Origin of the sequence: Streptomyces sp. S4.7 (genome assembly GCF_010384365.1) — a bacterium.
Taxonomy (GTDB): domain Bacteria; phylum Actinomycetota; class Actinomycetes; order Streptomycetales; family Streptomycetaceae; genus Streptomyces.
Map to the genome: position 1 here is coordinate 1263126 of NZ_CP048397.1, position 457146 is coordinate 1720271.

Consider the following 457146-nt stretch of genomic DNA (forward strand, 5'->3'; position numbering starts at 1 on the left):
CGATGACATGCAGCCGTCGGTAGCGCTCCGCGTCGGCGTGCGGTTCGTCACGGGTGTTGATGATGGGACGGGAACGGGTGGTGGCGGAGCTGACACCCTCCCAGATGTGCTCGGCGCGCTGACTGACGCAGTAGACCGCTCCGCGCGGAGTCTGCAGCACCTTGCCCGCGCCGCAGAGGAGCTGCCGGGTGACGAGGAACGGGATGAGGATGTCCGCGAGCCGGGAGAATTCCCCGTGGCGGGCGACGAGGTAATTCTCGTGGCAGCCGTAGGAGTTTCCAGCCGAATCGGTGTTGTTCTTGAACAGATAGACGTCGCCCGCGATTCCCTCCTCGTGCAGGCGGCGTTCGGCGTCGACGAGCAGGCCTTCCAGAATGCGCTCGCCCGCCTTGTCGTGCGTGACCAGTTCGGTCACGTTGTCGCATTCGGGTGTCGCGTATTCCGGATGCGATCCCACGTCGAGGTACAGGCGGGCGCCGTTCCGCAGGAAGACGTTGCTGCTGCGGCCCCATGACACAACACGGCGGAAGAGGTAGCGCGCCACTTCGTCAGGTGACAGCCGGCGCTGTCCCCTGAAGGTGCACGTGACGCCGTACTCGTTCTCCAGCCCGAAAATGCGGCGGTCCATGTCTGAACATTACGCCTGATGGCCTGAGCTGAAACCGTGTTGGGCCGCACCGTTGCGATCATTTTCGTATCCGGCTTCGCCGGTCGTCTCACTTCCCGCGCCCTCCACGGGTGCCGCGAGGACCCCGCGGGTCGCCAGCAGGACCAGCAGCGCGGCCACACCGCCCGCCCCCGCGACGGCGAAGCCGGCCGGTGTCCCCTCGAACTCGACGGCCGGGCCGGCCACCCCCGTACCGAACGCGGCACCGACACCGAAGGTGGTCACGAGCCAGGAGAACGCCTCCGTGACCGTCCCGCGCGGGGCGTGCCGGTCGACGACGATGAACGCGCAGGCCAGCGCGGGCGCCAGGAAGACACCGGAGAGTGCGGCGAGCGCCGTCATGGCCACCACGCCCGGAGTGAGCGTCAGGGGCAGATAGCCGGCGGCGAGCAGCGCGGTGATCCACAGCAGCCGGCGTTCGGGGGTGCCGGTCCACTGCCTGGCCCCGTACACGAGACCGCCGAGCAGCGCGCCGAGGCCGAGGGCGGCCATCAGCCAGCCGTACACGGACTCGCGGCCCTGGTCGTCGGCGTACGCCACGCCCGCGACGGTGATGGAGCCGAGCGCCAGACCGATGAAGAGGAAGGCCGCGAGGAGCGCGAGGAGTCCCGGTGAGCGCAGTGCGCCGAGCCAGTGCGCCTCCCGGGGCGCGGACCGCCAGGCACGCGAGGGCTTGGAGAGCACGACGGTGAGCGCGCCGAGGACGCCGATGCCGTTGATGACCAGAAGGGCGGCGGCCGGGGACCAGAGGGCCACGAGGAGGGTGACGAACAGCGGGCCCGCCGTGAACATCACCTCCTGCGCCACGGCGTCCATGGCGTACGCCCGGTGCACCCGGTCCTCCCGGCCGAGGACGCTGGGCCACAGGGCCCGCAGTCCGCCTTCGAGGGGCGGGGTGAAGAAGCCGGCGACGACCACCGCCGCGTACGCCAGGACCAGCGGCTCGATTCCGGTCACGGCGAGGAACACCATGCCGAGGGCGGAGACGAGCGCGGCGGGGAGCTGGACGCGCGGCTGGCCGACCATGTCGACGGCGCGGCCGAGCAGGGGCTGGCCGATCGCGGTGGACAGCCCGTAGGCGGCGGCCAGGGCGCCCGCGAGTGTGTAGCTGCCTCCCGCGTCACGGGTGAACAGGACGATGGCGATATGACCGGTGGCGCTGGGCAGGCGCCCGACGAGCGTGCCGGCGAGCAGCCGTGCGGCGTGCGGCGCCCTGAGAATGTCCACATAGCCTGCGGCCATGACTCCCCTTCTCTCCCCCGGTTCACCCGGCACAGCCAAGTTTTACGTATAACTTCCGGTGTCATACGTACCATGTCGGCAGCCCGCGGGTCCACAGACTTGACGGGGCGCACGGTCCTGCGCCCGCCCGCGGCAGTCACCACGGAGGACGACGCCCATGGCAGAGCCGCCCGGCACGGACCGGCCCGGTCCCGGCACGGCCGCGCATCCCACGAGACCGACCAGCAGGGATGTCGCGCGGGCCGCCGGGGTCTCGCAGGCCACCGTCTCGCTGGTCCTCGGCGACAAATGGCCCGGCCGGGTCTCCGAACGCACCGCCGGACTCGTCCGCGACACCGCGCGCGAACTCGGCTACCGGCCCAACCTCGCCGCCCGCAACCTCCGGCTCGGCCGCACCAGGACCGCGCTGCTGGTGGTGCCCGCGCTCACCCACGAGTTCTTCGCCCGCGTCTACACCGGCGCCGCCACGGTCGCCGCCGAACACAGCTTCGGCGTGGTCCTCTACCCCTCACCCGAGGGCGTCGGCCCCGCCAGGGACCCCTTCGCCTCCGCACGCGCCGCCCTGGACGGCGTCATCGCGTCGTCCATCGCGACCGACGCGCTCGCCGCCATCCGCGGCACCGACCTGCCACTGGTGATGCTCGACAGCGACCCCACCGGATCCGGCGCCGCCGCGTATGTGAACCTCGACATCGCCGACGCCACACGGCAGGTGACGGACCATCTGCTCGGACTCGGCCACCGCCGGATCACCCACCTCGCCTCGGCCGTCACCTCCTGGACGTTCACCGTCAGGGCCGACGCGCTGGCGGAGGCGGTACGGGGCGTGCCCGACGCGGTCGTACGCACCGTGCCCTCCCCCCTGGAGGTGCACGCCGCGCGGGAGGCCGCCGCACGGGCGCTCAGCGGCCCGGGCCCCCGGCCCACGGCGCTGGTCTGCGACAGCGACGTCCTCGCGGCCGGCGCGGTCAAGGCCGTGCGGAAGCTCGGCCTGCGGGTTCCGGACGACGTCTCCGTCACCGGCATGGACGATCTCGCGCTCGCCACGGCGGTGGAGCCGGAACTGACCACCGTACGGCTGCCGGCCGAGCGCGTCGGCGAGCACGGGATGTCCGCCCTGCTGGCCATCCTCGACGGACGCGAACCCGAGAACACCGTCCTGCCCGTGTCCCTGGTGATCCGCGGCTCCACCGCGCCCCCGCCCCCCGTCTGAGACCGCGCCGCCCGAACGGACCGGTGCCCCGAACCGCACGGGCGGTTCGGGGCACCGGAAGAACCGCGCCGCTCACTGCCCGGCGTCGCCGGACTCCTCCGACTCCTCGTCAGACGGAGCGTCCGTCGGCGTGGACGCCGCGCCGTCCGCCTCCAGGAGGCGGGCGAGCTGACGGCCCACGACACGCTTGAACTTGCGCTCCTGCGGCCGGGTCCGGTCCAGGACCGCGACCTCCAGCCGCTCCGCGGGAATCTCCCGCTCGCTCCCGTTGGTGTCCCGCGAGAGAGCCTGGACAGCCAGCTTCAGCGCCTCCGCCAGCGACATCCCGTCGCGGTGCTGCTGGTCGAGGAACGTACTGATCTGCTCCGAATTGCCACCGACGGCCACCGAACCGTGCTCGTCCACGATCGACCCGTCGTGCGGCAGCCGGTAGATCTGGTCACCGTCGGCCGTCGGACCCACCTCGGCGACGACAAGCTCCACCTCGTACGGCTTCTCGCCCGCACTGGAGAAGATCGTGCCCAGCGTCTGCGCGTAGACGTTCGCCAGCCCACGGGCCGTCACATCGTCACGGTCGTAGGTGTATCCACGCAGATCCGCGTAGCGCACACCGCCGATGCGCAGATTCTCGTACTCGTTGTACTTACCGGCGGCGGCGAACCCGATCCGGTCGTAGATCTCGCTGAACTTGTGCAGCGCGCGGGACGGGTTCTCACCGACGAAGACGATGCCGTCGGCGTACTGCAGCACAACCAGGCTGCGACCGCGGGCGATGCCCTTGCGGGCGTACTCCGCCCGGTCGGCCATGGCCTGCTGGGGTGAGACATAGAACGGCGTCGACACCGGCTATCCGTCCCTTCCTGTCAGTGACATGTCTATTCAGCGGAGGCCGGGATCAGAGCAGTTCGGCGCGCGGGCCGTCGGGCTGCTCCAGCCGGCGCTCGATGATCGAGCGGGCGATCCGCGAGGACTCCTCGTCGGACACCCTGCGGAAACCCTCGCCACTCATGATGTTGACGATGGGATAGATCTTTCGGGCCACATCCGGACCGCCGGTGGCCGAGTCGTCGTCGGCCGCGTCGTAGAGCGCCTGGATGACGAGGGTGATGGCCTGCTCCTCCGTCAGATCGTCCCGGAACAGCTTCTTCATCGCACCACGCGCGAAAATCGAGCCCGAACCGGTGGACGCGTACCCGTGCTCCTCGGAACGGCCGCCCGTCACGTCGTACGAGAAGATGCGGCCCTTCTCACGGTCGACGTCCCAGCCCGCGAAGAGCGGGACGACGGCCAGACCCTGCATGGCCATCGCGAGATTGCTGCGGATCATCGTGGAGAGCCGGTTGGCCTTGCCCTCGAAGGAGAGCTGCGCGCCTTCGACCTTCTCGAAGTGCTCCAGCTCCAGCTGGAAGAGCTTGACCATCTCCACGGCGAGGCCCGCCGTACCCGCGATGCCCACGGCCGAGTACTCGTCGGCCGGGAAGACCTTCTCGATGTCGCGCTGCGCGATCATGTTGCCCATGGTGGCCCGGCGGTCACCGGCGAGGATGACCCCACCCGCGAACGTCACGGCGACGATCGTCGTCCCGTGCGGAGCCTCGATCGCACCCTGGACGGGCGGCAGCACCCGATTGCCCGGCAGGATCTCCGGCGAATGGGCGGACAGGAAGTCCATGAACGAGGCCGACCCGGGCGTCAGGAAGGCAGCCGGTAGACGCCCGGTGCTACGAGTGTTGGCTTCCACGCGTTTCCCTCCAGGTATGCGGTTGCACGGCGCAGGGTGTCGGGGTTGTCCCCCAACTTGCCAATGGCCGAATTGCAGTTGAAGCACAGTACGCCCCGGACCCTACCCGTCTCATGGCAGTGATCCACATGCGCGGCGGGCGCGGAGAGACAGATGGCGCAGATACCCATCTGCGACGAGATCATCTCGTCGCGCTGGGCTTCGGTGATGCCGTACTGCCGCTTCAGGTGGCCAGCCCGCCCTTGGACCGCCCGGCATGACTTGCACCATGTGGAGAGCCCGTCGGACGCGCTGGAATTCCGGTGCCACTCGCTGTGTGGTTTGACTTCGCCACAGACCCGGCACACCTTGTGCCCCGTAGGCACGTCAACCTTCTCGCGGACAACCTTGCCTTCAGCCTCCCGGCGGCGCCGGTAGTACATGGCGCTGTACTCCGCCACACACTGCCGACACCGCGTTTGGAGGCCATCTCGCCTATTTTTGTCCGCCGCGAAGCTGTTGGGCTGCAGGATGCGACGGCAACCCGCACACTGCTTCCCTTCGGGCGGATCGCCCATTCTTCACTCTCCGCCTTTTTGCACGAAGCTCCGCACGAAGTCCTCGGCATTTTCCTCGAGCACGTCGTCGATCTCGTCCAGCACGGAGTCCACGTCGTCCGACAGCTTCTCCTGGCGTTCCTTGAGGTCCTCGGACTGCTGTGCGTCCTCGGTCTGCTCCTCGACCTCCTCGGTGGAACGCGTTGCCTTCTGCTGCCCGCCGTCGGTGTCCTTGGTCGCCATAACCCTCACCCCGCTCGGTTCGCCCCGCTCGATGTGACCTTCAAGATCCGACCCTACAAGCAGGGTCCGACATCGGCCCCGCAGTTCCCACAACGTCCGGGGGCCACTGTCATGATTCCCGGACCGGGACCATTTCAGCCGCCCGAGAGCACCCGGACCAGGTCCTCGGCCGTGCGGCACCTGTCCAGGAGCGCTTTCACGTGGTTGCGGGTCCCCCGGAGCGGTTCCATGGTCGGCACCCGCTGGAGGGAGTCCCGGCCCGGCAGGTCGAAGATGACCGAGTCCCAGGAGGCCGCGGCCACGTCGTCCGCGTACTGCTCCAGACAGCGGCCACGGAAGTACGCGCGCGTGTCCTCAGGAGGCTTCGCCTCGGCCCGTTCGACGTCCGGTTCGTCCAGGAGCCTGCTCATCTTGCCGCGGGCCACCAGACGGTTGTACAGGCCCTTCTCGGGCCGTACGTCCGAGTACTGGAGATCCACCAGGTGGAGCCGCGCCGCGTCCCACTCCAGGGCGTCGCGGCGGCGGTAGCCCTCCAGGATCTCCTTCTTGGTCACCCAGTCCAGCTCGCCCGACAGACTCATCGGGTCGTTCTCCAGGCGGTTGAGCGTGTCCTCCCAGCGGCCCAGTACGTCCCTGGTCTGCTCGTCCGCGTCGGCGCCGTACCGCTCCTCGACATATTTGCGCGCCAGTTCGAAGTACTCCATCTGGAGCTGTACAGCGGTGAGTGTGCGCCCGCTGCGGAGAGTGACCAGACGGGCCAGGGACGGATCGTGCGAGACCTGGTGGAGCGTGCGCACGGGCTGGTCCACGGCCAGGTCGACATTGATGAACCCGTCCTCGATCATGGACAGGACCAGGGCCGTCGTCCCGAGCTTGAGATAGGTGGAGATCTCCGAGAGATTCGCGTCGCCGATGATCACATGGAGCCTGCGGTACTTCTCGGCGTCCGAGTGCGGCTCGTCCCTGGTGTTGATGATGGGCCGTTTGAGTGTCGTCTCCAGCCCGACCTCGACCTCGAAATAGTCCGCTCGCTGGCTGATCTGGAAGCCGTGCTCGCGGCCGTCCTGGCCGATGCCGACCCGGCCGGCGCCGGTGACCACCTGCCGCGAGACGAAGAACGGCGTCAGGTGCCGCACGATGTCCGAGAACGGGGTCTCCCGCTTCATCAGGTAGTTCTCGTGCGTGCCGTACGAGGCGCCCTTGTTGTCGGTGTTGTTCTTGTAAAGAAGGATCGGCTGGGCGCCCGGGAGCTGTCCCGCCCGCTCGGCGGCCTCGGCCATGATGCGTTCGCCGGCCTTGTCCCACAGGACGGCGTCGCGCGGGTTGGTGATCTCCGGGGAGCTGTACTCCGGGTGCGCGTGGTCGACGTAGAGCCGTGCGCCGTTGGTGAGGATCACATTGGCCAGCCCGATGTCCTCGTCGGTGAGCTGGCTGGACTCGGCGGCCTCACGGGCGAGGTCGAAGCCCCGTGCGTCCCGCAGCGGATTCTCCTCCTCGAAGTCCCAGCGGGCGCGGCGCGCCCTGTGCATCGCCGCCGCGTAGGCGTTGACGATCTGGGACGAGGTGAGCATGGCATTGGCGTTCGGTTGGCCGGGGACGGAGATGCCGTACTCCGTCTCGATGCCCATTACTCGCCGTACGGTCATGCGGCCCTCCTTGCCCGGCGGTGCTCCCGTTCGGGAACGCCGCTCAAGTACCGCTGTCTCTCCGGTGCGTGTGCGGTGCCCGTCCCCGCGCTGCGCGACGTGGCGGTACCGACGAGCCTAGAACGGCTTCGCACTGGTGGGGAGATCGTTTCCGTCATTGCCCTGGTGTCGTGAAAGGTATGGGGAAAACAACCGGCTGCGGATGCCCGTCCGGACATCCGCAGCCGGTCTTTTTCTTACAGGTACTGTCCGGTGTTCGCCACCGTGTCGATGGAGCGCCCGGTGTCCGCGCCTTGTTTTCCGGTGACAAGGGTGCGGATGAAGACGATCCGCTCGCCCTTCTTGCCGGAGATGCGGGCCCAGTCGTCCGGGTTGGTGGTGTTGGGCAGGTCCTCGTTCTCCTTGAACTCGTCCACGCAGGCCTGGAGGAGATGGGCGACCCGGAGTCCTCGCTGGTTCTCGTCGAGGAAGTCCTTGATGGCCATCTTCTTGGCCCGGTCGACGATGTTCTGGATCATCGCGCCGGAGTTGAAGTCCTTGAAGTAGAGGACTTCCTTGTCGCCGTTGGCGTACGTGACCTCGAGGAAGCGGTTCTCCTCGGACTCGGTGTACATCCGCTCGACGACCGACTGGATCATGCCCTGCACCGTGGACTCGGGAGAGCCCTTGTGCTCGGACAGGTCGTCCTCGTGCAGGGGCAGCGAGGACCGCAGGTACTTCGCGAAGATGTCCTTCGCCGCCTCCGCGTCCGGACGCTCGATCTTGATCTTCACATCGAGACGGCCGGGCCGCAGGATCGCGGGGTCGATCATGTCCTCGCGGTTGGAGGCGCCGATGACGATGACGTTCTCCAGGCCCTCCACACCGTCGATCTCGGCGAGGAGCTGCGGGACGATGGTGTTCTCCACGTCCGAGCTGACACCGGAACCACGGGTGCGGAAGAGGGATTCCATCTCGTCGAAGAAGACGATGACGGGGGTGCCCTCGCTGGCCTTCTCACGGGCGCGCTGGAAGACCAGGCGGATGTGCCGCTCGGTCTCGCCCACGTACTTGTTGAGGAGCTCGGGGCCCTTGATGTTGAGGAAGTAGCTCTTCCCGGCGGGCCGGCCGCTCACCTCCGCGACCTTCTTGGCAAGGGAGTTGGCCACGGCCTTGGCGATGAGCGTCTTGCCGCAGCCGGGCGGGCCGTAGAGCAGGATGCCCTTCGGCGGGCGTAGCTCGTGCTCCTTGAAGAGGTCCGGGTAGAGGTACGGAAGCTCGACGGCGTCTCGGATCATCTCGATCTGGCCGCCGAGACCGCCGATCTTGCCGTAGTCGACGTCCGGTACCTCTTCGAGGACGAGTTCTTCGACCTCGCTCTTGGGGACCACCTCGTAGACGTAGCCGGAGCGCGGTTCGAGCAGGAGGGCGTCGCCGGCGCGGATGGTGATGTCCAGCAGCGGCTCCGCGAGCCGCACCACCCGTTCCTCGTCGGTGTGCCCCACGACCAGGGCGCGCTCGCCGTCCTCAAGGATCTCCTTGAGGGTGACGATGTCCCCGGCCCGCTCGAATTCCATGGCCTCGACCACGTTGAGGGCCTCGTTGAGCATGACTTCCTGGCCGCGCCGGAGCTCTTCGAGCTCGACGCCGGGGCTGACGTTCACCCGGAGCTTGCGGCCCCCGGTGAAGATGTCGGCCGTGCCGTCCTCGTTCGCATGCAGAAAGACACCGAAGCCGGCCGGCGGCTGTGCGAGCCGGTCGACCTCCTCCTTGAGGGCCACGATCTGGTCGCGGGCCTCACGGAGCGTATTGGCGAGCCGCTCATTCTGCGCGGACACACCAGCCAGGTTCGTCTGCAGTTCGACGATCCGCTCTTCGAGAATCCTCGTATGACGCGGAGAGTCGGCGAGCTTACGTCGCAGGACGGCGATTTCCTGCTCGAGATAGGCAACCTGGCCGGCTGGGTCTTCTGACCCCCGCCCGGGCCGGATGCCGCGGTTGATGTCGTCGTCGTGGGCTGCCACGGTCCTCACCTCCTCCAAGGGGAGCTGGACGCTTCCTGACCCTACCTGGGTAGGTGGTGATTAAAACCCCTAGATCACAAAGACTGTCGGGGTGTGTCCGATCTTCACCCTTGCGCTCTCCCTCACGCCAGGGGGATACCCACCGATCAACATCGGAAAGCGGCCGGTTGTATCGTCGAGGTGTTCAACACCCGTCAGGGCTGGCGCGACTTGCCCGAGGTCGCCTCGCCCCACGCAGGAAACGGCAGGCGATATGACCGTGCAGCAGCAGGCTCCGACCGACACCCTCACCGAGAGCGGCGAACCGCTCGAAGTCTGGATCGACCAGGACCTCTGCACCGGCGACGGGATCTGCGCCCAGTACGCGCCCGACGTCTTCGAGCTGGACATCGACGGGCTCGCTTATGTGAAGAGCGCCGACGACGAGTTGCTCCAGTCCCCCGGTGCCACCACGAGGGTGCCTCTACCGATCCTCAAGGATGTCGTCGACTCGGCCAAGGAGTGCCCGGGCGACTGCATTCATGTACGGCGCGTCTCGGACAGCGTCGAGGTGTACGGCCCCGACGCGGAGTGACCGCCTCCCGGGTCCCGGCGGGGGCAGGCGGGGCGGGTGGGTCACGCGGTGTGACCGGTCAGACGCTCCGTGAGTCGCTCTGGGCGCTCTGCACGAAGCCGCCGTTCTGCCACTGCCAGGTCAGGCGCTGCTCCTCGTCGGGGCAGCAGCCCGGTACGTCGGGCCCGGAGTAGCCGAGCAGCCGGGCCCGGACGAGGCCGTCGCGTATCGCCAGGTCGGCGACGGTCTGCCGGTCGGCCGGGTCGACGAGTGTGGCGACGACGCGGGGCGTCTTCGCGTCCTTCGTCGCTGTGAGTACGTAGACGCCGCTCGGCGGGGTGCCGGATCCGGCGTCGCAGCGGGCGGCGGCCACGGTTTCGGGACGCCCGTCGCCGTCGAGGTCCCCGGTGGCTTCCTTGGTGACCAGTGCTTTCGCGCCACCGCATTCGAGTGGGAAATCGACGGCGGCGGCGTCGGGCGCGGGCAGTGGCGCGGCGTTCGGGGCGGTCTGCGCGGTGGTTCCGGAGCCTGTCTGGTTGGCGGTGGCGGCGTCGGGCTGGAGCAGCCCCGCGCCGGCCATCACGGCGGCCATCGCGGTGGCCGTGGCGAGCCAGTGCACGGGCCGCGGGCGGGTGTGCGCGAGGTCCGGGACGTCGGAGATCTGCACGCGGTGTCTCCTGTGAAGGCAGGTCCGGTGGGGGTGGCCAGAATCGTGCCACACGTCACAGTGCGGTGGAACAGCGGGGTAGTTAAGGCCAACGTAAAGAAACCGCCGCCGAGTTCGCGTCGGGCGGACGTGAACTCGGCGGCGGCGCTGCCGTGTTGTGGATCTTCGGGCGGCTCGGCCCCGCGGGCCGGGGAGGTGACGCGGGCTCAGCTCCGGGAGCCGCTGCCGCTTCCGGGGCCGTCGTAGTCCTCGCCGTACGCGCCCTTGGAGGGGCGGCGGCGGCGCAGGGGCGGCTCGACGCCGTCGGCGAGGCGGCGGGCGGTGATCAGGAAGCCGGTGTGGCCGATCATGCGGTGGTCGGGGCGTACGGCGAGTCCCTCGACGTGCCAGTTGCGGACCATCGACTCCCAGGCGGCCGGTTCGTTGAACGATCCGTGTTCGCGGATCGTCTCGACGGTGCGGGCGAGCTGGGTGGTGGTGGCGACGTAGGCACAGAGGATGCCGCCGGGTACGAGCGCCTTCGAGACGGGCTCGACACATTCCCACGGTGCGAGCATGTCGAGGATGACGCGGTCGACCTCGGTGTCCGAGAGGTTGTCCTGGAGGTCGCCGACAGTGAGCTGCCAGGCGGGGTGGGGGCCGCCGAAGTAGCGTTCCACGTTCTGCCGGGCGATGTCGGCGAAGTCCTGGCGGCGCTCGTAGGAGTGCAGCATGCCCTGGTCGCCGATGGCGCGCAGCAGGAAGCTGCTGAGCGAGCCCGATCCCACTCCGGCCTCGACGATGCGGGCGCCGGGGAAGATGTCGGCGAAGGCCAGGATCTGGCCCGCGTCCTTGGGGTAGACCACGGCGGCGCCGCGGGGCATGGACAGGACGTAGTCGGGGAGCAGGGGGCGCAGCGCGAGGTAGGCGACGTTTCCCGTGGTGCGGACAACACTGCCCTCGGGAGCACCGATCAGCTCGTCGTGGGGGAAGGAACCCTTGTGGGTGTGGAAGTTCTTCCCGGCTTCGAGCGTGAAGGTGTAGTGGCGTCCCTTGGGGTCGGTGAGCTGGACCTGGTCCCCGACCTTGAAGGGGCCGCGACGACGGGCGGCACCGGTCGGTTCGGACATGCGGTCAGACTACCTGCTCCGTTTGAGGCTCCCTCACCTGGCTTGGGGGTGCCTCATTTGGAGTCGGGCCTGGCCATGGCGGCGACGAAGGCGCGTTCGACGTCGGCGGTGGAGAGGACTCCGTAGATCTCCCCGGTCTCCTCGACCACGAGGTACTCGGTGGCGGGGCTGGCCCGGAGCCGGTCGAGGAGCGCTTCTCCGGCGAGTTCGGCGGGGACCTTCATGCCGTCGGTGAGGTCCTGGGCGAGGCCGCTGACGGCGACCCAGGGGCGCCGGTGGGCCGGGACTCCGACGATGGCCGCCTCGCGGACGAGGGCGGTGGGTTCGCCCTGTCCGTCGACGACGACGAGGGCGCGGGCGCCGGCTTCGTTGGCGCGGCGCAGTGCTTCGGAGAGCGGGGTGGCGGATTCGACGGGGACGGCGCGCCGGGTGAGGGCGCGGGCTCGCAGTTCGGGCAGGTGTTCACGCAGGCGTGCCATGCGCAGGCTGTTGCCGGCCCCGGTCCAGATGATGGCGGCGAGGATGGCGGCGAGGAGCGCGTCGGTGACGGTCTCCATGCCGCCGATGTCCTTGGTGGAGTTGCCGAGGGCGCCGGTGTGGGTGAGGAGCGGGAGGCCGATGAGGACGGCGACGGCGAGGGCCCTGCCGACCCAGGCGGCGGCGACGGTGCCGGTCATGGGTTTGCCGGTGATCTTCCAGACGACGGCGCGGAGCATCCGGCCGCCGTCGAGGGGCAGGCCGGGCAGCAGGTTGAAGGCGGCGACGATGAGGTTGGAGATCATCAGTCCGGCGAGCAGGACGCCGGGGACGGTGCCGGGCTCGACGGCCATCATCGTGAGGTAGAAGAAGGCGGCGAGGACGAGGGAGAGCAGGGGGCCGACGAAGGCGAGCATGAACTCGCGGCCGGGGGTCTCGGACTCCTTCTCGATCTCGGAGACGCCGCCGAAGAACTGGAGCTGGATGCGGCGTACGGGAAGGCCGTAGTGCAGGGCGACGACCGTGTGGGCCAGCTCGTGGACCAGTACGGAGGCGTAGAAGGCGACGGCGAAGAAGAGCGCGACGAGGTAGCGGACGCCGCCGAGCTCGGGCAGCACCCGGTCGAGCTGGCCGCCGAAGACCCAGGTGATGAGGGCGGCCACCAGGAACCAGCTGGGCGCGACGTAGACGGGGACGCCGAAGGGACGGCCCATCAGGAGCCCGCCTCCGGGGTCTTCGGGCCGCTTCCGCTTGCCGCCGGGGGGCGCGTCCTCAGGACCGGACCGCGGCCTCCTGCTCTCGCCGCTCTCGTCGTCCTTGTTCACGTCGTCCCTTCGTTGCGGCGCCGTCACTCGCTCGATGATGCCGTGTGCGCGAGGTCTTGCGTCGATGGTATTCCGCTCGCTGTCAGTGGCGGGCCGTAGGGTCTGAGTCATGAGTACGAGTCAGCAGCCCATGTCGCTGTCGCCGTCGCGTGCGAGTGACTTCATGCAGTGCCCTCTGCTGTACCGGTTCCGGGTGATCGACAAGCTGCCGGAGAAGCCGAGCGAGGCGGCCACCCGGGGGACGCTGGTGCACGCGGTGCTGGAGAGGCTGTTCGACGACCCCGCTGTCGAGCGTACGGCGCCGCGGGCCAGGTCGATGGTCCCCGGGCAGTGGGACCGGCTGCTGGAGTCGAGGCCGGAGCTGGGTGAGCTGTTCGAGCGGGACGAGGGTGGCGAGCGGCTGACGCGCTGGCTGGCGGAGGCCGAGGGGCTGGTCGAGCGCTGGTTCTCGCTGGAGGATCCGACGCGGCTGGAGCCGGCCGAGCGTGAGCTGTTCGTGGAGACGGAGCTGGAGTCGGGTCTGCGGCTGCGCGGGGTGATCGACCGGGTCGACGTGGCGCCGTCGGGCGAGGTGCGGATCGTGGACTACAAGACGGGCAAGGCGCCGCGTCCGGAGTACGCGGAGGGCGCGCTGTTCCAGATGAAGTTCTACGCGCTGGTGATCTGGCGGTGGAAGCGGGTGGTGCCGCGCCGGCTCCAGCTGGTCTATCTGGGCAGCGGTGACGTGCTGACGTACGACCCGGTGGAGGCGGATCTGGAGCGTATCGAGCGCAAGCTGCTGGCGCTGTGGGACGCGATCAGGCAGGCGACGGAGACGGGTGACTGGCGGCCCCGGCCGACGAAGCTGTGCGGCTGGTGCGATCACCGGGCGGTGTGTCCTGAGTTCGGCGGGACTCCCCCGGTGTATCCGCTGACGGTGCCGCCGCCGCAGGACGCGGAGCCGCTTCCCGCGGTGGAGCCGGCCGTCTCCGCCGAGCCGGCGCACGGGGTGTAGCGGGGGCGGCGTGTGCCCGCCGCTCTCGCGGGCGGGCGCTCAGGGCAGAATGGACCGGGATCGGTCTACCGAAGGAGATCCCGTGGCGATCCGCGTCCTACTGGTCGATGACCAGCCACTGCTGCGCACCGGCTTCCGGATGATTCTGGAGGCCGAGCAGGACATCGCGGTCGTCGGGGAGGCCGGGGACGGCCTTCAGGCCATCGACCAGGTGCGGGCGCTGCAGCCCGATGTGGTGCTGATGGACATCCGTATGCCGCGGATGGACGGTGTGGAGGCGACCCGGCAGATCACGGGCCCCGGCAAGGACGGTCCGGCGAAGGTGCTGGTGCTGACCACGTTCGATCTCGACGAGTACGTGGTGGAGGCGTTGCGCGCGGGGGCCAGCGGCTTCCTGCTGAAGGACGCGCCCGCGAACGAGCTGGTGCAGGCGATCCGGGTGGTGGCCGCCGGTGAGGCGATGCTGGCGCCGAGCATCACGCGCAGGCTGCTCGACAAGTACGCGGACCATCTGCCGTCCGGTGACGAGCAGGTGCCGGACACCCTGCACACGCTGACCGAGCGCGAGGTCGAGGTGCTGAAGCTGGTGGCTCGGGGGCTGTCCAACGCGGAGATCGCCGCGGATCTGTTCGTCAGCGAGACCACGGTCAAGACGCATGTGGGTCATGTGCTGACGAAGCTGAGCCTGCGCGACCGTGTGCAGGCGGCGGTGTACGCGTACGAGAGCGGTCTGGTGCGCCCCGGCGCCCAGTGACGGGCGGCGTTTTCGGCGAACACGGGAGAGGTCCCCGGCATCGGTGCGATGCCGGGGACCTCTGTCGCTCCACCGGTCGGACGGTGGCGCCGGTCAGACCGCGCTGCCGGTGCCGAGCTCCCAGAGCAGGAGTTCGCCCGAGGGGTTGAGCGCCCACTCCACACCGGAGATGTCGTCGTCGGCGGCCACGTACTGCTTGCCCTGCCAGAGCGGGAGTACCGGTACGTCCTCGGCGACGATGTCCTGTATCTGCGCGAAGCTCTTGGCGGCGGCGCTGCGCTCGGCCTCGCTGCGCGACTGGGGGATCAGCTGGCCGCTGACCTTCTTGTTCGAGTACGGCGCGTTGAGGAAGTTGTCCTCGTCGAGGAACGGCGCGATGTAGTTGTCCGGGTCGGGGAAGTCGGGGAACCAGCCCATGCCGTAGACGGTGTAGTCACCGCGCGTCTGGGCGGGCCGGAACTTGGACCACTCGGTGCCCTTGGTGTCGACGTCGAAGAGGCCGCTCGAGTTGAGCTGCTCCTGGAGCGTCTCGAACTCCTTGGCCGTGGCTTCGCCGTAGTGGTCGGTGGTGTAGTTCAGGGTGAACTTCACGGGTGTCTCGACACCGGCCTCGTCGAGGAGCCGCTCGGCCTCGGCCCGGTCGGGCTCGCCGTACTTGTTGAAGAACGAGTTGGTGTGCGCGGTGATGGTCGACGGGATGAGCGAGTAGAGGGGCTCGGCCGTGGAGCCGTACACCTCGGAGGCGATCTGGCCGCGGTCGACGAGGGAGGCGACGGCCTGTCGGACGGCCTTGTCCTTCACCACGGGCTCGTCGGTGTCGAAGGCGAGGTAGCGGATCTCCAGACCGGGCATCTCGGTGAGCTCGACCTCGTCCGTGGGCTTGGTGGTCATGTCCTCGATCTGGTCGGGCGACATGGTGCGGGCCATCACGTCGATCTCGCCGGAGTCGAGGGCCTTGCCCATGGCCGCCGCGTCGGGGTACGAGCGCAGCTCGACCTTGTCGTTGCGGAGCTTCAGGTCGCCCTTGTAGGAGGAGTTCCTGGTGAAGACCGCCTTGACGATCCGGTCGCCCTCCGTCTCGGCCTTGAAGTTGTACGGGCCGGAGCCGGTCACGTCGAAGCCGTCGCGGAGCTTCCTGCCGTCGTACGCGGCGGGGTCGACGATGCCCGCGACGGGCGTGGAGAGCTTGTACGGGAACGTGGCGTCGGGGGTCTTGAGGTGGAAGATGACCTCGGAGGCGCTGGGCGTCTCGATCGTGTCGATGTTCTTGAGCAGGCCCACCGCGCCGGCCTCGGAGTTGATGTCGATGACGCGGTCGATGGAGAACTTCACGTCCTGTGAGGTGATCTCGGCTCCGCCGGAGAACTTGAGCCCTTCGCGCAGTTCGCAGCGGTAGCTCTCGTTCTGGTTGTCCGAGAAGCGGCAGTGGGACGCGGCCTCGGGGACGGGGGCGCCGCCGCCGCGGGGTATGTGCATCAGGGTCTGGAGGGACTGGCGCAGGACGTTCCAGGAGCCGGTGTCGTAGGCGAACGCCGGGTCGAAGGGCGCCGGGGACTCCTTGGTGGCGGTGAACTGGTCCGTGGTGCCCACGACGATGGCGTCACCGCTGCCGGACCCGCCGTCCGTGCCGCCGCAGGCGGCGAGCACCGGGGCGAGCAGTCCTGCCACGACCGGCAGCACGAGTCTCTTGCGCTTCATCCTGGACGTACTCCCTCATCCGAACACCCTGCGATACAACGGTGGTTGAGAATTTCGCGACGTGATTGACCGTCGGAACACACCGTTGAGCCGGTGAATGTGTGGCGAAGTTCTCGCGACGAGATTAGTCGGCGGGTGCGGATGTTATGAACCGGGCCCAGTTCGGGCGTAATCGCAAAGCGATCAGCAAATGCCACGAAGCGGTATCGGCGCTTGAGAATGATTCACGCATCAGGCCATAAAACAGGGCATATGGATGCCCGGATCGGCGCGGCGAACGGGCAGGACGGGGCCGCTGAACGGGCATGATCACCCTCGGCGACGGCACACTGAGTGACAAAGGTCACCCGCATTTCCGGCCGCTCCACCGTGATCACGTTCGCGATGATCACCAGGTGACCGCCACAAAGGCGTACCCCCAATCCCCCGGCTTTTCGATAATTTCAGGGGGCACGCTCTGTGCGACTATCCGCGCTCGTGCGTAATCAGGCCGCGCAGAAATAGCAGATCGACCTCTTCGAGAGAGCTCACGACGACCCGTCCGTCGGCGGCGGCGATGGGTGCGACGGAGGGCACGGCCACCACCCGGCAGCCCGCGGCCTCGGCCGACGCCACACCCGTCGCGGTGTCCTCGATGACGGCGCATCTGCCGGGGGCGGCGTTCAGACCGCGCGCGGCGAGCAGGTACGGGTCCGGGTGCGGCTTGGTGTTCAGCACCTCGTCACCGGCCACGGTGAGGCTGAAGTGGTGGCGTCCCACGGAGTCGAGCACCCGGTCGATGATGCGCCGGTGCGAGGCGGAGACCAGGGCCGTGGGCACGCCGTGCTCGGCCAGCTCGGCGAGGAGCCTGGCGGCTCCGGGCATCAGCGGCACGTCGAAGCCGATGCGCTCCTCGAAGCGGTCGTTGAGCAGTACGGTCAGCTCGGCGAGGGTGATGTCGGCGCCGGTCGCCTCGATGAGGTAGCCGGCGCTCCTGGTCATCGGCCCGCCGACGACGATGTCGCGCCACGCGTCGTCCAGGGGGTGTCCGAGGTCCTTGAAGACCGCGACCTCCGTGTCCCACCAGAAGCCCTCCGTGTCGACCAGGGTGCCGTCCATGTCGAGGAGAACGGCCTGGAGCGCCGATCCTTCGGCCGTACGAGTCAAGGACGCGGGAACCGTACTGGTCATCCGGGCACACCTCCGAGAGGGACGAGAAGGCCGGTCGCCTTTCCCGACGGGGTTTCCGTCAGGGCCGGCGACCGGCCTGCGCTGGACCGACAAGTGTACGACTCGTCCGGGGAAGGCGCGCGATGGGCGCTATCGCGCGTTGAAGTACTTCGCCTCGGGGTGGTGGATGACGATGGCGTCGGTGGACTGCTCGGGGTGCAGCTGGAACTCCTCGGAGAGCTCGACACCGATCCGGCCGGGCTCCAGGAGGTCGGCGATCTTGGCGCGGTCCTCCAGGTTGGGGCAGGCACCGTAGCCGAGCGAGAACCGGGCGCCCCGGTACTTCAGCGCGAACATGTCCTCGACCTGCGACGGGTCCTCGGCCGCGAAGCCCAGCTCGGAGCGGACGCGGGCGTGCCAGTACTCGGCGAGGGCCTCGGCGAGCTGGACGGACAGGCCGTGGAGTTCGAGATAGTCCCGGTAGGCGTTCTTCTCGAACAGCTCCGCGGTCACGCCGCCGATCTTCGAGCCCACCGTGACGACCTGAAGGCCCACCACGTCGGTCTCGCCGGACTCCTCCGGGCGGAAGAAGTCCGCCAGACACAGCCGCCGCCCGCGGCGCTGGCGGGGGAAGGTGAAGCGGGTCCGCTCCGCCCCGTCCTCGCCGAGCAGGATGAGGTCGTCCCCCTTGGACACACAGGGGAAGTAGCCGTAGACCACGGCCGCTTCCAGCATGTTGCCGGTGTGGAGCTTGTCGAGCCAGCCCCGCAGATGCGGCCGCCCCTCGGACTCCACCAGCTCCTCGTACGAAGGTCCGCCCTCACGGGCCTCCTTCAGGCCCCACTGCCCCTTGAAGAGGGCGCCCTCGTCCAGCCAGGAGGCGTACTCCTTCAGCTGGATGCCCTTGATGACGCGGGTGCCCCAGAACGGCGGCTCAGGAACCGGGTTGGTGGTCGACACGTCCGAGCGGACGGTGCCTTCCTCCACGGGCTCCTCCACCACCGCCGTCGCCGCGACCGGCTTGACGCGGCGCTGCTTCAGCTCCGGGAGTACGGCTCCGGGGACTCCGCGCTTGATGCCGATCAGGGCGTCCATGAGGCGCAGTCCCTCGAACGCGTCGCGGGCGTAGCGGACCTCACCCTCGTAGATCTCGTGCAGGTCCTGCTCGACGTATGCGCGGGTGAGGGCGGCGCCGCCCAGGATCACGGGGAAGTCGGCCGCCATCTTGCGCTGGTTCAGCTCCTGGAGGTTCTCCTTCATGATCACCGTGGACTTCACCAGCAGCCCCGACATGCCGATCACATCCGCCCGGTGCTCCGCGGCGGCTTCGAGGATCGCGGAGACCGGCTGCTTGATGCCGAGATTCACCACCGTGTAGCCGTTGTTGGACAGGATGATGTCGACCAGGTTCTTCCCGATGTCGTGCACGTCGCCCCGGACGGTCGCCAGGACGATGGTGCCCTTGCCGTCGTCGTCCGTCTTCTCCATGTGGGGCTCCAGGAAAGCCACCGCCTGCTTCATCACCTCCGCCGACTGGAGGACGAAGGGCAGCTGCATCTGCCCGGAGCCGAACAGCTCGCCGACGACCTTCATGCCGTTCAGCAGGGTGTCGTTGACGATCTCCAGAGCCGGCCGGGTCTCCAGTGCGGCGGCGAGGTCGTCCTCCAGGCCGTTCTTCTCCCCGTCGATGATCCGCCGCTCCAGCCGCTCGTCCAGCGGCAGCGCGAGCAGTTCCTCGGCCCGTCCGTCCTTCATCGACTTGGTGTTGACGCCCTCGAACAGCTCCATCAGCCTCTGGAGCGGGTCGTAGCCTTCTTCGCGCCGGTCGTAGATCAGGTCGAGTGCGACCTTGACCTGCTCCTCCTCCAGCCTCGCGATCGGCAGGATCTTCGACGCGTGCACGATCGCCGAGTCCAGCCCCGCCTTCACGCATTCGTCCAGGAAGACGGAGTTGAGGACGATGCGGGCGGCGGGGTTGAGACCGAAGGAGATGTTGGACAGACCCAGCGTCGTCTGGACATCGGGGTGGCGCAGCTTCAGCTCACGGATCGCCTCGATCGTCGCGATCCCGTCCTTCCGCGACTCCTCCTGGCCCGTGCAGATGGTGAAGGTGAGGGTGTCGATCAGGATGTCCGACTCGTGCACGCCCCAGTTGCCGGTCAGGTCCGCGATCAGCCGCTCCGCGATCGCGACCTTGTGTTCGGGGGTGCGGGCCTGGCCCTCCTCGTCGATCGTCAGGGCGATCAGCGCGGCTCCGTGCTCGACGGCCAGTTCGGTGACCTTCGTGAACCGCGACTGGGGCCCGTCACCGTCCTCGTAGTTCACCGAGTTGATGACCGCCCGCCCGCCGAGCTTCTCCAGCCCCGCCCGCAGCACCGGCAGTTCGGTGGAGTCGAGCACGATCGGCAGGGTGGAGGCGGTGGCGAAGCGGCCCGCGAGCTCCGCCATGTCCGCGACGCCGTCACGGCCCACGTAGTCGACGCACAGGTCGAGCAGGTGCGCGCCCTCACGGATCTGGGCACGTGCCATCTCGACGCAGTCGTCCCAGCGGCCCTCCAGCATCGCCTCACGGAACTTCTTCGACCCGTTCGCGTTCGTGCGCTCACCGATCGCCAGATACGACGTGTCCTGCCGGAACGGCACCGACTGGTACAGCGACGCCGCCCCCGGCTCCGGCCGCGCCACCCGCTCGGTGACATCCGCGCCCCGCACCCGCTCCACGACCTGACGCAAGTGCTCCGGGGTCGTTCCGCAGCAGCCGCCGACCAGCGAGAGGCCGTACTCCTGAACGAAGTTCTCCTGCGCGTCGGCGAGTTCACCCGCGGTCAGCGGATAGTGCGCGCCGTCCTTGCCGAGGACGGGCAGTCCGGCGTTGGGCATGCAGGAGATGGGGATACGTGAGTGGCGGGCCAGATAGCGCAGGTGCTCGCTCATCTCCGCCGGCCCCGTCGCGCAGTTCAGACCGATCATGTCGATCCCCAGCGGCTCCAGCGCCGTCAGCGCCGCGCCGATCTCCGACCCCAGCAGCATCGTGCCGGTCGTCTCCACCGTGACGGAACAGATGATCGGCAGGTTGGTGCCGGTGGCGTCGAGGGCCCGGCGGGCTCCGAGGATGGCGGCCTTCGTCTGGAGGAGGTCCTGTGTCGTCTCCACCAGCAGGGCGTCCGCGCCGCCGGCGATCATGCCCTCGGCGTTCCGCTGGTAGGCGTCGCGCAGGGTCACGTAGTCGACGTGCCCCAGGGTCGGCAGCTTCGTCCCCGGGCCCATCGAGCCGAGCACCCAGCGCTGCTGTCCGGTCGAGACGGTGAACTCGTCGGCGACCTCGCGGGCGATGCGGGCGCCGGCCTCGGAGAGTTCGAGGACCCGCTCGGGGATGTCGTACTCGGCCAGCGCGGCGAAGTTCGTACCGAAGGTGTTCGTCTCCACGCAGTCGACACCGACCGCGAAGTACTCCTCGTGGACCGAGCGCACGATGTCCGGGCGTGTCACGTTCAGGATCTCGTTGCAGCCCTCCAGGTCCTGGAAGTCCTCCATCGTCGGATCCTGCGCCTGGAGCATCGTGCCCATCGCCCCGTCGGCGACCACCACGCGCGTGGCCAGTGCCTCACGGAGGGCTTCGACTCGGGTCCGGCTGTCGGCGGAAATGCTGGAGGACGGGGCCATGAAAATACTCCCGGAGGTGCGACGGCTGTCGGCTTTGCGCCTTCAAGTGGAAGGGGCACCCGGCCAGGGTAGCGGTGACCGGCTCGCGGCGGCGGTCTGTTCCACGGGGCGGACGGTCGTGCTTCGGCCAAGTTGGAATTTGGTTGTCCGTCACACGGAGTCGGCATGGGCCGATATCGTTCAGCATTGTCGAACGACTGCGTCAGGGAGGGCCGGGCCGATGGCGAAGAGCATCCAGTCGCTCCAGCGCGCGGCGGCGGTGCTGCGGCTTCTCGCGGGCGGCGAGCGCAGGCTCGGCCTGTCCGACATCGCCTCCTCGCTCGGGCTGGCCAAGGGGACGGCGCACGGCATCCTGCGGACCCTCCAGGAGGAGGGGTTCGTGGAGCAGGACGCCGCGTCGGGCCGCTATCAGCTCGGGGCGGAGCTGCTGCGGCTGGGCAACAGCTATCTGGACGTCCATGAGCTTCGCTCCCGCGCCCTGGTGTGGACGGACGACCTGGCGCGGTCCAGTGGCGAGAGCGCGCATCTGGGAGTGCTGCACCTGGAGGGCGTCCTGATCGTGCACCACGTCTTCCGGCCGGACGACAGCCGGCAGGTGCTGGAAGTGGGCGCGATGCAGCCGCTGCACTCCACGGCCCTGGGGAAGGTGCTCGCGGCGTACGACCCGGTGGCCCGCGGCGAGGCCGTCAGAGGCACCCGTGAGCGGCTGACCGGGCGCACCGTCACCGATCTGGAGCAATTCGCGGCGATTCTCGAACTCACCAGGTCACGGGGGTGGGCGGCGGATGTCGAGGAGACCTGGGAGGGCGTGGCCGCGGTGGCCGCGCCGATCCATGACAGGCGGCGGATGCCCGTCGGGGCCATTGCTCTCACGGGAGCGGTGGAACGACTCTGCGAGGACGGCGGGATCCGTCCGGAGCTGATCACGGCGGTGCGCGAATGTGCCCGTTCGGTGTCCAGGGATGTCGGCGCCGGGCGGTTTTGAGTCGCATGGCCGATGATCTGAAGAGAACAAGGTTCCGGCGACAGGACCCTTGACGACTCCTTCACCCCAGGATGACACTGCCGTTCAGCGGTCGGCATTGTCGAACATTGATCGACGGGTCAACATGTGTGCACGACAAGGCCAGAGGCCGGCAACGCCCTCACCTGAGGGCTCGGACCATCGGTGCGAGCCGCTGGTCCGCCTTCCCCTGGACGAAGGAGTCTTGGGTGTCACACTTCGACATCTTCATAGGCGAGACCGTAGGTACCGCTCTCCTGATCCTGCTCGGTGGTGGCGTGGTCGCGGGCGTCGTCCTCAAACGCTCGAAGTCGCACGGCGCGGGCTGGGTCGCCATCAGCTTCGGGTGGGGATTCGCCGTCCTCACGGGTGCGTATCTCGCCGCGGGCGTCTCGGGCGCCCATCTGAACCCTGCCGTCACCCTCGGCCTCGCGATATCCGGCGGGACGGAGTGGAGCGATGTGCCGCTCTACATGGCGAGCGAACTGCTCGGCGCCGCCATCGGCGCCTTCCTGGTCTGGGTGACGTACATGGGCCAGTTCAAGGCCCATCTGACCGACCCGGAGATCCTCGCCGCGCAGCCCGCGGTCGAGGGGCTGGTCGACCAGAAGACCGCGCCCAAGGCCGGTCCCGTCCTCGGCGTCTTCTCGACGGGCCCGGAGATCCGGAACACCGTGCAGAACGTACTCACCGAGATCATCGCCACCTTCGCCCTGGTGATCGCGATCCTCACGCAGGGACTGAACGACGAGGGCAACGGCCTCGGGGTCCTCGGCGTGCTGATCACCTCGCTGGTGGTGGTGGGCATCGGTCTCTCGCTCGGTGGACCCACCGGATACGCGATCAACCCGGCACGCGACCTCGGCCCCCGAATCGTCCACGCGCTGCTGCCACTGCCCAACAAGGGCGGCTCCGACTGGACGTACGCCTGGATCCCGGTCGTCGCTCCGCTCATCGGCGGCGCCGCCGCGGCCGGTCTCTACAACGTGGCCTTCAAGTAGGCCCACACCCTTCCTCCGCCCTCCGCACCGAGCAGGAGCAGACACCGTGAGTGACACACAGAGCACCGGGACTTCCTCCCACGGAACGGGACCGTTCATCGCGGCCATCGACCAGGGCACGACGTCCAGCCGCTGCATCGTCTTCGACGTCGACGGGCGCATCGTCGCCGTCGACCAGAAGGAACACCGGCAGATCTTCCCGAAGCCGGGCTGGGTCGAGCACGACGCCAAGGAGATCTGGACCAACGTCCAGGAAGTCGTGGCGAACGCCATCGAGAAGGCCGGCATCACCAAGGCCGACGTCCTGGCGATCGGGATCACCAACCAGCGCGAGACCACCATGCTCTGGGACAAGAAGACCGGTGAGCCCGTACACAACGCCATCGTCTGGCAGGACACCCGCACCAGCTCCCTGGTGAAGGAACTGGGCCGCAACGTCGGCCAGGACCGGTTCCGCCGTGACACCGGGCTGCCACTGGCGACCTACTTCGCCGGTCCGAAGGCGCGCTGGCTGCTCGACAACGTCGAGGGGCTGCGCGAGCGGGCCGAGAGCGGCGACATCCTCTTCGGCACCATGGATTCCTGGGTGATCTGGAATCTGACCGGTGGTGTCGACGGCGGTGTGCACGTCACGGACGTCACCAACGCCTCCCGCACGATGCTGATGCGCCTCGACACGCTGGAGTGGGACCCGAAGATCTGCAACTCGATCGGTGTCCCGATGGCGATGCTGCCGAAGATCCGCTCCTCCTCCGAGGTGTACGGAACGGCCAAGGGCGGCCCGCTGAACGGGATTCCGGTCGCCTCCGCCCTCGGTGACCAGCAGGCGGCCCTCTTCGGCCAGACCTGTTTCGCGGAGGGCGAGGCCAAGTCGACGTACGGCACGGGCACGTTCATGCTCATGAACACCGCCCACAAGCCGGTCAACTCCTACAACGGACTGCTGACCACGGTCGGCTACCGCATCGGCGACGAGCCGGCGGTGTACGCGCTGGAAGGCGCCATCGCGGTCACCGGCGCGCTGGTGCAGTGGATGCGCGACCAGCTGGGCCTGATCAACTCCGCCCCCGAGATCGAGACCCTGGCCTCCTCGGTGGAGGACAACGGCGGCGCGTACTTCGTCCCGGCCTTCTCCGGGCTGTTCGCACCCCACTGGGACTCGGCCGCCCGCGGTGTCATCGCCGGTCTCACCGGCTACGTCACCAAGGCGCACCTCGCCCGCGCGGTGCTGGAGGCCACGGCCTGGCAGACCCGCGAGATCAGCGACGCCATGACCAAGGACTCCAAGGTCGAGCTGACGTCCCTGAAGGTCGACGGCGGTATGACCGCCAACAACCTGCTGATGCAAACCCTCTCCAACGTCCTCGACGCGCCCGTGGTGCGTCCGATGGTCGCGGAGACCACCTGTCTCGGCGCCGCGTACGCGGCCGGGCTCGCGGTCGGCTTCTGGCCGGACACCGACGCGCTGCGGGCCAACTGGCGCCGGGCCGCGGAGTGGACGCCGGACATGGACCCGGCGAAGCGCGAGCGCGAGTACAAGAACTGGCTCAAGGCCGTGGAACGCACCAAGGCCTGGGTGGACGAGGACGACGAGAGCTAGGCCCTGTCCGGCCCAGGCGTTTCGTCCGAGCGAGGAGACACCATGACCACCCTTCACAGCAGTCCCGCCCTCGGCACGCACCCGTCCGGCGGCTCACTCCCGAGCCGCGCCGAGACCCGGGAGCAGTTGTCCCGCGCCACCTACGACCTGCTGGTCATCGGTGGCGGCATCCTGGGCATCTCCACGGCCTGGCACGCCTCCCAGTCGGGACTGCGGGTGGCCCTGGTGGACGGTGGCGACTTCGCGGGCGCCACCTCCTCCGCCTCCTCCAAGCTGCTCCACGGCGGTCTGCGCTATCTCCAGACCGGCGACGTGCGGCTGGTCGCCGAGAACCACTTCGAGCGCCGCGCGGTCTCCCGCCGCGTGGCGCCCCATCTGGCGAACCCGCTCACGTTCTATCTGCCCGTCTACAAGAACGGGCCGCACAGCGCGGCCAAGCTGGGCGCCGGTGTGTTCGCGTACTCGGCGCTCTCCGCGTTCAACGACGGCGTCGGCCATCTGCTGAGCCCGGCCAAGGCACGGCGTGCGGTGCCCGAACTGCGCACGGACAATCTGCGGGCCGTGGCCGTGTACGGCGACGACCAGATGAACGACGCGCGGATGGCCGTCATGACGGTCCGCGCGGCCGTCGAGTCGGGGGCCGCCGTCCTCAACCACGCCCAGGTGACCGGATTGCGGTTCACCGGCGGCCGGGTGACCGGCGCCGACCTCAAGGACGGTATGGACGGTACGGAGTTCGGGGTCGACGCCCGGCTCGTACTGAACGCCACCGGTCCCTGGGTCGACCATCTGCGCCGGCTGGAGGACCCGCGGTCCGAGCCCTCCATCCGGCTCTCCAAGGGCGCGCACCTCGTGCTGCGGCGCACCGCCCCGTGGAACGCGGCGCTCGCGACGCCGATCGACAAGTACCGCATCACCTTCGCCCTCCCCTGGGAGGACATGCTGCTGCTCGGCACCACGGACGAGGTGTACGAGGGCGATCCGGCGGACGTCGCGGTCACCGACGCGGACATCCACCAGATCCTGGACGAGGCGTCGCTCTCCGTCCGGGACCAGCAGCTCTCGCGTGAGCTGATGACCTACTCGTTCGCCGGTCTGCGGGTGCTGCCCGGCGGTCCCGGTGACACCTCGACCGCCAAGCGGGAGACGGTCGTCACCGAGGGCAGTGGCGGCATGCTGTCGGTGGCGGGCGGCAAGTGGACGACGTTCCGCCATATCGGCCGTACGGTGCTGGACAAGCTGGAGACGCTGCCGGGACGTCCGCTCGGCTCGGACATCGAGCCCACGTCGCGGCTGCCGAAGATGCTGCCGCTGCCCGGCATCGCCAATCCGCAGGCGGTGACGCACCGGCTGCTGATCGACGGCGGGGCGCACGGCGACGGCATCGCGCGGGACACGGCGCACCATCTGGCCAGGCACTACGGTTCGCTGGCGTTCGACATCGCGCGGCTGGCGTACGAGCGGCCGGAGCTGGGCGAGCGGATCCACCCCGACGCCCCGGAGATCTGGGCGCAGGTCGTGTACGCGCGGGACCACGAGTGGGCGGAGACGGCGGACGACGTGCTGCGGCGGCGTACAACGCTGACGATCCGGGGACTGGCCACGGACGCGGTCCGGGCCCGGGTCGAGGAGCTGCTGAGCAAGCGGAACACCTGAGCGGGCGGGAAGCGGGCGGGGTGGGCGGTCACGCCGGACGGCGGACGGCACGCCTCGAATGAAGTTCCGAAAAGGCACCGGGGTCGGGAGCACCGACCCCGGTGTCGCCGGTCGAGGAGAACTCCGGCGGAACGGGGCGCCGGACGCCTGCGGAGACGCATAATGGAGGCCGATACATCGGATGTATGGAGGTCGCCCATGGCTGTCACCGACGAGGCCATCGAGAAGATCAAGGGAATGATCGTCTCGGGCGCACTGCGCCCGGGGGACCGCCTTCCCAAGGAGAGCGAGCTCGCCGCCGAACTGGGCCTGTCGCGCAACTCGCTGCGTGAGGCGGTACGCGCCCTGTCGCTGATCCGCATTCTCGACGTACGGCAGGGCGACGGGACGTACGTCACCAGCCTCGATCCTCAACTGCTCCTCGAAGCGCTGAGCTTCGTCGTCGACTTCCACCGCGACGACACGGTGCTGGAGTTCCTGGCGGTACGGCGGATCCTGGAGCCGGCCGCCACGGCGATGGCCGCCTCCCGCATCAAGGACTCCGAACTGGACGTGCTGGGCGAGCAGTTGGACGCCCTCGGGGAGGACCCCTCGGTGGAGGAGCTGGTCGCGTCCGATCTGGAGTTCCACCGCGGCATCGTGCAGACCTCGGGCAACTCGGTGCTCTGCTCCCTGCTTGACGGTCTGTCGGGACCGACGACCCGGGCCCGGGTGTGGCGTGGGCTCACGCAGGAGGACGCGGTCAGCCGGACCCTGCACGAGCACCGGGCGATCCTGGCCGCGCTGCGCGACCGGGACGCGGAGGCGGCCAGATCGTGGGCGACGGTGCACATCGCGAGTGTGGAGCAGTGGCTGCGCTCGACCCTCTGACAGGGGGAGGGACGGAGACCCGACGAACGGGCCTCCCCGGGAGACGGATTCGTCCCGGCGAGGCCCGTCCACGTGCCGGTCCGCCTCGGCGGCGGACCGGCGTCGGATCGGCGGCGGACCGGCGGTCAGTCCTGCTTCTCACCGCTGGCGAACCGCGAGATGACCAGGGCGACGATGATGATCGCGCCGTTCAGGAACTGGTTCCAGAGCGCGGGCACGCCGCCGAGCGTCATCACGTTGACCACCAGCTGGAGCGTGAGCACACCGGTCAGCGCGCCGAAGAGCGTGCCGCGCCCGCCCTTGAGGCTGATGCCGCCGATCACGGCGGCGGCGAAGACCTGGAAGATCCAGCCGTTGCCCTGGGTGGCGGCGACGGAGCCGTAGTGCCCGGTGTAGAGGATGCCGGCGAAGGCCGCGAGGACACCGCCGATGGCGAGCACGATCCAGGTGATGCGGTCGACCCTGATACCGGCGGCCCGCGCGGCCTCCGGGTTGCCGCCGATGGCGTACAGGGAGCGGCCGTGCCGCAGCCAGGCGAGCGACGCGCCGCCGATGGCGAACAGCGCGAGACAGATCCAGACGGCGGCGGGCGCCCCCAGCCAGTCGGTCTTGCCGAGGTAGCGGAAGGACTCCGGGACGTCGGTGATCGACTTGCCCTCGGTGATGCCGATCTGGAGGCCGCGCAGCATCGTGAGCATGCCGAGAGTGGCGATGAAGCCGTTGACCCGCAGCTTCAGGATCAGGAAGCCGTTGATCACGCCGACGACCAGGCCGACCAGCAGACACGCCGGGATGGCCGACCAGACGGGCAGGATGTCGAGGCCCGCGAACCGGCCGCCCTCGGACGGCAGCACCATCCACATGGCGACGACCGGCGCGATGCCGATGGTCGACTCCAGCGACAGGTCCATCCGGCCGCAGATCAGGATCAGCGCCTGGCCGAGCACCAGCAGGCTCAGTTCGGACGACTGCTGCACGACGCTGATCAGGTTGTTGGAGGTGAGGAAGACCGGCGAGACGATGAAGCCGATCACCATCAGCACCAGGATCACCGGTACGAGCGAGAAGTCGCTCCACCTGATGAACCTCAGCCGGCTCAGCGGGTGGTCGTCGTCGCGCTCCTTGTCGAGCACCGGCGGTCGTATCGTCTCGGTCATCAGCTCTCCCCCACACCTTCCATGGCGGCGACCAGTTCCCGGTCGGTCCACCCGCTCCCGAACGTTGCCACCACTCGCCCGTGGAACAGGGCCAGTACGCGGTCGCAGACCCGTAGATCATCCAGCTCGTCCGAGATGATCACGGCCGCGTTTCCCTCATCGGCCACCCGGCGCACGACGCCGAGCAGCGAGTCCTTCGACTTGACGTCGACGCCCGCCGTGGGGCGCAGCGCCACCAGCACGCTGGGCGCGCGGGCCAGGGCCCTGGCGACGACCACCTTCTGCTGGTTGCCGCCCGAGAGGCCCGAGACCGGCTGCTCGGGCCCTGTCGTCTTGATGTCCAGCGAGTCGATCATGGACCGGGCGAACTCCCTGGTACGGGAGGGCAGTACGGTCCCCCACGGGCCGAGCTGGTCGGCGACCGTGAGTGTGGCGTTCTCGGCGACGCTGCGGTTCAGTACGAGCCCCTGGAGGTGCCGGTCCTCGGGGATGTAGCCGATCCCGGCGTCCAGGGAGTGCGGGACGCTGCCCGGCCGCACCGTACGGTCGCGGACCGCGATCCGGCCCGCCGTCGCCTTGCGCATGCCGACCAGGGTCTCGCCGAGCGCGGTGTTGCCGCTGGCCGCGGCCCCGGCCAGACCGAGGACCTCACCGGGGCGCACTTCGAGGTCGAGCGGTTCGAACTCGCCCTCCAGACAGAGCCCTTCGGTGGTCAGTACGGGCTCCACCGTGCGGTCCGGGGCCACCGCGTGCGCGGCGTGCCAGGCCGCCGTCGAACTCGCCGCGTCCCCGGTCATGGCCGTCACCAGGTCCGCCTTGGCCAGGTCGGCGACCGGTGCGGTCAGGACGTGGCGGGCGTCGCGGTAGACGGTGACGGCGGTGCACAGCTCGTACACCTCCTGGAGGTGGTGGGAGATGAAGAGGAACGCCACCCCCTGGCTCTGGAGGTCCCGGAGCTTGTCGAAGAGGCTGTCGATGCCACGGGCGTCGAGCTGGGCCGTGGGCTCGTCCAGGATGATGAGGCGGGCGCCGAACGACAGGGCGCGCGCGATCTCCACGAACTGCCGCTGTTCGACGGCCAGATCCTTGGCCCTGGTGTCCGGGTCGACGCTGACGCCGTACTCGGCGAGCAGTTCCTCGGCCCGCGTGCGTAGCCGGCGCCAGCTGATGAACCGGCCGCCGGCCCCGGAACGGCTATTGGTGAGGCCGTAGTTGTTGAGGAAGAGATTCTCGGCGACGGTCAGGTCGGGCACGACCATCGACTTCTGGTAGACGCAGGCGACCTTGGACTGCCAGGCCGAGATGTCGCCGAAGGCGGGCGCCGGCTCGCCACCGAAGCTCACCTTGCCCGCGTCGGCCTCGTGGAGTCCGGTGAGGACATGTACGAGGGTGGACTTGCCGGCGCCGTTGCGCCCGACGAGTGCGTGCGACTCGCCGGGCGCGACGGTCAGCCGGACACCGTCGAGCGCCACGGTGGGACCGAAGCGCTTGACGATGCCTTCCGCGTGGACGGCGGGCGCCGGCGCTCCGGCCGCGGGTGCCTGGGCGTGATGCATGGTTAGCTCTTCTTTTCCAGCTGGTTGGCCCACAGCGCCTTGTCGTCCACGTTCTCCTTGGTCACCAAGGGCGCGGGGAGCTGGTCCTCGAACCCGCCCGGGATCTTGATGATGTTGGAGCCGTGGTCGGTCGGACCCTCCTTCGGGGTCTTCCCGGCCAGCGCCTCCTTCGCGTAGTACAGGGCGTACTTGGCGTACAGGTCGGCCGGCTGGGAGATCGTGGCGTCGATCTTGCCCGCCCGGATCGCGTCCAGCTCCTCCGGGATGCCGTCGTTGGAGATGATCGTGATGTGGCCCTTCTCCCCCGGCGGCTTGAGGAGCTTCTTCTGCTCCAGCAGCGCGAGCGTGGGCTGCAGGAAGACGCCGCCGGCCTGCATGTAGATGCCGCCCAGGTCCGGGTGTGCGGCGAGGGTGGACTGGAGCTTGGCGGAGGCCACTTCGCCCTTCCACTCGGTGGCCAGCTCGAACACCTTGATGTCCGGGAACTTCTCGTCCATGCACTTCTTGAACGCCTCGGAGCGGTCGCGGCCGTTGATGGAGGAGAGGTCGCCCTGGAACTCGGCGACCTTGCCCTTGCCGCCGAGCTGTTCACCGAGGTACTCGCACGCCTTCTGGCCGTACGCGCGGTTGTCGGCCCGCACGACCATGTAGACGTCGCCCTTGTCGGGGCGGGTGTCCACGCTGACCACGGGGATCTTCTTCTCGTTCAGGTTCGCCAGCGTCTCCGCTATCGCGCCGGTGTCCTGCGGGGCCATGACCACGGCCTCGGCGCCCTGGTCGGTGAAGGCCTGGACGTTGGAGACGAGCTTGCCGATGTCGTTCTGCGAGTTGGTCAGCGACAGGGCGTCGATCCCCTCGTCCTTGACGCCGGACTCGATGTACTGCTGGTAGGAGTTCCAGAAGTCGCTGTCACTGCGCGGCAGGTCGATGCCGACCTTGCCGCCGCCTTCGGCGTCCCCGCCCTCCGAGTCACGGTTGCAGCCCGCCAGGGCCGTGACCGCGAGCAGCGCGGCGCAGGCCGCGGCGCTCGTACGCAGTGCGGTGCGTGGGGATCGCCCCACAGGGTGTCGCAGCATTGGTTGTCCGTCCTTGGGTGAGTGTCGGCTCAGAGCTCACAGGTTCAGGGGCTGTCGGGTGACTTCGATCGGAAGGCGGGCGCGGTCTGGTGCGTGCGATTCCAAGGCGCCGGAGTGTCCTCGTAGCGGAGCTACTAGGGCATTTCGGCAACGCGGGAAGCGTGCGTGCCAGGGCGTGAACGCCCGATCAGAGGTCATCCGACAGCCCCTGAGGAGGTGGCGGGGCGCAGGCGAAGTCCCTGCATTCCGCCGTCGACCGCGAGTGCCGTGCCCGTTACGGCAGCCGCGGCGGGGCTTGCGAGATAGACGACCGCGGCGGCGACCTCGTCCGCACCGACCAGCCGTCCCGTGGGCTGGCGTGCTTCGAGGGCGGCACGTTCGGCCGCGGGATCGGGTGCCCGGTCGAGCAGGCGTCCGACCCACGGGGTGTCCGCGGTACCGGGGTTGACGCAGTTGACGCGGATGCCCTCACGGACGTGGTCGGCGGCCATCGCGAGGGTCAGCGAGTACACGGCGCCCTTGCTCGCGCTGTACAGGGCGCGTTGCGGGAGCCCCGCCGTGGCGGCGATGGAGCAGGTCTGGGTGATCGAGACGTGGCCGGGCCGGTCGGCGGCGGCGCGCCGCAGGTGGGGCAGCGCGTGACGTGCGGTGCGGACCATGCCGAGGACGTTGATGTCGATGACCCGCAGCCATTCGGCGTCGTCGTTTTCGGTGACGGTACCGATGGCGCCGATCCCGGCGTTGGACACGACGGTGTGCAGGGCCCCGAACTCGGCGGCGGCCGCGTCGACCGCCGCGCGGACGGCGTCGTCGTCCGTGACGTCGGCCTTGAGCGCCAGGGTGCCGGCGGGGGCGGAGGCGGTGTCGCGGTCGAGTACGGCCACGCGCGCGCCGCGCTCCAGCAGCAGGGTCGCGACGGCCGCGCCGATGCCGGAGGCACCACCGGTGACGAGGGCGCCCAGGCCCGTGAAGTCGCCTGTGCCGTGTGCTGCCGTCATGAGTTGACCTCCTCGGTGGTGCGGCGGGCCTGCCAGACGGGCCCTTCGGGGTAGCGGTGCGCGGCGATGGACTCGGGACGCATCCGCGCGGAGAAGCCGGGTGCGACGGGTGCGACGTAGCGGCCGGAGTCGATCACCACCGGGTCGGTGAAGTGCTCGTGGAGGTGGTCGACGTACTCGATGACCCGGTCGTCCCACGTGCCCGAGACGGCAACGTAGTCGAACATCGCCAGATGCTGGACCAGTTCGCACAGGCCGACCCCGCCGGCGTGCGGGCAGACCGGTTTGCCGTACTTGGCGGCGAGGAGCAGGATCGCCAGGTTCTCGTTGACGCCGGCGACGCGTGCCGCGTCGATCTGGACGAAGTCGACGGCGTCGGCCTGGAGCAGCTGCTTGAACAGGACGCGGTTGGCGCCGTGTTCGCCGGTGGCGACCTTGACGGGCTGTCCGGCCCGGACGGCGGCGTGGCCGAGGATGTCGTCGGGGCTGGTGGGCTCCTCGATCCAGTGCGGCTCGTGGGGGGCCAGTGCGGTCATCCAGCGGATCGCGTCGGGGACGTCCCATCGCTGGTTGGCGTCGACGGCGATACGGATGTCGGGGCCGACCGCCGCGCGGGCGAGCTTCATCCGCCGTACGTCGTCGTCGATGTCGCCGCCCACCTTGAGCTTGATCTGCTCGAAGCCGTCGGCGACGGCCTGTTCGGCGAGGGTGACGAGTTTGGTGTCGGAGTAGCCGAGCCAGCCCGGTGACGTGGTGTACGCGGGGTAGCCCTCGGCGCGCAGCCGGGCGGCGCGTTCGGCGCGGCCGGGTTCGGCGGCGCGCAGGATGTCCAGCGCCTCGGCCGGGGTGAGGGCGTCGGTGAGGTAGCGGAAGTCGACGAGTGAGACGAGTTCCTCGGGTGTCATGGAGGCCAGGAACTCCCAGACGGGCAGGCCCGCGGTCCTGGCCGCGAGGTCCCAGGCCGCGTTGATGACCGCGCCCGCGGCCATGTGCATGACGCCCTTCTCCGGACCGAGCCAGCGCAGCTGCGAGTCGTGGGTGAGCTCGATGTGGAGCGCGGCGAGATCGGCGGCGGTACGTGGCGCGTGGCGGCCGATCACGTACGGGCGCAGGGCCTCGATGGCCGCGGCGAGTACGTCGTTGCCCCGGCCGATGGTGAAGCAGAACCCGTGGCCCTCGGCGCCGTCGTCGGTGCGCAGCACCACGTACGCGGCGGAGTAGTCGGGGTCCGGGTTCATGGCGTCCGAGCCGTCGAGCTGTTCCGAGGTCGGGAAGCGGATGTCGTGTACCCCGAACTCTGTGACGGTCTGACTCACTGCACGCCCCCTGAGAAGAACATCGGACCTCTTCGGTCATCCGATGTATAGCGTCGTTGGCGGGTAAACGTCCAGGGGCGGAACGAAATTTACGGTCACAGCTCGGATGAATTCTCCGGTTCGTTGCGTCGGCACCCCCAGCCATGCCCAGCGACGCGGAAGTTCACCCGCGCGTGCACGGGGGCTGCGGACGGGTGGCTGATAAGCCGTAAGGTTGGTCCGTACGTTCAGAGAACACTTCGGAAGGAGGCCTGGGTGATCGAGCTCGAGGGGGTACCCGAGCTGATCGACCCGGTCATGGTGGCCGCGTTCGAGGGCTGGAACGACGCAGGCGACGCCGCTTCCACGGCGGTCGGGCATCTGGACCGGGAGTGGAAGGGCGAGGTGTTCGCGGCGCTCGACGCCGAGGACTACTACGACTTCCAGGTCAACCGGCCCACGGTCTGGCTGGACGGCGGCGTGCGGAAGATCGTCTGGCCCACGACCCGGCTGTCCGTGGTCCGGGTCGGCGGGGAGAAACCCCGTGACCTGGTACTGGTCCGCGGCATCGAACCGTCCATGCGCTGGCGCTCCTTCTGCAACGAGATCCTGGGCTTCGCCCACGAGCTGGGCGTGGAGATGGTGGTGATCCTGGGCGCGCTGCTCGGCGACACCCCGCACACCCGTCCGGTGCCGGTCAGCGGCGTGACCTCGGACGCGGACCTGGCCAGGACGATGGACCTGGAGGAGACCCGGTACGAGGGCCCGACCGGCATCGTCGGCATCCTCCAGGAGGCGTGCACGCACGCGGGGGTGCCCGCGGTGAGCCTGTGGGCCGCCGTACCGCACTACGTCTCGCAGCCGCCCAACCCGAAGGCCACGCTGGCCCTGCTGAACCGGCTCGAGGACCTGATCGGGCTGCGGATCCCGCTGGGCGAACTGGCGGAGGACGCGCGGGCCTGGCAGCTCGGGGTGGACCAACTGGCCGCCGAGGACAGCGAGGTGGCGGAGTACGTGCAGTCGCTGGAGGAGGCCCGGGACACCGCGGAGCTGCCGGAGGCGTCGGGCGAGGCCATCGCGCGGGAGTTCGAGCGGTATCTGCGCCGGCGCGACGGCGGTCCCGGCCAGGCGCCGGGCGGGCACGCCACGGAGAGCGGCGAGGGCTCGGGGACGTATCTGCGCGATACGTCGGGCCCGGGACGCGGCAGACCGCCGCGGGCACCGCGGCCGGGACCGGGGCCGGAGTCGGGCGCCGAGCCCGACACGGGGCCGGGTGCCGGGCCGGACGGGAAGCCGGGGCCGGACGCCGGCCCGGGGGACGACGAGGATTCCTCGGACGACTGAGCGCGGCCCGGTGGCCGGGCCACCGGGCCGGGCGGCGGGCCGCGAACGCGGCCCCTCCGACCGCGGTGACGGACCGGCCACCGGGCTGACCCGGTGGCCGGTCCGTCACCGGCTACAGCGCGATTCCCAGCAGCGCGTCGACCGTGCGGGACACCACTCCGGGCGCCCCCTCGTCCGTACCGCCCGTGGCTTCCTGGAGCGCGGCCCACCGGTCGACCGCGGCCAGCGCCGCCGGGGCGTCCAGATCGTCCGACAGCGCCTCACGCACCTCTTCCACCAGGCTCGCGGCCGACGGGCCGTCGGGCCGGGACACGGCGGCCCGCCAGCGCTCCAGCCGCGCCACGGCGGTTTCGAGCACCTGGTCCGTCCACTCCCAGTCCGCGCGGTAGTGGTGCGCGAGCAGCGCGAGCCTGATGGCGGCCGGGTCCACGCCTTCGCGGCGCAGGGTCGAGACGAAAACCAGATTGCCCTTGGACTTGGACATCTTCGCGCCGTCGAGCCCGACCATCCCGGCGTGCACGTACGCCTTCGCGAACGGGTACTCGCCGGTCAGCGCCTGTGCGTGCGAGGCGCCCATCTCGTGGTGCGGGAAAGCCAGATCGCTGCCGCCGCCCTGGACGTCGAAGCCCATGCCGAGATGGTCGAGGGCGATGGCCACGCACTCGATGTGCCAGCCGGGCCGGCCGCGGCCGAGGCTCCCGCCGTCCCAGCTCGGCTCACCCTCACGGGCGGCCATCCAGAGCATCGGGTCGAGGGGGTTCTTCTTGCCGGGGCGCTCGGGGTCGCCGCCGCGCTCGGCGGAGAGCAGCCGCATCGTCTCGGCGTCGAGACCGGACACCTCGCCGAAGTGCGGGTCGGCCTCGACGGAGAAGTAGACGTCGCCGTCCAGGACGTACGCCACGCCGCTGTCGCACAGCCGCTCCACGAGCGGCACGATGCCCGGTATCGCCTCGACAGCGCCGATGTAGTGCCGGGGCGGCAGCATCCGCAGCGCCGTCATGTCCTCACGGAAGAGGGCGGTCTCGCGCTCGGCGAGCCCGGTCCAGTCCTCTCCGTCACGCGCCGCCCGCTCCAGGAGCGGGTCGTCGATGTCGGTGACGTTCTGGACGTACTCGATCTGCCGCTTGGTGTCGAGCCAAACGCGCTGCACGAGGTCGAACGCGTTGTAGGTCGCCGCGTGGCCGAGGTGCGTCGCGTCGTACGGCGTGATGCCGCAGACATAGATACGGGCGACGGGGCCGGGGGCGACGGTGACGGGACCACCGGTCGCTGTGTCGTGAATCCGGAGGTCGCGGCCCTTGCCGGGCAGGGCGGGGACATCGGAAGCGGGCCAGGCATGCATGTCATGAGCGTAACCGGACGTTGGTTCCGGATACGAACCGGACCGGGCCCGTTGTCCGGTTCGGCGCTCTTGCGTCATCGGCCTGTTGATGTGTGGTCGACGGTCAGACCGGCGGCCAGGGGATCGCGGGCCACTGTCCGGACGGCTTCGGATGAAGTCCCGTACGGCGCATCTCCTGGACCCGGGACCGGACGGCCTCCGTCTCGGCCGGTGTGATCAATTCGGCCAACCGGGTGGTGAGCGGGGTGCCTTCGGCCAGTTCGGCGGCCAGCCGGTCCAGCACGGTCACGGCCTCGGCGGGCAGCGGCTCCCCCGCCCAGCCCCAGAGCAGGGTGCGCAGTTTGTCGTCCACGTTGAAGGTGACGCCGTGGTCGATCGCGTACAGCCGGCCGCCTGCCGCGGGAAGCAGATGGCCGCCCTTGCGGTCGCCGTTGTTGATCACGGCGTCGAGGACGGCGAGCCGCCGCAGCCGCGGGTCGTCCGCGTGCACCAGCAGCGCCGTACGGCCCTCGCCGACCTCGGCGAAGCCGATCGCCTTCCAGCCCTCGGCCGGCTCCTTTTCCTCGACCAGGGCGAGGAGTTGGGGAGGGGCGTCGCTCTCGTCGGCCTCGATCCACAGCTGGCACATGCCCTCGCCGTACGGACCGTCACGCAGGACCGTGGGCGGGACGAGACCCCAGCCGGTCACCTCGGAGATCTCGTACGCGGCCACCTCGCGCCGGGCGAGCGTCCCGTCGGGGAAGTCCCAGAGCGGCTGCTCCCCCGCGACGGGCTTGTAGACGCACAGCGCCTCCTCGCCCTCGTACGACACCGCGCAGTACAGAACCGCGTTGGAGGCCTCACGGATCCGGCCGCGCACGGCCAGTTCGCCCTTGGTGATCAGATCGACCGCTGTCACGCTCATGCGTCGCGGCGGTATCCGTTCTGGCGCGGGCATACGTGTCCCTCCGGGTCGAGCGGCAGACTGCACAGCGGGCACGGCAGCCGGCCTGCGTTGACCACGTCCAGGGCACGTTTGGCGAAGGCCCTCGCCTGGGCGCCGGACAGCCGGACGCGGAGCATCGGCGGGCCGTTCTCCTCGTCCTGGAGCAGCCGTTCCTCGGCGTCGGCGAGGTCCTCGTCGGTGTCCGCGTCGAGTTCGACCAGGGCCTGGGCCTCGACGATCATGCGCTGTTCGTCGCCGTCCCAGGCCAGCGCCATGGTGCCGACCCGGAACTCCTCCTCGACGGGTGCGTCGAGCGGTGCGGCGTCGGCGACGTCGGTGGGTGCCACGGCGGGCACCGGCGCGTTGCCGCCGGTACGGCGCACGACCTCGTCCAGCAGCTCATCGATCCGCTCGGCGAGCGCGGCGACCTGGGTCTTCTCCAGGGCCACGCTCGTGACGCGGCCCGAGGCGGATGCCTGGAGGAAGAACGTACGGCGGCCAGGCAGCCCGACCGTACCGGCCACGAAGCGGTCCGGCGGGTCGTAGAGGAACACCTGACGGGACACGTCCTGTCTCCCTTGGGAATTGACGGAAAGGGGCGGGCCGGGGGCACCCGGAGAGCGAAAGCTCCGGGGTGGCACGGACGGCCCGTCCACCCTACTGCGCGCGGAGATCACGGCGCGCCGGTGCCACCGCCCACGACCGCCGTACCGCCGCCGTCCTTCTTTCCGCTCTCGCCGCTCTCACGCGGTGCCAGGGAGCCGAGGTCGCCGGTGTCGCCCAGCCGCACCACGAACGGGCGCAGCCGGGTGTACCTGATGGCGGTGACGGAACACGGGTCGGCGTGGATCCGCTGGAAGAGGTCGAGATGCATGCCGAGCGCGTCGGCCACCAGGGATTTGATGATGTCGCCGTGCGAGCACATCAGATAGACGGCGCCCTCGCCGTGCTCGGCCTCGACGCGGGTGTTCCAGTCCCGTACGGCGTCCACGGCGCGTGCCTGCATCGCGCGCATCGACTCACCGCCGGGGAACGCGGCGGCCGAGGGGTGCTGCTGCACGTGCGACATCAGCGGTTCGTCGGCCAGTTCCGAGAGCTTGCGCCCGGACCAGTCGCCGTAGTCGCACTCGCTGATCCGCTCCTCCTGGTGCGTCTCGATGCCGGGGCGGGCCTCGAGCAGTGGCCGGACCGTCTCCAGGCAGCGCTGGAGCGGGCTGGTGACGACGGCGGCGAGCGGCAGACCCGCGAGCCGTCCCGGCAGGGCGGCGGCCTGTGCGACGCCCTGCTCGTCGAGCGCGACGCCGGGGGTCCGGCCGGCGAGGACGCCCGAGGTGTTGGCGGTGGAGCGCCCGTGCCGTACGAGGATCAGGGTGGCCATGGCGGCCAGCCTAAACGCTCCGCCGACGGAGGCGGCCGTCTCCCGGGCGACGGGCACCGGGCGTACGGCGCGCGCGGCGCGGACGCGGCGCAGGTGCGTCAAAGTCCGCTGCCCGGGAAGAATGTCCGGCGTGATCGTTGACAGTGCCATCTACCGCGACGGGCGCCGTACGGACGGGCCCGCCGATCTGTCCGACGCCCTCGCCGAGGCGCGGGCCGAGGGGAACGCCTTCCTCTGGGTCGGGCTGCACGAGCCGACGGAGAACGAGTTCGAGCGCGTCAGCAGCGAGTTCGGCATGCACCCGCTGGCGGTGGAGGACTCCCTCAAGGCACATCAGCGGCCCAAGCTGGAGGTCTACGACGACTCCCTGTTCATGGTGCTGAAGCCGGTGGTGTACGACTCCGAGCACGACACCGTCTCCAGCGGTGAGCTGATGGTCTTCGTCGGCGACTCGTTCGTGGTGACGATCCGGCACGGCGAGGGCGCGCCCCTGCACGCCGTACGCCAACGGCTGGAATCGGAGCCCCAGGTGCTCAAGCACGGGCCCACCGCGGTTCTCTACGCCGTCAGTGACGCGGTGGTCGACCACTACCTCGACGTCGGCTCCGAACTCCAGGTCGACCTGGAGGAGCTGGAGTCGCAGGTCTTCGCGCCCACCGAGGGCAGCTCGGGGCGCCGCGAGGCGGGCGACCAGCCGGCCGCGGAGCGGATCTACACCTTCAAACGGCAGGTGCTGGAGTTCCGCCGGGCCGCCGGGCCGCTGGCGGCGCCGATCTCGCGGCTCACGCGCTCCGGGGTCCCCTTCGTCCAGGAGCGGTCGCAGCCGTTCTTCCGGGACGTGGACGACCATCTGACGCGCGTCAACGAGCAGGTGGAAGGGCTCGACCGGCTCCTGTCGGACATCCTGTCCGCCCATCTCGCGCAGATGGGCGTGCGGCAGAACGACGACATGCGCAAGATCTCGGCCTGGGCGGCGATGGCGGCCGTGCCGACGCTGCTCGCGGGGATCTGGGGCATGAACTTCCAGCACATGCCGGAACTCGGTCAGGTGTGGGGATATCCGGCCGCGCTGGTCCTGATGGTGGGCGCGGTGACATTCCTGCACCGGCTGTTCAAGCGCAACGGCTGGCTCTGACGGCTCGACCGGTCGCCGGCCCGGCGCCGCCCCGGGGCGAGGAGGGGCCGGCGTCCCTGGGGCCCCGGCGTTTCGATCGTGGCGGCGTTCCGGCGTTCCGGCGTGCCGATCGTGGCGGCGCGGCGACGTGGCGGCGCGGCGACGTGGCGGCGCGGCGACGTGGCGACGCGGCGGCGCGGCGACGGCTCAGAAAGCGGCGGCGGTCGCCGGGCCGCCCAGCGCGTCGCGTCGCTCCGGCATCGAGAGGCTGGCCATCCGACGCCAGCCGCCCGCCCGCTCCACCGCGTACAGACCGTGGATCCCGGCGGTCAGCAGCGCCGACTTGGCCCGGGGCCAGCCCAGGACGCGTCCCATGTGGTCCATCACGGCGATGCTGACGTCGCGGTAGATCCGGATCTCGGCCCGCGCGCTCTCCTGGAGCACCCGGTGGATGGTGCGGCCGTGACCCCGGCGCGCGAGGCGCAGCAACTCCTCGTGGCAGTAGGCGAGGTGGTTGACCTCGTCGGCACTGATGATCTTGATGGCGTTGCCGACGAGCGGGTGGTCGCCGAAGTACCTCACCAGCATGTCCATCTGGTCGGCGGCACGCTGTTCGGTCACCCGGCTGTGGGAGAGGTAGACGACGACGTCCTCCTCGGTCAGCGGGTCGTTCCGGCGCAGTTTGTCGTGCGGGAGGCCGATACCCTGCTTTTCGAGCAGCATCGTGTAGTCGGTGGCGGGCGGGACGTCGACCGGCTCCAGACCTCGCCGCTTGAGCAGCGCGTCGAAGATCCGACCGTGCTTCTCCTCGTCGGCGCCGTGCCGGGTGATCTTGGGTGCGAGATCCCGCATCCCTTCGGGTACCAGCGCGGCGATACGGCCGTTCTCCCAGCCGCCCTGGGCCTCGCCGCTTGCCGCGATGGAGCAGAAGAGCCGGAAGGAGTCGTCGTTGTCGAGGATTTCCGCGAACAGGCCTCGGGCCGAGAGCATCGAATGCCACCTCCATGCCGGATGTCCCCACAGACACCGGCACAAGGAGTCAAATCCGACACGGGGGAACAGGCAACAGCTCAGGGCCCTGACTCGGCCGAAGGAGGGAGACCCGGGGGCACGTCCGTACGTATGCGGGGGCGCGTAACCGGGTGGAGGGGCGGGGCGTTGTCCTTCATGACGGCCGTGGCGGGGAAGACCCCCGAGCCCCCACCACGGCCGCGGACTTCCTCGTCCGTCCGGATGGCGTCTCGTACCGCCTCAGGTGACGAGGCCGGCCAGTTCCAGGGCCTCGGTGCCCGCGCGCAGGGCCGCGAGCCGTTCGTCGAGGGTGAAGCCGGCGGGAGCGAGCGTCAGCGTCGTGACACCGGCCGCGGCGTACGCCTTCATCCGGCCGGCGATCCGCTCCACCGAGCCGAGCAGCGTCGTCGAGTCGATCAGCTGGTGCGGTACGGCCGCGCCGGCCCCGTCCTTGTCGCCGCTCAGGTACTTGTCCTGGATCTCCGCGGCCTCGCGCTCGTACCCCATGCGCTGGGCCAGCTGGTTGTAGAAGTTCTGCTTACGGCTGCCCATTCCGCCCACGTAGAGCGCGGTGTACGGGCGGAACATGTCGGCCAGCGCGTCGATGTCGTCGCCCAGCGCGATCGGCAGGGTCGGACAGACGTCGAATCCGTCCATGGTCAGACCGGCCTTCTCGCGGCCCGCGCGCAGATGCCTGAGCGCGGTCTCCTCAAGATGCTCGGCCGAGGGGAAGATCAGCAGGGCGCCGTCGGCGATCTCGCCGGTCTGTTCCAGGTTCTTGGGGCCGATCGCGGCGATGTAGAGCGGGATGTGCTCACGCTCGGGGTGGACCGTGAGCTTGAGCGGCTTCCCGGGACCGCCGGGCAGCGGCAGGGTCCAGTGCTCGCCCTCGTAGGAGAGGCGCTCGCGGGACATCGCGCGGCGGACGACCTCCACGTACTCGCGGGTGCGGGCCAGCGGCTTGTCGAACTTCACGCCGTACCAGCCCTCGGAGACCTGCGGCCCGGAGACGCCGAGGCCGAGGCGGAACCGGCCGCCGGAGAGGGAGTCCAGCGTGGCGGCCGTCATCGCGGTCATGGCGGGCTGACGGGCCGGGATCTGCATGATCGCCGAGCCGACGTCGATGCTCTCCGTCCGGGCGGCGACCCAGCTCAGCACGGTGGGGACGTCGGAGCCGTACGCCTCGGCTGCCCAGCAGACGTCGTAGCCGAGCCGGTCGGCCTCCTGGGCGACGGCGAGGTTGTCGCTGTCCATTCCGGCGCCCCAGTAGCCGAGATTGATGCCGAGCCGCATAACCACTCCCTTACTGATCAGTAACGTCCCTGTGCCGGGACTCTAGCGCGTGGCGTCGGCATCCGTCAGGGGCGGCATCGGGCGTCCGGCGGGGGCGGGTTGTCCACAGGCTCACTGCGAGTGGGGCCACGGCCAGTAATCTCAGCGGTCATGGAGCAGAGGCATCTCGGCCGTACCGGCCTGCGAGTGTCCCGGATCGGACTCGGCACGCTTACCTGGGGGCGCGACACCGACGAGCACGACGCCGCCGACCAGTTGAAGGCTTTCTGGGAGGCGGGCGGCACTCTCGTCGACACCGCCGATGTGTACGGGGGCGGGGAGGCCGAGTATCTGCTCGGGCAGCTCGTGGACAGACTGCTGCCGCGCCGCGATCTGGTGATCGCCACCAAGGCGGGCAGCGTGCCGGATCCGTACAGACGCTTCAACGGGTCGCGCGGGCATCTGCTCTCCGCCCTGGACGCCTCGCTGGAGCGGCTGGGGACCGATCATGTCGACCTCTGGCAGCTCCACGCGTTCGACACCGGGACACCGTTGGAGGAGACGCTTCAGGCGCTCGACATAGCCGTGAGCAGCGGCCGGGCGAGGTATGCGGGGGTGTCGAACTTCTCGGGCTGGCAGCTCGCCAAGGCGGCGACCTGGCAGCTTGCCGCGCCCGGGGTGCGGACCAGGCTGGCCAGCACACAGATGGAGTACTCCCTGTTGCAACGGGGCGTGGAGCGCGAGGTGCTGCCGGCCGCCGTGGATCTGGAGGTCGGGCTGCTGCCCTCGTCACCGCTCGGCCGGGGGGTGCTGACGGGCAAGTACCGGCGCTCCATGCCCGCCGACTCCCGTGGCGCGTCGGAGCTGTTGGCCCCGTTCGTGGAGCCGTATCTCGACGAACCGGCGAGCCGCATCGTCGACGCGGTGGTGACGGCGGCGGAGGGGCTGGCGACGACGCCGCTGGAAGTGGCGCTGGCGTGGGTCAGGGACCGGCCGGGCGTGGTCGCCCCGATCGTCGGGGCGCGCAACGCGCAGCAGCTCACGGCCGCGCTGTCAGTGGAGAGCCTTAGGCTTCCGGACGAGATCTGCCAGGCGCTCGACGATGTGTCGGCGCCCGTGCACCGCTATCCCGATCAGGACTGGAGCACGCTGTGACTGTGCCTACCCGGGGGACGACCCCCGGCTCCCCCGCCGAGGACCGCGACACCGCAGTCACGGAGGAGCCCGAGTCGCCTTCGGCGCAGGGCGGGGACGGCACAGCCGCGAACGACCCGACGAGCGCCACGGTGCCCGTCGGCGGTGCGCCCGACGGGTCCGCCCCCGCCGGGGACCGGGACCGGGCCGGGGACCCGGCCGCACCGGGCGAGGACGGGGAACCGGGCGAGAACACCGCCCCGGAGGGGGCGCCGGACGGGGCGCCGGACGGGGTCAGCCCTTCGGGGGACGAACGCACAGGCGCACCCGGTACGCGCGGCGGAACCGCCACCGCCGGGGACCAGGGCGGGGACCCGGCCGCACCCGGCGAAGACGGCGAAGCGGGCGAGGACACCGGCTCGGGCGGGGGCTCGAGCCCGCTGGAAAACCACGATGCCGTGGGCGGTACCCCCGCCGTGGGCGGTACCCCCGCCGGGGACGGGGACCAGGGCGGGGACGGTTCCGCCGTGGACAGCGCCCCCGCCAAGGGGCAGGCGGTGGCGCAGCCGTCCGAGGCCGAGGTAGAGATCGCCGCGCAGCGGGAGTTGCGTGAGCGGATCGCGCGGCGGAAGGCCGAGAAGGAGGGCCCCATCCCCGCGGGCGCCAAGCTCAGCGGGCAGGCGGCGGACCTGCTCGCCGCCGTACGGGCCATGGAGGGCGGTCAGGCAGCCCCGGCCCGCCCGGTGGCTCCCGTCGCCGCTCCCGAGCCCGCGGCCCCCGCCGTACCGGCCCAGAACCGGCCCCGGGCCGCCGAGCCCGCCCCCGCGACCGCTCCGGAGGCCGTGGCGGCCGTGACCGCCGTGCTCACCGGGGGCGGCGCGCCGCCCTCGCTGGCGCCGCAGGTCACCGCCACCCTCGGGGAGCGGGCCGGCGACGCGCTGCGCGAGGACCCGTGGCTCCTGCTGTCCGTCCCCGGGGTCCGGCCCGAACAGGCCGACGGTTTCGCCCGCGCCCTCCTCGGTGACGGCTGCGGCCCCGGTGACGAGCGGCGGGCCACCGCTCTCGTCGGCTGGCTGCTGGAGCGCGCCGCCCTGCGGGGACACACCGCGCTCACGTTTCCGGCGGTGCGGGCCGCGCTGGCGGAGCGGTCGGTGCCCGATCCCGACCAGGCCCTCCAGCACGCGATCGCGGAAGGCGCCGTGCTGGTGTTCCAGGACGGCGTCGAGGACGCCGAGGGGGACACGGAGGACGAGGCGGCGGACGGCGCCGCCGACGGCCCGGCCGTGCCCGTCCTGCTCGGGCTCGACCGGTACGCCCTCGCCGAGGAGAGCCTCGCCGACGGTCTGGCCCGGCTGGTGAAGACCGCCCAGGGGGCGTCCTGGGACGAGGCGGCGGCGCAGGCTCCGTCTCCCTCGGCGGCCGAGCTGATCCGCGCGGTCGCCGGACACGGTCTGGTGGTCCACACGGGCGGCGAGGCCGCGCGTGCCGAGCCGGTGGCCCTGGCCGAGGCCGTGCGCACGCTCGGTCTGCGGCCGGTCGTCGCCGCGCACAGCGAGAACGGCCGGCGCCGGCTGGGCGCGGGCGCCGTCACCGTCGCGGGGCTGCTGTCCGGCACGGAGGGGCCGGGGCGGGACGCGGACGGCGCGCTGGACCTCGACCTCCTCCTCGTCCTCGACGCGCCCCAACTGGACGTGGAGACCGCGACGGTGCTGGTCGAGTCGCTGCCCGACGGCGCGCGGCTGGTCCTCTCCGGCGACCCCGGAGTGCTGTGGTCGGCGGGCGCCGGACGGGTCTTCACCGATCTGCTGGCGGCCCGTGTGTGCCCGCAGATCGCCTCGCGCACGCCCGACCCCGGCCCGCTCGGCGAGCTGGTCTCCGGCATCGGCGTCGGTGAGCTGAACCAGGTCGAGGCTCCCGGCAAGGAGATCGTGATCGTGCCCGTGCGGGACGCGGGCGAGGCCGTGCACCGTACGGTGCAGCTCGTCGCCGACTCGGTGCCGCGCGCCATCGGTGTGCCGTCCGGGCAGACGCAGGTGATCACGGTCGGGCACGGCGGCGCGGTGGGGACGCGCGCGCTGAACACGGCGCTCAAGGAGCGGCTGAATCCCGGCCCCGGCCGGTTCGGCGGTTTCGACCCGGACGACCGGGTCGCCTATGTGCCCGCGCCGGGCCGGACCCTGACGGGCTCGGTCGTCTCGGCGGACGCGGAGGGGCTCCGTCTCGACTGCGACGGGGTGCCCGTCGTGGTGCCCAGGGAGCTGGTCGAGTCGGTCGTACGGCACGGCTGGGCGCTCACCGCGCACCAGGCGGCGGGGATGCGGTGGCCTGCCGCCGTCGTGGTCCTGCCGGGTGACGCCGCGCAGGCCCTGAACCGGCCCTGGGTGTACACGGCCTTCGGCCGGGGCGAGCGCCATCTGTCGGTGGTCCACGGCGTCGACCAGGCGCTCGCGCACGCGGTGGCCGGGGTTCCGGCCGCCGAGCGGACGACACGGCTCCGTACGCTCCTGGAGGTCCTGCTGACGCCCGCCGTGTGAGCGGTGTGAATGAGCGATGCGACCCGAACGGCCGTCGGCCCGCCCACGAATCCCGGGGGCGGGCCGACGGCCGTCGTGGGCGAGCCGTCAGGCGTCCTGTTCCTCCAGGTCACCGAGGTCACCGAGGCGGCTGCCGCCGATGCCGTCGAACTCGTCCTCGTCGAAGACCGAGCTGACGTCGAAGCGGCAGACGACCTGCTGCGGATCGGCCTGCTCGAAGGGTGCGCCGAGCCATTCACCGGGCTCCGGAAGGTCGTCGGCGGCCGACACCCACAGGGTGGAGTCGCCCTCCTCCAGGCCGAACTCCTTGTGCCGGGACGCGATCTCGTCGGGTTCGTACTCGCCGAAGAGCACGCCCACAGCGGCGTGCACACTGGCGCCGACGACCGCCACGGTCTCGGCGTCCCCGTCGACATCGGCGATGCGCTGTGCCTGGGCGAGCAGTCTCCGCGGCTCCGCCACCGCGTAGTCACGGCGGATCAGCACGCTGAGCGCGTTCGGCTCCTCGGGTCCTCGGTAGGGCGGCAGGGAGTCGTCCGTGCCGGGAATCTCGAACGGGGTGACCTCGTCGTAGAGGTCGTAGAGCCGCTCGTCGTACGCCTCCGCCGCGGTGGCAAGGGCGTTGAACGCCTCGGAAACGGCCGGGTCGTCCTCCCCCGTACGGCGTTCGACCGCCGCGAGGTGACGGTCCAGCGCGACCTTGACCGCCTCGGCGGCGGCACGTACCTCGGCAGCCGTGGGCTGCGCAGCATCAGACATAGAGCAGACGCTATCCGTACCGGGCCTCTGCCCGCACAATAGATGCGATGCCGGAATACGAATTTGTCGACGTGTACGTGCCGCGCGGGGTGTCCCGCGGCGACGCGACCCGCCTGCTGACCGACCACGCCGAGTACGGACACTGGGAAATGGACCGACTGAGCCTCCACCGGGACGGCAGCCGCAGAGTGCGGCTGCGCCGGCGCATCATCCGTCAGGTACGCGCCACCTGGTGAACGGCGACGGGGCGGGGACCCGCTGTGTGCGGGGACCCGCCCCGTGCCGTACCGGGCCGGGGACCCGCCGTACTCGCGCTGTTACGCGGCGGCGCGGGTGCGGCGGTAGATGACGCTGCCCGCGAGAAGCAGGGCCGCGCCGGCCGGGATCACCAGTCCGAGGCCGCCGGCGCCGGTCTCGGCCAGCACCTCGGTGCCCTCCGGGGCGGCGGGCCGGTCGACGGCCTTCGTGTCCGGGTGGTTCGGGGCCGGCGGGACGACGCGGTCCGTCGGAGGCTCGGGGGTGACCGGCTCCTCGGGCTTCTCGGGTGGCGGCGCGGGGGTGCCCGCGTTGTTCGCGCACTCGTTGCCGAACGCGGGGTTCAGCACCCCGACGACGTCGACGCTGTTCCCGCAGACGTTCACGGGGACGTCGATCGGCACCTGGATGACGTTGCCGGAGCCGACACCGGGTGAGTTGCCGGCGCCTCCCCCGGCGTGCGAGCCGCCGCCGTGCCCGCCCTGCGACCCGTTGCCTCCGGGGCGGTCCTTGCCGCCGTGCGAGCCGCCGCCACCGTCGGAGGCGTTCGCACAGCTGTTGCCCATGGCGGGGTTCAGCACCCCGACGACATCGACGGTGTTGCCGCAGACGTTGACCGGGACGTGCACCGGGACCTGGACGTTGTTCCCGGACAGCACGCCCGGGGAGTTCGACGCCGTTCCGTCCGCGGCCGATTCGGCCTGTGCGTAGCCGCCGCCGATGGCGAATACGCCGCCGGCCGCCGCAACGGTGATCAGGCCTTTGCGCGTGACCTGTCTCATAGCTTGTTCCTGCCTTCTGCCTTCCGGTTACCCCCGGCACGACCGCCTGGGGATTGAGGCCCAGCGGCCCCGGAGTGCATGGCACGCACTCCGGGGCCGCCCGGGCTCAGACCCTTACGGGTTGAGGTACAACGTCACGCGTTGACGCAGGTGTTGCCGAAGGTGGGGTTCAGCAGCCCGATCACGGAGACCGTGTTGCCGCACGCATTCACCGGAATGTGGATGGGCACCTGGATGACATTGCCCGAGAGCACACCGGGGGACCCGACAGCGGCACCCTGGGCACCGGAGTCGGCAACGGCCATGCCCGCGCCCGCGAGCACGAGACTGCCGGTGGCAGCCGCAGCGGCGACGACCTTCTTGATCATTATTCCTCCTCGTTGGCAAACGCGGTCCCAACCTCGGACCGCACACCTGTAACGAGAAGGAAGTAATCGGGCTACGAGCGTATGGTCGCATTCACTCTTTTCAGTCGCGTGCGTACGCGCTGTCGAATACCCGGCTCAGCAGGCGTCGATGAAGCGGTCGAGCACCCGTACGCCGAACTTCAGGCCGTCCAGCGGCACCCGCTCGTCCACGCCGTGGAACATCCCGGCGAAGTCCAGCTCCGGCGGGAGCTTGAGCGGGGCGAAGCCGAAGCCGCGGATGCCGAGGTCGTCGAAGGACTTGGCGTCCGTACCGCCCGAGAGCATGTACGGGACGGCCCGCGCGATCGGGTCCTCGGCGACGAGCGCGGTCTGCATGGCGTCCACGATCTTGCCGTCGAAGCTGGTCTCCAGGGCCTTGTCGCCGTGCACGTCCTCGCGCCGCACGCGCGGGCCGAGGATCCGGTCGATGTCGGCGAGGAACTCCTCCTCGTAGCCGGGCAGGAAGCGGCCGTCCACATGGGCGGTCGCCCGGCCGGGGATCACGTTCACCTTGTAGCCCGCGCCGAGCATGGTGGGCGCGGCGGAGTTGCGCAGGGTGGCGCCGATCATCTTCGCGATGCCGCCGAGCGTCGCGAGGGTGCCCTCCATGTCCTCGGGGTCGAGCGGTACGCCCAGCGCGTCGGACAGCTCGTCGAGGAAGGACCGCACGGTCTTCGTCATCCGCACCGGCCACTCGTGCCGGCCCAACCGTCCGACCGCCTCGCAGAGTTCGGTGATGGCGTTGTCGGTGTTGGTCATCGAGCCGTGGCCGGCCGTACCGTCCACGGTCAGCCGCATCCAGTGCATACCCTTCTGCGCCGTCTCGACGAGATACAGCCGCAGGTTCTCGTTGACGGTGAAGGAGAAGCCGCCGACCTCACTGATCGCCTCGGTGACGCCCTCGAAGAGATCCGGGTGGTTGTCGACGAGGTACCGCGCCCCGTACGTACCACCCGCCTCCTCGTCGGCCAGGAAGGCGAGGACGATGTCGCGCGGGGGCTTGCGCCCGCTGCGGAGCCTGTCCCGCACCACGGCGAGGGTCATGGCGTCCATGTCCTTCATGTCGACCGCGCCGCGCCCCCAGAGGCAGCCGTCGGCGATCTCACCGGCGAACGGGTCGTGCGTCCAGTCGTCCGCGTTGGCGGGGACGACGTCGGTGTGGCCGTGGATGAGCAGCGCGGGCCTGGAGGGGTCCTCGCCGGCGATCCTGGCCACGGTGGAGGCACGGCCCTTGTGCGACTCGAAGATCTTCGGTTCGAGTCCCACCTCGGCCAGTTTCTCGGCCACGTACTCGGCGGCGAGCCGCTCGCCGGGGCCCGAGTGGTCGCCGTAGTTGCTGGTGTCGATCCGGATCAGGTCGCGGCAGAGGTCGACGACCTCGTCCTCGCCCCGGACCGTCCCGCCCGTGTTCGACTCGCTCACGCTGCTCACTCCCGCTGTCGTTGCCGGTGGTCGTCCCATCCTCCCACCGGGGCGGGATCGGGCAGCGCCCGATGTTTGCTATGGTTTTCCACGTCGGAACGGCCTCGGGTCGCCCGGCGGACACCTTGTCCGGGTGGCGGAATGGCAGACGCGCTAGCTTGAGGTGCTAGTGCCCTTTATCGGGCGTGGGGGTTCAAGTCCCCCCTCGGACACTCACCGGAAAAGCCCCTGCCGAGCAGGGGCTTTTCGCTGTTCGCGGCGCGTACTCAGCCGCCGGCGCTGATCCACTCGTCCAGTTGCGGCGCCTCGTCGCCGATGGTGGTCGAGTCGCCGTGGCCGGTACGGACCACTGTCCCCGGGGGCAGCGTCAGCAGCCGGTCGCGGATCGACTCGATGATCGTCGGGAAGTGCGAGAAGGACCGCCCGGTGGCGCCGGGACCGCCCTGGAAGAGCGTGTCACCGGTGAAGACCGTGGACAGGCCGGGGGCGTACAGGCAGACGGCGCCGGGCGCGTGGCCCGGGGTGTGCAGCACCGTCAGGGTGGCGCCGGCCACCGACAGGGTCCGGCCGTCGGCGAGTTCGCCGTCCGGGAGGCGGTCCGGGTGGGTCTGCTTCCACAGCGGGAGGTCGTCCGGGTGGAGCAGGATGGGCGCCCCGGTCGCGGCGGCGAGGGCCGGTGCCGCGTCGATGTGATCGTTGTGGGCGTGGGTGCAGACGATCGCGCGCAGTGTCCGTCCGCCCAGCGCGCGCTCGATGGCCCCGGCGTCGTGGGCCGCGTCGATGACGATCGCCTCGGTGTCGTCGCCGACGATCCAGACGTTGTTGTCGACGTCCCAGGTGCCGCCGTCGAGCGAGAAGGTGCCCGAGGTGACGAGGTGGTCGATACGGGCGGCCATCAGAGCGTCACCACCGAACGCAGGACGTCGCCCTCGTGCATCCGGGCGAACGCCTTCTCGACGTCGCCGAGTCCGATGGTCTCGGTGACGAACGCGCCCAGGTCGATCCGGCCCTGCTGGTGCAGGTCGATGAGCATGGGGAAGTCGCGGGAGGGCAGACAGTCGCCGTACCAGGACGACTTGAGCGAGCCGCCGCGGCCGAAGACGTCGAGCAGCGGCAGTTCGAGCTTCATCTCGGGGGTGGGGACGCCGACCAGGACGACCGTGCCGGCCAAGTCGCGTGCGTAGAAGGCCTGTTCGTACGTCTCCGGGCGGCCGACCGCCTCGATGACGACATCGGCGCCGAAGCCCCCGGTCAGCTCCCGGATCGCCTCGACGGCGTCGGTGGAGCGGGAGTTGACGGTGTGGGTGGCGCCCATCGCCTTCGCCGTGGCCAGCTTGCGGTCGTCGATGTCGACGGCGATGATCCGGGCCGCGCCCGCGAGTCGGCTGCCGACGACCGCCGCGTCGCCGACCCCGCCGCAGCCGATGACGGCGACGGAGTCGCCCCGGCCGACGTTGCCGGTGTTGATCGCCGCGCCGATGCCGGCCATGACGCCGCAGCCCAGCAGACCGGCGACGGCCGGTGAGACGGCCGGGTCGACCTTGGTGCACTGTCCGGCGGCGACCAGCGTCTTCTCCGCGAAGGCCCCGATGCCGAGCGCGGGGGACAGCTCGGTGCCGTCCGTCAGGGTCATCTTGCGCTTCGCGTTGTGGGTGTTGAAGCAGTACCAGGGCCTGCCCCGCAGGCACGCCCGACAGCTGCCGCAGACGGCACGCCAGTTGAGAATGACGAAATCACCGGGGGCGACGTCGGTGACACCGTCGCCGACCGACTCGACCACACCCGACGCCTCGTGTCCGAGGAGGAAGGGGTAGTCGTCGTTGATCCCGCCCTGCTTGTAGTGCAGATCGGTGTGGCAGACACCGCACGCCTGGATCTTCACCACGGCCTCGCCGGGGCCGGGATCGGGGATCACGATCGTCTCGACCCGAACCGCCTCGTTCTTGCCGGGCGCCACGACGCCTTGCACCTGCTGCGACATGCCAGGACCTGCCTCTCCATCGAGCCTGAAGAGGCAAGTCTGACACCGCCGCGGGCGCACGCGCTCCCGGTCAGGGCGCCAGTACGTCGAGTTCCTGGAGGGCGCCGACGGCGATCTCCCGCGTCAGTTCCTCCGCGCGGGCCGCGTCCCGCTCCCGTACGGCCTCGGCGACCTGTACGTGCAGGGTGACGGCCGCCGGGTCCGGGTCGTGGAACATCACCTCGTGCCGCGTACGGCCCGTCAGGACCTCCGCGACCACATCGCCGAGGCGGGCGAACATCTCGTTGCCCGACGCGTCGAGAACCACCCGGTGGAAGGCGATGTCGTGCCGCAGATAGCCCTCCAGCTGGTGGCCGCGCGACGTGGCGACCATCCCGAGCGCCTGCTCGGTGAGGGCGGCGCACTGCTCGGGCGTGGCGTGGAGGGCGGCGAGACCGGCGGCGACCGGCTCGATCGCGGAGCGCAGCACGGTCAGGGAGCGCAGCTGGCGCGGCCGGTCGCTGCCCGCGAGCCGCCAGCGGATGACCCGTGGGTCGTAGACGTTCCACTCGCGGGCGGGCAGCACCGTGACGCCGACGCGGCGCCGCGACTGCACGAGGTGCATCGACTCCAGGACGCGGACGACTTCGCGTACGACGGTGCGCGAGACGTCGAAGCGCTGGGCGACCTCGTCGGTGCGCACGACGCCGCCCACGGGGTACTCGCCCCCCGTGATGGCGAGACCGAGGGTGTCGAGCACATGGGTATGCAGGCCCCGGCCTTCTGTGGTCATGACGGAAGCCTACGGGGCGGGTACGGCGAAGAAAAAATATGACGTGTGGGTTACGACCTCTTGAATACGTCGTACATATGGGTTTCAGTAGCGCGGAAGCAGCGGAGCACGTGAAGACAGCGAGGCATCAGATGAGCACCCCCCACGTCGTCGTGGTGATGGGCGTGGCAGGTACCGGCAAGACCACCGTCGGTCCCCTGCTGGCCTCCGCACTGGGCGTCCCGTACGCCGAGGGCGACGACTTCCACCCCCCGGCGAACATCGCCAAGATGTCGGCCGGCACCCCGCTGGACGACGACGACCGCCGGCCCTGGCTCGACGCCATCGGGCGGTGGGCGCACGACCGGGCCGGTCTCGGCGGAGTGGTCAGCAGTTCGGCGCTCAAGCGCGCCTACCGCGACAGGCTGCGGGCTGCGGCGCCCGACGCCGTCTTCCTGCATCTCACCGGTGACCGCGCCCTGATCGAGCGTCGGATGTCCGACCGCAAGGGGCACTTCATGCCGACCGCCCTGCTGGACTCCCAGTTCGCCACGTTGCAGCCGCTCGGCGACGACGAGGCGGGCGTCGCCGTCGATGTGACGGGCACCCCCGAGGAGATCACCGAACGGGGTGTCGCCGCACTTCGCCGTCTGGACCGTCCCCAACAGCCCGAACCCGCCTGACGGGCAGGGCCCGCCCGCCCGGAAGAACTCCCCCGACTCCCCGAACTCCCCGAACTGAGGAACCCCCGTGACCAGTCTCAGCGTCGAGACGCTGGCAGCGGACGCCGTAGAACCGATCACCTCGGCCGGCAACACGCAGCTGGGCATCGCCGTTCTCGCCGGTATTGCCGTCATCGTCCTGCTCATCACCAAGTTCAAAGTGCACGCCTTTCTCGCCCTGACCATCGGCACACTGGCACTCGGCGCCTTCGCCGGCGCGTCCCTGGGCGACACGATCACCAGCTTCTCCGCCGGTCTCGGCTCCACCGTCGCCAGCGTCGGCGTGCTGATCGCGCTCGGCGCGATACTCGGCAAGCTGCTCGCGGACTCGGGCGGCGCCGACCAGATAGTCGACACGATCCTCAGCCGGGCGAGCGGGCGCGCGATGCCCTGGGCGATGGTCCTCATCGCCTCGGTGATCGGGCTGCCGCTGTTCTTCGAGGTCGGCATCGTGCTGCTGATACCGGTGGTGCTGCTGGTCGCCAAGCGCGGCAACTTCTCCCTGATGAGGATCGGTATCCCGGCACTGGCCGGCCTCTCCGTCATGCACGGACTGATCCCGCCGCACCCCGGCCCGCTCGTCGCGATCGACGCCATCGGCGCCGACCTCGGCGTCACTCTGGCGCTGGGCCTGGTCATCTCCGTACCGACGGTGATCATCGCCGGTCCGGTGTTCTCCCGCTACGCCGCGCGCTGGGTGGACATCCAGCCGCCCGAGCGGATGCTCCAGACGCTGGAGAAGCGCCCGTCCGACGAGACCGACCGGCGCCCGAGCTTCGGCGCCACCGTCGCGACGGTCCTGCTGCCCGTCGTCCTGATGCTGGTCAAGGCACTGGTCGACATCGTCGTGGACGACCCGGAGAACCAGGTCCAGAAGGTCGCCGATGTCGTCGGCTCGCCGCTGATCGCGCTGCTCGCCGCCGTGGTGGTCGGCATGTTCACCCTGGGACGCGCCGCCGGATTCACCAAGGACCGGCTCGCCTCGACCGTCGAGAAGTCCTTCGGGCCCATCGCGGGCGTGCTGCTGATCGTCGCCGCGGGCGGCGGTTTCAAGCAGACCCTGATCGACGCGGGCGTCGGCCAGATGATCCTGGAGTTCTCCGAGAACTGGTCGATCCCGGCGCTGCTGCTGGGCTGGCTGATCGCGGTGGCGATCCGGCTGGCGACCGGTTCGGCGACCGTCGCGACGATCTCCGCAGCGGGTCTGGCGGCGCCGCTCGCCGCGGACATGTCCACCTCGCACGCGGCGCTGCTGGTCCTGGCGATCGGCGCCGGATCGCTCTTCTTCAGCCATGTGAACGACGCCGGATTCTGGCTGGTGAAGGAGTACTTCGGGATGGACGTCGGCCAGACGGTCAAGACCTGGTCGGTGATGGAGACGATCATCTCCGTGGTCGGTCTCGGCTTCGTGATGCTGCTCTCGCTGATCCTTTAGCGCGCACCCGGCACGGCGGGGCGGGTCACTCCTCTTCCTTCCAAAAAGGGTGCTCCCGCTCCGCCCACGGCCGTTGAACCGATCCGGTCCGCATGCCGTGACGCGCCCGCGGGTCCGCGAACGCCATCCCGATGTGCCCGGCGAGCACGAGCCCCACGGCCAGCGACAGCCAGTCGTGGACGAAGGTGGCGCTCGTCCGCCACACCAGCGGTGTCAGCCCGGTGAACCACATCATCAGCCCGGTGGCGAGCATGACCAGTACGGCTCCGGCGATCCAGCCCGCGTACACCTTCTGGCCGGCGTTGAACTTGCCCGACGGCCGCGATTCGGGCCGGAAGTCGCGCCTGCGTACCGCGCGCAGCCACTCCTTGTCGTGCGGCGCGAAACGGTTCAGCCGCCGCAGATCCGCGCGGAAGGACGGGGACGCGAGACCCACAAGGAACGGCGCGGGCAGCAGCAGTCCCGACCACTGGTGCAGGGTGACCACCAGATGGCGTCGGCCGACGAGTTCGGCGAGCTGCGGCACGTACAGACAGGCCGCCGTCGCCACGCACAGCAGCATCAGCGCGGCCGTGGTGCGGTGGACCAGCCGCTCGGCGCGGCTGAACCGCCGGCGAAGCCGGGGGGGCGTGTCCGGTGTCGTGTCCGGTGTCGTGTCCGGCGGGTCGCCGTGCGGGTCTTCCCGCCGGTCAGACCGTCGGGGTGTCGGCGCGGCCGTTGGACCGCCCGACCCAGGCGTCGACGTCATAGCCGCGCTCCTCCCAGTAGCCGGGGCGGACGTCGGAGGTGACGGAGATCCCGGAGAGCCATTTCGCCGACTTGTAGAAGTACATGGGCGCCACGTAGAGCCGTACCGGACCGCCGTGCGAGTGCTCCACCGGCTTGTCCTGCATCTTCAGCGCCACCAGCACGTCGGCCCGTCGGGCCTGCTCCAAGGTCAGGCTCTCGGTGTACGTGCCGTCGAAGCAGGTGAAGCGGACCGCCTTCGCGCCGGGCCGTACCCCCGCCGCGTCGAGGATGCGCGACAGCCGTACGCCCTCGAACGGAGTGTCCGGCACACGCCAGCCGGTGACGCACTGCACGTCCCGGACCAGGCGGGTCTGCGGCAGCTTGCGCAGGGCGTCGAGCGTGTACGTGGTGGGCCGGTCGACCAGCCCGTCCACCGTCAGCCGGTAGTCCTCGGGGCCCTTGCGGGGTACGGAGGTGGCCACCGAGTAGTAGCGGAACCCGCTCCCGTTGGGCAGCAGGCCGGTCAGCCCCGTCGGGTCACGGTCGGACGCCGCGCCGAGGAAGGTTTCGAGTCCACGCTGGAGATACGGCGCGGTGAGGACGCCCGCCGCGCCGAGTCCGAGCATCGAGAGCACCAGGCGCCGCCCGACGGGCGTGCCCTCCTGGTCGCCTTGTGGAGTGGTCACGCACCGATTCGAACACCGCCGGGGCCCGGAAACCAGGGGCGCCGGGATTCCGTCATGGTTTCGTCAGAGTCCGGCAGACTGACGCCCATGGAGAAGCCCCAGGAGCACCGCGAACCCCTCCCGCCCTTTCTGCTCGCCTTCCCCGGGCCGCTGCGCGATCAGCTGGTCGCCGCCGTGCTGCGCGGGGAGAAGGTCTCGACGACGGGCCTGCTGGCCGAGTACGAGGCGGAGAAGGAGGAACTGCCGCCGGTCGGTGAACGCTCGGCGCTGATCGACTCGCAGGGCCGTGAGGTCGCCGTGACGGAGCTGACGGAGGTACGGGTGCTGCCGCTGGGGCAGGTCGATCTCCAGCACGCGCTGGACGAGGGCGAGGGATACGAGTCGGTCGAGGCCTGGCGCGCGGGCCACGAGGCGTTCTGGCACAGCGACGAGATGCGGGACGCGCTGGGCGACCCGTCGTTCACGGTCCACGACGGCACGCTGGTGGTGGCGGAACGCTTCCGGGTCGTCGAACGCCTGTAGTGCGCCGGTGGACCGGTGGCCGTAAGCCGTCCCAGCCCACCGCCCGCACCCCGGCCGACCGCCCGCCGTCCCAGCCCACCGCCCGCCGCCTCAGCCCACCGCCTCCGCCGCCGCCCGGCCCGCCGCACGGCCGGAGAAGACGCAGCCGCCCAGGAAAGTGCCCTCCAGCGAGCGGTACCCGTGCATGCCGCCCCCGCCGAAGCCGGCCGCCTCCCCCGCCGCGTACACGCCCGGCAGCGGGGTCCCGTCCTGCCGCAGCACGCGCGACGACAGGTCGGTCTCCAGGCCGCCGAGCGACTTGCGGGTGAGGATGTGCAGCCGGACGGCGATCAGCGGACCGGCCTTGGGGTCGAGGATGCGGTGCGGCGCCACCGTACGGATCAGCTTGTCGCCCAGATACGAGCGCGCCCCCCGGACCGCCGTCATCTGAAGGTCCTTGGTGAACGGGTTCGCGACCTCCCGGTCCCGGGCCGTGATCTCCCGGCGCAGTTCGGCCTCGTCGATCAGCGGCTCCCCGGTGAGCGCGTTCATGCCGCGTACGAGCGCGGCCAGGTCCTTCTCCACGACGAAGTCCGCGCCGTTGTCCATGAACGCCTTCACCGGTCCCGGCACGTCCTGCCGCGCCCGGTTGATCACGTCGCGCACGGACTTCCCCGTCAGATCGGGGTTCTGCTCGGAGCCCGAGAGCGCGAACTCCTTACCGATGACGCGCTGGTTGAGGACGAACCAGGTGTGGTCGTGACCCGAGTGCATGATGTGGTCGAGCGTGCCGAGGGTGTCGAAACCGGGGAACAGCGGCACCGGCAGCCGTCTGCCGCGCGCGTCGAGCCACAGCGACGAGGGGCCGGGCAGGATCCGGATGCCGTGCCTGGCCCAGATCGGGTTCCAGTTCTCGATGCCCTCCGTGTAGTGCCACATCCGGTCGCGGTTGATGTGGTGGGCACCGGCGTTCTCGGTGATGCCGAGCATCAGGCCGTCGACATGGGCGGGCACGCCGGAGAGCATCTTCTCGGGCGGGGTGCCGAGGCGTTCGGGCCACTGCGCGCGTACGAGGTCGTGGTTGCCGCCGATGCCGCCGGACGTCACGATCACGGCCTGCGCCCTGAGTTCGAACGCCCCGGCCGTGACGCGGCTGCTGGCCGTGCCGCGTTCGGCGTCGCTCGGCTCCAGCACCTCACCCGTCACGGTGTCGACGGCGCCGGCCGTGGCGCCGAGTCCGGTGACCCGGTGCCTGAAGCGGAACGTCACCAGCCCCTCGGCGACGCCTTCACGGACCTTCCGCTCGAAAGGCTCGACGACCCCGGGGCCCGTCCCCCAGGTGATGTGGAAGCGCGGCACCGAGTTGCCGTGCCCGCGCGCCCCGTAGCCGCCGCGCTCGGCCCAGCCGACGACCGGGAAGAACCGCACACCACGCTCGCGCAGCCAGGAGCGCTTCTCCCCGGCGGCGAAGTCCACGTACGCCTCCGCCCACTTGCGCGGCCAGTGGTCCTCGGCACGGTCGAAGCCGGCCGTGCCGAGCCAGTCCTGGAGCGCGAGTTCACGGCTGTCCTTGACGCGCAGCCGCCGCTGCTCGGGAGAGTCCACGAGGAACATCCCGCCGAAGGACCAGTGCGCCTGTCCGCCGATGGACCCTTCGGGCTCCTGGTCGAGCAGGATGACCGAACGCCCGGCGTCGACGAGTTCGGCGGTGGCGACCAGCCCCGCCAGTCCCGCGCCGATCACGATCACATCAGCGTCGTACGCCATGGGTTCCCACCTTCTCGGGACGACTGAGGTGGTCCGATCTTCCGTACGGGCCGGTAACGAGTCAACCGTTCGGCATGCCAGGCTGTCCCCCATGAGCGCCGCTGACGAAATCCTCGACATCGTCGACGAGAACGACCGGGTCGTCCGGCAGGCCACGCGCGGCGAGGCGTACGCGAAGGGGCTGCGGCACCGCTGCGCCTTCATCCTGGCGCGCGACGCCGAGGACCGTGTCTTCGTCCACCGCAGGACCGCGACCAAGCTGGTGTTCCCCTTGCACCACGACATGTTCGTGGGCGGAGTCGTGGGCGCGGGCGAGACGTACGACGACGCGGCGCTGCGGGAGGCCGAGGAGGAACTGGGCGTCCCGGGGCTCCCGCGCCCCGTACCGCTGTTCTCCTTCCTGTACGAGCCCGGGGGCGGCGGCCAGGGGTGGTGGTCGCGCGTCTACGAGGTCCGCTGCCCGCTGCCGGTCTCCCCGCAGACGGAGGAGATCGACTGGCACGCCTTCCTCACGGAGGAGGAGCTGGACCGGCGGCTGGCGCGGAGCGCCGCCGACGGCGGGTGGCTGTGGACGCCGGACGGGCTGGCGGCGTACGAACGGCTCAGGGCGACCCGCGCGTGACGGCGCCCGCCGAGGGCCGTGGGCCGGGCCGTAAGGTGCGACGCGTGATCGACTTCGTACGGAACCTGCGTCTGTGGTTCGCGCCCCGGCGGATCGGCGACGAGGGCACGACCCCCGACTACCGTTTCTCGCTCGCCAACGAACGCACGTTCCTCGCCTGGATCCGTACCGCGCTCGCCCTGGTGGGCGGCGGATTCGCGGTGGACCAGTTCCTGCCCGACCTGCGCTGGGGTGTCCGCGTGGGGCTGGCCGTGGTCCTCTTCGCGATCGGCGCGCTCAGCGCGCTGCGGGCGATCAGCCAGTGGGTGCGCAGCGAGCGGGCGATGCGCCGGGGCGAGGACCTGCCGGTGACCCCGTTCCCGACGCTGCTGGGTCTGTCGGTCGCCGCCGTCGCCGTGATCATGCTGGTCGTGGTGTTGATCGACCGGCCGGGCTGATGGGGAGCCCGCCCGCGCCCGGGTCCGCGCGGGACCCCGGCCTCCAGCCGGAGCGGACCCGGCTGGCCTGGCGGCGTACGACCCTGACGTACACGGTCGTCGCGGTACTCGCGGGCAGACAGGTCGTCAGGGGCGAGGTGACGGCGGCGGGGGTCGTGGCGGCGGCGCTGGGCGCGCTGGTGTGGCTGGCGTTCCTGTGGGTGGCGCACCGGCGGATCGTGGCGCTGGACACCGCGCGCCCGCGTGCGCTGCCGGTGCGCGCGGGGGTCGCGGCGGTGGCCTGTGTGGTCTGCCTGGCGGCGTTCGGCATGACCGTGCTCTGAACCGACACCGGCGCGGGACCCCTGGTGGGGGACTGTCTCCCGTGCGGGCTACGCGGGCGTCCCACCGGCTCGTGCAGGAGGCCCTGACGAACGCCCGGGCTCAGATGGGCGATGGCCGTCGCGGTGCCCGCGAACGAGTGGCAGCCGCGCAGCCGGTCGACGGCGCAGCCGACCGACACGAGGGTGGGACAGGCGACGGGCCACCGTCGGCAGACGGCGAGCGGAAGGCGCTGGTGGCCGACCGCGACGACGGCCAGTGCGTCGTACGGGGGTCGGTACGTCCCCGAGCACCGTCCCGTGGCTCTGCGACGCCGGCACGAACGACCCGGCGAGGAGGAGCGTCCCGGGCGAGAGGTACCGGAGATGTGCCGTCGGCCCGGCGCCACATCTCCGGGGCCCGCCGCAGACCGATCACCGGGGCGAGTCCAGCGAACCCGCCGGGCGCGCGGGCGTGGGTGTGTGCCCGCGGGCTTATGCATGGCCAACCCGGTCCGATATCCAGGGCGTGTCCGGAAAGTCCCGCCCGACTCGCGACGCCTGGCACGGCACCTCTTTCCCGTGGCCCCCGAGGGGGCACGGGAGGTGCCCCCTGCGTTGTCGGAGTCGGCCGAGTACGGCCGGTTCATCCACCACTCCGATCCTCCGCCTTGCGATGCACCGCGCCGTCCGCCCGCGGGCCCCGCCCCGCGGACTATGCGTGGCCAACCCGGTCCGGATGTCTAGCGGTTGCCCGTTCTGTAGCGTGCCCGGGTGCCCGCGCGGGGGCGGGTGCCGGAGCCGGTGCGGGAGGTCGCCCTCGTACGGAGCGCCAGGGCGATCCTGCGCTGTTCGCGTCCCGCGAAGCCCGGCTCACGGGCCATCAGCCGGATCAGTTCCTCGCGTACGGCGGTGTCGCGGCCCGCCTCGGTGAAGTACCGGGCCTCGGCGAGCGCGCGGGCGACCTGGTGGTGACGGGGCGTCAGTGCCGACGGCTCGTCGAACCAGTTCCAGTGCGGGAACGACTCGTTGACCTTCGGCTGGTCGTTCGCCAGATGTGACCACACGCGGTGGTCGAGGGACACGTTGGTCACATGCCCGGCGGGCAGGGTCCGCACCCAGTCGTTGTCGGGGTCCTGCTGCCAGCGCCGGGTGTTGGGGCTGCTGCGGCAGCGCGACGTCACCCCGATGTAGCGGAGCTTGCGGCGGATGACCGCCCACGGTTCGCGGCTCTCCTCGATCCAGGTGGCCAGGTGCCGGTGGAGCGTGCCGTAGCTGCGTCCCCAGGCGACGACGTCGACCAGCGCGATCGGGCGCTTGCGGCGGGCCAGCGCGTACGGCTCCAGGCCCACGGCGGCGAGATGCTCGCGGAAGCGGCGCCCGGCGGCCGGGCTCCAGTGGTCGTCGGCCGTGCAGGACACCGGCAGCCGCAGCAACCGCCCGTCCCACGGGGAGTGTTCCAGCGCGCCTGTCAGCAAGTCGTACATGGAGTCGAGCGACCGGCCGAGGAAGCAGAGGTCGGCGCCGTCGGAGCGGGCGAGGACCTTGGCGGTGACGGCGGTCAGCTCGGAGAGGACCGGCTCGCCCGGCGTGCTCAGCTCCCGCGGTGCGGGGAGCGTGCCGAGTTGGTCGGGCCGGCCGCCGCCGAACGCGGACAGCGACCAGCGGTAGGGCCTGGGCGGCGGCGCGGTCTCGGCGGTCATGCGTCCCAGTTCAGCACCGCCCGCCCCGTGCGGTCATTCGATTTTCGGGACGCGAAACCGGACCTACCGGCCATGACGGGCGGGGCTGGTAGCCTCCCGCCCAACTTCGCAAACCGCTGTATCAACCAACAAAAGGTGTACATCATGACCGCAATTCACCAGGAACACCCGACGCACGAGCACACCCACGGACCGACCTGCGGCCACACCGAGGTGCGGCACGGCGACCATGTCGACTACGCGCACGACGGTCATCTGCACCGGAAGCACGCCGAGCACTGGGACGAGTGCGAGCCCGTCGCCCATGTCACCCACGAGAACCACACCCACCGGCACGGCGAGGGCTGCGGCCACCCCGCCGTCGCGCACGGCGACCACAAGGACTACGTCCACGACGGCCACCGCCACGCCGCCCACGACGGGCACTGGGACGACCACTGACGCCGGACGGATCGCCGGGACACGGCCGGGTCCGCCCACGGACCCGGCGCACCGGCCCCGTCACCCCCTTCGGCGGTTTCCCGCCACGCACTGGACGGCATACCGACTGGTCGGCATCATTAACGGCGAAGACATCCCCCCGCCACTCCGCCGCCATGGAGGTACCACCGATGAGCGCCAGTCCCCCGCCAGGACTCGACCCGGAGAAGCTGCGCGGCCGTCTCGACCGCGACCGCCCCGGTCTGGTGGAGGGACCGCTGAGCGCCCGGCTGATCGAGGGCGGCCGGTCGAACCTGACGTACGCGGTCACCGACGGCGCCCATGACTGGGTGGTCCGCCGGCCCCCGCTCGGCCATGTGCTGGCCACGGCGCACGACATGAAGCGTGAGTTCCGGGTGACCAGCGCGCTGCACCCGACAGCCGTGCCGGTGCCCGGCCCCCTGCTGCTGTGCGAGGACCCGGAGGTGCTCGGGGCGCCGTTCTACCTCATGGAGTACGTGACGGGGACCCCGTACCGCACGGCGGAACAGCTCGCCCCGCTCGGCCCCGAGCGCACCCGTGCCGCGCTCCTCGGTCTCGTCGACACCCTCGTCGAGCTGCACGCGGTCGACCCCAACGCGGTGGGTCTCGCCGACTTCGGCCGCCCCGAGGGCTTCCTCGACCGCCAACTGCGCCGCTGGGCCAAGCAGTTGGATGCCTCACGCAATCGCGACCTGGCCGGTGTCGACGAGTTGCACGCGGCTCTCGGACGCTCCCTGCCCCACTCCCCCGCGCCCACAGTCATCCACGGTGACTACCGGCTCGACAACGTCCTGATCGGCGACGACGACCGCATCAACGCCGTGCTGGACTGGGAGATGTCCACGCTCGGCGATCCGCTGACGGACCTCGGTCTGCTGGTGATGTACAGCGCGCCACTTCAGATCACGGGCTCACCGATCAGCACGACCGCCGGCGCGGCCGGCCATCCGTCCCCGGCCGAGCTCATCGAGCGCTACACCGCCGGGTCCGGCCGCGACACCTCGGCGATCGCCTGGTACACGGCCTTCGCCTGGTTCAAGCTCGCGGTGATCCTCGAAGGCATCCACTACCGCTACACGCTGGGCCAGACGGTCGGCGGCGGTTTCGAGCGCATCGGGGATCTCGTCCCCGTCTTCATCGAGCACGGCCTCACCACCCTGCAGGAAGGCTGACCGGACCCATGGACTTCGCATTCGACGCCCGCACCGAGGAACTGCGCACCGAGCTGCTGGCCTTCATGGACGAGCGCATCCGTCCCGCCGAGGCGATCGCGCACGAACAGCGGGCCCGGCTCGCCGACCCGTGGGACACCCCGGCGATCGTGGACGAGCTGAAGGCCGAGGCCCGTGAGCGCGGGCTGTGGAATCTGTTCCTCCCGGACGCGGAGCACGGTGCCGGGCTCACCAATCTCCAGTACGCCCCGCTCGCCGAAATCACCGGCCGCAGCCCCCAGTTGGCCCCGACGGCACTCAACTGCGCGGCGCCCGACACCGGAAACATGGAGGTCCTGGCCCAGTTCGGCAGCGACGAGCAGAAGAAGCGCTGGCTGGAGCCGCTGCTCGCCGGTGAGATCCGTTCGGCGTTCGCGATGACCGAGCCGGAGGTCGCCTCGTCCGACGCGACGAACATCCGCACCCGGATCGACCGCGACGGCGACGACTATGTGATCAACGGCCGCAAGTGGTACATCTCCGGGGCGATGAATCCGGACTGCCGGATCTTCATCGTGATGGGCAAGACCGATCCGGACGGCGCCGACCCCCGCCGCCAGCAGTCGATGATCCTCGTCCCGCGCGACACCCCGGGCCTCACGGTCGAGCGCGCGATGAGCGTGTACGGCTACGAGGACCACTACCACGGCGGCCACGCCGAGGTGGTCTTCTCCGACGTCCGCGTACCGGCGGCCAATCTCATCGGCGAGGAGGGTGGCGGCTTCGCCATCGCGCAGGCCCGGCTCGGCCCCGGCCGGATCCACCACTGCATGCGGCTCATCGGCATGGCCGAGCGCGCCATCGAGCTGATGTGCCTGCGGGCGGTCTCCCGTACGGCCTTCGGCAAGCCCATCGCCCAGCAGGGCGTGGTCCAGAACTGGATCGCCGACGCGCGGGTGACGGTCGAGCAGTTGCGGCTGCTGGTGCTCAAGACGGCCTGGCTGATGGACACGGTCGGCAACCGGGGCGCGCACACGGAGATCCAGGCGATCAAGATCGCGACGCCGCGCGCGGTGGTCGACATCATCGACAGCGCGGTGCAGCTGCACGGCGCCGGCGGGGTCAGCCAGGACTTCCCGCTGGCGGAGCTGTGGGCCGCCGCGCGGACGCTACGGCTGGCCGACGGCCCGGACGAGGTGCACCAACGGTCGCTGGCACGCCGCGAGTTGAAGAAGTACCGGTAGGGCCGGGGCGGACTACGGGCGCAGTGCGCGCAGCAGCAGGTCCGCGAGGTGGTCGGCGACCTGCTGCGGTGTGAGCGGGCCGTCCGGCCGGTACCAGGTGGACAGGTGGTGGACCGATCCGAAGTGGTAGTCCACCACCAGGTCGGAGGGCGTGGCGGAGGTGAACACCCCGCTGAGCTGGCCCTCTTCGACCAGTGCGCGGAACCGCTCGTGGTAGCGCCGCCGCTCGGCCCGTACCTGCTTGTTCTTCTCCGGGCTCAGATGGTGCATCGAGCGGAAGAAGATCGCCGCGTCGTCCAGATTGTCGATGGTGGTCACGACGACGTCGGCCGCCGCCGCGCGCAGCCGCCGCTCCACGGGCTCGTCGGCGTCGGCGAAGGCGTCCAGCCGCTCCTGCTGGAGGCGGAGCACGCGGGCGTACACCTCCTGGAGGAGGTCTTCCTTGGAGCCGAAGTAGTGGTAGAGCGCGCCCTTGGTGACGCCGGCCGCCTCCACGATCTCCTGGACCGACGTACTGCCGTAACCCTGCTCGGCGAAGAGCCGGGTGGCGGCGGCAAGCAGGCGCTGGGGGACGGGGGTGCCGTTCCCGTCCGTCGTTCTGGCCACTGTCGCCACCTGCCTCTCTCAGCTCGCGGCGGTGTCCGCCGCCGCGGTGTTCGGTGCCGTCGCGTTCGGCACCGTCTCCTGGCGTGAACGCGGTTCACACCTGGGGATCTTCCCATTCGTGGTCCTGGACGGCTCGGGCAGGACCCGTACACCGTACGGCTCCGTCATCGCCCGGCTCCTTCCCATTTCTGCTGGATCTGGTTCATGCCGGTCAGCCAACGGTCGGGGTCGGTGGCGCGGGCCCGGTAGTAGCCGGCCACCTCGGTGTGCGGCAGTACCAGGAACCGGTCCTCGGCCATCGCGTCGAACAGCGCTTCGGCGACGGCCTCGGGCTCGATCGCCGTCGGGGCGAGTACCAGATCGCCCGCCGATCCGGCCGAGGTGAGCATGTCCGTACGGACGCCCTGCGGGCAGATGGCATGGACCTTGAGCCCGCGGTGGCGGTAGGTCAGCGAGAGCCATTCCGCGTAGGCGAGCGCGCCGTGCTTGGTGACGCTGTACGGCGCGGCGCCGATCATCGTGAGCAGTCCGGCGGCGGAGACGGTGGAGACGAACCGGCCGGCGCCGCGCTCCAGCCAGTCGGGCAGCAGGATCCGGGAGGCGCGGACGTGCGCCATGACGTTGACGTCCCAGGCCGAGGCCCAGACGTCCTCGTCGGCGAAGGCGTCGCCGGGCGAGCCGAGACCCGCGTTGGCGCAGTAGATGTCGACGGTGCCGCCGAGCGCGTCGCGGGCCTGTTCGACCACGGCGGAGGCGTCGCCCGGTACGGCGACGGTGCCGGAGCCGATGGACTCGGCGACAGCCGCGGCCTTCGCGGCGTCGAGGTCGTTGACGACGACGCGGGCGCCGCCGGCGGCGAATCCGCGGGCGAGGGCGGCACCGATTCCGCCGCCGGCTCCTGTGACCACCACACGTGCGCCCTGCACCGTACTCATCGGACCTGCCTCTCCGGTTCACCGCGGGACAACACCACTCGACCCCGGCAGACTAACCAGTCGGTATGTCGCGACGGAAGAGGTCCGGCCGCCGGGTCCGCCCGGTGGGCGGGGCCCAACCGCACGTCCACGACCGGGAGTCGTTCGCCCCGGTACGTACGGGGATCGCGCCGCCGGTCACGGCGAAACGGTCGCGGACACGGACGAGGTGGCCGGCGCCCGGCAGGGCGAACTCACCGCGTTCCGGGCACAACGGGCACGTCACCTGCTGTACCGCCGCCCGGTCCGGCGGCATCTCTCAGGAGTGAAAAATCGCCTGCTGGCTGCCATCGCATTTTCGATGGAGCCGGATCGGGCACGCGTACGTCTATTGGATGACGCTGGTACAGCAACCGACGGAGGTGGCAGGCGATGGCCGGATTCCGGAGTCTCGCGAGACAGGTGCGCGATCCGCGATGCGATCTGGCGCTGCGCCGGTATTCACTGCGCAAGTGCCTTGAGCGATTCGCCCCTTATGGGCATCGAGCCACCTGGGACCACCTCTGCGAACGGCACGACATCGAGCCGGAGGACAGAGCTCCCGATCCGGCGCGGCTGACGGCCGCGCTCGACGAACTCGAAGAGGCGCGGGCCGTCTGGCTCGCCTACGAGGTCCAGTTCGCCAAGCGCCGCAAGCGCGAGAAGCACGACGGGCTGAGAAGACCGGGAACGTTCGACGACTGGCACCGCCGGACCTGGGGCGGCAACGGGGTGGCGCGGTGCGACGACCCGGCCGTCCACCCGGCGGAGCCGCTCGCCGAGGTGTTGCGCCGGCTGATCGCCGGACTGGAGTCGGGACCGGGCGGCGTGTGCCCGGTGTGTACGGAGAAGGGGATCGTCTGGCGTCCGGATCTGTCGCAGGCCCCTTGGTCGGGACCGGTGTGCATGGGCTGTGGCATTGTCGTGCCGCGGCCCGTTCTCACATCCGAGGCCATTCAGCGGGCGAAGCTCCTGCGGCAGCGGGAGCTGGCCTCGGTCGCCTGACCCGCCGCCGGGCGGGCCCGACGACGGCGGACGGCATACGGATCGGTTCGGGGACGCACCGGTCCGTCAGGACGTACGCGACAGTGCGCGGAGACTACTTCGTCGCGCGCCTGCGCTCCGCCAGGAGCCGTGAGCCGGACATCCGGTCGCCGAAAGCGTCGTCCGGGTTGGACAGCACGCACGACTCCAGCGACAGACACCCGCAGCCGATGCAGTCGGTCAGATGGTCCCGCAGCCGGCCGAGCCGTTTGATGCGCTCGTCGAGTTCCGAGCGCCACGCCTTGGAGAGCCGGGCCCAGTCGTCGTGGTTCGGTGTACGCCCCTCGGGAAGCTCGGCGAGAGCGTCCCTGATGGTGGCGAGCGGGATACCCACGCGCTGGGCCGCGCGCACGAAGGCGACCCGGCGCAGTGTGTCCCTGCTGTAGCGGCGCTGGTTGCCGCTGGTCCTGCGGCTGCTGATCAGACCCTTGGCCTCGTAGAAGTGCAGGGCCGACGTCGCGGCACCGCTGCGCGCTGACAGCTGCCCGACGGTGAGTTCTTGAACCTTCTCCGGAATCTTCGGCACCCGGCCGAGCCTACGTGTCACGCGTTGACAGGACAGTCGGCCCCAACCATGCTGAGCAAGCGCTTGGACACCACGCGGACGGCGCTTGAGAGGCAGGTATCGACAGACATGGCTGAGCCGAGGGTCTTCACTTCCGCCGAGGAGCTGCGCGCCGCCGTCGGCGAGCAGTTGGGGCACAGCGACTGGCTGGAGGTCGACCAGAAGCGGATCGATCTCTTCGCCGAGGCCACCGGTGACCACCAGTGGATCCATGTGGACCCGGAGCAGGCGGCGAAGGGACCGTTCCGCACGACCATCGCGCACGGCTATCTGACGCTGTCGCTCCTGCCGGTCCTCGTCCCGCAGGTCCTGGCCATCGAGAACGTGACGATGGGCGTCAACTACGGCGTCAACAAGGTCCGTTTCCCCTCCCCCGTGCCCGTGGGCTCACGGCTGCGCGGTACGGCCGTAGTGAAGGACGTCGCCGAGGCGGGCGGCGGTGTCCAGGTCACCACGGTCGTCACGGTGGAGCGCGAGGGCGCCGAGAAGCCGGCGTGCGTGGCGGAGTCGGTGTCCCGGTACTACTTCTGACCGCTCGTCCTCACGAGTCGCGGGAGACCACCATGCGGAGCACGAGGTCGGCGTAGAGCGTGCCGACCTCGTCGGGCGTCCGGCGCCCCTGTGTGTTGAACCAGCGCGCCACGTCGATGCAGAGCGAGAGCACGGCCAGGGTGGTGCCCGGCACGTCCGGGACGTCGAACTCCCCGTCGCGTACACCGTCCTGGAGGATCCGGCGGACGGTCGCGCCGCTGCGCCTGCGCAGTTCGACGATCTCGGTGCGGTGCTCGTCGGCGAGCGCGTCGAGTTCGTACTGGACCACACGCGCCGTGGTGTGGCGCGCCGCGTGCCAGCGGACGAAGGAGCGGACGGCGTCGGTGAGCCGCTCGGCGGCCGTGCCGTCGCGGTCGGCGGCGGCCTGAAGGATCTCCAGGGCCTTGTCGTGGCCGATCCGGCTGATCCGGTGGAGCAGCTCTTCCTTGGTCTTGTAGTGGATGTAGAGTGCCGCCGGGCTCATACCGGCCCGGCTCGCGATGTCGCGGGTGGTGGTCGCGTGGTACCCGCGTTCGGCGAACGCCTCCACGGCGGCGACGAGCAGCCTTCTGGCCGCCTCGGGGGTGACCTCACCCCACGGCACGCCCTCGCCGTCGGCCGTCCGTTCCGCCGTACGCATCGCTCTCGCCCCTTCCTGTCAGCAGAACGCACACCCTACCTCGAAGCTGAGCAAGCGCTTAGGCCTGTCGTGGAACTGCCGTCGCACCGCCGCCGGGCGGTGGGGCCGGGCCCGGCGCCGGGACCACGGCCATACGATGTGCGCCATGGCCCGACCCCGCAAGCCGCTCCTCAGCAGAGACCGCATCGTCGCGACCGCGGGCGCGCTCGTGGACGCCGAGGGGCTCGGCGCCGTCTCCACCCGCCGGCTGGCGGCGGAACTGGGGGTCAGCGGGCCCTCCCTCTACAACCACTTCCGCAACAAGGACGAGATCCTGGACGCCGTCGCGGACTCCGTCAGCGCGCAGGTCGATCTGTCGATGTTCGACGAGGACGACGTACGGGACTGGCGCACCGCGCTGCACGACTACGCCGTGTCCTACCGCGCCGCGCTCACCGCCCACCCGCACATCGTGCCCGTGCTCGCCCAGGGACCGGGCCGCCGCCCGGCAGGGCTCCGGGTGGCCGACGCGGTCTTCGGCGCGATGGTCAGGGCGGGGTGGCCGCCGGCCCAGGCGACCCATATCGGGGCGCTGATGCGGTACTTCATCACGGGCTCGGCGCTCGGTTCGTTCGCCCGCGGCTTCGTGGACGACGAGACGGCGTACGACCCCGCCGACTACCCGCACCTCGGCCAGGCCCATCTGCTGGCCGAGCGGCAGCAGCGGGTGGACGAGGGGGCCTTCGAGACGGGACTCAGGGCGCTGATCGACGGGCTCGGCGGTCAGTACGAGACAGTTCGGGCAGCTCCGAAGAGTTCTTGAGGCACCCTGGAGGCATGCCGCAGACCTCCACCTCGAAAGCGGCCGGCTCCACCGCGGAACCGGCCACCGCCGACCCCTTCGGACTGCCCTCCCCGTCGGCGTCGCCCGGCTCGCTCCTCGCCGGCTTCGCCGCGCTGCTCGCCGACGAGACGCGGGCCGTCTTCTGCCTCTCGCTGCTCGACGGGCGCGCCTGGACCGCCGGCGAGCTGGCCCGTGAGGCCGGTGTCGCCGCGTCCACCGCCAGCGAGCACATCGGGAAGCTGATCGCCGCGCGGCTGGTCACCGAGGAGCGGCAGGGCCGCCACCGGTACGTGCGGCTGGCCGACGCCACCACCGCCGAGCTGGTCGAGTCGCTGGCCGCGCACGTGATGCCGGGCCGGGACAGCCCGCACGTCGTGCGGGCGTCGAGGGCGAGCGGCGCCATGGCGCGCGGGCGCACCTGTTACGACCATTTCGCCGGCCGGCTCGGGGTGGTGATCACGGAGGCCATGGCGCGGCGCGGGCTGCTGCTGACGGAGGCGGGCTTCGCCCTCACCGAGCAGGGCACGGACTGGTTCCGCGAGCGGGGAATCGCACTGCAGAGCCCCGGGCGGCGTCCGGTGGTCAGCTCCTGTCTGGACTGGACGGAGCGCCGCCGCCATCTGGCGGGGGTGGCGGGTGCGGGGCTGTGCCGGCTCGCCCTGGAGTCGAGGTGGTGTGTGCGCATCGGTACGGAGCGGGCGGTGCGGGTGACACCGACCGGTGAGCACGCGTTCGCGGAGCTGCTGGGGATCGAGGCGGCGAGACTTCGGTAATACTTCGGTGACGGCCGAAGTATTAAGGGCTTAACATCACTCGCATGGCGAAATTCTCCCCGCGTGCCCAGGCACGCCCGGCCGCACCGACGGCCGCCCGAGGCACGTCCACCGCGCCCGACAGATCCGCCGACCGCGCGCAGCCGCTGGCCCTGGCCGCGGCCGGGGTCACCGTCATCCTCTGGGCGTCGGCCTTCGTGTCCATACGCAGCGCGGGCGAGGCGTACGCGCCGGGCGCGCTGGCGCTCGGCCGGCTGCTGACCGGATCGCTGGTCCTGGTCGCGATCCTGCTGATACGCCGCGAAGGGCTGCCGCCGCGCGCCGCCTGGCCGGGCATCGTGGTGTCGGGGCTGCTCTGGTTCGGCGGGTACTCGGTCGTCCTCAACTGGGGCGAGCAGCTGGTCGACGCGGGCACGGCGTCCCTCGTCGTCAACATCGCGCCGCTGCTGATGGCGCTGCTCGCGTTCCGGCTGCTGGGCGAGAGCCTGGCGCCCCGGCTGCTCACCGGTATGGCGGTGTCCTTCGCCGGCGCCGTGGTGGTGGGTCTGTCGATGGCCGACGACGGCAGCACCTCCGTACTCGGTGTGGTGCTCTGCCTGGTGGCGGCGGTGGCCTACGCGGGCGGTGTCGTCGCGCAGAAACCCACGCTGGCGTACGCGACCCCGTTGCAGGTGACGACGTACGGCGCCCTGATCGGGGCGGTCGGCTGCCTGCCGTTCGGCTGGCAGCTGGTGGAGGACGCCGCGCACGCCCCGCTGTCGGCGACGCTCAACATGGTCTATCTGGGCGTCTTCCCGACCGCGCTGGCGTTCACGACCTGGGCGTACGCCCTGGCCCGTACGACCGCGTCGCGGATGGGCGCCACGACGTACGCGGTGCCGGCGATCGTCGTCCTGATGGCCTGGCTGCTGCTGGACGAGATCCCCGGCGCGCTCACGCTCGCCGGTGGTGTGCTCTGCCTGGCGGGAGTCGCGGTGGCGCGCTCCCGCCCGCGCCGGGTGAAAGCTCAGGCGGCCCAGGGGACTTGAGCCGGGGCGCCGTCAGAAGACGACCAGTGCCCGGCCGCCGCGTCCGGCGATCATGCTGTCGAACGCGGCCGGGATCCCGTCCAGCGTGATGCGTGTCGTCACCAGCGAGCCGAGGTCGAGGCGCCCTGCCCGGACGTGTTCGGCGAGGACCGGCAGGTCGCGGACCGGATCGCAGTTGCCGTACACACACCCCGACAGTGTGCGGCCCCAGTGGAACAGCTCCAGCGCGTTGAACGTCACCTGCTGGTCCTTGCCGCCGATGCCGACGACCGTGGTCCGGCCGCCCCGGCGGGTCGACTCCCACGCCGTGCGGATGGTGGCGGCGCGGCCGACGCACTCGACGGCGACGTCGGCGCCCCGCCCGTCGGTGAGTCCGCGTACGTCCCTGGCCGTGGTGGCGGTGGAGACGAGATAGTCGGTGGCTCCGGCGGCCCGCGCCAACTCCTCCTTCTCCGGGGAGACATCGACGGCGACGATCGTCGACGCGCCGGCGATACGGGCGGACTGGAGCACCGCGAGGCCGACCCCGCCGACGCCGAAGACGACCACGCTCTCGCCCGCGCGCACCCGGGCGCAGTGGTGCACCGCGCCGTATCCGGTGAGAACGGCGCAGCCGAGCAGCGCGGCGTCGGTGAGCGGGATGCCGTCGGGAACGGGCAGGACGCAGTTCGCGGCGACGACCGTCTCCTCGGCGAACGCGGCGACGTTCAGTCCGGGATGGAGGTCCGTGCCGCCGGCCGTACGGGCGTGGATCCCGCCCGCGCCGGTCAGCGCCGAGGCGCAGAGCCAGACTTCGCCGAGCCGGCAGTGGTGACAACCGCCGCAGGACGGCGCCCAGTTGAGGACGACGCCGTCCCCGGGCGCGACATGGGTGACGCCCTCGCCGACGGACAGGACCGTGCCGGCGCCCTCGTGGCCGAGGACGGCGGGGACGGGCAGCCGCATGGTGCCGTCGGTGAGGGACAGGTCGGAGTGGCAGACCCCGGCGGCGGCGAGCCGGATCCGTACCCGTCCGGGGCCGGGCTCGGGCAGTTCGATGTCGGTGATCTCCAGCGGAGCTCCGACGGCGGGCAGTACGGCTGCGCGGACCACGATCGTTCTCTCTCCCGGCTCAGAACTGGAGGGACTTGGTCTGGAGGTACTCGGCGAGGCCGTGCGGGCCGAGTTCCCGGCCGATGCCCGACTGCTTGTAACCGCCGAACGGTGCCAGGGGGTTGAACCGACCGCCGTTGATGTCGACCTGGCCGGTGTCCATCCGCCGCGCGAAGGCGACGGCCTCCTCGTCGTCCCCCGCCCAGACCGCTCCGGCGAGGCCGTAGACGGTGCCGTTGGCGATCCGCAGGGCGTCGTCCTCGTCCTCGTACCGGAGGATCGACAGGACGGGTCCGAAGATCTCCTCCTGGGCGATGCTCATCTCCGGGGTGACGTCGGCGAAGACGGTCGGGGCGACGAAGTAGCCGGTCCCGTGCGGGGGTTCGGTGCCGCCCGCGACCAGCCGGGCGCCCTCTGCGACGCCCTTCTCGATGTAGCCGCGCACCCGCGCCCGCTGTCCCGCGTTGACGACGGGGCCGACGCGGCACAGTTCGTCGTGCGGGTCGCCCGCCCGGTACGAGGCGACGGCGGCCCCGGCCGCCTCCACGGCCTCGTCGTACCGGTCGGTGTGGACGAGCATCCGGGTCCACGCGCTGCACGTCTGGCCGGAGTTGGCCATCACGTTGGCGACGCCGGCCTTGACGGCCCTGGCGAGATCGGCGCTCGGCAGGATCACGTTCGCGGACTTCCCGCCCAGCTCCAGCGCGACGCGCTTGACGGCCGCCCCGGCCGTGGCGCCGATCAGCCGGCCGACGGCGGTGGAGCCGGTGAAGGAGACGAGGTCGACGTCCTCGTGCGCGGCGAGCGCCTGTCCGGCGACGGCGCCGATGCCGGTGACCACGTTGACGACGCCCGCGGGCAGTCCGGCCTCGTGGACGGCCTCGGCGAACAGCTGGGCGGTCAGCGGGGTGTCCTCGGCGGGCTTGACGACGATCGTGCAGCCGGCGGCGAGCGCGGGGGCGACCTTGGCGACGATCTGGTGCAGCGGGTAGTTCCAGGGGGTGATCGCGCCGACGACGCCCACCGGCTCCATCAGCACGGTCGAGTTGCCGATCCGCTCCTCGAAGGCGTAGGAGGCGGCGAGTTCGGCGTACGAGCCGGCGACGGCCACCGGCGCCGAGGCGTGCACGGCCCTCGACAGCCGTAGCGGCGAGCCGAGTTCGGCGGTGACGGTCTCGGCGATCTCGTCCTTGCGGGCGGCCATCGCGTCCCGCAGGGCCGCGATGCGCGCCGCGCGTTCGGCGGGCGGGGTGGCCGCCCAGCCCGGGAAGGCGGCCCGCGCGGCGCGCACGGCGGCGTCGATGTCCTCGGCGGTGCCGGCCGGAACCTCCGCGATGACCTGCTCGGTCGCCGGGTTGACGACGGCGATGGTGTCGGCGCCGGCGGCGGGGCGCCACTCACCGCCGATGTACATGCTGCTCTGTGCCTTCATCGCTGTTCCTCCCGGGGACTGCCGCGCACGGCCGGTTCGGCGTCGTCACCTCCAAACTAGCGGTGTTAGTTTTCTGGCGCCAGGGACCTCCGGGGTCCCGAATGTCACATCCGGGACGGCGTCAGGTGTCGAGGCCGGGCATGTCCGCCGGCGCGGGACAGATCCGCCGGCCGTAGTGGTCGAAGACGTACAGATGCGCCAGGTCGACCAGGAGCGGCACCTGCGCCCCCGTACGCAGCCGGGTGTCGGGGCCGGTCCGCACGACGAGGTCGCTCGCCGTGATCGCGGGGCGGTCCGGGGTGTACGCGGGGGGCCGCGCCTCCGGCTCGTCCAGCACGACGACGGGACCCGGGACATTCGCGGGGGCCCGGCCCGGGACATGGGCGGCGGCCCGCTCCCTCAGCCGCTCCAGGACTCCCGGCCCGGCACGGCCACGGCGGCGGCGGGCCGTCCTGAGGCGGGGCGATTCGAGGTCGGGCACCACAGCGGGCTGCGAGCCGGTGTTGAGGTGCACCAGCGCCTCGTGCCCCTGGTACTCCACGTGCTCGACGATGCCGCTCAGCGCCACCTCGCCGGGGCGCGCCTGGCTCGGCGGCGCGATGCGCGCCGCCTCGGACCGCAGCCCGACGATGATCTGGCGGCCCTGCTGGATCCGGAGCAACTGGTGGTCGGGGCTGAGCGGTTCGGGCAGCGGCAGGCGCTGCCGGCCCAGATCGATGGACATCCGGCCTTCGAGCGGCGCGTACACGACCGCCTGGAGCAGATTGATGCGCGGGGTTCCGATGAAGGCGGCGACGAAGACGTTGCGCGGCAGCGCGTACATGTCGCGCGGCGAACTGACCTGCTGGAGCACACCACCACGCATCACCGCGACCCGGTCTCCAAGTGACATCGCCTCGGCCTGATCGTGAGTCACGTAGATGGTCGTTACGCCCAACTCGGCGGTCAGCTGGGCTATTTCGGCCCGTACGTGGTTGCGCAGCTTGGAGTCGAGGTTGGACAGCGGCTCGTCCATGAGGAATGCCGACGGGCGCCGTGAGATCGCGCGGCCCATCGCGACGCGCTGACGCTCGCCGCCGGAGAGCTGACTGGGATAGCGGTCCAGCACGTGCTCGATGCCGAGCATCCGGGCGGTGGCCTCGATACGTTCAGAGCTGTCCTGCCGGGGGTTCTGCAGACTGAGGGGGAAACCGATGTTGTCGCGGTTGGTCATGTTCGGGTAGAGCGCGAAGTTCTGGAACACCATCGCCATGGCGCGATCGCGGGGCGGCACGAGGTTGGAGCGCTCGCCGTCGAGCATCAACTCGCCCTCGGTGATGTCCTCCAGACCGGCGATCATGCGCAGCACGGTGGACTTGCCGCAGCCCGACGGGCCGAGCAGCACCACGAACTCGCCGGGGGCGATGTCCAGAGAAAGACGGTCGACGGCGCGTGTGGACCGTCCGTACACCTTGCTGACACTGTGCAGAGAGATGGCGCGAGTCATGAGGATTCCGCCCGGAAGGTGAGGTTGAGCGTCTGCGACGCCTGAAGTTAGCCGACTACTCGGGGTCAGGGAATGACTTGCGGCGTCACAGGTGGCCCCTGGGGCGGTACGTGGTGGGTACACGGCGGGAGCGGTACGGCAGATGCAGGGGGCGGCGTCCGGACAACAGTCGTAGGGCGTTTCGTCCGGGGGCGGGCGGGGCGGGACGCGGCCCGGGCTCAGGACTCAGGACTCAGGACTCACGACTCAGCGGCGGTGACGGCCCTCGTCGGCGGGGACGGGCGGTTCCTGCGGGGGCCTCGCCTTCGGCCGAGCGGGAGTTGACGGCGGCGCGGACGGGGCCGCGTCGCGCGGAGTGCTCCGTACGCCGAGGCCGGCCGCGCCCAGCAGCAGCACACCGAGCATCATGAACGGCGCGCCCGTGCCCGCGACTCCGGCGACGAGCCCGGCGGACGCGGGGGCGGCGACCTGTCCGAGGCGGTTGCCGGTGAGTCTGAGCGCGAGGGCGGTCGAGCGGGCCTCGGCGGGCGCCGCCCGGACGACGGTCGTCATCGACAGCGGCTGGCCGGCGCCGAGACAGAAACCCAGCGCCACGAGCATCGGCGCCAGCCCCCACACCGGCACGGGCAGGGCGATTCCCGCGCACAGCAGCCCGCCGAGCAGACAGGACGCGGTGAGCAGGACCGTACGGCCCACCCGCTGGATCATCGGTGTGATCACCAGCCGGCAGGCGATCGCGGCGGCGGCCCGCAGACTCAGCAGTACACCGATCGTGGCCGGTGAGATGCCCCGGTCCTCGCCGATGACGGGGAGGTACGCGGTGAGGATGTCCGTCGCGGAGAGCACCGCCAGGCTGACGAGGATGCCGCTGGGGACACCGCGGCTGCGCAGGATGCGCCGCACCGGCACCTTGCCGGACTCGGCCCGCCGTGCCTTGCGGCTCCGCTCGGTCTTCCCCCGCGACGTGTCCGTCGTGCGCGCGGTGACCGGCGGCTCCAGCCGCCGCAGCCACAGGAGGGAGACGGCCGCGACCCCGGCGGAGACGACCAGGGCCAGCGCGCTCGTACGCCCCATCGCACCGTCCCGGCCGGAGACCAGCAGCCCGGCGGCGACCGGACCGACGAGTTGGCCGAGCGAGGCGCCGATGGCGAAGTGCCCGAAGTCGCGGTCCTGGTCGGCCGGTGCGCTGCGGCGGGCGACGATGGACTGTGCGCCGATGACGAAGCAGAGATGGCCGAGACCCATCACCGCGCTCCAGGCGGCGAGCGCGGCCAGCGAGCCCGCCGTACCGCCGAGGCCGCAGCCCACGCCGATGAGCGCGGCGCCGACGGCCAGGAGGGGGACGCAGCGCCCCCGGTCGGTCCTGCGTCCCAGGGGTACGGCGGCGAACAGCGGCAGCAGCGCGTACACACCCGCGATGACGCCGACAGCGCGCTCGTCGGCGCCGAGTGCGAGGGCCCGGTAGGAGACGGCCGGGCGCGCCATCGACACCGCCGCCTGGGAGAAGGCGAAGGCGATGACGAGACGCAGCAGCCAGCGCCGGTCCCCCGTCGGCATCAGATGGTGCCGAAGAGGATCGCGGCGGCGAGCACGACGAGCGAGGTGAGCACGGCCCACTTGACGGTGAACCTGGTGTGGTCGCCGAATTCGACCTTGGCCATGCCGACGAGTACGTAGACGGCGGGGACGAGCGGGCTCGACATGTGCAGCGGCTGGCCGACGATCGAGGCGCGGGCCACCTCCAGCGGGGAGACACCGTGCGCGGCGCCGGCCTCGGCGAGGACGGGCAGCACGCCGAAGTAGAAGCCGTCGTTCGACATGAAGTAGGTGAGGGGCAGGCTCAGGAGTCCGGTGACGAGTCCCATCTGCGGGCCCATGCCCTCGGGGACGGCGCCCACCAGCCAGTCAGCCATGTGTTCGACCATACCGGTGCCGGTCAGGACGCCGGTGAAGACGGCCGCCGCGAAGACCATGCCGGAGACGTTCAGCACGTTGTCGGCGTGGGCGGCGATCCGGGCGCGCTGGTCCTTCATGGAGGGGAAGTTGACGGTGAGGGCGAGTGCGGCGCCGAGCAGGAAGAGGACCGGGATGGGCATGAGCTGCATGATCATGGCGGTGAGCAGGGCGAGGGTGAGTCCCGCGTTGAACCAGTAGAGGCGGGGGCGCAGGGTCGACCGGTCGGGGTCGAGGCCCTTGAAGTCGTCGTGGTCCGCGGGCTCCTGGGTGTCGGGGCCCTTGTCGAGGGAAGGACCGGCACCGGCCGCGCCGCCGCCCGTCCGGGTCCGCCCGGCTCCCTCGCCGGCGCCGCCGGCCGTACCGTCTCCGGCCTCCACCAGCACCGTCTCGGTGACCGGCTCGGCGACCGGCTCCAGCACCTCGTCCAGCGTGAGCGTGCCGAGCCGCTTGCGCTCGCGGAGCCCGAGGACGTACGCGAGTACGAAGACGGCGAGCAGCCCGACGGCGAGCGCGGGGATCATCGGTACGAAGATGTCGGTGGCGTCCACCTTCAGCGCGGTGGCAGCCCGCGCCGTGGGCCCGCCCCAGGGAAGGGTGTTCATGACGCCGTTCGCGGTGGCGGCGACACCGGTCAGCACGACCAGGCTCATCTTCAGCCGCTTGTAGAGCGGATACATCGCCGAGACGGTGATCATGAAGGTGGTCGAGCCGTCGCCGTCCAGCGAGACGATCGCGGCGAGGAGGGCCGTACCGACCACGATGCGCATCGGGTCGGCCCGGCAGAAGCGCAGGATGCCCCGCACGATCGGGTCGAAGAGGCCGACATCGATCATCACGCCGAAGTAGACGATGGCGAACATCAGCATCGCCGCGGTCGGCGCCAGTTCGCCGACTCCCTCGATGACGTAGTCGCCCAGCTTCGCGCCCTGGCCGACCAGGACGCAGAAGAGCGCGGGGATCAGTACGAGCGCCGCGATCGGCGACATCTTCTTCGTCATGATCAGCACCAGGAAGGTGGCGATCATGACGAACCCGAGGATTGTCAGCATTTGAGGTACCTCACGTTCACCCTTGAACTTCCGCCCGGGTCGGCGGTGCGGATGACGCTAGGTGCCGTTTCCTCGCGTTAACAAGATGTTGACGCGCGAGCAATACGCGCAAAACCCCAGGTCACGCGGGGGTGCTGGTCGGCGCCGGTTGTGCGGGGGCCAGCTCGACGGGAAAGCCGTTGAGGACCGACGTCCCCGACAGCGGGTCGCGCCGGCTCCCGTCGAGCAGTTGGTTGACATTGACGCCCGGCCGCGCCCGGGCCACCGCCATCCGGGTGCCCGGCCGGTCGTGCCCCCAGCCGTGCGGCACGCTCACGACCCCCGTCCGGACCGTGTCGGTGATCTCCACCGGGAGCGTGATCTCGCCCGCCTCGGTGGTGACGCGCGCCGCCCCGCCGTCGGCGAGACCGAGCCGTTCGGCGTCCTCGGGGTGGACCTGGACCGTGCAGCGGTTCGAACCGCCGTTGAGCGTCGGCACGTTGTGCATCCAGCTGTTGTTGGAGCGCAGATGGCGGCGCCCGACGAGCACGAGCGACGCGGGCCGCTGCCCGAGCGCGTCGCGCAGGCGGGGCAGATCGGCGGCGATCGGCGCGGGGAACAGTTCGACGCGCCCGCTGCGGGTCCTGAGGAGCCCGGGGACGCGGGGCTTGAGCGGTCCGAGGTCGACACCGTGCGGCCGGTCGACGAGCCGGGCGAGGGTGAGCCCCGCCGGGTCGGCGCCGAATCCGTCGCCGTACGGGCCCAGGCGCAGCATCAGGTCGAGCCGCCGCTGGGGGCCGCCGGTGTGGGTGATCTCCGCGGCCAGTTCCTTCGCGTCGCGACCGTGCACGGGCGAGCGCGGGTCGGCGACGGCCTTCGTGAGTGTGCGCTCGATGACCTGGTCGTCCACGGCCGACGGGTCCGCCCCGTGCAGCCCGCCCACGGCCAGCACCAGGCGTGCCAGGATCTCGCACTCGTCCATCAGCCCGGCGGCCAGGGGGACGGCGGGCGGGCTGTAGCGGGCCTGGTTGCGTACGGCGAAGCCGTTGAAGGCGAAGTCGAAGTGGGCGCTCTGGGAGGGCGGCGGCGGGGGCAGTACGACATCGGCGTGGCGCGAGGTCTCGTTGAGGTACGGGTCGACGCTGACCATGAAGTCCAGGCCGTCCAGCGCCCGGTCGAGACGGCTGCCGTCGGGGGCGGAGAGCACGGGATTGGCCGCGAGGGCGATCACGGCGCGGATCCGCCCCACTCCCGGTGTCTCGATCTCCTCGGCCAGTACGGCGATGGGCAGTTCGCCCTTGGCCTCCGGGTGGCCGCCGACCCTGCTGGCCCAGCGGCCGAGCGCGAACCCCTTGCCGGGGCCCGCCGGGCGGGGTGCGCGGTCGGTGGCGGAGAGCGGGAAGAGGGCGCCGCCGGGCCGGTCGAGATTGCCGGTCAGGACGTTGAGGACGTCGATGAGCCAGCTGGCGAGCGTGCCGTACTCGACGGTGCAGCTTCCGATGCGCCCGTAGACGGCCGCGGTGGGCGCGGCGGCGAGTTCGCGGGCGAGGGTACGGATCTCCCCGGCGTCCAGGTCGCAGGCCGCCGCGACGGCTTCGGGTGTGAAGTCCGCTGTCGCCGCCCTCAGTTCGTCCAGCCCTTCGAGGTGGCCGGCGAGTGCGCCGGGGTCGGTGAGCCGTTCGTCGAACAGGACGTGGACGAGTGCGGCGAGCAGGAGGGCGTCGGTGCCCGGCCGGATGGCGAGGTGCCGGTCGGCGATCCGCGCGGTGCGGGTACGGCGCGGATCGACCACCGTGAGGGTGCCGCCGCGTCCGCGCAGGGCCTTGAGCTTGCCGGGAAAGTCGGGCGCGGTACAGAGGCTGCCGTTGGAGTCCAGCGGGTTGGCGCCCAGGAGCAGCAGGTGATCGGTGCGGTCCAGGTCGGGCACGGGGATCGCGAGGGCGTCGCCGAAGAGCAGACCGCTCGACACGTGTTTCGGCATCTGGTCGAGGGTGGAGGCGGTGAAGAGGTTACGGGTGCGCAGCACGCTCAGCAGGACGGGCGGGTAGAGGGCGCCGGCCATCGTGTGGACGTTGGGGTTGCCGAGGACGACGCCGACGGAGTTCGGTCCGTGCTCCTCGGCGAGCGCGGGCAGCCGGGCGGCGATGAGGTCGAAGGCCTCGTTCCAGCTCGCCTCGCGCAGCTCGCCGTCCACCCGGACCAGGGGTGTGCGCAGCCGGTCGGGGTCGGCGTCCAGCTCTCCGAACGACGCCCCTTTTGGACAGATGAAGCCCTTGCTGAACACGTCGTCGCGGTCGCCGCGCGCTCCGGTGACCCTGGTCCCCTCGATGGTGAGGGTCAGTCCGCAGGTGGCCTCGCAGAGGGGGCAGACACGCAGCGCGGTACGGGTGGGACGCGTGGGGCCGGTGGGCGGCATGGGTCCTCCAGGGGCGGGCGACGGCGCTGACGCGCGAGCCCTCCCGAGCATACCGACCGGTACGGATGAGGGAAGGGGCCCGCCGGACGGGCTTCTTGAGCCCGTCCGGCGATCAAGGGCGAAGCGAGTCCCGTCCGGCGACTGAGGACGAAGCGACTCCCGGCCGAATGCCCTCAGTCCAGCGTCCGTGCCAGATACGCGCGGACCAGTTCGCGCGTCTCCGCGATGACGTCCGGATCGCCCGACGCGTGCCCGCGGAAGGCGAGTTGGAACAGCGCGTCCGCCGCCTCGACGGCGACCAGCACCGTCCGGCGCAGCGCGGCGTCCGGCGCCCGGCGCAACTGGGCGGCGAGCAGGGTGGTGAGGCGGTCCGCGACGCGGTGGTTGGGGTCGGGGACCGGCTCGCCGGCGGGCGTGGGCGCCGGGGCCGGTCCGGGCGCGCCCGCCGGGATCCTGGTGCCGAAGTCGACCAGCCCGAAGCCGGGGACCGTGCGCTTCATCGCGAGGTACTCGTCCAGCACCGCGTCGATGGCGGACCGCCAGTCGGCGGCCGGTATCGCGGCGAGCCGCCGCTCGACCCGCTGGACGTAGCTGTCCAGATTGCGCCGGGCGAGCGCGTCGGCCATGTCGCGCTTGTTGCCGAAGAAGCGGTAGACCGAGCCGATGGGCACCCCCGCCCGGTCGGCGACCGCGCGGGTGGACAGTTCCTCGTAGCCGGTCTCGTCCAGCAGTTCGGCGCAGGCGTCGAGGATCCGGGCGAGCCGCGCCGCGCTGCGCCGCTGCACGGGGGCCCTGCGGAGACCGTCGTGGGTGTCGGCACCGACTCCGTGCACTTCGCTGGCCCACCCTTCCCGAGATGTCCGGCGGTCGCGGCCCTTCGAGTCTCCCTCGCGGAGGCCCGCAGTTCGAGACGGCGCGACCGTACTTCTGCTCGTACCGCCTCCGGCCGGTCCTCGCGGGAGTCTCTTTCCGCCAACGGGACCCGTTCCCGTTGACGCGCCGGGCACGGAATCCTACGGTTGAGCATAGGATTCAAGAACCGGGCAGGACAGCGAGACGGGGAGCGACGATGAGCGGCACCGAGCGGGCGCGGAAGACGGCCGATGGGCTGGAGTACGTCACCGGTTTCGGCAACGAGCACAGCTCGGAGGCCGTACGGGGCGCGCTGCCCGTGGGACGCAACTCACCGCAGAGAGCCCCGCTCGGCCTGTACGCGGAGCAGTTGAGCGGCAGCGCCTTCACCGAGCCCCGCGCCCACAACCGCCGCTCCTGGCTCTACCGGATCCGCCCGTCGGCGGCGCACCCGCCGTTCACCCGGACCGACAACGGCGCCCTGCGCGGCGCGCCGTTCACGGAGTCCGTGCCCGACCCCAACCGGCTGCGGTGGAACCCCCTGCCGGAGCCCGCGCCGGGCACGGACTTCCTGGCAGGTCTCTGGACACTCGGCGGCAACGGCGACGCCGCGCAGCGCACGGGAATGGCGGTGCATCTGTACCACACCAACTCCCCCATGACCGACCGGGTGTTCAGCGACTCCGACGGCGAGCTGCTGATCGTGCCCGAGCACGGCGGACTGCTGATCGTCACGGAGTTCGGTCCGCTCGCCGCCCGGCCCGGCCATGTCGCGCTGATCCCGCGCGGTGTGCGCTTCCGCGTCGAGCTGCTGGACGAGACGGCGCGCGGCTACGTCTGCGAGAACTACGGCCGCCCCTTCGTCCTCCCCGACCTCGGCCCGATCGGCGCCAACGGCCTGGCGAACGCACGGGACTTCCTGGCTCCCGTCGCCGCGTACGAGGACGTGGAGCGCCCGACGGAGGTGGTCAACAAGTTCTGCGGAAATCTGTGGACCGCGACGTACGACCACTCCCCGCTCGATGTCGTGGCCTGGCACGGCAACCATCTGCCGTACGTCTACGACCTGCGGCGTTTCAATGTCATCGGCACCATCAGCTACGACCACCCCGATCCGTCGATCTTCACGGTGCTCACCTCGCCGTCCGACACCCCCGGACTGGCGGGTGTCGACTTCGTGGTCTTCGCGCCGCGCTGGCTGGTCGGTGAGAACACCTTCCGGCCGCCGTACTTCCACCGCAATGTGATGAGCGAGTACATGGGCCTGATCGAGGGGGCGTACGACGCCAAGGCGGAAGGCTTCGTCCCCGGCGGCGGTTCGCTGCACAACATGATGTCGGCGCACGGGCCCGACCGGGAGACGTTCGAACGGGCGAGCGCCGCGGAGCTCAGGCCGCAGCGGATCGACGACGGACTGGCCTTCATGTTCGAGACGCGCTGGCCGGTGACCGCCACCGCGCAGGCGGCCACGGCCGGACACCTCCAGACGGGCTACGACGACGTGTGGCAGGGTCTGGAGCGCCACTTCACGCCCACGTCGGGGCCCGCGTCGGCGCCGACGCCGGGACCGGCCCCGGCGAAAAGATCCTGATCCGGTCCGACCCGCCCGATTCGGAGTCCGCCGTGACCGCATTCGCACCCGATTCGCTGGTCCTCAACCGCAAGCTGCCGCTCTGGTACCAGGTCTCGCAGTCGCTGCGGGCGTCCATACTCGGCCGGCGCCCGCACGACCCGCTGCGTCTTCCCACGGAGGAGCAGCTGGCCGGGCATTACGGCGTCAGTGTGCTGACGATGCGTCAGGCCCTCAAGGAGCTGGAGCAGGAGGGCCTGATCAGCAGGCACCGGCGGCGCGGCACCTTCATCGAACCGGGCGCGCGGCGCGGGGCGCCCCGCCGGCTGCTCGGCTCCATCGACGCGGTCGTGGCACAGCAGTCGGGCGAGCGGACGACGGTGACCGGCCACGGCCGGGCGCCGGTGCCCGGCGGGCTGGCCGAGTACTTCCCGGGCGTCGACGAGGTCACGCTCTACCGGCGGCTGCGCCGCGACGGCGAGAGCGGCGAGCCGACCAACTGGGCCGAGAACGCGCTGCGTACGGAGATCGCGGACCGGCTCGATCCCGCGGATCTGGAGCGCTGGCCGATGACCAAGGTGCTGCGTGACGTGCTGGGGGTGCGGATCAGCCGGATCACGGACACGGTCGAGGCCACGCTCGCCGACCCGGCCACGGCCGATCTGCTCCAGGTGCCGCTGCTCAGCCCGATCCTGCACTACACGGGGGTCACGTACGACGCGGACGGCCAGGTCGTGGACGTGGCAAGAATCCGCTACCGGGGCGACCGCTTCTCGTTCTCGGTCACCATGGAGACGGACTGACCCGGTCGGTACGCTCCTTTCGACGGCACGCGACGGACCGGGAGGGGTGTGCCCGTATGACGGCCCCGCTGCTGAGCGACCTCATGCCGTGGTCGGTGGCGCCGCTGCGGCTCGGCCGCGGCTGGATCCTCGCCCCCGACGCCGCCTCGCTCACCGCGCGCTGGGACACGCTGATACGGGCCACGGGCGCCGAGCGTACGGCGCTGTTCGGGCCGACCCGCTCCCGTACGCCGGGCAGCGCGGTCACCGCTCTGCCGGGACAGCTCACCGGCACGGGCAGGTTCGCACGGGAGTCCGGACGGTGTCCGGCGCCGCTGCGGGTGGGGCACGGTCCGTTCGACGAGCGCTATCTGATCCCCGACCACCGGCTGATCGACGCGGCCAGGCCGGAGCTGTGGCGGGTCGCCGACGAGCGTCAGCTCTTCGCCGTGGAGCAGGGGTTCGTGCCCGGCGCCGCCGGTCCCGCGCTGCTCGTGAGCGCCCTGCTGCCGGACGGCCGCTCCCCCGCCGGGCGCCCCGGCCGGATCCGGCCGCTGTACCGCAGGCCGGGCGGCGCCGAACCCAATCTGACGCCCGGACTCACGGAGTCACTGACCGCGCGCCTCGGACACGAGGTCACCGCGCGCCAGTTGCTCGACTGGGCGGTCGCGGCGGCCCGGCCCTCGCCTCGCGGCTGTGTGGTGCCGCTGACCGCCGATCCGGAGCTGTGGGCGACCGGGGTGGCACTCGGCGCCGGACTGGGCGAGGTCCAGCTGCGCGGCGCGCACGGCGGGGAGCGTCCCCGGCTGCCGGGCGGCCGGCGCCCGTACGTACGCGCCGCCGTCCCCGCCAGGCCCACGACGATCGCTTACGACTCCGAGGACGAGACGCTCCACATCGGTGACGGCCGGATCTCCCCCGTGCCGGTGGAGGCCTGGGACTTCCAGGTCGGTGGCGTCCGGATGATCGAGCTGTGGTTCGAGCGGCGCGCGGCGCGGGCGGAGCCGGGCACCCTGGAGGCGATCGGCCCGCGGGCCTGGCCGCAGGAGTGGACGTCGGAGCTGCTGGAGCTGATCACCGTGCTCGCGCTGCTCGCCGGACTGCGGCCCCGCCAGCGGGAGTTGGGCGCGGCACTGGACCACGGGCCGGTGATCGGCGCGGACGAGCTGCGCGGAGCCGGTGTGCTGCCGGTGCCCGACGCGGCCCGGCGCCCCGCGTCGGTGCTCGACCACCACGAGGAGGGCCCGGAGGGCCAGTTCGCCCTGATCTGAGTCGTACTGACGGGTCGTCGGGCCCGGTTGACCGTCAGCCGGAGCCGAACGAGTCGAGCACCCGGCTCGGCGCCCGGTCGAAGGCGGCCGCCATCTCGACCGGTCCCGAGACCTCGGCCGGCCAGGGCAGGAGGCGGCCTACGGCGACGGCGGCCGGCGGCCGGCGGCGTCATGACCGGCATGTTCCACTCGGCGCGGGACGCGCAGCGGGACGTGGTGGACCGCTTCCGCACCATGCCGATGAGCCGGGCCGCGGCCGATGTGCTCACCGGTGGATCGAGGGCGGCGTGCCGGGCGCGCCCGGGGCCTTCGGTCCGCCGCTGCTCTCGAACGCCCGCCTCCCCACGGAGGGTCTGCCGGGGCCGGCTGCGCGTGGTCTGCCGAGTGGGACCCGATCAGCGCGGTCGCGGCGGCCGTACGCGAGCTGTGCGGCACGTCGTCGCCGACCGCGGACGCGGCCCGGCCGCCGGCGAACGCGGTGGTGGGCGCGCTGCTGTGGGGGACTGGTGATCCTGGCGGTGTTCGTACCGCTGGCGGTGCGCGGGTACACGAGGAGCGACGGGCGGGCGCCCGTACCGTCGCGTCGTGCCACCGCCCCTTGTGCTGCCGCCGGTTCACCTTGCCGGGTGGTGGGACGGGCGGCACAGCCGAGGGGCGGTCCGGGCGCTCGGCGAGCACACCGACGCACCGCCGCGGGCCCTGGGAGTGAGGGGCGAGCGGAGCGCGGCGCTGCGTCGGGACGGTGTGATCGTCCGTGCGCTGTCCGGGGGTCGGCGACCGCCGACCGGATGGGTCAGCGGCGGCTGCCGAAGAGGGACCGTCGCAGCCGCCTGAGCGGTGCGAACAGGGAGACGCGCGCGCTCTTGCTCCTGCGGGTCCGCACCTCGTCCCGCGAGGTCAACTCCCGCATCAGGCTCGTCGCTTCGGCCGCCTCGCGCTGCGGGACGGCGGGGCCGCCGAGCACCGAGAGATGGCGGTCGAGCCGTGAACTGGTCGCGCTGCTCCCACATGTGATGGCAGGTACTCGCGCCCTGCTGTGCATTGTTATCTGATCCATGTCACTCCCCACCCGTACGAGGGCACCCGGCTCGGGCAGGTTAACCCTATCTCCCCCATGGGACACACGTGTATCCCGCCTCAAGGATTGACAGCACCCGTTCGGGGATGGCAGTGCGCCCGTTGAATCCATTGTATTCCAGGGCGAGTTGGACAACCGACCGCCGGACTGTTCGATGTGACCGAACGTCGATTCCGGTCCGCCGGCCCCAGGAGGACGGGCGGACCGGTACCGGCCCGGCGGTCAGTTCGTACGATCCGCGATTGGGTCAGACGGCCGAAGAGAAGGCCGGCAGATAACCACCCGACTGGCCCTGCGCGGTGGGGTGGTAGGACTCACCGAGGTTCGGCACGCTCACGCTGTGCAGCCAGGACGACGACGAGCAGATCTCGTGACCGGTGAAGGGACCGGTGACGTCCGCGTAGCTGTAGCCGTGGTCGGCGGCGCGCTTGGCCAGCAGCGAGTTGAGGTGGTCGGCGGCGCCGTTGATGGCGCTCCGCTCGGTCTCGGTCAGACCCACCACGCACGATCCGTTGAGCTGGTAGAAGCGCGGGTAGCCGATGACGACGACCTTCGCGGACGGCGCCCGGGCACTGATCGCGTTGTACACGGAGTCCAGCTGACCGGGCAGCGTCGTGTCGACGTAGCCCCGCGCCTGGTTCACCCGTGACACACAGTTGGCCTCGGACTGGAGGACACAGGTGAGCATGACGTCGGCGAAGCCGGCGTCGTTGCCGCCGACGGTGAGGCTGACGAGGTCGGTCCCGGAGTTGACGGGGCCGAGCTGACTGCCGGTCACGTCACCCGTACGAGCGCCCGAGCAAGCGGTGAAGGCGAACGACGAGGGTGAGTTGGCGTTGGCCCAGAGCTGCGGGTAGGCCACGCCGCTGCGCTTGCAGGAGCCGCTGTCGCCGTAGGAACCGGCTCCGAGACCGGACGAGTAGGAGTCGCCGAGGGCGACGTAGTCGAGCGCGGCGGACTCGTCGGCCTGGGCCGTGCTCGCACCGGTGAGCGTGAGCACGGCGCCGAGCAGGAGGGACGAAGAGAGCGCGGCGATTCTGGTCAGCTTCATGTGGGGGGGTCCTCCAGTAGGCGGGATCTCTGCCTCAACGTTCGTACCAGGCGCGGGACTTCGCAGGAAGTGTCCATGCCATGTAGATCCGGTGAAACTTGCAGATGGACGCGCGTATACCGCTCGAACTGGCCGGAACGGGCGCGCGCCCGGTAACGGATCGAGCAAATCCGAACAGGGAGGTTCCGGAAACCACCGGTCGAAGTACGGCCAAATAGCAAATAGGCGCGGTCATGTCGCAGCCCTTGCCATACAGTCGTAAGTATCAATACCTTCTGACATTCACCCGCAACGGTCCGTCAGCAGAGCGACTTCAGGGGAGGGCTCGGACGTCGCGACGGCTCCCGGCACGGGAGCGCGGTAGGGGGTGCCGCGCGACGCACGACCTGTCTCCACTCACCTGACAGGCCGGAGATCAAGGCTGTCATGTACAGGGTGAGAACCCCCTTTTCGAACCGGCACATCATTCCGGGCCGCCCGGGGGCGGGCGGTCCACCGGTGGAGAGGGAACAGATCCGTGAGCTCATTCCTGCGCCCGGCGGTCCCGGGCGAAGACCCGTTGGGCATGCCGTTTTCCGGCTCCGTGTCCGGCGGCGAACCGCTCGGCGACGAACTGGACGAACTCGACGAGCTGCCCGACCACGACCTGCTCGGCCACGCTCCACTCGACCGCTCCTTCGGCCGCTACCGGCCGGTCTCCTCGTATCTCGCGATCGCCCCGCCGGTGAGCGTGGTGATCCCCGCGATGAACGAGGCGGAGAATCTGCCGTACGTCTTCAAGACCCTGCCCGACTGGATCCACGAAGTCGTCCTCGTGGACGGCAACTCCACCGACGCCACGGTCCGTGTCGCACGGGAGCTGCGGCCGGACGTCAAGGTCGTCAGGCAGCGCGGCAGGGGCAAGGGCGACGCCCTGATCAGCGGATTCGCCGCCTGCACGGGCGACATCATCGTGATGGTCGACGCCGACGGGTCGGCCGACGGTCACGAGATCGTCAGCTATGTGTCGGCCCTCGTCTCGGGCGCCGACTTCGCCAAGGGGTCGCGGTTCGCCAACGGCGGCGGCACGGACGACATGACCCTGATCCGCAAGCTCGGCAACCATGTGCTCTGCTCGGTCGTGAACGCCAAGTTCGGCGCCCGCTACACCGACCTCTGCTACGGCTACAACGCCTTCTGGCGGCACTGCCTGGACCGGATCACGCTCGACTGCACCGGGTTCGAGGTCGAGACCCTGATGAACATCCGGGTCGTCAAGGCCGGTCTGAAGGTGCAGGAGATCCCGAGCCACGAGTACGACCGGATCCACGGCGTGAGCAATCTCCGGGCCGTCCGGGACGGGCTGCGGGTCCTGAGGGTCATCCTCAAGGAGAAGGGCGTCCCGCGAGCGGCCCGGCGCCGGCCTCGCGGGGTGAGACCGGCGCTGCCGCTGCCGCTCGCCGTCCGGGCGGGCCTGCCGGGGGCCGTCGTCGGACAGGGAGCCGGGCAGGAGGAGATCTCGTGATCGACCGTCATCTCCACCGCTCGTTCTCCGTGGTCATCTGCGTGTACACGCAGGAGCGCTGGGAGGACATCCTCGCCGCCGTCGACTCCGTACGGAGGCAGTCGATGCCACCCGCGGAGACGCTGCTCGTGGTCGACCACAACGAGGCGCTGCGGACGCGGCTGCGCGCTCGGTACCGCTCGGTGTCACCGGCGGAGGGCGGGGAGGTGCGGGTGCTCGCCAACGCGGGCCCCCGGGGCCTGTCCGCCGGCCGCAACACCGGAATCGCCGCCGCCCGCGGGGAGTTCGTGGCCTTCCTGGACGACGACGCCGTCGCCGAGCGCGACTGGCTGCGGTACCTCGCGGCGGGGTACGGCGATCCGCGGGTGATGGCCGTCGGCGGCCGGACGCTGCCCGCCTGGCCCTCGGGGGGCCGGCCGGTCTGGTTCCCCGAGGAGTTCGACTGGATCGTCGGCTGTACGTACCGGGGGCTGCCGCCGGGCAAGGTACGGGTCCGCAACGTCCTGGGCGGCAACGCCTCGTTCCGCCGTTCCGCGTTCGACTCCGCCGGGGGCTTCGCCACCGGCATCGGGCGGGACGGCGACAGGCGTCCGCTGGGCTGCGAGGAGACGGAGCTGTGCATCAGGCTCACCGGGGCGCTGCCGCACGCCGTGCTGCTGATCGACGACCGCGCGGTGATCCGCCACAAGGTCCCCCCGGCGCGTACGCGGTTCGGGTACTTCCGCGAACGGGCCTACGCCGAGGGTCTCTCCAAGGCCCTGGTCGCCCGAAGTGTCGGCGCGGGCAAGGGACTTGAGTCCGAGCGGCGCTATGCCACGCGGATCCTGCCGACGGGGGTGGCGCGCGGGCTGCGCGACGCGGTGCGCGGGCCCGGCCGTGGACGCGGCGGTGCGGGGCGGGCCGGGGCGATCGTGGCCGGGGTGCTGACGACGGCGACCGGATATCTCGTGGGTACCGCCCGCGCTCGCCGGGGCCCCGTCACGTTCTCGTCCGGGCCGATCACCCCGGCGGCGGAGCCTGCCGGGGCGCCGGCCGTCACGGCGACACCCGTCACGGCGCCGGCCCGCGAGGGTCCGCGAGGAGCCGCCGTATGAGCAGGGGTACGGGCGACGGCGCGACGCCTCGGACCGGACCGGGGCCGGAGGGGCCGGTACCGATCCTGATGTACCACGCGCTCGCGCACTGGCCGGCCCCGTCGGTGCGCGCCCTGTCCGTGTCGCCGGAGGCGTTCGCCGAGCAGATGGCGCTCCTCGGCGACCGGGGTTTCACCCCACTGACGACGGCGGCGCTGGCCGCCGTCTGGCGGGGGCGGGGGCGGGGGCGGCTGCCGGACCGGCCGGTGCTGATCACGTTCGACGACGGGTACGAGGGCGTGCACCGCCACGCCCTGCCCGTGCTGGCCCGACACGGCTTCGCGGCCACCCTGTTCGTCTCCACGGGGTGGCTGCGCGGCCCGTACGACGGGGGCGGCGCCCCCGACACGATGCTCGACTGGGACCAGGTGCGCCAACTGGCCGCCGCCGGCGTGGAGATCGGCGGCCACAGTCACACCCATCCGCAGCTGGACCAGCTCGACGACCGGCGGCTGGGACACGAGGCGGCGCGCTGCCGGGAGATCGTCGCCGCCGAACTGGGCGCCGCGCCGGTCTCGTTCGCGTACCCGTACGGCTACTCCACCCGCCGCGTACGGCGCGCGGTCCGGGCCGCCGGGTTCGAGCAGGCGCTGGCCGTGGGCAACGCGCTCGCTCGCCGGGGCCAGGGCCCGTACGCACTGGAACGGGTCACCGTGCGGCGCTCCACGGAGATCGGGGAGTTCGCGCGGCTGGTCGACGGCCGGTCCGTCGGCCGTCTCTTCGCCGGCGACCGCGCGCTGACGAAGGCGTACGCGGTGGTCCGGGGGGCCCGGCGGGCGGGGCTCGTCCCCGGAGCACGCGGCCCGTCCGGCAACTGAGAACGGCCCCGCCACGGCGCCGGGCCCAGGTCCTGTCCGGCGGATCTTCGGAGATCAGCCCGGGCCCGCCGCGGAGCGGCTGGTGCCACGTGGTGCGGTGCACCGCAAGGCGGAGGATCGTGCTCGCACTGGACGTACCCGGACGAGTCCGACAACGTTGCGAGGTGCCGTGCCAGGCGTCCCGGGCCCCCGAAGATCCGCCGGACAGGACCTAAACGCCGTGCGTCATCCGGGCGCGTGCCGGATCATGGGCGCCATGTCTGCCAAGCCTCAGGACGCCCTGCCGATTCGGCTCAATGTCGACGACAGCGACTCACCGTCGGATGTGGTCGACGCACTCTTCCTCGGCCGTTTCGCGACGGGCGAGCAGCCCCACTCGCACAGTTCGTCCATCGACCGCGTCAAGTCCGGTACCTCCCTGCTCCCGTCGGGAGCCACGGTGCTGCGCTCCGCCCGTGACGACGACCGCAGCGCCACTCTCGCCGAGGGCGACGGCTGGACGCTGCTCGTCTCCCGCTGGAACCGGGGCGCGGACGTCACGGTGACCGCGACCAGTGCCGAACTGGCCGAGAAGGTGCACGGCGAGGCGACCGCCGGCGCACAGGACGAGCCCGAACCGGTGCCCGAGAACGTGACCATGGGATTCTGGTACGACTCACCGCGCCGCGGCCCGCACCGGACGACCCGCCAGATCGCGGCCGGAACCTGGGACGAGGTCAGGGTCAACTACACGGCGCCGGTGGCCGAAGCGATGGACCGGCTGATGAAGGTGACACCCCACGACATCGCGGGCCGGCTGCTCCTGCTGCACGGCCCGCCGGGCACCGGGAAGACGTCGGCGCTGCGGACGCTGGCCCGGTCGTGGCGGGACTGGTGCCAGGTCGACTGCGTCCTGGACCCGGAGCGGCTGCTCAACGACGTCGGCTATCTGATGGACATCGCGATCGGCGAGGACGAGGGCTCGGCGAAGGGCCGCTGGCGGCTGCTGCTCCTGGAGGACTGCGACGAACTGATCCGCGGCGAGGCCAAACACACGGCGGGCCAAGCGCTGTCCCGGCTGCTGAACCTCACCGACGGGCTGCTCGGCCAGGGCAGGAGCGTCCTGGTGGGAGTGACGACCAACGAGGATCTGGAGCGCCTCCACCCGGCGGTCGTCAGGCCCGGCCGCTGTCTGGCCCGGATCGAGGTCGGCTCGCTGACCCGCCCGGAGGCGGAGAGCTGGCTGAGCCGGGAGGAGGGCGACTGGGAGGGGGCGGTGGGCCGCGAGGGGGCCACGCTGGCCGAGCTGTTCGCACTTCGCCGCGGCGGCGGCCCGACGTCGGTGCCGGGCCAGTCGAAGGGCGCGGACGCGGGTCTGTACCTGTAGATCCCGGACACGGATTCCCCCGATCCCGGACCACCGATCCCATATGCCCCCTTTTTGGCGACACCTCCCTGTCAGAGCTGAGAAACAAGCCATGACTTCGGTCGAGCTGTTCGATTCGCTCGCCGATGTGCCGGCCGGGGTTCCGCGCATGATCCGGCCCGCTCGCCCTCGTCCCCGCGCTCAGCGCGAGTACGCCGCCCGTACCGCGTCCTCGGCCAGTGCCAGCGCGTCCGCGCGGGACAGGCCGAGTCGCCGCGCGTGCTCCGCGTACTCCTGGGCGGCGGCAGCCGCCTTGCGGTCTGCCGCGTCGCCCGCCGCCGCGACGAACGTGCCGTTGCGGCCGCGCGTCTCGATCACCCCGTCCGCCTCCAGGGCCCGGTACGCCTTGGCCACGGTGTTCGCCGCGAGGCCGAGTTCCTCGGCGAAGCCCCGCACCGTCGGGAGCTTGTGTCCCACGGGCAGCGCGCCCGAGCGCGCCAGTTCGGAGATCTGGGTGCGCAACTGCTCGTACGGAGCGGTCGTCGCGTCGCCGTCGATGGAGATCTTCAGGGTCACAGGCCCGATTGTCCCCCATCTCCCGCGCCGGCCACCGCGTTCCTGGACGGAAAATGGGAGGCGTCGCGGCGCCGGGCCCGCGTAGCGTGCCGATTCATGAGTGTGATCGTTCGTGATTTCCGTCCGGCGGACGCCCCGGCAGTCGTCCGCGTCAGGCGCGCCACCGTCCCGTACGCCGTGACGACCGAGGAGGCCCTGCACTTCACCGTGCGCAGCGCCAACCCGGCGTCGAAATACCGCATGCTGGTGGCCGAGGACGGCGGGGAGGTGATCGGCACCTCGCACGTCTCGCTCGCCTACGACAGCGAAGTGCCCGGTCAGGCCCGGGCCAACCCCCATGTGCACCCCGACCACACGGGCAGGGGCGCGGGCTCGGCGATCCTGCGGGCAGCCGAGGAGCATCTGGCCGCCGAGGGCGCCACCACCCTGCTCACCTGGGTGAACGACGAGCCCGCTTCCCTCGCCTTCGCCGCCCGCCGGGGCTACTCGCCGCTGCGTACCGCGCACTTCCAGCGGCTCGGCCTGACGGATGCCGCGCTGCCCGAGCCGCCGGAACTCCCCGCGGGCTGCGCGCTGGCGACAGCGGCGGACTTCGCCGACGACCCGCGGTCGGTGTTCGACTCCGACGCCGAGGCGACGTCGGACGAACCGGGTGACATCAGCACAAGCCTCGACGACTACGAGGACTGGCTGAACAACACCTGGCGGCACCCCTGTCTGGACCACCGCCTCAGCACCCTCGTGGTCGCCGACGGCAGGATCGTGGCCTTCACCCTGGTCCACACGGACGGTGACACGACCTATCTGTCGGCCATGACGGGCTCGCTGCGCGACTACCGCGGCCGGGGTCTGGCCAAGGCCGCCAAGGCGGACTCCCTGCGCCGCGCCCGAGCCGCCGGTTACACCGACGCGTTCACCAACAACGACTCGGGGAACGAGCCGATGCTCGCGGTCAACTCCCGGTTCGGCTACCGGATCTGTGCCTCGGAGGTACGCCATGTCCGCGAGCTCGTCTGACGCGGTGCGGGCCCCCGGGGTCGAGGTGCAGGTGCATCTGGTGAAGGCGGGCCGTACGAAGATCCGCTATCCCGCCACCCTGATCACCGACGACGGCGCCAGGGTGGTGGTGCGCGCCCCGTGGGCGGCCGACTCCGTACGGGACTTCGGCTTCGTACGCTTCGAGCCCGGCGACGTCTTCACGGAGCACTACTGGCGCGACCGTTGGTACGCGGTGAAGGAGGTCCGTGCGGGCGACGGCACGCTCAAGGGCTGGTACTGCGACGTGACGCGGCCGACGGTCGTGCGCGGCCTCGGGCCTGGTGAACTGCGGTACGAGCTGCTGGTCGAGGACCTGGATCTCGATCTCTGGGCGTCGGCGGACGGCGGGACGGTCCTGCGTCTCGACGAGGACGAGTTCGAGGAGAGCGGCCTCGCCGACCGGGACCCGGTCGCGGCCGACGCGGCCCGCCGCGCGCTGGACGAGCTGGAACTCCTCGTACGCGACGGCGCGTTCACGAAGCTGTCGGACCGCCTTCCGGCGTCGTAGCGCCCGTGTCCGTCTTGGGCAGCAGTGTCGCGCGCGGTGTGCCGTCCGGGTCGTGGGCGATCGAGTCGGCGTCCTCGTGCCAGTGGATGACGAAGCGCTCCCCCGCCCGGTACGCCTCCAGGCCCGCGCGGCAGTAGGCGACGATGTCGTCGGGGAGCGCGGAGAGCGGGTGCCAGGAGAGACCCGAGCACTTGTCCGGCTCCCGGTTGTACGGCTCCCAGGGCGTGCGCCCCGCCTCCCACCGGGCCTCGAAGAACCAGCCCGTGCGCGGCCGGCCGCCGGGGCCGCGGTGGTGCATGACCAGGGCCGTACGCAGGTCGCCGGGGTCCAGTTCGGCGCCGATCTCCTCGGACGCCTCGCGGACCATCGCCGCGCGGACGTCCTCGCCGTCCTCGACGTGGCCCGCCGGGCTGTTCAGCAGGCCGTCCCCGTATCCCGTGCCGGAGCGGCGGGCGAGCAGCACCTCGTCGCTCCGGCGCAGGATCAGATGGACGTCGACCACTTCCGTGTGACGGCGGCGCTGCGCGGTGTGGGCGAGCAGCGCGTACCGCTCGTCGTCGACGGCGCGGCCCCAGAGGGCGGCGTCGGCCGACAGGTGTTCGTGCTGGACGCGCTCGACGAGCGGGGCGAGGGACATCGTGACGCGGGTCGCCGGCAGGCCGGCGCCGGACCAGACGCCTTCGATCAGTATCAGCCGCCCGCCGGGGCGCAGCAGGGACAGCCAGTGGTTCAGCGCCCGGTCCGGATCGGAGAGCAGCCACAGCACATGACGGGCCATGATCACGTCGAATGTGCGCTCCCCCACGGGGGGTCTCGCCGCGTCGCCGACCAGCACCTCCGTGTCCGTGCCCGACAGTTTGGCGCGGGCGAGTCCGACCATGCGCGGCGACAGGTCGACGGCGGTGACACGGTGGCCCGACTCGGTGGCGAGGAGGGCGAGACTGCCGGTGCCGCAGCCGAGATCGAGCACCCTGGACGGCTCGGGGGGCAGCCAGCCGGCGAGCTTGGCGGCCCACGCCTTGCGTACGGTCGGATCGAGCAGCCCGTGGTCGGGCTCCTCGTCGAAGGAGTCTGCGGCGTCGTCCCAGTCGATCGGGGTCATGTCTCGATGGTCCCATCCACGACCGACAGTCCGGACCGGCAGGCGCCGGGGCACGCGCGCACGGTCCGAACTGTCGGGCGGGTGGGGCCTGTTCGGGGCTCCCTTTCGGTCAGGGCGTCAGGCCGAGACCTCGGTGTCCTTCCGGCGGCCGAGCACGAGCCTGCGCACCAGCGGCCAGCAGACGATCAGTACGACGACGGCGTAGACGGTCACCGAGAACGGTGTGTTGACGAGGCCGGTGACACTTCCGTCGCTGATCTGGAGGGCCCTGCGCATCTGTTGTTCCGCGGCCGGGCCCAGGATGACGCCGATGACGGCCGGCAGCACCGGCAGCCCGTAGCGCCGCATGCCGAACCCGATCAGACCGATGATCAGCAGGATCACCAGGTCCAGCGCCTCTCCGCCGACCGCGTACGCGCCGACGGCCGCGAAGAAGAGGATGCCCGCGTACAGATAGGGGCGCGGGATGCGCAGCAGCTTCACCCACACCGGGGCGAGCGGCAGGTTCAGTGCCAGCAGCAGCACCATGCCGACGAACAACGAGGCGATCAGGCCCCATACCAGCTCCGACTCGCGCTCGAACAGCAGCGGTCCGGGCTGGATGCCGTACTGCTGGAACGCGGCCAGCATCACGGCGGCGACGGCGGTCGTCGGCAGCCCGAGCGTCAGCATCGACACGAGGGTGCCGGCGGCCGAGGCCGAGGCGGCCGACTCGGGTCCGGCGACGCCCTCGATGGCGCCCTTGCCGAACTGCTTCTTGTTCTTGGAGAGCCGCTTCTCCGTGACGTAGGACAGGAACGTCGGGATCTCCGCGCCACCGGCCGGGATCGCGCCGAACGGGAAGCCGATGAGCGGCCCGCGCAGCCACGGCTTCCAGGTGCGCCGTACGTCGTCCTTGCCCAGCCAGGGGCGGCCGACCGGGACCGGTTCGCCGGAGGAGCGCCGAAGGTGCGCGGCGACCCACAGGGCCTCGCCGATCGCGAAGAGACCGACCGCGACGATCACGACGTCGATGCCGTCGGCGAGTTCGAGCGTGCCGAAGGTCAGGCGCTGCTGCCCGGTCATCTGGTCGAGGCCGACCAGGCCGATGGTGAGACCGATGAGCAGCGAGGCGAGTCCGCGGATACGGGACGAGCCGAGGACCGAGGTGACGGCGATGAACGCCAGCACCATGATGGCGAAGTAGTCGGGGGCGCCGATGTCGACGGCGAGTGAGGCGACGGTCGGGGCGAGGACGACCAGCAGGATGGTGCCGATCATGCCGCCTACGAAGTGACCGCCCGCCGCGGCGGCGAGCGCCTGCGCGCCGCGTCCCGCCTTGGCCATCGGATTGCCCTCGATGGCGGCGACCACCGCCGCGCTCTCACCGGGGGTGTTGAGCAGGATCGAGGTGGTGGAGCCGCCGAACATGGCGCCGTAGTAGATACCGGCGAACATGATGAACGCGCCGGTCGGCTCCAGACCGTAGGTGACGGGGAGCAGCAGGGCGACGGCCATGGCCGGGCCGATGCCGGGCAGGACGCCGATCGCGGTGCCGAGCAGTACGCCGACGGCGGCCCAGAGCAGGTTGATCGGCGTGAGCGCCGTTCCGAAGCCGTCGATCAGGGAGTTGAGGGAGTCCATGGTTCTAGATCACTCCCATCAGCGGGCCACCGGGGAGGGGGACGCCGAGCAGGTTGTTGAAGAGGAAGTAGGTGACGAGGGAGAGGCCCGCGGCGATGAGCGGGTCGCGGTGGAAGTGGCGGCTGCCGAGCGCGTACGCGGAGCCCCAGAAGAGCAGCGCCCCGGATATCGGGAAGCCGAGGGGGCCGATGAGGACGGCGTTGCCGAGGAAGACTCCGGCGAGCAGCAGCACGGTGCGCCAGTCGCTGGGTTCGCTCAGGTCGATGTCCTCGCCGGTCTCGGACTCGCCCCGGCCGCCGCGCAGGACGTCGAGGCTGAGGAAGGCGGCGACGACGAGCAGACCGATGCCGACGACGATCGGGACGGTCTTGGGGCCGATCGGGCCGCGCTGGGTGATGTCGACGTCCATGGTGAGGGCGTCGGTGAGGACGAGGACCCCGAGGACGAGCAGCATGAGGCCGACGCCGAGTTCGGAGTGTTCGCGCAGCCAGCCGCGGGAGGCGGGGGCCTTCGCCTCGGGTGGGGTGTTCGGTTCGGTGGTCACAGCCCGAGCTCCTTCAGGACGGATTGCACGCGCTTGTCCTCGGCGGCGAGGAAGTCGCCGAATTTGTCACCGGTGAGGAAGGCGTCGTCCCAGCCGTTCTTCTTCAGCGATTCCTTCCACTGCGGTGAGGCGTGCAGCTTCTCGAAGAAGGCGATGAGCTTGTCGCGCTGGGCGTCGGAGATGCCGGGCGGCGCGACGACGCCGCGCCAGTTGGTGAAGTCGGTGTCCAGACCCGCCTCGCGCAGGGTGGGCGCGTCCATGCCGGGGGTCCGTTCGGGGCCGGTGACGGCGAGCAGCCGCAGTTCGCCCGCCTCGATCTGGTCGCGGTACTCACCGAGACCGGAGACGCCGAAGGCGACCTTGTTGCCGAGGATGGAGGCGAGGAGTTCGCCACCGCCGTCGAAGGGGACGTAGTTGACGGTCTTCGGCGCGATTCCGGCGGCCCGCGCCATCAGCATGGGCGCGAGGTGGTCGGGTCCGCCGGGCGACGATCCGCCGCCGACGGGCAGTTCGGCCGGGTTCTTCTTCCATGCCTCGACGAGGTCGTTGATCGTCTTGTAGGGCGAGTCCTTGGCGACGACGACGATGTCGGTCTCCTCGCTGATGCGGGCGATCGGCGTCGTGTCGGCGAGGGTCTCGTGCGAGTTGTTGGTGCGTGCGGCGCCGACGACGCCGAGGCCCATGGAGACGACGAGCTTGCCGTTGCCGTGTTCGCTCACGGCGCGGGCGAGACCGACGGTGCCACCGGCCCCGGGCAGGTTGAAGACCTCGATGTTGTGGTTGAGCTCGGCGTCCTCGGCGTTCTTGGCCATGGTGCGGGCGGTGATGTCGTAGCCGCCGCCCGGGGTGTTGGGAACCATGAAACGCAGGCCGGGTATCTGTGTACCGGTGTCGCCACCACTGCCCGCGGAGAGCAGCGGCGGACCCACCAGCACCAGCAGCGCGGCCCCGAGGAGGGCGAGGGGAGTGCGGAATCGCACGTGTGCCGCCTTTCAGGGAAGCAAGTCGTAGGGCAGTGAGGTGGCCCACATGTTGCCTTCGCGTTAAGAAGCTGTCTCTCTTCCGGAATCAACGGACGTTGTGGTCGTTGCGGTCGCGGCCTAGCGTGACGGCGTGACAAAAGTGCTGGTGGTGGACGACGACTTCATGGTCGCGAAACTGCACGGCCGCTATGTGTCCGCAATAGACGGGTTTGAGGTCGTCGGTGTGGCGCACAGCGGCGCCGAAGCGCTGCGCGCGGCGGAGCTGCGCCGCCCTGACCTGGTGCTTCTTGACATCTATCTGCCCGACATGGACGGGATCGCCGTGCTGCGCGAGCTGCGGGCGGCGGAGGAGCGGGACGCGACCCGTACCAGCGTGGACGCGCTGTTCATCACGGCGGCGCGGGACGCGGGTGTCATCCGCGCGGCGCTGCGGGCGGGAGCGCTGCACTATCTGATCAAGCCGTTCAGCCAGTCCGCGCTCCAGGAACAGCTGCGGCACGTGGCATCGCTGCGGACCCGGCTGGACCGGCTGGGCGAGGCGCGCCAGGAGGACGTCGACCAGATCTTCGGCACCCGCCCGCCGGGCTCCCGTGAGCTTCCGAAGGGGCTGGCCGCGCACACGGCGGAGCTGGTCGAGCGCACGCTGCGCCGCCACGCGGAGGGGCTGTCGGCGACGCAGTGCGCGGACGAGGGGGCGCTGTCGCGGGTGAGCGCGCGGCGGTATCTGGAGTACTTCGCGGACACGGGCCGGGCGGAGGTCACGCTGCGGTACGGGGGGACGGGGCGCCCGGAGCGCTGCTACCGCTGGGTGGGCTGAGGGGCCGCCCGGAAGGGGCCCGCCGCCCGTCGCACCGCACCGGTACCGGAGTCACGGCCTGCCGGACCTTCGGCCGAGCCCCCGGCACACCACCACCGACCGGACTGGTGGGCTCACCGGGGCCGCCGGCCCGGCGGGGGCGTATGGGGCGGGCGGCCCGGCGGGCTCTACTTCCGTCAGATGCTCCGTCAGGAGGACGAGTCGCGATGACCCTGCCGCGCCCCCGGGTTCGCCGGATCCCGCTGAACACCGCCGCCGCCGTGACCGTCGTGGTGTGTCTGTTCCCCGTGCACTGGATGATCCCGACCGCCTTCAGACCGTCCCGCGACATCCAGTCGGCCGATCCCCGACTGGTCCCGCGCACCTGGACGCTGGACCACTTCCGCCGGGCCGTGACCGCCGACGGCTTCGAACTCTTCTGGCGCAACAGCGTCCTGGTCACGCTCGGCGCAGTGCTGCTGTCGCTGCTGGTGGCGCTCGGTGCGGCGTTCGCCGTCGCCCGGATGCGCTGGAGGGGCCGGCGGCACTTCATGCTGATGGTCTTCATCGCCCAGATGGCTCCGTGGGAATCACTGATCATCCCCATCTACATCATCTCCCGCGACACGAACATGCTCGACCGGCTGCCGACCCTGACCCTGGTCTACTTCATGATGACGCTGCCGTTCACGATCGTGGTGCTCCGGGGCTTCATCGGGACCATTCCGCCCGAGCTGGAGGAAGCGGCCCAGGTCGACGGCGTCCCGCACTCGGGTTCGTACACCCAGGCGGAACTGCGGGACCTGGTGGGTTACGCGGCGGAGCGCGGGGTGAACGTCGTGCCCGAGATCGAGATGCCCGGCCATGTGCGCGCCGCCCTCGCCGCCTACCCCGAGCTGGGCAACCACCCGGGGCGGAGCCTCGACGTCTGGACCCGGTGGGGTGTCTGCGACACCGTGCTCGGCGTCCACGACCGGTCCCTGGACTTCTGCCGGACGGTGCTGGAGGAGGTCATGGACGTCTTCCCGTCCCCCTATATCCACATCGGCGGCGAGGAGTGCCCCACCACCGAGTGGGAGAACAGTCCGGCGGCGCGCGCCCGCGCGGCGGCCGAGGGGCTGAGTGGCCCGGCGGCGCTGCACGCCTGGTTCATGGGCCGGATCGGGGCGTTCCTCGTGGAGCAAGGCCGCAAACCGGTCGGCTGGGCCGAGACGGGGACCGAACTGCCCCTCGACTTCACGGTGATGACCTGGCGCGATCCGGCGCACGCGCTGGCCGCCGCGCGGCGCGGCCACCAGATGGTGACGGCTCATCACCGGGCCACCTATCTCGACTACGCCCAGTCCGCCGAGCCCTGTGAGCCGCCCGGTCAGCCCGGCGACCCCGTCGCACTGCACGCCGTCCACGGCAACGAGCCGGTGCCGGGCGACTGGGCGGCCGAGGAGACCGCCCAAGTCCTCGGCACACAGGCGCAGTTGTGGACCGAGTACGTGAAGACCCCCGACCGGATCGAGTACCTCACCTACCCCCGGCTCTGCGCCCTCGCGGACCGCGCATGGTCCGGCGGGCGCAGCGACTGGACCGGTTTCGTGGAGCGGCTGCGCCATCACACGGCGCGGCTGGACGCCCTCGGTGTCCGCTACCGGCCGCTCACACCACGGTCCCTCATGACCGCCCCCGCAGGTACGGCGCCACTTCCGTAACCCCTCCCCCACCACCGTTCCGGAGAGGAACACCCCATGACGAAGAACGCCAAGAGCCGCCTCCGCGCGGCAGCCGCCGCCGCGGTCACCGTTGCCCTGAGCTGTACGGCGCTGGCGGCGATGCCCGCGTCCGCCGGAGCGGCGGCGGCCGGCGGGCTCGCCGTCCAGTACCGCACGAGCGCGGCCGGGCCGACGGCCGACCAGAGCGAACCCTGGCTGAAGGTACGCAACACCGGCAGCGCCGCCGTCCGGCTGAGCGATGTCAAGGTGCGGTACTGGTTCAAGGCCGATTCGCCGTCCGCGTCCTACCGGTTCGCCTGCTCCTGGGCGGTGAAGGGCTGCGCCAACATCACCGGGACCTTCGGTACGGCCGCCGGCCCGACGGCCACCGCCGACCGTTATCTGGAGATCTCCTTCACGGCGGGCGCGGGCAGCCTGGCTCCCGGCGCGGACACCGGGGACATGCAACTGCGGTTCCACCAGGCGAACTGGCAGCCGCTGGGGCAGAGCGACGACTACTCCTTCGGCCAGGAGCGGTCCACGTACGGCGACTGGTCCCGGGTCACGGCGCACATCGGCGGCGCGACGGTCTGGGGCGAGGCGCCCGGCGGCAACGGCCCGACCGACCCGACGGATCCGCCGACCGACCCGGCCGAAGGGCCCACGCTGTTCGACGACTTCGACTACAGCGGCCACAGCGATCCGAAGATCGCCGCGAACGGCTGGAGCGTCCGCGCGAACTCGGGCGGTCCGGGTGTGCCCGGGGCCAGTTGGGTGCCGGAGAACGTCACGTTCGCCGACCAGGGCGGCAACTCGGTGATGAATCTGGAGACGTCCACCGCCGGGACGGCCGCGTCCACGGAACAGACGGAGATCCTCACCCGGTCCATGAAGTTCCGCGACGGGACGTACGCGGCGCGGGTGCAGTTCAGCGACGCGCCCAGGTCCGGCCCGGACGGCGACCGTCTCGTCCAGACGTTCTTCACCATCAACGACCTCAAGGCGCCGATGGCGGACGACTACGCGGAGTACGACTTCGAGTATCTGCCGAACGGCGGCTGGGGCGAACCGGCCAACATCCTCTACACCACCTCGTGGGAGACCTACCGCCCCGACCCCTGGGAGGCCGTCAACCAGCACAGCGAGGTCCGGCAGAGCTACGCCGGGTGGCACGACCTGGTGGTGACCATCGACGACAGCGCCATCACCTACTACGTCGACGGTCAGCACTTCGGGACGCACGGGGCCGCGTATCTGCCGGAGCGGCCGATGTCGATCAACTTCAACCAGTGGCTGATCGACCTGGCGGGCCAGACCAGCACCACGCCGCGCTCGTACGACCAGCGGGTGGACTACGTCCTGCATGTGAAGGACCAGGTCCTCAGCCCCGCCCAGGTGGGCGCGCTGGTGAGCGGGTACCGCGCGGCGGGCACGACGTTCGAGGACACGGTGCCGGCGGTCTGAGGGGTCCGGGAGTGGGACGGGAGGCGGGCACGCGGCCCAAGCTCAGCGGTCGCTTAGCGTCGCCTTAAGCGGACCATAAGGATCCTCTTCACCCCGTCCCAGCAGGCCGTTCCCGGGTTTCGAGGGGCTAGCTTGCTGAGGGCCGGAGCGGGACGGCCACCGGTGGCGCCGTGTGCAACGGAGGTCACGCCGCCGGGAGTTCGCCCCGCTCCGCTTCCCCTCGCTCGTGCCGCTCAGAAGGAGACCGGATCCATGACCGCTCGTCGCAGGACCACTGGAATCGTCGTGCTGGGTGTCGCGCCGCTCGCCCTCGTCGGGCTCGCGGCCGTCCCCGCCGCCGCCCACGGCTCGATGACGGACCCGGTCAGCCGTGTGTCCGCCTGCTTCGCGGAAGGGCCCGAGAGTCCGAAGTCGGCGGCCTGCAAGGCGGCGGTCGCGGCCAGTGGTACGCAGGCGTTCTACGACTGGAACGAGGTCAACATCGCGAACGCCGCGGGCAACCACAAGTCGATCATCCCGGACGGCAAGCTCTGCTCGGCGGGCCGCGACAAGTACAAGGGGCTCGACCTGCCGCGCGGCGACTGGCCCTCGTCGCCCTTCACCGCGGGCAACCGCACCTTCACCTACAAGGCGACCGCCCCGCACAAGGGCTCCTTCGAGCTGTACATCACCAAGGACGGGTACGACCCGGGCAAGGCCCTGGCGTGGTCCGACCTGGAGGACAAGCCGTTCGCCAAGGTCACCGACCCGAAGCTGGTGAACGGCGCCTATGTCTTCGACGGCATCGTCCCCGCCAGGTCCGGCCGTCATCTGATCTACTCGATCTGGCAGCGTTCGGACAGCCCCGAGGCTTTCTACACCTGCTCCGACGTGGTCTTCGGCGCCGACAACGGCGGCTCGGCCGCCGCGCCCGAGGCGTCCGCCCCCTCCGAGGCCGATGTCGAGGAGGGCGCGTCCAAGTCCACCGTCGACCACGACGGACACGGTGGTGACGGCCCCGAGCAGGCCGGGGAGTCCGGGACGGAGACCGCGGTGAAGGACGTCGGCGGTTACGAGGAGCCGGCCGGCGAGCCCGGGGCCAACGCCCCGGAGGCGAACGAGGCCGGTGCGGCCGAGCCGCAGCCGGCGGGTGGTTCGGAGAACCTCGCCGAGACCGGTGGCGACAGCACCACGCCGTACATCGCGGCGGGCGGCGCGGCGATCCTCGCCGCGGGCGCGGCCGTGATGTTCGGTACGGTCCGCCGCAAGGCCCAGCCCGCGGGCGGCGGCCGGCACAGCCGCTGACGTACGGCATCCGCGGGGCTCCGGACCGATCGGTCCGGAGCCCCGCGGCATGTCCCGCGCCGTGTCCCGCGGTCGTGCCGTCGGCTCAGCCGACGACCGAGGCGCAGGTCGTCGGTGTGGCACGGGCCGGATCGAGCGCGTTGGCCACCTCGTGGAAGGCGATCCGGTCGATCAGCCCGATCGCCAGGTGCTCGGAGACGTTCACCGCGCACAGGTCCTGGAGGGTGACGTTGCGTACGTCCGGCCCGGACAGGAACTGGCTGCGGTACGGCGTGACCACCTGGTCGTAACGGGTCGCGATGACGGTGTACTTGACCCCGGGCACGGTGTCACCGCCCGCGTTGAGCTTCGTGAGGAACGCCGATCCGGCGATCTGGTCGGCGAGTCCGGGGGTCTTCTCGGTGAGCAGGTCCTCCGCGCCGGGGAAGTGCGGCAGCAGTTTCGTCAGGCCGAGCAGGGTCGTGCCGTGGTTGTCGGGCGCGAGTCCGACCAGGGCGTTCACCTTCTGTGCCCCGCCGAGGAACTTGAGGTAGTGGCGGGGCATCATGCCGCCCTGGGAGTGGCCGACGATGTCGGCCTCCGGGGCGCCCGTGGCGGCGAGTACCCGGTCGACGTACGCGCTCAACTGCTCGGCCGACTTGTCGATGGGGCCGAGACCGTTGAAGAACGGCACGCCGGGGAGCTGCCCGTAGTCGAGGGAGAAGACGCAGTAGCCGCGGTTCACCAGGTACGGGGCGAGACCGAGCCAGTTGTCGACGGAGTTCCCGAAGGTACCGTGGACGAGGACGACGGGGCGGGGGTGGGCGGCCGACGGCTTGCAGGAGTAGTTGTTCCAGCCGCTGCTCGCGGCGGCGGCGTTGACGGACGCGGGGGCGGTGACGGCTGTCGGGGTCGCGGTGGGGGCGGCCGCGACGGCGGGGGCGGTGGTGGCGGCCGAGACCGCCAGCAGCAGCGCCGCCAGCGGTCCGAACGCGCGTTTCCAGGGCAGCATCGAGCGATCTCCTTGCGGCTCAAGGGGAAGAGGCGATAGCTGTCAGCCCTGTGGCCCGGACCACATCATTGGCTGTGCTCATGCCAAGTTACGCACGGGTAGGAACTGGAAGGGAAGTTACGCGTCGGTAAAAATTGAACGAATGCCAACGCCGCGCCGGCGACACGGCCCAGGTCCGCCGCGCGCCGGCGCCACCACGCGGACCACCACGGCCCGCCCCGTCACGCGCGGTGCGGCGCGCGCGCCCGTACGGCGAGCGTGCCGGGGACGACCGCCCGGGGGCCGAACCTGGCGCGGGCCCGGTCCGCCACCGCCTCGATGCGGCGCGCCCGGTCGTCCACGGGGTCGAACGTGAGCTGACGGGTGGCCCGTTCGGCCGGGGTCAGCCCCTCGGCCCGCAGCGACAGGGCCCGTACCCGCGCCCGCTGGAGCCCGAGCGAGTCATGGATCCGGTAGGCGGCGCCGATGAGCGCGACGGAGTGCGCGGTGGGTTCGCGCAGCGTGCGGGCGCGGGTCGTCGTGGAGCGGTCGGCGTAGCGCACCGTGAGCGTCAGTGAGCGGCACACCTGCCCCTCGACCCGCAGTCGGCCCCCCAGCTCCTCGGTGATCGAGAGCAGCGCGGACCGGTGCCGGTCCTGGTCCAACTCGTCGTGGGAAAAGGCCCGTTCGGCGGCGAGCGAGCGAGCGGACGCGTTCGGGACGACCGTCGTACGGTCGATGCCGTGGGCCTTCTCGTACACCTCGCGCCCCATCCGCACCCCGGCGACCCGTTGCAGTGTCGACAGCGGGACGGCCGCCGCCTTCCCCACGGTGCCGAGTCCGTACGAGCGGAGCGTACGGGCGGTCGCCGCGCCGACCCCCGGCAACGCCGCGACCGGCAGCGACTCCAGGAACTCCGCGACCGCCCGCACCTCGTCCGGGACGGTCAGCGTGGTGCCCGGCGCGGCCTGACGCGCGGCCATCCCGGCGAGCATCGGGGTGGCGGCGACGCCGATCGCACAGCCGGCCCCGACGTGCGCGAGCGCCCGCACCCGCAGGACGGCGGCGATCTGGGCCGCGTCCTGACCGAAGTACCGCTCGGCACCGCCCACATCGACCAGCGCGGAGTCCGGCGGCAGCGCCTGGACGACCGGGCTGAGGTCGTCGATCAGCCCGAGCAGGGCGGGCAGCGCGGCCTCGATCCCGGTCTCGGCCTCGTGGTGGAACCGTACGCAGAGGATCATCCCGCGCTCCCCGGACTCGAATGCCACAACTTCCGCCCCGTGGGCAGCCCTTCACCGGGCGGCTGGAGATCGGCCCAGGGGTTCATCGCGTAGCCCGTGGGCATCTCGATGCGCCTGCCGTTGTCCGCCCCGGCCCCCGGGCCCGGTGCCGGGGTGTCCAGCGCGGCGGCGACCGCCTCCAGGCCGCCCTTCTCCCGCAGTTCGACCAGCTCCGCCAGGTTCCAGGCCGCCGCGCCGACCACGCTCATGCTCCGCGCGCCGCGCCGCTGCACCACCCCGCGCACCAGCAGCAGCCAGGAGTGGAAGACGGTGTGCGCGCACGCCTCGTGGCTGTCGTCGAAGAAGGCGAGGTCGACCAGGCCCGTGCCGTCGTCGAGCGTCGTGAAGATGACCCGCTTGCCGGAGCGGATCGGCGGGGTCTGGGTGGCCACCTTGGCGCCGGCGACCAGGACGGTCCTGCCGTGCGGCACCTCCCGCAGCCGTTTCGCCGACATCACGCCCAACTCCTCCAGGAACGCGTAGTGGTCCGCCATCAGATGGCGGGACGCGTCCATGCCGAGTACGCCGAGTTCGGCGCTCAGCCGCTCCGTGTCGCCCAGGTCGGGCAGCCCGGCGGGGGCTGTCCGCCGCCCTCCGTCCAGGGGGAGCTGGTCCCCGTGGGCACCCGCCCGCCGTGTCGCACCGTGCAGTTCCGACAGATGCAGCAGCAGATCCCGCCTGTTGGCGCCGAACTCGTCCAACGCGCCCACCTGCGCCAGCCGTTCGGCGACCGGGCGGCCGGGCCTGGCGCGCTGCCAGAAGTCCAGCAGCGAGGAGTAGGGCCGGCCGGCCTCGATCCGCGCGGTCTCGGCCTCGCTGATGCCGTGGACATCGGACAGCGCGAGCCGCACCCCCCAAGCACCGGACACCAGTTCGATTCTATGGACCGCCGCCGACCGGTTCACATCCAGCGGCAGCACCGGCACCCCGCGCCGCCGCGCGTCCGCCAGCAGCAGCCGTTTCGGGTACATGCCGGGGTCGTGCGTCAGCAGCCCGGCGAGGAACGCCGCCGGATGGTGCGCCTTGAGCCAGGCCGACTGGTACGTCGGTACGGCGAAGGCGACGGCGTGCGCCTTGCAGAAGCCGTACGACCCGAAGGCCTCGATGATCTCCCAGGCGCGGCCGACGACCTCGGCCGTGTATCCCTTCTCCCCGGCCGTCCGCTCGAACCAGAGCCGGATCTTCGCCTGCGACTCGGGGTGGGAGAGCCCTCTGCGGACCCGGTCCGCCTCCTCCCGGCCGCAGCCCGTCATGATGTCGAGCATCCGGATGATCTGCTCGTGGAAGACGACCACACCGTAGGTCTCGCGCAGCGCCTCCTCCAGATCGTCGTGCGGGTAGCGGACGGGCGCGCGGCCGTGCCGGGCCTCGATGAAGGGCCGCACCATGTCGGCGGCGACGGGGCCGGGCCGGAAGAGCGAGATGTCGACCACCAGGTCGTGGAACGTGGCGGGCTGGAGCCTGCCGACCAGATCGCGCTGGCCGGGCGACTCGATCTGGAAGCAGCCGAGGGTCTCGGCGGAGCGGATGAGGCGGTACGTCTGCGGGTCGTCCTCCGGCACCTGCGCCGGATCGTCGATGTCCAGTTCCTCGCCGGTGGCGCGCCCGATCTCGGCGACCGCGTGCGCCATCGCCGACTGCATCCGCACACCCAGCACATCGAGCTTGAGCAGTCCCAGCTTCTCGACGTCGTCCTTGTCGAACTGGGACATGGGGAAGCTCTCACCGCTGGTCGGCACGACCGGCGTGCGGCGCAGCAGCGAGGAGTCGGAGAGCAGCACTCCGCAGGGGTGCATGGCCATGGTGCGCGGCAGCGCGTCCAGCGCCTCCACCAGGTCCCACAGCCGGGCGTGCCCCGTCCCCTCCCGCCGCGACTCCTTCGCGACCTCGCGCAGTTCGGGCAGTTCGTCCATCGCCGCGCGGGCGTCGCGCGCCCGGATGTGCGGGAAGGACTTGGCGATCCGGTCGATCTCGGCCGGGTCCATGGACAGGGCGGCGCCCACGTCCCGTACGGCGTGGCGGACCCGGTAGGTCTCCGGCATCGCGACGGCGGCGACCCGCTCGGGGCCGAAGCGGTCGAGGATCGCGCGGTAGACCTCCAGGCGCCGCGCGGACTCGACGTCGATGTCGATGTCCGGGAGTTCGAACATCTTCGGGTCGGCGAGCCTGCGCTCGGAGAGGAAACGCTCCATCAGCAGTCCGTGCGCGACCGGATCGGCGTGCGCGATCCCCAGCAGGTGGTTGACCAGCGAGCCGGCCCCGGAGCCGCGCGCCGCGACCCGGATGCCCATCCCCCGTACGTCGTCCACGACCTGGGCGACGGTAAGGAAGTACGAGGGGTAGCCGAGCCGCTCGATCGTGCCCAGCTCGGCCTCCACCCGGTCCCAGTACGCCCGGTCCCGGTCGTAGCCGCGCAGCACCATGGCCGCGGCCACCCTCGACCGGAGCACCCGTGCGGCGGTCCGCCGGCCGGCGCCGACCAGCCTCGGCTCGGGGAAGTGGACGGCGCCGATCCCGAGATCGCCCTTGGGGTCGACCCGGCAGCTCTCGGCCGTCTCCCGTGTCATGGCCAGCAGCCGGTGCGCGGTGCCCGGCCCGAGCCCGGCCGATTCGGCCACCAGCTCGGCGGTACGGGCCATCGCCGCCGGGTCCTTGAGCCAGCGCTCCCCGCTGTCCAGGCCCTTGCGCGGGTCGATGGGCACCAGTCCGCGGGCGGCGTCGAGGACATCGGCGACCGGGCCCTGACCGGGGTCGGCGTACCGTACGGCGTTGCCGAGCACGGCCCGTACGCCCTGCTCGACGGCGAAGCCGAGGGTACGGGCGGCGTGCCGCAGCGATCCCGGCCCGGTGCCCCCGCGCCCGTGGTGGACGACCTCCAGACGCAGGGCGCCGCCGTAGATCTCCCGCCAGGCGGCGAGCAGCCGGGCGGCGTCGCCGGTCCGGCCGGCGGCCAGGGCCCGGCCGATGCCGGAGTCGGGGCCGAGGAGCACGGTGACGCCCTCGCCGTGATTGTCCTGCCAGGGCAGCAGCGGGCCGCCGTCCCCCGCGGCGTGCGCGGTGGTGACGAGTCGGCACAGATCGGCCCAGCCTGCGGCGCCGTCACGGGCGAGGAAGACGGTGCGGGGCGCGGACTCGTCGACGAAGGCGCCGCCGCGCACCGGGGTGCGCCGCCGTACGGCGGGGGTCCGGCCCCGCTCACGTACCGGCCCGCCGGCCGGTTCGGCCACGGCCAGCTCCACTCCGAACAGTGGTCTGATCCCCTGTCCCTCGCACGCGTCGATGAAGCGGACGGCGCCGCCGAGGGTGTCGCGGTCGGTCAGGGCGAGGGCGTCCATGTCCCGTGCGGCGGCGCTCTCGGCCAGCTGCTCGGGATGGGAGACCCCGTACCGCAGGGAGAACCCCGAGACGGTATGCAGATGCGTGAACCCGGGCATCCGCACCTCCTGATCGATCCGCTCTCACCTCCCCCGCTCCCACCATAGATGAGTATCGAACGTTTGTGCGACATCATGGCTCGTCAGCCATCCGGACCCCTCCGACCTGCGGTAACACCGGGCGCACGGAAAAGCCCGGCCCGCCGGTGACGGCGGGCCGGGCCTCTTGTTCCTGTGGTGCGCCTTCGGTCTGTCCGTACGGTCAGCCGATCTCGGCACCGAACGCCGAGAGCGCCTCCGGCACCGGCTGGAAGAAGGTCTCGCCACCCGAGGAGCAGTCACCGCTGCCGCCCGAGGTCAGACCCAGCGCGGTGTCACCGGCGAAGAGCGAGCCGCCGCTGTCGCCGGGCTCGGCGCAGACCGTGGTCTGGATGAGGCCCTCGACGACGTCGCCGCCTCCGTAGTCCACGGTGGCGTCGAGCGCGGTGACCTCACCGTCGTGCACCTGGGTGGTGGAGCCGCTGCGCGAGACCGCCTGGCCGACGGTCGCGTCGCCCGCCTGCGCGATGGCCTGCGTGCTGCCGTCGTACAGGTCGACCTCGCTCGGGTGCTCCGTGGAGCCGGTGTACTTGACGAGCGCGAAGTCGTTGCCCGGGAACTGCGAGTCCACCATGGAGCCGATCTCGGCGCCGCCGGCGGAGTCGGACCAGGAGCTGCCCGTCGTACCGCAGTGGCCCGCGGTGATGAAGTGCGGCTCGCCGCCGACGACGACGTTGAAGCCGAGGGAACAGCGGCCACCGCCGGAGTGGATGGCCTCGCCGCCGGCTATGAACTTCTTGAACTCCCCGGCGGTCTTCTTCAGTTCGGCCTTGGCACCGAGCTTCTCCACGGCCTTGGTGAGCTTGTTGAGCGCGGCACCCTTGACGGTGCTGTCCGCCGTGACGACGACCTTGTTGGTGACCGGGTCGACGGCCACGGCCGTGCCGGGGGTGCTCGCCTTGCCCGTGAGGGAGCCGCGGGCGTCCTTCAGCTCGGCGAGGGAGTGCGCCACGACCTTCGCCTTGGCGCCCGCCTCGCGCACGGTCTCGGCGGCCTTCTCGTCCACGACGTTGACGACCAGGGCCTTGGTCTTGCTGTCGTAGTACGAGCCGGCCGCGTCGCCGGCCAGGTCGCCGACGAGGCTGGATGCGAGCTTTCCGGCCGCCGGCGCCGACAGCGTCTTCGCCGTGGTCGCGCCGGCGTCCTCACTGGCGTTCGCAGTCTGGAAGGAAATCCCGGCCACGACCATGGCGGTGACGGCGCTGCTCGCGATCGCCACGCGCTTCCTGGAAATGCGACGGTGCTTCAACTGATACCTCCTGTGGGGGCCGCGTCATCGCATGTGGGGTGCGGTGACACGGAGGACGAGGCGCCCACTATTCCTAAACTCGCCAGTAGCACACAAGGTCGACTTCAGGACGTGCACACGGCGGGTTCATTTCCTTTTCAACCCGGTCACGCGGGGAGGTCAGAGTCCGGCCGTTCCATTCGTGAACACTCGGTGCAATCACGGGGTCGGCAGCGGGTGAGGACTAGTCCTGTCTTGAAACAGCCCCTCGGGTCCGGGAGTTCGCCCCGTTCGCACGGTCCCGGAACGGCCCGGGGACGCCCCGGAGAAGATCCCGAACCACCCCGTGAACGCGCCGAGTCCCCGCCCGGAGCTCACGGGCGGGGACTCTTGTCAGCGCTGTTCGGCTCGGCCCGTCAGGCCGGCCGGGCGGTGCTCGGAGGTGCTCAGGTGATGCTGACGCCGTACGCGTTCAGCGCTTCGACGACCGGCTGGAAGTACGTCGTACCGCCGGAGGAGCAGTTGCCGCTGCCGCCCGAGGTGAGGCCGATCGCGCGGCTGCCCGAGTAGAGCGGGCCGCCGCTGTCGCCGGGCTCGGCGCAGACGTTGGTCCGGATCAGGCCCGAGACGATGTCGCCGCCACCGTAGTTGACCGTGGCGTTGAGGCCCTGGACGCTGCCGCTGTGGGTGCCCGTCGTGGAGCCGCGACGGGTCACCGACATGCCCACCGTGGCGTTGGCCGCGCTGGTGATGTTGATGCTGCCGACGGTGCCGGGACGCGGGACCGAGGCGTTGGAGTAACGGACGATGCCGTAGTCGTTGCCCGGGAAGCTGGAGCCCGCCGTCGGGCCGATGAGGGTGGTGCGCGCCGAGTTGGTGTACCAGTTCGGGTTGCCGTCGGTGCAGTGCCCGGCGGTCAGGAAGTAGTCGGTGGTGCCGCTGCGCACGTTGAACCCGGCCGAGCAGCGACCGGTGGGCGAGTAGATCGCGTCGCCGCCGGAGAGAAGCTTGGAGAGCTTGCCGGGGGTCCGCTTGATCTGCAGGGCGCCTGCGTTGGCCCCCGCCTCTGCCTTGATCTCGGCGATCTCCGCCTTGCTGACGGTGGAGTCCGCCTCGACGACGAGAGCGTTCGTCGTCTTGTCGACGTACCAGGCGGTGCCCGCCACGTCGGCACCCAGGATGGCGTCGCTCGCCGCTGTGAGCTGGTTCGCACTGAAGGTCCCGGCCGTGTCGGCGCTCGCCGTGGGGACGGCGAGTGCCGCGGCGGCGACGAGACCGGTGGTGATGGCGAGCAGACGCGTACGTCTCGCTATACCACTGCGGGGGGTGGTGCGCTTGATCCTCACGTGTGGTTCCTCCGAAGGAATCTGGGGCCTGATTGGGGTGGTCCGGCCCGTGAGGCGCAGTCAGGGATACGTCCGCATTCCGGATGTGCCGTGCCCCTGACAAGCGCTGAGGGGAGTATTGGGTGAGCCAACCAGCCGCGCAAGGGCTCCTTCCAGCCACCCTCACCGGCCGGAATGTCACTTACCGTCTTGAAATCGCTGATCGCTTCTGGATCCCGCGGTGCCCACATGCCGGGACGGCCCCGGTCCGCACGGAGCGGACCGGGGCCGTCCAACGACTCGGGCGCACTCAGCGGACGACCACGCTCCGCTCCCCCGCCGGGATCTCGAAGGGCAGCGTGTTCCCGGGTGGCGGGAAGGGGCAGATGAAGTGCTCGGCGAAGGCGCACGGCGGCAGCAGCAACCGGTTGAGATCGACCGTCACCGTGCCGTCGCCGGCCGGCGGGGACGGCCGCAGAAAACGGAAGCGATAGCTGGTCAGGCCACTGGTCGCGTCGGCGAGGACCGCCCAGAGCGACCCGTCGGGCTCGACGGCGGCCTGGAGCGTGTGCTCCGTACCGTCGACGGGGAAGGCCAGTTCACCCGCGAGCCCGAGTCCGCGCTCGCGCCCGTCGGCGTTCCCGACACGCACGGTGCGGCTCTGCGGGTACGGCCGGAAGCGGCCCGGCAGCACCCAGCGGTCGTCGTACGGCGTGGCCTCGACGGTCCTGAACTCCCTGCGCGCCGGGGAGTCCGGGTCGAAGTCACGTACCGCCCAGAGCCCTTCACGGCGCATGACCACCAGTCTGCGTCCGCCGTGCGCGACCCGGGACTCACCGATGGGGCCCCGGTCGGCGGTCAGAACGGCCTCACCGGTCAGCGGCCGGCCGTCGACCGTGATCCCGTCGTCGGCGCCGGCGGTCACTGACACGCCGTCAACACGCTCCCGCCATACGCCGGGCACGGCCGGAATTCGACCTTCCGGGTACTCGGAGAGCCAGTGGGTTCCGGTGAGCGAGAGCGGTCCGTGCGGCGCCGAGACCGAGGCGATGCGGCGTTCATGCCAGTTCTCCCAGTTCCGCACGGGATCCGGGTCGATGTCTGTACTCATGCCGACGCAGCCTTCCACACGCGCCGGGGCCGGGACTCAGCAGCTGCAGTCGCAGCAGTCACAGCAGTCGCACGAATCACAGTCCCGGCAGCAGCCCTCGCGCTTCTTTCGCGACCACGGGCCCTCGTACTCCTTGGCGCAGCAGAGCTTGCAGGTGCAGCAGAGGCCGATCGCCACCGCGCAGCCGGCCCAGAAGCCGCGCCGCTCCGGCCGCCGGGGCGGCTGGGGAAGCGGGTCGGGTCCGGGGCCACCGGGACCACCGGGCGCGCCGCCGCCGTAGGGATTCCCGCCCCCGTAGGGATTGTTCGAGCCGTACGGGTTCCCGCCCTGCCCACTGTACGGATTGCCGCCGCCCTGGACGCTCGCCTCCCCCTGGTGCGAGCAGGACGGTGTCCCGAAGGCGCGGTCGACCGAGGTGCGCAACTCGTGCGCGAGCAGCACGTGCGCCAGCTTGTCGTCGACGAACTCCGCGTCGCGCAGCGCCAGCCTGATGCCGTGCCGCGCGTCGTCCGCGAGCCTGCGCGCCTCGGCGAGTGAGGTCCCGGTGGCCGTGAGCGGGTTCCAGGAACCCGACTCGGCGTCGGCGGCCCGGTCCTCCACGGCGTCCAGCAGATGCGCGAGCCGCCCGAAGAGCCGGCCCGCCTCGGCGAGCGGCGCCGTGTTGGCCGGCCGGCCCGCGAGTACGGCGGTGTGCGCGAAAGCCGCGGCCGTCGCCGTCTCGGTCGGTTCGGTGACGGTGAGCAGCGAGGTACCCGGTCCGGCGAGCGCCTCGATGCCGGTCTGCCGGTCGACCGCGTCGACGAGCACCGCCGTGTCGAAGCCGAGCTCCGCGCCGGTACGCGCGCCCGCGCGGTCCCAGCCGCCGGCTATCCGGCGCGCGGCGACCGCCATCGGACGGCGCTTCAACACCCCGTCCCCGTCGGCGACGTGGTCCCGCACCTTGGCCGAGGCGAGCACCAGGGAGACGGCCGCCGCGAGGCGCGCTCCCTCGCCTTTCGCCACCGGGGCGGTTCGCATACCGCGAAGTGGGCAGGGGCCAGCTGTGCGGCGCCATCCGGTGGCACGCTCGGACTGAGCCTCCGTCAGAACGGAGACGATCAGGCCGTCGTAGTTGGTGACGATGCGGGAGAACTGTCCGTGATCCGAGCGAAGTGCCAGGCAGAGCCCGCACAAATGAGCCATCCACTCGGTCTTGAGGCCCTCCGAGAGCCGGTGGCTACAGGGCCTGACCATTCCGAACACGACGGTTCCCCCATGAGTCGTTCGACGGTGCGTCAGGCATCGTATCGAGCCATCGGTTTCACCCGTACGTCCCCACCGTCACCCGTCTGGCCGGACTTTCATATTTTCAGTACATCAGGGCCCGTATGCAGGAAGAAACCTGACGAATCACCATATCTTCTGCACCAGTACCGTCACGAATCCCCTGCGCGGCGACAATCCACTTGGCGCGCAATCCGCATCATGGACGACCATAGGGATGCGGAACCACAAGCGACCGCGGTGAAAGGAGGCGTCCATGGGATCGGTGCGCAAGGCGAGTGCCTGGCTGGGCCTCGTTGAGGACAACGACGAGCGTTACTACGACGACGAGTACTCCGAGGGTGCCGAGAACAACGACACCTGGAAGACCGATCCGCGTGTGCGGATCGCCGCCGAGGCCGCTCCGGAACAGGAGCGCAGGATCGCCACCGTCACCCCGGAGAGCTTCCGGGACGCGCGTGGGGTCGGCGAACTCTTCCGCGAGGGCGTCCCGGTCATCCTGAACCTCACCGCGATGGAGCCCGCCGACGCCAAGCGCGTCGTCGACTTCGCCGCCGGACTGATCTTCGGTCTCCGCGGCTCGATCGACCGTGTGGCCACCCGGGTGTTCCTGCTGACCCCCGCCGACACCGAGATCGTCAGCGGGGAGTCCCAGGCACACCAGCGGGACGGCTTCTTCAACCAGAGCTGAGCGAGGCGCTCACCGGGTCACCCCCGGTCACCGGAAGGCATCGAGACCGGTGAGTGCCTTGCCCAGCACCAGCTGGTGCATCTCGACGGTGCCCTCGTAGGTGAGCACCGACTCCAGATTCGTCGCGTGCCGCATCACGGGATATTCGAGCGAGATCCCGTTGGCCCCGAGGATCGTGCGCGAGGTACGGCAGATCTCGATCGCCTCCCGCACATTGTTGAGCTTTCCGAAGCTGACCTGCTCGGGAAGGAGCTTCCCCGCGTCCAGACGCCGGCCCAGATGGTGCGCGAGCAGGATCCCCTTGTGGAGTTCGACCGCCATGTCGGCGAGCTTGGCCTGCGTGAGCTGGAAGCCGCCGATCGGCCTGCCGAACTGTTCACGGTCCTTCGCGTAGTCCACCGCCGACTCGAAACTGGCGCGTGCCGCGCCCATCGAGCCCCAGACGATCCCGTAGCGGGCGTGGCTCAGACAGCTCAGGGGCCCGCGCAGACCGGTGACCTCCGGGAGTACGGCGTCGGCGGGGAGCCGCACCTCGTCCATGACCAGTTCGCTGGTGACCGAGGCCCGCAGCGACCACTTGTGCTTGATCTCGGGAGCGGAGAAACCGGGGCTGCCGGCCGGTACGAGAAAGCCCCGGATCCCGTCGTCCGTCCGGGCCCAGACAACGGCGACGCCCGCGACCGAGCCGTTGGTGATCCACATCTTGCGGCCGGTGAGCACCCAGTCGGTGCCGTCGCGCTTGGCGTACGTGCGCATCCCGGCCGGGTCGGAGCCGTGGTCGGGCTCGGTGAGACCGAAGCAGCCGATGATCTCGCCGGCCGCCATACCCGGCAGCCAGCGCTGCTTCTGCTCCTCGGAACCGAACCGGTGGATCGCGTACATGGCGAGGGAGCCCTGCACGGAGACGAGCGAGCGGATCCCGGAGTCGGCGGCCTCCAGCTCCAGACAGGCGAGTCCGTACTGGACGGCGGTGGCGCCCGCGCAGCCGTAGCCCTGGAGCGACATGCCGAGCGCTCCGATGGAGCCCAGCTCGCGGCTCAGCTCGCGGATGACGGGCAGCTCACCGCGCTCGTACCACTCGGCGATGTGCGGCATGACCCGGTCTGTGGCCCAGGAGCGCATCGTGTCGCGGACGGCCAGCTCCTCGGGGTCCAGCAGATCGTCGATGCCGAGCGGGTCGCGCGGGTCGAAGGGCGGACGTTTCGAGGAGGACGGCTTCGGGGCTGAGGGTGCGGACATGTGGCTGCCTCCGGCGGCTCGCGGATGTCGGTGCGCGGTGTCGTTCGCGGATGTCGGTCCGCGGTCGTCGATCCGCGGACCCAGTAAAACTAGCAGCGCTAGTTAGGCTCCGCGCCGACATTACGGCGCAGGGCCGCCGCCCGTCCAGACCCGCCGTGGCGCGCGGCGCTCCGGCCCCCGGGGGCCGCGGCCCCGACCGCCGTACCGTCGCGCGGTGCCGGTATGTCCGCGCTCTCCCCGCGGGGCGGCGCACCGCAGTCCATCACCCGGGGCAGCCGCAGCGCCGCCACCGCGCCGAGCAGCAGCAGCCCCGCGCTGACCAGGAGCGTGACATGCAGACCGTGCACGAAGGAGTGACGTGCCGCGATCCGCAGGGCCTCCCCCGCCGGACCACCGAGCTGGGCGGCCACCTGGTAGGCCTCCCCCAGCGAGTTGGCGGCGGCCGTCCCCGCCGCCTCCGGGACCCCGTGGACCGAGCCCGACGACAGGGCGGGCGCGTAGGCCGCGTTCATGACGCTGCCGAGCAGCGCGATGCCCATCCCCGCGCCGAGCTGGTAGGACGTCTCCCCGATGGCGGCGGCGCCACCGGCCTGCTCGGGCGGTGCCTCGCTGAGCATCGACTCGTACGCCCCGAAGAGTGTGGACTGCAGACCGAAACCGAGCAGCACGAACGCCGTCGTCAGCAGCCCCGGCCGGTCGTGCTGCCCCATCATCACCAGCAGCAGCACGGCGCCCGCGGTCAGGACGAACCCGCAGGCGACCATCCGGCGCGGGCCGACCCTGCGCAGTGTGTACGAGCCGGTGGCACCGGCCGCTATGGCCGCGAAGGTGAGGGGCAGCAGGCGCAGTCCGGTCTCCAGCGGGCCGAGACCCAGCACCAGCTGGAGGTACTGGACGGCGATCAGCTCCAGGCCGACCAGAGCGAGCATGGCGAGCACGATGCAGCCCACGGAGGTGGAGAAGGTCGGCCTGGTGAACATCGTGACGTCTATGAGGGGATGTTTCCGGCGCCTCTGCCGCCGTACGAAGAACGCCACCAGGACCGCGCCCAGCAGCAGCGGCCCGAAGGTCTTGACGTCGAGCATCGACGCGCCCGCGCCCAGGCGCTTGACCCCGAGGACGACGCCGAGCACACCGGCCGCCGCCAGCAGCGCGCCGACCACGTCCCACGGGCCGTCGCAGTCGCCCTTCGACTCGGGCAGCAGGAAGCGGGAGACCGGGAGGATCAGCGCCATCAGCGGCACATTGATCAGGAAGACGGAGCCCCACCAGAAGTGCTCGACGAGGAATCCGCCGAGGACCGGTCCCGTCGCGGCGCCGACGGCGGCGACCGCCGTCCAGATGCCGATCGCCATGGCGCGCTCGCGCCGGTCGGGGAAGACCGTACGGAGGATGGAGAGTGTCGCGGGCATGATCATCGCGCCGCCGATGCCCAGCAGGGCGCGTGCGGCGATCAGTGTCCCGGGAGAGTCGGCGAAGGCCGCGGCGACCGAAGCGAGCCCGAAGATCCCGTAGCCCATGAGCAGGACCCGCCGGCGGCCGATCCGGTCGCCGAGCGTGCCGAAGAGGATCAGCAGCGCCGCGCAGACCAGCGGGTAGGCGTCCACGATCCACAGCAGTTCGACGCCGCTCGGCCGCAGGTCCTCGGTGACGGCGGGGACGGCGACGTGCAGCACGGTCGCGTCGAGCGCGACGAGCAGCAGACTGACGCAGAGTACGACCAGGACGGCCCAGCGGTTGACGTCACCATGGGCACCCCCGCCGACGGCGGCACGCAGCCGCGCTCCGGCCGTGGTGGTCCCGGACATCTGACTACCTCCCAAAGAAGACCCTCGCGCTCGGCGGACCGGGCGGGACTTGCGACGACATGTCCCAGGGGCGGCCCGGCATCGGCGGGCGAGTGCGCGGACAGCGTACGCGAGTTCGCCTGCCGGGAGCGTGGCCCATCTCACCTCGACGAACGTCGAAGTGTCGCGCACGCCGGCGGACGGCGTACGCCCGGGGGGTCACCCCGGTGCGGTCAAGCCTCGGTCAAGCGGTCGGAAAATTCCGTGCGACGCCACGGTGAACTAATTCTGTTGTGCACAAAGACACTTACCGGGGTCCCGCCACGAGCAATAGGGCACAAGGTCACTTGAAATTGCGGAACGGCCTCGGATAAACAGCGATCCGAGACACACTCCACATCACATCGTCATCACAAAGAGACTGGAACGACCGAGTCGGCCGTTCACTCGCTGTAACGTCGATTGGGTGCGTACCGACATCTTCGCCCGACTGGACCGGGAGCCGGAGCCGCCGAAGATAGAGATCCCGCGGATGAGCCGTACCCGCGCGACCCTCTTCGGCGGGACTTTGGCGTTCTATCTCGCCATCGTGGTCGCCGTTCTCGCCTCGTCCTGGCTGGTGACACTCGACTGGAAGATCATGCTGTTCCGGCCGTACCAGCAGTGGCAGCAACTGCACGCGTTCCTCGACTACTTCGTGGTCCTCGGCCAGCGCGGCCCCACGGCCGTGATGATCGCCGCCTGGCTGGGCTGGCGGTCCTGGCGCCAGCACACACTGCGTCCACTGCTGGTTCTCGGAGCCTCGCTGCTGCTGCTCAACGTGACCGTGGGGGCGGTGAAGCTCGGCCTCGGCCGGCTCGGCCCGCACTACGCGACGCAGATCGGATCGGCCGAACTCTTCGCGGGCGGCGACATATTCCCCTCCGGCCACACCGCGAACGCCGTGGTGACGTGGGGCATCCTGGCCTATCTGGCGACCACGCCGCGGGCCAGGCGCTATCTGTCGATCGGCTCGTCCGTGGTCGCCCTCGGCGTCGGCGCGACGACCGTGTATCTGGGCACGCACTGGCTGAGCGACGTCCTGCTCGGCTGGGTCGCCGGTCTGCTGATCCTGCTCGCCCTGCCGTGGTTCGAGCCGACCATCGGCCGTACCGAGACGGCGGTCTTCGCCCTGCGTGAGCGGTGGCGCGCGAGCCGCCGGACGGTCTCCGAGCCGGTTCGGGCCGACGGCCCCTGGCCCGTGATAGTCCCTCAGCTCCCGGCACAGGAGGACGAGGACGCCGGCCGCTCGAAGGTCTCCACGGCCCACTCGGGACGCGGCACGGCCGGCCGGAACACCACCGCGCAGCTCACCCAGCCCCGGCCACACGCCACAACGCGCTCCGAGCGGACCCCGATGACCCCGGCGGGCAGCCGCCGCCCGCCGCGCTCCAGGCCCATGACGGGCGGCTGACCGGCGGGGCACGACCGCGAAGGGCCCCGGCGCCGGTGCGCCGGGGCCCTCCCCTGTCCTGACAAGTACGCCTGAACGCGCGGATATCGCCCGTCCGGCTGGATCAACCCAGCCAGCAGCGAATGACGGTGTCGTTCTCGACCTCGAAGTTCAGCCGCCCCTGGAGGTACTCCAGGGTGATGATGGCGCCCGGCGGCAGCGCCCTGACGGTGGTCCAGCCGCGCTCACGCGCGATCCGCTCGGCCTCGGGGGCGGCGAGGCCCACATAGGAGTCGGGTGCGTCGTCGGGCTGTGCCGGAGGTGTCGGTATCGATGCCATGCGACTCAGCCTAGGCGCTTCGGGCCGTCGCGGCCCGGTCACGCGGGCGACGGCGGACGGTGACGGAAGGGCGGCCTCCGGCGGCTCTCCCGTCACCGCCCCCACGCACTTGCGTACGACAGCGGTCACACTTGTGTCACAGGATCACGACACTTGTTCGGCCACTCCCGCTCGCCTTCGGACCGTTGTTCCCACATCGGCCGTAAGTAAGCGATAAGCAATTCGGCCGACTCGAAGATCACCCTATTTTCCACGTCCGGAATTCCCCCGTTCGACCGTCCGCCGGTATTTGACACGCCGTACGGAATTCACCTCTTCCCCGCACGGTCCTCGGCGGTACGACACCTTCCGGATGGCCGCGGACGGTGCCGTTCCGGTGTTACGGGACGTCTCCCAGAGCCCGGGAAAGGCGGTCCCGCGCCGTCCTCATGTGCTCGGTCAGCTCCACCGGCTCGACCACCTCGAAGTCGATACCGAGGAGCATCACATGGATCACCATCACGTCGAGACCGCCCGCCCCGGTGCGCAGCAGACAGCTGTGCTCGTCCACCGGCTCCAGCACGCCGGCGGACGGCGACACCAGCTGCGCCGCCTCCGCCGCCGACGCGTGGAGCCTGATCACCGCGGACGAGGCGTAGACACGGGTGGAGACGCCCTCGGAGACATAGGCGGCCAGATCGTCCGTGGGCGGTTCGCGGGGCGGGAAGCGCGGGCCGTGCGGGGGCCTGGGAGTGATGCGGTCGGCGCGGAACGTACGCCAGTCGGCACGGTCCAGGTCCCAGGCGACCAGGTACCAGCGGCGCTCGGTGCACACCAGCCGGTGCGGCTCCACGGTGCGGCGGCTCCCGCAGCCGCCGTGGTCCAGGTAGTCGAAGCGCAGCCGCTCGCCGTCCCGGCAGAGGTTCGCCAGCTCGGTGAGGACGCTCGCCTCCACCGTCGGACCGGGGCCGCGCAGCATGGGGACGGTGAAGGCGTTGAGCGCGCCGATCCGGCGCCGCAGCCGGCTCGGCAGGACCTGCTCCAGCTTGGCGAGCGCGCGCACGGACGTCTCGCCGATGCCGTCGACACCGTTGCCCGCCGCCGTACGCAGCCCGACGGCCACGGCGACGGCCTCCTCGTCGTCGAGCAGGAGCGGCGGCAGTTCGGCGCCGGCGCCGAGCTGGTAGCCGCCGCCGGTGCCGGGGCTCGCGTTCACCGGGTAACCCAGCTCACGGAGCCGGTCGACGTCGCGCCGTACGGTGCGCGGCGTCACCCCGAGACGTTCGGCCAGATCCGGGCCGGACCATTCACGGTGGGCCTGCAACAGGGAGAGCAGGCGGAGCAGGCGGGCCGAGGTCTCCAGCATGCGTCGATTCTGACAGCCGTCGAGGACAGGTACTGTCCGCGAAGGGGCCGCTCGACGCCTTCAGTCCGCGGGGTCGAGCCGTACGCGGAGGTTGTTGTCGCCCGAGTAGCAGGGGGCGGCCAGCCAGCCGTCCGCCCGGTGCGCCGGGTAGACGTAGACGTTGCCGCGGTCCCAGACGTCGTCGAGGATCCGCGCGAGCCGGACGGCGGACGCGCCGTGCCGGGGCAGCAGCCACAGGTCCCACAGCTGCCGCGACGTCACGGGCCGCTCGGCCAGCGTGGCGTACGGCAGGGTGAAGGTGAAGTCGCCGCCCGCGCCGCCGGTCACGGGCACCCGGTGCGTACGGGACGCCGTGCCGCTCTCGCGGGGGCCGACGCCGAGCCGTGCCTCGGCCGTCGCGCCGTGGCCCGGCTCGGCGCCGTACAGCACGCCCCGCACGGTCATGGCGCCGTCCGCGAGGTGGATCACCCCGGCCTCCGCGTGCGGTGCGCGGACCCAGCAGCGCAGCGCGAGGCGGCCGTCGGCGGTCGGGTACGGGACCCGGACGGCGACGGGGCCCTCGCCCGGCACCCGGTCGACCAGCGTGCGCACGTCCCTGGTGCCGGGGCGGACGGGCTGTCCCTCGCGGTCGCCGCGCCCGGCGACATGGACGATGTCCCAGCGGCCCTCGGCGAGCGGGGTGGCGTGGTCGAGTACGGCGCGCCGGCCGGTCAGCCGCAGCCGCACCTCGTCCGCGGGCGTCCTGCCGCCGCGTCGGCGCAGCACCAGCTCGGACGCGGCCGCGGGGTCACCGGGGGCTCCGGCGAGTTCGAAGACGACGGTGCCCGCCGCGTCGGCGGCGCAGTGCGCGGTGGGGGCGTTCACCCGGTTCTCCCTCTGCGGACCGCCGCCGCCAGTTCGCGCACGGTCCGCGTTCCTCCGGCGAGGAGGCCGTGCCCGCGCCGTACGGTGCCGATGACCGCCTCGCGCGGCCCCGCCTGCCGGCGGCCGCGGGCGACCAGGGCGGCGAACAGTTCCTCGTGGCGTTCGGCGATCCGCGCCGGGTCGAACCGGGCGGACGACTCGATGGCCGCCAGCCCGGTGCGCCGCCGCAGTTCGTCGTCCTCGATCAGCGCGAGGAGCCCGTCGGCGATGGCGTCCGCGTCCCCGACCGGCACCAGCCGGCCGTCGACCCCGTCCTCGATGATCTCGCCGGGCCCGTGCGGGCAGTCCGTGGAGACCACGGGTACGCCGCAGCGCATCGCCTCGACGATGGTCATCCCGAAGGATTCGAGGCTCGAAGTGACGGCGGCGATCGAGCCCTTGACCCACTCGGGCTCCAACGGGTTGGCCGTGCCCATCAGATGGACGTGGTTGTAGAGCTCGCGCTCGTCGATCAGGGCGCGCAGCGCGGCCCGTTCGTCGCCGGTCGCGTCGCCCGCGCCGTAGATCCGCAGCCGCCAGTCGGGCCTGGCGGCCACCACCTGGGAGAAGGCCCTGATCAGCAGGTCGTACCGCTTGACCGGGGTGAGCCTGCCCGCCGCGACGACGCATCTGCCGGTGGAGTCGGCGGGGGCGACGCCGGGCGCGGGCACGCTGTTGGGGACCGCGTCGATCCGCACGCCGGGCAGGCGCAGCCGGGAGCGGTAGGCGCGCGCGTCGGCCTCGGTCACGGTGGTGACGGCGTCGAGCAGCATGTACCGGTGGGCGATCTCGCGGCGCAGCCGGTGGCTGTGACTGTCCAGGGTCAGGTGTTCCTGGCCCACCCGGACGGGGCCGCGCCGGGTCTGCCGGGCGATGTGGCAGTTGAGGCCGGGACGGGTGCCGACGACGACGTCGGCCGTCAGCGACCGCAGGTGCTCGGCGATACGGGTGTCGGTGAGGCGGCTGTACTGCTTGTGCCGCCCGTCGCCGCGCGGGAAGACCGCGGCGGGGCGGTCGATGTCGGGGTGTCCGCCGTCGTAACCGCCGCTGTCGCGGCGCAGATCGACGAGATGGCGGAGCAGGACGCCCTCGGGGGCGCCGAGCGTGGGCTCGTCGCGGTGGCGGAAGACCGAGACGATCTCGACGTCGTGCCGCTCGGCGAGCGCCCGCGCGAGATTGAACGTGGTCCGGATCGTTCCGCCGACCCCGAACGCGTTGTGGAGCAGAAAAGAGATGTGCATGGGACGCGGTGTCTCCCCGGTTCTCCCTCGGTTTTCCCTGATCGGCCTGGGGGGCGACTGTAGGCGGGCGACCCGCCCTTCCCGCCGCACCCGCGACGCGCGCCGGGGTCCTCGGGCGGTGCCCGGCGCGGCCCCGCGCCCGCGCCACACGGCGGCGGGGACCCCGGCCGGGCCGCCGCGGAGCGGCCGGAAGCTTCACCCGTATGTGCGAGCGCCGGGAGCGGTGCGATTCGTCCTGCTTCGCGCGTGACCCCTGCGACGGCTGACCCGTTGTCTCTTTACGAGCCGGGAACAGCCCGGCCCACGCACCGAGTTCGAGGAGCCAACCGTGCCGCGCATGCTCGACGTCAGCGAAGACGTACGCGCCGAGATCGGCGACGAAGAAGCCGATCGCCTGCTCGTCGGCGACAACTCCCCGGGCAGCTACGACTGCACCTCCTGCCGTACCCCGGGCGACTCCGAGACCGAGCGCACCAGCACGGTGCTGTTCATCGGCGAGGAGACCGCCGTCCTGGCCTTCGCACACGCCACCTGTATCCCCTCCCAGGTCGTCAAGGTGGCCGAGGACCAGCTCCAGGGCGCGGTCCGCAGCATCACCGGCGGGGACCCCCAGGCGCGGGGCGCCGGCGGCGAGCAGGCCGTCCTCGGTGTCACCAGCGGCCTGGTCCTGATCGACAACCAGCTGCACCCCGCCCTCGTCGTGGAACCGACCGGTCCCATCGCCCGGCCCGGTTCGCCCGGCTCGCAGGACGAGTTCCTGCCGCTCCTCGCGGAGCAGGGCTTCCGGCCGGTCGCCGATCTGAGCCGGGTCCCTGCCACGCTGTCCGGCTGGTCGGTGCTGCTCGCCATGGGCCAGCTGCACGCGGTCCTCCAGCCAGGCACCGGCGGTGGCACACCCGTCGCCTGGTGGCAGGCGCATCAGCCGCTCCAGGTCACCGGCGACTGGCGGGCCGCCGCCAACAAGTCGCGGACGGTCCTGGTCTTCGCCGCCCCGGTCGGCTCCATCGGCCAGCAGCCGCGCGAGGACCTGCTGCGCGACGCGCTGGACAAGGCGGCGGCCGACGGGCGTCTGGTCGCGGCGGCGATGCCGCTGGCCGGCACGTGACGGACGACGGGCAAGGCGCCGCGGAGGACCGCCGGGCCGGGGAGCGGTACGGGAGCCCGCACCGCGTCGGTGAACACCGCAGCGGTGAACACCGCGTCGGCGAGGGCCCCGACGGCGGCCGGCCCGTCGGGCAGCACCGCGGCGAGGAACGCCACGACGAGGAGCGGGACCGCTCCGGGGACCCGTCCCATGGCACCGGCGGCTCGGCCCCGCACCCGTCGCGACCAGCATTTTCGCGGGTCAGGCCGCATCCGACGGACGACGGGGTCGTTGGCTCCTACGTGCACTCATACGACCGTCCACGCCAGCAGTACCAGTCCCAGGTCCCCGCCATGCGCCCGGCCCAGGACCCCCCGGCCGGGTACTCGTCCGGATATTCGGCCACGCCGATCTACGACGCGCTGTACTCCGAATACCTGCGGTCGTTCAGGACGCTGCCGGGCGACCGCAGTGGCGAGGAGAATCTGGGCTTCACCGCCTTCGGTACGGGGATGCACGGTTCGTCCTCGGGACGGCAGTCCTCGTTCGGCAGTACGTGGCAGAGCGGCCCGCACTATCCGGGGGGCCGCGCGCAGGCGGCCCTGCCGCCGGCGCCCCGCCGGGGCCTGTGACCTCGGGTCGACCGTACGGAACATGCCGGTGGGCCCGGCGCGGATCCACTCCGCGCCGGGCCCACCGGCATGTCCGTCAGCCGCAGCGCGTCACTTCTTGCGACCGCGCTTCTCCCGCACCCGCACCGAGATGTGGATCGGCGTGCCCTCGAAGCCGAACTCCTCGCGGAGCCTGCGCTCCACGAACCGCCGGTAGCCCGCCTCGATGAAGCCGGACGCGAAGAGGACGAACCGGGGCGGCCGGGTGCCCGCCTGCGTACCGAACAGGATGCGCGGCTGCTTGCCGCCGCGGATCGGGTGCGGGTGCCCGGCGACGAGCTCACCGAGGAAGGCGTTGAGCCTGCCGGTCGGCACGCGTGTCTCCCAGCCTTCGAGAGCCGTCTCGATCGCCGGGACCAGACGCTCCATGTGGCGTCCGGTGCGCGCCGACACATTGACGCGGGGCGCCCACGCGATCTGCCCGAGCTCGGTCTCGATCTCGCGTTCCAGGTAGTAACGGCGCTCCTCGTCGAGGGTGTCCCACTTGTTGAACGCGACGACGAGGGCCCGGCCCGCGTCGACGGCCATCGTGATGATGCGCTGGTCCTGGACGCTGATGGACTCGCTGGTGTCGATCAGGACGACGGCGACCTCGGCCTTCTCCACGGCGGCGGCCGTACGGAGCGAGGCGTAGTAGTCGGCGCCCTCCTGGAGGTGGACGCGGCGCCTGATGCCGGCCGTGTCCACGAACTTCCAGACCGTGCCGCCGAGTTCGATCAGCTCGTCGACCGGGTCACGGGTGGTGCCGGCGATCTCGTTGACGACGACGCGCTCCTCGCCCGCGACCTTGTTCAGCAGCGAGGACTTGCCGACGTTCGGGCGGCCGATGAGCGCGATCCGGCGCGGGCCGCCGATGGCCGTGCCGAAGGTCTGCTTCGGGGCCTCGGGCAGCGCTTCCAGTACGGCGTCGAGCATGTCGCCCGTACCGCGGCCGTGCAGCGAGGACACCGGGTGCGGCTCGCCGAGGCCCAGCGACCACAGCGCCGTCGCGTCGGCCTCGCCGCTCTGGCCGTCGACCTTGTTGGCGCACAGCACGACGGGCTTGCCCGCGCGGCGCAGCAGTTTGACGACGGCCTCGTCGGTGTCGGTGGCGCCGACCGTGGAGTCCACGACGAAGACGACCGCGTCGGCGGCCTCGATCGCGTACTCGGCCTGGGCGGCGACGGCCGCGTCGAGACCGAGGACGTCCTGCTCCCAGCCACCGGTGTCGACGACCTTGAAGCGGCGCCCGGCCCATTCGGCCTCGTAGGTGACGCGGTCGCGCGTGACGCCTGGCTTGTCCTGGACGACGGCCTCACGGCGGCCGATGATGCGGTTCACCAGGGTCGACTTGCCGACATTGGGACGGCCGACGACCGCGAGGACGGGCAGTGGGCCGTGACCGGCCTCGTCGATCGCGCCCTCGATCTCCTCGGGGTCGAAGCCCTCGTGGGTGGCGAGCTCCATGAACTCCGAGTACTCGGCGTCGCCAAGCTCTCCGTGCTCGTCGCCGGAGTCAATGTGGTCGTTCATGAAGTCCGTACCTCGTTCATCGTGATCGGTGCACCGCGACAGCGCGTCGCACTACTCAAGTCCTGCCCGGCGCCCGGTGAGGCGCCTGGCGTTGTCCAGATGGGCGGTCAGCCGCTTCTGGATCCGCAGCGTGGCGTCGTCCATCGCCCGCCGCGTGCGCCTGCCGCTGCCGCCCGCCCGTCGCCCACCACCACCCTCGGGCGAGCTTCGCACCTCTTCTTCTTGCGCGTCGAACGCGTCCCCGAAGACGATGTCGACACGGCTGCGCAGCGGTGGCAGCGCGGATATCAGCCGTCCGCGGCGGTCCGTGCTCCCCAGCACCGCCACCGGGACGATCGGCGCCCCGGTCCGTACGGCGAAGTACGCGAGCCCGGACCGCAGTGAGGCGAAGTCCCCCTCGCCCCTGCTGCCCTCGGGGAAGATCCCGAGGACGCCGCCGCCCTGGAGCACCCCGAGCGCGTCGGTGACGGCGGCGCGGTCGGTGGTCTCACGGTCCACCTTCAGCTGTCCGATGGACAGCAGGAACGGGTCGAGCGGACCGATGAAGGCTTCTTTCTTGATCAGGAAGTGCACGGGCCGGGGCGCGGTGCCCATGAGCATCGGCCCGTCGATGTTGTGCGAGTGGTTGACGGCGAGGATCACCGGGCCGGTCGCGGGGACCCGCCAGGCGCCGAGCACCCGCGGCCTCCACAGGCCGTACATGAGTCCGATGCCGATGCCGCGGCCGACCGCCGCGCCCTTCGGGGACGGTGCGCCCTTCCGGGAGGGTCCGTTCACCGGGCCGCCCGCTTCTCCTCGACGAGGGTGACGACGCACTCGATGACCTGCTGGAGCGTGAGGTCGGTGGTGTCCACCTCGACCGCGTCGGCCGCCTTGGCCAGCGGGGACGTCTTGCGGCCGGAGTCGATCGCGTCCCGCTTGATCAGCGCTTCCCTGGTGGCGGCGAGGTCCGTCGCCTCCTTGCCCTTCAGTTCGCCGCTGCGGCGCGCGGCGCGCGCCTCCGGCGAGGCGGTGAGGAAGACCTTCAGGTCGGCGTCGGGCAGCACGGTCGTGCCGATGTCGCGGCCCTCGACGACGATGCCGTTGACGGCGCCGGCGGCGATGGAGCGCTGGAGTTCGGTGATGACGGCCCGTACCTCGGGGACGGCGCTGACCGCGCTGACCCTGGCCGTGACCTCCTGGGTGCGGATGGGGCCGGAGGCGTCCACGCCGTCGACGGTGATCGTCGGGTTCGACGCGTCGGTGCCGGAGACGATCACCGGCTTGTCGGCGGCCGTGGCGACGGCCGAGGGGTCCTGGATGTCGATGCCGTTGCTGATCATCCACCAGGTGATCGCCCGGTACTGCGCGCCGGTGTCCAGGTAGCTGAGACCGAGCTGGGTGGCCACGGACCGGGACGTGCTCGACTTGCCGGTGCCCGCGGGCCCGTCGATGGCGACGATCACGGCGGCCGGGGCAGTCCTGGCGGCGGTTGCAGCGGTTTCCACGGGGGCGGACACCTTCCTGGTTCACGGGGCGCGGAGTCGTACCCGAGGTGGTTCGCGGATGAGTCTCGGGACGTTCGGGGGGTCGTTTCCGGACGCCCAGACGTCAGTACGCCCCCGCACAAGGTTACCGAGTGCTGGGACCGCGCCTTACACCCCCGCGAAAGCCCGCCCGTGCACCCGCCGGGGGCGTGTCCCGGACACCGCCGTCACCACGCGGCCCTTCCGCCGTCACCAGCGGATCGACCAGCCTCGATCGCGCAGTGCCGCGCTCAGGACGGGGGCCGACGAGGGCTCCACCATCAGCTGCACCAGACCCGCCTCCTGTCCGGTCGCGTGCTCGATCCGCACGTCCTCGACGTTGACCCCGGCGCTCCCGGCGTCCGCGAAGATACGGGCCAGCTCGCCCGGCCGGTCGCTGATCAGGACGGCCACGGTCTCGTACGACGCCGGGGCCGCGCCGTGCTTGCCCGGCACCCGCACCCGGCCCGCGTTGCCGCGCCGCAGGACGTCCTCGATGCCCCGGGTGCCGCCGCGCCGCTCGGTCTCGTCGGCGGACTGGAGGGCTCGCAACGCCTCGACGGTCTCGCCGAGGTCGGCGGCCACGCCCGCGAGGACGTCGGCCACCGGCCCCGGGTTCGCCGTGAGGATCTCGACCCACATGCGGGGGTCGGAGGCCGCGATGCGGGTCACGTCGCGGATGCCCTGGCCGCAGAGCCGTACGGCGGTCTCGTCCGCCTCCTCCAGCCGGGCGGCGACCATCGAGGAGATCAGCTGGGGTGTGTGGGAGACGAGGGCGACGGCCCGGTCGTGGGCGTCGGCGTCCATGACCACCGGCACCGCGCGGCAGAGCGCGACGAGTTCGAGGGCGAGGTTCAGCACCTCGGTGTCGGTGGCGGAAGTGGGGGTCAGCACCCAGGGGCGGCCCTCGAAGAGGTCGGCGGTCGCCGCGAGCGGGCCGGAGCTCTCCTTGCCGGCCATCGGATGCGTACCGATGTACTTGCTCAGGTCCAGACCCAGCCCCTCCAGCTCGCGCCGGGGGCCGCCCTTGACGCTGGCGACGTCCAGGTAGCCGCGCGCGCTGTCCGCGCGCATCGCGGCAGCGACGGCCGTGGCGGTGTGGGCGGGCGGTACGGCGACGATGGCGAGGTCGACGGGGCCCTCCTGGGGCTCCTCGGTGCCGGCGCCGAGCGCCGCCGCCGTCCGAGCCCTGGCGGGGTCGTGGTCCACGAGGTGGACGGCGACACCGCGTCCGGCGAGGGTCAGGGCGGCCGAGGTGCCGATCAGGCCGGTTCCGATGACGAGCGCGGTTCTCACTGGGCGATGTCCTTGCGGAGGGCGGCCGCAGCGCCGAGGTAGACGTGCGCGATCTCGGACCGGGGGCGTTCGGACTCGATGTGGGCGAGGATGCGGACCACGCGGGGCATGGCGCCCGCTATGTCCAGCTCCTGCGCGCATATCAGCGGTACGTCGGTGATGCCGATGCCGCGCGCGGCGGCGGCCGGGAAGTCGCTGTGCAGGTCGGGGGTGGCGGTGAACCAGATGCTGATCAGGTCGTCCGCCCCGAGGCCGTTGCGCTCCAGGATGGCGCAGAGCAGCAGGGCGACCTGCTCGTCCATGTGTCCCGGCTCGTCCCGCTCCAGCTGGACGGCCCCTCGGACAGCTCGTACCGGCACGTCGTACTCCTCGTCCCGCTCAGTGATCGTGTTCCGCTTCCAGGTTAGACAGAAGATCGACGGTACGGACCGGGCGACCGTTGCGCGAGACGGCCTGGGGCGGGGCGGATCCGGGCCGGGGCTCCCCGTAATCTGCGTGCGCATGAGACCCGAGGACCTGGTACGTGAGCACACCGTCTACGCGTGCGTCATGGGCTCCCGCGCCTTCGGGCTGGCGACCGAGGACAGTGACACCGACCGCCGGGGCGTGTTCCTGGCTCCGACGCCGCTGTACTGGCGCTTCGAGAAGCCCCCGACGCATGTCGACGGGCCGGCCGAGGAGCAGTTCTCCTGGGAGCTGGAGCGGTTCTGTCTGCTCGCGCTGCGCAGCAACCCCAATGTGCTCGAATGTCTGCACTCGCCGATGGTCGAGCACGTGGACGACACGGGCCGCGAACTCCTGGCCCTGCGCGCGGCGTTCCTCTCCCGGCAGGCGCACGAGACCTTCGTCCGCTACGCGATCGGCCAGCGCAGGAAGCTGGAGGCGGACATCCGGCAGCACGGCGGGCCGCGCTGGAAGCACGCCATGCACCTGCTGCGGCTGCTCGGCTGCTGCCGCGACCTGCTGCGTACGGGCCGGCTGGTCATCGACGTGGGCGAGGAGCGGGAGCCGCTGCTGGCGGTCAGGCGCGGTGAGGTCCCGTGGCCCGAGGTGGAGCGGCGGATGAACCGCCTCGGTGAGGAGGCCGACGCCGCGCTCGCCGGCTCCGCGCTGCCCGCCGAGCCCGACCGGGCGCGGGTCGAGGACTTCGTGATCCGCGCGCGGCGGGCGTCAGCGCTGCAGGCGGGTGCGGACGACGAGGTCGTGGAGGGCCTCGTAAGCGGCCGGCGAGTCGGGTAGCCGGGTCCGGTCCCTGGCGTCCGCCAGGACCTCGTGGAGCGCGTCCACGTCGCTCTGGAGCCGGGTCGGGGCGAGGCCGGTCGCCGCGCCGTGTTCCGCCTCGGCCTTGGCCTCGATCAGCTCGGGCAGATAGCCGGGCGCGCTCACCTCGGCGATCAGGGTGGGCAGATGGGCCTGCACCTCGCCGCTGCGCATCAGATGGATGCCGGTGAGCAGCGCGCGGAAGGTGTAGAGCAGCGGCTTGAGTTCGCCGGTCTTCTCGAAGAGCCGCCACTGGGTGGCGGCGAACCCCCGGTAGTGGTGCGCGTGGTGGCCGGTCAGCACGCCCGGCGCCAGCGCCAGCAGTTCCCGGTGCGCCTGTGTCGAGTGCACGATCAGCGGCGAGTGGAGCTGTTCCAGTACGTAGCCGTTGCGCCGCATCATCATGCGGACGAACTTCCGCAGGTCGTGGCTGACGAGGTCCATCTCCACACCGTCGTTGTCCCACATCCGCGACCGGGTCTCGTCCGGTTCGTGCAGTCCGATGAGTTCGGCCACCGGCAGCAGATGGGCGCCGCGCAGGTCGACGTCCGAGTCGGTGGAGGGGAAGCCGTAGAGGTGGGCGCCGGAGACGGTGGCGAACAGCAGCGGATCCGTCTCCTCGGCGAGGGCCGGGGCGAGATCGGTCGTCGGCAGCCCGGCCCGCAGGAGGCGCCGCGCGCGCGTCGCCGGGGGTTCGTCGATCGGGTCGCCGAAGGGCGTGCCGTCCGCCACGTGTTCGTCATCCATACGCATGGATCAAGCGTCCCAGAGTGCTCCGAGTTCCAGCAGCTCCTCGCGGTACTCGATCCGGTCCGCCCACTCCCCGGGCCAGGCGCCGGCCCCGAGGTGGGCGCCCGCGAACGCGCCCGTCAGGCAGGCGATCGAGTCCGAGTCGCCCTTGGTGCAGGCGGCCCGGCGCAGCGCCGTGACCGGCTCCTCGGGGAAGAGCAGGAAGCACAGGAGCCCGGTGGCGAACGCCTCTTCGGCGATCCAGCCGTCGCCGGTGGCCAGGCACGGGTCGGTCTCGGGGGACGGTGTGCGCAGGGCCTGTCCGAGCCGTTCGAGCACGGCCAGGCAGTCGTCCCAGCCCCGCTCGATGAAGTGCTCGGGTGTCGGGTCCTGGCTGTGGGTCCACAGGTCGCCGAGCCACGCGTGGTGATAGCGGGACCGGTTCTCGTACGCGTAACTGCGCAGCAGACCGACCAGGCCCAGCGGTTCGGTCCCCCGCGCCAGCAGGTGCACCGCGTGCGCCGTGAGGTCGGAGGCGGCCAGCGCGGTCGGGTGGCCGTGGGTGAGGCCGGACTGCAACTGAGCGGCGCCGGAGCGCTGTTCGGCGCTGAGACCGGGGGCGAGTCCGATCGGCGCGACCCGCATGTTGGCGCCGCAGCCTTTGGAGCCGATCCGGCTCGCCCGCTGCCAGGGCCGGTCGCTGTCAAGCAGCTGACAGGCGGTCATGCAGGTGTTGCCGGGGGCCCGGTTGTTCTGCGGGTCGTGGAACCAGTTCACGAACTCCTCGCGTACGGGCCGGGAGAGGCGCAGCGGTCCGAGCGGGCCGCGGTCCATGGCCGTGCGCAGACCGCGGCCGAGTGCGAGCGTCATCTGGGTGTCGTCGCTGACGGTCGCGGGCTTCAGCAGCGATATCTCGCGCCAGGGACCGAACCTGGCGAGGATCGAGGGCACGTCGTTGAACTCGGTGGGGAAGCCGAGGGCGTCGCCGAGCGCGAGCCCGGTCATGGCGCCGGTGGCGGCTCTCTTGGCGGCGTTCTCCGATGAGGTCATGGGGTGGAACGTCCTTCCGGTCGAAGCAGCGGCGGGTGAAGTGCGGTGGCGGTACCGGCGCGGTAGAGGGCGGCCGGTTTGCCGCGTCCGCCGGTGCGGCGCGGCGGGCCTTCCACCGGTTCGACGAAGCCGGGTGAGGTCAGCACCTTGCGGCGGAAGTTGGGGCGGTCGAGCGCCACGCCCCAGACCGTCTCGTAGACCTGCTGGAGCTCGCCGAGGGTGAACCGGGGCGGGCAGAACTCCGTGGCGAGGCAGGTGTATTCGAGCTTGGCCCCGATGCGGCGCCGGCCGTCGGCCAGGATCCGGCCGTGGTCGAAGGCGAGCGGGCCGGGTTCGCCGTCGTCGTACCGGGTCCAGCGGGCCTGGGCGGCGTCGCCCCCGCCGCGCGGTTCGGGGAGGTCGGGCACGAGCGCGGTGTACGCGACGGAGACGACCCGCATCCGGGGGTCGCGGTCCGGGTCGCTGTAGGTGCGCAGCTGCTCGGGCCGCAGTCCGGCGACGGTGTCGGGCGACAGTCCGGTCTCCTCGGCGAGTTCCCGTCTCGCCGCCTGTCCGGCGGACTCCCGGGGCCGTACGAAGCCGCCGGGCAGCGCCCAGTGGCCCAGATACGGCTCCTCGCCGCGTTCGACGAGCAGGACGTGGAGGCTGTTCTCACGGACGGTGAAGACGGCGAGGTCGACGGTGACGGCGAAAGGCACGAAGTCGGCGGGGTCGTAGTTCTCGGGCGCGCGTGGCGGTCGGGTCGGGGGCGGCTGTTGGGGTGTCATCTGTTCTACGGCAGGGGTGCGGCGAAGTACCAGCCCTGGTCCAGCAGGGCGTCCACGGCGGCGACCGCGTCGGTGAGCCGTTTCTCGCGCGGCCCGTCGAGCGCGACGAACGGCCGCCCCGTGCGGGTCAGTTCGTCCCGGAACCGGCCGGTCATCCAGGGCCGCAGCTCCTCGCCGTCCCGCAGTCCGTCTTCCTCGAAGGCGACGCCTTCGTGGCCGGTGAGCAGCCACAGATGGTGCGGTACGCGGTCGGCGACCTCCTCGACGAGCGGGTTGCGTCCGCCCACGTACCGCTCGTGCCAGACGGTGGTGGCGAAGGAGTCGGTGTCGCAGAACAGGACGGGTGAGCCTGCGCGGGCCGCCGCCTCCTCCCACTCGTTCTGCCGCTCGGCGATCAACGGGAAGTCCCCAGTGGTGAATTCGACGTCCTCCCACTGCGCGCCGGGCCACCTGGCGCGCAGGGCGGCGAGCTTCCGTTCGCAGAACTCCCGTCCGTACTCGGCGACGCAGAGGGTGCGGGCCCAGACACCGCCGCGCGCCCGGAAGTGCTCGGTGAGGGCCCGCGCCAGGGTCGTGGTGCCGGTGGATTCGGCGCCGAGCACCACGACGCGGCGGGTGAGCGCGGCCCGGACGGGCGGGGCGAGGAAGTCCCAGCAGCCGGCCGGGTCCTTGCGGACTGCGGTCCCCGAGACGGGGTGGAGCGTGCGGCCGGGGTCCACGACGACGGACTCGGCGCCGAAGCGGCGGGCGAGTTCGTCCCCGTACGACTCGGAGGTGAAGAGGGCGTCCACGGGTTCGGGGACGGCGTCGCGGAAGACCGCCATGTGCGCGTCCCAGATGGCCGGGTCGTGCAGATCCATGCGGGTGTCGTCGACGGCGCCGACGACCCTGACGTCCGGGTGGACCTCGCGCATCCAGGCCACACGGTCGGCGAGCGGGACCGACTCGACCGAGGCGGCGCAGACGAGGACCGTGAGCCGTTCGCAGCGCTCCCGCGCGGTCCGTACGAGGTGGTGGTGGCCCGTGTGGGGAGGGTAGAACTTGCCGAGGACCAGACCGTGTCCGTATCTCGCGCCCATGTCGTGTCCGTCTTGCGCGCTCATGCCGTGACCTCCACCGGTCCGGACGGACGCCGCTCCAGGTCGCGCGACCAGTTGCGCAGTCCGATGACGCACAGGGTCATGAAGCCGATGTAGAGGATCGACGTCAGATAGAGGTCCTTGTGCGCGTAGAGCGGGATGTAGACGACGTCGGCCGCGATCCACAGCCACCACGACTCCAGGCGCTTGCGGCACTGCCCGTAGGTCGCCATCAGCGACAGCGCGGTGGTGACGGCGTCCCAGAACGGCACCGTCGAGGAGGTCTGGTGGTCCAGGAGCAGCGTCAGGGCGAGCGTGCCCACCGCCCCCGCCGCGAGCAGCCAGCCCCGCTCGGTGCGCGAGGTGCGCCGCACCGGGAGGTACCCGGAGCCTGGTCCACCCCCGTGGGTCCAGGTCCACCAGCCGTACGTGGCGAGGGCGATGAAGACGACCTGCAGCCCGGCGTCGGCGTAGAGGCCGGCCTGGGCGAACAGCAGGATGAAGAACAGGTTGTTGGCGATGCCGATCGGCCAGTTGGCGATGTGCTGGCGGGCGACGAGCCAGACGCAGAGCGCTCCGCTGCCGAAGCCGAGCACCTCGGTCCAGCTCACCGGTGTGTCGAGAACGGTCACGAGCGGCTGCTGCAAAGGGTCGAGGAAAACCGCGAGACTCACGCCCGCCTCCTTAATGGTCACCTTGACTATAAAGGTGAACGGGCGCGCGCCACAAGCGGAAAAGCCCGCGGCCTCGGGCCACGGGCTTTCGTCACTCGGTGCGGGTCCGGTCTCGTCTACAGACCGACCTCCTTCATCAGCATGCCGACCTCCGTGTTGGTGAGACGGCGCAGCCAGCCGGACTTCTGGTCGCCCAGCGGGATCGGTCCGAACGACGTCCGGACCAGCCGCTCGACGGGGAAGCCCGCCTCGGAGAGCATGCGTCGCACGATGTGCTTGCGGCCCTCGTGGAGCGTGACCTCGACCAGGTAGTTCTTCCCGGTGTTCTCCACGACACGGAAGTGGTCGGCGCGCGCGTAGCCGTCCTCCAGCTGGATGCCGTCCTTGAGCCGCTTGCCCAGCTCACGCGGCAACGGGCCCTGAACGGCGGCGAGATACGACTTCTTCACGCCGTACCTGGGGTGGGTGAGGCGGTGGGCCAGCTCACCGTGGTTGGTGAGCAGGATGATGCCCTCGGTCTCGGTGTCCAGCCGGCCCACGTGGAACAGCCGCGTCTCGCGGTTGGTGACGTAGTCGCCCAGGTTCTGCCTGCCGTCCGGGTCGCCCATCGTGGAGACGACACCGGCCGGCTTGTTCAGCGCGAAGAAGAGATACGACTGGGTGGCGACGGTCAGCCCGTCGACCTTGATCTCGTCGTGCTGCGGGTCGACCCGCATGCCCTGCTCCACGACGATCTCGCCGTTGACCTCCACGCGGGACTGCTCGATCAGCTCCTCGCAGGCCCGGCGCGAACCCATGCCGGCGCGCGCCAGCACCTTCTGGAGCCGCTCGCCCTCCTGCTCGGCGCCCGGGTTGGTCCTGGGGGTCCTGATCTCCGGCTTGTCGGCGTACCGGTCACGGTTGCGCTGCTCGATCTTGGCGTCCAGCTCACGCGGGCGGGCGGGCTTGCCCTGCGCCCGGCGCTTGGCCGCGACGCTCGGGGCCTTGGGGCCGCCCTTGGCACCGCCGCGCGCCGAGGCGCCACGGCCGCTGCCGCTCTGGCCGCCACCCTGACCGCCACCGCCGGGACCACCTGAGCGCCCGACGTCGTAACGGCGCTCCTCGGGACGCGGGGTGCCCTCACGCTTCGGCTGCTTGTCACCGCGCGCACCGCCGCTGCCGCCGCTCCCCCGGCCCGCGCCGCTGCCCCCGCTGCCGCCGCGACCGCCACCGGCCCTCGACTGAGGTTTGCCGCCGGCGGCTCCCCGGCCGCCGCCGCTCCGATTCCCGCTGCCGCTGCCGCTTCCGCTGTTCCTGCCGTTGCTTCGCATCAAATGTCCGTCTTGTCGTCTGCGTGAGTTTCCGGGGCGTACGGTGCGTCCGGATCGAACGACGGAACGCCTTCCAAGGTGTCGGCCTCGATCGCGTCCGCCTCCGGAAGGAAGGGCGCGAGTTCCGGAAGCTCGTCCAGACCACGCAGGCCCATCCGCTCCAGGAAATAGTTCGTCGTCCTGTACAGGATCGCACCTGTTTCGGGTTCCGCTCCCGCCTCCTCGACCAGACCGCGCTGGAGGAGGGTCCGCATGACCCCGTCACAGTTCACTCCGCGTACGGCCGAGACCCGGGACCGGCTGACCGGCTGGCGGTAGGCGACGACCGCCAGGGTCTCCAGGGCGGCCTGGGTGAGCCGGGCCTGCTGGCCGTCGAGCACGAAGCCCTCGACCGCCTGCGCGTACTCGGGCCGCGAGTAGAAGCGCCAGCCGCCCGCGACGAGGCGCAGCTCGAAGCCGCGCCCCTGGACGGTGTACTCGTCGGCCAGCTCGCGCAGCGCGTCGGCGACGGCCCGGCGGGGCCGGTCCAGCACCTTGGCCAGGTGGTCCTCGGTCGCGGGTTCGTCGACGACCATGAGGACCGCCTCCAGGGCGGGCTTGATCTCGAGGTCGGCGACCGTACGGTCCTCGCTCACGCCTTCTCCTCGCTCGCGTCCTTCGCTGCCTCTGTCCGCGTCGCGGTGTCGGGCGGGCGGTCGAACTCGTCCGTCACCCGCGGCGACTCGTCGTCGTCCCCGCCCGTCCAGCGCACCATGAGCGGGCCCAGGGCCTCGTCCTGGTCCAGGGCGACGGCCTTCTCCCGGTAGAGCTCCAGCAGGGCCAGGAAACGCGCCACGACGGTGAGGGTGTCCGGGGCGTCCTCGGCGAGTGTCAGGAAACTCACCTCGCCGGCCGCCCGCAGCAGGGCCACGACGATCCCCGCCTGCTCCTGGACGGAGACGAGCGGCGCGTGGATGTGGTCGACGTACACCTGCGGTCTGGGCTTGGGCTGCATCGCCTTGACCGCGAGCCGGGCGAAGCCCTCGGCGCCGATGCTGATGACGACCTCGGGGAGCAGCGCGGCGTGGTGCGGCTCCAGGCCGACGGTACGGGGGTAGCGCCGCGACTCGGCGTCCAGCCGGGCGCTGAAGATGTCGGCGATCTGCTTGTACGCGCGGTACTGGAGCAGGCGGGCGAAGAGCAGGTCCCTGGCCTCCAGCAGCGCCAGGTCGCCCTCGTCCTCCACCTCGGCGGACGGCAGCAGGCGCGCGGCCTTGAGGTCGAGGAGCGTGGCGGCGACGACCAGGAACTCGGTGGTCTGGTCGAGGTCCCAGTCGGGGCCCATGGCGCGTATGTGCACCATGAACTCGTCGGTGACCTTGGAGAGGGCGACCTCGGTGACGTCCATCTTGTGCTTCGAGATCAGCTGGAGGAGCAGGTCGAAGGGCCCCTCGAAGTTCGCGAGCCGTACGGTGAACCGCCCGTCGTCGGGCTCGGGTTCGGACTCCTGCCCGGCGTCGGGCCCGGCGTCCGTGTCGGGCCCGGCCTCCGGCTCGGCCACGGGCGCGGGCTCGGCGTCCGTGTCCGGTACGGGCTCCGGATCCGGTACGGGCTGCGGATCGGGTACGGGCTCCGGCTCCGCGGCGGGTTCCGGTACACGCGCCGGTGCGGCCTCGCGTACGACCGCGGGCTCGGGCCCCGGCTCGCGTTGAGGCTCGGGCGCGGGTACGGGCGCGGGTTCCGGCGCCGGCTCGGGCACCACCGGCTCCGCCACCGCGGGCCGCGCCGTCGCGCCGGCCGCCCCCGGCCCGCGTCCCAGCGCACGGCGGGACGAGCGGGCTGTGGAGTCGTCGGTCGGCGGCATGGCGGTCCTGGAGGCGGGAGGAGCGGGCTCGGCCCGCCGAGGCTACCTTCAGCGCCCGCGCAGGCGCCGGACGAGGATGCTCGCGTCGCCGCGCGACTCCAGGTCGGCGAGGACCACGGCGACCGCCTCGCGGACGATCCGCCCCCGGTCCACGGCGAGTCCGTGCTCGCCCCGCAGCACCAGACGCGCGTGCTCCAGGTCCATCAGCTCCTCGGCGGAGACGTAGACCGTGATCTTCTCGTCGTGCCGTTCACGGCCGCTGGGGCGGCGGTTGGCCCCGCGGCCCCCTCTGCGGCGCTGACCGCCCCGCGGACCGCCCTGCTGGCCGACGGTGGGCGTACCCGCGCCGCTGCCGCTGCCGCCGTCCTGCGCCGCCTGCGGCCGGCGCTGCTGTTCCCGCTCGGGGGCGCGGCTGCGGGACGTGGCCGACGAGTCCGCGTCGGTCGCCGAGTGCTCCTGGGCCGGTGCCGGTGCCGCCGACTGCGCGGCCCCCGGCTGGTCGGCGCCCTGGTCACTCTCCCCTGCCGGTGCCGGGACCCGCGGCTCACCGTTCGCGGTACGCCGCCGGTCCCCCGGTGAGGAAGCCTGGAGCGCCATGCCCCCGGTCGTACGGAACAGCTCGTCGGCCCCGGGCAGACTCACTCGGCGTGACACCGGGCGAGCACCTCCCTGGCGAGCTGGCGGTAGGCGGCGGCGCCGACGGAGTTGGAGGCGTAGGTGGTGATGGGCTCACCGGCGACCGTGGTCTCCGGGAAGCGCACGGTCCGGCCGATCACCGTGTGGTACACGTGGTCGTCGAATGCCTCGACGACCCGCGCCAGGACCTCGCGGCTGTGCACCGTGCGGGAGTCGTACATCGTGGCGAGGATGCCGTCGAGCTCCAGCTCCGGGTTGAGCCGCTCCTGGACCTTCTCGATGGTCTCGGTGAGCAGGGCCACTCCGCGCAGCGCGAAGAACTCGCACTCCAGCGGGACGATCACCTTGTGCGCGGCGGTCAGCGCGTTCACGGTCAGCAGACCGAGCGAGGGCTGACAGTCGATCACGATGTAGTCGTAGTCCTGCATCAGCGGCTTGAGCGCCCGCTGGAGCGTGGACTCCCTGGCGACCTCGCTCACCAGCTGCACCTCGGCGGCCGAGAGGTCGATGTTGCTCGGAAGCAGGTCCATGTTGGGCACGGCGGTCTTGAGGAGGACCTCGTCGGCCGACATGCCCCGCTCCATGAGCAGGTTGTAGACCGTGAGGTCGAGCTCCATCGGGTTGACACCGAGACCGACGGACAGGGCGCCCTGCGGGTCGAAGTCGACGAGCAGCACGCGCCGGCCGTACTCCGCGAGCGCGGCGCCCAGGTTGATGGTCGACGTGGTCTTGCCGACGCCGCCCTTCTGGTTGCACATCGCGATGATCTTCGCGGGGCCGTGGTCGGTGACCGGCCCGGGGATGGGGAAGTACGGCAGGGGACGACCGGTCGGGCCGATTCGCTCGCGGCGCTGGCGTGCGGCGTCGGGCGCGAGGGTGGCCGCGTACTCGGGGTCGGGCTCGTACTCTGCGTCGGGGTCGTAGAAGTGCCCCTGGGGCACCTCGTCGAAGTCGGCGAAGTGGGTGGACTCTCGGCCACTCTCGTTGCCGGCCATGGCGTTCACGTGTTGGCCGTCCATCGTCTGGTGGGCTGTCGTCGTGTGCTGATGGGTGGTGAAGGTGCGGACAGCGACGGAGCCGACGGCCTCTAGCCCGGACGACGGCCTCTGGTGGCCCATCGCAGGCATTCCTGGTTGACCACCCCCGGGAGTAAATGTCGACTCATTCACAAGTCGTCTTACCTCCTTGGACGTGACCAGGAAACTTATCGATAGGTCAGCGTGGCACCATGCCGACGGTTGGCGACTCTATGGCGTGTCACCACTCCGCAGCAACACAATCCGCCGGACCCGGCCCGATGTGTCGGCAACCGAACACCCTTGTGTCAAGGGCGCGCGGTCCCCCGTCGACGCGGTTCACACGGGTGCGAAAGGGTTAAAGGGTTACGTTCGAGGCGAGTTGAACGACGGCCGGGAAGTGGCCGGACACACAGCCGGCCGGACCTTGTCGAGCAAGATCCGGCCGGGGGCGCGAGGTTGACGGACGCCGTTGACGGGTCAGGCCAGAACGGCGGCCAGTTCGATGTGCGGAAGCCCGTGCGCCTCGGCCACGGAACCGTAAGTGACCTGCCCGTCATGGGTGTTGAGGCCCTTGGCGAGCGCCGGGTCGCGGCGCAGCGCCTCGGTCCAGCCGAGGTTGGCCAGCGCCACGATGTAGGGAAGCGTGGCGTTGGTCAGCGCGTAGGTGGAGGTGTTGGGTACGGCGCCGGGCATGTTGGCGACGCAGTAGAACACCGAGTCGTGGATCCGGAAGGTCGGCTCGGCGTGGGTGGTGGGGTGTGAACCCTCGAAGCAACCACCCTGATCGATTGCAATGTCGACAAGTACACTTCCGGGCTTCATCTTGGCGACGAGCGCGTTGGTGACCAACTTCGGCGCCTTCGCCCCGGGGATGAGAACGGCGCCGATGACGAGGTCGGCCTCGACGACCGCGCGCTCCAGTTCGTACGCGTTGGAGACGATGGTCTGCACCTTCGTGCCGAAGATCTTGTCGGCCTCGCGCAGCTTGTCGATGTCCCGGTCGAGCAGCGTCACGTGAAAGCCCATGCCGACGGCGATCTGGGTCGCGCTCCAGCCCGAGACACCACCGCCGATGACGACGGCGCGGCCCGGAGCCGTACCGGGGACGCCGCCGGGCAGCACACCGCGGCCGCCGACCGAGCGCATCAGGTGGTACGCGCCGACCTGCGGGGCCAGCCGCCCGGCCACCTCGGACATCGGGGCGAGCAGCGGCAGCCGCCGGTTCACGGTCTCGACGGTCTCGTACGCGATGGCGGTGGTGCGGGAATTCAGCAGCGCGTCGGTGCACTCGCGGGAGGCGGCGAGATGCAGATACGTGAAGAGGGTCTGGTCCTTGCGGAGGCGGTGGTACTCCTCGGCGATGGGCTCCTTGACCTTCAGTACGAGGTCGGCGGTGGCCCAGACCTCGTCCGCCGCGGGCAGGATCCGGGCGCCGGCCGCGACGAACTCGGCGTCCGTGATCGAGGAGCCGGCGCCGGCGTCCCGCTCGATGACGACCTGATGACCGTGGCGCACCAGCTCGTGCACTCCGGCGGGGGTGATGGCCACCCGGAACTCGTTGTTCTTGACCTCGCGGGGGATACCGACGAGCACGATGATCACGGTCCTTGGCTCAGGGGTGTTCGGGCAATGCCCTACAAACCCATACGCCGAGGGCGCATCGGAAGGCATCGCTGACTTACGACAGAGCCAGTCTAATGAAGGACTTCCTGCTGTCCAGCCTTGCAAAGCATCAATCTTCTGCCGAGGTGCTACGGATTTCGTAGGCTGGGGCGGTGGTGGCGGTCAGTCGTTCGGAGGCTTTGCGGTGCAGTCGGGCCGCCGTCGGGTCGCCGAGGCGCTCCAGCGTGTCCGCGAGCCTCAGCTCCAACTCGGCCTGGATAGGGGTGTCGCCGGCCAGCCGGGCCCACTCCACGGCCTCCTGACAGGTGTGCAGCGAATCCTCGGGACGGCCCGCGTACTCCTGGACCCTGGCCGCCTCACTGAGCGCGCGGGCCTGGCCGGTGAGGTCCTGGAGCCTGCGGAAACCCGCGGCGGCGGCCCGCCAGTGGCGCAGCGCCTCGCCGTAGCGGCCCGCGTAGGTGTGGACGGTGCCGAGCCGTCCGTACAGCCGCGCCTCCTCGGCCCGCTCGCCGCGGCTGAGCCGCTGCGCGAGGGCGCGGCCGTACCAGTCGGCGGCGCGGTGCCAGTCCTGGAGTTCCTGGTAGGCGCTTCCCACGGATTCCATCGCGCGGCCGGTGGCGTAGTGGTCGTTGGCGGCCTTTCCGGCGTCCAGAGCGGACCGGTAGCGGGCCAGCGCGTCGTGCGTACGGCCCGTCCGGGCGTCCAGATCGCCGATGTTGAGCAGGGCCGCGGCCTCCTCGCGGTGCAGGCCCTGGCGCTCGGCGACACCGAGGACGAGCTGGTGCAGCCCGTACAGGTCCGGCGCCGCCGCGTCGGTGCCCTGGTGCGCGGCGAGCGCCCTGACCAGCGCGGAGACCAGCCTGCGGGCGAGGGTGTCCAGTCCGCCGTCGGCCACCGCGAGCCGGGCGGACGCCAGCAGCGCGGGCCTGCGGGAGGACAGCCAGTCGGCGGCGGCGCGGGTGGTCGGGAAGCGCACGGCACGGGGCAGCGCGGCGAGCTTCATGCGCGCCGGTGAGCCTTCGGGCTCGGTGACGGCGCGGCAGGACTGGAGCAGACGTACGGTCCGCTCCAGCATCCTGGCCGTGGCGAGCTGTACCTCGGCGGGGCGGTCGTGCGCCTCCATGAGCGCGCGCATCAGCGGGGCGAGGGAGCCGGGGATCTCGAACTGGTCCCCCGCCGGGCGCAGCAGGCTCAGCGCGGCGAGATCGTCCAGCGCCGCCGTGGCGGCGGAGACGGAGCAGCCCGACAGCGCGGACGCGGTGTGGGCGTCGGCGAATCCGGCGGGGGCGAGTGCGAGCAGTCGCAGCATCGCGGCGGTGGAGGGCGGCAGCTCCCCGTACACGAACCGGAAGGCACGGGCCAGCGGGCGGGCGCTCCGCGGCAGTTCGACGTCCTCGGGGACGGCACACAGCCGCTTGGTGGCGTCGGCGACGGAGACCCTGGGGTGGGTGGCGAGCCAGCCGCCGACGAGGGAGAGGGCGACGGGATGGCCCGCGCACTCCTCCGCCAGGGTCTCGGCGGCCTGCGGGTCGACGGTGATCCGTACGGGTCCGGTGAAGGTGCCGAGGAGTTCGATCGCCGACTTGGCGTCCAGGCCGCCGACGGTGCACGGCCGGATGTCCGGGATTCCGGTGAGCGGGCCGCGTGCGACGGCGACGACGAGGCAGTCGGGGTTCTCGGGGAGCAGGAGGTCGACCTGCTCGGCGTCGTGGGCGTCGTCGAGGAGCAGCAGGACACGGCGTTCGGCCAGCGCCGCGCGCACCATCTCGGACAGCTCGTCCTCACCGGCGCCGGGCGGCGCGGGGATGTCGAATTCGCCGAGGAGGTCGCGGGCGGTGCGTTCGACGGGGACGGGTTCGCCGCCCGGCTCGGTGAGCCGGATGTGCAGCACCCCGTCCGGATACCGCCGCCCCACCTGCCGCGCCAACTCCCGCGCGAGCGCGGTCCGCCCGGCCCCGCGCTGCCCCGCGATGAGCAGCACCCGGGTGTGGGCGGCCCGCCGCCCGGCGATGGTGTTGAGCCCGGCCCGCTCGATGTCGCTGTGCAGAGCCTTCAACTCCCGCTGCCGCCCGAAGAACCAGCGGGCGGCAGCGGGGGACGTGGGGCGGTTCGTGGCACCCGCGACGGGCCGCGCGGGCGGGGCGGCGTCCGGCGCGACGTCCGGGGCACGGTCGCAGACGGTCCGCGGGGTGCGATCCGCCGGGTCGGCCTCCAGCACCGGCACCCGACCGGCGGGCGCCGACCGGGCGCCGTCGCGCGGACCGGCGGTGTCCTGCGGTGCGGCCTGACCACCCACCGAGGCCCGACCCGAGCCCGGCCGCGCACGGGACGCGGGCGGCGCACCCGGCTCCCCACCCCGAACGCGCGGGCCCGCACCGGCGGCGGTGTCCTGCGGCGCGGTGTCGCTCGGGGTGCCGGGGGTGCGGGGTGCGGCCCGGCGTGTGCGGGGGGCGGGCTTCTTGCGGGCGTCGGGCTTCGGCGCGGGGGTTGTCGACTTGCGGTCAGAGGACCGCCGGGCGCGGGTGGTTGGCGGTGGGCCCTCCGACGCGTCGTCCGTGCGGGCGCTCCGGCGTCGGGCCGCCGGTTTTGGTGACTCTTCGTCAGGTGCCGCTGCATCGGCGGGAGTTGCGGCCCCGCCGTCCAAGTCCACCGCCTGGTCCGTCACGGCCACACTCCTTCCCCTGCCCGTTCGGCGGGGTGCGCGCGAGTCGAGCCCGGCGGGTCCGCACGGGTGATTCGAGCGTAGTTCACACGATGCGACCCACCGCGCGGGGCGCGGCGACAAATCCCCCAATCGGATCAGCAGTTCGTCCTACTGGACCCCGACCCCCGCCCGGGAAACCCTCACGCCTCGAACGGCCGTGCCGGCCACTCCGCGTCCGCCGGACGCAGCGCCGCCACCCCGTCCCCCGCCAGCGCGGCGGTCAGCGCCAGCGTCCCCACCACGAGCGCGTTGTTGTGCAGCTCGCCCGCCAGTACGCCCCGTACCAGCTCCGTCAGCGGCACCCGCGCCTGCTCCATGTCCGCCTCCTCCTCGGAGACGTCGAAGCGCGCGCCCTCCGCCTCCGACAGATCGCGGGCCAGGAAGATCCGTACGGACTCGTCGCAGCCGCCCGGCGTCGTGTAGACGTCCGTCAGCACCCGCCAGTCCTCCGCCTTGACGTGCGCCTCCTCGTACAGCTCCCGCTGCGCCGCGTGCAGGGGGTTCTCGCCCGGGACGTCGAGCAGACCGGCCGGGATCTCCCACAGCTTCTGGCGCACGGGGTGCCGGTACTGCCGCAGGACCAGCACGCGGTCCGACTCGTCCAGGGCGAGGATCGCGACCGAGCCCGGGTGGACCTGGTAGTCGCGGCGCGCCACCGAGCCGTCGGGCATGACCACGTCGTCCGTCCGGACACTGGTCTTGTTGCCCCGGAACGGTGTCGTCGTGGCCGTGATCGGCCACTCCTCGGGGGTGTCCTTGATCGCCATCGAAACTTACCTCCACACCCGGCGGCACACGGCCACACAGCGAAAACCGAGGTACGGATCCCCGGTCCCCCGGACCGGCCGTACCTCGGTCAACGTTATCCCCCGGACCGGGCCACTACGCGCCCTGCTGACGCTCCACCGCGGCCTTGACCAGGCCCGCGAACAGCGGATGCGGCCGGGTGGGACGCGACCGCAGCTCCGGGTGCGCCTGGGTGGCGACCAGGTACGGGTGCACCGCGCGCGGGTACTCCACGTACTCGACGAGCTTGTTGTCGGGGGACGTGCCCGAGAAGACAATGCCCGCCTTCTTCTCCAGCTCGGCGCGGTAGGCGTTGTTGACCTCGTAGCGGTGGCGGTGGCGCTCCTCCACGTACGGCAGGTCGTCGTAGACGCCCCGCACGATCGAGCCGTCCGCGAGCTTCGCCGGGTAGAGGCCCAGGCGCATCGTGCCACCGAGGTCACCGGCGCCTTCCACGTAGGCGAGCTGCTCCTCCATCGTGGAGATCACCGGATGCGCCGTCGCGGCGTCGAACTCCGTGGAGTTGGCGTCCGGGTTCTCCAGGAGGTTGCGCGCGGCCTCGATGATGATGCACTGGAGACCGAGACAGATGCCCAGCAAGGGGATCTTCTGTTCGCGGGCGTACTGGATCGCCCCGACCTTGCCGGTCACCCCGCGCTCGCCGAACCCGCCGGGGATCAGGATGCCGTCGACGTCCCCGAGCTGCCGCGCCGCGCCCGCGGGCGTCTTGCAGTCGTCCGAGGTGACCCACTTGACCTTGACCCGCGCCTTGTTGGCGAACCCGCCGGCCCGCAGCGCCTCCGTCACCGACAGATACGCGTCCGGCAGGTCGATGTACTTGCCGACGAGCGCGACGGTGACCTCGTGGTCGGGGTTGTGGACCCGGTCCAGCAGGTCGTCCCAGACGGTCCAGTCGACGTCGCGGAACGGCAGGTCCAGCTTCCGTACGACGTACGCGTCCAGCCCCTCGGTGTGCAGCACCTTCGGGATGTCGTAGATGGACTTCGCGTCGATCGCCGCGACCACGGCGTCCTCGTCCACGTCGCACATCAGCGAGATCTTGCGCTTGATCGAGAGCGGCACCTCGCGGTCGGCGCGCAGCACGATCGCGTCCGGCTGGATACCGATGCTCCGCAGCGCCGCGACCGAGTGCTGGGTGGGCTTGGTCTTCAGCTCGCCGGAGGGGCCGATGTACGGGAGCAGCGAGATGTGCACGACGAAGACGTTGTCGCGGCCCACCTCGTGGCGGACCTGGCGCACGGTCTCCAGGAAGGGCTGCGACTCGATGTCGCCGACCGTGCCGCCGACCTCCGTGATGACGACGTCGACGTCGTCGGTCGCCATGCGCCGGATGCGGTGCTTGATCTCGTTGGTGATGTGCGGGATGACCTGGACGGTGTCACCGAGGTACTCGCCGCGCCGCTCCTTGGCGATGACCGTCGAGTAGACCTGGCCGGTGGTGACGTTGGCCGAGCCGTCGAGGTCGACGTCCAGGAAGCGTTCGTAGTGCCCGATGTCCAGGTCGGTCTCGGCGCCGTCGTTGGTGACGAACACCTCACCGTGCTGGAAGGGGTTCATCGTGCCGGGGTCGACGTTCAGGTACGGGTCGAGCTTCTGCATGGTGACCCGCAGGCCCCGCGCCTTGAGGAGTGCCCCCAGGCTGGAGGCGGTCAGGCCCTTGCCGAGGGAGGAAGCGACGCCCCCGGTGACGAAGATGTGCTTGGTCGTCGAGGAGGTCGAGGATCGGTTCGGCATGGGCAAGAGGGGGCTCCCGTGGTCGCGGTCTGAGGTGCGTACCGACACCCCTGTCCGGTGGATCACCGGAGGATCCGGAGGGGTGCCGTCGCTGCGGTTCGGGGCCCCTGAGAAGCGCTGGGGGGCCATCCGCCCACGGGCCACCAGGGTATCAGCGACGGCAGGGGGAGGTTCCCGAGGTCCACGCGCCGGACCCCTGGGACGGATGTGCGACGGGCCCTCGACTCCGGAGGCGACTTGGGAGGATGACCCGGAAATGTCCAGATCGATTTCCGGCCACCCCTTCACGGGGCCCGGCAGCCCGTCCGGAACCGGCCAAGATCACAGATTGATCACCTCACGAGGCCCGTGATCGGCGCACGTTCACCGTTTGATCACTTCGCGAACACGGAGTCGTCGGCGCTCAGTCGTCACGCCGTCACCGCACGTCATCGGACGTGCGGTGGCCGGGACTCCGCCACCCTTGGGCCACTCGTTCGGCTCACTCATGTTGCCGGGACACCTGCGCGGATCCCCGAAGTGCGTCGTATCCTGCTCGGACATTCGCTGCCGAGTCCGGCCGGCAAACGGCACTACCCCCGCCCGTGTTCCCGGAAAAAGAGCTCGTCAACGACCCTTGACCGCAGTAAGCGCCCCCTGGGGGGCGAACGTGGCCGTTCGACTGGAGATGCACGTGGCCGGGCGCATCGAGGATTACGCACTCATCGGAGACATGCAGACCGCCGCCCTGGTCTGCCGGGACGGCACAGTCGACTGGCTGTGCCTGCCCCGCTTCGATTCGCACGCCGTGTTCGCGGCGCTGCTGGGGACCGACGAACACGGTTTCTGGCGGCTCGGACCGGCCTCGCCCGCGGGAGCCGAGCCCCCGCGGGCCGACCGGCGCCGCTACGTGGGCGACTCCCTGATCCTGGAATCGGAGTGGGACACGCCACGCGGCACGGTCAGAGTGACCGATTTCATGCCCCCGCGTGACGGCGCGCCGCAGCTGATCCGGATCGTGGAAGGCATCAGCGGCCGGGTGCCCATGCGCTCCGCCCTGCGGATGCGGTTCAGCTACGGCCGGGTGGTGCCCTGGGTCCACCAGGTCGACAACCGCACCGTCGCCGTCGCCGGGCCGGACTCGATCTGGCTCGACACCGAGGCGGACACGTACGGGAAGAACCTGACGACGTACTCCGACTTCACCGTGGCGCCCGGCGACCGTGTCGCCTTCACCATCAGCTGGCAGCCCTCGCACCGGCAGCCGCCCGCGCTGCCGGACCCCGAGGGATCGCTGGAGGCGACGTCGGACTTCTGGCGGGAGTGGGTCGAGCACTGTACGTACCACGGCCCCTACCGCGAGGCGGTCGTCCGCTCGCTGATCACCCTCAAGGCCCTGACGTACGCGCCGACGGGCGGCATCGTCGCCGCGCCGACGACGTCGCTGCCCGAGGAGATCGGGGGCGTACGGAACTGGGACTACCGCTACACCTGGCTGCGCGACGCCGCCATCACCCTCTCCTCCCTGCTGCGCACCGGCTACCGCGAGGAGGCCCGCGCCTGGCGCGAGTGGCTGCTGCGGGCCGTCGCGGGCGACCCCGAGAACCTGCAGATCATGTACGGGATCGCGGGCGAGCGTGAGCTGGGCGAGGCGGAGCTGGACTGGCTGCCGGGTTACGAGGGATCGGGCCCGGTCCGGGTCGGCAACGGCGCGGCGCACCAGCTCCAGCTCGACGTGTACGGCGAGGTCACCGAGGCCCTGCACCTGGCGCACATGACAGGTCTGGCGCGCAACGACTACGCCTCGCTGCTCCAGCTGAAGCTGATCGAGTATCTGGAACGCCACTGGGACCAGCCGGACGAGGGCATCTGGGAGGTGCGCGGGCCGCGCCGCCACTTCGTGCACTCGAAGGTGATGGCGTGGGTCGCCGTCGACCGGACGATCAAGCTGATCGAGTCGGGCGACGCGGACGGACCGCTGGAGCGCTGGCGCGAGATGCGCGACGACATCCACCACGACGTGTGCGAGAAGGGTTACGACAAGGAACGGAACACCTTCACACAGTCGTACGGCTCCAAGGAGCTGGACGCGTCGCTCCTGCTGATCCCGCAGATGGGCTTCCTGCCGCCGGACGACAAGCGCGTCATCGGCACCATCGAGGCGATCCAGCGCGAGCTGTCCACGGAGGACGGGTTCGTCCTGCGCTACCCGACATCGGGCGAGGACGCCGGCGTGGACGGACTGGAGGGCGACGAAGGCGCGTTCCTGGCCTGCTCGTTCTGGCTGGCGGACGACCTCGCGATGATCGGCCGGGTCGACGAGGCCCGGAAGCTCTTCGAGAAGCTGCTGGCGCTCCGCAACGACCTGGGGCTGCTGGCCGAGGAGTGGGACCCGCGGCTCCAGCGGCAGGTCGGCAACTTCCCGCAGGCGTTCAGCCATGTGCCGCTGATCGACACGGCGCTGCGCCTCACGGCCTCGGGGGCGTACGGCGGCTGAGGGCCCGGAGGGACACGGGCGCGCGGGCCGGGTAGCGTCCGGCCCCATGGACGATCAGGCCGGAATCACCGTGCGGCGGGCCCTGGACCTGCCGGGGCTCCGTGGCGGGCTCCCGGAGGTCGTCGCCGGGGCCGACCGGCTGCACCGTGCCGTGCGCTGGGTGCACGCGGGCGAGGTGCCGAACATCGCCTCCCTCCTCAAGGGCGGCGAGCTGCTGCTCACCACGGGCATCGGCCTCGGCACCCGCCCCGCCGAACAGCGCGCCTTTGTGCGCAGGCTCGCCGACCGCGGGATCGCGGCGCTGGTGGTGGAGCTGGGACCGAGGTTCGGACGGCTGCCCGCCGCCGTCGTCGAGACGGCGCGGGCGACCGGGCTGCCGCTGGTCCAACTGCACCGCGAGGTGCCGTTCGTCTCGGTGACCGAGGAGATCCACACCGAGATCGTCAACGGGCACTACGCACTGCTGCGCCAGGCCGAGGAGATCCACCGGCGGTGCACGGACGCCCTGCTCAGCGGCGGCGGCGTCCCCCAGGTGCTGCGCATCCTCGCCGACTTCGCCGGCAATCCGGTCTTCCTGGAGACCGCCGACGGACAGCTCCTGTACGCGGCGGCCGGCGCGTCCGGGCCGCCGGCGAGCGCGGAACCCCTCCAGGTCTGGGAGGGGCTGCGCGCGCAGCGGGCGGACCGCGAGGCGGGGCCGCCTGCGGGCACGGTGCTGGTGGACGTACCCGGTGGCGGCCACGGGGCCGGTTCCGTACGCGCCCGGCTGGTACTGCCTCCGGTGGCGGCCCCGCTGCTTCCGGTGCACCGGATGGCGGCCGAGCGGGCGGCGGGCATCCTCGCGGTCGTCCTGATGCAGGCCCGCCAGGAGGACGAGCTGGCGGCGCGCGGCCGGGGCGACTTCCTCACCGATCTCGCCGAGGGCCGGATCCCGGCGGACGACGCGCCCGCACAGGCCGCGGTGCTGGGCTTCAGACCTGGCGAGGGGCCGCTGCTGCCGGTGGTGATGCGGCTGGGGCCCGAGCCGGCCCCGCCGGGCAACTGGGCGCCGCTGGCCAGGGCCGTGCTGGAGGAGCTGTCGTCCGTGGGCGTTCCGGTGCTTCTGGGCGTACGTCCCGTGGAGGGCCGGATCCCGCTGCTGCTCGGCCTGCGCTCCGAGTCCGAGCGCGCGGCGGTGGCCGACCGGGTCGCGGCGGCGCTGCGGGCGGGCGTGGAGCGGTCCGGACTCGAACGTCCCGGCGGTCCGCGGCCCGTGGTGGTCGTCGGGGTCCCGGGCGGCTGGGCGGCGGCGAGCGCGGGGCTGCGGCACGCGGCGGAGACCGCGGCGGCGGCGCGGGGCCTGCCGGAGCGGCCGTGGCACGACGCCCGGCGGCTGGACATCGACCTGCTGCTGTGGCGGCTGCGGGACCACCCGGACCTGTCGGCGTTCGTGGACCGCGCGATCGGCCCGCTGCTCACCCACGACCGCACGTCGCGCGCCCCGCTGCTGCCGACGCTGACGACGTTCCTGGACCACGCGGGCCGCAAGGCGGAGACGGCGCGCGAACTGCATCTGAACAGACAGACGCTCTACAACAGGCTGGCCCGTATCTCCGAGTTGCTGGGCACGGACCTGGACGACCCGCAGACGGTCCTGGCCCTGAGCCTGGCCCTGCGCGCGCGCCGCCACGTCCGCTGAACGGACGGAGCGCGCCCACCGCTCGCGGACAACGCACCGAGCCACCCTGCGCCCGGGACCCCGGCCAGCCCGGCGATCTCGTCGCCCGAGGCACAATCCCGAACCCGTCCGGTGCTCGACCGGGCGCCCGGCGCCCGAGGACAACCCTCAGCCCGTCCGGCGCTTGAGGACAACAACCAGCCCGCCCGGCAATCAAGGGACAGCACCGAGCCCACTCGCGCTCAAAAACCAACCCCCAACCCGCCCGGGGGACACCCCCAGCCCGTCCGGCGCTTGAGGACAACAACCAGCCCGCCCGGCGATTGAGGACAGAAGCCGGTCCGCGTCACCGCGATAACGGCTGCGTCAGTTCGTCGTAGACGCTCAGGACATGGGCGATCGTGTCGTCCTCCGTCGGCCACGTCGCCGCACGCGCCCGCCCCGCCGACGCGAGTTCCGCCCGGCGGTCCGGATCGCCCAACAGGCGGGTCACCGTCCCCGCGAGGGCGGTCGCGTCGCCGTACGGGATCAACTCCGCCGCGTCGCCCACCAAATCGGGTACGGCGCCGACCGCCGTCGCGACCAGGGGAACCCCGAGCCGCAGCGCCTCCTGGGCCAGCAGCGACCGGGCCTCCCAGCGGCTCGGCAGGAGCGCGACGTCCGCGGCGGCGAGGAGTTCGGTCACGTCGTCGCGGCGGCCGACGAGACTGACCGGCAGGCCCTCGTCGTCGATCCGCCCCTGGAGCGCGGCCCGTTCGCGCCCCTCCCCCGCGATGACCAGGAGCGGTACGGGGTCGAGGGCGCGCCACTCCCTCGCGGCGTCCAGCAGTGTGCCGTACCCGCGGTCCGGCGCGAGGCTGCCGACGGCCATCAGCAACGGCCGCCCCGTCGCCCCCAGTTCGGCGCGTGCCTTGCCGCGGCTGTCGTCCTCGGCGTCGTCGCCGAGCGCCGGGACCCGGCGCGGCGCCGGGACCGCGACCGGTGCCAGTCGCGCGTCGCGGGCGCCGCGCCTGCGGGCCCGGTCGACCAGCTCCGACGAGGCGCCGAGCACAACGGCCGCCGCCCTGACGGCCCTTCGCTCCAGCAGCCGCAGCAGATGACCGCGCGGCCCGTCGGCGTACACGCGGGTGTGCCAGGTGACGACGAGCGGCACCCGCTGCCCGCCGAGGGCGACCGCCGAGCGTACGGCGGCGTGCAGCCCGTGCGCGTGCACGACGTCGGCGGTGGAACAGGCGGCACGCAGCGCCCCGAGGGACATCGGATCGCCGCGCCGGGCCACCGGCACATGGTCGGCGCCGCAGCCCCGGAAGTCGTAGATCCGCTCCAGCGAGTCCGGCGCGCACACGCTGACCCGTACGCCCCGGGCGACGAGCCCCGCCGTCAGCGACTTGACGTGGGCGCTGCTGCCCGCGCTGCCACCGCCGAGCACTTGGACCGTACGCAGCTGTGTCACGTGGCCAAGGCTCCTGTTCAGGTGGGGTGTGCTGCGCCAAGGATGCCAGCCGGTACGGACCTTCCGGCACCGAGGGTGCGTCGCGGGTGTGTCGATCGTGCGACTCCCCGCCCCAACATCACCCACACGAGTGACCCTCACGGCGCGCGCCATCTACGGTACCGCCGCGAGAGGGTCTCTTGTGCGATGACCGACCGGGCCAACGGCGCCCGCCCGGTGGCCCGTTGGCCGGAACCGGCCGACCGGCCGGACGGGCCTTACGGCCCGTCCGGCCGCCGCCTACGCGTCCGCGCGGGCCGTCGCCAGCAGTTCCTCCGCGTGGGCGCGGGCCGTCTCCGAGTCCTCCTGGCCCGCCAGCATCCGGGACAACTCCCGCACCCGGTCCTCGCCTTCGAGGACGGTGACCCCGGACCGGGTCACCGAGCCGTCGTGTGTCTTCTCCACGAGCAGTTGCCGGTCGGCGAAGGCCGCGACCTGCGGCAGATGCGTCACGACCACCACCTGCGCGGATTTGGCGAGCTTCGCGAGCCGCCGGCCGACCTCGACCGCCGCCTTGCCGCCGACGCCCGCGTCCACCTCGTCGAAGAGATAGGTCGGCACCGGATCGGACCCGGCGAAGACCACCTCGACCGCGAGCATCACGCGCGAGAGTTCACCGCCGGACGCGCCCTTGGCGATCGGCCTCGGCTGTGCGCCGGGGTGCGGGGCCAGCAGCAGTTCGACGTCGTCCGCGCCGGACGGGCCGTACGCCACCGGACGGCCGTCCAACTCGACGCCGTCCGGGTCCTCGGTCTGGCTCACGGCGAACGAGACGCGCGCGTGCGGCATCGCGAGGGAGGCTAGTTCGGCGGTGACGGCTTCCGCGAAGCGCGCCGCCGCCTTCGTACGGGCGTCGGTCAACGCCTGTGCCAGACCGGACAGTTCACTCAACACAGTGGCGTGCTCGGCCGTCAGCTCGCCGATACGGTCGTCGTCGCCTTCGAGTTCGGTCAGCCGCGCCGCGTTCTCCTGGGCCCAGGCCAGCACACCGGCGATGTCCTCGCCGTACTTGCGCGTCAGCCCGGTCAGCGATGCCCGTCGCTCCTCGACCGCCGCGAGGCGCAGCGGGTCGGAGTCCAGATTGTCCGCGTATCCGGCGAGCTCACCGGCCACGTCCGCCAGCAGGATCGCGATCTCGCCCATCCGGTCGGCGAGCGCGGCCAGGGCGGGGTCGTGGGACCGTACGGCCTCCAGGGCCCGTCCGGCGCCGCCGACGAGCGTCGTCGCGTCGCCGCCCTCCGCGGGGTCCTCGGGCTGGCCGACCAGCGCCGCGTGCGCGACGGACGCTGCGGACGCCAACGCCTCGGCGTGGCCGAGCCGTTCGGCCTCGGCGGCCAGTTCGGTGTCCTCCCCCGGAAGGGGTTCGACGGCGGCGATCTCGTTGAGGCCGAAGCGCAGCAGGTCGGCCTCCTGCGCGCGTTCGCGGGCGCGGGTGGTCAGCTCCGCCAGTTCGGCGGCGACGGCCCTCAGCCGGCGGTAGGCGTCCGAGTACTTGGCGAGCGGCGCGGCGACCGCGTCCCCCGCGTACCGGTCGAGCGCCTGCCGCTGCCGGGCCGGCCGCAGCAGACCCTGCTGGTCGGTCTGGCCGTGTACGGCGACGAGGTCGTCCGCCAGCTCGGCCAGCACCCCCACCGGCACGGAACGCCCGCCGATATGGGCGCGCGAGCGCCCCTCGGCCGAGACGGTCCTGCTCACCAGCAGCGCGCCGTCGTCGAGCTCGGCCCCCGCCTCCTCGGCGCGCAGGGCCGCCGGGGCGTCGGCGGACATGGTGAGCCGCCCCTCCACCACCGCCGCCTTGGCACCGATCCGCACCAGGGCGGCGTCGGCGCGACCGCCGAGCAGCAGCCCCAGGCTGGTGACAACCATGGTCTTGCCCGCGCCTGTCTCGCCGGTCACCGCGGTGAAGCCCGGTGACAGCTCGACCACCGCGTCGTCGATGACCCCGAGCGACCGTATCCGCATCTCCTCCAACACGGACACGACCTTACGAGGTCCGGGACCCGATGTGCGACGGCCCCCTCCCTCCGATTCGCTCCGGGGCCCCCGCGGGGTGTATCGAGCCCCTCCGGCGATACCGGCCAAGCGGGATCCGCGAGACACCCCCCAGGCCGTGTCCGGAAGGTCCCGCCCGGCCCGCGGGCCGGGCGGGACCTTCCGGACACGGCCTGGGGGGTGTCTTCACACTGGCGTCCGGCTCACGACGCCCGGCACGCACGCCCGCCGCGTTGTCGGACCCGCCCGAGTACGCCCGGTACGGATGCGATCCTCCGTCTTGCGACCGCACGCACCGGACGCCGCGAGCCCCGCGGGCGGACGACGCCAGTTCGAAGGCAGGACCTAGTGCGGCGCCCCCCGCCACCCCGCGACCGGGAGGGCGAACTTGGCCACCAGCCGGTCCGTGAAGGACGCCTGGTGCAGGCGTGCCAGCCGTACGGGCACCGCGCCGCGCCGGACCTCCACCCGCGCGCCCGCCGGCAGCTCGACCGTCCTGCGGCCGTCGCACCAGAGCACGCCGTGCGGGGTGTGCGGCTGCACCTCCACCGCGAGCACCGACTTCGGCGACGTCACCAGCGGCTTCGCGAACAGCGCGTGCGCGCTGATCGGCACCATCAGCAGCGCCTCCACCTCCGGCCACACCACGGGGCCGCCGGCGGAGAAGGCGTACGCCGTGGAACCGGTCGGGGTGGCACACACGATGCCGTCGCAGCCGAAGCCGGTCACCGGCCGCCCGTCGATCTCCAGGACGACCTCCAGCATCCGCTCGGGCGACACCTTCTGCACGGCCGCCTCGTTGAGCGCCCAGTCCCGGTGCACGACCGCGCCGTTGCTGTGCACGAGGACGTCGATGGTCATCCGTTCCTCGACCTCGTACGCGCGGGTCACCACCCGGTCGACGACCTTGTCCAGATCGTCGCGCTCCGCCTCCGCCAGGAAGCCCACCCGGCCCAGGTTGACGCCGAGCATCGGCACGCCCGAGGCGCGGGCGAACGCGGCGCCGCGCAGCAGCGTGCCGTCGCCGCCGAGCACGATCAGCAGCTCGCACCCGTTCAGCGCGCCGGACGCGGCCTCCGGGATGGTCTCGACGGCCGCCGGGAGCGGCAGATCGGCGGCCTCGGCGGCCAGCACCCGTACGCCGAGGCCGTTGCGCAGCAGCCCCTGCACCACCAGTTCGGCGCTGCGGATCGCGGCGGGTCTGCCGGTGTGGGCCAGCAGGAAGACGGTGCGGTGCTCGGCTCCGGCCTCCGGGGTCTGTTCTGTGTTCGTCGTCAACGGGGTCCCTCCGCCACAGCACGGTCGACATCGGCCGGGTCGACATCGGGCGCCCCGGCGGTGAGCCACAGGAAGTACTCGACGTTCCCGGCGGGTCCGGGCAGCGGGCTCGCGGTCACGCCGCGTGTCCCGAGACCGAGTTCCGCCGCCTTGCGCGCCACCGCCCGTACGGCGTCGGCCCGCAGCTCCGGGCTGCGCACGACCCCGCCGCTGCCGAGGCGTTCCCTGCCCACCTCGAACTGCGGCTTGACCATGAGCACCAGGTCCGCGTCGGGCGCCGCGCACCGCACCAGCGCGGGCAGCACCAGCCCGAGGGGAATGAAGGACAGGTCACCCACGATCAGGTCCACCGGCTCCCCCTCGATGATCTCCAGCGTCAACTCACGTACGTTCGTACGGTCCTTGACGGTGACGCGTTCATCGCTCTGCAGAGACCAGGCGAGTTGTCCGTAACCGACGTCGACGGCGACGACCTGCCGGGCACCGGACCGCAGCAGTACGTCGGTGAAGCCGCCGGTCGACGCGCCCGCGTCCAGCGCCCTGCGCCCTTCCACCCGCAGGCCCAGGGGTGCGAAGGCGGCAAGGGCGCCCGCGAGTTTGTGGCCGCCGCGCGAGACGTAGTCGGGGTCGCCGCCGTCCTCCGCGACGACGACCGCGGCGCTGGTCTCGACCTGGGTGGCCGGCTTGGTCGCGGTGGCGCCGCCGACGGTGACCCGTCCCGCGGCGATCAGTTGGGTCGCGTGCTCGCGTGAGCGTGCGAGGTTGCGGCGTACCAGCTCGGCGTCGAGGCGGCGGCGTGCCACTCCTGCCACGTTCGGTTCAGCTCCTGTGGTCGTACGACGGCGACGGCCCGGGCCGGGGGGCGGCCTGGCCGGGTCCGGGGCGTACGTCGAGCGCGGTGAGCGCGTCGCGCAGGCCCCGGTGCACATCCTCGTACACGTCGAGGTGACCGTCCGCCGGAAGGTGGTCCGCGTCGCCCAGTCTGGCCAGTTTCTCGTCCACCCCGGCGTCGCCGGTGGGGACGCGCTCGATGCCGAGGGGCGCGGGGGCGGCGGGGTCGTGGGCCGGGGATGGGGGCTCGGGGGGAGGGGAGGCGTGCTCCTGGTCGGCCGGGCCCGCCGTCTCGTCGCTCATGCCACGACGCTACCCCGAAGCCCTGGGGTACCGTCGATCACGATGGCGACGAAGGAGGAGTGCCGCAGCGCACTCGACAAGCTCTCGGACAACATGGCGCGGGCGGAGAACGGGATCCGCGCGGCGGCCGGTTTCGACCGCTCGCTGAGCTGCCACATCACGGACCTCGACACGACCTTCACCGGCCGCTTCGACGACGGCCGGATCGAGGTGCTGGACACCCACGAGGGACCCCCGCGTGAGAAGGCGCAGATCAGACTGGCCATGACGGGCGACGATCTGGTGTCCATGGTCGACGGCGAGCTGCACTTCGCCAAGGCGTGGGGCTCGGGGCGGGTCAAGCTCGAAGCGGGCTTCCGCGATCTGCTGCGGCTGCGCTCACTGCTCTGAACCGGCCTCCCCCGCACAGCCCGTCCGGCGCGCCCGCGGCTCGGCAGGCGCGCGTACGGCTCACTCGGGCAGTCCCACGGGCACCGTGTGCCGCGCCCTGCGCCCCGCCGGGACGACCAGCGGGGTGCCGGTCTCCGGGTCGTCGATGACCTGGCAGCGCAGGCCGAAGACGCGCTCGACCAGCTCCGCCGTGACGACCTCGGCCGGCGGCCCCTCGGCGTAGATCTCGCCCTCGCGCATCGCGATGAGATGCGTGGCGTAGCGCGCGGCGTGGTTGAGGTCGTGCAGGACGGCGACGAGCGTACGGTCCTGGGTCTCGTGCAGATCGGCGCAGAGGTCGAGGACATCGATCTGGTACTGGATGTCGAGGAACGTGGTGGGCTCGTCCAGGAGCAGCAGTGGTGTCTGCTGGGCGAGCGCCATGGCGATCCAGACCCGCTGGCGCTGGCCGCCCGACAATTCGTCGACATAGCGATCGGCGAGCTCGCCGATGCCGGTCGCCGCCATCGACTCCTCGACAATCCGCTCGTCCTCCCTGGACCACTGGCGCAGCAGCGCCTGGTGCGGGTAGCGGCCGCGTGCGACGAGGTCGGCGACCGTGATGCCGTCGGGCGCGATGGAGGACTGCGGCAGCAGCCCCAGCGTCCGGGCGACCTTCTTGGCGGGCATGGAGTGGATCGCGGCGCCGTCGAGCAGGACACTCCCCGAGGAGGGCTTGAGCATCCGTGACAGCGCGCGCAACAGGGTCGATTTCCCGCAGGCGTTGGGGCCGACTATCACGGTGAACGAGTGGTCGGGTATCTCGACGGAGAGATCGCGGGCGATGACCCGCTGGTCGTAGCCGAGGGTCACGGATTCCGCCGTGAGGCGCTGCATGGTCGTGCTCCTGGGGGTGCGGAGGGGCGAGTCGGTGGCCGGGGCGGGGGCCGGGGCCGGGGCGGCCGCGGCGGTGTCCCGGAGGGGGACGTCGGGGCTCATATGCGGCCCGCCTTGCGTTCGGTGACCAGCAGCCAGAGCAGATAGCAGCCGCCGAGCACTCCGGTGACCACACCGGCGGGCAGTTGACGGTCACCGAACGCCGAAGTCGCGGTCCAGTCGGCGATCAGCAGGAGCAGTGCCCCCATCGCCGCGGCCGGGCCGAGGTTGGGTCCGGGCGAGCGGGTGAGCCGACGTGCCAGCTGGGGCGCGCTGAGTGCGACGAAGGTGATCGGCCCGGCGGCGGCGGTGGCCACGGATACCAGCAGCACGGCGGCGCCCATCAGCACGAGCCGGGTGCGTTCGACCCGTACACCGAGCGCGTACGCCGCGTCGTCGCCCATCTCCAGCATGCGCAACGGCCGCCCGTACACGAGCGCCGACGGGATCAGTACGGCGCAGACGGCGAGCAGTGGCCAGACCTGCGCCCAGTCCCGGCCGTCGAGCGATCCGGTCATCCACAGCACGGCGCGCGTGGCGTCGATGAGGCTGGCCTTGGTGATCAGGTAGTGGTTGACCGCCGTGAGCATGGCGGCGACGCCGATCCCGATGAGGACCAGCCGGTAGCCGTGCACGCCGCGCTTCCAGGCCAGCAGGTAGATCCCCGTGCCCGTCAGCAGACCGCCGACGACGGCGCCGCCGGCGACGGCCGCCGAGCCGCCCTGGAAGACGACGATCGCGCTCAGCGCGCCGACGGTCGCGCCCTGGCCGAAGCCGATGACATCCGGACTGCCGAGCGGATTGCGGGAGATGGACTGGAAGACCGCGCCGCCGACACCGAGCGCCGCGCCGACGAGCAGGCCCACGAGGACCCTCGGCAGCCGTAGCTCCTGAACGATGAACTCCTGCGCCGTCGTGCCGTTTCCGAGCAGGGTCGCCACGACGTCGCCGGGCGCCATCGGGAAGTCCCCCCGGCCGATGAGGACGACGGACATCGCGCAGACGCCGAGGAGGAGCAGCAGGACGACGAGGGCGGACCTGGCGTCCATCCTGACGGAGAGGCCGCCGGGCGTACGGATCGCGCGTGCCGGCCGCGCCCGGCCGGTCCTTCCGACAGCGGTGGCGCCGGCGCGCGTGCCGGTGCGGTCTTCCTTCACAGCTGGGCCATCCTCTTGCGACGTACGAGCTGGATGAAGACGGGCCCGCCGATGATCGCGGTGACGATGCCGACCTGCACCTCCGCCGGCCGCGCGACGACGCGTCCGATCACGTCGGCGCCCAGCAGCAGGACGGGCGAGAGCACGGCCGCGTACGGGAGGATCCACCGCATGTCCGGTCCGGTGATGGCCCGTACGAGATGCGGCACCATCAGCCCGACGAAGACGATCGGCCCGCAGGCCGCGGTCGCCCCGCCGCACAGCAGTGTGACGCAGAGCATGGCGAGGACGCGGGTCCGGGTCAGATCGGCGCCGAGCGATCTGGCGGTGTCGTCGCCCATCTCCAGCGCGTTCAGCGGCCTGGCGATCAGCAGCGCGAGGACGATGCCGACGGCGATGAACGGCCACACCTTGCCGACTGTCGACATGTCGGCCGAGGCGAGGGATCCCACGGTCCAGAAGCGCAGCCGGTCGAGGGCCGCCGAGTCAAGCAGCTGCACGGCGTTGACGTAGCCGAAGAGCGCCGCCGTGGCCGCGGTGCCGGCGAGGGCGAGCCGTACGGGTGTCGCGCTGCGGCTGCCGCCGAGCGCGTACACGAGTACGGAGACGATCGCCGCGCCGGCGAAGGCGAACCACACGTAGCCGCTGACGGACGTGACGCCGAAGAAGCTGATGGCCGAGACCACCGCGGCGGCGGCACCGGCGTTGACGCCCAACAGCCCCGGTTCGGCGAGGGGGTTGCGGGTCAGCGCCTGCATCACCGCCCCGGCCAGCCCGAGCGCGGCGCCGACGAGCAGCCCGAGCACCGTCCGGGGCAGCCGGACGTCGACGACGATCACGTCGTTGCCGGTGCCGGAGTTGTGGAACAGGCCGTGCCATACGTCGCCGAGCGGTATCGACTTCGCGCCGACGGCGATACCGGCGGCGCAGACAAGCAGCAGGACGCCGAGGGACACCAGCAGCCCGGCGGCGCGCAGCGTACGGCGCTTCCGGGTCACGGTGGGCGGTATCGGCTCCGCGCTCTGTTCGGATTCGGGGGGACTGTCGACCAACACTCGGTTAGGTTAGCCTACCCTCATGCTTGATCCTCAAGAGGGAAGCCCTGAGGGAAACACCGTAATGAACAGCCCCCTTCCGGTTCCGGCCCGCCGCCCCCTCACCCGGCGCCGACTGCTGTCGGCCGCCGGCGCTCTGGGGCTCGGCGCGCTGCTCACCGCCTGCGGCGCCGACGACGACAGGGCGCAGGGCGGTTCGGCGGACTCCACCGGGGACGCCGGCAAGGGCGGCCCCTGGAGCTTCGAGGACGACCGCGGCAAGACGGCCAGAACCGACGAACCGCCGCGGCGGACAGTCGCGTTCATCGGCACGGCCGCCGCGCTGCACGACTACGGCATCGAGTGCACGGGCGTCTTCGGCCCGAGCGAACCGATCGACGGAAAGCCCGACCCGCAGGCGGGCGACCTCGACCTGACGAAGCTCACCAGCCTCGGCCAGGCGTGGGGCGAGTTCAACATCGAGAAGTACGCGGCACTCCAGCCCGACCTGCTGATCAGCAACATGTTCCCGCCGCCGGACCTCTGGTACGTGCCGGCCGAGAGTGTGCGGAAGATCGAGGCCCTCGCACCGAGCGTCGGCATCACCGGCGGCCGGGTGAGCCCGCGTCAACCCCTCACGCGTTACACCGGGTTGGCCAGGTCCCTCGGTGCGGACCCGACCGCGCGGAAGACCGTCGACGCGAAGGCCCGCTTCGACAGGGCCGAGAAGACGCTGCGCGCGGCGGCCGAGGCGAAGAAGGCGGACGGCGGCCCGAAGGTCCTCGCGATGACCGGCGACGCCGAGCAGATGTACGTCGGCGTTCCCGACTCGTACTGCGACCTCAACTACTTCAAGGACCTCGGAGTCGAGTTCGTCGAGGGGAAGAAGTCCGACGAGTTCGGCTTCTGGGAATTCCTCAGCTGGGAGAACGCCGACAAGTACCACGCCGATCTCATCATGGTCGACAACCGCTCGACCGCTCTGCCCGCCGCCGAACTCGCCGAGCGGCCCACCTGGAGCCGGCTGCCCGCCGTCAAGGCCGACCAGATCACGCCGTGGTCGATGGAAGAGCGCTACAGCTACGCCGGTTACGCGCCCGTGCTCGAACAGCTCGCGGCGGCCATCACCAAGTCGAGGAAGCTGGTCTGATGTCGGACGACCCGTTCCAGTTCTTCACCCTGCGCGTGCTGCGTACGACGCGCCCCACCCCCTCGTTCGTCCGCGTCACCCTCGGCGGCGACGACGTCGCACGCTTCGGGTCGGCCGGGCGGGACCAGCGCGTGAAGCTCTTCCTGCCGAGGCCGGGACAGGACGCCCCCGTCCTGCCGGGCCCGGACGACGGGCACTGGTGGGCCGCCTGGCGCGCCCTGGACCCGGACGTACGCGGCGTCATGCGCACCTACACGGTGCGCGAACTGCGCCGCGACCAGCAGGAGTTGGACATCGACTTCGCCGTGCACGAACTTCTGCCGGGATCCGGCGAGGGCCCGGCGACCAGGTGGGCGCTGAAGGCCGCCCCCGGCGACCGGATCGGGATACTCGCCCCGATCCACGACGAGAACACGGGGTACGACTTCCGACCGCCGGACGGCACCGACTGGATCCTGCTGACCGGCGACGAATCCGCGCTCCCGGCGGTCGCCGGCATCCTGGAGTCCCTGCCGCCCGGCGTCCCCGCCCGTGTCTGGATCGCTCTCCACCACACGGCCGACCGGTGCGAACTCCCCACCAAGGCCGACGCACGCGTCACCTGGCTCGTACGGGACGAGTCGGCGCCCGCCACGCAGGACGCGATCCGCGCGGCCGACGACCTTCCGGACGGCACGCCGTACGCCTGGATCGCGGGCGAGTCCGCGACCGTCAGGGCGGTCCGCAGACACCTCGTCGGCGAACGCCGCATCGACCGCCGGGCGGTGAAGTTCACGGGCTACTGGCGGCGCGGGACCTCCGAGGACGACCTGCTGCGCACGGGCGAGGACGCGTAGGGGCGTGTCCGGAATGCAGCTCCGTCCGCCCGCGGGGCGGGGCTCGCGGCGGCCGGTGCGGTGCATCGCAGGGCGGTGGACCGGCGTGGTGGATGAACCGGCTGTACGCGGCCGGCTCCGACAACGCAGGGGGCACCTCCCGTGCCCCCCTCGGGAACTACGGGGGGGAGAGGCGCCGTACCAGACTTCGCGAGCCGGGCGGGACTCTCCGGACACGGCCTGACGGCCCGTCGGCGGATGCACGCGGGTCAAGTCCTGGCACGGTCTGCCGTGCCGTCGGGCGCCGCACGGACGCGGTGAGCCCGTCCGGCGCCCGGCGTGCCGAAGCCCCGACGCGTCAAAGCCCCAGCTTCGCCAGCACCTTGCCCGCGTCCAGGGCGCACGCCCCGTCCCCCGCGTACGTCCACGCCGCGGCGCACAGCGCCCGCAGTCCGTCCAGCGCCCCGCCGTCCCCGCCGAGCTCCAGGGCTCCGTCCCGTACGGAAGCGGTCCAGCCCCCGCACCCGAACGCGCCGTCCCTGGTGTCGACCTCGGGCTGACCGGTGAGCAACCCCCGCAGATCCGCGTCCACATACGTCGGCCGGTGCCTCGGCTCGGCCGCCAGCAGCTGCGCCCCGTCAGTGACCCCGGTCAGCACCAGCAGCGAGTCCACGCCGCCGTTGAAAGCGCCCTCGATGTCGGTGTCCAGCCGGTCCCCCACGACGATGGGGCGCTTCGCCCCCGTACGCAGCACCGTCTCCCGGTGCATCGGCGGCAGCGGCTTGCCGGCGACCCGCGGATCGGCGCCGGTGGCGATCCGTACGACCTCGACGGCCGCCCCGTTGCCGGGCGCGATCCCACGGGCGCTCGGAATGGTCAGATCGGTGTTGGACGCGAACCACGGCACACCACGCGCGATCGCGTACCCGGCCTCGGCGAACCGCCCCCACGGCAGGTCCGGCCCTCCGTAGCCCTGCGCCACCGCCGCCGGGTCGTCGTCGGCCGACTCCACCGGCTCAAGTCCCCGCTCCCGCAGGGCGACCCGCAGCCCCTCGCCGCCGATCACCAGCACCCGCGCACCCGCCGGGACGTGCTCCGCGATCAGCCGCGCCACCGCCTGCGCCGACGTGATCACCTCTGCGGGCTCCGCGGGCACACCCAGCTCCGTCAGATGGGCGGCGACGGCGTCCGGCGTCCGCAGCGCGTTGTTGGTGACGTACGCGAGACGCATCCCGCCGTCCCGGGCCGTGACCAGCGAGTCGACTGCGTACTCGATGGCCTCGCCGCCCGCGTACACCACTCCGTCGAGATCCAGCAGAGCCGTGTCGTACGCCTTGTCGAGCGCCGTCGCACTGCCGTCGGGCCTGGTTCTGCTCCGCTGACTCATCAGTCTTCCGCTCCCTCGTCCGCCCGTCGACCGGGCTCTCCTCCCCCGATCATCGCTCATGGCCCGGCCCGCATACGATGCGGAGATGAACACCACAGGGCCGGCTCCGAAGGGCCTCCGCCTGATCCCGTTCCGCGGACTGCGCTACGTCCCCGAGCGGGTCGGCAGCCTCGCCGCCGTGACCTCGCCGCCCTACGACGTGGTCGTACGGCCCGACGGACTGCACCACCTGGAGTCGGCCGACCCGCACAACATCGTCCGGCTGATCCTGCCCCAGGCCGCGACGCCCGCCGACCGGCACCGCCAGGCGGCGAGTACGCTCCGGCGCTGGCTCGCGGAGGGCGTCCTGGCGCCGGACCCCGAACCGGCGCTGTACGTCTACGAGCAGCGCCGCGGCGACCTGCTCCAGCGCGGTGTCATCGGAGCCCTGGCCCTGTCCACACCCGCCGAGGGTGTCGTCCTGCCGCACGAGGACGTGATGCCCGACATCGTCGAGGACCGCGCGGCCCTGATGCGGGCGACGGCCACCAATCTGGAACCGCTGCTCCTCACGTACCGGGGTCAGGACGGCTCGGCGGACAGCCCGGCGGACACGACTGCCGCCAGGACCGGCACGACCGCCGTCGTCGAACGCACCGCCCTGCGCGAGCCGTTGCTGTCGACCACGACGGAGGACGGCTTCTGCCACCGGCTCTGGTCGGTGACCGACCCCGCCGAACTGGCCGAGATCGAGAGCGACCTCGCCGACCGCCAGGCCCTCATCGCCGACGGCCACCACCGGTGGGCGACCTATCTGCGGCTGCGCGAGGAGCACCCGGCGTCCGCCGCCGGACCGTGGGCCTACGGCCTGGTCCTGCTGGTCGACACCGCGCGCCACCCGCTCCAGGTCCGCGCGATCCACCGGCTGCTGCACAGGATGCCGGTGGCTGACGCGCTGGCCGCGCTGGAGGCGGTGCCGGGCTCCTTCCGGGTCCGCACCGTCGAAGGCACGCTGCCGGAGGCGGTCGAGGCACTGTCCGATGCCGCGAATGCCGGCACCGAGGCCGGTGAGGGTGCTGGTTGCGGTGCCGGTGCCGGTGCCGGTTTCCCTGCCAACAACGCGTTCCTGCTGGCCGGCGACGGCCGCTTCCACCTGATCGACCGCCCCGACGCGGCGCTCCTCGCCCGTACCGTGCCGACCGACCGCCCGGCGGAGTGGCGCGCCCTCGACGCGACCGTGCTCCACTCCACACTGCTCGACCACATCTGGAAGATCCCGGACACGCCCGAGCACATCTCGTATATCCACGACACGGAAGCCGCGGTCGAACAGGCGGAACGCCACGGCAGTACGGCGGTCCTGCTGCACCCGGTACGCGAGGAGGTCGTACGGGAGCTGGCACGCCAGGCGGTCACGATGCCACGCAAATCGACGTCGTTCGGCCCGAAGCCGGCCACGGGCCTGGTGCTGCGGAGCCTCGCGGACGGCTGAGAAACGGGAAGAGGGCGGCACCCCCGGTGGGGATGCCGCCCTCTCTCGTGTCGCGGTCGCCGGATCAGGACCTGTCGTTCCCCGAATCAGAATCAGAGTCCGACTCCGGCCCGTGCTCCAGCTCCTCGTCCGCGACGTCGACGTCCTCGTCCACATCCACGAACTGCACGCCGTCCAGGGCCGCGAGACGGTCCGACGCGTCCGTGGCACCGTCCTTGTCGGCCTCAAGGGCCTTGGCGAACCACTCGCGCGCCTCGTCCTCACGACCGGCCGACAGCAGCGCGTCGGCGTACGCGTAACGCAGACGCACCGTCCACGGCTGTACGGAGTTGGAGCCCAGCTCCGGCCCCTGCAAGGTCACGATGGCGGCGTCGATCTGCCCCATGTCCCGGCGCGCACCAGCGGCGACCAGCCGCATCTCGACCTGGCCCGCCTTGTCGAGCTTCAGCACCTCGGGCTCACCGGCCATGGTCATGGCCCGCTCGGGACGCCCCAGTCCACGCTCGCAGTCGGCCATCACGGGCCACAGGTCGACGTTGCCCGTCATGCGCCGCGCGGCCCTGAACTCGGCGAGCGCCTCGCCGTACTTCTGCGTCGCGTACGCGGCGAAACCGGCCGCCTCCCGCACGGCGGCGACCCTGGAGGCGAGCCGCAGCGCCACGCGTGAGTAGGCGTAAGCCTGGTCGGGGTCCTCGTCGATGAGGTTGGCGACCATGACGAGGTTCTTGGCGACGTCGTCGGCAAGCGTCTTGGGCAGGCTCATCAGCTCCTGCCTGACGGCCTTGTCGATCTCCTCACCGGTGACGTCCTCCGGGATCGGCAGCCGCCTGGTGGGCTCACGGTCGCGGTCCCGGTCGTCACGACGTCCGAACCCACCACGATCGTCACGGTCGTCGCGCCCACGGAACCCGCCGCGCTCACGGTCGTCACGCCGGCCGTAACCGCCGCCGGAGGAGGGACGGCCACCGCCGGTCGGCCGACCGCCACGGTCGTCGCTGCGGCGCGGGCCGCCGCTCGGCCGGTCGTCACGACGGGGGCCGCTGGGACGCTCATCACGCCCACGGAAACCACCACCACCGCTGCTGCTGCTCGGACGCCCACCACCCGTGGGACGCCCGCCATTTGAGGGCCGGCCACCACGGTCGTCGTCCCGATCCCGACGCGGACCACTCGGCCGGTCGTCACGACGGAAGGACGGACGCTCGTCACGGCGGTCATCACGGCGGTCATCACGGCGGGGTCCGCCTCCGGTGCTCGGGCGCCCACCGCTCACAGGACGGCCACCGCCGGTCGGCCGACCGCCACGGTCGTCGCTGCGGCGCGGGCCGCCGCTCGGCCGGTCGTCACGACGGGGGCCGCTGGGACGCTCATCACGCCCACGGAAACCACCACCACCGCTGCTGCTGCTCGGACGCCCACCACCCGTGGGACGCCCGCCACTTGAGGGCCGGCCACCACGGTCGTCGTCCCGATCCCGACGCGGACCACTCGGCCGGTCGTCACGACGGGGGCCGCTGGGACGCTCATCACGCCCACGGAAACCACCGCCGCCGCTGCTGGTCGGCCTGCCGCCACCGGTGGGGCGACCGCCGCTCGCGGGTCGGCCACCGCCGGCAGGCCGACCGCCACCGCGGTTGTCGTTACGGGCTACGTAGTCACCGACGCCACCGCCCCTGCCGGAGTTACCGGAGTTACCGGCGGGACGGTCACCACCACGGTCGTCACGACCGCCACGGGAACCGCTCCGGTCACCACCACCGTCCCTACGACGTGATTCGCGCTCCGGACGGTCGTCGGGAGAGTTGGGGGACATCGGCACGGCTCCTGTCTTCGGGTACCACAGTCATTCTCACGCAGCCGGCGATCGGACGCGCATCGTACAAAAAGCAGAGAAAAACAAAAGGACCCCTGGTCCAGCGTGAACGCTGGACCAGGGGTCCTTGAAAGATTGTTCGGCGGCGTCCTACTCTCCCACAGGGTCCCCCCTGCAGTACCATCGGCGCTGAAAGGCTTAGCTTCCGGGTTCGGAATGTAACCGGGCGTTTCCCTAACGCAATGACCACCGAAACACTATCGGCCGTGTCCCGCACGAGGGGGACTTCGGCACTAAGCGAACAGGCACTCTATTCAATTGAGTACACAGAACCGGATGTGAACACGGTCGTTCGTTGTCTCAGAACTAACACAGTGGACGCGAGCAACTGAGGACAAGCCCTCGGCCTATTAGTACCGGTCAACTCCACACCTCACAGTGCTTCCATATCCGGCCTATCAACCCAGTCGTCTACTGGGAGCCTTACCCCATCAAGTGGGTGGGAGTCCTCATCTCGAAGCAGGCTTCCCGCTTAGATGCTTTCAGCGGTTATCCCTCCCGAACGTAGCCAACCAGCCATGCCCTTGGCAGGACAACTGGCACACCAGAGGTTCGTCCGTCCCGGTCCTCTCGTACTAGGGACAGCCCTTCTCAAGACTCCTGCGCGCGCAGCGGATAGGGACCGAACTGTCTCACGACGTTCTAAACCCAGCTCGCGTACCGCTTTAATGGGCGAACAGCCCAACCCTTGGGACCGACTCCAGCCCCAGGATGCGACGAGCCGACATCGAGGTGCCAAACCATCCCGTCGATATGGACTCTTGGGGAAGATCAGCCTGTTATCCCCGGGGTACCTTTTATCCGTTGAGCGACGGCGCTTCCACAAGCCACCGCCGGATCACTAGTCCCGACTTTCGTCCCTGCTCGACCCGTCGGTCTCACAGTCAAGCTCCCTTGTGCACTTACACTCAACACCTGATTACCAACCAGGCTGAGGGAACCTTTGGGCGCCTCCGTTACTCTTTAGGAGGCAACCGCCCCAGTTAAACTACCCATCAGACACTGTCCCTGATCCGGATCACGGACCCAGGTTAGACATCCAGCACGACCAGAGTGGTATTTCAACGACGACTCCACCTGAACTGGCGTCCAAGCTTCAAAGTCTCCCACCTATCCTACACAAGCCGAACCGAACACCAATATCAAACTGTAGTAAAGGTCCCGGGGTCTTTCCGTCCTGCTGCGCGAAACGAGCATCTTTACTCGTAGTGCAATTTCACCGGGCCTATGGTTGAGACAGTCGAGAAGTCGTTACGCCATTCGTGCAGGTCGGAACTTACCCGACAAGGAATTTCGCTACCTTAGGATGGTTATAGTTACCACCGCCGTTTACTGGCGCTTAAGTTCTCAGCTTCGCCACACCGAAATGTGACTAACCGGTCCCCTTAACGTTCCAGCACCGGGCAGGCGTCAGTCCGTATACATCGCCTTACGGCTTCGCACGGACCTGTGTTTTTAGTAAACAGTCGCTTCTCGCTGGTCTCTGCGGCCACCCCCAGCTCAGAGTGCAAGACTCATCACCAGAAATGGCCCCCCTTCTCCCGAAGTTACGGGGGCATTTTGCCGAGTTCCTTAACCATAGTTCACCCGAACGCCTCGGTATTCTCTACCTGACCACCTGAGTCGGTTTAGGGTACGGGCCGCCATGAAACTCGCTAGAGGCTTTTCTCGACAGCATAGGATCATCCACTTCACCACAATCGGCTCGGCATCAGGTCTCAGACTATATGCACGACGGATTTGCCTACCGTGCGTCCTACACCCTTACCCCGGGACAACCACCGCCCGGGCTGGACTACCTTCCTGCGTCACCCCATCGCTTACCTACTGCAAGTCTGGTCCGACGGCTCCACCACTTCCCTTTGCCCGAAGGCTCCAGGACGGCTTCACGGTCTTAGCATCGCCTGGTTCAGTACTGGGCGTTTCAAAGCGGGTACCGGAATATCAACCGGTTGTCCATCGACTACGCCTGTCGGCCTCGCCTTAGGTCCCGACTTACCCTGGGCAGATCAGCTTGACCCAGGAACCCTTAGTCAATCGGCGCACACGTTTCCCACGTGTGTATCGCTACTCATGCCTGCATTCTCACTCGTGAACCGTCCACCCCTCGCTTCCGCGGAGGCTTCACCCGGCACACGACGCTCCCCTACCCATCCGCACGCCCGTTGGGGCTATGTGTACGAATGACACGACTTCGGCGGTACGCTTGAGCCCCGCTACATTGTCGGCGCGGAATCACTTGACCAGTGAGCTATTACGCACTCTTTCAAGGGTGGCTGCTTCTAAGCCAACCTCCTGGTTGTCTCTGCGACTCCACATCCTTTCCCACTTAGCGTACGCTTAGGGGCCTTAGTCGATGCTCTGGGCTGTTTCCCTCTCGACCATGGAGCTTATCCCCCACAGTCTCACTGCCGCGCTCTCACTTACCGGCATTCGGAGTTTGGCTAAGGTCAGTAACCCGGTAGGGCCCATCGCCTATCCAGTGCTCTACCTCCGGCAAGAAACACACGACGCTGCACCTAAATGCATTTCGGGGAGAACCAGCTATCACGGAGTTTGATTGGCCTTTCACCCCTAACCACAGGTCATCCCCCAGGTTTTCAACCCTGGTGGGTTCGGTCCTCCACGACCTCTTACAGCCGCTTCAACCTGCCCATGGCTAGATCACTCCGCTTCGGGTCTTGAGCGCGCTACTATACCGCCCTGTTCGGACTCGCTTTCGCTACGGCTTCCCCACACGGGTTAACCTCGCAACACACCGCAAACTCGCAGGCTCATTCTTCAAAAGGCACGCAGTCACGACTGACAGCACAAGTACTGCCAGCGACGCTCCCACGGCTTGTAGGCACACGGTTTCAGGTACTATTTCACTCCGCTCCCGCGGTACTTTTCACCATTCCCTCACGGTACTATCCGCTATCGGTCACCAGGGAATATTTAGGCTTAGCGGGTGGTCCCGCCAGATTCACACGGGATTTCTCGGGCCCCGTGCTACTTGGGTGTCTCTCAAACGAGCCGTTAATGTTTCAGCTACGGGGGTCTTACCCTCTACGCCGGACCTTTCGCATGTCCTTCGCCTACATCAACGGTTTCTGACTCGCCTCACAGCCGGCAGACTGTGAAAAAGAGATCCCACAACCCCGCATGCGCAACCCCTGCCGGGTATCACACACATACGGTTTGGCCTCATCCGGTTTCGCTCGCCACTACTCCCGGAATCACGGTTGTTTTCTCTTCCTGAGGGTACTGAGATGTTTCACTTCCCCTCGTTCCCTCCACACTGCCTATGTGTTCAGCAGCGGGTGACAGCCCATGACGACTGCCGGGTTTCCCCATTCGGACACCCCCGGATCAAAGCTCGGTTGACAGCTCCCCGGGGCCTATCGCGGCCTCCCACGTCCTTCATCGGTTCCTGGTGCCAAGGCATCCACCGTGCGCCCTTAAAAACTTGGCCACAGATGCTCGCGTCCACTGTGCAGTTCTCAAACAACGACCAACCACCCGCCACCCCACCGCATACACAGTGAGTTCACCGGGGCCGGCATCCCGAAGACACAGGCAGCTCACGCAGCCCGTACCCTCAGACACCCAACAGCGCGCCCGGCACCCCCGATCCACCCGGACTGCTTTCCACGCTCCCGAAGGAACAGTACTGACAGGCCATGAAGACCAAGAGTGCCGAATAGTCAACGTTCCACCCATGAGCAACCAGCACCGGACATTCGCCGGCGTACTGGCCCCTGACCAGACCCCCGAAAGGCTCTGGCGAGAAGTGCTCCTTAGAAAGGAGGTGATCCAGCCGCACCTTCCGGTACGGCTACCTTGTTACGACTTCGTCCCAATCGCCAGTCCCACCTTCGACAGCTCCCTCCCACAAGGGGTTGGGCCACCGGCTTCGGGTGTTACCGACTTTCGTGACGTGACGGGCGGTGTGTACAAGGCCCGGGAACGTATTCACCGCAGCAATGCTGATCTGCGATTACTAGCAACTCCGACTTCATGGGGTCGAGTTGCAGACCCCAATCCGAACTGAGACCGGCTTTTTGAGATTCGCTCCACCTTGCGGTATCGCAGCTCATTGTACCGGCCATTGTAGCACGTGTGCAGCCCAAGACATAAGGGGCATGATGACTTGACGTCGTCCCCACCTTCCTCCGAGTTGACCCCGGCGGTCTCCTGTGAGTCCCCATCACCCCGAAGGGCATGCTGGCAACACAGAACAAGGGTTGCGCTCGTTGCGGGACTTAACCCAACATCTCACGACACGAGCTGACGACAGCCATGCACCACCTGTACACCGACCACAAGGGGGGCACCATCTCTGATGCTTTCCGGTGTATGTCAAGCCTTGGTAAGGTTCTTCGCGTTGCGTCGAATTAAGCCACATGCTCCGCTGCTTGTGCGGGCCCCCGTCAATTCCTTTGAGTTTTAGCCTTGCGGCCGTACTCCCCAGGCGGGGAACTTAATGCGTTAGCTGCGGCACCGACGACGTGGAATGTCGCCAACACCTAGTTCCCAACGTTTACGGCGTGGACTACCAGGGTATCTAATCCTGTTCGCTCCCCACGCTTTCGCTCCTCAGCGTCAGTAATGGCCCAGAGATCCGCCTTCGCCACCGGTGTTCCTCCTGATATCTGCGCATTTCACCGCTACACCAGGAATTCCGATCTCCCCTACCACACTCTAGTCTGCCCGTATCGAATGCAGACCCGGGGTTAAGCCCCGGGCTTTCACACCCGACGTGACAAACCGCCTACGAGCTCTTTACGCCCAATAATTCCGGACAACGCTTGCGCCCTACGTATTACCGCGGCTGCTGGCACGTAGTTAGCCGGCGCTTCTTCTGCAGGTACCGTCACTTTCGCTTCTTCCCTGCTGAAAGAGGTTTACAACCCGAAGGCCGTCATCCCTCACGCGGCGTCGCTGCATCAGGCTTTCGCCCATTGTGCAATATTCCCCACTGCTGCCTCCCGTAGGAGTCTGGGCCGTGTCTCAGTCCCAGTGTGGCCGGTCGCCCTCTCAGGCCGGCTACCCGTCGTCGCCTTGGTAGGCCATTACCCCACCAACAAGCTGATAGGCCGCGGGCTCATCCTGCACCGCCGGAGCTTTCAACCGTCCCCCATGAGGGGCACAGTATTATCCGGTATTAGACCCCGTTTCCAGGGCTTGTCCCAGAGTGCAGGGCAGATTGCCCACGTGTTACTCACCCGTTCGCCACTAATCCACCCGAAGGCTTCATCGTTCGACTTGCATGTGTTAAGCACGCCGCCAGCGTTCGTCCTGAGCCAGGATCAAACTCTCCGTGAATGTATTCCCGACCCGAAGGTCAGGTGGACACCACGAGAGCGGAACAACCGGTCGGAATAAGACCGGTCGTTCACAGCGTCCTCGCTGTGTTTCTATCAAAGGAACCTCAACCCAATCCACAGAATGCGGACGAGGTCGGGGTATCAACATATCTGGCGTTGACTTTTGGCACGCTGTTGAGTTCTCAAGGAACGGACGCTTCCTTCGGTCCCGTCTCCGGGCCCCTCCGGGCTTTCCCTTCGGTCTTGCTGTCTTGCGTTCCCGACTCTATCAGAACCTTTCGGTGTCCGATTCCCGGTCGGCGGGAGTTGCTTTCAGATATCCGCTTTCGCGTTTCCCTTTCGGCGTGTTCACTACGTTAACCGATTCTCCGGGGGACTCATAATCGAGCCGACGAGTTCGAATTTCGGCATGCCGAAAGAGAACCCGTCAGGGGGAAATCGTAGGTAGTGGGTGGCCGCTGCGAGCTGCTGAAGAGCAAGACCCGTTGAAAGCGGCTCGGACTACATTAGGGGTCCCGACCCGGCACGTCAAGTTGCCCGGCGTCGGGGAGTGTGTGCGCGGTACGGGCTCACCGTCGGGTCCCCGTCGATCCAGAACCGCCAGGGGTGCGGGGCGCCTTCGCCGCCCACGCCGGTGCGCGGGCCGTTGCGTACCTGGTCACTCGGCGGCGGTGTGCCCGTGAGCACGGACAGGGGCGAGCCGTCCCCGGCGCAGACGTCCGTGCCGTTCAGGCCGCGGTCGACGTCCAGGCCGGTGGCCAACCGGGCCGGGCCTTTGGCCAGTTCCTTGTCGTGGCGGGCCGAGACGCGCCGTTCCCGCACCTGGTCCACCCCCTCCCGGACCTCGCCCGCGCGCAGCAGCACACCGCTCGCCCGGCCCACGGGACCGCACACCAGGTTGAGGCAGTGCCACATGCCGTACGTGAAGTAGACGTACGCGTGACCGGGCGGGCCGAACATCACGTCGTTGCGGGCGGTCCGGCCGCGGTAGGCGTGGGAGCCGGGGTCGATGTCGCCCGCGTACGCCTCCACCTCCGTGAGGCGCAGCTCGATGGTTCCTTCCGCCGTGCGGCGCAGGAGGGTTCGGCCCAGGAGGTCGGGGGCGACTTCCAGCACGGGGCGGTTGAAGAAGGCGCGGGGCAGCGGCGTACGGTCGGGGCGCTCGATCATGTCGTCCGAGCGTAGCGGGGGAACCGCCCGCGGTCGTGGCGCGTATGTAGACGCGTACAGAGGTCAGGATCCAGGAGGAGTGACTATGGGCTTCAAGAGGCTGCTCGCGAGCATGGGCGCCGGCGGGGCGTCCGTCGAGACCGAGCTGACCGAGCAGAACGTCGTGCCGGGCGGGGTCGTCCAGGGCGAGGTGCGCATCCAGGGCGGGTCGGTCGCCCAGCAGATCGAGGGGCTCTCCGTCGGTCTCCAGGCGCGCGTGGAGGTGGAGGGCGGTGACCAGGAGGTCAAGCAGGACCTGGAGTTCGTCAAGCAGCGTCTGGGCGGTGCCTTCGAGGTTCAGGCCGGTGCGGTGCATGTCGTGCCGTTCGGGCTGGAGATCCCGTGGGAGACCCCGGTGACGAGCATCGCCGGGCAGCAGCTGCACGGCATGAACATCGGTGTGACGACGGAGCTGGAGATCGCCCGGGCGCTGGACTCCGGCGACCTGGACCCGATCAACGTGCACCCGCTGCCGGCTCAGCAGGCCATCCTGGACGCCTTCATCAGTCTGGACTTCCGCTTCAAGAGCGCGGACATGGAGCGCGGGCACATCCGCGGGACGCGTCAGCGGCTGCCGTTCTACCAGGAGATCGAGTTCGTTCCGCCGCAGCGGTACCGCGGGCTGAACCAGGTCGAGCTGACGTTCGTCGCGGACGACCGTGAGATGGACGTCATCCTGGAGATGGACAAGAAGCCGGGTCTGTTCAGTGAGGGCAGCGACTCGTTCCGCGCGTTCAAGGTGGGTCTCCACGACTTCCAGGGAACGGACTGGGCCGCCTACCTCAACCAGTGGATCGCCGATGTCGGCGGACGTCGTAACTGGGCCTGACGTCTGTCCCGCTCTAGTCTCGGCTTCGGAAAGGCCGTCGGGTCGCGGTTCGTGGCCCGGCGGCGTGAAGCCGAATCCGGAGGTTCAGTAGTGACCGAGGCGAAGAGGGCTCCGCTCCCTCATGACTTCCTGCCGCCCGTGCCGTCCTTCACCGTGGTGAGCGACGACATCGCGCCCGGCGCGGTCCTGAAGGACGCCCAGGTCTTCGCGGCGGGGAACACGTCGCCGCATCTGCGGTGGGAGGGGTTCCCCGCGGAGACGAAGAGCTTTGCCGTGACGTGTTTCGACCCCGACGCGCCGACCGGGAGCGGTTTCTGGCACTGGTCGCTGTTCGACATCCCGGCGTCGGTCACCGAGTTGCCCGCGGGCGCGGCCTCCGGCTCGTTCGAGGGGCTGCCCAAGGGCGCGGTGCACGCCCGTAACGACTACGGGTCGAAGGACTTCGGGGGTGCCGCTCCCCCGGAGGGCGATCCCGCGCACCGCTATGTGTTCACGGTGTACGCGGTGGACAGCGCCACGCTGGGACCGGATTCGGATGCCTCGCCGGCCGTGGTCGGCTTCAATCTGCGCTACCACACGCTGGCGCGTGCGCATCTGATCGGTGAGTTCACCGCTCCGGCGGCCGGCTGAGCGTTCAGCTGTTGTTTGCCCTGCCCTGGTCTTGGAGAGATCAGAGCAGGGCATTTTTTTTGTTGCGGGGGTTGGGGTCGTCCCCCGGAACTCGGATCGGCGGATATTGCGTTGTCCATCCTGGCGCGCCCGGCCAGAGTTGATCCCAGCCCGCCGTCCGGCGGGGCGGCACACGGGAGGTGGGCGGGATGCGGGACACGCTGGTACTGAATGCGAGCTTCGAGCCGCTGTCGACGGTGACACTCAACCGTGCGGTGGTGCTGGTCCTCCAGGACAAGGCCGTCGTCGAGCAGTCCCACCCCGGTCTGCGGGTGCGCGCGGCAGCCGTGGATCTTCCGGTGCCCCGGGTGATCAGGCTCTGCCGGTATGTACGGGTGCCCTTCCGAAGACAGGCTCCGTGGTCGAGGCGTGGGGTGCTGATACGCGACCAGCACCGGTGCGCGTACTGCGGTCGGCGCGGGACGACCGTGGACCACGTGGTGCCGCGGTCGCGTGGTGGTGCGGACAGCTGGCTCAATACGGTCGCCTCCTGCGCCGAGGACAATCACCGCAAGGCCGACCGGACCCCGGAGCAGGCGGGAATGCCGCTGCTGTACGAGCCGTTCGTGCCGTCGCCGGCCGACGCGATGCTGCTGGCGCTGCGGGCCGGTGAGCGCTCGACGCTGCCGCAGTGGCTGGCGGGGGTGGGCACGGCCGCCTAGGCCGGGTCTGACAATTGGCGCCGTGCGCCCACAGGGCGGGGCCGGCGGCGGCCGGCGCGGTGCGTCGCAAGGCGGAGGGCGGGCTCCTACTGGGCGTACTCGGCCGTCTCCGACAACACGGCGAGGTGCCGTAGCTGTCGTCGCCCACCCGCCAGGGATTACGGGAGAGCCCTTAGGGGCGAGTCTTCGTCGGACGGGTCGTACTGGCGGCCCGTCCGGCCGCCGCGGACGGGTCAGCGCGTGACCAGTTGGACGACGGCCACCGTGCCGACGACCACGATCAGTCCGCGCAGCACCGTGGGCGACAGCCGTCTGCCGACCTTCGCGCCGATCTGGCCGCCGATCGCCGAGCCCACCGCGATGAGTACGACCGCCGTCCAGTCGAAGTGCGCCACGAAGAGGAAGAACAGCGCCGCAATGGTGTTGACGATGGCGGCGAGGACGTTCTTGACGGCGTTGAGCCGCTGCATCTCCTCGTCGATCAGCATGCCCATCAGGGACATGTAGATGATCCCCTGGGCCGCCGTGAAGTAGCCCCCGTAGATGCTGGCGGTCAGCACGCCGCCGATGAGCAGCGGCCCGCCGTCGGTCTTCGTGATGACGTTCCTGCGCTCGCGGCGGCGCTGGACGGTCTTGGCGAGCCGGGGCTGGAGGATCACCAGGACGAGGGCGAGGCTGACGAGGATCGGCACGATCGTCTCGAAGGCCGTCGAGGGCAGGGAGACGAGCAGGATCGCTCCGCAGAGGCCGCCGCAGACGGCGGCGGCGCCCAGGCGGATGACGCGGCGGCGCTGTCCGGTGAGTTCCGCGCGGTAGCCGATGGCTCCGCTGACGGCACCCGGTATCAGGCCGAGCGCGTTGGAGACGGTGGCCGTGACGGGGGGCATGCCGGTCGCGAGCAGTACGGGGAACGTGATCAGGGTCCCCGACCCGACCATGGCGTTGATGGTTCCGGCGCAGGTGCCCGCGACAAAGACGGCGAGCATCTCCCAGATGGTCACGCGGCACGCCCCTCGGTGATCGGTGGTTGCTGCACCGATCATGCCCGACGCCGGGCCGTGTCCCGTACGGCGGGCCGTGTCCCGTACGACCGGGTGGTGCGTCGCGTACGGGACCGTGTCCCACGGATCAGCCGGACCGGGCGGATCAGTCGAGCGGCGGCTGCTGGCGCCGCTCCTTGCCGGTGTTGAATCCCGGTACCCCGGCGCCGAGGTTGTCGAACGCGCCGCTGAGCCCCTTCAGCGCGTCGCCGATCTCGCTGGGCACGATCCAGAGCTTGTTGGCGTCGCCCTCGGCGATCTTGGGGAGCATCTGGAGGTACTGGTAGGCCAGGAGCTTCTGGTCGGGGTCTCCGGCGTGGATGGACTCGAAGACCGTACGGATGGCCTGGGCCTCGCCCTCGGCGCGCAGGGCCGCTGCCTTGGCCTCACCCTCGGCGCGCAGGATCGCCGACTGCTTCTCGCCCTCGGCGGTGAGGATCGCGGACTGGCGGATGCCTTCGGCGGTGAGGATCGCGGCGCGCTTGTCGCGGTCCGCACGCATCTGCTTCTCCATCGAGTCCTGGATGGAGGTCGGCGGCTCGATGGCCTTGAGCTCGACGCGGTTGACGCGGATGCCCCATTTTCCGGTGGCCTCGTCGAGGACACCGCGCAGGGCCGCGTTGATCTCCTCGCGCGAGGTGAGGGTCCGCTCCAGGTCCATGCCACCGATGATGTTGCGCAGTGTGGTGACGGTGAGCTGCTCGATCGCCTGGATGTAGCTGGCCACTTCGTACGTCGCGGCGCGGGCGTCGGTGACCTGGTAATAGATCACGGTGTCGATGTTGACGACCAGGTTGTCCTGGGTGATCACCGGCTGGGGCGGGAAGGGGACGACCTGTTCACGGAGGTCGATCCGGTTGCGGATCGAGTCGATGAACGGGACCACGATGTTCAGGCCCGCGTTGAGCGTGCGGGTGTAGCGCCCGAAGCGCTCCACGATGGCGGCGCTCGCCTGTGGGATGACCTGGATCGTCTTGATCAGGGCGATGAATACAAGCACCACCAGGATGACCAGGACGATGATGATTGATGGCATCGCGTTCCCTACTGCCCTTCGCTGCCGGACTGCCGGACTGTCAGATGATCTAGTTTCGCAGAACACGCCTGCGTGTGGGGCGTGTTCGGCCTGGTTGGCTCAGTTCGGACGGCGTACGCGGGGAGGTGGCGGGCGCGCTCACATCACCACAGCGGTCGCACCGTCGATGTCGGCGACATCGACCTTCTCCCCCGGTTCAAAGACCTGTTCGGCGTCGAGGGAGCGTGCCGACCAGATCTCACCGGCGAGTTTGATCCTGCCGCCGCTGCTGTCGACCCGTTCCACGACCACGGCCTCACGCCCCTTCAGGGCGTCGATTCCGGTGGCCAGACGGGGAGTTCGGGAGCCTTGTCTGGCCGCCAGTGGCCGTACGACGGCGATGAGGGCGACCGAGACCGCCACGAAGACGAGGACCTGCGCCACGATTCCACCACCGAGCGCCGCTACGACGGCACCGGCCACCGCGCCCGCGGAGAACATCCCGAGCTCGGGCATCGCCGTCAGGACGAGCGGAATTCCCAGTCCCACGGCCGCGATCAGCCACCACACCCACGCTTCGATTTCCACAATCATCATGGTAGGGCGGCGAGTCCGGTCCGGACAGGGGTGCGATCAGGTCATCGGGGCGCGCGGGCGCCGTCGGGACCGCCGGGCGCCCGGAGGTCAGCGAAGGGGCAGACCGCGGGCGGACCAGCGGTCGTTGGCCTGCTCGACGACGAGCGGAAGGCCGAAGCAGAGGGAGAGGTTACGGGACGTCAGCTCGGTCTCCATGGGTCCGGCGGCGAGGACCTTGCCCTGGCGGATCATGAGGACGTGCGTGAAGCCGGGGGCGATCTCCTCGACATGGTGGGTGACCATGATCATGGAGGGGGCGTACGGGTCCCTGGCGAGCCTGCCGAGCCGGCGTACGAGATCCTCCCGGCCGCCGAGGTCGAGACCGGCGGCGGGCTCGTCGAGGAGCAGCAGTTCGGGGTCGGTCATCATCGCGCGGGCGATCAGGGTGCGCTTGCGTTCGCCCTCGGAGAGCGTGCCGAATCTGCGGTCCAGGTACTCGGTCATGCCGAGCCGGTCGAGGAAGGCGCGGGCGCGCCGCTCGTCGACCTCGTCGTAGTTCTCGTGCCAGGTGGCGGTCATGCCGTACGCGGCGGTGAGGACCGTCTGGAGCACGGTCTGGCGCTTGGGCAGCTTCTCGGCCATGGCGACTCCGGCCATGCCGATGCGGGGGCGGAGTTCGAAGACGTCGACCTTGCCGAGCTTGTCGCCGAGGATCTTGACCTTGCCCTTGGAGGGGAAGAGGTAGCTGGACGCGAGGTTGAGGAGGGTGGTCTTTCCGGCGCCGTTGGGGCCGAGGATGACCCAGCGTTCGCCTTCCTTGACGGACCAGGAGACGTCGTCCACCAGAGCGCGGCCGTCGCGGACCACGGATACGTCCACCAGCTCCAGTACATCGCTCATGAGCGCGTTGTCTCCCCATGCTGTCTTGAGATCCGGCATGCGCCTGTGGGCGCAGCTCCACAGGGAAAACCTACGCCACCGGTCCGGCGGTCAACTCCTTAGGTCCGTTCCCTAGGCTGGGGCCATGCTTCTGGAACCACGCTCAGGACTCTTGGCGGCCTGGGGAAATGCCCTCCTTGCCGGTTTCGTATCGCCGGACGACGCCGTGCTCGCGATCGTCGGGCCGGACGCGGTGCACCGGGTGGCCGGGCTGCCCGGGGAGACGGGGCCGGTCGGGCTGACGCTGGCGCTGGGCCGGCTGCGCGCGCTGGGGGTGACGGGGTACCGGGTGGCGCTTCCGGCGCCGGGGCATCCGCTGGGGCTCAGCGGACCGCCGGAGTTCAACGCCCGTGCGCTGGAGGCCGAAGAGGCGGTGGTCACGTCGGGGGCGCCGTACGGGCTGGTGCCCGGGGTGTCGGCGGTGGGACCCGAGGGTGACCTTCATGTCGAGGTGGTCTGGGACTGTCTGCCGGTGCGTGAGGCGCCGCCGGCGGACGTACCGTCGCTCGGTGAGGCGGAGCGGGAGCTGGCCGAGGCGCTGCGGGACGCGACGGACGTGCTGTCGCGGCTGGACGTGGCGGGGTCGGGGCCGGTGGCGGAGGCGGCTTTGGACGCGTACCGGGCGCGGGCCGAGCGTGGCCGTGAGGTGCTGGCTCCTGGCTATCCGCCGCGTGCGGTACGGGTGCTGGAGCTGGCGCAGCGGGTGGGTCTGCTGGTCGAGCTGGCGCGGGAGAACGGGCACGGCGGGGCGGTGAGCGCGTCGGAGATGGCGGCGCGCGGTGAGGCGCTGCGGCCGGTGGAGCGGGTGTCGAGGCGGGCGCAGGTGGCGGCGTACAACGCCTATGTGGAGGAGTTGGACCGCGGGCCGCGCTGAACGGGCCCGGGGTGTGACATAGGGCACGGCCCCGGTGCCCGTCGCTGAGGACGGGCACCGGGGCCGCGGGGCCTGGCAGGCGGTGGGGCGGGTGGTGGATCAGCCGTTGAAGCCGCCGTTGCCGAACGCCGGGTTGAGGACGCCGATCACGTTGACCGTGTTGCCGACCGCGTTCACCGGGATGTGGATCGGGGCCTGCACGAGGTTGCCCGAGCCGACGCCCGGCGAGTGCACGGCCTTGCCGTCGGCGTGGGCGCCGTCGGTGGCGAAGGCGGCACCGGAGCCCGCGGCGACGAGGCCACCGGCGATCATGGTGAGGGCGGCGGCCTTCTTGAGGTTGTTCATTTTTCAGGATCCTCCATCGCAAGGGCCGCGGCGGTACTCCGCGGCACGCCATGGAGAACGCGCGGACGCCTCCGGGGATACGCCGTGTGGGTTACATACACCCGACGGTATGAATCTCTGATCGGAAGACGACATTCCGAATCGCCGGTGGGGAAGACCCCGGGCCCGCGCCGGTCCCGTCCTCAGCCGGTGATCCCGTGCCGTACGGCCCACAGCGCGGCCTGCGTGCGGTCGGCGAGGTCGAGCTTCATCAAAATGTTCGAAACGTGCGTCTTGACGGTCTTCTCCGACAGGACGAGCGCGCGGGCGATCTCCCGGTTGGAGCGGCCGTCCGCGATCAGCGTGAGCACCTCGCGCTCCCGGTCGGTCAGCGAGGACCCCCGCCCGTGCCCCGTGCCGGGGTCGTCCTGGGCCAGCAGGGCGCCCGCCACCTCCGGCTGGAGCAGCACATGACCGGCGTGCACGGAGCGGATCGCGCCGGCCAGCGCCTCCGGGTCGACGTCCTTGTACACGTAACCGGCGGCCCCGGCACGCAGCGCGGGCACCACCGTGCGCTGCTCGGTGAAGCTCGTGACGATCAGCACCTTGGCCGGGTTGGCGAGATCGCGGAGCTTGCGCAGCGCCTCGATGCCGTCGGTGCCCGGCATCTTGATGTCCATCAGGACGACGTCCGGGCGCAGCTCCTCCGCGCCGGCGACGCCCTCGTCGCCGTCGGACGCCTCGCCGACGACCTCTATGTCGTCCTGGATCTCCAGGAAGGTGCGCAGTCCGCGCCGGACCACCTGGTGGTCGTCCACCAGCAGCACGCGGATTCTCCTGTTGTCAGCCACCGGGCACTTCCATCTCGATCGTGGTGCCCTGTCCGGGCGCCGATTGCACGGTCAGCCTGCCGCCCACACCGCTGGACCTGTCCCGCATCGAGACGAGCCCGAGGTGGCGGCCGGCCCTGCGGACGGTCCTCGGTTCGAAGCCCTTGCCGTTGTCGGTGACGCTGAGGACCGCGCCCGGTCCCCGGGGGGCGATGGAGACGTCGACGCGGTCCGCGCCGGAGTGGCGCAGCGCGTTGTGGAGCGCTTCCTGGGCCACCCGCAGCATCGCCTCCTCCTGGGCGGCGGGCAGCGCCCGTACCCCGCAGCTGTCGAAGGTGACCTGTGCGGAGTGGGCGCGGTCGAGTACCTGGATGTGGGTGCGCAGGGTGTGGACGAGACCGTCCTCGTCGAGCGCCGCGGGGCGCAGCTCGACGACGGCGGCGCGCAGCTCGTCGGCGGCCTCGGCGGCGAGGTCGGCGACCTGCTGCAGTTCGCCCTTGGCCCGTGCCGGGTCGCGGTCGATGAGACTGGAGACGGCCTGGGCGGTGAGCCGCAGGGAGAAGAGCTTCTGGCTGACCGCGTCGTGGAGTTCGTGGGCGAGCCGGGAGCGTTCCTCGGCGATGGTCAGCTCGCGGCTGCGCTCGTACAGCCTGGCGTTGGTGAGGGCGATCGCCGCGTGCTGGGCAAGGATGCCGAGGAGTTCCTCGTCCTCCTCGGTGAATCCGCAGCCGCCGACCGGCTTGGGGCAGCGCTTGTTGGCGAGGAAGAGGATGCCGATCGTCTGCTCGCCGTCGCGGATGGGCAGGCCGAGGAAGTCGGACATGTCGGGGTGGGCGCTGGGCCAGCCGCCGAAGCGGGGGTCCTTCTTCACATCGGCGAGCCGCTCGGGCCGCGCCTCGTGCAGCATCGCGGCGAGGATGCCGTGCTGGCGCGGGAGCGGGCCGATGGCCTTCCACTGCGCGTCGCTGACGCCGTCGACCACGAACTGGGAGAAGCCGCCGTGGTCGTCGGGGACGCCGAGCGCCGCGTACTCGGCGTCGAGCAGTTCGCGCGCGGAGGCGACGATCGTCTTGAGAACGTCCCGTACTTCCAGATGTCTGCTCATCGCCAGGAGTGCGCTGCTCACGGCGGCGAGCCCGGAGCTCGGTCGATGGCTCATGGCCTCACCGTACCGGCGGGCGGAAGCGCCCGGATCGGACCTGAGGCGCAGTGGGACGAGGGCCGACGGCCTAGGTCCCGTCTTCGAACTGGCGTCCGGCTCGCGACGCCAGTTCGAAGACAGGACCTAGGCCGAAGTGCCTCGGCACGGCGGGACTCGCGCCCGAGGCGCCGAGGCACCCGTCCTTTCTACGTTGAGGACAACGGCCCTCGGCGACGTCGTCCGGAGCCGACCCGAGGCGAGAAGGAGCGGACGCCATGTCGGTAGCGATCATCACGGGTGCTTCCAAGGGGCTGGGGCGCGCACTCGGCGACGCGCTCGCGCGCGAAGGCTGGGACCTGGTGCTCGACGCCAGGACGGCGGGGCCGCTGGCGGAGGCGGCGCACGAGATCCGGGCGCACGGGACTCGCGTGACGGCGGTCCCGGGTGATGTGACCGATCCCGTCCACCGCGCGGAGCTGGCCGCGGCGGCGGGCGGGCTCGGCGGGCTCGATCTGCTGGTGAGCAACGCGAGCGCGCTGGGCGCCGAGCCACTGGTGCGGCTGGACGCGCTGGCGCTCGTCGGGCTGCGGGCCGCGCTGGAGACGAATGTGGTGGCCGCGCTGGGCCTGGTGCAGGAGGCGCTGCCGTTACTGCGGGCGAGCGCTGCGGGCACGGTGATCGCCGTCAGTTCGGACGCGGCGGCGGAGGCGTACGAGACCTGGGGCGGGTACGGGGCGTCGAAGGCCGCCCTCGACCATCTGGCCGCCGTGCTGGCCGTGGAGGAGCCGCGACTGCGGGTGTGGACGGTCGACCCGGGCGACATGCAGACGGATCTGTACGCGGCGGCCGTCCCGGACGACGGTGAGACGCGGCCGGACCCCCGGTCCGTGGTGCCGGGCTTCCTTGCGCTGCTGCGGCAACGGCCGAGGAGCGGCCGTTACTCGGCCACGTCGTTGCTGAGCGTGGCGCCATGACCGGGGCGGCCGTGTGCTGGGACGGGCCGGCGGGACTGGAGGGGCTGCGGGTGCCCGACGCGCTCTTCGCGCGGGTGCCCGCCGAGCAGCGCGGTTCGGGCGGGACGACGTACGGCTCCCGGTGACCCGGGGCACGGAGGTGCGCACCACGTGTTCGGGGAGCTGGCGGGGCACCTGCGGGCGGGGGACGTGCCCGTGGTGAACACCCCGCCGACGCTGCCGGCCGCGGTCGACGCGCGCCTGGGCGGGGAGCGGCTGGTCGCCCACTTCTCCACGCGCGGGGACGACGGCCGGTGGGCGGTGGAGCTGCGGACGCCAGGAGGCGGCGGCCGGTCCCGGTGGGGTCGTGCGGCCGGCGGCCGGCGGCCGGCTGGACGGAGCTGGCGGTCACCCCCGCGGCGCGGGGTGCGCGTCGTGGACGGGCTGCCGACCGGGGCGCACGAGCCGGAGGCCTCGCATCTGCTGATGCTGGAGGCGATCGCCGGCCGCACGGCGCTGGAACGCGGTTATACGGCGGCTGTACGCCATCTCTGCCTCTGGCACGAGTTCGGCGACGTCCACCTCGTCCTGCCGGACGAGACCGCTCACTCTCCGGGTTGCGCCAGCAACTTCAGGTGAAGCGGGCACCCGCCCAATGTGACGCCACACATAGGACGCACATCACTTACGAAGGTACGTAGTGGACATAACGACCGGCACAAGCATGCCCCAATCGGGCAGCGGGATGTCTCTTTTACACCCCTTTCAACTATCACGGGTCGTACATCCCACCTTTGCCACATGTTTTTGCTGCCGCTAAGAATTGCAGCCGTCGCCGCCGATAAGAAGGCATCAGGCCGACCGGCCACCGCGACTCCCGCTATTCGAAGAGGTATGTCGTATGACCGCGTCCAGCACCACTGGCAACCGACTGAAGAAGAGCCACAAGCTCTCGATCGCCGGCGTGACAGCAGTCGCCGCCGCGGCCGTCAGCTTCTCCTTGATCCCGGGCAACGCATCCGCCGAGTCCCAGAGCAAGAACGTGGCCGCCTCCGTGTCCACCGCCCCGGCGGCCTGGAACATCGCGAACGGCAGCGGCCAGGCCGCGGCCGCCCACAAGAGCCTGACCAAGCAGGACAACATCGCCGACCGCGTCGCGGAGATTCACGCGAAGCAGGGTTCGGCGACGGCGACGGTCAAGGCCGACACCAAGGACAAGACCGCCGCCGAGAAGAAGGCCACCGCCAAGGCCAAGGCGGCCGAGAAGGCCAAGAAGCGCGCGGCCGAGAAGGCCAAGGCCAACCGCTCCGCCGACCGCAAGCCCGCCTACGCCAACAACCTGAACGGATGGATCAAGGAAGCCCTGTCCATCATGAAGAAGGAGAAGATCCCCGGCACGTACGAGGGTCTGCACCGCAACATCATCCGTGAGTCCAGCGGCGACCCGCGTGCGATCAACAACTGGGACATCAACGCGAAGAACGGCGTCCCGTCGATCGGCCTGCTCCAGGTCATCAAGCCGACCTTCGACGCGTACCACGTCAAGGGCACGCCGGACAGCCAGTACCACCCGGTCGCCAACATCGTCGCCGCGGCCAACTACGCCGCCGACCGCTACGGCTCGATCGACAACGTCGACAGCGCCTACTGAGCCGCCGCACGACCGTCCCCCGCAAGGCCGTAGGGGCAGCGAGGCCCCTACGTCCACGCACACCGCGCGCACGACGCGCGACACAGGCCACGCACAGACGCCGGTGGGCGGCACCCCGCGAAGGGGTGCCGCCCGCCGGCGGCGTGCGTGCCGCGCGTGAAGCGCTCCTCGTGCCTGCTCCGCGCACTCCGCGTTACTTGCGCATGACCTCCGGCTCGTGGCGGCGCAGCAACCGCGCCACCACGACCCCGCACACGACTCCGATGAGCAGCAGCACCGTGACGTTGAAGCCCCACTGCGCCACCGAGTGGTCCCAGAGCGGGTCCAGGTCGTTGGGGCTCTTGGGGTCCCACGGCGGCATCAGATGCGCCAGGTCGAGGGTCGAGCCGGTACCGGCGATCGCCCAGCGCGAGGGCATCAGCCAGGCGAACTGCTCCAGGCCCGGTGAACCGTAGACCTGGAAGAGCGTGCCGGTGAAGACGACCTGGACGATCGCGAACATGACCAGCAGCGGCATGGTCTTCTCGGCGGTCTTCACCAGCGAGGAGATCACCAGACCGAACATCATCGACGTGAAACCGAGCGCGATGATGACGATGCACATCTCGACGGCCGGCGGCATGATCAGGCCCTCGTCGGGCAGCGCGCGGGGCGCGAAGCCGATGCCGCAGATGATGACGCCCTGGAAGGCCGTGATCACACCGAGCACGATGACCTTGGACATCAGGTACGCGGAGCGGGACAGGCCGGTGGCCCGTTCCCGTTCGTAGATCACCCGTTCCTTGATCAGCTCTCTTACGGAGTTGGCCGCACCCGAGAAGCACATGCCGACCGCGAGGATCAGCAGGATCGTCCCGGCCTTGCCGTTGAACCTGTCCGGCGCCTCCGGCGGGCCCAGTCCGTACTCCGCCGGGATCACGACGCTCACCACGCCGAGGACGGCGGGCAATATCACCATCAGACCGAGGAAGCCCCGGTCGGAGGCGATCACCGAGGAGTAGCGGCGGATCAGCGTCCAGAGCTGGGAGCCCCAGCTCTGCGGCTTCGGCGGGCGCATCTGCTGCGGCGACGGCATGTGGACCGACTGCGCGGCGACGGCGTCGATGTCGGCGGCGTACATCTGGTAGTGCTGCGAGCCGCGCCAGCGGCCCGCCCAGTCGTAGTCGCGGTAGTTCTCGAACGCCGAGAAGACATCGGCCCAGGTGGTGTAGCCGAAGAAGTTGAGCGCCTCCTTCGGCGGTCCGAAGTAGGCGACCGAGCCGCCCGGCGCCATGACGAGCAGCTTGTCGCAGATCGCCAGCTCGGCCACCGAGTGCGTGACGACCAGGACGGTACGGCCGTCGTCGGCGAGGCCGCGCAGCAGCTGCATGACGTCGCGGTCCATGCCCGGGTCGAGGCCCGAGGTGGGCTCGTCCAGGAAGATCAGCGACGGCTTGGTCAGCAGTTCGAGGGCGACCGAGACACGCTTGCGCTGGCCACCGGAGAGCGAGGTGACCCGCTTCTCCTTGTGGATGTCGAGCTTCAGCTCGCGCAGCACCTCGTCGATACGGGCCTCGCGCTCGGACTCGGCGGTGTCACCGGGGAAGCGGAGCTTGGCGGCGTACTTGAGCGCCTTCCGTACGGTCAGCTCCTTGTGCAGGATGTCGTCCTGCGGGACCAGACCGATGCGCTGGCGCAGCTCGGCGAACTGCTTGTACAGATTCCTGTTGTCGTACAGGACGTCGCCCTCGTTGGCCGGCCGGTAGCCGGTGAGCGCCTTGAGGAGCGTGGACTTGCCGGAGCCCGAGGGGCCGATGACCGCGATGAGCGACTTCTCGGGGACGCCGAAGGAGACGTCCTTGAGGATCTGCTTGCCGCCGTCGACCGTCACCGTGAGGTGGCGGGCCGAGAAGGAGACCTCACCGGTGTCGACGAACTCTTCGAGCCGGTCTCCGACGAGGCGGAACGTCGAGTGACCGACGCCCACGATGTCGTTCGGGCCGATGAGCGCCGTACCGGACTTGGGGATCGGCTGACCGTTGACGTACGTGCCGTTGTGGGAGCCGAGGTCGCGGATCTGGAAACGGCCGTCGGGCGTCGAGGTGAACTCGGCGTGCAGACGGGAGACCTGGAGGTCGGAGACGACCAGTTCGTTCTCCAGCGCACGGCCGATGCGCATCACCCGGCCGAGAGCCACCTGGTGGAAGGTTGTCGGGCTGCGGTCCCCGTACACCGGCGGCGCCCCCGCCGCGCCACCCGAGCCGGGACCGCCATGACCACCGGGACCGCCGGCGGCGGGGCCCCCCGGCCCTCCGTGCTGCGGCGGTACGTAGCCGTGCTGAGGCTGCTGGGGCTGCTGCTGGGACGGCTGCTGCTGGGGCGCCCAGCCCGGGCCGCCCTGCGGCTGCGGCTGCTGCACCTGCGGTGCCTGGGCCTGTGGCGCCTGGGCCTGCTGGGGCGCCGCGCCCTGCGGGTTGTACGCACCGGCCGCCGCGCCGCTCAGGCTCAGCCGCGGTCCGTCGGTCGCATTACCGAGATGCACAGCGGTACCGGGGCCGATTTCCATCTGGTGGATCCGCTGGCCCTGCACATAAGTGCCGTTGGTGCTGCCGTGGTCTTCAATTACCCAACTACGGCCCCCCCAGCTGATGGTGGCGTGGCGCCACGAGACCCGGGCGTCATCGATCACCAGGTCGCCCTGCGGATCACGTCCCAGGGTGTACGACCTGGACTGATCGAGCGTCCAGGTCCTTCCGTTCAGTTCAAGTACGAGTTCCGGCACTCCATGCCCCACTAGTTGTCCCCCGGGTTGCTCCCATCACAGGGAGTCTAGGGATGGCGAACATCGGGGGGAACTATTTCAGGCCCGCCCCCATATACGAAAGTCGGGCCTCGGGAAAGAGCGCAAAATCCCGTAAGTGGCACGGCGAAACGTAAGTGAACAGCCGCAAAACCCTCAACCGGGACTCGTGTCCCACGAGGCATTCCGTGGCACGCCCGTGGCCTACTCGTGGCATGTCCGGTACGCGGGACGCCGGGTCGCCCCACGCGTCACGCCCGATACGGTGGGATCACCATGAGCGCATCGCAGCCCCGTCAGGCCACTGACGCCGCCCCCACACTTCTCGTCAAGATCTTCGGGAAAGACCGCCCCGGGATCACCGCCGGCCTCTTCGACACCCTCGCCGCCTATTCGCTCGACGTCATAGACATCGAGCAGGTCGTCACCCGTGGCCGTATCGTCCTGTGCGCGCTCGTCACCTCGCCGGGCGGCGACGGTGCCGAGGGCGCACTGCGCGCGACCGTCCACAGCTGGGCCGAGTCCCTGAAGCTCCAGGCCGAGATCATCTCCGGGACCGGCGACAACAGGCCGCGCGGCAGCGGCCGTTCCCATGTCACGGTGCTCGGGCATCCGCTGTCCGCCGAGTCGACGGCGGCCATCGCCGCCCGCATCACCTCGACCGGCGGGAACATCGACCGTGTCTTCCGGCTGGCGAAGTACCCGGTCACCGCGGTGGAGTTCGCGGTGTCGGGCGCGGAGACGGAACCGCTGCGCACGGCGCTGGCGACCGAGGCCGCCGAGATCGGGGTGGATGTCGCCGTCGTCTCGGCCGGGCTGCACCACCGGGCGCAGCGGCTGATCGTGATGGACGTCGACTCGACCCTCATCCAGGACGAGGTCATCGAACTGTTCGCCGCGCACGCGGGCTGCGAGGAGCAGGTCGCCGAGGTGACGGCCAGGGCCATGGCCGGCGAGCTGGACTTCGAGCAGTCGCTGCACGCGCGCGTGGCGCTGCTCGCCGGACTCGACTCGTCGGTGGTGGACAAGGTACGCACGGAGGTACGGCTCACGCCCGGCGCCCGCACCCTGATCCGTACGCTCAAGCGGCTCGGCTATCAAGTGGGCGTCGTGTCCGGCGGGTTCACCCAGGTGACCGACGCGCTGAAGGAACAGCTCGGGCTGGACTTCGCCTCGGCGAACACGCTGGAGATAGTGGACGGGAAGCTCACCGGTCGCGTCGTGGGCGAGATCGTCGACCGGGCGGGCAAGGCCAGGCTGCTGCGCCGGTTCGCCGCCGAGGCCGGGGTGCCGCTCTCCCAGACCGTCGCGATCGGCGACGGTGCGAACGATCTCGACATGCTGAACGCGGCCGGGCTGGGCGTCGCGTTCAACGCCAAGCCCGTGGTCCGCAGGGCGGCTGACACGGCGGTGAACGTGCCGTTCCTGGACACGGTGCTCTATCTGCTGGGCATCACGCGCGAAGAGGTCGAAGAGGTGGAGGGGGCCGAGGGCCCGTCCGTCTGAGTCCGCCCGCCGCCCGAACGCGCCCGTCGCCCCGCGGCCGGCCCCGGCAGGAAGCCCCGGCACGCACACCGCGCCGGGGCTTCGTCGTCAAAGGAGTTGGAGCGGTCGAGGGCAACGGAGAAGGACGGTCAGTCGTGCGGAGCCCAGTATTCGAGCAGCGTCCCCACATCGGGCTCCACGGTCTTCCACGAGCCGGTGAAGCCGATGACGGCGAACGCCGAGGTCGGGAACGCGCTCGCGGTCAGCCGGCCCAGCGCGTCACCCTCGGCACGGGCCGAGAGGGCGTCGGCGAGGGCGTGCATACCGGGGTTGTGGCCGATCAGCAGGAGGTCGTTCACCTCGTCCGACGTCTCGGTGAGCAGCGCCAGGAGATCGCCGAGCGTCGCGTCGTACAACCGGTCCTCGTACACGGTCCTGGGGCGCTGCGGGAGTTCGTGCACCGCCAGCTTCCAGGTCTCGCGCGTGCGGGCCGCCGTCGAACAGAGAGCCAGATCGAACGCGATACCGGTCTCCGCGAGCCGGCGCCCGGCCACCGGGGCGTCCGCGCGGCCTCGCTCGGCGAGCGGCCTCTCGTGGTCGGCCACGTCGGGCCAGTCGGCCTTCGCGTGCCGGAGTAGGACAATCCTGCGGGGTGTTTCGACGCTCATGCATCCCAGCTTCGCACGAAATGCGCCGTCAGGCGCGGGGTGTTGGAGGGCTCACCCGCCCCGGTTTACCGGGCGAGGGTCTGCTGGATCTGGTGCACCACCCGGCCTACGCCCGGGTCGCCCGCGGCGGCGTTGGCCTGCCCGGGACCGGCCATCAGCAGCAGCAGAGCGGCGAACGCGATCGCGGGGAGTGCGATGGCCCACCAGGGGAGAGAGATCTCGACGGTGTCGGGGGACGGGCGGTGGGACCGGGTGTGCGTAGGGGCCGCCATGGCCGCCTCCGTAGGTCTGCGGTTGAAGTACCTCAAAGCTACGGACCGCCCGCCCCGGCTCCCATCCGGAGACCCACCCACTTGACCCTGACCCTGGCCCCCTAAGGGACGGTGGTGCCAGCACCACCCTCCCTTTCCTCTTTTTTTCAGGGCTCGGTTCGCCTCCGGGCGCTGGGAGCCCTTCGGCTCACTCGCCGAGGGCTTTCGGGGAACTAGGGCGAGGCGATCGAGGCGATGACGGCGATCACGACCATGATGCCGATGATCGTGCCGAACATCAGCAGCAGTTTCTTCTGGCCGTTCTGGGGATTCGGGTCAAGGACTGGCATGCGCGCAGTTTCTCATCTCAGCACTCGTCCTCGATCGTCCGGTCCCGGCCCGCCACCACACCCAGCACGATCTGCGGCACCATCAGCCCGGCCATCAGCGTGATCGGCAGCTCCCAGCCGCCGCTGTGCTGGTAGAGCACGCCCACCAGCAGCGGCCCGGGGATGGAGATCAGATAGCCGGTGCTCTGGGCGAACGCGGACAGCCGTACGACCCCCGGGCCGGTCCTCGCTCGCATCCCGATCATCGTGAGCGCGAGCGGAAAGGCGCAGTTCGAGATGCCCAGCAGCAGCGCCCAGACCCAGGCCCCGGCGGCGGGCGCGAGGAAGAGGCCCGCGTATCCGGTCAGACCGCAGGCACCGAGGGCGATGACGATCGGGCCCTGGTTCTTCATCCGGGTGGCCAGCCGGGGGATCACGAAGGCCAGCGGGACCCCCATCACCATCGTGACGGCGAGCAGCAGCCCCGCCGTACCCGCCGACACCCCCGCGTCGCGGAAGATCTGCGGCATCCACCCCATGGTGATGTACGCGCCCGTGGCCTGGAGCCCGAAGAAGGTGCCGAGCGCCCAGGCGGTGCGGCTGCGGGCGATCCTCGGAGCATGAGCCGGGGCCGACGTCCGCTTCCGCTCCCCCTCGCCGCCGCCGGTCGCCGTCGCGGCGCTCCTGCGGTCGCGTACGAGCAGCGCGGCCCAGGGCAGTACGGCGACGGCCGCGACCACGGCCCACAGACCGAGCCCGAGGCGCCAACTGCCGCCCAGCGCCCCGGTCATGGGGACGGTCGCGGCGGCGGCCACGGCCGTGCCGGCGGACAGCGACATGGAGTAGAGGCCGGTCATGGTGCCGACCCGGTCGGGGAAGTACCGCTTCACGATCACCGGCATCAGCACATTGCTGACGGCTATGCCCATCAGCGCGAGCGCGCTCGCCGCGAGGAAGGCGGCCGTGCCGTTGGTGAAGGGGCGGATCAGCAGACCCGCCGTGATCGCCACCATGCCCGCGCAGACGACCGCGCCGGGCCCGAAGCGGCGGGCCAGGCGCGGGGCCGTGACACCGAAGACCGCGAAACAGAGCGCCGGGACGGAGGTGAGCACCCCGGCGACGCTGCCGCTCATGTGGAGCCCGGCGCGGACGTCTTCGAGCAGCGCCCCGAGGCTGGTGATGGCGGGCCGGAGGTTGACGGCGGCGAGGACGAGTCCCACGACGAGCAGCCGGGTCAGCCACACGGTCGTCCCGTGAGACGGGGACGGTGCGGGAGAATCGGCGGGCGCGGGCGCGATGTCCTCCCGGGGTGAGAGCGGGGTCGTGGTCTCGTCAAGCATGGAGCCATCATAGAATCATGGGATGATTGGTTGTCCAATCCCGCGACAGCCGCCCCGGTCGTCCCCGGCATCGAGAACCTGGAGCACCATGGCCCTGACCTCCCCCCGGCGATCCGCGCTCTCCGATCAGGTGATCACCGAGCTGCGGAACCAGATCACGTCGGGCGAGTGGCCGGTGGGCTCGCGCATCCCGACCGAGCCCGAGCTGGTCGAGCAGCTGGGGGTGGCCCGTAACACCGTCCGCGAGGCCGTCCGCGCGCTGGCGCACAACGGGCTCCTGGACATCCGGCAGGGCTCGGGCACCTATGTCGTCGCCACCAGCGAGCTGGCGGGTGTGATGCACCGCCGGTTCGCCGACGCCGACGCCCGGCACATCGCGGAGGTGCGCTCCACCCTTGAGGCCGCCGCCGCGCGGCTGGCGGCCGAGCGGCGTACGGAGCGGGAGATGCGGCAGCTGGAGACACTGCTGGCGCGCCGCGAGGAGGCGTGGGCCGGCGGGGACGCCGAGCTATTCGTGGCCGCCGACGCGACCCTGCACCTCGCGGTGGTCTCGGCCTCGCACAACGAGGTACTCACCGCGCTCTACGCGGACCTGAGCGAGCTGATGCGCGACGGGCTGCGTGCCGATGTGGGACGTGAGCTGCGGCCGGCGTTCCATCTGGACCACGCTCGGCTGGTGGCGGCGATCAGGGCCGGGGACACGGAGACGGCGGGCGCGGAGGCGGCGAGCCACGCGTTCACGTGCCTGCGCGAATCGGTCTGAGGCCCACCCGCCCGCGTGAAGCGGCCCGAGAGGGCGGGGCCAGGGGGTGTCTTGTTCGATCGGCCGGATCGGGGAGTGCCCGCCGCGGCAGCGGCTGATGTCACGTCGGCGCCGTGGATCGGGAGCCCGGCCTGATCGGCAGGACACCTCTCAGGGGTCGACGCGTGCGTGGCTGACCCAGGCGGAGTCGACTTCCTTCCAGCAGCGTCCGGTGAGCTGGAGATGGCGCGCGGGCCCGGCCTCGGCCGGGGCGCTGTCGGAGTCGACGTCCCACCAGCGCGCGCACTCCACGTGCAGCTGGACGCGGTCGGTCCCGGGGTACGGATTGTGACAGTACGCGGTCACCGACGAGCCCTTGATCGCCGTACGGCAGGAGGCCCCGAACGGGTCGCGCTCGCCGCCGTCACGGCCGTCGGCGGCCGCGGTCGCCCGCCCGGCGCCGGCCGTGTCCGCCACCGAGGCCTTCTTCACCGGGGGCGGCGGCGGATCGTCCCGTACGAGGGCGGTGACGGCGAGACCCGCCACGATCAGCACCGCAACGGTCAGCGAGGCGGCCACCTTGCGTGCTCTGCGGTACACAGCGACACCTCCTCCCCGATCAGTGTGCGGGGAGTCGTCGCTCTTATCGACTCGGACGGCTACGTACGGTGAGAACTCTGCGTCCCACGACGCGAGGGAGCCGCGTGCCGCCTTCCGGCGGTCACGCGGCCCCCTCGGCCCGTCGTGGTCAGGCCCGTCGTGGTTCAGGCGCCCATCATGTGGACACCGCCGTCGACGTGGACGATCTCGCCCGTCGTCTTGGGGAAGAAGTCCGACAGCAGCCCGACGACGCCACGGCCCGTCGGCTCCGGGTCGGCCAGGTCCCAGCCGATCGGCGCGCGGTGGCTCCACACCTCGGCCAGGTCCTCGAAGCCCGGAATGGACTTGGCGGCCATCGACTTGATGGGGCCGGCCGAGATGAGGTTGCAGCGGATGTTCCGGGCACCCAGGTCACGGGCCAGGTAGCGGTTGGTGGATTCGAGCGCCGCCTTGGCGACGCCCATCCAGTCGTACTTGGGCCAGGCGAACTGCGCGTCGAAGGTGAGTCCGACGACCGAGCCGCCCCGCTCCATCAGCGGCAGACATGCCGTGGTCAGCGACTTGAGCGAGTACGCCGAGACGTGCACCGCCGTGCTGACGTCCTCCCACTGCGCCTCCAGGAAGTTGAAGACGCCCTGCGGGCCGAAGGCGATCGAGTGCACGACACCGTCGAGGCTCGCGCCCTCGCCCTGGTGCTCACGGATCCGGTCGGCGAGGGAGTCCAGGTGCTCCTGGTTGGTGACGTCCACCTCGATGACGGGGGCGGGCTTGGGCAGCCGCTTGGCGATGCGCTCGACGAGCGAGAGGCGCCCGAAGCCGGTCAGGATGACGTCCGCGCCCTCTTCCTGCGCGATCTTGGCGGCGTGGAAGGCGATGGAGGAGTCGGTGAGGACACCGGTGATGAGGATGCGCTTGCCGGCGAGGATTCCACTCATGTGATCAGTGACCCATGCCCAATCCGCCGTCAACGGGAATGACGGCTCCAGTGATGTACGCGGCGTCGTCCGACGCGAGGAAGCGCACCGCGGCCGCGATCTCCTCGGGCAGCGCGTAACGGCCGAGGGGGACATTGGCGACGATCTTCGCGCGCTGCTCGTCGGTGAGCACCTTGGTCATGTCGGTGTCGACGAAACCGGGCGCGACGACGTTGAACGTGATGTCGCGCGAGCCGAGTTCGCGGGCGAGCGAGCGGGCGAAGCCGACGAGCCCCGCCTTGGAGGCCGCGTAGTTCGCCTGGCCGGCCGAGCCGAGCAGCCCGACCACGGAGGAGATGAGCACGACGCGTCCGCGCTTGGCTCGCAGCATGCCGCGGTTGGCGCGCTTGACGACGCGGAAGGTGCCGGTGAGGTTGGTGTCGAGGACGGAGGTGAAGTCGTCCTCGGACATCCGCATCAGCAACTGGTCCTTGGTGATACCGGCGTTGGCGACCAGCACCTCCACGGGGCCGTGCGTCTCCTCGATCTCCTTGTAGGCCTGCTCCACCTGCTCGGCGTCGGTGATGTCGCACCGGACGGCGAGGGCACCCGCCTCTGTCAGGGCCTCGGGCGGTTCGCCCGAGCGGTAGGTGATGGCGACCTTGTCGCCGTTGCCGACGAAGGCCAGGGCAATGGCGAGGCCGATGCCCCGGTTTCCTCCGGTGACGAGAACCGAGCGGCTCAACGGAGCACCTTTCGTAGCTGTCTGGTTCCTGGAAAACCTATCGGTCGATCCCCCGGTCCGTGGACTCGGGCATTGACAGGGCCTCGGGACGGTCACTGTGGGGTCTCTACATAAACGCGGCGAAATTCCCCTCCGTACCGCATGATTCACTGCGGACACCTTTACCGAGGCGTGTGAAAGGGAGGCCGACGTGCCCCATGAGGTAGATCAGTCGTTTCTGGCACTGCCGCTGAGGGCGCTCGCCGACGCGGCGCTCGCCAGGGCGCGTGCTCTCGGTGCCGACCATGCCGACTTCCGGTTCGAGCGGGTGCGGAGCGCGGCCTGGCGGCTGCGGGACGCCAAGCCCGCCGGGTCCTCGGACTCCACCGACCTCGGGTACGCGGTCCGCGTCGTGCACGGCGGCGCGTGGGGGTTCGCCTCCGGGGTCGATCTGACCATGGACGCGGCGGCGCGGGTCGCCGGACAGGCCGTGGCGATGGCCAAGTTGTCGGCGAAGGTGATCGCGGCGGCGGGCTCGGACGAGCGGGTGGAGCTGGCCGACGAACCGGTGCACGCGGAGAAGACCTGGGTGTCGGCGTACGACATCGACCCGTTCGAGGTGCCGGACGAGGACAAGACCGGTCTCCTGGCGGAGTGGAGCGCGCGGCTGCTGCGCGGGGAGGGCGTCGCGCATGTGGACGCCTCGTTGCTGACCGTCCACGAGAACAAGTTCTACGCGGACACGGCGGGCACCGTCACCACACAGCAGCGCGTCAGGCTGCACCCGCAGCTCTCGGCGGTCGCCGTGGACGGCAAGAGCGGCGAGTTCGACTCGATGCGCACGATCGCGCCGCCGGCCGGCCGGGGCTGGGAGTACCTGACGGGCACCGGCTGGGACTGGGACTGGGAGCTGGAGCAGATCCCGGCGCTGCTCGCGGAGAAGATGCGCGCGCCGAGCGTCGAGGCGGGGACGTACGACCTGGTCGTCGACCCGTCGAACCTCTGGCTGACGATCCACGAGTCGATCGGGCACGCGACGGAGCTGGACCGGGCGCTCGGTTACGAGGCGGCGTACGCGGGCACGTCCTTCGCGACCTTCGACCAGTTGGGCAAGCTGGCGTACGGCTCGTCGATCATGAATGTGACGGGTGACCGGACGGCGGAGCACGGGCTGGCGACGATCGGATACGACGACGAGGGCGTCGAGGCCCAGTCGTGGGATCTCGTCAAGGACGGCACGCTCGTGGGCTACCAGTTGGACCGGCGGATCGCGAAGCTGACGGGCTTCGACCGCTCCAACGGGTGCGCGTTCGGCGACTCGCCGGGCCATGTGCCGGTGCAGCGCATGGCGAACGTGTCGTTGCGACCTGATCCGGGCGGGCTCGGCACGGAGGACCTGATCGGCGGTGTGGAGCGCGGGATCTATGTGGTCGGCGACCGTTCGTGGTCGATCGACATGCAGCGGTACAACTTCCAGTTCACCGGGCAGCGGTTCTTCCGGATCGAGAACGGCAAGCTGGCCGGGCAGTTGCGGGACGTCGCCTACCAGGCGACGACGACGGACTTCTGGGGCTCGATGGAGGCGGTCGGCGGACCGCAGACGTATGTGCTCGGCGGCGCCTTCAACTGCGGCAAGGCCCAGCCGGGCCAGGTGGCGGCGGTCTCGCACGGCTGCCCGTCGGCCCTGTTCCGCCAGGTGAACATCCTCAACACGACGCAAGAGGCCGGACGATGACGGGAACCACGGGAATCGGCCGGGGGTCCGGGGGGCGTTCCCCGGGTCGGCACAGTCTCAACACGACGCAGGAGGCCGGACGATGAGCACGAGCAGCAGCGGCAAGCCGCACGAGATCGTCGAGCGGGCCCTCGCGCTGTCGGCCGCCGACGGCTGCGTGGTCATCGCCGAGGAGCGGTCGACCGCCAATCTGCGCTGGGCGGGCAACGCGCTCACGACGAACGGCGTGACCCGCGGCCGTACGCTCACCGTCATCGCGACCGTGGACGGCAAGGAGGGGACCGCCTCCGGTGTGGTGTCCCGATCCGCCGTCACCGCCGACGAGTTGGAGCCGCTGGTGCGCGCCGCCGAGGCCGCCGCCCGTGGCGCGGGTCCGGCGGAGGACGCCCGGCCGCTCGTCGAGGCCGGTGCGGCGTCGAAGGACTTCACCGACGCGCCCGCCGAGACGACGTCCGCGGTCTTCGCCGACTTCGCACCGGCGCTCGGCGAGTCCTTCGCGCGTGCCCGGGCCGGCGGCCGTGAGCTGTACGGCTTCGCGAACCACGAGTACACGTCGACGTACCTGGGCACGTCCACGGGCGTACGGCTCCGTCATGACCAGCCCAACGGCACCCTGGAGCTGAACGCCAAGTCTCCCGACCGGTCGCGATCGGCCTGGGCGGGGCGGGCGACGCGCGACTTCAGGGATGTCGATCCGGCGGCGCTCGACGCGGAGCTGGCGCGGCGCCTCGGGTGGGCGGAGCGCCGGATCGAGCTGCCCGCGGGCCGGTACGAGACGCTGCTGCCGCCCACCGCGGTGGCGGATCTGCTGATCTACCAGCTCTGGTCGTCGTCCGCGCGGGACGCCGCCGAGGGCCGGACGGTCTTCTCCAAGCCCGGCGGCGGCACCCGGGTCGGTGACACCCTCGCGGAGCTGCCGCTGTCGCTGCGCAGCGACCCGAACGAGCCGGGCCTGGAGTCCGCGCCGTTCGTGATCGCGCACTCCTCGGGCGACGACGCGTCGGTGTTCGACAACGGTCTGCCGCTCCACGCGACCGACTGGGTGCGGGACGGCAAGCTGGACCGGTTGATCACCACCCGGCACAGCGCGGAGCTGACCGGGCTGCCGACGGCCCCTCCGGTGGACAATCTGATCCTGGACGGCGGCGGTGGGCGTTCGCTGGAGGAGATGGTCGCCGGCACCTCGCGCGGCCTGCTGCTGACCTGCCTGTGGTACATCCGCGAGGTCGATCCGGCGACGCTGCTGCTGACGGGGCTGACCCGGGACGGCGTCTATCTCGTCGAGGACGGCGAGGTCGTCGGCGAGGTGAACAACTTCCGCTTCAACGAGTCGCCGGTCGGTCTGCTCTCGCGGGTGTCGGAGGCGGGACGGACGGAGAAGACGCTGCCGCGTGAGTGGGGCGACTACTTCACCCGGGCCGCGATGCCCGCCCTGCGGGTGCCGGATTTCAATATGAGTTCGGTCAGCCAGGGCGTATAACCTCGGGGGCGTTCCGTCGTCACGGACGCCGGACGGACCTGACTCATCGAAGGAGACGCGAGAAACGTGACGGATATCGTCGACGAGCTGCGGTGGCGTGGGCTGATCGCCCTGTCCACCGACGAGGACGCACTGCGCAAGGCGTTCGCGGACGGCCCCGTCACGTTCTATTGCGGCTTCGACCCGACCGCGCCGAGTCTGCACCTGGGAAATCTGGTCCAGATCCTCACCATGCGCCGGATCCAGCTGGCGGGGAACCGTCCGCTGGGTCTGGTGGGCGGGGCGACGGGGCTGATCGGGGACCCCAAGCCGAACTCGGAGCGCACGCTCAACGAGCCCGAGGTCGTCGGTGAGTGGGTGCAGCGGCTTCGCGGGCAGATCGAGCGGTACCTGGACTTCGAGGGTCCGTACGCGGCGACCATGGTCAACAACCTGGACTGGACGTCGGGTCTGTCGGCGATCAGCTTCCTGCGGGACGTCGGGAAGTACTTCCGGGTCAACAAGATGATCGCGAAGGAGGCGGTCTCGCGGCGGCTGAACTCCGACGCGGGCATCAGCTACACCGAGTTCAGCTACCAGATCCTCCAGGGGATGGACTTCCTGGAGCTGAACCGGCGCTACGGCTGCACGCTCCAGACCGGCGGCAGTGACCAGTGGGGCAATCTGACGGCCGGCACGGACCTGATCCACCGGGTCGAGCCCGAGGCGTCGGTGCACGCCCTGGCCACGCCGCTGATCACCAAGGCCGACGGCACGAAGTTCGGGAAGACCGAGTCGGGCACGGTCTGGCTCGACGCCGAGCGGACGACACCGTACGCGTTCTACCAGTTCTGGCTGAACGCGGAAGACCGGGACGTCTCCAAGTTCCTGCGGATCTTCAGCTTCAAGTCCCGTACGGAGATCGAGGAGCTGGAGAAGCTGACCGAGGAGCGTCCGCAGGCCCGCGCGGCGCAGCGGGCGCTGGCCGAGGAGCTGACGACGCTGGTGCACGGCGCCGATCAGTGCGCCGGTGTGGTCGCGGCGTCGAAGGCGCTGTTCGGCCAGGGCGAACTGACCGGGCTGGACGCGGCGACACTGGCGGCGGCCCTGTCCGAGGTGCCGCACGCGCGGGTGGCCGAGCTGGTGCCGGTGGTGGATCTGCTCACCGAGGTCGGGCTGGCGCCGAGCAAGTCGGCGGCGCGGCGCACGGTGAAGGAGGGCGGGGCCTACGTGAACAACGTGAAGGTCACGGACTCCGAAGCCGTCCCGGACGCCGGGGAGTTGCTGCACGGGCGCTGGCTGGTGCTGCGTCGGGGCAAGAAGAACCTCGCCGCGGTCGAGGTCACGGCGGACACGGTCTCCTGACCGGACGGCGGGCCTCGCCCCGGACGGCAAAAGGCAGCGGTACGGCCCGGTACGCGTATGGCGTACCGGGCCGTGGCCTTGTCCGACATGCCCTTTGACCTGCTCTTTGAGCTGCCCCACGCCCGTCCGGGCCGCTGCCGGGGCCGGTCGTCATCTGGACGCTCTGGCCCGTCCTCTCGCGCTCCGGATCGACGACCAGAGCATGTCGCCCACCCCGACGACCACGATGGCGCCGATCAGCTGGAGCACGTGCCGTGTCCAGTCGATGCCCTTGGTGTCCTCGACCCCGAGCCAGCCCGCGGCCGCGTTGCCGAGGATGCTGCCCAGGATTCCGAACACGGTCGTCAGCCACAGTGGGATCTGCTGCTTGCCGGGGATGATCGCTTTGGCGATCAGACCCAGGACCAGACCCACGATGATTGCCCACAACCAGCTCATGGTCGCCTCCTCGTGCGGCGCACTCTGCGCATGTGGGCCAAGTCTCGGTGTGCCCGGCGTACGCCGCATGCCGAACAGGGCCGTACGTGGCCCGGCGGGGACGCGCTGCGTCGCCGACGAGCGGTCCCCCCTCTCGTGGGCGACGCACGGCGGGCGTACCGTTGTGCGGGTCCGGCACGGGGAGCGGCCGGCGAGGGAATCGGATGGTGGGTCGTGATGCGGAAGCAGCGCAGCGCCGAGGTCTTCCAAATCACGGGAGCGAGGCGGGGACTCGACGAGGACGTGCGCGGCCGGCAGCGGCGCTATGTCATCTCCATGCTGGTGCGCACGCTGGGGATCATCCTGGCCGTGGTTCTGTGGAATGTTGAGCGTTATGTGGCGATTGCGGGCCTCGTACTGGGCATCCTGCTGCCCTATGTGGCGGTCGTGATCGCCAACGGAGGCCGGGAGAGGGCCCGCTCGCTGCCGTCGACCCATCTCGACCCGGCGGTCCGGCCGATGATCGCTCCCGCCCCCGCGACGGGCGGAGCGGAATCCGGCGCGCGGTCCGCGAACCACGGACACCCGGCTCCCCCGCGCGAGCGCGCTTAAGCCGCACGAAATCAAAGCTCAAGAAAAGCTCAGATCAATCATGAAGTTCCGGTGCACCTGAGGCCACTACCCGTGACATACTTTGTAGGCGCTCCGCATCCCCCGTCGGAGCGACGGACCGACGCCGGGCAGCTCCCCCCGTGGCTGCTCGGCGTCGCCTTTTTTGAGCGTTTTCTCCTGAGAGCAGACCATATGCCCGAAAGATCACCGGGCGACGGCACGCTCTGGTCACCGCCTAGGCTGGAGGCCGTGGACCTCTTCGATTTCCCCGGCGCCGCTTCCGGTCCCGACGGACCCGTCTGTTCGGCCAAGGGCTGCCGCGCCGCCGCCGTATGGGTGCTGGCCTGGAACAATCCCAAGCTGCACACGCCCGAGCGCCGCAAGACCTGGCTGGCCTGCGACGAGCACCGCGAACACCTGTCGTCGTTCCTCGGTGTCCGCGGGTTCCTCAAGGACGTGGTCGCTCTGACCGACTGGGAGCGGGAGCACTCAGCCGCCGATGGCTGACATGGGCCGGTCGGGCTGGAGGAACGCCGGGTCGTCCAGGCCGGAGCCGGCCTTCTTGCCCCACATCGCCAGCTTCCAGAGCGTCGCGACGGACTCGTCGGTGGCGTCCGACCGCAGGGCCGCGCGCAGATCGGTCTCCTCACGCGCGAACAGGCAGGTGCGCACCTGACCGTCGGCGGTGAGCCTCGTGCGGTCGCAGGCCGAGCAGAACGGGCGGGTGACGGAGGCGATGACGCCGACCCGGTGCGGGCCCCCGTCCACGATCCAGCGCTCGGCGGGAGCGGACCCGCGCTCCTCGCCGTCCTCCTCGGTCAGTGTGAAGCGGGTGCTCAGCGACTGGAGGATGTCGCCGGCGGTGATCATTCCGTCACGCTTCCAGCCGTGCTGGGCGTCGAGCGGCATCTGCTCGATGAAGCGCAGCTCGTAGCCGTGTCCGACGGCCCAGGCGAGCAGTTCGGGGGCCTCGTCGCCGTTGAGCCCCGGCATCAGGACGGTGTTGACCTTGACCGGGGTCAGCCCCGCCTCGCGCGCGGCGGCCAGTCCGTCGAGCACGTCCTGGTGGCGGTCGCGCCTGGTGAGGGTCTTGAAGACGTCCCGCCGCAGGGTGTCGAGGGAGACGTTGACACGGTCGAGGCCGGCGGCCTTGAGCGCCGCGGCCGTGCGCTTGAGCCCGATGCCGTTGGTCGTCAGCGACATCCTGGGACGGGGGGCGAGGGCCGCGCAGCGCTCGACGATCCCGACGAGACCGGGGCGCAGCAGCGGCTCACCGCCGGTGAAGCGGACGTCGCGGACGCCGAGCCGGGTCACGGCGATACGGACGAGTCTGACGATTTCGTCGTCGGTGAGGAGATCGGGCTTCGCGAGCCACTGAAGGCCCTCCTCCGGCATGCAGTAGGTGCACCGGAGATTGCACTTGTCGGTGAGTGAGACTCGCAGATCGGTGGCCACACGTCCGTAGGTGTCGATGAGCACGGTGAGTCCCCTTACCCTCGTGATGCCTGTTCCGAGCGTACGGCAGAGCGGTGACAACGACGGGGGCCGTTTGCCACGAGGAGCGGCGTGGCCGCGTCGTAGGACTCTACGACGCGGCCACGCCAAAGGCACTCGTTCCGGTGGAGTCGATCAGTGCGCTCCGGTGCCGGTGAGCGACTTGACCTCCAGTTCGGCGTACTTCTTGACGTCCGGCTCCTCCTTGGACATGAGCGATCCCAGCCAGCCGAGCAGGAAGCCGAGCGGGATCGAGATCAGGCCAGGGTTCTCCAGCGGGAAGAACGCGAAATCGACGTCCGGGAACATCGAGCTGGGCTTGCTGGAGACGACCGGGGAGAACAGCACCAGCAGGACGGACGAGGACAGACCGCCGTAGATCGACCAGAGCGCGCCCGTCGTCGTGAACCTCTTCCAGAAGAGGCTGTAGAGAAGGGTCGGCAGGTTGGCCGAGGCGGCGACCGCGAAGGCGAGGGCCACGAGGCCGGCGACGTTCAGATCGCGGGCGAGGGCGCCGAGCGCGATGGAGACGACACCGATGGCGACGGTCGCGTAGCGCGCGGCGCGCACCTCCTCCTTCTCGGTGGCCTTGCCGCGGCGGATGACGTTGGCGTAGATGTCGTGCGCGAACGACGACGAGGACGCCAGTGTCAGACCGGCCACGACCGCGAGGATGGTGGCGAAGGCGACCGCGGAGATGACGGCGAGCAGGATGGCGCCGCCGGTGGAGTCCCCGCCGCCGCCGATCTCCATGGCGAGCAGTGGCGCGGCCGTGTTGCCGGCCGGGTTGGAATCGGTGATCTCCTTCGGCGTGAGCAGCGCCGCGGCGCCGAAGCCCAGGGCGATGGTCATCAGGTAGAAGCCGCCGATGATGCCGATGGCCCAGTTGACGGACTTACGGGCGGCCTTGGCCGTGGGCACGGTGTAGAAGCGGATCAGGATGTGCGGCAGACCGGCGGTGCCGAGGACGAGCGCGATGCCCAGGGAGATGAAGTCGAGCTTCGAGGTCTCCGTGAGGCCGTACTTGAGTCCGGGCTCCAGGAATGCCGCGCCCTTGCCGCTGTTGGAGGCGGCGCTGCCGAGCAGGTCGGAGACGTTGAAGTTGAACTTGAGCAGCACCAGGAAGGTGATGAGCAGGGTGCCCGCGATGAGCAGAACGGCCTTGACCATCTGGACCCAGGTGGTGCCCTTCATGCCGCCGATGGTGACGTACACGATCATCAGGATGCCCACCAGGGCGACGATCAGGATCTTGCCCGCGTCGCTGGTGATGCCGAGCAGCAGGGAGACGAGGACGCCCGCGCCCGCCATCTGCGCGAGCAGGTAGAAGATCGAGACGACGATGGTGGAGGCGCCGGCGGCCGTACGGACGGGGCGCTGTCGCATCCGGTAGGCGAGGACGTCGCCCATCGTGTAACGGCCGGAGTTGCGCAGTGGTTCGGCGACCAGCAGCAGTGCGACGAGCCAGGCGACCAGGAAGCCGATGGAGTAGAGGAAGCCGTCGTATCCGAACAGGGCGATGGCGCCGGCGATACCGAGGAAGGAAGCGGCGGACATGTAGTCGCCGGAGACCGCGAGTCCGTTCTGGAAGGCGGTGAACTGCCGTCCGCCCGCGTAGAAGTCGGCGGCGCTCTTGGTCTGCCGGCCGGCCCACACGGTGATGACGAGGGTCGCGATGACGAACAGGGCGAAGAGCGTGATGATCAGCGGCCGGTGCTCGCTCGCGTCGGAGTTGGCGAGGTGGATTCCCGCCGCCTCGGTCAGCTGGATGGTCGGGCTCACAGGTCGGCCTCCATACGGGACTTGATCGCCGCGCCCTTGGGGTCGAGCTTCTGCGATGCGAACTTCGAGTAGAACCAGGCGATGAGGAAGGTGGTGACGAACTGGCCGAGGCCGAAGACGAAGGCGACGTTGATGTTGCCGAAGAGCTTGGTGCCCATGAAGCCGCCGGCGTAGTTGGACAGCAGGACGTACAGCAGGTACCAGGCGATGAAGGCAAGGGTCAGGGGGAAGGCGAAGGAGCGGTAGGTACGGCGCAGTTCACCGAATTCCGGGCTCTCCTGGACCTGGACGAACTGGGCTGTCGTGGGCTGGGCGGGGGTGCTGGTGTCCGAATCGCCCTTGGGCGGCGGTCCATCGGTAGCCACGGAATCTCCTCGTGACGCGAGTGCGGTAGGGGTGGTCGGTACGGGCGCTGACTGGGGGTGTAGTTGTTCCACCCCCTGACAACGGCACGGAGTGCGCGTCGAAGTGGTTCAACACCGGCGTTTTTCTGACCGAAATCATTGATGAGCAGGGACGATCAGCGATAGCTTCGCTCGTCATGTACCCGTCCGTGCGCAGCGTGCGCAGGGGCGGCCTCACGGACGATGTGGAGAACCCATGGCTCATCTGAGATCCGGACGACGGCGCGCACTGGCTCTGCCCGTCGGTCTGGCGCTCATCGCCTCGCTCGGCTTCCTGCCGGCCGGGTCGGCATCGGCGGCGCCCGTCGACGACACCGCGGCCGCTGTCTCGACGGACGGCCCGAAGCTGTCGTACGTCGTGAACACCAACGGCGGGCACTCCACCGTCAAATCGGTGAAGAAGGCCATCGCCAAGGCCGGCGGGACAGTGGTGATCGCCTATGACCAGATAGGTGTCATCGTCGTCCACTCGCAGAACCCGGAGTTCGGGGAGACGATCCGCAAGGTGCGGGGAGTCGCTTCGGCGGGAGCCACCCGTACGAAGCCGCTGTCGGCCCAGACCACCACGGACATCAAGGCGGAGCAGCCGCTGTCCGCCAAGGAGGCGAAGGCCGCCACGGCGAAGGCGTCCGAGGACCAGGACGCGCTGGAGCCCCTCCAGTGGGACCTGCCGGCCATCAAGGCCGACAAGGCGCACCAGAAGACGCTCGGCAGCAGCAGGGTCACGGTCGGTGTGATCGACACGGGTGTCGACGACACCCATCCCGATCTCGCGCCGAACTTCGACCGCGGCGCCTCGGTCAGCTGTGTGGGCGGTACGCCCGACACGGCGGACGGCGCCTGGCGTCCGGGTCCCGGGGAGAGTGACCACGGCACGCACGTCGCGGGCACGATCGCCGCGGCCAAGAACGGCACCGGTATCACCGGCGTCGCTCCGGGCGTGAAGGTCTCCGGCATCAAGGTGTCGCAGCCCGACGGCTTCTTCTACACGGAAGCGGTTGTCTGCGGCTTCGTCTGGGCCGCCGAGCACGGCGTCGATGTGACCAACAACAGCTATTACACCGACCCGTGGCTGTTCAACTGCGAGGACGACCCGGACCAGAAGGCTCTGGCCGACGCCGTCACCCGGGCGACCCGCTACGCCGAGGGCAAGGGCGCCGTGAACGTCGCCGCCGCCGGCAACTCCGACCTGGATCTGGCCGCCGACGAACTGACGGACACCTCCAGCCCGAACGACACCACTCCCGGTGATCGTGTGATCGACCCCAAGGAGTGCCTGGACATACCGTCCCAGGTGTCCGGTGTCGTCACGGTCTCCGCGACCGGTGCGAAGAACCTGAAGGCGTCGTACTCCAACTACGGTCTCGGGGTCATCGACGTCGCCGCTCCCGGCGGCGACCGGACGGCGTACCAGGCGCCGGAGGCGCCCGCCGTCAACGGTATGGTCCTGAGCACGCTGCCCGGTGGTGGCTTCGGCTACAAGGGCGGTACGTCGATGGCTTCCCCGCATGCGGCGGGTGTCGCGGCGCTGATCAAGTCGAAGCACCCGTACGCCTCGCCGTGGCTGGTGAAGACGTTGCTGAGCGCCCAGGCCGACGCGGCGTCGTGCACCAACCCGTACGACATCGACGGTGACGGCACCGTCGACGCGGTGTGCGAGGGCGGCAAGAACAAGAACGGCTTCTACGGAGCCGGTGTGGTCGACGCGCTGGACGCCGTCCGCTGGTAGCAGCGTTCACGTGAGTCGGTAAGTGGGTGGGCGGGCCGTCCGGACGGGCGGCCCGCCCACTCATGTCCGGGGCCGGGCCGTGAGGATCCCGGCCGTCAGCAGGGCCTGCGCCGCGATGTAGGTCAGCATGATCCACAGGTCGACGGCCGGCGGCTGCGGCCACTCGGCGACGCCGGTGGCGATGAGCGTGTCGGAGAGCAGGAAGAGCGCGCCGCCCGCCCCGGCGAGCACGCCCAGTCCGCTCGCCCGGTAGGCCATGGCGGCCAGCAGGAGGCTGTACACGGCCACGGGGACGCGCAGTTCGGCCGGGAGTCCGGGCCACAGCAGAGCGAGCGTCACAAGGAGCAGCAGGCCGTATCCCACGGCGAGATCGACCCGGGTGCGGCGGCGGCCGAAGAGCGTCAGGTAGCAGAGGTGACCGGCGGCGAAGCAGCCCATGCCGGCGAGGAACGCCCCGTCGTCCGACGAGAGGAGGAAGACGTCACCGCCCCAGCCGAGGAGCAGTGCGGCGACGAGCGGGCGGGGTCCGCGCCGGGCGGCCACGTACGCGGCGAGCAGCGGCATCAGCACTGGTTTGGCGAGGAGTTGACCGGTCCGGGAGTCCACGGCGACGGCCACCAGCTCGGCGAGCGCGGCGACGGCGAAAGCCACCAGGAGCGCCTTGGCGAGCCGGCCGCCCACGCGTTCGTCCACCCGTCCCGCCGCCGGGCCGCTCTCCGGTCCTGCCACCCGCCCGTTCACTCGGGCTGCCAGCCCGGTCCGCGGAAGACCCGTCCGGCCCGTTCGCGCCAGTCGCGCGCCGCCCGTACGTCGCGTGCGATGGCCGCGTACTCGTGGGTGGCGACCCGCAGCGGGTTGTAGGTCTCTATGTTCTTCGTGAGCCCGAAGACCGGCCGTACGGTCTCCGCGGCGAAGGAGCCGAAGAGACGGTCCCAGACGATCAGGATCCCGCCGAAGTTCCGGTCCAGATAGCCGCCTTGGGAGGCGTGGTGCACCCGGTGGTGCGAGGGCGTGTTCAGGACGTACTCGAAGGGCCGGGGCAGTCTGTCGATCCGCTCGGTGTGCACCCAGAACTGGTAGACGAGGTTCGCCGACGAGCAGAAGGCGAGCGCCGCGGGATGCGCCCCGAGCAGGATGAACGGGAGGTAGAACGGCCAGACGGTGAGCGAGGTCCAGGGCTGGCGCAGTGCGGTGCTGAGGTTGAACTTCCGGCTGGAGTGGTGCACCACGTGGCAGGCCCACAGGATCCGGACGACGTGGTGGCCGCGGTGGGACCAGTAGTAGAGGAAGTCCTGCGCGAGCAGCATCAGGGGGATCGTCCACCACAGGAGGGGGACGCGCAGCGGCGTCAGTTCGTAGGCCGCCGTGTAGATCGCGACGACGGGGATCTTCCACAGGAGGTCGAAACCGAGGCTGCCGAGGCCCATGGAGAGACTGGTGGCGGCGTCCTTGCCGGAGTAGCCGGCGGCGTCCTCGTCGGGATGCAGCCGGTAACTCACCACTTCGACCAGGGTGAGCAGGACGAACGCGGGGATCGACCACAGCACGACATCGGGCAGGTTCGGCGGCATGTCAGCACCGTAGGGCGGGGTGCGCGGCCCCCGCTAGATGTTGTTACTGACAAGTATGTGAGACATCCTGTCAGCGGAATTTGGTGAGTTCCACCAAGGGGTGATCCGGACGGTCCGTCAACGTCCGCGGCCCGCGGCGGAGTCGGGGGCCGGACCGGGGCGAGTCACGGAGTGTCAGTCGCGGCCCGTATTGTCTGTGACCATGCTCGACGACCCTGCGACTTCAGCGATGTGGCCGGCCGCGTACCCCCGGGGGTACGCGGTCGTCGACGTGGAGACCACCGGACTCGCCCGTGACGACCGGATAGTGTCCGCGGCCGTGTACCGGCTGGACGCGCTGGGCAATGTCGAGGACCACTGGTACACGCTGGTCAATCCCGAGCGGGACCCGGGGCCGGTCTGGATCCACGGGCTGACGACCGATGTGCTGGCGGGGGCGCCGCTGTTCAGGGATGTCGAGCGGGAGTTCTCCGAGCGGCTCGCGGACCGGGTGCTCGTCGCGCACAACGCATTCTTCGACTGGTCGATGATCTCGCGCGAGTACGCCCGCGCGAGGGCGACCGCGCCCACGCGCCAGCGGCTGTGCACCATCGCGCTCGCCAAGGAGCTCCGACTGCCGCTGCCCAACCACAAGTTGGCCACGCTCGCCGAGCACTTCGGCGTCGCGCAGCAGCACGCCCACCACGCGCTGGACGACGCGCGCGTGCTCGCGGAGGCCTTCCGGCCGAGCCTGCACGCGGCGGCGCGCGACGGGGTGCGGCTGCCGCTGCTCGAATGCCGGCCGCTCACGGAGTGGTCGGACAGCCCGGCGGCGCCGCTGATCGGCCATCAGCCGACGTACCGTCCGACGAGCTGGCGGCCGTCGCGCCGGCTCCCGGCCTGCCCGTATCCGAACCCCGGGCGGTACGAGAGCGACAAGCCGCTTGCGCAGGGGATGCGGGTGGCCTTCTCGGGTGACACGTCGGTCGACCGCGAGCTGCTGGAGGACCGGGCCGTCGAGGCGGGGCTGCACGTGGCCACCAGCGTCTCCCGGAAGACGAGTCTGCTGGTGACGAACGACCCGGGGTCGGCGACGTCGAAGACGGTGAAGGCGGCGGAGTACGGCACGCCGGTCGTCGACGAGGCGGCGTTCACCCACCTGCTGCGTGATGTGGCGCCCGCGCCCGGCACCGTTCCCGCGCCCGCCCCCGCGCCGGGGCCCGGCGCGGTGCATGCCCCCGTACCGGCCCCGTTCCCGGCAGACGGGTGATTGCGCCGCGACTCGCCTGCCGTCCGCTCGCACACCACGCCACCGCGTCACACCCTGTGGCGCATGGCACGTTGCGAAGTATGCGGAAACGAGTACGGCATGTCGTTCGAGGTGCACGCGCAGGGCGCCGTGCACGTCTTCGACTGCTTCTCCTGCGCCATCCACCGCATGGCGCCCGTCTGTGAACACTGCCGGGTCCAGATCATCGGCCAGGGCGTCGAGGTCGAGGGCCAGTGGTTCTGCGGCGCGCACTGCGCCCGTGCCGAAGGGAGGACGGGCATCGTCGACCGGGTGTGAGGTCCGCCGGCGGGCCCGGTCGTGGGCCGGCTCGCGGGCCGGGCCCGCCGGGCGGGCGGGCGGACCCGCTGCGGGGGACGGCACGAGCGCCGGGTACCGTCGAGGCGTGTACCGCTTCCTCCTGTCGCGGCAGTGGGTGATCCTCACCCTGTTCGCCCTCGTGCTCATCCCCGTGATGATCGAGCTGGGTTTCTGGCAGTTCCACCGCCATGAGCACCGGGTGGCGCAGAACACCCTGATCGCCGACAACCTGAAGGCGAAGCCGGTCCCGGTCACCGACCTCACCTCCCCCGGCCACAGCGTGCCGCGTGCCGACTTCTGGCGGCAGGTCGAGGCCACCGGCACCTACGACACGGCGCACGAGGTCGTCGTCCGGCGCCGGACCAACAGCGACGAGAAGGTCGGCTTCCATGTGCTGACCCCGCTCGTCCTCGGCGACGGCCGCGCCGTCCTGGTCAACCGCGGCTGGATTCCCTTCGGCGAGGACCAGCGGTCCTTCCCCGACATCCCGGCGGCGCCGAAGGGCGAGGTCACGGTCACCGGCCGGCTCAAGGCCGACGAGACGACCGGCAGCAGCGGAATCAAGGAACTCAAGCACCTCCCGGACCGCCAGATCATGCTGATCAACAGTGAGCAGCAGGCCCGGTCGCTCGGCCGGACCGTACTCGGCGGCTACATCGAACAGACCGCCCCCGCAGCGCCGGGCGACAGCCCGCAGCAGATCCCTGAGCCGGACTCCGGCTCCATCGGCGCCCACATGGCGTACGCCGTGCAGTGGTGGCTGTTCACCGCCGGCGTGCCTGTCGGGTGGGTCATCCTCGTACGGCGCGAATTGCGCGACCGCGCGGCGACCGCCGCCCGGGGCACACCTGAGCGCGAGACCGCCGCCGCATAACCCGCCTGTCCTGCGGGAACAGGGCTGAGGTGACCCAACGCATCGAGGACTACGCCCTCATCGGCGACTTGCAGACCGCGGCCCTCGTCGGCAGAGACGGCTCCATCGACTGGTTGTGCCTGCCACGCTTCGACTCGGCCGCCTGCTTCGCGTCCCTGCTCGGCAACAAGGAGAACGGCCACTGGCTGCTCGCCCCCCGTGGCGCGAACCGCTGCACCAGCAGGCGGTACACGGGCGACTCACTGGTGCTGGAGACCCTCTGGGAGACCAGGAGCGGCACGGTGAAGGTCACCGACTTCATGCCGCAGCGCGACGTCGCACCGGACGTCGTGCGGATCGTGGAGGGCGTCAGCGGCACCGTCGAGATGAACGCCACCCTGCGGCTGCGCTTCGACTACGGCTCGATCGTGCCGTGGATGCGCAGGACCGACGGCCAGCGCGTCGCCGTCGCCGGACCCGACTCGGTCTGGCTGCGGAGCGTCTCGCGGGCGCGGCCCGTCGGCGGTGAACTGGCCCCGAACGAGAAGCCGGTGGTCAAGACCTGGGGCCAGGAGTTCAGCACCTGCTCCTCGTTCACCGTCGGCGCCGGGGAGAAGGTCGCCTTCGTCCTCACCTGGCACCCCTCGCACCTGCCGCGCCCCGATCTGGTCGACCCGTTCGAGGCCCTGGAGCACAGCAAGGAGGACTGGGAGGAATGGGCGGCGCGCTGCACGTACGAAGGGCCGTACCGCCAGGCGGTCCTGCGCTCCCTGCTGACGCTGAAGGCGCTCATCTACGCCCCGACCGGGGGCATCGTGGCGGCCCCCACCACCTCGCTCCCCGAGGAGTTGGGCGGCGTACGGAACTGGGACTACCGCTACTGCTGGCTGCGCGACTCGGCCCTCGTCCTCAACGCCCTGCTGTCCGTGGGCTATGTGGAGGAGGCCGAGGCCTGGCGCGACTGGCTGCTGCGCGCGGTCGCCGGTGATCCGTCCGACCTCCAGATCATGTACGGGGTCGCCGGTGAACGGCGGCTGCCCGAGGCGGAGTTGCCGTGGCTGAACGGTTACGGGGGCGCGCGCCCGGTCCGGGTCGGGAACGAGGCGGTCGAACAGCTGCAGCTCGACGTGTACGGCGAGGTCATCGACTCCCTGCATGAGGCACGTGGCGTCGGCCTCACCGGCCGCCCGCACGCGTGGGACCTCCAGCTCGCCCTGCTCGGCTTCCTGGAGTCGAAGTGGCGCGAACCGGACGAGGGGCTGTGGGAAGTGCGGGGCCCCCGGCAGCACTTCACGCACTCCAAGGTGATGGCGTGGGTCGCCGCCGACCGCGCGGTGAAGACGCTGGAGGCCGATCCGTCGCTGCGGGGAGATGTGAACCGGTGGCGGACGATGCGCGACGAGGTGCACCGGGATGTGTGCGAGAAGGGCTTCGACCCGGTCCGTAACACCTTCACGCAGGCGTACGGCTCCCAGGAGCTGGACGCCGCGACGCTCCTCATCCCCCGCTACGGCTTCCTGCCGCCGGACGATCCGCGGGTCGTGGGCACGGTCGACGCGGTACGGGCCGAGCTGGGCAAGGAGGGGCTGGTCCACCGCTACAGCACGGAGGGGACATCGGTCGACGGACTGCCGGGCGGGGAAGGAACGTTTCTCGTCTGCTCGTTCTGGCTGGCCGACGCCCTGCTGATGACCGGCCGCAAGAAGGAGGCGACGGAACTCTACGAGCGCCTTCTCGCCCTGCGCAACGACGTCGGTCTGCTCGCCGAGGAGTACGACGCGGCGCTCGGGCGGCAACTGGGCAACTACCCGCAGGCGTTCAGCCATATCGGGCTCGTGGGGACGGCCCTCGCCCTGGCCGCGGCGGACGAGGCAGGATAGGGGCATGGATCTTGGACTGAAGGACCGTGTCTATGTCGTCACCGGCGGGTCCCGGGGGCTGGGACGCGCGTCGGCCGAGGCGCTGGCGGCGGACGGCGCGAAGGTGGTCGTCACGGGGCGCGACGAGGAGTCCGTCACCGGTGCGGCGGCCTCGATCGGCCCGAACGCGTTCGGGGTGGCCGCGGACAACGCCGATCCCGCTGTCGCGGACCGTCTGATAGCCGTGGCGCGGGAGCGGTTCGGCGGCTTCGACGGGATCCTGATCAGCGTCGGCGGCCCGCCGCCGGGGCTGGCCCTGGACACCACGGACGAGCGGTGGCGGTCGGCGTTCGACTCCGTCTTCCTGGGCGCGGTACGGCTGGCGCGCACGGCGGCGGCGGAGCTGGGCGACGGCGGGGTGATAGGTCTCGTGCTGTCCGGCTCGGTCCACGAGCCGATCCGCGGCCTCACGATCTCCAACGGTCTGCGGCCGGGCCTCGCGGGCTTCGCGAAGTCACTCGCGGACGAGGTGGGCCCGCGCGGCATCCGCGTGATCGGCCTGCTCCCGGCCCGGATCGACACGGACCGCGTCCGCGAGCTGGACTCGCTGTCCGACGACCCGGCGGCGGCGCGCGCGGGCCACGAGTCCCGCATTCCGCTGCGCCGCTACGGCACACCGGAGGAGTTCGGCCGCACGGCGGCGTTCATGCTCTCCCCGGCGGCGTCCTACCTGACGGGCCTGATGCTCCCGATCGACGGCGGCACGCGCCACGGCTACTGACCCCCGGCCGGCACCGACGAGCCTCTCCGGCGTTGGAGGAGCGGGGTCGCGGTGGCAGCCCCGGTCAGGTCACCCGCTGCGCCCGGTGCTTGGCCGCCCGCAGCCTCGCCTCCGTAGGCAGCGCCTCCAGCCCCGCCGAATCCCGCGCATGCCCCACCGCCTCCCGCGTGAGCCCCTCCAGCGCCTCCCCCGGCGCCACATGAGGCTCCAGCAGCAACCGCACCCGCGCCTCCGGCGCGCTCCGCCGCCCGGTCAGCCGGACCCGCGCCCGGGACACACCGTCCAGCGACTCCGCCTCGCTCGCCAGGACGTTCTCCAGCGCCCGGCCCCTCAGCAGCGCGCCCTCCCCGTCGCCGCTGTCGACCAGCACCTCCGCCAGCCGCGCGCGCCGCAGTTGGGACAGCAGCCACCACAGCATCAGCAGCAGCAGGACCGCGAGCACGGCGATGACGACCGGCCACCACCAGCCCTGAGCGCTCCAGCGGTCCCGGTCGTCGTGGCTCAGCAGCACGTCCTTCTTTCCGGTGTACGGCCACCAGGACGGGACGGACGCGCCCAGCCCCGTCGCGAGCACCGCGCCGCCCACGCACAGCAGCACCAGCCCGACCAGGCCCAGCAGGACACGGTTGACGACCATGAGCATCCCGTCACCCCTTCTTCGTCGGCCGACGGACGTGCACGGAGAGCGCGGGCGGCCTGGCCAGCCCCAGGTCGCCGATGCCGACGGCCAGCGCGGTGTCCAGATCTGCGCGTACGTCGTCGAGTTCGCGGAAGTGCGACACGGCCCGCACCCGGACCTTGGTGCGGCGGGCCCGCACCCGTACGGACTGCACGCCGGAGACCTCCAGCGCCCGGTCGCGCAGCGTCAGCGCCGCCGCTTCCCGGTCGAGCCCGGCCCGTACCCGCGCGGGACCCTGCCGCATCGGCAGCACCTGGCGCAGCCCCGGGGTGAGGGCGAGGACGATCAGCCACACACCGACGGCCGCCGCGACGCCCGAGCCCACCAGGACCCAGGTGTTGTCCAGCGGCTCGGTGGCGAGTTGGCCGGCGAGCCACCGTCGCCAGTACATGGCGGGGTGATCGGCCCGTACGGCCACGACGTCGTACAGCAGCAGCGCCGCCGCGCCGAGCAGTACGGCCGCGATCACCACGGCCGGGATCCGGCGCCAGGACCAGAAGCGGCGGACCCTGCCGTCCCCGTCGTCCCGTGCCAGGGTGGGCCTCGGTTCGTAGCGGGCGGCGGAGGCGGACTGGTCCAGTTCGAGCAGGTCCGCGCGGACGGCCCCCTGCACCCCTGATGCCTCCGGCGTACGTTCGGTCCCCTCACCCGCCGGTTCGCTCATCGGATCCTCCCCTGCGCCGCGCGCGACTGGGCGGAGTGGAGCCGTTCGACCGTGACGACCACTTCCGGCACCTCCATCCCCGCCAGAGCACTTACCCGCCGGGCGACCCGGTGACGCACCGCGCCGCACTGGGCGCCGATGTCGGAGGGGTAGTCCAGCTCGACACCGATCCGTACACGCGCCACCTCGTGGTGGACCAGCACGCCGGCGTGCGGCGCCTCGCCCCCTTCCGGTACGCCGTGCAGGGCTTCCCGCGCCGCCTGTGCGGCGATCTTCGCGACGACGCGGTCGGCGATCGTGGTCGCCCCTCGCTCCGCGGACGCCACCCGCTCACCGGCCACGGACCGTCACCGCCGTCGTTCGTCGCGTTCGCGGCCACGGAAGAGGTCGCCCGGTTCCAGATCGCCGTCGAGGAACCGGCCGACCACGAACCCCACCGCGCCCAACGCGGCCACCAGCAGAAAGGCTCCGAACCCACCGAAGTATCCGGCGAACGCCAGGGCCATACCGGCCAACAGGCCGACCAGCGCCATGCTCATCTAGTGACTCCTCATCGGTCTCGCGGATCCGGCCGTTACTGGAGCCGTGACTCGGGCTCGTCGTCCTCTTCGTCGGGCAGCTTCACATCGCTGACGGCGATGTTGACCTCGACGACCTCCAGGCCCGTCATCCGTTCGACGGCGGAGATCACGTTCTCCCGCACGTCACGGGCGACATCGGCGATCGCCACGCCGTAGTCGACGACGATCTCCAGGTCCAGGGCGGTCTGTACCTCGCCCACCTCGGCCTTCACACCGCGCGAGACGGACTTGGTGCCACCGGGGACCCGGTCGCGTACGGCGCCGAAGGTGCGGGACATACCGCTGCCCATCGCGTGGACGCCGAGCACGTCACGCGCGGCGAGGCCGGCGATCTTCTCCACGACGCCGTCGGCGATGGTGGTCCGTCCGCGGGCGGACGGGTCGCCGACGGCTCTCCTGCCGCCGGAGGGCTTCCGCTGGTCCTCGCTGGACGACGACTTGGCCGATGGCTCGGACTGGTTGCGCTGCGTGGTCTCGGACATGGAGATTCGCCCCTTTCCGGGCGCTGGTGGACTCTTCGCTCACATTAGGGCGACTTGCCCGGTCTCGCGCCGGGAATGCGGCAGTCTGGGGCCCATGACGACTGCTCACAGTGGGAACGGTGCGGACGGTTGGAGCGCGGCGGTGCACGAACGGCTCGGCCTCGGCCGGCTGCTCCCGCTGGGCGACCCGAAAGACGGGGCGTGGCTGGCCGAATGGGCGGCGACGACCGCGCTGCGGCGTACGACGGCGGAAGTGCCCGGCACCACGCTGGGCCGGCTGAGGCTCTCCCTGGCCGACCCCGGATCGGCCGACCGACCCGCCGTGAAGCCGCCGCCCAGTGCGCTGCCGCCGGGGGCACTCCGCATCGAGGCGGACTTCGCGACGGTCGCGGGCGAGCCCCTGCCGGACGTGGCGGAGCGGCTGCGCAGGGCCCTGTACCTGCACGCGGTGGACCGGCTGGGGCTACGGGTGACGGTGGTGGATCTGCGGGTGACGGCGCTGCTGGAGGAGCCGGACACGGACTCCTCGGGGACCGCTGCGCCAGTCGGGGCAACCGCGGTCCTTCCGAGGGGTACGGCGGCGGTCGTCGCGGCGAACGTCCCCGGCGTCGCCCATCTGTCCGGGGCGCTCGGTACTCCGGTGCTCGTCACGAGTGGGCATGTCCGCGTCGAGCTGGCGACGGCGTCGGGCCACCATCCGCCGGAGGTGGCCCGCGCGGTGAGCCGACAGGTCTCGGCGGCGCTGCCGAGCCATCCGACGGTGGCGGTCCTGATCACCTCGGTGGACGTTCCCTGACGGTGCTGAAGGTGCCGACGGTCAGAGTGCCTGCGCGCCGGTGGCGGTGGCTGTGGCCGTGCCGGGGCCGGTGGCTCCGTTGTCCGCCACCGTGGTGGAGAGGATCGCGATGCCGCCGCCGAGGCCGAGGAGGCCACCTCCCCCGTAGCCCTCGAGGGGGGCACAGGAGGTGCTCCCCGCGTTGTCGGAGTCGGACAAATGCGGCCGGCCCATCCACCACACCGATCCTCCGCCTCGCGACCCACCGCGCCGGCCGCCGCGGGCCCCGCCCCACGGGCGGACGGCGCTACATCCCGGACACGCCCTAGCTGTATTGACCCGCAGGGCAGGGCTCACGGCGGCTGGCGCGTGCGATCGCAAGACGGAGGATCGCATCCGTACCGGGCGTACGTGGGCGAGTCCGACAACGCAGCGGGCGTGCGTGCCAGCCGCCGTGAGCCAGACGCCAGTTCGAAGACAGGACCTAGTCCCCCAGGCCCGCCAGGTCCCGCAGGCGGCGCGCCTGGGCCGCACGTTCGGCGGCGCGTTGTTCGTCGTACGGACGCGAGGACGCGCCCAGCAGCAGGGCCTTCGTCTCGACCGTCGCGTCGCGCGGCGCGGCCAGGATCGCGGCCGTCAGGTCCCCGACCGCCGCGTCGAGTTCGGCCGGCGGCACCACGAGATTGGCGAGGCCGGTGCGCTCGGCCTCGTCGGCCTGCACGAAGCGGCCCGTCGCACAGATCTCCAGCGCGCGGGCGTAGCCGACGAGCCCCACGAGGGGGTGCGTGCCGGCGAGGTCGGGGACCAGCCCGAGACTCGTCTCGCGCATGGCGAACTGCACGTCCGACGCGACGACCCGCAGGTCGCAGCCCAGCGCGAGCTGGAATCCGGCGCCGATGGCGTGCCCCTGGACGGCGGCGATCGACACGATGTCGCTCCGGCGCCACCAGGTGAAGGCGGACTGGTACGCGGCGATGACCGCGTCCAGGTCCGTGTCGGAGCGGCGCGCCAGCTCCGGGAAGGAGGGTTCACCGTCGAAGCCCTCGGGAGTGAACGCCTGCCGGTCGAGGCCCGCGGAGAAGGATTTCCCCTCGCCGCGCAGCACGACGACCCGCACGCTGCCTGGCAGTGACTGCCCGGCTTCCGTCAACGCCCGCCACAGAGCGGGAGACTGAGCGTTGCGCTTGGCCGGGTTGGTCAAGGTCACCGTGGCAACCGCGTCCTCAACGGTGAGCCGTACGCCGTCCTTGTCGAGCACGTGATCGAGCGAAGTCATGGGACGCCTCCGGTTCGGTGCAGTCAGCACGCCTGGCTAAGTGACTGCACAGTAACCACCCGGTCGACCGCGACGACCGGCCGGGTGGTCACCGGCGGAACCGGTGGCCGGAGAAGCTGTACGCGGTCGTCAGGCCGAAGCCTTCTTGCCGCGCGTCGCTCCACCGCGTCCCCGGAGTGTGACTCCGGACTCGCTGAGCATCCGGTGGACGAATCCGTAGGACCGGCCCGTTTCCTCGGCCAGCGCACGGATACTCGCACCGGAGTCGTACTTCTTCTTCAGGTCTGCCGCGAGCTTGTCGCGCGCGGGGCCGGTTACCCGGCTGCCCTTCTTCAGAGTCTCGGCCACCCGTGCCTCCTCATGAAAATGCGCTCTGGACTTCTCATGATCACCCCTCGGGGCGCTCCTGGCCACCCATTCAGCAAGGTTCCCGTCACAAGCTTCGAGGGAGCCCCGCATTCGAACACGAACGGAATGACGAATTCCAGACCGGCGCGGGCCGGCCCTTCATCGGGCACACGGAGGAAACAGCAGGTCAGACGCCGTACACCGGAAAGCTGATCGAACCGCTCCCGGAACGGCTTGATCGTCGGCGCGCCACGCCAAAGTACGAGACGTACTCACTCAGATGATGGATCACCGCTGAGCCGAATGATCCATACGGAGTGGATCACGCCCGTGCGGTCAGGCCAGCGCCACCAGATCCGCGTAGTCCGCGCCCCAGAGGTCCTCGACACCGTCGGGCAGCAGGATGATCCGTTCCGGTTCGAGCGCCTGGACGGCGCCCTCGTCGTGCGTGACGAGGATGACCGCGCCCTTGTACGTGCGCAGCGCGCCGAGGATCTCCTCGCGGCTGGCCGGGTCGAGGTTGTTCGTGGGCTCGTCCAGGAGCAGCACGTTGGCCGACGAGACGACCAGGGTCGCGAGGGCCAGGCGGGTCTTCTCGCCGCCGGACAGGACGCGGGCGGGCTTCTCGACGTCGTCCCCGGAGAAGAGGAACGAGCCGAGGGTCTTGCGGACGTCCACCAGGTCCAGGTCGGGGGCGGAGGACCGCATGTTCTCCAGGACGGAGCGGTCGGGGTCGAGCGTCTCGTGCTCCTGCGCGTAGTAGCCGAGCTTGAGGCCGTGCCCCGGTGTCACCTCGCCGGTGTCGGGCTTCTCGACCCCGGCGAGCAGCCGCAGCAGGGTGGTCTTGCCCGCGCCGTTGAGGCCGAGGATGACGACGCGCGAGCCCTTGTCGATGGCCAGGTCGACGTCCGTGAAGATCTCCAGGGAGCCGTACGACTTCGACAGGCCCTCGGCGGTCAGCGGCGTCTTGCCGCACGGCGCCGGGTCGGGGAAGCGCAGCTTGGCGACCTTGTCGGACTGGCGTACCGCCTCCAGGCCCGAGAGCAGGCGCTCGGCGCGGCGTGCCATGTTCTGCGCGGCGACGGTCTTGGTGGCCTTGGCGCGCATCTTGTCGGCCTGCGAGTTGAGCGTGGCGGCCTTCTTCTCCGCGTTGGCGCGCTCGCGCTTGCGCCGCTTCTCGTCGGACTCGCGCTGCTGCTGGTAGAGCTTCCAGCCCATGTTGTAGACGTCGATCCGCGAGCGGTTGGCGTCCAGGTAGAAGACCTTGTTGACGACCGTCTCGACGAGGTCGACGTCGTGGGAGATGACGATGAAGCCGCCGCGGTAGGACTTGAGGTAGTCCCGCAGCCAGACGACGGAGTCGGCGTCGAGGTGGTTCGTGGGCTCGTCCAGGAGCAGGGTGTCGGCGTCCGAGAAGAGGATGCGGGCGAGTTCGACGCGGCGGCGCTGGCCACCGGAGAGCGTGTGGAGGGGCTGGCCGAGCACACGGTCGGGCAGGCCGAGCGCGGCGGCGATGGTGGCGGCCTCGGACTCGGCGGCGTAACCGCCCTTGGTGAGGAACTCCGTCTCCAGGCGCTCGTACTTCTTCATCGCCTTCTCGCGGGTGGCGCCCTTGCCGTTCGCCATCCGGTCCTCGTTCTCGCGCATCTTCTTCAGAACGGAGTCGAGGTCGCGGGCCGAGAGGATGCGGTCGCGGGCGAGGGTGTCGAGGTCTCCGGTGCGCGGGTCCTGCGGCAGATAGCCGACATCGCCGGAGCGGGTGATGGTGCCGGCGGCGGGGATGCCCTCACCCGCGAGGCACTTGGTGAGGGTGGTCTTGCCCGCTCCGTTGCGGCCGACGAGGCCGATGCGGTCGCCCTTGGCGATACGGAAGGAGGCTGACTCGATGAGGACGCGAGCGCCGGCGCGCAACTCGACACCGGTGGCGGTGATCACGGAAAAACTCCAAGGCGGTATGGACGGCGGAAGGGCGGGCGGAGGGGATTCTTCGACGCCGGCTAATGCACAAGGAGAAATGCCATACGGCCGAGTCTACCGGGGCCGGACAACTGGTTTTCGCCCGAAGGGGTCCCTCCTGGGCGGTCGGCCGGGCTGCGTTGTCGGTGACCGGTGCCAGACTGGAAGAACTGAGACGCAGGTCACAACCGAACGCGGAGAAGGGTGATCAGCATGGCCGCTGTGCCGACTGTCTGTCCGACGCTCGTGTACGAGGACGCGAAGGCTGCCATCAGGACGCTGAAGGACGCCTTCGGCTTCACGGAGGTGAGTGTGTACGAGGGCGAGGACGGCAGCGTGCTCCATGCCGAACTGGCCCATGGCAGCGGCATGGTGATGCTGGGCTCCAGGAAGGGCGAGGGCGTCTTCGCCGAGGCGATGGCGGGCGGCGGGCCCGCCGGGGTCTATGTGGTCGTCGAGGACGTCGACGCGCACCACGCGCGGGCCGTGGAGCGGGGCGTGGAGATCCTGATGCCGCCCACGGACCAGGACCACGGCTCGCGGGACTACATGGCGCGCGACGCGGAGGGCAACGTGTGGAGCTTCGGGACGTACGCACCGGGCGCCGGCGGCTGAGCCGCCGGGGCGGTGCGGCAGCGGTTGGGGCCCGGTGCGTACGGCCCCAACCGCGTGATCCCGTCAGGCTCCGCCGGTGTGGACCTGGAACGCGGCGCGGCGTACGGCCTTCGCGAGGGCCGGGTCGGGGTGCGCGGCCGCCAGCGCGACCAGCACCTGCACGGTGCGGGGGTGGCCGACGGCCCTGACCTCGTCGAGCAGGGCGGGGACGGTGCCCTGGACGGCCGAGTCGAGATGGCGGACCAGGAGCGCGGTCTCGCCGTGGTCGGCGACGGCCGCCGCGGTGTCCACCCAGAGCCAGGTCGACTCCTCACGGGTGAGGACGTCGGGCGCGTCCTCGGGGTCCGTGCCGTCGTACTCGGCGAGCCAGAGCAGGGCGTAGGGGCGCAGGGAGGGTTCGGCGGAGGCGGTGCGCACCTCCGGCTCGGCGGGGGCACCGACGACGCGCAGGGCCTCGAAGGCCAGTCCGCGCAGGAGCGCGTCCTCGCCGCGTGCGACGGTGAGGAGTTCGGTGACCGCGCTGCCGACGGTACGGGCGGCGAGCCAGGCGCGGTACTCCGCGCGGGCCGGTCCGGGGGTGAGCCGGGCGCAGCCGCGCAGCATGTTGTCCGCGGACTGCTCGATGTTGCCCGCCGGGCTCTGCGCGGCGACGCAGATCTGCTCCAGCTTGACCCAGACCGCCCAGTTGCCGAGCGGGGTGAGCGTCGCCTGGCCGGCTCCGAGGGTCAGCGCGCCGACGGCGGCCAGGCCCTCCAGGGCCCAGTCGAGGAGCGGCGGGAGCGGGACGGCGGCCGTGGCCGGCGTCGGCTCCGGTGCGGATGCGGTCGGGGCGGCCGTGGGGCCGGACGCGGCCCGTGGGTCGTACGGCACCTCGCAGCGCTCGTCGCGCAGTTCCGCGACGCGCTGCTGGAGCAGGTCGAGAAGCGCCGGTACGAGCACGGGGCCCGCCGAGAGCTGGAGGAGGGAGAGCACCTGGGGGACGGCTTCGACGACCTCGGCGACCGTGGCCGGGGCGACGTGGTCGGGGGCGGCGTGGACGAGCGACCAGGCGTCGAAGAGGGCGACCCAGCCGCGCAGGACGGCGGAGTCGTCCCGGTCCCAGGCGCGCAGGCGCCAGCCGGGGCGTGCGGTGGTGCCGTGGAGTTCGACGAGCCCGGCGAGCCTGGCGCGGTCCCAGCCCGCGCTCACCTGGTCCGCAGTCAACTCCAGGGCGGCGGCGGCCCGTTCACGCGCCTTCGGGGCGAGCGGGCCCGCGCCCGGCGCCCGGTCGGCCGCGGCCCAGCGGGCGATCCGTACGGCGTCGGCGAGGACGGCCCTCGCCTGACGGGCCAGCTCCGCGGGAGGCGGTGTGCCCTCCGGCGGGCGGGGCGCCGGACGTGTTCGTCCGGTGGTCACGGCCCGTCGGGCCGTGGTCAGGGCTCGCGGGCGGACGAGTCGGAGTCTGGAGTTGCGCGCCAATTGCTCATCAGGCTTTCGGGACGTCACGGGTGCAGTCTTCCCGCTGATTGCCCGAAAGCCCAAACGGAACCTCCCGGCCGGGCCTCCGGCGGCCGGTCACACGCCCGGGAAGACACCGGACCGGAGGGTGGCCGGGGTGTGCTCCGGCCACCTCTGTACGGAGGTCGCGTCACGCTGGGGCCCTTGGGGTGCGGGGCTACATGAGGGGCGTGAGGAAGCGGCGGAGCGTCTCCTCGTAACCGAGGGGGTCGGCGTTCCACATCGCGCCGTGCGGGGCGTCGGAGACCGTGTGCAGGGTGACCAGTTCGGGGCGGCGGGCGGCGAGTTCACGGGACGGGTACCAGGGGGAGAGGACGTCGTCGGGGCCGTGCACGATCAGCGTCGGGACGTGGAGTTTCCCCGGATCGGCGACCACGGGCAGTCTGCCGCCGCGCAGTCCGGTCCGGCCCTGCGCCGCGCGGACGGCCAGCGGCAGCAGCGGAGACGGGGTGCGGCGTGCGGTGGCCAGGGCGCGCAGCGTGGTCTCCCAGTCGAGCACCGGGCTGTCCAGGACGAGTCCGGTGATCCGGTCGCGCTGGCCGGACTTCTCGGCGGCGTGCAGGGCCATCGTGGCCCCGACGGACCAGCCGTACAGGATGACGTGTTCGGCGCCTTCCCGGACGGCGTGGCGGATCGCCGCGTCGAGGTCGCGCCATTCGGAGTGGCCGAAGTGGCCGAGGCCGTCCGGCGGGGGCGGGGCGCCGCGGTCGCCCCGGTAGGCCAGGTTCAGCACCGGGAACTGCTGGTCCACCAGGAACTCAAGGACGTTCATGGGGTGCTCGGGGGTCGCGCCGAGGCCGTGCGCGGTGATCACCCAGGTGTCGCGGCTGCCGGGCACGAACCAGCCGGGCAGCGGGCCGAGTTCGCCGGGGATCTCCACCTGGTCGTGGTCGATGCCCAGCGCGGTGGCGGGGTCACCGTGGTGGAGCTGGGGCGTGAGCCGGACGCGGCTGCCGGCGCCGAGGGTGCCCCGCCCGACGCGTTCCAGTCTGCGGACGACCGTGTCGGGCGGGTGCGGTACGTCGTCGATGACGGGGCCGACGACGGCCTGGACGTCCGCGGACTCCAGGCCGTAGGTGCCGGGGCGCAGGGAGGCGAGGCAGCGGGTCAGGGTGACGCGGCCGGCGGCCGTGGCGTGCACGGCGAGCCGTGGGTCGCCCGGCAGGGGCCGTCCGGGGGGCGCCTTGAGCGCCGCGTCGCTGGCGTACCGGCCGACCGCCACCGCGGCCGTGCCGACACCGATCACTGTGGTGACGGCTGCTGCCGTCGCTCTGGCCGGGCGCATTTCCCCAGTGTCGGTACGGACGGCCGGTACGGCCAGTGGAGCGGGCGTCCGGGGTGACGTTCCGAGTTCCCGCGGGGGCGGGCGGTCCGGCGTGGTCAGCTCCGCTGGCCGTAGCCCTTGAGCTGCTCCTCGACGTCCCGTACCTGCTCCCGTGAGAGGAGGGCCGGCGTACGGCCGGGGACGGAGGTGGCGGTGAGCCACAGACGGCACATCCACTCCAGCTGGGCCGTGCGGTCGTACGCCTTGTCCAGGGTGTCCGCGTAGGTGACGGTGCCGTGGTTCTGGAGCAGACAGCCCGTACGGTCGCGCAGCGCGCGCACCATGTGCCCGGCCAGCGCCTCCGTGCCGTACATCGCGTACGGGGCGACCCGGACAGGTCCGCCGAAGTCCGCCGCCATGTAGTGGATCAGCGGGAGTTCGGGGACGAGGGTGGAGACGGCGGTGGCGTGGACGGCGTGGGTGTGCACCACGGCGCCGGCGGTGGAGTTGCGGTAGACCTCCAGATGCATCGGCAGCTCGCTGGTGGGTCTGAGGCTGCCGGTGACCTGTCGGCCGTCCAGATCGACGGCGACGGTGTCCGCGGGCGTCAGCCGGTCGTACGGCACTCCGCTCGGGGTGACGAGGACGAGCTCCCCGACGCGTACGGAGACGTTGCCCGAGGTGCCGACGACCAGTCCGTCGGCCGCGCTCCGCCGGGCGGTCACGACGAGGTCCCGCCAGGCCCGTTCGATCTCCGGGCCGTCCGGGTGCCCGTGTCCGTGCCCGTGCTCGCTCCCGCGGTCGTGTCCGTGCGTGTGTCCGGTTTCCGTCATGCGGCGATTTTGCCAGGCGGTCCAAGGGAGTTCGCGGGGTCCGAAGGTCCCTCGGTGAGGTGAATCTCTCCCCCGGCGCGGGCCCCCGGCGAGCGGGCCGGGGCGGGCCGCCTCGGAGGCCCGGGAGGGGGCCGGAAACGGGACAGGGGCGGGGCGCCGCACGGGTCGAGCGGAATCCGCGCACGGCCCCCGGCACCGGGAGGTGACACGCCCGTTCACAAGCGGAGCGGCCACACCCTGTTGGGAGTCACCGCAACGCCTGCCTCAGTTCATCTTCCGTTCACTCGGCATCCCTACGTTCCTGAACGGCCACTGACATCAAACGATTGCCTGGGTAAATGGAACACATCACGCTGCTGCTCGCGATCGTGATCGTGACGGCTCTCGTGTTCGATTTCACGAACGGTTTCCACGACACCGCCAACGCGATGGCGACGACCATCTCGACCGGCGCACTGAAACCCAAGACGGCGGTGGCGATGTCCGCCGTGCTCAACCTCGTCGGCGCGTTCCTGTCCGTCGAGGTCGCCAAGACCATCTCCGGCGGGCTCATCAACGAACAGGGCATCCAGACCGAAGTCATCTTCGCGGCGCTCGTCGGCGCCATCCTGTGGAACCTGTTCACCTGGCTGCTCGGCCTTCCGTCGAGCTCCTCCCACGCTCTGTTCGGCGGACTCATCGGCGCCACGCTGATGTCCGTCGGCACCTCCGGCGTCAACGGCGGGGTGGTCGTCACCAAGGTCCTGCTCCCGGCGCTCGCCGCGCCGCTGGTGGCCGGCCTGGCCGCGATGCTTGCCACCCGGCTCACCTACCGCATCGGCCGCAACACGGACGAGAAGGACACGGCGAAGGGCTACCGCGCGGGACAGATCGCGTCGGCCGGCCTCGTCTCCCTCGCCCACGGCACCAACGACGCGCAGAAGACCATGGGTGTCATCACCCTCGCGCTGGTCACCGGCGGCGTCCTCGCCCCCGGCTCCAACCCCCCGATGTGGGTCATCGTCTCCGCCGGTGTCGCGATCGCGCTCGGTACCTACCTCGGCGGCTGGCGCATCATCCGCACCATGGGCAAGGGCCTCACCGACCTCCAGCCGCAGCAGGGCTTCGCCGCCCAGACCAGCGCGGCGACCGTCATCCTCGCCTCCTCCCACCTGGGCTTCTCCCTCTCCACCACGCAGTCCTGCTCCGGCGCGGTGATGGGCGCCGGTCTCGGCCGCAAGGGCGGGGTCGTCCGCTGGTCGACCGCCACCCGGATGTTCATCGCCTGGGGGCTGACCCTGCCGGCCGCCGGTCTCGTCGCCGCGGGCGCCGAGTTCCTGACCGGGCAGGGTCCCTGGGGTGTCGCGGTCACGGCCGCGCTGCTCGTCGGACTGTCGGCGGTCATCTGGCTGGCGTCGCGCCGTCAGCCGGTCGACCACACCAACGTCAACGAGGCGGACGGGCCCACCCCGGCCGAACCCGTGGGTGTCGTGACAGCCGCGATCGCCGCCGTCACCCCGCCCCCCGTGGGCGGCCCGGCGTCGGAGATCTCCGCCACCATCCCGGCCCCGGGTCCCGGGGAACCCACCGCCGAACCGGCCCGGACCGCGACGGTCTGACGAAGCGAAGGACACTTTCAGCATGAACATCGACTGGGCGGCGCTCGGCTCCGTCTTCGGCGTCAGTCTCGTGGCCACCGTCGCGCTGGTGGGTCTGTTCACCCTGGGCATCGTGGGGCTCTCGAAGGGCGCGGCGCCCGCTGAGGGCGCGACGGCCACGGCCGCCGGCCCCACCGGCTCCGCGGCGCTGGCGCGCACCGGCGCGTACGTCTGCTTCGGCCTGTGCCTGGCGGCCGTCTCGTACGGGATCTACATGATCGTCGCCTGACGCGGAGCGACGCGACGCGATCGAGCATCGCCGAGGGGGGTGGCCCGTACCGGGTCGCCCCCCTCGGCCGTGTTCGGGTCCTGCGGGCAGCCCGCGCCGTGTGGGCCTCAGCACACCGCCCCGCCGCAGGTCAAAGCCCGGTTGACGGGGATTCGCACGCGTGGTGGACTGCCGGGGCCAATACGGCGACAGCGAAGAGGAAGCCGGTGCGAATCCGGCGCGGTCCCGCCACTGTGACGGGAGACGGTCATGTCTCCCGGAGCCAGGAACTCTTGTCGCCGCATCACGTCGAACCGGGGCGCGGACCCTGAGTGAGGACATGTCGCCATGCCCGGCTGCGGTACAGCTGTCGCGTCCAGTGCTGTGAGTACGAGACCCCCACGAGCGTCCCGAGGCGTATCGGCGGGCTGAGCGATGCGTGCCGAGTATTCGGCGGGCCGCGAAGTACCGGCCCCGGGAAACGTTTTCGCGTACGGCGCCACCGCCGGTCTGATCGCCGACCGGCTCATCGGCGACCCCCGGCGCGGCCACCCCGTCGCCGGCTTCGGGCGGGCGGCGGGCGCCCTCGAGCGTCTGCTCTGGCACGACCACCGGGGCTGGGGCACGCTGCACGCCGTCGTGTGCGCCGGGGGTGCGGCCGCAGTGGCCGCCCTCGTCTCGCGCGGGCTGCGGGACCGTACCGCCGCCTCCGTCGCCCTGACCGCCGCCGTCACCTGGACCGTGGTCGGCGGTACGTCCCTGGGGCGGGAGGCGCGCGCGGTCGGCGGGGCGCTGGCGGCCGGTGACGTGGAGGTCGCGCGGGAGTGGCTGCCGCGGCTCTGCGGGCGGGACCCGCAGGGCCTGGACGAGCGGCAGATCGCCCGCGCCGTGGTGGAGTCCGTCGCCGAGAACACCTCGGACGCCGTCGTGGGAGCCCTGGTCTGGGGCGCGTTCGGCGGGGTGCCGGGGCTGGTCGCGTTCCGCGCCGTCAACACGCTGGACGCGATGGTCGGGCACCGTTCGCCGCGCCATCTGCGCTTCGGCTGGGCGTCGGCGCGGCTCGACGACGTGGCGGGCTGGCCCGGAGCCCGGCTGACGGCGGCGCTGGCGGCGGTGGCGGGCGGCGCGCCCGCGCGGGCGCTCGGCGTGGTGAGGCGCGACGCGGGCCGCCATCCGAGTCCCAACGCGGGCCCCGTGGAAGCGGCGTTCGCGGGCGCGCTGGGCGTACGGCTCGGCGGCACCCTCGCGTACGGCGGACGGGTCGAACACCGGCCGGTCCTGGGCGGCGGCGGACGGCCGGTCGAGGTGGCCGACATCGAGCGGGCGGTCCGGCTGTCGCACCGCGTCGGCGCGCTCGCGCTCGGCGTCTGCGTGGCCGGACGGCTGCTGGCCGGCAACCACCTGAAGAGGAGGGCCCGATGAACGGGGATCCGATGAGCGGCGGGCGCGGGCGCGGCGGCGGGCTGCTCGTCGCGGGCACCACCTCCGACGCCGGCAAGAGCGTCGTCACGGCGGGCATCTGCCGCTGGCTCGTACGCCGGGGCGTGAAAGTGGCGCCCTTCAAGGGACAGAACATGTCGCTGAATTCGTTCGTGACGCGCGAGGGCGCCGAGATCGGCCGGGCGCAGGCGATGCAGGCACAGGCGGCGCGCGTCGAGCCGACGGCGCTGATGAATCCCGTCCTGCTCAAGCCGGGCAGCGACCGCAGCAGTCAAGTGGTGCTGATGGGACGGCCGGTGGGCGAGCTGAGCGCCCGCGGCTACCACGGGGACGGCGCGGGCCCCGGCCGCCAGGAGACGCTGCTCGGCACCGTCGTGGACTGTCTGGAGGAGCTGCGGAGCACGTACGACGCGGTGATCTGCGAGGGCGCCGGCAGCCCGGCCGAGATCAATCTGCGGCGTACCGACATCGTCAACATGGGCGTCGCGCGGGCGGCCCGGCTGCCGGTCGTCGTGGTCGGCGACATCGACAGGGGCGGCGTCTTCGCGTCCTTCTTCGGTACGACGGCGCTGCTGAGCCCCGAGGATCAGGCGCTGGTCGCCGGTTATCTCGTCAACAAGTTCCGCGGCGACGTGTCGTTGCTGGAGCCGGGCCTGGAGATGCTGCGCGGACTCACCGGCCGCGCCACGTACGGCGTGCTGCCCTTCCGGCACGGTCTGGGCATCGACGAGGAGGACGGCCTGCGGGTCTCCCTGCGCGGCGCCGTACGCGAGTCGGTGGTGGCTCCCGCGTACGGAGAGGAGGTCCTGCGGGTCGCCGTCTGCGCGGTGCCGCTGATGTCCAACTTCACCGACGTGGACGCGCTGGCGGCCGAACCGGGCGTCGTGGTGCGGTTCGTGGACCGCCCCGACGAGATCACCGACGCGGACCTGGTGATCGTCCCCGGTACGCGCGGCACGGTCCGCGCGCTGGCCTGGCTGCGCGAGCGCGGTCTCGCCGACGCGCTGCTGCGGCGCGCCGCCGAGGGCCGCCCGGTCCTCGGTGTCTGCGGCGGCTACCAACTCCTCGGCGAGCACATCGAGGACGAGGTGGAGTCCCGCGCGGGCTCCGTGGCCGGACTGGGACTGCTGCCCGTACGCGTCGAGTTCGCCCGTGAGAAGACCCTGGCACGGCCCGTCGGCGAGGCGCTGGGCGAGCGTGTCGAGGGTTACGAGATCCACCACGGCGTCGCCTCCGTGGAAGGCGGTGACCCGTTCCTTCTCGACAGCGGCGGACGCCGCCTCGACGGGTGCCGCTCGGGCCAGGTGTGGGGTACGCACTGGCACGGGTCACTGGAGAGCGACGGCTTCCGGCGCGCCTTCCTGCGCGCCGTGGCCACGGCGGCGGGGCGCCGTTTCGTACCCGCCCCCGACACCTCGTTCGCCACTCTGCGCGAGGAGCAGCTCGACCTCCTCGGCGATCTGATCGAAGAACACGCGGACACGGACGCGCTGCTGCGGCTGATCGAGTCGGGCGCCCCGTCAGGACTTCCCTTCATCGCACCTGGAGCGCCATGACCACCGCGCCTGCCGACAGCCCCTCCCCGACCGTGCTGTTGCTGTCCACCGCCGATACGGATCTGCTGGCGGCCCGTGCCTCGGGCGCCCCGTATCTCATCGGCAACCCGACCCGGGTCGATGCCACCGACGACCTGCCCGCGCTGATCGCCGGCGCGCGGATCGCCGTCGTACGCCTGCTCGGCGGCAAGCGTGCCTGGGAGGACGGTCTCGCGGTGCTCGCCGCGTCCGGCGTCCCGACCGTGCTGCTGGGCGGGGAGTCGCTGCCGGACGCGGAGCTGATGGCCGACTCGTCGGTGCCCGCCGGTGTGGTGGCCGAGGCGCTGCGCTATCTGGTCGAGGGCGGGCCGGAGAATCTGGCGGAACTGGCGCGGTTCCTCTGCGACACCGTCCTGCTCACCGGCGAGGGGTTCGACGCGCCGCGCGCGATGCCCGAGTGGGGCGTGCACGGCGAGCGCGCCTCGGTGGAAGGGCGGCCCACGGTCGCGGTCCTCTTCTACCGCGCGCACCACCTCTCCGGGAACACCTCCTTCGTGGACGTGCTGTGCGACCGGATCGAGGAGCGGGGCGCCAACGCCCTCCCCCTCTACTGCGGTTCGCTCCGGGGCGCCGATCCCGCCCTGTACGAGCGGCTCGGCTCGGCGGACGCGCTGATCGCGACCGTCCTCGCCGCGGGCGGCACGCGCGCGTCGGACGCGTCGGCGGGCGGCGACGACGAGGCGTGGGACATCGGGGCGCTGGCCGATCTCGACGTGCCCGTCCTGCAAGGGCTCTGTCTGACGTCGTCGCGGGCGGCCTGGGACGCGTCGGACGCCGCGCTGTCCCCCATGGACGCGGCGATGCAGGTCGCGATCCCGGAGTTCGACGGGCGGCTGATCACGGTCCCGTTCTCCTTCAAGGAGGAGGGCCCGGACGGGGTCCCCGTGTACGTCGCCGACGCCGAGCGGGCCGGCCGGGTCGCCGGGATCGCGGTGCGGCACGCGCGCCTCGCGCACAAGCCGAACGGGCGCAAGAAGCTTGCCGTGGTCTTCACGGCGTACCCGACGAAGCACTCACGCGTGGGCAACGCGGTCGGTCTCGACACCCCCGCGTCCGCGGTACGGGTGCTGGACGCCCTGCGCGACGCCGGTTACGCGGTGGGGGACGGCGCGGACGCGCACCCCGACAAAGGTGACGAGCTGATCCACCGGCTCATCAACGCCGGTGGCCACGACGTGGAGTGGCTGACGGAGGAGCAGTTGGCGGTGGCGCCCGCGCGGGTGCCGCTGGCCGACTACCGCGCCTGGTTCGACAGGCTGGAGCCGGGGCTGCGCGCGAGCATGCTGGAGCACTGGGGCGAGCCGCCGGGCTCGCTGTACGTGGACGGCGACGACATCGTGCTGGCGTCGCTGCGGTTCGGGAACGTCGTGGTGATGATCCAGCCGCCGCGCGGCTTCGGCGAGAACCCGATCGCGATCTACCACGACCCGGACATGCCGCCGTCGCACCACTACATGGCGGCGTACCGCTGGCTGGAGACGGCGGCCGGGGAGAACGGCTTCGGCGCGGACGCGATCATCCACATGGGCAAGCACGGCACGATGGAGTGGCTGCCCGGCAAGGGGCTCGGGCTGTCGGCGGGCTGCGGCCCGGACGCGGTGCTCGGCGAACTGCCGCTGATCTACCCGTTCATCGTCAACGACCCGGGCGAGGGCACCCAGGCCAAGCGGCGCGGCCACGCCACCGTCGTGGACCATCTGGTGCCGCCGATGGCGCGCGCCGACACCTACGGGGACCTGGCGAAGCTGGAGCAACTGCTCGACGAGTACGCACTGGTCAGCGATCTCGACCCGGCGAAGGCACCGACCGTCCGGGCGCAGATCTGGACGCTCGTCAAGGCCGCGGAGCTGCACCACGACCTGCATGTGGACGAGCAGCCGGAGGACGACGACTTCGACTCGTTCGTCATGCACGTCGACGGCTACCTGTGTGAGATCAAGGACGTCCAGATCAGGGACGGTCTGCACATCCTCGGCGGCGGCCCGCGGGGGGAGGCCCGCGTCAACCTGGTGCTCGCCGTGCTGCGTGCCTCGCAGGTGTGGGGCGGCGAGGCGAACGCGCTGCCGGGTCTGCGGGCGGCGCTCGCCGAGCACTTCGGCCTGGTCGAGAAGGAGTTGCTGGGCGAGCCCGGCGCGCCGGTGAAGGTGCCGGTGGAGCTGACGGACCTGGTCACGGGTCCGTCCAGGTCGGCGGCCGACGCGATCGATCTGCTGGAGCAGCTGTGCCGGCGGCTCGCGGAGGGCATGGAGGAGCGCGGCTGGGAGCTGTCGGCGGCGGCGCCGCTGGCCGGGGAGGTGCTGGGGCACGAACTGCCGTCGGCGGTGGCCGTGCTGGGCTTCGCCTGTACGGAGGTGGTGCCGAGGCTGGCCCGTACGACGGACGAGATCGGCAACATCCTGCGCGCGCTGGACGGCGGTTTCGTCCCTGCGGGACCGTCCGGGTCGCCGACGCGCGGGCTGGTGAACGTGCTGCCGACGGGCCGTAACTTCTACTCCGTCGACCCCAAGGCCATTCCGTCGCGGCTCTCCTGGGAGGTCGGGCAGTCGCTCGCCGACTCACTGGTGGCCCGGTACCTGGCCGACACGGGCGCCTATCCGGCGTCGGTGGGGCTGACCGTGTGGGGCACGTCCGCGATGCGCACCCAGGGCGACGACATCGCCGAGATCCTTGCGCTGCTGGGCTGCCGGCCGGTGTGGGACGACGCGTCGCGGCGGGTCAGCGGCTTCGAGATCGTGCCCCTGGCGGAGCTGGGACGGCCCCGGATCGATGTGACGGTGCGGATCTCGGGCTTCTTCCGGGACGCCTTCCCGCATGTGGTGGGGCTGATCGACGACGCCGTACGGGCGGTGGCCGAGCTGGACGAGCCCGCCGGGTCCAACTACGTGCGGGCGCACGCGGATCAGGACACGGCCGAGCACGGCGACCGGCGCAGGGCGACGGCGCGGATCTTCGGGTCGAAGCCGGGCGCGTACGGGGCGGGTCTGCTGCCGCTGATCGACGCGCGGAACTGGCGGTCGGACGCGGATCTGGCCGAGGTGTACGCGGTGTGGGGCGGCTACGCGTACGGGCGCGGGCTCGACGGGCGGGCGGCGCGCGGCGACATGGAGACGGCGTTCCGGCGGATCAAGGTCGCGGCGAAGAACGTCGACACGCGGGAGCACGATCTGGTCGACGCGGACGACTACTTCCAGTACCACGGCGGAATGGTCGCGATGGTGCGGCATCTGACGGGTGAGTCGCCCGAGGCGTACGTGGGTGACAGCGCGACCCCGGACCAGATCAGGACACGCACGCTGGGCGAGGAGACGCACCGGGTGTTCCGGGCGCGGGTGGTCAACCCGCGCTGGATGGCGGCGATGCGGCGGCACGGCTACAAGGGCGCGTTCGAGATGGCCGCGACCGTCGACTACCTCTTCGGCTACGACGCGACGGCCGGGGTCGTGGACGACTGGATGTACGAGAAGTTGTCTGCGGAGTACGTCTTCGCGCCGGAGAACCAGGAGTTCATGCGGCGCTCCAACCCCTGGGCGCTGCGCGGGATCACGGAGCGGCTGCTGGAGGCGGCGGAGCGCGGGCTGTGGGCGGAGCCGGACGAGCGGACGCTGGAGCGGCTGCGGGCGACGTATCTGGAGCTGGAGGGCGATCTGGAGGGCGGCGGCGAATGACCGCGGTCCCGGGCGCCGGAGCCAGCCGCCGAACGCCGGACGCGCCGAACACGCCGACCCATGCCATGGAGGCACTGTGAGTACGCCATACCCCTTCACCGCGATCGTCGGACAGGACGATCTGCGGCTCGCGCTGCTGCTCAACGCCGTCTCCCCCGCCGTGGGCGGGGTTCTGGTGCGCGGCGAGAAGGGCACCGCGAAGAGCACGGCCGTGCGCGCCCTCTCGGTGCTCATACCGGAGGTGTCCGTCGTCGTCGGATGCCGGTTCTCGTGCGATCCGGGGGCTCCCGACCCGGCGTGCCCCGACGGGCCGCACGAGGGCGGCGGCGGGGCGGCACGGCCCGCGCGGATGGTCGAACTGCCCGTCGGCGCCTCCGAGGACCGGCTCGTCGGAGCGCTCGACATCGAGCGGGCACTGGCCGAGGGCGTGAAGGCGTTCGAGCCGGGGCTCCTCGCCGACGCGCACCGGGGCGTGCTGTACGTCGACGAGGTCAACCTCCTCCACGACCATCTGGTGGACCTTCTGTTGGACGCCGCCGCGATGGGCGCCTCCTACGTGGAGCGTGAAGGGGTCTCCGTACGGCACGCCTCCCGCTTCCTGCTCGTCGGGACGATGAACCCCGAGGAGGGCGAGCTGCGGCCGCAGTTGCTCGACCGGTTCGGACTGACCGTCGAGGTCGCCGCGTCGCGCGAGCCGGATCTGCGGGTCGAGGTCGTACGGCGGCGGCTCGCGTACGACGACGACCCCGCCGGATTCGCCGCACGGTGGGCCGAGGAGGAGAACGCGCTGCGGGCGCTCATCGTGGCCGCGCGGGCGCTGCTGCCCGAGGTACGCCTCGGGGACGCGGCGCTGCGGCAGATCGCGGCGACGTGCGCCGCGTTCGAGGTGGACGGCATGCGGGCCGACATCGTGATGGCGCGGACGGCCACGACGCTCGCCGCGTGGGCGGGCCGCACGGTGGTGCTGGCCGAGGACGTGCGGCAGGCGGCACTGCTGGCGCTCCCCCACCGCAGGCGCCGCAACCCCTTCGACGCGCCGGGCCTGGACGAGGAGAAGCTGGACGACACGCTGGAGGAGTCCGGCGGCGGGGACGCGGGGGACAACGAGAGCGGGGGCGACCGGGACGACTCCCCGGACGACGATCCGGACCCGGACGGACCGGGGGGCGGCGGGCAGCCATCGCAGGACGGACCACCCGAGGCTCCGCGCAACTCCCCCGCCCGGCCGGAGCCGGCCGAGGGTGACGAGGCGGGCGACGAGGCGGGACCGCCGCCGGGATCCGGCGGCGGTGAGCGGTCCGCCGTACGGTCCGCCGAGCCCTTCCGTACGAAGGTACTCAGCGTGCCCGGTCTCGGTGAGGGCGCGGCGGGGCGCCGTTCACGGGCCCGTACCGACCACGGCCGTACGACAGGGGCCCGGCGGCCCCGGGGGACGCTCACCAAGCTGCACCTGGCCGCCACCGTCCTGGCCGCCGCCCCGCACCAGCGCGCGCGCGGGCGTTCGGGGCGGGGGCTGGTGGTGCGGCGCGACGATCTGCGGCAGGCGGCCCGCGAGGGGCGCGAGGGCAATCTGGTGCTGTTCGTGGTGGACGCCTCCGGCTCGATGGCGGCGCGGCAGCGCATGTCGGCCGTGAAGGGCGCGGTGCTGTCGCTGCTGCTGGACGCGTACCAGCGGCGCGACAAGGTCGGTCTGGTCACCTTCCGTGGGAGGGACGCCACGGTGGCGCTGCCGCCGACCTCGTCGGTCGACGCGGCGGCCGCACGGCTGGAAACGCTGCCCACGGGCGGGCGCACCCCGCTGTCCGCCGGGCTCATGAAGGCGCACGACGTCCTGCGGGTGGAGCGGATGCGTGATCCCGCGCGGCGCCCGCTGCTCGTCGTGGTCACGGACGGGCGGGCGACGGGCGGACCGGACCCGGTGGCGCTCGGTGGGCGCGCGGCGCGGCTGCACGCCGCCGAGGGCACGGCGTCGGTGGTCGTGGACTGCGAGTCGGGGCCGGTACGGCTCGGGCTGGCGGCGGCGCTCGCGGGCGATCTGGGCGGCGCCGCCGTCACGCTCGACGAGCTGCGCGCGGACAGCGTCGCCGACCTGGTCAGGGACGTGCAGGGCGCTGTACGGGACGCACGGGGTTCACACAGGAGGGTTGCCTGATGCCGCAGGGACAGCCGGCCGTCGTGCCGGACGACGGGCTCACCACCCGGCAGCGCCGCAACCGCCCCCTGGTCGTGGTCCACACGGGCATCGGCAAGGGCAAGTCGACGGCGGCGTTCGGGCTCGCGCTGCGCGGCTGGACGCAGGGGTGGCCGATCGGGGTGTTCCAGTTCGTCAAGTCCGCGAAGTGGAAGGTCGGCGAGGAGCACGCGCTGAAGGTGCTGGGGGCGAGCGGCGAGGGCGGTTCGGTCGCCTGGCACAAGATGGGCGAGGGCTGGTCCTGGGTGCAGCGCGACCGGCAGCTGTCCAACGAGGACGCGGCGCGTGAGGGCTGGGAGCAGGTCAAGCGGGACCTGGCGGCGCAGACGTACCGGCTCTACGTGCTGGACGAGTTCGCGTATCCGATGCACTGGGGCTGGGTGGACACCGACGAGGTGGTGCGGGTCCTGCGGGAGCGGCCGGGGACACAGCATGTCGTGATCACCGGGCGGAACGCACCGGATGCGTTGGTCGAACTGGCCGATCTGGTCACGGACATGACGAAGGTCAAGCATCCGATGGACGCGGGGCAGAAGGGTCAGAGGGGCATCGAGTGGTGAACGTGGCCCCGGTTTCCCCCAGTTCGCGGGTGACGGTGCCACGGCTCGTCATCGCCGCGCCGGCCTCCGGCAGCGGCAAGACCACGGTCGCCACCGGGCTGATGGCGCTCCTCACCGCGCGCGGCCTCGCCGTGTCGCCGCACAAGGTCGGGCCCGACTACATCGACGCGGGCTATCACGCCCTGGCCACGGGGCGGCCGGGCCGGAACCTCGACGCGTATCTGTGCGGTACGGAGCTGATCGGCCCGCTCTTCGCGCACGGCGCCTCGGGCTGCGACCTGGCCGTGGTCGAGGGCGTGATGGGGCTGTACGACGGCGCCGCCGGGCAGGGCGAACTCGCTTCCACCGCGCAGGTGGCGAAGCTGCTGCGGGCGCCGGTGGTGCTCGTCGTGGACGCGTCGTCGCAGTCCCGGTCGGTGGCGGCCCTGGTGCACGGGTTCGCGTCGTGGGACCCGGAGGTGCGGATCGGCGGGGTGATCCTCAACAAGGTCGGGTCCGACCGGCACGAGGAGTTGCTGCGCGAGGCGCTGGACGAATCGGGGGTGCCGGTGCTCGGGGTGCTGCGGCGCGCGGCCGAGATCGAGACGCCGTCGCGGCACCTGGGGCTGGTGCCGGTCTCCGAGCGGCGGGAGGACGCGGTCGCGGTGGTGCGGGGGCTGGCGGAGCGGGTGCGGGTGGGGTGTGACGTGGAGGGGTTGCTCGCGTTGGCGCGCAGTGCGCCTTCTTTGGAGGTGGGGGTGTGGGATGCGGGGGGCGCGGTGCGGGGGGTGGGGGGTGGCGCCTGCGGCGGGCCTGTTCCCCTACCCGCCCCTTCCCGAAACCGGGGTTCCGCCCCGGGCCCCGCTCCTCAAACGCCGGAGAGGCCGCGAAGCGCGCCTCAAACGCCGGAGAGGCTGGATATCTCGCCGGAGGGGTTGACTGTGCCCGTGGTCGCTGTCGCCGGTGGGGCCGCCTTCACCTTCTCGTACGCCGAGCATGCCGAGCTGCTGCGCGCCGCCGGTGCCGAGGTCGTCGTCTTCGATCCCCTGCGGGACGAGCGGCTGCCGGCCGGCACACGGGGGTTGGTCATCGGTGGTGGCTTCCCCGAGGTGTACGCCGCCGAGTTGGGCGCCAATGAGCCCCTCCGTAAGGAGGCCGCCGAACTGGCCCGCTCCGGCGCCCCCGTGGCCGCCGAGTGCGCCGGGCTGCTCTATCTGGCGCGGTCGCTCGACGGTGCGCCGATGTGCGGCGTGCTCGACGCCGACGCGCGGATGTCGCGGCGGCTGACGCTCGGTTACCGGGAGGCGGTCGCCGTCGGGGACAGCGTCCTGGCGGCGGCCGGGACCCGGCTGCGGGGACACGAGTTCCACCGGACGGTGCTGGAGCCGGGCGCCGGGCCGGCGCCCGCGTGGGGGCTGGTGCGGCCCGAGCGCCGGGTGGAGGGGTTCGTACAGCGGGGGGTGCACGCCAGCTATCTGCATACGCACTGGGCGGCGGCGCCCGGTATGGCACGGAGGTTCGTCGAAAGGTGCGTGGCATGAGCGGCAACGGTCCGGCGGGCGGCAGACTCGTCGGGGTCGGCGTGGGGCCCGGAGACCCCGAGCTGGTGACGGTGAAGGGCGTGCGGTGCCTGCGGGAGGCCGATGTCGTCGTCGTCCCGGTGATGGCGGCGGCCGACGGCACGGACGGCGGGGAGCCCGGCCGGGCCGAGGCGACCGTGCTGCACCACGTCGGCGCCGGGAGCGTCGTACGGATCGTCTTCGCGCTCAACGAGCGCGCGGACCGTGCCCGCCGTGAGGCCGCCTGGGACGCGGCGGGCCGGCGCGTCGCCGAGCTGCTGCGCGCGCACCCGCACGGCAGTGTGGCGTTCGCGACGATCGGCGACCCGAACGTCTATTCGACCTTCACCTATCTCGCGCAGACGATCGGTGAGCTGGTGCCGGGGACGGTCGTGGAGACCGTTCCGGGGATCACCGCCATGCAGGACCTCGCGGCCCGCGGCGAGGTCGTACTGGCCGAGGGGACCGAGCCGTTGACGCTGGTGCCGGTGACGGCGGGCGCCTCCGTACTGAAGGACGCGCTGGACGGCCCCGGCACGGTCGTGGCGTACAAGTTCGGGCGGCTGGCGGGGGAGGTCGCCACTGCGCTGCGGGAGACCGGCCGTACACAGGGCGCGGTGTGGGGGTCGGCGCTCGGGCTGCCGGAGGAGTCGATCCGGCCCGCGTCGGAGCTGGAGCGGGGGCCGTTGCCGTACCTCTCGACGCTCATCGCGCCCGCGCGGCGTGACGGCGGGCGCGGGGGCAAGCTGTGAGTACGTCTCGCACCGGCCGGGCAGGGTCAGCCGGCCAGCGCCACCACCAGCCAGATGAACGCCACGCCGCCCACGGTGCACAGCAGTGTGGACAGCGCCGGGTGCTCGTGGTGCGCCTCGGGAAGAATCTCGGCGGCGGCCAGATACAGCAGCGCGCCGCCGAAGAAGCCGAGGTAGCTGCCGAGAAGTTCCTCCGGAAGGGTGAACAGCAGCGTGGAGGCGGCGCCGACGACGGGCGCGACCGCGTCGGCGAAGAGCATCGCGAAGGCTCTGCGGCGGTCGTTCCCGTAGAGGCTGGTGAGCGTGTACGTGTTGAATCCGTCGGCGAAGTCGTGGGTGATGACGGCGAGCGCGACGGTCGCGCCCATGCCGCCGCCGACCTGGAACGCGGCGCCGAGCGCGATGCCGTCCATCAGGCTGTGGAGAACCATGGCGGCCGCCGCCGTCAGTCCCACCTCGGGCGCACGCTCCATCTTTCCGGCGGCCGCCCCGTGACCGTGGGGTCCCGCGCCGTCCGGGGCGCCGTGCGCGGCCCGGCGTACGGCCAGCAGCCGCTCCACGACGTGCGCGAAGAGGAATCCGCCGACGAACAGCAGCAGCGCGCGGTGTACGCCGAGGAAGTCCTCGCCGGCCACCTCCATGGCCTCGGGCAGCAGTTCGAGGCCGACCACGCCGAGCATCAGCCCGCCGGCCAGACCGAGCACCAGATGGCGGCGGTCGGTGACGCGCTGCGCCGTCCAGCCGCCGAAGAGCGTCATGAGGAACGCGCCGAGCGCGACGAACACCGCCATGGGCCCTTGCTAGCCGATCGGGCCCCCGGTCCGCACGTTCATGTTCACCCCTTCCGCTCCCCCGCCCCGTTGACCCGCGAGGACCGCCGCTCATGACCGACACCGAAGCCCCGACCTCGACCGGCGCCGGCACCACCGCCGGCAAGGTGACCTTCGTCGGGGCGGGCCCCGGCGCCGCCGACCTGCTGACCTTCCGTGCCGCGCGCGCCATCGCCGCCGCCGACGTCGTCATCTGGGCGGCGAGCCTGGTGCAGGCCGAGGTGCTCGGCCACGCGCGCGAGGGGGCCGAGATCCTCGACTCGGCGGCGCTCTCCCTGGAGGACGTCGTCGCCGTGTACGAACGTGCGGTGCGCGACGGACTGAAGGTCGCCCGGATCCACTCGGGCGACCCGGCCCTGTGGGGCGGTACGCAGGAGCAGCTCGACCGCTGCGACGCGCTCGGTCTGGCGGTGGAGATCGTGCCGGGGGTCTCGTCGTTCTCGGCGGTCGCCGCCGTCGCGGGGCGGGAGTTGACGATTCCTCAGGTCGCGCAGTCGGTGATCCTGACCCGGCTGGGCGGCGGGAAGACGCCGATGCCGCCCGGTGAGGAGGTGCGGGAGTTCGCACGGCACGGCACCACGATGGCGGTGTTCCTGTCGGCCGCGCGGTCGGGTCAGCTCACCCAGGAGCTTCTGGAGGGCGGCTATCCGACGTCGACCCCGGTCGTCGTCGCCCATCAGGTCACCTGGCCCGAGGAGCTGCTCGTGAGCTGCACCCTCGGCACGCTGGAGGAGACCGTCAAGGAGCACAGGCTCTGGAAGCACACGCTGTTCCTGGTGGGGCCCGCGCTGTCCGCGTCGGGGACCCGCTCGCACCTCTACCACCCGGGACACTTCCACGGCTTCCGGCGGGCCGACCCGGCCGCCCGCAAGGCTCTGCGCGAGTCCCTGCGCGAGGAGCGGGCCCGGGGCGCCGCGCGGTGATCACGGTCATCGGTACGGGGACGGGGACGCCGCTCAGCGCGGACTCCCTGCGCGCGCTGTCGGAGGCGGCGCTGGTCGTCGGCGGGCGACGGCATCTCAAGGAGGCCGCGGCCGAGGCCGGGCTGCCCGAGCGGATCTCCCGGGTGGTGCTCGGGCCGCTGGCGCCGGCGCTGGACGTGATCGCCCGGCACCACGCCGATGAGGGCGCCGGCCGCGTCGTGGTGCTGGCCTCGGGCGATCCGGGGCTGTTCGGGATCGTCAGGGCGCTGGCCGGCCGCTTCGGGCCCGGGACCCTGGACGTACGGCCCGCCGCCCCGTCGGTCGCGGTGGCGTTCGCCAGGGTCGGCCTGCCGTGGGACGACGCGGTCGTCGTCAGCGCCCACGGACGCGACCTCCGTACGGTGGTGAACGTCTGCCGCGCGCATCCCAAGGTCGCCGTACTGACCGGCCCCGGAGCGGGGCCGGCCGAACTCGGCGCGGCGCTCGCGGACACCGGGCTTCGGCGCACGCTCGTCGTCGCGTCGGCGCTGGGCGACCCGGACGGCGAGCGGGTCGAGCACGTGTCACCCGCCGACGCGGCGGAACGCGCGTGGCCGGAGCCGCTCAGTGTGGTGCTCTGCCTGGACGAAACGCGGGCGGCGGCACACGCCCCGGCGCCGCGCACGCTGGCCGGTCGCGGGCCGGGGCCGGCCCGCTGGGCCCTGGGCGAGGAGGAGTTCGCGCACCGCGACTCGATGATCACCAAGTTCGAGGTGCGTGCGCTGGCACTGGCCAGGCTCGGGCCGAGGACGGGCGACCTGGTGTGGGACGTCGGCGCGGGCTCGGGGTCGGTGGCCGTGGAGTGCGCGCGGTTCGGCGCGGCGGCGGTCGCGGTGGAGAAGTCGTCCGACGGCGTCGGACGGGTCCGCGCGAACGCCCTCGCACACGGTGTGGACGTCCAGACGGTGCACGGGTCCGCGCCCGCGGCACTGGACGAACTGCCCGATCCGGACGCCGTGTTCGTCGGTGGCGGGGGCCGTGAGCTGCCCGCGATCGTGACGGCGTGCGCGCGCCGGGCGCGCCGGACGGTCGTGGTGTCGCTCGCCGCGCTGGACCGGGTGGGGGCGGTGCGGGAAGCACTGTCGTCGGCCGGGTTCGCGACAGGTGGCGTTCTGCTGCACTCCTCGCGGCTCACGCCGCTGCCCGGCGAGGTGACCCGGCTCGCGGGCACCAACCCCGTCTTCCTGCTGTGGGGCGACCGCCCCCCGGCGGATCTCCGTCCACCGCAAGGAGCGACCCAGTGATCGGCCTGATCTCCGCCACCGCGGCGGGCACTTCGGCCCGCGACCGCCTGGCCGCGGCCTGGCCCGGCCGCACCCGCGTCTACGACGGCCCGGTGCGCGAGGCGGTGGAGCGCGCGTTCGCCGAGTGCGAGCAGTTGGTGTGCTTCCTGGCCACGGGGGCGACGGTACGGCTGCTGGCCCCGCTCCTGACCGACAAGGCGTCGGACCCGGGCGTCGTGTGCGTGGACGAGGCGGGCCGCTACGCGGTGTCGCTCCTCGGCGGCCACGGCGGCGGGGCCAACTCCCTGGCGACGGAGGTCGCCTCGGTCCTCGCCGCGGCCCCGGTGATCACGACGGCGACGGACGCCACGGGCATCCCCGGCCTCGACACACTGGGCCTCCCCACGGAGGGCGCGGTGGCGACGGTGACCCGCGCGATCCTCGACGGCACCCCGGTACCACTGCACGCGGACGCGGTGTGGCCCCTGCCCCCGCTCCCCCCGAACGTGCTGCGGGACGGGCGACTCGGCGGCGGCGCCGGCGGGCCCGGCGGCCCCGGGCCTCGGCTGTTCGTCACCGATCGGGTCGTGGATCTCGGGGCGGCGGATGTCGTGGTCCGGCCGCCGTCGCTCGTCGTCGGGGTCGGGGCCAGCCGGGGCGTCGGGGTCGACGAGGTGTACGGGCTCGTTCGGGACGTGCTGCGGGACGCCGGGCTCTCCGTGCTCAGCGTCGTGGAGTTGGCGACCGTCGACGCCAAGGCGGACGAGCCCGGCATCGTCGGGGTGGCCGGCCGGCTCGGGGTGCCCCTGCGGACGTATCCGGCGGACGTGCTGGCCGCGATCACCGTGCCCAACCCGTCCGACGCCCCGCTCGCCGCCGTCGGTACCCCGTCGGTCGCCGAGGCCGCCGCGCTCGCCGCCGGGCGCGGGGGTGAACTCCTTGTACCGAAGCGGAAGTCCGGCCCCGAGGGGCGCGCGGCGATGGCGACGTGTGCCGTCGCGCGCCGCGCGCCGCGCGGGCGGCTCGCCGTCGTCGGGCTCGGCCCCGGCGCGCGGGACCTGCTGACGCCGCGCGCGACGGCCGAGCTGCGGCGCGCCTCGGTGCTCGTCGGGCTCGACCAGTACGTCGACCAGATCCGGGACCTGCTGCGCCCCGGCACCCGCGTCATCGAGTCGGGGCTCGGGCGCGAGGAGGAGCGGGCCCGTACGGCGGTGACCGAGGCGCGGGCGGGCCACGCGGTGGCCCTCGTCGGCAGCGGCGACGCGGGCGTGTACGCCATGGCGTCCCCCGCGCTCGCCGAGGCGGCCGACGACATCGAGGTGGTCGGCGTACCGGGCGTGACGGCCGCGCTGGCCGCCGCCGCGATACTCGGCGCGCCCCTCGGGCACGATCACGTCTCGATCAGCCTCAGCGACCTGCACACTCCGTGGGAGGTCATCGAACGCCGCGTCCGCGCGGCGGCCGAGGCCGACATCGTGGTGACCTTCTACAACCCGCGCAGCCGGGGCCGGGACTGGCAACTGCCCAAGGCGCTCGCCCTGCTGGCGGAGCACCGTACCGCGACGACACCCGTCGGCGTCGTACGCAACGCCTCCCGCCCCGACGGCACCAGCCACCTCACCACGCTCGCCCGGCTCGATCCGGCGACGGTGGACATGATGACGGTGGTGACGGTGGGCAACACGGCCACGCGTGAGATCGCGGGCCGCATGGTGACGCCACGGGGCTACCGGTGGCAGTCGGAAGGAGCCCGGTGAACCAGCGGGAGCGCGTCGTCCACCCCATCGAGGAGGAGTCGTTCCGCAGGCTGCGCGCCCGCGTCGAGACCTCGCACCTCGCGCCGCTGACCCGCGCGGTCGTGGAGCGTGTCGTCCACTCGGCGGCCGATCCGGCGTATGTGACCGATCTCGTCTGCGACGAGGCCACGCTGGCCGCCGCGCACGGCGTGCTGCACGCGGGCGCGCCGGTCGTCGCCGATGTGGAGATGGTCGCCGCCGGGATCACCCGTCGCACCGCGGTCTGCCGTCTCAAGGAGGCGGTGTCGGGCCCTGGACTGACCCGTTCCGCGCACGCGGTGCGCCTGGCGTACGAGCAGGTGGGGCCGGGCGCGATCTGGGTGATCGGCTGCGCCCCCACCGCACTTGAGGAGCTGCTGCTCCTGGACGCCGCGCCCGCGCTCGTGATCGGGCTGCCGGTCGGCTTCGTCGGCGCCGTCGAGTCGAAGGCGGCGCTGCGCGAGAGCGGGCTGCCGTCGGTGTCCAACCTCTCGGAGAAGGGCGGCTCCGCCGTGGCCGCCGCCGCGCTCAACGCCCTGCTCTACCACCCGTACGACCCGCCCCATCACCAGCTCGCCAAGGAGAACGCGTGACCACCCCCGGACCCGCACTGCTCATCGCCGGCCACGGCACCAGGGACACGGGGGGCGCCGAGGCCTTCCGGGAGTTCGTACGGGAGCTGGGCAGGCGCCACCCCGAACTGCCCGTCGCGGGCGGCTTCATCGAGCTCTCCGCACCGCCGATCGGCGACGCCGTGTCCGAACTCGTCGAGCGGGGCGTCACCCGGTTCGCGGCGGTCCCGCTGATGCTGGTGTCCGCCGGGCACGCCAAGGGCGACATACCGGCCGCGCTGAAGCGCGAGAAGGAGCGGCACCCGGGCATCTCGTACACCTACGGCCGTCCGCTGGGCCCGCACCCCGCTCTGCTGACGGTCCTCGAACGCCGTCTGGAGGAGGCGCTCGCGCAATCGGCGGGTTACGACGGCGACAGGTCGGAGGTGACCGTCCTGCTCGTGGGGCGCGGCTCGACCGACCCGGACGCCAACGCGGAGGTGCTGAAGGCGGCGCGGCTTCTTTGGGAGGGTCGCGGTTACGCGGGTGTGGAGACGGCGTTCGTGTCGCTGGCCGCGCCGGACGTGCCGAGCGGGCTCGACCGCTGCGTACGGCTCGGGGCGCGCCGGATCGTGGTCCTGCCGTACTTCCTGTTCGCCGGGATCCTGCCGGAGCGCGTGGTGCGCCAGACACGGGAGTGGGCGGCGGCCCATCCGCGGACCGAGGTGGCGTCGGCCGATGTGGTGGGGCCGACCGACGAGTTGCTGGATCTGGTCATGGAGCGCTACCGCGAGGCGGTCCGGGGCGATCTGCGGATGAACTGCGACTCGTGCGTCTACCGCATCGCGCTGCCGGGCTTCGAGGACAAGGTGGGGGCTCCGCAGCAGCCGCACTTCCACCCGGACGACGACGGTCACGACCATGGGCACGGTCACGGCCGTCACCACGGTCACGGCAGTCATGCGCACGCGCACTGACGCCCCGGCGCCCCGGCACGACCTGCGTCACCACGGCGACGCCGAAGTACGGGACGACGGAGCGGAGTTGACCGATCTCGCGGTCAACGTCCGCCCCGGCACTCCCCCGGAGTGGCTGCGCGAGCGGATCGCCGCGTCGCTCACCGGTCTCGCGGCCTATCCGGACGGGCGGGCCGCGCGCTCCGCCGTCGCGGCGCGGCACGGGCTGCCGGTGGAGCGGGTGCTGTTGACGGCGGGCGTCGCGGAGGCGTTCGTGCTGCTCGCCCGCGCTCTCGGGGCGCGCCGCCCCGTCGTGGTGCATCCGCAGTTCACGGAGCCGGAGGCGGCGCTGCTCGGCGCCGGGCACACCGTGCGGCGGGTCCTGCTCGACGCGGACGACGACTTCCGGCTGGACCCGGCGGCCGTGCCCGAGGACGCGGACCTGGTGGTCGTCGGCAATCCGACGAACCCGACGTCCGTGCTGCATCCGGCCGACGACCTCCTACGACTGGCGCGTCCGGGGCGGACGCTGGTCGTGGACGAGGCGTTCATGGACGCGGTGCCCGGGGAGCCCGAGGCGCTGGCCGGTCGCCGCCACGTGCCGGGGCTCGTGGTGCTGCGCAGCCTGACCAAGACGTGGGGGCTCGCCGGTCTGCGGATCGGCTACGCGCTGGCGGATCCGGCGACGGTCGCGGCCCTCGCGGCGGCCCAGCCGCTGTGGCCCGTCTCGACGCCCGCGCTGGCCGCCGCGGAGGCCTGCGTGACGCCCGCCGCGCTCGCGGAGGCGGAGTCGGCGGCACGGCGTACGGCGGCGGAACGGGCCCATCTGCTGGCCGGGCTCGCCGCGTTCGACGGGGTGCGCGCCGTCGAGCCGGCGGCGGGGCCCTTCGTCCTCGTGACGACGGAGTCGGCCACGGCCGTACGGGAGCGGCTGCGCGCGCTGGGCTTCGCGGCACGGCGCGGTGACACGTTTCCGGGGCTCGGACCGCGGTGGCTGCGGATCGCGGTGCGGGACCGGGCGACGACGGACCGTTTCCTGCGGGCGCTGGACCGGGCGCTGTCGGAGGCCCGCGACTGAGGGTGGCCGCCGCGCGCCCGGACGAACGGGCGGTACGGCTCGGTCCGGCCGCCGCGCCGGCGCCGACGCGGTACCGGGCCCTCCGGCTCGCTCCGGGCACGCCCACCGTGTCGTCGACCGCCGCTCGGCGGGCCGACGACATCACGGCCGGGCCCACCGGCCGCGCTGCGCCCGGTTGCCGGACGCCGGACGGGACCAGGGCCTGTCTTTCAAAGTCCCGCCTGGCCCGCGACGCCCGGCACGGCAACGCTCCCCCGTAGCCCCCGAGGGGGCACGGGAGGTGCCCCCCCTGCGTCGTCGGAGTCGGCCAAGTACGACCGGTTCGATCACAACAGCGATGCACCGCGCCGTCCGCCCGCGGGCCCGGCCCCGCGGGCGGACGGCGCCACTTCGAAGACAGGCATGCCGTAGGCCCGTCCGGCCCCGGGGAGACGCGCGCCGGCTCAGCTCCTGCCGCGCGCCCGCACCAGCGTTAGCGAGCCGCCGCCCAAGGCGAGCAGCAGCACGGCTCCACCCGCCAGATACGGCGTCGTGGAACTGCCGCCCGTCTCGGCCAGGTTTTCGGCGACCGGCTCACCGGCGGTCTGCGGTACGACGCCTTCCTTCTCCGGTTGCGGCTGCTGCTTCACCGGTGCGGTGGGCGCCTCGCAGGTGGCCCGCGCGAGTGTGACGGTGCCCTGGACGTCGGCGACGTTCAGCCTGAGCGGGTTAACCGCGACCCGCAGTTCCAGCGCGGTCGCCGCGGCCGTACGGGACGTGGTCCGTGTCTGCGACAGGTCGAGCGTCACCTCACCGACGCCCGGCACCTCGACCCGGGTCGGCCCGCCCGCGGACAGCGTGACCTTCTTACCGAGGACGGTGACGGCGCCGAGCAGGTTGGATTCGGCGACCGGCTTCCCGCCCGCCTCGCAGACCGCCTTGGAGGTGACTTCCCGCACCTCGATGAGCGACAGCAGCGGCAGCCCCGGCACATGCACCTTGGCGTGCGCGATGTTGGCGTACCCCTCGGCCTTCCGCTCGTCGACGGTGGCCCGCGCGGTGGCGACGTCGGCGCGCAGCACGGTGAACGGCCTGCCGCGGTCGACCCCGTCGAGCTCGACGGTCAGCGCGGTCCTGTCCGCGTCGGCCGGGGCCTGCACCTCGTTGAGCGCCGCGCGCAGCGGCACCTGGACCGACTTGTTGAGCAGGGACACGTCGAGGCCGGTCCGCAGAACGACCGCGCTCGCCCTGCCCTTTCCGCCGTCCGCCCCGGTTCCTCCGGTGGCCTGCGCCGGGGCGGCGAGCACGACGGGCCCCGCCACCAGGGCCGCGGCGGCGGCCAGCGCGGCGGAACGGCGCGCGGGCATGCGGAAGACATTGCTGTTCAAGATGGTGGAACCCCCACAGAGATTTGACGTCGCCGACCGGCCGGCACGGGGACACGTGGGCGGCGGGTGACGACCGAGACACCGGAATCCTTACGCACCGAGAGTGAACAGGCGGACACCTGAGGTGAGTTCACTCCAAAGTGGGATTTCCGCGTCACCGTTCGAATCGGCGGGTACGGGCGTTCCTCCGGGCCACCCGCACGGGGGGTGTGGAGTCGTGGGGGAGCCGGTTCCGGCAGGCGTACGTGGGGCGTACGGCGGGCGCCGTACCGTCAACGCGGCAACCGCGGCACCGCGGCTCCCGGCCTCAGCCCACGACCCGCCCGTTCAGCACGATCCGCCGCGGCTCCGCCAGCACCCGTACATCCACCCTGGGGTCCTCGTCGAACACCACCAGATCGGCCGGAGCGCCCTCCTCGAGGCCCGGACGGCCCAGCCAGGCCCTCGCATTCCACGCCGTCGCCGACAGGGCCTCCAGCGGCGGAATACCGGCTTTCACCAACTCGGCGACCTCGTCGGCCACCAGACCGTGCGCCAGGGAGCCGCCGGCGTCGGTGCCGACGAAGACCGGGATCCCCGCGTCGTACGCGTCGCGGACCGTGTCGTAACGCCGCGCGTGCAGCCGCCGCATATGGGCCGACCAGCGCGGGTACTTGCCCTCGCCGCCGGCGGCGAGGTCCGGAAAGGTGGCGATGTTGACCAGCGTCGGGACGATCGCGACACCGCGCTCGGCGAAGAGCGGGATCAACTCGTCGGTGAGGCCCGTCGCGTGCTCGACGCAGTCGATCCCGGCCTCGACCAGATCGCGCAGCGCGACGTCGGCGAAGCAGTGCGCCGTCACCCGGGCGCCGAGCCGGTGCGCCTCGGCGATCGCCGCCCCGACCTCGGCGCGCGGCCAGCACGCGGTCAGGTCGCCCGCCTCGCGGTCTATCCAGTCGCCGACGAGCTTGACCCAGCCGTCGCCGCGCACGGCCTCGCGGGCGACGAAGGCGACGAGGTCGCCCGGCTCGATCTCATGGGCGAAGTTACGGATGTAGCGGCGGGTGCGCGCGATGTGCCTGCCGGCCCTGATGATCTTCGGCAGGTCCTCACGGTCGTCGATCCAGCGGGTGTCCGACGGCGAGCCCGCGTCCCTCAGAAGGAGGGTGCCGGCATCCCGGTCCGTGAGGGCCTGCTTCTCGCTCGTCGCCTCGTCCACCGGTCCATGGGTGTCCAGGCCGACATGGCAGTGGGCGTCGACCAGACCGGGCACGGCCCAGCCGCGCACCGTCCGGACGTCACGCGCGCCGGAGGGGCGTTCGTAGCTCGTCCGCCCGTCCACGACCCACAGCTCGTCCCTGACGTCGTCAGGGCCCACGAGCACACGCCCCTTCACATGCAGCACCGCGCGATCACTCATGGCCGAACTGTACGAGGCGCTGAGTACCCTCGACGAGGGAGTGCCCGAACACCGTTCGAGCGGCATGCGGGGCGCTCCCCGTTCATCGCCGAACACGCCGGCTCGCCGCCGAGCACATCCGTCCGATCCGAAGAGAGCACACCTCCGTGACCCACCCGCTGCTGGACCTCGCCCCCCTCACCCCCGCACGTTTCGCGGCCGTCGAACGACGGGTCGCCGCACTGCTCGACACCGAACAGGACGTCGTGATCACCCAGGGCGAGGCGCTGCTTCCTCTGGAGGGCTGCGTCCGTGGCGGCGCCCGCGCCGGCTCGACCGCGCTGAACGTCGTCACCGGTCCGTACGGCCAGACCTTCGGCGACTGGCTCCGCGACTGCGGCGCCACCGTCGTCGACCTGGAGGTGCCCTTCCACGCCGCGGCCGGTGCCGAGCAGGTCGAGCGGGCGCTGGCGGAGCATCCGGAGATCGACTTCGTGTCGCTGGTCCACGCGGAGGCGGCCACCGGCAACACCAACCCCGTGGCGGAGATCGGCGAGGCGGTGCGGGCCCACGGGGCCCTGTTCATGCTGGACGCCGTCGCGTCCGTCGCGGCCGAGCCGCTGCTCCCGGACGCCTGGGGCGTCGACCTGTGCGTGATCGGCGCGCAGAAGGCCATGGGCGGCCCGGCCGGGGTCTCCGCCGTGTCGGTGAGCGCCCGCGCGTGGGAGCGGCTGGCCGCGAACCCGGGGGCGCCGCGCCGCTCGTACCTCTCGCTCCTCGACTGGAAGGAGCGCTGGATCGACACCGGCCGCAAGGCCCTGCCGCACGCCCCCGCCCAGCTGGAGATGCTGGCCCTGGACGCGTGCCTGGAGCGCATCGAGAGTGAGGGGCTCGTCACCCGGATGGCGGCGCACGCGTCGGCCGCCGCGGCCACCCGCGCGGGCGCTCTCGCACTCGGCGGCGGCCTTGAGCCGTTCGTGTACTCCGTGCGGGACGCGGCGCCGGTGGCGACCACGCTGCGCACCCCGGCCGGCGTGGACGCCGCGGCGCTGGTCACCGAGGCCCTTGCGGCCGATTCCTCGCTGCCGCTGATCGCCGGCGGCGGGGCGCTGTCCAAGGAGATGATCCGGGTCAACCACTACGGCTCCGACGCCACCCGTGGCGCGGTGCGGGCCTCGCTCGGGGCCCTGGGGGCCGCGCTCGCCGGGGCGGGGGTGCCGGTGGATCTCGCGGCGGCCGAGAAGGCAGTGTCCGACAGTTGGCCCGCCGACGCATCCTGAAATCAACGCCGGCATTAATTGGGAATACGGGAATGCATTCTGCTCCACGCAGCTTCCCGTATTCGTCTGCCCGCTTTTTTTGATCCTAAACACCAAGGTTTCAACAACGGCCACAGCGTAATTCCGGTGCAGGTCGAGAGCGTTACGCATATGTGACCGAGTACACAAGCGCGTCCGACTTGCCCGAAACCTCCTGGTCAAACCAGCACAGATCACCCCTCTGCCATGTCGGCGCACACGCCCGCGTGATAACACAGATCAGGTCACCGCCCAACCCCTGCTGACGATGCGATTTCGGAATTAGCTCGGTAAATTAAATAGACATGACTGCCGCCCAAGCAGACCTTGCAGGTGTCCGAAGTGAATTCACGCGATCCTTCCGGATCGACGCCCCACGAGTGGAGGACGGGGCCGCGATCTGGCGCATCGCCCGCGACTCCGAGGTACTCGACCTGAACTCCTCGTACAGCTATCTGCTGTGGTGTCGTGACTTCGCCGCGACGTCCGTCGTGGCCCGCGACACCCGCAGCGTCGCCTCCTGCGACACCGACACGGGCTCCGGCCCGGGTGTCGGCTCGGACGGGGCTCCCATCGCCTTCGTCACGGGCTACATCAGGCCCGAGCGTCCCGAGGCCCTGGTCGTCTGGCAGGTGGCCGTCGACCGTGCCCACCGCGGCAAGGGCCTCGCCGGGACCCTGCTGGACGCACTCACCCGGCGGGTCACCGAGGAGCAGGGGATCACCTCTGTCGAGACGACCGTCACGCCCGACAACATCGCGTCGGACCGTATGTTCCACGCCTACTGCGAGCGTCATGGCGCGACCCTGGAGCGCGAAGTGCTCTTCGACGGGGGACTCTTCCCCGACGAGGGGCACCAGCCCGAGGTGCTGTACCGGATCGGCCCGCTCACGACCTGAGCGACCGCCCCCCGCCCCTTCGTCTCTCTCTCCCACACCCCTTCGGCAGGAGACCGCTGTGACCATCACCCCGCCCGTCCTGAGCGTTTTCGAGACCCTTGAATCCGAAGTGCGCAGCTACTGCCGCGGCTGGCCCGCCGTGTTCGACCGCGCGCAGGGCAGCCGTCTCACCGACGAGGACGGCCACAGCTACCTCGACTTCTTCGCCGGTGCCGGCTCCCTCAACTACGGGCACAACAACCCCGTACTGAAACGCGCACTGATCGACTACATCGAGCGCGACGGCATCACCCACGGCCTGGACATGGCCACCACGGCCAAACGCGCCTTCCTGGAGTCCTTCCAGGATGTGGTGCTGCGCCCCCGTGACCTGCCCTACAAGGTGATGTTCCCCGGGCCCACGGGCACCAACGCCGTCGAGTCGGCCCTCAAGCTGGCCCGCAAGGTGAAGAACCGCGAGTCGATCGTGTCCTTCACCAACGCCTTCCACGGCATGTCGCTGGGCTCGCTCGCCGTCACCGGCAACGCGTTCAAGCGGGCCGGGGCCGGCATCCCGCTGGTGCACGGCACCCCGATGCCGTTCGACAACTACTTCGACGGCCAGGTCCCGGACTTCCTCTGGTTCGAGCGGCTGCTCGGCGACCAGGGCTCGGGGCTCAACAAGCCCGCCGCGGTGATCGTCGAGACGGTGCAGGGCGAGGGCGGCATCAACGTCGCCCGCCCCGAGTGGCTGCGCGCGCTGTCCGAACTGTGCGAGCGCCAGGACATGCTGCTGATCGTCGACGACATCCAGATGGGCTGCGGGCGCACCGGCGGTTTCTTCTCGTTCGAGGAGGCCGGCATCACCCCCGACATCGTCACGCTGTCGAAGTCCATCAGCGGCTACGGCCTGCCGATGGCGCTGACGCTCTTCAAGCCGGAGCTGGACATATGGGAGCCCGGCGAGCACAACGGCACGTTCCGCGGCAACAACCCGGCCTTCGTGACGGCCGCCGCCGCGCTGAACACGTACTGGGCCGACGGCCAGATGGAGAAGCAGACCCTGGCGCGCGGCGAGCAGGTCGAGCGCGCGCTGCTGGCCATCGTCGACGAGTGCGAGCCCGACAGTGTGAGTTTCCGTGGCCGCGGTCTGGTCTGGGGTATGGAGTTCCAGGACAAGCCGCGCGCCGGCGCGATCTGCCGCCGCGCGTTCGAACTGGGTCTCCTGCTGGAGACCTCAGGCCCAGAGAGCGAGGTCGTGAAGCTGCTGCCCGCGCTGACCGTCACGCCCGAGGAGCTGGACGAGGGCCTGCGCACCCTGGCCCGCGCCGTACGCGAGACGGCCTGACCGCCCCACCGCGTGAACCGCCCCACCGCGTGAACCGCCCGACCGACCGACCGTCTGATCCGAAGGTGACCCCAGGGGCCCGGTCTGAGCCGGGCCCCTGGGGGAACCCGTAGAAGACACCGCACCACAGAAGGGTCCTATTCACCGTGATCGTCCGATCGTTCAAGGACATCGAGAACACCGACCGCCATGTGAAATCCGCGTCGGGCACCTGGGAGAGCAAGCGCATCGTGCTCGCCCAGGAGAAGGTCGGGTTCTCCCTGCACGAGACCGTGCTCTACGCGGGCACCGAGACGTCGATGTGGTACGCGAACCACATCGAGGCCGTGCTGTGCGTGGAGGGCGAGGCCGAACTCACCAACGACGACACCGGCGAGACCCACTGGATCGCGCCCGGCACGATGTATCTGCTCAACGGCCACGAGAAGCACACTCTCAGGCCCAAGACCGACTTCCGTTGCGTATGCGTCTTCAACCCGCCTGTGACCGGGCGGGAGGACCATGACGAGAACGGCGTCTACCCGCTGCTGACCGAGGAGGGCTGAACCACGATGACCACCGCCCCTGCACGCACCGACCTGTACCCGACTCGTGGCGTGGGTGAGGTGACCACCCCGCGTCAGGACCCCGTCGTCTGGTCACCGCCCGGCACCCCGGGCCCGGTCTCCCAGGCCGATCTCCAGGGCCTGGAGCGGGACGGGTTCCTCACCGTCGACCAGCTGATCAACCCCGACGAGGTGTCGCTCTACCGCGCCGAACTCGAGCGGCTGATCACCGACCCGGCGGTACGGGCCGACGAGCGCTCGATCATCGAGCCCAAGTCCCAGGACGTACGCTCGGTATTCGAGATCCACAAGATCAGCGAGGTCTTCGCCGGTCTGGTGCGCGACGAGCGTGTGGTGGGGCGGGCCCGGCAGATCCTCGGCTCGGACGTGTACGTCCACCAGTCCCGTATCAACGTGAAGCCGGGCTTCGGTGCCTCGGGCTTCTACTGGCACTCGGACTTCGAGACCTGGCACGCCGAGGACGGACTGCCGAACATGCGGACGATCTCCGTGTCGATCGCGCTGACCGAGAACTACGACACCAACGGCGGCCTGATGATCATGCCCGGGTCGCACAAGACCTTCCTGGGCTGCGCGGGCGAGACGCCGAAGGACAACTACAAGCAGTCGCTGAAGATGCAGGACGCGGGGACTCCCTCGGACGAGGCGCTCACCGGCTTCGCCGAGCAGCACGGCATCAAGCTCTTCACGGGCAAGGCCGGAGCGGCGACCTGGTTCGACTGCAACTGCATGCACGGCTCGGGTGACAACATCACCCCGTTCCCGCGCAGCAACGTCTTCATCGTGTTCAACAGCGTGGAGAACACGGCGGTCGAGCCCTTCGCGGCGCCCTCCCCGCGGCCCTCGTTCATCGGCTCCAGGGACTTCACCCCGGTCCGCTGAGGACGCGCACGTGAGAGGGGCGGGGCCGGTCGTCGGGACCGGCCCCGCCCGGCGTGCCCCGCCCGCGTGCGCCGGGTGTCAGCCCGCGAGGACGTCCAGCGCGCGGTCCACGTCCGCCGTGGAGTTGTACAGGTGGAAGGCGGCGCGCAGATTGCCCGCGCGGACCGCCACGGCCACCCCCGCCCGCGCCAGCGCCTCCTGCCGGTCGCCGAGCCCCGCGACGGCGACGATCGCCGACCCCTCCGCGTGCCCGGTGCCGGCCGGCTCGTGACCGATCTCGCGCAGACCCGCCCGGAAGCGCGCGGCGAGCGCGGCGTCGTGGGTGTGGATCTTCTCGACGCCGATGTCGTTGAGGAGCGGGAGGGACCGCTCGGCGCCGTGGTAGGCGAGGAAGGGCACCGGCTGGTCGAACCGCCGGGCGGAGACGGCCAGTTCCCCGACGGGGCCGTACGTACTGGCCCACATGTCCTGGCCCGCGACCCAGCCCGCGAGGATCGGCACCAGAGTCTCCTGCGCCTCCTCGCCGACGGTGAGGAACGAGGTCCCGCGCGGGGAGACGAGGAACTTGTAGCCGCCGGTGACGGTGTAGTCGTACTGCCCCGCGTCGATCGGCAGCCAGCCCGCGGCCTGCGTGGCGTCCAGCAGCGTACGGGCGCCGTGCGCCGCCGCGGCGGCCCGCACCCCCGCGAGATCGGCCGTTCGTCCGTCGCTCGACTGCACCGCGGAGAACGCGACCAGCGCGGTCTCGGGCCGCACCTCGGCGGCCAGCGACTCCAGCGGCACGTACCGCGGCTTGAGATCGCCGCGCACGGTGAAGGGGGTGACGACGGAGCTGAACTCGCCTTCGGGCAGCAGGACTTCACTGCCCGGCGGCAGGGAGGCGGCGATCAGTCCCACGTGGACGGCGACGGCCGTGCCGACGGCGACCCGGTCGGCGGGGACCCGGACGAGCCGGGCGAACGAGGCGCGGGCGGCCTCGACCACGTCGAAGTCGCCCGCTCCGTCCGGCTGCCCGGTCCCGCTGCTCAGGGCCAGCGCCCGCACCGCTTCGACGGCCCGGCGCGGCAGCAGACCGCAGGTCGAGGTGTTCAGATACGTCGTCTCCGGCGCGAACTCGGCGCCACCCAAAGTGTCCATGCCCTCACCCTGGGACCCGCGTCTGTCCTGGTCAATCGCGCATGTCTTACGGGTACACCCAAGCGATCCTTATGAACGGGCGCCGGCCTGCGGAATCTCGCAGGAGCCGTCGGTGTCGCAGGCGGCGCCCTGTCCGTCCTCCGTGACTCCCACGAGGGGCGTGATCGCCCGGTTCTGCCACGCCTGCTCCAGGGCCTGGGTGAAGACCTCGGCCGGCTGGCCGCCGGAGACGCCGTAGCGGCGGTCGAGGACGAAGAAGGGCACCCCGGTCGCGCCGAGTTCCGCCGCTTCCCGTTCGTCGGCCCGTACCTCTTCGGCGTACGCGTCGGCGTCACCGAGGACCGCACGCGTCTCGGCCTCGTCCAGACCGGCCTCCACCGCCAGGTCGACCAGTGTCCCGGTGTCGTAGACCGAGCGCTCCTCGGCGAAGTTCGCACGGTAGACGAGGCTCAGCAGCTCGTCCTGCCGGCCGCGCGCCTTGGCCAGGTGGAGCAGCCGGTGGATGTCGAAGGTGCTGCCGTGGTCCCGGTCGCCGACGCGGTAGCCGAGCCCTTCGGAGCGCGCGTGCGAGGCGACCTGCTCCTCCATGGCGAGGGCTTCCTGCCGCGACCGGCCGAACTTGGCGGCGAGCATGTCGACCACCGGGGCGACGTCACCCTTCGCGTGCCCGGGGTCGAGCTCGAAGGAACGGTGCACCACCTCGACGTCGGCCCGGCGCGCGAAGGATTCGAGCCCCTTCTCGAACCGGGCCTTGCCGATGTAGCACCACGGGCAGGCGATGTCGCTCCAGATCTCCACACGCATGTGTCTGCTTCTCTCCAGGCAGGGTCGTGCGGAGCCTCCCTCCGCCTCTACCGCAACCGCCGGACGGCGCGTGCCATTCCCCCCGCAGGGGCGGGAGGCACGGCCCGTACCGGACATCATGTGACCTCGTACGCTCACCGCGCCCCCGCCGAGACCCGGCGTACCACGCTGAGCAGGTACTCCTTGCGGTTGAGCGGGTCGTGGTCGGTGCGGGAGCGGGTCGGGGGCGTGCCCCGGACCGGGCGGTGGTGGTCGAACGCCGCCTCCAGGACGCCCTCGCCGCTGGTGAGCGTCGGCAGGAGCTGTTCGAGGGCGTGTACCTCGGCCGCCGGGATCTCGCCCTCCACCACGTAGGACGCCCCGCGCGCCGACGGGGTGTGCAGTACGGCGCGCAGCCGGGCCAGCGCGGGCAGGACGGCGCCGAAGGTGTCGGCCGGTACGTCGAGGCGGAAGTGGTTCATCGGTTCGCACACGACCGTGCCCGCGCGCTTCAGCGCCTCCATCAGCACCAGCGGCGTCAGCAGGCGGAAGTCACCGCCCGTGCTCGACATGCTCTTGTCGAAGGTGCCGTGGGCGTGGCTCTGGCGCGGCGCGTAGCCGGTGCGGGGCCGGTTCGACCCGCAGTCCGACGGTCGCGAGGAACGGATTGGGCTCCTTGCCCATGACCTCGGCGGCGCCGCCCGTGCCCGCGAGCCGTTCGACGCAGATGGTGGTGGTCTCGCGGAAGGTGACGTCCACGCCGTACTCGTCGGCGAGCGTCGCCTGGATGACCTCCTTCTGCACTTCGCCGTAGAGCGACACGGAGATCTCCTGCCGGATCTCGTCCTGCCGCGGATTGATCAGCGGGTCCTGCTCGGCGAGCTGGGTGAGCGCGGCGTGCAGGGCGCCCTTGTCGGAACCCTCGCGGGGGACGGCGGGCGCCGACCCGGTCGATCTTGTTGACGAAGACGAGCGTGGGAATGCGCAGCCGGCGCAGCGTGCGCATCAGGACGCGCGTCTGCGCCTGGACTCCCTCGACGGCGGAGACGACGAGCACGGCGCCGTCGAGGACGCTGAGCACTCGCTCCACCTCGGCGATGAAGTCCGGGTGTCCTGGTGTGTCGATGAGATTGACGGTGACGTCGTCGATGGCGAACGACACGACGGCGGACTTGATGGTGATGCCGCGTTGACGTTCGAGCGCCAGGGAGTCGGTCTGGGTGTTGCCGTCGTCGACGCGGCCGATCTCGTCGATGACTCCGGCGGCGTGCAGCAGCCGCTCGGTCAGGCTGGTCTTACCGGCGTCGACGTGGGCCAGAATGCCGAGGTTGAGCGTGGTCACCAAGCGTCAGGTCCCTTGAGTAGGAGGAGATTTCCTTCTTCTGGATGGACTTGGACGCTCGGCGCATGACGGCTCCTGAGGTGTTCGGTGGACTCGCGGGCCGGCCGGCGGGACGGCTCGGTAGACGTCGGGGAGTACAGCAAAACCCGCCCCGTCCGGCAAATGATTTACCGGACGGGGCGGGCATGTTCCCGGTGCCGCGCGGGGCGGTGCGGTTTACGGGACGGCGCTGCTCACGAAGCGGTCTTCTTTACGAGGCGGCCTGCTCCGCGCGGCCGTCGACCCGGCGCGGCAGCCCCGCCGGGTTGTCGTCACGCAGCTCCTCCGGGAGCAGCGCGGCGGGCGTGGACTGGTAGGTGACGGGGCGCAGCCAGCGCTCGATCGCGGTGGCGCCGACCGATGTCGACGTGGAGGTCGACGCCGGGTACGGGCCGCCGTGCTGCTGCGCGGGGGCGACGGCGACGCCGGTGGGCCAGCCGTTGACGAGGACGCGGCCCGCGAGCGGCGTCAGGTCGGCGAGCAGCCGCGCGGCGCCGGAACCGGCGTCCTCGGCCTCGCCCTCCGCGAGGTGCAGGGCGGCGGTGAGGTTGCCGGGGAGACGGGACAGGACGGCGCCGATCTCCGCGTCGGAACCGTAGCGGGCGACGACCGTCACGGGGCCGAAGCACTCCTCCAGAAGGAGGTCGTGCGGTCCCTCGGCGGCGAGCCGGCGCGCGGGGACGGTCAGATATCCCGCGCTGACGGTGTGGTCACCGCCGGGTCCCGGCGTGATCGGGGCCTCCACGTCGGGCAGTTCGGCCCGTTCCCGTACGCCCGCCACGAAGGCGTCGCGCATCCGGTGGTCGAGCATCACGCCGGGCTCGGTCTCGCTGACGGCCGTCGTCAGCGCCTTGAGGAGGCTGTCGCCCGCGTCGCCGGCCGGGACGAGTACGAAGCCGGGCTTGGTGCAGAACTGGCCCTCGCCGAGGGTCATGGAGCCGGCCAGTCCGGCACCGAGTCCCTCCGGGCGTTCCGCCGCCGCGGCCTCGGTGATCACGACGGGGTTGAGCGAGCCCAGTTCGCCGTGGAAGGGGATCGGTGTGGGCCGGGCCGCCGCCGCGTCGAAGAGGGCGCGTCCGCCCCGTACGGAGCCGGTGAACCCGGCGCCGGCGACCAGCGGGTGCTTCACCAGCTCCACACCGGCCTCGAAGCCGTGCACCAGGACCACGACGTCCTCGGGCAGCCCGACCCGCTCCGCCGCCCTGCGCAGCGCCGAGGCGCAGATCTCGGAGGTGGCGGGATGGTCGGGGTGCACCTTGACGACGACGGGGCAGCCCGCGGCGAGCGCGCTCGCGGTGTCGCCGCCGGGGACGGAGAAGGCGAAGGGGAAGTTGCTCGCCGAGTAGACGGCGACGACACCGAGCGGCACCTTGTAGCGCCGCAGGTCGGGCCAGGGCGGCGTCCGGTCGGCGTCGGCGTGGTCGATGCGTACGTCGAGGAAGGCGCCCTCGTCCACGACATCGGCGAAGGCCCTCAACTGGGCCGTCGTACGGGCGAGTTCCCCGGTGAGCCGGACCGGCCCCAGGGCGGTCTCGGCGTCCGCCGCCTCGATCACGTACGCGCCGGACTCGTCGAGGATGTCCGCCGCCGTACGCAGAAGCGCCGCACGCGCGGTACGGTCGGCGAGCGCGGGCCGGGCGGCGTACGCGCGACGTACTTCGCGGTCGACCTCCTCGGCCGTGGCCTCGACCGCGACCTGCTCACGCGGCTTCCCGGTTCGGGGGTCGACACTCCAGACTGGTGCTGCTGCCACCGCGGCTTCCTTCCAATTCCTGTGCCGTCCGCTGTCATCACCGAGGCGCTGTTCGGTATTCTGAACAAAGTTCCTGATGATGAATCCAAGGGGACTCTATTTCCGTGCGTTCTGTGTGGTCAAGAGTGGTCAAGATAGGGGCGAGGGACAATGTCGGCTGCGGAAACGGGTGGAGCACAGGTCAAGTCCGCTGTGCGGACGGTGGAATTGCTGGAGTACTTCGCCGGGCGCCCGGGCATGCACTCGCTCGCCGCGGTGCAGGAGGCCGTCGGCTATCCCAAGTCCAGTCTCTACATGCTGCTGCGGACCCTGGTCGAGCTGGGCTGGGTGGAGACCGACGCGACGGGCACGCGGTACGGCATCGGCGTACGGGCACTGCTGGTCGGCACGTCGTACATCGACGGTGACGAGGTGGTGGCCGCCGCCCGGCCCACGCTGGACCGGCTCTCCGACGACACGACGGAGACGATCCACCTGGCGCGGCTCGACGGTACGAACGTCGTCTATCTCGCCACCCGCCAGTCGCAGCACTATCTGCGCCCCTTCACGCGGGTCGGCCGCCGGCTGCCCGCGCACTCCACCTCGCTCGGCAAGGCGCTGCTCGCGACGCACAGCGACGAGCAGGTGCGCAAGATGCTGCCGGAGACGATGGCCCCGCTGACCGAGCACACGATCACCGACCGTGAGCAGCTCATCGGGGAACTGAACACGATCCGCGAGCAGGGGTATGCCGTGGACCGTGAGGAGAACACCCTCGGGCTGCGCTGCTTCGGCATCGCGATCCCGTACCGGACCCCGGCGCGCGACGCGATCAGCTGCTCGGTGCCGGTGGCGCGGCTCACCCCGGCGCACGAACAGATGATCAAGGACGCTCTGTTCGACGCCCGGGACCGGCTGACGCTGGCCACGCGCAGGCTCTGATCCAGCGCGTCGTCCCTCCGGCGGGTCCCCCGGGTCTCCGCCGCACGGCGGAGGGGGATCGTCAGGGCGCAGGAGGTGCGGTGGGCCCCGGGCCGGGAGCGTGGGTGGCATGACGCAGACATCCACCGCCTCCTGGGTACGAACCCCCGCTCCGGCACCGGTGCCACCGCCCGGCCGTGGCGTACGGGCGGTGCGCGCCGTCGCGATCGCCTCGTGCCTGCCGTACATCACGCTCAAGGTCCTGTGGATCGCCGGCAGCCGGGTCGGGATTCCGGACGGCAGCACGCTGCTGGACGACCGGATCGCGATGGCCATCGGCAACGGCCTGTCCGTCGCCCTCGACGCCGCCGTGGTGGTCCTCGCCCTGCTGCTCACCCAGCCGTGGGGGCGGCGGGTCCCCGCCTGGCTGCTCGCCCTGCCGATGTGGGTCGCCACGGGGCTGCTCGCGCCGATCATGACCGGCTATCCGCTCCAGCTGGCGGTCACCGCGTTCAGCGGTTCCGGCTCCCCGTCGGCCGGGGCCGACGAGCCGTTCCTTCACGAATGGGTCTTCGCCGTCGTCTACGGCGGATTCATCGTTCAGGGCCTCGCCCTGGGCGCGCTCTTCGTTCGGTACGCGCACCGGCGGTGGGGGCACCTCTGGCGGGGCCCACTCGGCGGTACGGCGGCGGCCGGGGACCCGGGGGCCGCGGGGCCGGGGCAGGCATCCGGCCGGCGGAGGGGGTCGGCGCGGGCGGCGGCCGTGGCCGGTTCGCTCCTCGCGCTCTTCCCCGGCGCGATGCACCTGCTGTGGGCCGGCGGTTCGACCACCGGGCTCGGGGCGGAGCGGATCGCCGGCCGTACGAACGACTTCCAGGTCCTCGAAGGCGTCAGCGCCGGCTTCGCCGTCCTCGCCGTGACGGCCACGCTGATGCTCGCGTTCCGCCGGGCCGGCCGGCCGCCCCTGAAGGCCGCGGTGGCCGGCGCCTGGGCCGGGTCGGGGGTGCTCGGCTGCTGGGGCGGCTGGCTGCTGCTGGCGTCGCTCATGCCCACCGACGGGGCGGACCCGCACACGCCCACGTTGGTGCTGACCTACGCTGTGTCGATGGTCGCCGGGTTCCTGCTGCTCAGCGGTGTCGTCTCCGTCCTGCGGCGACGCGCCGCATGACAGCCCGGCTCCGGCGGTCGGCCGTGCCACTCCTGCGCCCGCTCGTCGGCGGCGGGGCGCGGCTGCGCTGGACACATCTGATCCTCGGCGGCGCCCTGTTGATGCCGTACTGGCTGCTGGGCACCGTGATCGTCGGTCCGCTCGCCGGTTCCGACACCGTGTTCTCGGGCTCCCTCGCGCTCCAGTTCGGCGCGTTCGCGGCCGCGCTGCCGATCGCCGCCGCGAGCGCGCTGTTCCCGCTCGCACGGCCGCTGTCGGTGGCCGCCGCACGGGCCATGTGCGGACTTCCGGAGGGTTGGCTGGCCGACGGTCCCGCGCGCTCGCGGGCGGCCAGGGTGCGTACGGCCGGCTGGTTCACGCTGCACGTGGGCCTCGGCGGGATCATCAGCGGTATGTCGCTGGCGCTGCCGCCGTTCGCGGTGGCGCTGCTGGTGCTGCCGCTGTCGCCGGCGCTGCGGGAGAACCGGCTCGGGATGCCCCGGGTCTTCAGGCACGACCTGGCTCTGACCCTCGCGCCGCTCGGCGGGATCCTTTCACTCGTGGCGCTGGCCGCGTGCGCGGCGGTGGCGGGGGCGCTGCTGGCCCGGCTGGCGCCCGTCCTGCTCGGCCCCACACCGTCGGACCGGCTGGCCGCCGCCGAACGGCGGGCGGCGGATCTCGCCGTACGCAACAGGCTGGCCCGCGAGCTGCACGACTCGGTCGGCCACGCGCTGAGCGCGGTGACCCTCCAGGCGGGCGCGGCGCGGCGGATCCTGGACAGCGACGACCCCGGGGACATGGAGTTCGTGCGGGAGGCGCTGACCGCGATCGAGGAGACGACCCGGCGCACCGTGGGTGAACTGGACTCCGTGCTGGGCCTGTTGCGCCGGGACGACGAGCCGGGGACGGACGAGGAAGCGGCGGTGGGCGCCCCGTCGGGGCCGACGCTCGACGCGCTGGAGGGGCTGCTGGCCCACTGCGGTGTGCGTGTCGCGCCGACCGTCGACGGCGGGATGACGGCGGTGCCGGAGCGGGTGTCGCGGGAGGCGTACCGCATCGTCCAGGAAGGGCTGAGCAACGCCCTTCGGCACGGCGGGGCTTCGCCCGTCACCCTCCGGATCGCCCTGAGCGAGGAGATGCTGGAGATCACGATGGACAATCCGCTGCCGGGCACACGACCTGCCGCCGGGCCGGTGGTGCCCTCTGTCGTACGGCCCGGAGGCGGACGCGGGCTGCGCGGTGTCACCGAGCGGGCCACGCTGCTCGGCGGGCACGCCGAGGCCGGTCGTCACGGGCAGTCGTGGCGACTGGCGGTCACCCTGCCGCTGGCCTCCGAAGGAGGTGCCCGGTGAACCCGGACACGACCGGCATCACGGTGGTGCTCGCCGACGACGAGCGGATGGTCCGCACCGCCCTGCGCGTCATCCTGGAGGCCGAGCCGGACATGACGGTCGTCGGCGAGGCGACGACCGGCGCCGAGGCGGTGTCCGTGGTGCGCGCGGTACGCCCCGACGTCGTGCTGATGGACGTCCGGATGCCGGAGATCGACGGCATCCGGGCGACCGAGCAGATCCTCGGGTCACCGGCCCCGGCATCCGCCCCGCTGCCGCGTGTCGTCGTGGTCACGACCTTCGAGAACGACAGCTATGTGTACGAGGCGCTGCGCGTCGGCGCCTCCGGGTTCCTGCTCAAGCGGGCGGCGGCGGAGGATCTCGTACGCGCGGTGCGGCTCGTGGCGCGGAGCGACTCGCTGCTCTACCCGGCCGCGCTGCGGGGTCTCGCGGCCGAGTACGCCCGCAGGCACCCCCCGGCGCCGCGCTGGGCGAGCCGGCTCACCGACCGTGAGGCGGACGTGCTGCGGCTGATGGCCACCGGCCTGACGAACGCGGAGATCGCGGGGAAGCTCGACGTCGGCCCGGCGACGGTGAAGTCGCACGTGGCGGCGGTGCTCGCGAAGACCGGCGCCAGGGACCGTACACAGGCGGTGATCGCGGCGTACGAATCGGGCTTCATCAGCCCGAGGTGACGAATCACGCCGCTCCGGATGGCGATGGTCTCCTCGGCGCTCGCCAACCCGCCGAGGTCGGCGGCAAGACGGGGACGGCCCAGCACGGTGTGAACAACAGCCGCATGCCGTACGCCTGGTTCACCTCGTACGCGAAGGACTCCTCCACCGGCGACGGTCTGGCGGCGCCGATCGCCAAAGAGACGATGGAGGCGGCGCTGCGCCGACCGGGTCCGGCGGCTGACCGCTCCGGCGGCGGGGAACGGCCCCTGTGTCCCTCCGTGACCCCGTGCCAGGATGTACCCATGGGGACGGGGAAGAAGTGGGCTGTGGGCACGGTCCTCCGGGACCGTAACGCCGGGCTGTATCTGTCCGGCGTGGTCGTGTCCGGATTCGGCACGTCGGCCATGTGGCTGGTCGGCGGGATCTGGGTCAAGTCGCTCACCGGCTCGGACAGTCTGGCGGCCCTGACGGTCTTCGCGATGTGGGCGCCGACGCTGGTGGGTCCGCTGCTGGGGACGATCGCCGACCGGTGGCGGCGCAGACCGCTGCTGGTGTTCTGCAATCTCGTCATGGCCGCGCTGCTGCCCCTGCTCCTCCTGGTCGACTCGGCGGACCGGATCTGGATCCTGTTCGCCGTGCTGTCCGTGTACGGCGTCAGCGGTGTCGTGCAGGACGCCGCCGAGGCGGCCCTGGTCGCCACGGCGATGGACAAGCGGCTGCTGGGTGACTTCAACGGGCTGCGGATGACGGCGAACGAGGGCATGAAGCTCCTCGCGCCGCTCGCGGGGGCCGGGCTGTACGCGGCGTACGGCGGCGGCACGGTCGCCATGCTGGACACCGCCACGTTCGTGCTGGCGGCCGGCCTCTTCGCGCTGATGCGGGTGCGGGAGGACAGGCCCGTGCCGGACCGCACCGGCGGTTGGCTCTCCCGTACGGCGGAGGGCGGCCGGGTGCTGCGGGACTCGCCCGTCCTTCGTCCGCTCGTCCTGGCGGGGTCGGTCACGATGCTGCTCGCGGGGCTCAACGGCGCCGCCGTCTACGCGGTGGTCGACAAGGGCCTCGGGCACGCTCCTACGTACGTGGGGCTGCTCTACGCGCTCCAGGGCGCGGGCTCGGTCGCCGTCGGGCTGCTGGCGGGCCCGCTGATGCGCAGGATGCCGGAGCGGGTGTTCGCGGCCGGTGGCATCGCGCTCTTCGCCGCCGCCGTGGGGCTGCGGGCGCTTCCGTACGACGCGGTGGTGCTGGCGAGCGCGGTGGCGGTCGGGGTCGGGCTGCCGTGCGTGCTGATCGTGGCGCTGACGGCGGTGCAGCGCGAGACGCCGGACGCCGTGCTGGGGCGGGCGGCGGCCACCGCCAACACCCTGATCTACGTGCCGAACGCGGTGTCCCTCGCGCTCGGCGCGGGACTGATCGCGTTCGTCGACATCACGGTGCTGCTGCCGGTCACCGCGGTGATCGGGCTGCTGACGGCGGCCGGCCTCACCTTCTACGGAGGTCTGCCGCGACGGGCCTCAGCCGAGACCTGAGAGCGCGGCCGTGACGGCGGCCAGGTCCGCGTCCGAGGCCAGGCCCGCGTGGTACAGCCGCAGTTCGCTCGCGCCGAGCGAGCGCGCGTGCGCCGCGTCGTCGGCGAGGGTGTCCGGGCTGCCGCCCATGCCCTTGACGACGGTGAAGTTCGCGGCGAGGACGGTGGCTTCGCGGCGGTGGGCGGCGAACGGTGTGAGCATCGCCTCCGCCGCGCCACCGGTGCACGGCAGGACGACCCCGTCGGCGACGCCCATGACGTGCGCGGGGTCGACCCCGGCGTTGGCCCCGGTGCGGTGGGAATGGGGGTCGGCGTGGAGCAGTACCTGGAAGCCGGGTTCCGCCGCCGCGCGCACGGCGGCGACCGTGTCCTCCTGGAGCGTACGGGCCGTCAGCAGGCGCCAGTCGAGGGTGGCGGCCGCGAGATCCGCTCCGAGCAGCTTCTCGACGGCCGGCCATCCCGGGAGACCGCCGGTGCCCCGGGTGCCGCTCCAGACGGGTGCCAGGGCGCGTCTGACGGCGGCGTTCAGTTCGTCGGCGTCCAGGCCCAGCGACCGGTAACCGGCGCGGCAGACGGAGCAGAAGCAGAGCGACATCAGGTACTGCGCGGCCTCGTCGAGCGGGACGCCGCCGATCTTGTCGTGTGCGTGCAGATGCGCGAGCCCGTACCAGCCGAGGGATTCCAGCTCGGTGCCGCCCGCGCCGGGCCGTGCGGCCGCCTCCGCCGCGAGCGACACGGCATAGGTACGGACGGCGGGGCGGGCGACGCACGGGGCCCAGGGGTAGCGGTCGCCGTAGGCGTTCACCACACAGGAGCCGGGATTCTCCGCGCCGAGGCGGGAGTTGTGCGCGAGGACGACCCAGGTGTGCACGTCGAGTCCGGCGTCGGCGAGCGCGGAGGCGGCCTCGCCGTAGGCGTCGCCGGGGGCCCAGTCACCGGAGGCGTACGGGCGCAGTTCGGCGTCGGCCCAGCGCTCCTCGTCCACCGGGTAGAGCACGGCGGCGTGTTCGGCCGTGACGACGCGGTGGCGCGGGTGACGGGGGGTGAGGGCGCGCGCTGAGTGGTAGGCGGAGGCGAGGGACACCTGCCGGACACCGAGGTCCACGACGCGGGCGGGGGCGTCGGGGTCGCCCACGACGTCCCAGGGGTAGAGGAACGCGGAGGTTTTCACGCGCGCTCCCCCTGCTCTCCGGTGCCGGCGCCGGCACCGGCGGCTTCTCCGTCGTTGTCCCCGTCGCCGATCAGCGCGTAGCCGCGTTCGATGATCTCGGTGAGTTCCTTGATGTGCGCGGGCTGCGGTTCGCTCAGGGGTGTGCGTACCTCGCCGACGTCGTGACCGCGCAGTCTGACGCCCGCCTTGACGAGCGAGACGGCGTATCCGCTTCCTTTGGAGCGCAGTTCGACCAGCGGCCGGTAGAAGCCGTCGATGAGCCTGTTCACGGTTGTGTCGTCGCCGGAGGTGAGGGCGCGGTGGAAGGCGAGGGCGACCTCGGGCGCGAAGGCGAACGCGGCGGAGGAGTAGAGGGTGATGCCGATGCCCCGGTAGGCGAGGCCGGTGAGTTCGGCGGTCGGCAGGCCGTTGAAGTAGAGGAAGTCCCGGCCGGGCTCCTCGGTGCGTACGGCGCTGAGGACGCGCTGCATCAGGTCGAGGTCGCCGTGGCCGTCCTTGAGGCCGATGACGCCGTCGGTCCGGGCGAGCCTGACGACGGTCTCGGGGGTGAAGATCGCGTTGTCCCGCTGGTAGACGATGGTCTCCAGGCCGGTCGCGGCGGCCAGCGCCGTGTAGTGGCGCAGCAGTCCCTCCTGGTCGGCGACCACCAGGTAGGGCGGCATCGCGAGCAGTCCGTCGGCGCCCGCGGCCTCGGCGATCTCCGCGTATCCGACGGCGATTGCCGTACCGTAACCGGCGGCGGCCACGACGGGGACCGCTCCCGCGGTCTCCTCCACGGCGGCCCGCACGCAGTCTCCGAACTCCTGCGGAGTCAGTGCGTGGAACTCGCCGGTGCCGCAGCAGGCGAAGACCGCGGCGGCTCCCGCGTCGACGCCGCTTCTGATGTGGGCGCGGAACGCGTCGAGATCGAGGGCGCCGTCCGGACCGTAAGCCGTGACGGGGAAGAACAGCGGTCCGGCGACTGTGTTGAGGCGGGCGGCGAGCGGGGCTGAGGTCACTGGCGCTCCCTGGGCGTGCGGCGAGCACACATACTCGTGCACAATTCTGATCGGCGTCCACGTTTCTGAACAGCGCCACGCTAGGGCAGCCGTGCGGCGCCGGTCAAGACGGAAAACCGCAACCCAGGAGCGGATTCCCCGCCTCCGCCCGACACTTGACGGTGACTGAGAGGCTCCTTAGCGTGTCCATGGATATGAATTCAATCCATGGATCTGAGTCCGGTTGAGTACGTCCGAGGAGAATTGGCCCATGCCCCGACCGCGAACCGTTCTGCTCACCGGCGCAGCAGGCGGCCTCGGCACCCTGATGCGGGGCCTGCTGCCCGCCTACGGGTACGAACTCCGGCTCTTCGACGCCACTCCCATAGAAGGCGAGCCGGACGCGATCACGGCGGACCTGGGCGACAGGCACGCCCTGCGCGAGGCCGTCCAGGGCGTCGACGCCGTCATCCACCTCGCCGGCATCTCGCTGGAGGCGTCGTTCGACAAGATCCTGCGTGCCAACATCGAAGGGACGTACAACCTCTACGAGGCCGCGCGCGAGGAGGGTGCCGTGCGGATGGTCTTCGCCTCCAGCAACCACGCCGTCGGCTTCACGCCGCGGCCGCGCGGCTCCTTCCCGCTCGACTCGCAGGCGCTGATCCCGATCGGGACCCCGCACCGCCCCGACACCTTCTACGGCCTGTCCAAGTGCTTCGGCGAGGACCTGGCGCAGCTCTACTGGGACCGGCACGGGCTGGAGACCGTCTCCGTACGGATCGGGTCCTGCTTCATGGAGCCGACCTCCGTACGGATGCTCTCGGTCTGGATGAGCCCCGGCGACGGCGCGCGGCTCTTCCACGCCGCACTCACGGCCGAGGACGTCGGGCACACCGTGGTCTACGGCTCGTCCGCCAACACCCGTCTGTGGTGGGACCTTTCGACGGCCCGCGGGCTCGGGTACGAGCCCCGGGACGACTCCGAGCAGTACGCGGACAAACTCGTCGCCGAACAGGGCGAACTGGACCCGCAGGATCCCGACCACGCCCATCTGGGCGGCCACTTCTGCACCGACCCGCCGCAGTGGCCGTACTGACCCGCCCCGTCGGCCGATCCGTGATGACCCGTACGGGCGAGGGGGGCAAGAGTAAGGGAACGGCAAAGAGGGGTCGTTCGTTACGCCTGGCATGACAGCTATGACCCCCGGCTCGAACATCCCTCTCTCCGCCACCCGCGTGGCGGTGGACGTCGCCGCACCGGTGCGGCTCGACGTATCGGGCCTGCTGCTCACCGCCGACGGCAAGGTGCGCTCCGACGACGACTTCATCTTCTACAACCAGCCGGCCGGCCCCGGTGTGACCTACCGGTCCGGCGGCGGTACGGCCCCGGACGCGATCGTGGTCGACACCTCCGCCGTCCCCGCCGGTATCGAGAAGATCGTCGTCACGGCCAGCCCTGACGCGGCGGGACAGAGCTTCCAGGGCATCGAGCCCACAGCGACCGTCCGCAACGCCGACGACGGTGCCGCGCTCGCCACCTTCACGCCGCCGAATCTGGGTTCGGAGACCGCCCTGGTGGTCGTGGAGGTCTATCTGCGCAACGGCGCCTGGAAGGTCCGCGCGGTCGGCCAGGGATACGCGAACGGGCTGTCGGGCATCGCCACCGACTTCGGCGTCTCCGTCGAGGAGCCCGCGGCTCCGGCCGCCGCCCCGCAGGCGCCCGTGGCCCCGGCCGCGCCGGTGCCGCCCGCCGCGCCCGTCCCGCCCCCGGCGCCGACCCCCACGATCGCCGATCCCCGTGTCGCGGCGCCCCCGGTCGCGCCCGCCGCGCCCGTCCCGCCGTCCGCTCCCCCGGCGCCCCCGCAGGGCGCCGGGAAGATCAACCTGGACAAGGGCCGCGTCAACCTCCAGAAGAACCAGACGGTGTCGCTCGTCAAGGGCGGTGCCCCGCTGCTGACCCAGGTCAAGATGGGTCTCGGCTGGGAGCCCGCCTTCCGCGGCAAGGACATCGACCTCGACGCCTCCGTGATCGCCTACGGGCCGAACCGCAACCACCTGGACAGCTGCTACTTCGGCAAGCTGGCCATCCTGGGCGGCTCGATCAAGCACTCCGGCGACAACCTCACCGGTGAGGGCGCCGGGGACGACGAGACGATCGTGGTCGACCTCGGACGGCTGCCGGCCGAGGCCACCGGCCTGGTCTTCACGGTCAACTCGTTCACCGGCCAGAAGTTCAACGAGGTCGCGAAGGCCTACTGCCGGCTGCTCGACGCGCGGACCGGCGAAGAGCTCGTCCGCTTCGACCTCACGGGAGCCGAACCGCAGACCGGCGTGATCATGGCGAAGCTGATCCGCCAGTTCTCCGGCGAGTGGGAGATGACGGCCGTCGGCGAGTTCGTGAAGTCCCGCACGGTCCGCGGCATGGTCAAGCCCGCGGCCAAGGCCCTGTAAGCGCCGGTCCGGATCCGCCTTCGGATCCGGACACGCCTTTACGGGCCGCCGCGGTCACGTGGATCGCGGCGGCCCGGAGGCCCGGGTCTTCAGAGCTTGGTCAGTTTGGAGAAGGGGCTCAGGATCCGACCCTGGCGGCCCGAGAAATCGATGAGCACGGCGTTCTCGCCCTCGACTCCGATGACTCTGCCCAACCCGAACTGATCATGGGAGACACGGTCTCCCACGTCGAAGTGCTCGGGCGGAGGTGAGGCCGGGCCTTGGCGGTTGAAGGGACTGGACGGCAGGTGGCGCCGGGAACCGGCTGACTTTGTCATTACCTGGAGTATGCGCCCAACGGCCCCCGACGCGCCATGCCCGACCGCCGACGGGCCGCGGGATCACTCGTTCCCCAGCGACCCCACGACCCTCGTCAGGCACCGTCCGACGGTCGGGCCGCCCACGGCCAGTGAGCGTCGCGACCCGCCTCCAGCAGCGGAACCATACGGAACGCGGCGTCGGAGAGACCACCGAAAGTGTGCCGGTGCGGCGTCCCCGCGGGACCGTGGCCGGCCCGGTATCCCGCCAGATTCCAGGTGTAGACGGGAACGCGCTCCGGGACCCGCTCGGTCGGGTCGCCGTGGTGGTGATACGTCGCCTGCTCGTCCGTGACGATCAGCACCCGGTCATGACCGCGGTAGTGCGCCCGCACCGCCCGCGACGTGTCCGTGCCACCCAGATCACCGAAGCGCTCCAGGACCTTCAGCACGGACTCGCCCCGGCGGGACCTCACCTTGCCGCTGCTCGAACCGAACTCGACCAGGTCCGCGTCAAAGGCGCGCATCGCCACCGCCGTCCCGAAGATCGCCGCGGCGTCCGCCCGGTTGAGCCGGGAACGGTCCGACAGCGGCGACCACATCGAGCCCGAGCGGTCGACCAGGATCAGCGTCCGACCCGGCAGCGCGGGCACATTGGCCAGCGAGTGGCCGAGCGCGCGCTCCAGCGGGTAGGACCAGCGCAGCGACGGCGCGTGCTGGTACGCCGCGAGACAGCGGAACGGGAACTGCCGGGACCGGGCGACCACCGCCGGGTCCGACAGCTCCGCGGCGACCCGCGCGGCGACCTCGTCGCTCACCCCGGCCTCGTCGAAGTTCCGCAGGTTGCGCAGCAGCGCCATCGGCCCCATGGACGGGATGACGGCCTCCCACGCCGCCGCGTCCATGGGCCCCTGGAGCCAGCCCGCCAGCATCTCCCACGTCATGCCCGCCTCGGCCAGCCGCTCGGCGGCGCCGGGAGCCGTGACCACGGCGCGCCGCTCGGCGACGGGCAGCTCCATGAGCGCCCGGTGCGCGGTGAGGGTGCGGTTCGACGCGGGCGGAACGGCGGTGTCCGGGTGGTGCCGGCGGTCCAGGGCGTAACGGAACAGCTCGCCCTGCCACGGCTTCGCCGGGTCGGGCGACGCGTGCACGAGATTGAGGATGTCCCCGAATCGGTAACCCTTGGACGCGGTGTCGTACTTGAGCAGCGACTTACCGCTGTAGAGCCGCTTCACGGCGTCGGCGGTGCCACGCTTGACGGGCTTGGGAATACGGCGTCCATAACGGGACGTCCAGTAGCCGAGCAATTCACCGGGCTCGTCGGAACGCAGCAGTACGGAATCGACGACCTGACGGTTCGATGGACCCGTGCTGACGCCTGCTTCGAGACGTGCCTTCACGTATTCGGCGGCGCCGACGAGTGCGGCGGTCCGCATGTTCCCGTCGCGGCGCAGCCAGCCCAGGAGACCGGCCGTCCACCGCGCGTCCTCGACGGCCAGCTCGCGCACGAGGGTCAGGAAGCGGTTGTCGCGGTCGTCCCCGGACTCGTAAAAGGTCTGCTGGGAGACGAAGTTGGCGACGGCGAGCAGGAACAGCTCGGACTTGGCGTCGCGGAGATGTCCGGTGCCGCCCTCATGCGTGCGGGTGGTACGGCCGGTCGACCGCACGGGCGACGTGCCGCGAACCACGGAAAGACGCGAGTTGAAACGTGCCATGGGAATTCCCCCGAATTCGATGAAAAGTCCAGAGATCAAGGCCGGCGGAACCGACAAAGGTGCTCTGCCAACTGAGCTACATCGGCTCGAAAGCCGATGACAGGACTCGAACCTGCGACCGCCCCATTAAAAGTGGAAGTAGGTCCCGCCTTCGCACCTGGACGAATATGACTTTAGGAGAGCGGCCCATGGGCCGCCACGGGTTTTAACGCAAGTACGCAGAAGCGGTGCGCGGGACGGGGCGGGACTGTGTACGGACGGGTTTCCCGGCCGGTATCGGGTGGCCGCCGCAACCTTGGGATGCTCTGAGTGCGTCGCAGTGATCGGCCGCGCACGGCCGGTGGGTCCGGAGGGGGAACCGTGGTGGAACAGCTCGGTGGGTACCGGTTGGTCGCTCTGCTCGGTGAGGGCGGCATGGGCCGGGTCCATCTCGGCAGGGCGGCCTCCGGGCGGCTGGTGGCCGTGAAGACGGTGCACGAGCATCTGGCGGCCGATCCGCAGTTCCGGGAGCGGTTCCGGCGGGAGGCCGCCGCCGCCCGCTCGGTGGCCGGGCCCTTCACGGCCGCCGTGCTCGACGCCGATCCGGGGGCCCCGCGCCCGTGGCTGGCCACCGAGTTCTGCACGGGGCCCACCCTCACCGGGGCGGTCTCGGCGCTCGGACCGCTCGCGTCCGGCGAACTCGCCGCGCTCGGAGCGGCGCTCGCCGAGGCGATCGCCGCCGTGCATGCCGCCGGGCTCGTGCACCGCGACCTCAAGCCGTCGAACATCGTCGTGACGCGCGACGGTCCGATGGTCATCGACTTCGGGATCGCGCGGACCTCCGCCGAGGAGAGCCTGACCGACAGCGGTGAGATCGTCGGCTCCCCCGGCTTCATCGCGCCCGAACTGCTGACCGGTGCGGGCGAACCGGGCCCGGCCGTCGACGTGTTCGCGCTCGGGGCACTGCTGGCGTACGCGGCCACCGGCCGTCCGCCGTTCGGCACCGGGGCGGTGCACCAGGTGCTGTACCGGACCATGCACGGCTCGGCGGATCTCGGCGGTCTGGAGGAGATACCGGGAGCGCGGGAGGGCGCCAGGGGGTGGCGGGACCTGCTCGGGAGCTGTTTGAGCCGGGAGCCCGGCGACCGGCCCACCGTGGCCGGGATGCTGACCGCGTGCGCGGCGTGGGCCGAGGGCGATCCGTGGTGGGAGCGCGAGGCGGTGGCCGGTCTGATCCGGCGGCGCGAGGACGAGGTGACCGCGCTGGTCGCGGACGCGCCGGAGACGACGGCGGCCGGGCCGGCTGGCCCGGCGGGTGAATCGGCCGACGGGCCGGGGCGCGAATCGCGGGGCGGACCGGATGGCGAATCGCAGGGCGGACCGGATGGCGGACCGGGCACGCCGGGCGCCGCGGTTGTCGGCCGCTCCCCGCGTACGGAGGTCGCACCGGGCGCCGACGCCGCCGTGAGCCGGGGCGCGTCCCGAAGAGGCTTCCTGCGGTGGGGCGGCGCGGCCCTCGCCGGCGGCTCCGCGATCGGCGGCGTCGCCTGGCTCACCTCACTCACCGGCGGTGACGGCGAGGACGCCGGGCCTCACTCACCGCCCTCGTACACGCTCGGCCGCGCCCTGTGGACCCGCGACATCGGCAAGGCCTCACACGTCCGGCACGGCGACGCCCTCTATCTGATGGGCGAGGAAGGGCTGATCCGCCTCGACGCCCGGACCGGAGCCGTCGGCTGGACCTATCCGGCCGAGGACGTCACCGACGCCGCGCCCGGACAGAGACTCGTCCAGGTACTGCGGGTGACCGGCCTCTTCTCGTCGGAGATCGTCGCCCTGGACGCGGAGACCGGCGTCGAGAAATGGAGCACGGGCGACGTACGGCACAACCCCCGGCGCCCTCTGGAGCTGCGCCGGCCGGGCGCACCGGCGGACGGCGACCGGGCCGCGTTCTCCGTCTCCGCAGACCTCGTCTGCCTGGTCACCCACACGGGGTACAGCACCCAGTGGCAGCGCCGCACCGGGGGCAATCGCCCCTGGCGCGCCCACGGCTACCACCCGCGCACCGGAGAGCCCCTCTGGTTCCACCAGGGCGGGGAGGCGGAGGTGGTGGGTCTTCACCAGGCGGGCGGCCGGATCGCGGTGGCGTCGGCGCGCTCCTCGCTCTCCGACGAGGGCGAGGAGGGTGAACCTCTCACCGTCCTGCGCGTCGCCGACGGCACGCTCGAACGCGAGATACCGGGCGGATCGCGGTACTTGGAAGCACATCCCGGCTCCCGGGGGGTCCGCTGCTACGCGACGGACGGCCGGCTCCGCTCCGTCGACCTCGCGACCCGCCGCACGCGGTGGAGCCGCGCCCTGTCCGAGGAGGAGGCGGACGCCACGATCACACCCGAGCCCGTCGCCGGGCTCGTGCACACCGCCACGTACGGAACGCTGAAGGCCCTCGACGCGGAGACCGGCCGTACCCGCTGGAGCCTGAAGGACATCGGCTGGCCGACGGACCGGGGTTCGCCCGTGGTGTCGGGCGGGCTCGTCTACGGCCTGGGGAGGGCGCCGGAGGACGAGGAAACCACCGACGGCCGCCCCACGTGGGATGTGCACGCGCGGAACGCGGCGACGGGCGCACTCGTGTGGGCGGCCGAGACCGGCGACGCGGAGTCCGTCGTCGTCGGGGCCGGCGGCGAGGGCGCGGCCGGTCCCGGTCTCGTTCATGTGTCGGCCAGAGGCACCCTTTCCACCTACACCGCCCCGGAGCCGTCATGACCGACCCGCTGCTGCCCGGAGACCCCGCGACCCTCGGCTCCGTGCGGCTGCTCGGCCGGCTCGGCGCCGGTGGCATGGGCCGGGTGTATCTGGGCCGTACGACGGGGGGCCGGCTGGTCGCGGTGAAGACCGTCCACGCGCACCTCGCGGCCGAACCGCAGTTCCGCGAGCGGTTCCGGCGCGAGGCCGCCGCCGCGCGCGCCGTGACGGGGGCGCACACGGCGGCGGTCCTCGACGCCGATCCCGCCTCGCCGGTGCCGTGGCTGGCCACCGCCTATCTGCCGGGGGTCACGCTGCGGGGCGCGGTCGCCGCCGCCGGACCGCTGGAGGTTCCGGTCGTACGCTCCCTGGGCGCCGCGCTGGCGGAGGCGCTGACGAGCATTCACGGCGCGGGACTCGTCCACCGCGACCTCAAGCCGTCCAACGTCCTGGTCACGGCGCAGGGCCCGCGCGTCATCGACTTCGGGATCGCGCGTGCGCTCGGCGACCACGGGATGACGCGGGCGGGCGACATCATCGGTACGCCCGGATTCATCGCGCCCGAACAGATCACGGACAGCGGACCGGTGACGGCGGCGGCCGACGTGTTCGCGCTGGGCGCGGTCCTCGCCTTCGCCGCCACCGGCCGTAACCCCTTCGGGGACGGGACGGCGGCGATCCTGCTCTACCGGGCCGTGCACGAGGAGCCCGACCTGGACGACGTGCCCGCCCGGATACGCGGACTGGTCGCCGGCTGTCTCGAAAAAGAGCCCGCCCGGCGGCCTTCGGTGGGCGCGGTGCTGGAGCGGACGGCCGATCCCGGGGCGGCGTTGTGGTGGCGTGAGGAGCCGCTGCGGAGCCTGATCAGCGGCGACGAGGAGGACCGGCCGCGCGAGCGTACGGCGGTGGTTCCCACGAAGGAGGTGACGGCGGCGACGGTCCCGGCGCCGCGTCCCGACGAGCCACGTGTCGCCCCCGCCGCCGGTCCGGGCCGCGCCGAGCGTGCGGAGCGCGCCGAGCGGCGTCGCGGACTGGCCCGCCGGGGAGCGCTGGTGGCCGGCGGCGCCACCCTGGCCGGGCTGTTCGGCGTCTCCGTCGTGCGCGGCTGGGGAGATCCGGGGCCGGGCGGCACCGTCAACAGCTCGGACGGCGCCCAGTTGGACCTCAGGAAGGGGTCGGCGAAGCCGGGCGCGCTCCGCTGGAGTCTCACCTCGGAGCCCGGTGGTGTCGACGCCTTCCAGCTGTCCGGTGGCACCGTCCTGCTGCACGGACCGCTCACGAGCGGCGTCGACGGCTACGTCCGCGCCTGCGCCGCTTCCGACGGAGCCCGGCGCTGGGAGCTGACGGCCACGGACGGCGCGCCCGGTGTGTGGGGCGTGGCGGAGGGGATCCTGGTGGCGCCCGATGTCGGACTGCCCCTCGTCGGTCTCGGCTCGGGCAAGGCACTCGGGAAGGCCGACCCCTTCTCGTCGTCGCCACTTCGCTGGATCAGCGTCGTCGGCGGGACACTGATCACGGCGTACCAGGACGACACGGACACCAAGGAGCTGCGGGCCGTCGATCTGCGCACCGGGGCGAGCCGTTGGGAACAGGAGCGCCCCGGAACGCAGCCGCCGACGGTGCTCGGCGACACGATGCTGCTGGCCACCGCCCTCGGGGGGCAGGTGCTCGGTGTCGACGGTGCGTCGGCCGGGACGCTGTGGTCGTACGAGGGGCTGAAGGACGGCGGTGACCAACTGCTCGCCGCCGGCGCGCTGCCGGACGCGGGGAACTTCGCGCTGCTCACCACCCTGGGCGAGCTGCACCTGGTCGGCGCACGGAACGGGGAGCGCGTCGCCGTCGCGGCGGACAGCTACGCGGTGACTCCTGGCGCCACGGCCGTCGGGGCGGCGGGTGGTACCGGCCTGCTGGCCACGGCGGGCTCGCTGCACGGCTTCGATCCGGACAGCGCGAAGCCCCTCTGGCCGCCGCTTGCCACCCTCGGCGTCGAGACGAGCTGGCCCCGGCGGACGGGCGGGGTGCGCGGCCCGGTCACGGCGGGTGGTCTGGTGCTGCACTGGTCGAAGGCGGACACCCTCCAGGCCGTCGATCCCCGGACGGGCGAGCCCCGTTGGACGCGGCGGCTGACGGGGATCGCGAAGGTCCCGCCGGTCGTCACGGGCGGCACGGTCTACGCGGCCTGCGGCGAGGTCTGCACCGCGCTGCGGCTCACCGACGGCGCGGTGCGGCGCACCTGGTCGCTGCCTGGCATCATCGACGGGCTCGCGGCCGACGCGTCGGGCTGGTACGGCCGGATCGGCACGTCGGCGGTACGGGCGTACAACGGCGTGGGCGGCTGACGGTCCGCGCCCGGCGCCCGCGTCCACTCCCGCCGGCACCCGTCCGCGTCCCCTCCCCCGCCCCTCGTCCGAAAGGCCCGCCTCATGAACCTCCCGCAGACCGGCCGCCGGGTCCTGGTCACCGGTGCCTCCCGAGGTCTGGGCCGCGCCGTCTCCCGCGCATTCGCCGCCAACGGCGACCGTGTCGCCGTCCACTACGGCACCCGCGAACAGGACGCGCGCGACACGCTGGACTCGCTCGACGGCACCGGCCACGTACTGCTGGGCGGTGACCTGTCGGACCCCGAGGGCGCGGCACGGATCGCCGACGCGGCACGGGAGGCGCTGGGCGGCATCGACGTGCTCGTGAACAACGCGGCGGTGAACGAGCGTCATCCGCTCGCCACCACCTCCTACGAGGACTGGGCGGCGGCGTGGCAGCGCCATCTGTCGGTGAACGTGCTCGGCACGGCGCTGCTCAGCCATCGCGCGGCACGGTCCATGATCGACCGCGGCATGGGCGGCCGGATCGTCAACATCGGTTCGCGCGGCGCGTTCCGCGGCGAGCCGGACCATCCCGCGTACGGCGCCACGAAGTCGGCGGTGCACGCGCTGGGTCAGTCGCTGGCGGTCTCGCTCGCGCCGTACGGCATCGGTGTCGCCTCCGTCGCGCCGGGCTTCTTCGACACCGAACGGGTGGCCGGCCGGCTGGCCGGGGCGGAGGGCGAGGCGATCCGGGCGCAGAGCCCGTTCGGCCGGGTGGCGAGCGCGGAGGAGATCGCGGCGGCCGTCCTGTGGCTGGCCTCGCCCGAGGCGCAGTGGTCGTCGGGCGCGGTGCTGGACCTCAACGGCGCTTCGCACCTGAGGAGTTGAGGGACACACCACCGTGGGGTGGCGGCTCGGGGTCCGGCGCGCCCCGCCGCTCCTTCAGCCTCCACCCCTCGCCCCTGCCCCCTCAACCCCCGTTGCGCGACCTCGCCTTGAACGCCGCCTTGCGGGCGTCCTTCGCCGCCTTGCGGTCCCGGTGCAGCCGGCCCATCGCCTCCAGCACGTCCGCCGTCGCCGGGTGGTCCACCCGCCACGCCGCGTCGAAGAAGCCGCTGTGCTGGCCGACCAGCCCCTCCACCAGCTCCTGGAGCTCCAGGGGCTCGCCCTCGGCGTCGAGTTGGGCCGCGATCGTGTCGATCGCCAGCCAGAAGATCATCGACTCGGACGGCGGCGGCACGTCGGAGGCCCCCAGCTCCGCGAGCCACACGCGGGCGAGCCCGCCCAGCTCGGCGTCGTCCAGGACCTCGCGCACCGCGGGCTCGGCCTCGACGCCGACGAGCGCGAGGGACTGCTGACAGTGCAGCCGGCGCAGCGGGGCGCCGGAGTCGGTGCCCCTGGCGGCGGCGAGGAGTTCGCCCGCGGCCTCGGCGGGTTCGCGGTGGGCCAGCCACCGTTCGGTCTCCGCGCGCGCGGCGGGCTCGGGGAAGTGCGCGACGCCGGCGAGCAGCGCGTCGGCGCCCTTGTCGGCGAGGTCGCCGACGGCGGGCGCCTCGACTCCCGCGTCCCGCATCCGGGACCTGATGCCGTGCAGGCCGAGTGGGGTCAGCGTGACCACGCCGTACCGGGACACGTCCTCGTCGTCGCCGGACGGCACGGCGTCGGACCCCGCGTCGTCGACCATCAGGGCCTCGTCCACGGGCACGTACGTGACGAGCCCGATCGGCTCCAGCAGGGCGAACTGGTCGTCCAGCCGCATCATCGCGTCCGACACCTGTTCCAGCACGTCGTCGGTGGGCTCGCCCATGTCGTCCGGCACGATCATCGACGCGGCGAGCACCGGCAGCGGTACGGGGACGGGTTCCGTCCCGCCCTCGCCGACGGTGAGCAGATAGAGGTTCCCGAGGACACCCTCCAGGAACTCGGCCTCCGCCTCCGGGTCCCAGTCCAGGGCGTCGAGGTCGATCTCTCCGTCGTCGCCGATGGCGCCGGCCAGATCCTCCAGGACGGGCGCCGTCGCGTCGGCGAAGACGACGTCCAGGGCGTCCAGCCAGAGGGAGAGGACGTCCTGCGGGCTGCCGGAGGCGATGAGTTGGAGGGCGGCTCCGGCGCTCACGGTGCCGCCCCCGTCGCCACCGGTGTCCGCGCCGCCCGCTCCGTCCGCCGGTTCCCCTCCGCCGGAGGGGTCCTCGACCTCGACCAGCCCGGTGTCGACGGCCACCCGCCACGCCTCGCTCGCCTCGGCCTCCGCCGTCGCACGGGCCTGCGCCGCGAGCGCCTCGTCGCTCTCCGTCGGTTCGGGACTCTCGGTCCCGAGGAGTCCCAGCACCTCGGCCGCCGCGGGCAGTTGCTCCTCGACGAGCTCACCACCCGCGCCGACGCGCGTCCCGGGCCCGGCCCAGCGGGCCAGACGCACGGCCCTCGCGAGCAGCGGTACGGCGAGCGCGTCCCGCGCCAGCTCCGCGTCCGAGGGCAGCCGCACCGGCGGCAGGGTGGGGCGGTCTCCGGACATCTGGTGATTCTCCTTGCGCCTTGCGGGTCCAGGGCGCCCAAGCGTAGACGTATTTCACCCCATCCCACCCGGTTCACTTGGCCGACAACGGGTGTACACCCGGACGCCCTTGACAACTCATGTGCCCACGCAAGAGATTGACGCGCGTAGAACTACACGTGGAACCACGTGTGGAACGACGCTCCACTCCGTCACCCTTTCTCACTCCCGGAGTCCCGTAATGCCTTCATCCGTACCGAGAACGGCCGCAGTTTCGGCCCTCGTCGCCACCGCACTGGCAGCCGGTCTGCTCGCCGGATCCTCCTCGGCGTCCGCCGCCGAGATCAGGATCCACGGCATCCAGGGCAGTGGCCGGATATCGCCGCTCGTCGGTACCCCCGTGGCCGACGTGCCCGGCATCGTCACCGGCGTACGGACCTACGGCTCCCGGGGCTTCTGGTTCCAGGACCCGAACCCCGACAAGGACGCCGCGACGAGCGAGGGCATCTTCGTCTTCACCAACGCCGTGCCGACGGTGGCCGTGGGCGACTCGGTCAAGGTGTCCGGCACGGTGACCGAGTACATCCCGGGCGGCGCCGCCTCCGGGAACCAGTCCCTGACCCAGATCTCGTCGCCGAAGATCACGGTCGTCTCCTCCGGCAACAAGCTGCCCGCGCCGGTGACGATCTCGGCGAAGTCCGTACCGGCCGCGTACGCCCCGAAGGGCACCGCCGCGACGGGCAACAGCATCAACGGCCTCCAACTGAAGCCCCGCAGCTACGCGCTGGACCACTACGAGTCGCTGGAGGGCATGAACGTCCGCGTCGGCACCTCGCGCGTGGTCGGCGCCACCGACCCGTACTCGGAGCTGTGGGTGACGGTCAAGCCGAGCGAGAACGCCAACCGCCGCGGCGGCACGGTCTACGGCAGTTACGACGACCAGAACACCGGCAGGATCCAGATCCAGCAGCTGGCCCCGGTCGCCGAGCAGCCGTTCCCGAAGGCCGACGTCGGTGACGTGCTGTCCGGCAGCACCGAAGGCCCGCTGGACTTCAACCAGTTCGGCGGCTACACGCTGACCGCCCGCACGCTCGGCGAGGTCACCGGCGACGGCGCGAAGCCCGAGACGACCCGCGCGCAGCGCCGCGACGAGCTGGCCGTGGCGACGTACAACGTCGAGAACCTCGACCCGTCCGACCCGCAGGAGAAGTTCGACGCGCTCGCCGGCGCCGTCGTGGACAACCTGTCGTCGCCGGACATCCTGGCGCTGGAGGAGATCCAGGACGACAACGGCGCGACGGACGACGGCACCGTCTCCGCCGACGCGACGATCGCCAGGTTCACGGCCGCGATCGTGGCGGCCGGGGGCCCCGCGTACGAGGCACGCACCGTCGACCCGGAGAACAAGACGGACGGCGGCGAGCCCGGCGGCAACATCCGCCAGGTCTTCCTCTTCAACCCCGAGCGCGTCTCGTTCACCGACCGCCCGGGCGGCGACGCGACGACCGCGACCGACGCCGTACGGCAGGACGGCAAGGCCGGCCTGAGCCTGTCCCCCGGCCGGATCGACCCGGCGAACGACGCCTGGAAGGACAGCCGCAAGCCGCTGGCCGGTGAGTTCACCTTCCGCGGGAAGCCGGTCCTCGTGATCGCCAACCACTTCGGCTCCAAGGGCGGCGACGAGAGCCTGGTCTCGCACCACCAGCCGCCGAACCGGATCTCCGAGGCACAGCGGCACCTCCAGGCGAAGGCCGTCAACACCTTCGTGAAGGACCTCCTCAAGATCCAGCGGAGCGCCCAGGTCCTGGTGGTCGGTGACATCAACGACTTCGAGTTCTCCGCCACGACGAAGGCCCTCACCGCCGACGGCGCGCTGTACCCGGCGGTCAAGTCCCTGCCGGCACCCGAGCGCTACTCGTACGTCTACCAGGGCAACAGCCAGGTGCTCGACCAGATCCTGACGAGCCCGGCGGTCGACGACTTCGACTACGACAGCGTCCACATCAACGCGGAGTTCGCCGACCAGAACAGCGACCACGACCCGCAGGTGCTGCGCTTCCGCCCGTGACGGGGCCCGCGTCTGCCTGAACGGCGGTGGCCCGGCCGTACCCCACATACGGCCGGACCACCGCTCTCTCCGCGTGGCCGGCAGGTCCTCCACGGGCGTCGGGGCGAGCCGCCCTCAGCCCGCGGCGAGGCTGATCCCGGGGGTGTACCTGTTCACCGTGCTGCCCGCGAGGCCCGGGAAGGTCCGCACCCTCTCCCACTGCTCCGAGCCCGAACCGACGCCGTCCCCGGGCGCGTTGAGTGCCAGGATGTGGCCCTCCGCGTTCTCCCACTCCGCGTAGTTGAGCACCCGCGTCCCGTCCGTGCTCGCGTGGAAGTACGCGGCGATCCCGGCCGACCGCTCGTAACGGTCGCTGTCGAGGGCCGCGAAGACGGTGTCCGTCCACTCCCGCTGCCGCGCGGGGTCGGGACCGTCGAACCGGACGTCCACGATCACGACACAGCCGGGCACCCGGGTGTCGCCCTCGGTCGCCCCGCTCCGGTACAGCTCGTACGAGCCGAGCCCGAGCCGCTCGATCCCCGGCACCGCCGCGTCGATCTCCGCGTTCCGCTCGTCGCGGCCCGTACGGACGAAGTCCTGGTAGGCCGTCTCGTCGCACCACTGCGAGTAGTGGAGCAGCGTCCTGCCGTCCTCGCCGACCATGACGCTGTACGACAGGAGGCCGCCGTCCGGCCAGTCCCGGCGCCCCCATGCCTCACCGATCGCCTCCACCGCCGCGCGCTGCCGCTCGGGCGTACCGACGTGCCAGGTGCTGACCTTGACGACGCCGACACCCGGACGGTTGATCTCGGGGACGGTGCTGACCTGCACGGACATGGTGATCCTCCTCGCCGCCGCACCACCGCGGTGCGGCTTCGCCCACCATGCTCGAATATGAAGTGCGGTTGAAGTCAACGCGACTTCGCCCAGTGCGCGACCCAGTCGGCGAATCCGGGCTCCTCCTCGGCGGGCGCCGCGCCCACATCGCTGACGGCCCATATCCGGCCGCGCTGCGCGCCGGTGACGACCAGATGCCAGTACAGCCCGCAGCCGTCCGTGCCCAGCACGATGCTGCCGTCGTTGCCGACCTCGTCGATCAGCGGTTCCAGCTCCTCGTACGGCCTGGGATCGTCCTCCCACACCCACGCCTCCGTGAGCGGGAACGGCTTCGCGGGCGCGCGCTGGCCGGTGTCGGGGCCCCAGTCCGCGGGCAGGCGCTCCAGCGGTATCAGCCCGTCGACGTCCGCCGGCCCCTCACCGCTGCCGTCGCATATCTCGGCGACCATCGTGCGGTACGGCTCCGGCAGTACGACGCCCTGCTCCGACTCGAAGGCATGGACGGCCTCCCAGCCCAGCGGGGGTCTGCGCAGCTCGGGCGGGAAGGCGGCGCGCAGCGTGTCGAGGTCGGCGGGATCGGCGCGTTCGGTGTCCATGGGGTCCATTGGATCACCGGCCACTGACAGGATCGGCCGCCCAGGAGGTCACGTCCAGGGTGCCTTCCGTGCCGAGGTCGATCGGGAGCGGGAGGGAGACGGGCTCCTCGCCGGGGGCGGGTGTGACGAGGATGTGGGCGCCCGGGGTGGGGGCTCCGTCCAGGGAGGTGACGCGGTTGTTCCAGTGCAAAACCGCGCTCGCGGTCGTGTTGGGCGCGAGCGTCAGCTGCCGGGGCCTGTCGTCGCGTCTGCCGGTGTAGGTGTAGTCGCTCTCGTGGGTGACTTCGACGTCGATCGGTGTCCGGGCCCCGTCGAGGAGTTCGAGGCCCGGGTGTCCCTTGACCCGGTGGGGCTCGTCGCCGCAGTTCCAGAGCTTGAGGGTGACTACGCGGTGGCCCATCGCGGCGTCCTCGCCGCCGATCACGACGTCCAGGCCCGACGGCGGGCACCCGGGAGACGTCGTCCCGGCGGACGAGGCCGACGGCAGGGACGGCGGCGAGGGCGGGGCGACGGACGGCGGCGGGGACTGCGCCGGCGCGGTCGGGGCGGCGCCCGCGCCGGTCTCCGCCTCGATCTCGCTCCTGAGGTCCGAACAGCCCGCCGCCGTCAGCAGCAGGACGGACACCCCGGCCAGCAGCGCGGCCGGGCGGTGTCGCCTGGTCATCGGATCCCCGTCCCCCGTGGTGTGCGCGGGGGCGTACGCGTACGCCCCCGCGCGTCGTCAGTTGTGGCTGTGCAGGACGTCGTTGAGACCGCCCCAGACCGCGTTGTTCGGGCGGGCCTCGACCTTGCCGGTGACCGAGTTGCGGCGGAAGAGGATGTTCGAGGCGCCGGACAGACCGCGGGCCTTGACGATCTCCCCGTCGGGCAGCGTCACGCGCGTACCGGCGGTGATGTAGAGACCCGCCTCGACCACGCACTCGTCACCGAGCGGGATGCCGACGCCCGCCTCGGCGCCGATCAGGCAGCGCTCGCCGATGACGATGCGCTCGGTGCCGCCGCCGGAGAGGGTGCCCATGGTGGAGGCCCCGCCGCCGATGTCCGAGCCGTCGCCGACGACGACACCGGCCGAGATCCGGCCCTCGACCATGGAGGTGCCGAGCGTGCCGGCGTTGAAGTTGACGAAGCCCTCGTGCATCACGGTGGTGCCCTCGGCGAGGTGCGCGCCGAGGCGGACGCGGTCGGCGTCGCCGATCCGGACGCCCTTGGGGGCGACGTAGTCCGTCATGCGCGGGAACTTGTCGACCGAGGTGACCTGGAGGTGCAGGCCCTCCGCGCGGGCGTTGAGACGCACCGTCTCCAGTGTGGCGACGGCGACCGGACCGAGCGAGGTCCAGGCGACGTTGGCGAGCAGGCCGAAGATCCCGTCGAGGCTCTGACCGTGCGGCTTCACCAGACGGTGGCTGAGCAGATGCAGACGCAGGTAGGCGTCGTGCGCGTCCAGCGGCTTGTCGTCGAGCGAGGCGATGACCGTACGGACGGCGACGACCTCGACCCCGCGGCGCGGATCGGGTCCGACGGCCTTGCGCGCGGCGTCGCCGAGCAGTTCGGCCGCGCGGTCGGCGGTCAGCCGCTCGGTACCGGCGGGGCCCGGCTCGTCGCCGAGCGCGGGGGCGGGGTACCAGGTGTCGAGGACGGTGCCGTCCTCGGTGAGGGTGGCGAGCCCGGCGGCGACGGCGCCGGTGGTGCGAGTAGCAGTCGTGTCGGTCATGAGCGAAACCTAACGGGCGCCCGTACGCGGAGGCCAACCGGTCTCGGCGTACGGGCACCGGGGCCCGCCGGCCGGGGCGTTCGCGGTCAGCCGAGCCGGTTGTTGTCCGTGACGCCCGCCGCGCGGGTGGTGTCGTCCTCGGCGCGCGGAAGGAGCCGGTGTCCCTCGGAGTGGTGGTTCACCCAGCCGCAGACTCCGCAGCTGTAGCGGCCGTCGAGCCCGGCGATGAGCGTGCCGCACTGCCGGCACTCCGCGTAGGTGATCTCGGGGCCCATGACGGCCGAGTGCTCCGGTTCGGACTCCGGCGCGGGCGTGGCGGGCGGAATGCTCATGCGGTCAATCTACCGGGGCACGCGCACCGGCCGCCGGCGCCGACGGACCGGACGACGCCGACGACCCGGCGAGGATCCTGCCGAGCATCTCCCGTGCGTAGTCGACGTCGTACTCGCCGCCGGTGAGCAGCACTTGGAGGCAGATGCCGTCGAGCAGCGCGACCAGCGCGCAGGCGGTCACCGTGTCGACGCGGTCGGCGAGGATCTTCATGACCCCGTCGCACCATTCGGCGGCCACCGGGCGCAGCGCGGGGCGGTGCAGGGCGGCGAGGTACAGCTCGTACTCCAGCTCGACGCCGGTGCGGTCCGCCGCCAGCCACCGTCCGGTGATCCGGGCCAGCTCGTCCGCGATGTCGCAGTCGGGGCGGGCGAGGGCGCCGCTCTCCCTGACGGCGGAGGCGAAGCCCTCGTTGGCCTGTCGCAGCGCGGCGACCAACAGCTCGTCCAGGGAGGCGAAGTGGTACGTCGTGGAGCCGAGCGGCACATCGGCCTCGGCGGCGACGGTGCGGTGGCTCAGCCCGGCGATCCCGCCGCGCCCGACGACCCGGATCGCGGCGTCGATGATGCGCTGCCGCCGCTCGGGGTCGTACCGCCGGGCCATCAGTGGGCCCCGCCGACGTTGAGCAGCACGACACCGGCGATGACGAGCGTGATGCCGGCGAGCTTCGCCGGGGTGGCCGCCTCGCTCAGGAACACCATGCCGATGGCGGCGACGGCGGCGGTGCCGACGCCGGCCCAGATCGCGTACGCGGTGCCGACGGAGAGGGTCTTCAGCGTCTGGGCGAGCAGCGCGAAGGCCAGGACGTAACCGGCCACGGCCGCCAGTGAGGGCCAGAGCCGGGTGAAGCCCTCGCTGTATTTCATGGCCGTCGTGGCGGCCACCTCCGCCGCGATCGCGACGGCGAGCATTCCGTATCCCAATCCCATGTGTACGAGTGTACGCATGACTGCGTACGCCCGTACACAGAACGGCTGGAGTCCTGGTGGAGCGGTGGAGCGGCTACCGTGTCCCGGCCACAGTCGGCCACACACATCGGAGCTGAGCAGTGACGCGGGACCAGGGGTGGGGCGGCGGCGCGGGGGACGGTGGGCCGCCGGGCGGACACGGACCGTACGGCGGTGGGCCTCCTCCGCACGGCTGGGGTCCGCCTCCGCACGGAGGCGGCCCACCCGGCTGGGGCGGCTGGTCGCGCCCCCGGGGGCCCAAGCCGGGCGTGATACCGCTGAGCCCGCTCGATCTCGGCGAGATACTCGGCGGCGCGTTCTCCACGCTGGGCCGCTACTGGCGGCAGGTGCTCGGTATCGCCCTGGCCGTGTACGGCGTCGCGTTGCTGCTGGCCGGCGGGGCGCTGACCGTCGCGTACGCCGCCGTCGGCGACCATCTCTCCGCCGTCGTCGGCACCCCTGCGCACTCCACACCCTCCTGGGCCGACATCAAGCCGCTGGTCATCACCTTCGCCGGTGTGTGGGTCGCGGTGACGGCGGTGCTGCTGCTCGCGACGGCGATGATGCAGACCTGCTGCCCGGCGATCGTCCAGGAGGCGGTCCTCGGCAGGCCGGTCGGGGCTGGGTCTCCTCTACATCGATCAGCGCATCCGTAAGGAGGATCTGGCGCCGGCGCTGATCGCCGCGGCGTCGACGGCACCGGCGGCTCCCCGGGGTCCCAGTAGTTCTCGCCGAAAAAAACAACGCTTCGGCACGCTGAGGGCCTTGGCGAGTTGGGGCACGAGGCGGAAGCGGGCGGTGTGGTACTGGATGGCCACCTTGCCCTTCCCGGTGCGGCAGGGCGAGCTCGCCGGGGCGGCACAGGTGGACATCGGGCAGGCGGAGGCATCACTGCGGAAGCTGCCGCCCTGATGCCAGACAGCATCGACGTCCGCACCTCACCGGGCACCGGATGCAGCCCCTGCGGCCCACTCCTTGGTGAATGCGGCCTGGCCCCCGTCCACCGGCGCCCGGCCTCCGGACTGCCCCGAGCCGCCGCACTGCCCGATCAGCGCTGCGGCCCGGGCAGGCCGACCGTCAGGATTCCTCGCCCTGCGCAGGGCGGGTGAACGCTCCGGCGGCGGCGGCCAGGGTTGCTGTGGTCGCGGCGTGAGCGGGCAACTGCGGATCAGGAGCGGTCCGCAGAAGTACTAGCTGGTGGTAGAGCGGTGCGGTGGCGGCGATCAGCAGACGCCGCGCGTCCGTGTGCGGCGGGAGTTCACCACGTTGGACGGCGCGCTCGACGAGGACCTCGCAGCGCGCGTACCGGTCCTCCCACAACTGCTGCTGGGCGTGGGCGGCTTGCGCGGAGCGGAACGAGGCGGCCATCAGGGCTTCGGGGATCGACGGTTGTGCGGCCAAGGACTCCTGGATCTCGTCGTTGAGGGCTGTCAGATCGCCGTGCAGGGAACCGGTGTTCGGAGGCTGCCAGTCGTCCTCGCCGGCTGCGTCGAGGACGTCGGCGAGCAAGCCACCGACGTCCTGCCAGCGCCGGTAGACCGTGGCGCGGTGCACGCCAGCGCGGGCCGCGACGCCCTCCACCGTGAGCCCCTCGTAACCGTGTTCACCGAGTTCGGCGCGCACCGCGTCGAGTACTTGGGCACGGATGCGGGCGGTGCGGCCGCCCGGTCGGCGATCGGGCGGTGCGGTGGGGCGGGCACGTTCCGGCGGGTTGTCCGGTGGTTCTGTCATCGGGAATCCGGTTGCTCGGTGGGACTAGATCATGACAGCATCTTAAAGTGACAGTTGTCGCACTAGTGGAGTTGCCGATGCTCTTCCGAAGCGTTCTTCCTGCCTTGCGGTCCCAGGCGACGGTTTCGTCCCCGACAGCTTCGGAGTTGCTCGTATGTCCACACAGATCACCGCGCTCGCAGTCAGCAAGTCCTTCGACGGCAGGTCCGTTCTCGACTCGGTGAGCTGCTCGCTCGCGAAGGGTGAGTGCACCGGGATCGTCGGCGAGAACGGGTCCGGCAAGACCACCCTGCTGCGGCTGCTCGCCAAGCGGGAGCTCCCCGACCAGGGGGAGATCATCCTGCAGGCCGACGGTGGCGTCGGCTACCTCGCCCAGGACGGGGGCCTGCCAGCGGATGCGACGGCTCAGCAGGTCATCGATCGGGCACTGGACGATCTTCGTGCGTTCGAAGCGCGGATGCGCCGCCTGGAGGCAGCGATGGCCGACGGTGACGAGTCGGCGCTCGACGCGTACGGCGAGGCCGTCTCGGCCTTCGAGCTGCGCGGCGGCTACGAGGTTGTTTCGCACGATCGGGGCTTCCTCGAACACGTCGCTACAAGCCTGCTGGAGGTGGACGGGGACCGACGCAGCGTCGTCCGGTACGGCAACGGCTACGCCGGCTACCTCGCGGAGAAGGCGGCGGCGCGGCGGCGCTGGGCCCAGCACCACGACCGGTGGCGTGCCGAAGTCGACCGGGTGCGCGACTCGGCTTCGGGTACCGCCCGCCGGGTGGCCCCGGCCGGGCGATGAAGGACGGCAACAAACTGGCCTACAACCAGGCCGGTGCCCGTGTGCAGCAGTCCCTGGCCAGCCGCGTCCGCAACGCCGAGGAACGGCTGCGCCGTCTGTTGGCCGACCCGGTCCCGGCCCCGCCGGAGCCTTTGAACTTCTCGCCTGTGCTGCGCGCCGGACAGCTGCAAGGCGCCGTGCTCGACGCCGTCGGGGTCGCTGTCGCCGGCAGACTCGACCCGATCGATCTGACAGTCCGGGCGGGCGAGCGCCTGCTGGTCACGGGCGAGAACGGCGCGGGCAAGAGCACCCTGCTGCGCGTCCTGGCCGGCGACCTGGCCCCCGGCCGCGGGCACGTCAACAGGCGCGGCCGGATCGGGTACCTCCCGCAGGACCCGGACCCCGGTTCGGCGGACGAGACCCTCCTGGCCGCCTACGCCCGTGGGCGGGCGGGGGAAGCCGACGACCACGCCGAACGGCTTCTGGCCCTCGGGCTGTTCGACCGGTCCCGGCTGGCGGTGCCGGTCACGCGGCTCTCCACCGGCCAGCGGCAGCGGCTCGCCCTGGCGCGGTTGGTCAGCCAGCCTGCGGACATCCTGCTGCTCGACGAGCCCACCAACCACCCGTCTCCAGCCCTTGCCGAGGAACTGGAGACCGCCTTGGCCGGTTTCGCCGGCACCGTCGTCCTCGTCAGCCACGACCGGTTGCTTCGGCGACGCTGGAGAGGAACCCACCTGGCTCTGCGCGCCGCCCGAGTGCCTGTGATCAGAGGCTGAGGTTCCTGTCCGACCCCTACGCCCGTTCCAGAGAGGGATCGACTCACGATGCCGACTGCTCCCGCCGACCCCACCGTCCTGCACCCGATGCCCGAACAGCAGCGGGTGGTGCTGCTCAAGCCGCTGGTGAAGTCGCCACTGATCGAAGTCGGCGAGTACTCCTACTACGACGACCCGAACGACCCTACTGCGTTCGAGACGCACAACGTCCTCTACCACTACGGCCCCGAGAGACTCGTCATCGGTAAATTCTGCGCGCTGGGCACCGGAACACGATTCATCATGAACGGCGCCAACCACCGTATGGACGGCCCCTCGACCTTCCCCTTCCCCACCATGGGCGGCTCCTGGGCCGACCACTTCGACCTGCTCACCAACCTGCCCAGCCGGGGCGACACCGTCGTCGGCAACGACGTCTGGTTCGGCCACAGCGCGACGGTCATGCCCTGCGTTCGGATCGGCCACGGCGCGATCATCGCCTCCGGCGCCGTGGTAACAGGCGACGTACCCGACTACGGCATTGTCGGCGGCAACCCTGCCCGACTCATCCGCACCCGCTACGACGCCGAGGACGTCGCCCGCCTCCTCGCCGTCGCCTGGTGGGACCGGCCCGCGGATCACATCACCGAGCACGTACGGACGATCATGTCGGGATCGGTCGCCGAGCTGGCGGCAGCCGCCCCGCGCACTCGTCATCCGTGACACCGACGGATGCACCTCGATCCCGCCCATGCCCACCCCGCACCCGAAACGAGTGATCGCCCGTGTCCCGTCGCCGTGCCCACATCGCGATGGTCGGCATCCCGGCCGTCAGCCACGTCCTGCCGAGCCTAGAGATCATTCGCGAGCTGGTGGCCCGCGGCCACCGGGTCACCTACGCCAACGACCCAGCCGTGGCGGACCGGATCGCGGACACCGGCGCCGAACTGGTGCCCTGCACCTCCGTGCTGCCGGTTGCCGACAACAACTGGCCCGACGACCCCATCGCCGCGGCGAACCTTTTCCTCGACGACGCCATCCAGGCACTCCCTCAGCTGCGTGCCGTCTACGACCACGCCCCGGCGGACCTGTACCTGTACGACATCGGCGCCTACGCCGCGCGCGCCCTCGCCGAAGGGCAGGGCCGGCCCCTCATGCAGTTGTCCCCGACGTTCGTAGCCTGGGACGGCTATGGAGAGGAGATCGCGGCGCACCTGTGGAAGTTGCCGGGTGCCGACGCCTACCGGGCGAGGTTCGCACACTGGCTCGCCGACTGCGGGGCGACCACCACGGACGTGGACGCCTTCTCCGGTCCTCCCGCACGGGCCCTGGCCCTGATCTCTCGGGCGATGCAGCCGTACGCCGACAAGGTCGACACCGACTCGGTGACCTTCGTCGGGCCCTGCTTCGACGCACGTGAGGACGCGGGCAGCTGGACACGGCCGGCGGACGCGGAGAACGTACTGTTGATCTCCCTGGGCTCGGCGTACACGCGCCAACCGGAGTTCTACCGCCAGTGCGTCGCGGCGTACGGAAACCTGCCCGGCTGGCACATCGTGCTCCAGATCGGCAAGTACACCAACCCGCACGAAATCGGCGACATCCCACCCAACGTCGAGGTGCATTCCTGGGTCCCGCAGAGGGCGATCCTGGAGCAGGCGGACGCCTTCGTCACCCACGCCGGAATGGGCGGCTGCGGCGAAGGACTCCTTGCGGGCGTCCCGATGATCGCCGTGCCGCAGGGCGCCGAACAGTTCGTGAACGCGGACCAGCTCGTGGAGCTGGGCATTGCTCGCCGCATCGACACCCCGGACGCTACTGCCAAGACGCTGAGAGCGGCCCTGAACGAACTGGTCACCGACACGGAAGTCGCTCGCCGATCGGCACAGTTGCGCGCTGACGCCCGGGCCGAGGGCGGCACCCCGCGCGCCGCCAACCTCATTGAGAACATGCTGGCCATCGCTGACGGACCGGCGGGCTGACTGGCGTTGTAGCTGTAAGCAGGGGCCGACTGCTGTTTCTACAGCCCGGCTTCGGGGTCGTCCGTGTCCACGGTCCGCAGCGGCCGGTGGCCCCGGTCGTCGAGCTGGGCGAGTTCGCGCTCGTAGTCGACGGTGATCGAGCCGTAGTAGTTGACCACCGAGCTACGGGCCGGGGAAATGTGCGCCAGCACCTCGGAGTCCACCTCGCGGCCGGCAGTACGGAGTTCATCGACGGCCAGGCCCATGTACTCGGTGTGCCAGCAGACCACGCTGTTGGTCACGACGGTCAGGCACCACGCCTGCTCGTTCTGCTGCTCGGGCTGGCGCCGGGCGACCTTGCCCTCGCGGGCGTAGTGGAGCTGGCGGCGCGGGGCGTGCAGGGACTCGCCCTTGTTCAGCTGGCGGGCGATCTTGCGCCGGTAGCTCTCGTCCGACAGGTACTTCGCCGCGTAGATCGTTCTGCGGATCGCCCCGTACTCCTTCAACGCGGCGGCCAGCGCGTTCTGCCGGGAGGACGCGGACAGCTTGCCGACGATCAGGGATGCGGTGGCGTGCCCGCACTTCAGCGAGCCCGCCAGACGCAGCAGGTCGTCCCAGTGATCGGCGACCAGGTCCAGGTAGGCCTTCTTGGTCAGCAGCGGCCCGGCGGTCGGGAAGCGTTCCTCGTAGTCGGTCTTCGCGCCCATCCGGTACAGGGTGGGGAAGCGCTGCCCGTCGGAGGACGACAGCGTGCCGGAGCCGAACATGGTCGCCATCGGCAGTCTGTGGTGGTAGTTGACCAGGACGATGTTCGCCTCGCGCAGCGTCTCTTCCCGGATGTACCACTCCGCGGCCCACGCCAGCACGTCCTACGGGATGCCGCAGGACGCGGCCATCCCGTGCAGTCCGAGGTTCGTGGAGAGCCCGATCAGGCAGGCGATCAGGATCTCGTCCAGGAGGGCAAGCCGGTCCTCCGACAGCTTGGCCCGCTCGGCGAGCACCTCGCGCAGCTTGATCTTCGCCCGCGACTCCGAGCCCGACAGGGTCTGGTCGAAGAGCTGCACCACCGAGTCCAGGACGCCCGCGGCCTCCCGCACCGCCTGCTCGCAGTCCCTGCCCAGGTACGGGTGCGCCGGAGCGGACAGCGTCATCATCAGGATCGGCGCCTCGTGCGCGAGCCTGTCGCAGATCCGGTTCCACGTCTCCCGGTCGTAGCGGCCCTTCGATCGCGAGGGTGCCCCCTCCATCAACTTCTCCACCTCGGGGCGACCTCGCCCAGGAGCTTCTGGAGCTGCTCGTCTTTCAGGTCGTTCAGCGGCGGCTCGTCAGCACTCAGCATGGCCGCAACGCTACCGACCCGCCCACGGCCACTGCGCCGTTTCACCGAGATCAGCCCTGATCAGGGGCCGTCGTACGGCTTAGTGGTCGGCTTCGGAAGTCCTTCGGGGGTTGACCAAGTCTCAGGCAGAGGCTGCTTGGAGAAGGGTTTCGGCCGCGGTGGTGCGGGCGTAGAGGACGGATCGGCCAGCGCGGTGGGCGCTGACCAGGCCCGCGTTACGTAGTGCGGTGAGGTATTGGGATACCCCGGCTGGGGAGAGTCCGGTGCGGTGGGCCAACTGTGTGGTGGAGGCCGGGGTCTCCAGTTCGGTCAGCAGCAAGGTCCGTGAGCGGCCCAGTACGGCGGCGAGGGTGCTGGTCTGAGTGCCCGGCCGCGGCGTCCAGAGCGAGCCGACACCGCGTGCCGGATAGACGAGTTGGGGCGGGTCGGGCAGCGTCGTCCGGGTCCGCAGTCCCGGTCCGGTGAAGACCGAGGGGATCAGGAGTAGTCCTGTACCTGCCGTCTCGCGGGTCAGCGGTTGCTTTCGGCGGGCCAGCCGCAGCCCATTATCGTCCCAGCTCACCGAGGTGTGCAGGTCGTTGAAGAGGTGGCCCGCGCCGTGCTCGGCGACCATGCGGGCCCGGTAGAAGATGTCTGCGTCCAGCACTTCCCGGATCCGTGCCCAGTAGGGGGCGAGTGCCAACTCCCAGTACGTTCCGATCTCCTCTGTGACCTTGGCGAGGCGGGTCTGCGGGTCGGCGTGCAGGGTCCGCAGCCGGGGGCCGAGCGTTCCCTGGTGGCGGGCTAGGTGGTCGAGGTCCTGGCGCACCCGGTCGGCAGGCGAGGCGAGGATCGCATCCTGCTCTGCCGCCGGTGTGGGAGCCGGTCCGGCGGGGGCCGGGTTGAGGAAGTCGGGGACGTAGCCGGTGGGCGGGATCAGCTCGGCCAGCCAGCCCCGGTCCAGCCCGGCGGCCACCACACGCGGCCATACCTGGTCGGCCCAGGGCCGGTGGACCGGATGAGGCGTGCCGGACGTGAGCAGCCGGAAGCTGGGCGCGATCTCCCACATCGGCGAGAGGGCGAACCGCACCTGCGCCAGGTCCCTCGCCGAGAACGCCAACGCTGCCAGGACGACCACTCCTCGATGGATTCAGGCATGTGTGAATCAATGGCGGGCCAGCCTATCGTGCGGAGATCATCCCGCCATGACTGCACAAACGATCACCGCGGCGGCATCGGGCACCTTCCGTCTCGGGGACCTGAGGGTCAACCGGGTCGGTTTCGGCGCGATGCGCCTGCCGCAGCACGGCGAGGCGTTCGTGGCCGACGCCGTCCCGCGCGACCGCGACCAGGCGATCGGTGTGCTGCGCCGCGCGGTGGAGCTCGGCGTGAACCACATCGACACCGCCGCGTTCTACTTCTCACCGCTGCGCTCCGCCAACGAGCTGATCAACCGGGCGCTGGCCCCCTACGGGGACGATCTCGTCATCACCACCAAGGTCGGACCGGGCCGCGACCCTGCGGGCCAGTGGCTGCCGCACGCCACCCCCGAGCAGCTGCGCGGCCAGGTCGAGGAGAACCTGCGCCAGCTAGGCCGCGACCACCTCGACGTGGTGAATCTGCGCATCGTCGGCACCAATTCCATCGCCGACCGCTTCGGGGCACTCGCCGAACTGCGCAAGGCCGGACTCATCCGTCACCTGGGCCTGTCCAACATCCGCCCCCACCACCTCGCCGAGGCTCAGAGCATCGCGCCGGTGGTCTGCGTGCAGAACATGTACGGCATCGGCGCATCAACCGAGCAGAAGGAGTTTCTGCGCATCTGCGGTGAGCAGGGCATCGCGTTCGTGCCGTTCTACTCGATCGCTGGCACCGGACGCGAAGGCGGTGCGACCGCCGACGACAGCACAGAGGTGCAGGCCATCGCCCGCGCGCACGGGGTGAGCGCAGCCCAGATTCGTCTGGCGTGGACCCTGCACCAGGGCGCCCACGTGCTGGCCATCCCCGGCACCGGCGACCCTGAGCACCTCGCCCAGAACGTGGCCGCCGGCGCTCTTCGTCTTTCTGCGGACGAACTCACCGTTCTGGACTCCCTGCGCCACGCAGCCACATGAACAAGACCCCCGTGATGTTGTGATCCACTTCTGCTGATCGGCTTGTCTGCCTTGCCTGTTCCTGCTGCCCGCCCGATAGCCCTGACCGCCGCAGAGAGGCACCGGTTGAAGAAGGCGGCCTATGGTCATCTGACTCCGCACCAGGCCAGGGTCCGGTCTCGGATCGTGCTCTTGGCGGCTCGGGGCAGGTCCAACGCGCGGATCGCGGTCGAGATGGGAGTGCACGTGGACACCGTGCGCACCTGGCGGAGCCGGTTCGCCGACAGTGGCCTGCCGGCCCTGGCCGACCGCAAGCGCAGCGGGCACCCGGCCCGCTTCACCCCCGTGCAGGTTGCCGAGGCCAAGGCCCTGGCCTGTCAGCTCCCGGCCGAGACAGGGGTGCCTTTGTCACGCTGGTCGTGCCCGGAACTGGCCGCCGAACTGACCGCACGCGGTGTCACCGACACCGTCTCGGCATCCACCGTGCGCCGCTGGCTTCGCCAGGACGCGCTCAAGCCCTGGCAGTACCAGTCCTGGATCTTCATCCGGGACCCGGACTTCCGCGCCAAGGCCCAGTGCATCCTTGACCTCTACGCCCGCACTTACGAAGGAGAATCCCTCGGCGCGGACGAGTACGTAATCTCCAGTGACGAGAAGACCTCGGTCCAGGCCCGATGCCGCTGCCACCCGACCCTCGCTCCAGGCCGGGCCCGGGCGATGCGCGTCAACCATGAGTACGGCCGCGGCGGTGCCGTGGCCTACCTGGCCGCCTACGACGTCCACCGGGCGAGAGTCTTCGGCCGATGCGAGGCCACCACCGGCATCCCGCGGTTCATGGCCCTGGTCGAACAGGTCATGACGCAGGAGCCCTACGCCAGCGCGAAGCGCGTCTTTTGGATCGTCGACAACGGCTCCTCCCACCGGGGGAAGAAGGCCGTCGACCGTCTGACCACGGAGTTTCCGAACGCGGTCATGGTCCACACCCCCGTCCGCGCATCCTGGACAAACCAGATCGAGATCTTCTTCTCGATCGTGCAGCGCAAGGTCGTCTCACCCAACGACTTCACAGACCTGACCCAGGTCCGGGACCGGCTCCGAGCATTCGAAGACCGCTACAACGCCACGGCACAGCCGTTCCAGTGGAGGTTCACCACCTCCGACCTGGATGATCTGCTGGCCAGACTCGATCGGCACACCACCGATCACCAGAAGGAATCCTCCGTCGCAGTGGCAGCTTGATCAACCCCCGAAGGACTTCCGGAGCCGATCACTTAGCGTTGTTTTTTCGGCGAGAACTACTGGGACCCCTCCCCCGGCCGGACCATGAACGGCGTGCACGCGAGCGGGCCCCACGATCACCGGGTGATCGTGGGGCCCGCTCGCGTCGGCCGGTGAGGCGGTCGCCTCAGACGTTGAAGCCCAGCGCGCGCAGCTGCTCGCGGCCGTCGTCCGTGATCTTGTCGGGACCCCACGGGGGCATCCAGACCCAGTTGATCTTCAGCTCGTTGACGATGCCCTCCGTCGCCGACTTCGCCTGGTCCTCGATCACGTCGGTCAGCGGACAGGCCGCGGACGTCAGTGTCATGTCGAGGGTGGCGACGTTGGACTCGTCGATGTGGACGCCGTAGATCAGGCCCAGATTGACGACATCGATCCCCAGCTCGGGGTCGACGACGTCGTACAGCGCCTCGCGGACCTCCTCCTCGGAGGCCGGCTTCATCGTCACGGTCTCGTTCTCGCTCATGCGGTCTCCTTCTGCGCGGTGTCGCCCAGTGCCTGGGCCGTCGCGTCCTTCCACGCCATCCAGCTCAGCAGCGCGCACTTCACACGGGCGGGGTACTTGGAGACGCCGGCGAACGCCACGGCGTCCTCCAGCACCTCCTCCATCGCGTCGTCGGGTTCGATCCTGCCCTTGGACTGCATCAGTTCCAGGAAGGTGCTCTGGATCTTCTGCGCGTCCGCCAGCTCCTTGCCGACCAGCAGGTCGTTCAGCACGGAGGCGCTGGCCTGGCTGATGGAGCAGCCCTGGCCCTCGTACGACACGTCGGCGACGCGCGAGCCGTCGTACTTCACGCGGAGCGTGATCTCGTCACCGCACGTCGGATTGACGTGGTGCACCTCCGCGTCGCCGTCCCGCAGACCGCGCCCGTGGGGGTGCTTGTAGTGATCCAGGATGACTTCCTGGTACATGGAATCCAGCTTCACCGGTCAATCCCTCATCCGAAGAAATTACGGACGTGCTCCAGTCCGTCGACCAGAGCGTCGACCTCGGACCGCGTGGAGTACAGATAGAACGACGCCCGCGTGGTCGCCGGAATTCCGTACCGCAGGCAGACCGGCCGTGCGCAGTGATGACCGACCCGGACCGCGATGCCCTGCTCGTCCAGCACCTGCCCCACGTCGTGCGGGTGGATGTCTCCGAGTGTGAAGGAAATCGTGGCACCGCGCTCCTCGGCCGTGGACGGGCCGATGATCCGCAGGGAGGGGACCTCCAGCAGCCGCTGCACCGCGTACTCGGTGATGGCGTGCTCGTGCGCGGCGATCCTGTCCATGCCGATCGCGCTCAGATAGTCCACGGCCGCGCCGAGGCCGACGGCCTGGGCGATCGGGGGCGTACCCGCCTCGAACTTGTGCGGCGCCGGGGCGTAGGTGGAGGAGTGCATCGACACGGTCTCGATCATCTCGCCGCCGCCGAGGAACGGCGGAAGGTCCTCCAGCAGCTCCTGGCGGCCCCACAGGACGCCGATACCGGTCGGGCCGCACATCTTGTGGCCCGTGAAGGCCACGAAGTCGGCCTGGAGCGCCTGCACGTCGACCGCGACGTGCGGGGCCGCCTGCGAGGCGTCGATCAGCACCAGCGCGCCGACCTCCTGCGCGCGGCGGACGATCGCCTCGACCGGGTTGACCGTGCCCAGGATGTTCGAGATCAGCACGAAGGAGACGATCTTCGTCTTCTCGGTGATGACCTCGTTGATGTTCGACAGGTCGAGCCGGCCGTCGTCGGTGAGGCCGAACCACTTCAGCTTCGCTCCGGTGCGCTGCGAGAGCAGCTGCCACGGCACGATGTTGGAGTGGTGCTCCATCTCCGTGATGACGATCTCGGTCTCGTGGTCCACCCGGTAGGGCTCGTCGGCCCAGCCCAGCATGTTCGCCACGAGGTTGAGCGACTCGGAGGCATTCTTGGTGAATATCACCTCGTCGCGGCTCGGCGCGTTGATGAAGGCGGCGACCTTGTCGCGCGCCCCTTCGTAGAGCGCCGTGGCCTCCTCGGCGAGCACGTGGACGCCGCGGTGCACGTTGGCGTTGTGCTGCTCGTAGTACTCGTTGAGGGCGTCGAGTACCTGGCGCGGTTTCTGGGACGTCGCCGCGTTGTCCAGGTAGACGATCTTCTTCCCGTCGTGGACCAGCCGGTCCAGCAGGGGGAAGTCCTTGCGGACCGCCTCGTCGAGCAGTCGGTCCGGCCCGGTGAGGAGGCCTGACGGCTGTGTCACGCGGATACGCCACCCTTCACGTACGCCTCGTAGCCCTCGTTCTCCAGCTTGTCCGCGAGCTCGGCGCCGCCGGACTCGGCGATACGGCCCTGCGCGAAGACATGCACGAAGTCGGGCTTGATGTAGCGGAGGATCCGCGTGTAGTGCGTGATCAGCAGCGTGCCGACCTCTCCGCTCTCCCGGACGCGGTTGACGCCCTCGGAGACCACCCGCAGCGCGTCGACGTCCAGACCGGAGTCCGTCTCGTCGAGGATCGCGACCTTGGGCTTGAGCAGTTCGAGCTGGAGGATCTCGTGGCGCTTCTTCTCGCCGCCGGAGAAGCCCTCGTTGACGTTGCGCTCAGCGAACGCGGGGTCCATCTGGAGCTGTTCCATCGCGCTCTTGACCTCCTTCACCCACGTACGCAGCTTGGGTGCCTCGCCGCGCATGGCGGTGGCGGAGGTGCGCAGGAAGTTGGAGACCGAGACCCCGGGGACCTCGACGGGGTACTGCATCGCGAGGAAGAGCCCGGCGCGGGCGCGCTCGTCGACGGTCATGTCCAGGACGTCCTCGCCGTCCAGCGTCACGGTGCCACCGGTGATCGTGTACTTGGGGTGGCCCGCGATGGAGTACGCGAGGGTCGACTTGCCGGAGCCGTTGGGGCCCATGATGGCGTGCGTCTCGCCCTGCTTGACGGTCAGGTCGACGCCCTTGAGGATCTCGCGGGCACCGCCCTCCGCCTCGACAGTGACGTGCAGGTCGTTGATTTCAAGGGTTGCCATGGGTGACTCAGGACTCCTGGGTGACGGAGACGAGCACATCGTCCCCTTGGATCTGTACGGGGTATACGGGGACGGGGCGCGTCGCGGGCAGACCGTTCGGCTTGCCGGTACGCAGGTCGAAACTGGAGCCGTGCAGCCAGCACTCGATCGAGCAGTCCTCGACCTCGCCCTCGGAAAGGGACACGTTGGCGTGCGAGCAGATGTCGTTGATCGCGAACACCTCGCCCTCGGCACGGACGACGGAGACCGGTACGCCGTCGAGTTCGACCCGCTTGGGGGTGCCTTCCTCCAGCTCGGTCAGTCCACAGACTCGGACGAAGTTCATCAGACCGATGCCTCCAGCTCCGCCTCGATCTTGGCGATCAGGCGCTCCTCCACGTCGGGCAGTCCGATCTGCTGGACCAGCTCGGCGAAGAAGCCGCGGATGACGAGGCGGCGGGCCTCGACCTGCGGGATGCCGCGCGACATCAGGTAGAAGAGCTGCTCGTCGTCGAACCGGCCGGTGGCCGAGGCGTGACCGGCGCCGGCGATCTCGCCGGTCTCGATCTCCAGGTTCGGCACGGAGTCGACGCGGGCGCCGTCCGTGAGAACCAGGTTCCGGTTCATCTCGTAGGTGTCGGTGCCCTCGGCGACGGCGCGGATGATCACGTCGCCGATCCAGACGGCGTGCGCGTCGTCGCCCTGGAGCGCGCCCTTGTAGACGGCGTTGGACTTGCAGTGCGGGGCGTTGTGGTCGACCAGGAGGCGGTGCTCCTGGTGCTGGCCCTTGTCGGTGAAGTACAGGCCGAACAGCTCGGCCTCGCCGCCGGGGGCCGCGTACCGCACGCGCGGGTGGAGCCGTACGACGTCGCCGCCGAAGGTCACCACGATCGACTTGAACGAGGCGTCCCGGCCGACCAGCGCGTTGTGCTGGGAGACATGGACGGCCTTGTCGTCCCAGTCCTGCACGGAGACGACGGTCAGCTTGGCGCCGTCACCTACGAGGAAGTCGACGTTGGCGGCGACCACCGCGTCACCGGTGTGGTCGATGACCACGACCGCCTCGGCGAAGGCGCCCAGCTCGATCACCTGGTGCACGAACGCGGTACCGCCCTGGCCGTGCACGGTGATCCGGATCGGCTCGGTGAGCACGGTCTCCTTGGGAACGGAGACGACCGACGCCTTCTCGAACGAGGTGAACGCCTGCGCGGCGACCCGGTCCACCGGCGTACCGGCCCTGCCCACGCGCGGGTCGTCGCGGCCGACGGTCTCCTGGACGACGCCCGCGGGGGCGGACACCTCCGTACGGATACGGCCGTCGGCGACGGCCGTACCGTCCTGGAGACCGCGCAGCCGCTCGAGCGGCGTGAACCGCCACTCCTCCTCGCGACCGTGCGGAACCGGGAAGTCCGCGACGTCGTAGGACGGCGGCGCGCTCATGCGCGTGGCGACGGTCGACTCGGCGGCCACCGCGATCGAACCGGCGGTGGTGGAACCCACCGGAATGTTCTGAGCCTCAGCCATGGCTGTCGTCGTGCTCTCTCTCTGCCTCTTGGGGAATCGGTCGCTTCTGCGGACTGGCGCTCGGGGAAGCGTCAGCCGACGGAGCCTTCCATCTGGAGCTCGATGAGCCGGTTGAGCTCCAGGGCGTACTCCATGGGCAGTTCCTTGGCGATCGGCTCGACGAAGCCGCGCACGATCATCGCCATGGCCTCGAACTCGGTCATGCCACGGCTCATCAGGTAGAAGAGCTGGTCCTCGGAGACCTTGGAGACCGTCGCCTCGTGCCCCATCGACACGTCGTCCTCGCGGACGTCCACGTACGGGTAGGTGTCGGAGCGCGAGACCGTGTCGACCAGCAGCGCGTCACAGAGCACGTTGGACTTGGATCCGGGCGCGCCCTCACCGATCTCGATGAGCCCCCGGTAGGAGGTACGGCCGCCGCCTCGCGCCACCGACTTGGAGACGATGTTGGACGAGGTGTTCGGAGCCATGTGGACCATCTTGGCGCCGGCGTCCTGGTGCTGGCCCTCGCCCGCGAAGGCGATGGACAGGGTCTCGCCCTTGGCGTGCTCGCCCATCAGGTAGACGGCCGGGTACTTCATGGTGACCTTGGAGCCGATGTTGCCGTCGACCCACTCCATGGTCGCGCCCTCGTAGGCCACGGCACGCTTGGTGACGAGGTTGTAGACGTTGTTCGACCAGTTCTGGATGGTCGTGTAACGGCAGCGGCCACCCTTCTTGACGATGATCTCGACGACGGCGCTGTGCAGCGAGTCCGAGGAGTAGATCGGCGCCGTGCAGCCCTCGACGTAGTGGACGTAGGCGTCCTCGTCGACGATGATCAGCGTCCGCTCGAACTGGCCCATGTTCTCGGTGTTGATACGGAAGTAGGCCTGGAGCGGGATCTCGACGTGCACGCCCTTCGGCACGTAGATGAACGAACCGCCGGACCACACGGCCGAGTTCAGCGACGCGAACTTGTTGTCGCCGACCGGGATGACCGTGCCGAAGTACTCCTGGAAGAGCTCCGGGTGCTCCTTGAGCGCGGTGTCGGTGTCCTGGAAGATGACGCCCTGCTCCTCCAGGTCCTCGCGGATCTGGTGGTAGACGACCTCGGACTCGTACTGGGCCGCGACACCGGCGACGAGGCGCTGCTTCTCCGCCTCGGGGATGCCGAGCTTGTCGTAGGTGTTCTTGATGTCCTCGGGCAGGTCCTCCCAGGACTCCGCCTGCTTCTCCGTGGACCGGACGAAGTACTTGATGTTGTCGAAGTCGATGCCCGACAGGTCGGAGCCCCAGCTCGGCATCGGCTTCTTGCCGAACAGCTTGAGGCCCTTGAGACGGAGCTTCAGCATCCACTCGGGCTCGTTCTTCTTCGACGAGATGTCGCGCACGACCTCTTCGGAGAGCCCGCGCTTCGCCGTGGCGCCTGCGGTGTCGGAGTCGGCCCAGCCGTATTCGTACTTGCCCAGTCCGTCGAGCTCAGGATGGGCGGTCTCCGTGGGGAGCGTCATGCGGGGTTCCTCCCGGCCGTGCTTTCGGATGCTTGATCTTCGGTCTGCTGGCTGATCTGCGGTGGATCGGTCTGTGGGGTGTCGGGCCCCGGGGTGCGGCCGGCCCGTGAAGTACCGGGTGGCGCGCCGTGCCCGGCTCCGTGGGGGATGAACGTCGTGCACACCCCGTCACCGTGGGCGATGGTCGCCAGCCGCTGCACATGGGTGCCCAGCAGCTCGGAGAAGAACTCCGTCTCCGCCTCGCACAACTGCGGATACTTCTCGGCCACGTGGGCCACCGGGCAGTGGTGCTGGCAGAGCTGCTCGCCCTGCTGGTTCGGAGCGCTACGAGCCGTAGCAGCGTACCCGTCGGCGCTCAGCGCCTTCGCGAGTGCCTCCGTGCGTTTCTCGGGGGCGGCGTCCTCGACCGCTTCCCGGTACGCCTCCGCCTGGGTGGCGATCCGGTCACGGGCGAAGGCGGCGACAGCCGCGTCACCCCGGGCACCGCCGCCCGCGCCGCGGGCGATCCACTCGATGGCGTCGGCGGCGAGCTTGTCGTACGACTGGTCGAAGGCGTCCCGGCCACAGTCGGTCAGGGCGAACACCTTGGCGGGCCTGCCACGCCCTCGTGAGCCGTAGACTCGCTGGTCACGCGGCTCCACGACGGTGTCGGCGACCAGCGCGTCGAGATGGCGGCGGACGGCGGCCTGGGTGAGCTTCAGACGCCCCGCGAGGTCGGAGACCGTGGACGGGCCGTGGTCCAGGATGGAGCGCGCGACCCGGTTGCGCGTCGAGCGCTCACCGGTCGCGAGTTCCTCCTGCGGAGCCTCGCCAACGTATTTCACAACGCCATTGTTGCGTAATTCCTTCGAGAGTGACAACAGCCGTCCGGTACGACGAGTGGTGCCCTACGTCACTTAGGGTCACCTAAGAAGCGCCCCCGGACCCGGAACGCGCGGGGCCGCTGCCTAGACTCACGGCATGCGCAGCGTCGTCGGAGAGCCGGTGGTCCAGGTCCGGGGCCTGGTCAAGCGGTACGGGACCAGGGCCGCGGTGAACGGCCTGGATCTGACGTTCCGGGCGGGCACGGTGTCCGCCGTCCTCGGCCCCAACGGAGCCGGCAAGACCACCACGATCGAGACCTGCGAGGGCTACCGCAGGCCGGACGAGGGCACGGTGCGCGTCCTCGGACTCGATCCCGTCGCCGACGCCGCCCGGCTGCGCCCCCGCATCGGGGTGATGCTCCAGTCCGGCGGCGTCTACTCCGGCGCCCGCGCGCAGGAGATGCTCCGCCATATGGCCGCCCTGCACGCGAACCCGCTGGACGTGACCGAACTGATCGAGCGCCTGGGACTCGGCGGCTGCGGACGCACGGCCTACCGGCGGCTCTCCGGCGGCCAGCAGCAGCGGCTCTCACTCGCCATGGCGCTCGTCGGCCGGCCCGAGCTGGTGTTCCTGGACGAGCCGACGGCGGGGCTCGACCCGCAGGCCCGCCGGTCCACCTGGGACCTGGTGCGCGAGTTGCGCGCCGACGGCGTGACCACCGTCCTGACCACGCACTTCATGGACGAGGCCGAGGAGCTGGCCGACGAGGTCGCCATCGTCGACGCCGGCCGGGTGGTGGCGCACGGGACCACCGAGGAGCTGTGCCGGGGCGGCGCCGAGAACACCCTGCGCTTCACCGGCCGCCCCGGACTCGACCTCGGCTCGCTGCTCAAGGCACTGCCCGACGGGTCTGCCGCCGCCGAGCCGGCGCCGGGCGTGTACCGGATCGGCGGCACGATCGACCCGCAGCTGCTCGCGACGGTGACGTCCTGGTGCGCGCAGCACGGGGTGATGCCGGACAGGATCTCCGTCGAGCGGCACACGCTGGAGGACGTCTTCCTCGAACTGACCGGCAAGGAGCTGCGGCCATGAGCGCCGGTACACGGACGGGCGCGGACGAGGGCACGGGCACCGGCGGATACGCGCCCGCGCCGGGCGCGGCGCCGCTGTCGCGGATGATCGCGGCGCAGACGGTCTTCGAGACGAAGATGCTGCTTCGCAACGGCGAGCAGCTGCTGCTGACCGTGATCATCCCGAGTCTGCTGCTGGTGCTGTTCTCGACGGTCGACATCATCGACACGGGCGCGGGCGCGCCGGTCGACTTCCTCACGCCCGGCGTCCTCGCGCTGGCCGTGATGTCGACCGCCTTCACCGGGCAGGCCATCGCGACCGGCTTCGAGCGCCGGTACGGGGTACTGAAGCGGCTCGGCGCCTCGCCGCTGCCGCGCTGGGCGCTGATGACCGCCAAGACGCTCTCCGTCCTGGTCACCGAGGTGCTCCAGATCGTGCTGCTGACTGTCATCGCGCTGGCGCTCGGCTGGTCGCCGGAGGGCGGCCCTCTCGCCGTACTCCTGCTGCTCGTCCTCGGTACGGCGGCGTTCTCCGGGCTCGGCCTGCTGATGGCGGGCACGCTCAAGGCCGAGGCGACGCTGGCCGCGGCGAATCTGGTCTTCGTACTGCTGCTCGTGGGCGGCGGTGTGATCGTGCCGCTGGACAAGTTCCCGGACACGGCGCAGACGCTGCTCGGTCTGCTGCCGATCTCGGCCCTCTCCGAGGGGCTGCGGGAGGTGCTCCGGCACGGTGCGGGGATGCCCTGGGGCGAGCTCGGGGTGCTGGCCGTCTGGGCGGTGCTCGGGCTCGGAGCGGCGGCCCGCTTCTTCCGCTGGGAGTAGCGCGCCGGGGCGCGCGGGGACCCCCTCGTGACTGCGTTCACAAACCCCCGCCTACCATGGTTGCCGTGTGGAACCCCCTCGACTACATCGCCCGGCGCTGGACGCCCTCCCCCCGTGTCCTGCGCCGCGCCGCGCTCTCCGCCGTCGTGATGACCGTCGTCATCATCGTCACCGGCGGCGCGGTCCGGCTCACGGGCTCCGGGCTCGGCTGCGACACCTGGCCGAAGTGCACCGACGACAGCCTGTTCGCGACACCCGAGCAGGGTCTGCACGGCGCGATCGAGTTCGGCAACCGGATGCTGACGTACGTCCTGTCGGCCGCCGTCGGCTGGGCGATCGTCGCCGCCCGGTCGGTCAAGCCCCGCCGGCGCGGTCTCACCCGGCTCGCGTGGAGCATGTTCTGGCTCGTGGTGGTGAACGCCGTCATGGGCGGCATCACGGTCCACATGGAGCTGAACCCCTGGACGGTGGCCGTCCACTTCCTGCTCGCCAACGCCCTGCTCACCGTCACGGTCCTCGTCTGGAAGCGCACCCACGAGGGCGACACGACGCCCCGGCCCCGGGTCCCGCGTCCCGTACGGAAGCTGTCCTGGGCGCTGATCGTCACCACGGTGCTCCTGGTCACCCTGGGGACGACCGTGACCGGTTCCGGCAAGCACGCGGGCGACAGCAGCGAGGTGCCGCGCATGCCGTGGGACTGGATCGACGCGGCGCACGTGCACGCGGCGGCGGCTTGGGCGGTCTGCGCGCTGGCGATCGCGATGTGGCTGGTGCTGCGTGTGGTGGACGCCCCGGACGACATCCGCGCGCGGGCGCGTGACCTGCTGATCGTGCTGCTCGCGCAGGGCGGTATCGGTTACGTCCAGTTCTTCACCGACGTGCCCGAGTTCCTGGTCGGCGTCCATATGCTCGGCTCCGCGCTGACCTGGGTCGCGGTGCTGCGCCTGGCCCTGAGTCTGCGTGAGCGGCCCGTGGCGGACCCGGAGATCCCGGCTCAGGCGGACCCGGCCGACCCGGCGCTGTCCACCGCCTGAGGGGTCCGTCCGGTCCGGCCGACCCGAGCGGCCTGACGGGCCGTCACATACCGTCCAGGCCGTACACCCGGCGGGCGTTGCCCGAGGCGATCATCTCCGCCACGCGCTGCGCGTCGGCCAGCGCCCACGAGCCGTCCGCCACCCAGCCGCCGAGCACCCGCGCCAGCGACTGTCTGAACACCCTGGCGCCCACCACGTGCAGTTCGGGCAGTCCCCGCGCGCCGCTGGAGTAGAGCAGCTTCCCGAACGGCGCCAGTTCCAGCACCTCCGCCAGTACGTCCGCCGCGCGGGCCCCGGTGTGCGCGAGGGCCGGGCCGAGATCCACGTACACATGCGGATGGGCCGCGGCGAGCCGGGCGGCGTGCCGGTGGTACGGCAGGCCGTGCAGCAGCACCAGATCGGTGCCGAGCCCGGCGGTGGCCGCCGCGAAGCCCGCGATCCGCGCCGGACCGCCGTCGGGGCAGTCGGCCCGGCACCCCTCGCCGCCGCCCGCGTGCAGTTGGAGCGGCAGCCCCGTGGCGACGGCGGTCCACAGCAGATGGCGCAGCAGTACGGGGTCGGTCAGCCGCCCGCCCACCCGTCGCCGGGCGAGCCAGCGCCCGGCGGCCGTACGGACCTCGCCGGGGCCGGGCGGATCGTCGGCCGGGACGGAGCCGTGGCGCAGGGCGGCCACGGACACGAAGGCGACGGCCGATTCGGCCGCCGTGTGCACGGCGTGGGCGAGATTGGCGAGCAGCGAGTCGACGGTGCCCGAGGTGTCGGCCACCTGCCGGGCGAGGAGTTCGAGCCGTACGATCTCGCGGGCCTCGGCGGCGCCGGCCGCGGCGATCTCCTCGGGCCCGGTCAGATCACCGGGCAGCCCGGTGTCGACCAGATAGGTGGTGACGCCGGTGCCCCGCAGCAGCCGCCGCCCGGCCTCCAGGACGCCGAGCTCCCGGCGCCTGGCGAGATAGCCGGCGGGTGAGGTGTGCGGCTCCAGTCCGAGGAGCGGCGGGCACCAGCGCCGTACGGCGAATCCGGTCTGGGTGTCGAAGAAGGTGGTGCCCGCGGCGGGGGGTCCTGCGGTCCGGCCGAGCTGGGCCTCGAAGGTGCCGAGGCCCAGCTCCGTACGGAGGACGCCGTGGCAGTTCTGGTCCACCAGAGTCGTTGTCTCGATCATGGCGCTTCCCGTCGTGGACCGTATCCCTACAGTCCTAACGGGAAAAGCGTGCCCGAGTGTTGGCCGACCCCGCGCCGAAACAGCCCCTGGGGCGTGACCAGGTGCGCTTCCCGGCCCGGCGAGGGTCGCCCGGACGGGGCTATTTCGCGGACGCGCCCTGGTCGTTGTCCGGGCCGCCGATCTGGATGCCCGCCATGCGCGTCCACTCGTACGGGCCGGTGCGGACCTTCGCGGCGAACTCGCCGTCGAAGGACTCGTGCACCGTGATTCCCGCCTTCTCGACGGCCTTCAGCGCCACGTCGTGGGTGGGGGCGACCAGGTCGCCCCAGTCGCCGTCCTGCGCCACCAGCACGATGCGGGTGCCTGCCCGGCCCAGATACGCGAGCTGCCCCTCGGCGGCGCCGCCGTGCCGCCGCGCGAAGGCGCCGATCTGCTTCGCCAGCCGGGCCGCGCGCCGTTCGTCGAGTACGGCCCGCCGGCTCGCACGCGCGCCGTCGCCGGTCTGCTCGTCAACCTCGGTCTCTGCCATGACCGACATGCTACCGACGGGTAGTCCTTCTATCGAAGGAAGGGGTCCACCGCGACGGCCACGAAGAGCAGCGACACATAGGTGATCGACCAGTGGAACAGCCGCATCTCCTTCAGCTTGCCGCCCGTCGCACCGGACTTGGCGCGCGACTGGAGCCCGTGCGCCTCCCAGAGCCACCAGCCGCCGGCCACCACGGCCACCGACGTGTAGAACCAGCCGGTGTAGCCGAGCGGCGTCAGCAGCAGCGACACCACCACCATCACCCAGCTGTAGAGCACGATCTGGCGGGCCACGGTCCGGTTGGACGCGACGACGGGGAGCATGGGCACGCCCACGCGCGCGTAGTCCTCGCGGACCTTCATCGACAGCGGCCAGTAGTGCGGCGGCGTCCAGAAGAACATCACCAGGAAGAGGATGACGGCGGCCCAGGACAGCGAGTTGGTGACGGCAGACCAGCCGATGAAGACCGGCATGCAGCCGGCGATGCCGCCCCAGACGATGTTCTGCGAGGTGCGGCGCTTGAGGATCATCGTGTAGACGACGACGTAGAACAGGAGCGCGCCCAGCGCCAGCGCCGCGGACAGCCAGTTGACCAGCAGTCCGAACCAGAGCGTGGAGATCACAGCCAGCGAGAGCCCGAAGACGAGACCCTCACGGGGCGACACCATGCCGGTGACCAGCGGACGCTGCGACGTACGGTCCATCATCGCGTCGATGTCCCGGTCGATGTACATGTTCAGCGCGTTGGCGCCGCCGGCGGACAGATAACCGCCGACGCAGGTGACGAGCACCAGCCACATGTCCGGCACGCTCTGGGCGGCCAGGAACATCACCGGGACGGTGGTGATGAGCAGCAGCTCGATGATCCGTGGCTTCGTCAGCGCCACGAACGCTTTGACGCGGGCCCCGAACGGCCGATGGCCCCCCGGGCTCGGAGTCAGGACGACCCCAGCGGGTCGGGACTCGACGGCCGTCACGCACACCCCAGACAGAGAAATCCCAGCAAGCTCCGGGCGTGAAGGCCCGGTAAAGGCTTGCGCGTACCACGCCACTCTAGACGTTGCCCCTATGCCGTTCTTCGCGGGGGTGGGCTCGTGTTGACGCCTGGTGGGGGCCTGTGGTGAAGGGGCGGGCGTCACCGCGTGGCCGCCCGCGAGAGGTGCGCCCGACATCCGCCCGGCACCCCGACGACGTCTCTTCTTTACAGAGGTATTCACCCACGTGGACGGGACTGGTCGCGCGGCGTCACGAGGGTAGGCTCGGCAGCGAACCGGTGCGCCCTCAGACACCGGGATTCGACATGTGGAGAGGAGCCCTGACTCAGGGTGAGCACCAAGCCGACCACCACAGATCTCGAAGAGTGGACCGACCTGGACCGCAAGGCGGTCGATACCGTCCGCGTCCTGGCCATGGACGCCGTACAGAAGGTCGGCAACGGCCATCCCGGTACGGCGATGAGCCTGGCCCCCGCCGCCTACGTGCTCTTCCAGAAGCTGATGCGGCACGACCCGGCCGACGCGCAGTGGACCGGACGCGACCGGTTCGTACTCTCCGCGGGCCACTCGTCGCTGACTCTCTACATCCAGCTGTATCTCGCGGGCTACGGCCTGGAGCTGGACGACCTGAAGGCGTTCCGCACCTGGGGCTCGAAGACCCCGGGTCACCCGGAGTACGGCCACACGGTCGGCGTCGAGACCACCACCGGGCCGCTCGGCCAGGGTGTCGCCAACGCCGTGGGCATGGCGATGGCCGCGCGTTACGAGCGCGGCCTCTACGACCCGGACGCGGCCGCGGGCACCTCTCCCTTCGACCACACCATCTGGGTGATCGCCGGTGACGGCTGTCTCCAGGAGGGTGTCTCCGGCGAGGCGTCCTCGCTGGCCGGTCACCAGAAGCTCGGCAACCTCGTCCTGCTCTGGGACGACAACCACATCTCCATCGAGGGTGACACCGAGACGGCCGTGTCCGAGGACACGCTGAAGCGGTACGAGTCGTACGGCTGGCACGTCCAGCGCGTCGAGCAACTGCCCGACGGCGACCTCGATCCGGCCGGTCTGGCGCGCGCGCTGAAGGCGGCGCAGGCCGAGACCGAGCGGCCCTCGTTCATCGCCGCCCGCTCGATCATCGCCTGGCCCGCCCCGCACGCGCAGAACACCGAGGCCGCGCACGGCTCGGCGCTCGGCGACGAGGAGGTCGCCGCCACCAAGCGGGTGCTGGGCTTCGACCCCGAGCAGACCTTCGAGGTCGGCGACGAGGTCCTGGCGCACACGCGTGAGGCGCTCGACCGGGGCCGCGAGACGCGCGCCGAGTGGGAGAAGACGTTCGCCGCGTGGCGTACGGCCAACCCCGAGCGCGCCGCGACGTTCGACCGGGTCCGCGCGGGCGAACTGCCCGACGGCTGGGAGCAGAAGCTGCCGGTCTTCGAGACCGGCAAGGCCGTCGCCACCCGCGCCGCGTCCGGCAAGGTGCTCCAGGCGCTCGGCGCGGTCATCCCCGAGCTGTGGGGCGGCTCCGCCGACCTCGCGGGCTCCAACAACACCACGATCGACAAGACGTCGTCGTTCCTCCCGGCGGACAACCCGCTGCCGGAGGCGGACCCTTACGGCCGCACGGTGCACTACGGCATCCGTGAGCACGCCATGGGTTCGACGATGAACGGCATCGCGCTGCACGGCAACACCCGTATCTACGGCGGCACCTTCCTGGTGTTCTCCGACTACATGCGGCCGGCCGTGCGGCTCGCCGCGCTGATGCAGGTGCCCGTCACGTACGTCTGGACGCACGACTCGATCGGTCTCGGCGAGGACGGTCCGACGCACCAGCCCGTCGAGCACCTGTCCGTGCTGCGCGCCATCCCCGGTCTGAACATCGTGCGTCCCGCCGACGCCAACGAGACGGCGATCGCGTGGCGCGAGATCCTGAACCGGCACGCCAAGGGCGCGCCGCACGGTCTGGCGCTCACGCGTCAGGGCGTGCCGACGTACGAGGCCAACGAGGGCGCGGCCAAGGGCGGTTACGTGCTGTTCGAGGCCGAGGGCGGTGAGCCCCGGGTGGTGCTGATCGGTACGGGCTCCGAGGTTCAGCTGGCCGTCGAGGCGCGCGAGCGGCTCCAGGCCGAGGGGATCGCGACCCGTGTGGTGTCGATGCCTTCGGTGGAGTGGTTCGAGGAGCAGGACCAGGCGTACCGGGACAGCGTGCTGCCGCCCTCCGTGAAGGCGCGCGTCGCGGTCGAGGCCGGTATCGGGCTCACCTGGCACCGGTTCGTGGGTGACGCCGGCCGCGTCGTCTCGCTGGAGCACTTCGGCGCTTCGGCCGACGGCAAGGTCCTCTTCCAGGAGTTCGGCTTCACCGCGGACGCGGTCGCGTCCGCGGCTCGGGAATCTCTGGCAGCCGTAGAGCGCTGACGCCGGTATACGACAAGTAGGAGATGCAACTCTCATGACAGACGCACTCAAGCGCCTCTCCGACGAAGGCGTCGCGATCTGGCTCGACGACCTGTCGCGCAAGCGCATCACATCCGGCAATCTCGCCGAACTGATGGACCAGCAGCACGTCGTGGGCGTGACGACCAACCCCTCGATCTTCCAGAAGGCGATCTCCGAGGGCGACGGATACGAGACCCAGCTGACCGACCTCGCGACCCGCCGGGTCACCGTCGAGGAAGCCGTCCGCATGATCACGACGGCGGACGTCCGTGACGCCGCGGACATCCTGCGGCCGGTCTTCGACGAGACGCAGGGCCAGGACGGCCGCGTCTCCATCGAGGTCGACCCACGGCTGGCGCACAACACGCGGGCGACCGTCGCCGAGGCCAAGCAGCTCGCCTGGCTGGTGGACCGCCCGAACACCCTCATCAAGATCCCGGCCACCGAGGCGGGGCTCCCGGCGATCACCGAGACGATCGCCCATGGCATCAGTGTCAATGTGACGCTGATCTTCTCGCTGGAGCGCTACCGCAAGGTCATGGACGCGTACATCACCGGTCTGGAGAAGGCGAAGGACGCGGGTCTCGACCTCTCCAAGATCTACTCGGTGGCGTCCTTCTTCGTCTCCCGCGTGGACACCGAGATCGACAAGCGGCTCGACGCGCTGGGCACGGACGAGGCGAAGGCCGCGCGCGGAAAGGCCGCCGTCGCCAACGCCCGGCTGGCCTACGAGGCGTACGAGAACGTTTTCGGCGGCGACCGCTGGGCGGCGCTGGACCGGGCCCAGGCCAACAAGCAGCGCCCGCTGTGGGCCTCGACGGGCGTCAAGGACCCCGCGTACCGGGACACGATGTACGTCGACGACCTGGTCGCCCCGCACACGGTGAACACCATGCCGGAGGCCACGCTGGACGCGGTCGCCGAGCACGGAGCGGTCTCCGGTGACACCGTGAAGGGTACGTACGACCAGGCGCGCGCCGATCTCGAAGCCATCGAGAAGCTGGGCATCTCCTACGACGACGTCGTCCAGGTGCTGGAGGACGAGGGCGTGGAGAAGTTCGAGAAGTCCTGGACCGACCTGCTCAAGTCGACCGAGGCGGAGCTCCAGCGCCTCGCCCCTTCGGAGGACTGAACCCTTGACCGCAACCCACGGAGCGAATCCGCTTCGTGACGCCGCGGACCGACGGCTCCCGCGTATCGCGGGGCCGTCGGGCCTGGTCATCTTCGGCGTCACGGGCGATTTGTCCCGTAAAAAGTTGATGCCCGCCGTCTATGACCTCGCCAATCGCGGTCTGCTGCCGCCGGGCTTCTCGCTCGTCGGCTACGCCCGTCGCGAGTGGCAGGACGAGGATTTCGCGCAGGAGGTCCACGACGCCGTCAAGGCCCACGCCCGTACGCCGTTCCGCGAGGAGGTCTGGCAGCAGCTCATCCAGGGGATGCGCTTCGTCCAGGGCGACTTCGACGACGACCAGGCCTTCGAGAACCTGAAGTCCACCATCGAGGACCTCGACAAGGTGCAGGGCACGGGCGGCAACTTCGCCTTCTACCTGTCCGTACCGCCGAAGTTCTTCCCCAAGGTCGTCAAGCAGCTCAAGAAGCACGGGCTGGCCGACCAGAAGGAGGGCTCCTGGCGGCGCGCCGTCATCGAGAAGCCGTTCGGTCACGACCTGGCCTCCGCGCAGGAGCTCAACAAGGTCGTGCACGAGGTCTTCCCGTCCAACGAGGTCTTCCGGATCGACCACTACCTGGGCAAGGAGACGGTCCAGAACATCCTGGCGCTGCGCTTCGCGAACACCCTCTTCGAGCCGATCTGGAACCGGTCGTACGTCGACCACGTGCAGATCACCATGGCCGAGGACATCGGCATCGGCGGCCGGGCCGGCTACTACGACGGCATCGGCGCGGCCCGTGACGTCATCCAGAACCACCTCCTGCAGCTCCTCGCGCTCACCGCGATGGAGGAACCCTCCTCCTTCGACGCGGACGCCCTGGCCGCCGAGAAGACCAAGGTGCTCGGGGCCGTGCGGCTGCCGCACGATCTCGGCAAGGACACGGTGCGCGGGCAGTACGCCGCCGGCTGGCAGGGCGGCGAGAAGGCCGTCGGCTATCTGGAGGAAGACGGCATCGACCCCAAGTCGAAGACCGACACCTACGCCGCGGTGAAGGTGGAGATCGACAACCGCCGCTGGGCGGGTGTCCCGTTCTACCTCCGTACCGGCAAGCGGCTCGGCCGCCGGGTCACCGAGATCGCGGTCGTGTTCCAGCGGGCCCCGCACTCCCCCTTCGACCACACGGCCACCGAGGAGCTGGGGCAGAACGCCCTGGTCATCCGGGTCCAGCCGGACGAGGGCGTGACCATGCGGTTCGGATCGAAGGTGCCCGGCACGGCGATGGAGGTGCGGGACGTCTCGATGGACTTCGCCTACGGCGAGTCCTTCACGGAGTCCAGCCCCGAGGCGTACGAGCGGCTGCTGCTCGACGTGCTGCTCGGCGACTCCAACCTCTTCCCCCGTACGGAGGAGGTCGAGCTCTCCTGGAAGATCCTCGACCCGATCGAGCACTACTGGGACAAGCACGGCAAGCCCGCGCAGTACGAGTCCGGGACCTGGGGTCCGGTCGAGGCGGACGAAATGCTCGCACGACACGGACGGAGCTGGCGTCGGCCATGAAGATCGACCTTACGGACACCACGTCCAGCAAGATCAACAAGGCGCTGGTCGAGGGACGCCGGGCGATCGGCACCCCGGCCGTCGGCATGGTCCTCACCCTGGTCCTCGTCACCGACGAGGAGAACGCGTACGACGCGCTCAAGGCCGCCAACGAGGCGTCCCGCGAGCACCCGTCGCGCAAGCTGGTCGTCGTCAAGCGGTTCTCCCGCTCGGCGCGCGACCGGTCCAAGGCGCGCCTCGACGCCGAGGTGCGGGTCGGTGTGGAGGCCGGCACCGGCGAGACGGTCGTACTACGGCTGTACGGCGAGGTCATAGAGCACGCCCAGTCGGTCGTCCTGCCGCTGCTGCTGCCCGACGCGCCCGTCGTGGTGTGGTGGGCGGCCAACGCGCCCGACAACCCCGCCAAGGACCCGCTGGGCACACTGGCCCAGCGCCGGGTGACGGACACCTACGCCGCCGAGAACCCGATCGCGGAGCTCAAGGCCCGCGCCGCCGTCTACACACCCGGCGACACGGACCTCGCCTGGAGCCGGATCACCCCGTGGCGTTCGATGCTGGCCGCCGCGCTGGACCAGGTCGACTGCAAGGTCACCTCGGTCCGGGTGGAGGGCGAGGAGCTGAACGCGAGCTGCGAGCTGCTCGGCATGTGGCTCGCGCAGCGGCTGCACGTCCCCGTCACCCGCGCGGTCTCGGGCGGCCCCGGTCTCACCTCCGTACGGATGGAGACCGACTGCGGGCCGATCGAGCTCCGCCGGACGGACGGCTCGCTGGCGACGCTGTCCATCGAGGGCCAGCCGGACCGGGCGGTGGCGCTCAACCGGCGGGAGACCTCGGAGCTGATCGCCGAGGAGCTGCGCAGGCTGGACCCGGACGACACGTACGCGGCGACGCTGCGGTTCGGCCTGGACCGGCTGGAGCCGGTGAAGGCGGACGGCGGGGGTGAGGGCGACGGCGACGGCGCCCCGGCGGCGGAGAAGGCGGCTCCCGCGCGCGGGTCGGCCGCCAGGAAGGCGGCGTCGAAGTGAGCGTTCCGCAGCTCGTCGTTCACCGCGACAAGGAGCTGATGGCGCAGGCCGCGGCGGCCCGGCTGATCACGAGGATCGTGGACGCCCAGGCCGCGCGCGGCAGCGCGTCGATCGTCCTGACCGGCGGGCGCAACGGCAACGGGCTGCTGGCCGCGCTGTCCGCGGCGCCCGCCCGCGACGCGGTCGACTGGGCCCGGCTCGACCTCTGGTGGGGCGACGAGCGCTTCCTGCCCGGCGGCGACCCGGAGCGCAACGACACGCAGGCCGGGGCCGCGCTGCTCGACTCGGTGCCGCTGGATCCGGCGCGGGTGCACACGATGCCGGCGTCGGACGGGCCGTACGGCTCCGACATCGAGGCGGCGGCCGCCGCGTACGCGACCGAACTGGCCGCGGCGGCGCGGCCGGAGGACCACGCACGGGTCCCGTCCTTCGACGTGCTGATGCTCGGCGTGGGGCCGGACACGCACGTCGCCTCGCTCTTCCCCGAACTGCCGGGCGTCCGCGAGAGCGAGCGCACGGTGGTCGCGGTGCGCGGCGCGCCGAAGCCGCCGCCGCTGCGGATCTCGCTGACGCTCCCCGCGATCCGGGCGGCGCACGAGGTGTGGCTGCTGGCGGCGGGCGAGGACAAGGCGGAGGCCGCTGAGATCGTGCTCTCCGGCGCGGGCGAGGTCCAGGCGCCGGCGGCGGGCGCGTACGGGCGGGCGCGGACGCTGTGGCTGCTGGACGAGGCGGCGGCGTCGAAGCTGCCGCGCGCGCTGTACCCGGCGGGCTCGGCCTGAATCCTCGGACAGCGCTTCTGATGGAGCGTCATATCGCCGACAGGGCGGCCCGGTTCGTGCACACGGACCGGGCCGCGGTGCGTTCTGCCCCGGTACTCTCTCCCGGCCGGGCTGTCAGTGGGTCCCGGTAGCGTTCTTTCCCTACCGCAGTGCGGGGTTCGTTCCCCTGCGGGATTCATGGTGCGTAAACGGGGAGAGGTGCGTGCGCAATGGGCTGGCTGTCGGCGGGCGAGGGGTATGAAGTCGCCTTGGTGGAAGGCCGGGTGACCGCGAGGTCCACAGCGGGGCGGTCCGCGGGGCGGCAGTTGAAGACCCTGCCCAAAGGGGTGCAGACACATCCCGAGGTGGACCGGCTGCGCAAGCTCGCCCAATGGCTGGACCGGCACGCGACGGAGTGCGTGGCGCGGGTGGACAGCTGGATGGTGTCGTCCCTGCCCGTTCCCACCGGGCTGCTCGGCCGGGTGTGGCCCGACGAGGCGTGGCAGGCCGGGCTGCGCGACATGGTGGTGATGGGCGGGAGTCCGGACGAGGTCGGCTTCCTGCGGGACGCCGGCGACTCCGGCGAACTGCGGGTGGTCGATCCGGACGGCGAGACCATCCCGATCTGGACGATCTGCGTGAGTTCGCCGCCGAGTTGGGGCTGACCCAGGGGGTGGAGCAGATCCACCGGGCCACCTGGCGCAAGCCGGCGGACCTCGTCGAGAAGGCGACCTCGGTGTCGGACTTCGCGGGTGGCACCTACGACTCGCGGTTCGGCCTGGCGGCGCGGGCGGCCTCGCTCGGCTACCGGGTGTCGGGCGGCTACGCCACCTGCCGGATACGGGAGGCCGGGGCGATCACCGAGGCGTCGGTGTGGATCGGGGAGCCGTACTGGTACGGGGAGCCCGAGACCGGCGACCTGAGCTGGAGCGTGGTGGACGGACGCTCGCTGCGGCTGCCGGAGGTCGGACCGGTCGCCTGGTCCGAGGGGATGCGCATGGCCGCGGCGCTGTACGCCGGCCGCACGGTCGAAGAGGGGGAGAACGCGTGAGTGACACGGGGGCAACGGTGCCGGCGGGAACAGGGACAGAGGCTGAGACCATGGCGGCCGGGACCGAAGCGCGGGCCACGGCCGAGCAGTTGCTGCGGGCCGGAGCGGTGCTGCCGCCCGGCACGGCCGACGCGGGAGAGCGAGCGGTCCCGCTGACCACACGCGCCTACCGGCACCCGGGTCTCGACGACCGGGTCGTGGTGCGGCTGGTGGCCGGGGAGCTGGGTGCGGCCGAGGATCTGGCCGTCGGCTTCCTCGGGCTGGAGCCGGACGGCGAGCCGGCCGAGGTCGGGCTGGGGCTGCGGCAGTCGCTGGGCTTCCCGGAGTGGGTGCTGGTGCACCATCCGGGGGACGGCCGTCAGGCACTGGGGCTCATGCCCGAGCTAAACGGGATCGCCCGGCAGGCGAAGACCAAACCGAAGGTGGCGCTGGCCTCCTACCAGCAGATCGCGGGGCGGCTGGCCGACTCCGTACCGCACTTCCTGCCGACCTTCTTCGAGCGGGCGGGACGGGTCTTCAGCGAGGTGGAGAACCCGGGATTCGCGGGACAGATGTTCCTGCGGGCCCGCGACGCCGAGAGGCAGTACGGCCTGACGGTCTACGAGGAGCGGCTGCACGCGGTGTTCCTGGAGTTCGCGCTGGCCGGGGCGCTGCCGGTGAAGGCGCTGACCGGACACGCGCGGGGGCTCTCGGCCCGGGTGTCCGCCGACGAGGCGTACCGCCGGTTCCGTGAGGTCTGCGTACGGCGTACGGCCGCGGGGTTCGAGCCGTCGATCCAGATGTCGGCCGATCTGCGCAAGCTGGCGAAGGCCGCCGGGATGGACCCGGTGGAGGCGGAGGGCGCCTATCTGACCGAGCTGCTCGCCCTCCCGGCGACGCGGAGGGCGGCGCCCGGCTGGTGGAAGGGACACCGCCCGGCCCTCGTTACGCTTGCCCGGCGGGAGCCCGCCACGTGCGGGACCCTGCTGAATCTGCTGCCCGAGGACAACGAATGCGCCGAGTTCTGGCTTGAGTTGCTGGAGGAGTGCGGGGCCGCCGAAGGGCTCCTGGACGCCGCGTTGCCGGCCGAGCGGCGGCCGGAGGACGGAACGGCCGGCTGGTATCTGCGCTTCGCGAAGTACCGGTCCTCTTCGCACAGGACGGCCGCCCGGATGCCGGCACTGCTCTCGCTCGTGGAGCGGGCCGCCGGACGGCTGCGCGCGGAGCTGGCCGGAGCCGGGGCCGGAGCCGAGGCCGTGTCGGTCCTGCCCGTGCCGTACGAGGACGTGGATCTCCTCGACCTGCTGCTGTCGCTGGACGTGCCGGTCGCCGATCCCGCCAGTGAGCGCCGGTTGCCACGTCTGCATCTGGACAGGTGGGCGGCCGACCCGGAGGCGGACCGCCGCGATCTGCTCGCGCTGGCGGCGGACGAGCGCTTCCGTCCCTCCTTCGGGGCGGGGATGGACGGTCTCGGCAGCGAGATCGCGCCCCCGCCGATCCCGTCGCATCCGCAGCGCCCGCCACGCCCGCCGCACCGGCCGCTCTCAGCCCCGCCCGGATCACCGCCGCCTCCGGACTGTGGTCCGCCGCCAAGGCCGTGCTCGCGGCCGGTGTCCCCGCCGCCGGCGCGATACCGCAGGCGGAGCTGTTGCGCGCCGCACACACCGCCCGGCTGGCCGGACTGCACCGTGCCGAGGCCGCCGCCCTGCGCGTGGTGCGCGGCCTGCGCGAAGCCCGGACGGGTCACGCGGGACACAGGCTGGCCGACCTGGTCTCGGCGCTGCGTGAACTCCTGCTCACCACCGGCCTGTTGGCGGCGGGCGACGGCTCCCCCGAACTGATCGGCACCGCCCGGCGCGGCTACCGGCCGGGGGGTGCGCTGCGCGTCCACGGCGTCTGCCGGGAGCCGGTGATCAGCGCCACCGGGTACGGAGGAGTGGTCACCCATCTCGTCAGCGACGACAACCGCTGGTTCTCCGTGGCCGACGTCAAGCCAGGTGGTTCGGCACGTGCGCGTGGCGCGGCGACGGCCCCCGTCACCGTCGGCGCGACGGTCCTCGACCACGCCCAGCCCTCGCGCGGCGGTCTGCTGATCAACGGCGCGACGGTCTCCCCCGACGGCCGGCTCGGCTCCGGCAAGGGGGTCAGGTCCAGCCCCGTCGCCGGTCTGCCCTGGTCGTCCGGTCCGGCCGCCGCCCTGTTCGCCCGCCGGCCGGCCGAGACCGTGACCGAGCTGCTCTCGACCGGGGACGGCACGGGAGAGGATCAGACGGGGCGGATCGGCGAACTGATCGGCTGCGACCTGGTGATCACCGGAGCCGTGGGCGATCAGCTGCTCGCCCGTGAACTGCCGCATCCGGACGCCGGTCCGCCGACCGGGCCGCTGATCCGGCTGATGGCCGCCCACCCGCATCCGGACCTCGCCCACACGGCCAATCTGCGGCGGCTCGCCACTCGCCCCGGCCTCCGTGTCCGAGTGGTGGGCCGGATCGACCCCGATCGCGCCGCCACCCTGCGTCCCCTGGCTGTCGGGCCGGTGCCGGGCACCGAGGCGACCCTGCGTCTGCCGCCGGAGTGGCTGGACCGTGCCGATCTCGGCTACGACCGTCTCCAGGGGGCGCATCTCCCGCCGCCCGACGTCTGTCCCCCGACCGCGCCCGAGCACACCGGGCCCGACATGCTGGCCGACTCCCCCGTCTGGCGCGTCCGCCGTCTGACGGAACTCGCCGTCGCAGGCGGGCGCCGGGCGGTCGCCGAGTCCGCCCGCGGCGGCGGCTCGCGCGGCGACGGCGCCGCGCTGCGGGCCACCGGGTTCCACACCGCCGCCGAGCTGAGCGGGGCTCTCGGCTTCGAGGCGGACCGCCGCACCCGTGACACCTTCGGCCGGATCCGCGACGACGGGACGGACCGCTACGCGTCGGCGTGGCTCGCCGCCGCCTTCCATCTCACCAGCACGGAGCGGGCGTTGGTGCGCGCGAGCTGGGCCGCGGAGTAGTACCACCGGGCGGGCCGGGCGGGTTGCCCCGCGGCCCGCCCGGCGACCGGGGGCACACGCCAGGAGCCCCGCTACTTCTCCAGGAAGGGCTCCAGCAGCCCCGGCACGGCGCGCACCGCGAACGCCAGCCCCTCGCCCTCCGCCGCGTCGTACACGTCGTACGCCCCGTCCCCGGCCGCCGTCGTCGCCGTGAGCGTCAACAGCCCGGCCCGGCGCTGGAAGTACGACTGCCTGACCGTCCAGCCGATGACACCGCCCCGCTGGAGCGCGACGGTGGAACGGCGGACCGTGCCCGAGCGGGCGACCAGATAGCCGCCGCTGAGTCCGTGCCCGAGGCTGCGGTAGGCGTCGAGCGCGAGCAGCACCGCGACGGGCAGCAGCACCGCCGCGCAGACGGCGGCGACGGGGAGCAGCACGTCGCTGACGAGCAGCCCGGGAATCAGCAGGACCAGCACCGGCACCAGCGCGGAGCCCACCGCCCAGCGCAGCCGTCTGCCGCGCGCGGCGAGCGGGTGCGCGGTGAGCCCGGCCGCACCGGTCGGGGACGTGGTCTCGCGCAGGACCTGCGCGGCCACCAGGTCCGCGGCGGCCCTCGGCGCGGCCGGCAGCAGTGTCTTGAGATCGGTGTGCTTGTCGTCGTCCTGGGCGAGCCCCGTGGCGACGGCGTCGACCCGTGCGGCGCCGACCAGCCGCACTCCCAGGGGCTCGACCAGTTCCACACCCCGCAGCCTGCGCTCCTCCATGGAGACGGACCGAGAGGTGAAGAGACCTCGCCGGACGCGCAGGGTGCCGCCGGGCTCGCGCTCCAGCCGGTAGTTCCACCACATCTCGACCCAGAGGCCGAGCGAGCCGACTATGCCCGCGAGGAGCGCCGCGACCACGAGCACCAGGATCATCGTGAGGATCGAGGTGTCGCGGAACCGGTCGCCGATCCAGTCGATCACCTCGTGCTGGACCCCGAACCACTCGCTGACCTGCATCACACCGCCCGCCGCCGCCCCGCCCAGCAGGGGCGCGACGAAGGAGAGGGGCGCGTACCGGATCCAGCGGGGATCGAGAACGGCCAGCATGCCGTCCCGGTGCGCTCCGGCGGTGTCGGAGGGGGTGCGGTCGAGCAGCTCCGTACGGAGGCGCTCGCCCTCCGCGCGGGTGACCGGGTCGAGTTCCAGGGTGGATTCGCCGCCGCTGTGCTCCCCCGTACCGATCCGGACCTTCACCAGGCCGAGGATCCGCAGCAGGGGATTGGCCGTCAGATCGACGCTCCTGATCCGTTCGCGGCCCAGTGAGCGGCGTTTGACCAGGAGCAGGCCGGTGTGGAGTTCGGCCCGGTCGGGGCCGATGCGGTAGCGGGTCCGGCGCCAGCGGACGTGGTCGGCGCCGATGCCGCAGACGATCATCAGCAGTGCCGCGGGCAGTACCCAGGCGAGCGCGCGCCCGGCCCCCATACCGCCGGAGAGGCCGACGGCGGTGGGTACTCCCGCGCCGGTCGCGACGCCGGTCATGACGGCGGCGGTGACCAGCAGGGTGCGCCTGTCGAGCTTGCGCCACTCCTCCCCGGGCGCGGGGACGGCGGCCGTGCTCACGTCGCGTCCCCGGGCGTCGCCTGGGTGATGTGGGTCAGCCGCTCGGCCAGTTCGGCGGCCAGTTCATGGCCGAGCCCCTCGATCCGTACGGCTCCTTTGGAGGAGGCGGTGGTGACGATGACGGTGGAGAGCTTGAACAGCTGCTCCAGCGGCCCCCGTACGGTGTCGACGGTCTGGATCCGGGACATCGGCGCGATCCGCCACTCCTGCCAGAAGTAGCCGGTGCGGACGTAGACCGCTTCGTCCGTCACCTCCCAGCGGTGCACCCGGAACCACCAGATCGGCATGAGGACCGCGCAGGCCAGGCCGAGCACGGCCAGGACGGCGGCGGGCACCAGCAGCCAGACGCGGGCCGGGGCTATGAGCGCGCCCAGCAGCGCGAGGACGGCCACCGGTGCCAGGGTGAGCAGCAGCCACTGCGCCCGCCACCAGGTGACCGCCCTCTCGTTCAGTGTGTTGTCGGGCGGCCGGAGCCGCCGCTCCCCCTCCGTCATCGGCTCAACGCCCCCGCAGCGCCCGGTACTTCTCGACCAGCTCCGCCGTCGAGGCGTCCAGCGGCTTGTCGGCCGGGCTCTCCCGTCCGCCGTCGATCTGGGTGAGGATCGGCTCGATCTCCTTGGCGAGGACCTTGCCCAGCTCCACGCCCCACTGGTCGAAGGAGTCGATGTTCCACACCGCGCCCTGAACGAAGACCTTGTGCTCGTAGAGTGCGATGAGCTGGCCGAGTACGGAGGGGGTCAGCGACTCGGCGAGGATGGTGGTGGTCGGGTGGTTGCCCCGGAACGTCTTGTGCGGCGCGAGCTCGTCGGGGACGCCCTCGGCCCGGACCTCTTCCGGGGTCTTGCCGAAGGCGAGCGCCTGGGTCTGGGCGAAGAAGTTGGCCATCAGCAGGTCGTGCTGGGCGATCAGCCGGTGCGGGAGGTCGTCGACGGGCCGGCCGAAGCCGATGAAGTCGGCGGGGATGACCTTCGTACCCTGGTGGATCAACTGGTAGTACGCGTGCTGGCCGTTGGTGCCGGGGGTGCCCCAGACGACCGGTCCCGTCTGCCACTCCACGGGCTCGCCGTCGCGGTCCACGGACTTGCCGTTGGACTCCATGTCGAGCTGCTGGAGATACGCGGTGAACCGGGACAGGTAGTGGCTGTACGGCAGGACGGCATGTGACTGGGCGTCGAAGAACGCCCCGTACCAGACCCCCAGCAGGCCGAGCAGCAGCGGTGCGTTGGACTCGGCGGGCGCGGTGCGGAAGTGCTCGTCGACGAGGTGGAAGCCGTCGAGCATCTCGCGGAAGCTGTCGGGTCCGACGGCGATCATCAGGGAGAGCCCGATGGCGGAGTCGAAGGAGTACCGGCCGCCGACCCAGTCCCAGAACTCGAACATGTTGGCGGTGTCGATGCCGAAGTCGGCGACCTTCTCCGCGTTCGTGGACAGCGCCACGAAGTGTCTGGCCACCGCGTCCTGATCGCTCTGGAGCTCGGTCAGCAGCCAGTTGCGGGCCGAAGTGGCGTTGGTGATGGTCTCGATGGTGGTGAAGGTCTTGGACGCGATGACGAACAGCGTCTCGGCGGCGTCCAGATCGCGTACGGCCTCGTGCAGGTCCGCGCCGTCGACGTTCGACACGAAACGGACCGTCAGATCGCGGTCGGTGAAGGACCTCAGCGCCTCGTAGGCCATCGCCGGGCCGAGGTCGGAGCCGCCGATCCCGACGTTGACGACGTTACGGATGGGCCGGCCCGTGTGGCCGAGCCATTCGCCCGCCCTGACCTTCTCGGCGAAGGCGGCCATCTTGTCGAGGACGGCGTGCACACCGGGCACGACGTTCTCGCCGTCGACCTCGACGACCGCCTCGCGCGGGGCGCGCAGCGCGGTGTGCAGCACCGCCCGGTCCTCGGTGGTGTTGATCCTCTCGCCGCGGAACATCGCGTCCCGCAGCTCGGCGACGCCGGTGGCCGCCGCCAGTTCACGCAGCAGCGTGAGCGTCTCGTCCGTCACCAGATGCTTGGAGTAGTCCAGGTAGAGGTCACCGACCTGGAGGGTGTAGCCGGTGCCGCGCGCCGGGTCCTCGGCGAACAGCTCCCGCAGACTCCTCTCCCCCAGCTGCTCACGATGCTTTCCCAGCGCGCTCCACTGGGGCATCCGGTTGAGCCTGGCGCGGCCTTCTGCCTTGTTCTCGGACATCTTGCTCCAGCCCACTTCTTCTCGTACGTGACTGCCTGCGTGAGTGCGGTGCCCAGCTGCCCTCCCAACCTAATTGATCAGAGCGCCGAGCGACGCGACACCGAGCGTGAACGCACCGGCCGCGAGCAGCGCGGGCGCGTTGAGTCCCCAGGCCCCCGCCACCAGCCCGCCGAGCAGCGCGCCGAACGGTGCCCCGGCGATGGCGAGCGTGCGGAAGGCGGAGCTGATCCGGCCCAGCATCTCGGCGGGGCTGCGCTCCTGGACCAGCGTCGCCTGGTTCACGTTCCAGACCATGCCCATGACCGCGAAGACGGCCATGGCGGCGATCGCCGCGGTGAGTTCACGGACGGTCCCGAGCACGGTCAGCGCGCAGGTCTGGACGATCCCGGCGACCAGGACGCTGCGGATGCGCCCGATCCGGGCCGAGAGCCGCGGCGCGACCAGTCCGCCGGCGACACTGGCGACGCCGAACGCCGTGATGACCGCCGCGTATCCGCTGATTCCCGCGTCCAGCCAGCCGGTGATGTGCAGGACGAGGGTCGCGATCAGGGCGCCCATGCCGATGTTCGACAGGGCGGTCGCGACGGACAGGCCGCGCAGCGCGCTGTCCCGCCACAGGGCGCGCATGCCTTCGGCCATCTCCGTGCGCAGGGTGCTGCCGGCCGCCTTCGGGGCCCTTGCCGGTGCGTCGGTCCGCAGGGAGGCGATGAGCAGCGCGCCGACGACATAGGTGGCGGCGTTGGCCGCGAACGGGGCGGAGGCACCGAGGATCAGGAGCGCGGGCACCAGCGGCGCCGCGAGGAAGCCACTGGCGACCTGCTGTCCGGTCATCAGGCGGGCGTTGGCGCCGGCCAGCGTGTCACGGGGGACGACGGCGGGCAGCAGGGCCGTGGCCGCGTTGTCGAAGAGCGTCTGGAAGGTGGTCAGCAGGAAGGCGAGGACGAGCAGCAGCGCGATCGTGCCGTGGTCCAGCGCGACGGCGAGTGCGAAGCCGGCCATCAGCGCGCCGCGCAGCAGGTCGACGGCCCACATGGCGCGCCGCTGGTCGACCCGGTCCGCGACGGCGCCGCCCAGCAGTCCGAACAGCAGCCAGGGCACATAGCCGCAGGCCGTCACCGAGGCGATCAGCAGGGGGTCGTCGGTCAACGAGGCCGCGAGCAGCGGCAGCGCGGCGGTCCGCAGCGAGTCCCCGAACCGGGAGATGACGGCCGCGCCCCACAGCCGTCCGAACCCCCCGCGCCACGCGGGCACCCGCGCCCGCACCGCGCTCTCCTCCGCCGGCGCCTGTTCGTCGGTCGCCGGCCCGCCCGCCGCCGCTTCGTCCGTCGTCACAACTGTCCCTTTCGGTCATCCTGTTCGGACCGTAGGGGATGGCACTGACAATCGGCCGTCCGCGAAAACGACTCCGGCCGGACACCTTTGGGTGCCCGGCCGGATCAATTTCTAGATTTCGCCCCGCAGTTTGGCGAGGGCTTCGGCGAGGATCGCCTCGCCGTCCGCGTCGCTGCGCCGTTCTCGTACGTAGGCGAGATGTGTCTTGTACGGCTCTGTGCGCGGTGGGTCCGGGGGATTGTCCCGGTCCTGGCCGGCCGGGAATCCGCATCGTGGGCAGTCCCACGTGTCCGGAACCTGTGCGTCGCTGGCGAAGCTCGGCTGCGTCTCGTGCCCGTTGGAGCACCAGAAGGAGATGCGCAGGCGTGGCGCGGACTCGCCACGCTCGGCCTCACCCATCGGCCCCGCTCCGACCCGGCTTCCCCGGATCGCGTTGCCACTTGCCACGGTCGTAACTCCCTGCGTGAATGGTGCCGCAAGCATCAAGCGTCGAGAGGCAGCTCCGCTGTCGAGCGCCCCAGTCTACGTATGGCCCAACGCGCGTCCAGTGAGTGGAGTTACACCCCCACCGCCGGGACGCAGGGCCTCATGATAGGCCGCGCCCCCGGCGCCGTACCGTACGACTTATCAGTTGTCCAGCTTCATCAGCAGACCAAGCACGACAATGCAGGCGAACCATCCCATACCGACCACGATGGTGATGCGGTCGAGGTTGCGCTCGGCGACCGAGGAACCACCGACGGACGACTGCATACCGCCACCGAACATGTCGGAGAGACCGCCGCCCTTCCCCTTGTGCATCAGCACCAGCAGCATCAGCAGCAGGCTGAAGACGATCAGGGCGATCGAGAACCCCATAATCACGGCTGGACCCTACTTTCCGGAATTCTCTCGAAATGAATTTGATTCGGTATTGAACCGAATTGAACAGGACCACAATGGACAACGGGGGCCGGCGGCATGTGTGAGATGCCGACTCGGCCCCCGTCAGGGTACGACGGATCCGCGCCGCCGCATACTTACTGGTCGCGGAACCTGACGATCTTGACGAACTCCTCGGCGTCCAGCGCCGCACCGCCGACAAGGGCACCGTCCACATCGGGCTGCGCCATGATCGCGGCGACATTCCCGGACTTCACCGAGCCGCCGTACTGAATGCGCACCTGGTCGGCCAGCTCCTGGGAGTACAGCTGCGCGAGCCGGGCGCGGATCGCTCCGCACACCTCCTGCGCGTCCTCGGGGGTGGCGACCTCGCCGGTGCCGATGGCCCACACCGGCTCGTACGCGATCACGACGGACTCGGCCTGGTCGGCCGGGATGTCCTTGAGGCCGCCGTCGAGCTGCGCGAGCGTGTACGGGACCTGCTCGCCCGCCTTGCGGACGTCCAGCCCCTCGCCGATGCACAGGATCGGGGTCAGGCCGTGCTTGTAGGCGGCCCGCACCTTGGCGTTGCACTGCTCGTCGGTCTCGGCGTGGTACTGGCGGCGCTCGCTGTGGCCGACGGCCACGTACGTGCACTTCAGCTTGGCCAGCATCGGCCCGGAGACCTCGCCGGTGTACGCGCCGGAGTCGTGCGAGGAGATGTCCTGGGCGCCGTACTTGATCTTGAGCTTGTCGCCGTCGACCAGCGTCTGTACGGAGCGCAGATCGGTGAACGGCACCAGGACGGCCGTCTCGACCGCGTCGTGGTCCTTGTCACTCAGGGCGAAGGCGAGCTTCTGGACGTGCGCGATGGCCTCGAGGTGGTTGAGGTTCATCTTCCAGTTGCCCGCCATCAGCGGGGTACGGGCGTTCTTCTCGGTCGGGGTTGCAGCTGCCATCAGTAGGTCAGTCCTCCAGTGCGGCGAGGCCGGGAAGCGTCTTGCCTTCGAGGTATTCGAGGCTCGCGCCGCCACCGGTCGAAATGTGGCCGAATGCGTTTTCGTCGAATCCGAGGATCCGGACGGCGGCGGCGGAGTCGCCACCACCGACGACAGTGAAGGCGTCGGAGTCGATCAGGGCCTGGGCGACGGCCCGGGTGCCCTCGGCGTAGTCGGGGTGCTCGAAGACACCCATGGGGCCGTTCCAGAAGACGGTCGTCGCGTCGGCGAGCTTCGACGCGTACAGCCGGTTGGTCTGCGGACCGCTGTCCAGACCCATCTGACCGGCGGGAATGGCGTCGACGGCGACGGTCTCCGGGTTGGCCGGCGCCTTCGTCCTGAGGTCGGGGAAGGAGGGCGCGACGAGTACGTCGACCGGCAGGACGAACTCCACGCCCCGCTCGTCGGCGCGCTTGAGATACTCCTGGACCGCCGGGATCTGGTCCTCCTGGAGCAGCGAGGCGCCGACCTCGTAACCCTGGGCCTTGAGGAAGGTGTACGCCATGCCGCCGCCGATCAGGATGCGGTCGGCCTTCTCCAGGAGGTGGTCGATGACCCCGAGCTTGTCGGAGACCTTGGCGCCGCCGAGGACGACCGCGTACGGCCGCTTCACGTCCTCGGTGAGCTTCTTGAGCACCCCGACCTCGGTGGCGATGAGACCGCCGGCCGCGTGCGGCAGCCGGGCCGGCAGGTCGAAGACCGAGGCGTGCTTGCGGTGCACGGCGCCGAAGCCGTCGCCGACGTAGAGGTCGGCGAGTTCGGCGAGCCGGTCGGCGAAGGCGCCGCGCTCGGCGTCGTCCTTCGACGTCTCACCGGCGTTGAAGCGCAGGTTCTCGAGGACGGCGACCTGTCCGTCCCCGAGCGCGGTGACGACGGCCTTCGCCGAGTCGCCCACGGTGTCGGTCGCGAACGCGACGTCGGCGCCGAGGAGTTCACCCAGACGAGCGGCGGCGGGGGCCAGCGAGAAGGCGGGGTCGGGCGCGCCCTTCGGGCGGCCGAGGTGGGACGCCACGACGACCCGGGCGCCGGCCCCGGCGAGCCTGGCGACGGTCGGCAGCACGGCGCGGATCCGGCCGTCGTCCGTGATGGTGGTGCCGTCGAGCGGCACGTTGAGGTCGGCGCGGACGAAGACGCGCTTGCCGGCGACCCCTTCGTCGAGAAGTTCGTCGATCGTCTTCATGTATCAGTGACTCCTTGAGAGCGGCTCCACGTCCCGCGACGTAGCGAGCACACAGAAGAGCGAGCACACACAGCACACGGACGACAGGGCCCGGTCAGCGCCACGTCGCGCCGCACGAGCCCTGTCGTTCACATCGGGAGTTGTCTACCGGACCGGCGTCAGAGCTGACCGCCGACGAAGGTGGTCAGGTCGACCAGCCGGTTGGAGTAGCCCCACTCATTGTCGTACCAGCCGATGATCTTCACGCTCTTGCCCTGGACCAGGGTCAGGGAGGCGTCGAAGGTGCAGGAGGCCGGCCAGTTGACGATGTCCGAGGAGACGATCGGGTCCTCGGTGTAGTCCAGCAGACCCTTGAGCTGGCCCTCGGCGGCCTTCTGGAACGCGGCGTTGACCTCGTCCTTGGTCACCTCGCGCTCCAGCTCGACGACCAGGTCGGTGACGGAGCCCGTCGGGACCGGGACGCGCATCGCGATGCCGTCGAGCTTGCCCTCCAGCTCCGGGATCACCAGGGCCGTCGCCTTGGCGGCGCCCGTGGTGGTCGGAATGATGTTCTCGGCGGCGGCACGGGCGCGGCGCAGGTCCTTGTGCGGGAAGTCCAGGATGCGCTGGTCGTTGGTGTACGCGTGGACCGTCGTCATCAGGCCCTTGACGATGCCGAAGTTCTCCAGGAGAACCTTGGCCATCGGCGCCACACAGTTGGTGGTGCACGAGGCGTTGGAGATGACGTGGTGGTTGGCCGCGTCGTACTTGTCCTGGTTGACGCCCATCACGATGGTGATGTCCTCGTCCTTGGCCGGAGCCGAGATGAGGACCTTCTTGGCGCCGCCCGCGATGTGCTTCTCGGCGTCGGCCTTCTTGGTGAAGATGCCGGTCGACTCGACGACGACGTCGACGCCCAGCTCACCCCAGGGGATGTCGGCCGGGTTGCGCTCGGAGAGCACCTTGAACGTCTTGCCGTCGACCGTGATCGTGTCGGCGGTGTGGCCCACCTCTGCCTTGAGGCGACCCATGATCGTGTCGTACTTCAGCAGATGAGCGGTGGTCGCGGTGTCACCCAGGTCGTTGACAGCCACGATCTCGATGTCGGCACCCTGCTCCAGCAGCGCGCGGAAGTAGCTGCGACCGATGCGGCCAAAGCCGTTGATGCCTACGCGGATCGTCACGAACCGATCTCCTCGTTGGTACGCCGGGTTTCGACGCCGGCGAGTGCGTATGGGATGTCCCCGACCACTTATGACCCTACCTCCCCCCGGACGCCTCGGTGACATCGACCGGGCGGGTACGGACCGGCGCCGCCCCGTACCGCCGGGTAGGGGTACGGGGCGGCGCGGTCGAGGTCAGCCGCGCAGGGCCCGCAGCGCCTTCCCGAGCAGCGCCGCGCGCCGCTCCGCGTCCGTGATCTGCTCCAGCCCGAAGCCGAGCAGGACGGTGTCCTTCGTGGTGACCGCCGCCGCGCCGGTCCCGGTGTCGTACGTGCCCGCCGCCTCGCTGGCGAAGTACGGGAAGAGGTCCGGGGCGAGGACGGAGGAGGTGACGGTGTACGTACCGGCCTGGTCCAGCGGGTTGCCCGGCGCCGCGCCGAGCGGGCCCGACGCCCCGAGGAGGGCGCCCGCCCCGGTGAAGGCGGTGGCGCCGGCCGTGGAGGTCCGCCCGTACGCGCCGAGGTAGTACTGGCTGAAGTCGTTCGTACGGGTCCGGCCGACCTGTGCGTTGCCACCGGCCTGCTCGCCCGCCTCGATCAGCTTGCCGCCCTCGTTGAGGAAGTCACGGACCGCCAGTTGGGTGTCACCGCCCGGGGCGGCGGCGCCGGTGTGGTGGACGACGGTGGAGAAGTGGCTCAGGACTCCCAGGTGGTGCGGTGCGCCCTGTTCGGCGACGTCCCAGACGGCGGCGTCGAGGCCGTTGGCCCGCAGCGCGTCGACGTACGGCTGCGCGTACTGCGCGGGCGCGCCCTCCTCGGCGACGACGAGGGTGTCGGCCCTGGGGCGCTCGGCGACGGTGTAGGTGAAGCGGTCGCTGGTGGTGCGCTTGCCGCTCTTCGTACGGCCGGTGAACCAGACCTCGACGCGGTCGCCCGCGTCGGCGTCCTCGACCTCGGCGCGGAACTCGTCGAAGTGGAGGTTGTCCTCGCCGCCGTAGGTCTCGCCGCCCTTCCAGGCGCGGAGCTTCTCGTCGTGCGTCCGGCCGCCGTTGATCCGGTAGTTCAGCTCCTTGTCACGCACCGACTTGCGGGCCGTGACGGCGACTTCCTGGTCGGCGCCGCGTCCGTAGGAGGTGGTGAAGGTGTCGGGGGTGAAGTCGGGGGCGCTCAGACCGACCGGGGACGACGGCTGGTCGGGGTGGGAGGCGGTCTCGGCGACGGAGAGCGCGAACGGGATGTTCTTGGCGAACTCCGCCTGGATCAGCTTCTCGTCGTCGGGGAAGTTGAAGCCTGACCGGCAGTCGTCCGCTTCCCACGCGTCGTCGGGGATGCTGTCGGACACCGTCTCGCAGGTGGTCATCTCCGGGGTGAACATCATGATCCCGTTGACGTTGGCACCGTGTCCGTCCGCCTCGCCGTTGGTGGTGTAGAGCTCGGAGGAGACCTGCGGGTAGTAGCCGGGGACGGCGGAGTTCTCGGGGGTGCCGGCGAGAGACCGGTAGAGGACGTCGTCGGGGGTCGGGGTGGCGACCTGCCAGCCCACGCCGTAGAGGAGCAGTTCGGCGGCGGAGTGGTAGTTGATGCCGTAGTCGAACCCGACGCGCTTTTGGAGGCTGTCGATCGCCCGGGTCTCCGGCTCGGAGCCGGGCGAGGCGCCCCGGTAGGTCTCACCGGTGGACAGCGGGGACGAACCCTCGTTGTCGTAGCCCCACTTGTAGGTGAAGTTCCGGTTGAGGTCAATGCCGTCGCCGCGGGAGATGACGCCGTCGCCGTTGACGTCGCGGAGGTTCTTGCGCCAGAGACGGTTGGCGTCGGCGGCGTGGGTCCAGTCGTAGCCGTCGGGGTTGGCCGACAGGACGAACCACAGCTCGGTGGAGTCGACGATCTCGGTGATCCGGCGGTCCTTGCCGTAGTTGTCCAGATAGTGGTGCATCAGCCGCCGCGTCATCTCGGGAGTGATCCACTCCCTGGCGTGCTGGTTGGACATGTAGAGCACGGAGGGCCTGGCGCCGTCCTTGCTCCTGGCCGCGCCCTTGGTGAGCTTGAGGGCGAGGATGTCCTTGCCCTGGACCGTCCTGCCGATCGAGACGACCTTGGTGAGTCCCGGGTGGGCCGCGGCGGTCTCCCGTATCTCCTCCTGGAGATTGCCCGGACCGCTGTACGGGCGGTAGACGCCGTCCCCGGCCGCCTTCAGCCGGGATTCCGCTTGCGGGGAGACCGTCCGCTCGGTGACCTCGACGCCCTTCGTCCCCAGATCGCGTGCCTGGTCGTCGGTGAGGAACAGCTGGACCTTCGCCCTGCCGCCGGGCGGGACGGATTCGCCCAGTTCGTGGGCGTCCTGGCCGGCCGCGAGGAGCAGTGGCACCTGCTCGGCGGTGACCTCGGCGTCGAAGACCTTCAGGGTGTCCGCGGCCGAAGCCGGGGAGTTCCCGGCCGCGGTCTCGGCGCCGGCGCCGGGCGCCGCCGTTATTCCGCTCAGCAACAGTGCGCCCGCCGCGAGGATCGATCTCGCTCCGCGTCTCATGTGCCCCCCTTGCCTGGTCCGTCACAGGCGTGACGGGACGCCGCCAGGCTCGCCAAGCTGCATGACCATGTCAAGAGTGCGTCGAGGCCGTGCGAAATGCCGCTGTCGGCCCCCGTGGGGCACCGGCAGCGGCACATTGGCGTCGCGCGGTCGGAGCGCGACACATCCTCTTGTGGAGAGGAGGCCGGTCAGCCGACGAGGCCGTCCGCCATCTCCTCCGAGAGCGTCGACTCGGTGCCCGGAATGCCCAGGTCCTGCGCCTTCTTGTCCGCCATGGCCAGCAGCCTGCGGATCCGTCCGGCCACCGCGTCCTTGGTGAGGGCCGGGTCGGCGAGCGCGCCCAGCTCCTCCAGCGACGCCTGCTTGTGCTCCATCCGCAGACGGCCGGCGGCGGCGAGGTGCTCGGGCACCTCCTCGCCCAGGATCTCCAGCGCCCGCTGTACCCGGGCCCCGGCCGCCACGGCCGCGCGGGCCGAGCGGCGCAGGTTCGCGTCGTCGAAGTTGGCGAGACGGTTGGCCGTCGCGCGGACCTCGCGGCGCATCCGCCGCTCCTCCCACGCCAGCACCGACTCGTGCGCCCCGAGCCGCGTCAGCAGCGCACCGATCGCGTCCCCGTCGCGTACGACGACCCGGTCCACACCGCGCACCTCGCGCGCCTTGGACGGGATCTGGAGCCTGCGGGCCGCGCCGACGAGCGCGAGGGCCGCCTCCGGCCCCGGGCAGGTCACCTCCAGCGAGGAGGAACGCCCCGGCTCGGTGAGCGAGCCGTGCGCGAGGAACGCGCCGCGCCAGGCCGCCTCGGCGTCGCAGGTCGCACCGGAGACCACCTGGGGAGGCAGTCCGCGGATCGGCCGGCCGCGGCCGTCGACCAGACCGGTCTGACGGGCCAGCTGGTCACCGCCGGTAATCACCCGTACGACGTAGCGACTGCCGCGGCGGAGTCCGCCGGGGGCCATCACCACGAGCTCCGAGTTGTGCCCGAAGATCTCCAGGATGTCCTTGCGGAGCCGGCGCGCGGCGATGCTGGTGTCCAGCTCCGCCTCGATCACAATGCGTCCGCTCACGAGGTGGAGACCACCCGCGAACCGGAGAATCGCCGAGACTTCCGCCTTCCTGCAGCACGTACGGGTGACGGGAAGCCGGGCGATCTCGTCCTTAACCGCTGCCGTCATCGCCATGGGCCGATCCTTCCATGCATCCGGAAAATACGGTCGTACGCGGCGGCCAACAGCTCCGGGTCATGCTTCGGAACCCCGTCCGGCCGGGCCACGGGAGCCAGCTCGACCGCGGCACCGAGCCGCTGCGCGGCATCGGAGAGTGATTCGCTGTCGGGCACGGCGGCCTCGTCGGCAAGCACCACGTCCAGGGCGAGTTTAGGGGCGTGTCGTCCCAAAACCTCCAAATGACGCTGCGGTGAGAAGCCATCGGTTTCACCGGGTTGCGGCGCGAGGTTCAGCGAGAGGACCCGGCGGGCCTTCGTCTCGACGAGCGCGTCGAGCAGCTCGGGCACCAGCAGATGGGGGATCACGGAGGAGAACCAGGAGCCGGGGCCGAGCACCACCCAGTCGGCGTCCAGGACGGCGGCGACGGCCTCGGGGACCGCCGGCGGGTCGTTCGGCACGAGATGCACGGACTGCACCTCGCCGCGGGTCAGGGCGACGGTGGCCTGTCCCCGTACGGTCTCGATGTCGTCCGGACGGGCCGGGTCGTGGCCCCGTACGAGCGCCTGGAGCTCCAGCGGCACCGCCGACATCGGCAGCACCCGGCCGTGGGCACCGAGGAGCTTGCCGACCAGGTCCAGGGCCAGGACATGGTCGCCGAGCTGTTCCCAGAGGGCGACGATCAGCAGATTGCCGACGGCGTGCTCGTGCAGGTCGCCCCTGGACTGGAAGCGGTGCTGGATGACCCGGGCCCAGGTCTGGCCCCAGTCGTCGTCGCCGCACAGCGCGGCCAGCGCCTTGCGCAGATCGCCGGGCGGCAGCACGCCCAGCTCCTCGCGGAGCCGGCCGCTGGAGCCGCCGTCGTCGGCGACCGTGACGACGGCCGTGAGGTCGCCGGTGATCCGGCGCAGCGCCGTCAGGGAGGCCGACAGCCCCATGCCGCCGCCGAGCGCGACGACCTTGGGCTGAGCACCGCGCCCACGCCCGGCCAGCGCCGGTGCGGCCCTGCGCAGCCGACGCAGCCGGAAGTTGCGTCCGGTCACTCGCGCCCCATGTCCCGGTGGACGACCACGGTCTCCATTCCCTCGGCGGCCAGCCGGGCGCCGAGCTTCTCCGACATGGCGACGGAGCGGTGCTTGCCGCCGGTGCAGCCGACGGCGACGGTCACATAGCGCTTGCCCTCGCGGCGGTAACCGGTGGCGATCAGCTCCAGCAGCTCCGTGTAGCGGTCGAGGAACTCCTTGGCACCCGGCTGGTTGAAGACATAGCCGGACACCTCCTCGTTGAGACCGGTGAAGGGGCGCAGCTCGGGGACCCAGTGCGGGTTCGGCAGGAAGCGGCAGTCGACGACGAGGTCGGCGTCGACGGGCAGGCCGTACTTGTAGCCGAACGACATGACGGTGGCCCGCAGCTCCGGCTCCTCGTCACCGGCGAACTGGGCGTCCATCTTGGCGCGCAGCTCGTGGACGTTGAGGCTGGAGGTGTCGATCACCAGGTCGGCGTCGCCGCGCAGCTCGCGCAGCAGGTCGCGCTCGGCCTCGATGCCGTCGACGATCCGGCCGTCACCCTGGAGGGGGTGCGGACGGCGTACGGACTCGAAGCGGCGGACCAGGGCCTCGTCGGAGGACTCCAGGAAGACGATCCGCCGGGTCACCTGCTTGGCGTCGAGGTCGGCCAGGGACTCACGGAGGTTGTCGAAGAAGCGACGGCCCCGGACGTCGACGACCACGGCGATCCGCGCCACGTTGCCCTGCGAGCGGGCGCCGAGCTCCACCATCGTGGGGATGAGCGCGGGCGGCAGGTTGTCCACGACGAACCAGCCGAGGTCCTCCAGGCACTTGGCGGCCGTGCTGCGGCCCGCTCCGGACATGCCGGAGATGATCACCAGCTCGGGGATGGCGGGCTCGGGGGCGCTCCCTTCGGGGACGGCCGGGCCGCCCGTCGTGCCGGGCCCTCCCGCGGGCTCACCCGCGGTCGCCCCGGTGGACTTCCCGCCGGCCTTCTCGGCCGCCACCTCCGCGGCCTCCTTGGGCTCACCCGTACTCACGTCCGCCACTCCGTCCCGGTCTCGCTCAGTCATGCGTGCTGCCCCCGTCGTCTTCCATGATCTCTCCTGTCGCCGTGTTCACAGCGGGCGCGGCGGGTGCCGCCTGCGCGAGGGCCACGGCCACGGACTCGGCCGTCTTGCGGCCGAGCCCCGGCACCTCACAGATCTGCTCGATTGTGGCCTGCCGGAGCTTCTTCACCGAGCCGAAATGCTTGATGAGCGCCTGCTTCCGGGTCTCGCCGAGGCCGGGGACGTCGTCCAGGGGGCTGCTCCGGATGCGTTTCGCCCGTTTCGCCCGCTGATAGGTGATGGCGAAGCGGTGGGCCTCGTCGCGTACGCGCTGGAGGAGGTACAGGCCCTCGCTGGAGCGGGGCAGCACCACGGGGTCGTCGTCATCGGGCACCCAGACCTCTTCGAGGCGCTTGGCGAGGCCGCAGACGGCGACGTCGTCGATGCCCAGCTCGTCCATGGCGCGCTTGGCGGCGGCGACCTGGGGCTGACCGCCGTCGACGACGACGAGCTGGGGCGGGTAGGCGAAGCGCCTGGGCCTTCCGTCGTCGTCCTTCAGGGAAGGTCCGGAGCGCCCGTTCCGGCCGGTCTCCCCGGTCTCGGCGGCTTCCCCGGTCTCTCCGTTCTCCCCGTACTCGGCGGTTGAGGTGGGGTCCTGGTCGGCGGGCCCCTCTTCCTCCTCCGTCCACTCCCCCGTCCGCTCCTTCTCGGCGAGGTAGCGCCTGAAGCGCCGGCCGATCACCTCGTGCATGGAGCGGACGTCGTCCTGGCCCTCGAAGCCCTTGATCTGGAAGCGGCGGTACTCGCCCTTGCGGGCGAGACCGTCCTCGAAGACGACCATCGAGGCGACGACGTCGTCACCCTGGAGGTGCGAGATGTCGAAGCACTCGATACGCAGCGGCACACTGTCCAGCCCAAGAGCCGCGGCGATCTCCTCCAGGGCGCGCGAGCGCGTCGTGAGGTCGCTCGCCCGCTTCGTCTTGTGCAGGACGAGGGACTGCTGGGCGTTGCGCCCCACCGTCGCCATCAGGTCCTTCTTGTCACCGCGCTGCGGGATGCGCAGCGACACCTGCGAGCCCCGGCGCTCGCTCAGCCACTGGCCGAGCGCCTCTGTGGCCCGCGGATCCTCCGGGAGGGCGGGAACGAGCACCTCCTTGGGAACGGAGTCGCCGATCTGCTCCCCGTACAGCTGCTGGAGCGCGTGCTCGACGAGACCCGCCGTGTCGACCGCCTCGACCTTGTCGGTGACCCAGCCGCGCTGGCCGCGGACCCGTCCGCCGCGGACGTGGAAGATCTGTACGGCCGCTTCCAGTTCGTCCTCGGCGACGGCGATCAGATCGGCGTCGGTGGCGTCGGCGAGGACGACGGCGCTCTTCTCCATCGCCCGGCGCAGCGCCCCTATGTCGTCGCGCAGCCGGCCCGCCTTCTCGTACTCCATGTCCTCGGCGGCGATCGCCATCCGCTGCTCCAGACGGCGGATGTAGGCGCCGGTGCGGCCGGCCATGAAGTCACAGAACTCCTCGGCCAGTTGACGGTGCTCGTCCGGGGTGACACGGCCGACGCAGGGCGCCGAGCACTTGCCGATGTAGCCGAGGAGACAGGGGCGTCCGGTGCGCTCCGCGTTCTTGAACACTCCGGCGGAGCAGGTGCGTACGGGAAAGACACGGAGCATCAGGTCGACGGTCTCGCGGATCGCCCAGGCGTGGCCGTACGGACCGAAGTAGCGCACGCCCTTCTTCTTGGCACCGCGCATCACCTGCACGCGCGGGAACTCCTCGTTCAGCGTGACCGCGAGATACGGATAGCTCTTGTCGTCGCGGTACTTGACGTTGAACCGGGGGTCGTACTCCTTGATCCACGAGTACTCCAGCTGGAGCGCCTCGACCTCGGTGGAGACGACGGTCCACTCGACGGACGCGGCCGTGGTGACCATCGTGCGGGTGCGCGGGTGGAGATTCGCGAGGTCCTGGAAGTAGCTGGAGAGCCGGGGACGCAGGCTCTTGGCCTTCCCGACGTAGATCACCCGGCGGTGATCGTCGCGGAATTTGTAGACCCCCGGGGAGTCGGGGATCTGTCCCGGCTTGGGGCGGTAGCTGGAGGGGTCGGCCATGTCCTCCACCCTACTTGCGGGCACCGACACTGTGGCCGTGGCGGGTGGGGGCGAGGGGGTGTCGCGGGGGTGTGCCGGGAGTGTTCCGGGGGCCGTGAGGGGCGTCAGGCGTCGGAGCCCGCGACGAGCCTGCCGTCCTTGACGCTGATCGGCACCTCGGGCAGCGGGACCGTCGCCGGGCCCTTCGTGGCCTCGCCCGTCGTGACGTCGAACCGGCTGCCGTGACAGGGACAGTTGCCCTCCGTGCCCTCCACCTTGTCGAGCGCGCAGCCCGCGTGGGTGCACTGCGCGCTGAACGCCTTGTACTGGCCCTCGGCGGGACAGCTCACCACCAGACGCTCCTCGCGGTAGAGCTTGACGCCGCCGACCGGCACCGCGTCGGCCGCGCCGAGGTCGACCGGGGCCGTCGGGGTCGGCACCACGGCGTTGCCCACCTCCGACTCGGTGGAACAGGCGGCCACACCGACACCGGCCGCACCTGCGAGTGCGACCCCCTTCAGGACGGTACGACGGGGGGTGGGCCGGGCGGGCATGGTGCCTCCACTGGTCAGAAGGACGGCTCAGAAGGACGGCGCTGCGCCCGACCCTACCCAGGGCGGTCGCGACGCAGTCCTCCGGTGTCGCCCCGGCCGCTCACACGCTGTCGCACGCGGGAGCGACGGGTTACGTTCGGCGGCGTGGTCGTCGTCGCCGGAGAGGCCCTCATCGGCCTGGTCCCGCGGCCGGCCACCGGAGTCCCGGCGGGTGCGCCGGACGGTGGGACCGAGGGCCCGGGAGCGGGCGGTGGGGGCCGAGGGCCCGCTGCCGCCCCTGCTGCCCCGGCTCGTCGGCACGATCGGCGCGGGCGACACGGTGAACGCCGCGCTGCTGCACCGGCCGGCCGCCCCCGACGCCCTGTCGGAGCCGGCGCTGGAGGCGCTCGGCGAAGACCGGTGGCGGGACGTCCTCGGCTACGCCGCCGGCGCCGCCGCCGTCACCTGCTCCCGCACCGGCGCTGAGCCTCCTTACGAGGACGAGCTGCCGTAGCGGGCGACGGCGGGGCCGGGGCCGGCTGTGGCTTCGCCCTCGCAGCCGGGGAAGGGCCGGCGGCGCCCCGGGCGGCCGGTGGCGGCAGGAATCCCGTGCGGGTGAAGTACTCCACGTACGTGACGAAGAGCTCTTCGTCGATGTCGCGGCAGAGGATCCCGGTGCCCTCCAGCGCCTGCCGGGTGTCCCCCGCGTCGAAGAGCGCGCTGCCCTCCGAGCCCCCGCCGCGCGTCTCGGCGGCCATGGCCGCGAGCAGTGGGAAGGCGGCGTTGCCGGGATCCGCCTCGGTGGCGGCGAGCCAGTCCGCGGCCGGTACGTCGCCGACCGCGTGGCCCAGCGCGCGCAGCCGCGCCACGGCGGTGTCCATGCGCAGCGGTCGCTCCCCCGCGATGTGGAAGGTCCTCCCCGCGGACCGGGGTTGGCGCGAGAGCGCGACCACGGCGGCGCTGACGTAGTCCACCGGCACGAGGTCGAAGGCGGTGTCGACGTCCGACGGGGCCACGCCCGACTGGAGGCAGCCCTTGAGGAGCAGCCACATGAAGTCGCCCGTCTGGCACACCCCGGTGGTCGAATCGCCGGTGATCCGGGTCGGCCGGTAGACGGAGACGGGCAGCCCCCGGGCGCGCGCGGCCTCCGCAAGCCGCTCGGCGGCCCATTTGCTCTGCGTGTAGCCGTGCTCCAGGGCTGAGGGCGGTCCGGTCGGGTCCGGGGGGCGTACGGGGCGTACGGCGCCGCCGGGCCCCTGGCCTGCGGCGGCCGGGCTCCCGGCCCCGCCCCCGTACACACCGACGGTCGAGACATGGTGGACGGGCACGGTGCGGTGGAGGGCGGCCAGCCGCAGGATCTCCTGCGTCCCGTACACGTTCGCGTCTCTCAACTGTTCGTAGGAGAAGACCAGATTGACGGCGGCGCCGGCGTGGTAGACGGCGTCGACGGTGCGGGCGAGCCGGTCGAAGTCGGCGGCGGACAGGCCGAGTCGGGGCCGGGCGAGATCACCCGTGACGACCGTGACGCGGTGGTCCGTCGAGGGATCGGTGAGGCCGTACGACTCACGGGCGGAGCGCAGCCGCTTCTCGGCGTTGGCCCGGTCGCTGCCGCGCACCAGACAGTGGACGGTGGCGTCGGTCCGCCGGAGCAGCTCCCTCAGCAGGAAGGTGCCGAGGAAGCCGGTGGCGCCGGTGAGGAGTACGTGTTCCGGGTCGGGGACGACGGTGCGGACGTCGTCCGCGGCAACGATGTCGGGGTCGAGCCGGATGTCACCGCTGAGATCGGGGGTCCGCGCCGTCCGCCCGGCGTCGTCCACGAGTGCGGCGAGGCCGGCGACGGTGGGTGAGGTGAAGACCGAACGCAGCGGCACCTGTACGTCCAGCTCCTCGCGGAGCGCGAGGACGAGCCGGGTGGCCAGCAGGGAGTCTCCGCCGAGGGTGAAGAAGTCGTCGTGGACACCGATGGGGTGGGGGAAGGGGCCGAGCAGCTCCGACCACAGCTGGGCGATCCGCTCCTGCGTGGCGGTGCGGGGCGCGGCGACGGCCGGTTCGGTGCCGCCCCCGCCGATCCGGTCGCCCAGGCCGTCGCCCTGGTCCTCGCCGCCGCCGGTAGCGGCGAGCGCCGCGCGATCCACCTTGCCGCTCGCCGTGAGCGGGAAGCGGTCGACGGGTATGCAGCGCGCCGGGACCAGCGGGGCGGGCAGCCGGGTGCGCAGCTCCCGCCGTATCTCCTCGGGCCCGGCCGGGCGCCGGTCACCCGCGATGTAGTAGGCGAGGAGACGCTTCCCGGCCCCCGGGCCGAGGTCCTGGGCCACGACGGCCGCGTCCGCCACGCCGGGCTGGGCGCGTACGGCCGCCTCCACCTCGCCGGTCTCCACCCGGTGGCCGCGGACCTTGACCTGGCCGTCGCTCCGGCCGAGGTACTGGATCCGGCCGTCGGGCAGCAGCCGGGCCAGGTCGCCCGTGCGGTAGAAGCGGCCGCCCGCCCCTGACTCCGGCCTCGTGTCGGTGTCGTTGCCGGTGCCGGTGCGGCTGCCGGTGCCCGGGATGTCGCCCGCCACGAACTTCTCGGCGGTCAGCTCCGGGCGTCCCACATAGCCGCGGGCCACGACCGGTCCGCCCACGCAGATCTCCCCCACGGCGCCCGGCGGCACCGGCCGCAGCCGGTCGTCCAGCAGCAGGACGGTCGCTCCGTCGACGGGCCGTCCGATGCTCGGCAGATCCGGCCAGGAGGCCGGGTCGGGACCCAGGCGGTCCGCCGTCACGACATGCGTCTCGGAGGGGCCGTACTGGTTCTCCAGGGTGGCGGAGGTGAGTGAGCCGAAGAACTGCCGCAGCGCGGGCGTGACATGGAGCTGTTCGCCCGCCGTGAGCACCTCTTTGAGAGAGTCGCAGCGCCGGCCGGTGGCGCACGCGTACTCCACCAGTTGCTGCAAAGCGACGAACGGCAGGAACAGCCGCTCTATCCGCTCCGACCCGATCAGATCGAGCAGTTGGTGCGGGTCCCTGCGGACCTGTTCGTCCACGAGGACGAGCGCGCCGCCCGCCGCCCAGGTGGCGAAGATCTCCTGGAACGCGACGTCGAAGCCCAGAGGCGCGAACTGAAGCGTGCGCGCCCCCACACGGGTGTCCGGCCCCGTCGCCGACCGGCGGCGCTGCCACTCGACCAGGTTGGCCAGCGGACCGTGCTCCATGGCGACACCCTTGGGCTCCCCCGTGGAGCCCGAGGTGTAGATGACGTACACGAGGTCGTCGGCGCCCACCGGAACGACCGGTGCGACCGGCTCGGCCGGAAGGTCCTCCGGCCGCTCGTCCGACCCCTCCTCCGGCAGGCCGTCGATGAGCAACGCCTCGACACCTGCGGGCAGTTCGGCCGGCCGGCACCGCCGCTCGGTGAGCAGGACGCCGATCCCGCTGTCCCGCACGGTGAACGCGATCCGCTCGGCCGGATGCTCCGGGTCGATCGGCACACAGCTGCCGCCCGCCTTCAGCACCCCGAGGACCGCCACCGGCAGGACCTCCGTCCGCCCCACGCAGACGCCGACCGGGCGGCGTACGGCGCCCCGCGCGACGAGCAGCGCGGCGACCCGGTCGGCGGCGGCGTCCAGTTCCGCGTACGACAGGGTCCGCCCCCGGGCGACGACGGCGGGCGCGTCCGGTGCCAGCCGGGCCGAGCGCGCGAACGCCTCGTGCACGAGCGGGACCTCGGGCGGCGGCGGCGCTCCGTGCGCCCACTCGGTGAGCGTCCGCCGTTCCTCGTCGGCCGGCATGACCGCCAGGTCCTGGAGCGCGGTCTCCGGGCGGGCGACGGCGTCGGCGACGAGCGTACGGAACCGGGCCGCCAGGCGCTCGGCCGTCGCGTGGTCGAAGAGGTCGGCGGAGTACTCCCACCGACCGTGGTATCCGTCGCCGTCGGGCACCAGGTGCAGGAACACGTCGTACTTGGCGGTGCCGCCGTGCACCTGGAAGCGCTCGGCCTCGACACCGGGCAGGGTCAGCGCGGACGGGGGCGCGTCGTCGACCGCGAACACCACCTGGAACAGCGGGAATCGGCTGAGCGTGCGCTCGACCCCCAGCTCGCGCACCAGATGGCTGTACGGCACGTCCTTGTGCCGGACGGCCGATCTGACGTTCTGCTTCATCTCCACGACCAGCTCCGTGAACGACCGGTCGTGGCGCGGCCGGCCGCGCAGCGGCAGCACATCGGTGAGGCAGGCGATCAGGTCCTCGATCTCCGGCTCGTCGCGGCGCGACACGGGCGTGCCGATGACGAGGTCGTCCTGGCCGCTGTGCCGGCCGATCAGCGCGGTCAGCGCGGCGGCCAGCACCACGAAGCGTGTCGTGCGCAGACGGGCGGCGAGGTCGCGTATCAGTGATCCCGTGGCGGCGTCGACCGTGAACTCGACCTGGCCGCCGTGGTGGCTCAGGGCCGGCGGGCGCGGCCGGTCGGCGGGGAAGGACGACTCGTCGGGCGCGCCCGCCAGTTCGGACCGCCAGTGCTCGACCAGCCGCGCGCGGTGCTCGCCTCCGGTGCTCCGCTGGCGCCGGGCGTACGGCCCGGACTGGAGGGGCAGTTCGGGCAGCCGGGGCGCCCTGTGCTCGGTCTCGGCGCGGTACAGCTCGCTGAACTCCTGGTCGAGGAGGCTGAAGCACCAGCCGTCGATCACGGCGTGGTGGATCGCGACGGCGAGTACGGACTCGGCGTCGGCGCACACGAGCGGATCGTCGCGATCACCGCCGGTCCGGTCTGCCCCCTCGGCCCCGTCGGGGCAGACCGGACCGTCGGCCGTCACCAGCAACGTGGCCTTCAGCAGCGGCGGTTCGGCGAGGTCCGTCTGCCGGGTGACCGCCTCCCTCAGCGCCGTCTCCCGCTCGTCCGCCGTGATCCGCCGTACGTCGACGGGGATCCGCGTCGGCGGCAGGACGGTCTGTCGCGGGTTGCCGTCCACGAGCGTCAGCCGGCTGCGCAGCGCCTCGTGCCGGGCCACGATGCCGGTCAGCGCGGCTTCGACGGCAACGATGTCGAGGGGCCCCCGCAGCCGGTGGACCCACGACTCCAGATAGCGGGACGTGCCCTGCTGGTACTGGTCGTTGAGCCAGATCGACTCCTGCTCGAACGACATCGGATAGGTACGCGGTTCCATCGCTTCTCGCTTCGTGGTGCGAACGACTGGGACGGACCTCTGGGGGGTGGCGGAGGAGGCCGGTACGGCGATATTCAGACACCGATCATGCGTCGCTCAGCCCGGCAGGTCCAACAGAGCGGCGATGTCGATCTTTCCGTTGGGCGTCCGGGGGAAGGAGGCGATGCGCCGAACCCGATCCGGTACCTGGGCGCGCGGCAGCACGGCCGAGAGCGCTTTCCGAACAGCCTCCGGCTCCGCGGCGCCGTCGGCGGCGCCGTCGCCGGTTCCGTCGTCCCCGGCGGGGGGTCGGGTCCCGGCGAGCGGTTCCTCGGTGTAGAACATCGCGAGACGCTCGAACGCACCGCTCTCACCGGCCACCGGAAGCACGGCGCACTCGCGGATCCCCGGCAGCCGCAGGGCCGCGGCCTCCGTCTCGGCAGGCTCGACGCGGTGCCCGGCGATCTTGATCTGCCGGTCGGCACGGCCGTGGAAGTGCAGCACCCCGTCGCTGTCCAGCCTGCCGAGATCGCCGGTGCGGTAGATCCTGCGGGGGCCGGTGCCGGGGTCGAACGCGGCGAAGCTCTCCGCCGTGGCCCGCTCGTTGCCGAGGTAGCCGTCGGCCAGGCCCTCCCCGGAGACACAGATCTCGCCGAGCGCACCGGGCGGGACCTCACTGGCGCCGTCGAGGATGTGAATCGCGGTGCCGGGTACCGCCGTGCCGAGCGGGATGCCGTACTCGGCCTCGCAGTCGGCCGGTCGGATCCGGTGTGTGGTGACGAAGACGCAGCACTCGACCGGGCCGTAGCCGTTGAGCAGCGTGATGCCCGGGTGGCGGGCGAGGAAGGACCGGATGTGCGGGGCGGAGAGCCGCTCACCGCCGGTGAAGACCTGGCGCAGTCCGGTGAAGCAGTCGGGGTCCTCGTCCACGAAGAGGTTGAAGAGCGCGGCGGTGAGCCAGACGGTGTCGAGGCCCGTGGACCGGACGAGTTCGGCCAGGTCGTCGGGGAGGAAGTAGTCGCCGTCGATGAGCACGACCGTGCCGCCGGTGGTCAGCATGCCCCACAGTTCGAGGGTGAACGCGTCCCAGGAGACGGGGGCGGCCTGGGGCATCACGCGGCCGGGGCCGAAGTCGGCGAAGCTGTCCGGGCCGAAGAGCCGGGTGGTGGCGCGGTGCGGGGAGAGCACGCCCTTGGGGGTGCCGGTGGTGCCCGAGGTGAAGAACACGGTGGCCGGCGCGGCCCCGTCCACCGCCGGCGTCTCCGCGGGCGCGGCGCCCGGGGCCGGGGCGCGTACGGCCGCCTCGCTCAGTTCCTCGTCGGGCGGACTCCATACGGCGCGGCTCCCGGTGTCCGCGCCGGTCGACGGGCGCACGGCTGTCGACGGGCCCACCACGACGGGCGGCGACAGCATGCCGAGCACGGTGCGCAACCGGTCGGCGGGCAGTTTCGGATCCAGCGCCGCGTAGGCGGCACCGAGTCCGAGTACGGCGAGGAGTACGGCCACCAGCCGCGGCGAGCGCGGCAGCAGCACGGGTACCAGTTGTCCGGGGCCCACACCGAGGCGGCCCAGTTCCGCGGCGTACGCCTGCGCCGCCAGGTCGAGCGTCCGGTAGCTGACGCGCCGGCCTTCGAAGACGAGCGCCGTGGCGTCCGGCCGGAGCCGGGCCTGCGAGGCGACGGCCTCATGGATGAGCCGCACGTCGGGCGTGCGGGGCGAGTGGGACACGCGAGACATGAGAAGTCGGTCCCCGTCCCCGTCAGACGGCTTCGCCGCTGGCGATCACGGCGGCGGTGAAGTCGGCGACCGTGTCGCTGTCGAAGACCGTGTCCGGAGAGACCCTTATGCCCAGCTCTCTCTTGACACGGGTGCATATTCGTACCGCTTGGAGGGACGTGCCGCCGAAATCGTAGAAGCTGTCGGAGGGCTTCAACTCATCGGCTCCGAGGACCTCTGCCATGATCCGGACGACGGAATCGCTGTCGCCGCGCTGCTGCTCGGACACCTTCATCTCTCATCCTGCCGATTGATGGAAGGTGCCCATTCTGACCCAGATCTGGCGCGTGAGTCGGGCCGAGGCGCCGCACGGCGACACCTCGGCCCGCCGAGGTCAGGACTTACGGGACCGTGCGGCCGTCTTCCTGGCCGGGGCCGTGCTCGCGGCGGACTTCGCGGTGCCCGCAGCGGCCTTCTTCGCCGCCGTCTTCCGGGCCGGTGACTTCGTCCGGGCGGAGGGGGCCGCGTCGCTGATCCGCTCCGCGTCCAGGATCTCCCGGAGGAACTTGCCGGTGTGGCTGGTCGCCACTCCGGCCACCTGCTCCGGTGTGCCCTCGGCGACGACGAGCCCGCCGCCGCTGCCGCCCTCGGGGCCCATGTCGACGACCCAGTCCGCCGTCTTGATGACATCCAGGTTGTGCTCGATGACGATCACCGTGTTGCCCTTGTCGACCAGTCCCGACAGCACCGTGATCAGCTTGCTGATGTCGTCGAAGTGGAGACCGGTGGTGGGCTCGTCCAGCACGTACACCGTGCGGCCCGTGGACCGCTTCTGGAGCTCGCTGGCCAGCTTCACGCGCTGCGCCTCGCCGCCCGAGAGGGTCGGCGCGGACTGGCCGAGCCGCACATAGCCCAGACCCACCTCGTTGAGCGTCTTGAGGTGGCGCGAGATCGTCGGGACGGCCTCGAAGAAGTCGAGGCCCTCCTCGATGGGCATGTCCAGCACCTCGGCGATGGACTTGCCCTTGTAGTGGACCTCCAGGGTCTCCCGGTTGTAGCGCGCACCGTGGCAGACCTCGCACGGGACGTACACGTCCGGCAGGAAGTTCATCTCGATCTTGATCGTGCCGTCGCCCGCGCAGTTCTCGCAGCGGCCGCCCTTGACGTTGAAGGAGAAGCGTCCCGGCAGATAGCCGCGGACCTTCGCCTCCATCGTCTCGGCGAAGAGCTTGCGCACATGGTCGAAGACACCGGTGTACGTGGCCGGGTTGGACCGGGGCGTACGGCCGATGGGCGACTGGTCGACATGCACGACCTTGTCGACCAGGTCGTCCCCGTCGACCCGGGTGTGGCGTCCCGGCACCGACTTGGCGCCGTTCAGCTCACGGGCCAGATGCATGTAGAGGATGTCGTTGACCAGGGTCGACTTGCCGGATCCGGAGACACCCGTGACCGCGGTGAACAGACCGAGCGGGAAGGACACGTCGATGTCCCGCAGGTTGTTCTCCCGCGCCCCGTGGACGGTGAGCCGCCGCCCGGGGTCGACCGGCCTGCGGACGTCCGGCGTCGGGATGGCCTTCTTGCGGGCGAGGTACTGCCCGGTGATCGACTCCTCGTTGGCCAGGAGCCCCTTCAAGGGACCGGAGTGGACGACCTTGCCGCCGTGCTCGCCCGCGCCGGGGCCGATGTCGACGATCCAGTCGGCCACCTTGATGGTGTCCTCGTCGTGCTCCACGACGATCAGGGTGTTGCCCATGTCGCGCAGCCGGATGAGGGTCTCGATCAGCCGGTGGTTGTCGCGCTGGTGCAGACCGATGGACGGCTCGTCCAGCACGTAGAGGACTCCGACCAGACCGGAGCCGATCTGGGTGGCGAGCCGGATGCGCTGGGCCTCGCCGCCGGAGAGGGTGCCGGCCGCGCGGTTGAGCGAGAGATAGTCCAGGCCGACGTCGACCAGGAACCGCAGCCGTTCGTTGACCTCCTTGAGGACCCGCTCGGCGATCTTCTTGTCCCTGGCGTTCAGCGTCATCTTGCCGAGGAAGTCGGCGCACTCGCTGATCGACATCGCGGAGATGTCGGCGATGGACCTGTCCATGACCGTGACCGCGAGGACGAGCGGCTTGAGGCGGGTGCCGTGGCACGTCGGGCAGGGAACCTCGCGCATATAGCCCTCGAAGCGCTCCCTGCTGGTGTCGCTCTCCGCCTCCGAGTGCCGCCGCTTGACGAAGGAGACGGCGCCTTCGAAGGAGGGGGTGGTGTACGCCCGCTCGCGGCCGTACCTGTTCCTGTACCGCACCTCGACCTGGGTCTTGTGGCCGTACAGCAGGGCCTTCTTGGCACGCTGCGGCAGCCCGGCCCACGGAATGTCCGTACGGAAGCCGACGGCCTGTGCCAGGCCGCCGATCATCCGGCCGAAGTACTCCTTGGTGTGGCCGTGCGACCAGGGGTGGATCGCCCCCTCGTCGAGCGACTTCTCCTCGTCGGGGACGATCAGCTCCGCGTCGACCTCCATGCGGGTGCCGATGCCCGTGCAGTCCGGGCAGGCGCCGAAGGGCGAGTTGAAGGAGAAGGAGCGGGGCTCCAGCTCCTCGAAGGACAGGTCGTCGTACGGGCAGTACAGGTGCTCCGAGTACATCCGCTCGCGCTCGGGGTCGTCCTCCGGGAGGTCGACGAAGTCCAGGACCACCATGCCGCCGGAGAGCCCGAGCGCGGTCTCGACCGAGTCGGTCAGCCGGCGCTTGGCGCTGCCCTTCACCGTGAGGCGGTCGACGACCACCTCGATGGTGTGCTTCTCCTGCTTCTTGAGCTTCGGCGGCTCGCTGAGCTGGATGGTCTGCCCGTCGACGCGCGCCCGGCTGTACCCCTTGGTCTGGAGGTCGGAGAACAGGTCGACGAACTCGCCCTTGCGCTCCCTGATCAGCGGCGACAGCACCTGGAAGCGGCTGCCCTCGGGCAGCTCCAGGACCTTGTCGACGATGGCCTGCGGCGACTGGCGGGCGATCGGCCGGCCGCACTCGGGGCAGTGCGGCTTGCCGATACGGGCGAAGAGCAGCCGGAGGTAGTCGTAGACCTCGGTGATCGTGCCGACCGTCGACCGGGGGTTGCGGGACGTGGACTTCTGGTCGATGGAGACGGCCGGCGAGAGACCCTCGATGAAGTCGACGTCGGGCTTGTCCATCTGGCCGAGGAACTGCCGGGCGTAGGAGGACAGCGACTCGACATAGCGACGCTGTCCCTCGGCGAAGATCGTGTCGAACGCGAGGGAGGACTTGCCCGACCCGGAGAGCCCGGTGAAGACGATCAGGGAGTCACGGGGGAGGTCGAGCGAGACGTTCTTGAGATTGTGTTCGCGAGCGCCACGGACGATGAGACGGTCGGCCACGCCGGTCCGCACCTTTCTAGAGAGAAGCAGGGGCGGAGCCCCCGTCCCAGGGTAATGGGGGTCGCCAGAGCGATGGACTGCCAAACGGAGAGACCCGGGTCACTGGGGCACCGGGCTGCGAGGGCTCCCTACCAGGATGCCTCCGACGAGCTTATAGCACGCACATTCGATTTATGGCCGCTGGTCTTCGCCTTCACCCGAACGAGTGGTGGGGCTATCGTCGGCCTCATGCTCGATCATGTGCGCGACCTCGAATCCCTACGCGAAGCGACCGAGCGGCTCCTCACCGCGGCCGCCCGACTGGACAACGCCTCCGCCGCCGAGGCGTCACGGCTGCCGGGCTGGAGCCGTGGTCACGTACTGGCCCATCTCGCCAGGAACGGCGACGCACTGGTCAATGTGCTCGAAGGACGGCCGATGTACCCGGACACGGTCACCCGTGACGCCGACATCGAGCGCGACGGCCCCCGGCCCCTCGACGCGCAGCTCGCCGACGTACGCGCCACCGCCGACCGCTTCCAGCGCGTGGCCGCCGTCCCCGCCGACTGGACCCGCACGGTCGCGCTCCGCAACGGAGTGACCGACGTGGCCGCCCGGGTCCCGTTCCGCAGGCTCGTCGAGGTCGAGCTGCACCACGTCGACCTGGGCATCGGCCTGGAACTCGAGGATCTCTCCGGCGAATTCGTCCACCGCGAGATCGACTTCCTGACCGAGCGCTTCGCCGGGCACGCGGACGTACCTCCGCTCGCCCTGACCACTCCCGAGGGCCACATCTGGCGCACCGGCCGCGCCGACGGCACCCCGGCCACCGTCACCGGCCCCGCGCCCGACCTCATGGGCTGGCTCGCCGGCCGCCGCGACGGGGCGGCGCTCAAGTCGTCGGACACCTCACTGCCCGTACTGCCCCCGCTATAGGCTGGGTCGTATGACTTACAGCGGAGTCGTGAAGCTCGACGGACCGGCCGATGTGCACGAGTTGACCGACCTGATGATCTCCAAGGTCGCCGTCGGCGCGATGAACAACAACGCCTATCTGCTGCGCTGTCGGGCCACCGGGGAGCAGTTGCTGATCGACGCGGCGAACGACGCGGCCACGCTGCTGACACTGATCGGCGACGACGGCATCGCGTCCGTCGTCACCACGCACCGGCACGGCGACCACTGGCAGGCACTGGCCGAGATCGTGGCCGCCACCGGCGCCACGACCTACGCCGGCCGGTACGACGCCGAGGGGATCCCGGTCCCGACCGAGGTCCTGGTCGAGGACGGCGACACGATCCGGGTCGGCCGCATCGAGCTGACCGCCCGGCATCTCGTCGGTCATACGCCGGGCTCGATCGCCCTGGTCTACGACGACCCGCACGGCCATCCGCACCTCTTCACCGGCGACTGCCTCTTCCCCGGCGGCCCTGGCCGGACAACAGAGCCGGAGGAGTTCAACTCCCTGATGGGCGACCTGGAGACCAAGGTGTTCGACGTCCTGCCCGATGAGACGTGGGTCTATCCCGGTCACGGCAACGACACCACCCTCGGCTCGGAGCGGCCCCACCTCGCGGAGTGGCGCGCACGGGGCTGGTAGCCGTCCAACGACGACTGGTTCCATACCGCCAGGGTGCACCCGCGCGGGTGTGCCCTGGCCAGCCCATGCGGTTCACCGTCCGGTGGTGGACCTCGCGTTGGTCGAGTCAACTGACGTGTGGACACCAACGACTACGACGGCGACGCCACAGTCGTGGCGGACGGAACCGCATATGAATGCCACGCCCCGCTCCGCCGACTACAGACCGCACACGATCCAATCCTTGGCAGAGCCAAAAGCCCGGCAGCGCCTCACGACGGGCCGGGCCCCTGTCGGTGTTCGACCGATATCCCGCGACCCGTATCCCGGCGATCCCCAGCCCCGACACGGCGAAGGCCCGACGCGTCCCCGCACCGGGCCCTCACGCCCAAGCACCGACTGAGCCAGGCAGCAACTACGAACGCGCGGATCCCCCGTAGTATGCCGCCCAAGTCGGACATCAGTCGGGCGCAGCAAGTCCTGTCCTCACCAGAGCGCCGCCCGGCTCGTCCGCGTCAACATGGTTGCCGTGGACGGTTGTTGGCCTATCCCTGCCCCTGGGCCGTGCCCCGGCCCGTGCCCTGACCGGCGCCCCTGCGGTTGCCGCCGGTGCGGTCATGTGCCGGGGCCTCGGTCGGTGTGCCGCGGTAACAGCCCACGGTGTAGGGGAATTCCAGGGTTGCGCTGTAGTGGTACATCGTCGTCTCCTTGCCGTTCCACATCACCTTGCTGGTGCGCCCGTGGCAGCCGTCGAGGTCGGCGTTGGTGGGCAGGTTGCCCTTGTCGTCCCGCTCGACGTAGATACCGAAGCCGTCCAGCGCGTACCCGACGAGGGTCGAGCCCTTTTCCGTGGCCACTGAGAGGAGACAGGACGGAATGTCATGGTAGTGGTAGTCCTCCGCGCCGTCGGGATGGCCGTCGCACAGGTCCTGGGTCTCGTGGGCCGCAGCGTCCCGTCCCGCATCGTCGAGGGCGTTGTAGAGGTAGACGCCGTTCTTGAGGATGCCGATGGCTCCCATGGAGAGGCAGCTGACGTTGTCGGCGAGGCTCGGGGTGAGCGGCAGGGTGAGATGGACGGTCTTCGACGCGATGGCGTTCGGGTTGGTGTCGTACTGGTAGGCCGGGTCGGACTGCTGTATGGGGAAGGTACCGGTGCTCTGGTGCGTCGGCAGGTCCTTGGAGGTGATGACCCGGGAGTCGCCCCGGGCGGTCTCGTCGTACTCGGCGTCCGGCCAGCTGTGCTCGCCCTGCACCTGCACCTTCGAGGTGGAGTCCCACGTCTTGTTCGCGGTGTCCATCCAGGGGCCGTCGTGGCGTGCCCCGCCGGGACGGAAGGAGGTCTGGCACGAGTAGACGGACCCGGTCTGGGCAACGGTCGAGACCTTGTCGTCGCCGAGCGGGATCTGCTTGGGGTCGGTGACACCGGACCAGGTCGCGGGGACGCCTCCGCCGGCCACCGACGGCGCCGGGCTCACGGACTGCCCGGGCGAGGACTGCTGCCCAGGGGAGGAGGGGACCGCGGACGCGCAGGCCGCCAGCAGCACCGTACCGCTCGCCATGGCCAGCCCTCGCAGCGCGAGCCTTCCAGATTTCACAGACGCGGTCACGGTCGTTCCTTTGCTCGGGAGGGTGATGACGGGCCGGACTCGGAGTCACGGGCGACGCGGCCCCGGGCCTTGCCGGTCCGTCGAGCGAGAACGTTGGCAGTCTCAGGGGTGCGAGCCGCTGAGGCCCTCCTGAAGATTGGCTGAAACCTCACGCGCGACCGGTTTGCCCGACGTCGGCTACCGGGGCAGGCGCACCAGGAAGGTGGAGCCGCCGCCAGGGGTCTCCAGTGCGGTTACAGTCCCATCGCAGCTGCTCACCAGCGCCGCCACGATGGCGAGCCCAAGACCTGATCCCGTTCCGGACCGCGTGCGCGCCCGGGAACCGTCGGGGCGGAAGAAGCGCTCGAAGACGTACGGGCGGTCGGCGGCCGTGATCCCGGGGCCGTTGTCGATCACCCGGATCTCGGCTACCGGCCCGACCGCCTCTGCGGTGATCCGGGTGACGGTGCCGGGCGGTGTGTGGTTGCGGACGTTCGCCAGTAGATTCCCGATCACCTGCCGCATCCGCAGCGCGTTCGCGCGGGCGGAGACCGCCGGGCCGGTCGCGAGGTCCAGTTCGACCCGGTGGCCGGTGCCGATGGCGCGGTGTTCCTCGACCACGTCCCATAGGACGTCTGCCACCTCCACGTCCGTTTCCACATCCGGGTCCGCGGCCTCGTGGTCGAGCCGCGCGAGGAGGAGCAGATCCTCTACCAGGCCGGTCATCCGCTCCGTCTCCGTGGCGATCCGGGACATCGCCCGTTCGAGCAGTGGGCCGGGCGGCAACCCTCCGCGGCCATGGAGCTCGGCGTAGCCACGGATGAGCGCCAGAGGTGTGCGCAGTTCGTGGGAGGCGTCGGCCACGAACTGCTCCAACCTGAGCCGGGCGGCCTCGCGAGCGGTGAGGGAGGCGTCGAGCTGGACGAGCATGCGGTCGAACCGTGCGGTCAGCCGTCCGACCTCGTCGCAGGTGGCGCGCGGCCGGGTACGGCGCGTCAGGTCACCGGCCGCCACCGCCTCCGTGGCGTCAACCAGGTCATCCAGAGGCCGCAGTTGCCGTCGTACCACCCACCAGCCGACGCCGGCGCCAAGTGCCGCGACCGCGCCGCCGCCGAGCAGCAGGCTCCCCAGCAGCAGGTCGGTCGTCCGGGCCGCCTCCACCAGCGACACGGCGAAGACGGTCACGCCGCCGTCAGGTCGGCGGACCGCAGTCCAGTGGTACTCCAGCGTCCTGTCCACGCTCCCGACGCTCCTGATACGGCCGTCCGGGCTGCCGGACAGCGCCGCCTTCCAGGAGACGTCCGGCAGCGGATCCAAGTCCCCGGTCAGCTCAGAGGGCACGGCCTCCTCAAAGCACCCCCGCGAGTCGAAGCGCAGCAGGGCGACCTGCCGGGCCGGAGACTGGTTCCCGCCCGGCCGGACCACCCCGGACTGCGACGACTGACCCGGCTGTGCCGACTGCGGCTGGGCGCGGGCGCGTAAGAGCCGTGCGTCGGCCTCGGCGACGAGGTTCGACCGGGTCCACCACAGGGTGCCACCGCCCAGAACCGCCACCGACCCGGTGAGCAGCACGGCCACCAGGAGGGCCAGACGCGCGCGCAACCTCACGCCTCAGCCCTCCGACCGCAGCACGTAGCCGAATCCGCGTACCGTGTGGATCAGGGCCGGACCGTGCGCGTCCACCTTCCTGCGCAGCTGGCTGATGTGCACCTCCACCAGGTTGCCGTCGCCCCGACCGGGCTCGACATGCCCCCAGACGGCTTCGATGATCTGCGCCTTCGACAGCACCTGGCCCAACTCCTGGAGCAGATAGCACAGGATCCGGTACTCGGTGGGGGACAAGACGATCTCCCGGCCGCCCCGGGTCACGCGGTGAGCCCGGTCGTCCAGCACGAGGTCGCCTATCTGCCACAGCCGGTCCGCCCGGTCGGTCCGTCCGCTGCGGCGCAATACCGCGGCGATCCTGAGTGTCAGCTCCTCCAGGCTGAAGGGCTTCGTCAGATAGTCGTCGCAGCCACGGGCGAACCCCGTGCGCAGGTCGGCCCGGCCGTCCCGGGCGGTGAGGAAGATCACCGGCAGCTCACAGCCTGCGCTGCGCAGCCTCCCGCACACCTCGAACCCGTCGAGGTCGGGCAAGGTGACATCGAGGATCAGCAGATCACACTCGGGAGTCGGGCCGTCGGACAGGCAGTCACGGCCGCTGCTGAGGGTGGCGGTGTCGTACCCCTCGTACCGCAGCGACGCCTCCAGCAGCTCGGCCATCGGCTCGTCGTCCTCGACGAGGAGGATCCGGGCACGTGGCCGCCTGGCGTTCGCTCCCGGGGTCGTCATAGTCATGCACGGGATGGTAAGACAGCGAACTGTGGGCTCCGGCAGTCCCGGGCCCCCTCGCGAGCGGTACTGGGCATCGGACCGTACCCCGGCTGCAGCCGTTCGCCGCAGCCCAGGCACCGACGTCCGGCGTCCTCGAACACTCCACCAGGTGAGCACCACCGTAAACGACTTGAAGCACCTCGGACGCGACGCCGCCGAGCTCACCGCGCTGGCCGACCACGGTCCGCCCACGGTTTGGTGTTGGAGATGGTCGCCGGTCCCCTGGCGGGGATGTACGACCTCAGCGGGCACGGCGGGCTGCTGTTCGCCTTCTTCGCGACGGTGGCGGAGAACGAGCGGGAGAACATCGGAGAGTCCACCCTCGAAGGCCTCGCCCCTGCGGCCCGCAAGAGCAAGCCCGGCGGCGGCCTCCGGTCGTCGCCGACGACATTCTGCACACCGTGCTGCGGCGCCGCGCCGCTGGCGAGTCCGTCCAGCACATCCAGCCCGACCTCATCATCCCGCTCCGGCCGGGCGCACTCCTGACCGCTCAAGATCTCAGCGAGGTACGCGACGGGCTTCCGGATCGGCTCAGCGGGACCGATGGAGCCCTTCACGGACCGCTCGGGGTTCTGGGCTGCGTACCAGCCGCGGTTGAGGCGGACCCGTGCTCCGGTTTGCGGGGATAGCTGTCGAACGGTGTGGCCGGGGCACCGGTGTTGTGCCCCAAGAGCAGCCGCACGGCCTTACGCATCCTCGACGGTCTGGTCCCCGCCGTGTGGTTTCCCGGGCGGCCTGGGCAGCACCCACCAGGACCCGGAAGCCTTCGCCAGTCTGCTCGACGACGTCGAGACGAAGCTCTTCGACCGGCTGCCGGACGAGACCTGGGTCTACCCGGGACACGGCGACGACACCACACTCGGCGCCGAGCGCCCGCAACTGCCGGCCTGGCGCGAACGCGGCTGGTAGGTCGGCGGCTGGTAGGTCGGTACGCGGCCGGCGGACCCGGCCGGCGGATCACCGGCACGTACGGACCGGGGTGAGCGGCTGTCGCCGCTCACCCCGGTCGGTGTTTCCCGTACGCCGTTGTCCCGTACGTCGCGCCTCGTGCGGTCAGGCCTCGATGTCGGCCTTGTCCCCGGCGTCCCTGCCCTCGGCCGCCTCGCGCTCCGCCTGCTTCTTGGAGGTGATCAGGCTGGTGATCGTGGTGATGATCAGCACACCGCAGATGACGGCGAGCGAGAACGGGATGGAGATCTCGGGGACATGGATCCCGCTCTCGTGCAGTGCGTGCAGCACCAGCTTGACGCCGATGAAGCCGAGGATCACCGACAGGCCGTAACTGAGGTGGACCAGCTTCTTGAGCAGGCCACCGATCAGGAAGTACAGCTGCCGCAGTCCCATCAGCGCGAAGGCGTTGGCGGTGAAGACGATGTACGGGTCCTGGGTGAGGCCGAAGATCGCGGCGATCGAGTCCAGCGCGAACAGCACGTCGGTGGTGCCGATGGCGAGCATGACCACCATCAGCGGGGTCAGCACGCGCTTGCCGTTGTTCCGGATGAACAGCTTCGTGCCGTGGTACTTGTCGGCGACTCCGAAGCGGTTCTCGATCGACTTCAGGAGGCGGTTCTCCTCGAACTCGTCCTCTTCGTCGTCGGAGCGCGCCTCCTGGATGAGCTTCCAGGCGGTGTAGATCAGGAACGCGCCGAAGAGGAAGAAGACCCACGAGAAGCTGGCGATGATCGCCGCGCCCGCCGCGATGAAGACGGCCCGCAGGACGAGGGCGATGAGCACACCCACCAGCAGCACCCGCTGCTGGAGATGTGAGGGCACCGAGAACTTCGCCATGATCAGGACGAAGACGAAGAGATTGTCGACACTGAGCGACTTCTCGGTGATGAATCCGGCGAAGAACTCGCCCGAGGCCTGACTGTTGCCGAACACCAGCAGGCCGATGCCGAACAGCGCGGCGAGAACGATCCAGACGATCGTCCAGGTTCCGGCTTCCTTGATCGACACGTCATGGGGCTTGCGCCCGATGAAGAAGTCGACCGCGATCAGGGCACACAGACCAAGAATGGTCAGTACCCACAGGGTCCATGAAACGTCCACTGTGCCTCCGGCTTCGTACGGCTGCTGATCAGCGTCGTCGCTGCCGGAGGTCTCTTCCACCCGGGCGTTTCGCCTGCGCGGGCCGACGCGCCGGGACCGATGGCGGTCCGTATTGACGGGTACGTCGCGGTGCGGGAGTACTCCCCTCCGTTCAATGTAGAGTACAGGAAGTCCCAAGAGAAAGTAAAAGACGAGGTCGGGCGGGCGCCAAGAGGGTAAGGCGGATGCCGATCAGCTCATACGCGGGGAGGCAGGGACCGGGCGGTCAGCGGCGCCAGGCCCGGCGTGCCTCGGCGACCTGTTCGAGCACCCGCCGCAGTATCTGGCTGCCCGGCGGCATCGTCAGCGGCTCGAACGTCCACGCGTGCCCGACCCAGGGGTCGGCGAGGTGGTCGTCGGCGACCGGCGTGACGCGCAGCAGTGAACGCCAGAGCGGGTCGAGCACCGGGCCGTACGCGGTGGCGTCCTCCCGGTCGGCGACCATCATCAGATGGACCCCGACGGCCGGGCCCTCGTCGGCGAGATAGCGCAGCTGGGTGACCGCGCGGTCGTCGAACCCGTGCGGGAAGTCGTTGACGATGAGCAGTTGTTCGGCGGTGTCGAGACCGGGCGGCAGGGAATCGGCCGCGCCGCCCCTGATCGCCATCTGCACCAGGTCCACGCGCTGGGTGAGCTGTGCGAGGACGGCGGCGACGCCCCCGGCGCCGGTCGCCGGCGGCTGGTTCAGCACGCCCGCGGCGACCAGTGGGGCGAGGGAGCCGGCGGCCGAGCCCGCCGCGTCGATCACATGGACGGTGAACTCGCCCGGCGGGTAGGCCGCGAGGAGCCGCGCGGCGTGACCGACCGCGTTGTCCATCGCGAGCCTGCGCAACTGGCCCTCGTCCAGCATCAGGGCGGCCTCCGAGCCGGACCTGCCGCTGTCGATCCACAGACCGCGCTCCAGCGGGAGCCTGACCAGCATGGGGATGCGCAGGTCGGTGCGCTCGGGCAGATGCAGATCGCCGAGGCGCAGCGCCATCGGGTTGTCCATCGGGACGCGGTAGGCGTGCCAGACAGGGTTGTCCCAGCGGGCGTACGCGGGCGGCAGGGCGGGCTCGACGACCTCGGATTCGGCGGCCAGCTGGCCGAGGTCCCGGTCGAGGGCCTCGCGTGCCTGGTCGGTGAGCCGGTCGCGCTTGGCACGGGCGGCCTCACGGGCCGCGTCGCCGGTACCGCCTATCCGGCTGCGCGGATCGGACAGGACTCGGTCGAGCTCCTGGTCCATGCGGGACTCGGCGAAGTCGACGGCGCTGCGGTAGGCGGCGGTGGCGCGGGCCAGGTCCTCGAACATGCCCCACACCTGGTTGTACAGGCGCTCCTCCATGGACCAGCCGGTCGCGTCGCCCGCGACGGGGCGCGGCGCCTGGCCCGGCTGGGCCTGGGGTGACGCGGGCGGCGGGGTGGGCGGGGCCGTGGTCCGGCGGCGGGGGTGGGTGTAGTCGACCCGTCCGCCCGCGGCGGCGGCCGGCTGCTGGCCCTGGCCGTCGGCGGTGCCGCCCGGCTGCTGGCCGGGGGTACCCGGCAACTGGTGCGGCGTGGCGCCGGGGCCGGGCGTCACGCCCGCGCCCGCCGAGGCTCCCGCCCCCGCGGCGCCGCCGGCGCTCTGGCCGGGCTGGGCGGCCGTGGCGGATCCGTCGGCGCGCACCCGTACACCGTCCGGTGCGCCGGTCAGGGGGGCCTGGATCGCGCTGGCCATGTGCCGGGCCACCGCTTCCTGGATCCCGGCGGCGAACTCGCGGGCCTGCGGCACGCCTTGGTCGCCGAAGAGCTCGGCGAGCCCGCCCGCGTAACCCTGGCCGACCGCACGGACCTTCCAGGCGCCCTGCCTGCGGTAGAGCTCCAGCGCGATGACGGCGGACTCCGCCTCGAGACCGGTGATGGTGAAGCTGGCGATCTCCGTGCCGTCGGTGGCGGTGACGGCGGCGAACGGGGAGGCGGTGGTGCCGAACCTGGCCGGTCCGCCGACCCCTTCGGGGAGCGCGAGCAGTACGTGCACGAGGTGCGCGCGGTCGGGCACGGCCTCCAGGTCGACGTGGAACCGCAGCCCGGCGGCGGCCTGCCGGGACACCTCGATGCCGGGGAGGGTGGGCGAGCCGGGATGGGCGATCCAGTCGACGCCGAGGACCGTGCCCCGGTCGTCGCCGAGGGTGGCGCACGCCAGGACCGGCGCTCCGGCCGTCACCCGGATCTCCAGTCGGCTGTGGGGCAAGGGATGGTTCTGCCCCCGGACCAGTTCGGCCGTCATCGCCTCTGTCCCCTCGTCGGTCACGCGTGGTGCCCCGTAGTGATGTCGTTGCGTGGTGGTTCGTGATGCGTGGTGGTGCGTGGTGGTGCGTGGTGGTGCGTCGGGCTGTCCGTGAAGGGTCCGCCAACCGGTGCAGCTCCCGGCGGCCTTGCCTCCGGGAGCTGCGCGTGCGCTGGCGAGAGCCGTGCCTACAGGTGCGGCAGGATCGCCGGCATGAGGTCCTGGAACGTACGGCCGTTGGCCGGGTTGCCCAGGGCTGTCATCTGCCAGCCGGCGCCGGCGCGGTGCACCTTCGCCATGATCTGCGCGGTGTACTGACCGCCGCCGTCGAGCGTGTAACGGGCGAGCTCGTCGCCGTTGGTCTCGTCGACGATGCGGCAGAAGGCGTTCTGCACCTCCTGAAACGTCTGGCCGGTGAACGAGTTCACCGTGAAGACGATCTGGTCGATGTGCACCGGAACCCGCTGCAGATCGACGAGGATCGCCTCGTCGTCGCCGCCCTGTCCGGCGCCGCCGACGAGGTTGTCACCGGTGTGCCGCACGGAGCCGTCGTCGCTGACAAGGTGGCGGAAGAAGACGACGTCGACCGGCTGCTTGTCGGCGAAGAGCACGGCCGAGGCGTCCAGGTCGATCTCGCGGGTACGGGACCCGAACAGGCCACGGCGCGGGGCGGCTTGCCAGCCGAGCCCCATGCGCACCGCGGTCAGCGTGCCGCCGCCCCTCTTCTCCAGGCTGATGGCCTGACCCTTGGTCAGGTTGACCCCAGGGCCCCCGGGCGTACTGCCCTTGGATACGTCCACCACGCGCTGTCCCCTCTCAAAGTTCCCCCGCAACCGTCCATGTGTGCGGTTGTCCAGTACCCTACGCAGTCACTCGGACAAGCGCAGGAGACTTCGGCCGTTTTTGTGTCGGTCTTGCAACACACCACGCCGCACCGCGTCAGGCGAGCCCCACTTCCCTCATCTGCCGCAGCTCCTTCTTCAGTTCGCCCACTTCGTCGCGCAGCCGCGCGGCCACCTCGAACTGCAGATCCGCGGCCGCCGCGCGCATGCGCTCGGTCATCTCCTCGATGATCCCTGCCAGTTCGGCCGCGGGCCGGTCGGTGACCACCGTGCCCTGCTTGCCCGCCCTGCCGGCCCGGCCGGAGAGCGACGGGACCGGGGCCTTCGCCGGCTTGCCCTCCTTGCCCTGGCGGTAGCCCGTACCGAGCAGTGCCTCGGTGTCGACCTCCTCGCGCGCGATGGTCGCGACGATGTCGTTGATCTTCTTGCGCAGCGGCTGCGGGTCGAGACCGCGCTCGGTGTTGTACGCGATCTGCTTCTCGCGGCGGCGGTTGGTCTCGTCGATGGCCTGCTCCATCGCCGGGGTGATCTTGTCCGCGTACATATGGACCTGGCCCGAGACGTTCCTCGCCGCGCGGCCGATCGTCTGGATCAGCGACGTCCCCGAGCGCAGGAAGCCCTGCTTGTCGGCGTCGAGGATCGCCACGAGCGACACCTCGGGGAGGTCGAGACCCTCACGCAGGAGGTTGATGCCGACGAGGACGTCGTACTCCCCCGCGCGCAGCTCGCGCAGCAGCTCGATACGGCGCAGGGTGTCGACGTCGCTGTGCAGATAGCGGACCTGCACGCCCAGTTCGAGGAAGTAGTCGGTCAGGTCCTCGGCCATCTTCTTGGTGAGGGTGGTGACCAGGACGCGCTCGTCCTTCTCGGTGCGGGCGCGGATCTCGTGCACCAGGTCGTCGATCTGGCCCTCGGTGGGCTTGACGACGACCTCCGGGTCGATGAGCCCGGTGGGGCGGATGATCTGCTCCACATGGCCGTCGCCGCGCGAGAGTTCGTACTTGCCGGGGGTGGCCGACAGATAGACGGTCTGGCCGACGCGCTCCAGGAACTCCTCCCACTTCAGCGGGCGGTTGTCCAGCGCGGAGGGCAGCCGGAAGCCGTGGTCCACCAGGGTGCGCTTGCGGGACGCGTCGCCCTCGTACATCGCGCCGATCTGCGGGACGGTGACATGCGACTCGTCGATGACCAGCAGGAAGTCCTCGGGGAAGTAGTCGAGGAGGGTGTTGGGCGCGGTGCCGGGCGAGCGGTCGTCGAAGTGCATCGAGTAGTTCTCGATGCCGGAGCAGGAGCCGATCTGGCGCATCATCTCGATGTCGTACGTGGTGCGCATGCGCAGCCGCTGGGACTCCAGGAGCTTGCCCTGCCTGTCCAGCTCGGCGAGGCGCTCCTCAAGCTCGCGCTCGATGCCGTTGACGGCCTTCTCCATGCGCTCCGGACCCGCCACGTAGTGGCTGGCGGGGAAGACGTAGAGCTCCCGGTCGTCGCTGATGATCTCGCCGGTGAGGGGGTGCAGGGTGGACAGGGCCTCGATCTCGTCACCGAACATCTCGATGCGGACGGCCAGCTCCTCGTAGACCGGGAAGATCTCGATGGTGTCACCGCGGACCCGGAAGGTGCCGCGCGTGAACGCCATGTCGTTGCGGGTGTACTGCATGTCGACGAAGCGGCGAAGCAACTGGTCCCGGTCGTACTCCTCGCCGACCTTCAGGGGCACCATCCGGTCCACGTACTCCTGGGGCGTACCGAGGCCGTAGATGCAGGAGACCGAGGCGACCACGATCACGTCACTGCGGGTGAGCAGCGAATTCGTCGCCGAATGGCGCAGCCGCTCGACCTCCTCGTTGATCGAGGAGTCCTTCTCGATGTAGGTGTCCGACTGGGGGACGTACGCCTCGGGCTGGAAGTAGTCGTAGTACGAGACGAAGTACTCGACGGCGTTGTTGGGCAGCAGCTCGCGGAACTCGTTCGCCAGCTGGGCCGCCAGCGTCTTGTTCGGAGCCATCACCAGGGTGGGGCGCTGAAGCTTCTCGATCATCCAGGCCGTGGTGGCCGACTTACCGGTGCCCGTCGCACCGAGCAGCACGACATCCTGCTCACCTGCGCGGATGCGGCGCTCCAGGTCCGCGATCGCCGTCGGCTGGTCGCCGCTGGGCTCGTAGGAGCTGATGACCTCAAAAGGCGCCGAAGTACGTTCGATCTTGGAAACTGGCCGCATGCATCCACCGTACGACCACCCACTGACAGTCGGGTGTGGATCACCAGTCGTGGACGCCCCGCGGGCCGCCCGCGGACGGTCCGGAGACCGCCTCGTCGGGGGTCTGCCCGTACATGGGCTCCGGCCGGGCCGGCCGGGCCCGCTGGGCCGGTACGCCCGGCAGGCCGCGCTCCTGGAGGCCGCGGCCCCTGCCCCGCCCAGGGGGCACCGGGCCGGGCAGCTCCTGGCCGCCCGTGACCATCAGGGGGTCGAAGATCACGACGACGGCCGCGAGCAGCAGGAAGACGCCCGGCCCCACCAGCATGGGCCCGAGGAGGGTCGCCGCCGATTCGGCGCCCCCGGCTCCCTCGGCGACGGCTCCGGGCGCGTGCAGGTGTACGTGGACGGCGGCCATGCCCATGTAGTGCATGCCGGTCACGGCGACCCCCATCGCCACGCTGGCGGCCAGGCTCATCAGGAGGCTGTGCGGGGACGCGGCGGCCCAGAGCGCCGTGGTGGCCGCGACGACGGCGATCACGACGGAGCCGCCGACGGTCAGGGTGTCGTACTCGACGCGGCCTTCCAGTCGGATTCCGGCCATTCCGAGGTAGTGCATGCTCGCGATGCCGAGGCCGGTGACGGTACCGCCGGTGACCAGGGCCATCGTGGTCGTGCCGCGGTATCCCACGATGAAGATGCCGACGCCGACCATGACGATCGCGAGGGCGAGGCTGGCGAAGGTCGTGGCCGGGTCGTAGGCGACCGGGGTCTCGGCCACGGCGAAGCCCATCATGGCGATGAAGTGCATCGTCCAGACGCCCGAGCCGATGGCTACGGCGGCGAGCCCGAGCCAGCCGGCCCTGCGGCCCGGTTCCGGTGTGTGCAGGGATCTGATGGCGCAGCGCAGGCCCAGCGCGCCGCCGAGGCAGGCCATGAGGAAGGCCGCCACGGGGGTGATCAGGCCGTAGCTGAATCCGTCGGTGGTGCCCTGCATGCGGTACGCCCTTCGCTCCTGGGGAGCCGTCTGCGGAAGCGTTGGTTTCGGGGGCGAGGGTATGGCCAGCGGCACGGCAAGCAAACATCAGGTCACCGTTTTGTCGACTTGGAGACCGCCTCCGGGGCCTGCTCGGGCGCATTGCGTTCACGTTGTGGCCAACCTTCGCCTGTCGCGTGTTGGCCGCCGACTGTCACTCTCGGCCCGTCTGTGATCGATCGACGCAAGGAGTCCACGTGTACGCACGCACCTCTGTGACCACGGCCGTCGCGCTGCTGGGAGCCGCCGCGCTGGTTCTGCCGGGGAGCACGTCGGCCGCGGCGCCGCGCGCCACCGCCCCGGAGACGTCCCCCGTCTCCGCCCGGCACGACGCCAATCCGCTGGTCATCGCGCACCGCGGCGCCTCGGCGTACGCGCCGGAGAACACGCTCGCCGCCGTCGACAAGGCCGAGGACCTGGGCATCGACTGGGTGGAGAACGACGTCCAGCGCACGAAGGACGGCGAGCTGGTCGTCCTGCACGACACCGACCTCAAGCGCACCACCGACGCCGAGCAGGTGTTCCCCGACCGCGCTCCGTGGAATGTGAAGGACTTCACCGCCGGCGAGATCGCGCGTCTGGACGCGGGCAGCTGGTTCGGCGCCGAGTGGGCGGGTGCCCGGGTGCCGACGCTGAAGCAGTACCTGGACAGCGTCGAGGAAAACCGGCAGAAGCTTCTTCTGGAGATCAAGGCGCCCGAGCTCTACCCGGGCATCGAGAAGGACACCCTGCGTGTGCTCCGCGCGGAGGGCTGGCTGGACCGCGCGCACGTGCGGAGCAAGCTGGTGATCCAGAGCTTCGGCGCGGCCAGCGTGAAGGCCGTGCACGAGCAGCGGCCCGATGTGACCACCGGATTCCTCGGTACTCCGGCGGTGGCCGACCTGCCCTCCTACGCGGCGTTCACCGACCAGATCAATCCGACGCACTCCTCACTCACCGCCGAGTACGTCGCCGCCGTGCACCGGCTGAAGGGCGCGCACAGCAAGCGGCTCCAGGTCAACACCTGGACGGTCAACGACGCCGCGGGCGCGGTGCGCGTGGACGGGTTCGGCGTGGACGGCATCATCACCAACAACCCCGACGTGGTGCGGGACGCGGTGGGCTGAGCGGCCGGACGCCCGCCGGGTCCCGGGCCGGCGGGAGCGGGTCGGGACGGCCGGGTCGAAGAGCGTTGTCAGACCCTGACCGTAGCGTTGTCGGCATGGACAGCAACCCGCAGTCGGTGGAGTGGGCCGTCGTCGGAAGCGACATCGGCCCGCTGCTGCTGGCCGCCACCGGTGAAGGACTTGTGACAGTTGTCTTCCACGCCACGACCGGGCGTCGGGAGACGGCACTTCGGCAGCTGAAGGGCCGGCTCGGCGCCGAGCCCGTCGAGGATCCGGCGGGCCGGCTGGCCGAGCCGATACGTCAGCTGGCGGCCTTCTTCGACGGCACACTCCGGGAGTTCGAGCTGCCGCTGGACTGGTCGCTGTCGGGCGGCTTCAACCGTCAGGTGCTGCGCGAGCTGGCGGCCGGCGTTCCGTACGGCACGGTCGTCGGGTACGGCGATCTGGCCGACCGTGTGGGCAGTCCGGGCGCGGCCCAGGCGGTCGGCGCCGCGATGGGGTCCAACCCGCTGCCGATCGTGGTGCCGTGCCACCGGGTGGTGGAGAGCGGCGGCGGACTGGGCGGCTTCGGGGGCGGTCTGGAGACCAAGCGCCAACTGCTGGCGCTGGAGGGCGTGCTGCCCGCGCCGCTGTTCTGACGGGCCGTCCGCCCTTCCGCGACCGCCCGCTGTTCGCGCTCTCCCGCTTCCCTCCCGGCTCCCGGCGGAGGGAGGGACGTTTGCGGGGCCCCGTCCCGTGCCAGGGATGGGACATGCCTGACACGACACTGCTGCTGTCCTGCGAGGTGCGGGACGCACTCGAAGCGCGCCGTCCCGTCGTCGCCCTGGAGTCGACGATCATCGCGCACGGTCTGCCGCGACCGCGCAATCTGGCCGTCGCCGAGGAGTTGGAAGCGCTGGTACGGTCCGGCGGCGCCGTACCCGCCACCGTCGCCGTGCTGGACGGCCGGGCCCATGTGGGCCTGGACAAGGACCAGTTGGAGCGGGTCGCCGGTGATCCGTCCGTCCGGAAGCTGGGCCACCGCGATCTCGCGCCCGCGCTGGCCACCGGGGCCAGCGGTGCGACGACGGTGTCCGCGACGGCGTTCCTCGCCGCGCGTGCCGGTATCCGGGTCTTCGCGACCGGCGGCCTGGGCGGTGTCCACCGCGACTGGATCGGCGCGCAGGACGAGTCGGCCGACCTGCGGCTGCTGGCCGGGACCCGGATCACGGTGGTCTGCGCGGGCGTGAAGTCGATCCTCGACGTACCGGCGACCCTGCAGCGCCTGGAGACCCTGGGCGTCGGGATCCTCGGGTACGGCACGGAGCACTTCCCCGGCTTCTACCTGACGTCGTCCGGTGAGCCCGTCGACTGGACCGTGGACACCCCGGAGGAGGTCGCGGCGGTGATGGCCGCCCAGGACGTGCTCGGCGGGCCGGAGGCCGCGCTGATCGTCGCCAATCCGGTGCCGGAGGCGGAACAGCTCGATCCCCGGTTGCACGACCGGGTGCTCGCCGAGGCGTTGTCGGAGTGCCGGGAGCGGGGCATCGGCGGGCAGGCGGTGACGCCGTTCCTGCTGGGTGAGCTGATGCGGCGTACCGACGGCGCGTCCCTGGAGGCGAATCTGGCGGCCGTGCGCGGCAATGTGCGGCTGGCGGCTCTGATCGCGGCGGCGCGGTGAGCGGTCCGGACCCCGCCGACGGCGCCCGCGCCCCCGAGGGCCCCGGACACGGTGGCGGCGCGGGCGCGCTGCTGATCGTCGGGGACGTGGTCACCGATGTGGTGGCCCAGCACCGTAAGCCGCTCGCACACGGCACGGACACCGCCGCCGAGATCCGCACCCTGCCGGGCGGCGCCGGGGCCAACGCGGCGTGCTGGGCGGTGTCCACGGGATGCGCGGACGTCCGGCTGCTCGCCCGGGTCGGCGCGGAGGCGGCCGGCTGGCACGAGTCACGGCTGAGATCGGCGGGCGTCCGGCCGCTCCTGGTCGTCGACGACGACGTGCCGACCGCGACCGTCGTCTCACTGGTCGACGCCTCCGCCGAACGCACCTTCCTGACCGACAGCGGGGCCGTCCTGCGCCTCGCCGCCGCCGACTGGTCGGCGGCGCTGCTCGACGGGGTGGGCCGGCTGCACATCTCCGGCTATCTCTTCTTCGCCCCCACCAGCCGTCAAGTGGTGCGGGCCGCCGTGGCGTCGGCGACGGCGCGCGGTGTCCCGGTGAGCGTGGACCCCGCGTCGGCGGGATTCATGGCGGACCTCGGCGCCGACCGGTTCCTGGCGGCGGCCGAGGGGGTCGACGTACTCCTGCCGAACGCGGACGAGGCCCGGCTGCTCACCGGAGTCCCGGACGCGGAGAAGGCGGCGGCCGAGCTGAGCCGCCGGTTCCCGCTCGTCGTGGTGACGCTGGGACCGGACGGCGCGCTGGTGGCGTCGGACGGAGCGGTGACGGCGCGCGTTCCGCCGGAGCCCGCGCGGGCCGTCGACTCCACGGGGGCGGGCGACGCGTTCAACGGCGCTTTCCTCGCCTCCCTGTTGACGGGCGCCGACCCACCGGCGGCCGCCGCGGCGGGCTGCCGTGCCGGCGCCCTGGCGGTCGCGCAGACCGGCGGGCGTCCGCCGGTGCCGTGACGTCCGCGTGGCCGGCCGGCGTGCCGAACCACCTGACGGGCGGCCACCGCGCCGACCCGGTTCAGCCCCGCGGCAGCGCCCAGGCGGGGTGGCGCGGATCGTCCGTCCTTACGAGGACGTCGGCGGCCTCGGCCGGGCCGACCTCCCGCTCGTAGCGCTCGAACGCGGGCAGCGTCCACTGCTCGCTCTCCCCGGTACGGCGGCGGAGCGCGGCCGGCGACAGCCGCAGATGCACCGTGAGGTCGAACGGGAACCAGTGCCCGAGCAGCAGCGGACCGTGCACCACCAGCACGCCGCCCGGCGGGAGTTCGACCCGCTCGCTGCGCGTCGCGCGGTCGGTCGCCGGATCCCACAGATCGGGCAGCACCAGGCCGGTCCCGCCCGCCTCCACGGGCCCGAACACCTCCCGCCACAGAGCGCCCGTGTCGAACCAGCCGTCGTAGTAGGAGTCGGGATCGTGCCGCCCGTACTCGTACCGCAGCGACGCGGGCCGCAGGAAGCCGCCGGTCCCGACGACGACCACCGAGCGGCCCCGGAGCCGCAGGGCGTCGGCGAGCGCCTCGGCCGGTACGCCGGGACGTGCGGCGGGCGCGCCGTCCACGGCGATACGCACCCAGGGGCCGCCGTCGTCGGCCCTGGTCTCCAGGGCGCGCCCCGCCAGGGCGTCGGTCAGCCGATCCCAGGTGATCGCTTCGAGTCTCACCGCTCCATCATGGTCCAGCGACGGGCGGGGGCGCGTACGACGGCTCCCCCGCCGGGCTCACCCGCGCGGCTACGCCGGGTCGTAGTCCTGGACGCGCCGCCCGTGACCGCGGTACGTCAACGCCGGGAGCCGGGGGTCGCGCATCAGGACCTTCCGTCGACGATCGTGGTCAGCACATCGGCGGAGCGCGCGCTGTACACGAGCGTCGCCGCGTGGTCGTGGACCGGCTGGGTGTGGGGTCCCGTGAGGTCCACCAGGATCAGATCGGCGCGCCGTCCCGGAGCGAGGGCGCCCACCCGGCCGCCGAGGCCCACCGCGCGGGCGCTCTGGGTGGTGGCGTGGTCGAGTGCCTGACGGGCGGTCAGCCAGCCGGGGTCGCGCTCCGACGACTTCTGGGTCGGCGCGGTGAGCGTCATGCTCTCCCAGACGTCGAGGGTGCTGTTCGACGCGGCGCCGTCCGTCGCGAGCCCGACGGGCACGCCGATCGAGGCCAGCGCGCGCAGCGGTGTCTGGTCCCAGCCGAACTTGAGGTAGCCCTTGGGCGCGGTGGCGAACGCGACCCGGCCCGTGCCGCGCCGGAGTACGGCGAGGTCGCCCTCGGTCAGACCGGTGCCGTGGGCGACGAGCACGTCGACGTCGAGCAGCCCGGCGCGGTGCAGGGTCTCGATGGGCGTGCGGCCGGTCGCGGCGACGGCGGCGGCCGTCTGCTGCGCGTTCTGCGCGGCGTGGATATGGACCAACAGGCCGTGCGCGCGGGCGAGTTCGGCGGTCGCGGCCAGATCGTCGTCATCGACGGTGTAGGGGGCGTGCGGCGCGAGCGACATGGTGATCCGCCCGTCGGCCGCGCCCCGCAGCCGGAGGGCGAAGTCGAGGGACCGCTCCAGGCCGGCGGCGCCCTCGCTGGAGAAGTACCCCTGGCCGAGATTGGCCCGCAGCCCGCTCGCCTCGGTGGCGGCGGCGACCTGGTCCATGGCGAAGTAGTGGTCGGCGAAGGTGGTGACGCCGCCGCGGATCATCTCGGCGCAGGCGAGCAGCGCGCCGAGTTCGATGTCGCGGTCGGTGAGATTGGTTTCGATGGGCCAGATCCACTCGTTGAACCACTCCTCGATCGGCAGGTCCTCGGCGATGCCGCGCAGGGCCACCATCGGTGTGTGCGTGTGGCAGTTGATCAGTCCGGGCATGGCGAGCAGCCCACGCGCGTCGATGCGTTCGACGGCGGGCAGGCCGGCGACGGCCTCGGGGGGTGGTGATCGACTCGATGAGACCGTCGCGTACGACGATCGCGCTGTTGTCGAGAAAGCCGATGTCGCCCGCGCCCCCGGTCCGGGTGGGGTCGGCGGGGTCGGCGCGATCGTTCGGGTCCGTGGGACCGGTGGGGTTGGTGGTGTCGCCGGTGCGGCCGTGCGTCAGCGTGGTGCAGCCCGTGATGACGAGATCGGCGGGCCGGTCCTCGGGAGCGGTGGTCATCGCAGCAACGTACTGCGCGGGGGGCGCGGCGGCCTTGCGCTCGTGCGGGTGGTTTCCGGCCGGGGCACGTGTTCCGGCGGGGTTGCGTGGCGGGTGCTTGCCACAGTGAGTCCGCACATGACAGTCCTCCCGCGGACCGCCCGAGAGAGAGCGACACCCCCCATGCCCACCACCGCGAGCACTCCCCGGCCCTCCTCCCGCCCGCGCGCGCCGCGCTCCTCAGGGCGGCGTGTGCCGGTCGCCGTCGCGGGCGCCGTCGTCGCCGTGCTGGCGGTCGGCGCACCGGCCGCGTACGCGACCCTCGACAGCGAGCAGCGCTCGCCCACCCAGACGCCGCGCGGCGCGTCGTACATCGAGACGCGGCTCTTCTTCGGTACAGAACGGCCGGACGGCGGCGCGGATGTGACGGATCGTCAATTCATGTCGTTCATCGACCGGCATGTCACGCCGGAGTTCCCGTCCGGCCTGACGATCCAGGAGGGCCGGGGCCAGTGGCGTGACTCCAAAGGCGTGATCGAGCGGGAGCGTTCCTACGAGCTGATCCTGCTGTACCCGGCGTCCGAGGCGACGTCGCGCGACGCGCGGATCGACCAGATCCGGCGGGCGTACGAACGCGCGCACGCCCAGGACTCCGTGGCGAGGCTGGACGACCGGACGTTCGCCGACTTCTGAGCGCGAAACGGCGACGGGAGAGCGCGGAAAGGGCGCGGGAGCGCGTTGGGGTCGTAAACGGCCCCCACGGCGGGCATTTCTCCACCATGACGGTTCGCCCACGCCCCTTGCTGCTCCTCGACGTCGACGGTCCCCTCAACCCGTACGCCGCACGGCTGCCACGACCGCGCGGGTACACGACCCACCATCTGCACCCGTCGAACTGGCTCTCCCGCCAGACGCCGGGCTCCCGGCCCCACAGACGTGGGCTACGGGTACGGCTCAACCCCGCCCACGGCCCGATACTCACCGGGCTGCCCTTCGAACTGGCCTGGGCCACCACCTGGATGCACGAGGCCAACAGCATGATCGCGCCGGCCGTCGGGCTGCCGGCCGATCTGCCGGTGATCGAGTGGCCCGAGCTTTTCGCCAAGGATCCGGACGGCCTCTACTGGAAGACGCGCCCGCTGCTGGAGAGGGCGGACGGCAGACCCTTCGCCTGGGTCGACGACATGATCACCGACCTGGACACGACGTATGTCGCGACCCACCACGACGGGCCCGCGCTGCTGTTGCGGATCCACCCACGACGGGGGTTGCGGGAGCGGGACTTCGCGACGCTCACGCGCTGGGCGGAACTGCTCTGATCCGGCGGTAGGCACTCGCCCGGGCTCTCGGCCTCTCGGGCTCTCCGGAAATGTCCGGAGAGCCCGAGAGGCGTTCACCGCTTGACGTCCGCAACGCTGTAAGAGCCTCCGCCCAACGGGACTTGAAGCGCCGTCGCGCCGCCCGCCGAGCCCTCCGGAAGCTCTCCTTCCATCAGGCGCGAACCCCTCCCGACCTGGCGAATCGCACCATGCCGGGATTCCGTTCCGCCATTGGCATGGACCTGTTCATGATCCTTGGATACGCTCCGGCCGAGGCGAATGAGAGCGCTCTCACTCGCCTGCTGTTCCACTGTTCCAACCCCACGATCGCTGGAACAACCGAAGGGCGAATGCCTTGAGACGCAAGACAGTTGTACGCACCGGCCTGTCCGCACTCCTCCTCGTCGGCACCTGGGCGACCGCCGGGCTCGCGCCGGCGTCGGCCGCGGCTCCCGACTCCGCCTCGACATCGATGTCAATATCGGCCCCGGCATCAGCCTCGAAGAAGGCGCCCGCGTCCGATGGCCTGCTCAGCGCCATGCAGAAGGAATTCGGCCTGACGAAGAGTGAGGCCGTCGCCCGGCTCGCCGCCGAGAAGACGGCGACCGCCGTCGAGACCAAGGCGGAGCGCGCGGCGGGAGCCGCGTACGGAGGCTCCTGGTTCAGCGCGGCCGACAACTCACTGACCGTCGCCCTCACCGACGGGAAGAAGGCCGCCGCCGTCCGCGCGACAGGCGCCACCGTCAAGCTCGTGAAGCACAGTGAGCGCGCCCTTGACGCGACCATGAAGCGGATCGACGCGCTCTCCGCACCGGTCGGCGTCAGCAGTTGGAGCGTCGACCCGAAGTCCAACCGGGTCGTGGTAAACGTCCTCGCCCCGGAGCGTGACACCAAGGCCGTCGCCGCCTTCGTCGCGAAGGCGGAGAAGACCGGTCCGGTGACGGTCGCGGAGACGACCGACGCCCCCTCCACCGTCGCGGCCGGGACCGTGGGCGGGGACCCGTACTACACGGGCAACGTCCGCTGCTCCATAGGCTTCTCCGTGCACGGGGGCTTCGTCACCGCCGGCCACTGCGGCCCGCGCGGCCAGTCGGTGCGCGGCTGGGACAACTCCGCCATCGGCAACTTCCAGGGCTCGTCCTTCCCGGGCAACGACTACGCGTGGGTGAACGTCGCCAACGGCTGGTGGACCGTGCCCGTCGTCCTCGGCTGGGGCAGCGTGTCCGACCAGTTGGTGCGTGGTTCGAACGAGGCCCCCGTCGGCGCGTCGATCTGCCGCTCCGGCTCCACGACGCACTGGCGCTGCGGCAACCTCCTGGCCAAGAACGTGACGGTCAACTACTCACAGGGCGCCGTCCACCAGATGGTCCAGACGAGTGCCTGCGCGGAGGGTGGCGACTCGGGCGGCTCGTTCATCAGCGGTGACCAGGCCCAGGGCGTGACGTCCGGCGCCTCGGGCAACTGCACCAGCGGCGGGCAGAGCTTCTACCAGCCGATCAACGAGATCCTCAGCACCTACGGGCTGACACTGCACACAGCCTGAGCGAACTCCGCAAGCTGAAGCCCGTCGCGTCAAGGGTCTGACGCGACGGGCTTCACCGCTGTGCTGCCGCAGGCTGAGCGCCGGGTCAGGCCGGGGCGCTCCCGGCTCCGCCGCGGGAGCCGCCGCCACCCAGATCCACTGTGCCGATCGCTCCGGCCTGGACGACCGCGCCGTGCACCACGCCGCCGTTGACGGTGTTGTGCACGGATGTCACGTGCTGGGGCACGGGGGTGGCGGGCGCCAACTCGTCGAGCAGTGAGCGGAGTTCCGCAGCCGCCGCGGGGTCGGCCGCCAGGGCGCGGCGGAGGCGGGTGCGCCATTCGGCTTGGACGTCGGCCACCAGTTGTTCGTCCTCGTCCCGCTGGGCCGCGACCAGTTCGGCCCGGACGGTGTCCAGCTCCTCCTCGACCGAGGCCGGGGTGGCCGAGCCCCGGCGCGCGAAGAACGCCACCATCCGGTCGCGGGCGGCCGTCCAGCCGTCCGTCGCCATCTGCTGCACGAGAGCTGTCGCTCCCGCGGCCGCCAATGTCACCAACTCGGCTTCCACCACGCCCCCTTGATCTGTGGTTGCTTACGGATACGAGCCTACCGGTCACCGACCGAGAAGCGCCGTGAGCGCACCCACCGGGTCGGTGTCGGGGGTGCCGCGGGGCCACCAGTCCTCGCGGTCGCGGTCCGACTCGTATCCGTACCAGAGTCCGTCGCGGCCGAAACGGAGCTGGAGCGACGGCAGGGAGAGGCGGTTGCGCCAGGGGCGGAAGTGCGGGAAGTCGGCCGCGAGGAGTGCGGGGCGGGCGCGGTCGAACGGGCCGGCGGGTGGGTCCCAGGCTTCTTCCAGGACGGTCAGGCCCGCGAGGCCGCCCTGGCGCCAGGCGGCGACGGCGCGTGCCAGGTCGGTGGGGCTGTGGTCGGTGCCCGCCGCCAGGTCGCGGTAGAGGGCGCGGGTCGAGGCGGTGAGCCCGGAGCCGGGATGGGCGGCGGCCAGGCGGACGGCGTCCTGCCACGGGGTGAGGCCGGCCACGGGGTCGATGCCGGTCGCGAGAAACGTGTGCGCGCGGCCGGCGGCCTCGGTGGCGAGCAGGTCGAGCGCCAGCGGGTCGGGGGCGCCGGGAGTGTGCGGATAGACGGGCGGGCGGCCGGGGCCGGCCGGCAGCGGGAACGGGGGCGGCAGGGTCCGCAGGGGGTGGGCGGTCACCGCTGTGACCGCGTCGACCGTGGGCATGGGCGGCGCCGCCGTGCCTCGTTCGGCCGCGGAGCGGGTGGCGTTGCGCCGGGTCAGGTCGGCCAGGATCTCGTGCTCACCGCGTCCGCGCATCAAGAAGAGGACGAACGGGTCCTCGTCGAGCAGCCGCGCGGTCTGGTAGCACAGTGCCGCCGCGTGCTTGCAGGGGTAACCGTCGTCGGGGCAGGAGCAGTCGGGCGTCAGATCGCCGGCGGTCGGCAGCAGGTCCGCCGAGGCGGCGAGCGCGTGCGGCATGTCCTTGTCGAGGAGGGCGGCGATGTGGTCGGGGCGGGCGGCCGCCGCGTCGAGGAGGTCTTCCCAGTCGTCGTCGCCGAGGGTGCGCAGCCGGATCTCGGTGCGGTACGGGCGGGGCCGTGAGCCGTGCACGTACGCCATGACCCGGCCCGGTGTGACCGTGATCGCGTCCACGTGCCCGCTGCCCGCGTAGGCGCGCCCGCGTTGCAGCCGGGCCGGGTCGAGCGCCGAGTCCTCCATGGACTCCACCCAGGCGTTGCCCCACCAGCTGGTGGCGAAGTCCGGGGCGCCCGCCGCGCCGGGCGGGGGCGGCAGGGCCGGGAACGTACGACGGCGGTCGTCGTGCCGAGAGACGCGCGCGGTCATGACGGCCTCCGCAGCGAGACGAGATCGGCCAGCTCACGGTCGGTCAGCTCGGTCAGGGCTCCTTCGCCCGAGCCGAGCACCGCATCGGCCAGGGCACGCTTGGCGGCCAGCATCTCGGCGATGCGGTCCTCGACCGTGCCCTCCGCGATCAGCCGGTGGACCTGTACGGGCTGCGTCTGGCCGATGCGGTAGGCGCGGTCCGTGGCCTGCTCCTCGACGGCCGGATTCCACCAGCGGTCGTAGTGCACGACATGACCGGCGCGGGTGAGGTTGAGGCCGGTGCCGGCGGCCTTGAGAGACAGCAGGAAGACGGGGGTCCGGCCCGACTGGAAGCGGTCCACCATCCGTTCCCGTTCGGCGACGGGCGTGCCGCCGTGCAGGAGTTGGGAAGGGATCGCGCGGGAGGTGAGGTGCGCGGAGAGGAGCCGCGCCATCGACACGTACTGCGTGAAGACGAGGACCGAGCCGTCCTCGGTCAGGATCGTGTCGAGCAGCTCGTCGAGCAGGGCGAGCTTCCCGGACCGGCCGGTGAGCCGCGCGCCCTCCTCCTTCAGATACTGCGCCGGGTGGTTGCAGATCTGTTTGAGGGCGGTGAGCAGCTTCATGACCAGTCCGCGCCGGGCGATGCCCTCCGCGCTCTCGATGGCGGCCATCGTCTCGCGCACGACGGCCTCGTACAGGGAGGCCTGTTCGCGGGTGAGCGGCACCGGGTGGTCGCTCTCCGTCTTGGGCGGCAGCTCGGGCACGATCCCCGGGTCGGACTTCTTGCGGCGCAGCAGGAAGGGGCGGACCAGCCGGGAGAGCCGCTCCACGGCCTCGTCGCTCGCGGTGGTGCCCGCCGACCCCGCGTGTTCCACGTTCTCCACGGCGCGCGCGTGGCGGGCGCGGAACGATTTGAGCGGTCCGAGGAGGCCGGGGGTCGTCCAGTCGAGGAGCGCCCACAGCTCGGAGAGGTTGTTCTCCACGGGGGTGCCGGTCAGCGCGACGCGGGCGGGCGTCGGGATCGTGCGCAGTGCCTTGGCGGTGGAGGAGAAGGGGTTCTTGACGTGCTGAGCCTCGTCGGCGACGACCGTTCCCCAGGTGTGGGCGGCCAGTTCGGGAGCGCTGCCGCGCATCGTGCCGTACGTGGTGAGGACGAATCCGTCGGTCACGCCGTCCAGCGTGCGCCCCGAGCCGTGGAAGCGGTGGACGGGGACGCCGGGCGCGAAGCGGGTGATCTCCCGCTGCCAGTTGCCGAGGAGGGACGCGGGACAGACGACGAGCGTCGGGACCGGACGGGCGCGGTGCAGATGGAGCGCGATGACGGTGATCGTCTTGCCGAGGCCCATGTCGTCGGCGAGACAGCCGCCGAGGCCGAGTGAGGTCATGAGGTCGAGCCAGGCCAGGCCGCGCAGTTGGTAGTCGCGCAGGGTGGCGTCCAGGCCGGCGGGCTGTGCGACGGCCGCCGGGCCGTGGACGAGCCGGTCGCGGAGGACCGCCAGCGCGCCGGTCGGGACCGCGTCGACCGTCTCGCCGTCCACCTCGGCCGAGCCCGTGAGGGCGACGGCCAGCGCGTCGACCGGGTCGAGCAGGCCCAGCTCCCGCTTGCGCGCCTTCCGGACGAGGTCGGGGTCGATCACCACCCACTGGTCGCGCAGCCTGACGATCGGCCGGTGCGACTCGGCGAGCGCGTCCATCTCCGCCTCGCTGAGCGGATCGCCGTCGAGCGCCAACTGCCAGTTGAACTTGAGCAGTTCGGTGCTGTCGAAGAAAGGCGTGCCGTCCGTGGCCGAACCGGGCGCGGAGCGTACGACCGCGGCGGCCGAGAGCGTACGAGCCAGCTCCCTCGGCCAGTGGACGGCCACTCCGGCGGCGGCGAGGCCGGCGGCTCCCGGGCCGAGCAGTTCGTACAGCTCGTCCTCGGAGAGCGGCAGCACGGCGGGGACGTCGAACTCCAGCAGCCGGGCGAGCGGCGGCCAGACACGGGCGGCGCGGCGCAGCGCGAGCAGGGCGTCGATCCGGGCTCGGGGTCCGAAGACGTCGTCGCCGTCGCCCGCCCAGAGCTGAGCCGCGTCCATGACGAGCGTCGGGTCGGCGAGGCTGTGGATCTGGACGAGGGCGGCCCCGGCACGGCGCTCGGCGCCGGACTCCTCCGGGGTCTCCGGCGCGGACGAGGAGTCGAACAGCTCGTACGCGGACAGGTCGAGGCGCAGCGAGACGCGCACCCCGGCGTCCATCCCGGCCGCCGCTTCGGCCGCCCACGAGCGCGCGCGGGGCAGATGCTGCGCGGCGTGCGCGGCGAAGGGCGCGCCCGCGGCGAACGCGGCGGCGGGTGTGCGGGGCAGGGCGTCGGCGACCGCGTCGAGGAAGGCGCGCACCAGCGCTTCCGGCTCGGGCAGCCGCAGCGGCAGCACATCGGGGAGTGGGACGGCGTGCGCCTCGTACGGCATGGCGGCGGCGATGGCCCGCAGCTGGGCGATGTCGTCCGCGTCGAGCGGGCCGGCCCGCCAGGCGTCGTGGTCGGACGCGGTGAGGCCGGGCAGCAGCCGGCCCCTGGCCGACAGGTGCAGGGCGTGCAGGGCGGCGGCGCCCCAGCAGGCGGCTGAGGGGTGGGCGGAGGCGTCGGAGCGGGCGCCGACCAGCAGGGGAACGGCCTCGGCGACGGGCATGAGCACCGCGCGGACGACACGGGTGCGAACACCGGCGCCGGCCGCCGGGTCGGCGCGGTCGGCCTCCACCCGGTCCGCCGGAGCCACGACCGTCAGATCGGACGTGCGGAGGTCGCCGTCGGCGGACGGCTCCCCCGCCGGGGCCCAGAAGGCGACCCGTCCTTCACGGGGCAGGCCGGCGGGCAGGAAGAGCGCGGCGCAGCGGGCCAGGGGCATCGGGGCGGGGGCCGGGGCGTCGGACGCCGCGTGGCCCGGCGCGTCTCGCGTCATCGTCACCCACTCCCTCCGCCTCGGTCGCTCACCTCAAGATCTCGTTACTCCGCGAGTCTAGGCGGGGGGTCTGACAGTGCCCCCGTCATGCCCGAAGGCCGCATCCCCTCGACGTGTGAGGATGCGGTCTTCAGGCGCGACGGGTACGACGGGGCGCATCGGCCATCGGTTCAGATCCGCCGGCGCACCAGCGCGACGAGTTCGGCGGTCCTCCGCCGGCGTACCCACGCGACCACGGCGAGCAGGGCCAGGAAGATCACGGGTGTCAGTGCGTTCTCGCCGTCGAAGACGGTCAGCTGGGTGATGAAGGCGCCGATCATCAGGCCGATGAGCGCGATCGCCGAGACGCCGGAGAGAATCGGGATCAGCAGGGCGACGGCGCCGGCCACCTCAAGGGCACCGGTGAGATACATGAACCAGTCGCCGAAGCCGATGGCGTCGAACGACTCGGCCGCCGACGAGTGGCCCACGAGCTTCGGCCCCGCGCTCGCGACCGCCAGGAACAGCGCCAGGACGATCTGGAGCGTACGGACGGTGATGTCCGTACGGCGCGAGGGCCCCGCGTGGGAGGGCGAAACAGCGGCGGGCGCGGGAGCGGACGCGGTCCGCGCGGGGGTGGTCGTAACCTCGGACACAGGGGGTCTCCTCCGTGATGCGCGTGGTGTGCTTTCAAGGAGGTAGACACCCGCCCCGCCGGGAAATCATCGCTCTCCGGGCGGTCGGATCGACGAATTCACCGTCGGTTCGTTTCGGGGCCCGCACCCCTGTGCATCGGGGGCGCGGACCGGGTACATGTCTGACAGGAGGTGCGATGCCATGCGCACCGGAAGTGAACCGGTCACAGCCCGCAGTCCGCTGCGGATGCGCTGGTGGCTGAGTGTGTGGGGTCTGATCTGGACCGGATTCGGCACGGCCGCCTTCGCGATCGCCGGCCGTCCGGGCTGGGCGATCGCCTGCGGGGTGCTGCTGCTGATCGTCGCCACGGATTTCGCCGTGGTCGTCCACCGGATACGGCAGGGGTCGAGGTTCCAGCCGGGCCGGGACGTCCCGCCGTACGAGGTTCACAGCCACCGGAACCCGGGCGGCGACGGCGACACCGGCACCGGCACCGGCAGCGGTTACGGGAACGGCGGCGACAGGATCGAAGAGGTCAGTCGTCGGAACCGGACCCCGGGCCCGAGCCGGACCCGGGACCGGAGTCGAAACGCGCGGCTTTGAGGTACTCGGGCTTGGGATCGAGCGCCGCGGCCAGCCTGAAGTGCTTCGTCGCCTGCTCGGGCCGCCCCGCCCGCTCGTAGGTGCGGGCGAGTGCGAAGTGCGCGAAGGCGTTGTCCGGCTCGCGCTCCAGGACCAGCTCGAACTCCAGCTCTGCGGGCCGCAGTTGAGCCGCGGCGAAGAACGCGCGGGCGCGCAGCAGCCGGGCCGCCGTGTTCTCGGGGTGCGCCGCGATCACGGAGTCCAGCAGCTTGACGGCACCGCGCGGATCACGTGCGGCCAGCAGTTGCTCCGCCGCGCGGTAGTCGATGACGTGGGTCTCCGGGCTCTCGGGCACGGTCCGATCCTTCCCCTCGGTCCGCGCGTCCAACGTCGCACGGATTGGCGGTATTCCACAGCCGGCCGCCGGGCACCTCAGAAGTGGGCGGCGGCCCGCTCGACCAGTCGCGCCCAGACGTCCCTGACCTGCGGCTCCAGTCTCTCCAGCGGCCCGTTGTTGTCGATGACCAGATCGGCGGCGGCGTTTCGCCGCTCCCGGGTGGCCTGGGCGGCCATCCGGGACCGGGCCTCGGACTCCGCCATGCCCCGCACCCGTACGAGCCGTTCGAGCCGGGTCTCGGTCGACGCGTCCACGACGACGAGCACGTCGTAGAGCCCGGTCAGCCCGCTCTCGACGAGGAGCGGCACGTCGTGGACGACGATGGCGTCCTCGCCCGCCGCATCCTCCAGCTCCGCCGAACGTGCTCTGACCAGGGGATGGACGATGGCGTTCAGGGTGGCGAGCTTCTCGCTGTCGGAGAAGACGAGCGAGCCGAGCTTCGGCCTGTCGAGCCGCCCGTCGGCGGTGAGGACGCCCGGCCCGAAGGCGTCGACAACGGCGTCGAGCCCGGGAGTCCCGGGCTCGACGACCTCTCTGGCGATCTTGTCCGCGTCCACCAGCACCGCGCCGTACGAGACCAGCAGTCGGGAGACTTCACTCTTTCCGGCACCGATCCCGCCGGTCAGGCCCACTTTCAGCATGCCTGGCAGCTTAGGCCGTGGACCTGCGTCTTACGAGACGTCGTCCGTACGGGACGCGCTGACGCGCGCCCCGTACACCGATCCCCGAAGATCCGCCGGACAGACCCTAGGCGTCGCCCTCCCGCTCGGCGAGGAACTTCTCGAACTCGCGCCCGATCTCGTCCGCCGACGGAAGCTCCGCCGGCTCGGCCACCAGATTGCCCCTGCTCTCGGCACCGGCCACCGCGTCGTACTGGTGCTCAAGGCCCTGCACCATCGTCACCAGCTCTTCGTCCCCCTCGCCGAGCTGGCGCTCGATCTCGGTCTGCGTGCGCTGCGCCTCCGTACGGAGAGCGTGCGCGACGCCCGGCAGGACGAGTCCCGTCGCCGCGGTGATCGCCTCCAGGGCTGTCAGCGCCGCGTCCGGGTAGGAGGACCGCGCCACGTAGTGCGGGACGTGGGCGGCGACGCCGAGCACGTCGTGCCCGGCCTCCATCAGCCGGTACTCGACCAGCGCCTCGGCGCTGCCGGGCACCTGCGCCTCGTCGAAGGGGCTGCGGTGGCCCGGCATCAGGTCCGTGCGGTTGCCGTGCGGTGTGATGCCGACGGGGCGCGTGTGCGGCACGCCCATCGGGATGCCGTGGAAGTTGACGGCCAGCCGTACGCCGAGGCGCTCCACGACCTGTCCCACGGCCGCCGCGAAGCGCTCCCACTCGACATCGGGCTCGGGCCCCGACAGCAGCAGGAACGGGGCGCCCGTGGCGTCCTGGACGAGCCGCACCTCCAGCGTCGGCGTCTCGTAGCCCGACCAGCGGTCGCGCTTGAACGTCAGCAGCGGGCGGCGGGCCCGGTAGTCGACCAGCCTGTCGTGGTCGAAGCGTGCCACCACCTGGTTCGGCAGCGACTCCAGCAGGTTCTCGACGATCTGGTCGCCGGTCTCCCCCGCGTCGATGTAGCCCTCGAAGTGGTAGAGCATGACGAGACCCGCGGACTCCTGGGCGAGCGCCATGTCGACGACTCCCAGGCCCTTGGGCTCCCACTCGTACAAATCCTGCGGATCAAGCACGATTACCGGTCCTCCTCGTGTTCCTCAGGAAGAACGCGCCTCCGGGCGTGAGCATTCCCCACCCACGCGCCCCGCATCCGGCCGGGCGCACGGTCGGCGAGGAACCCGCGCGCGTGGCGCCCCGGAACCCGCGCCGGTGGTACGAGAGCCAAGACGCCGAGCACGTACGGTACTTGGCGCCTCGGACACCGCCGATCCGCATCCCCGTCCTGAACGCACGCGTGAGGCCCGCCCCCGAAGGGAACGGGCCTCACGTCCAGCTGTCTACCGGCTACTGCGGGGTCGGAGCGTCAGCTCTGGCCACCGGCCAGCTTCTCGCGCAGGGCGGCCAGGGCCTCGTCCGACGCCAGTGCGCCGGAGTTGTCCTGGGACTCCGAGGAGTACGAACCGCCACCGCCACCGCCACCGCTGCCACCCGAGGCGGCGGGAGCAGCGCCCGCCGGGGCGGCAGCGCCCTCGGCAGCCGCGGCCTCGTCGGCCTCGCGGGACTTGATGACCTGGGCCTGGTGCTGCTCGAAGCGGGTCTGCGCCTCGGCGTACTGGGTCTCCCACACCTCGCGCTGAGCCTCGAAGCCCTCGAGCCAGTCGTTGGTCTCGGGGTCGAAGCCCTCGGGGTAGATGTAGTTGCCCTGGTCGTCGTACGAGGCAGCCATGCCGTACAGCGTCGGGTCGAACTCGACCGAGGCCGGGTCCCCGCCGAACGCCTCGTTGGCCTGCTTCAGCGAGAGGCTGATGCGACGGCGCTCGAGGTCGATGTCGATGACCTTGACGAAGATCTCGTCGTTGACCTGGACGACCTGCTCCGGGATCTCCACGTGGCGCTCGGCCAGCTCGGAGATGTGGACCAGACCCTCGATGCCCTCGTCGACGCGGACGAACGCGCCGAACGGAACGAGCTTGGTGACCTTGCCGGGGACGACCTGGCCGATCTGGTGCGTCCGGGCGAACTGCTGCCACGGGTCTTCCTGCGTCGCCTTGAGCGACAGGGAGACACGCTCGCGGTCCATGTCCACGTCGAGAACCTCGACGGTGACTTCCTGGCCCACCTCGACAACCTCGGAGGGGTGGTCGATGTGCTTCCAGGAGAGCTCGGAGACGTGCACGAGACCGTCGACACCGCCGAGGTCCACGAACGCGCCGAAGTTGACGATCGAGGAAACGACGCCGGAGCGGACCTGGCCCTTCTGCAGGGTCGTGAGGAAGGTCTGGCGAACCTCGCTCTGGGTCTGCTCGAGCCAGGCACGGCGGGACAGGACCACGTTGTTGCGGTTCTTGTCCAGCTCGATGATCTTGGCCTCGAGCTCCTTGCCCACGTAGGGCTGGAGGTCGCGGACACGGCGCATCTCGACGAGAGAGGCCGGCAGGAAGCCACGGAGGCCGATGTCGAGGATGAGTCCACCCTTGACGACCTCGATGACGGTGCCGGTGACGATGCCGTCTTCTTCCTTGATCTTTTCGATCGTGCCCCAGGCGCGCTCGTACTGCGCACGCTTCTTGGACAGGATGAGCCGGCCTTCCTTGTCCTCCTTCTGGAGGACGAGGGCCTCGATCTCATCGCCCACGGCGACGACCTCGTTGGGGTCGACGTCGTGCTTGATCGAAAGCTCGCGGGAGGGGATGACGCCTTCGGTCTTGTAACCGATGTCGAGCAGGACCTCGTCCCGGTCGACCTTCACGATGACGCCGTCGACGATGTCGCCGTCGTTGAAGTACTTGATCGTCTCGTCGATCGCGGCGAGGAATGCTTCCTCGTTACCGATGTCGTTGACCGCAACCTGCGGGGTGGTGGCGGTGGTCTCGGTGCTGCTCGTCATGTGGGTAAAGGCTCCGGTACGGACATTGAGTCGTAGGTACTGCCACGCCGAGAGCCCGTATCGCCATCTGCCGGAAACCGGACAGCCAAGGAAGCGCCATTCCCAGGAGGAAGGCGCCTCGACAGCCGAGGGGACCCACAACAGATGCGAGCGCGGCCTGCTACGTCTGAGGCGCGCAAGCCCGCAGCGCAACCTTTAGCATACGGGGGCAGCCGGACACGGTCAATGCGCGAAGGCGCACACCCGGGGCGGAACGCCCCATACCCGGCACAACAATCGTTTCATGAGGCCACGACGGCCGCGCCGCAGCCCGAGCCGCTACCGGCCGGCTACAGGACGGCACAGTTCGTGACGCCTCTCGGCACACTACGACGACGGACACGATGAGCCAAGAGCAGGCAGCGCGGCAGGAGCCGGAAGCCACCCGCCGCGACAGCGACAGCACGGAGAGCAGCCGCGCCAACCGGGGCTGGTGGAACCGGAACGCGGACGACTACCAGATCGAGCACGGCACCTTCCTCGGAGACGACCGGTTCGTCTGGGGGCCCGAGGGCCTGGACGAGGTGGAGGCGGAGCTGCTGGGCCCGCCCGAGTCCCTCAAGGATCTCGACGTCCTGGAGATCGGGGCGGGCGCGGCGCAGTGTTCGCGGTGGCTGACGAGGCAGGGCGCGCGCCCCGTGGCGCTCGACCTCTCCCACCGGCAGCTCCAGCACGCGCTGCGCATCGGCGACGACGTACCTCTCGTGGAGGCCGACGCCGGGGCGCTGCCCTTCAGGGACGGCTCCTTCGACCTGGCGTGCTCCGCCTACGGCGCGATTCCCTTCGTCGCCGATCCGGTGCGGGTGTTCCGCGAGGTACGGCGGGTGCTGCGCCCCGGCGGGCGCTGGGTCTTCTCCGTCACGCACCCGATCCGCTGGGCGTTCCCGGACGAGCCGGGGCCGGAGGGCCTGTCGGTGGCCTCGTCGTACTTCGACCGCACGCCCTACGTGGAGCAGGACGAGCAGGGGCGCGCGGTGTACGTGGAGCACCACCGGACGGTGGGTGACCGGGTACGGGACGTGGTGGCGGGCGGTTTCCGGCTGGTCGACCTGGTGGAGCCGCAGTGGCCGGCCTGGAACACCCAGGAGTGGGGCGGCTGGTCGCCGTTGCGCGGGAATCTGATCCCGGGGTCGGCGATCTTCGTCTGCGTACGAGACTGAGGGTGTGATCCGCGACGACGTCCTCGGCAGTCTGCCCGTCCGTACCGCCCTGCCCGCGCTGGAGGCGGCCCTCGACGGGCCGGGGTGCGCCGTGCTGTGCGCGCCGCCCGGCACGGGCAAGACGACGCTGGTCCCGCTGGTGCTGGCCGGGCTCGCAGGGCTCGACGGGGGCGCGCGGGGACCGCGGCGGCGGGTGATCGTCGCCGAGCCGCGCCGGATCGCCGCACGCGCGGCGGCCCGGCGCATGGCGTGGCTGCTGGGCGAGCGGGTCGGCGCCAGCGTCGGCTTCACGGTGCGCGGGGAGCGCGTGGTGGGGCGCGAGACGGTGGTGGAGGTGGTGACCACCGGGGTGCTGCTCCAGCGGCTCCAGCGCGACCAGGAACTCGGCGGCGTCGACGTGGTGATCATCGACGAGTGCCACGAGCGGCACCTGGACGCGGACACGGTGGCGGCCTTCCTGCTGGACGTACGGGCCACGCTCCGTCCCGAGCTGCGGCTGGTGGCCGCGTCCGCGACGACCGACGCCGAGGGGTGGGCGCGACTGCTGGGGGACGCGCCCGTGGTGGAGGCGCGGGGAGTGACGCATCCTTTGGAGGTCGTGTGGGCGCCGCCGCTCCGGCCGGTGCGTCCCCCGCACGGGATGCGGGTCGATCCGGCGCTGCTGACACATGTGGCCTCCGTGGTACGCGGGGCGCTGGCCGAGCGCGCGGGCGATGTGCTGGTGTTCCTGCCGGGCGTCGGTGAGATCGGCCGTGTGGCGGGGCAGTTGGGCGGCCCCGACGAACTGGGCGCCGAGGTGCTCCAGGTGCACGGCAGGGCGCCGGCGGAGGTGCAGGACGCGGTGCTCGCGGGGTCGGGGGACGGCAACCGCCGCGTCGTACTGGCGACTTCGGTGGCGGAGTCGAGCCTGACGGTGCCGGGCGTGCGGGTGGTGGTGGACTCGGGGCTGGCGCGCGAACCGCGTACGGACCACGCACGGGGGCTGAGCGCGCTCACCACGGTGCGCGCCTCGCAGGCGACGGCACGGCAGCGCGGGGGACGGGCGGGGCGCGAGGCGCCGGGCGCGGTGTACCGGTGCTGGGACCAGGCGCAGGACGCGCGGCTCGCGCGGTTCCCCGCGCCGGAGATCAAGGTCGCCGATCTGGCGGCGTTCGCCCTCCAGGCGGCGTGCTGGGGCGACCCGGACGCCTCGGGCCTCGCACTGCTCGACGCGCCGCCCGCGGGGGCGCTGGCCGCCGCGCGTGCGGTACTGACCGCGATCGGCGCGGTGGACGCGGCGGGCCGGGTGACCGGCCGCGGCGTCCGGATGGCCCGCCTCGGCCTGCACCCGCGCCTGGCCCGAGCCCTGCTCGACGGCGCGGCGGAGGTGGGCGCACGCCGGGCGGCGGAGGTGGTGGCGCTGCTGAGCGAGGAACCACCGAGGGCGTACGGGGACGACCTGTCGTCCGCCTGGCGCACGGCGAAACGCGGCGGCGACGGTTACGCGGCACGCTGGCGCCAGGAGTCCCGGAGGCTGGCATCGGCCCTGCCGAGGAGCCCGGAGGGGCGGGGCGGCTCGCACGGGGCCGACGGGGTCGATGCGGCCGGCACCGCAGGCGGCACGGACCGGCACGGCGAGGTCGGCGGAAGGGGCCGTCACGATCGCTCGGCTCGGGGCGACGGAGCCGGACAGGCCGGGAACGACGGCGGCGCCGGCCGGGCCCGGACCGGAAGTGGTGAGCGGCCACAGGACGGCTCGACCCGGGGCGGCGCGGCCGTAGGAGACACCCACGCCGGGCGGGACGACACGGTGGGCGAGGCGCCCCGTAGCGGACGGGACGACGGCGCCGTGCAGACCGGGAGCGGAAGGGGCGAGCGGTCACCCGGCGGTGGAGGCGGCGGGGTGCGTGGTGGGTTGGCCGATGACCTGGTCGTCGGGGTCGTGGCCGCGTACGCGTTTCCCGAGCGGGTGGCGCGGGCGCGGGGCGCCGGGGCGTTTCTCATGGTCTCCGGGACCGGCGCCGAGTTGGGCGAGGGGTCCGCGCTGCGCGACGCGCCGTGGCTGGCCGTCGCCGTCGCGGACCGGCCCGCGACGGCCGTATCGGCGCGGGTGCGGCTGGCCGCCGTCATCGACGAGGTCACCGCCCGCACCGCCGCCGCGCATCTGCTCGTCTCGGGCGAAGAGGTGCGCTGGGAGGACGGTGACGTCGTCGCCAGGGACGTGACGAGGCTCGGCGCGGTCGAACTGTCCACGCGGCCGCTGCGCAAGCCCGACCCGGCACGCGTGCGTGCGGCCCTGCTGGACGGTCTGCGCCGTGAGGGCCCCGGCGCGCTGCTGCGCTGGACGCGGGACACGGAGGCGCTGCGGGAGCGACTGGGCTTTCTGCACCGGGCGTTGGGCACCCCGTGGCCGGACGTCTCGGACGGCGCGCTGCTCGACGGCGCGGACGACTGGCTGGAGCCCGAGCTGTCGAAGGCCCGGCGCCGCGCGGATCTGGCCCGGATCGAGGCGGGCCAGGCGCTGCGGCGCCTGCTGCCGTGGTCCTCGGGCCAGGCGGGGCGGCTGGACGAGCTGGCACCCGAGCGCATCGCGGTGCCGAGCGGGTCGCGCGTACGTGTCGACTACGGCGGGGAGCAGCCCGTACTGGCGGTGAGACTGCAGGAGTTGTTCGGTATGACGGCGACGCCCACGGTCGCGGGGGTGCCGGTGCTGGTCCATCTGCTCTCCCCCGCCGGGCGCCCCGCGGCCGTCACGGCGGACCTGGCGTCCTTCTGGCGGGACGGCTACCGCGCGGTGCGTGCGGAGCTGCGCGGGCGCTACCCGCGGCACCCGTGGCCGGAGGACCCGACGCAGGCGGTGGCGACGCGCAGGCTGAACGACCGGCGGTGAGACATCGAGAGCGCCGCTCTCCCCACCGTGCGGGGGAGAGCGGCGCGCTCGGAGGACCGGACACCCGCTAGGCCGGGGCCGCCACCTTCAGTTCGATCGTGACCTTCGCTCCGCCCGCCGTCTCGATCTGGAGCAGGAACGTGCCGGTCGCGTCGTCCGCGAAGATCTTCGGGAGTACGAGTACACCCTGGTCGTTCGTCTTCAGACCCGTCAGGGAACGGAGCGGCCGGCCGTCCGCGTCCTTGAAGTGCGGGCCCTTGTCGGCCGGCGACGCGTCGGCGGCCGACTTGATCATGGTGGCCTTGACCGCCACACCGCGGGCGATCTCACCCTTGTTGGTGGCCTTGACCTCCACGGAGTCCGCGAACTCCGTGCCCGGCGCCGCCGTCAGCTCCTTGTCGCCGGTCCTGACGACCTCGTCCGCCTGGCGCTCGGTGACCGTCGCCGTGAAGTCGACGGCCGGGACCGTACGGCTCACGACACTGGCCCGCACCGTGAACTCGCCGGTCTTCTCGCCCGCCTGGAGCGCGGGCGCCGCGGCAGTGCCGTCGCTGCCGCTCGTGACGACCGCCTTCTTGCCGCCGCCCGCGAACTTCGCGTCCGTGTCGCCGACGATCAGGAACTGCACCGCCACCTTGCCGACGGCCTTGCCCTTGGCGTCCTCGCCGCGCACGGTGACGCGCTCCGCGAACGCTTCGCCGGCCGTGGCGAAGAGGTTGCCGGTGCCCGCGTTCTCCAGCCGCTGGACGGTCGGCGCCGGAGTGGTGGGCGGCGGCGTCGTCGGGGGCTTCGGAGGGTCGGAGGGCTTCGGGGGCTTGGGCGACTGCGAGTCGCCCGGCTCCGGCGGCTTCGGGGTCGGCGTCGGGCTCGCCGAGCTGCCGGGCGTCGGGCCGGCCGAGCTGCCGGGGCCGCCCGGGTGCAGCGGACCGGGGCCCGAGGGCAGCACGCCCGTGCCGTCCGGCACCTCGTGGCTGCCGCGCTTGTAGTACTCCAGCCAGGACAGGACGGTCGCCAGATACTCCCGCGAGCGGTTGTAACTGAGTATCGCCTGGTCGAGATTGGCCTTCACCGACAGGTCGCGATTATTGGCGCAAAGATAGCGACCGGCGGCCAGCGCCGCGTCGAAGATGTTGTTCGGGTCCTTGCGGCCGTCGCTGTTGGCGTCCTGACCCCAGGTCGCCCAGGTGGACGGGATGAACTGCATCGGGCCCACGGCACGGTCATGGGTCTTGTCGCCGTCGTACGCGCCGTTGTCGGTGTCGGAGATGTTGGCGAAGCCGACACCGTTCAGCACCGGGCCGAGGATCGGCGAGAGGGTGGTGCCGTTGTCGTCGACCCGGCCGCCACGCGCCTGGCCCGACTCGACCTTGCCGATCGCGGCGAGGAGCTGCCACGGGAGATTGCAGCCGGGGTTGCTGCTCGCGATGGTCTGTTCGGCCTGCTTGTACGCGGCCAGCACCGAGGCGGGAATGCCCGCTTCCGCTTCACCCGTGCCCGGCAGATCTATCGAAGTGCCGGGCTTGTCGGGGGTGTTCAGCGGCGGGAGGTCCGTGTGGTACGACGAGTCACCGGAGGCCGAGCCCTCGTCGGGCACGCTCGATCCGGACGCCTGCTTTCCGCTGTCACCACCGCCGGAGACTATCGCGGGGGCCTGTGAGGCGGAGAGTGCGGCGACCGCCAGCGCGGCGACCGCTGTGGTGGTCGCCCCTCTGCGGAGCCGACGGCCGAATTGCGCTGCCATACGTCTGGTCCCTCCCGGTGAACGGCTGTTCGCGCTCCCCAGCGCGAGGACTCAGGCGACCCTACGGCAACTCCCTGTGTACGCACACGGGTCCGTGACCGCTTTTCACCGGTTCGCCACCTCCCGGCCTCCCGCGGGCAGAACCGGTGGCCGGGAACCGACGTCTTTCATGACGTCCTTCATACTGGCTCCCGGTTCCGACCGACCTCTTCCGCCTCCTGCTGACTGCGTGCCAGGTGGGCGTGGCCCCTGCCCGATCGAACGACCACCCGCCCCGGGGAGACCACCTTGCCTTTCACGCTGAGCCATGCCGCCGCGGTGCTGCCGGGCATCAGGAGGGACGGCACGTCGCGCGGGCCCCTGCTCGCCTCCGCGCTCGTCGCCGGATCGATGGCACCCGACATGACGTACTTCGCCGCGACCGCCGTACCGGCCGCGATGGAGTTCGGCGACGTGACTCACGGCCCGCTGGGGCTGTTCACCGTCGATGTCGCCATCGCGGCGGCCCTCGTGGGCCTCTGGCTGATGCTGCGTGAGCCGCTGCTCGCGCTGCTGCCCGCCAACTGGCAGGGGAGGGCGCACACCTTCGTACGAGGACCGGACCGGCGCGGCGGCCGGCCGGCGGCGCTCGCCGCGCGCTTCTACCTCTCCGCGGTGCTCGGCGCGTCGACCCATGTGCTGTGGGACGCGTTCACGCACTTCGACCGGTGGGGCACCCGGATGGTGCCCGCGCTGCGGGACGAGGTCGCGGGCTTCCCCATGTACACGTACACGCAGTACGGCAGTTCTGCCGTGGCCCTGGTGGTGCTCGGCTGGTTCACGGTCAGCGCGCTGCGCCGGCTGCCGCGGGCACCCGCGCCCGCGTCGGTGCCCGTGCTGCCTCGGCGCGAGCGCGCGCTGGCGCACGTGCTGCTCGCGGCGTGCGTACTGCTGGGCACGGCCCACCGGTTCACCCGGTGGTACGCCTACCACGGGCAGGTGTCGACGCCGTTGGACGTCATCCCGACCCTCTGCTTCGGCGCGGGGTCGGGGCTCGCGCTGGGACTGGTGCTGTACGGCGCGGGCATGCGGCTGCGTGGCGCCCGTACGGTGACCGGTTCGCCCGCGAGTGCCGGACGGGCCGCGGACACGGCCGGTCCGGCACTCGAGGAGACGACACGCGGCCCGTCCGGCGACTGAGGCCGGTGCACGGACCCGGTCGGGGCACGGGTGCCCCGACCGCCGTCAGTGCGCGGCCGAGTCCCAGTCCGGGCCCACGCCCACCGAGATGTCCAGCGGCGCCCGCAGCTCGGTCGCCGCGGCCATCTCGCGGATCACCAGCTCCTCCACCCGCTCCCGCTCGCCGGGGGCGATCTCCAGCACGATTTCGTCGTGGACCTGGAGCAGCATGCGTGACGTCAGCCCCGCGTCGGTCAGCGCCTTGTCGACGCGGAGCATCGCGACCTTGACGATGTCGGCTGCGGTGCCCTGGATCGGGGCGTTGAGCGCCATCCGCTCGGCCATCTCGCGGCGCTGGCGGTTGTCGCTGTTGAGGTCCGGGAGGTAGCGGCGGCGGCCGAGCATCGTCTCCGTGTAGCCCGTGGCCCTGGCCTCCTCGACCGCCCGCTGGAGATAGTCCCGCACGCCGCCGAAGCGCTCGAAGAACGTGTCCATCAGGCCGCGCGCCTCCGCCGCCTCGATGTTCAGCTGCTGGGAGAGGCCGAACGCCGAGAGCCCGTACGCCAGTCCGTACGACATCGCCTTGATCTTGCGGCGCATGTCCGCGGTGACCGCCGCGCGCTCCACACCGAACACCTGGGAGGCGACGGTGGTGTGCAGGTCCTCGCCGGAGGTGAACGCCTCGATCAGGCCCGCGTCCTCGGACAGATGAGCCATGACGCGCAGCTCGATCTGGCTGTAGTCGGCGGTCATCAGCGACTCGTAGCCCTCGCCGACGACGAAACCGCGGCGGATCGCGCGGCCCTCGTCGGTGCGCACCGGCACGTTCTGCAGATTGGGGTCGGTGGACGAGAGCCGGCCGGTGGCCGCCACCGTCTGGCTGAAGGTGGTGTGGATACGGCCGTCGGCCGCGATCATCTTGACCAGGCCCTCGACGGTGACGCGGAGCCTGGCCTGCTCACGGTGGCGCAGCATCAGGACCGGCAGCTCGTGCTCGGTCTGCGCGGCGAGCCAGGCGAGCGCGTCGGCGTCCGTCGTGTAACCGGTCTTGGTCTTCTTCGTCTTGGGCAGGCCCAGCTCGCCGAAGAGGACCTCCTGGAGCTGCTTGGGCGAACCGAGGTTGAACTCGTGGCCGACCGCGGCGTGCGCCTCCTTCACCGCCTGCTGGACGGCGGCGGCGAACTGCTCCTCCAGGGCGACCAGATGGGGCCGGTCGGCCCAGATGCCGTTGCGCTCCAGCTTGGCGAGCAGCGCGGAGGTGGGCAGCTCGATGTCCTGGAGCAGCCCGGTGGCCCCGACCTCCTCCAGCCGCCCGGTGAAGGCCTCGCCGAGGTCGAGGATCGCGCGCGCCTGGGTCATCAGCGCGTCCGCCTCGGCCTGGTCGTCGCTGCCGAAGGCGAGCTGTCCGTCGGCGGCGCCTGCCGGGGCCAGTTCACGTCCGAGGTATTCGACGGCGAGCGCGTCGAGCGCGAAGGAACGCCGACCGGGCTTGACCAGATACGCGGCGAGCGCGGTGTCCATGGTCACGCCGCCGACCTGCCAGCCGTGCTCGGGGGCGACCCGCATGGCGCTCTTGGCGTTGTGCAGGACCTTGGGGCGGTCCGCCGCGGCGAGCCAGGTACCGAAGGCCTTCTCGTCGGCCTCGTCGAGTTGTGTGGTGTCGAACCAGGCGGCGGCGCCGTCGGCGGCGGCCAGCGCGACCTCGTTGATGCTGCCCGTGCCGAGCGCCCAGGTGTCGACCAGGGCGACGCCCAGCGGCTCGTCGCCGTGCTCGGCCAGCCAGGGGGCGAGCTCGCCCGAGGCGAGGACCTTGCCGTCGAGTTCGACGCCCGCCGCGGGGGCCGGGGCCTCGTCCTCCACGGCTCCCGGGTCCACGGCGAGCAGCCGCTCGCGCAGGCTCGGATTGCGGATCTCCAGCACTTCGAGGAAACCGGCGACGGCCGTCCGGTCGTACGGGGCGCGCTCCAGGTCCTGCGGGCTCTTCGCCAGCTCGACGGTGCGCACCAGCTCGGTGAGATGGCGGTTGAGCGTCACCGAGGGCAGGTGGTCGCGGAGATTCTGCCCGACCTTGCCCTTCACCTCGTCGGCCCGCTCGACCAGGTCGGCGAAGGAACCGAACTGATTGATCCACTTCGCGGCCGTCTTCTCGCCGACGCCGGGGATGCCCGGCAGGTTGTCCGACGGGTCGCCGCGCAGAGCGGCGAAGTCCGGATACTGCGCGGGCGTCAGCCCGTACTTCTCGTGGACCTTCTCCGGGGTGAAGCGGGTCAGCTCGGAGACGCCCTTGGTGGGATACAGCACCGTGGTGTGCTCGGTGATGAGCTGGAAGGAGTCCCGGTCGCCGGTGACGATGAGGACCTCGAAGCCGGCTTCCTCGGCCTGGGTGGCGAGGGTGGCGATGACGTCGTCCGCCTCGAAGCCCTCGATCGCGAACCGGTGCGCGTGCATCGCGTCGAGCAGCTCACCGATCAGCTCGACCTGGCCCTTGAACTCGTCGGGCGTCTTGGAGCGGTTCGCCTTGTACTCGGGGAACTCCTCCGAGCGCCATGTCTTGCGCGACACGTCGAAGGCCACCGCGAAGTGCGTGGGCGCCTCGTCACGCAGGGTGTTCGCCAGCATCGACGCGAAGCCGTAGACGGCGTTGGTCGGCTGCCCGGAGCTGGTGGTGAAATTCTCCGCGGGCAGCGCGAAGAACGCCCGGTACGCCAGGGAGTGCCCGTCCATGAGGAGCAGGCGAGGACGGTTGTCTGCGGTCTTCTTCGACGCTTTCTCAGCCACGTACCCGATCCTGCCACGCCCCACTGACAATCCTGACCGGCGCACTGCGCCCCGACGGGCGCCCGGCGGTGCGTGGCAGGATCGAGGGACAGGACAGCAACAGCACGCGCGGGAGGAGTCCCGGCGTACGAACTTGGGAGAGCGTGATGGCCAGCAAGCCGCCCTCGGGTGACCCGGTCCAGGACGCACCGCAGGTCGCCGCCCCCCGGCACAGCGCCGCCGGGCTGCCCGCCGTCGCGCATTCGCTGCGGGTCGCCCAGCAGCAGATGGGCGTCACCCGCGCGGCGCGGACGCTGCTCAAGGTCAACCAGAAGGACGGCTTCGACTGTCCGGGCTGCGCCTGGCCGGAGGGCGACCACCGGCACACCGCGGAGTTCTGCGAGAACGGCGCGAAGGCGGTCGCCGAGGAGGCGACGCTGCGCCGGGTGACGCCCGACTTCTTCGCCGCGCACCCGGTGGCCGATCTGGCGACCCGCAGCGGCTACTGGCTGGGGCAGCAGGGCCGTGTCACCCGGCCGATGCTCCTGGAGCGCGGCGCGGGCGGGAGCGACGGCGGGGACCGGTACGAACCGGTGGGCTGGGAGCGCGCGTTCGCGATCATCGCCGAGGAACTGCGGGCACTGGACTCCCCCGACGAGGCGCTGTTCTACACCTCGGGACGTACGAGCAACGAGGCGGCCTTCCTCCTCCAGCTGTTCGCCCGCGAGTTCGGCACGAACAATCTGCCGGACTGCTCCAACATGTGCCACGAGTCGTCCGGTTCGGCGCTCGCCGAGACCCTGGGCGTCGGCAAGGGCAGCGTCTCCCTGGAGGACCTGCACCGGGCCGACCTGATCATCGTGGCCGGGCAGAACCCGGGGACCAACCACCCCCGGATGCTCTCCGCCCTGGAGAAGGCCAAATCCGCGGGCGCGAAGATCATCTCGGTCAACCCGCTGCCCGAGGCCGGCCTGGAGCGGTTCAAGAATCCGCAGACCCCGCAGGGCATGGTCAAGGGCGCGGCGCTGGCCGACCTCTTCCTCCAGATCCGCATCGGCGGCGACCAGGCCCTGTTCCGGCTGCTCAACAAGCTGATCCTCGACGCGGCGAAGGCCGACCCGGCCGTGGTCGACGAGGCGTTCGTCGCCGAACACACCCACGGCTTCGAGGAGTTCGCCGCCGCGACGCGCGCCGCGGACTGGGACGAGACCCTCACCGCGACGGGCCTCGAACGGGACGACATCGAGCGCGCGCTGGCCATGGTGCTGGCGTCGAAGCGCACCATCGTCTGCTGGGCGATGGGCCTCACCCAGCACAAGCACTCCGTCGCGACCATCCGCGAGGTCGTCAACTTCCTGCTGCTGCGCGGCAACATCGGCCGGCCCGGCGCCGGGGTGTGCCCCGTACGCGGCCACTCCAACGTCCAGGGCGACCGCACCATGGGCATCTTCGAGCGGCCCGCGCCGGCGTTCCTCGACGCCCTGGACCGGGAGTTCGGCATCACCTCTCCGCGCCACCACGGCTACGACGTCGTACGGGCCATCCGCGCCCTGCGCGACGGCGACGCGAAGGTCTTCTTCGCCATGGGCGGCAACTTCGTCTCGGCGTCGCCGGACACCGAGGTGACCGAGGCGGCGATGCGCACCGCGCGGCTCACCGTGCATGTCTCGACCAAGCTCAACCGCTCGCACGCGGTGACCGGCGCGCGCGCCCTGATACTGCCCACCCTCGGCCGTACCGACAAGGACGTGCAGGCGGGCGGCAGGCAGATAGTGACCGTGGAGGACTCGATGGGCATGGTGCACGCCTCACGCGGCAACCTCGCCCCCGCGAGCCCCCACCTGCTGTCCGAGCCGGCGATCGTCGCCCGGCTGGCGCGGGCCGTCCTCGGCCCCGAGTCGCCGACTCCGTGGGAGGAGTTCGAGAAGGACTACGCGTCGATCCGCGACCGCATCTCGCGAGTCGTTCCCGGCTTCGAGGACTTCAACGCGCGCGTCGCGGAGCCCGGCGGGTTCCGGCTTCCGCACGCCCCGCGCGACGAACGCCGCTTCCCCACCGCCACCGGCAAGGCCAACTTCACGGCGGCGCCCGTCGAGTACCCGGAGCTGCCCGCGGGCCGGCTGCTGCTCCAGACACTGCGCTCGCACGACCAGTACAACACCACGATCTACGGCCTGGACGACCGCTACCGGGGCATCAAGGGCGGCCGTCGCGTCGTCCTGGTGAACGCGGACGACGCCCGCGAACTGGGCCTGGCCGACGGCTCGTACACGGATCTGGTCGGTGAGTGGAGGGACGGCGTCGAGCGGCGCGCCCGCGGTTTCCGGGTGGTGCACTACCCCACGGCCCGCGGCTGCGCCGCCGCCTACTACCCGGAGACGAACGTGCTGGTGCCGCTGGACTCGACGGCCGACACGAGCAACACCCCGGCGAGCAAGTCCGTCGTGGTGCGCTTCGAGCAGCGCTGACGGAACAGACCCGGCCTGCCTAAGCGTTCGCTCAGTCATCTGATAAGACGGTGCGGACCAGCGCACCGAACAAGGTGCATTGAACACCTGTCGCATCACGAAGCCGATCGGAGCCGGACCCCATGGGTGAACAGCCCACAGCGAACGACCAGACAGCACCCACGTTCCCGCAGGAGGTCATCGACGAGTACGCGCCGTACGACATGGACCTGACGTCGTTCTTCTCCGCCGGCAACCTCGGCACCCGGATGGGCCTGGTGGTCACCGAGGCGTCCGCCGACCGCGTCGTCGCCACCATGCCCGTCGAGGGCAACACCCAGCCGTACGGACTGCTGCACGGCGGCGCCTCGGCCGTACTCGCCGAGACCCTCGGCTCCATCGGCGCGATGCTCCACGGCGGGCGCAACAAGATCGCCGTGGGAGTGGACCTCAACTGCACCCATCACCGCGCCGCACGCCACGGGGTGGTGACCGGCGTCGCCACCCCGGTCCACCGCGGCCGGTCCACCGCGACGTACGAGATCGTCATCACCGACGAGCAGGACAAGCGGGTGTGCACGGCCCGGCTGACGTGTCTGCTCCAGAGCGGCGACGGCACCTCCTTCATCCCGACAAAAGAGGCTTGAGCCGAACCTCAAGGGGACCTCAAGCGGGCCGGGGGAAGCGTCGAACGGGCTTCTCCCGGCCGGCGGTGACCAACAGGTGAGACGCGGGACGGCCGTCCGACCGCCGCGAAACACAGCCGAAACGAAGGCCCGCAAAGCACGTCGCGGCGCACCGGCCATCCGCCGGACCCCGCACGGGAGGGCCAGGTCGGAACCCCGATGGTGACGTTATGTAACGCCTTGCGGTGCGATCCATTGTCCTGTCGCACGATGCGCACTAGCGTCGGCACATGAGCGGTATCGGCCCCGTCGAACCGGGCGAGTACACCTATCACCACCCGCAGGCCCCGCTCGCCGCGGCGACGCCGGTCCCCGTCCGCCTCACCGTGCCTCCGCGCCACCGCCGCAAGGCCGCGCTTGCCGCCGCCGCGACCGTCACCGCGGGCGTGTGCGTGTACGTCCTCAACGCCCCCGAGCCACCGCCCGCGCCGCCACCGCCCTGGCCCTCGCAGGTCGTCGGCTTCAACTACGCCGGAGCCTCCGCCGAGGCCGACCGCCCCGGCGCGTTCACCTTCGACATCGACATCTCCACCGAACCCGGCCGGCGGGTGACGATCGACGCCGTCACCCAGCCCTCGGCGGCGCTCGCCGTGTCCACCCTGCCGTCCGCACCCTTCACCGTGGAGCCCGGCGGATCCCGCCAGGTACAGGTGACCGTCTACGTGCTCGACTGCGGGGAAGTGCCGCGGAACGCCGGACTGCCTTTCCTGGATGTCACCCTGCGTAACGAACGGGCGGTCCAGAAACAGAGCCGCATCCTCGGCGGCGGCTACCCGGAAGACCTCGGCGCGGCCATCGAAAAGGCCTGCGACCGTCCCGCTCCGTAACCGGCCGGTTACCGTTACGGTCCTGCTGGTTCTCAGCATATGGACTTCCGAACGGTCTCAAATCACACGTCTTTCCCTTCCCGGCCGGGCTTCACCGCGCCCCCGTCATAACAAGAGCGTCACATCATGGGCCGCACCTCTGCACCACCCCCACCAGCGCGCTTAGAGTCACGGCCAGTCACCGCGCCACCGGATTACTTATCAGTTCGGTTCCAGCGCTCGACCCGGCTTCTCAATCAGGGACAGCCGTGCCAGGGGAAAGGACTGATCGTGCGTCACCGTTCCTTGTTCATAGTCACCACTGCGGTCACCGTAGGAGCCCTCACGCTGTCCGCTTGCGGCTCCCGCGACGACAGCAGCGAAGGAGGCAGCGGCGGCGGCGGAGAGACGACCGTCGTCATCGGCCTCGACGCGCCGCTGACCGGAGACCTCTCCGCGCTCGGCCAGGGCATCAAGAACTCCGCCGACCTCGCCGTCAAGACGGCCAACAAGAACAACGAAGTCGAAGGCGTCACCTTCAAGCTGGAGGCGCTCGACGACGTTGCCCAGGCCGCGACCGGCCAGCAGAACGCCACCAAGCTCGTCGGCGACGACGAGGTCATGGGTGTCGTCGGCCCCCTGAACTCCGACGTCGGCCAGTCGATGCAGAAGGTCTTCGCCAACGACAACCTGGTCCAGGTGTCGCCCGCCAACACCAACCCCGAGCTCACGCAGGGCAAGGACTGGCAGGCCGGCAAGAAGGTCCGCGGCTTCGACACGTACTTCCGCACGTCGACCACGGACGCCATCCAGGGCCCGTACGCCGCGCAGTACATGTTCAACGACAAGAAGCTCAAGAAGGTCTATGTCATCGATGACAAGAAGACCTACGGAGCCGGTCTGGCCGCCACCTTCTCCACCGAGTTCAAGAAGCTCGGCGGCAAGGTAGTGGGCACCGACCACATCAACCCGGACGACAAGGACTTCTCGTCCGTGGCGAGCAAGGTCGCGCAGACCGACGCCGAGTTCGTCTACTACGGCGGCGAGTACCCGGCCGGCGCCCCGCTGGCCAGCCAGATCAAGAACGCCGGCGCCAAGATCCCCACCGTCGGTGGTGACGCTCTCTTCAGCGCCGAGTACATCAAGCTGGGCAAGAAGAACTCCGAAGGCGACTTCGCCAGCTCCGTGGGCGCGCCCCTGGAGACCCTGGAGACCGCCAAGAAGTTCATCGCGGACTACTCGGCCGGCGGCTACGACGGCGCCTTCGAGGCGTACGGCGGCTACTCCTACGACTCCACCTGGGCGATCATCCAGGCGGTCAAGGCCGTCGTCGAGAAGAACGACGGCAAGCTGCCCGGCGACGTCAAGGACGCGCGCAAGCAGATCACCGAGGCCATGCAGGACGTCAAGTTCGACGGAGTCACCGGATCGGTCGGCTTCGACGAGTTCGGCGACACCGTGAACAAGCAGCTCTCCCTCTACGAGGTCAAGGGCGGCAAGCACGTCCCCGTCAAGACGGGCGTGTTCGAGGGCTGACCGGGCTGACCAGCCCTCCCTCCATATAGGACCTACCACCGCGCGGGGGCGCCACAGCGCCCCCGCGCGGCCGTATCTGACCCCACTCATTCGGAGGCCCCGCGGTGAACGATCTGCCGCAGCAACTTGCCAACGGCCTGCTACTCGGCGCGCTGTACGGACTCATCGCAATCGGTTACACGATGGTCTATGGCATAGTCCAGCTCATCAATTTCGCCCATGGCGAGATATTCATGATCGGCGGCTTCGGTGCGCTGACAGCATTCCTCTGGCTGCCCGACGGCACCAGCCTGCTCATCGCGCTGCCCCTCATGATCCTCATGGCGATGGCCTGCTCCGTGCTCGTCGCTGTAGGAGCCGAACGCTTCGCCTACCGGCCCCTGCGCAACGCACCCAGGCTCGCACCACTGATCACCGCGATCGGCCTCTCCATCGCACTGCAGCAAGCGGTCTGGGCCTTCTACCCCGACGCCACGAAGTCCAGGCCGTTCCCCGAATTCGAAGGCGGCCGACTCGACTTCGGCGCCTTCGCCATCAGCCGCGGCGACCTCTTCCTGCTCATCGCCGCCCCCCTGTGCATGATCACCCTCGGCTTCTTCGTCTCCAAGACCCGCACCGGGCGCGCCATGCAGGCCACGTCGCAGGACCCGGACACGGCCAAGCTGATGGGCATCAACACCGACCGCATCATCGTCACCGCCTTCGCGATCGGAGCGGCCTTCGCCGCCATCGCCGCCGTCGCCCACGGCCTCAAGTACGGCGAGGTCAACTTCAAGATGGGCTTCATCGCCGGACTCAAGGCGTTCACCGCCGCGGTCCTCGGCGGTATCGGCAACATCTACGGCGCCATGATCGGCGGACTCGTCCTCGGCCTCTCCGAGGCCATGGCCACCGCCTACATCGAGAACATCCCCGGCATGTCCCAGCTCGGCGGCGGCGCCTGGAAGGACGTGTGGGCGTTCGTCCTCCTCATTCTCGTCCTGCTGCTGAGGCCCCAGGGTCTGCTCGGCGCACGCGTCTCGGATAGGGCGTGACACCGATGACCACGACAATCGACAAAACCGCGACCCCCGCCCCCGGCCCGAACCCCCCGGTCATCGGCCTGCCCCTGTCGGCAGCCCGCGCCGGCACCGGCATCGGCGCGATCGCCACCTTCGCGAGCACCTTCCTCGCCTGGACCTGGACCGCGGCCTTCCCCGGCGACCTCAGCGTCACCGGATACCCCGGCGGCCTCCAGGTACTCACGCTCACCGGCGCGATCCTGACGCTCCTGTTCGTCCTCGCCGGCTACGAGATCCGCGGTCTGCGCTGGCTCTCACCCGCCGGCAAGAACGGGCCCGCCCTCCTCTTCGCCCTCGGCACGTTCGTCACCACCTGGTTCACCGTGATCGCCATCACCGTGGACCTCGGCGGGCTCGCCAACCTCGAACCCGGCGCCTACGTCGCGGCAGTGGCCTCACTGATCGCCCTCGTCGCCGCGCTCGGACTGCCCTCCGACGTCGCCGCCGAAAGCACCGGCACCAACGCCTGGCAGCGGTTCGTCCACTGCTTCAAGGCCCCCGTGCCCAAGGAAGCGACGGCGCTCCCCGGCTGGGCCGAAATCCTCATCATCGCCGTCTCGTTCGGCCTCGGTCTGTACGTCTTCACGTACGGGATCGACATCGACTCCGACAACCCCCAGCTGTTCATCGGCTTCCTCATCCTCGTCGGATTCGGCGCCACGGCGATCTCCCGCGCCGGCCTCAACCGCCGCCTCGCGGGCCTCACCAGCAAGCACAAGAACGTCACCGTGACCGCGGCCTTCGTCGCCGCGTTCGCCTTCCCGTTCACCCAGAGCAACGACGCGTACGCCACCATCGGCACGAACATCCTGATCTTCGCCACCGTCGCCCTGGGCCTCAACGTCGTCGTCGGCCTCGCCGGCCTCCTCGACCTCGGATACGTCGCGTTCCTCGGCGTCGGCGCCTACACGGCCGCCCTCGTCTCCGGCTCGCCGTCCTCCACGATCGGCCTGCACCTGCCGTTCTGGGCCGCGGTCCTGTGCGGCGCCGCCGCCTCACTGATCTTCGGTGTCGTCATCGGCGCGCCCACACTGCGCCTGCACGGCGACTACCTCGCCATCGTCACCCTCGGCTTCGGTGAGATCTTCCGCATCACGATGCAGAACCTCGACGGCTCCTCCGGCCCCGACGTCACCAACGGATCCAACGGCATCCCCAACATCCCGGACCTCGAACTCTTCGGGTTCAACCTCGGGGAGTCCCATACGATCCTGGGGATGGAGCTGGGCAGGTTCTCCAACTACTACCTGCTCATGCTCCTGTTCACCATCGTCGTGGTGACCGTCTTCCGCCGCTCCGACCAGTCCCGCATCGGCCGCGCCTGGGTCGCCATCCGCGAGGACGAGACAGCCGCCAGGGCCATGGGCATCAACGCCTTCCGGCTCAAGCTGCTCGCCTTCGCCCTCGGCGCCACCCTCGCCGGCATGGCCGGCACCGTACAGGCACACGTGACCTTCACCGTCACACCCGCCCAGTACAAGTTCGTCGAGGCCGTACCGCCGAACTCCGCCTTCCTGCTCGCCGCCGTCATCCTCGGCGGCATGGGCACGGTCAGCGGACCGCTCATCGGCGCGGCGCTGCTCTACCTCATCCCGGCGAAGCTCCAGTTCATGGCCGACTACCAGCTCCTGCTCTTCGGCCTCGCGCTCATCCTCCTCATGCGCTTCCGCCCCGAGGGCCTCATCGCCGACCGCAGGAAGCAGCTGGAATTCCACGAGACCGGGCAACTCGACGCCCCCACGGGCGATATCGGCCTCAAAAAGGCGGGGGTGTGACCCAATGACCACCGACATCCAGCCCACCGACTCCGGCGCCGCCGGACCGGGCACCGCCACCGGAACGGCCGTACTCGAAGCCACCGGCGTCACGAAGAAGTTCGGCGGACTCACCGCCGTGAAGAGTGTCGACCTGCGCGTCAACTCCGGCGAGATCGTCGGTCTCATCGGCCCCAACGGCGCCGGCAAGACCACCTTCTTCAACTGCCTCACCGGTCTGTACGTCCCCACCGAGGGCACCGTCAGCTACAAGGGCACCGTCCTGCCGCACCAGTCCCACCTGGTCACCAAGGCGGGGATCGCCCGTACGTTCCAGAACATCCGCCTCTTCGCCAACATGACCGTCCTGGAGAACGTCCTCGTCGGACGTCACACCAGGACCAAGGAAGGGCTCTGGTCCGCCCTCCTGCGCGGACCCGGCTTCAAGAAGGCGGAGAAGGAGTCCGAGGCACGCGCCATGGAACTCCTGGAGTTCACCGGACTCGCCGCCAAGCGCGACCACCTCGCCCGCAACCTCCCCTACGGAGAACAGCGGAAACTGGAGATCGCGCGCGCCCTCGCCAGCGACCCGGGCCTCCTCCTGCTCGACGAGCCCACCGCGGGCATGAACCCGCAGGAGACCCGCACCACGCAGGACCTGGTCTTCGCCATCCGCGACCAGGGCATCGCCGTACTCGTCATCGAGCACGACATGCGCTTCATCTTCAACCTGTGCGACCGCGTCGCCGTCCTCGTCCAGGGCGAGAAGCTCGTCGAGGGCACCGCCGAGGTCGTCCAGGCCGACGAGCGCGTCGTCGCCGCCTATCTCGGCACCCCCTACGAGGGCGCCCCCGGCGCCGAGGAGGTCTCCGAGGTGGAGGCCGCGGAGGCACACAGCACGGCAGGCACAGAAGGAGACACCAAGTGACCGCACTACTGGAGGTGGAGGACCTCAAGGTCGCCTACGGCAAGATCGAAGCCGTCAAGGGCATCTCCTTCAGCGTCGAAGCCGGTCAGATCGTCACGCTCATCGGCACCAACGGCGCGGGCAAGACGACCACGCTGCGCACCCTGTCCGGGCTGCTCAAGCCCTCCGGCGGCCGGATCGTCTTCGACGGCCAGCCGCTGAACGGCGTCGGCGCGCACAAGATCGTCGCGATGGGCCTCGCGCACTCCCCCGAGGGCCGCAGGATCTTCCCGCGGCTCACGATCGCGGAGAACCTCAAGCTCGGCGCCTTCCTCCGGAAGGACACCGCCGGGATCGAGAAGGACATCAAGCGCGCCTACGAACTGTTCCCGATCCTCGGCGAACGCAGCAAGCAGGCGGCGGGCACCCTCTCCGGCGGCGAGCAGCAGATGCTCGCCATGGGCCGGGCGCTGATGTCGCAGCCCAAGCTACTCATGCTGGACGAGCCGTCCATGGGACTCTCGCCGATCATGATGCAGAAGATCATGGCGACGATCGCCGAGCTGAAGTCGCAGGGCACGACGATCCTCCTCGTCGAGCAGAACGCCCAGGCGGCGCTGTCACTGGCCGACCAGGGCCATGTGATGGAGGTCGGCAAGGTCGTGCTCTCGGGCACCGGACAGGACCTGCTGGTCGACGAGTCGGTACGCAAGGCGTACCTGGGCGAGGACTGAACCGCAGGCACGGATACGAGAAGGCCCGCGCCCCCGAGGGGGTCGCGGGCCTTCTCGCGTACGCGGGTCGGCTTCGCGGACGCCGTGACCGTGCGGGGGCGTCTACCGCCCCTTCGCGGCCTTCTTCTCCTCGGCGTCCTCGATGACGGCCTCGGCGACCTGCTGCATCGACAGCCGCCGGTCCATCGAGGTCTTCTGGATCCACCGGAAGGCGGCGGGCTCGGTGAGGCCGTACTGGGTCTGGAGGATCGACTTGGCGCGGTCCACGAGCTTGCGCGTCTCCAGCCGGGTCGTCAGATCGGCGACCTCCCGCTCAAGGGCCTTGAGCTCGTTGAAGCGCGAGACGGCCATCTCGATGGCGGGCACGACGTCGCTCTTGCTGAACGGCTTCACGAGATACGCCATCGCCCCGGCGTCCCGGGCACGCTCGACGAGATCGCGCTGGGAGAAGGCGGTGAGCATCAGGACGGGGGCGATGGACTCCCCCGCGATCCGCTCGGCGGCGGAGATGCCGTCGAGGACGGGCATCTTCACGTCGAGGATGACGAGGTCGGGCTTGTGCTCCCGGGCGAGCTCGACGGCACGCTCACCGTCACCGGCCTCGCCCACGACGGAGTAGCCCTCTTCCTCGAGCATCTCCTTGAGATCGAGACGGATGAGCGCCTCGTCCTCGGCGATGACGACCCGGGTCGTCAGGGGCGGGACATGCGACTTGTCGTCGTCGACGGGCTGGGGCGACTCGGGGGCGGTCACTGAGGCTCCTCGTAACTGGCAGATACTGCTGGCCACGAGAGTACCCAGCTGCGTCGCCCTGTGGTGAACCGGTAGACTCCTCTCGCGTCGACCGGCCGGGTTGGTGGAACGGTATACACGGAGGTCTCAAACACCTCTGCCCGAGAGGGCTTGCGGGTTCGAGTCCCGCACCCGGTACGCGTAACGAAGTGGATGTTCACGTTCTGGTGAACATCCATTTTTCGTTGCGCAGAGCGATGAGGAATCACGCACCGTAGTTCCATGAACTTCCACGGCACCGAAGTGCGCCAGAAGGCGCTCACCCTGCTGCGTGACGGTGTGAGCAACAGAGAAGTGGCCGACCGGATGAAGATCCCGCTCGGCACCATCGGCTACTGGCTGCACATGGATCGCGCCAAACGGGGGTGAGTGTCCGGGGAAGGGCTTCCGGCCGTGTCCGCGCTGCGACGGACGGGAGCTCGACAATGCGGCCTACGCGTACCTCCTGGGGCTCTACCTCGGCGACGGGCACATCAGCCGGCACGCGAACGTCCGGGTGCCGAGCCTTGCCATCACCTGCGCCGAGAGCTGGCCGGGGCTGATGGACGAGTGCGAGGCTGCGATGCGCGCGGTCTTCCCCGACAACTCCGTCCGCCGGGTCCGAAGGACCGGATGCAGCAACGTGAAGGTCTACTCGAAGCACGTCTTCTGCCTCTTCCCGCAGCACGGTCCCGGCAGGAAGCACGAGCGGCCCATCGTGCTCGTCGACTGGCAGCGGGAGATCGTGGACGCCCACCCGTGGCAGCTGATACGCGGGTTGATCCACTCCGACGGCTGCCGCAACATGAACTGGACCGTCCGCGTCGTCAAGGGCGAACGCAAGCGGTACGAGTATCCCCGCTACTGGTTCACCAACGTCTCCGACGACATCCGGCGGCTCTACACCGACACGCTCGACCGGCTCGGCGTGGAGTGGAAGCACTGCACCCGGCACGGGCAGCCGTACAACATCTCCGTCGCCCGCAAGGCGTCCGTCGCGCTCATGGACGCCCATGTCGGGCCGAAGTACTGAACTCCGGCCCGAGGCGGGCTACTTCGGGCTGTCGTCCTCGCCGATGTGGTGGACGCGGACCAGGTTCGTCGAGCCCGCGACCCCCGGCGGGGAGCCCGCCGTGATCACCACCACGTCGCCCTTCGCGCAGCGGCCGATCCGCAGCAGCTGCTCGTCCACCTGGTCGACCATCGCGTCCGTCGACTCCACGTGCGGGCCGAGGAACGCCTCCACACCCCAGGTGAGGTTCAGCTGCGCGCGCGTCGCCGGGTCCGGGGTGAAGGCCAGGAGCGGGATCGGTGAGCGGTAGCGGGAGAGGCGTTTGACCGTGTCGCCGGACTGGGTGAACGCGACCAGGAACTTCGCGCCGAGGAAGTCGCCCATCTCGGCCGCCGCGCGGGCGACCGCGCCGCCCTGGGTGCGGGGCTTGCTGCGCTCGGTGAGCGGGGGCAGGCCCTTGGCCAGGACGTCCTCCTCCGCCGCCTCGACGATGCGGCTCATCGTGCGGACCGTCTCGACCGGGTACTTGCCGACGCTCGTCTCGCCGGAGAGCATCACCGCGTCGGTGCCGTCGATGACGGCGTTGGCGACGTCGGACGCCTCCGCGCGGGTCGGCCGGGAGTTGTCGATCATCGAGTCGAGCATCTGCGTGGCGACGATGACCGGCTTCGCGTTGCGCTTCGCGAGCTTGATCGCGCGCTTCTGCACGATCGGCACCTGCTCCAGCGGCATCTCGACGCCGAGGTCGCCCCGGGCGACCATGATGCCGTCGAACGCGGCGACGATGTCGTCTATGTTCTCCACGGCCTGCGGCTTCTCGACCTTGGCGATGACGGGGACGCGCCGGCCTTCCTCGTCCATCACGCGGTGGACGTCGTCGATGTCGCGTCCGCTGCGCACGAAGGAGAGGGCGACGACGTCGGCGCCGATGCGCAGGGCCCAGCGGAGGTCGTCGATGTCCTTCTCGGAGAGCGCGGGGACGGACACCGCGACGCCGGGGAGGTTGAGGCCCTTGTTGTCGGAGACCATGCCGCCTTCGACGACGGTGGTGCGGACGCGGGGTCCGTCGACCTCGGTGACCTCCAGGGTCACCTTGCCGTCGTCGACCAGGATGCGTTCGCCGGTGGTCACGTCGTCGGCGAGTCCCTCGTAGGTCGTGCCGCAGGTGTGGCGGTCGCCTTCGAGGGGTTCGACGGTGATGATGAATTCGTCGCCGCGTTCAAGGAGTACGGGACCTTCGCGGAAGCGTCCGAGGCGGATCTTCGGGCCTTGAAGGTCGGCGAGGATTCCCACGCTGCGGCCGGTCTCCTCGGCCGCTTTGCGTACGCGCTGGTAGCGCTCCTCGTGCTCGGCGTAGCTGCCGTGGCTGAGGTTGAAGCGGGCGACGTCCATTCCGGCCTCGACCAGTGCTTTGATCTGGTCGTAGGAGTCGGTGGCGGGCCCCAGGGTACAGACGATTTTCGCTCGGCGCATGGTTCGAGACTAAACCTTACCGTCGGGTAGGTAATTGGTCTCACATGACTACTCAACAACCTTTGCATGAAAGGTTGTTGACAAGTGTTGAAGTGCGCGCACGGCCGCTCTGATGAGCGTTATTCGGAGGTTGTCGGCACGGGGCCCGGCCGGAGCCGGGCCCGTCGCGGAGCCGGGACCGTCGCGGAGCCGGGACTCAGAGGATCGGCGGCGTCATCGTGAAGCGCGCGTTCACCTGCGCGTAGACGGTCTGCCGCTGCGGTTCGAGGTCGAGGGCGGGCGCCGCGCCGGCGGCCTCGGGGGCTCCGCCGTAACCCATCGCGTACGGGGCGGCACGTGGCGCGTACGGCACGGCGTTCTCGGCCCCGATGTCGGCGAGTTCGACGAGTGCCGCGAGGCCGGCGCCGAGGGCCCCGGCGTACTCGCGGGCCCGCTGGACCGCTTCGCGGACCGCCTGCCTGCGCGCCTCGCCGTGTGCGGGGGAATCGGGGCGCAGGGCCCACCAGGGGCCGTCGACGGTGGTGAGTTCGAGGTCGGCGAGGCGGGTGGTGAGTTCGCCGAGTGCGGTGAAGTCGGAGAGTTCGGCGCTGATGGTCACCCGGCCGTGGTAGGCGCGGATCCGTTCGCCGCGGCCGTGCCGGGTCAGTTCCGGGTTGATGGAGAAGGAGCCGGTCTCCAGCTTCTCCACGGCGTCCGCGTAGGACTTGATGAGTGTCAGGGCCTCGTTGTTGCGGCGGGTGAGGTCGTCGAGCGCGGTGCGCCGGTCGGTGCCGCGCGCGCCGACCGAGACGCCGATCCTGGCGATCTCGGGGTCGAACTCAAGGCGCGCCTCGCCGCGGACGGCGACCCTCGGGGTCTCGGGGGTGCCGTAGGGGGCGGAGCCGGCGGTGGGGGCGTCGGTGGTCACGGGTGGGTTCTCCCTCGTACGGCGGCGAGTTGTGGGGTGGTACGGGCCTCTCGGCCACTCTCCCACCCGGCTCCGGCCGGGGCACGACTTTCGGCGGTCATCGGATCGAAACCCTGCGGGGGTGTTCCATCGGGCGTTCCTGCGTCAGAATCTAGCCGCCCTATCTACGCGCGTTGTGCGTGTGGGTGACGAGATCGAGGGAGTAGCGATGCCGCTGAATCGAAGGACGTTCCTGGGCCGGTCGGCCGCGGCCGGAGCCGGTGTGGCGATCGCCGGGGGCGCCGCCGTCCCGGCGGGGGCGCGGGAGCACGGCGTCGGCCACGGGCATGGCCACGGACGTCCGCCGAAGCGGTACTCGTTCACCGTGCTGGGCACCACGGACCTGCACGGCAATGTCTTCAACTGGGACTACTTCACGGACAAGGAGTTCGACGACAAGGACCGCAACGACGTCGGTCTGGCGAAGATCTCCACGCTGGTGAACCGCGTCCGTGAGGAGAAGGGGCGCGGCAACACGCTGCTCATCGACGCGGGCGACACGATCCAGGGCACCCAGCTCTCGTACTACTACGCGAAGATCGACCCGATCACGGCCAAGCGGGGCCCGGTGCACCCGATGGCGCAGGCGATGAACGCGATCGGTTACGACGCCGCGGCGCTCGGCAACCACGAGTTCAACTACGGGATCCCGGTGCTGCGGAAGTTCGAGGAGCAGTGCCGTTTCCCGCTGCTCGGTGCCAACGCGCTGGACGCGAAGACGCTGCGGCCCGCGTTCCCGCCGTATGTGATCAAGCGGCTGCGCACGCCGCACGGGCGTGATGTGCGGGTGGCGGTGCTGGGTCTGACGAATCCGGGCATCGCGATCTGGGACAAGGTGAACGTCCAGGGGAAGATGACGTTCCCGGGTCTTGAGGAGCAGGCGGCGAAGTGGGTGCCCAAGCTGCGGTCGATGGGCGCCGATGTGGTGATCGTGGCCGCGCACTCGGGGTCGAGCGGCACGTCCTCCTACGGAGACCAGCTTCCGCACATCGAGAACGCGGCCGGTCTGGTGGCCGAGCAGGTGCCGGGCATCGACGCGATCCTGGTGGGGCACGCGCACACGGAGATTCCCGAGTACCGGGTGACGAACAAGGAGACCGGCAAGGACGTGGTGCTGTCCGAGCCGCTGAAGTGGGGGCAGCGGCTGACGCTGTTCGACTTCGACCTGGTGTGGGAGCGGGGGCGCTGGTCGGTCGAGAAGGTGGGCGCCCAGGTCCTCAACTCGAACACGGTGGACGAGGACCCGAAGATCACCGGGCTGCTGGTGGACGAGCACCGCAAGGTGGTGAGTTATGTCAACCAGGTGATCGGGACGTCGACGGCGGCCATGACGGCGGCGGACGCGCCGTGGCGGGACGAGCCGCTGATCGATCTGATCAACCATGTGCAGACGGAGACCGTGCGGGCGGGTCTGGCGGGCGGTGAGTGGGCGGCGCTGCCGCTGCTGTCGCAGGCGTCGTGTTTCTCGCGTACGGCGGGTATCCCGGCGGGCGAGGTGACCATCAAGGACGCGGCGGGGCTGTATCCGTTCGAGAACACCCTGGAGGCCCGTCTGCTGACGGGTGCTCAGATCAAGGACTATCTTGAGTTCTCGGCGAGGTACTACGTGCGGACGGCGGCGGGTGCGCCGGTGGACACGTCGAAGCTGACGAACGCGGACAACATCCCGGACTACAACTACGACGTGGTGTCGGGGCTGACGTACGACATCGACATCGCGAAGCCCGCCGGTTCGCGGATCGTGAATCTTCGCTTCGAGGGGGAGGCGCTGGACCCGGCCGCCCGTTTCGTGCTCGCGGTCAACAACTACCGGGCGAGCGGTGGCGGGAACTTCCCGCATGTCGCGGGCGCCCAGCAGTTGTGGGCGAACCCGGACGAGATCCGGAACACGATCATCACGTGGGTGCAGACGGAGAAGACCGTCGACCCGGCTCGGTTCGCCTCGGTGGACTGGAAGCTCACGCGCGACGGCACCCCGGTCTTCTGACTCGTCGCGTGATGACGCGCCGGTGTGGTGCCGTCCCCTCGGCACCACACCGGCGCACCCCTTACGACTCTCGCCGCGTGGCCGCTCCGTCAGCGCGCTTCGGAGAGCGGCACGAGGCCCCTCGGCGCCGGCACCTGCCGGTGCCTTTCGCGTCCGTCCAGGCCGAAGCTGGTGAACGCGGTCCGGCGCGGCAGTGGGTAGGGCTCGGCGCCGGTCAGCGAGTTGAGGATCGTGGCGCTGCGCCAGGCGGCGAGTCCGAGGTCGGGGGCGCCGACACCGTGGGTGTGCCGTTCGGCGTTCTGTACGTACACCGAGCCGGTCACCGAGGGGGCGAGGACCAGCCGGTACCGCTCGTCGACGCGGGGGCGCTGGGATTGGTCGAGACACATGTACGGGTCGAGTCCGGCCAGGAGCCGGCCGAGCGGGCGTTCGCGGTAGCCGGTGGCGAGGACGACGGCGTCGGTGGTGAGCCGGGAGCGCCCGGACTGCCGGCCGTGTTCCAGGTGCAGTTCGATCCTGGTGGCGCCGACCCGTCCCGCGGTGCGGACGAGGACGCCGGGGGTGAGGACGGCGTCGGGCCAGCCGCCGTGGAGTGTGCGGCGGTAGAGCTCGTCGTGGATGGCGGCGATGGTGCCGGCGTCGATGCCTTTGTGGAGCTGCCACTGGCGCGGGACGAGTTCGTCGCGGGCGCGTTCGGGCAGTGCGTGGAAGTAGGAGGTGTAGTCGGGGGTGAACTGCTCCAGGCCGAGCTTGGAGTACTCCATGGGTGAGAAGGCTTCGGTGCGGGCGAGCCAGTGGATCTTCTCGGCGCCCGTGGGGCGGGCGCGCAGCAGGTCGAGGAAGACCTCGGCGCCGGACTGGCCGGAGCCGACGACGGTGATGTGTTCGGCTTCGAGGATCCGCTCGCGGTGGTCGAGGTAGTCGGCGGAGTGGATCACGGGGACGGTGGGGGTGTCGGCGAGGAGTCTGAGCGGTTCGGGGACGTACGGCTCGGTGCCGATACCGAGGGCGACGTTGCGGGTGTAGGCGCGGCCGAGGGCCTCGACCTCGCCGGTGTGGTCGAGCTGGGTGAAGTCGACCTCGAACAGGGCGCGTTCGGCGTTCCAGCGGACGGCGTCGACCTGGTGGCCGAAGTGGAGTCCGGGGAGTTGTTCGCTGACCCAGCGGCAGTAGGCGTCGTACTCGGCGCGCTGGATGTGGAAGCGCTCGGCGAAGTAGAACGGGTACAGCCGCTCGCGTGCCCTGAGATAGCTGAGGAAGGACCAGGGGCTCGCCGGGTCGACGAGGGTCACCAGATCGGCCAGGAAGGGCACTTGGAGGGTGGCTCCGTCGAGGAGCAGGCCGGGGTGCCAGTGGAAGGCGGGGCGCTGTTCGTAGAAGGCGGCGGCGAGGCCTCCGTGGACGCCGTCGGCGAGAGCGGCGAGGGAGAGGTTGAACGGGCCGATGCCGATGCCGACCAGATCGTGCGGCCGGCGGTGATCGTCTGCTGACAGGTCGGTCATTGGGGTCCTTCGGGGCGCATGGGGCAGCTGCACCGGGGTGCCCGGGATCGGGGGTGGTGCCCACGGTGCACAACGACCCGGACCCCGAAGGGGTATCGGCGTGCGCTGAAGGAGAGTGGGGGTGTGCGCCTTCTGGCGGTGGACGGGCCGACGCACCGCGCGGGTGTCGGCCCGTCCTTCGTGAGCAGGCGGCGGGGTCAGCCCTCCCGTACCCGCAACGCGCGGCGCAGATCGTCGAGTTGGTCGGTGAGCTTGCGGCGCAGGGCGGGCAGGATGCCGGGGGCGCTCAGGTACTCCTCGCCGAGGCGCAGTGATTCCGGGTCCACGGCGTGCACCGGGAAGGCGTGGCGTCCGGCGGATTCGGCGATGGCGGCGCCGCGGCGTTCGGCGAGTTCGACGGCGTCGGTGTAGAAGCGCGGGACGTACTTCCTCACGAGGTCGGTCTGTTCGGGCTGCCAGAAGCCCTGGGCGGTGGCGGTGAAGAGGTGGTTGGACAGGTCGTCGGTGAGGAACAGGCGTTCCCAGGCGGCGGCTTTGGCGTCGCCGTCGGGGAGGGCGGCGCGGCAGCGGGCGGCGCCTTCCTGGCCGGTGGCGCTGGGGTCGCGGGTGAGTTCGTCGGTGATGGCGGAGTCGTCCACGGCGCCGAGGACGGCGAGGCGGTAGAGGATGCGCCAGCGCAGTTCGGGGTCGAGTTCGGGGCCGCCGGGGACGCTGTCCGAGCCGAGCCAGTCCTGGATGCCGTCGGGTTGGGTGGCGGCGGAGATGAAGTGGCGTACGGCGGTGAGGCGCAGGCCGGGCGCGTTGCCGTCCTCGGTGCGGCGGATGAGGGCGCGGCAGATGGCGGTGAGGGTGGCGAGGGCGGCGGGGCGGTCGTCGGGGGTGAGGTAGCGGTCGGCGATCTGGGTGGCGGCGAAGCCGAGTACGCCTTGTACGACGGCGAGGTCGGATTCGTGCGGGAGGTGGGTGCGGGCGGCTTCCAGGTAGGCGGTGGGGGCCAGTTCGCCGTCGCGGACCATGTCGCGGGCCGCGTTCCAGACGACGGCGCGGGTGAGCGGGTCGGGGATGCCGGAGAGGCAGTCGAGTGCGGTGGCCCAGGAGCGGTCGTCGAGGCGGACCTTGGCGTAGCCGAGGTCGCCGTCGTTGAGGACGACGAGGTCGGGGCGGCGGCCGGGGCGGACGGTGGGGCCGTCCTGTCCCGGGATGTCGATCTCGAAGCGGTCGCGGGGGGCGAGGCGGCCGGGGTCGACGAGGTCGCGGTCGTAGGCGCCGACGGCGATGCGGTGCGGGCGGTCGCCGCGCCGGGTGACGTGGAGTGTCCAGCCGGTCTCGGTGCCGTTGCCGCCGGTCCCGGTGCCGCCCTCGTTGGCGTTGCCGATGGTGGGGGTGAGGGTGTCGACGCCGCTCGTGCGGAGCCACTGTTCGGCCCACCGGTGGACGTCGCGGTCGGTGGAGGCGGCGAGGGAGTCGATGAAGTCGGCGAGGGTGGCGTTGCCGAACTTGTGCCGGGCGAAGTGTGTGTTGATGCCGGCGAGGAAGTCCTTCTCGCCGAGCCAGGCGACGAGTTGGCGCAGCGCGGAGGCTCCCTTGGCGTAGGAGATGCCGTCGAAGTTGAGCATCGCGGCGGCGGTGTCGGGCACGCTGGCGGGGTCGGGCGCGACGGGGTGGGTGGAGGGGCGCTGGTCGGCGTCGTAGCCCCACGATTTGCGGTCGATGCCGAAGGCGACCCAGGTGTCGGTGTAGCGCGTGGCCTCGGTGAGGGTCTGGTAGCCCATGTACTCGGCGAAGGACTCGTTGAGCCAGATGTCGTCCCACCAGGTGAGGGTGACGAGGTCGCCGAACCACATGTGGGCCATCTCGTGGGCGATGACCATGGCGCGGGTCTGCCGCTCGGTGTCGGTGACGGCGGAGCGGTAGACGAATTCGTCGCGGAAGGTGACGAGGCCCGGGTTCTCCATGGCGCCGGCGTTGAACTCGGGGACGAATGCCTGGTCGTAGGAGTCGAAGGGGTACGGCTCCTCGAACTTCTCGTGGTAGCGGTCGTAGCAGGCGCGGGTGATGGCGAGGATCTCGTCGGCGTCGATGTCGAGATGGGGTGCCAGGGAGCGCCGGCAGTGGATGCCGAAGGGCAGGCCCGCGTGTTCGGTGCGCACGGAGTGCCAGGGGCCGGCGGCGACGGCCACGAGGTAGGTGGAGATGGGCGGGGTCGGTGCGAGGCTCCAGTGGCCGCCGCCGTGGTCGGTGGCGACCGAGTTGCCGAGGACGGTCCAGCCCTCGGGGGCGGTGAGACTGAGTTCGAAGACGGCCTTGAGGTCGGGTTGGTCGAAGACGGCGAAGACCCGCTGGGCGTCTTGGAGGAACAGCTGGGTGTAGAGGTAGGTCTCGCCGTCGGTGGGGTCGGTGAAGCGGTGCATGCCTTCGCCGGTGCGGGAGTAGCGCATGGTGGCGTCGACGAGCAGTTCGTGCTCGCCGGCGGTGAGTCCGGGGAGCGCGAGGCGGTTCTCGTTCAGTCCGGCGGGGTCCAGGGGCTGTCCGTCGAGGGTGACCGAGCGCAGCAGGGCGGACTTCAGCTCGATGAAGGTGTCGCCGGCCGCGCGGGCGGTGAAGTGGATGGCGGCACGGGATTCGAAGGTCTCGTCGCCGGTGGTCAGGTCGAGGGCGACCGTGTACCGGTGGACGTCTATGAGCTGGGCACGGGTCTGCGCTTCGTCGCGCATCAGTACGGACATGGGGGCCATGCTGCCCGATGGGCCGGGGGCTGCGCAGCAGGTGGGGGTTGCGCTGTCAGCGCACGGGCCGGGTCACGGGAGCGTGGTGCGGGGGCGTGGCGGAGCGCGCCTTCGCCGTTCGTCCGGGAGGTCTGCCGGAGCTGTCGGAGCTGTCGGAGTTGTCCGGGGGGGACCGGCCGGGCGGATCCGGTCAGGGCCGGGGTCCCGAGCCGTCGGCGATCGTCTCGTGGTGGCGGATCACCTCGGCGATGATGAAGTTGAGGAGTTTCTCGGCGAAGGCGGGGTCGAGGCGGGCGTTCTCGGCGAGCTCCCGCAGCCGGGTGATCTGCCGGGACTCGCGGGCCGGGTCGGCGGGCGGCAGGTGGTGCGCGGCCTTGAGGAGGCCGACCTGCTGGGTGCATTTGAACCGTTCGGCCAGCATGTGGACGACGGCCGCGTCGATGTTGTCGATACTTCCGCGGAGCCGGTCCAGCTCGGCCTGGACGGACCGGTCGATGCCGCCGTTGCCGCCGTCATCGCCGGTATCGCCGTTTCCGCCGTTGTCGCTCGTGGTCATGGTGCGGAAGCTTAGGGGGTGTCGCGCGGATCAAGGAGAGCGTCTCAAGGAGAGGGCGTCGTGATCGTCGGGGGGTGGTCCGGGTGCGGGGCGCGGTCGCTCCAGCCGCCGGGTACGGTGCGGCCCTGGCGTTCCCGGAAGCGGACCGGCGGGATGCCCACGCGGCGTGTGAACAGCCGGGAGAAGTAGGCGGGATCGTCGTAGCCGATGCGGCGGGCGACGGCGGCGACGGGCAGTTCGGTGGTGGCGAGGAGTTCCTTGGCGCGGCCGAGTCTGATGCCGAGCAGGTAGTCCTTGGGGCTGCATCCGGCGCTTCTGCGTACGGCGCCGCGCAGTTCGGCGGGGCTCATGCCGTGGCGTGCGGCGTGTTCGGCGACGGAGAGCGGCAGGAAGGCGTCGCGGGCGAGGGCCTGGAGGACGAGTTCGCCCTCGGCGCTGATGTCGGCGCGGTCGCGGCGCAGTGCGACGAGGAGTTCGTGGACGGCGGCGCCGGTCTCGACCTCCAGGAGCGGGTTGCCGCGCCGTGCGGCGCGCACGATGCGGCCGATGGCGGCGCGTGCGGTGGTCGCGTCGGTGAGGGGGACGACGGGGCGCTGCGTCTCGATGTAGCCGAGTTCGGTGTACGTGGTGGTGGCGGGGCCGGTGAAGTCGACGAAGCTCTCGTCCCAGCCGGTCTCGGGGTCGGCGCCGTAGTGGTGCGGTACACCGGGGATCAGCCAGAGCAGCGCGGGGGCGGTGACGGTGGTGCGGTGTCCTTCGGTGTCGCGGTACCAGCCGCTGCCCGCGCCGATGACGACGGCGACGTGGTGGTCGAGGACGCGGGGTCCGACGGTGGGCAGCGGGCCGTGCTGGAGGCCGACGCCGAGGCAGACGAGGCCGAGGCGGTGGTGGACGGGGCTGGGGGTGAAGTACCGCATCCAGGTCTGGTACATCCGCTGTCGCTCTCCTCTCCCGGCCGCTTCCGGTCAGGTCCGCGCCCGGTACGTCCATGCACCGCCGATCTCCGTCCATGGACCCGTCCGTGGCCGGGGGGTGAGGGTGCCCCTGGCGGATGATCGAACCGAAGGGCGGCGGTGGTGGCGGATTTCACTGTAGGTGACAGGGATTTCCTGGTGGACGGCCGCCCGGTGCGGTTGCTCTCGGGGGCGCTGCATTATTTCCGGGTCCATGAGGAGCAGTGGCCGCACCGGCTGCGGATGCTGCGCGCGATGGGGCTGAACTGTGTGGAGACGTATGTCCCGTGGGATCGGCACGAGCCGGCGCCGGGCCGGTACGTGGATGTGGAGGCGCTGGGCCGGTTCCTGGACGCGGCCGGTGAGGCGGGGCTGTGGGCGATCGTGCGGCCGGGCCCGTACATCTGCGCGGAGTGGGACAACGGCGGGCTGCCGTACTGGCTGACGGCGGCGGTGGGTTCGCGGTTGCGGACGGGCGACCCGGCCTATCTGGGCCCGGTGGAGCGGTGGTTGCGCCGCCTGCTGCCGCAGGTCGTCGCCCGCCAGATCGACCGCGGCGGCCCGGTGATCATGGTGCAGGTGGAGAACGAGTACGGGAGTTACGGCTCCGACCTGCCGTACCTCTCCACGCTGGCCGCGCTGCTGCGCAACCGCGGAATCGAGGTGCCGCTGTTCACCTCGGACGGCCCGGAGGACCACATGCTGACGGGCGGTTCGGTGCCCGGTGTCCTGGCGACGGTGAACTTCGGTTCGGGGGCCCGCGCGGCCTTCGGGAAGCTGCGCGAGCACCGGGCCGGGGGCCCGTTGATGTGCATGGAGTTCTGGTGCGGCTGGTTCGACCACTGGGGCGCGCCGCCCGTGGTGCGTGATCCGGCGGACGCGGCGGACGCGCTGCGCGAGATCCTGGAGTGCGGGGCGTCGGTGAACATCTACATGGCGCACGGCGGCACGAACTTCGCGGGCCGGGCGGGTGCCGATCGCGCCGGCGCGCTGCACGAGGGGGCGCTGGAGCCGGGCGTGACGTCGTACGACTACGGCGCGCCGGTGGACGAGGCGGGCGGCCGACGGAGAGGTTCTGGCTGTTCCGGGAGATCCTGGCGGGGTACGGGGAGGGGCCGCTGCCCGAGGTGCCGCCGGCGCCGCCCCTGCTGGGTGACGGGCCTCTGCGCGCGGAGCTGGACGGGTGGGCGCCGCTGGACGAGGTGATCGACGGGCTCGGCGGGCCTCAGACGCGGACGCCGATGCCGCCGTCGTTCGAGGAACTGGGCGTGGGCCGGGGGCCGGTGCGCTACCGGGTGACGGTGCCGGGGCCCCGGCGGCCGTATCCGCTGACGCTGTCGGGGCTGCGTGATCTGGCGGTGGTGCAGGTCGACGGGGTCCGGGCCGGGGTGCTGCGCGAGGAGGATCCGGTGCTGGCGGAGCCGGTGGCCGGACCGGCGGTGGTGGAGGCGTGGGTGGAGTCCCTGGGACGGGTCAACTACGGGCCGCGTACGGGTGAGCCGAAGGGGATCACGGGCGGGTTCCTGCATGAGCGGCAGTATCTGCACGGTGTGCGGGCGCGGGGGCTGCGGCTGGACGCCTTCGACGACGCGGCGGCGGTCGCCGCGCTGCCGTTCCGCGCCCCGGCCCGGCCCGGTGCGCGGGGTCTGTACCGGGGGGCGTTCGGCGTGACGTCCCCGGGTGACGCGCGGCTCTGTCTGCCGGGCTGGACGCGCGGCTTCGTGTGGGTCAACGGCTTCTGTGCGGGCCGCTACTGGGCGGTGGGCCCGCAGGAGTCGCAGTTCGTGCCGGGGCCGGTGCTGCGCGCGGGGCGCAACGAGGTGTGGGTGCTGGAGCTGGAGGGGGCGGGCGAGGGGCACGTACGGCTGGTGCGAGAGCGCTCGCGGGGAGCGGGTGCGCCCGTGGACAGGGGCGGGACAGGTCCTGGACCGACGCGCCGAGGCGTGTCCGCGGCCTGTCCCGCCCCTGCGGGTCACACGCGTCGATCAGAGTGTGGAGGCGGCCGACGCGATGGCGGAGGCGAAGGTGGAGACCTCGGTGTAGACACCGGGGTAGTTGGGCCGGGCGCAGCCGTTGCCCCAGCTCACGATGCCGACCTGGATGAAGGCGTCGGCGTTGTCCTTGCGGAACATCGGGCCGCCGGAGTCACCCTGGCAGGTGTCGACGCCGCCCGCGGCGAAGCCGGCGCAGATCTCTTCACTGGTGATGATCTGGCCGCCGTACGAGGAGTTGCAGCTGGCGTCGGAGACGAACGGCACGGTGGCCTTGAGGAGGTAGCGCTGCTGGCCGCCGCCCTCGGTGGCCGCGCCCCAGCCGGCGACGGTGAAGTTGCCGGTGTTGTACTGCGTGGTGGTGGCGATCTTCAGGGTCGGCAGGTTGATGGGCTGGGCGAGCTTGATGAGCGCCCAGTCCTTGCCCGCGCCGTTGTAGCCGGGAGCCTGGAGGACCTTGGTGGACCGGACCTTGATGGCGCTGCTGCTCTGGAGGTCCACGACACCGGCGGTGGCGGTGATGCTGGTGTTGTTGCCCGATCCGCTCACACAGTGCGCGGCGGTGAGCACGATGGTGGAGGAGTACAGCGAGCCACCACAGCCCATGGAGAGGCGGACCATGAAGGGGAACTCGCCCTGGGCCGCGCGGGTGCCGCCGACGACGGGCGGGGCGAGGGGGGCCGCGGCCTGCGTCTTGGGCGCGTCCGGCACGGGCGCGGCGGAGGCGGAGGTCGTCTGGAGGCTGATGGCGGCGAGCATGACAGCGCCGGCGGCGATGCATCTCTTGAGAACACCCTGAATGCTCAACGGTCTGCCTTTCGTGGGGGCTTGAGGGATTCACCCCTGCCGGGCACACGGGTCGACGCGCGTCGCACGCTCGTTGGCATGAGCCCGACAGGAACGCGATCCGGATTATCCGGAGGGCGGGAGCAGCCCCACAAGATACGAATCTCGGCCAACCGAACGGTCGGCCTCCGGTCGTCGTCCGGCCACCGAACACCGGAACCCGCCCTCATCCCCGGCCGCCGCGCGAAGGGCGGCCGACACTGCGCCCACACGGACGCAAGCCGCGGGCGCCCCGGGGAACGCGAAGGAGGGGTGGTTGCCGGACCGACCGGTCCGGCAACCACCCCTCCGCCTTCGTGTCACATCACGCGCCCTGCGCGCCTCCTACAGGAGGCGTCGGTGCGTGCGGCCGACGGCCGCGTCAGAGACCGGCCGCTGCCGACTGGATGTCGGCGGCGAAGGTGGACACCTCGGTGTAGACGCCCGGGAAGCCGGGCCGGGCGCAGCCCTGGCCCCAGCTGACGACGCCGACCTGGATCCAGCCACCGTTCCCGTTGTCACGGAACATCGGGCCGCCGGAGTCACCCTGGCAGGTGTCCGTGCCGCCCTCGTCGATGAAGCCGGCGCAGATCTCCTCGGCAGGCACGAGGCTGCCGGAGTACGCGCCCTCGCAGTCCGCGTCGGAGACGAACGGCACGTTGGCCTTGAGCAGGTGCCGCTCCTGGCCGCCGCCCTCGGTGGCCGCACCCCAGCCGGCGACGGTGAACTCGCCGTTGTTGAACGAGTCGTCCGTGGCTATGTCCAGCGTGGGCAGGTCGATCGGCTGGGCGAGCTTGATCAGCGCCCAGTCCTTGCCGGTGCCGTTGTAACCGGGAGCCTGGAGGATCTCGGTCGAGTTGACCTCGATGGCGTCCGGGCTCTCGAGGTCCACGACGCCCGCCGTGGCGGTGATGCTCGTGTCGGGGCCCGAACCGTCCACGCAGTGGGCGGCGGTCAGGACGATGTCCTGCTCGTAGAGCGCGCCGCCGCAGCCCATGGAGAGGCGGACCATGAAGGGGAACTCACCCTGCTCGGCAGGAGTGCCGCCGACGACCAGCGGGCCCGGGGGCGGGGTGGCCGAGGCGGAGGTGGGCTGAAGGCTGACACCGGCGAGGACGACCGCGCCGACGACGGCACATCTTTTGAGGGCACGCAGGAAGCTCAACTGACTGCCTTTCGTGGGGGGAAACAGTGCATTTGGTTGTCTTGCGTGGGGCTGTCGCGCGTGAAGCTGTGTACGGATGACGCTCAGCACGTGGGGGTGCCGTACGCATGGCGAAGCCGACCGACGACCCGGTGAAACGTGGATCGCCTGTATCCGCTCGCCACAGCGTGATCCGGATTATGGGGAGGAAATCAGCCGTGGCACAAGACATGGGTTTCGGCCAACCGAACGGTCGGGCTCCGTCCGGCGCCCGCCGGGCCGGTCCCCGTACAGTTGAGAGCGGTCGACCGTCCTACGAAGGGGTAGTGGCGTGACGGACACAGGCGCGACGAACGGCGGCAGCCCCGTCGTCCACGGCTACCCGCATCTCGACACCGTGCGGGCCGCCGTCACCGCGCTCTACCGGCGCATGTCGGACGACGGCATCCGCCGGTACGACACCAGTGTCGCGCCCGCCGACGTCGCCTTCGCCGACCATGACGACCTCCATCTCGGGGTGCAGCGGGTGGCCCGCGCACTGGTCCAGCAGCTGCACCTGCCGGACGCCCGGATGATCGTCAGCTTCCGCGAGATGGAGCACGCGGCGAGCGTCGAACTGACGGCGGGCCCGGAGTACTTCATCGAGCTCAACGACCGTTTCCGGCGGCACCGCCGGGACATCGGCGCCGCCCTCGCGCACGAGATCACCCATGTCCTGCTGCACCGGCTCGGGCTGAGCTTCCCCGGCACGCGCGACAACGAGATCCTGACCGACACCGTGACGACCTATCTGGGCGCCGGCTGGCTGCTGCTCGACGCGTTCCGCGAGGACCGGGACTCCAGCCAGAAGCTCGGCTATCTGACGCCGGAGGAGTTCGGCTACGTGCTGGCCAAGCGCGCCGTCGTGTTCAACGAGGACCCCCGCATCTGGTTCACCAGCCCGCAGGGCTACACCGCGTACACGAAGGGCAAGGCGCAGGCCGTACGGGACGAGCAGCACCCGCCGCTGACCACGGCGGGCTGGTCGGGCCGCCACCGCTACGCCAAGGACCGGCGATACGCGCTCGATCACCCCGGTGAGGCCGGGGACGCCGGGCGCCCGTACGCCTTCGAGACGCTCGGCGACGGGCTGCGGGTGTCGTTCCCCTGCCCCACGTGCCATCAGCGGATCCGGGTGCCGGTCAGGGGCCGGGTGCGGGCGCGGTGCCAGCTGTGTCACACCGTCCTCGACTGCGACACCTGAAATCCCCCTCACCGCAAGGGATTTCACCGAAACAGACGGATGGTCACCGTTCTGCCGATTTGGCGTGAAAGACCTTCTCGGGCGAAGGTCGAAGTATGACGAATGAGCGGACAGCGGGCTCCGACCGTGCGCGGGACGAGCTGTTCTCGGCCGTGTACGAGGGCCGGGACGACACCGTCGTCGCGCTGCTGCGCTCCGGCGTTCCCGCCGAGGCGACCGATCGGGACGGCCAGAGCGCGCTCTACGCCGCCGCGGTGAGCGACGAACCCGGCGCGGTCCGGGTGCTGCTGGCGGCGGGCGCCGACCCCGAGCGCGTGAGCGGGGAGGACGGCGGGGACCTGCCGCTGTGCGGCGCCGCGTGCGGCGGTCATACGGAGGTGGTCGTGGCCCTGCTGGCGGCGGGCGCGCGTCCCGACCGGCGCGAGGCGTACGGATTCACCGCGCTGGCCTGGGCCGTCGGGCAGGGACGCGCGGACACGGTGGAGGCGCTGCTGGCCCACGGGGCCGACCCCGACCTCCCCGGCCCCGGCGGCGGCGCCCGGGACGGTGAACCGCCGCTCGTGACGGCCGCGAGACGCGGCTCGCCGTCGACCGTACGGGCGCTGCTGCGGCACGGTGCGGGCGCGCGCGAGGAGGCGCTGGCCGAGGCGCGGCGGTGGACGGCGCCCGAGGCGGTGGAGCACGAACTGCACGCCGAGCTGCTGCCGGTGGCCGGCGGAGGCGGGGGCGGGGGCGGGGGCGGGGGCGACGAGACGGCGGTGCGCCGGATCGAGGAGGACGGCGGGGTGACGATCGTCGTCGAGACGCTGAAGGACGGCGTGCCGGTGGCGAGTCTGGAGCGGCAGACCGGGCACGGGGCGATCACCACCGTCCTGGAGGAATCCCTGGGCGTCCGGACGCCGTTCGATGAGCTGGCGGGTCGGGCGCTGAGGTCCGGGGTGCCCGGCCGGGACGACTGGCGGGAGCAGGTGGCCGCGCTGTGGAGGCGTGGTGACGAGGAGTCGTTCGAGGCGGCGCTCGCCTGGTGCGCGAGCGACGACCCGCTGCGGCGCGCGTTCGCCGCGGACGTACTCGGAGGGCTCGGGGAGCTCGGGGATGACCGGCGGACCTTCGCGGACCGGGCACTGTCGCCGCTCCGGGAGTTGTGCGCCGGGGCCGGTACGCCGGAGCTGATCGGCGCGGGCGTGACGGCGCTGGGGAAGCAGGGTGCGGCGGAGGGCCTGCCGGAGATCCTGCGGCACACGGGCCATCCGGACGCCGCGGTACGCCGCCGGGTGGCGGTCGCCCTGACCGGGCTCGTGCCGGGCGACCACGAGGAGGGGGTGGCGGCGCTGACGGCGCTCAGCGCGGACATCGACGGCTCGGTGCGGGAACGGGCGACGGCGGCCCTGGCGGGGGTCGACGCCGACACGCCCGCGATCCGCGCGGCCCTGGCGGCGCGGCTGACGGACCCGGTGGCGGTCACGGCCGCCGAGGCGGCCCGGGGGCTGGTGGTGCGCCGGGACCCGGCGGCGGTGGACGCCCTGGCCAGGATGCTCGCCGACGGGTCGGTGACCGGTCAGGCCCGCGAGACGGCGGCCGACGCGGTGGGCCGGCTGTCGGACACGGCGGTCCGGCGCAGGCTGGCGGGGTTGCTGCCGCGCGGCCGGTGAGCCGGTCGTCGCGGACCGGGCGGGACGTCGGGAGCCGCCCCGGCGCCGCCGGGGTCACAGCAGCCGCAGGACGCCCGGCGCGCGTTCGTCGATGATCTCCGTCAGCCAGTCGAAGACCGTGGGGCCGCGCCCGGCCTCCGCCTCGTCCAACTGGGCTTGGACCAGGCCTCTGTCGGCCTCGGGCACCCGGGCCAGCCGGAGCCCGAGCTGACGCGCCGTCTCCTGGTGGCCCAGCGCGCGGCGCGAGAGTTCGTGGTCGCGCCATTCGATGACGAAGTCCCGGTCGTCCGGCGTCCCGTAGCCGCCGCCGAGACAGTCGGCGAACGCGTCGAGGTTGCGGCCGAAGTAGCCGTCCGGTCCGTTCACGGCCTCGCCGATCAGCTGCCAGAAGCGCTCCAGGCCGGTGACCTCCGCCCCGGGGATCACATAGGTCGCAGTCATGGGGCGGAGGCTACCCGTCCGTCGTAGTGGCGGCGTGCGGATCAGCAGCCGTGGTCGACCAGGTCGAAGGACTCGTAGTGGTCGGCGGTGTAGTAGTCCTGCTCCTCGTTACCGGTCACGATGCGGCGTGCGCCCCGGTCGGGAGAGCCCGGCGTCTCGACCGTGTACTCGTGGTAGTAGCCGGTGGACTCCTGCGGCAGGATTCCTTCGCGGTTCTGGAAGACCCCGCCGTCCTGCGGATACGGGTAGGGGCCGCCCGCGTCGATCAGGTCGAGGGTGTCGTGCGCCTGGGACGGGAGGTCGGAGTAGCAGATGTCGCCGACCGCGAGCGGGGCGGCGGAGGCCGTGGTCGCGACCGTACCGCCGACGAGGAGGGTGGACAGGAGGGCGGCCGCGCCGCCGATGAGGGCGATTCGTGGGGGGATTCGCATGCCCACCATGATGACGCGCGTAGACGTGAGCACGTCAATGCCAAGTCCGTGGAGTTTTCGGGAAGTTAACCGGCCGGTACGGGCACGACATCCGCCCTTCCCGGCCGGTTTGTCGTCGGGGGCCGGACGAGCTGTTCGGCCCGTCCGGCCCCCGGCGCCGCTCAGCCCGAGAGCGGAGCGCGCTACTTCGAAACCACGTCCTACGCCGCCGTGCGGCGCCCGCCGTCGGAGCCCCGCTCCGGCGGGCGGCCACGACGGCCGCCCCGGCTGCCGCGTCCGGACCCGCCGGCCGCGCCCAGCCTGGACCCGCCGCCGCCCGAGCCCGCGCCGTTGCCCCGCCGGGCCGGCCGCGACGCGCGCGCCTTCTGCGGCTTCTGCACGGCGGCCTGCGGCACCTCGATGGTGATCGCGACCCCGGAGGGCTCCCGCGCACCGGTGAGCCGCGACAGTTCCTCGTCGGTCGACTTGACGCTGGCGGAGCGGGGCGCGATGCCCGCGTCCGACATCAGCCGCGTCATGTCCCTCTTCTGCTCGGGCAGAACGAGGGTCACGACGCTGCCGGACTCACCCGCGCGCGCCGTGCGTCCGCCGCGGTGCAGATAGTCCTTGTGGTCGACGGGCGGGTCGACGTTGACGACCAGGTCGAGGTCGTCGACATGGATGCCGCGAGCCGCGACGTTCGTCGCGACGAGCACGGTGACCAGGCCGGTCTTGAACTGGTCGAGCGTGCGGTTGCGCTGCGGCTGGGAGCGCCCGCCGTGCAGTCCCGAGGCCCGTACGCCGCTGGCCAGCAGCCGCTTGACCAGCCGGTCCACGGCCCGCTTGGTGTCAAGGAACAGCAGCACCCGGCCCTCGCGCGCCGCGATGCGCATGGTGACGGCCTTCTTGTCGGTCTCGTCCATGACGTACAGGACGTGGTGCTCCATCGTCGTGACCGCGCCCTGGGAGGGGTCGACGGAGTGGACGACGGGGTCGGTCAGGTACTGCCGTACGAGCCGGTCGATGTTCTTGTCGAGCGTCGCGGAGAACAGCATCCGCTGCCCGTCCGGGCGCACCTGCTTGAGCAGCGCGGTGACCTGCGGCATGAAGCCCATGTCGGCCATCTGGTCCGCCTCGTCGAGGACCGTGATGGTGACCTGGTCGAGCCGGCAGTCGCCACGCTCGATGAGGTCCTTGAGCCGTCCGGGCGTCGCCACGAGCACCTCGGCGCCGCGGCGCAGCTGCCCGGCCTGCTTGCTGATCGACAGGCCGCCGACGACGGTGGCCATCCGCAGGTTGACGGCGGTGGCGTACGGGGTGAGCGCGTCCGTGACCTGCTGGGCAAGCTCACGCGTGGGCACCAGCACCATCGCGTACGGTGCGCGCGGCTCGGCGCGGCGGCCGGCGAGACGGGCCAGCATCGCGAGACCGAAGGCGAGGGTCTTGCCGGATCCGGTGCGGCCCCGGCCGAGGATGTCACGGCCCGCGAGGGAGTTCGGGAGGGTGGCGCCCTGGATCGGGAAGGGCTCGGTCACACCGAGGGAGTTGAGGGTCTTGAGCAGGCCCGCGGGCATGTCGAGCTCGTCGAACGCCTCGACGGCGGGCAGCGCGGGGGTGATGGTTTCCGGCAGCGTGAACTCCTGCGGGCGCGCGACACGGCGGGCCGGCGCCTTCGCCGAGCCCTTCGCGGGGCCCTTGGCACGGGAGTTGACCGGGCGCTTGCCGGCCGGGCGGGGAGCGCGGGCCGGGCGTTCGGAGCGAGTCATTCGGTTAAAGCACCTTCCTGGGCCTGTGGACAGCACAAGCCGGGGCCCGCACCGTGCAGGTGCGGGCCCCGGCTGCGAGGTACGCGTCCGGAAACTAGGCCGGGACGATGTTCTCCGCCTGCGGGCCCTTCTGGCCCTGCGTGACGTCGAACGAGACCTTCTGGCCCTCCTGGAGCTCACGGAAGCCCGAGGTGGCGATGTTCGAGTAGTGGGCGAAGACGTCGGCGCCGCCGCCGTCCTGCTCGATGAAGCCGAAGCCCTTTTCCGAGTTGAACCACTTCACGGTTCCAGTAGCCATGTCGTTCTCCTAAACAGGTGCAGAGACGAATCCGCACTTCACGGATTCCTCGTCGCCGCATTGAGCCCCATCCGGAGAAGCCGGTGAAAACATTAAAATGCGCCTGAGGAACATTCCCGTCAGGCGCACATAAAGTTCATGGGTACCAAAACTGCAACGCGGTCAGCCTAGCACGCCCCCGGCGCATACGCGGATCCGACACACCGGGAGCCGCTGGGCGGATGTCATGGCCGGTCACGGCGGTTCAGCTCCGTACGATGCCCCGCGCGCGGGCCGCTGCGAGCCACTGCGGGAATTCCGCGACGAGCCGGTCGTACAGCACGTCGTCCGGCACCTCCCGCGAGTCGGGTCCGGCGTGGAAGAAGCCCGCGTTGTCGACGGACCGCTTCCGCGGGACGGGCAACTCGTCAAGTTTCCGGAGGAAGTCGAACTGCGAGCTGCGCTTGTTGCCGAAGCCCACGAACTGCCAGAACAGGGGCAGTTCGGCCGCCTTGCAGAGATAACGCTCGGCGGCGAGTCTGTTGATCGGCCCGCCGTCGGTCTGGAAGACCACCAGGGCGGGCGCGGTGGACCCGCTGTCCAGATAGTGGTCGATCACCGCGTCCATGGCGAGGTGGTAGCTGGTTCTGCCCATGTGCCCGAGCCCGGCCACGATGCGGTCGATGCGGCCGTGGTGGTCCGCGAGTGAGATGTCCGTCTCGGCGTCGACGTCCGTGGAGAAGAACACGGCGGGGACGACACCGTCGTCGTCGAGATTGGCCGAGAGACCGAGCACCCGGTCGGCGAACGCCTGGACGCTGCCGTCCCGGTAGTACTCGCGCATCGACCCCGAGTAGTCGAGGACGAGATGGACGGCAGCGCGCTGACCGCTCATTCCGTGCTTGCGCAGTGACACGCCCGCCGCACGGTAGTGCCCGACGAGCGCGGGAGCGGTCTCCTCGATCTTGACGAGGCTGATCGCGGGGCCTCCCGCGGAGGGCACTGTGGTCATGAGTGCTGCCGTTCACTCGACGGTGCGCGGGGGGCTTGCCGAGGTTACACCAGCATCGGAAACACATGTCACGGCGCCCGCCGATGTCCGGTCGGGGACTGGCGGGCGCCGTGTCTTGCGGAGGGTCCAGGGGACGTCCCCCGGGCCGTCACCGCCCGTACGCCGTTGTACGGGACGTCAATCGGCCGTCAGACCGTGAGTGAGCGGTCCGTCGGGCGGATCGGGGCGTGCAGATCGCTCGCCCCGGTCAGATAGCGGTCGACGCCGCGCGCCGCCGAGCGGCCCTCGGCGATGGCCCACACGATCAGGGACTGACCGCGGCCGGCGTCCCCGGCAACGTACACGCCGTCGACGTTGGTCGCGTACTCGGCGTCCCGTGCGATGTTCCCGCGCGCGTCCAGTTCGAGACCGAACTGCTCGACCAGACCGTTCTCCTGGTCGGTGCCGGTGAAGCCCATCGCCAGGGTGACCAGCTGGGCGGGGATCGTCCGCTCGGTGCCCGGTTTCGGCACCGGGCGGCCGTCGGTGAACTCGACCTCGGTGAGGTGCAGCGACCGGACGTTGCCGTCCTCGTCGCCCTCGAAGTGGGTGGTGGAGACGGAGTAGATCCGCTCGCCGCCCTCCTCGTGGGCGGAGGTGACCTTGTAGAGCATCGGGAACGTCGGCCACGGCTGGTTCGGGGCCCGGTCCTCGCCCGGCCGGGGCATGATCTCCAGCTGGGTGACGGACGCCGCGCCCTGGCGGTGCGCCGTACCGACGCAGTCCGCGCCGGTGTCGCCGCCGCCGATGACCACGACGTCCTTGCCCTCGGCGGTGATCGGGGAAACCGTCAGGTCGCCCTCCTGCACCTTGTTGGCGAGCGGCAGGTACTCCATGGCGAAGTGGATGCCCTTGAGGTCGCGGCCGGGCACCGGCAGATCGCGCGAGACGGTGGCGCCGGCCGCGATGACCACGGCGTCGTGGCGCCTCAGGAGCTTCGCCGCGTCGATGTCGCGGCCGATCTCCGTCTCCGTACGGAACTTGGTGCCCTCCGCGCGCATCTGCTCGATACGGCGGTTGATGTGGGACTTCTCCATCTTGAACTCGGGGATGCCGTAGCGCAGCAGGCCGCCGATGCGGTCGGCGCGCTCGTACACGGCGACCGTGTGGCCGGCCCGGGTGAGCTGCTGGGCCGCGGCCAGCCCCGCGGGGCCGGAGCCGATGACGGCGACGGTCTTGCCGGAGAGCCGCTCCGGAGGGCGTGGGACGACGTCGCCGTTGTCCCACGCCTTGTCGATGATGGAGACCTCGACGTTCTTGATCGTGACGGCGGGCTGGTTGATGGCCAGCACGCACGCGGACTCGCACGGCGCCGGGCAGAGGCGGCCGGTGAACTCGGGGAAGTTGTTGGTGGCGTGCAGGCGTTCGCTCGCCGCCGTCCAGTCCTCGCGGTACGCGTAGTCGTTCCACTCGGGGATGAGATTGCCGAGCGGACAGCCGTTGTGGCAGAAGGGGATGCCGCAGTCCATGCAGCGCCCGGCCTGCTTGCTGATGATCGGGAGCAGCGAGCCCGGAACGTAGACCTCGTTCCAGTCGTTCTTGCGCTCGTCCACGGGGCGGGACTTGGCCAGCTCGCGCCCGGTGGTCAGGAAGCCCTTGGGGTCAGCCATTGGTCGCCGCCTCCATCATCTTCTCGGTGGTCTCCTGCTCGGAGAGACCGGCGAGCTCAGCGGCGTCCTTGGCGGCGAGCACTGCCTTGTAGGTGGAAGGAATGATCTTGCTGAAGCGGGTCACCGAGGTGTCCCAGTCGGTCAGCAGCTTCTCGGCGACGGTGGAGCCGGTCTCCTCGTGGTGGCGGCGCACGACGTCGTGCAGCCACTCCTTGTCGGTGTCGGAGAGGTCGGTCTCGACCGCGCCGAGGTTGCCGGCGTTGACGTTGTCCGCGTCGAGGTCGACGACGTACGCGATGCCGCCGGACATACCGGCCGCGAAGTTGCGCCCCGTCTCGCCGAGTACGACGGCGTGCCCGCCGGTCATGTACTCGCAGCCGTGGTCGCCGACGCCTTCGGAGACCACCGTGGCACCGGAGTTGCGGACGCAGAAGCGTTCGCCGGTGCGGCCGCGCAGGAACAGCTCGCCACCGGTCGCGCCGTAGGCGATGGTGTTGCCCGCGATGGTCGAGTACTCGGCGAGATGGTCGGCGCCCCGGTCCGGGCGGACGACGACCCGGCCGCCGGAGAGGCCCTTGCCGACGTAGTCGTTGGCGTCGCCCTCCAGGCGCAGCGTGACGCCGCGGGGCAGGAAGGCGCCGAAGGACTGGCCCGCCGAGCCGGTGAAGGTGATGTCGACGGTGTCGTCGGGCAGGCCCGCGCCGCCGAACTTCTTGGTCACCTCGTGGCCGAGCATGGTGCCGACGGTGCGGTTGATGTTGCGGATCGCGATCTGCGCGCGGACCGGCTGGGCGGCCTCGGCGCTCTCGGCGCCGAGGGCGTCGGCGGCGAGCTTGATCAGCTGGTTGTCGAGCGCCTTGGCGAGACCGTGGTCCTGCTCGACGATCCGGTGGCGTACGGCGCCGTCGGGCAGGTCCGGCACATGGAACAGCGGCTGGAGGTCCAGGCCCTGCGCCTTCCAGTGGTCCACGGCGCGCTCGGTGTCCAGGAACTCGGCGTGGCCGACGGCCTCTTCGAGGCTGCGGAAACCGAGTTCGGCCAGGATCTCGCGGACTTCCTCGGCGATGAACTCGAAGAAGTTGACGATGTACTCGGCCTTGCCCGAGAAGCGCTCGCGCAGCACCGGGTTCTGGGTGGCGATGCCCACCGGACAGGTGTCGAGGTGGCAGACGCGCATCATGACGCAGCCGGAGACGACGAGCGGCGCGGTGGCGAAGCCGAACTCCTCGGCGCCGAGCAGCGCGGCGACGACGACGTCCCGGCCCGTCTTGAGCTGGCCGTCGGTCTGCACGACGATGCGGTCGCGCAGCCCGTTGAGCAGCAGGGTCTGCTGGGTCTCGGCGAGGCCGAGCTCCCAGGGGCCGCCCGCGTGCTTGAGCGAGGTGAGCGGGGAGGCGCCCGTACCGCCGTCGTGTCCCGAGATCAGGACGACGTCGGCGTGTGCCTTGGAGACACCGGCGGCGACGGTGCCGACGCCGACCTCGGAGACCAGCTTCACGTGGATGCGGGCGGCCGGGTTGGCGTTCTTGAGGTCGTGGATCAGCTGGGCGAGGTCCTCGATGGAGTAGATGTCGTGGTGCGGCGGGGGCGAGATGAGGCCGACGCCGGGCGTGGAGTGCCGGGTCCTGGCGACCCACGGGTAGACCTTGTGGCCGGGGAGCTGGCCCCCCTCGCCGGGCTTGGCGCCCTGCGCCATCTTGATCTGGATGTCGTCGGCGTTGACGAGGTACTCGCTGGTGACGCCGAAGCGGCCGGAGGCGACCTGCTTGATGGAGGAGCGGCGCTCCGGGTCGTGGAGCCGGTCCGCGTCCTCGCCGCCCTCGCCGGTGTTGGACTTGCCGCCGAGCCGGTTCATCGCGACGGCGAGGGTCTCGTGCGCCTCCTTGGAGATGGAGCCGTACGACATGGCGCCGGTGGAGAAGCGCTTGACGATCTCGGAGGCGGGCTCGACCTCGTCCAGCGCGACGGGCTCGCGGCCGGAGTCGAGGCTGAAGAGTCCGCGCAGCGTCATGAGGCGCTCGGACTGCTCGTTCACCCGGTCCGTGTACTGCTTGAAGATGTCGTAGCGGCGGTTGCGGGTGGCGTGCTGGAGGCGGAAGACGGTGTCCGGGTCGAAGAGGTGCGGCTCGCCCTCGCGGCGCCACTGGTACTCGCCGCCGATGTCCAGCGCACGGTGGGACGCGGAGATGCCGGAGGCCGGGTACGCCTTGGCGTGGCGGGCGGCGACCTCCTGGGCGACGACGTCGAGCCCGGCGCCGCCGATCTTGGTCGCCGTACCGCTGAAGTACTCGTCCACGAAGGCACCGTCGAGGCCGACGGCCTCGAAGACCTGCGCGCCCCGGTAGGAGGCGACGGTGGAGATGCCCATCTTGGACATGACCTTCAGGACGCCCTTGCCGAGCGCGTGGATCAGGTTGCGCAGGGCGTGCTCGGGCTCCAGGCCCTCGATGAAGGTGCCCGCGCGGACGAGGTCCTCGACGGACTCCATCGCGAGGTAGGGGTTGACCGCGGCGGCGCCGTAGCCGATGAGCAGCGCGACGTGGTGCACCTCGCGCACGTCGCCGGCCTCGACCAGCAGTCCCACCTGGGTGCGCTGCTTGGTGCGGATGAGGTGGTGGTGCACGGCCGCGGTGAGCAGCAGGGACGGGATGGGCGCGTGCTCGGCGTCGGAGTGCCGGTCGGAGAGCACGATGATGCGCGCGCCGCCTTCGAGCGCGGCGTCGGTCTCGGCGCAGATCTCCTCGATACGGGCGGCCAGGGCCTCGCCGCCGCCGCCGACCCGGTAGAGGCCGGAGAGCGTGGCGGCGGTCATGCCGGGCATGTCGCCGTCGGCGTTGACGTGTATGAGCTTGGCCAGCTCGTCGTTGTCGATCACCGGGAAGGGCAGCGTGACGCTGCGGCAGGACGCGGCGGTCGGCTCCAGGAGGTTGCCCTGGGGGCCGAGGGAGGAGCGCAGCGAGGTGACGAGCTCCTCGCGGATGGCGTCCAGCGGCGGGTTGGTGACCTGCGCGAACAGCTGGGTGAAGTAGTCGAAGAGCAGCCGGGGGCGTGCGGAGAGCGCGGCGATCGGGCTGTCGGTGCCCATGGAGCCGAGCGGTTCGCCGCCGGTGCGGGCCATCGGGGCGAGGATGATGCGCAGCTCTTCCTCGGTGTAGCCGAAGGTCTGCTGGCGGCGGGTGACGGAGGCGTGCGTGTGCACGATGTGCTCGCGCTCGGGCAGGTCCTCCAGCTCGATCTCGCCGGCTTCCAGCCAGTCCTGGTACGGGTTCTCGGCGGCGAGGCCCGCCTTGATCTCTTCGTCCTCGATGATGCGGTGCTCGGCGGTGTCGACGAGGAACATCCGGCCGGGCTGGAGGCGGCCCTTGCGGACGACCTTGGCGGGGTCGATGTCGAGGACGCCGACCTCGGAGGAGAGGACGACGAGGCCGTCGTCGGTGACCCAGTAGCGGCCGGGGCGCAGTCCGTTGCGGTCGAGGACCGCGCCGACCTGGACGCCGTCGGTGAAGGTGACGCAGGCGGGGCCGTCCCAGGGCTCCATCATCGTGGCGTGGTACTGGTAGAAGGCACGCCGGGCGGGGTCCATGGAGTCGTGGTTCTCCCACGCCTCGGGGACCATCATGAGTACGGAGTGCGGCAGCGACCGGCCGCCGAGGTGGAGCAGTTCCAGGACCTCGTCGAAGGACGCCGAGTCGGAGGCGTCGGGGGTGCAGACCGGGAAGGTCCGCTCCAGCGTCCGGGGGTCGTCACCGAACACGTCGGAGGCCAGCTGGGACTCGCGTGCCTTCATCCAGTTGCGGTTGCCCTTGACCGTGTTGATCTCGCCGTTGTGCGCGACGAAGCGGTACGGGTGGGCGAGTGGCCAGCTCGGGAAGGTGTTGGTGGAGAAGCGCGAGTGCACCAGGGCGACGGCGGTGGCGAAGCGGCGGTCGGAGAGGTCGGGGAAGAAGGGCTCCAGCTGGCCGGTGGTCAGCATGCCCTTGTAGACGATCGTCCGGGCGGAGAGCGAGGGGAAGTAGACCCCGGCCTCGCGCTCGGCGCGCTTGCGCAGGACGAACGCCTTGCGGTCGAGGGCGATGCCCGAGCGCGTACCGGCGGCGACGAAGAGCTGGCGGAAGACCGGCATGGTGGAGCGGGCGATGGCACCGAGCATCTGGGGGGCGACCGGCACCTCGCGCCAGCCGAGGACGTCGATGCCTTCGTCGGCGGCGATCGTCTCGATCCGTGAGACGGCTTCGTCCGGGTTCTCGGCGGGCAGGAATGCGATTCCGACGGCGTACGAACCGGCCCCGGGCAGCTCGAAACCGGAGACCTCGCGCAGGAACGCGTCCGGGATCTGGAGCAGGATGCCCGCGCCGTCACCCGAGTCGGGCTCGGAGCCGGTGGCGCCGCGGTGTTCGAGATTGCGCAGTACGGTCAGCGCCTGCTCGACCATCTCGTGGCCGGGCACACCGGTCAGGGTGGCCACGAACCCGACGCCACACGCGTCGTGCTCGTTACGGGGGTCATACATGCCCTGCGCAGCGGGGCGGCCATCCATGGGCGACCAGGCGTCGAAACGCATCGGCTCTCCCGTCGTCGTCGTGGCATTTGCGTTGAACCGAGGGACGACGTTGGCCCTGGGCAAAATTTCGTGCAGGTTACATGATGGGTCGGCTGCTCAGGAAGCGGAAAGCTGATTCCAGCATGTGGACGCCGCTCGTGACGGCGAAGGTGGGTCAGAGGTGATCAGCGGCCAGCGGACCGCCGGACACCGGACCACGGCGGAGCGAGCTTCATTGCCCGCAGCGCCTACGGCTCATGCCCGGAGTTCAAGCGTTCGAAACAGCCGGGTAACGGCTAGATATGTGACGCCATGCATAGTGTCCCACCCGAGTGGGGGAACCGCCGGGAGAGGGTGGAGGGATGTTCGTCACCACAGTGACGCCACCGCCCCGACCGCGCAATATGTCGTGCGCCGGGCGATCGGCCGTCCGGGCCACCGCCGACCGCCCGGGCCGGACGTACCACGCTAGACGGTCGCGCCGAAGATCGTGCCCAGTGCGTAGGTGAGGGCCGCCGCCGTACCGCCGAGGAGCAGCTGGCGCAGACCGCTGTACCACCAGGTGCGTGCCGTCACCCGGGCGACCAGCGCGCCGCAGGCGAAGAGACCGAGCAGCGCCACGAGCACGGCGGGCCACAGGACCGTCGCGCCCAGCAGGTACGGCAGGACGGGCAGCAGCGCGCCGAGCGCGAAGGAGCCGAACGAGGACACCGCGGCGACCGTGGGCGACGGCAGGTCGTCCGGGTCGACCCCCAGCTCCTCGCGGGCGTGGATCTCCAGCGCCTGCTCGGGGTCCTTCGAGAGCTGCGCCGCGACCTCGCGCGCCAGCTCCGGGTCGACGCCGCGTGACACGTAGAGATCGGCCAGCTCGGCCATCTCGTCCTTGGGGAACTTGCGCAGCTCGCGCCGCTCGACGTCCAGCTCGGCCTGGACGAGCTCGCGCTGGGACGCCACGGAGGTGTACTCCCCCGCCGCCATCGAGAAGGCGCCGGCCGCCAGGCCCGCGAGTCCGGTGATCACGATCGTCTGCCGGTCGACGGCGCCGCCCGCCACACCGGTCATCAGGGCGAGGTTCGAGACGAGGCCGTCCATCGCGCCGAACACCGCGGGACGCAGCCAGCCGCCGTTCACATCACGGTGCGTGTGATTGTCACGGTGTGCTCCGTGGAGCGGCGCCTCGTTGTCCATGACGGACACGGCTTTCCCCTTCCCGCTGATCCCGCTGTCGTTCGGTGGCGGGACACCCCGCCACGGCTTCGAAAATACGCACGAAACAAGGCCCCCGCCAGCAAGGAAGGCCATGCTTACCGGGGCACCAGCCGGGTGACAGCGGCGCTTGTCGGACTCCTGCGGGGCACGGCGTGGGACGTATGGGAGGAACCGAGGGCCGCTCAGGGGCCCGATGCGTGTGAAAGGCCCCCGCGATGGAGTTGACTGCCCGCGGGCCCGGCGTCGGTCCGGACCCCGGTCCCTGTTCCCGTTCCGGTCCGGACACGGTTCCGTCCGTCGGCCTCGGCCTCGATGTCGCCGCGCTGCGGAGGCGGGCGTGCGGCGCGTTGCTCGGCCTCGCCGTCGGCGACGCGCTCGGCGCCCCCGCCGAGAACATGCGCCCCTCCGAGATCCGCCGCCGCTGGGGCCGTATCGAAGGCTTCGTCAGCGACAACCCGGCGGGCACCGACGACACCGAGTACGCGATCTTCTCCGGACTGCTGCTGGCCAGACACGGCTCGGCCCTGACCGTCACCCATGTCGAGAACGCCTGGCACCACTGGCTGGCCGACCTCGACGAGGGGCCTTTCAGGGGAGCGGGGTTCAGCGAGCGCGGCACCCTGGAGAACCTGCGCAGGGGCCTCGCCGCCCCGATCACGGCCCAGCACCGGCACGCCTGGAGCGACGGGCTCGCGATGCGGGCGGCCCCGTTCGGCGTCTTCGCCGCCGGCCGCCCCGCCGAGGCGGCCAGGCTCGTCGCGGTCGACGGGACCGTCAGCCACGAGGGCGAGGGCATCTACGGCGGCCAGGCGGTCGCGGCGGGGGTCGCCGCCGCGATGACGGGCGCGGGCCCCGCCTCCGTGGTCGCCGCCGCGCTGTCCGTGATCCCGATGGACTCCTGGACGGCCCGCTCGCTGCGCCGCGCGGTGGTCGCGGCGGGCCGTGAGTACCCCGACACGCTGACGATGGAACGCGCGGTCCGCTCGGCCGTCGTCATCGGCGGCTACCCGTGGACGGATCTGGCGCCGGAGGCGGTGGGCCTGGCGTTCGGCGCGTTCGCGGCGGCCCGCGGGGACTTCCGTACGTCGGTGCTGACGGCCGTCAACATGGGCCGCGACGCCGACACCACGGCGGCGGTCGCGGGCGCACTGGCGGGGGCGGTGTCCGGCGCCGCCGCCATCCCCGAGGAGTGGGCCTCGGCGATCGGACCGGTACGGGGCAGCTGTCTGCCGTCGATGCGCGGCTACCACGTCCTGGACATCGCGGACCTGCTGACACCGGACGACGACGCTCCGGCGACACGATGAGCGGGCGGCCACCGGTGCGGGAGGGAGCGGCCACGGCACCTGCCACCGGGCTGGGCGCCGCCGACCGGCCGCCCCGACCGACGGCCGTCCATCCGCCACCGGAACGGACGCTCGACGACGAACCGACCGCCACGCGGAGTGCGACCGGCCCAGCGCTGCTCGGCGCATCCGCGGCCGACCGACCTCCAGCCCCTCCAGCGCTTCGCAGCGAACAGACGATCGTCCAGCCTCCGACCCGGCCGGCCGTCGACGACGAACCGACGACCGCCCGACCACCGGCCCGGCCGGCGCGTGAGAACCCAGCTGCCACCGCCCACGTACCAGCCCGCCCGGCGCTTGGGGACCAAAGGACGGACGTTCAAAACCCAGCCCATCCGATGCTTGACGACCAACCGGCCACCGCCCGAAACCCGGCCCGTCCGGCGCTTGAGGGCGAACGTGTCGGTGGGCGGGGGCCGGGCGTCGTCGGCGTCGGCAACGCCCCCCGCTGCGAACACCTCGCACCCCGCGGGGACGACCCCCCGCGCCACCGCGTCGAAGGGCTTCTGCTCGGGCTCGCCGCCGGTGACGCCGCCGGGTGGCCCGCCGCTCGGCACCGTGCCGCGCGGATGCCCGAGTGGACCCGCCGTCTCACCCGCGAGCTCGACACCTTCGCCGAGCAGAACGCGACCACCACCCTCCCCGTCCCCATCGCCCTCAACCAGCCCCCCGAGCCGCTGCGGCTCGGCCCCTCCGACGACGCCGAGTGGGCTGCCTTCGCCGCCGAGACCGTGCTCACCGCGTTCGGTGATCTCTTCCTCGGCCTCCCCGCCGACCGGCGGATGCGCGCCGCCGTCGACCTCGCCTGGAACACCCTCGCCAGTGAGATCGCCGCCGCCGCGGACCGGGCGCCCGAGGTCGAGTCCGCCGTACTGCCGCTGCGCGCCCGGATCTCCGTACGCGCCGGCCTCGGCAATCTCGCCACGGGGCTGCGTCCGCCCGCGACCGGCCACGACAATCCGCACTACTTCGACGACGCGGCGTGCGTACGGGCCGTGGTGCTGGCGGTCGTTCATCCGGGCCGGCCGACCGCCGCCGCCGAACTCGCGGAGTTCGACGCCCGCTACACGCAGGACGGTGACGGGGTGCACGGCGCCCGCGCGATGGCCGCCGCCGTCGCCGCGGCGCTCGGCGGCGCCGACACCGGAACGGCCGTGGCCGCCGCGCTCGAACAGCTCCCGCACTGCACGGAGATCGGCCGCAACGCGCGCCACGCGGTCAAGCTGGCCAGGGACTTCGCACACGAGCCGGCCGGTGCTTTCGGGCTCGTCCCCCTGCTGGAGCATCAGATCGTCGACCACGTCTACAGCTACGGCATCGCGGCGGCCGAGACGGTCCCGGTAGCCCTTGCCCTGACCCTCGCGTCCGGCGGCGACGTCGCCGCCGCCGTACCCGCCGCCGCGTGCCTCTCACGGGTCGCGGACTCGGCCCCGGCGCTCGCCGGCGCGCTGACCGGCGTGCTCGGCGGGGGCGCCGCCGTGCCCGCGACCTGGCGCGATGCCTGCCGCACCCTGGCGGGCTGCGCACTGCCCCGCCTCGCGGGCACGGACCTGGTCGAGCTGGCCGGGCTGTTGGCGCACACGCTGTGCCCACCGGACACGACGGATGCGACCGACACGACCGGTGCGAGGGAGACGGTGGCCGCCACGCACAGCTGCCCTCAGCGCGGCGAGGTTCACCCCCACCGGACCCGCACGGGTGGACAATTCCGGCATGACGACGCTGAGAGCACCCGCGACGCCCACCCGCGATGAGCCACCCCCGCTCGAAGACCGGATCACCGGCGCTCTCGTCGGCGCGGCCGTCGGCGACGCGCTCGGTGGCCCCGTCGAGGGCTACACCCCCGAGCAGATCATGGACCGGCACGGCGGCCGGGTGACCGGCGTCGTCGGCCCGTGGAACGAGGACTGGCGTACCGCGCGCCCCATCGCCCCGTACCACAAGGGCGACGGCCACGTCACCGATGACACCCTGCTGACGCACGCGCTCGTGCGGGTGTACGACGCGGTGCGCGACCACCTCGACGCGTACGCCGTCGCCGACCACCTCGTCCCCGACCTGATCTCCACGCCCCGCTGGATCCCGGAGCTGGAGGCCGAGGCCCTGCCGCTCCAGCGGATCTTCCTGGCGGAGAAGTGGCTCGTCGCCCGTATCCACTACGGGCATGTGGACCCGCGCGAGGCGGGTGCCGGGAACATCGTCAACTGCGGTGCGGCGATGTACATGGCGCCGGTGGGCCTCGTCAACGCGGCGAATCCGGCGGGGGCGTACGCGGAGGCCGTCGATGTCGCCGGCGCGCACCAGTCCTCGTACGGCAGGGAGGCGGCCGGGGTCCTCGCCGCGGCGGTCGCGGCGGCGTGCGTGCCGGGTGCGACGCCGACGAGCGTCGTCGACGCCTGCCTCGCGCTCGCCAAGGACGGGACGCACGCGGCGATCGAGGCCGTGTGCGAAGTCGCCGCCGCGCACCAGGACTTCGAGTCCGCGCTGCGCCCACTGCGGGAGGCCGTGACCCCCTTCGACACGGTCGGCCCCGACTACCGCGCCCCGTCCCTCGGCGCGCGCCGCCCCTCTCGGCTGCACTCCATCGAGGAGCTGCCGATCGCGCTGGGGATGCTGCTGATCGGCGACGGCGACTACCGCCGTACGGTGCTCGGCTCGGTCAACTACGGCCGCGACTGCGACTCGATCGCCACGATGAGCGGGGCGGTGGCCGGAGCACTGTCCGGCGCGGCGGCGATCCCGGCGGACTGGTCGAAGCGGGTCGCGGAGGCGAGCCGCCTCGACCTGCACGGCCCGGCGCGGACACTGACGGAGGTCGCGGACGAGGTCTTCGCCCGCGACACGGCACGGCGCCGCGCCCACGAGTCGGCCTTCGCCGCGCTGACGGACCCGCGATGACGGAACGGCTGCGGGTGACCTGGGTCCAGCCGGAGGACCTGCTGGGCCACGAGTTGCGGCAGGCGTCCGAGGACGGCCGCGACGCGACGGCGCAGGCCGCCACCTGGCGCGCGTCCGGCGGCCGACCGTCCCCACCCCGCGCGGGCGCCTCGGCCCCACCGGCACCCCCGGCGCTGCGCGCGCTGGCCCTGGCCCTGCTGGACGAACTGGCGGAACTGCCGGGACGGTTGGCGGAGCGGGAACCAACCTCGCTCGCGGAGATCACGCGGGCCTGCGGCGACGACTGGCCGGCGGCTCGGTGCGGGCCCGAGTCCCAGCGCCCCGCGGGCCCGCCCCCGGCCGCTTCCGGCAATCACGCGTCCCCCACCACAGCGCCGCAGACGAGCGCAGGCACCTCCCAGGCACCCCGGGCCCCCGCCGGTCCCGGGAATCAAGCGCCACCCACCACCGCGCCGCGAAACGTCCCGCACGACCCGCTGAACGCGGCCACCCAGGCCCCGCCCCGCGCCGGCGCGAGCGCCCCCCGGCCGCCCGAAGCCCCGGATTCGGCAGGTTCCGACGCCCACCCTCCACCCGGCCCCGCGCCGCACGCCCCGGATGGCGCGGACGTGTCGTGGGGGTCCGGGGGCTCGCCCCCGGTTTCGGGAAGGGGCGGGGCCGGGGCACAGACACCCCTCAGCACACACCAGTCGCACGCCGCCTGGCTCGGCCGCGCCGTCGGCTGCCTCCTCGGCAGGCCCGTCGAGAAGCTCCCCCTCCACGCCATCCGCGCGCTCGCCCGCGCCACCGGCAACTGGCCCCTGGACACCTGGTTCACCGCCGGCGGCGTCCCGGCGGACCTCGCCGCCGCGCACCCCTGGAACCGGCGCTCCGCAGTCAACTCACTCGCCGAGAACATCGACGGCATGCCCGAGGACGACGACCTCAACTACCCCCTCCTCAACGTGCTGTTGCTCCAGCGGTACGGCCGCGACTTCCGCACCTGCGACGTCGCGCTCCTGTGGCTCGACGAGTTGCCCGCCGGGCGTACGTTCACCGCCGAGCGCGTCGCGTACCGCAACCTGCTCTCCGGGATCGAGCCGCCCGGCACCGCCCGGCACCACAACCCGTTCCGGGAGTGGATCGGCGCGGCGATCCGCGCGGACGTGCACGGCTGGACGCACCCCGGTGACCCCGCGTCGGCCGCGGCCCAGGCGTACCGGGACGCGACGCTGACACACACCGCCAACGGTGTGTACGGCGCGATGTTCGTCGCGGGCACGATCGCCGCCGCGGGCGTCGGCGGCGCCGACGTGCACGCGTCCCTGCGCGCCGGGCTCTCGGTCGTCCCCCCGCGCTCGCGTCTCGCCCGAGCCGTCCGCCACGCGATCCAACTCGCCCGCGCCCACACCGATTTCGACACCGTCGTGGACCAACTGCACGCCGCCCACGGCCACTACCACTGGGTCCACGCCGTCCCCAACGCCGCGCTCCTCGCCGCCGCCCTCACCCACGCCGACGGGGACTTCACCGGCTCCATCTGCCGCGCCGTGTCCGGCGGTTGGGACACCGACTCCAACGGCGCGACGGCCGGCTCCGTCGCCGGTCTGCTCGCCGGGCACCCGGACCGGCTGCCCGAACGGTGGACGGCGCCGCTCAAGAACCGTCTCGCCACCTCCGTCGTCGGATTCGACGGCATCGGTTTCGACGAACTCGCCCGACTCACCCAGGAGGCACTCCGCCCATGACCGGCATCGTGGTGCTCGGCAGCACCAACATGGACCTCGTCGCGTACGTAGCGCGGGCCCCCAAGCACGGGGAAACCGTCACGGGCCGTGAATTCCGTACGGTCCCCGGTGGCAAGGGCGCCAACCAGGCCGTCGCCGCGGCCCGCGCCGGCGGCGACGTCGCGATGATCGGCGCGGTCGGCGCCGACGAGTTCGGCGTGCTGCTCCGGCACACGCTCACCTCGTCCGGCGTGGACACCGACCTGCTGCACACCGCCGAAGGCCCCTCCGGCACCGCGCACATCGTCGTGGACGACGAGGGCGGCAACGCGATCGTCGTCATCCCCGGCGTGAACGGCACCGTCACCGGGCTCGGCCCCGGCGAGGAGACCGTCGTCACCGGCGCCGACTCCCTGCTCCTCCAGCTCGAACTCCCCCTGAGCGCCGTGCTCGACGGGGCGCGGGCGGCTCGGCGGCACGGGGTGCGGACGATCCTCACCCCCGCCCCCGTCCAGCCCCTGCCGCCCGAACTCCTCGCCGCCACCGACCTGTTGGTCCCCAACGAGCACGAGGCCGCCGCGCTCGCGGGCGTCGCCGACCCGTACGGCGCGGCCGAGGTACTGCTCCGGCAGGTCCCCGAGGTCGTCATCACCCTGGGTGCGGCGGGGTGTCTGTACGCGGCGCGCGGCGCCGTGCCCGTCACCGTCCCCGCGCCGAAGGTCACCGCCGTGGACACGACGGCCGCCGGGGACACGTTCGTCGGGGCGCTCGCGGTGGCGATCGGCGAGGGCCGTCCGATGGCCGGGGCGACGCGCTGGGCGTCGGCCGCAGCCGCCCTGTGCGTACAGCGCCACGGGGCCTCCACGTCCATGCCGTACCGCTCCGAGATCGACGAGGCCGCCTCATGACCACCGCCATCCGGTCGGACGACCCGACGGCCCCCGCCGCTCCCCCGCTGCACGGCCTGCGCGTCCTCGACCTCGCCACGCTCTTCGCCGGTCCCCTCGCCGCGACGATGCTCGGCGACTTCGGCGCCGAGGTCGTCAAGGTCGAGCACCCCACCCGCCCCGACCCGTCACGCGGCCACGGTCCGGCGAAAAAAGGTGTCGGCCTCTGGTGGAAGATCCTCGGCCGTAACAAGCGCACCATCACGCTCGACCTCGGTAACCCGGCCGGCCGGGACGTCCTGCTGCGGCTCGCCGCCGACGCGGACGTGATCGTGGAGAACTTCCGTCCCGGCACACTGGAGAGATGGGGCCTCGGCTGGGCCGAACTCTCCGCCGTGAACCCCGGGTTGGTGCTGGCACGGGTGACCGGCTTCGGGCAGTTCGGACCGTACTCCCACCGGCCCGGGTTCGGCACGCTCGCCGAGGCGATGAGCGGCTTCGCGGCCATGACGGGCGAGCCCGACGGGCCGCCGACACTGCCCCCGTTCGGCCTGGCCGACTCGATCGCCGCGCTGGCCACCGCGTACGCCGTGCTGACCGCCCTCAACGGCAGGACGGCGACGGGCCGGGGCCAGGTGGTGGACCTGGCGATCATCGAGCCGATCCTGACGGTGCTGGGACCGCAGCCCCTCTGGTACGACCAGCTCGGCTATGTACAGCCCCGTACCGGCAACCGCTCCCGCAACAACGCGCCCCGCAACACCTATCGCACCGCGGACGGCTCCTGGCTCGCGGTCTCCACCTCCGCCCAGTCGGTCGCGGAGCGCGTGATGCGGCTGGTGGGCAGGCAGGAGCTGATCGACGAGCCGTGGTTCGGCACCGGCAGCGGCCGGGCGGACCACGCCGATGTGCTGGACGAGGCGGTCGGCGGCTGGCTCGCCCGGCATTCGCGCGACGACGCGATCGCCGCGTTCGAGAAGGCGGAGGCGGCGATCGCGCCCGTCCAGGACATCAGCGACGTCATGAGCGACCCGCAGTACCGGGCGCTGGACACCGTCACCGAGGTCGCGGATCCCGAGCTGGGCCCGATCCGTATGCAGAACGTCCTCTTCAGGCTCTCCGAGACCCCAGGCTCCATCCGCTGGGCGGGCCGCCCCCACGGCGCCGACACGGAGGCGGTCCTCACCGAACTGGGTCTGTCGGCGCCGGAGATCGCGGCCCTCCGTAAAGAGGGCGCGCTGTGACCGGCCGTCCGCGACACCCCGCGCATCCCCCGCTCACCTGGCTGTACGCGCCCGGTGACCGGCCCGACGTCGTACAGAAGGCGCTCGCCTCCGGCGCCGACGCGGTGATCGTCGACCTGGAGGACGCGGTGGCCGCCGACCGCAGGGAGTACGCGCGCTCCGCGACGGCCGAGCTGCTGACCTCGCCGTGGCCCACCCCGGTCCACGTCCGGATCGCCGGCGAGGACGACATCGCCCCGCTCGTCGGGCTCCCGGGCCTGGCCGGGCTGCGGCTGCCGAAGGTCACGCGCCCCTCCGACATCCACCGGATCGCCGCCGTCGCCCCGGACACACACCTGTACGCGCTGCTCGAATCCGCCCTCGGCATCGAGAACGCCCACGCCATCGCCACGGCCCACCCCGCCCTGCGGGGTATCGCGCTCGGCGAGGCCGACCTGCGCGCCGAGCTCGGCATGGGGAACGACGCGGGGCTCGACTGGCCGCGTGGCCGCGTCGTGGTGGCGGCGCGGGCCGCCGGTCTGCCGGCTCCTGTCCAGTCGGTCCACCCCGACGTACGGGATTCGGACGGGCTGGCCGCGTCCTGCGCGCACGGCCGCTCGCTCGGCTTCTTCGGCCGTTCCGCGATCCATCCGCGCCAGCTGCCGGTGATCGAGCGCGCGTATCTTCCGACGGCGCGGGAGGTCGAGTCAGCGGCGGAGATCATCGAGGCGGCGGCGGGGAACGCGGGGGCGCAGGCGCTGCCGGACGGGCGTTTCGTGGACGCGGCGATCGTGGCCGCCGCCCACCGCACACTGTTCCTGGCTGCGCGGCGACAGCACGAGGTGCACTGAAATCGCCGGGCGGGCCGCGTTCGCGGCCCGCCCGGCGATTGAAGAACAAGCGCGGCCTACGCGCCGCGCAACCGGTCAGACGTTCTTGGCCGTCGCCGCGTCCGCGCTGCCCTCGGCGTCGGCGTCCGTGGCCGCGTCGGGGGCGTCGTCGTCCTTGGCGCCGGCGCTCGTCGCGTCGCCGTCCTGGTCCTTGCCGTCCTCGGCCTTGGCGTCCTTGCCGAGCAGCTCCCGGTCCGGCTCGACGATCTCCTCGCGCCCCGGCCTGATCCGCGCCGAGACCACCATGTAGACCACGGCCAGCACGAAGACGATGATCGCGGTCCATACGTTGAGGCGCAGCCCGAGCACATGGTGCGCCTCGTCGACGCGCATGTACTCGATCCAGGCGCGGCCTACGCAGTAGGCGGCGACGTAGAGCGCGAACGCGCGTCCGTGGCCGAGCTTGAAGCGCCGGTCGGCCCAGACCACGAGCAGCGCGACGCCGACGCACCACAGCGACTCGTAGAGGAACGTCGGGTGGTAGAGGCCGCTGTCACGGTTGGCGCCGTCGCTGATCTCCAGCGCCCACGGCACGTCGGTGGCCTTGCCGTACAGCTCCTGGTTGAACCAGTTGCCCCAGCGGCCGATGCCCTGGGCGAGCACGATCGCGGGTGCGATGGCGTCCGCGTACGCAGGCAACGGGATTCCCCGGCGGCGACAGCCGATCCAGGCGCCGACGGCGCCGAAGGCGATCGCGCCCCAGATCCCGAGGCCGCCCTCCCAGATCTTGAAGGCGTCGACCCAGTTCTTACCGTCGCTGAAGTACAGCTGGTAATCGGTGATCACGTGGTAGAGCCGACCGCCGACGAGTCCGAAGGGCACGGCCCAGACGGAGATGTCGGCCACCGTGCCGGCCTTGCCACCGCGGGCGATCCAGCGCTTGTTGCCGTACCAGACGGCGACGAAGACACCGAGAATGATGCAGAACGCATAGCCGCGCAGCGGGAGTGGTCCGAGATGGATCACTCCGCTCGACGGACTGGGGATGTAGGCAATGTCCATGGCGGTTCCGACGCTACAGTGCCGGGCGGGGCCTGCGGCAACCCGCCCCGCAACGTCTGGATAACGAGCCCGCGCGAACCAGGCGTCGCGCGGCCCCTGGTTTCAGGAGGGCGAGGCGCCCGTGTCGGGCGGTGTCGCCGGTGCGGTGCCCGGCTGCTCGCCCTTGTTGGCCTCCGTGACCCACCTCTTGAAGTTGGCCGGAGTGATGTTCTCGCCGCCCTTCTTGGGGAAGACGGATTCACCGTTGAGCAGGACGGTCGGCGTGCCGCTGAAGCCGCCGTTCTGGAACGCGGTGTTCGAGTTCATCACCCATTTGTCGTGCTTGCCGTCCTCCACGCACTGGCGGAAGCCGGGGGCCGACTCCAGGCCGTCGACCTTGCCCGCCAGCTCCAGCAGCCGCGCGTTGTCGGCGAAGGCGTCGTCCGGCTCCGGCGGCTGATTCTGGAACAGGGTGTCGTGGTATGGCGCGAACTTGCCGACGTCCTGGGCACACGCCGCCGCGTTGGCCGCGCGCAGCGAGCCGCTGCCGCCCATGTTGCCGTCGATGATCGTGGCTAGGTGGTAGTCGACCTTGAGCTGCCCGGCGGTCTCCAGCTCCTTGATCGTGTCCCTGAACGCGTTCTCGAACTGACCGCAGGCGGGGCAGCGGAAGTCCTCCCACACGGTGAGGGTCGACGGCGCGTCGCTCATGCCCACGGGGATCGACAGCTCGTCCTTGCCCTGGGCTCCCGACGGGGCCAGCACGGGGCCCGCGGCGCCGCTGCCGTCCTTGTCCTTGTTCGCGTTGGTGGCGACGATGCCGATCGCCGCCGCCGCGCCCAGGACGCCCACCACCGCCGCCGAGACGACCAGGGTGCGCTTGCGCCGCTCCCGCCTCTTCTCCTGCTCACGCTGCACCTGGAGCCGCTCTCGGGCGCTCCTCTTTGCCTCACGGTTCTTCTCGCTCACGCCACAGCAACGAACCGGGGAGGCGCGTACGCACCTCCCCGGTCCCAGGTCCACCCGTACGAGGGACCTCCGGCGCCCGTCGTCCGTCAGCGCTTGCGAACGCCTTCGGCCAGCTCGCCCGCCAGGTCGCGGACGGCCGCCAGCCCGGCCGCGCGGTCGGGGGCGTCCAGCATCAGCTTGACGAAGGCCGAGCCGACGATGACCCCGTCGGCGAACGCGGCGACCTCGGCGGCCTGCGCCGCGTTGGACACCCCGAGCCCGACGCACACCGGCAGGTCCGTGCTCGCACGGGTCCGCCGCACCAGGTCCTGGGCCTGCGCGCCGACCGACTGGCGGGTGCCGGTGACTCCCATGAGGGAGGCCGCGTAGACGAATCCGGAGCCCACGGCCGTGATCTTCGCGAGGCGGTCGTCCCTGCTGCTCGGCGCGACGACGAAGACGGTGGCGAGACCGTTCTTGTCGGCGTGCTGCCGCCACACGTCGGACTCCTGTACGGGCAGGTCGGGCAGGATGCACCCGGCGCCGCCCGCCTCGGCGAGCTCCGTGGTGAACCGTTCGATGCCGTACCGGTCGATCGGGTTCCAGTACGTCATGACCAGCACCGGCTTTCCGGTGGCCTCGTACGCCTCGCGGACCGTGCGCATCACGTCCGCGATCCGCACGCCGCCCTTGAGGGCGATGTCGTCGGCGGTCTGGATGACGGGGCCGTCGAGCACCGGGTCGCTGTGCGGCAGCCCGACCTCGACGACGTCGGCGCCGCCGTCGAAGACGGCCTTCACGGCGTCGATGCCGCCGTCCACCGTGGGGAATCCGGCCGGCAGATAGGCGATGAGCGCGGCGCGCCCCTCGCTCCTTGCGCCGGCGAGGGTGTCGCTCAACAGCTGGATGTTCCCGCTCACTTGGCGCTCTCCCCGTCGTACAGCCCGAAGTAGCGGGCAGCGGTGTCCATGTCCTTGTCGCCGCGCCCGGAGAGGTTGACGACGATCAGACCGTCCCTCCCCAGCTCGCGGCCGACCTCCAGCGCCCCGGCGAGCGCGTGCGCGCTCTCGATGGCCGGAATGATGCCCTCGGTACGGGACAGCAGCAGCAGCGCCTTCATGGCGTCGTCGTCGGTCACGGCCCGGTACTCAGCGCGGCCGCTGTCCTTGAGGTACGCGTGCTCGGGGCCGATGCCGGGGTAGTCGAGCCCGGCGGAGATCGAGTACGGCTCGGTGATCTGGCCCTCGTCGTCCTGGAGGACGTAGGACCGTGAGCCGTGCAGGATGCCCGGCTCGCCCGCGCTCAGAGTCGCCGCGTGCTCGCCGGTCCCGATGCCGTGGCCCGCGGGCTCGCAGCCCACCAGCCGTACGGCCTCGTCGGCGAGGAACGCGTGGAAGAGGCCGATCGCGTTGGATCCGCCTCCTACACAGGCGACGGCCGCGTCGGGCAGCCGGCCCGTCCTCTCCAGAAGCTGGCGCCTGGCCTCGACGCCGATGACGCGGTGGAAGTCGCGCACCATCGCGGGGAAGGGGTGCGGTCCGGCGACGGTGCCGAACAGGTAGTGCGTACGGTCCACATTGGCGACCCAGTCGCGGAACGCCTCGTTGATGGCGTCCTTCAGGGTGCGGCTGCCGGACCTGACCGGTACGACCTCGGCGCCGAGCATCCGCATCCGGGCGACGTTGAGCGCCTGGCGCTCGGTGTCGATCTCGCCCATGTAGATGGTGCATTCGAGTCCGAACAGCGCGCAGGCGGTCGCGGTGGCGACGCCGTGCTGTCCGGCTCCGGTCTCGGCGATGACGCGGGTCTTGCCCATGCGCTTGGTGAGCAGCGCCTGGCCGAGCACGTTGTTGATCTTGTGGGACCCGGTGTGGTTCAGGTCCTCCCGCTTGAGGTACACCGTGGCGCCGCCGGCCTCCTCGGCGAACCGCGGGACCTCGGTGAGCGCGCTGGGGCGGCCGGTGTAGTTGACCAGGAGGTCGTTCAGCTCCGCGGCGAAGGCGGGGTCGCCCTTGGCCTTCTCGTACTCGACGGCGACCTCGTCCACGGCGGCGACGAGCGCCTCGGGGATGAACTTGCCGCCGTACGCGCCGAAGTAGCCCTCGGCGTTCGGGCTCAGGCCCGTGGGATCGGGGATGAAGAACTCGGAAGTCACGGACGGATCTCCTCGTGAAGCGACGGGTGGGTGCACCGTAGGCGCCACGGGCGACTCGGCCCTGTACCGGCGTGGGAGCCGGGAGGGCGATGGTCTGTGGGGACCGGCCTTGCGGACATGCGAGGACGCGGTGCGGCGACGTGGGACACGTGCCGCCCGCGTGGGCGGGCGTGCGTGCGGCTACGCGGTCGCGCGGTGGTCGCTGTCGGAAGGGCCTCGCCGGGGCGCGACCCGGCGCCATCGCATGCCGTTGACCTGGCCGGGTTCGTCACCGATCACGTACCGCACCCGCCGCCCGTGCACACGCCTGGCCGGGGCCCGGCAGCCACGCGGCCGGCACCCGCGCGCCAGCGGCGCGTGGGGCGCGCGCACGGCGGCGGGACGTCCGGAGGCGGATACGGGCATCGGTGGGTCAGCCCCGTCCGTGCCGCAGGGCGGGGTGGGCGCCGGCCGCGACGAGGTCGGCCACGGCCACCTTCGGGTCACGCCCGGTGACCAGGGACTCGCCGACGAGAACCGAGTCGGCGCCCGCGTTGGCGTACGCGATGAGGTCGTGCGGCCCGCGGACACCGGACTCGGCGATCTTGACGATCCCGTCCGGGATCTCGGGGGCGAGCCGCTCGAACGTGCCGCGGTCGACCTTCAGCGTCTTCAGGTCGCGCGCGTTGACGCCGATGATCTTGGCTCCGGCCTCGACCGCGCGCTCCACCTCGTCCTCGTCGTGCACCTCGACGATCGGGGTGAGTCCGATGGACTCGGCGCGCTCGATGAGCGAGACGAGCGCGGGCTGCTCCAGGGCGGCGACGATCAGCAGGACGAGGTCGGCGCCGTAGGCGCGCGCCTCCCACAGCTGGTACGCCGTGACGATGAAGTCCTTGCGCAGGACGGCGATGTCGACCTTGGCGCGGACGGCTTCGAGGTCGGCCAGCGAGCCGCCGAAGCGGCGCTGCTCGGTCAGTACGGAGATGACGGACGCCCCGCCCGCCTCGTAGTCGGCGGCCAGACCCGCGGGGTCGGCGATCGCGGCCAGCGCGCCCTTGGAGGGGCTGGAGCGCTTGACCTCACAGATCACCGTGACGCCCTCGCCGCGCAGTGCGGCGACGCCATCCTTGGCCGGCCGTGCCCTGGCCGCGCGCTCCTTGATCTCGTCGAGGCCGACGCGCGCCTGGCGCTCCGCGAGGTCGGCGCGTACGCCTTCGATGATCTCGTCGAGCACACTCACGCGAGCGGCCCCCTTCCGGGAACGGTGTCGGATTCAGCCATGGATGAGGATCAGCCATGTCGATGGTATCCGGAGGAGGGCCGAGGGCCCGCATCCGCTGGTCGAGCATCCCATCACCTGGGACTTCACGGAGCGAACGACGAGCCGAAAGGCACGTTCCGTACCACTGTGAAGACCAGGATCACCGCTCCGACGGCCCATCCCAGGAAGGGTGGCACCGAGACACGGAGCCGTGTTCCGCGAGCGACGTGAATCAGCCACACCAGCCACACCACGGCGAAGACCGCGTAACCGGCGACCGCGAGCGCGTTGGCGCCGAGGGCGGCGGCGAGGTCACCGTGCGCGACGGCATGGGCGCTGCGCAGGCCGCCGCAGCCGGGACAGTAGAGGCCGGTCATGCTGAGCAGCGGGCAGACGGGGTAGTGGCCGCTCTCGTTGGGGTCGACCAGACCGACGTAGGTGAAGGCGGCCACGACGCCGGTGAGTGTGCCGAGCGGCGCGAGGAGCCGCCGGGCGCGGGTCGCCGGAACGGGGGCCGGGGGCGGCGCGGCGGGTGCAGGCATGGCGTCCACGCGATGATTGTCCCCCGTGGGGGCGCGAAAGCGCAGCCCGCCCCCGGGCGCGCGCGTCGCTCACGCCCCCGCGGGACACGCGGGACGCGCGAAGGCGTGGCCCGGGACGCCGGGTCACGCCTTCCTGTCGCGAGTGCGCGGGTACGTACGCGAGGACGCGTTACGCGGTCTGCTGCGCCGGCTCGGGCTGGGCCGCGTGCGGCTGACCGGTCGGGTGGCCCTCGCCACGCTCGACGGCCTCGCGCTCCGCGCGGTCCAGGGACGCCCGTGCGGCCTCCACACGGGCCTGCTTGGCGGCTTCGGACTCCTTGGCGGCGCCGAGGCCCGCGGCCCTCATGGCGAGGCCGACGATGCCGCCGAGGAGGACGACCGCGAGGCCGCCGACGAACCCGATGGGATCGGCCGCCACCATGAAGACGCCTGCGATGCAGAAGCCGATGACAGAGATGGTGACACCGGTCCAGGCGGCCGGGGTGTGTCCGTGGCTGCTGCCCGCCATGAATTCGCTCCTCGTTGCTGATGTGCCGCGGTGGTCGCGCGCTGGGTGAGCCGAACGCTCACGGTTCATTGTCCCGCACCCGTCGGCGTTCCCCGTCGAGGGGGTCGGGATGCGCGGCCCCGGCTAGCCGGTCGGGTCCTCGCCCCGGTCCAGTGCCTTCCAGATGTCCTCGGGCCGGTCGGGGTCCGTGGCGGGCCCGGTGGCCTTGGCGCGCCCGGCGGCCGGTTCGCGGACGCGGGCGGCGCGCGGGGTGCCGTCGCGTTCGTAGCGGCCCGACATGGTGGGCCAGTGTGATCCGTACCTCAGGGCGAGGAGCCCGGCGAGCAGGATCAGTACGCCGCCGGCCGCCGTCACGTACGGCCAGGCGGTGTGGGTGAGGGCGGCGACGGTCGCTGCGGTGTCACCGGTCGTACGCGCGGCCTCGTCGTCGAGCGCGGCGCCGTCGGTCGCGCCGACGAGCGCGGCGACGGTCGCGCCCGCGCCGCTGAGGGTGAGCAGCGCGGAGACGAGCAGCCGGCCCGCCGTACGGACGGCGAAGACGGCGACGAGGGCGGCCAGGCCGACGACGGCGAGCGCGGCCGGGACGCCGGTGACGTCTCGGCCTCCCGCGTCGAGCGACACGGTGCCGCCCGCCACGGTGGCGCTGCCCTCGGCCCAGGTCTGGCCGGAGGCGATCAGCACAACGGCGGCGCCGGCCGCGCCGAGGAGGAGTGCGATGCCGAGACTTCGGCCGGCGCGCCTTCTCGTGGCGTCGGCCGGGGTCGCGGCGCGGGGCTGGGGAATGGGTAGGGCAGTCACCCGACCCACTATCCCCTACCGGTGCCGGCCGTTTCGGACGGGCCTCCCAGCCGGTTCGCCGCGTGGACGGCGCGCAGGACGGCGGCGGCCTTGTTACGGCACTCGGTGTCCTCGGCGACGGGGTCGGAGTCGGCGACGACTCCGGCGCCCGCCTGTACGTAGGCGGTGCCGTCCCGGAGCAGGGCCGTACGGATGGCGATGGCGGTGTCGGAGTCCCCGGCGAAGTCGAGATAGCCGACGCAGCCTCCGTACAGACCGCGCCGTGAGGGTTCCAGTTCGTCGATGATCTGCAGGGCGCGGGGCTTCGGGGCGCCGGAGAGCGTGCCGGCGGGGAAGCAGGCGGTCAGGACGTCGAAGGCGGTACGGCCCTCGGCGACGCGGCCGGTGACGGTCGAGACGATGTGCATGACGTGCGAGTAGCGCTCGACGGACATGAAGTCGACGACCTCGACGCTGCCGGGCTCGCAGACCCGCCCGAGGTCGTTGCGGCCCAGGTCGACCAGCATCAGGTGCTCGGCGCGCTCCTTGGGATCGGCGAGCAGTTCGTCGGCGAGCGCCTGGTCGTCCTGCGGTGTCTCGCCGCGCGGGCGGGTGCCGGCGATGGGGTGGACCATCGCGTGCCCGTCCTCGACCTTGACCAGCGCCTCGGGGCTGGAGCCGACGACGTCGAAGCCGTCGAAGCGGAAGAGATACATGTACGGGCTCGGGTTGGTGGCCCGCAGTACCCGGTAGACGTCGAGCGCGCTCGCCTCGCAGGGGGTCTCGAACCGCTGCGAGGGCACGACCTGGAAGGCCTCGCCCGCCCTGATGCGCTCCTTGATGTCCTCGACGGCCTCCTGGTAGGCCACGCCGCCCCAGAGCGCGGTGTACGGCGGCAGTTCGGACGGCGGCAGCGCGGTGGGAACGGTGTCCGCCGGGCGTGTCAGGTCCCGCTCCATGGCGTCGAGGCGGCCGACGGCGTCCGCGTATGCCTCGTCGACGCCCGTGTCGAGGTCGTTGTGGTTGATCGCGTTGGCGATGAGCAGGACGGTGCCGGAGCGGTGGTCCAGGACGGCGAGGTCGGAGGTGAGCAGCATCGTCAGCTCGGGCAGGTGGAGATCGTCGCGCGCGTGGTCGCCGATCTTCTTCTCCAGCCGGCGCACGACGTCGAAGCCGAGGTAGCCGACCATGCCGCCGGTGAAGGGCGGCAGGTCGGCCTCGTGGTCGTGGAGGGTACGCGGTGTGTGGAGGGTCTCCACGGTGGCGCGCAGGGCCGCCAGCGGGTCGCCGTCGACGGGCACGCCGACGGGCGGGGTGCCGAGCCAGTGGGTGCGTCCGTCGCGTTCGGTGAGGGTGGCGGCGGACCGTACGCCGATGAAGGAGTAGCGCGACCAGGAGCGGCCGTTCTCGGCGGATTCGAGGAGGAAGGTCCCCGGGCGTTCGGCGGCGAGCTTGCGGTAGAGACCGACCGGGGTGTCGCCGTCCGCGAGGAGCCTGCGGCCGACCGGGATGACACGGCGGTCGACCGCCAGCTTGCGGAAGGTGTCGAGATCCATGGCCGGTGAGCTTAGTGGTCGGCGGGGCCGGTGGCTGTCGTCGTCGGCAGGAGGACGTCCGCGTCGAAGCAGGTCCGGTCGCCCGTGTGACAGGCGGCGCCCACCTGGTCGACCTTGAGGAGGATCGTGTCGGCGTCGCAGTCGAGCGCGACGGACCTCACGTACTGGACATGACCGGAGGTGTCGCCCTTGACCCAGTACTCGCGGCGGCTGCGGGACCAGTAGGTGCCGCGTCCGGTGGTCAGGGTGCGGTGCAGGGCCTCGTCGTCCATCCAGCCCAGCATCAGCACCTCACCGGTGTCGAACTGCTGGGCGACGGCCGGGATCAGCCCGTCGGCGCCGCGCTTGAGCCGGGCGGCGATGGCGGGGTCGAGGTCACTGGTGGGGACCGGGCCCCGGGTCGCGCTGGTCATGGGGCCATTGTGCCGCGCCCGCGCCGCCGGCCGGCGGGACGTCCACTGGGCGGACCGTGTGCGCCGGTCGTACGCTTGCGAGCATGTCGACCCATGCAAAGCGTGAACGACTTCTGCTCGCCGACCTGTTGGAGGCGGCGGGACCCGACGCCCCCACCCTGTGCGAAGGCTGGAACGCCCGCGATCTCGCGGCGCACGTGGTGGTGCGCGAGCGGCGTCCGGACGCGGCGGGGGGACAGGTCATCGGCCCGCTCAGGAACCGGCTGGAGCGGGTGCGGGGCGAGTATCTGGCGAAGCCGTACGAGGAGCTGATCCAGCTCATCCGTACGGGTCCGCCCAGGATGTCGCCCTTCGGGATCAAGCAGCTCGACGAGGCGGCGAACACCGTCGAGTTCTACGTGCACGCCGAGGACGTACGGCGGGCACAGCCCGACTGGACGCCCCGTGAGCTGGACAAGGTCTTCTCGAACGCCCTGTGGGCGCGGCTGGAGAAGGGCGCCCGGATGATGGGCCGCAGGTCGCCGGTCGGTCTGGTGCTGCGCCGTCCGGACGGGCAGACGGCGGTGGCGCACCGGGGTTCGCCGGTGGTGACGGTCACCGGGGAGCCCAGTGAGCTGCTGCTGTACGTCTTCGGCCGGCAGGAAGCGGCCCGCGTGGAGGTCGAGGGCGACAACGAGGCGGTCGACAAGGTGCGGCGGGCGAAGCTCGGGATGTAGCGCCTGTCCGCCCTGATCACGCTCGGGCGCCGGGCAGTTCCGCGCGGCGCAGGGTGGCGAAGGCCAGGCCCAGCGCGCCGCCCGCCGCGCAGACGGCGGCGCTGACGGCGAAGACCGGGCCGGTGCCCCAGAGCCCGACGGCGGCGCCGGTCACCGGGTAGCTGAGAGGTGCGATGCCGAGGGTGAACAGGGTGGTCACCGATGTCACCCGACCGAGGTATCCGGGTTCGGTGACTGTCTGGGTCAGCGCCCCGCAGAGTCCGCCGCCGAGGCCGGCCAGCAGCCCGACGAGCAGGCCCGCCACGGTGGCGAGGGCGACCGTGGGTACGAAGGCGACGGCGGCGACGGCGAGGGAGCCGGCGACGACGGAGAGGCACAGGACGAGGCCCGCGCGCGGGAGGCGTCCGCGTACCGCCAGGAGCAGGGAGGCGGCGGCGGCGCCGACACCGAAGGCGGCGACGATCCAGCCCATGCCGCCGGCGCCCCAGCCCCGTTCCCGGGCGAGCAGGACGAGGCCGAGGTTGAGCGGGCCGACGAAGCCCAGCTCACTGAGGGCGATGACGAGCGTCAGCGGTCCCAGGACGCGGTGGCGCCGGATGTAGCGCAGACCGTCGGTGAGTTCGCCCCAGGGAGTCGCGGGCGCCGGTCCGCTGTGGGCCCGGGTGGCGTCGTGGGCGGGCAGGGGCGTCATCCGTACGCAGACGAGCAGGACCAGCGACACGGCGAAGAGCGCACCCGCCACGGCGAACGCCGCCGCGGACCCGCCGAACGCGACGAGGAGCCCGCCGAGCGGTCCCCCGGTCACGTTGGCCACACGCGCCGCCAGGCCGCGCAGCCCCTGCACCCTGGCGAGCTGTCCGGGGGTGGTGATGCGGGGCGGCAGTGCGCCGACGGCGGGCAGGAAGAGGGCGTCCACGACGCCGAAGACCAGGGCGACGGCGATCAGCAGCCAGAGGCCGGGTGCGGTGAGGAGCAGGACCGCGGCGACGGCGACGATCACCACGCAGCGCGCGGCGTCGCTGCCGATGACGACGCGGCGCGGGCCCCACCGGTCGGCGAGCACTCCCCCGCCGAGCATCAGGACGGCGCGTGGCACGGCGCCCACGGCCAGCACGAGGCCGGCCTGCGTGGGGCTGCCGGAGCGGGCGGCGGCCCAGGCGAGCGCCATGTAGTACACGCTGTCGCCGACCATCGACATGGTGTAGGCCGCCAGCCAGCGCAGGACGTTCGCGTCACGGTGAGCCGGCCGCTCGGGCGTCGGCGACGGCGACGGCGACGGCGACGGCGCGGGCGCGGATTCCGTGATCCGGGGTATGACCGTCTCGCTCATGAGGGCGGGGGCCTTCCGTCAGGCGATACGCGCGACATGTACGGGCGGGCGGTGCACGAGGCGCAGACCCAGGCCGACCAGGAACCAGCCCAGCCGGCCGCGCAGGCCGCCGGAGGGCCGAGCCGCCGTGTGGGACAGACGGAACCGGGCCGCCTCTGTACGGAGGTCGGCCGCGCGCAGGGCGTGCAGCCGCAGATGGATGTCGGTGTGCATGAGGGTGGCTCCTCTCGACGAACGGGCCGGGGCGGCGCGGACGTCCGGGCTCACTGCTGCCGGAAGGGGAATCCGTAGAGGTGCAGCGCGACGTTCTCGCGCCCCTCGGTGTCTCCGGCGTCCTGTTCGGCCCGCGCCGCGTCCGTGTGCCGTTTGACCAGCTCGTGCATCTCCTCGCTCAGCCGCGCCAGTTCGGCGGGCGTGAACGGGCCGAGGAACTCGCTGCTGAAGGCGGCGCTGCGCCACTGCGGCGACCAGGCGGAGTGGCTGTCCAGGTAGGCGCGGTACAGCTCCCCGCGCTGCTCGAACGACATCCGGCCGATGGCGGCGTGCGTGGCGACCTTCTCCGGCGCGTCGCGGAAGTCCTCGTCCCGGAAGGACAGCCCTTCGGACGCCGTCTGCCACCACCGTTCGCGCCCGTCCCTGCCCTGCGTCGGCGCCTCCTCGATCAGCCCGTGGTCGGCGAGCTTGCGCAGGTGGTAGCTGACGAGCGAGACGGCCTCGTCGACCTGCTCCGCGAGCTGAGACGCGGTGGCGGTGCGGGAGATGTAGAGCGCGCGGTAGAGCTTCATCCGCAAGGGGTGACCGAACGCCTTGAGGGTGTCCAGATCGTCGATTCTGCGGGGGTCCTCGGCTGCCATACCCCTCACCGTAGATACAAAAGGAAAGTTGCGCAATATTAGTTGCGCAATAAATCCTGTGGAGTCCGGACGCAGGGAGCAGGGGTGGTGGCGGGTGCGGCCGGCCGCCGTCAGATGTCGAGCAGGCGCCTGGCCGCGAGCGCGAGGGAGATCTCGACCACGTCGGAGGGCCGCGCCAGCGAACGGCCGGTCAACTGCTCGAAGCGGCGCAGCCGGTTGAGGACGGTGTTGCGGTGGCAGTAGAGGCGGGTGCCGACGCGCTGCGCCGAACCGTCCGCCTCCAGCCAGGTCCTGAGCGTGTCGACGAGGAGATCCCGGTCGGCCGGGTCGAGCCGGTCCAGCGGACCGAGCACCCGCTCCGCGAGGGCCGCGCCCAGCCGGGACGAGGAGACGACCAGCGCGGCCGGCAGGTGCTCGTCCAGCAGGACGACGCCGCCGTCACGCGGGCAGGCGCGCAGCGCGGTCCCGGCGAGTCTGCGTGCCTCGCCGAGGGCGGCGAGTCCGGTGACGGCCGAGCCGATGCCGACGCGCACGCCCAGGGGTGCGGTCAACTCCGCCGCGAGCGCCGCCAGTTCTTCGTCGGCGCCGCGACTCCCCTCGCACGGCTGCTCGTTCACCGTCTCCGGGGAGCGGTCGGCCAGCAGGACGACGACCTGTTCGGAGTCGGCAGACAGGTGCGGCAGCGCGCGCGTCCCCGGCGGCAGACCCACCACGGGGCCCGCGGCGCCCGCCACACCGGCGCCGGAGGCGGCCACCACGACGTAACGCCCCTCCTCGGGCAGTTCCAGCATCGTCGCGGCGTCCGGGATGTCGGCGATACGCGCGGTGCCGTCGAGGAGCGCCGCGACCGTCAGCCGCTGCTGGTTCTCGCGGCGCCAGGCGAGCCGGCGCTCGGTGGCCCGGTAGGCGTCGGCGACGAGAGCGCAGTGCTCGTCCACGAAGCTCCAGACGTCGGCGGCGACATGGACGAGCAGCCGGATGTCCTCGGGTCCGCGCCGGGTGGTCTCGTCCACGAGGCCCTGCCACACCATCGCCCCGCCGAGCCGGAACGCGTGCAGCAGCGCGTCGAGCGGCAGACCCTGTTCCGCCCGGCACTCGCCGATCCGCCACGACATGCGGCAGGCGGCCTCGCGCGATTCCCGGGGCCGGATCAGGGAACCGACGCTGAGGCGCAGCGAGCGGTTCGCCTCCTGCCAGATCCCGGCGGGGTCGGCCTCGATCGCCGCGCGGTAGGCAGGCTCCTTCTCGCGCAGCGCCGCGAGAAGCCGGTGCGTCAGTCCGGCGAGATCGTCCATCAGTACCTGTGCGGCCCGGTGCAGTACGGCGACGGCCTCGGCGTCCACGAGGGAGCGGGCGGGCCCCCGCACTGTGCACGGGCACAGTACGGGGGCCGGCGTCACGCGGAGGAACGCAGGGCGGGGTCAGCCGAGCGGGCAACTCCCCCGGTACTCCTCGATGGTGAGGCTGGGCCGGGGCAGCGGGCACAGGAACTGCTCGAAGCGGGTGTCGTCGTCGATGAACCGCTTCAGCCACGAGATGCTGTACTTCGCGATCGTCGTGTTCGACGAGTTGGGCGTGAAGTGGCTGGCGCCGTTGAGTTCCAGGTACGCCTTGTCGAGCGAGCCGGGCAGCGACTCGTAGAACGGTTCCGAGTGCGAGGCGACGGGGGCGACCGTGTCGCCGTCCGCCCCGACGACCAGGGTCGGCGTCCGCAGCTCGGGCCAGGACTTGTCGGTGTTCCAGCCGGTCAGCGGTATCGCCGCCTTCAGCGAGGTGCGGCTCTTGGCGGCCTCCAGCGTGCCGCCGCCGCCCATCGAGTGGCCCATGACGCCGAGCCGGGCCGCGTCGATCCGGCTGCGGACGGTGCTGCGCTGCGTCAAGTAGTCGAGCGCGGAGAGGAGTTGACGGCCCCGGCTGTCCGGCTGGTCGAGGGTGGTGTTCGTGTCGATGGTGAAGACGACGAAGCCCTGCGAGGCGAGTCTGGGGCCGAGCCACGCCATGCTGGACTGCGTGGCGGTGAAACCGGGGGCGACCGCCACCGCGCCGAAGGTGCCGTCCGCCGTGGACGTCGGGTAGTAGATGGTGCCGCCGCCGAAGCCGCTGACGCCGACCGAGGAGACGCTGGTCTGGGAGACGGCGTAGGAGCCGCGTGCCGCCTCGATGCTGGACACGGTCGGGTCGGGGCCGCGCTCGTACGGGTTGGCCGCGGCCGCCTCGGGGGCGCCGCCGGCCGCCTGGGCGCCGGGGACGAGCCCGCCGAACAGGGCGGCGGTCGCGGCGCCCGCGGTCAGCGCGACGCTCCAGGTGCGGGACCGGGAGCGGGACGCGTAACGGGTACGGGACGAGAGACGATCGCGGCTGCGGCCCGCCGAGCTGTCGCCGGTGGAGAGTTGCTGCACGAGGGGGGGTCCTCTCGGTGGGGGCGGCACCCCCGAGGGAGGACCGGGCCCGTCGTCCTGGGCCACGGGCTCCGCCGGATGGCGACCGCCGTACTGGCTGACACGGACCACGATCCCGCCGCCAACCCCCTTCGCGCATCGGCGAGTTCGCCGGTGTTGACCGGGAACTGCCCCGGAACGGTCCGTTCCGGGGCAGCGGTCGTGCGTAGGTTCGAAAGGTGATCGGCGTCAGCGCACCGCGTGGCCCGCGTCCCGCAGCTCCCTCTTGACCTCGGAGATCCGCAGATCGCCGAAGTGGAAGACGGAGGCGGCGAGTACGGCGTCCGCGCCCGCGTCGACCGCCGGCGGGAAGTCCGCGAGTCCGCCCGCGCCGCCGGAGGCGATGACGGGAACGGTGACGTGCGCGCGTACGGCCGCGATCATCTCCGTGTCGTAGCCGTCCTTCGTGCCGTCCGCGTCCATCGAGTTGAGGAGGATCTCACCGGCGCCGAGTTCGGCCGCGCGGTGCGCCCACTCCACGGCGTCGATACCCGTGCCCCGGCGCCCGCCGTGCGTGGTGACCTCGAAGGTGCCCTCCGGCGTCCGCCGCGCGTCCACCGAGAGGACGAGCACCTGGCGGCCGAACCGTTCGGCGATCTCCCGGACGAGGTCGGGGCGTTCGATGGCGGCCGTGTTGACGCCGACCTTGTCGGCGCCCGCCCGCAGCAGTCTGTCGACGTCCTCGGGGGTGCGGACGCCGCCGCCGACCGTGAGCGGGATGAAGACCTGCTCGGCGGTGCGGCGCACCACGTCGTACGTCGTCTCGCGGTCCCCCGACGACGCGGTGATGTCGAGGAAGGTCAGTTCGTCGGCGCCCTCGGCGTCGTACAGCCTGGCCATCTCGACGGGGTCGCCGGCGTCGCGCAGATTCTGGAAGTTGACGCCCTTGACGACCCGGCCGTTGTCCACGTCGAGGCAGGGGATGACTCGGACGGCGAGGGTCATGCCGGACCTCCGGAGGGCGCGCGGAAGGCTTCCAGCTCGACCTCGACCACCAGGCTCGGGTCGATGAAACCGGCGACGACGATCATCGACGCGGCCGGCCGTACGGCGCCGAACATCTCCTTGTGGGCACGCCCGACGTCCTCCGCGTCCCCGGCGTGCGTGAGATACATCCGGGTGCGCACCACGTGCTCCGCGCCGAGGCCGAGGTCGCCCAGCGCCTTGAGGCCGACGCCGAAGGCGGTGACGGCCTGGTCGTACGGGCCGCCCTCCGCGATGCGTCCGTCGACCACCGAGGTGCAGCCGGAGACGAGGACCAGACCGCTGGGGAGTCCGACGGCCCGGGAGTAGCCGATGGTGTCCTCCCAAGGACCGTCCGAGGAGACCCGTCGTACGCCGTCGGAGGTGCTCGGGGCGGGGGCGTCCGAGCCGGAGGTGCTCTCGCTCATCGGGACACCTCCGTGAGGGCCTCTTCCAGGGTGAACGCCTTCGCGTACAGGGCCTTGCCGATGATCGCGCCCTCGACGCCCTCGGGCACCAGCGAGGCGATCGCGCGCAGGTCGGCGAGCGAGGAGACGCCGCCGGAGGCGACGACGGGCCGGTCGGTGGCCGCGCAGACACTCTTCAGCAGCTCCAGGTTGGGCCCCTGGAGGGTGCCGTCCTTGGCGATGTCGGTGACGACGTAACGGGCGCAGCCGGCCGCGTCGAAGCGCTCCAGCGTCTTCCAGAGGTCGCCGCCCTCGCTGGTCCAGCCGCGCCCGCGCAGCGTCGTGCCGCGTACGTCGAGGCCGATCGCGATCCGGTCGCCGTACTCGGTGATGGCCTCCGCCGCCCACTCGGGGGTCTCCAGCGCCGCCGTACCGAGGTTGACACGGGTGCAGCCGGTGGCGAGTGCCGCGACGAGCGAGGCGTCGTCGCGGATACCGCCGGACAGCTCGACATTGATGTCCATGGCCTCGGTGATCCCGGCGACGAGATCCCTGTTGTCACCGGTGCCGAACGCCGCGTCGAGGTCCACGAGATGCAGCCACTCGGCGCCGGCGCGCTGCCAGGCGAGTGCGGCTTCGAGCGGTGAGCCGTAACCGGTCTCGGAGCCCGACTCGCCGTGGACGAGCCGTACGGCCTGGCCGTCGCGCACGTCGACGGCGGGAAGGAGTTCGAGCCTCCGTACAGAGGACGGGGTGGGTGTGCCGGACATCAGAAGGTTCCGATCCAGTTGGACAGCAGCTGGGCTCCGGCGTCGCCGGACTTCTCGGGGTGGAACTGCGTGGCCCACAGTGCACCGTTCTCCACGGCGGCCACGAAGGGCTCGCCGTGCCGGGACCAGGTGACCTTCGGGGCACGGATCTTGGGGTTGGTGACTTCGAGGGTCCAGTCGTGGACGGCGTAGGAGTGCACGAAGTAGTAGCGCTCACCGGGGCCGAGTCCGGCGAAGAGCAGGCTGTCCTCGGGCGCCTCGACGGTGTTCCACCCCATGTGGGGGACGGTCGGCGCGGTGAGGGGGCCGACGGTGCCCGGCCACTCGTCGAGCCCTTCGGTCTCCACGCCGTGCTCGATGCCGCGCTCGAAGAGGATCTGCATGCCGACGCAGATGCCGAGTACGGGGCGTCCGCCCGCCAGCCGGCGGCCGACGATCCAGTCGCCGCGTGCCGCGCGGAGCCCTTCCATACAGGCGGAGAAGGCGCCGACGCCGGGGACGATGAGCCCGTCGGCGTTCATCGCTCGGTCGAAGTCACGGGTGATCTCGACCTCGGCGCCCGCGCGGGCGACGGCGCGCTCGGCCGAACGGACGTTGCCGAAGCCGTAGTCGAGGACGACGACGTTCTTGGTCATTCCCAGAGCCCCTGAATACGGAGGATGCCGGCGAGCAGGCAGAGCGCGGAGCAGATGGCGAGCAGGACGATGACGCCCGTGGGCTGCTTCTGTTTGGCGAAGGAGTAGACGCCGCCGGCCAGGAACAGGCCGAGGACGATGAGGATGGTGTTGAGGCCGGTCATGGGCTTACAGGGCGCCCTTCGTGGACGGGAGGATGCCGACGGCGCGCGGGTCGCGCTCGCTCGCGTACCGCAGGGCGCGGGCCAGGGCCTTGAACTGGCACTCCACGATGTGGTGCGCGTTGCGCCCGTAAGGGACGTGCACGTGCAGCGCGATCTGTGCCTGGGCGACGAACGACTCCAGGATGTGCCGGGTCATCGTCGTGTCGTAGCTGCCGATCATCGGCGCCATGGACTCCGGCTCGGTGTGCACCAGGTAGGGGCGGCCGGAGAGGTCCACGGTGACCTGGGCGAGCGATTCGTCGAGCGGGACGGTGCAGTTGCCGAAGCGGTAGATGCCGACCTTGTCGCCGAGCGCCTGCTTGAAGGCGGCGCCGAGGGCGAGGGCGGTGTCCTCGATGGTGTGGTGCGAGTCGATGTGCAGATCGCCCTCGGTCTTGACCGTGAGGTCGAAGAGGCCGTGCCTGCCGAGCTGGTCGAGCATGTGGTCGTAGAAGCCGACGCCCGTCGACACCTCCACCTTGCCCGTGCCGTCGAGGTCGAGCTCGACAACGACCGAGGTCTCCTTGGTCGTTCGTTCCACGCGGCCGATACGGCTCATGCGCTCTGCTCCTTCGTCAATTTACGTACCGCGTCGAGGAACGCGTCGTTCTCGGACGGGGTGCCCGCCGTCACCCGCAGCCGGCCCGGGACGCCGTTGTCGCGTACCAGCACGCCCTGGTCGAGGATCGTCCGCCAGGCCCGGTGCGCGTCCTCGAAGCGGCCGAACTGGACGAAGTTGGCGTCCGAGTCGGTGACGTCGAAGCCCATCGCCCGCAGCTCGGTGACCAGCCGGTCCCGCTCCTTCTTGAGCTGTTCGACATATCCGAGAAGCGTATCGGTGTGCTCCAGCGCGGCGAGCGCGGTGGCCTGGGTGATGGCGGAGAGGTGGTACGGCAGGCGCACCAGCTGTACGGCGTCGACCACGGCGGGGTCGGCGGCGAGATAGCCGAGCCGCAGTCCGGCGGCGCCGAAGGCCTTGGACATCGTGCGGGACACGACGAGGTTCGGCCGGCCCGCGAGCAGCGGCAGCAGCGAGGGGTGGTGGCTGAACTCGACGTACGCCTCGTCCACGACGACCAGTGAGGGACGGGCGGCCTGCGCCGCGTCGTACAGCCGCAGGACGGTCGCGGCGTCGACCGCGCTGCCGGTGGGGTTGTTGGGGGTGGTGACGAAGACGACGTCGGGGCGGTGCTCGGCGACGGCGCGCTCGGCGGCGGCCACGTCGATGGTGAAGTCCTCGTTGCGGGGGCCGGAGACCCAGCCGGTGCTGGTGCCGCGCGCGATGAGGTGGTGCATCGAGTACGAGGGCTCGAAGCCGATCGCGGTGCGGCCGGGGCCGCCGAAGGTCTGGAGCAGTTGCTGGATGACCTCGTTGGAGCCGTTGGCCGCCCAGACGTTGGCGGCGGTCAGCGGGAGGTCTCCGGCGGTGCGGCGCAGATAGGCGGCCAGTTCGGTGCGCAGTTCGACCGCGTCCCGGTCGGGGTAGCGGTTGAGTCCGCGGGCGGCCTCCCGGACCCGCTCGGTGATCCGCTCGACGAGCGGTTCGGGCAGGGGGTACGGGTTCTCGTTGGTGTTGAGGTGGACGGGGACGTCCAGCTGGGGCGCCCCGTAGGGGGACTTGCCGCGCAGTTCGTCGCGTACGGGCAGGTCGTCGATGTCCGTCATTCGCCGGGCACCTCCCCCGAGGACGCCGGTACGGACGGCAGTTTCCAGCCGAAACGCGCCTTGACCGCCGCGCCGTGGGCGGGCAGGTCCTCGGCCTCGGCGAGCGTGACGACGTGGTGGGCGACGTCGGCGAGCGCGTCGCGCGTGTAGTCGACGATGTGGATGCCGCGCAGGAAGGACTGGACGGAGAGCCCCGAGGAGTGGCAGGCGCACCCGCCGGTCGGCAGGACGTGGTTGGAGCCGGCGCAGTAGTCGCCGAGCGAGACCGGCGCGTACGGGCCCACGAAGATCGCGCCCGCGTTGCGGACCCGGGCGGCGACGGCGGCGGCGTCGGCGGTCTGGATCTCCAGGTGCTCGGCGCCGTACGCGTCGACGACCCGCAGGCCCTCCTCCACGCCGTCGACCAGCACGATCGCGGACTGCTTGCCCGAAAGGGCGGGCGCGATGCGCTCCTCGACGTGCTTGATGGCGGCGGTCTGCGGCACCAGTTCCTTCTCGACCGCGTCGGCCAGTTCGGCGGAGTCGGTGACGAGGACGGCGGCGGCGAGCGGGTCGTGCTCGGCCTGGCTGATCAGGTCGGCGGCGACATGCACCGGGTCGGCGGTGGCGTCCGCGAGGACGGCGATCTCGGTCGGGCCGGCCTCGGTGTCGATGCCGATGCGGCCGGCGAAGTAACGCTTGGCGGCGGTGACCCAGATGTTGCCCGGACCGGTGACCATGTCGGCGGGCGGACAGCCGTCGGGTCCCGTCGTGCCGTACGCGAACATCGCGACGGCCTGGGCGCCGCCGGCCGCGTACACCTCGTCGACGCCGAGCAGCGCGCAGGCGGCGAGGATCGTCGGGTGCGGCAGGCCGCCGAACTCCTTCTGGGGAGGTGAGGCGAGCGCGATCGAGCCGACGCCCGCTTCCTGCGCCGGGACCACGTTCATGATCACGGAGGACGGGTACACGGCGCGTCCGCCGGGCGCGTAGAGCCCGACGCGGCCGACCGGCACCCACTTCTCGGTCACCTTGCCGCCGGGCACGACCTGGGTGGTGTGCTCCGTGCGCCGCTGGGCCCGGTGGACGGTGCGGGCCCGCCGGATCGACTCCTCCAGCCCGGCCCGAACGGCGGGATCCAGGGCCTCAAGGGCGCGGGTGAGCGCTTCGGCGGGCACCCGTACCCGGTCCAGCGTCACGCCGTCGAACTTGTGGGCGTACTCGATCAGCGCCGAGGTGCCGCGATGGCGTACGTCCTCGCAGATGGGCCGCACCTTCGCGAGGGCGGCTTCCACGTCGAACTCGGCACGGGGCAGCAGGCCGCGCAGCGCGCCGCCCTCGGGGAGGGCGTCGCCGCGCAGATCGATTCGTGAGATCACGCGGTCAATTCTCGCAGACCTCATCAGACCGCCGGTCGCCCGTATCACTGGCTGATATGAGCCCCGAATGTCACTCACGGCTACCAACGTTGACGATTGGCGTTCATTCGGTCACTCAGAGGGAAGAACATTCGTACGGCCCCACATCAGCAGTCCCGTCCGGCGACGGCTGCTCGGGAGTCACACGGGGACGGATACGGCGACGGAGCGTCCGGCACCCATCGAGGTACGGCGCGCAGCACGGCAAACGGGGAAGCGAGGCGCGGCAGTGTCCGAGCCGCACGACGACGAGGCTCCGGACTGGCTCTCGGCCACAGAACTCGGCATGTGGCAGGCCTTCCGGAACGGCAGCACCTACGACCTGAGCGTGCCGAGTCCGCTGCTCAACGATCCGGCCGCGGCCGGTCCTTGGGGCGAGCACCGCAGCGTGCGCGCCCGCGTGATCGCGCTTCTGCTGCTCAGCGGGCCCTCCGCGCGGCCGGGCCGGGTCGCCGCCCTCAAGCTGCGCGGGGCGTACATCAGCGGGTCGCTGGACCTGGCGGGCGGCAATGTCGATCCCTATGTGGAGCTGACCTACTGCCGCTTCGAGCGCGAGCTGGTGCTGCCGGAGTGCCACTTCACGACGTTGCGGCTGGTGGGCTGTGTGATCCCGCGCCTGGAGGCCGCCCGGCTGCGTACGGAGGGCGATCTGCATCTGCCGCGCTGCCAGGTGGCCCGCGGTATCCGGCTGACCGACGCGCAGATCGGCACGGACCTGCTGATCAGCCAGATATCCGTGCGGCCCGACAGCAACAGCCGCTCCATCGCCGCCGACGGGATGTCCGTGGGGCAGGACCTCCAGGCCGAACAGATAGAGACGCACGGGGAGTTCAGTCTGCGCGGCGCGAAGGTCGGCGGCTCGCTCATGCTGCGCGGCAGCCGGCTGCGCGCGGCGGGTGAGCGCCGCGCGCTGAACGCGCCGCAGCTCACGGTGGAGCGCTCGCTCTACATGACGGGCGCCGTCGTGAGCATCGCGACGGGCAACGCCAACTCCACGCCGCCGTACGGCACGGTCTACACGGGCAACACCACGCGGCTGCCGCCGGGCACCGAGATCCGGCGCTTCGAGTGCTACGGCGGGGTCCGTCTGGACGACGGGCGGTTCGGCGACACGATCGACTTCCACCAGGCCCGCTTCCTGATGGCGGCGGGCGAGGAGGTGTCGCTGCGCCGGATCACCGCGACGGAGCTGCGCTTCCAGTGCGAGAAGCCCCTGGAGGGCCGGGTCGTGCTGAACGGCGCGAAGATCACCACGCTGATGGACCTGTCCACGAGCTGGCCGGGCCCCGGCGGTCTGGCCATGGGCGGCTTCTCCTACGAGAACGTGGTGCCGTCCGGCCACTTCCCGCTCAACCGGCGGCTGGAGTGGCTGGACTCGGCGACGCCGGAGTACTCGCCGGAGCCGTACGAGCGCCTGGCGCAGGTGATGCGCAACAGCGGCGAGGACGCCGACGCCCGCGAGGTGCTGCTGGCCAAGCAGCGCAGGCGGCGCGAGACGCTGCCGCTGGCGGCGAAGACATGGGGCTACATCCAGGACTGGACGGTGGCGTACGGCTACCGGCCGGGCCGGGCCGCGCTGTGGATGGCCATGCTGTGGGCGGGAGGCACGTTCGCCTTCGCACGGCACGCGCCGGAGCCGCTCAAGGGCGAGGAGCACCCGGCCTGGAATCCGGCTCTGTACGTACTGGACCTGCTGGTGCCGGTGATCAATCTGGGCCAGGACGGGCACTGGCGGACGGAGGGCGGCTGGCAGTGGCTGGCGGCCTCGATGGTGCTGCTCGGCTGGATTCTGGCCACAACTGTCGCAGCAGGTGCCTCACGCCTCCTGCGTCGCGGCTGACACCGCGTCCGACCCGCTTTCTTTGCCTTCCCTTGACCTGCCCCGAGACAACCTTTCACCCACCACAAAAGCTTCACATATGCCCT

Annotated in this window: 395 protein-coding genes, 2 tRNA genes, 3 rRNA genes, 13 pseudogenes and 1 riboswitch (1 of these 414 cut by a window edge); of the genes and pseudogenes, 164 read left to right on the forward strand and 249 right to left on the reverse strand. The window is 71.3% G+C overall.

Annotation, left to right across the window (positions count from 1 at the left end; translation table 11 throughout):
- Window positions 1-628, reverse strand: partial view of a Pup--protein ligase gene (gene pafA / locus SSPS47_RS05545; RefSeq protein ID WP_078078166.1) — the 5' portion only. It extends 734 nt beyond the left edge of the window; 628 of the gene's 1362 nt are visible here — the first part of the coding sequence; it begins with the start codon at window positions 626-628; the stop codon falls past the left edge of the window.
- Between the two features lie 9 nt (window positions 629-637).
- Window positions 638-1909, reverse strand: a complete 1272-nt coding sequence (locus SSPS47_RS05550) for an MFS transporter (protein ID WP_164249174.1) — start codon at window positions 1907-1909, stop codon at window positions 638-640.
- 157 nt (window positions 1910-2066) lie between these two features.
- Between SSPS47_RS05550 and SSPS47_RS05555 the strand changes: the two genes are divergently transcribed.
- Window positions 2067-3122: a LacI family DNA-binding transcriptional regulator gene (locus SSPS47_RS05555; RefSeq protein WP_164249176.1), complete on the forward strand. Its 1056-nt coding sequence runs from the start codon at window positions 2067-2069 to the stop codon at window positions 3120-3122.
- A gap of 72 nt (window positions 3123-3194) precedes the next feature.
- Here the strand turns inward: SSPS47_RS05555 and prcA are convergent, their stop codons facing one another.
- The 6 genes from prcA to arc all read right to left on the reverse strand — a co-directional run bounded on the left by prcA (window position 3195) and on the right by arc (window position 9291).
- On the reverse strand, window positions 3195-3965 hold the full coding sequence (gene prcA, locus SSPS47_RS05560) for a proteasome subunit alpha (protein WP_164249178.1): 771 nt from the start codon (window positions 3963-3965) through the stop codon (window positions 3195-3197).
- Between the two features lie 52 nt (window positions 3966-4017).
- Window positions 4018-4863 (reverse strand): proteasome subunit beta, encoded by an 846-nt coding sequence (gene prcB, locus SSPS47_RS05565; RefSeq protein ID WP_164249180.1) that lies wholly within the window; start codon window positions 4861-4863, stop codon window positions 4018-4020.
- Window positions 4815-5420: an endonuclease VII domain-containing protein gene (locus SSPS47_RS05570; protein WP_164249182.1), complete on the reverse strand. Its 606-nt coding sequence runs from the start codon at window positions 5418-5420 to the stop codon at window positions 4815-4817. The genes prcB and SSPS47_RS05570 overlap by 49 nt, the downstream gene beginning before the upstream one ends.
- Before the next feature lie 3 nt (window positions 5421-5423).
- Complete coding sequence (locus SSPS47_RS05575; protein WP_078078162.1) at window positions 5424-5642, reverse strand: ubiquitin-like protein Pup; 219 nt, start codon at window positions 5640-5642, stop codon at window positions 5424-5426.
- 134 nt (window positions 5643-5776) lie between these two features.
- Window positions 5777-7288, reverse strand: coding sequence for a depupylase/deamidase Dop (gene dop / locus SSPS47_RS05580; RefSeq protein ID WP_164249184.1), 1512 nt, complete (start codon window positions 7286-7288; stop codon window positions 5777-5779).
- 236 nt (window positions 7289-7524) lie between these two features.
- On the reverse strand, window positions 7525-9291 hold the full coding sequence (arc, locus tag SSPS47_RS05585; RefSeq protein WP_147877369.1) for a proteasome ATPase: 1767 nt from the start codon (window positions 9289-9291) through the stop codon (window positions 7525-7527).
- A 253-nt stretch (window positions 9292-9544) separates the two neighbouring features.
- Here arc and SSPS47_RS05595 point away from each other — a divergent pair, with 253 nt between their 5' ends.
- Complete coding sequence (locus tag SSPS47_RS05595) at window positions 9545-9865, forward strand: ferredoxin (protein WP_164249186.1); 321 nt, start codon at window positions 9545-9547, stop codon at window positions 9863-9865.
- Window positions 9866-9923: 58 nt separating this feature from the next.
- Here the strand turns inward: SSPS47_RS05595 and SSPS47_RS05600 are convergent, their stop codons facing one another.
- From SSPS47_RS05600 to SSPS47_RS05610, 3 genes are all read right to left on the reverse strand, one after another.
- Complete coding sequence (locus SSPS47_RS05600; protein ID WP_147877370.1) at window positions 9924-10511, reverse strand: hypothetical protein; 588 nt, start codon at window positions 10509-10511, stop codon at window positions 9924-9926.
- A gap of 206 nt (window positions 10512-10717) precedes the next feature.
- Window positions 10718-11620 carry a tRNA (adenine-N1)-methyltransferase gene (locus tag SSPS47_RS05605; RefSeq protein WP_147877371.1) on the reverse strand — a complete coding sequence of 301 codons (903 nt, stop codon included), beginning with the start codon at window positions 11618-11620 and terminating at the stop codon, window positions 10718-10720.
- Between the two features lie 53 nt (window positions 11621-11673).
- The gene (locus tag SSPS47_RS05610; protein WP_147877483.1) at window positions 11674-12921 is read right to left on the reverse strand and encodes a site-2 protease family protein; all 1248 of its coding nucleotides are present in this window, start codon (window positions 12919-12921) and stop codon (window positions 11674-11676) included.
- A 163-nt stretch (window positions 12922-13084) separates the two neighbouring features.
- Here SSPS47_RS05610 and SSPS47_RS05615 point away from each other — a divergent pair, with 163 nt between their 5' ends.
- On the forward strand, window positions 13085-13915 hold the full coding sequence (locus SSPS47_RS05615; RefSeq protein ID WP_239065221.1) for a PD-(D/E)XK nuclease family protein: 831 nt from the start codon (window positions 13085-13087) through the stop codon (window positions 13913-13915).
- Between the two features lie 82 nt (window positions 13916-13997).
- On the forward strand, window positions 13998-14669 hold the full coding sequence (locus tag SSPS47_RS05620) for a response regulator transcription factor (RefSeq protein ID WP_023542799.1): 672 nt from the start codon (window positions 13998-14000) through the stop codon (window positions 14667-14669).
- A 93-nt stretch (window positions 14670-14762) separates the two neighbouring features.
- Here the strand turns inward: SSPS47_RS05620 and SSPS47_RS05625 are convergent, their stop codons facing one another.
- The 3 genes from SSPS47_RS05625 to metH all read right to left on the reverse strand — a co-directional run bounded on the left by SSPS47_RS05625 (window position 14763) and on the right by metH (window position 21179).
- Window positions 14763-16367 carry an ABC transporter substrate-binding protein gene (locus tag SSPS47_RS05625; RefSeq protein WP_164249190.1) on the reverse strand — a complete coding sequence of 535 codons (1605 nt, stop codon included), beginning with the start codon at window positions 16365-16367 and terminating at the stop codon, window positions 14763-14765.
- A 465-nt stretch (window positions 16368-16832) separates the two neighbouring features.
- Window positions 16833-17537 (reverse strand): HAD family phosphatase, encoded by a 705-nt coding sequence (locus tag SSPS47_RS05630; RefSeq protein ID WP_164249191.1) that lies wholly within the window; start codon window positions 17535-17537, stop codon window positions 16833-16835.
- Window positions 17538-17666: 129 nt separating this feature from the next.
- Window positions 17667-21179: a methionine synthase gene (gene metH / locus SSPS47_RS05635; RefSeq protein WP_164249193.1), complete on the reverse strand. Its 3513-nt coding sequence runs from the start codon at window positions 21177-21179 to the stop codon at window positions 17667-17669.
- A 220-nt stretch (window positions 21180-21399) separates the two neighbouring features.
- Here metH and SSPS47_RS05640 point away from each other — a divergent pair, with 220 nt between their 5' ends.
- The 5 genes from SSPS47_RS05640 (at window position 21400) to SSPS47_RS05660 (ending at window position 27309) form a co-directional block, all read left to right on the forward strand.
- On the forward strand, window positions 21400-22164 hold the full coding sequence (locus tag SSPS47_RS05640) for an IclR family transcriptional regulator (RefSeq protein ID WP_164249195.1): 765 nt from the start codon (window positions 21400-21402) through the stop codon (window positions 22162-22164).
- Window positions 22165-22391: 227 nt separating this feature from the next.
- Window positions 22392-23183 carry an MIP/aquaporin family protein gene (locus SSPS47_RS05645; protein WP_147877377.1) on the forward strand — a complete coding sequence of 264 codons (792 nt, stop codon included), beginning with the start codon at window positions 22392-22394 and terminating at the stop codon, window positions 23181-23183.
- Window positions 23184-23229: 46 nt separating this feature from the next.
- Window positions 23230-24783 (forward strand): glycerol kinase GlpK, encoded by a 1554-nt coding sequence (gene glpK, locus SSPS47_RS05650; RefSeq protein ID WP_164249197.1) that lies wholly within the window; start codon window positions 23230-23232, stop codon window positions 24781-24783.
- A gap of 42 nt (window positions 24784-24825) precedes the next feature.
- Window positions 24826-26439 (forward strand): glycerol-3-phosphate dehydrogenase/oxidase, encoded by a 1614-nt coding sequence (locus tag SSPS47_RS05655; protein WP_164249199.1) that lies wholly within the window; start codon window positions 24826-24828, stop codon window positions 26437-26439.
- 198 nt (window positions 26440-26637) lie between these two features.
- Window positions 26638-27309 (forward strand): FadR/GntR family transcriptional regulator, encoded by a 672-nt coding sequence (locus tag SSPS47_RS05660; protein WP_164249201.1) that lies wholly within the window; start codon window positions 26638-26640, stop codon window positions 27307-27309.
- A gap of 125 nt (window positions 27310-27434) precedes the next feature.
- On the opposite strand, the gene SSPS47_RS05665 is transcribed toward SSPS47_RS05660, so the two are convergent.
- From SSPS47_RS05665 to SSPS47_RS05685, 5 genes are all read right to left on the reverse strand, one after another.
- Window positions 27435-28466, reverse strand: coding sequence for an ABC transporter permease (locus SSPS47_RS05665; RefSeq protein ID WP_164249203.1), 1032 nt, complete (start codon window positions 28464-28466; stop codon window positions 27435-27437).
- On the reverse strand, window positions 28466-30022 hold the full coding sequence (locus SSPS47_RS05670; RefSeq protein WP_164249205.1) for a sugar ABC transporter ATP-binding protein: 1557 nt from the start codon (window positions 30020-30022) through the stop codon (window positions 28466-28468). Before SSPS47_RS05670 ends, SSPS47_RS05665 begins: the two co-directional genes overlap by 1 nt.
- A 2-nt stretch (window positions 30023-30024) precedes the next feature.
- Window positions 30025-31098 (reverse strand): sugar ABC transporter substrate-binding protein, encoded by a 1074-nt coding sequence (locus SSPS47_RS05675; protein WP_164249207.1) that lies wholly within the window; start codon window positions 31096-31098, stop codon window positions 30025-30027.
- Between the two features lie 194 nt (window positions 31099-31292).
- Window positions 31293-32096, reverse strand: a complete 804-nt coding sequence (locus tag SSPS47_RS05680; protein ID WP_164249209.1) for an SDR family oxidoreductase — start codon at window positions 32094-32096, stop codon at window positions 31293-31295.
- Window positions 32093-33412, reverse strand: a complete 1320-nt coding sequence (locus SSPS47_RS05685) for an enolase C-terminal domain-like protein (protein ID WP_164249211.1) — start codon at window positions 33410-33412, stop codon at window positions 32093-32095. The genes SSPS47_RS05680 and SSPS47_RS05685 overlap by 4 nt, the downstream gene beginning before the upstream one ends.
- A gap of 255 nt (window positions 33413-33667) precedes the next feature.
- On the opposite strand from SSPS47_RS05685, the gene SSPS47_RS05690 reads away from it, so the two are divergent.
- Complete coding sequence (locus tag SSPS47_RS05690) at window positions 33668-34735, forward strand: PAC2 family protein (protein WP_147877386.1); 1068 nt, start codon at window positions 33668-33670, stop codon at window positions 34733-34735.
- Between the two features lie 112 nt (window positions 34736-34847).
- Here the strand turns inward: SSPS47_RS05690 and mshC are convergent, their stop codons facing one another.
- The 4 genes from mshC to SSPS47_RS05710 form a co-directional block, all read right to left on the reverse strand.
- Window positions 34848-36077, reverse strand: coding sequence for a cysteine--1-D-myo-inosityl 2-amino-2-deoxy-alpha-D-glucopyranoside ligase (gene mshC, locus SSPS47_RS05695; RefSeq protein WP_164249213.1), 1230 nt, complete (start codon window positions 36075-36077; stop codon window positions 34848-34850).
- A gap of 103 nt (window positions 36078-36180) precedes the next feature.
- Window positions 36181-37014 (reverse strand): SCO1664 family protein, encoded by an 834-nt coding sequence (locus tag SSPS47_RS05700; protein WP_164249215.1) that lies wholly within the window; start codon window positions 37012-37014, stop codon window positions 36181-36183.
- A complete protein-coding gene (locus tag SSPS47_RS05705) occupies window positions 36978-37568 on the reverse strand; it encodes a DUF3090 domain-containing protein (protein ID WP_164249216.1) in 591 nt (196 codons plus the stop codon). Before SSPS47_RS05705 ends, SSPS47_RS05700 begins: the two co-directional genes overlap by 37 nt.
- 107 nt (window positions 37569-37675) lie before the next feature.
- Window positions 37676-38380 carry a histidine phosphatase family protein gene (locus SSPS47_RS05710; RefSeq protein WP_164249218.1) on the reverse strand — a complete coding sequence of 235 codons (705 nt, stop codon included), beginning with the start codon at window positions 38378-38380 and terminating at the stop codon, window positions 37676-37678.
- Between the two features lie 121 nt (window positions 38381-38501).
- Between SSPS47_RS05710 and corA the strand changes: the two genes are divergently transcribed.
- On the forward strand, window positions 38502-39515 hold the full coding sequence (gene corA / locus SSPS47_RS05715) for a magnesium/cobalt transporter CorA (RefSeq protein WP_164249220.1): 1014 nt from the start codon (window positions 38502-38504) through the stop codon (window positions 39513-39515).
- A 186-nt stretch (window positions 39516-39701) separates the two neighbouring features.
- Here corA and SSPS47_RS05720 read toward each other — a convergent pair whose 3' ends face one another.
- Entirely contained in the window at window positions 39702-40484 is a 783-nt protein-coding gene (locus tag SSPS47_RS05720; RefSeq protein ID WP_164249222.1) for a ferritin-like domain-containing protein, read from the reverse strand.
- Window positions 40485-40745: 261 nt separating this feature from the next.
- Window positions 40746-41798 (reverse strand): LLM class F420-dependent oxidoreductase, encoded by a 1053-nt coding sequence (locus tag SSPS47_RS05725; protein WP_164249224.1) that lies wholly within the window; start codon window positions 41796-41798, stop codon window positions 40746-40748.
- A 150-nt stretch (window positions 41799-41948) separates the two neighbouring features.
- Between SSPS47_RS05725 and SSPS47_RS05730 the strand changes: the two genes are divergently transcribed.
- Together SSPS47_RS05730 and SSPS47_RS05735 are read left to right on the forward strand one after the other, a co-directional pair.
- On the forward strand, window positions 41949-42932 hold the full coding sequence (locus SSPS47_RS05730; protein WP_164249226.1) for an aldo/keto reductase: 984 nt from the start codon (window positions 41949-41951) through the stop codon (window positions 42930-42932).
- Between the two features lie 455 nt (window positions 42933-43387).
- Entirely contained in the window at window positions 43388-45445 is a 2058-nt protein-coding gene (locus tag SSPS47_RS05735) for a helix-hairpin-helix domain-containing protein (RefSeq protein WP_239065222.1), read from the forward strand.
- An 87-nt stretch (window positions 45446-45532) separates the two neighbouring features.
- Here the strand turns inward: SSPS47_RS05735 and SSPS47_RS05740 are convergent, their stop codons facing one another.
- The gene (locus SSPS47_RS05740; RefSeq protein ID WP_147877396.1) at window positions 45533-46204 is read right to left on the reverse strand and encodes a hypothetical protein; all 672 of its coding nucleotides are present in this window, start codon (window positions 46202-46204) and stop codon (window positions 45533-45535) included.
- Window positions 46205-46251: 47 nt separating this feature from the next.
- Between SSPS47_RS05740 and SSPS47_RS05745 the strand changes: the two genes are divergently transcribed.
- A complete protein-coding gene (locus tag SSPS47_RS05745) occupies window positions 46252-46440 on the forward strand; it encodes a DUF5703 family protein (protein ID WP_164249228.1) in 189 nt (62 codons plus the stop codon).
- Window positions 46441-46521: 81 nt separating this feature from the next.
- Here the strand turns inward: SSPS47_RS05745 and SSPS47_RS05750 are convergent, their stop codons facing one another.
- The 3 genes from SSPS47_RS05750 to SSPS47_RS05760 form a co-directional block, all read right to left on the reverse strand.
- Entirely contained in the window at window positions 46522-47241 is a 720-nt protein-coding gene (locus SSPS47_RS05750) for a chaplin (RefSeq protein ID WP_164249230.1), read from the reverse strand.
- A 134-nt stretch (window positions 47242-47375) separates the two neighbouring features.
- Window positions 47376-47609: a chaplin ChpH gene (gene chpH / locus SSPS47_RS05755; protein ID WP_147877398.1), complete on the reverse strand. Its 234-nt coding sequence runs from the start codon at window positions 47607-47609 to the stop codon at window positions 47376-47378.
- Window positions 47610-47744: 135 nt separating this feature from the next.
- The gene (locus SSPS47_RS05760; protein WP_164249232.1) at window positions 47745-49070 is read right to left on the reverse strand and encodes a M20/M25/M40 family metallo-hydrolase; all 1326 of its coding nucleotides are present in this window, start codon (window positions 49068-49070) and stop codon (window positions 47745-47747) included.
- Window positions 49071-49197: 127 nt separating this feature from the next.
- Here SSPS47_RS05760 and SSPS47_RS05765 point away from each other — a divergent pair.
- Window positions 49198-49282: transfer RNA gene (locus SSPS47_RS05765), tRNA-Leu, on the forward strand.
- Window positions 49283-49336: 54 nt separating this feature from the next.
- On the opposite strand, the gene SSPS47_RS05770 is transcribed toward SSPS47_RS05765, so the two are convergent.
- The 3 genes from SSPS47_RS05770 to SSPS47_RS05780 form a co-directional block, all read right to left on the reverse strand.
- Entirely contained in the window at window positions 49337-49966 is a 630-nt protein-coding gene (locus SSPS47_RS05770) for an MBL fold metallo-hydrolase (RefSeq protein ID WP_164249234.1), read from the reverse strand.
- Window positions 49966-51051, reverse strand: a complete 1086-nt coding sequence (locus tag SSPS47_RS05775; RefSeq protein WP_147877401.1) for an S-(hydroxymethyl)mycothiol dehydrogenase — start codon at window positions 51049-51051, stop codon at window positions 49966-49968. The genes SSPS47_RS05770 and SSPS47_RS05775 overlap by 1 nt, the downstream gene beginning before the upstream one ends.
- 70 nt (window positions 51052-51121) lie before the next feature.
- Entirely contained in the window at window positions 51122-51823 is a 702-nt protein-coding gene (locus tag SSPS47_RS05780) for an FCD domain-containing protein (protein WP_147877402.1), read from the reverse strand.
- A 131-nt stretch (window positions 51824-51954) separates the two neighbouring features.
- Here SSPS47_RS05780 and SSPS47_RS05785 point away from each other — a divergent pair, with 131 nt between their 5' ends.
- Together SSPS47_RS05785 and SSPS47_RS05790 are read left to right on the forward strand one after the other, a co-directional pair.
- Window positions 51955-52485: a gluconokinase gene (locus SSPS47_RS05785; protein WP_164249235.1), complete on the forward strand. Its 531-nt coding sequence runs from the start codon at window positions 51955-51957 to the stop codon at window positions 52483-52485.
- A 67-nt stretch (window positions 52486-52552) separates the two neighbouring features.
- Window positions 52553-53959 carry a gluconate:H+ symporter gene (locus SSPS47_RS05790; protein ID WP_164249238.1) on the forward strand — a complete coding sequence of 469 codons (1407 nt, stop codon included), beginning with the start codon at window positions 52553-52555 and terminating at the stop codon, window positions 53957-53959.
- A 25-nt stretch (window positions 53960-53984) separates the two neighbouring features.
- Here SSPS47_RS05790 and SSPS47_RS05795 read toward each other — a convergent pair whose 3' ends face one another.
- Complete coding sequence (locus SSPS47_RS05795; RefSeq protein ID WP_164249240.1) at window positions 53985-54707, reverse strand: cytochrome b/b6 domain-containing protein; 723 nt, start codon at window positions 54705-54707, stop codon at window positions 53985-53987.
- Window positions 54649-55314 carry a molybdopterin-dependent oxidoreductase gene (locus SSPS47_RS05800; RefSeq protein ID WP_164254399.1) on the reverse strand — a complete coding sequence of 222 codons (666 nt, stop codon included), beginning with the start codon at window positions 55312-55314 and terminating at the stop codon, window positions 54649-54651. The genes SSPS47_RS05795 and SSPS47_RS05800 overlap by 59 nt, the downstream gene beginning before the upstream one ends.
- Before the next feature lie 147 nt (window positions 55315-55461).
- Here SSPS47_RS05800 and SSPS47_RS05805 point away from each other — a divergent pair, with 147 nt between their 5' ends.
- Window positions 55462-55896 carry an ASCH domain-containing protein gene (locus SSPS47_RS05805; RefSeq protein ID WP_164249241.1) on the forward strand — a complete coding sequence of 145 codons (435 nt, stop codon included), beginning with the start codon at window positions 55462-55464 and terminating at the stop codon, window positions 55894-55896.
- 90 nt (window positions 55897-55986) lie between these two features.
- Here SSPS47_RS05805 and SSPS47_RS05810 read toward each other — a convergent pair whose 3' ends face one another.
- Entirely contained in the window at window positions 55987-57642 is a 1656-nt protein-coding gene (locus tag SSPS47_RS05810; protein WP_164249243.1) for an FAD-binding dehydrogenase, read from the reverse strand.
- Window positions 57643-57733: 91 nt separating this feature from the next.
- Here SSPS47_RS05810 and SSPS47_RS05815 point away from each other — a divergent pair, with 91 nt between their 5' ends.
- From SSPS47_RS05815 to SSPS47_RS05825, 3 genes are read left to right on the forward strand one after another with little or no spacing between them, the layout of a single operon-like run.
- Window positions 57734-58264, forward strand: a complete 531-nt coding sequence (locus SSPS47_RS05815; protein ID WP_164249245.1) for an NUDIX domain-containing protein — start codon at window positions 57734-57736, stop codon at window positions 58262-58264.
- Window positions 58265-58308: 44 nt separating this feature from the next.
- A complete protein-coding gene (locus SSPS47_RS05820; RefSeq protein WP_147877409.1) occupies window positions 58309-58701 on the forward strand; it encodes a DUF202 domain-containing protein in 393 nt (130 codons plus the stop codon).
- The gene (locus SSPS47_RS05825) at window positions 58701-59024 is read left to right on the forward strand and encodes a DUF202 domain-containing protein (protein ID WP_164249247.1); all 324 of its coding nucleotides are present in this window, start codon (window positions 58701-58703) and stop codon (window positions 59022-59024) included. The genes SSPS47_RS05820 and SSPS47_RS05825 overlap by 1 nt, the downstream gene beginning before the upstream one ends.
- 719 nt (window positions 59025-59743) lie before the next feature.
- On the opposite strand, the gene SSPS47_RS05830 is transcribed toward SSPS47_RS05825, so the two are convergent.
- A complete protein-coding gene (locus SSPS47_RS05830) occupies window positions 59744-60703 on the reverse strand; it encodes a hypothetical protein (protein WP_164249249.1) in 960 nt (319 codons plus the stop codon).
- Between the two features lie 144 nt (window positions 60704-60847).
- Here SSPS47_RS05830 and SSPS47_RS05835 point away from each other — a divergent pair, with 144 nt between their 5' ends.
- From SSPS47_RS05835 to SSPS47_RS05845, 3 genes are all read left to right on the forward strand, one after another.
- Window positions 60848-61144, forward strand: coding sequence for a hypothetical protein (locus SSPS47_RS05835; RefSeq protein WP_164249250.1), 297 nt, complete (start codon window positions 60848-60850; stop codon window positions 61142-61144).
- Between the two features lie 170 nt (window positions 61145-61314).
- Window positions 61315-62337 (forward strand): phosphotransferase family protein, encoded by a 1023-nt coding sequence (locus tag SSPS47_RS05840; RefSeq protein WP_164249252.1) that lies wholly within the window; start codon window positions 61315-61317, stop codon window positions 62335-62337.
- An 8-nt stretch (window positions 62338-62345) separates the two neighbouring features.
- Window positions 62346-63560, forward strand: coding sequence for an acyl-CoA dehydrogenase family protein (locus SSPS47_RS05845; protein WP_164249254.1), 1215 nt, complete (start codon window positions 62346-62348; stop codon window positions 63558-63560).
- 12 nt (window positions 63561-63572) lie between these two features.
- Here SSPS47_RS05845 and SSPS47_RS05850 read toward each other — a convergent pair whose 3' ends face one another.
- Genes SSPS47_RS05850 through SSPS47_RS05860 form a run of 3 tightly spaced genes read right to left on the reverse strand, consistent with a single transcriptional unit; the run spans window position 63573 to window position 65101 of the window.
- Window positions 63573-64166: a TetR/AcrR family transcriptional regulator gene (locus SSPS47_RS05850; RefSeq protein ID WP_164249256.1), complete on the reverse strand. Its 594-nt coding sequence runs from the start codon at window positions 64164-64166 to the stop codon at window positions 63573-63575.
- Window positions 64167-64184: 18 nt separating this feature from the next.
- On the reverse strand, window positions 64185-64334 hold the full coding sequence (locus tag SSPS47_RS05855) for a hypothetical protein (protein ID WP_164249258.1): 150 nt from the start codon (window positions 64332-64334) through the stop codon (window positions 64185-64187).
- Window positions 64331-65101, reverse strand: a complete 771-nt coding sequence (locus SSPS47_RS05860) for an SDR family oxidoreductase (RefSeq protein WP_164249259.1) — start codon at window positions 65099-65101, stop codon at window positions 64331-64333. Before SSPS47_RS05860 ends, SSPS47_RS05855 begins: the two co-directional genes overlap by 4 nt.
- 98 nt (window positions 65102-65199) lie before the next feature.
- Between SSPS47_RS05860 and SSPS47_RS35200 the strand changes: the two are divergent.
- Both SSPS47_RS35200 and SSPS47_RS05865 read left to right on the forward strand, forming a co-directional pair.
- Window positions 65200-65378: pseudogene (locus SSPS47_RS35200) on the forward strand (DUF1343 domain-containing protein); the annotation flags it as partial.
- 134 nt (window positions 65379-65512) lie between these two features.
- On the forward strand, window positions 65513-66124 hold the full coding sequence (locus SSPS47_RS05865; protein ID WP_164249262.1) for a hypothetical protein: 612 nt from the start codon (window positions 65513-65515) through the stop codon (window positions 66122-66124).
- Window positions 66125-66218: 94 nt separating this feature from the next.
- On the opposite strand, the gene soxR is transcribed toward SSPS47_RS05865, so the two are convergent.
- Window positions 66219-66689, reverse strand: a complete 471-nt coding sequence (gene soxR, locus SSPS47_RS05870; RefSeq protein WP_147877418.1) for a redox-sensitive transcriptional activator SoxR — start codon at window positions 66687-66689, stop codon at window positions 66219-66221.
- Between the two features lie 108 nt (window positions 66690-66797).
- Between soxR and SSPS47_RS05875 the strand changes: the two genes are divergently transcribed.
- The gene (locus SSPS47_RS05875) at window positions 66798-67259 is read left to right on the forward strand and encodes a MaoC family dehydratase (RefSeq protein ID WP_164249264.1); all 462 of its coding nucleotides are present in this window, start codon (window positions 66798-66800) and stop codon (window positions 67257-67259) included.
- A gap of 10 nt (window positions 67260-67269) precedes the next feature.
- Here SSPS47_RS05875 and SSPS47_RS05880 read toward each other — a convergent pair whose 3' ends face one another.
- A complete protein-coding gene (locus SSPS47_RS05880) occupies window positions 67270-67899 on the reverse strand; it encodes a TetR/AcrR family transcriptional regulator (RefSeq protein WP_164249265.1) in 630 nt (209 codons plus the stop codon).
- A gap of 145 nt (window positions 67900-68044) precedes the next feature.
- Between SSPS47_RS05880 and SSPS47_RS05885 the strand changes: the two genes are divergently transcribed.
- The 3 genes from SSPS47_RS05885 to SSPS47_RS05895 are packed head-to-tail and all read left to right on the forward strand — an operon-like array spanning window position 68045 to window position 70523.
- Window positions 68045-68701 carry a TetR/AcrR family transcriptional regulator gene (locus tag SSPS47_RS05885; RefSeq protein WP_164249267.1) on the forward strand — a complete coding sequence of 219 codons (657 nt, stop codon included), beginning with the start codon at window positions 68045-68047 and terminating at the stop codon, window positions 68699-68701.
- A gap of 14 nt (window positions 68702-68715) precedes the next feature.
- Window positions 68716-69495 carry a helix-turn-helix domain-containing protein gene (locus SSPS47_RS05890; protein WP_164249269.1) on the forward strand — a complete coding sequence of 260 codons (780 nt, stop codon included), beginning with the start codon at window positions 68716-68718 and terminating at the stop codon, window positions 69493-69495.
- 44 nt (window positions 69496-69539) lie between these two features.
- Window positions 69540-70523 carry a DMT family transporter gene (locus SSPS47_RS05895; protein ID WP_164249271.1) on the forward strand — a complete coding sequence of 328 codons (984 nt, stop codon included), beginning with the start codon at window positions 69540-69542 and terminating at the stop codon, window positions 70521-70523.
- A gap of 12 nt (window positions 70524-70535) precedes the next feature.
- Here the strand turns inward: SSPS47_RS05895 and SSPS47_RS05900 are convergent, their stop codons facing one another.
- The 7 genes from SSPS47_RS05900 to SSPS47_RS05930 form a co-directional block, all read right to left on the reverse strand.
- A complete protein-coding gene (locus tag SSPS47_RS05900; protein ID WP_164249273.1) occupies window positions 70536-71615 on the reverse strand; it encodes a Zn-dependent alcohol dehydrogenase in 1080 nt (359 codons plus the stop codon).
- A gap of 19 nt (window positions 71616-71634) precedes the next feature.
- On the reverse strand, window positions 71635-73047 hold the full coding sequence (locus SSPS47_RS05905) for an aldehyde dehydrogenase family protein (RefSeq protein WP_164249275.1): 1413 nt from the start codon (window positions 73045-73047) through the stop codon (window positions 71635-71637).
- Window positions 73048-73168: 121 nt separating this feature from the next.
- Window positions 73169-74533 carry an ABC transporter ATP-binding protein gene (locus tag SSPS47_RS05910; protein ID WP_164249277.1) on the reverse strand — a complete coding sequence of 455 codons (1365 nt, stop codon included), beginning with the start codon at window positions 74531-74533 and terminating at the stop codon, window positions 73169-73171.
- Window positions 74534-74779: 246 nt separating this feature from the next.
- The gene (locus SSPS47_RS05915; RefSeq protein ID WP_164249279.1) at window positions 74780-76090 is read right to left on the reverse strand and encodes an MFS transporter; all 1311 of its coding nucleotides are present in this window, start codon (window positions 76088-76090) and stop codon (window positions 74780-74782) included.
- Window positions 76090-77538, reverse strand: a complete 1449-nt coding sequence (locus SSPS47_RS05920) for a citrate:proton symporter (RefSeq protein WP_164249280.1) — start codon at window positions 77536-77538, stop codon at window positions 76090-76092. Before SSPS47_RS05920 ends, SSPS47_RS05915 begins: the two co-directional genes overlap by 1 nt.
- A gap of 121 nt (window positions 77539-77659) precedes the next feature.
- On the reverse strand, window positions 77660-79933 hold the full coding sequence (locus tag SSPS47_RS05925; RefSeq protein ID WP_164249282.1) for a molybdopterin oxidoreductase family protein: 2274 nt from the start codon (window positions 79931-79933) through the stop codon (window positions 77660-77662).
- Window positions 79934-80106: 173 nt separating this feature from the next.
- On the reverse strand, window positions 80107-80766 hold the full coding sequence (locus SSPS47_RS05930) for a TetR/AcrR family transcriptional regulator (protein ID WP_164249284.1): 660 nt from the start codon (window positions 80764-80766) through the stop codon (window positions 80107-80109).
- 236 nt (window positions 80767-81002) lie between these two features.
- Here SSPS47_RS05930 and hmgA point away from each other — a divergent pair, with 236 nt between their 5' ends.
- The 5 genes and pseudogenes from hmgA to SSPS47_RS35210 all read left to right on the forward strand — a co-directional run.
- Complete coding sequence (gene hmgA, locus SSPS47_RS05935; RefSeq protein WP_164249286.1) at window positions 81003-82376, forward strand: homogentisate 1,2-dioxygenase; 1374 nt, start codon at window positions 81003-81005, stop codon at window positions 82374-82376.
- A 32-nt stretch (window positions 82377-82408) separates the two neighbouring features.
- Window positions 82409-83158, forward strand: coding sequence for a GntR family transcriptional regulator (locus SSPS47_RS05940; RefSeq protein WP_147877431.1), 750 nt, complete (start codon window positions 82409-82411; stop codon window positions 83156-83158).
- Between the two features lie 56 nt (window positions 83159-83214).
- Window positions 83215-84408, forward strand: a complete 1194-nt coding sequence (locus tag SSPS47_RS05945; RefSeq protein ID WP_164249288.1) for a type ISP restriction/modification enzyme — start codon at window positions 83215-83217, stop codon at window positions 84406-84408.
- Window positions 84409-84564: 156 nt separating this feature from the next.
- A pseudogene (locus SSPS47_RS35205) lies at window positions 84565-84663 on the forward strand (ABC transporter permease); the annotation flags it as partial.
- Window positions 84664-85008: 345 nt separating this feature from the next.
- Window positions 85009-85158: pseudogene (locus SSPS47_RS35210) on the forward strand (CoA transferase); the annotation flags it as partial.
- Window positions 85159-85201: 43 nt separating this feature from the next.
- Here SSPS47_RS35210 and SSPS47_RS05950 read toward each other — a convergent pair.
- On the reverse strand, window positions 85202-85465 hold the full coding sequence (locus SSPS47_RS05950; RefSeq protein WP_187280303.1) for a hypothetical protein: 264 nt from the start codon (window positions 85463-85465) through the stop codon (window positions 85202-85204).
- Between the two features lie 268 nt (window positions 85466-85733).
- On the reverse strand, window positions 85734-86537 hold the full coding sequence (locus SSPS47_RS05955; RefSeq protein ID WP_164249290.1) for an SGNH/GDSL hydrolase family protein: 804 nt from the start codon (window positions 86535-86537) through the stop codon (window positions 85734-85736).
- Between the two features lie 517 nt (window positions 86538-87054).
- On the opposite strand from SSPS47_RS05955, the gene SSPS47_RS05960 reads away from it, so the two are divergent.
- The 4 genes from SSPS47_RS05960 to SSPS47_RS05975 all read left to right on the forward strand — a co-directional run bounded on the left by SSPS47_RS05960 (window position 87055) and on the right by SSPS47_RS05975 (window position 91358).
- On the forward strand, window positions 87055-88041 hold the full coding sequence (locus SSPS47_RS05960) for a glycosyltransferase family 2 protein (protein ID WP_239064785.1): 987 nt from the start codon (window positions 87055-87057) through the stop codon (window positions 88039-88041).
- Window positions 88038-89135, forward strand: coding sequence for a glycosyltransferase family 2 protein (locus tag SSPS47_RS05965; RefSeq protein WP_239064786.1), 1098 nt, complete (start codon window positions 88038-88040; stop codon window positions 89133-89135). Before SSPS47_RS05960 ends, SSPS47_RS05965 begins: the two co-directional genes overlap by 4 nt.
- Window positions 89132-89992 (forward strand): polysaccharide deacetylase family protein, encoded by an 861-nt coding sequence (locus SSPS47_RS05970; RefSeq protein ID WP_164249291.1) that lies wholly within the window; start codon window positions 89132-89134, stop codon window positions 89990-89992. The genes SSPS47_RS05965 and SSPS47_RS05970 overlap by 4 nt, the downstream gene beginning before the upstream one ends.
- Window positions 89993-90248: 256 nt before the next feature.
- On the forward strand, window positions 90249-91358 hold the full coding sequence (locus tag SSPS47_RS05975) for a DUF5925 domain-containing protein (protein WP_164249293.1): 1110 nt from the start codon (window positions 90249-90251) through the stop codon (window positions 91356-91358).
- Window positions 91359-91538: 180 nt separating this feature from the next.
- On the opposite strand, the gene SSPS47_RS05980 is transcribed toward SSPS47_RS05975, so the two are convergent.
- The gene (locus tag SSPS47_RS05980) at window positions 91539-91913 is read right to left on the reverse strand and encodes a GntR family transcriptional regulator (protein WP_164249295.1); all 375 of its coding nucleotides are present in this window, start codon (window positions 91911-91913) and stop codon (window positions 91539-91541) included.
- Between the two features lie 96 nt (window positions 91914-92009).
- Here SSPS47_RS05980 and SSPS47_RS05985 point away from each other — a divergent pair, with 96 nt between their 5' ends.
- Complete coding sequence (locus SSPS47_RS05985) at window positions 92010-92930, forward strand: GNAT family N-acetyltransferase (protein WP_164249297.1); 921 nt, start codon at window positions 92010-92012, stop codon at window positions 92928-92930.
- Window positions 92911-93459: a DUF402 domain-containing protein gene (locus SSPS47_RS05990; protein ID WP_164249299.1), complete on the forward strand. Its 549-nt coding sequence runs from the start codon at window positions 92911-92913 to the stop codon at window positions 93457-93459. Before SSPS47_RS05985 ends, SSPS47_RS05990 begins: the two co-directional genes overlap by 20 nt.
- Here SSPS47_RS05990 and SSPS47_RS05995 read toward each other — a convergent pair.
- The 4 genes from SSPS47_RS05995 to SSPS47_RS06010 form a co-directional block, all read right to left on the reverse strand.
- On the reverse strand, window positions 93425-94561 hold the full coding sequence (locus SSPS47_RS05995; protein ID WP_164249301.1) for a methyltransferase domain-containing protein: 1137 nt from the start codon (window positions 94559-94561) through the stop codon (window positions 93425-93427). The two genes, SSPS47_RS05990 and SSPS47_RS05995, sit on opposite strands and share 35 nt — an antisense overlap.
- 117 nt (window positions 94562-94678) lie before the next feature.
- Entirely contained in the window at window positions 94679-96184 is a 1506-nt protein-coding gene (locus tag SSPS47_RS06000; RefSeq protein WP_164249303.1) for a tripartite tricarboxylate transporter permease, read from the reverse strand.
- Window positions 96185-96188: 4 nt separating this feature from the next.
- Entirely contained in the window at window positions 96189-96728 is a 540-nt protein-coding gene (locus tag SSPS47_RS06005) for a tripartite tricarboxylate transporter TctB family protein (RefSeq protein WP_239064787.1), read from the reverse strand.
- Window positions 96725-97708, reverse strand: coding sequence for a tripartite tricarboxylate transporter substrate binding protein (locus tag SSPS47_RS06010; protein WP_164249306.1), 984 nt, complete (start codon window positions 97706-97708; stop codon window positions 96725-96727). Before SSPS47_RS06010 ends, SSPS47_RS06005 begins: the two co-directional genes overlap by 4 nt.
- 166 nt (window positions 97709-97874) lie before the next feature.
- On the opposite strand from SSPS47_RS06010, the gene SSPS47_RS06015 reads away from it, so the two are divergent.
- From SSPS47_RS06015 to SSPS47_RS06030, 4 genes are all read left to right on the forward strand, one after another.
- Entirely contained in the window at window positions 97875-98528 is a 654-nt protein-coding gene (locus tag SSPS47_RS06015; RefSeq protein WP_239065223.1) for a response regulator, read from the forward strand.
- Between the two features lie 206 nt (window positions 98529-98734).
- Window positions 98735-100210, forward strand: a complete 1476-nt coding sequence (locus SSPS47_RS35215) for a family 20 glycosylhydrolase (protein ID WP_164249308.1) — start codon at window positions 98735-98737, stop codon at window positions 100208-100210.
- 36 nt (window positions 100211-100246) lie between these two features.
- On the forward strand, window positions 100247-101674 hold the full coding sequence (locus SSPS47_RS06025; protein WP_164249310.1) for a cellulose binding domain-containing protein: 1428 nt from the start codon (window positions 100247-100249) through the stop codon (window positions 101672-101674).
- A gap of 252 nt (window positions 101675-101926) precedes the next feature.
- A complete protein-coding gene (locus tag SSPS47_RS06030; protein ID WP_164249312.1) occupies window positions 101927-102958 on the forward strand; it encodes a lytic polysaccharide monooxygenase in 1032 nt (343 codons plus the stop codon).
- An 85-nt stretch (window positions 102959-103043) separates the two neighbouring features.
- Here SSPS47_RS06030 and SSPS47_RS06035 read toward each other — a convergent pair whose 3' ends face one another.
- The 7 genes from SSPS47_RS06035 to SSPS47_RS06065 form a co-directional block, all read right to left on the reverse strand.
- The gene (locus SSPS47_RS06035; RefSeq protein ID WP_147877450.1) at window positions 103044-103949 is read right to left on the reverse strand and encodes an alpha/beta fold hydrolase; all 906 of its coding nucleotides are present in this window, start codon (window positions 103947-103949) and stop codon (window positions 103044-103046) included.
- Between the two features lie 221 nt (window positions 103950-104170).
- The gene (locus SSPS47_RS06040) at window positions 104171-105172 is read right to left on the reverse strand and encodes a hypothetical protein (protein ID WP_164254403.1); all 1002 of its coding nucleotides are present in this window, start codon (window positions 105170-105172) and stop codon (window positions 104171-104173) included.
- Window positions 105169-108645, reverse strand: a complete 3477-nt coding sequence (locus SSPS47_RS06045; protein ID WP_164249313.1) for a DNA polymerase III subunit alpha — start codon at window positions 108643-108645, stop codon at window positions 105169-105171. The genes SSPS47_RS06040 and SSPS47_RS06045 overlap by 4 nt, the downstream gene beginning before the upstream one ends.
- Window positions 108646-108847: 202 nt before the next feature.
- Window positions 108848-109933: a S1 family peptidase gene (locus tag SSPS47_RS06050; RefSeq protein ID WP_164249315.1), complete on the reverse strand. Its 1086-nt coding sequence runs from the start codon at window positions 109931-109933 to the stop codon at window positions 108848-108850.
- Between the two features lie 425 nt (window positions 109934-110358).
- Window positions 110359-111258: a S1 family peptidase gene (locus SSPS47_RS06055; RefSeq protein WP_164249317.1), complete on the reverse strand. Its 900-nt coding sequence runs from the start codon at window positions 111256-111258 to the stop codon at window positions 110359-110361.
- A gap of 289 nt (window positions 111259-111547) precedes the next feature.
- A complete protein-coding gene (locus tag SSPS47_RS06060) occupies window positions 111548-112348 on the reverse strand; it encodes a DUF1684 domain-containing protein (RefSeq protein ID WP_164249319.1) in 801 nt (266 codons plus the stop codon).
- Between the two features lie 36 nt (window positions 112349-112384).
- Window positions 112385-113590, reverse strand: coding sequence for a DUF5685 family protein (locus tag SSPS47_RS06065; protein ID WP_203557792.1), 1206 nt, complete (start codon window positions 113588-113590; stop codon window positions 112385-112387).
- A gap of 277 nt (window positions 113591-113867) precedes the next feature.
- Between SSPS47_RS06065 and sepF the strand changes: the two genes are divergently transcribed.
- Complete coding sequence (gene sepF, locus SSPS47_RS06070) at window positions 113868-114302, forward strand: cell division protein SepF (RefSeq protein ID WP_147877456.1); 435 nt, start codon at window positions 113868-113870, stop codon at window positions 114300-114302.
- Between the two features lie 27 nt (window positions 114303-114329).
- On the opposite strand, the gene SSPS47_RS06075 is transcribed toward sepF, so the two are convergent.
- The gene (locus tag SSPS47_RS06075; RefSeq protein ID WP_164249327.1) at window positions 114330-115541 is read right to left on the reverse strand and encodes an acyl-CoA dehydrogenase family protein; all 1212 of its coding nucleotides are present in this window, start codon (window positions 115539-115541) and stop codon (window positions 114330-114332) included.
- A 98-nt stretch (window positions 115542-115639) separates the two neighbouring features.
- Entirely contained in the window at window positions 115640-117349 is a 1710-nt protein-coding gene (locus tag SSPS47_RS06080; protein WP_164249329.1) for an MFS transporter, read from the reverse strand.
- Window positions 117350-117794: 445 nt separating this feature from the next.
- On the opposite strand from SSPS47_RS06080, the gene SSPS47_RS06085 reads away from it, so the two are divergent.
- Window positions 117795-118781 carry a phosphatase PAP2 family protein gene (locus SSPS47_RS06085; RefSeq protein WP_164249331.1) on the forward strand — a complete coding sequence of 329 codons (987 nt, stop codon included), beginning with the start codon at window positions 117795-117797 and terminating at the stop codon, window positions 118779-118781.
- 103 nt (window positions 118782-118884) lie between these two features.
- Here the strand turns inward: SSPS47_RS06085 and SSPS47_RS06090 are convergent, their stop codons facing one another.
- The 4 genes from SSPS47_RS06090 to SSPS47_RS06105 all read right to left on the reverse strand — a co-directional run bounded on the left by SSPS47_RS06090 (window position 118885) and on the right by SSPS47_RS06105 (window position 122589).
- Window positions 118885-119100: an I78 family peptidase inhibitor gene (locus SSPS47_RS06090; RefSeq protein ID WP_078078062.1), complete on the reverse strand. Its 216-nt coding sequence runs from the start codon at window positions 119098-119100 to the stop codon at window positions 118885-118887.
- Between the two features lie 379 nt (window positions 119101-119479).
- Entirely contained in the window at window positions 119480-120445 is a 966-nt protein-coding gene (locus SSPS47_RS06095) for a YafY family protein (RefSeq protein WP_164249333.1), read from the reverse strand.
- 60 nt (window positions 120446-120505) lie between these two features.
- The gene (locus tag SSPS47_RS06100) at window positions 120506-121309 is read right to left on the reverse strand and encodes a hypothetical protein (protein ID WP_164249335.1); all 804 of its coding nucleotides are present in this window, start codon (window positions 121307-121309) and stop codon (window positions 120506-120508) included.
- Entirely contained in the window at window positions 121306-122589 is a 1284-nt protein-coding gene (locus SSPS47_RS06105) for a glycosyltransferase family 4 protein (RefSeq protein WP_164249337.1), read from the reverse strand. Before SSPS47_RS06105 ends, SSPS47_RS06100 begins: the two co-directional genes overlap by 4 nt.
- Before the next feature lie 328 nt (window positions 122590-122917).
- Between SSPS47_RS06105 and SSPS47_RS06110 the strand changes: the two genes are divergently transcribed.
- Both SSPS47_RS06110 and SSPS47_RS06115 read left to right on the forward strand, forming a co-directional pair.
- Complete coding sequence (locus SSPS47_RS06110; protein WP_164249339.1) at window positions 122918-123694, forward strand: hypothetical protein; 777 nt, start codon at window positions 122918-122920, stop codon at window positions 123692-123694.
- 281 nt (window positions 123695-123975) lie between these two features.
- Window positions 123976-124305: a hypothetical protein gene (locus tag SSPS47_RS06115; protein WP_164254405.1), complete on the forward strand. Its 330-nt coding sequence runs from the start codon at window positions 123976-123978 to the stop codon at window positions 124303-124305.
- A 90-nt stretch (window positions 124306-124395) separates the two neighbouring features.
- Here the strand turns inward: SSPS47_RS06115 and der are convergent, their stop codons facing one another.
- From der to aroH, 5 genes are all read right to left on the reverse strand, one after another.
- Window positions 124396-125856: a ribosome biogenesis GTPase Der gene (der, locus tag SSPS47_RS06120; protein ID WP_147877464.1), complete on the reverse strand. Its 1461-nt coding sequence runs from the start codon at window positions 125854-125856 to the stop codon at window positions 124396-124398.
- A gap of 51 nt (window positions 125857-125907) precedes the next feature.
- Window positions 125908-126558 (reverse strand): lysophospholipid acyltransferase family protein, encoded by a 651-nt coding sequence (locus tag SSPS47_RS06125; protein ID WP_164254406.1) that lies wholly within the window; start codon window positions 126556-126558, stop codon window positions 125908-125910.
- A gap of 71 nt (window positions 126559-126629) precedes the next feature.
- Entirely contained in the window at window positions 126630-127355 is a 726-nt protein-coding gene (gene cmk / locus SSPS47_RS06130; RefSeq protein WP_164249340.1) for a (d)CMP kinase, read from the reverse strand.
- A 216-nt stretch (window positions 127356-127571) separates the two neighbouring features.
- Complete coding sequence (locus SSPS47_RS06135) at window positions 127572-128657, reverse strand: prephenate dehydrogenase (protein ID WP_147877466.1); 1086 nt, start codon at window positions 128655-128657, stop codon at window positions 127572-127574.
- Window positions 128654-129016, reverse strand: a complete 363-nt coding sequence (aroH, locus tag SSPS47_RS06140) for a chorismate mutase (RefSeq protein ID WP_164249342.1) — start codon at window positions 129014-129016, stop codon at window positions 128654-128656. Before aroH ends, SSPS47_RS06135 begins: the two co-directional genes overlap by 4 nt.
- A 142-nt stretch (window positions 129017-129158) precedes the next feature.
- On the opposite strand from aroH, the gene SSPS47_RS06145 reads away from it, so the two are divergent.
- Entirely contained in the window at window positions 129159-129896 is a 738-nt protein-coding gene (locus SSPS47_RS06145) for a nucleotidyltransferase domain-containing protein (protein ID WP_164249344.1), read from the forward strand.
- On the opposite strand, the gene SSPS47_RS06150 is transcribed toward SSPS47_RS06145, so the two are convergent.
- The 14 genes from SSPS47_RS06150 to SSPS47_RS06215 all read right to left on the reverse strand — a co-directional run bounded on the left by SSPS47_RS06150 (window position 129828) and on the right by SSPS47_RS06215 (window position 145892).
- The gene (locus SSPS47_RS06150) at window positions 129828-130670 is read right to left on the reverse strand and encodes a nucleotidyltransferase domain-containing protein (RefSeq protein WP_239064788.1); all 843 of its coding nucleotides are present in this window, start codon (window positions 130668-130670) and stop codon (window positions 129828-129830) included. The two genes, SSPS47_RS06145 and SSPS47_RS06150, sit on opposite strands and share 69 nt — an antisense overlap.
- A 3-nt stretch (window positions 130671-130673) precedes the next feature.
- Window positions 130674-131696 carry an ADP-ribosylglycohydrolase family protein gene (locus SSPS47_RS06155; RefSeq protein ID WP_164249346.1) on the reverse strand — a complete coding sequence of 341 codons (1023 nt, stop codon included), beginning with the start codon at window positions 131694-131696 and terminating at the stop codon, window positions 130674-130676.
- Complete coding sequence (locus SSPS47_RS06160; RefSeq protein WP_164249348.1) at window positions 131693-132463, reverse strand: NUDIX domain-containing protein; 771 nt, start codon at window positions 132461-132463, stop codon at window positions 131693-131695. The genes SSPS47_RS06155 and SSPS47_RS06160 overlap by 4 nt, the downstream gene beginning before the upstream one ends.
- 5 nt (window positions 132464-132468) lie before the next feature.
- The gene (locus tag SSPS47_RS06165; RefSeq protein WP_239064789.1) at window positions 132469-133566 is read right to left on the reverse strand and encodes an AAA family ATPase; all 1098 of its coding nucleotides are present in this window, start codon (window positions 133564-133566) and stop codon (window positions 132469-132471) included.
- Window positions 133563-134216 (reverse strand): nicotinamide riboside transporter PnuC, encoded by a 654-nt coding sequence (gene pnuC, locus SSPS47_RS06170; RefSeq protein WP_164249350.1) that lies wholly within the window; start codon window positions 134214-134216, stop codon window positions 133563-133565. Before pnuC ends, SSPS47_RS06165 begins: the two co-directional genes overlap by 4 nt.
- Window positions 134217-134332: 116 nt before the next feature.
- On the reverse strand, window positions 134333-135526 hold the full coding sequence (locus tag SSPS47_RS06175) for a pseudouridine synthase (protein WP_164249352.1): 1194 nt from the start codon (window positions 135524-135526) through the stop codon (window positions 134333-134335).
- Window positions 135526-136161 carry an SMC-Scp complex subunit ScpB gene (gene scpB / locus SSPS47_RS06180; RefSeq protein ID WP_147877473.1) on the reverse strand — a complete coding sequence of 212 codons (636 nt, stop codon included), beginning with the start codon at window positions 136159-136161 and terminating at the stop codon, window positions 135526-135528. Before scpB ends, SSPS47_RS06175 begins: the two co-directional genes overlap by 1 nt.
- Window positions 136158-137369, reverse strand: coding sequence for a segregation/condensation protein A (locus SSPS47_RS06185; RefSeq protein ID WP_164249354.1), 1212 nt, complete (start codon window positions 137367-137369; stop codon window positions 136158-136160). Before SSPS47_RS06185 ends, scpB begins: the two co-directional genes overlap by 4 nt.
- A 48-nt stretch (window positions 137370-137417) precedes the next feature.
- Window positions 137418-138011 (reverse strand): hypothetical protein, encoded by a 594-nt coding sequence (locus SSPS47_RS06190; protein WP_164254409.1) that lies wholly within the window; start codon window positions 138009-138011, stop codon window positions 137418-137420.
- On the reverse strand, window positions 138008-139123 hold the full coding sequence (locus SSPS47_RS06195; RefSeq protein ID WP_164249356.1) for a ParA family protein: 1116 nt from the start codon (window positions 139121-139123) through the stop codon (window positions 138008-138010). Before SSPS47_RS06195 ends, SSPS47_RS06190 begins: the two co-directional genes overlap by 4 nt.
- Window positions 139124-139501: 378 nt before the next feature.
- Window positions 139502-140617, reverse strand: coding sequence for an alanine dehydrogenase (gene ald, locus SSPS47_RS06200; RefSeq protein ID WP_164254410.1), 1116 nt, complete (start codon window positions 140615-140617; stop codon window positions 139502-139504).
- Window positions 140618-140756: 139 nt separating this feature from the next.
- The gene (locus SSPS47_RS06205; RefSeq protein WP_164249358.1) at window positions 140757-142943 is read right to left on the reverse strand and encodes a tetratricopeptide repeat protein; all 2187 of its coding nucleotides are present in this window, start codon (window positions 142941-142943) and stop codon (window positions 140757-140759) included.
- 548 nt (window positions 142944-143491) lie between these two features.
- Complete coding sequence (locus SSPS47_RS06210) at window positions 143492-144118, reverse strand: NUDIX hydrolase (RefSeq protein WP_164249360.1); 627 nt, start codon at window positions 144116-144118, stop codon at window positions 143492-143494.
- A gap of 115 nt (window positions 144119-144233) precedes the next feature.
- Window positions 144234-145892 (reverse strand): CTP synthase, encoded by a 1659-nt coding sequence (locus tag SSPS47_RS06215; RefSeq protein ID WP_147877477.1) that lies wholly within the window; start codon window positions 145890-145892, stop codon window positions 144234-144236.
- A gap of 667 nt (window positions 145893-146559) precedes the next feature.
- On the opposite strand from SSPS47_RS06215, the gene SSPS47_RS06220 reads away from it, so the two are divergent.
- Window positions 146560-148368, forward strand: a complete 1809-nt coding sequence (locus tag SSPS47_RS06220) for a glycoside hydrolase family 15 protein (protein WP_147877498.1) — start codon at window positions 146560-146562, stop codon at window positions 148366-148368.
- 46 nt (window positions 148369-148414) lie between these two features.
- Window positions 148415-150046 carry a PucR family transcriptional regulator gene (locus SSPS47_RS06225; RefSeq protein ID WP_164249361.1) on the forward strand — a complete coding sequence of 544 codons (1632 nt, stop codon included), beginning with the start codon at window positions 148415-148417 and terminating at the stop codon, window positions 150044-150046.
- 325 nt (window positions 150047-150371) lie between these two features.
- On the opposite strand, the gene SSPS47_RS06230 is transcribed toward SSPS47_RS06225, so the two are convergent.
- The 5 genes from SSPS47_RS06230 to SSPS47_RS06250 form a co-directional block, all read right to left on the reverse strand.
- A complete protein-coding gene (locus SSPS47_RS06230; RefSeq protein ID WP_164249363.1) occupies window positions 150372-151478 on the reverse strand; it encodes a glycosyltransferase family 4 protein in 1107 nt (368 codons plus the stop codon).
- A 279-nt stretch (window positions 151479-151757) separates the two neighbouring features.
- Window positions 151758-153479, reverse strand: a complete 1722-nt coding sequence (gene recN, locus SSPS47_RS06235; protein ID WP_164254411.1) for a DNA repair protein RecN — start codon at window positions 153477-153479, stop codon at window positions 151758-151760.
- 375 nt (window positions 153480-153854) lie between these two features.
- A complete protein-coding gene (locus tag SSPS47_RS06240) occupies window positions 153855-154787 on the reverse strand; it encodes an NAD kinase (protein ID WP_147877501.1) in 933 nt (310 codons plus the stop codon).
- Window positions 154784-155599, reverse strand: coding sequence for a TlyA family RNA methyltransferase (locus SSPS47_RS06245; RefSeq protein WP_147877502.1), 816 nt, complete (start codon window positions 155597-155599; stop codon window positions 154784-154786). The genes SSPS47_RS06240 and SSPS47_RS06245 overlap by 4 nt, the downstream gene beginning before the upstream one ends.
- 7 nt (window positions 155600-155606) lie before the next feature.
- On the reverse strand, window positions 155607-155921 hold the full coding sequence (locus SSPS47_RS06250; protein ID WP_164249365.1) for a hypothetical protein: 315 nt from the start codon (window positions 155919-155921) through the stop codon (window positions 155607-155609).
- 42 nt (window positions 155922-155963) lie between these two features.
- Between SSPS47_RS06250 and SSPS47_RS06255 the strand changes: the two genes are divergently transcribed.
- On the forward strand, window positions 155964-156311 hold the full coding sequence (locus tag SSPS47_RS06255; protein WP_147877504.1) for an SCP2 sterol-binding domain-containing protein: 348 nt from the start codon (window positions 155964-155966) through the stop codon (window positions 156309-156311).
- 60 nt (window positions 156312-156371) lie between these two features.
- Here SSPS47_RS06255 and SSPS47_RS06260 read toward each other — a convergent pair whose 3' ends face one another.
- The 3 genes from SSPS47_RS06260 to SSPS47_RS06270 form a co-directional block, all read right to left on the reverse strand.
- The gene (locus SSPS47_RS06260) at window positions 156372-157187 is read right to left on the reverse strand and encodes an ABC transporter ATP-binding protein (RefSeq protein WP_164254412.1); all 816 of its coding nucleotides are present in this window, start codon (window positions 157185-157187) and stop codon (window positions 156372-156374) included.
- Window positions 157188-157285: 98 nt separating this feature from the next.
- Window positions 157286-158275 (reverse strand): iron chelate uptake ABC transporter family permease subunit, encoded by a 990-nt coding sequence (locus tag SSPS47_RS06265; protein WP_164254413.1) that lies wholly within the window; start codon window positions 158273-158275, stop codon window positions 157286-157288.
- A 104-nt stretch (window positions 158276-158379) separates the two neighbouring features.
- A complete protein-coding gene (locus SSPS47_RS06270) occupies window positions 158380-159393 on the reverse strand; it encodes an iron chelate uptake ABC transporter family permease subunit (RefSeq protein ID WP_329039229.1) in 1014 nt (337 codons plus the stop codon).
- A 109-nt stretch (window positions 159394-159502) separates the two neighbouring features.
- Here SSPS47_RS06270 and SSPS47_RS06275 point away from each other — a divergent pair, with 109 nt between their 5' ends.
- Window positions 159503-160567, forward strand: a complete 1065-nt coding sequence (locus SSPS47_RS06275; protein WP_164249369.1) for an ABC transporter substrate-binding protein — start codon at window positions 159503-159505, stop codon at window positions 160565-160567.
- Window positions 160567-161403 carry a siderophore-interacting protein gene (locus tag SSPS47_RS06280; protein ID WP_164249371.1) on the forward strand — a complete coding sequence of 279 codons (837 nt, stop codon included), beginning with the start codon at window positions 160567-160569 and terminating at the stop codon, window positions 161401-161403. Before SSPS47_RS06275 ends, SSPS47_RS06280 begins: the two co-directional genes overlap by 1 nt.
- A gap of 337 nt (window positions 161404-161740) precedes the next feature.
- Here the strand turns inward: SSPS47_RS06280 and SSPS47_RS06285 are convergent, their stop codons facing one another.
- Window positions 161741-162769 (reverse strand): HAD hydrolase-like protein, encoded by a 1029-nt coding sequence (locus SSPS47_RS06285; RefSeq protein ID WP_164249373.1) that lies wholly within the window; start codon window positions 162767-162769, stop codon window positions 161741-161743.
- Window positions 162770-162854: 85 nt separating this feature from the next.
- Between SSPS47_RS06285 and SSPS47_RS06290 the strand changes: the two genes are divergently transcribed.
- Entirely contained in the window at window positions 162855-164240 is a 1386-nt protein-coding gene (locus SSPS47_RS06290; RefSeq protein ID WP_164249375.1) for a DUF1015 domain-containing protein, read from the forward strand.
- 64 nt (window positions 164241-164304) lie between these two features.
- Here the strand turns inward: SSPS47_RS06290 and SSPS47_RS34745 are convergent, their stop codons facing one another.
- From SSPS47_RS34745 to SSPS47_RS06315, 6 genes are all read right to left on the reverse strand, one after another.
- The gene (locus SSPS47_RS34745) at window positions 164305-165063 is read right to left on the reverse strand and encodes a tetratricopeptide repeat protein (RefSeq protein ID WP_203558038.1); all 759 of its coding nucleotides are present in this window, start codon (window positions 165061-165063) and stop codon (window positions 164305-164307) included.
- A 446-nt stretch (window positions 165064-165509) separates the two neighbouring features.
- Window positions 165510-165767 carry a hypothetical protein gene (locus tag SSPS47_RS35940; protein WP_203557794.1) on the reverse strand — a complete coding sequence of 86 codons (258 nt, stop codon included), beginning with the start codon at window positions 165765-165767 and terminating at the stop codon, window positions 165510-165512.
- 423 nt (window positions 165768-166190) lie between these two features.
- A 5S ribosomal RNA gene (gene rrf / locus SSPS47_RS06300) occupies window positions 166191-166307 on the reverse strand.
- A gap of 136 nt (window positions 166308-166443) precedes the next feature.
- Window positions 166444-169567, reverse strand: a 23S ribosomal RNA gene (locus SSPS47_RS06305).
- Window positions 169568-169896: 329 nt separating this feature from the next.
- A 16S ribosomal RNA gene (locus SSPS47_RS06310) occupies window positions 169897-171420 on the reverse strand.
- The 16S, 23S and 5S rRNA genes sit together here, the layout of an rRNA operon.
- Before the next feature lie 530 nt (window positions 171421-171950).
- Window positions 171951-172592, reverse strand: coding sequence for a DNA-3-methyladenine glycosylase (locus SSPS47_RS06315; protein ID WP_164249378.1), 642 nt, complete (start codon window positions 172590-172592; stop codon window positions 171951-171953).
- A gap of 85 nt (window positions 172593-172677) precedes the next feature.
- Here SSPS47_RS06315 and SSPS47_RS06320 point away from each other — a divergent pair, with 85 nt between their 5' ends.
- The 3 genes from SSPS47_RS06320 to SSPS47_RS06330 all read left to right on the forward strand — a co-directional run bounded on the left by SSPS47_RS06320 (window position 172678) and on the right by SSPS47_RS06330 (window position 174791).
- The gene (locus SSPS47_RS06320) at window positions 172678-173460 is read left to right on the forward strand and encodes a sporulation protein (protein WP_147871984.1); all 783 of its coding nucleotides are present in this window, start codon (window positions 172678-172680) and stop codon (window positions 173458-173460) included.
- 90 nt (window positions 173461-173550) lie between these two features.
- Complete coding sequence (locus SSPS47_RS06325; protein WP_164249380.1) at window positions 173551-174090, forward strand: YbhB/YbcL family Raf kinase inhibitor-like protein; 540 nt, start codon at window positions 173551-173553, stop codon at window positions 174088-174090.
- A 188-nt stretch (window positions 174091-174278) separates the two neighbouring features.
- Window positions 174279-174791: an HNH endonuclease gene (locus SSPS47_RS06330; RefSeq protein WP_078078023.1), complete on the forward strand. Its 513-nt coding sequence runs from the start codon at window positions 174279-174281 to the stop codon at window positions 174789-174791.
- 233 nt (window positions 174792-175024) lie between these two features.
- Here the strand turns inward: SSPS47_RS06330 and SSPS47_RS06335 are convergent, their stop codons facing one another.
- From SSPS47_RS06335 to SSPS47_RS06350, 4 genes are all read right to left on the reverse strand, one after another.
- Window positions 175025-175792: a sulfite exporter TauE/SafE family protein gene (locus SSPS47_RS06335; protein ID WP_164249382.1), complete on the reverse strand. Its 768-nt coding sequence runs from the start codon at window positions 175790-175792 to the stop codon at window positions 175025-175027.
- A 145-nt stretch (window positions 175793-175937) separates the two neighbouring features.
- Window positions 175938-176867 (reverse strand): SPFH domain-containing protein, encoded by a 930-nt coding sequence (locus tag SSPS47_RS06340; RefSeq protein ID WP_078078021.1) that lies wholly within the window; start codon window positions 176865-176867, stop codon window positions 175938-175940.
- 138 nt (window positions 176868-177005) lie between these two features.
- Window positions 177006-177434 (reverse strand): NfeD family protein, encoded by a 429-nt coding sequence (locus SSPS47_RS06345; protein WP_164249384.1) that lies wholly within the window; start codon window positions 177432-177434, stop codon window positions 177006-177008.
- Window positions 177435-177530: 96 nt separating this feature from the next.
- Window positions 177531-178322 (reverse strand): ABC transporter ATP-binding protein, encoded by a 792-nt coding sequence (locus SSPS47_RS06350; protein WP_147871991.1) that lies wholly within the window; start codon window positions 178320-178322, stop codon window positions 177531-177533.
- A gap of 124 nt (window positions 178323-178446) precedes the next feature.
- Here SSPS47_RS06350 and SSPS47_RS06355 point away from each other — a divergent pair, with 124 nt between their 5' ends.
- A complete protein-coding gene (locus SSPS47_RS06355) occupies window positions 178447-179235 on the forward strand; it encodes a hypothetical protein (protein ID WP_147871993.1) in 789 nt (262 codons plus the stop codon).
- Between the two features lie 99 nt (window positions 179236-179334).
- Here SSPS47_RS06355 and SSPS47_RS06360 read toward each other — a convergent pair whose 3' ends face one another.
- The 3 genes from SSPS47_RS06360 to SSPS47_RS06370 form a co-directional block, all read right to left on the reverse strand.
- A complete protein-coding gene (locus SSPS47_RS06360; RefSeq protein ID WP_164249386.1) occupies window positions 179335-179580 on the reverse strand; it encodes a chaplin in 246 nt (81 codons plus the stop codon).
- 182 nt (window positions 179581-179762) lie between these two features.
- Entirely contained in the window at window positions 179763-180410 is a 648-nt protein-coding gene (locus SSPS47_RS06365) for a response regulator transcription factor (protein ID WP_078078017.1), read from the reverse strand.
- Window positions 180403-181548: a GAF domain-containing sensor histidine kinase gene (locus tag SSPS47_RS06370; protein ID WP_164249388.1), complete on the reverse strand. Its 1146-nt coding sequence runs from the start codon at window positions 181546-181548 to the stop codon at window positions 180403-180405. Before SSPS47_RS06370 ends, SSPS47_RS06365 begins: the two co-directional genes overlap by 8 nt.
- 257 nt (window positions 181549-181805) lie before the next feature.
- On the opposite strand from SSPS47_RS06370, the gene SSPS47_RS06375 reads away from it, so the two are divergent.
- The 3 genes and pseudogenes from SSPS47_RS06375 (at window position 181806) to SSPS47_RS06385 (ending at window position 184134) form a co-directional block, all read left to right on the forward strand.
- Window positions 181806-182504: an SDR family oxidoreductase gene (locus SSPS47_RS06375; RefSeq protein ID WP_164249390.1), complete on the forward strand. Its 699-nt coding sequence runs from the start codon at window positions 181806-181808 to the stop codon at window positions 182502-182504.
- Window positions 182501-183122: pseudogene (locus SSPS47_RS06380) on the forward strand (S-adenosylmethionine:tRNA ribosyltransferase-isomerase). Before SSPS47_RS06375 ends, SSPS47_RS06380 begins: the two are co-directional and overlap by 4 nt.
- A 262-nt stretch (window positions 183123-183384) precedes the next feature.
- On the forward strand, window positions 183385-184134 hold the full coding sequence (locus SSPS47_RS06385) for a transglycosylase SLT domain-containing protein (protein ID WP_164249393.1): 750 nt from the start codon (window positions 183385-183387) through the stop codon (window positions 184132-184134).
- Window positions 184135-184327: 193 nt separating this feature from the next.
- On the opposite strand, the gene SSPS47_RS06390 is transcribed toward SSPS47_RS06385, so the two are convergent.
- Window positions 184328-186907 carry an FHA domain-containing protein gene (locus tag SSPS47_RS06390; protein WP_164249395.1) on the reverse strand — a complete coding sequence of 860 codons (2580 nt, stop codon included), beginning with the start codon at window positions 186905-186907 and terminating at the stop codon, window positions 184328-184330.
- Between the two features lie 282 nt (window positions 186908-187189).
- On the opposite strand from SSPS47_RS06390, the gene serB reads away from it, so the two are divergent.
- Window positions 187190-188419: a phosphoserine phosphatase SerB gene (gene serB / locus SSPS47_RS06395; RefSeq protein WP_164249397.1), complete on the forward strand. Its 1230-nt coding sequence runs from the start codon at window positions 187190-187192 to the stop codon at window positions 188417-188419.
- A 128-nt stretch (window positions 188420-188547) separates the two neighbouring features.
- Here serB and SSPS47_RS06400 read toward each other — a convergent pair whose 3' ends face one another.
- The 4 genes from SSPS47_RS06400 to SSPS47_RS06410 all read right to left on the reverse strand — a co-directional run bounded on the left by SSPS47_RS06400 (window position 188548) and on the right by SSPS47_RS06410 (window position 190986).
- Window positions 188548-189066, reverse strand: a complete 519-nt coding sequence (locus SSPS47_RS06400; RefSeq protein WP_164249399.1) for a histidine phosphatase family protein — start codon at window positions 189064-189066, stop codon at window positions 188548-188550.
- A gap of 65 nt (window positions 189067-189131) precedes the next feature.
- Window positions 189132-189338, reverse strand: coding sequence for a hypothetical protein (locus SSPS47_RS06405; RefSeq protein WP_164249401.1), 207 nt, complete (start codon window positions 189336-189338; stop codon window positions 189132-189134).
- A 212-nt stretch (window positions 189339-189550) separates the two neighbouring features.
- Window positions 189551-189667 carry an SGM_5486 family transporter-associated protein gene (locus SSPS47_RS35945; protein ID WP_023542633.1) on the reverse strand — a complete coding sequence of 39 codons (117 nt, stop codon included), beginning with the start codon at window positions 189665-189667 and terminating at the stop codon, window positions 189551-189553.
- A gap of 17 nt (window positions 189668-189684) precedes the next feature.
- Window positions 189685-190986 carry an MFS transporter gene (locus tag SSPS47_RS06410; RefSeq protein WP_164249403.1) on the reverse strand — a complete coding sequence of 434 codons (1302 nt, stop codon included), beginning with the start codon at window positions 190984-190986 and terminating at the stop codon, window positions 189685-189687.
- 88 nt (window positions 190987-191074) lie between these two features.
- Between SSPS47_RS06410 and SSPS47_RS06415 the strand changes: the two genes are divergently transcribed.
- On the forward strand, window positions 191075-191749 hold the full coding sequence (locus SSPS47_RS06415) for an FCD domain-containing protein (RefSeq protein WP_164249405.1): 675 nt from the start codon (window positions 191075-191077) through the stop codon (window positions 191747-191749).
- A gap of 150 nt (window positions 191750-191899) precedes the next feature.
- Here the strand turns inward: SSPS47_RS06415 and SSPS47_RS06420 are convergent, their stop codons facing one another.
- The 3 genes from SSPS47_RS06420 to fabG form a co-directional block, all read right to left on the reverse strand.
- Complete coding sequence (locus tag SSPS47_RS06420) at window positions 191900-192328, reverse strand: hypothetical protein (protein WP_164249407.1); 429 nt, start codon at window positions 192326-192328, stop codon at window positions 191900-191902.
- A 164-nt stretch (window positions 192329-192492) separates the two neighbouring features.
- Complete coding sequence (gene fabI, locus SSPS47_RS06425) at window positions 192493-193263, reverse strand: enoyl-ACP reductase FabI (protein ID WP_147872018.1); 771 nt, start codon at window positions 193261-193263, stop codon at window positions 192493-192495.
- 4 nt (window positions 193264-193267) lie between these two features.
- On the reverse strand, window positions 193268-193987 hold the full coding sequence (gene fabG / locus SSPS47_RS06430; RefSeq protein ID WP_164249409.1) for a 3-oxoacyl-[acyl-carrier-protein] reductase: 720 nt from the start codon (window positions 193985-193987) through the stop codon (window positions 193268-193270).
- A 190-nt stretch (window positions 193988-194177) separates the two neighbouring features.
- Between fabG and SSPS47_RS06435 the strand changes: the two genes are divergently transcribed.
- The 3 genes from SSPS47_RS06435 (at window position 194178) to tyrS (ending at window position 198525) form a co-directional block, all read left to right on the forward strand.
- Entirely contained in the window at window positions 194178-195701 is a 1524-nt protein-coding gene (locus SSPS47_RS06435; protein ID WP_164249411.1) for a TldD/PmbA family protein, read from the forward strand.
- An 82-nt stretch (window positions 195702-195783) separates the two neighbouring features.
- Window positions 195784-197181: a metallopeptidase TldD-related protein gene (locus SSPS47_RS06440; protein WP_164249414.1), complete on the forward strand. Its 1398-nt coding sequence runs from the start codon at window positions 195784-195786 to the stop codon at window positions 197179-197181.
- Between the two features lie 66 nt (window positions 197182-197247).
- Complete coding sequence (tyrS, locus tag SSPS47_RS06445; protein ID WP_164249416.1) at window positions 197248-198525, forward strand: tyrosine--tRNA ligase; 1278 nt, start codon at window positions 197248-197250, stop codon at window positions 198523-198525.
- Window positions 198526-198675: 150 nt separating this feature from the next.
- Here the strand turns inward: tyrS and SSPS47_RS06450 are convergent, their stop codons facing one another.
- Window positions 198676-198963 (reverse strand): GlsB/YeaQ/YmgE family stress response membrane protein, encoded by a 288-nt coding sequence (locus SSPS47_RS06450; protein ID WP_164249418.1) that lies wholly within the window; start codon window positions 198961-198963, stop codon window positions 198676-198678.
- 216 nt (window positions 198964-199179) lie between these two features.
- Here SSPS47_RS06450 and SSPS47_RS06455 point away from each other — a divergent pair, with 216 nt between their 5' ends.
- Together SSPS47_RS06455 and SSPS47_RS06460 are read left to right on the forward strand one after the other, a co-directional pair.
- A complete protein-coding gene (locus SSPS47_RS06455; RefSeq protein ID WP_164249420.1) occupies window positions 199180-199554 on the forward strand; it encodes a DUF3099 domain-containing protein in 375 nt (124 codons plus the stop codon).
- A 249-nt stretch (window positions 199555-199803) separates the two neighbouring features.
- Window positions 199804-200061, forward strand: coding sequence for a hypothetical protein (locus SSPS47_RS06460; RefSeq protein WP_164249422.1), 258 nt, complete (start codon window positions 199804-199806; stop codon window positions 200059-200061).
- Here SSPS47_RS06460 and moaA read toward each other — a convergent pair.
- From moaA to SSPS47_RS06475, 3 genes are all read right to left on the reverse strand, one after another.
- Window positions 200044-201033, reverse strand: a complete 990-nt coding sequence (moaA, locus tag SSPS47_RS06465; RefSeq protein ID WP_164249423.1) for a GTP 3',8-cyclase MoaA — start codon at window positions 201031-201033, stop codon at window positions 200044-200046. The genes SSPS47_RS06460 and moaA overlap by 18 nt on opposite strands.
- A 150-nt stretch (window positions 201034-201183) precedes the next feature.
- A complete protein-coding gene (locus SSPS47_RS06470; protein WP_164254414.1) occupies window positions 201184-202818 on the reverse strand; it encodes a cation acetate symporter in 1635 nt (544 codons plus the stop codon).
- Between the two features lie 8 nt (window positions 202819-202826).
- A complete protein-coding gene (locus SSPS47_RS06475; RefSeq protein WP_164249425.1) occupies window positions 202827-203195 on the reverse strand; it encodes a DUF485 domain-containing protein in 369 nt (122 codons plus the stop codon).
- Window positions 203196-203430: 235 nt separating this feature from the next.
- Here SSPS47_RS06475 and SSPS47_RS06480 point away from each other — a divergent pair, with 235 nt between their 5' ends.
- Window positions 203431-204963, forward strand: coding sequence for a S8 family serine peptidase (locus SSPS47_RS06480; protein ID WP_164249427.1), 1533 nt, complete (start codon window positions 203431-203433; stop codon window positions 204961-204963).
- Window positions 204964-205023: 60 nt separating this feature from the next.
- Here SSPS47_RS06480 and SSPS47_RS06485 read toward each other — a convergent pair whose 3' ends face one another.
- The gene (locus SSPS47_RS06485) at window positions 205024-205644 is read right to left on the reverse strand and encodes a lysoplasmalogenase (protein WP_164254415.1); all 621 of its coding nucleotides are present in this window, start codon (window positions 205642-205644) and stop codon (window positions 205024-205026) included.
- 56 nt (window positions 205645-205700) lie between these two features.
- Window positions 205701-206534: a sterol desaturase family protein gene (locus SSPS47_RS06490; RefSeq protein WP_164249429.1), complete on the reverse strand. Its 834-nt coding sequence runs from the start codon at window positions 206532-206534 to the stop codon at window positions 205701-205703.
- Between the two features lie 196 nt (window positions 206535-206730).
- Between SSPS47_RS06490 and SSPS47_RS06495 the strand changes: the two genes are divergently transcribed.
- From SSPS47_RS06495 to SSPS47_RS06515, 5 genes are all read left to right on the forward strand, one after another.
- A complete protein-coding gene (locus SSPS47_RS06495; protein WP_164249431.1) occupies window positions 206731-207783 on the forward strand; it encodes a DEDDh family exonuclease in 1053 nt (350 codons plus the stop codon).
- A 63-nt stretch (window positions 207784-207846) separates the two neighbouring features.
- A complete protein-coding gene (locus tag SSPS47_RS06500; RefSeq protein ID WP_078077992.1) occupies window positions 207847-208080 on the forward strand; it encodes a hypothetical protein in 234 nt (77 codons plus the stop codon).
- Between the two features lie 106 nt (window positions 208081-208186).
- On the forward strand, window positions 208187-208975 hold the full coding sequence (locus tag SSPS47_RS06505) for an SURF1 family protein (RefSeq protein ID WP_147872046.1): 789 nt from the start codon (window positions 208187-208189) through the stop codon (window positions 208973-208975).
- 29 nt (window positions 208976-209004) lie between these two features.
- Entirely contained in the window at window positions 209005-210834 is a 1830-nt protein-coding gene (locus tag SSPS47_RS06510; RefSeq protein ID WP_164249433.1) for a glycoside hydrolase family 15 protein, read from the forward strand.
- Between the two features lie 4 nt (window positions 210835-210838).
- On the forward strand, window positions 210839-211594 hold the full coding sequence (locus tag SSPS47_RS06515; RefSeq protein WP_164249435.1) for an SDR family oxidoreductase: 756 nt from the start codon (window positions 210839-210841) through the stop codon (window positions 211592-211594).
- A 64-nt stretch (window positions 211595-211658) separates the two neighbouring features.
- On the opposite strand, the gene amaP is transcribed toward SSPS47_RS06515, so the two are convergent.
- Genes amaP through SSPS47_RS06540 form a run of 5 tightly spaced genes read right to left on the reverse strand, consistent with a single transcriptional unit; the run spans window position 211659 to window position 214000 of the window.
- Window positions 211659-212237, reverse strand: a complete 579-nt coding sequence (amaP, locus tag SSPS47_RS06520) for an alkaline shock response membrane anchor protein AmaP (RefSeq protein WP_164249437.1) — start codon at window positions 212235-212237, stop codon at window positions 211659-211661.
- Window positions 212238-212241: 4 nt separating this feature from the next.
- The gene (locus SSPS47_RS06525; RefSeq protein ID WP_164249439.1) at window positions 212242-212937 is read right to left on the reverse strand and encodes a DUF6286 domain-containing protein; all 696 of its coding nucleotides are present in this window, start codon (window positions 212935-212937) and stop codon (window positions 212242-212244) included.
- Window positions 212934-213278 carry an Asp23/Gls24 family envelope stress response protein gene (locus tag SSPS47_RS06530; RefSeq protein ID WP_164249441.1) on the reverse strand — a complete coding sequence of 115 codons (345 nt, stop codon included), beginning with the start codon at window positions 213276-213278 and terminating at the stop codon, window positions 212934-212936. The genes SSPS47_RS06525 and SSPS47_RS06530 overlap by 4 nt, the downstream gene beginning before the upstream one ends.
- A 6-nt stretch (window positions 213279-213284) precedes the next feature.
- Complete coding sequence (locus SSPS47_RS06535; RefSeq protein WP_147872058.1) at window positions 213285-213476, reverse strand: hypothetical protein; 192 nt, start codon at window positions 213474-213476, stop codon at window positions 213285-213287.
- A 35-nt stretch (window positions 213477-213511) separates the two neighbouring features.
- On the reverse strand, window positions 213512-214000 hold the full coding sequence (locus SSPS47_RS06540; RefSeq protein WP_164249443.1) for an Asp23/Gls24 family envelope stress response protein: 489 nt from the start codon (window positions 213998-214000) through the stop codon (window positions 213512-213514).
- Between the two features lie 94 nt (window positions 214001-214094).
- Here SSPS47_RS06540 and SSPS47_RS06545 point away from each other — a divergent pair, with 94 nt between their 5' ends.
- Window positions 214095-214796, forward strand: a complete 702-nt coding sequence (locus SSPS47_RS06545; RefSeq protein ID WP_164249445.1) for a hypothetical protein — start codon at window positions 214095-214097, stop codon at window positions 214794-214796.
- Between the two features lie 21 nt (window positions 214797-214817).
- Here the strand turns inward: SSPS47_RS06545 and SSPS47_RS06550 are convergent, their stop codons facing one another.
- The 4 genes from SSPS47_RS06550 to SSPS47_RS06565 form a co-directional block, all read right to left on the reverse strand.
- A complete protein-coding gene (locus tag SSPS47_RS06550; RefSeq protein ID WP_164249446.1) occupies window positions 214818-215009 on the reverse strand; it encodes a hypothetical protein in 192 nt (63 codons plus the stop codon).
- A gap of 250 nt (window positions 215010-215259) precedes the next feature.
- Window positions 215260-216051 carry an enoyl-CoA hydratase/isomerase family protein gene (locus SSPS47_RS06555; protein WP_164249448.1) on the reverse strand — a complete coding sequence of 264 codons (792 nt, stop codon included), beginning with the start codon at window positions 216049-216051 and terminating at the stop codon, window positions 215260-215262.
- Between the two features lie 129 nt (window positions 216052-216180).
- The gene (locus SSPS47_RS06560) at window positions 216181-216399 is read right to left on the reverse strand and encodes a helix-turn-helix domain-containing protein (protein ID WP_023542602.1); all 219 of its coding nucleotides are present in this window, start codon (window positions 216397-216399) and stop codon (window positions 216181-216183) included.
- A gap of 336 nt (window positions 216400-216735) precedes the next feature.
- Window positions 216736-218334 carry an ABC-F family ATP-binding cassette domain-containing protein gene (locus SSPS47_RS06565; protein ID WP_164249449.1) on the reverse strand — a complete coding sequence of 533 codons (1599 nt, stop codon included), beginning with the start codon at window positions 218332-218334 and terminating at the stop codon, window positions 216736-216738.
- A 234-nt stretch (window positions 218335-218568) separates the two neighbouring features.
- Between SSPS47_RS06565 and SSPS47_RS06570 the strand changes: the two genes are divergently transcribed.
- On the forward strand, window positions 218569-218970 hold the full coding sequence (locus SSPS47_RS06570; RefSeq protein WP_164249452.1) for a VOC family protein: 402 nt from the start codon (window positions 218569-218571) through the stop codon (window positions 218968-218970).
- Window positions 218971-219033: 63 nt separating this feature from the next.
- Here the strand turns inward: SSPS47_RS06570 and SSPS47_RS06575 are convergent, their stop codons facing one another.
- From SSPS47_RS06575 to SSPS47_RS06585, 3 genes are all read right to left on the reverse strand, one after another.
- Window positions 219034-220365 (reverse strand): hypothetical protein, encoded by a 1332-nt coding sequence (locus SSPS47_RS06575; RefSeq protein ID WP_164249453.1) that lies wholly within the window; start codon window positions 220363-220365, stop codon window positions 219034-219036.
- A gap of 259 nt (window positions 220366-220624) precedes the next feature.
- Entirely contained in the window at window positions 220625-221752 is a 1128-nt protein-coding gene (locus SSPS47_RS06580; RefSeq protein ID WP_164249455.1) for an alpha/beta fold hydrolase, read from the reverse strand.
- Window positions 221753-221847: 95 nt separating this feature from the next.
- On the reverse strand, window positions 221848-222564 hold the full coding sequence (locus SSPS47_RS06585; protein WP_164249457.1) for a class II aldolase/adducin family protein: 717 nt from the start codon (window positions 222562-222564) through the stop codon (window positions 221848-221850).
- A gap of 338 nt (window positions 222565-222902) precedes the next feature.
- Between SSPS47_RS06585 and SSPS47_RS06590 the strand changes: the two genes are divergently transcribed.
- The 9 genes from SSPS47_RS06590 (at window position 222903) to cobI (ending at window position 236150) form a co-directional block, all read left to right on the forward strand.
- On the forward strand, window positions 222903-224162 hold the full coding sequence (locus SSPS47_RS06590) for an inorganic phosphate transporter (protein WP_147872073.1): 1260 nt from the start codon (window positions 222903-222905) through the stop codon (window positions 224160-224162).
- Between the two features lie 22 nt (window positions 224163-224184).
- Window positions 224185-224430, forward strand: coding sequence for a hypothetical protein (locus tag SSPS47_RS06595; protein WP_164249459.1), 246 nt, complete (start codon window positions 224185-224187; stop codon window positions 224428-224430).
- Window positions 224431-224577: 147 nt separating this feature from the next.
- Window positions 224578-224725: riboswitch (cobalamin riboswitch) on the forward strand.
- 119 nt (window positions 224726-224844) lie between these two features.
- Complete coding sequence (locus SSPS47_RS06600) at window positions 224845-225831, forward strand: cobalamin biosynthesis protein (RefSeq protein ID WP_164249461.1); 987 nt, start codon at window positions 224845-224847, stop codon at window positions 225829-225831.
- On the forward strand, window positions 225828-227405 hold the full coding sequence (locus SSPS47_RS06605; protein WP_239064790.1) for a cobyric acid synthase: 1578 nt from the start codon (window positions 225828-225830) through the stop codon (window positions 227403-227405). Before SSPS47_RS06600 ends, SSPS47_RS06605 begins: the two co-directional genes overlap by 4 nt.
- Window positions 227402-231109: a cobaltochelatase subunit CobN gene (gene cobN / locus SSPS47_RS06610; protein ID WP_164249463.1), complete on the forward strand. Its 3708-nt coding sequence runs from the start codon at window positions 227402-227404 to the stop codon at window positions 231107-231109. The genes SSPS47_RS06605 and cobN overlap by 4 nt, the downstream gene beginning before the upstream one ends.
- 76 nt (window positions 231110-231185) lie before the next feature.
- A complete protein-coding gene (locus SSPS47_RS06615; protein WP_164249465.1) occupies window positions 231186-233261 on the forward strand; it encodes a putative cobaltochelatase in 2076 nt (691 codons plus the stop codon).
- Window positions 233261-233860, forward strand: a complete 600-nt coding sequence (gene cobO / locus SSPS47_RS06620) for a cob(I)yrinic acid a,c-diamide adenosyltransferase (protein WP_164249467.1) — start codon at window positions 233261-233263, stop codon at window positions 233858-233860. Before SSPS47_RS06615 ends, cobO begins: the two co-directional genes overlap by 1 nt.
- Before the next feature lie 29 nt (window positions 233861-233889).
- Window positions 233890-235380, forward strand: coding sequence for a cobyrinate a,c-diamide synthase (locus SSPS47_RS06625; RefSeq protein ID WP_164249469.1), 1491 nt, complete (start codon window positions 233890-233892; stop codon window positions 235378-235380).
- A complete protein-coding gene (cobI, locus tag SSPS47_RS06630; RefSeq protein ID WP_147872086.1) occupies window positions 235377-236150 on the forward strand; it encodes a precorrin-2 C(20)-methyltransferase in 774 nt (257 codons plus the stop codon). Before SSPS47_RS06625 ends, cobI begins: the two co-directional genes overlap by 4 nt.
- Window positions 236151-236176: 26 nt before the next feature.
- On the opposite strand, the gene SSPS47_RS06635 is transcribed toward cobI, so the two are convergent.
- Complete coding sequence (locus SSPS47_RS06635) at window positions 236177-236941, reverse strand: ZIP family metal transporter (protein ID WP_147872087.1); 765 nt, start codon at window positions 236939-236941, stop codon at window positions 236177-236179.
- Window positions 236942-237033: 92 nt separating this feature from the next.
- On the opposite strand from SSPS47_RS06635, the gene cobM reads away from it, so the two are divergent.
- The 6 genes from cobM to cobC are packed head-to-tail and all read left to right on the forward strand — an operon-like array spanning window position 237034 to window position 243525.
- The gene (gene cobM, locus SSPS47_RS06640) at window positions 237034-237903 is read left to right on the forward strand and encodes a precorrin-4 C(11)-methyltransferase (RefSeq protein WP_164249472.1); all 870 of its coding nucleotides are present in this window, start codon (window positions 237034-237036) and stop codon (window positions 237901-237903) included.
- Window positions 237900-239186 (forward strand): precorrin-6y C5,15-methyltransferase (decarboxylating) subunit CbiE, encoded by a 1287-nt coding sequence (gene cbiE / locus SSPS47_RS06645; RefSeq protein ID WP_164249474.1) that lies wholly within the window; start codon window positions 237900-237902, stop codon window positions 239184-239186. Before cobM ends, cbiE begins: the two co-directional genes overlap by 4 nt.
- Complete coding sequence (gene cobJ, locus SSPS47_RS06650) at window positions 239183-240922, forward strand: precorrin-3B C(17)-methyltransferase (protein ID WP_164249475.1); 1740 nt, start codon at window positions 239183-239185, stop codon at window positions 240920-240922. The genes cbiE and cobJ overlap by 4 nt, the downstream gene beginning before the upstream one ends.
- Complete coding sequence (locus tag SSPS47_RS06655; protein ID WP_164249477.1) at window positions 240919-241533, forward strand: precorrin-8X methylmutase; 615 nt, start codon at window positions 240919-240921, stop codon at window positions 241531-241533. Before cobJ ends, SSPS47_RS06655 begins: the two co-directional genes overlap by 4 nt.
- A complete protein-coding gene (locus tag SSPS47_RS06660; RefSeq protein ID WP_164249480.1) occupies window positions 241530-242468 on the forward strand; it encodes a sirohydrochlorin chelatase in 939 nt (312 codons plus the stop codon). The genes SSPS47_RS06655 and SSPS47_RS06660 overlap by 4 nt, the downstream gene beginning before the upstream one ends.
- On the forward strand, window positions 242452-243525 hold the full coding sequence (gene cobC / locus SSPS47_RS06665; RefSeq protein ID WP_239065224.1) for an Rv2231c family pyridoxal phosphate-dependent protein CobC: 1074 nt from the start codon (window positions 242452-242454) through the stop codon (window positions 243523-243525). Before SSPS47_RS06660 ends, cobC begins: the two co-directional genes overlap by 17 nt.
- A gap of 443 nt (window positions 243526-243968) precedes the next feature.
- Here cobC and SSPS47_RS06670 read toward each other — a convergent pair whose 3' ends face one another.
- Both SSPS47_RS06670 and SSPS47_RS06675 read right to left on the reverse strand, forming a co-directional pair.
- Window positions 243969-244892, reverse strand: a complete 924-nt coding sequence (locus SSPS47_RS06670) for an SCO1860 family LAETG-anchored protein (RefSeq protein WP_164249484.1) — start codon at window positions 244890-244892, stop codon at window positions 243969-243971.
- A 307-nt stretch (window positions 244893-245199) separates the two neighbouring features.
- The gene (locus tag SSPS47_RS06675; RefSeq protein WP_164249486.1) at window positions 245200-246291 is read right to left on the reverse strand and encodes an amidohydrolase family protein; all 1092 of its coding nucleotides are present in this window, start codon (window positions 246289-246291) and stop codon (window positions 245200-245202) included.
- A 146-nt stretch (window positions 246292-246437) separates the two neighbouring features.
- Between SSPS47_RS06675 and SSPS47_RS06680 the strand changes: the two genes are divergently transcribed.
- The 5 genes from SSPS47_RS06680 (at window position 246438) to thpD (ending at window position 251242) form a co-directional block, all read left to right on the forward strand.
- Window positions 246438-247550, forward strand: coding sequence for an aminotransferase class V-fold PLP-dependent enzyme (locus SSPS47_RS06680; RefSeq protein ID WP_164249488.1), 1113 nt, complete (start codon window positions 246438-246440; stop codon window positions 247548-247550).
- A gap of 323 nt (window positions 247551-247873) precedes the next feature.
- The gene (ectA, locus tag SSPS47_RS06685) at window positions 247874-248467 is read left to right on the forward strand and encodes a diaminobutyrate acetyltransferase (RefSeq protein WP_164249490.1); all 594 of its coding nucleotides are present in this window, start codon (window positions 247874-247876) and stop codon (window positions 248465-248467) included.
- Between the two features lie 58 nt (window positions 248468-248525).
- Window positions 248526-249794, forward strand: a complete 1269-nt coding sequence (gene ectB, locus SSPS47_RS06690; RefSeq protein WP_147872109.1) for a diaminobutyrate--2-oxoglutarate transaminase — start codon at window positions 248526-248528, stop codon at window positions 249792-249794.
- Between the two features lie 146 nt (window positions 249795-249940).
- Window positions 249941-250339, forward strand: coding sequence for an ectoine synthase (locus tag SSPS47_RS06695; RefSeq protein WP_078077956.1), 399 nt, complete (start codon window positions 249941-249943; stop codon window positions 250337-250339).
- A gap of 6 nt (window positions 250340-250345) precedes the next feature.
- On the forward strand, window positions 250346-251242 hold the full coding sequence (gene thpD / locus SSPS47_RS06700; RefSeq protein ID WP_164249492.1) for an ectoine hydroxylase: 897 nt from the start codon (window positions 250346-250348) through the stop codon (window positions 251240-251242).
- A 78-nt stretch (window positions 251243-251320) separates the two neighbouring features.
- On the opposite strand, the gene SSPS47_RS06705 is transcribed toward thpD, so the two are convergent.
- From SSPS47_RS06705 to SSPS47_RS06720, 4 genes and pseudogenes are all read right to left on the reverse strand, one after another.
- Window positions 251321-252379 carry an aminotransferase class V-fold PLP-dependent enzyme gene (locus tag SSPS47_RS06705; protein WP_164249493.1) on the reverse strand — a complete coding sequence of 353 codons (1059 nt, stop codon included), beginning with the start codon at window positions 252377-252379 and terminating at the stop codon, window positions 251321-251323.
- A gap of 69 nt (window positions 252380-252448) precedes the next feature.
- Entirely contained in the window at window positions 252449-253183 is a 735-nt protein-coding gene (locus SSPS47_RS06710) for a DsbA family oxidoreductase (protein ID WP_164249495.1), read from the reverse strand.
- A 134-nt stretch (window positions 253184-253317) separates the two neighbouring features.
- Window positions 253318-254504 (reverse strand): annotated as a pseudogene (locus SSPS47_RS06715) (GTP-binding protein).
- Between the two features lie 250 nt (window positions 254505-254754).
- Window positions 254755-256296 (reverse strand): aldehyde dehydrogenase (NADP(+)), encoded by a 1542-nt coding sequence (locus SSPS47_RS06720; RefSeq protein ID WP_164249497.1) that lies wholly within the window; start codon window positions 256294-256296, stop codon window positions 254755-254757.
- 150 nt (window positions 256297-256446) lie between these two features.
- On the opposite strand from SSPS47_RS06720, the gene SSPS47_RS06725 reads away from it, so the two are divergent.
- The 5 genes from SSPS47_RS06725 to SSPS47_RS06745 all read left to right on the forward strand — a co-directional run bounded on the left by SSPS47_RS06725 (window position 256447) and on the right by SSPS47_RS06745 (window position 261877).
- Window positions 256447-257217: an IclR family transcriptional regulator gene (locus tag SSPS47_RS06725; RefSeq protein ID WP_147872120.1), complete on the forward strand. Its 771-nt coding sequence runs from the start codon at window positions 256447-256449 to the stop codon at window positions 257215-257217.
- A 109-nt stretch (window positions 257218-257326) separates the two neighbouring features.
- Complete coding sequence (locus SSPS47_RS06730) at window positions 257327-258364, forward strand: hypothetical protein (RefSeq protein ID WP_239064791.1); 1038 nt, start codon at window positions 257327-257329, stop codon at window positions 258362-258364.
- Window positions 258361-259695: a histidine kinase gene (locus tag SSPS47_RS06735; protein WP_164249499.1), complete on the forward strand. Its 1335-nt coding sequence runs from the start codon at window positions 258361-258363 to the stop codon at window positions 259693-259695. Before SSPS47_RS06730 ends, SSPS47_RS06735 begins: the two co-directional genes overlap by 4 nt.
- A 47-nt stretch (window positions 259696-259742) precedes the next feature.
- Window positions 259743-260369, forward strand: a complete 627-nt coding sequence (locus SSPS47_RS06740; RefSeq protein WP_239065226.1) for a response regulator transcription factor — start codon at window positions 259743-259745, stop codon at window positions 260367-260369.
- Window positions 260370-260653: 284 nt separating this feature from the next.
- Window positions 260654-261877, forward strand: a complete 1224-nt coding sequence (locus SSPS47_RS06745) for an MFS transporter (protein ID WP_164254419.1) — start codon at window positions 260654-260656, stop codon at window positions 261875-261877.
- Here SSPS47_RS06745 and SSPS47_RS06750 read toward each other — a convergent pair.
- Both SSPS47_RS06750 and SSPS47_RS06755 read right to left on the reverse strand, forming a co-directional pair.
- A complete protein-coding gene (locus SSPS47_RS06750; protein ID WP_164249501.1) occupies window positions 261863-263047 on the reverse strand; it encodes a hypothetical protein in 1185 nt (394 codons plus the stop codon). The genes SSPS47_RS06745 and SSPS47_RS06750 overlap by 15 nt on opposite strands.
- Window positions 263044-264045 carry a 5-dehydro-4-deoxyglucarate dehydratase gene (locus tag SSPS47_RS06755; RefSeq protein ID WP_164249503.1) on the reverse strand — a complete coding sequence of 334 codons (1002 nt, stop codon included), beginning with the start codon at window positions 264043-264045 and terminating at the stop codon, window positions 263044-263046. The genes SSPS47_RS06750 and SSPS47_RS06755 overlap by 4 nt, the downstream gene beginning before the upstream one ends.
- Before the next feature lie 250 nt (window positions 264046-264295).
- Here SSPS47_RS06755 and SSPS47_RS06760 point away from each other — a divergent pair, with 250 nt between their 5' ends.
- Both SSPS47_RS06760 and SSPS47_RS06765 read left to right on the forward strand, forming a co-directional pair.
- Window positions 264296-265120: an NAD(P)-dependent oxidoreductase gene (locus tag SSPS47_RS06760; RefSeq protein WP_164249505.1), complete on the forward strand. Its 825-nt coding sequence runs from the start codon at window positions 264296-264298 to the stop codon at window positions 265118-265120.
- Between the two features lie 91 nt (window positions 265121-265211).
- Complete coding sequence (locus SSPS47_RS06765; RefSeq protein WP_203557795.1) at window positions 265212-266474, forward strand: TerD family protein; 1263 nt, start codon at window positions 265212-265214, stop codon at window positions 266472-266474.
- Window positions 266475-266563: 89 nt separating this feature from the next.
- Here SSPS47_RS06765 and SSPS47_RS06770 read toward each other — a convergent pair whose 3' ends face one another.
- Window positions 266564-266791 (reverse strand): hypothetical protein, encoded by a 228-nt coding sequence (locus SSPS47_RS06770; protein ID WP_037784015.1) that lies wholly within the window; start codon window positions 266789-266791, stop codon window positions 266564-266566.
- A 95-nt stretch (window positions 266792-266886) separates the two neighbouring features.
- The gene (locus SSPS47_RS06775; protein ID WP_164249506.1) at window positions 266887-268485 is read right to left on the reverse strand and encodes a TROVE domain-containing protein; all 1599 of its coding nucleotides are present in this window, start codon (window positions 268483-268485) and stop codon (window positions 266887-266889) included.
- A gap of 360 nt (window positions 268486-268845) precedes the next feature.
- Here SSPS47_RS06775 and SSPS47_RS06780 point away from each other — a divergent pair, with 360 nt between their 5' ends.
- The 3 genes from SSPS47_RS06780 to SSPS47_RS06790 all read left to right on the forward strand — a co-directional run bounded on the left by SSPS47_RS06780 (window position 268846) and on the right by SSPS47_RS06790 (window position 274400).
- Window positions 268846-271230, forward strand: coding sequence for a serine/threonine-protein kinase (locus SSPS47_RS06780; protein WP_239064792.1), 2385 nt, complete (start codon window positions 268846-268848; stop codon window positions 271228-271230).
- Entirely contained in the window at window positions 271227-273548 is a 2322-nt protein-coding gene (locus SSPS47_RS06785; protein WP_164249508.1) for a serine/threonine-protein kinase, read from the forward strand. The genes SSPS47_RS06780 and SSPS47_RS06785 overlap by 4 nt, the downstream gene beginning before the upstream one ends.
- A gap of 84 nt (window positions 273549-273632) precedes the next feature.
- A complete protein-coding gene (locus SSPS47_RS06790; RefSeq protein ID WP_164249510.1) occupies window positions 273633-274400 on the forward strand; it encodes an SDR family oxidoreductase in 768 nt (255 codons plus the stop codon).
- 82 nt (window positions 274401-274482) lie between these two features.
- Here the strand turns inward: SSPS47_RS06790 and SSPS47_RS06795 are convergent, their stop codons facing one another.
- A complete protein-coding gene (locus tag SSPS47_RS06795) occupies window positions 274483-276024 on the reverse strand; it encodes a hypothetical protein (protein ID WP_164249511.1) in 1542 nt (513 codons plus the stop codon).
- A 220-nt stretch (window positions 276025-276244) separates the two neighbouring features.
- On the opposite strand from SSPS47_RS06795, the gene SSPS47_RS06800 reads away from it, so the two are divergent.
- Window positions 276245-278071, forward strand: a complete 1827-nt coding sequence (locus tag SSPS47_RS06800; RefSeq protein ID WP_164249513.1) for an endonuclease/exonuclease/phosphatase family protein — start codon at window positions 276245-276247, stop codon at window positions 278069-278071.
- A gap of 114 nt (window positions 278072-278185) precedes the next feature.
- Here the strand turns inward: SSPS47_RS06800 and SSPS47_RS06805 are convergent, their stop codons facing one another.
- The 7 genes from SSPS47_RS06805 to SSPS47_RS06835 form a co-directional block, all read right to left on the reverse strand.
- A complete protein-coding gene (locus SSPS47_RS06805; RefSeq protein WP_164249515.1) occupies window positions 278186-278887 on the reverse strand; it encodes an antibiotic biosynthesis monooxygenase in 702 nt (233 codons plus the stop codon).
- Window positions 278888-278961: 74 nt separating this feature from the next.
- A complete protein-coding gene (locus tag SSPS47_RS06810; RefSeq protein ID WP_164249517.1) occupies window positions 278962-279483 on the reverse strand; it encodes an SMI1/KNR4 family protein in 522 nt (173 codons plus the stop codon).
- Window positions 279484-279496: 13 nt separating this feature from the next.
- Complete coding sequence (locus tag SSPS47_RS06815) at window positions 279497-280147, reverse strand: DUF4232 domain-containing protein (RefSeq protein WP_164249519.1); 651 nt, start codon at window positions 280145-280147, stop codon at window positions 279497-279499.
- Window positions 280148-280204: 57 nt separating this feature from the next.
- A complete protein-coding gene (dapD, locus tag SSPS47_RS06820) occupies window positions 280205-281194 on the reverse strand; it encodes a 2,3,4,5-tetrahydropyridine-2,6-dicarboxylate N-succinyltransferase (RefSeq protein WP_164249521.1) in 990 nt (329 codons plus the stop codon).
- Between the two features lie 86 nt (window positions 281195-281280).
- Window positions 281281-281526, reverse strand: coding sequence for a hypothetical protein (locus SSPS47_RS06825; RefSeq protein ID WP_239064793.1), 246 nt, complete (start codon window positions 281524-281526; stop codon window positions 281281-281283).
- A 4-nt stretch (window positions 281527-281530) separates the two neighbouring features.
- Window positions 281531-282127 carry a TetR family transcriptional regulator gene (locus SSPS47_RS06830; RefSeq protein WP_164249523.1) on the reverse strand — a complete coding sequence of 199 codons (597 nt, stop codon included), beginning with the start codon at window positions 282125-282127 and terminating at the stop codon, window positions 281531-281533.
- Window positions 282127-282453, reverse strand: a complete 327-nt coding sequence (locus SSPS47_RS06835) for a multidrug efflux SMR transporter (RefSeq protein WP_187279958.1) — start codon at window positions 282451-282453, stop codon at window positions 282127-282129. Before SSPS47_RS06835 ends, SSPS47_RS06830 begins: the two co-directional genes overlap by 1 nt.
- A 287-nt stretch (window positions 282454-282740) precedes the next feature.
- Between SSPS47_RS06835 and SSPS47_RS06840 the strand changes: the two genes are divergently transcribed.
- A complete protein-coding gene (locus SSPS47_RS06840; RefSeq protein ID WP_164249525.1) occupies window positions 282741-283127 on the forward strand; it encodes a hypothetical protein in 387 nt (128 codons plus the stop codon).
- A gap of 421 nt (window positions 283128-283548) precedes the next feature.
- Here SSPS47_RS06840 and SSPS47_RS06845 read toward each other — a convergent pair whose 3' ends face one another.
- A complete protein-coding gene (locus SSPS47_RS06845) occupies window positions 283549-284202 on the reverse strand; it encodes a TetR/AcrR family transcriptional regulator (protein ID WP_164249527.1) in 654 nt (217 codons plus the stop codon).
- Between the two features lie 154 nt (window positions 284203-284356).
- Between SSPS47_RS06845 and SSPS47_RS06850 the strand changes: the two are divergent.
- From SSPS47_RS06850 to SSPS47_RS06860, 3 genes and pseudogenes are all read left to right on the forward strand, one after another.
- A pseudogene (locus SSPS47_RS06850) lies at window positions 284357-285747 on the forward strand (ATP-binding cassette domain-containing protein).
- 48 nt (window positions 285748-285795) lie between these two features.
- Window positions 285796-286449, forward strand: a complete 654-nt coding sequence (locus SSPS47_RS06855; protein WP_164249529.1) for a CatB-related O-acetyltransferase — start codon at window positions 285796-285798, stop codon at window positions 286447-286449.
- 62 nt (window positions 286450-286511) lie between these two features.
- On the forward strand, window positions 286512-287708 hold the full coding sequence (locus tag SSPS47_RS06860) for a macrolide family glycosyltransferase (RefSeq protein WP_239064794.1): 1197 nt from the start codon (window positions 286512-286514) through the stop codon (window positions 287706-287708).
- A gap of 38 nt (window positions 287709-287746) precedes the next feature.
- On the opposite strand, the gene SSPS47_RS06865 is transcribed toward SSPS47_RS06860, so the two are convergent.
- The 3 genes from SSPS47_RS06865 to SSPS47_RS06875 all read right to left on the reverse strand — a co-directional run bounded on the left by SSPS47_RS06865 (window position 287747) and on the right by SSPS47_RS06875 (window position 290143).
- Complete coding sequence (locus SSPS47_RS06865; RefSeq protein WP_164249531.1) at window positions 287747-288553, reverse strand: Tn3 family transposase; 807 nt, start codon at window positions 288551-288553, stop codon at window positions 287747-287749.
- 3 nt (window positions 288554-288556) lie between these two features.
- The gene (locus SSPS47_RS06870; RefSeq protein WP_164249533.1) at window positions 288557-288934 is read right to left on the reverse strand and encodes a transposase; all 378 of its coding nucleotides are present in this window, start codon (window positions 288932-288934) and stop codon (window positions 288557-288559) included.
- A gap of 213 nt (window positions 288935-289147) precedes the next feature.
- Window positions 289148-290143, reverse strand: coding sequence for a winged helix-turn-helix domain-containing protein (locus SSPS47_RS06875; RefSeq protein WP_239064795.1), 996 nt, complete (start codon window positions 290141-290143; stop codon window positions 289148-289150).
- A 67-nt stretch (window positions 290144-290210) separates the two neighbouring features.
- On the opposite strand from SSPS47_RS06875, the gene SSPS47_RS06880 reads away from it, so the two are divergent.
- Window positions 290211-291119: an aldo/keto reductase gene (locus tag SSPS47_RS06880; protein WP_164249535.1), complete on the forward strand. Its 909-nt coding sequence runs from the start codon at window positions 290211-290213 to the stop codon at window positions 291117-291119.
- 105 nt (window positions 291120-291224) lie between these two features.
- Window positions 291225-292337 carry an IS630 family transposase gene (locus SSPS47_RS06885; protein WP_164254425.1) on the forward strand — a complete coding sequence of 371 codons (1113 nt, stop codon included), beginning with the start codon at window positions 291225-291227 and terminating at the stop codon, window positions 292335-292337.
- Window positions 292338-292503: 166 nt separating this feature from the next.
- Here SSPS47_RS06885 and SSPS47_RS06890 read toward each other — a convergent pair whose 3' ends face one another.
- The 8 genes from SSPS47_RS06890 to SSPS47_RS06925 form a co-directional block, all read right to left on the reverse strand.
- On the reverse strand, window positions 292504-292842 hold the full coding sequence (locus SSPS47_RS06890; RefSeq protein WP_078077928.1) for a metal-sulfur cluster assembly factor: 339 nt from the start codon (window positions 292840-292842) through the stop codon (window positions 292504-292506).
- On the reverse strand, window positions 292839-293303 hold the full coding sequence (gene sufU / locus SSPS47_RS06895; protein ID WP_164249537.1) for a Fe-S cluster assembly sulfur transfer protein SufU: 465 nt from the start codon (window positions 293301-293303) through the stop codon (window positions 292839-292841). Before sufU ends, SSPS47_RS06890 begins: the two co-directional genes overlap by 4 nt.
- Window positions 293304-293314: 11 nt before the next feature.
- On the reverse strand, window positions 293315-294550 hold the full coding sequence (locus SSPS47_RS06900) for a cysteine desulfurase (protein ID WP_147872323.1): 1236 nt from the start codon (window positions 294548-294550) through the stop codon (window positions 293315-293317).
- Window positions 294551-294585: 35 nt separating this feature from the next.
- Complete coding sequence (sufC, locus tag SSPS47_RS06905; RefSeq protein WP_147872159.1) at window positions 294586-295350, reverse strand: Fe-S cluster assembly ATPase SufC; 765 nt, start codon at window positions 295348-295350, stop codon at window positions 294586-294588.
- 7 nt (window positions 295351-295357) lie between these two features.
- A complete protein-coding gene (locus SSPS47_RS06910) occupies window positions 295358-295675 on the reverse strand; it encodes a bifunctional 3-phenylpropionate/cinnamic acid dioxygenase ferredoxin subunit (RefSeq protein WP_147872161.1) in 318 nt (105 codons plus the stop codon).
- Entirely contained in the window at window positions 295675-296853 is a 1179-nt protein-coding gene (gene sufD, locus SSPS47_RS06915) for a Fe-S cluster assembly protein SufD (RefSeq protein ID WP_147872163.1), read from the reverse strand. Before sufD ends, SSPS47_RS06910 begins: the two co-directional genes overlap by 1 nt.
- Before the next feature lie 71 nt (window positions 296854-296924).
- Complete coding sequence (gene sufB / locus SSPS47_RS06920; protein WP_147872166.1) at window positions 296925-298346, reverse strand: Fe-S cluster assembly protein SufB; 1422 nt, start codon at window positions 298344-298346, stop codon at window positions 296925-296927.
- Window positions 298343-299170 (reverse strand): metalloregulator ArsR/SmtB family transcription factor, encoded by an 828-nt coding sequence (locus SSPS47_RS06925; RefSeq protein ID WP_164249539.1) that lies wholly within the window; start codon window positions 299168-299170, stop codon window positions 298343-298345. The genes sufB and SSPS47_RS06925 overlap by 4 nt, the downstream gene beginning before the upstream one ends.
- 136 nt (window positions 299171-299306) lie before the next feature.
- Between SSPS47_RS06925 and SSPS47_RS06930 the strand changes: the two genes are divergently transcribed.
- The 3 genes from SSPS47_RS06930 (at window position 299307) to SSPS47_RS06940 (ending at window position 302076) form a co-directional block, all read left to right on the forward strand.
- Window positions 299307-300242: an ABC transporter ATP-binding protein gene (locus SSPS47_RS06930; RefSeq protein ID WP_164249541.1), complete on the forward strand. Its 936-nt coding sequence runs from the start codon at window positions 299307-299309 to the stop codon at window positions 300240-300242.
- 83 nt (window positions 300243-300325) lie between these two features.
- Window positions 300326-301042, forward strand: a complete 717-nt coding sequence (locus SSPS47_RS06935) for an ABC transporter permease (protein WP_239065227.1) — start codon at window positions 300326-300328, stop codon at window positions 301040-301042.
- Window positions 301043-301098: 56 nt separating this feature from the next.
- Window positions 301099-302076 (forward strand): COX15/CtaA family protein, encoded by a 978-nt coding sequence (locus SSPS47_RS06940; RefSeq protein WP_164249545.1) that lies wholly within the window; start codon window positions 301099-301101, stop codon window positions 302074-302076.
- A 43-nt stretch (window positions 302077-302119) separates the two neighbouring features.
- Here the strand turns inward: SSPS47_RS06940 and SSPS47_RS06945 are convergent, their stop codons facing one another.
- From SSPS47_RS06945 to SSPS47_RS06955, 3 genes are all read right to left on the reverse strand, one after another.
- Window positions 302120-303235 carry an amidohydrolase family protein gene (locus SSPS47_RS06945; protein ID WP_164249547.1) on the reverse strand — a complete coding sequence of 372 codons (1116 nt, stop codon included), beginning with the start codon at window positions 303233-303235 and terminating at the stop codon, window positions 302120-302122.
- A gap of 139 nt (window positions 303236-303374) precedes the next feature.
- Complete coding sequence (locus SSPS47_RS06950) at window positions 303375-303764, reverse strand: hypothetical protein (RefSeq protein ID WP_164249549.1); 390 nt, start codon at window positions 303762-303764, stop codon at window positions 303375-303377.
- A 29-nt stretch (window positions 303765-303793) separates the two neighbouring features.
- Window positions 303794-304741 carry a heme o synthase gene (locus SSPS47_RS06955; RefSeq protein ID WP_147872179.1) on the reverse strand — a complete coding sequence of 316 codons (948 nt, stop codon included), beginning with the start codon at window positions 304739-304741 and terminating at the stop codon, window positions 303794-303796.
- Between the two features lie 348 nt (window positions 304742-305089).
- Here SSPS47_RS06955 and tkt point away from each other — a divergent pair, with 348 nt between their 5' ends.
- From tkt to SSPS47_RS35230, 7 genes and pseudogenes are all read left to right on the forward strand, one after another.
- Window positions 305090-307168 (forward strand): transketolase, encoded by a 2079-nt coding sequence (gene tkt, locus SSPS47_RS06960; RefSeq protein WP_164249551.1) that lies wholly within the window; start codon window positions 305090-305092, stop codon window positions 307166-307168.
- Window positions 307169-307202: 34 nt separating this feature from the next.
- Complete coding sequence (tal, locus tag SSPS47_RS06965; RefSeq protein ID WP_164249552.1) at window positions 307203-308321, forward strand: transaldolase; 1119 nt, start codon at window positions 307203-307205, stop codon at window positions 308319-308321.
- A 4-nt stretch (window positions 308322-308325) separates the two neighbouring features.
- Window positions 308326-309858: a glucose-6-phosphate dehydrogenase gene (zwf, locus tag SSPS47_RS06970; protein ID WP_147872185.1), complete on the forward strand. Its 1533-nt coding sequence runs from the start codon at window positions 308326-308328 to the stop codon at window positions 309856-309858.
- A complete protein-coding gene (gene opcA, locus SSPS47_RS06975) occupies window positions 309855-310883 on the forward strand; it encodes a glucose-6-phosphate dehydrogenase assembly protein OpcA (protein WP_164249553.1) in 1029 nt (342 codons plus the stop codon). Before zwf ends, opcA begins: the two co-directional genes overlap by 4 nt.
- Window positions 310880-311662, forward strand: a complete 783-nt coding sequence (gene pgl, locus SSPS47_RS06980; RefSeq protein ID WP_164249554.1) for a 6-phosphogluconolactonase — start codon at window positions 310880-310882, stop codon at window positions 311660-311662. Before opcA ends, pgl begins: the two co-directional genes overlap by 4 nt.
- 209 nt (window positions 311663-311871) lie before the next feature.
- Window positions 311872-312692, forward strand: a pseudogene (locus tag SSPS47_RS06985) (DUF4132 domain-containing protein).
- 50 nt (window positions 312693-312742) lie between these two features.
- Window positions 312743-314512, forward strand: a complete 1770-nt coding sequence (locus tag SSPS47_RS35230; RefSeq protein WP_343234867.1) for a hypothetical protein — start codon at window positions 312743-312745, stop codon at window positions 314510-314512.
- A 1225-nt stretch (window positions 314513-315737) separates the two neighbouring features.
- Here SSPS47_RS35230 and SSPS47_RS06995 read toward each other — a convergent pair.
- The 15 genes from SSPS47_RS06995 to SSPS47_RS07065 form a co-directional block, all read right to left on the reverse strand.
- Entirely contained in the window at window positions 315738-317249 is a 1512-nt protein-coding gene (locus SSPS47_RS06995) for a PH domain-containing protein (RefSeq protein ID WP_239064798.1), read from the reverse strand.
- Window positions 317246-317743 (reverse strand): PH domain-containing protein, encoded by a 498-nt coding sequence (locus tag SSPS47_RS07000; RefSeq protein WP_164249555.1) that lies wholly within the window; start codon window positions 317741-317743, stop codon window positions 317246-317248. Before SSPS47_RS07000 ends, SSPS47_RS06995 begins: the two co-directional genes overlap by 4 nt.
- A gap of 4 nt (window positions 317744-317747) precedes the next feature.
- Window positions 317748-319427 carry a glucose-6-phosphate isomerase gene (pgi, locus tag SSPS47_RS07005; RefSeq protein WP_164249556.1) on the reverse strand — a complete coding sequence of 560 codons (1680 nt, stop codon included), beginning with the start codon at window positions 319425-319427 and terminating at the stop codon, window positions 317748-317750.
- Window positions 319428-319496: 69 nt separating this feature from the next.
- Complete coding sequence (locus tag SSPS47_RS07010; protein WP_164254427.1) at window positions 319497-320690, reverse strand: MFS transporter; 1194 nt, start codon at window positions 320688-320690, stop codon at window positions 319497-319499.
- 180 nt (window positions 320691-320870) lie between these two features.
- The gene (locus SSPS47_RS07015; RefSeq protein ID WP_003957010.1) at window positions 320871-321206 is read right to left on the reverse strand and encodes an RNA polymerase-binding protein RbpA; all 336 of its coding nucleotides are present in this window, start codon (window positions 321204-321206) and stop codon (window positions 320871-320873) included.
- A 180-nt stretch (window positions 321207-321386) separates the two neighbouring features.
- On the reverse strand, window positions 321387-321623 hold the full coding sequence (secG, locus tag SSPS47_RS07020) for a preprotein translocase subunit SecG (protein WP_063889525.1): 237 nt from the start codon (window positions 321621-321623) through the stop codon (window positions 321387-321389).
- A 155-nt stretch (window positions 321624-321778) separates the two neighbouring features.
- Window positions 321779-322579 (reverse strand): triose-phosphate isomerase, encoded by an 801-nt coding sequence (gene tpiA / locus SSPS47_RS07025; RefSeq protein WP_147872201.1) that lies wholly within the window; start codon window positions 322577-322579, stop codon window positions 321779-321781.
- A gap of 7 nt (window positions 322580-322586) precedes the next feature.
- Window positions 322587-323798, reverse strand: coding sequence for a phosphoglycerate kinase (locus SSPS47_RS07030; protein ID WP_164249557.1), 1212 nt, complete (start codon window positions 323796-323798; stop codon window positions 322587-322589).
- Between the two features lie 158 nt (window positions 323799-323956).
- The gene (gene gap / locus SSPS47_RS07035; protein WP_164249558.1) at window positions 323957-324961 is read right to left on the reverse strand and encodes a type I glyceraldehyde-3-phosphate dehydrogenase; all 1005 of its coding nucleotides are present in this window, start codon (window positions 324959-324961) and stop codon (window positions 323957-323959) included.
- Window positions 324962-325135: 174 nt separating this feature from the next.
- Window positions 325136-327463, reverse strand: a complete 2328-nt coding sequence (locus tag SSPS47_RS07040) for a M14 family metallopeptidase (protein WP_164249559.1) — start codon at window positions 327461-327463, stop codon at window positions 325136-325138.
- A 188-nt stretch (window positions 327464-327651) separates the two neighbouring features.
- A complete protein-coding gene (gene whiA / locus SSPS47_RS07045; RefSeq protein ID WP_023542507.1) occupies window positions 327652-328641 on the reverse strand; it encodes a DNA-binding protein WhiA in 990 nt (329 codons plus the stop codon).
- Window positions 328632-329666 (reverse strand): uridine diphosphate-N-acetylglucosamine-binding protein YvcK, encoded by a 1035-nt coding sequence (yvcK, locus tag SSPS47_RS07050; RefSeq protein WP_164249560.1) that lies wholly within the window; start codon window positions 329664-329666, stop codon window positions 328632-328634. The genes whiA and yvcK overlap by 10 nt, the downstream gene beginning before the upstream one ends.
- The gene (gene rapZ, locus SSPS47_RS07055; protein ID WP_239064799.1) at window positions 329663-330703 is read right to left on the reverse strand and encodes an RNase adapter RapZ; all 1041 of its coding nucleotides are present in this window, start codon (window positions 330701-330703) and stop codon (window positions 329663-329665) included. Before rapZ ends, yvcK begins: the two co-directional genes overlap by 4 nt.
- Complete coding sequence (gene uvrC, locus SSPS47_RS07060) at window positions 330696-332789, reverse strand: excinuclease ABC subunit UvrC (protein ID WP_164249562.1); 2094 nt, start codon at window positions 332787-332789, stop codon at window positions 330696-330698. Before uvrC ends, rapZ begins: the two co-directional genes overlap by 8 nt.
- Window positions 332790-332893: 104 nt before the next feature.
- Complete coding sequence (locus tag SSPS47_RS07065) at window positions 332894-333322, reverse strand: Rieske (2Fe-2S) protein (protein WP_147872213.1); 429 nt, start codon at window positions 333320-333322, stop codon at window positions 332894-332896.
- Window positions 333323-333611: 289 nt separating this feature from the next.
- Here SSPS47_RS07065 and SSPS47_RS07070 point away from each other — a divergent pair.
- Window positions 333612-333815, forward strand: a pseudogene (locus SSPS47_RS07070) (carbohydrate kinase); the annotation flags it as partial.
- Here SSPS47_RS07070 and SSPS47_RS07075 read toward each other — a convergent pair.
- The 4 genes from SSPS47_RS07075 to uvrA form a co-directional block, all read right to left on the reverse strand.
- Window positions 333763-338445, reverse strand: a complete 4683-nt coding sequence (locus SSPS47_RS07075) for a non-ribosomal peptide synthetase (protein WP_164249564.1) — start codon at window positions 338443-338445, stop codon at window positions 333763-333765. The pseudogene SSPS47_RS07070 and the gene SSPS47_RS07075 overlap by 53 nt on opposite strands.
- A gap of 96 nt (window positions 338446-338541) precedes the next feature.
- The gene (locus tag SSPS47_RS07080) at window positions 338542-340152 is read right to left on the reverse strand and encodes an amino acid adenylation domain-containing protein (RefSeq protein ID WP_164249566.1); all 1611 of its coding nucleotides are present in this window, start codon (window positions 340150-340152) and stop codon (window positions 338542-338544) included.
- Between the two features lie 31 nt (window positions 340153-340183).
- Window positions 340184-340435 (reverse strand): acyl carrier protein, encoded by a 252-nt coding sequence (locus SSPS47_RS07085; protein WP_147872221.1) that lies wholly within the window; start codon window positions 340433-340435, stop codon window positions 340184-340186.
- Between the two features lie 99 nt (window positions 340436-340534).
- Entirely contained in the window at window positions 340535-343522 is a 2988-nt protein-coding gene (uvrA, locus tag SSPS47_RS07090) for an excinuclease ABC subunit UvrA (RefSeq protein ID WP_164249568.1), read from the reverse strand.
- Window positions 343523-343750: 228 nt separating this feature from the next.
- Here uvrA and SSPS47_RS07095 point away from each other — a divergent pair, with 228 nt between their 5' ends.
- Together SSPS47_RS07095 and SSPS47_RS07100 are read left to right on the forward strand one after the other, a co-directional pair.
- Window positions 343751-344437: a maleylpyruvate isomerase family mycothiol-dependent enzyme gene (locus SSPS47_RS07095; RefSeq protein ID WP_147872224.1), complete on the forward strand. Its 687-nt coding sequence runs from the start codon at window positions 343751-343753 to the stop codon at window positions 344435-344437.
- Between the two features lie 10 nt (window positions 344438-344447).
- The gene (locus SSPS47_RS07100; RefSeq protein WP_164249570.1) at window positions 344448-345101 is read left to right on the forward strand and encodes an MBL fold metallo-hydrolase; all 654 of its coding nucleotides are present in this window, start codon (window positions 344448-344450) and stop codon (window positions 345099-345101) included.
- A 524-nt stretch (window positions 345102-345625) separates the two neighbouring features.
- Here SSPS47_RS07100 and SSPS47_RS07105 read toward each other — a convergent pair.
- From SSPS47_RS07105 to SSPS47_RS07115, 3 genes are all read right to left on the reverse strand, one after another.
- On the reverse strand, window positions 345626-346687 hold the full coding sequence (locus tag SSPS47_RS07105; protein ID WP_164249571.1) for a YHYH protein: 1062 nt from the start codon (window positions 346685-346687) through the stop codon (window positions 345626-345628).
- 177 nt (window positions 346688-346864) lie between these two features.
- Window positions 346865-348274, reverse strand: a complete 1410-nt coding sequence (locus SSPS47_RS07110; RefSeq protein WP_164249574.1) for a HAMP domain-containing sensor histidine kinase — start codon at window positions 348272-348274, stop codon at window positions 346865-346867.
- Window positions 348275-348277: 3 nt separating this feature from the next.
- A complete protein-coding gene (locus tag SSPS47_RS07115) occupies window positions 348278-349003 on the reverse strand; it encodes a response regulator transcription factor (RefSeq protein WP_164249576.1) in 726 nt (241 codons plus the stop codon).
- 243 nt (window positions 349004-349246) lie between these two features.
- On the opposite strand from SSPS47_RS07115, the gene SSPS47_RS35235 reads away from it, so the two are divergent.
- Window positions 349247-349525, forward strand: a complete 279-nt coding sequence (locus SSPS47_RS35235) for a recombinase family protein (protein WP_239064800.1) — start codon at window positions 349247-349249, stop codon at window positions 349523-349525.
- 198 nt (window positions 349526-349723) lie between these two features.
- Window positions 349724-349948, forward strand: a pseudogene (locus tag SSPS47_RS07125) (MBL fold metallo-hydrolase); the annotation flags it as partial.
- Window positions 349949-350092: 144 nt separating this feature from the next.
- Here SSPS47_RS07125 and SSPS47_RS07130 read toward each other — a convergent pair.
- From SSPS47_RS07130 to SSPS47_RS07150, 5 genes are all read right to left on the reverse strand, one after another.
- A complete protein-coding gene (locus tag SSPS47_RS07130) occupies window positions 350093-351091 on the reverse strand; it encodes a TerC/Alx family metal homeostasis membrane protein (protein WP_164249584.1) in 999 nt (332 codons plus the stop codon).
- Window positions 351092-351356: 265 nt separating this feature from the next.
- Window positions 351357-353375 carry a TerD family protein gene (locus SSPS47_RS07135; RefSeq protein WP_164254429.1) on the reverse strand — a complete coding sequence of 673 codons (2019 nt, stop codon included), beginning with the start codon at window positions 353373-353375 and terminating at the stop codon, window positions 351357-351359.
- 188 nt (window positions 353376-353563) lie between these two features.
- Window positions 353564-354130, reverse strand: coding sequence for a TerD family protein (locus SSPS47_RS07140; protein WP_031231966.1), 567 nt, complete (start codon window positions 354128-354130; stop codon window positions 353564-353566).
- Window positions 354131-354314: 184 nt separating this feature from the next.
- Window positions 354315-356435 (reverse strand): excinuclease ABC subunit UvrB, encoded by a 2121-nt coding sequence (gene uvrB / locus SSPS47_RS07145; RefSeq protein WP_164249586.1) that lies wholly within the window; start codon window positions 356433-356435, stop codon window positions 354315-354317.
- A gap of 40 nt (window positions 356436-356475) precedes the next feature.
- Entirely contained in the window at window positions 356476-357408 is a 933-nt protein-coding gene (locus SSPS47_RS07150) for an MHYT domain-containing protein (protein ID WP_164249588.1), read from the reverse strand.
- Between the two features lie 236 nt (window positions 357409-357644).
- On the opposite strand from SSPS47_RS07150, the gene SSPS47_RS07155 reads away from it, so the two are divergent.
- From SSPS47_RS07155 to SSPS47_RS07170, 4 genes are all read left to right on the forward strand, one after another.
- Window positions 357645-358553, forward strand: a complete 909-nt coding sequence (locus SSPS47_RS07155) for a glycerophosphodiester phosphodiesterase family protein (protein WP_203557796.1) — start codon at window positions 357645-357647, stop codon at window positions 358551-358553.
- Window positions 358554-358648: 95 nt separating this feature from the next.
- Window positions 358649-359191: a methylated-DNA--[protein]-cysteine S-methyltransferase gene (locus SSPS47_RS07160; RefSeq protein ID WP_164249590.1), complete on the forward strand. Its 543-nt coding sequence runs from the start codon at window positions 358649-358651 to the stop codon at window positions 359189-359191.
- A 113-nt stretch (window positions 359192-359304) separates the two neighbouring features.
- A complete protein-coding gene (locus SSPS47_RS07165) occupies window positions 359305-360213 on the forward strand; it encodes a pseudouridine-5'-phosphate glycosidase (protein WP_164249592.1) in 909 nt (302 codons plus the stop codon).
- Complete coding sequence (locus SSPS47_RS07170; protein ID WP_239064801.1) at window positions 360210-361163, forward strand: PfkB family carbohydrate kinase; 954 nt, start codon at window positions 360210-360212, stop codon at window positions 361161-361163. Before SSPS47_RS07165 ends, SSPS47_RS07170 begins: the two co-directional genes overlap by 4 nt.
- A gap of 61 nt (window positions 361164-361224) precedes the next feature.
- On the opposite strand, the gene SSPS47_RS07175 is transcribed toward SSPS47_RS07170, so the two are convergent.
- Both SSPS47_RS07175 and SSPS47_RS07180 read right to left on the reverse strand, forming a co-directional pair.
- Window positions 361225-361866 carry a uridine kinase gene (locus tag SSPS47_RS07175; RefSeq protein ID WP_164249594.1) on the reverse strand — a complete coding sequence of 214 codons (642 nt, stop codon included), beginning with the start codon at window positions 361864-361866 and terminating at the stop codon, window positions 361225-361227.
- 69 nt (window positions 361867-361935) lie between these two features.
- A pseudogene (locus SSPS47_RS07180) lies at window positions 361936-363333 on the reverse strand (amidohydrolase).
- Between the two features lie 162 nt (window positions 363334-363495).
- Here SSPS47_RS07180 and SSPS47_RS07185 point away from each other — a divergent pair.
- From SSPS47_RS07185 to SSPS47_RS07195, 3 genes are all read left to right on the forward strand, one after another.
- Window positions 363496-364005, forward strand: a complete 510-nt coding sequence (locus tag SSPS47_RS07185) for a DUF3574 domain-containing protein (protein ID WP_239064802.1) — start codon at window positions 363496-363498, stop codon at window positions 364003-364005.
- 86 nt (window positions 364006-364091) lie between these two features.
- Window positions 364092-364631 (forward strand): hypothetical protein, encoded by a 540-nt coding sequence (locus SSPS47_RS07190; RefSeq protein WP_164249598.1) that lies wholly within the window; start codon window positions 364092-364094, stop codon window positions 364629-364631.
- A gap of 355 nt (window positions 364632-364986) precedes the next feature.
- Window positions 364987-366174, forward strand: coding sequence for a S1 family peptidase (locus tag SSPS47_RS07195; RefSeq protein ID WP_164249600.1), 1188 nt, complete (start codon window positions 364987-364989; stop codon window positions 366172-366174).
- Between the two features lie 85 nt (window positions 366175-366259).
- Here the strand turns inward: SSPS47_RS07195 and SSPS47_RS07200 are convergent, their stop codons facing one another.
- The 4 genes from SSPS47_RS07200 to SSPS47_RS07215 form a co-directional block, all read right to left on the reverse strand.
- Entirely contained in the window at window positions 366260-366721 is a 462-nt protein-coding gene (locus tag SSPS47_RS07200; RefSeq protein ID WP_164249601.1) for a hypothetical protein, read from the reverse strand.
- 45 nt (window positions 366722-366766) lie between these two features.
- Window positions 366767-368017, reverse strand: a complete 1251-nt coding sequence (locus SSPS47_RS07205) for an SWIM zinc finger family protein (protein WP_164249603.1) — start codon at window positions 368015-368017, stop codon at window positions 366767-366769.
- The gene (locus tag SSPS47_RS07210; protein ID WP_164254432.1) at window positions 368014-370881 is read right to left on the reverse strand and encodes a DEAD/DEAH box helicase; all 2868 of its coding nucleotides are present in this window, start codon (window positions 370879-370881) and stop codon (window positions 368014-368016) included. Before SSPS47_RS07210 ends, SSPS47_RS07205 begins: the two co-directional genes overlap by 4 nt.
- Window positions 370882-371105: 224 nt before the next feature.
- Window positions 371106-371570: a DoxX family protein gene (locus tag SSPS47_RS07215; RefSeq protein WP_164249605.1), complete on the reverse strand. Its 465-nt coding sequence runs from the start codon at window positions 371568-371570 to the stop codon at window positions 371106-371108.
- A gap of 181 nt (window positions 371571-371751) precedes the next feature.
- On the opposite strand from SSPS47_RS07215, the gene SSPS47_RS35240 reads away from it, so the two are divergent.
- Complete coding sequence (locus tag SSPS47_RS35240) at window positions 371752-372153, forward strand: DUF6343 family protein (RefSeq protein ID WP_239064803.1); 402 nt, start codon at window positions 371752-371754, stop codon at window positions 372151-372153.
- Here SSPS47_RS35240 and SSPS47_RS07225 read toward each other — a convergent pair.
- The 4 genes from SSPS47_RS07225 to rpsA all read right to left on the reverse strand — a co-directional run bounded on the left by SSPS47_RS07225 (window position 372086) and on the right by rpsA (window position 376029).
- Window positions 372086-372487 carry a tetratricopeptide repeat protein gene (locus SSPS47_RS07225; RefSeq protein ID WP_164249607.1) on the reverse strand — a complete coding sequence of 134 codons (402 nt, stop codon included), beginning with the start codon at window positions 372485-372487 and terminating at the stop codon, window positions 372086-372088. The two genes, SSPS47_RS35240 and SSPS47_RS07225, sit on opposite strands and share 68 nt — an antisense overlap.
- A gap of 77 nt (window positions 372488-372564) precedes the next feature.
- The gene (gene coaE / locus SSPS47_RS07230) at window positions 372565-373170 is read right to left on the reverse strand and encodes a dephospho-CoA kinase (RefSeq protein ID WP_164249609.1); all 606 of its coding nucleotides are present in this window, start codon (window positions 373168-373170) and stop codon (window positions 372565-372567) included.
- A gap of 106 nt (window positions 373171-373276) precedes the next feature.
- Entirely contained in the window at window positions 373277-374215 is a 939-nt protein-coding gene (locus SSPS47_RS07235; RefSeq protein WP_147872259.1) for a PAC2 family protein, read from the reverse strand.
- Between the two features lie 290 nt (window positions 374216-374505).
- Complete coding sequence (rpsA, locus tag SSPS47_RS07240) at window positions 374506-376029, reverse strand: 30S ribosomal protein S1 (protein ID WP_023542473.1); 1524 nt, start codon at window positions 376027-376029, stop codon at window positions 374506-374508.
- Between the two features lie 383 nt (window positions 376030-376412).
- On the opposite strand from rpsA, the gene SSPS47_RS07245 reads away from it, so the two are divergent.
- Both SSPS47_RS07245 and SSPS47_RS07250 read left to right on the forward strand, forming a co-directional pair.
- Window positions 376413-377228 carry a class I SAM-dependent methyltransferase gene (locus SSPS47_RS07245; protein ID WP_147872261.1) on the forward strand — a complete coding sequence of 272 codons (816 nt, stop codon included), beginning with the start codon at window positions 376413-376415 and terminating at the stop codon, window positions 377226-377228.
- A 4-nt stretch (window positions 377229-377232) separates the two neighbouring features.
- Window positions 377233-380097 carry an ATP-dependent helicase C-terminal domain-containing protein gene (locus tag SSPS47_RS07250; protein WP_164249610.1) on the forward strand — a complete coding sequence of 955 codons (2865 nt, stop codon included), beginning with the start codon at window positions 377233-377235 and terminating at the stop codon, window positions 380095-380097.
- A 67-nt stretch (window positions 380098-380164) separates the two neighbouring features.
- Here SSPS47_RS07250 and SSPS47_RS07255 read toward each other — a convergent pair whose 3' ends face one another.
- On the reverse strand, window positions 380165-381838 hold the full coding sequence (locus tag SSPS47_RS07255) for a lytic transglycosylase domain-containing protein (RefSeq protein ID WP_164249612.1): 1674 nt from the start codon (window positions 381836-381838) through the stop codon (window positions 380165-380167).
- A gap of 288 nt (window positions 381839-382126) precedes the next feature.
- Between SSPS47_RS07255 and SSPS47_RS07260 the strand changes: the two genes are divergently transcribed.
- Window positions 382127-383017, forward strand: coding sequence for a DUF4184 family protein (locus SSPS47_RS07260; protein WP_164249614.1), 891 nt, complete (start codon window positions 382127-382129; stop codon window positions 383015-383017).
- Window positions 383018-383062: 45 nt separating this feature from the next.
- Here the strand turns inward: SSPS47_RS07260 and polA are convergent, their stop codons facing one another.
- The gene (polA, locus tag SSPS47_RS07265) at window positions 383063-385774 is read right to left on the reverse strand and encodes a DNA polymerase I (protein ID WP_164249616.1); all 2712 of its coding nucleotides are present in this window, start codon (window positions 385772-385774) and stop codon (window positions 383063-383065) included.
- A gap of 146 nt (window positions 385775-385920) precedes the next feature.
- Here polA and SSPS47_RS07270 point away from each other — a divergent pair, with 146 nt between their 5' ends.
- The 8 genes from SSPS47_RS07270 to SSPS47_RS07305 all read left to right on the forward strand — a co-directional run bounded on the left by SSPS47_RS07270 (window position 385921) and on the right by SSPS47_RS07305 (window position 395684).
- Window positions 385921-388221, forward strand: a complete 2301-nt coding sequence (locus SSPS47_RS07270) for an FdhF/YdeP family oxidoreductase (RefSeq protein WP_164249618.1) — start codon at window positions 385921-385923, stop codon at window positions 388219-388221.
- 122 nt (window positions 388222-388343) lie between these two features.
- Window positions 388344-388847, forward strand: coding sequence for a hotdog fold thioesterase (locus tag SSPS47_RS07275; RefSeq protein WP_164249620.1), 504 nt, complete (start codon window positions 388344-388346; stop codon window positions 388845-388847).
- A 269-nt stretch (window positions 388848-389116) separates the two neighbouring features.
- Window positions 389117-389713 carry a Tat pathway signal sequence domain protein gene (locus SSPS47_RS07280; protein WP_164249622.1) on the forward strand — a complete coding sequence of 199 codons (597 nt, stop codon included), beginning with the start codon at window positions 389117-389119 and terminating at the stop codon, window positions 389711-389713.
- A 270-nt stretch (window positions 389714-389983) separates the two neighbouring features.
- A complete protein-coding gene (locus SSPS47_RS07285; RefSeq protein ID WP_164249638.1) occupies window positions 389984-391228 on the forward strand; it encodes a branched-chain amino acid ABC transporter substrate-binding protein in 1245 nt (414 codons plus the stop codon).
- Between the two features lie 104 nt (window positions 391229-391332).
- Complete coding sequence (locus SSPS47_RS07290) at window positions 391333-392262, forward strand: branched-chain amino acid ABC transporter permease (RefSeq protein WP_147872277.1); 930 nt, start codon at window positions 391333-391335, stop codon at window positions 392260-392262.
- A 5-nt stretch (window positions 392263-392267) separates the two neighbouring features.
- The gene (locus SSPS47_RS07295; RefSeq protein ID WP_164249640.1) at window positions 392268-394064 is read left to right on the forward strand and encodes a branched-chain amino acid ABC transporter permease; all 1797 of its coding nucleotides are present in this window, start codon (window positions 392268-392270) and stop codon (window positions 394062-394064) included.
- A 4-nt stretch (window positions 394065-394068) separates the two neighbouring features.
- The gene (locus tag SSPS47_RS07300) at window positions 394069-394971 is read left to right on the forward strand and encodes an ABC transporter ATP-binding protein (RefSeq protein ID WP_164249642.1); all 903 of its coding nucleotides are present in this window, start codon (window positions 394069-394071) and stop codon (window positions 394969-394971) included.
- On the forward strand, window positions 394968-395684 hold the full coding sequence (locus SSPS47_RS07305) for an ABC transporter ATP-binding protein (RefSeq protein ID WP_078077862.1): 717 nt from the start codon (window positions 394968-394970) through the stop codon (window positions 395682-395684). Before SSPS47_RS07300 ends, SSPS47_RS07305 begins: the two co-directional genes overlap by 4 nt.
- Before the next feature lie 102 nt (window positions 395685-395786).
- On the opposite strand, the gene SSPS47_RS07310 is transcribed toward SSPS47_RS07305, so the two are convergent.
- The gene (locus SSPS47_RS07310) at window positions 395787-396437 is read right to left on the reverse strand and encodes a response regulator (protein WP_164249644.1); all 651 of its coding nucleotides are present in this window, start codon (window positions 396435-396437) and stop codon (window positions 395787-395789) included.
- A 94-nt stretch (window positions 396438-396531) separates the two neighbouring features.
- Here SSPS47_RS07310 and SSPS47_RS07315 point away from each other — a divergent pair.
- Window positions 396532-396614 (forward strand) — tRNA-Leu (locus SSPS47_RS07315).
- A gap of 84 nt (window positions 396615-396698) precedes the next feature.
- Window positions 396699-397488: pseudogene (locus SSPS47_RS07320) on the forward strand (helix-turn-helix domain-containing protein).
- Between the two features lie 18 nt (window positions 397489-397506).
- On the opposite strand, the gene pyk reads toward SSPS47_RS07320, so the two are convergent.
- Both pyk and SSPS47_RS07330 read right to left on the reverse strand, forming a co-directional pair.
- Window positions 397507-398940 (reverse strand): pyruvate kinase, encoded by a 1434-nt coding sequence (gene pyk, locus SSPS47_RS07325; protein WP_164249645.1) that lies wholly within the window; start codon window positions 398938-398940, stop codon window positions 397507-397509.
- A 196-nt stretch (window positions 398941-399136) separates the two neighbouring features.
- Window positions 399137-399847 (reverse strand): SIMPL domain-containing protein, encoded by a 711-nt coding sequence (locus tag SSPS47_RS07330; RefSeq protein ID WP_164249647.1) that lies wholly within the window; start codon window positions 399845-399847, stop codon window positions 399137-399139.
- A gap of 208 nt (window positions 399848-400055) precedes the next feature.
- Here SSPS47_RS07330 and SSPS47_RS07335 point away from each other — a divergent pair, with 208 nt between their 5' ends.
- Complete coding sequence (locus tag SSPS47_RS07335; RefSeq protein ID WP_164249649.1) at window positions 400056-401873, forward strand: 5'-nucleotidase C-terminal domain-containing protein; 1818 nt, start codon at window positions 400056-400058, stop codon at window positions 401871-401873.
- 89 nt (window positions 401874-401962) lie between these two features.
- Here the strand turns inward: SSPS47_RS07335 and SSPS47_RS07340 are convergent, their stop codons facing one another.
- The 4 genes from SSPS47_RS07340 to SSPS47_RS07355 all read right to left on the reverse strand — a co-directional run bounded on the left by SSPS47_RS07340 (window position 401963) and on the right by SSPS47_RS07355 (window position 407589).
- Complete coding sequence (locus SSPS47_RS07340) at window positions 401963-403375, reverse strand: SidA/IucD/PvdA family monooxygenase (RefSeq protein ID WP_164249651.1); 1413 nt, start codon at window positions 403373-403375, stop codon at window positions 401963-401965.
- A 197-nt stretch (window positions 403376-403572) separates the two neighbouring features.
- The gene (gene pepN / locus SSPS47_RS07345) at window positions 403573-406101 is read right to left on the reverse strand and encodes an aminopeptidase N (protein ID WP_164249653.1); all 2529 of its coding nucleotides are present in this window, start codon (window positions 406099-406101) and stop codon (window positions 403573-403575) included.
- 190 nt (window positions 406102-406291) lie between these two features.
- Window positions 406292-406657, reverse strand: coding sequence for a chorismate mutase (locus SSPS47_RS07350; RefSeq protein WP_164249654.1), 366 nt, complete (start codon window positions 406655-406657; stop codon window positions 406292-406294).
- A gap of 44 nt (window positions 406658-406701) precedes the next feature.
- Complete coding sequence (locus SSPS47_RS07355) at window positions 406702-407589, reverse strand: AraC family transcriptional regulator (RefSeq protein ID WP_164249656.1); 888 nt, start codon at window positions 407587-407589, stop codon at window positions 406702-406704.
- Between the two features lie 144 nt (window positions 407590-407733).
- On the opposite strand from SSPS47_RS07355, the pseudogene SSPS47_RS07360 reads away from it, so the two are divergent.
- A pseudogene (locus SSPS47_RS07360) lies at window positions 407734-409460 on the forward strand (beta-galactosidase family protein); the annotation flags it as partial.
- Window positions 409461-409595: 135 nt separating this feature from the next.
- Here SSPS47_RS07360 and SSPS47_RS07365 read toward each other — a convergent pair.
- Together SSPS47_RS07365 and SSPS47_RS07370 are read right to left on the reverse strand one after the other, a co-directional pair.
- Complete coding sequence (locus SSPS47_RS07365) at window positions 409596-410360, reverse strand: serine protease (protein WP_164254433.1); 765 nt, start codon at window positions 410358-410360, stop codon at window positions 409596-409598.
- 448 nt (window positions 410361-410808) lie between these two features.
- On the reverse strand, window positions 410809-411591 hold the full coding sequence (locus tag SSPS47_RS07370; RefSeq protein ID WP_164249659.1) for a serine protease: 783 nt from the start codon (window positions 411589-411591) through the stop codon (window positions 410809-410811).
- 310 nt (window positions 411592-411901) lie between these two features.
- On the opposite strand from SSPS47_RS07370, the gene SSPS47_RS07375 reads away from it, so the two are divergent.
- Window positions 411902-412813, forward strand: a complete 912-nt coding sequence (locus SSPS47_RS07375; protein WP_164249660.1) for a hypothetical protein — start codon at window positions 411902-411904, stop codon at window positions 412811-412813.
- A gap of 95 nt (window positions 412814-412908) precedes the next feature.
- Window positions 412909-414465 carry an ankyrin repeat domain-containing protein gene (locus SSPS47_RS35950; RefSeq protein WP_164249662.1) on the forward strand — a complete coding sequence of 519 codons (1557 nt, stop codon included), beginning with the start codon at window positions 412909-412911 and terminating at the stop codon, window positions 414463-414465.
- 54 nt (window positions 414466-414519) lie between these two features.
- Here SSPS47_RS35950 and SSPS47_RS07385 read toward each other — a convergent pair whose 3' ends face one another.
- The 8 genes from SSPS47_RS07385 to SSPS47_RS07420 all read right to left on the reverse strand — a co-directional run bounded on the left by SSPS47_RS07385 (window position 414520) and on the right by SSPS47_RS07420 (window position 425757).
- Entirely contained in the window at window positions 414520-414906 is a 387-nt protein-coding gene (locus tag SSPS47_RS07385; RefSeq protein WP_164249664.1) for a barstar family protein, read from the reverse strand.
- Window positions 414907-414947: 41 nt separating this feature from the next.
- The gene (locus SSPS47_RS07390) at window positions 414948-415337 is read right to left on the reverse strand and encodes a ribonuclease domain-containing protein (protein ID WP_147872342.1); all 390 of its coding nucleotides are present in this window, start codon (window positions 415335-415337) and stop codon (window positions 414948-414950) included.
- Between the two features lie 200 nt (window positions 415338-415537).
- Window positions 415538-417082: a DEAD/DEAH box helicase gene (locus SSPS47_RS07395; protein ID WP_164249666.1), complete on the reverse strand. Its 1545-nt coding sequence runs from the start codon at window positions 417080-417082 to the stop codon at window positions 415538-415540.
- A gap of 94 nt (window positions 417083-417176) precedes the next feature.
- Entirely contained in the window at window positions 417177-417380 is a 204-nt protein-coding gene (locus tag SSPS47_RS07400) for a cold-shock protein (protein WP_003969786.1), read from the reverse strand.
- 244 nt (window positions 417381-417624) lie between these two features.
- Window positions 417625-418371: a VWA domain-containing protein gene (locus SSPS47_RS07405; protein ID WP_164249667.1), complete on the reverse strand. Its 747-nt coding sequence runs from the start codon at window positions 418369-418371 to the stop codon at window positions 417625-417627.
- Window positions 418372-418559: 188 nt separating this feature from the next.
- A complete protein-coding gene (locus tag SSPS47_RS07410) occupies window positions 418560-420020 on the reverse strand; it encodes a glutamate synthase subunit beta (RefSeq protein WP_164249669.1) in 1461 nt (486 codons plus the stop codon).
- Complete coding sequence (gltB, locus tag SSPS47_RS07415; protein WP_164249671.1) at window positions 420013-424581, reverse strand: glutamate synthase large subunit; 4569 nt, start codon at window positions 424579-424581, stop codon at window positions 420013-420015. The genes SSPS47_RS07410 and gltB overlap by 8 nt, the downstream gene beginning before the upstream one ends.
- 447 nt (window positions 424582-425028) lie before the next feature.
- The gene (locus SSPS47_RS07420) at window positions 425029-425757 is read right to left on the reverse strand and encodes a VIT1/CCC1 transporter family protein (protein ID WP_147872352.1); all 729 of its coding nucleotides are present in this window, start codon (window positions 425755-425757) and stop codon (window positions 425029-425031) included.
- Between the two features lie 335 nt (window positions 425758-426092).
- Here SSPS47_RS07420 and SSPS47_RS07425 point away from each other — a divergent pair, with 335 nt between their 5' ends.
- The 7 genes from SSPS47_RS07425 (at window position 426093) to SSPS47_RS07455 (ending at window position 434680) form a co-directional block, all read left to right on the forward strand.
- Window positions 426093-427076: an ADP-ribosylglycohydrolase family protein gene (locus SSPS47_RS07425; RefSeq protein ID WP_164254434.1), complete on the forward strand. Its 984-nt coding sequence runs from the start codon at window positions 426093-426095 to the stop codon at window positions 427074-427076.
- A 377-nt stretch (window positions 427077-427453) separates the two neighbouring features.
- Window positions 427454-428869, forward strand: coding sequence for an ADP-ribosylglycohydrolase family protein (locus SSPS47_RS07430; protein WP_164249673.1), 1416 nt, complete (start codon window positions 427454-427456; stop codon window positions 428867-428869).
- Window positions 428829-430013, forward strand: a complete 1185-nt coding sequence (locus tag SSPS47_RS07435) for an ADP-ribosylglycohydrolase family protein (protein WP_164249675.1) — start codon at window positions 428829-428831, stop codon at window positions 430011-430013. The genes SSPS47_RS07430 and SSPS47_RS07435 overlap by 41 nt, the downstream gene beginning before the upstream one ends.
- A complete protein-coding gene (locus SSPS47_RS07440) occupies window positions 430010-431740 on the forward strand; it encodes an ADP-ribosylglycohydrolase family protein (protein WP_164249677.1) in 1731 nt (576 codons plus the stop codon). Before SSPS47_RS07435 ends, SSPS47_RS07440 begins: the two co-directional genes overlap by 4 nt.
- Entirely contained in the window at window positions 431737-432627 is an 891-nt protein-coding gene (gene rbsK, locus SSPS47_RS07445; RefSeq protein WP_164249678.1) for a ribokinase, read from the forward strand. Before SSPS47_RS07440 ends, rbsK begins: the two co-directional genes overlap by 4 nt.
- Window positions 432624-433850, forward strand: coding sequence for a CoA transferase (locus SSPS47_RS07450; protein WP_164249680.1), 1227 nt, complete (start codon window positions 432624-432626; stop codon window positions 433848-433850). Before rbsK ends, SSPS47_RS07450 begins: the two co-directional genes overlap by 4 nt.
- Window positions 433847-434680 (forward strand): CoA ester lyase, encoded by an 834-nt coding sequence (locus tag SSPS47_RS07455; protein WP_164249681.1) that lies wholly within the window; start codon window positions 433847-433849, stop codon window positions 434678-434680. The genes SSPS47_RS07450 and SSPS47_RS07455 overlap by 4 nt, the downstream gene beginning before the upstream one ends.
- A 75-nt stretch (window positions 434681-434755) precedes the next feature.
- Here the strand turns inward: SSPS47_RS07455 and lgt are convergent, their stop codons facing one another.
- The 11 genes and pseudogenes from lgt to hisI form a co-directional block, all read right to left on the reverse strand.
- On the reverse strand, window positions 434756-435721 hold the full coding sequence (gene lgt / locus SSPS47_RS07460; RefSeq protein WP_164249682.1) for a prolipoprotein diacylglyceryl transferase: 966 nt from the start codon (window positions 435719-435721) through the stop codon (window positions 434756-434758).
- A 102-nt stretch (window positions 435722-435823) separates the two neighbouring features.
- Window positions 435824-436669, reverse strand: coding sequence for a thioredoxin domain-containing protein (locus tag SSPS47_RS07465; protein WP_164249683.1), 846 nt, complete (start codon window positions 436667-436669; stop codon window positions 435824-435826).
- Window positions 436670-436755: 86 nt separating this feature from the next.
- The gene (trpA, locus tag SSPS47_RS07470) at window positions 436756-437568 is read right to left on the reverse strand and encodes a tryptophan synthase subunit alpha (protein WP_164249684.1); all 813 of its coding nucleotides are present in this window, start codon (window positions 437566-437568) and stop codon (window positions 436756-436758) included.
- Window positions 437565-438803 carry a tryptophan synthase subunit beta gene (gene trpB / locus SSPS47_RS07475; RefSeq protein ID WP_164249685.1) on the reverse strand — a complete coding sequence of 413 codons (1239 nt, stop codon included), beginning with the start codon at window positions 438801-438803 and terminating at the stop codon, window positions 437565-437567. The genes trpA and trpB overlap by 4 nt, the downstream gene beginning before the upstream one ends.
- Window positions 438804-438983: 180 nt before the next feature.
- Window positions 438984-439208, reverse strand: coding sequence for a tryptophan synthase subunit(beta) (locus SSPS47_RS36165; protein WP_164249686.1), 225 nt, complete (start codon window positions 439206-439208; stop codon window positions 438984-438986).
- Between the two features lie 7 nt (window positions 439209-439215).
- Complete coding sequence (gene trpC, locus SSPS47_RS07485; RefSeq protein ID WP_164249687.1) at window positions 439216-440025, reverse strand: indole-3-glycerol phosphate synthase TrpC; 810 nt, start codon at window positions 440023-440025, stop codon at window positions 439216-439218.
- Window positions 440026-440150: 125 nt separating this feature from the next.
- Complete coding sequence (locus tag SSPS47_RS07490) at window positions 440151-440588, reverse strand: DUF2752 domain-containing protein (RefSeq protein WP_147872767.1); 438 nt, start codon at window positions 440586-440588, stop codon at window positions 440151-440153.
- 304 nt (window positions 440589-440892) lie between these two features.
- Window positions 440893-441096, reverse strand: a pseudogene (locus SSPS47_RS07495) (HGxxPAAW family protein); the annotation flags it as partial.
- A gap of 123 nt (window positions 441097-441219) precedes the next feature.
- The gene (locus SSPS47_RS07500; protein ID WP_164249689.1) at window positions 441220-441903 is read right to left on the reverse strand and encodes a TIGR02234 family membrane protein; all 684 of its coding nucleotides are present in this window, start codon (window positions 441901-441903) and stop codon (window positions 441220-441222) included.
- Window positions 441903-443429 carry an anthranilate synthase component I gene (locus SSPS47_RS07505; RefSeq protein ID WP_164249691.1) on the reverse strand — a complete coding sequence of 509 codons (1527 nt, stop codon included), beginning with the start codon at window positions 443427-443429 and terminating at the stop codon, window positions 441903-441905. The genes SSPS47_RS07500 and SSPS47_RS07505 overlap by 1 nt, the downstream gene beginning before the upstream one ends.
- Before the next feature lie 11 nt (window positions 443430-443440).
- Window positions 443441-443842 (reverse strand): phosphoribosyl-AMP cyclohydrolase, encoded by a 402-nt coding sequence (gene hisI / locus SSPS47_RS07510; protein WP_164249694.1) that lies wholly within the window; start codon window positions 443840-443842, stop codon window positions 443441-443443.
- A gap of 83 nt (window positions 443843-443925) precedes the next feature.
- On the opposite strand from hisI, the gene SSPS47_RS07515 reads away from it, so the two are divergent.
- A complete protein-coding gene (locus SSPS47_RS07515) occupies window positions 443926-444558 on the forward strand; it encodes a TIGR03085 family metal-binding protein (RefSeq protein ID WP_147872384.1) in 633 nt (210 codons plus the stop codon).
- Window positions 444559-444574: 16 nt separating this feature from the next.
- Here the strand turns inward: SSPS47_RS07515 and SSPS47_RS07520 are convergent, their stop codons facing one another.
- The 13 genes from SSPS47_RS07520 to hisD form a co-directional block, all read right to left on the reverse strand.
- Window positions 444575-445888 carry an MFS transporter gene (locus SSPS47_RS07520; RefSeq protein WP_164249696.1) on the reverse strand — a complete coding sequence of 438 codons (1314 nt, stop codon included), beginning with the start codon at window positions 445886-445888 and terminating at the stop codon, window positions 444575-444577.
- A gap of 18 nt (window positions 445889-445906) precedes the next feature.
- Window positions 445907-446101, reverse strand: coding sequence for a hypothetical protein (locus SSPS47_RS07525; protein WP_164249698.1), 195 nt, complete (start codon window positions 446099-446101; stop codon window positions 445907-445909).
- A 50-nt stretch (window positions 446102-446151) separates the two neighbouring features.
- Window positions 446152-446742, reverse strand: a complete 591-nt coding sequence (locus SSPS47_RS07530) for a helix-turn-helix domain-containing protein (protein WP_164249699.1) — start codon at window positions 446740-446742, stop codon at window positions 446152-446154.
- A 110-nt stretch (window positions 446743-446852) separates the two neighbouring features.
- The gene (locus tag SSPS47_RS07535; RefSeq protein WP_239064804.1) at window positions 446853-448109 is read right to left on the reverse strand and encodes a PucR family transcriptional regulator; all 1257 of its coding nucleotides are present in this window, start codon (window positions 448107-448109) and stop codon (window positions 446853-446855) included.
- Window positions 448110-448163: 54 nt separating this feature from the next.
- On the reverse strand, window positions 448164-449033 hold the full coding sequence (locus tag SSPS47_RS07540) for an alpha/beta hydrolase (RefSeq protein ID WP_239065228.1): 870 nt from the start codon (window positions 449031-449033) through the stop codon (window positions 448164-448166).
- Window positions 449034-449369: 336 nt separating this feature from the next.
- Complete coding sequence (gene hisF, locus SSPS47_RS07545; protein ID WP_164249703.1) at window positions 449370-450125, reverse strand: imidazole glycerol phosphate synthase subunit HisF; 756 nt, start codon at window positions 450123-450125, stop codon at window positions 449370-449372.
- Complete coding sequence (locus SSPS47_RS07550) at window positions 450122-450571, reverse strand: RidA family protein (RefSeq protein WP_164249705.1); 450 nt, start codon at window positions 450569-450571, stop codon at window positions 450122-450124. Before SSPS47_RS07550 ends, hisF begins: the two co-directional genes overlap by 4 nt.
- Window positions 450568-451320 carry a bifunctional 1-(5-phosphoribosyl)-5-((5-phosphoribosylamino)methylideneamino)imidazole-4-carboxamide isomerase/phosphoribosylanthranilate isomerase PriA gene (gene priA / locus SSPS47_RS07555; protein ID WP_164249706.1) on the reverse strand — a complete coding sequence of 251 codons (753 nt, stop codon included), beginning with the start codon at window positions 451318-451320 and terminating at the stop codon, window positions 450568-450570. Before priA ends, SSPS47_RS07550 begins: the two co-directional genes overlap by 4 nt.
- Entirely contained in the window at window positions 451320-451955 is a 636-nt protein-coding gene (hisH, locus tag SSPS47_RS07560) for an imidazole glycerol phosphate synthase subunit HisH (protein ID WP_164249708.1), read from the reverse strand. Before hisH ends, priA begins: the two co-directional genes overlap by 1 nt.
- Window positions 451952-452119: a hypothetical protein gene (locus tag SSPS47_RS34760; protein ID WP_187279964.1), complete on the reverse strand. Its 168-nt coding sequence runs from the start codon at window positions 452117-452119 to the stop codon at window positions 451952-451954. Before SSPS47_RS34760 ends, hisH begins: the two co-directional genes overlap by 4 nt.
- 4 nt (window positions 452120-452123) lie before the next feature.
- The gene (gene hisB / locus SSPS47_RS07565; RefSeq protein ID WP_078077820.1) at window positions 452124-452717 is read right to left on the reverse strand and encodes an imidazoleglycerol-phosphate dehydratase HisB; all 594 of its coding nucleotides are present in this window, start codon (window positions 452715-452717) and stop codon (window positions 452124-452126) included.
- A complete protein-coding gene (locus SSPS47_RS07570; protein ID WP_147872403.1) occupies window positions 452714-453823 on the reverse strand; it encodes a histidinol-phosphate transaminase in 1110 nt (369 codons plus the stop codon). Before SSPS47_RS07570 ends, hisB begins: the two co-directional genes overlap by 4 nt.
- Window positions 453820-455181 carry a histidinol dehydrogenase gene (hisD, locus tag SSPS47_RS07575; RefSeq protein ID WP_164249710.1) on the reverse strand — a complete coding sequence of 454 codons (1362 nt, stop codon included), beginning with the start codon at window positions 455179-455181 and terminating at the stop codon, window positions 453820-453822. The genes SSPS47_RS07570 and hisD overlap by 4 nt, the downstream gene beginning before the upstream one ends.
- 268 nt (window positions 455182-455449) lie before the next feature.
- Here hisD and SSPS47_RS07580 point away from each other — a divergent pair, with 268 nt between their 5' ends.
- Window positions 455450-457060 (forward strand): oxidoreductase, encoded by a 1611-nt coding sequence (locus SSPS47_RS07580; RefSeq protein ID WP_147872407.1) that lies wholly within the window; start codon window positions 455450-455452, stop codon window positions 457058-457060.
- Window positions 457061-457146 lie beyond the last annotated feature (86 nt).

Excerpts from the sequence above, each read along its gene's own strand:
- SSPS47_RS05550 (WP_164249174.1), bottom strand. The coding sequence starts at position 1,909 with ATGGCCGCAGGCTATGTGGACATTCTCAGGGCGCCGCACGCCGCACGG.
- SSPS47_RS05555 (WP_164249176.1), top strand. The coding sequence starts at position 2,067 with ATGGCAGAGCCGCCCGGCACGGACCGGCCCGGTCCCGGCACGGCCGCG.
- SSPS47_RS05570 (WP_164249182.1), bottom strand. The coding sequence starts at position 5,420 with ATGGGCGATCCGCCCGAAGGGAAGCAGTGTGCGGGTTGCCGTCGCATC.
- SSPS47_RS05575 (WP_078078162.1), bottom strand. The coding sequence starts at position 5,642 with ATGGCGACCAAGGACACCGACGGCGGGCAGCAGAAGGCAACGCGTTCC.
- dop (WP_164249184.1), bottom strand. The coding sequence starts at position 7,288 with ATGACCGTACGGCGAGTAATGGGCATCGAGACGGAGTACGGCATCTCC.
- SSPS47_RS05595 (WP_164249186.1), top strand. The coding sequence starts at position 9,545 with ATGACCGTGCAGCAGCAGGCTCCGACCGACACCCTCACCGAGAGCGGC.
- SSPS47_RS05605 (WP_147877371.1), bottom strand. The coding sequence starts at position 11,620 with ATGTCCGAACCGACCGGTGCCGCCCGTCGTCGCGGCCCCTTCAAGGTC.
- SSPS47_RS05615 (WP_239065221.1), top strand. The coding sequence starts at position 13,085 with ATGCAGTGCCCTCTGCTGTACCGGTTCCGGGTGATCGACAAGCTGCCG.
- SSPS47_RS05625 (WP_164249190.1), bottom strand. The coding sequence starts at position 16,367 with ATGAAGCGCAAGAGACTCGTGCTGCCGGTCGTGGCAGGACTGCTCGCC.
- SSPS47_RS05630 (WP_164249191.1), bottom strand. The coding sequence starts at position 17,537 with ATGACCAGTACGGTTCCCGCGTCCTTGACTCGTACGGCCGAAGGATCG.
- metH (WP_164249193.1), bottom strand. The coding sequence starts at position 21,179 with ATGGCCCCGTCCTCCAGCATTTCCGCCGACAGCCGGACCCGAGTCGAA.
- SSPS47_RS05640 (WP_164249195.1), top strand. The coding sequence starts at position 21,400 with ATGGCGAAGAGCATCCAGTCGCTCCAGCGCGCGGCGGCGGTGCTGCGG.
- SSPS47_RS05655 (WP_164249199.1), top strand. The coding sequence starts at position 24,826 with ATGACCACCCTTCACAGCAGTCCCGCCCTCGGCACGCACCCGTCCGGC.
- SSPS47_RS05660 (WP_164249201.1), top strand. The coding sequence starts at position 26,638 with ATGGCTGTCACCGACGAGGCCATCGAGAAGATCAAGGGAATGATCGTC.
- SSPS47_RS05665 (WP_164249203.1), bottom strand. The coding sequence starts at position 28,466 with ATGACCGAGACGATACGACCGCCGGTGCTCGACAAGGAGCGCGACGAC.
- SSPS47_RS05670 (WP_164249205.1), bottom strand. The coding sequence starts at position 30,022 with ATGCATCACGCCCAGGCACCCGCGGCCGGAGCGCCGGCGCCCGCCGTC.
- SSPS47_RS05675 (WP_164249207.1), bottom strand. The coding sequence starts at position 31,098 with ATGCTGCGACACCCTGTGGGGCGATCCCCACGCACCGCACTGCGTACG.
- SSPS47_RS05680 (WP_164249209.1), bottom strand. The coding sequence starts at position 32,096 with ATGACGGCAGCACACGGCACAGGCGACTTCACGGGCCTGGGCGCCCTC.
- mshC (WP_164249213.1), bottom strand. The coding sequence starts at position 36,077 with ATGCATGCCTGGCCCGCTTCCGATGTCCCCGCCCTGCCCGGCAAGGGC.
- SSPS47_RS05700 (WP_164249215.1), bottom strand. The coding sequence starts at position 37,014 with ATGCCCGCGCCAGAACGGATACCGCCGCGACGCATGAGCGTGACAGCG.
- SSPS47_RS05710 (WP_164249218.1), bottom strand. The coding sequence starts at position 38,380 with ATGGCCACCCTGATCCTCGTACGGCACGGGCGCTCCACCGCCAACACC.
- corA (WP_164249220.1), top strand. The coding sequence starts at position 38,502 with ATGTCCGGCGTGATCGTTGACAGTGCCATCTACCGCGACGGGCGCCGT.
- SSPS47_RS05720 (WP_164249222.1), bottom strand. The coding sequence starts at position 40,484 with ATGCTCTCGGCCCGAGGCCTGTTCGCGGAAATCCTCGACAACGACGAC.
- SSPS47_RS05725 (WP_164249224.1), bottom strand. The coding sequence starts at position 41,798 with ATGCGGCTCGGCATCAATCTCGGCTACTGGGGCGCCGGAATGGACAGC.
- SSPS47_RS05730 (WP_164249226.1), top strand. The coding sequence starts at position 41,949 with ATGGAGCAGAGGCATCTCGGCCGTACCGGCCTGCGAGTGTCCCGGATC.
- SSPS47_RS05740 (WP_147877396.1), bottom strand. The coding sequence starts at position 46,204 with ATGTCTGATGCTGCGCAGCCCACGGCTGCCGAGGTACGTGCCGCCGCC.
- SSPS47_RS05745 (WP_164249228.1), top strand. The coding sequence starts at position 46,252 with ATGCCGGAATACGAATTTGTCGACGTGTACGTGCCGCGCGGGGTGTCC.
- SSPS47_RS05750 (WP_164249230.1), bottom strand. The coding sequence starts at position 47,241 with ATGAGACAGGTCACGCGCAAAGGCCTGATCACCGTTGCGGCGGCCGGC.
- chpH (WP_147877398.1), bottom strand. The coding sequence starts at position 47,609 with ATGATCAAGAAGGTCGTCGCCGCTGCGGCTGCCACCGGCAGTCTCGTG.
- SSPS47_RS05770 (WP_164249234.1), bottom strand. The coding sequence starts at position 49,966 with ATGGCCGCCCGTATCGACCACCTCGTCACCTCGGGCACCTTCTCGCTC.
- SSPS47_RS05775 (WP_147877401.1), bottom strand. The coding sequence starts at position 51,051 with ATGTCGCAGCAGGTGCAAGGCGTCGTGGCGCCCGGCAAGAACGAGGCG.
- SSPS47_RS05780 (WP_147877402.1), bottom strand. The coding sequence starts at position 51,823 with ATGACCACAGAAGGCCGGGGCCTGCATACCCATGTGCTCGACACCCTC.
- SSPS47_RS05785 (WP_164249235.1), top strand. The coding sequence starts at position 51,955 with ATGAGCACCCCCCACGTCGTCGTGGTGATGGGCGTGGCAGGTACCGGC.
- SSPS47_RS05795 (WP_164249240.1), bottom strand. The coding sequence starts at position 54,707 with ATGACGTCGACGCCTGGGTCGGGCGGTCCAACGGCCGCGCCGACACCC.
- SSPS47_RS05800 (WP_164254399.1), bottom strand. The coding sequence starts at position 55,314 with ATGCTCGGACTCGGCGCGGCGGGCGTCCTCACCGCGCCGTATCTCCAG.
- SSPS47_RS05805 (WP_164249241.1), top strand. The coding sequence starts at position 55,462 with ATGGAGAAGCCCCAGGAGCACCGCGAACCCCTCCCGCCCTTTCTGCTC.
- SSPS47_RS05810 (WP_164249243.1), bottom strand. The coding sequence starts at position 57,642 with ATGGCGTACGACGCTGATGTGATCGTGATCGGCGCGGGACTGGCGGGG.
- SSPS47_RS05815 (WP_164249245.1), top strand. The coding sequence starts at position 57,734 with ATGAGCGCCGCTGACGAAATCCTCGACATCGTCGACGAGAACGACCGG.
- SSPS47_RS05825 (WP_164249247.1), top strand. The coding sequence starts at position 58,701 with ATGGGGAGCCCGCCCGCGCCCGGGTCCGCGCGGGACCCCGGCCTCCAG.
- SSPS47_RS05830 (WP_164249249.1), bottom strand. The coding sequence starts at position 60,703 with ATGACCGCCGAGACCGCGCCGCCGCCCAGGCCCTACCGCTGGTCGCTG.
- SSPS47_RS05835 (WP_164249250.1), top strand. The coding sequence starts at position 60,848 with ATGACCGCAATTCACCAGGAACACCCGACGCACGAGCACACCCACGGA.
- SSPS47_RS05840 (WP_164249252.1), top strand. The coding sequence starts at position 61,315 with ATGAGCGCCAGTCCCCCGCCAGGACTCGACCCGGAGAAGCTGCGCGGC.
- SSPS47_RS05845 (WP_164249254.1), top strand. The coding sequence starts at position 62,346 with ATGGACTTCGCATTCGACGCCCGCACCGAGGAACTGCGCACCGAGCTG.
- SSPS47_RS05855 (WP_164249258.1), bottom strand. The coding sequence starts at position 64,334 with ATGACGGAGCCGTACGGTGTACGGGTCCTGCCCGAGCCGTCCAGGACC.
- SSPS47_RS05860 (WP_164249259.1), bottom strand. The coding sequence starts at position 65,101 with ATGAGTACGGTGCAGGGCGCACGTGTGGTGGTCACAGGAGCCGGCGGC.
- SSPS47_RS05865 (WP_164249262.1), top strand. The coding sequence starts at position 65,513 with ATGGCCGGATTCCGGAGTCTCGCGAGACAGGTGCGCGATCCGCGATGC.
- SSPS47_RS05875 (WP_164249264.1), top strand. The coding sequence starts at position 66,798 with ATGGCTGAGCCGAGGGTCTTCACTTCCGCCGAGGAGCTGCGCGCCGCC.
- SSPS47_RS05880 (WP_164249265.1), bottom strand. The coding sequence starts at position 67,899 with ATGCGTACGGCGGAACGGACGGCCGACGGCGAGGGCGTGCCGTGGGGT.
- SSPS47_RS05885 (WP_164249267.1), top strand. The coding sequence starts at position 68,045 with ATGGCCCGACCCCGCAAGCCGCTCCTCAGCAGAGACCGCATCGTCGCG.
- SSPS47_RS05890 (WP_164249269.1), top strand. The coding sequence starts at position 68,716 with ATGCCGCAGACCTCCACCTCGAAAGCGGCCGGCTCCACCGCGGAACCG.
- SSPS47_RS05895 (WP_164249271.1), top strand. The coding sequence starts at position 69,540 with ATGGCGAAATTCTCCCCGCGTGCCCAGGCACGCCCGGCCGCACCGACG.
- SSPS47_RS05905 (WP_164249275.1), bottom strand. The coding sequence starts at position 73,047 with ATGAAGGCACAGAGCAGCATGTACATCGGCGGTGAGTGGCGCCCCGCC.
- SSPS47_RS05910 (WP_164249277.1), bottom strand. The coding sequence starts at position 74,533 with ATGACTCGCGCCATCTCTCTGCACAGTGTCAGCAAGGTGTACGGACGG.
- SSPS47_RS05915 (WP_164249279.1), bottom strand. The coding sequence starts at position 76,090 with ATGCCGACGGGGGACCGGCGCTGGCTGCTGCGTCTCGTCATCGCCTTC.
- SSPS47_RS05920 (WP_164249280.1), bottom strand. The coding sequence starts at position 77,538 with ATGCTGACAATCCTCGGGTTCGTCATGATCGCCACCTTCCTGGTGCTG.
- SSPS47_RS05925 (WP_164249282.1), bottom strand. The coding sequence starts at position 79,933 with ATGCCGCCCACCGGCCCCACGCGTCCCACCCGTACCGCGCTGCGTGTC.
- hmgA (WP_164249286.1), top strand. The coding sequence starts at position 81,003 with ATGAGCGGCACCGAGCGGGCGCGGAAGACGGCCGATGGGCTGGAGTAC.
- SSPS47_RS05945 (WP_164249288.1), top strand. The coding sequence starts at position 83,215 with ATGACGGCCCCGCTGCTGAGCGACCTCATGCCGTGGTCGGTGGCGCCG.
- SSPS47_RS05950 (WP_187280303.1), bottom strand. The coding sequence starts at position 85,465 with ATGGATCAGATAACAATGCACAGCAGGGCGCGAGTACCTGCCATCACA.
- SSPS47_RS05955 (WP_164249290.1), bottom strand. The coding sequence starts at position 86,537 with ATGAAGCTGACCAGAATCGCCGCGCTCTCTTCGTCCCTCCTGCTCGGC.
- SSPS47_RS05970 (WP_164249291.1), top strand. The coding sequence starts at position 89,132 with ATGAGCAGGGGTACGGGCGACGGCGCGACGCCTCGGACCGGACCGGGG.
- SSPS47_RS05975 (WP_164249293.1), top strand. The coding sequence starts at position 90,249 with ATGTCTGCCAAGCCTCAGGACGCCCTGCCGATTCGGCTCAATGTCGAC.
- SSPS47_RS05985 (WP_164249297.1), top strand. The coding sequence starts at position 92,010 with ATGAGTGTGATCGTTCGTGATTTCCGTCCGGCGGACGCCCCGGCAGTC.
- SSPS47_RS05990 (WP_164249299.1), top strand. The coding sequence starts at position 92,911 with ATGTCCGCGAGCTCGTCTGACGCGGTGCGGGCCCCCGGGGTCGAGGTG.
- SSPS47_RS05995 (WP_164249301.1), bottom strand. The coding sequence starts at position 94,561 with ATGACCCCGATCGACTGGGACGACGCCGCAGACTCCTTCGACGAGGAG.
- SSPS47_RS06000 (WP_164249303.1), bottom strand. The coding sequence starts at position 96,184 with ATGGACTCCCTCAACTCCCTGATCGACGGCTTCGGAACGGCGCTCACG.
- SSPS47_RS06015 (WP_239065223.1), top strand. The coding sequence starts at position 97,875 with ATGGTCGCGAAACTGCACGGCCGCTATGTGTCCGCAATAGACGGGTTT.
- SSPS47_RS35215 (WP_164249308.1), top strand. The coding sequence starts at position 98,735 with ATGACCCTGCCGCGCCCCCGGGTTCGCCGGATCCCGCTGAACACCGCC.
- SSPS47_RS06025 (WP_164249310.1), top strand. The coding sequence starts at position 100,247 with ATGACGAAGAACGCCAAGAGCCGCCTCCGCGCGGCAGCCGCCGCCGCG.
- SSPS47_RS06030 (WP_164249312.1), top strand. The coding sequence starts at position 101,927 with ATGACCGCTCGTCGCAGGACCACTGGAATCGTCGTGCTGGGTGTCGCG.
- SSPS47_RS06035 (WP_147877450.1), bottom strand. The coding sequence starts at position 103,949 with ATGCTGCCCTGGAAACGCGCGTTCGGACCGCTGGCGGCGCTGCTGCTG.
- SSPS47_RS06040 (WP_164254403.1), bottom strand. The coding sequence starts at position 105,172 with ATGATCCTCTGCGTACGGTTCCACCACGAGGCCGAGACCGGGATCGAG.
- SSPS47_RS06045 (WP_164249313.1), bottom strand. The coding sequence starts at position 108,645 with ATGCCCGGGTTCACGCATCTGCATACCGTCTCGGGGTTCTCCCTGCGG.
- SSPS47_RS06060 (WP_164249319.1), bottom strand. The coding sequence starts at position 112,348 with ATGAGTACAGACATCGACCCGGATCCCGTGCGGAACTGGGAGAACTGG.
- sepF (WP_147877456.1), top strand. The coding sequence starts at position 113,868 with ATGGGATCGGTGCGCAAGGCGAGTGCCTGGCTGGGCCTCGTTGAGGAC.
- SSPS47_RS06075 (WP_164249327.1), bottom strand. The coding sequence starts at position 115,541 with ATGTCCGCACCCTCAGCCCCGAAGCCGTCCTCCTCGAAACGTCCGCCC.
- SSPS47_RS06080 (WP_164249329.1), bottom strand. The coding sequence starts at position 117,349 with ATGTCCGGGACCACCACGGCCGGAGCGCGGCTGCGTGCCGCCGTCGGC.
- SSPS47_RS06090 (WP_078078062.1), bottom strand. The coding sequence starts at position 119,100 with ATGGCATCGATACCGACACCTCCGGCACAGCCCGACGACGCACCCGAC.
- SSPS47_RS06095 (WP_164249333.1), bottom strand. The coding sequence starts at position 120,445 with ATGCTGGAGACCTCGGCCCGCCTGCTCCGCCTGCTCTCCCTGTTGCAG.
- SSPS47_RS06105 (WP_164249337.1), bottom strand. The coding sequence starts at position 122,589 with ATGCACATCTCTTTTCTGCTCCACAACGCGTTCGGGGTCGGCGGAACG.
- der (WP_147877464.1), bottom strand. The coding sequence starts at position 125,856 with ATGAACGACCACATTGACTCCGGCGACGAGCACGGAGAGCTTGGCGAC.
- SSPS47_RS06125 (WP_164254406.1), bottom strand. The coding sequence starts at position 126,558 with ATGTACGGCCTGTGGAGGCCGCGGGTGCTCGGCGCCTGGCGGGTCCCC.
- SSPS47_RS06145 (WP_164249344.1), top strand. The coding sequence starts at position 129,159 with ATGAGACCCGAGGACCTGGTACGTGAGCACACCGTCTACGCGTGCGTC.
- SSPS47_RS06150 (WP_239064788.1), bottom strand. The coding sequence starts at position 130,670 with ATGCGTATGGATGACGAACACGTGGCGGACGGCACGCCCTTCGGCGAC.
- SSPS47_RS06155 (WP_164249346.1), bottom strand. The coding sequence starts at position 131,696 with ATGACCTCATCGGAGAACGCCGCCAAGAGAGCCGCCACCGGCGCCATG.
- SSPS47_RS06160 (WP_164249348.1), bottom strand. The coding sequence starts at position 132,463 with ATGACACCCCAACAGCCGCCCCCGACCCGACCGCCACGCGCGCCCGAG.
- SSPS47_RS06165 (WP_239064789.1), bottom strand. The coding sequence starts at position 133,566 with ATGAGCGCGCAAGACGGACACGACATGGGCGCGAGATACGGACACGGT.
- SSPS47_RS06175 (WP_164249352.1), bottom strand. The coding sequence starts at position 135,526 with ATGCGAAGCAACGGCAGGAACAGCGGAAGCGGCAGCGGCAGCGGGAAT.
- SSPS47_RS06185 (WP_164249354.1), bottom strand. The coding sequence starts at position 137,369 with ATGCCGCCGACCGACGACTCCACAGCCCGCTCGTCCCGCCGTGCGCTG.
- SSPS47_RS06195 (WP_164249356.1), bottom strand. The coding sequence starts at position 139,123 with ATGGGCCACCAGAGGCCGTCGTCCGGGCTAGAGGCCGTCGGCTCCGTC.
- SSPS47_RS06210 (WP_164249360.1), bottom strand. The coding sequence starts at position 144,118 with ATGGCGATCAAGGACACCCCCGAGGAGTGGCCGATCACGGCCACGACG.
- SSPS47_RS06215 (WP_147877477.1), bottom strand. The coding sequence starts at position 145,892 with ATGCCGAACCGATCCTCGACCTCCTCGACGACCAAGCACATCTTCGTC.
- SSPS47_RS06220 (WP_147877498.1), top strand. The coding sequence starts at position 146,560 with ATGCACGTGGCCGGGCGCATCGAGGATTACGCACTCATCGGAGACATG.
- SSPS47_RS06225 (WP_164249361.1), top strand. The coding sequence starts at position 148,415 with ATGGACGATCAGGCCGGAATCACCGTGCGGCGGGCCCTGGACCTGCCG.
- recN (WP_164254411.1), bottom strand. The coding sequence starts at position 153,479 with ATGCGGATACGGTCGCTCGGGGTCATCGACGACGCGGTGGTCGAGCTG.
- SSPS47_RS06250 (WP_164249365.1), bottom strand. The coding sequence starts at position 155,921 with ATGAGCGACGAGACGGCGGGCCCGGCCGACCAGGAGCACGCCTCCCCT.
- SSPS47_RS06255 (WP_147877504.1), top strand. The coding sequence starts at position 155,964 with ATGGCGACGAAGGAGGAGTGCCGCAGCGCACTCGACAAGCTCTCGGAC.
- SSPS47_RS06260 (WP_164254412.1), bottom strand. The coding sequence starts at position 157,187 with ATGCAGCGCCTCACGGCGGAATCCGTGACCCTCGGCTACGACCAGCGG.
- SSPS47_RS06265 (WP_164254413.1), bottom strand. The coding sequence starts at position 158,275 with ATGGACGCCAGGTCCGCCCTCGTCGTCCTGCTGCTCCTCCTCGGCGTC.
- SSPS47_RS06275 (WP_164249369.1), top strand. The coding sequence starts at position 159,503 with ATGAACAGCCCCCTTCCGGTTCCGGCCCGCCGCCCCCTCACCCGGCGC.
- SSPS47_RS06280 (WP_164249371.1), top strand. The coding sequence starts at position 160,567 with ATGTCGGACGACCCGTTCCAGTTCTTCACCCTGCGCGTGCTGCGTACG.
- SSPS47_RS06285 (WP_164249373.1), bottom strand. The coding sequence starts at position 162,769 with ATGAGTCAGCGGAGCAGAACCAGGCCCGACGGCAGTGCGACGGCGCTC.
- SSPS47_RS06290 (WP_164249375.1), top strand. The coding sequence starts at position 162,855 with ATGAACACCACAGGGCCGGCTCCGAAGGGCCTCCGCCTGATCCCGTTC.
- SSPS47_RS35940 (WP_203557794.1), bottom strand. The coding sequence starts at position 165,767 with ATGAGCGTCCCAGCGGCCCCCGTCGTGACGACCGGCCGAGTGGTCCGC.
- SSPS47_RS06315 (WP_164249378.1), bottom strand. The coding sequence starts at position 172,592 with ATGATCGAGCGCCCCGACCGTACGCCGCTGCCCCGCGCCTTCTTCAAC.
- SSPS47_RS06320 (WP_147871984.1), top strand. The coding sequence starts at position 172,678 with ATGGGCTTCAAGAGGCTGCTCGCGAGCATGGGCGCCGGCGGGGCGTCC.
- SSPS47_RS06330 (WP_078078023.1), top strand. The coding sequence starts at position 174,279 with ATGCGGGACACGCTGGTACTGAATGCGAGCTTCGAGCCGCTGTCGACG.
- SSPS47_RS06340 (WP_078078021.1), bottom strand. The coding sequence starts at position 176,867 with ATGCCATCAATCATCATCGTCCTGGTCATCCTGGTGGTGCTTGTATTC.
- SSPS47_RS06350 (WP_147871991.1), bottom strand. The coding sequence starts at position 178,322 with ATGAGCGATGTACTGGAGCTGGTGGACGTATCCGTGGTCCGCGACGGC.
- SSPS47_RS06355 (WP_147871993.1), top strand. The coding sequence starts at position 178,447 with ATGCTTCTGGAACCACGCTCAGGACTCTTGGCGGCCTGGGGAAATGCC.
- SSPS47_RS06360 (WP_164249386.1), bottom strand. The coding sequence starts at position 179,580 with ATGAACAACCTCAAGAAGGCCGCCGCCCTCACCATGATCGCCGGTGGC.
- SSPS47_RS06370 (WP_164249388.1), bottom strand. The coding sequence starts at position 181,548 with ATGAGCCATCGACCGAGCTCCGGGCTCGCCGCCGTGAGCAGCGCACTC.
- SSPS47_RS06375 (WP_164249390.1), top strand. The coding sequence starts at position 181,806 with ATGTCGGTAGCGATCATCACGGGTGCTTCCAAGGGGCTGGGGCGCGCA.
- SSPS47_RS06385 (WP_164249393.1), top strand. The coding sequence starts at position 183,385 with ATGACCGCGTCCAGCACCACTGGCAACCGACTGAAGAAGAGCCACAAG.
- serB (WP_164249397.1), top strand. The coding sequence starts at position 187,190 with ATGAGCGCATCGCAGCCCCGTCAGGCCACTGACGCCGCCCCCACACTT.
- SSPS47_RS06400 (WP_164249399.1), bottom strand. The coding sequence starts at position 189,066 with ATGAGCGTCGAAACACCCCGCAGGATTGTCCTACTCCGGCACGCGAAG.
- SSPS47_RS06405 (WP_164249401.1), bottom strand. The coding sequence starts at position 189,338 with ATGGCGGCCCCTACGCACACCCGGTCCCACCGCCCGTCCCCCGACACC.
- SSPS47_RS35945 (WP_023542633.1), bottom strand. The coding sequence starts at position 189,667 with ATGCCAGTCCTTGACCCGAATCCCCAGAACGGCCAGAAGAAACTGCTG.
- SSPS47_RS06410 (WP_164249403.1), bottom strand. The coding sequence starts at position 190,986 with ATGCTTGACGAGACCACGACCCCGCTCTCACCCCGGGAGGACATCGCG.
- SSPS47_RS06415 (WP_164249405.1), top strand. The coding sequence starts at position 191,075 with ATGGCCCTGACCTCCCCCCGGCGATCCGCGCTCTCCGATCAGGTGATC.
- fabI (WP_147872018.1), bottom strand. The coding sequence starts at position 193,263 with ATGAGTGGAATCCTCGCCGGCAAGCGCATCCTCATCACCGGTGTCCTC.
- SSPS47_RS06440 (WP_164249414.1), top strand. The coding sequence starts at position 195,784 with ATGAGCACGAGCAGCAGCGGCAAGCCGCACGAGATCGTCGAGCGGGCC.
- SSPS47_RS06450 (WP_164249418.1), bottom strand. The coding sequence starts at position 198,963 with ATGAGCTGGTTGTGGGCAATCATCGTGGGTCTGGTCCTGGGTCTGATC.
- SSPS47_RS06455 (WP_164249420.1), top strand. The coding sequence starts at position 199,180 with ATGCGGAAGCAGCGCAGCGCCGAGGTCTTCCAAATCACGGGAGCGAGG.
- SSPS47_RS06480 (WP_164249427.1), top strand. The coding sequence starts at position 203,431 with ATGGCTCATCTGAGATCCGGACGACGGCGCGCACTGGCTCTGCCCGTC.
- SSPS47_RS06490 (WP_164249429.1), bottom strand. The coding sequence starts at position 206,534 with ATGCCGCCGAACCTGCCCGATGTCGTGCTGTGGTCGATCCCCGCGTTC.
- SSPS47_RS06500 (WP_078077992.1), top strand. The coding sequence starts at position 207,847 with ATGGCACGTTGCGAAGTATGCGGAAACGAGTACGGCATGTCGTTCGAG.
- SSPS47_RS06515 (WP_164249435.1), top strand. The coding sequence starts at position 210,839 with ATGGATCTTGGACTGAAGGACCGTGTCTATGTCGTCACCGGCGGGTCC.
- amaP (WP_164249437.1), bottom strand. The coding sequence starts at position 212,237 with ATGCTCATGGTCGTCAACCGTGTCCTGCTGGGCCTGGTCGGGCTGGTG.
- SSPS47_RS06525 (WP_164249439.1), bottom strand. The coding sequence starts at position 212,937 with ATGAGCGAACCGGCGGGTGAGGGGACCGAACGTACGCCGGAGGCATCA.
- SSPS47_RS06535 (WP_147872058.1), bottom strand. The coding sequence starts at position 213,476 with ATGAGCATGGCGCTGGTCGGCCTGTTGGCCGGTATGGCCCTGGCGTTC.
- SSPS47_RS06540 (WP_164249443.1), bottom strand. The coding sequence starts at position 214,000 with ATGTCCGAGACCACGCAGCGCAACCAGTCCGAGCCATCGGCCAAGTCG.
- SSPS47_RS06545 (WP_164249445.1), top strand. The coding sequence starts at position 214,095 with ATGACGACTGCTCACAGTGGGAACGGTGCGGACGGTTGGAGCGCGGCG.
- SSPS47_RS06550 (WP_164249446.1), bottom strand. The coding sequence starts at position 215,009 with ATGGGCCGGCCGCATTTGTCCGACTCCGACAACGCGGGGAGCACCTCC.
- SSPS47_RS06555 (WP_164249448.1), bottom strand. The coding sequence starts at position 216,051 with ATGACTTCGCTCGATCACGTGCTCGACAAGGACGGCGTACGGCTCACC.
- SSPS47_RS06570 (WP_164249452.1), top strand. The coding sequence starts at position 218,569 with ATGGCCGCTGTGCCGACTGTCTGTCCGACGCTCGTGTACGAGGACGCG.
- SSPS47_RS06580 (WP_164249455.1), bottom strand. The coding sequence starts at position 221,752 with ATGCGCCCGGCCAGAGCGACGGCAGCAGCCGTCACCACAGTGATCGGT.
- SSPS47_RS06585 (WP_164249457.1), bottom strand. The coding sequence starts at position 222,564 with ATGACGGAAACCGGACACACGCACGGACACGACCGCGGGAGCGAGCAC.
- SSPS47_RS06590 (WP_147872073.1), top strand. The coding sequence starts at position 222,903 with ATGGAACACATCACGCTGCTGCTCGCGATCGTGATCGTGACGGCTCTC.
- SSPS47_RS06595 (WP_164249459.1), top strand. The coding sequence starts at position 224,185 with ATGAACATCGACTGGGCGGCGCTCGGCTCCGTCTTCGGCGTCAGTCTC.
- SSPS47_RS06600 (WP_164249461.1), top strand. The coding sequence starts at position 224,845 with ATGCGTGCCGAGTATTCGGCGGGCCGCGAAGTACCGGCCCCGGGAAAC.
- SSPS47_RS06605 (WP_239064790.1), top strand. The coding sequence starts at position 225,828 with ATGAACGGGGATCCGATGAGCGGCGGGCGCGGGCGCGGCGGCGGGCTG.
- cobN (WP_164249463.1), top strand. The coding sequence starts at position 227,402 with ATGACCACCGCGCCTGCCGACAGCCCCTCCCCGACCGTGCTGTTGCTG.
- cobO (WP_164249467.1), top strand. The coding sequence starts at position 233,261 with ATGCCGCAGGGACAGCCGGCCGTCGTGCCGGACGACGGGCTCACCACC.
- cobI (WP_147872086.1), top strand. The coding sequence starts at position 235,377 with ATGAGCGGCAACGGTCCGGCGGGCGGCAGACTCGTCGGGGTCGGCGTG.
- SSPS47_RS06635 (WP_147872087.1), bottom strand. The coding sequence starts at position 236,941 with ATGGCGGTGTTCGTCGCGCTCGGCGCGTTCCTCATGACGCTCTTCGGC.
- cobM (WP_164249472.1), top strand. The coding sequence starts at position 237,034 with ATGACCGACACCGAAGCCCCGACCTCGACCGGCGCCGGCACCACCGCC.
- cobC (WP_239065224.1), top strand. The coding sequence starts at position 242,452 with ATGCGCACGCGCACTGACGCCCCGGCGCCCCGGCACGACCTGCGTCAC.
- SSPS47_RS06675 (WP_164249486.1), bottom strand. The coding sequence starts at position 246,291 with ATGAGTGATCGCGCGGTGCTGCATGTGAAGGGGCGTGTGCTCGTGGGC.
- ectA (WP_164249490.1), top strand. The coding sequence starts at position 247,874 with ATGACTGCCGCCCAAGCAGACCTTGCAGGTGTCCGAAGTGAATTCACG.
- thpD (WP_164249492.1), top strand. The coding sequence starts at position 250,346 with ATGACCACCGCCCCTGCACGCACCGACCTGTACCCGACTCGTGGCGTG.
- SSPS47_RS06705 (WP_164249493.1), bottom strand. The coding sequence starts at position 252,379 with ATGGACACTTTGGGTGGCGCCGAGTTCGCGCCGGAGACGACGTATCTG.
- SSPS47_RS06710 (WP_164249495.1), bottom strand. The coding sequence starts at position 253,183 with ATGCGTGTGGAGATCTGGAGCGACATCGCCTGCCCGTGGTGCTACATC.
- SSPS47_RS06725 (WP_147872120.1), top strand. The coding sequence starts at position 256,447 with ATGTCGGCTGCGGAAACGGGTGGAGCACAGGTCAAGTCCGCTGTGCGG.
- SSPS47_RS06730 (WP_239064791.1), top strand. The coding sequence starts at position 257,327 with ATGACGCAGACATCCACCGCCTCCTGGGTACGAACCCCCGCTCCGGCA.
- SSPS47_RS06735 (WP_164249499.1), top strand. The coding sequence starts at position 258,361 with ATGACAGCCCGGCTCCGGCGGTCGGCCGTGCCACTCCTGCGCCCGCTC.
- SSPS47_RS06740 (WP_239065226.1), top strand. The coding sequence starts at position 259,743 with ATGGTCCGCACCGCCCTGCGCGTCATCCTGGAGGCCGAGCCGGACATG.
- SSPS47_RS06745 (WP_164254419.1), top strand. The coding sequence starts at position 260,654 with ATGGGGACGGGGAAGAAGTGGGCTGTGGGCACGGTCCTCCGGGACCGT.
- SSPS47_RS06760 (WP_164249505.1), top strand. The coding sequence starts at position 264,296 with ATGCCCCGACCGCGAACCGTTCTGCTCACCGGCGCAGCAGGCGGCCTC.
- SSPS47_RS06765 (WP_203557795.1), top strand. The coding sequence starts at position 265,212 with ATGACAGCTATGACCCCCGGCTCGAACATCCCTCTCTCCGCCACCCGC.
- SSPS47_RS06770 (WP_037784015.1), bottom strand. The coding sequence starts at position 266,791 with ATGACAAAGTCAGCCGGTTCCCGGCGCCACCTGCCGTCCAGTCCCTTC.
- SSPS47_RS06775 (WP_164249506.1), bottom strand. The coding sequence starts at position 268,485 with ATGGCACGTTTCAACTCGCGTCTTTCCGTGGTTCGCGGCACGTCGCCC.
- SSPS47_RS06785 (WP_164249508.1), top strand. The coding sequence starts at position 271,227 with ATGACCGACCCGCTGCTGCCCGGAGACCCCGCGACCCTCGGCTCCGTG.
- SSPS47_RS06790 (WP_164249510.1), top strand. The coding sequence starts at position 273,633 with ATGAACCTCCCGCAGACCGGCCGCCGGGTCCTGGTCACCGGTGCCTCC.
- SSPS47_RS06795 (WP_164249511.1), bottom strand. The coding sequence starts at position 276,024 with ATGTCCGGAGACCGCCCCACCCTGCCGCCGGTGCGGCTGCCCTCGGAC.
- SSPS47_RS06800 (WP_164249513.1), top strand. The coding sequence starts at position 276,245 with ATGCCTTCATCCGTACCGAGAACGGCCGCAGTTTCGGCCCTCGTCGCC.
- SSPS47_RS06805 (WP_164249515.1), bottom strand. The coding sequence starts at position 278,887 with ATGTCCGTGCAGGTCAGCACCGTCCCCGAGATCAACCGTCCGGGTGTC.
- SSPS47_RS06810 (WP_164249517.1), bottom strand. The coding sequence starts at position 279,483 with ATGGACACCGAACGCGCCGATCCCGCCGACCTCGACACGCTGCGCGCC.
- SSPS47_RS06815 (WP_164249519.1), bottom strand. The coding sequence starts at position 280,147 with ATGACCAGGCGACACCGCCCGGCCGCGCTGCTGGCCGGGGTGTCCGTC.
- dapD (WP_164249521.1), bottom strand. The coding sequence starts at position 281,194 with ATGACCGACACGACTGCTACTCGCACCACCGGCGCCGTCGCCGCCGGG.
- SSPS47_RS06825 (WP_239064793.1), bottom strand. The coding sequence starts at position 281,526 with ATGAGCATTCCGCCCGCCACGCCCGCGCCGGAGTCCGAACCGGAGCAC.
- SSPS47_RS06830 (WP_164249523.1), bottom strand. The coding sequence starts at position 282,127 with ATGGCCCGGCGGTACGACCCCGAGCGGCGGCAGCGCATCATCGACGCC.
- SSPS47_RS06835 (WP_187279958.1), bottom strand. The coding sequence starts at position 282,453 with ATGGGATTGGGATACGGAATGCTCGCCGTCGCGATCGCGGCGGAGGTG.
- SSPS47_RS06845 (WP_164249527.1), bottom strand. The coding sequence starts at position 284,202 with ATGACAGAACCACCGGACAACCCGCCGGAACGTGCCCGCCCCACCGCA.
- SSPS47_RS06855 (WP_164249529.1), top strand. The coding sequence starts at position 285,796 with ATGCCGACTGCTCCCGCCGACCCCACCGTCCTGCACCCGATGCCCGAA.
- SSPS47_RS06870 (WP_164249533.1), bottom strand. The coding sequence starts at position 288,934 with ATGGAGGGGGCACCCTCGCGATCGAAGGGCCGCTACGACCGGGAGACG.
- SSPS47_RS06880 (WP_164249535.1), top strand. The coding sequence starts at position 290,211 with ATGACTGCACAAACGATCACCGCGGCGGCATCGGGCACCTTCCGTCTC.
- SSPS47_RS06890 (WP_078077928.1), bottom strand. The coding sequence starts at position 292,842 with ATGAGCGAGAACGAGACCGTGACGATGAAGCCGGCCTCCGAGGAGGAG.
- sufC (WP_147872159.1), bottom strand. The coding sequence starts at position 295,350 with ATGGCAACCCTTGAAATCAACGACCTGCACGTCACTGTCGAGGCGGAG.
- SSPS47_RS06910 (WP_147872161.1), bottom strand. The coding sequence starts at position 295,675 with ATGAACTTCGTCCGAGTCTGTGGACTGACCGAGCTGGAGGAAGGCACC.
- sufD (WP_147872163.1), bottom strand. The coding sequence starts at position 296,853 with ATGGCTGAGGCTCAGAACATTCCGGTGGGTTCCACCACCGCCGGTTCG.
- sufB (WP_147872166.1), bottom strand. The coding sequence starts at position 298,346 with ATGACGCTCCCCACGGAGACCGCCCATCCTGAGCTCGACGGACTGGGC.
- SSPS47_RS06930 (WP_164249541.1), top strand. The coding sequence starts at position 299,307 with ATGCGCAGCGTCGTCGGAGAGCCGGTGGTCCAGGTCCGGGGCCTGGTC.
- SSPS47_RS06935 (WP_239065227.1), top strand. The coding sequence starts at position 300,326 with ATGATCGCGGCGCAGACGGTCTTCGAGACGAAGATGCTGCTTCGCAAC.
- SSPS47_RS06940 (WP_164249545.1), top strand. The coding sequence starts at position 301,099 with ATGGTTGCCGTGTGGAACCCCCTCGACTACATCGCCCGGCGCTGGACG.
- SSPS47_RS06945 (WP_164249547.1), bottom strand. The coding sequence starts at position 303,235 with ATGATCGAGACAACGACTCTGGTGGACCAGAACTGCCACGGCGTCCTC.
- SSPS47_RS06950 (WP_164249549.1), bottom strand. The coding sequence starts at position 303,764 with ATGGCAGAGACCGAGGTTGACGAGCAGACCGGCGACGGCGCGCGTGCG.
- tal (WP_164249552.1), top strand. The coding sequence starts at position 307,203 with ATGACAGACGCACTCAAGCGCCTCTCCGACGAAGGCGTCGCGATCTGG.
- opcA (WP_164249553.1), top strand. The coding sequence starts at position 309,855 with ATGAAGATCGACCTTACGGACACCACGTCCAGCAAGATCAACAAGGCG.
- SSPS47_RS35230 (WP_343234867.1), top strand. The coding sequence starts at position 312,743 with ATGGCGGCCGGGACCGAAGCGCGGGCCACGGCCGAGCAGTTGCTGCGG.
- SSPS47_RS07000 (WP_164249555.1), bottom strand. The coding sequence starts at position 317,743 with ATGACGGAGGGGGAGCGGCGGCTCCGGCCGCCCGACAACACACTGAAC.
- pgi (WP_164249556.1), bottom strand. The coding sequence starts at position 319,427 with ATGTCCGAGAACAAGGCAGAAGGCCGCGCCAGGCTCAACCGGATGCCC.
- tpiA (WP_147872201.1), bottom strand. The coding sequence starts at position 322,579 with ATGGCAGCTGCAACCCCGACCGAGAAGAACGCCCGTACCCCGCTGATG.
- SSPS47_RS07030 (WP_164249557.1), bottom strand. The coding sequence starts at position 323,798 with ATGAAGACGATCGACGAACTTCTCGACGAAGGGGTCGCCGGCAAGCGC.
- SSPS47_RS07040 (WP_164249559.1), bottom strand. The coding sequence starts at position 327,463 with ATGAGACGCGGAGCGAGATCGATCCTCGCGGCGGGCGCACTGTTGCTG.
- whiA (WP_023542507.1), bottom strand. The coding sequence starts at position 328,641 with ATGGCGATGACGGCAGCGGTTAAGGACGAGATCGCCCGGCTTCCCGTC.
- rapZ (WP_239064799.1), bottom strand. The coding sequence starts at position 330,703 with ATGACTGAGCGAGACCGGGACGGAGTGGCGGACGTGAGTACGGGTGAG.
- uvrC (WP_164249562.1), bottom strand. The coding sequence starts at position 332,789 with ATGGCCGACCCCTCCAGCTACCGCCCCAAGCCGGGACAGATCCCCGAC.
- SSPS47_RS07065 (WP_147872213.1), bottom strand. The coding sequence starts at position 333,322 with ATGCCCGCCCGGCCCACCCCCCGTCGTACCGTCCTGAAGGGGGTCGCA.
- SSPS47_RS07075 (WP_164249564.1), bottom strand. The coding sequence starts at position 338,445 with ATGGAACCGCGTACCTATCCGATGTCGTTCGAGCAGGAGTCGATCTGG.
- SSPS47_RS07085 (WP_147872221.1), bottom strand. The coding sequence starts at position 340,435 with ATGAAGGTGTCCGAGCAGCAGCGCGGCGACAGCGATTCCGTCGTCCGG.
- SSPS47_RS07095 (WP_147872224.1), top strand. The coding sequence starts at position 343,751 with ATGCTCGATCATGTGCGCGACCTCGAATCCCTACGCGAAGCGACCGAG.
- SSPS47_RS07100 (WP_164249570.1), top strand. The coding sequence starts at position 344,448 with ATGACTTACAGCGGAGTCGTGAAGCTCGACGGACCGGCCGATGTGCAC.
- SSPS47_RS07115 (WP_164249576.1), bottom strand. The coding sequence starts at position 349,003 with ATGACTATGACGACCCCGGGAGCGAACGCCAGGCGGCCACGTGCCCGG.
- SSPS47_RS35235 (WP_239064800.1), top strand. The coding sequence starts at position 349,247 with ATGGTCGCCGGTCCCCTGGCGGGGATGTACGACCTCAGCGGGCACGGC.
- SSPS47_RS07135 (WP_164254429.1), bottom strand. The coding sequence starts at position 353,375 with ATGACGGCCGAACTGGTCCGGGGGCAGAACCATCCCTTGCCCCACAGC.
- uvrB (WP_164249586.1), bottom strand. The coding sequence starts at position 356,435 with ATGCGGCCAGTTTCCAAGATCGAACGTACTTCGGCGCCTTTTGAGGTC.
- SSPS47_RS07150 (WP_164249588.1), bottom strand. The coding sequence starts at position 357,408 with ATGCAGGGCACCACCGACGGATTCAGCTACGGCCTGATCACCCCCGTG.
- SSPS47_RS07160 (WP_164249590.1), top strand. The coding sequence starts at position 358,649 with ATGGACAGCAACCCGCAGTCGGTGGAGTGGGCCGTCGTCGGAAGCGAC.
- SSPS47_RS07165 (WP_164249592.1), top strand. The coding sequence starts at position 359,305 with ATGCCTGACACGACACTGCTGCTGTCCTGCGAGGTGCGGGACGCACTC.
- SSPS47_RS07185 (WP_239064802.1), top strand. The coding sequence starts at position 363,496 with ATGCCCACCACCGCGAGCACTCCCCGGCCCTCCTCCCGCCCGCGCGCG.
- SSPS47_RS07190 (WP_164249598.1), top strand. The coding sequence starts at position 364,092 with ATGACGGTTCGCCCACGCCCCTTGCTGCTCCTCGACGTCGACGGTCCC.
- SSPS47_RS07205 (WP_164249603.1), bottom strand. The coding sequence starts at position 368,017 with ATGACCGCGCGCGTCTCTCGGCACGACGACCGCCGTCGTACGTTCCCG.
- SSPS47_RS07210 (WP_164254432.1), bottom strand. The coding sequence starts at position 370,881 with ATGCCCCTGGCCCGCTGCGCCGCGCTCTTCCTGCCCGCCGGCCTGCCC.
- SSPS47_RS35240 (WP_239064803.1), top strand. The coding sequence starts at position 371,752 with ATGCGCACCGGAAGTGAACCGGTCACAGCCCGCAGTCCGCTGCGGATG.
- coaE (WP_164249609.1), bottom strand. The coding sequence starts at position 373,170 with ATGCTGAAAGTGGGCCTGACCGGCGGGATCGGTGCCGGAAAGAGTGAA.
- rpsA (WP_023542473.1), bottom strand. The coding sequence starts at position 376,029 with ATGACGAGCAGCACCGAGACCACCGCCACCACCCCGCAGGTTGCGGTC.
- SSPS47_RS07245 (WP_147872261.1), top strand. The coding sequence starts at position 376,413 with ATGAGCCAAGAGCAGGCAGCGCGGCAGGAGCCGGAAGCCACCCGCCGC.
- SSPS47_RS07255 (WP_164249612.1), bottom strand. The coding sequence starts at position 381,838 with ATGGCAGCGCAATTCGGCCGTCGGCTCCGCAGAGGGGCGACCACCACA.
- SSPS47_RS07270 (WP_164249618.1), top strand. The coding sequence starts at position 385,921 with ATGGCCAGCAAGCCGCCCTCGGGTGACCCGGTCCAGGACGCACCGCAG.
- SSPS47_RS07275 (WP_164249620.1), top strand. The coding sequence starts at position 388,344 with ATGGGTGAACAGCCCACAGCGAACGACCAGACAGCACCCACGTTCCCG.
- SSPS47_RS07280 (WP_164249622.1), top strand. The coding sequence starts at position 389,117 with ATGAGCGGTATCGGCCCCGTCGAACCGGGCGAGTACACCTATCACCAC.
- SSPS47_RS07295 (WP_164249640.1), top strand. The coding sequence starts at position 392,268 with ATGACCACGACAATCGACAAAACCGCGACCCCCGCCCCCGGCCCGAAC.
- SSPS47_RS07300 (WP_164249642.1), top strand. The coding sequence starts at position 394,069 with ATGACCACCGACATCCAGCCCACCGACTCCGGCGCCGCCGGACCGGGC.
- pyk (WP_164249645.1), bottom strand. The coding sequence starts at position 398,940 with ATGCGCCGAGCGAAAATCGTCTGTACCCTGGGGCCCGCCACCGACTCC.
- SSPS47_RS07335 (WP_164249649.1), top strand. The coding sequence starts at position 400,056 with ATGCCGCTGAATCGAAGGACGTTCCTGGGCCGGTCGGCCGCGGCCGGA.
- SSPS47_RS07340 (WP_164249651.1), bottom strand. The coding sequence starts at position 403,375 with ATGACCGACCTGTCAGCAGACGATCACCGCCGGCCGCACGATCTGGTC.
- pepN (WP_164249653.1), bottom strand. The coding sequence starts at position 406,101 with ATGTCCGTACTGATGCGCGACGAAGCGCAGACCCGTGCCCAGCTCATA.
- SSPS47_RS07350 (WP_164249654.1), bottom strand. The coding sequence starts at position 406,657 with ATGACCACGAGCGACAACGGCGGAAACGGCGATACCGGCGATGACGGC.
- SSPS47_RS07355 (WP_164249656.1), bottom strand. The coding sequence starts at position 407,589 with ATGTACCAGACCTGGATGCGGTACTTCACCCCCAGCCCCGTCCACCAC.
- SSPS47_RS07365 (WP_164254433.1), bottom strand. The coding sequence starts at position 410,360 with ATGCTCGCCGCCATCAGCCTCCAGACGACCTCCGCCTCCGCCGCGCCC.
- SSPS47_RS35950 (WP_164249662.1), top strand. The coding sequence starts at position 412,909 with ATGACGAATGAGCGGACAGCGGGCTCCGACCGTGCGCGGGACGAGCTG.
- SSPS47_RS07385 (WP_164249664.1), bottom strand. The coding sequence starts at position 414,906 with ATGACTGCGACCTATGTGATCCCCGGGGCGGAGGTCACCGGCCTGGAG.
- SSPS47_RS07390 (WP_147872342.1), bottom strand. The coding sequence starts at position 415,337 with ATGCGAATCCCCCCACGAATCGCCCTCATCGGCGGCGCGGCCGCCCTC.
- SSPS47_RS07395 (WP_164249666.1), bottom strand. The coding sequence starts at position 417,082 with ATGACTCGCTCCGAACGCCCGGCCCGCGCTCCCCGCCCGGCCGGCAAG.
- SSPS47_RS07400 (WP_003969786.1), bottom strand. The coding sequence starts at position 417,380 with ATGGCTACTGGAACCGTGAAGTGGTTCAACTCGGAAAAGGGCTTCGGC.
- SSPS47_RS07405 (WP_164249667.1), bottom strand. The coding sequence starts at position 418,371 with ATGACCACAGTGCCCTCCGCGGGAGGCCCCGCGATCAGCCTCGTCAAG.
- SSPS47_RS07410 (WP_164249669.1), bottom strand. The coding sequence starts at position 420,020 with ATGGCTGACCCCAAGGGCTTCCTGACCACCGGGCGCGAGCTGGCCAAG.
- gltB (WP_164249671.1), bottom strand. The coding sequence starts at position 424,581 with ATGCGTTTCGACGCCTGGTCGCCCATGGATGGCCGCCCCGCTGCGCAG.
- SSPS47_RS07430 (WP_164249673.1), top strand. The coding sequence starts at position 427,454 with ATGCTTGACGACCAACCGGCCACCGCCCGAAACCCGGCCCGTCCGGCG.
- SSPS47_RS07435 (WP_164249675.1), top strand. The coding sequence starts at position 428,829 with ATGACGACGCTGAGAGCACCCGCGACGCCCACCCGCGATGAGCCACCC.
- SSPS47_RS07440 (WP_164249677.1), top strand. The coding sequence starts at position 430,010 with ATGACGGAACGGCTGCGGGTGACCTGGGTCCAGCCGGAGGACCTGCTG.
- rbsK (WP_164249678.1), top strand. The coding sequence starts at position 431,737 with ATGACCGGCATCGTGGTGCTCGGCAGCACCAACATGGACCTCGTCGCG.
- SSPS47_RS07450 (WP_164249680.1), top strand. The coding sequence starts at position 432,624 with ATGACCACCGCCATCCGGTCGGACGACCCGACGGCCCCCGCCGCTCCC.
- lgt (WP_164249682.1), bottom strand. The coding sequence starts at position 435,721 with ATGGACATTGCCTACATCCCCAGTCCGTCGAGCGGAGTGATCCATCTC.
- SSPS47_RS36165 (WP_164249686.1), bottom strand. The coding sequence starts at position 439,208 with ATGCCCGTATCCGCCTCCGGACGTCCCGCCGCCGTGCGCGCGCCCCAC.
- SSPS47_RS07490 (WP_147872767.1), bottom strand. The coding sequence starts at position 440,588 with ATGCCTGCACCCGCCGCGCCGCCCCCGGCCCCCGTTCCGGCGACCCGC.
- SSPS47_RS07505 (WP_164249691.1), bottom strand. The coding sequence starts at position 443,429 with ATGGATCTCGACACCTTCCGCAAGCTGGCGGTCGACCGCCGTGTCATC.
- hisI (WP_164249694.1), bottom strand. The coding sequence starts at position 443,842 with ATGACCAGCGCGACCCGGGGCCCGGTCCCCACCAGTGACCTCGACCCC.
- SSPS47_RS07515 (WP_147872384.1), top strand. The coding sequence starts at position 443,926 with ATGTCGACCCATGCAAAGCGTGAACGACTTCTGCTCGCCGACCTGTTG.
- SSPS47_RS07520 (WP_164249696.1), bottom strand. The coding sequence starts at position 445,888 with ATGAGCGAGACGGTCATACCCCGGATCACGGAATCCGCGCCCGCGCCG.
- SSPS47_RS07525 (WP_164249698.1), bottom strand. The coding sequence starts at position 446,101 with ATGCACACCGACATCCATCTGCGGCTGCACGCCCTGCGCGCGGCCGAC.
- SSPS47_RS07530 (WP_164249699.1), bottom strand. The coding sequence starts at position 446,742 with ATGGCAGCCGAGGACCCCCGCAGAATCGACGATCTGGACACCCTCAAG.
- hisF (WP_164249703.1), bottom strand. The coding sequence starts at position 450,125 with ATGACCCTCGCCGTCCGAGTCATCCCCTGCCTCGACGTGGACAACGGC.
- SSPS47_RS07550 (WP_164249705.1), bottom strand. The coding sequence starts at position 450,571 with ATGAGCGAGAGCACCTCCGGCTCGGACGCCCCCGCCCCGAGCACCTCC.
- priA (WP_164249706.1), bottom strand. The coding sequence starts at position 451,320 with ATGTCCGGCACACCCACCCCGTCCTCTGTACGGAGGCTCGAACTCCTT.
- hisH (WP_164249708.1), bottom strand. The coding sequence starts at position 451,955 with ATGACCAAGAACGTCGTCGTCCTCGACTACGGCTTCGGCAACGTCCGT.
- SSPS47_RS34760 (WP_187279964.1), bottom strand. The coding sequence starts at position 452,119 with ATGACCGGCCTCAACACCATCCTCATCGTCCTCGGCCTGTTCCTGGCC.
- hisB (WP_078077820.1), bottom strand. The coding sequence starts at position 452,717 with ATGAGCCGTATCGGCCGCGTGGAACGAACGACCAAGGAGACCTCGGTC.
- SSPS47_RS07570 (WP_147872403.1), bottom strand. The coding sequence starts at position 453,823 with ATGACGGACATCGACGACCTGCCCGTACGCGACGAACTGCGCGGCAAG.